Source organism: Kosakonia sp. N21 (assembly GCF_050587465.1).
Lineage (GTDB): Bacteria > Pseudomonadota > Gammaproteobacteria > Enterobacterales > Enterobacteriaceae.
Genome location: NZ_JBOBHR010000006.1, coordinates 1 through 376,498, shown reverse-complemented (window position 1 = coordinate 376,498; position 376,498 = coordinate 1). Strand labels below are relative to the sequence as shown.

359 protein-coding genes, 8 tRNA genes, 1 other RNA gene, 5 pseudogenes and 1 other annotated feature are annotated in these 376,498 nt (G+C 54.0%); of the genes and pseudogenes, 191 read left to right on the top strand and 182 right to left on the bottom strand.

Features of this window, described 5'->3' with window-relative positions:
* Positions 1–159 precede the first annotated feature (159 nt).
* From clpB to rluD, 3 genes are all read right to left on the bottom strand, one after another.
* Entirely contained in the window at positions 160–2,733 is a 2,574-nt protein-coding gene (clpB, locus tag ACQ3G7_RS17095) for an ATP-dependent chaperone ClpB (protein WP_430890672.1), read from the bottom strand.
* Between the two features lie 129 nt (positions 2,734–2,862).
* A complete protein-coding gene (yfiH, locus tag ACQ3G7_RS17090) occupies positions 2,863–3,594 on the bottom strand; it encodes a purine nucleoside phosphorylase YfiH (protein WP_430890671.1) in 732 nt (243 codons plus the stop codon).
* The gene (rluD, locus tag ACQ3G7_RS17085; protein WP_430890670.1) at positions 3,591–4,571 is read right to left on the bottom strand and encodes a 23S rRNA pseudouridine(1911/1915/1917) synthase RluD; all 981 of its coding nucleotides are present in this window, start codon (positions 4,569–4,571) and stop codon (positions 3,591–3,593) included. The genes yfiH and rluD overlap by 4 nt, the downstream gene beginning before the upstream one ends.
* A 131-nt stretch (positions 4,572–4,702) precedes the next feature.
* On the opposite strand from rluD, the gene bamD reads away from it, so the two are divergent.
* From bamD to pheA, 4 genes are all read left to right on the top strand, one after another.
* Positions 4,703–5,440 (top strand): outer membrane protein assembly factor BamD, encoded by a 738-nt coding sequence (gene bamD / locus ACQ3G7_RS17080; protein WP_263099743.1) that lies wholly within the window; start codon positions 4,703–4,705, stop codon positions 5,438–5,440.
* 273 nt (positions 5,441–5,713) lie between these two features.
* A complete protein-coding gene (raiA, locus tag ACQ3G7_RS17075; RefSeq protein ID WP_263099742.1) occupies positions 5,714–6,049 on the top strand; it encodes a ribosome-associated translation inhibitor RaiA in 336 nt (111 codons plus the stop codon).
* Positions 6,050–6,151: 102 nt separating this feature from the next.
* Positions 6,152–6,278 (top strand) — a sequence feature (Phe leader region).
* Positions 6,153–6,200 carry a pheA operon leader peptide PheL gene (gene pheL, locus ACQ3G7_RS17070; RefSeq protein ID WP_100632159.1) on the top strand — a complete coding sequence of 16 codons (48 nt, stop codon included), beginning with the start codon at positions 6,153–6,155 and terminating at the stop codon, positions 6,198–6,200. (Overlaps the previous feature by 48 nt.)
* Before the next feature lie 22 nt (positions 6,279–6,300).
* On the top strand, positions 6,301–7,461 hold the full coding sequence (gene pheA, locus ACQ3G7_RS17065) for a bifunctional chorismate mutase/prephenate dehydratase (RefSeq protein WP_263099741.1): 1,161 nt from the start codon (positions 6,301–6,303) through the stop codon (positions 7,459–7,461).
* On the opposite strand, the gene ACQ3G7_RS17060 is transcribed toward pheA, so the two are convergent.
* The 7 genes from ACQ3G7_RS17060 to ACQ3G7_RS17030 all read right to left on the bottom strand — a co-directional run bounded on the left by ACQ3G7_RS17060 (position 7,458) and on the right by ACQ3G7_RS17030 (position 14,773).
* Positions 7,458–8,330 (bottom strand): SMP-30/gluconolactonase/LRE family protein, encoded by an 873-nt coding sequence (locus tag ACQ3G7_RS17060; protein WP_430890669.1) that lies wholly within the window; start codon positions 8,328–8,330, stop codon positions 7,458–7,460. The two genes, pheA and ACQ3G7_RS17060, sit on opposite strands and share 4 nt — an antisense overlap.
* 67 nt (positions 8,331–8,397) lie before the next feature.
* A complete protein-coding gene (gene tyrA, locus ACQ3G7_RS17055; RefSeq protein ID WP_430890668.1) occupies positions 8,398–9,519 on the bottom strand; it encodes a bifunctional chorismate mutase/prephenate dehydrogenase in 1,122 nt (373 codons plus the stop codon).
* A gap of 9 nt (positions 9,520–9,528) precedes the next feature.
* Positions 9,529–10,599, bottom strand: a complete 1,071-nt coding sequence (aroF, locus tag ACQ3G7_RS17050; protein ID WP_430890667.1) for a 3-deoxy-7-phosphoheptulonate synthase AroF — start codon at positions 10,597–10,599, stop codon at positions 9,529–9,531.
* Positions 10,600–10,800: 201 nt separating this feature from the next.
* Positions 10,801–12,165, bottom strand: a complete 1,365-nt coding sequence (locus tag ACQ3G7_RS17045; protein WP_430890666.1) for a PepSY-associated TM helix domain-containing protein — start codon at positions 12,163–12,165, stop codon at positions 10,801–10,803.
* Between the two features lie 63 nt (positions 12,166–12,228).
* Positions 12,229–12,654 (bottom strand): DUF2946 domain-containing protein, encoded by a 426-nt coding sequence (locus tag ACQ3G7_RS17040; RefSeq protein WP_430890665.1) that lies wholly within the window; start codon positions 12,652–12,654, stop codon positions 12,229–12,231.
* 210 nt (positions 12,655–12,864) lie between these two features.
* The gene (locus ACQ3G7_RS17035; RefSeq protein WP_430890664.1) at positions 12,865–13,914 is read right to left on the bottom strand and encodes a site-specific integrase; all 1,050 of its coding nucleotides are present in this window, start codon (positions 13,912–13,914) and stop codon (positions 12,865–12,867) included.
* Between the two features lie 7 nt (positions 13,915–13,921).
* The gene (locus ACQ3G7_RS17030; RefSeq protein ID WP_430890663.1) at positions 13,922–14,773 is read right to left on the bottom strand and encodes a phage repressor protein CI; all 852 of its coding nucleotides are present in this window, start codon (positions 14,771–14,773) and stop codon (positions 13,922–13,924) included.
* A gap of 193 nt (positions 14,774–14,966) precedes the next feature.
* Here ACQ3G7_RS17030 and ACQ3G7_RS17025 point away from each other — a divergent pair, with 193 nt between their 5' ends.
* From ACQ3G7_RS17025 to ACQ3G7_RS16890, 28 genes and pseudogenes are all read left to right on the top strand, one after another.
* Positions 14,967–15,266, top strand: a complete 300-nt coding sequence (locus tag ACQ3G7_RS17025; protein ID WP_411554243.1) for a Cro/Cl family transcriptional regulator — start codon at positions 14,967–14,969, stop codon at positions 15,264–15,266.
* A gap of 38 nt (positions 15,267–15,304) precedes the next feature.
* Positions 15,305–15,643, top strand: coding sequence for a DUF5347 domain-containing protein (locus ACQ3G7_RS17020; RefSeq protein WP_430890662.1), 339 nt, complete (start codon positions 15,305–15,307; stop codon positions 15,641–15,643).
* Between the two features lie 66 nt (positions 15,644–15,709).
* The gene (locus tag ACQ3G7_RS17015) at positions 15,710–15,937 is read left to right on the top strand and encodes a DUF2732 family protein (protein ID WP_430890661.1); all 228 of its coding nucleotides are present in this window, start codon (positions 15,710–15,712) and stop codon (positions 15,935–15,937) included.
* On the top strand, positions 15,937–16,158 hold the full coding sequence (locus ACQ3G7_RS17010) for a TraR/DksA family transcriptional regulator (protein ID WP_263099730.1): 222 nt from the start codon (positions 15,937–15,939) through the stop codon (positions 16,156–16,158). Before ACQ3G7_RS17015 ends, ACQ3G7_RS17010 begins: the two co-directional genes overlap by 1 nt.
* Entirely contained in the window at positions 16,159–18,159 is a 2,001-nt protein-coding gene (locus ACQ3G7_RS17005; RefSeq protein ID WP_430890660.1) for a replication endonuclease, read from the top strand.
* A gap of 53 nt (positions 18,160–18,212) precedes the next feature.
* The gene (locus tag ACQ3G7_RS17000; protein ID WP_430890659.1) at positions 18,213–18,398 is read left to right on the top strand and encodes a hypothetical protein; all 186 of its coding nucleotides are present in this window, start codon (positions 18,213–18,215) and stop codon (positions 18,396–18,398) included.
* Between the two features lie 218 nt (positions 18,399–18,616).
* Positions 18,617–18,820, top strand: coding sequence for a tail protein X (locus ACQ3G7_RS16995; RefSeq protein WP_088236682.1), 204 nt, complete (start codon positions 18,617–18,619; stop codon positions 18,818–18,820).
* Positions 18,811–19,032: an HP1 family phage holin gene (locus ACQ3G7_RS16990; RefSeq protein WP_263099727.1), complete on the top strand. Its 222-nt coding sequence runs from the start codon at positions 18,811–18,813 to the stop codon at positions 19,030–19,032. Before ACQ3G7_RS16995 ends, ACQ3G7_RS16990 begins: the two co-directional genes overlap by 10 nt.
* Positions 19,016–19,525: a lysozyme gene (locus ACQ3G7_RS16985; protein WP_263099726.1), complete on the top strand. Its 510-nt coding sequence runs from the start codon at positions 19,016–19,018 to the stop codon at positions 19,523–19,525. The genes ACQ3G7_RS16990 and ACQ3G7_RS16985 overlap by 17 nt, the downstream gene beginning before the upstream one ends.
* Positions 19,522–19,935, top strand: a complete 414-nt coding sequence (gene lysB, locus ACQ3G7_RS16980) for an Rz-like lysis system protein LysB (RefSeq protein WP_430890658.1) — start codon at positions 19,522–19,524, stop codon at positions 19,933–19,935. Before ACQ3G7_RS16985 ends, lysB begins: the two co-directional genes overlap by 4 nt.
* Entirely contained in the window at positions 19,835–20,104 is a 270-nt protein-coding gene (lysC, locus tag ACQ3G7_RS16975; RefSeq protein ID WP_430890657.1) for an Rz1-like lysis system protein LysC, read from the top strand. Before lysB ends, lysC begins: the two co-directional genes overlap by 101 nt.
* On the top strand, positions 20,043–20,510 hold the full coding sequence (locus tag ACQ3G7_RS16970) for a phage tail protein (RefSeq protein WP_430890656.1): 468 nt from the start codon (positions 20,043–20,045) through the stop codon (positions 20,508–20,510). Before lysC ends, ACQ3G7_RS16970 begins: the two co-directional genes overlap by 62 nt.
* An 87-nt stretch (positions 20,511–20,597) precedes the next feature.
* Entirely contained in the window at positions 20,598–21,233 is a 636-nt protein-coding gene (locus ACQ3G7_RS16965) for a phage baseplate assembly protein V (RefSeq protein ID WP_430890655.1), read from the top strand.
* Positions 21,230–21,577 (top strand): GPW/gp25 family protein, encoded by a 348-nt coding sequence (locus ACQ3G7_RS16960; RefSeq protein WP_263099721.1) that lies wholly within the window; start codon positions 21,230–21,232, stop codon positions 21,575–21,577. The genes ACQ3G7_RS16965 and ACQ3G7_RS16960 overlap by 4 nt, the downstream gene beginning before the upstream one ends.
* Positions 21,578–21,581: 4 nt before the next feature.
* Positions 21,582–22,490 (top strand): baseplate assembly protein, encoded by a 909-nt coding sequence (locus ACQ3G7_RS16955; protein ID WP_263099720.1) that lies wholly within the window; start codon positions 21,582–21,584, stop codon positions 22,488–22,490.
* Positions 22,483–23,094, top strand: a complete 612-nt coding sequence (locus tag ACQ3G7_RS16950; protein ID WP_263099719.1) for a phage tail protein I — start codon at positions 22,483–22,485, stop codon at positions 23,092–23,094. Before ACQ3G7_RS16955 ends, ACQ3G7_RS16950 begins: the two co-directional genes overlap by 8 nt.
* Entirely contained in the window at positions 23,091–24,098 is a 1,008-nt protein-coding gene (locus tag ACQ3G7_RS16945) for a phage tail-collar fiber domain-containing protein (protein WP_430890654.1), read from the top strand. The genes ACQ3G7_RS16950 and ACQ3G7_RS16945 overlap by 4 nt, the downstream gene beginning before the upstream one ends.
* A gap of 249 nt (positions 24,099–24,347) precedes the next feature.
* A complete protein-coding gene (locus ACQ3G7_RS16940; protein WP_263099717.1) occupies positions 24,348–25,406 on the top strand; it encodes a phage tail protein in 1,059 nt (352 codons plus the stop codon).
* Positions 25,406–26,002 (top strand): tail fiber assembly protein, encoded by a 597-nt coding sequence (locus ACQ3G7_RS16935; RefSeq protein WP_430890653.1) that lies wholly within the window; start codon positions 25,406–25,408, stop codon positions 26,000–26,002. Before ACQ3G7_RS16940 ends, ACQ3G7_RS16935 begins: the two co-directional genes overlap by 1 nt.
* A gap of 130 nt (positions 26,003–26,132) precedes the next feature.
* Positions 26,133–27,473: a phage tail protein gene (locus ACQ3G7_RS16930; RefSeq protein WP_430890652.1), complete on the top strand. Its 1,341-nt coding sequence runs from the start codon at positions 26,133–26,135 to the stop codon at positions 27,471–27,473.
* Between the two features lie 342 nt (positions 27,474–27,815).
* Entirely contained in the window at positions 27,816–28,997 is a 1,182-nt protein-coding gene (locus tag ACQ3G7_RS16925) for a phage tail sheath protein (RefSeq protein WP_263099714.1), read from the top strand.
* Between the two features lie 12 nt (positions 28,998–29,009).
* A complete protein-coding gene (locus tag ACQ3G7_RS16920) occupies positions 29,010–29,528 on the top strand; it encodes a phage major tail tube protein (protein ID WP_263099713.1) in 519 nt (172 codons plus the stop codon).
* A gap of 62 nt (positions 29,529–29,590) precedes the next feature.
* The gene (locus tag ACQ3G7_RS16915) at positions 29,591–29,872 is read left to right on the top strand and encodes a phage tail assembly protein (protein ID WP_263099712.1); all 282 of its coding nucleotides are present in this window, start codon (positions 29,591–29,593) and stop codon (positions 29,870–29,872) included.
* 32 nt (positions 29,873–29,904) lie between these two features.
* A complete protein-coding gene (locus ACQ3G7_RS16910; RefSeq protein ID WP_061493592.1) occupies positions 29,905–30,024 on the top strand; it encodes a GpE family phage tail protein in 120 nt (39 codons plus the stop codon).
* Positions 30,017–31,741 carry a phage tail tape measure protein gene (locus tag ACQ3G7_RS16905; protein ID WP_430890651.1) on the top strand — a complete coding sequence of 575 codons (1,725 nt, stop codon included), beginning with the start codon at positions 30,017–30,019 and terminating at the stop codon, positions 31,739–31,741. The genes ACQ3G7_RS16910 and ACQ3G7_RS16905 overlap by 8 nt, the downstream gene beginning before the upstream one ends.
* Positions 31,738–32,199 carry a phage tail protein gene (locus ACQ3G7_RS16900; protein WP_263099710.1) on the top strand — a complete coding sequence of 154 codons (462 nt, stop codon included), beginning with the start codon at positions 31,738–31,740 and terminating at the stop codon, positions 32,197–32,199. The genes ACQ3G7_RS16905 and ACQ3G7_RS16900 overlap by 4 nt, the downstream gene beginning before the upstream one ends.
* Positions 32,196–33,326 (top strand): contractile injection system protein, VgrG/Pvc8 family, encoded by a 1,131-nt coding sequence (locus tag ACQ3G7_RS16895; RefSeq protein ID WP_430890650.1) that lies wholly within the window; start codon positions 32,196–32,198, stop codon positions 33,324–33,326. The genes ACQ3G7_RS16900 and ACQ3G7_RS16895 overlap by 4 nt, the downstream gene beginning before the upstream one ends.
* 85 nt (positions 33,327–33,411) lie before the next feature.
* A pseudogene (locus tag ACQ3G7_RS16890) lies at positions 33,412–33,594 on the top strand (DNA-binding transcriptional regulator); the annotation flags it as partial.
* 188 nt (positions 33,595–33,782) lie between these two features.
* Here the strand turns inward: ACQ3G7_RS16890 and rplS are convergent.
* From rplS to ffh, 5 genes are all read right to left on the bottom strand, one after another.
* Entirely contained in the window at positions 33,783–34,130 is a 348-nt protein-coding gene (gene rplS / locus ACQ3G7_RS16885) for a 50S ribosomal protein L19 (protein WP_002914145.1), read from the bottom strand.
* 39 nt (positions 34,131–34,169) lie between these two features.
* Positions 34,170–34,943, bottom strand: coding sequence for a tRNA (guanosine(37)-N1)-methyltransferase TrmD (gene trmD / locus ACQ3G7_RS16880; protein WP_430890649.1), 774 nt, complete (start codon positions 34,941–34,943; stop codon positions 34,170–34,172).
* A gap of 30 nt (positions 34,944–34,973) precedes the next feature.
* Positions 34,974–35,522, bottom strand: coding sequence for a ribosome maturation factor RimM (gene rimM / locus ACQ3G7_RS16875; protein WP_263100846.1), 549 nt, complete (start codon positions 35,520–35,522; stop codon positions 34,974–34,976).
* An 18-nt stretch (positions 35,523–35,540) separates the two neighbouring features.
* Positions 35,541–35,789, bottom strand: a complete 249-nt coding sequence (gene rpsP, locus ACQ3G7_RS16870; protein WP_007370708.1) for a 30S ribosomal protein S16 — start codon at positions 35,787–35,789, stop codon at positions 35,541–35,543.
* Positions 35,790–36,038: 249 nt separating this feature from the next.
* Positions 36,039–37,400 (bottom strand): signal recognition particle protein, encoded by a 1,362-nt coding sequence (gene ffh, locus ACQ3G7_RS16865; protein ID WP_263099706.1) that lies wholly within the window; start codon positions 37,398–37,400, stop codon positions 36,039–36,041.
* A 168-nt stretch (positions 37,401–37,568) separates the two neighbouring features.
* Here ffh and ACQ3G7_RS16860 point away from each other — a divergent pair, with 168 nt between their 5' ends.
* Both ACQ3G7_RS16860 and ACQ3G7_RS16855 read left to right on the top strand, forming a co-directional pair.
* The gene (locus ACQ3G7_RS16860) at positions 37,569–38,357 is read left to right on the top strand and encodes a cytochrome C assembly family protein (RefSeq protein ID WP_061499811.1); all 789 of its coding nucleotides are present in this window, start codon (positions 37,569–37,571) and stop codon (positions 38,355–38,357) included.
* 16 nt (positions 38,358–38,373) lie between these two features.
* Positions 38,374–39,660, top strand: a complete 1,287-nt coding sequence (locus ACQ3G7_RS16855) for an HlyC/CorC family transporter (protein WP_061493583.1) — start codon at positions 38,374–38,376, stop codon at positions 39,658–39,660.
* 51 nt (positions 39,661–39,711) lie between these two features.
* Here the strand turns inward: ACQ3G7_RS16855 and grpE are convergent, their stop codons facing one another.
* Complete coding sequence (gene grpE, locus ACQ3G7_RS16850; RefSeq protein WP_430890648.1) at positions 39,712–40,308, bottom strand: nucleotide exchange factor GrpE; 597 nt, start codon at positions 40,306–40,308, stop codon at positions 39,712–39,714.
* A gap of 121 nt (positions 40,309–40,429) precedes the next feature.
* On the opposite strand from grpE, the gene nadK reads away from it, so the two are divergent.
* The 4 genes from nadK to ACQ3G7_RS16830 all read left to right on the top strand — a co-directional run bounded on the left by nadK (position 40,430) and on the right by ACQ3G7_RS16830 (position 44,123).
* Positions 40,430–41,308: an NAD(+) kinase gene (nadK, locus tag ACQ3G7_RS16845; RefSeq protein ID WP_061493581.1), complete on the top strand. Its 879-nt coding sequence runs from the start codon at positions 40,430–40,432 to the stop codon at positions 41,306–41,308.
* Between the two features lie 87 nt (positions 41,309–41,395).
* On the top strand, positions 41,396–43,057 hold the full coding sequence (recN, locus tag ACQ3G7_RS16840) for a DNA repair protein RecN (protein WP_430890647.1): 1,662 nt from the start codon (positions 41,396–41,398) through the stop codon (positions 43,055–43,057).
* Between the two features lie 148 nt (positions 43,058–43,205).
* Complete coding sequence (bamE, locus tag ACQ3G7_RS16835) at positions 43,206–43,547, top strand: outer membrane protein assembly factor BamE (RefSeq protein WP_263099703.1); 342 nt, start codon at positions 43,206–43,208, stop codon at positions 43,545–43,547.
* 57 nt (positions 43,548–43,604) lie between these two features.
* A complete protein-coding gene (locus ACQ3G7_RS16830) occupies positions 43,605–44,123 on the top strand; it encodes a ClbS/DfsB family four-helix bundle protein (protein ID WP_430890684.1) in 519 nt (172 codons plus the stop codon).
* Positions 44,124–44,129: 6 nt separating this feature from the next.
* Here ACQ3G7_RS16830 and ACQ3G7_RS16825 read toward each other — a convergent pair whose 3' ends face one another.
* Both ACQ3G7_RS16825 and ACQ3G7_RS16820 read right to left on the bottom strand, forming a co-directional pair.
* A complete protein-coding gene (locus ACQ3G7_RS16825) occupies positions 44,130–44,426 on the bottom strand; it encodes an RnfH family protein (protein WP_263099702.1) in 297 nt (98 codons plus the stop codon).
* Positions 44,416–44,853, bottom strand: a complete 438-nt coding sequence (locus ACQ3G7_RS16820; RefSeq protein ID WP_263099701.1) for a type II toxin-antitoxin system RatA family toxin — start codon at positions 44,851–44,853, stop codon at positions 44,416–44,418. Before ACQ3G7_RS16820 ends, ACQ3G7_RS16825 begins: the two co-directional genes overlap by 11 nt.
* 158 nt (positions 44,854–45,011) lie before the next feature.
* Here ACQ3G7_RS16820 and smpB point away from each other — a divergent pair, with 158 nt between their 5' ends.
* The 3 genes from smpB (at position 45,012) to ACQ3G7_RS16805 (ending at position 47,435) form a co-directional block, all read left to right on the top strand.
* Entirely contained in the window at positions 45,012–45,494 is a 483-nt protein-coding gene (gene smpB / locus ACQ3G7_RS16815; RefSeq protein WP_061493575.1) for an SsrA-binding protein SmpB, read from the top strand.
* Positions 45,495–45,676: 182 nt separating this feature from the next.
* Positions 45,677–46,040, top strand: a transfer-messenger RNA (tmRNA) gene (ssrA, locus tag ACQ3G7_RS16810).
* A gap of 165 nt (positions 46,041–46,205) precedes the next feature.
* On the top strand, positions 46,206–47,435 hold the full coding sequence (locus tag ACQ3G7_RS16805; protein WP_198903016.1) for an integrase domain-containing protein: 1,230 nt from the start codon (positions 46,206–46,208) through the stop codon (positions 47,433–47,435).
* A 155-nt stretch (positions 47,436–47,590) separates the two neighbouring features.
* On the opposite strand, the gene ACQ3G7_RS16800 is transcribed toward ACQ3G7_RS16805, so the two are convergent.
* From ACQ3G7_RS16800 to hxsD, 6 genes are all read right to left on the bottom strand, one after another.
* Entirely contained in the window at positions 47,591–49,273 is a 1,683-nt protein-coding gene (locus ACQ3G7_RS16800) for a UvrD-helicase domain-containing protein (RefSeq protein ID WP_191120519.1), read from the bottom strand.
* Complete coding sequence (locus ACQ3G7_RS16795) at positions 49,270–51,306, bottom strand: ATP-dependent nuclease (RefSeq protein WP_332148315.1); 2,037 nt, start codon at positions 51,304–51,306, stop codon at positions 49,270–49,272. Before ACQ3G7_RS16795 ends, ACQ3G7_RS16800 begins: the two co-directional genes overlap by 4 nt.
* Positions 51,307–51,396: 90 nt before the next feature.
* Positions 51,397–51,999 (bottom strand): His-Xaa-Ser repeat protein HxsA, encoded by a 603-nt coding sequence (hxsA, locus tag ACQ3G7_RS16790; RefSeq protein ID WP_332148316.1) that lies wholly within the window; start codon positions 51,997–51,999, stop codon positions 51,397–51,399.
* The gene (gene hxsC, locus ACQ3G7_RS16785; protein ID WP_332148317.1) at positions 51,996–53,108 is read right to left on the bottom strand and encodes a His-Xaa-Ser system radical SAM maturase HxsC; all 1,113 of its coding nucleotides are present in this window, start codon (positions 53,106–53,108) and stop codon (positions 51,996–51,998) included. The genes hxsA and hxsC overlap by 4 nt, the downstream gene beginning before the upstream one ends.
* Positions 53,101–54,489, bottom strand: a complete 1,389-nt coding sequence (gene hxsB, locus ACQ3G7_RS16780; protein WP_332148318.1) for a His-Xaa-Ser system radical SAM maturase HxsB — start codon at positions 54,487–54,489, stop codon at positions 53,101–53,103. Before hxsB ends, hxsC begins: the two co-directional genes overlap by 8 nt.
* The gene (hxsD, locus tag ACQ3G7_RS16775; protein ID WP_332148319.1) at positions 54,489–54,761 is read right to left on the bottom strand and encodes a His-Xaa-Ser system protein HxsD; all 273 of its coding nucleotides are present in this window, start codon (positions 54,759–54,761) and stop codon (positions 54,489–54,491) included. The genes hxsB and hxsD overlap by 1 nt, the downstream gene beginning before the upstream one ends.
* 398 nt (positions 54,762–55,159) lie before the next feature.
* Here hxsD and ACQ3G7_RS16770 point away from each other — a divergent pair, with 398 nt between their 5' ends.
* A complete protein-coding gene (locus ACQ3G7_RS16770; RefSeq protein ID WP_332148320.1) occupies positions 55,160–55,570 on the top strand; it encodes a hypothetical protein in 411 nt (136 codons plus the stop codon).
* Between the two features lie 17 nt (positions 55,571–55,587).
* Here ACQ3G7_RS16770 and ACQ3G7_RS16765 read toward each other — a convergent pair whose 3' ends face one another.
* Complete coding sequence (locus ACQ3G7_RS16765; protein ID WP_332148321.1) at positions 55,588–55,875, bottom strand: hypothetical protein; 288 nt, start codon at positions 55,873–55,875, stop codon at positions 55,588–55,590.
* A gap of 113 nt (positions 55,876–55,988) precedes the next feature.
* Positions 55,989–57,257: a hypothetical protein gene (locus tag ACQ3G7_RS16760; protein ID WP_332148322.1), complete on the bottom strand. Its 1,269-nt coding sequence runs from the start codon at positions 57,255–57,257 to the stop codon at positions 55,989–55,991.
* 278 nt (positions 57,258–57,535) lie between these two features.
* Between ACQ3G7_RS16760 and ACQ3G7_RS16755 the strand changes: the two genes are divergently transcribed.
* The 4 genes from ACQ3G7_RS16755 (at position 57,536) to ACQ3G7_RS16740 (ending at position 60,305) form a co-directional block, all read left to right on the top strand.
* Entirely contained in the window at positions 57,536–57,973 is a 438-nt protein-coding gene (locus tag ACQ3G7_RS16755) for a hypothetical protein (RefSeq protein ID WP_332148323.1), read from the top strand.
* Complete coding sequence (locus tag ACQ3G7_RS16750) at positions 57,942–59,099, top strand: relaxase/mobilization nuclease domain-containing protein (protein WP_430890646.1); 1,158 nt, start codon at positions 57,942–57,944, stop codon at positions 59,097–59,099. Before ACQ3G7_RS16755 ends, ACQ3G7_RS16750 begins: the two co-directional genes overlap by 32 nt.
* Before the next feature lie 531 nt (positions 59,100–59,630).
* Positions 59,631–60,017 carry an SEN1984 family lipoprotein gene (locus ACQ3G7_RS16745; RefSeq protein WP_032291779.1) on the top strand — a complete coding sequence of 129 codons (387 nt, stop codon included), beginning with the start codon at positions 59,631–59,633 and terminating at the stop codon, positions 60,015–60,017.
* A 24-nt stretch (positions 60,018–60,041) separates the two neighbouring features.
* Positions 60,042–60,305 carry a hypothetical protein gene (locus tag ACQ3G7_RS16740; protein ID WP_032291778.1) on the top strand — a complete coding sequence of 88 codons (264 nt, stop codon included), beginning with the start codon at positions 60,042–60,044 and terminating at the stop codon, positions 60,303–60,305.
* 40 nt (positions 60,306–60,345) lie between these two features.
* Here ACQ3G7_RS16740 and ACQ3G7_RS16735 read toward each other — a convergent pair whose 3' ends face one another.
* From ACQ3G7_RS16735 to ACQ3G7_RS16705, 7 genes are all read right to left on the bottom strand, one after another.
* Positions 60,346–60,774 (bottom strand): hypothetical protein, encoded by a 429-nt coding sequence (locus ACQ3G7_RS16735; protein ID WP_032291777.1) that lies wholly within the window; start codon positions 60,772–60,774, stop codon positions 60,346–60,348.
* A 96-nt stretch (positions 60,775–60,870) separates the two neighbouring features.
* Positions 60,871–61,257, bottom strand: a complete 387-nt coding sequence (locus ACQ3G7_RS16730) for a hypothetical protein (RefSeq protein ID WP_001062149.1) — start codon at positions 61,255–61,257, stop codon at positions 60,871–60,873.
* A gap of 14 nt (positions 61,258–61,271) precedes the next feature.
* Complete coding sequence (locus ACQ3G7_RS16725) at positions 61,272–63,146, bottom strand: DNA-binding protein (RefSeq protein ID WP_430890645.1); 1,875 nt, start codon at positions 63,144–63,146, stop codon at positions 61,272–61,274.
* Positions 63,143–64,447 (bottom strand): tyrosine-type recombinase/integrase, encoded by a 1,305-nt coding sequence (locus tag ACQ3G7_RS16720; protein ID WP_430890644.1) that lies wholly within the window; start codon positions 64,445–64,447, stop codon positions 63,143–63,145. Before ACQ3G7_RS16720 ends, ACQ3G7_RS16725 begins: the two co-directional genes overlap by 4 nt.
* Entirely contained in the window at positions 64,440–65,642 is a 1,203-nt protein-coding gene (locus tag ACQ3G7_RS16715; protein ID WP_430890643.1) for a tyrosine-type recombinase/integrase, read from the bottom strand. The genes ACQ3G7_RS16720 and ACQ3G7_RS16715 overlap by 8 nt, the downstream gene beginning before the upstream one ends.
* A gap of 282 nt (positions 65,643–65,924) precedes the next feature.
* Positions 65,925–66,239: a hypothetical protein gene (locus ACQ3G7_RS16710; RefSeq protein ID WP_001019186.1), complete on the bottom strand. Its 315-nt coding sequence runs from the start codon at positions 66,237–66,239 to the stop codon at positions 65,925–65,927.
* A gap of 20 nt (positions 66,240–66,259) precedes the next feature.
* Complete coding sequence (locus ACQ3G7_RS16705; protein WP_028016756.1) at positions 66,260–66,466, bottom strand: helix-turn-helix transcriptional regulator; 207 nt, start codon at positions 66,464–66,466, stop codon at positions 66,260–66,262.
* A 634-nt stretch (positions 66,467–67,100) separates the two neighbouring features.
* On the opposite strand from ACQ3G7_RS16705, the gene ACQ3G7_RS16700 reads away from it, so the two are divergent.
* On the top strand, positions 67,101–68,078 hold the full coding sequence (locus tag ACQ3G7_RS16700; protein ID WP_430890642.1) for a restriction endonuclease: 978 nt from the start codon (positions 67,101–67,103) through the stop codon (positions 68,076–68,078).
* A gap of 57 nt (positions 68,079–68,135) precedes the next feature.
* On the opposite strand, the gene ACQ3G7_RS16695 is transcribed toward ACQ3G7_RS16700, so the two are convergent.
* Positions 68,136–68,984 carry a DUF6387 family protein gene (locus ACQ3G7_RS16695; RefSeq protein WP_430890641.1) on the bottom strand — a complete coding sequence of 283 codons (849 nt, stop codon included), beginning with the start codon at positions 68,982–68,984 and terminating at the stop codon, positions 68,136–68,138.
* A gap of 486 nt (positions 68,985–69,470) precedes the next feature.
* Between ACQ3G7_RS16695 and ACQ3G7_RS16690 the strand changes: the two are divergent.
* Together ACQ3G7_RS16690 and ACQ3G7_RS16685 are read left to right on the top strand one after the other, a co-directional pair.
* Positions 69,471–69,557, top strand: a pseudogene (locus tag ACQ3G7_RS16690) (integrase arm-type DNA-binding domain-containing protein); the annotation flags it as partial.
* A gap of 1 nt (position 69,558) precedes the next feature.
* Positions 69,559–69,941, top strand: a pseudogene (locus ACQ3G7_RS16685) (radical SAM family heme chaperone HemW); the annotation flags it as partial.
* A gap of 105 nt (positions 69,942–70,046) precedes the next feature.
* Here ACQ3G7_RS16685 and ansB read toward each other — a convergent pair.
* Entirely contained in the window at positions 70,047–71,093 is a 1,047-nt protein-coding gene (gene ansB / locus ACQ3G7_RS16680) for an L-asparaginase 2 (protein ID WP_430890640.1), read from the bottom strand.
* Positions 71,094–71,437: 344 nt separating this feature from the next.
* Here ansB and ACQ3G7_RS16675 point away from each other — a divergent pair.
* Positions 71,438–71,641 (top strand): annotated as a pseudogene (locus tag ACQ3G7_RS16675) (DUF932 domain-containing protein); the annotation flags it as partial.
* A 277-nt stretch (positions 71,642–71,918) separates the two neighbouring features.
* On the opposite strand, the gene ACQ3G7_RS16670 reads toward ACQ3G7_RS16675, so the two are convergent.
* Positions 71,919–72,254 carry a hypothetical protein gene (locus ACQ3G7_RS16670; RefSeq protein WP_263099645.1) on the bottom strand — a complete coding sequence of 112 codons (336 nt, stop codon included), beginning with the start codon at positions 72,252–72,254 and terminating at the stop codon, positions 71,919–71,921.
* Between the two features lie 717 nt (positions 72,255–72,971).
* On the opposite strand from ACQ3G7_RS16670, the gene ACQ3G7_RS16665 reads away from it, so the two are divergent.
* Both ACQ3G7_RS16665 and ACQ3G7_RS16660 read left to right on the top strand, forming a co-directional pair.
* A complete protein-coding gene (locus ACQ3G7_RS16665) occupies positions 72,972–74,459 on the top strand; it encodes an MBOAT family O-acyltransferase (RefSeq protein ID WP_430890639.1) in 1,488 nt (495 codons plus the stop codon).
* Positions 74,460–74,467: 8 nt separating this feature from the next.
* Positions 74,468–75,967 (top strand): alginate O-acetyltransferase AlgX-related protein, encoded by a 1,500-nt coding sequence (locus ACQ3G7_RS16660; RefSeq protein WP_430890638.1) that lies wholly within the window; start codon positions 74,468–74,470, stop codon positions 75,965–75,967.
* Positions 75,968–76,111: 144 nt separating this feature from the next.
* Here ACQ3G7_RS16660 and ACQ3G7_RS16655 read toward each other — a convergent pair whose 3' ends face one another.
* The gene (locus ACQ3G7_RS16655) at positions 76,112–76,471 is read right to left on the bottom strand and encodes a DUF1493 family protein (protein ID WP_263099642.1); all 360 of its coding nucleotides are present in this window, start codon (positions 76,469–76,471) and stop codon (positions 76,112–76,114) included.
* Positions 76,472–76,616: 145 nt separating this feature from the next.
* On the opposite strand from ACQ3G7_RS16655, the gene ACQ3G7_RS16650 reads away from it, so the two are divergent.
* From ACQ3G7_RS16650 to ACQ3G7_RS16635, 4 genes are read left to right on the top strand one after another with little or no spacing between them, the layout of a single operon-like run.
* The gene (locus ACQ3G7_RS16650) at positions 76,617–77,168 is read left to right on the top strand and encodes a peroxiredoxin (protein WP_430890637.1); all 552 of its coding nucleotides are present in this window, start codon (positions 76,617–76,619) and stop codon (positions 77,166–77,168) included.
* 34 nt (positions 77,169–77,202) lie between these two features.
* Positions 77,203–78,435, top strand: coding sequence for a protein-disulfide reductase DsbD family protein (locus ACQ3G7_RS16645; RefSeq protein ID WP_430890636.1), 1,233 nt, complete (start codon positions 77,203–77,205; stop codon positions 78,433–78,435).
* Positions 78,436–78,444: 9 nt separating this feature from the next.
* Positions 78,445–78,999 (top strand): sigma-70 family RNA polymerase sigma factor, encoded by a 555-nt coding sequence (locus tag ACQ3G7_RS16640; protein ID WP_430890635.1) that lies wholly within the window; start codon positions 78,445–78,447, stop codon positions 78,997–78,999.
* Complete coding sequence (locus ACQ3G7_RS16635; protein ID WP_430890634.1) at positions 78,986–79,621, top strand: DUF1109 domain-containing protein; 636 nt, start codon at positions 78,986–78,988, stop codon at positions 79,619–79,621. Before ACQ3G7_RS16640 ends, ACQ3G7_RS16635 begins: the two co-directional genes overlap by 14 nt.
* Here the strand turns inward: ACQ3G7_RS16635 and ACQ3G7_RS16630 are convergent, their stop codons facing one another.
* From ACQ3G7_RS16630 to ACQ3G7_RS16600, 7 genes are all read right to left on the bottom strand, one after another.
* Entirely contained in the window at positions 79,622–80,692 is a 1,071-nt protein-coding gene (locus ACQ3G7_RS16630; RefSeq protein ID WP_430890633.1) for an ABC transporter ATP-binding protein, read from the bottom strand. It abuts the gene before it with no gap.
* A complete protein-coding gene (locus tag ACQ3G7_RS16625) occupies positions 80,685–82,454 on the bottom strand; it encodes an ABC transporter permease (protein ID WP_263099636.1) in 1,770 nt (589 codons plus the stop codon). The genes ACQ3G7_RS16630 and ACQ3G7_RS16625 overlap by 8 nt, the downstream gene beginning before the upstream one ends.
* Positions 82,455–82,542: 88 nt before the next feature.
* Entirely contained in the window at positions 82,543–83,631 is a 1,089-nt protein-coding gene (locus tag ACQ3G7_RS16620) for an ABC transporter substrate-binding protein (protein ID WP_430890632.1), read from the bottom strand.
* Between the two features lie 241 nt (positions 83,632–83,872).
* Entirely contained in the window at positions 83,873–84,244 is a 372-nt protein-coding gene (locus tag ACQ3G7_RS16615; protein ID WP_430890631.1) for a DUF3592 domain-containing protein, read from the bottom strand.
* A 41-nt stretch (positions 84,245–84,285) separates the two neighbouring features.
* Positions 84,286–84,675: a DUF3592 domain-containing protein gene (locus tag ACQ3G7_RS16610; protein WP_430890630.1), complete on the bottom strand. Its 390-nt coding sequence runs from the start codon at positions 84,673–84,675 to the stop codon at positions 84,286–84,288.
* 79 nt (positions 84,676–84,754) lie between these two features.
* Positions 84,755–85,138 carry a DUF3592 domain-containing protein gene (locus ACQ3G7_RS16605; RefSeq protein ID WP_430890629.1) on the bottom strand — a complete coding sequence of 128 codons (384 nt, stop codon included), beginning with the start codon at positions 85,136–85,138 and terminating at the stop codon, positions 84,755–84,757.
* A gap of 17 nt (positions 85,139–85,155) precedes the next feature.
* Positions 85,156–87,417, bottom strand: coding sequence for a type VI secretion system Vgr family protein (locus tag ACQ3G7_RS16600; protein WP_430890628.1), 2,262 nt, complete (start codon positions 87,415–87,417; stop codon positions 85,156–85,158).
* 359 nt (positions 87,418–87,776) lie between these two features.
* Between ACQ3G7_RS16600 and ACQ3G7_RS16595 the strand changes: the two genes are divergently transcribed.
* The 5 genes from ACQ3G7_RS16595 to phnE (ACQ3G7_RS16575) all read left to right on the top strand — a co-directional run bounded on the left by ACQ3G7_RS16595 (position 87,777) and on the right by phnE (ACQ3G7_RS16575) (position 91,973).
* Positions 87,777–88,193, top strand: a complete 417-nt coding sequence (locus ACQ3G7_RS16595; protein WP_430890627.1) for a hypothetical protein — start codon at positions 87,777–87,779, stop codon at positions 88,191–88,193.
* Positions 88,194–88,317: 124 nt separating this feature from the next.
* Positions 88,318–89,160 carry a phosphonate ABC transporter ATP-binding protein gene (phnC, locus tag ACQ3G7_RS16590; RefSeq protein ID WP_263099631.1) on the top strand — a complete coding sequence of 281 codons (843 nt, stop codon included), beginning with the start codon at positions 88,318–88,320 and terminating at the stop codon, positions 89,158–89,160.
* A 37-nt stretch (positions 89,161–89,197) separates the two neighbouring features.
* Positions 89,198–90,139, top strand: coding sequence for a phosphonate ABC transporter substrate-binding protein (gene phnD, locus ACQ3G7_RS16585; protein WP_061493500.1), 942 nt, complete (start codon positions 89,198–89,200; stop codon positions 90,137–90,139).
* 83 nt (positions 90,140–90,222) lie between these two features.
* A complete protein-coding gene (phnE, locus tag ACQ3G7_RS16580) occupies positions 90,223–91,095 on the top strand; it encodes a phosphonate ABC transporter, permease protein PhnE (RefSeq protein WP_430890626.1) in 873 nt (290 codons plus the stop codon).
* Positions 91,092–91,973: a phosphonate ABC transporter, permease protein PhnE gene (gene phnE / locus ACQ3G7_RS16575; protein ID WP_430890625.1), complete on the top strand. Its 882-nt coding sequence runs from the start codon at positions 91,092–91,094 to the stop codon at positions 91,971–91,973. Before phnE (ACQ3G7_RS16580) ends, phnE (ACQ3G7_RS16575) begins: the two co-directional genes overlap by 4 nt.
* Here the strand turns inward: phnE (ACQ3G7_RS16575) and ACQ3G7_RS16570 are convergent.
* The gene (locus ACQ3G7_RS16570; protein ID WP_430890624.1) at positions 91,960–92,631 is read right to left on the bottom strand and encodes an HAD family hydrolase; all 672 of its coding nucleotides are present in this window, start codon (positions 92,629–92,631) and stop codon (positions 91,960–91,962) included. The two genes, phnE (ACQ3G7_RS16575) and ACQ3G7_RS16570, sit on opposite strands and share 14 nt — an antisense overlap.
* 149 nt (positions 92,632–92,780) lie before the next feature.
* Between ACQ3G7_RS16570 and cscK the strand changes: the two genes are divergently transcribed.
* The 5 genes from cscK to ACQ3G7_RS16545 all read left to right on the top strand — a co-directional run bounded on the left by cscK (position 92,781) and on the right by ACQ3G7_RS16545 (position 99,277).
* Positions 92,781–93,707, top strand: coding sequence for a fructokinase (gene cscK, locus ACQ3G7_RS16565; RefSeq protein WP_430890623.1), 927 nt, complete (start codon positions 92,781–92,783; stop codon positions 93,705–93,707).
* Positions 93,708–93,873: 166 nt separating this feature from the next.
* Positions 93,874–95,391, top strand: coding sequence for a carbohydrate porin (locus ACQ3G7_RS16560; protein ID WP_263099626.1), 1,518 nt, complete (start codon positions 93,874–93,876; stop codon positions 95,389–95,391).
* A gap of 69 nt (positions 95,392–95,460) precedes the next feature.
* On the top strand, positions 95,461–96,831 hold the full coding sequence (locus ACQ3G7_RS16555) for a sucrose-specific PTS transporter subunit IIBC (protein ID WP_430890622.1): 1,371 nt from the start codon (positions 95,461–95,463) through the stop codon (positions 96,829–96,831).
* Entirely contained in the window at positions 96,831–98,240 is a 1,410-nt protein-coding gene (locus ACQ3G7_RS16550; protein WP_430890621.1) for a sucrose-6-phosphate hydrolase, read from the top strand. Before ACQ3G7_RS16555 ends, ACQ3G7_RS16550 begins: the two co-directional genes overlap by 1 nt.
* Positions 98,241–98,269: 29 nt before the next feature.
* A complete protein-coding gene (locus tag ACQ3G7_RS16545) occupies positions 98,270–99,277 on the top strand; it encodes a substrate-binding domain-containing protein (RefSeq protein ID WP_430890620.1) in 1,008 nt (335 codons plus the stop codon).
* Positions 99,278–99,281: 4 nt separating this feature from the next.
* On the opposite strand, the gene ACQ3G7_RS16540 is transcribed toward ACQ3G7_RS16545, so the two are convergent.
* Positions 99,282–100,550, bottom strand: a complete 1,269-nt coding sequence (locus tag ACQ3G7_RS16540) for a lipase family protein (protein ID WP_430890619.1) — start codon at positions 100,548–100,550, stop codon at positions 99,282–99,284.
* A 408-nt stretch (positions 100,551–100,958) separates the two neighbouring features.
* Between ACQ3G7_RS16540 and ACQ3G7_RS16535 the strand changes: the two genes are divergently transcribed.
* Together ACQ3G7_RS16535 and ACQ3G7_RS16530 are read left to right on the top strand one after the other, a co-directional pair.
* Complete coding sequence (locus ACQ3G7_RS16535; RefSeq protein WP_430890618.1) at positions 100,959–102,305, top strand: MFS transporter; 1,347 nt, start codon at positions 100,959–100,961, stop codon at positions 102,303–102,305.
* A complete protein-coding gene (locus tag ACQ3G7_RS16530) occupies positions 102,295–103,641 on the top strand; it encodes an enolase C-terminal domain-like protein (RefSeq protein WP_430890617.1) in 1,347 nt (448 codons plus the stop codon). Before ACQ3G7_RS16535 ends, ACQ3G7_RS16530 begins: the two co-directional genes overlap by 11 nt.
* 258 nt (positions 103,642–103,899) lie before the next feature.
* Here ACQ3G7_RS16530 and ACQ3G7_RS16525 read toward each other — a convergent pair whose 3' ends face one another.
* The gene (locus ACQ3G7_RS16525; RefSeq protein ID WP_061493491.1) at positions 103,900–104,091 is read right to left on the bottom strand and encodes a hypothetical protein; all 192 of its coding nucleotides are present in this window, start codon (positions 104,089–104,091) and stop codon (positions 103,900–103,902) included.
* Positions 104,092–104,505: 414 nt separating this feature from the next.
* On the opposite strand from ACQ3G7_RS16525, the gene ACQ3G7_RS16520 reads away from it, so the two are divergent.
* From ACQ3G7_RS16520 to tcp, 5 genes are all read left to right on the top strand, one after another.
* Complete coding sequence (locus ACQ3G7_RS16520) at positions 104,506–105,402, top strand: LysR family transcriptional regulator (RefSeq protein ID WP_430890616.1); 897 nt, start codon at positions 104,506–104,508, stop codon at positions 105,400–105,402.
* A gap of 170 nt (positions 105,403–105,572) precedes the next feature.
* Complete coding sequence (locus ACQ3G7_RS16515; protein ID WP_430890615.1) at positions 105,573–105,875, top strand: ArsR/SmtB family transcription factor; 303 nt, start codon at positions 105,573–105,575, stop codon at positions 105,873–105,875.
* A gap of 2 nt (positions 105,876–105,877) precedes the next feature.
* Positions 105,878–106,408: a rhodanese family protein gene (locus tag ACQ3G7_RS16510; RefSeq protein WP_430890614.1), complete on the top strand. Its 531-nt coding sequence runs from the start codon at positions 105,878–105,880 to the stop codon at positions 106,406–106,408.
* Positions 106,409–106,577: 169 nt separating this feature from the next.
* Positions 106,578–107,999: a DNA cytosine methyltransferase gene (locus tag ACQ3G7_RS16505; RefSeq protein WP_430890613.1), complete on the top strand. Its 1,422-nt coding sequence runs from the start codon at positions 106,578–106,580 to the stop codon at positions 107,997–107,999.
* 132 nt (positions 108,000–108,131) lie between these two features.
* Positions 108,132–109,796: a methyl-accepting chemotaxis citrate transducer gene (tcp, locus tag ACQ3G7_RS16500; RefSeq protein WP_430890612.1), complete on the top strand. Its 1,665-nt coding sequence runs from the start codon at positions 108,132–108,134 to the stop codon at positions 109,794–109,796.
* A gap of 81 nt (positions 109,797–109,877) precedes the next feature.
* On the opposite strand, the gene ACQ3G7_RS16495 is transcribed toward tcp, so the two are convergent.
* Positions 109,878–110,729 carry a hypothetical protein gene (locus ACQ3G7_RS16495; RefSeq protein ID WP_430890611.1) on the bottom strand — a complete coding sequence of 284 codons (852 nt, stop codon included), beginning with the start codon at positions 110,727–110,729 and terminating at the stop codon, positions 109,878–109,880.
* A gap of 152 nt (positions 110,730–110,881) precedes the next feature.
* Complete coding sequence (locus ACQ3G7_RS16490) at positions 110,882–111,040, bottom strand: YqaE/Pmp3 family membrane protein (RefSeq protein WP_071889874.1); 159 nt, start codon at positions 111,038–111,040, stop codon at positions 110,882–110,884.
* A 205-nt stretch (positions 111,041–111,245) separates the two neighbouring features.
* Between ACQ3G7_RS16490 and ACQ3G7_RS16485 the strand changes: the two genes are divergently transcribed.
* Positions 111,246–111,425, top strand: a complete 180-nt coding sequence (locus tag ACQ3G7_RS16485) for a GDFGVC terminal motif YodC-like protein (protein ID WP_263099614.1) — start codon at positions 111,246–111,248, stop codon at positions 111,423–111,425.
* A 447-nt stretch (positions 111,426–111,872) separates the two neighbouring features.
* Positions 111,873–112,322, top strand: a complete 450-nt coding sequence (alaE, locus tag ACQ3G7_RS16480; RefSeq protein WP_061493483.1) for an L-alanine exporter AlaE — start codon at positions 111,873–111,875, stop codon at positions 112,320–112,322.
* Between the two features lie 31 nt (positions 112,323–112,353).
* On the opposite strand, the gene ACQ3G7_RS16475 is transcribed toward alaE, so the two are convergent.
* Entirely contained in the window at positions 112,354–112,701 is a 348-nt protein-coding gene (locus ACQ3G7_RS16475) for a DUF2002 family protein (protein ID WP_430890610.1), read from the bottom strand.
* A 163-nt stretch (positions 112,702–112,864) separates the two neighbouring features.
* Here ACQ3G7_RS16475 and ACQ3G7_RS16470 point away from each other — a divergent pair, with 163 nt between their 5' ends.
* The 14 genes from ACQ3G7_RS16470 to emrB all read left to right on the top strand — a co-directional run bounded on the left by ACQ3G7_RS16470 (position 112,865) and on the right by emrB (position 127,687).
* The gene (locus ACQ3G7_RS16470) at positions 112,865–113,191 is read left to right on the top strand and encodes an ElaB/YgaM/YqjD family protein (RefSeq protein WP_263099613.1); all 327 of its coding nucleotides are present in this window, start codon (positions 112,865–112,867) and stop codon (positions 113,189–113,191) included.
* A 266-nt stretch (positions 113,192–113,457) separates the two neighbouring features.
* Positions 113,458–113,703, top strand: coding sequence for a glutaredoxin-like protein NrdH (nrdH, locus tag ACQ3G7_RS16465; RefSeq protein ID WP_430890609.1), 246 nt, complete (start codon positions 113,458–113,460; stop codon positions 113,701–113,703).
* Entirely contained in the window at positions 113,700–114,110 is a 411-nt protein-coding gene (gene nrdI / locus ACQ3G7_RS16460; RefSeq protein WP_263099611.1) for a class Ib ribonucleoside-diphosphate reductase assembly flavoprotein NrdI, read from the top strand. The genes nrdH and nrdI overlap by 4 nt, the downstream gene beginning before the upstream one ends.
* Entirely contained in the window at positions 114,083–116,227 is a 2,145-nt protein-coding gene (nrdE, locus tag ACQ3G7_RS16455) for a class 1b ribonucleoside-diphosphate reductase subunit alpha (protein WP_430890608.1), read from the top strand. The genes nrdI and nrdE overlap by 28 nt, the downstream gene beginning before the upstream one ends.
* A 10-nt stretch (positions 116,228–116,237) precedes the next feature.
* Positions 116,238–117,200, top strand: a complete 963-nt coding sequence (gene nrdF, locus ACQ3G7_RS16450) for a class 1b ribonucleoside-diphosphate reductase subunit beta (RefSeq protein ID WP_430890607.1) — start codon at positions 116,238–116,240, stop codon at positions 117,198–117,200.
* A gap of 388 nt (positions 117,201–117,588) precedes the next feature.
* The gene (gene proV, locus ACQ3G7_RS16445; protein WP_263099608.1) at positions 117,589–118,791 is read left to right on the top strand and encodes a glycine betaine/L-proline ABC transporter ATP-binding protein ProV; all 1,203 of its coding nucleotides are present in this window, start codon (positions 117,589–117,591) and stop codon (positions 118,789–118,791) included.
* Positions 118,784–119,851 (top strand): glycine betaine/L-proline ABC transporter permease ProW, encoded by a 1,068-nt coding sequence (proW, locus tag ACQ3G7_RS16440; RefSeq protein ID WP_430890606.1) that lies wholly within the window; start codon positions 118,784–118,786, stop codon positions 119,849–119,851. Before proV ends, proW begins: the two co-directional genes overlap by 8 nt.
* 63 nt (positions 119,852–119,914) lie before the next feature.
* Complete coding sequence (proX, locus tag ACQ3G7_RS16435; protein ID WP_430890605.1) at positions 119,915–120,916, top strand: glycine betaine/L-proline ABC transporter substrate-binding protein ProX; 1,002 nt, start codon at positions 119,915–119,917, stop codon at positions 120,914–120,916.
* Between the two features lie 914 nt (positions 120,917–121,830).
* Positions 121,831–123,015 (top strand): MFS transporter, encoded by a 1,185-nt coding sequence (locus tag ACQ3G7_RS16430; protein ID WP_430890604.1) that lies wholly within the window; start codon positions 121,831–121,833, stop codon positions 123,013–123,015.
* Positions 123,016–123,138: 123 nt separating this feature from the next.
* Entirely contained in the window at positions 123,139–123,885 is a 747-nt protein-coding gene (locus ACQ3G7_RS16425) for an AzlC family ABC transporter permease (RefSeq protein WP_430890603.1), read from the top strand.
* Entirely contained in the window at positions 123,875–124,210 is a 336-nt protein-coding gene (gene ygaH, locus ACQ3G7_RS16420; protein WP_263099603.1) for an L-valine transporter subunit YgaH, read from the top strand. Before ACQ3G7_RS16425 ends, ygaH begins: the two co-directional genes overlap by 11 nt.
* A gap of 91 nt (positions 124,211–124,301) precedes the next feature.
* Entirely contained in the window at positions 124,302–124,832 is a 531-nt protein-coding gene (gene mprA / locus ACQ3G7_RS16415) for a transcriptional repressor MprA (RefSeq protein WP_263099602.1), read from the top strand.
* A 131-nt stretch (positions 124,833–124,963) separates the two neighbouring features.
* On the top strand, positions 124,964–126,136 hold the full coding sequence (gene emrA / locus ACQ3G7_RS16410; RefSeq protein WP_430890602.1) for a multidrug efflux MFS transporter periplasmic adaptor subunit EmrA: 1,173 nt from the start codon (positions 124,964–124,966) through the stop codon (positions 126,134–126,136).
* A 15-nt stretch (positions 126,137–126,151) separates the two neighbouring features.
* The gene (gene emrB / locus ACQ3G7_RS16405; RefSeq protein ID WP_430890601.1) at positions 126,152–127,687 is read left to right on the top strand and encodes a multidrug efflux MFS transporter permease subunit EmrB; all 1,536 of its coding nucleotides are present in this window, start codon (positions 126,152–126,154) and stop codon (positions 127,685–127,687) included.
* 206 nt (positions 127,688–127,893) lie between these two features.
* Here the strand turns inward: emrB and luxS are convergent, their stop codons facing one another.
* From luxS to mltB, 18 genes are all read right to left on the bottom strand, one after another.
* Positions 127,894–128,409, bottom strand: a complete 516-nt coding sequence (luxS, locus tag ACQ3G7_RS16400; protein WP_430890600.1) for an S-ribosylhomocysteine lyase — start codon at positions 128,407–128,409, stop codon at positions 127,894–127,896.
* A gap of 152 nt (positions 128,410–128,561) precedes the next feature.
* Positions 128,562–130,106 carry a glutamate--cysteine ligase gene (gshA, locus tag ACQ3G7_RS16395; protein ID WP_430890599.1) on the bottom strand — a complete coding sequence of 515 codons (1,545 nt, stop codon included), beginning with the start codon at positions 130,104–130,106 and terminating at the stop codon, positions 128,562–128,564.
* Between the two features lie 80 nt (positions 130,107–130,186).
* The gene (locus ACQ3G7_RS16390; protein WP_430890598.1) at positions 130,187–130,615 is read right to left on the bottom strand and encodes a YqaA family protein; all 429 of its coding nucleotides are present in this window, start codon (positions 130,613–130,615) and stop codon (positions 130,187–130,189) included.
* The gene (gene yqaB / locus ACQ3G7_RS16385) at positions 130,612–131,178 is read right to left on the bottom strand and encodes a fructose-1-phosphate/6-phosphogluconate phosphatase (protein ID WP_430890597.1); all 567 of its coding nucleotides are present in this window, start codon (positions 131,176–131,178) and stop codon (positions 130,612–130,614) included. Before yqaB ends, ACQ3G7_RS16390 begins: the two co-directional genes overlap by 4 nt.
* A gap of 205 nt (positions 131,179–131,383) precedes the next feature.
* Positions 131,384–131,460: transfer RNA gene (locus ACQ3G7_RS16380), tRNA-Arg, on the bottom strand.
* 56 nt (positions 131,461–131,516) lie between these two features.
* Positions 131,517–131,593: transfer RNA gene (locus tag ACQ3G7_RS16375), tRNA-Arg, on the bottom strand.
* A 62-nt stretch (positions 131,594–131,655) separates the two neighbouring features.
* Positions 131,656–131,732, bottom strand: a tRNA-Arg gene (locus ACQ3G7_RS16370).
* 63 nt (positions 131,733–131,795) lie between these two features.
* Positions 131,796–131,872 (bottom strand) — tRNA-Arg (locus ACQ3G7_RS16365).
* Positions 131,873–131,876: 4 nt separating this feature from the next.
* Positions 131,877–131,969 (bottom strand) — tRNA-Ser (locus ACQ3G7_RS16360).
* A 337-nt stretch (positions 131,970–132,306) separates the two neighbouring features.
* Positions 132,307–132,492: a carbon storage regulator CsrA gene (csrA, locus tag ACQ3G7_RS16355; RefSeq protein ID WP_007370562.1), complete on the bottom strand. Its 186-nt coding sequence runs from the start codon at positions 132,490–132,492 to the stop codon at positions 132,307–132,309.
* A 238-nt stretch (positions 132,493–132,730) separates the two neighbouring features.
* Positions 132,731–135,361 (bottom strand): alanine--tRNA ligase, encoded by a 2,631-nt coding sequence (alaS, locus tag ACQ3G7_RS16350; protein WP_430890596.1) that lies wholly within the window; start codon positions 135,359–135,361, stop codon positions 132,731–132,733.
* Between the two features lie 131 nt (positions 135,362–135,492).
* The gene (gene recX / locus ACQ3G7_RS16345; RefSeq protein ID WP_430890595.1) at positions 135,493–135,993 is read right to left on the bottom strand and encodes a recombination regulator RecX; all 501 of its coding nucleotides are present in this window, start codon (positions 135,991–135,993) and stop codon (positions 135,493–135,495) included.
* A gap of 68 nt (positions 135,994–136,061) precedes the next feature.
* Positions 136,062–137,126, bottom strand: a complete 1,065-nt coding sequence (gene recA / locus ACQ3G7_RS16340) for a recombinase RecA (RefSeq protein WP_263099594.1) — start codon at positions 137,124–137,126, stop codon at positions 136,062–136,064.
* 90 nt (positions 137,127–137,216) lie between these two features.
* The gene (gene pncC, locus ACQ3G7_RS16335; protein WP_263099593.1) at positions 137,217–137,714 is read right to left on the bottom strand and encodes a nicotinamide-nucleotide amidase; all 498 of its coding nucleotides are present in this window, start codon (positions 137,712–137,714) and stop codon (positions 137,217–137,219) included.
* Positions 137,715–137,908: 194 nt separating this feature from the next.
* Positions 137,909–138,787: a metal ABC transporter substrate-binding protein gene (locus tag ACQ3G7_RS16330; protein ID WP_430890683.1), complete on the bottom strand. Its 879-nt coding sequence runs from the start codon at positions 138,785–138,787 to the stop codon at positions 137,909–137,911.
* A gap of 12 nt (positions 138,788–138,799) precedes the next feature.
* Positions 138,800–139,663: a metal ABC transporter permease gene (locus ACQ3G7_RS16325; protein ID WP_430890594.1), complete on the bottom strand. Its 864-nt coding sequence runs from the start codon at positions 139,661–139,663 to the stop codon at positions 138,800–138,802.
* The gene (locus ACQ3G7_RS16320; RefSeq protein ID WP_430890593.1) at positions 139,660–140,334 is read right to left on the bottom strand and encodes a metal ABC transporter ATP-binding protein; all 675 of its coding nucleotides are present in this window, start codon (positions 140,332–140,334) and stop codon (positions 139,660–139,662) included. Before ACQ3G7_RS16320 ends, ACQ3G7_RS16325 begins: the two co-directional genes overlap by 4 nt.
* 225 nt (positions 140,335–140,559) lie before the next feature.
* On the bottom strand, positions 140,560–141,645 hold the full coding sequence (mltB, locus tag ACQ3G7_RS16315; RefSeq protein WP_430890592.1) for a lytic murein transglycosylase B: 1,086 nt from the start codon (positions 141,643–141,645) through the stop codon (positions 140,560–140,562).
* A gap of 273 nt (positions 141,646–141,918) precedes the next feature.
* Here mltB and srlA point away from each other — a divergent pair, with 273 nt between their 5' ends.
* The 7 genes from srlA to gutQ all read left to right on the top strand — a co-directional run bounded on the left by srlA (position 141,919) and on the right by gutQ (position 146,860).
* Complete coding sequence (gene srlA, locus ACQ3G7_RS16310) at positions 141,919–142,479, top strand: PTS glucitol/sorbitol transporter subunit IIC (protein WP_263099589.1); 561 nt, start codon at positions 141,919–141,921, stop codon at positions 142,477–142,479.
* Positions 142,476–143,453, top strand: coding sequence for a PTS glucitol/sorbitol transporter subunit IIB (srlE, locus tag ACQ3G7_RS16305; RefSeq protein ID WP_430890591.1), 978 nt, complete (start codon positions 142,476–142,478; stop codon positions 143,451–143,453). The genes srlA and srlE overlap by 4 nt, the downstream gene beginning before the upstream one ends.
* 10 nt (positions 143,454–143,463) lie before the next feature.
* Entirely contained in the window at positions 143,464–143,826 is a 363-nt protein-coding gene (gene srlB / locus ACQ3G7_RS16300) for a PTS glucitol/sorbitol transporter subunit IIA (protein WP_263099587.1), read from the top strand.
* A gap of 17 nt (positions 143,827–143,843) precedes the next feature.
* Positions 143,844–144,623, top strand: coding sequence for a sorbitol-6-phosphate dehydrogenase (gene srlD, locus ACQ3G7_RS16295; RefSeq protein WP_263099586.1), 780 nt, complete (start codon positions 143,844–143,846; stop codon positions 144,621–144,623).
* 78 nt (positions 144,624–144,701) lie between these two features.
* A complete protein-coding gene (gene gutM, locus ACQ3G7_RS16290) occupies positions 144,702–145,058 on the top strand; it encodes a transcriptional regulator GutM (protein ID WP_061493451.1) in 357 nt (118 codons plus the stop codon).
* Between the two features lie 70 nt (positions 145,059–145,128).
* The gene (gene srlR / locus ACQ3G7_RS16285) at positions 145,129–145,902 is read left to right on the top strand and encodes a glucitol operon DNA-binding transcriptional repressor SrlR (protein ID WP_430890590.1); all 774 of its coding nucleotides are present in this window, start codon (positions 145,129–145,131) and stop codon (positions 145,900–145,902) included.
* Positions 145,895–146,860: an arabinose-5-phosphate isomerase GutQ gene (gene gutQ / locus ACQ3G7_RS16280; RefSeq protein ID WP_430890589.1), complete on the top strand. Its 966-nt coding sequence runs from the start codon at positions 145,895–145,897 to the stop codon at positions 146,858–146,860. The genes srlR and gutQ overlap by 8 nt, the downstream gene beginning before the upstream one ends.
* Here the strand turns inward: gutQ and norR are convergent.
* Positions 146,857–148,371 carry a nitric oxide reductase transcriptional regulator NorR gene (gene norR / locus ACQ3G7_RS16275; protein ID WP_430890588.1) on the bottom strand — a complete coding sequence of 505 codons (1,515 nt, stop codon included), beginning with the start codon at positions 148,369–148,371 and terminating at the stop codon, positions 146,857–146,859. The two genes, gutQ and norR, sit on opposite strands and share 4 nt — an antisense overlap.
* A gap of 191 nt (positions 148,372–148,562) precedes the next feature.
* Here norR and norV point away from each other — a divergent pair, with 191 nt between their 5' ends.
* Complete coding sequence (gene norV / locus ACQ3G7_RS16270; RefSeq protein ID WP_430890587.1) at positions 148,563–150,014, top strand: anaerobic nitric oxide reductase flavorubredoxin; 1,452 nt, start codon at positions 148,563–148,565, stop codon at positions 150,012–150,014.
* Complete coding sequence (gene norW, locus ACQ3G7_RS16265) at positions 150,011–151,144, top strand: NADH:flavorubredoxin reductase NorW (RefSeq protein WP_430890586.1); 1,134 nt, start codon at positions 150,011–150,013, stop codon at positions 151,142–151,144. Before norV ends, norW begins: the two co-directional genes overlap by 4 nt.
* Here norW and hypF read toward each other — a convergent pair.
* The 4 genes from hypF to ACQ3G7_RS16245 all read right to left on the bottom strand — a co-directional run bounded on the left by hypF (position 151,089) and on the right by ACQ3G7_RS16245 (position 157,257).
* A complete protein-coding gene (gene hypF / locus ACQ3G7_RS16260; protein WP_430890585.1) occupies positions 151,089–153,362 on the bottom strand; it encodes a carbamoyltransferase HypF in 2,274 nt (757 codons plus the stop codon). The two genes, norW and hypF, sit on opposite strands and share 56 nt — an antisense overlap.
* 4 nt (positions 153,363–153,366) lie before the next feature.
* Entirely contained in the window at positions 153,367–155,517 is a 2,151-nt protein-coding gene (gene fdhF / locus ACQ3G7_RS16255; protein WP_430890584.1) for a formate dehydrogenase subunit alpha, read from the bottom strand.
* A gap of 36 nt (positions 155,518–155,553) precedes the next feature.
* A complete protein-coding gene (gene hydN / locus ACQ3G7_RS16250) occupies positions 155,554–156,099 on the bottom strand; it encodes an electron transport protein HydN (protein ID WP_061493443.1) in 546 nt (181 codons plus the stop codon).
* A 144-nt stretch (positions 156,100–156,243) separates the two neighbouring features.
* Complete coding sequence (locus ACQ3G7_RS16245) at positions 156,244–157,257, bottom strand: LacI family DNA-binding transcriptional regulator (RefSeq protein WP_430890583.1); 1,014 nt, start codon at positions 157,255–157,257, stop codon at positions 156,244–156,246.
* A 262-nt stretch (positions 157,258–157,519) separates the two neighbouring features.
* Here ACQ3G7_RS16245 and ascF point away from each other — a divergent pair, with 262 nt between their 5' ends.
* On the top strand, positions 157,520–158,962 hold the full coding sequence (gene ascF, locus ACQ3G7_RS16240) for a PTS cellobiose/arbutin/salicin transporter subunit IIBC (protein ID WP_430890582.1): 1,443 nt from the start codon (positions 157,520–157,522) through the stop codon (positions 158,960–158,962).
* Between the two features lie 20 nt (positions 158,963–158,982).
* Complete coding sequence (locus tag ACQ3G7_RS16235; protein ID WP_430890581.1) at positions 158,983–160,407, top strand: 6-phospho-beta-glucosidase; 1,425 nt, start codon at positions 158,983–158,985, stop codon at positions 160,405–160,407.
* Between the two features lie 51 nt (positions 160,408–160,458).
* Here the strand turns inward: ACQ3G7_RS16235 and ACQ3G7_RS16230 are convergent, their stop codons facing one another.
* The 5 genes from ACQ3G7_RS16230 to ACQ3G7_RS16210 all read right to left on the bottom strand — a co-directional run bounded on the left by ACQ3G7_RS16230 (position 160,459) and on the right by ACQ3G7_RS16210 (position 163,152).
* Entirely contained in the window at positions 160,459–161,007 is a 549-nt protein-coding gene (locus tag ACQ3G7_RS16230) for a hypothetical protein (RefSeq protein WP_430890580.1), read from the bottom strand.
* A gap of 5 nt (positions 161,008–161,012) precedes the next feature.
* Entirely contained in the window at positions 161,013–161,453 is a 441-nt protein-coding gene (locus ACQ3G7_RS16225; RefSeq protein WP_430890579.1) for a hypothetical protein, read from the bottom strand.
* A gap of 286 nt (positions 161,454–161,739) precedes the next feature.
* A complete protein-coding gene (locus tag ACQ3G7_RS16220; protein ID WP_061493437.1) occupies positions 161,740–162,447 on the bottom strand; it encodes an ArsR/SmtB family transcription factor in 708 nt (235 codons plus the stop codon).
* Positions 162,444–162,836, bottom strand: coding sequence for a hypothetical protein (locus tag ACQ3G7_RS16215; RefSeq protein ID WP_061493436.1), 393 nt, complete (start codon positions 162,834–162,836; stop codon positions 162,444–162,446). The genes ACQ3G7_RS16220 and ACQ3G7_RS16215 overlap by 4 nt, the downstream gene beginning before the upstream one ends.
* Entirely contained in the window at positions 162,829–163,152 is a 324-nt protein-coding gene (locus ACQ3G7_RS16210) for an antibiotic biosynthesis monooxygenase family protein (protein WP_430890578.1), read from the bottom strand. Before ACQ3G7_RS16210 ends, ACQ3G7_RS16215 begins: the two co-directional genes overlap by 8 nt.
* A gap of 224 nt (positions 163,153–163,376) precedes the next feature.
* On the opposite strand from ACQ3G7_RS16210, the gene ACQ3G7_RS16205 reads away from it, so the two are divergent.
* Positions 163,377–165,236, top strand: coding sequence for a beta-glucoside-specific PTS transporter subunit IIABC (locus tag ACQ3G7_RS16205; protein ID WP_430890577.1), 1,860 nt, complete (start codon positions 163,377–163,379; stop codon positions 165,234–165,236).
* 24 nt (positions 165,237–165,260) lie between these two features.
* Positions 165,261–166,265: a LacI family DNA-binding transcriptional regulator gene (locus tag ACQ3G7_RS16200; protein WP_430890576.1), complete on the top strand. Its 1,005-nt coding sequence runs from the start codon at positions 165,261–165,263 to the stop codon at positions 166,263–166,265.
* Between the two features lie 16 nt (positions 166,266–166,281).
* Here the strand turns inward: ACQ3G7_RS16200 and ACQ3G7_RS16195 are convergent, their stop codons facing one another.
* Positions 166,282–167,145 (bottom strand): aldo/keto reductase family oxidoreductase, encoded by an 864-nt coding sequence (locus ACQ3G7_RS16195; protein ID WP_430890575.1) that lies wholly within the window; start codon positions 167,143–167,145, stop codon positions 166,282–166,284.
* A 97-nt stretch (positions 167,146–167,242) separates the two neighbouring features.
* Between ACQ3G7_RS16195 and ACQ3G7_RS16190 the strand changes: the two genes are divergently transcribed.
* The gene (locus ACQ3G7_RS16190) at positions 167,243–168,157 is read left to right on the top strand and encodes a LysR substrate-binding domain-containing protein (protein ID WP_430890574.1); all 915 of its coding nucleotides are present in this window, start codon (positions 167,243–167,245) and stop codon (positions 168,155–168,157) included.
* 70 nt (positions 168,158–168,227) lie between these two features.
* Complete coding sequence (locus ACQ3G7_RS16185) at positions 168,228–169,184, top strand: sensor domain-containing diguanylate cyclase (protein WP_430890573.1); 957 nt, start codon at positions 168,228–168,230, stop codon at positions 169,182–169,184.
* Positions 169,185–169,218: 34 nt separating this feature from the next.
* On the opposite strand, the gene hycI is transcribed toward ACQ3G7_RS16185, so the two are convergent.
* From hycI to hycA, 9 genes are all read right to left on the bottom strand, one after another.
* Entirely contained in the window at positions 169,219–169,674 is a 456-nt protein-coding gene (gene hycI / locus ACQ3G7_RS16180; protein ID WP_430890572.1) for a hydrogenase maturation peptidase HycI, read from the bottom strand.
* Positions 169,667–170,077, bottom strand: a complete 411-nt coding sequence (locus ACQ3G7_RS16175) for a formate hydrogenlyase maturation HycH family protein (RefSeq protein ID WP_263099562.1) — start codon at positions 170,075–170,077, stop codon at positions 169,667–169,669. The genes hycI and ACQ3G7_RS16175 overlap by 8 nt, the downstream gene beginning before the upstream one ends.
* A complete protein-coding gene (locus tag ACQ3G7_RS16170) occupies positions 170,077–170,841 on the bottom strand; it encodes an NADH-quinone oxidoreductase subunit B family protein (protein WP_088237840.1) in 765 nt (254 codons plus the stop codon). Before ACQ3G7_RS16170 ends, ACQ3G7_RS16175 begins: the two co-directional genes overlap by 1 nt.
* Positions 170,841–171,383, bottom strand: a complete 543-nt coding sequence (locus ACQ3G7_RS16165; RefSeq protein WP_430890571.1) for a formate hydrogenlyase complex iron-sulfur subunit — start codon at positions 171,381–171,383, stop codon at positions 170,841–170,843. The genes ACQ3G7_RS16170 and ACQ3G7_RS16165 overlap by 1 nt, the downstream gene beginning before the upstream one ends.
* Before the next feature lie 443 nt (positions 171,384–171,826).
* Positions 171,827–173,536, bottom strand: a complete 1,710-nt coding sequence (gene hycE, locus ACQ3G7_RS16160) for a formate hydrogenlyase subunit HycE (protein ID WP_430890570.1) — start codon at positions 173,534–173,536, stop codon at positions 171,827–171,829.
* Positions 173,537–173,548: 12 nt separating this feature from the next.
* Entirely contained in the window at positions 173,549–174,475 is a 927-nt protein-coding gene (locus ACQ3G7_RS16155; protein ID WP_430890682.1) for a respiratory chain complex I subunit 1 family protein, read from the bottom strand.
* A gap of 2 nt (positions 174,476–174,477) precedes the next feature.
* Positions 174,478–176,292: a formate hydrogenlyase subunit 3 gene (hycC, locus tag ACQ3G7_RS16150; RefSeq protein ID WP_430890569.1), complete on the bottom strand. Its 1,815-nt coding sequence runs from the start codon at positions 176,290–176,292 to the stop codon at positions 174,478–174,480.
* On the bottom strand, positions 176,289–176,897 hold the full coding sequence (locus tag ACQ3G7_RS16145) for a 4Fe-4S dicluster domain-containing protein (RefSeq protein ID WP_263099557.1): 609 nt from the start codon (positions 176,895–176,897) through the stop codon (positions 176,289–176,291). The genes hycC and ACQ3G7_RS16145 overlap by 4 nt, the downstream gene beginning before the upstream one ends.
* 98 nt (positions 176,898–176,995) lie before the next feature.
* Positions 176,996–177,463 carry a formate hydrogenlyase regulator HycA gene (hycA, locus tag ACQ3G7_RS16140; protein WP_430890568.1) on the bottom strand — a complete coding sequence of 156 codons (468 nt, stop codon included), beginning with the start codon at positions 177,461–177,463 and terminating at the stop codon, positions 176,996–176,998.
* Between the two features lie 199 nt (positions 177,464–177,662).
* On the opposite strand from hycA, the gene hypA reads away from it, so the two are divergent.
* Genes hypA through ACQ3G7_RS16105 form a run of 7 tightly spaced genes read left to right on the top strand, consistent with a single transcriptional unit; the run spans position 177,663 to position 183,877 of the window.
* Positions 177,663–178,010: a hydrogenase maturation nickel metallochaperone HypA gene (gene hypA / locus ACQ3G7_RS16135; RefSeq protein ID WP_061493420.1), complete on the top strand. Its 348-nt coding sequence runs from the start codon at positions 177,663–177,665 to the stop codon at positions 178,008–178,010.
* A gap of 3 nt (positions 178,011–178,013) precedes the next feature.
* On the top strand, positions 178,014–178,886 hold the full coding sequence (gene hypB, locus ACQ3G7_RS16130) for a hydrogenase nickel incorporation protein HypB (protein WP_430890567.1): 873 nt from the start codon (positions 178,014–178,016) through the stop codon (positions 178,884–178,886).
* Complete coding sequence (locus ACQ3G7_RS16125; RefSeq protein WP_263099554.1) at positions 178,877–179,149, top strand: HypC/HybG/HupF family hydrogenase formation chaperone; 273 nt, start codon at positions 178,877–178,879, stop codon at positions 179,147–179,149. Before hypB ends, ACQ3G7_RS16125 begins: the two co-directional genes overlap by 10 nt.
* Positions 179,149–180,270, top strand: coding sequence for a hydrogenase formation protein HypD (gene hypD / locus ACQ3G7_RS16120; protein ID WP_430890566.1), 1,122 nt, complete (start codon positions 179,149–179,151; stop codon positions 180,268–180,270). Before ACQ3G7_RS16125 ends, hypD begins: the two co-directional genes overlap by 1 nt.
* Entirely contained in the window at positions 180,267–181,277 is a 1,011-nt protein-coding gene (gene hypE / locus ACQ3G7_RS16115; protein WP_430890565.1) for a hydrogenase expression/formation protein HypE, read from the top strand. Before hypD ends, hypE begins: the two co-directional genes overlap by 4 nt.
* A gap of 53 nt (positions 181,278–181,330) precedes the next feature.
* The gene (gene flhA / locus ACQ3G7_RS16110; protein WP_430890564.1) at positions 181,331–183,403 is read left to right on the top strand and encodes a formate hydrogenlyase transcriptional activator FlhA; all 2,073 of its coding nucleotides are present in this window, start codon (positions 181,331–181,333) and stop codon (positions 183,401–183,403) included.
* A 45-nt stretch (positions 183,404–183,448) separates the two neighbouring features.
* On the top strand, positions 183,449–183,877 hold the full coding sequence (locus ACQ3G7_RS16105; protein ID WP_263099550.1) for a TOBE domain-containing protein: 429 nt from the start codon (positions 183,449–183,451) through the stop codon (positions 183,875–183,877).
* A gap of 542 nt (positions 183,878–184,419) precedes the next feature.
* Here the strand turns inward: ACQ3G7_RS16105 and ACQ3G7_RS16100 are convergent.
* Positions 184,420–184,764, bottom strand: a complete 345-nt coding sequence (locus ACQ3G7_RS16100; RefSeq protein ID WP_430890681.1) for a nitrous oxide-stimulated promoter family protein — start codon at positions 184,762–184,764, stop codon at positions 184,420–184,422.
* Between the two features lie 219 nt (positions 184,765–184,983).
* On the opposite strand from ACQ3G7_RS16100, the gene ACQ3G7_RS16095 reads away from it, so the two are divergent.
* The 9 genes from ACQ3G7_RS16095 (at position 184,984) to ACQ3G7_RS16055 (ending at position 194,956) form a co-directional block, all read left to right on the top strand.
* Positions 184,984–185,898 (top strand): LysR family transcriptional regulator, encoded by a 915-nt coding sequence (locus ACQ3G7_RS16095; protein WP_263099549.1) that lies wholly within the window; start codon positions 184,984–184,986, stop codon positions 185,896–185,898.
* A 137-nt stretch (positions 185,899–186,035) separates the two neighbouring features.
* On the top strand, positions 186,036–187,463 hold the full coding sequence (locus tag ACQ3G7_RS16090) for a M20 family metallopeptidase (RefSeq protein ID WP_263099548.1): 1,428 nt from the start codon (positions 186,036–186,038) through the stop codon (positions 187,461–187,463).
* Positions 187,464–187,474: 11 nt separating this feature from the next.
* Positions 187,475–189,067: an ABC transporter substrate-binding protein gene (locus ACQ3G7_RS16085; RefSeq protein WP_430890563.1), complete on the top strand. Its 1,593-nt coding sequence runs from the start codon at positions 187,475–187,477 to the stop codon at positions 189,065–189,067.
* A gap of 12 nt (positions 189,068–189,079) precedes the next feature.
* Positions 189,080–190,153, top strand: a complete 1,074-nt coding sequence (locus ACQ3G7_RS16080; protein WP_430890562.1) for an ABC transporter permease — start codon at positions 189,080–189,082, stop codon at positions 190,151–190,153.
* On the top strand, positions 190,150–191,082 hold the full coding sequence (locus ACQ3G7_RS16075; RefSeq protein WP_430890561.1) for an ABC transporter permease: 933 nt from the start codon (positions 190,150–190,152) through the stop codon (positions 191,080–191,082). The genes ACQ3G7_RS16080 and ACQ3G7_RS16075 overlap by 4 nt, the downstream gene beginning before the upstream one ends.
* Positions 191,075–191,941, top strand: coding sequence for an ABC transporter ATP-binding protein (locus ACQ3G7_RS16070; protein WP_430890560.1), 867 nt, complete (start codon positions 191,075–191,077; stop codon positions 191,939–191,941). Before ACQ3G7_RS16075 ends, ACQ3G7_RS16070 begins: the two co-directional genes overlap by 8 nt.
* Positions 191,938–192,702 (top strand): ABC transporter ATP-binding protein, encoded by a 765-nt coding sequence (locus ACQ3G7_RS16065; RefSeq protein ID WP_430890559.1) that lies wholly within the window; start codon positions 191,938–191,940, stop codon positions 192,700–192,702. The genes ACQ3G7_RS16070 and ACQ3G7_RS16065 overlap by 4 nt, the downstream gene beginning before the upstream one ends.
* Positions 192,703–193,641, top strand: a complete 939-nt coding sequence (locus ACQ3G7_RS16060) for a serine hydrolase domain-containing protein (protein ID WP_430890558.1) — start codon at positions 192,703–192,705, stop codon at positions 193,639–193,641.
* Positions 193,625–194,956 carry an MmgE/PrpD family protein gene (locus ACQ3G7_RS16055; RefSeq protein WP_430890557.1) on the top strand — a complete coding sequence of 444 codons (1,332 nt, stop codon included), beginning with the start codon at positions 193,625–193,627 and terminating at the stop codon, positions 194,954–194,956. Before ACQ3G7_RS16060 ends, ACQ3G7_RS16055 begins: the two co-directional genes overlap by 17 nt.
* A gap of 11 nt (positions 194,957–194,967) precedes the next feature.
* On the opposite strand, the gene ACQ3G7_RS16050 is transcribed toward ACQ3G7_RS16055, so the two are convergent.
* The 6 genes from ACQ3G7_RS16050 to ACQ3G7_RS16025 all read right to left on the bottom strand — a co-directional run bounded on the left by ACQ3G7_RS16050 (position 194,968) and on the right by ACQ3G7_RS16025 (position 206,186).
* Positions 194,968–198,714: a bifunctional nitrate reductase/sulfite reductase flavoprotein subunit alpha gene (locus tag ACQ3G7_RS16050; RefSeq protein ID WP_430890556.1), complete on the bottom strand. Its 3,747-nt coding sequence runs from the start codon at positions 198,712–198,714 to the stop codon at positions 194,968–194,970.
* Positions 198,715–198,733: 19 nt separating this feature from the next.
* Positions 198,734–201,643, bottom strand: a complete 2,910-nt coding sequence (gene nirB / locus ACQ3G7_RS16045) for a nitrite reductase large subunit NirB (protein WP_430890555.1) — start codon at positions 201,641–201,643, stop codon at positions 198,734–198,736.
* Between the two features lie 36 nt (positions 201,644–201,679).
* Positions 201,680–202,474, bottom strand: coding sequence for an ABC transporter ATP-binding protein (locus ACQ3G7_RS16040; protein ID WP_430890680.1), 795 nt, complete (start codon positions 202,472–202,474; stop codon positions 201,680–201,682).
* A 10-nt stretch (positions 202,475–202,484) separates the two neighbouring features.
* Positions 202,485–203,372, bottom strand: coding sequence for a nitrate ABC transporter permease (gene ntrB / locus ACQ3G7_RS16035; RefSeq protein WP_430890554.1), 888 nt, complete (start codon positions 203,370–203,372; stop codon positions 202,485–202,487).
* A gap of 10 nt (positions 203,373–203,382) precedes the next feature.
* Positions 203,383–204,642, bottom strand: coding sequence for a CmpA/NrtA family ABC transporter substrate-binding protein (locus ACQ3G7_RS16030; protein WP_263099538.1), 1,260 nt, complete (start codon positions 204,640–204,642; stop codon positions 203,383–203,385).
* Positions 204,643–204,929: 287 nt separating this feature from the next.
* The gene (locus ACQ3G7_RS16025) at positions 204,930–206,186 is read right to left on the bottom strand and encodes a nitrate- and nitrite sensing domain-containing protein (RefSeq protein WP_430890553.1); all 1,257 of its coding nucleotides are present in this window, start codon (positions 206,184–206,186) and stop codon (positions 204,930–204,932) included.
* Positions 206,187–206,511: 325 nt separating this feature from the next.
* Here ACQ3G7_RS16025 and ACQ3G7_RS16020 point away from each other — a divergent pair, with 325 nt between their 5' ends.
* From ACQ3G7_RS16020 to ACQ3G7_RS16000, 5 genes are all read left to right on the top strand, one after another.
* On the top strand, positions 206,512–207,174 hold the full coding sequence (locus tag ACQ3G7_RS16020; protein ID WP_430890552.1) for a DUF3313 domain-containing protein: 663 nt from the start codon (positions 206,512–206,514) through the stop codon (positions 207,172–207,174).
* A gap of 82 nt (positions 207,175–207,256) precedes the next feature.
* Positions 207,257–207,862 carry a paraquat-inducible protein A gene (locus ACQ3G7_RS16015; protein ID WP_430890551.1) on the top strand — a complete coding sequence of 202 codons (606 nt, stop codon included), beginning with the start codon at positions 207,257–207,259 and terminating at the stop codon, positions 207,860–207,862.
* Complete coding sequence (locus tag ACQ3G7_RS16010) at positions 207,859–208,467, top strand: paraquat-inducible protein A (RefSeq protein WP_430890550.1); 609 nt, start codon at positions 207,859–207,861, stop codon at positions 208,465–208,467. Before ACQ3G7_RS16015 ends, ACQ3G7_RS16010 begins: the two co-directional genes overlap by 4 nt.
* Positions 208,464–210,086 carry a PqiB family protein gene (locus ACQ3G7_RS16005; protein ID WP_430890549.1) on the top strand — a complete coding sequence of 541 codons (1,623 nt, stop codon included), beginning with the start codon at positions 208,464–208,466 and terminating at the stop codon, positions 210,084–210,086. The genes ACQ3G7_RS16010 and ACQ3G7_RS16005 overlap by 4 nt, the downstream gene beginning before the upstream one ends.
* A complete protein-coding gene (locus tag ACQ3G7_RS16000; protein WP_430890548.1) occupies positions 210,083–210,685 on the top strand; it encodes a PqiC family protein in 603 nt (200 codons plus the stop codon). Before ACQ3G7_RS16005 ends, ACQ3G7_RS16000 begins: the two co-directional genes overlap by 4 nt.
* On the opposite strand, the gene ACQ3G7_RS15995 is transcribed toward ACQ3G7_RS16000, so the two are convergent.
* Complete coding sequence (locus tag ACQ3G7_RS15995; protein WP_430890547.1) at positions 210,686–211,300, bottom strand: TetR/AcrR family transcriptional regulator; 615 nt, start codon at positions 211,298–211,300, stop codon at positions 210,686–210,688.
* Between the two features lie 137 nt (positions 211,301–211,437).
* On the opposite strand from ACQ3G7_RS15995, the gene ACQ3G7_RS15990 reads away from it, so the two are divergent.
* Entirely contained in the window at positions 211,438–211,725 is a 288-nt protein-coding gene (locus ACQ3G7_RS15990; RefSeq protein WP_061493404.1) for a hypothetical protein, read from the top strand.
* An 84-nt stretch (positions 211,726–211,809) separates the two neighbouring features.
* Here ACQ3G7_RS15990 and ACQ3G7_RS15985 read toward each other — a convergent pair whose 3' ends face one another.
* A complete protein-coding gene (locus ACQ3G7_RS15985) occupies positions 211,810–213,141 on the bottom strand; it encodes a 2-hydroxycarboxylate transporter family protein (protein WP_430890546.1) in 1,332 nt (443 codons plus the stop codon).
* Positions 213,142–213,581: 440 nt separating this feature from the next.
* On the opposite strand from ACQ3G7_RS15985, the gene ACQ3G7_RS15980 reads away from it, so the two are divergent.
* The 8 genes from ACQ3G7_RS15980 to chbG all read left to right on the top strand — a co-directional run bounded on the left by ACQ3G7_RS15980 (position 213,582) and on the right by chbG (position 221,759).
* Positions 213,582–214,523, top strand: coding sequence for an AEC family transporter (locus ACQ3G7_RS15980; protein ID WP_430890545.1), 942 nt, complete (start codon positions 213,582–213,584; stop codon positions 214,521–214,523).
* A gap of 67 nt (positions 214,524–214,590) precedes the next feature.
* A complete protein-coding gene (locus ACQ3G7_RS15975) occupies positions 214,591–216,276 on the top strand; it encodes an NAD-dependent malic enzyme (protein WP_263099525.1) in 1,686 nt (561 codons plus the stop codon).
* Positions 216,277–216,528: 252 nt separating this feature from the next.
* Positions 216,529–216,849, top strand: coding sequence for a PTS sugar transporter subunit IIB (locus ACQ3G7_RS15970; RefSeq protein ID WP_430890544.1), 321 nt, complete (start codon positions 216,529–216,531; stop codon positions 216,847–216,849).
* A 74-nt stretch (positions 216,850–216,923) separates the two neighbouring features.
* Positions 216,924–218,282, top strand: a complete 1,359-nt coding sequence (chbC, locus tag ACQ3G7_RS15965) for a PTS N,N'-diacetylchitobiose transporter subunit IIC (RefSeq protein WP_430890543.1) — start codon at positions 216,924–216,926, stop codon at positions 218,280–218,282.
* Between the two features lie 50 nt (positions 218,283–218,332).
* Positions 218,333–218,683, top strand: a complete 351-nt coding sequence (gene chbA / locus ACQ3G7_RS15960; RefSeq protein WP_430890542.1) for a PTS N,N'-diacetylchitobiose transporter subunit IIA — start codon at positions 218,333–218,335, stop codon at positions 218,681–218,683.
* Between the two features lie 7 nt (positions 218,684–218,690).
* Positions 218,691–219,533, top strand: a complete 843-nt coding sequence (chbR, locus tag ACQ3G7_RS15955; RefSeq protein WP_430890541.1) for a transcriptional regulator ChbR — start codon at positions 218,691–218,693, stop codon at positions 219,531–219,533.
* Between the two features lie 96 nt (positions 219,534–219,629).
* Entirely contained in the window at positions 219,630–220,985 is a 1,356-nt protein-coding gene (locus ACQ3G7_RS15950; protein ID WP_430890540.1) for a 6-phospho-beta-glucosidase, read from the top strand.
* Between the two features lie 9 nt (positions 220,986–220,994).
* Positions 220,995–221,759 carry a chitin disaccharide deacetylase gene (chbG, locus tag ACQ3G7_RS15945; RefSeq protein ID WP_430890539.1) on the top strand — a complete coding sequence of 255 codons (765 nt, stop codon included), beginning with the start codon at positions 220,995–220,997 and terminating at the stop codon, positions 221,757–221,759.
* Positions 221,760–221,804: 45 nt separating this feature from the next.
* On the opposite strand, the gene ACQ3G7_RS15940 is transcribed toward chbG, so the two are convergent.
* Positions 221,805–223,361 carry a carbohydrate porin gene (locus ACQ3G7_RS15940; protein ID WP_430890538.1) on the bottom strand — a complete coding sequence of 519 codons (1,557 nt, stop codon included), beginning with the start codon at positions 223,359–223,361 and terminating at the stop codon, positions 221,805–221,807.
* 653 nt (positions 223,362–224,014) lie between these two features.
* Between ACQ3G7_RS15940 and ACQ3G7_RS15935 the strand changes: the two genes are divergently transcribed.
* Positions 224,015–225,193 carry a dienelactone hydrolase family protein gene (locus ACQ3G7_RS15935; RefSeq protein WP_430890537.1) on the top strand — a complete coding sequence of 393 codons (1,179 nt, stop codon included), beginning with the start codon at positions 224,015–224,017 and terminating at the stop codon, positions 225,191–225,193.
* 77 nt (positions 225,194–225,270) lie between these two features.
* Here the strand turns inward: ACQ3G7_RS15935 and ACQ3G7_RS15930 are convergent.
* Positions 225,271–225,393 (bottom strand): annotated as a pseudogene (locus tag ACQ3G7_RS15930) (pyrroline-5-carboxylate reductase); the annotation flags it as partial.
* Between the two features lie 256 nt (positions 225,394–225,649).
* On the opposite strand from ACQ3G7_RS15930, the gene ACQ3G7_RS15925 reads away from it, so the two are divergent.
* Genes ACQ3G7_RS15925 through ACQ3G7_RS15915 form a run of 3 tightly spaced genes read left to right on the top strand, consistent with a single transcriptional unit; the run spans position 225,650 to position 227,506 of the window.
* On the top strand, positions 225,650–226,174 hold the full coding sequence (locus ACQ3G7_RS15925; RefSeq protein WP_430890679.1) for a tetratricopeptide repeat protein: 525 nt from the start codon (positions 225,650–225,652) through the stop codon (positions 226,172–226,174).
* The gene (locus ACQ3G7_RS15920; protein WP_430890678.1) at positions 226,161–226,712 is read left to right on the top strand and encodes a sigma-70 family RNA polymerase sigma factor; all 552 of its coding nucleotides are present in this window, start codon (positions 226,161–226,163) and stop codon (positions 226,710–226,712) included. The genes ACQ3G7_RS15925 and ACQ3G7_RS15920 overlap by 14 nt, the downstream gene beginning before the upstream one ends.
* The gene (locus ACQ3G7_RS15915; RefSeq protein ID WP_430890536.1) at positions 226,709–227,506 is read left to right on the top strand and encodes an anti-sigma factor family protein; all 798 of its coding nucleotides are present in this window, start codon (positions 226,709–226,711) and stop codon (positions 227,504–227,506) included. Before ACQ3G7_RS15920 ends, ACQ3G7_RS15915 begins: the two co-directional genes overlap by 4 nt.
* Before the next feature lie 35 nt (positions 227,507–227,541).
* Here ACQ3G7_RS15915 and ACQ3G7_RS15910 read toward each other — a convergent pair whose 3' ends face one another.
* Positions 227,542–228,120, bottom strand: coding sequence for a YceI family protein (locus ACQ3G7_RS15910; protein WP_430890535.1), 579 nt, complete (start codon positions 228,118–228,120; stop codon positions 227,542–227,544).
* Positions 228,121–228,556: 436 nt separating this feature from the next.
* On the opposite strand from ACQ3G7_RS15910, the gene oqxR reads away from it, so the two are divergent.
* On the top strand, positions 228,557–229,036 hold the full coding sequence (gene oqxR, locus ACQ3G7_RS15905) for an efflux pump transcriptional repressor OqxR (protein WP_263099511.1): 480 nt from the start codon (positions 228,557–228,559) through the stop codon (positions 229,034–229,036).
* A 66-nt stretch (positions 229,037–229,102) separates the two neighbouring features.
* Here oqxR and oqxB read toward each other — a convergent pair whose 3' ends face one another.
* Both oqxB and oqxA read right to left on the bottom strand, forming a co-directional pair.
* On the bottom strand, positions 229,103–232,255 hold the full coding sequence (gene oqxB, locus ACQ3G7_RS15900) for a multidrug efflux RND transporter permease subunit OqxB (RefSeq protein ID WP_263099510.1): 3,153 nt from the start codon (positions 232,253–232,255) through the stop codon (positions 229,103–229,105).
* A 23-nt stretch (positions 232,256–232,278) separates the two neighbouring features.
* A complete protein-coding gene (gene oqxA, locus ACQ3G7_RS15895; RefSeq protein ID WP_430890534.1) occupies positions 232,279–233,454 on the bottom strand; it encodes a multidrug efflux RND transporter periplasmic adaptor subunit OqxA in 1,176 nt (391 codons plus the stop codon).
* Between the two features lie 330 nt (positions 233,455–233,784).
* Between oqxA and ACQ3G7_RS15890 the strand changes: the two genes are divergently transcribed.
* Both ACQ3G7_RS15890 and mutS read left to right on the top strand, forming a co-directional pair.
* Entirely contained in the window at positions 233,785–234,147 is a 363-nt protein-coding gene (locus ACQ3G7_RS15890; RefSeq protein WP_430890533.1) for a helix-turn-helix domain-containing protein, read from the top strand.
* A gap of 357 nt (positions 234,148–234,504) precedes the next feature.
* Entirely contained in the window at positions 234,505–237,066 is a 2,562-nt protein-coding gene (gene mutS, locus ACQ3G7_RS15885; protein ID WP_430890532.1) for a DNA mismatch repair protein MutS, read from the top strand.
* A gap of 140 nt (positions 237,067–237,206) precedes the next feature.
* Here the strand turns inward: mutS and ACQ3G7_RS15880 are convergent, their stop codons facing one another.
* From ACQ3G7_RS15880 to ACQ3G7_RS15870, 3 genes are read right to left on the bottom strand one after another with little or no spacing between them, the layout of a single operon-like run.
* Positions 237,207–237,434, bottom strand: coding sequence for a non-oxidative hydroxyarylic acid decarboxylases subunit D (locus tag ACQ3G7_RS15880; RefSeq protein ID WP_263099505.1), 228 nt, complete (start codon positions 237,432–237,434; stop codon positions 237,207–237,209).
* A gap of 10 nt (positions 237,435–237,444) precedes the next feature.
* A complete protein-coding gene (locus ACQ3G7_RS15875; protein WP_263099504.1) occupies positions 237,445–238,872 on the bottom strand; it encodes a non-oxidative hydroxyarylic acid decarboxylases subunit C in 1,428 nt (475 codons plus the stop codon).
* Positions 238,872–239,465 carry a non-oxidative hydroxyarylic acid decarboxylases subunit B gene (locus tag ACQ3G7_RS15870; RefSeq protein ID WP_430890531.1) on the bottom strand — a complete coding sequence of 198 codons (594 nt, stop codon included), beginning with the start codon at positions 239,463–239,465 and terminating at the stop codon, positions 238,872–238,874. Before ACQ3G7_RS15870 ends, ACQ3G7_RS15875 begins: the two co-directional genes overlap by 1 nt.
* Positions 239,466–239,635: 170 nt before the next feature.
* On the opposite strand from ACQ3G7_RS15870, the gene ACQ3G7_RS15865 reads away from it, so the two are divergent.
* On the top strand, positions 239,636–240,046 hold the full coding sequence (locus ACQ3G7_RS15865) for a MarR family winged helix-turn-helix transcriptional regulator (protein ID WP_263099502.1): 411 nt from the start codon (positions 239,636–239,638) through the stop codon (positions 240,044–240,046).
* Positions 240,047–240,105: 59 nt separating this feature from the next.
* On the opposite strand, the gene rpoS is transcribed toward ACQ3G7_RS15865, so the two are convergent.
* From rpoS to cysG, 13 genes are all read right to left on the bottom strand, one after another.
* Positions 240,106–241,098 (bottom strand): RNA polymerase sigma factor RpoS, encoded by a 993-nt coding sequence (rpoS, locus tag ACQ3G7_RS15860; RefSeq protein WP_263099501.1) that lies wholly within the window; start codon positions 241,096–241,098, stop codon positions 240,106–240,108.
* A 125-nt stretch (positions 241,099–241,223) separates the two neighbouring features.
* Complete coding sequence (gene nlpD, locus ACQ3G7_RS15855; protein ID WP_430890530.1) at positions 241,224–242,348, bottom strand: murein hydrolase activator NlpD; 1,125 nt, start codon at positions 242,346–242,348, stop codon at positions 241,224–241,226.
* 115 nt (positions 242,349–242,463) lie between these two features.
* Entirely contained in the window at positions 242,464–243,090 is a 627-nt protein-coding gene (locus ACQ3G7_RS15850) for a protein-L-isoaspartate(D-aspartate) O-methyltransferase (protein WP_061493358.1), read from the bottom strand.
* Positions 243,084–243,845 (bottom strand): 5'/3'-nucleotidase SurE, encoded by a 762-nt coding sequence (gene surE / locus ACQ3G7_RS15845; protein ID WP_263099500.1) that lies wholly within the window; start codon positions 243,843–243,845, stop codon positions 243,084–243,086. The genes ACQ3G7_RS15850 and surE overlap by 7 nt, the downstream gene beginning before the upstream one ends.
* A complete protein-coding gene (gene truD, locus ACQ3G7_RS15840; protein WP_430890529.1) occupies positions 243,826–244,875 on the bottom strand; it encodes a tRNA pseudouridine(13) synthase TruD in 1,050 nt (349 codons plus the stop codon). The genes surE and truD overlap by 20 nt, the downstream gene beginning before the upstream one ends.
* The gene (gene ispF, locus ACQ3G7_RS15835; protein WP_430890528.1) at positions 244,872–245,351 is read right to left on the bottom strand and encodes a 2-C-methyl-D-erythritol 2,4-cyclodiphosphate synthase; all 480 of its coding nucleotides are present in this window, start codon (positions 245,349–245,351) and stop codon (positions 244,872–244,874) included. The genes truD and ispF overlap by 4 nt, the downstream gene beginning before the upstream one ends.
* Positions 245,351–246,061 carry a 2-C-methyl-D-erythritol 4-phosphate cytidylyltransferase gene (gene ispD / locus ACQ3G7_RS15830; RefSeq protein ID WP_263099497.1) on the bottom strand — a complete coding sequence of 237 codons (711 nt, stop codon included), beginning with the start codon at positions 246,059–246,061 and terminating at the stop codon, positions 245,351–245,353. Before ispD ends, ispF begins: the two co-directional genes overlap by 1 nt.
* Positions 246,062–246,079: 18 nt before the next feature.
* Entirely contained in the window at positions 246,080–246,427 is a 348-nt protein-coding gene (gene ftsB / locus ACQ3G7_RS15825; RefSeq protein WP_430890527.1) for a cell division protein FtsB, read from the bottom strand.
* 176 nt (positions 246,428–246,603) lie between these two features.
* A complete protein-coding gene (locus tag ACQ3G7_RS15820; protein WP_263099496.1) occupies positions 246,604–246,933 on the bottom strand; it encodes a DUF3561 family protein in 330 nt (109 codons plus the stop codon).
* 111 nt (positions 246,934–247,044) lie between these two features.
* A complete protein-coding gene (gene cysC / locus ACQ3G7_RS15815) occupies positions 247,045–247,650 on the bottom strand; it encodes an adenylyl-sulfate kinase (RefSeq protein ID WP_263099495.1) in 606 nt (201 codons plus the stop codon).
* Positions 247,650–249,077, bottom strand: coding sequence for a sulfate adenylyltransferase subunit CysN (gene cysN / locus ACQ3G7_RS15810; RefSeq protein ID WP_263099494.1), 1,428 nt, complete (start codon positions 249,075–249,077; stop codon positions 247,650–247,652). The genes cysC and cysN overlap by 1 nt, the downstream gene beginning before the upstream one ends.
* A 9-nt stretch (positions 249,078–249,086) precedes the next feature.
* Positions 249,087–249,995, bottom strand: coding sequence for a sulfate adenylyltransferase subunit CysD (cysD, locus tag ACQ3G7_RS15805; protein ID WP_430890526.1), 909 nt, complete (start codon positions 249,993–249,995; stop codon positions 249,087–249,089).
* A gap of 9 nt (positions 249,996–250,004) precedes the next feature.
* The gene (gene cysG, locus ACQ3G7_RS15800) at positions 250,005–251,420 is read right to left on the bottom strand and encodes a siroheme synthase CysG (RefSeq protein WP_430890525.1); all 1,416 of its coding nucleotides are present in this window, start codon (positions 251,418–251,420) and stop codon (positions 250,005–250,007) included.
* A gap of 236 nt (positions 251,421–251,656) precedes the next feature.
* Between cysG and ACQ3G7_RS15795 the strand changes: the two genes are divergently transcribed.
* Positions 251,657–252,697, top strand: a complete 1,041-nt coding sequence (locus ACQ3G7_RS15795) for an aminopeptidase (RefSeq protein ID WP_430890524.1) — start codon at positions 251,657–251,659, stop codon at positions 252,695–252,697.
* A 73-nt stretch (positions 252,698–252,770) separates the two neighbouring features.
* Here ACQ3G7_RS15795 and rlmM read toward each other — a convergent pair whose 3' ends face one another.
* From rlmM to ACQ3G7_RS15775, 4 genes are all read right to left on the bottom strand, one after another.
* On the bottom strand, positions 252,771–253,871 hold the full coding sequence (rlmM, locus tag ACQ3G7_RS15790) for a 23S rRNA (cytidine(2498)-2'-O)-methyltransferase RlmM (RefSeq protein WP_430890523.1): 1,101 nt from the start codon (positions 253,869–253,871) through the stop codon (positions 252,771–252,773).
* Entirely contained in the window at positions 253,864–254,259 is a 396-nt protein-coding gene (locus ACQ3G7_RS15785; protein ID WP_263099490.1) for a DUF423 domain-containing protein, read from the bottom strand. Before ACQ3G7_RS15785 ends, rlmM begins: the two co-directional genes overlap by 8 nt.
* A 39-nt stretch (positions 254,260–254,298) precedes the next feature.
* Positions 254,299–255,213: a glycine cleavage system transcriptional regulator GcvA gene (gene gcvA, locus ACQ3G7_RS15780; protein ID WP_263099489.1), complete on the bottom strand. Its 915-nt coding sequence runs from the start codon at positions 255,211–255,213 to the stop codon at positions 254,299–254,301.
* A 349-nt stretch (positions 255,214–255,562) separates the two neighbouring features.
* Positions 255,563–255,793 carry a YgdI/YgdR family lipoprotein gene (locus ACQ3G7_RS15775; RefSeq protein WP_061493343.1) on the bottom strand — a complete coding sequence of 77 codons (231 nt, stop codon included), beginning with the start codon at positions 255,791–255,793 and terminating at the stop codon, positions 255,563–255,565.
* Positions 255,794–255,985: 192 nt separating this feature from the next.
* On the opposite strand from ACQ3G7_RS15775, the gene csdA reads away from it, so the two are divergent.
* Positions 255,986–257,191, top strand: coding sequence for a cysteine desulfurase CsdA (gene csdA / locus ACQ3G7_RS15770; protein WP_430890522.1), 1,206 nt, complete (start codon positions 255,986–255,988; stop codon positions 257,189–257,191).
* Positions 257,191–257,640 carry a cysteine desulfurase sulfur acceptor subunit CsdE gene (gene csdE / locus ACQ3G7_RS15765; protein WP_430890521.1) on the top strand — a complete coding sequence of 150 codons (450 nt, stop codon included), beginning with the start codon at positions 257,191–257,193 and terminating at the stop codon, positions 257,638–257,640. Before csdA ends, csdE begins: the two co-directional genes overlap by 1 nt.
* Here the strand turns inward: csdE and tcdA are convergent.
* Together tcdA and mltA are read right to left on the bottom strand one after the other, a co-directional pair.
* Entirely contained in the window at positions 257,625–258,437 is an 813-nt protein-coding gene (gene tcdA / locus ACQ3G7_RS15760; protein ID WP_430890520.1) for a tRNA cyclic N6-threonylcarbamoyladenosine(37) synthase TcdA, read from the bottom strand. The genes csdE and tcdA overlap by 16 nt on opposite strands.
* A gap of 74 nt (positions 258,438–258,511) precedes the next feature.
* Positions 258,512–259,609 (bottom strand): murein transglycosylase A, encoded by a 1,098-nt coding sequence (gene mltA, locus ACQ3G7_RS15755; protein WP_263099485.1) that lies wholly within the window; start codon positions 259,607–259,609, stop codon positions 258,512–258,514.
* Between the two features lie 207 nt (positions 259,610–259,816).
* On the opposite strand from mltA, the gene ACQ3G7_RS15750 reads away from it, so the two are divergent.
* Together ACQ3G7_RS15750 and ACQ3G7_RS15745 are read left to right on the top strand one after the other, a co-directional pair.
* A tRNA-Met gene (locus tag ACQ3G7_RS15750) sits at positions 259,817–259,893 on the top strand.
* Positions 259,894–259,943: 50 nt separating this feature from the next.
* Positions 259,944–260,020 (top strand) — tRNA-Met (locus tag ACQ3G7_RS15745).
* Positions 260,021–260,131: 111 nt separating this feature from the next.
* On the opposite strand, the gene amiC is transcribed toward ACQ3G7_RS15745, so the two are convergent.
* On the bottom strand, positions 260,132–261,385 hold the full coding sequence (amiC, locus tag ACQ3G7_RS15740; RefSeq protein ID WP_263099484.1) for an N-acetylmuramoyl-L-alanine amidase AmiC: 1,254 nt from the start codon (positions 261,383–261,385) through the stop codon (positions 260,132–260,134).
* 225 nt (positions 261,386–261,610) lie between these two features.
* Between amiC and argA the strand changes: the two genes are divergently transcribed.
* A complete protein-coding gene (gene argA, locus ACQ3G7_RS15735; protein WP_263099483.1) occupies positions 261,611–262,942 on the top strand; it encodes an amino-acid N-acetyltransferase in 1,332 nt (443 codons plus the stop codon).
* 27 nt (positions 262,943–262,969) lie between these two features.
* On the opposite strand, the gene recD is transcribed toward argA, so the two are convergent.
* The 12 genes from recD to rppH all read right to left on the bottom strand — a co-directional run bounded on the left by recD (position 262,970) and on the right by rppH (position 281,378).
* Complete coding sequence (recD, locus tag ACQ3G7_RS15730) at positions 262,970–264,802, bottom strand: exodeoxyribonuclease V subunit alpha (RefSeq protein WP_430890519.1); 1,833 nt, start codon at positions 264,800–264,802, stop codon at positions 262,970–262,972.
* Complete coding sequence (gene recB, locus ACQ3G7_RS15725; protein ID WP_430890518.1) at positions 264,799–268,347, bottom strand: exodeoxyribonuclease V subunit beta; 3,549 nt, start codon at positions 268,345–268,347, stop codon at positions 264,799–264,801. Before recB ends, recD begins: the two co-directional genes overlap by 4 nt.
* Positions 268,340–271,228, bottom strand: coding sequence for a pitrilysin (ptrA, locus tag ACQ3G7_RS15720; protein WP_430890517.1), 2,889 nt, complete (start codon positions 271,226–271,228; stop codon positions 268,340–268,342). The genes recB and ptrA overlap by 8 nt, the downstream gene beginning before the upstream one ends.
* 154 nt (positions 271,229–271,382) lie before the next feature.
* Positions 271,383–274,754 (bottom strand): exodeoxyribonuclease V subunit gamma, encoded by a 3,372-nt coding sequence (recC, locus tag ACQ3G7_RS15715; protein WP_430890516.1) that lies wholly within the window; start codon positions 274,752–274,754, stop codon positions 271,383–271,385.
* 12 nt (positions 274,755–274,766) lie between these two features.
* Complete coding sequence (locus ACQ3G7_RS15710) at positions 274,767–275,090, bottom strand: prepilin-type N-terminal cleavage/methylation domain-containing protein (protein ID WP_430890515.1); 324 nt, start codon at positions 275,088–275,090, stop codon at positions 274,767–274,769.
* Positions 275,075–275,482, bottom strand: coding sequence for a DUF2509 family protein (locus ACQ3G7_RS15705; RefSeq protein ID WP_430890514.1), 408 nt, complete (start codon positions 275,480–275,482; stop codon positions 275,075–275,077). Before ACQ3G7_RS15705 ends, ACQ3G7_RS15710 begins: the two co-directional genes overlap by 16 nt.
* Positions 275,479–276,042, bottom strand: a complete 564-nt coding sequence (locus tag ACQ3G7_RS15700) for a prepilin peptidase-dependent protein (RefSeq protein ID WP_430890513.1) — start codon at positions 276,040–276,042, stop codon at positions 275,479–275,481. Before ACQ3G7_RS15700 ends, ACQ3G7_RS15705 begins: the two co-directional genes overlap by 4 nt.
* Entirely contained in the window at positions 276,036–276,497 is a 462-nt protein-coding gene (locus ACQ3G7_RS15695) for a prepilin peptidase-dependent protein (protein ID WP_430890512.1), read from the bottom strand. The genes ACQ3G7_RS15700 and ACQ3G7_RS15695 overlap by 7 nt, the downstream gene beginning before the upstream one ends.
* Positions 276,498–276,681: 184 nt before the next feature.
* On the bottom strand, positions 276,682–277,476 hold the full coding sequence (gene thyA, locus ACQ3G7_RS15690; RefSeq protein ID WP_430890511.1) for a thymidylate synthase: 795 nt from the start codon (positions 277,474–277,476) through the stop codon (positions 276,682–276,684).
* A gap of 6 nt (positions 277,477–277,482) precedes the next feature.
* Complete coding sequence (lgt, locus tag ACQ3G7_RS15685; protein ID WP_263099473.1) at positions 277,483–278,355, bottom strand: prolipoprotein diacylglyceryl transferase; 873 nt, start codon at positions 278,353–278,355, stop codon at positions 277,483–277,485.
* A 233-nt stretch (positions 278,356–278,588) separates the two neighbouring features.
* Entirely contained in the window at positions 278,589–280,835 is a 2,247-nt protein-coding gene (gene ptsP / locus ACQ3G7_RS15680; protein WP_263099472.1) for a phosphoenolpyruvate--protein phosphotransferase, read from the bottom strand.
* 12 nt (positions 280,836–280,847) lie between these two features.
* Entirely contained in the window at positions 280,848–281,378 is a 531-nt protein-coding gene (gene rppH, locus ACQ3G7_RS15675) for an RNA pyrophosphohydrolase (protein WP_263099471.1), read from the bottom strand.
* Between the two features lie 681 nt (positions 281,379–282,059).
* Here rppH and mutH point away from each other — a divergent pair.
* The 4 genes from mutH (at position 282,060) to ACQ3G7_RS15655 (ending at position 285,066) form a co-directional block, all read left to right on the top strand.
* A complete protein-coding gene (mutH, locus tag ACQ3G7_RS15670; protein WP_263099470.1) occupies positions 282,060–282,755 on the top strand; it encodes a DNA mismatch repair endonuclease MutH in 696 nt (231 codons plus the stop codon).
* A gap of 66 nt (positions 282,756–282,821) precedes the next feature.
* Positions 282,822–283,535, top strand: coding sequence for a TerC family protein (locus ACQ3G7_RS15665; RefSeq protein WP_430890510.1), 714 nt, complete (start codon positions 282,822–282,824; stop codon positions 283,533–283,535).
* Between the two features lie 142 nt (positions 283,536–283,677).
* Complete coding sequence (locus ACQ3G7_RS15660) at positions 283,678–283,896, top strand: YgdI/YgdR family lipoprotein (RefSeq protein WP_134318733.1); 219 nt, start codon at positions 283,678–283,680, stop codon at positions 283,894–283,896.
* A gap of 129 nt (positions 283,897–284,025) precedes the next feature.
* Complete coding sequence (locus ACQ3G7_RS15655) at positions 284,026–285,066, top strand: NADP(H)-dependent aldo-keto reductase (protein ID WP_430890509.1); 1,041 nt, start codon at positions 284,026–284,028, stop codon at positions 285,064–285,066.
* A 4-nt stretch (positions 285,067–285,070) separates the two neighbouring features.
* On the opposite strand, the gene lplT is transcribed toward ACQ3G7_RS15655, so the two are convergent.
* Both lplT and aas read right to left on the bottom strand, forming a co-directional pair.
* Positions 285,071–286,264, bottom strand: coding sequence for a lysophospholipid transporter LplT (lplT, locus tag ACQ3G7_RS15650; protein ID WP_430890508.1), 1,194 nt, complete (start codon positions 286,262–286,264; stop codon positions 285,071–285,073).
* Positions 286,257–288,416 carry a bifunctional acyl-ACP--phospholipid O-acyltransferase/long-chain-fatty-acid--ACP ligase gene (gene aas, locus ACQ3G7_RS15645; protein ID WP_430890507.1) on the bottom strand — a complete coding sequence of 720 codons (2,160 nt, stop codon included), beginning with the start codon at positions 288,414–288,416 and terminating at the stop codon, positions 286,257–286,259. The genes lplT and aas overlap by 8 nt, the downstream gene beginning before the upstream one ends.
* 612 nt (positions 288,417–289,028) lie before the next feature.
* On the opposite strand from aas, the gene galR reads away from it, so the two are divergent.
* Positions 289,029–290,036 (top strand): HTH-type transcriptional regulator GalR, encoded by a 1,008-nt coding sequence (gene galR, locus ACQ3G7_RS15640; protein WP_430890506.1) that lies wholly within the window; start codon positions 289,029–289,031, stop codon positions 290,034–290,036.
* Between the two features lie 46 nt (positions 290,037–290,082).
* Here the strand turns inward: galR and ACQ3G7_RS15635 are convergent, their stop codons facing one another.
* Genes ACQ3G7_RS15635 through ACQ3G7_RS15620 form a run of 4 tightly spaced genes read right to left on the bottom strand, consistent with a single transcriptional unit; the run spans position 290,083 to position 294,097 of the window.
* Complete coding sequence (locus ACQ3G7_RS15635; RefSeq protein WP_430890505.1) at positions 290,083–290,532, bottom strand: GNAT family N-acetyltransferase; 450 nt, start codon at positions 290,530–290,532, stop codon at positions 290,083–290,085.
* Positions 290,529–291,302, bottom strand: coding sequence for a GntR family transcriptional regulator (locus ACQ3G7_RS15630; protein WP_430890504.1), 774 nt, complete (start codon positions 291,300–291,302; stop codon positions 290,529–290,531). Before ACQ3G7_RS15630 ends, ACQ3G7_RS15635 begins: the two co-directional genes overlap by 4 nt.
* Before the next feature lie 31 nt (positions 291,303–291,333).
* Entirely contained in the window at positions 291,334–292,761 is a 1,428-nt protein-coding gene (locus ACQ3G7_RS15625; protein WP_430890503.1) for a glycoside hydrolase family 1 protein, read from the bottom strand.
* Between the two features lie 7 nt (positions 292,762–292,768).
* Positions 292,769–294,097 (bottom strand): PTS sugar transporter subunit IIC, encoded by a 1,329-nt coding sequence (locus ACQ3G7_RS15620; RefSeq protein WP_061493312.1) that lies wholly within the window; start codon positions 294,095–294,097, stop codon positions 292,769–292,771.
* A 243-nt stretch (positions 294,098–294,340) separates the two neighbouring features.
* Here ACQ3G7_RS15620 and ACQ3G7_RS15615 point away from each other — a divergent pair, with 243 nt between their 5' ends.
* A complete protein-coding gene (locus ACQ3G7_RS15615; RefSeq protein ID WP_430890677.1) occupies positions 294,341–295,345 on the top strand; it encodes a LacI family DNA-binding transcriptional regulator in 1,005 nt (334 codons plus the stop codon).
* Here the strand turns inward: ACQ3G7_RS15615 and lysA are convergent.
* Positions 295,342–296,604: a diaminopimelate decarboxylase gene (lysA, locus tag ACQ3G7_RS15610; protein ID WP_430890502.1), complete on the bottom strand. Its 1,263-nt coding sequence runs from the start codon at positions 296,602–296,604 to the stop codon at positions 295,342–295,344. The two genes, ACQ3G7_RS15615 and lysA, sit on opposite strands and share 4 nt — an antisense overlap.
* A 119-nt stretch (positions 296,605–296,723) precedes the next feature.
* On the opposite strand from lysA, the gene ACQ3G7_RS15605 reads away from it, so the two are divergent.
* Positions 296,724–297,650 (top strand): LysR family transcriptional regulator, encoded by a 927-nt coding sequence (locus tag ACQ3G7_RS15605; RefSeq protein ID WP_430890676.1) that lies wholly within the window; start codon positions 296,724–296,726, stop codon positions 297,648–297,650.
* Here ACQ3G7_RS15605 and ACQ3G7_RS15600 read toward each other — a convergent pair.
* Positions 297,647–298,339, bottom strand: a complete 693-nt coding sequence (locus ACQ3G7_RS15600) for an aspartate/glutamate racemase (RefSeq protein ID WP_430890501.1) — start codon at positions 298,337–298,339, stop codon at positions 297,647–297,649. The two genes, ACQ3G7_RS15605 and ACQ3G7_RS15600, sit on opposite strands and share 4 nt — an antisense overlap.
* Before the next feature lie 148 nt (positions 298,340–298,487).
* Between ACQ3G7_RS15600 and ACQ3G7_RS15595 the strand changes: the two genes are divergently transcribed.
* From ACQ3G7_RS15595 to ACQ3G7_RS15565, 7 genes are all read left to right on the top strand, one after another.
* On the top strand, positions 298,488–298,814 hold the full coding sequence (locus ACQ3G7_RS15595; RefSeq protein ID WP_061493307.1) for a cupin domain-containing protein: 327 nt from the start codon (positions 298,488–298,490) through the stop codon (positions 298,812–298,814).
* 528 nt (positions 298,815–299,342) lie between these two features.
* The gene (locus ACQ3G7_RS15590) at positions 299,343–300,233 is read left to right on the top strand and encodes a carbohydrate ABC transporter permease (protein ID WP_061493306.1); all 891 of its coding nucleotides are present in this window, start codon (positions 299,343–299,345) and stop codon (positions 300,231–300,233) included.
* Positions 300,226–301,128, top strand: a complete 903-nt coding sequence (locus tag ACQ3G7_RS15585) for a carbohydrate ABC transporter permease (protein WP_061493305.1) — start codon at positions 300,226–300,228, stop codon at positions 301,126–301,128. Before ACQ3G7_RS15590 ends, ACQ3G7_RS15585 begins: the two co-directional genes overlap by 8 nt.
* A gap of 12 nt (positions 301,129–301,140) precedes the next feature.
* Positions 301,141–302,268, top strand: coding sequence for an ABC transporter ATP-binding protein (locus tag ACQ3G7_RS15580; protein ID WP_430890500.1), 1,128 nt, complete (start codon positions 301,141–301,143; stop codon positions 302,266–302,268).
* A gap of 20 nt (positions 302,269–302,288) precedes the next feature.
* A complete protein-coding gene (locus tag ACQ3G7_RS15575) occupies positions 302,289–303,578 on the top strand; it encodes an ABC transporter substrate-binding protein (protein WP_430890499.1) in 1,290 nt (429 codons plus the stop codon).
* 80 nt (positions 303,579–303,658) lie between these two features.
* Positions 303,659–304,789 carry an oligogalacturonate lyase family protein gene (locus ACQ3G7_RS15570; RefSeq protein WP_430890498.1) on the top strand — a complete coding sequence of 377 codons (1,131 nt, stop codon included), beginning with the start codon at positions 303,659–303,661 and terminating at the stop codon, positions 304,787–304,789.
* Positions 304,790–305,110: 321 nt separating this feature from the next.
* Positions 305,111–306,322: a colicin-like pore-forming protein gene (locus ACQ3G7_RS15565; protein ID WP_430890497.1), complete on the top strand. Its 1,212-nt coding sequence runs from the start codon at positions 305,111–305,113 to the stop codon at positions 306,320–306,322.
* Between the two features lie 20 nt (positions 306,323–306,342).
* Here the strand turns inward: ACQ3G7_RS15565 and ACQ3G7_RS15560 are convergent, their stop codons facing one another.
* The 4 genes from ACQ3G7_RS15560 to kduI all read right to left on the bottom strand — a co-directional run bounded on the left by ACQ3G7_RS15560 (position 306,343) and on the right by kduI (position 310,193).
* Entirely contained in the window at positions 306,343–306,678 is a 336-nt protein-coding gene (locus tag ACQ3G7_RS15560; RefSeq protein ID WP_430890496.1) for a colicin E1 family microcin immunity protein, read from the bottom strand.
* 124 nt (positions 306,679–306,802) lie between these two features.
* Positions 306,803–308,221 carry an arabinose-proton symporter AraE gene (araE, locus tag ACQ3G7_RS15555; protein ID WP_263099452.1) on the bottom strand — a complete coding sequence of 473 codons (1,419 nt, stop codon included), beginning with the start codon at positions 308,219–308,221 and terminating at the stop codon, positions 306,803–306,805.
* A gap of 313 nt (positions 308,222–308,534) precedes the next feature.
* Complete coding sequence (gene kduD, locus ACQ3G7_RS15550; RefSeq protein WP_430890495.1) at positions 308,535–309,296, bottom strand: 2-dehydro-3-deoxy-D-gluconate 5-dehydrogenase KduD; 762 nt, start codon at positions 309,294–309,296, stop codon at positions 308,535–308,537.
* A gap of 60 nt (positions 309,297–309,356) precedes the next feature.
* Positions 309,357–310,193 (bottom strand): 5-dehydro-4-deoxy-D-glucuronate isomerase, encoded by an 837-nt coding sequence (gene kduI / locus ACQ3G7_RS15545; protein WP_263099450.1) that lies wholly within the window; start codon positions 310,191–310,193, stop codon positions 309,357–309,359.
* A 484-nt stretch (positions 310,194–310,677) separates the two neighbouring features.
* On the opposite strand from kduI, the gene ACQ3G7_RS15540 reads away from it, so the two are divergent.
* Positions 310,678–311,853: an oligogalacturonate lyase family protein gene (locus tag ACQ3G7_RS15540; RefSeq protein ID WP_263099449.1), complete on the top strand. Its 1,176-nt coding sequence runs from the start codon at positions 310,678–310,680 to the stop codon at positions 311,851–311,853.
* A gap of 321 nt (positions 311,854–312,174) precedes the next feature.
* On the opposite strand, the gene ACQ3G7_RS15535 is transcribed toward ACQ3G7_RS15540, so the two are convergent.
* The 5 genes from ACQ3G7_RS15535 to ACQ3G7_RS15515 form a co-directional block, all read right to left on the bottom strand.
* On the bottom strand, positions 312,175–312,855 hold the full coding sequence (locus ACQ3G7_RS15535) for an oligogalacturonate-specific porin KdgM family protein (protein WP_430890494.1): 681 nt from the start codon (positions 312,853–312,855) through the stop codon (positions 312,175–312,177).
* A 476-nt stretch (positions 312,856–313,331) separates the two neighbouring features.
* Positions 313,332–314,513: an acetyl-CoA C-acetyltransferase gene (locus ACQ3G7_RS15530; RefSeq protein WP_430890493.1), complete on the bottom strand. Its 1,182-nt coding sequence runs from the start codon at positions 314,511–314,513 to the stop codon at positions 313,332–313,334.
* A 185-nt stretch (positions 314,514–314,698) separates the two neighbouring features.
* A complete protein-coding gene (locus ACQ3G7_RS15525) occupies positions 314,699–315,511 on the bottom strand; it encodes a MetQ/NlpA family ABC transporter substrate-binding protein (protein WP_430890492.1) in 813 nt (270 codons plus the stop codon).
* An 18-nt stretch (positions 315,512–315,529) separates the two neighbouring features.
* Entirely contained in the window at positions 315,530–316,198 is a 669-nt protein-coding gene (locus ACQ3G7_RS15520) for a methionine ABC transporter permease (RefSeq protein ID WP_263099445.1), read from the bottom strand.
* Positions 316,191–317,213, bottom strand: coding sequence for a methionine ABC transporter ATP-binding protein (locus ACQ3G7_RS15515; protein WP_430890491.1), 1,023 nt, complete (start codon positions 317,211–317,213; stop codon positions 316,191–316,193). The genes ACQ3G7_RS15520 and ACQ3G7_RS15515 overlap by 8 nt, the downstream gene beginning before the upstream one ends.
* A gap of 395 nt (positions 317,214–317,608) precedes the next feature.
* Between ACQ3G7_RS15515 and ACQ3G7_RS15510 the strand changes: the two genes are divergently transcribed.
* Entirely contained in the window at positions 317,609–318,979 is a 1,371-nt protein-coding gene (locus tag ACQ3G7_RS15510; protein WP_430890490.1) for a pyridoxal-phosphate dependent enzyme, read from the top strand.
* Positions 318,980–318,998: 19 nt separating this feature from the next.
* Positions 318,999–320,141, top strand: coding sequence for a trans-sulfuration enzyme family protein (locus ACQ3G7_RS15505; RefSeq protein WP_430890489.1), 1,143 nt, complete (start codon positions 318,999–319,001; stop codon positions 320,139–320,141).
* A gap of 75 nt (positions 320,142–320,216) precedes the next feature.
* On the opposite strand, the gene ACQ3G7_RS15500 is transcribed toward ACQ3G7_RS15505, so the two are convergent.
* A complete protein-coding gene (locus ACQ3G7_RS15500; protein ID WP_430890488.1) occupies positions 320,217–321,539 on the bottom strand; it encodes a sensor domain-containing diguanylate cyclase in 1,323 nt (440 codons plus the stop codon).
* A 1,087-nt stretch (positions 321,540–322,626) separates the two neighbouring features.
* Positions 322,627–324,240 carry a putative bifunctional diguanylate cyclase/phosphodiesterase gene (locus ACQ3G7_RS15495; RefSeq protein ID WP_430890675.1) on the bottom strand — a complete coding sequence of 538 codons (1,614 nt, stop codon included), beginning with the start codon at positions 324,238–324,240 and terminating at the stop codon, positions 322,627–322,629.
* A gap of 600 nt (positions 324,241–324,840) precedes the next feature.
* On the opposite strand from ACQ3G7_RS15495, the gene ACQ3G7_RS15490 reads away from it, so the two are divergent.
* The 9 genes from ACQ3G7_RS15490 (at position 324,841) to oxyR (ending at position 338,358) form a co-directional block, all read left to right on the top strand.
* Positions 324,841–325,236: a hypothetical protein gene (locus ACQ3G7_RS15490; protein WP_430890487.1), complete on the top strand. Its 396-nt coding sequence runs from the start codon at positions 324,841–324,843 to the stop codon at positions 325,234–325,236.
* 189 nt (positions 325,237–325,425) lie between these two features.
* Positions 325,426–327,543 carry a UDP-forming cellulose synthase catalytic subunit gene (gene bcsA, locus ACQ3G7_RS15485; RefSeq protein WP_430890486.1) on the top strand — a complete coding sequence of 706 codons (2,118 nt, stop codon included), beginning with the start codon at positions 325,426–325,428 and terminating at the stop codon, positions 327,541–327,543.
* The gene (locus tag ACQ3G7_RS15480) at positions 327,533–329,857 is read left to right on the top strand and encodes a cellulose biosynthesis cyclic di-GMP-binding regulatory protein BcsB (RefSeq protein ID WP_430890485.1); all 2,325 of its coding nucleotides are present in this window, start codon (positions 327,533–327,535) and stop codon (positions 329,855–329,857) included. The genes bcsA and ACQ3G7_RS15480 overlap by 11 nt, the downstream gene beginning before the upstream one ends.
* Positions 329,854–333,555, top strand: coding sequence for a cellulose biosynthesis protein BcsC (locus tag ACQ3G7_RS15475; protein WP_430890484.1), 3,702 nt, complete (start codon positions 329,854–329,856; stop codon positions 333,553–333,555). The genes ACQ3G7_RS15480 and ACQ3G7_RS15475 overlap by 4 nt, the downstream gene beginning before the upstream one ends.
* A 12-nt stretch (positions 333,556–333,567) precedes the next feature.
* Positions 333,568–334,029: a cellulose biosynthesis protein BcsD gene (gene bcsD, locus ACQ3G7_RS15470; protein WP_263099436.1), complete on the top strand. Its 462-nt coding sequence runs from the start codon at positions 333,568–333,570 to the stop codon at positions 334,027–334,029.
* Positions 334,030–334,075: 46 nt separating this feature from the next.
* Positions 334,076–335,035 carry a diguanylate cyclase gene (locus ACQ3G7_RS15465; protein ID WP_430890483.1) on the top strand — a complete coding sequence of 320 codons (960 nt, stop codon included), beginning with the start codon at positions 334,076–334,078 and terminating at the stop codon, positions 335,033–335,035.
* A gap of 49 nt (positions 335,036–335,084) precedes the next feature.
* Positions 335,085–336,014, top strand: a complete 930-nt coding sequence (galU, locus tag ACQ3G7_RS15460; protein ID WP_430890482.1) for a UTP--glucose-1-phosphate uridylyltransferase GalU — start codon at positions 335,085–335,087, stop codon at positions 336,012–336,014.
* A 54-nt stretch (positions 336,015–336,068) separates the two neighbouring features.
* Positions 336,069–337,079 carry a family 8 glycosyl hydrolase gene (locus ACQ3G7_RS15455; RefSeq protein ID WP_430890481.1) on the top strand — a complete coding sequence of 337 codons (1,011 nt, stop codon included), beginning with the start codon at positions 336,069–336,071 and terminating at the stop codon, positions 337,077–337,079.
* Positions 337,080–337,440: 361 nt separating this feature from the next.
* A complete protein-coding gene (oxyR, locus tag ACQ3G7_RS15450) occupies positions 337,441–338,358 on the top strand; it encodes a DNA-binding transcriptional regulator OxyR (RefSeq protein ID WP_088237763.1) in 918 nt (305 codons plus the stop codon).
* A 4-nt stretch (positions 338,359–338,362) separates the two neighbouring features.
* Here oxyR and ACQ3G7_RS15445 read toward each other — a convergent pair whose 3' ends face one another.
* Complete coding sequence (locus ACQ3G7_RS15445; RefSeq protein ID WP_430890480.1) at positions 338,363–338,791, bottom strand: hypothetical protein; 429 nt, start codon at positions 338,789–338,791, stop codon at positions 338,363–338,365.
* 519 nt (positions 338,792–339,310) lie between these two features.
* Between ACQ3G7_RS15445 and ACQ3G7_RS15440 the strand changes: the two genes are divergently transcribed.
* Together ACQ3G7_RS15440 and ACQ3G7_RS15435 are read left to right on the top strand one after the other, a co-directional pair.
* A complete protein-coding gene (locus ACQ3G7_RS15440; RefSeq protein WP_430890479.1) occupies positions 339,311–340,315 on the top strand; it encodes an ABC transporter substrate-binding protein in 1,005 nt (334 codons plus the stop codon).
* A 166-nt stretch (positions 340,316–340,481) separates the two neighbouring features.
* On the top strand, positions 340,482–341,198 hold the full coding sequence (locus tag ACQ3G7_RS15435; RefSeq protein ID WP_263099430.1) for a nitroreductase family protein: 717 nt from the start codon (positions 340,482–340,484) through the stop codon (positions 341,196–341,198).
* Positions 341,199–341,278: 80 nt separating this feature from the next.
* Here ACQ3G7_RS15435 and ACQ3G7_RS15430 read toward each other — a convergent pair whose 3' ends face one another.
* The 3 genes from ACQ3G7_RS15430 to ACQ3G7_RS15420 all read right to left on the bottom strand — a co-directional run bounded on the left by ACQ3G7_RS15430 (position 341,279) and on the right by ACQ3G7_RS15420 (position 344,816).
* Positions 341,279–342,400, bottom strand: coding sequence for a ribosomal protein uL16 3-hydroxylase (locus ACQ3G7_RS15430; protein ID WP_263099429.1), 1,122 nt, complete (start codon positions 342,398–342,400; stop codon positions 341,279–341,281).
* A 155-nt stretch (positions 342,401–342,555) separates the two neighbouring features.
* Positions 342,556–343,884 (bottom strand): glycoside hydrolase family 28 protein, encoded by a 1,329-nt coding sequence (locus ACQ3G7_RS15425; RefSeq protein ID WP_430890478.1) that lies wholly within the window; start codon positions 343,882–343,884, stop codon positions 342,556–342,558.
* A gap of 170 nt (positions 343,885–344,054) precedes the next feature.
* Positions 344,055–344,816: a class I SAM-dependent methyltransferase gene (locus ACQ3G7_RS15420; RefSeq protein WP_430890477.1), complete on the bottom strand. Its 762-nt coding sequence runs from the start codon at positions 344,814–344,816 to the stop codon at positions 344,055–344,057.
* A 108-nt stretch (positions 344,817–344,924) separates the two neighbouring features.
* On the opposite strand from ACQ3G7_RS15420, the gene ACQ3G7_RS15415 reads away from it, so the two are divergent.
* Positions 344,925–345,704, top strand: a complete 780-nt coding sequence (locus tag ACQ3G7_RS15415) for a helix-turn-helix transcriptional regulator (RefSeq protein WP_430890476.1) — start codon at positions 344,925–344,927, stop codon at positions 345,702–345,704.
* Positions 345,705–345,752: 48 nt separating this feature from the next.
* On the opposite strand, the gene ymcF is transcribed toward ACQ3G7_RS15415, so the two are convergent.
* From ymcF to ACQ3G7_RS15380, 7 genes are all read right to left on the bottom strand, one after another.
* Positions 345,753–345,971, bottom strand: a complete 219-nt coding sequence (gene ymcF, locus ACQ3G7_RS15410; RefSeq protein ID WP_430890475.1) for a cold shock small protein YmcF — start codon at positions 345,969–345,971, stop codon at positions 345,753–345,755.
* On the bottom strand, positions 345,952–346,167 hold the full coding sequence (gene cspE, locus ACQ3G7_RS15405) for a transcription antiterminator/RNA stability regulator CspE (RefSeq protein WP_263099425.1): 216 nt from the start codon (positions 346,165–346,167) through the stop codon (positions 345,952–345,954). Before cspE ends, ymcF begins: the two co-directional genes overlap by 20 nt.
* A 287-nt stretch (positions 346,168–346,454) precedes the next feature.
* Positions 346,455–346,727, bottom strand: coding sequence for a GNAT family N-acetyltransferase (locus tag ACQ3G7_RS15400; RefSeq protein WP_430890474.1), 273 nt, complete (start codon positions 346,725–346,727; stop codon positions 346,455–346,457).
* A 12-nt stretch (positions 346,728–346,739) separates the two neighbouring features.
* Positions 346,740–346,970, bottom strand: a complete 231-nt coding sequence (yjdI, locus tag ACQ3G7_RS15395; protein ID WP_061493273.1) for a 4Fe-4S mono-cluster protein YjdI — start codon at positions 346,968–346,970, stop codon at positions 346,740–346,742.
* A gap of 76 nt (positions 346,971–347,046) precedes the next feature.
* Positions 347,047–347,547: a P-loop nucleotide/nucleoside kinase family protein gene (locus ACQ3G7_RS15390; protein ID WP_430890473.1), complete on the bottom strand. Its 501-nt coding sequence runs from the start codon at positions 347,545–347,547 to the stop codon at positions 347,047–347,049.
* 197 nt (positions 347,548–347,744) lie between these two features.
* On the bottom strand, positions 347,745–348,635 hold the full coding sequence (locus ACQ3G7_RS15385) for an oxidoreductase (protein WP_430890674.1): 891 nt from the start codon (positions 348,633–348,635) through the stop codon (positions 347,745–347,747).
* Between the two features lie 215 nt (positions 348,636–348,850).
* Entirely contained in the window at positions 348,851–349,879 is a 1,029-nt protein-coding gene (locus tag ACQ3G7_RS15380) for an alpha/beta hydrolase (protein ID WP_430890472.1), read from the bottom strand.
* A 368-nt stretch (positions 349,880–350,247) separates the two neighbouring features.
* Between ACQ3G7_RS15380 and ACQ3G7_RS15375 the strand changes: the two genes are divergently transcribed.
* On the top strand, positions 350,248–351,174 hold the full coding sequence (locus ACQ3G7_RS15375) for a LysR family transcriptional regulator (RefSeq protein ID WP_263099420.1): 927 nt from the start codon (positions 350,248–350,250) through the stop codon (positions 351,172–351,174).
* A gap of 73 nt (positions 351,175–351,247) precedes the next feature.
* On the opposite strand, the gene ACQ3G7_RS15370 is transcribed toward ACQ3G7_RS15375, so the two are convergent.
* The 4 genes from ACQ3G7_RS15370 to arsR all read right to left on the bottom strand — a co-directional run bounded on the left by ACQ3G7_RS15370 (position 351,248) and on the right by arsR (position 355,421).
* Positions 351,248–352,792, bottom strand: coding sequence for a methyl-accepting chemotaxis protein (locus ACQ3G7_RS15370; protein WP_430890471.1), 1,545 nt, complete (start codon positions 352,790–352,792; stop codon positions 351,248–351,250).
* 363 nt (positions 352,793–353,155) lie between these two features.
* Positions 353,156–353,581: a glutaredoxin-dependent arsenate reductase gene (gene arsC, locus ACQ3G7_RS15365; protein ID WP_430890470.1), complete on the bottom strand. Its 426-nt coding sequence runs from the start codon at positions 353,579–353,581 to the stop codon at positions 353,156–353,158.
* A 12-nt stretch (positions 353,582–353,593) separates the two neighbouring features.
* Positions 353,594–354,883, bottom strand: a complete 1,290-nt coding sequence (locus ACQ3G7_RS15360; RefSeq protein WP_430890469.1) for an arsenic transporter — start codon at positions 354,881–354,883, stop codon at positions 353,594–353,596.
* Between the two features lie 184 nt (positions 354,884–355,067).
* Positions 355,068–355,421 carry an As(III)-sensing metalloregulatory transcriptional repressor ArsR gene (arsR, locus tag ACQ3G7_RS15355; protein WP_430890468.1) on the bottom strand — a complete coding sequence of 118 codons (354 nt, stop codon included), beginning with the start codon at positions 355,419–355,421 and terminating at the stop codon, positions 355,068–355,070.
* Between the two features lie 378 nt (positions 355,422–355,799).
* Between arsR and ACQ3G7_RS15350 the strand changes: the two genes are divergently transcribed.
* The 4 genes from ACQ3G7_RS15350 (at position 355,800) to ACQ3G7_RS15335 (ending at position 357,956) form a co-directional block, all read left to right on the top strand.
* Positions 355,800–355,973: a hypothetical protein gene (locus ACQ3G7_RS15350; RefSeq protein WP_430890467.1), complete on the top strand. Its 174-nt coding sequence runs from the start codon at positions 355,800–355,802 to the stop codon at positions 355,971–355,973.
* Between the two features lie 118 nt (positions 355,974–356,091).
* On the top strand, positions 356,092–356,505 hold the full coding sequence (locus ACQ3G7_RS15345) for a hypothetical protein (protein ID WP_430890466.1): 414 nt from the start codon (positions 356,092–356,094) through the stop codon (positions 356,503–356,505).
* A gap of 58 nt (positions 356,506–356,563) precedes the next feature.
* Positions 356,564–357,700: a PAAR domain-containing protein gene (locus tag ACQ3G7_RS15340; protein ID WP_430890465.1), complete on the top strand. Its 1,137-nt coding sequence runs from the start codon at positions 356,564–356,566 to the stop codon at positions 357,698–357,700.
* Positions 357,684–357,956, top strand: a complete 273-nt coding sequence (locus ACQ3G7_RS15335) for a hypothetical protein (protein ID WP_263099413.1) — start codon at positions 357,684–357,686, stop codon at positions 357,954–357,956. The genes ACQ3G7_RS15340 and ACQ3G7_RS15335 overlap by 17 nt, the downstream gene beginning before the upstream one ends.
* A gap of 150 nt (positions 357,957–358,106) precedes the next feature.
* Here ACQ3G7_RS15335 and ACQ3G7_RS15330 read toward each other — a convergent pair.
* Positions 358,107–358,180, bottom strand: a tRNA-Gly gene (locus ACQ3G7_RS15330).
* A 303-nt stretch (positions 358,181–358,483) separates the two neighbouring features.
* Between ACQ3G7_RS15330 and ACQ3G7_RS15325 the strand changes: the two genes are divergently transcribed.
* Positions 358,484–358,900 (top strand): hypothetical protein, encoded by a 417-nt coding sequence (locus ACQ3G7_RS15325; RefSeq protein WP_430890464.1) that lies wholly within the window; start codon positions 358,484–358,486, stop codon positions 358,898–358,900.
* Positions 358,901–358,954: 54 nt separating this feature from the next.
* On the opposite strand, the gene actS is transcribed toward ACQ3G7_RS15325, so the two are convergent.
* Together actS and ACQ3G7_RS15315 are read right to left on the bottom strand one after the other, a co-directional pair.
* Entirely contained in the window at positions 358,955–359,698 is a 744-nt protein-coding gene (gene actS, locus ACQ3G7_RS15320) for an amidase activator ActS (RefSeq protein ID WP_430890463.1), read from the bottom strand.
* Positions 359,699–359,764: 66 nt separating this feature from the next.
* Entirely contained in the window at positions 359,765–360,664 is a 900-nt protein-coding gene (locus ACQ3G7_RS15315; RefSeq protein ID WP_430890462.1) for a LysR family transcriptional regulator, read from the bottom strand.
* A gap of 218 nt (positions 360,665–360,882) precedes the next feature.
* Between ACQ3G7_RS15315 and ACQ3G7_RS15310 the strand changes: the two genes are divergently transcribed.
* The 4 genes from ACQ3G7_RS15310 to idi all read left to right on the top strand — a co-directional run bounded on the left by ACQ3G7_RS15310 (position 360,883) and on the right by idi (position 364,382).
* Complete coding sequence (locus tag ACQ3G7_RS15310; protein ID WP_430890461.1) at positions 360,883–362,376, top strand: UbiD family decarboxylase; 1,494 nt, start codon at positions 360,883–360,885, stop codon at positions 362,374–362,376.
* Positions 362,377–362,386: 10 nt separating this feature from the next.
* The gene (locus tag ACQ3G7_RS15305) at positions 362,387–362,974 is read left to right on the top strand and encodes a UbiX family flavin prenyltransferase (protein ID WP_430890460.1); all 588 of its coding nucleotides are present in this window, start codon (positions 362,387–362,389) and stop codon (positions 362,972–362,974) included.
* A gap of 16 nt (positions 362,975–362,990) precedes the next feature.
* Positions 362,991–363,707, top strand: a complete 717-nt coding sequence (locus ACQ3G7_RS15300) for a DUF554 domain-containing protein (protein WP_263099407.1) — start codon at positions 362,991–362,993, stop codon at positions 363,705–363,707.
* 117 nt (positions 363,708–363,824) lie between these two features.
* On the top strand, positions 363,825–364,382 hold the full coding sequence (idi, locus tag ACQ3G7_RS15295; protein WP_430890459.1) for an isopentenyl-diphosphate Delta-isomerase: 558 nt from the start codon (positions 363,825–363,827) through the stop codon (positions 364,380–364,382).
* 48 nt (positions 364,383–364,430) lie between these two features.
* Here idi and lysS read toward each other — a convergent pair whose 3' ends face one another.
* The 5 genes from lysS to xerD form a co-directional block, all read right to left on the bottom strand.
* Complete coding sequence (lysS, locus tag ACQ3G7_RS15290) at positions 364,431–365,948, bottom strand: lysine--tRNA ligase (RefSeq protein WP_263099405.1); 1,518 nt, start codon at positions 365,946–365,948, stop codon at positions 364,431–364,433.
* Positions 365,949–365,957: 9 nt separating this feature from the next.
* A protein-coding gene (prfB, locus tag ACQ3G7_RS15285; RefSeq protein WP_263099404.1) for a peptide chain release factor 2 occupies positions 365,958–367,056 on the bottom strand; the annotation gives its coding sequence in 2 pieces (ribosomal slippage) (positions 365,958–366,980 and positions 366,982–367,056; 1,098 coding nt in all).
* Positions 367,057–367,147: 91 nt separating this feature from the next.
* Complete coding sequence (recJ, locus tag ACQ3G7_RS15280) at positions 367,148–368,881, bottom strand: single-stranded-DNA-specific exonuclease RecJ (protein ID WP_430890458.1); 1,734 nt, start codon at positions 368,879–368,881, stop codon at positions 367,148–367,150.
* A gap of 5 nt (positions 368,882–368,886) precedes the next feature.
* On the bottom strand, positions 368,887–369,600 hold the full coding sequence (gene dsbC / locus ACQ3G7_RS15275) for a bifunctional protein-disulfide isomerase/oxidoreductase DsbC (RefSeq protein WP_430890457.1): 714 nt from the start codon (positions 369,598–369,600) through the stop codon (positions 368,887–368,889).
* A gap of 23 nt (positions 369,601–369,623) precedes the next feature.
* Complete coding sequence (xerD, locus tag ACQ3G7_RS15270) at positions 369,624–370,520, bottom strand: site-specific tyrosine recombinase XerD (RefSeq protein ID WP_430890456.1); 897 nt, start codon at positions 370,518–370,520, stop codon at positions 369,624–369,626.
* Between the two features lie 98 nt (positions 370,521–370,618).
* Between xerD and fldB the strand changes: the two genes are divergently transcribed.
* Entirely contained in the window at positions 370,619–371,140 is a 522-nt protein-coding gene (fldB, locus tag ACQ3G7_RS15265; protein ID WP_430890455.1) for a flavodoxin FldB, read from the top strand.
* A gap of 18 nt (positions 371,141–371,158) precedes the next feature.
* Here fldB and ACQ3G7_RS15260 read toward each other — a convergent pair whose 3' ends face one another.
* Positions 371,159–371,575, bottom strand: coding sequence for a protein YgfX (locus ACQ3G7_RS15260; protein ID WP_263099400.1), 417 nt, complete (start codon positions 371,573–371,575; stop codon positions 371,159–371,161).
* Positions 371,556–371,822, bottom strand: a complete 267-nt coding sequence (gene sdhE / locus ACQ3G7_RS15255) for an FAD assembly factor SdhE (protein ID WP_430890454.1) — start codon at positions 371,820–371,822, stop codon at positions 371,556–371,558. The genes ACQ3G7_RS15260 and sdhE overlap by 20 nt, the downstream gene beginning before the upstream one ends.
* A 248-nt stretch (positions 371,823–372,070) precedes the next feature.
* Here sdhE and ygfZ point away from each other — a divergent pair, with 248 nt between their 5' ends.
* Positions 372,071–373,054 carry a tRNA-modifying protein YgfZ gene (ygfZ, locus tag ACQ3G7_RS15250; RefSeq protein ID WP_430890453.1) on the top strand — a complete coding sequence of 328 codons (984 nt, stop codon included), beginning with the start codon at positions 372,071–372,073 and terminating at the stop codon, positions 373,052–373,054.
* A 45-nt stretch (positions 373,055–373,099) separates the two neighbouring features.
* Here the strand turns inward: ygfZ and trhA are convergent, their stop codons facing one another.
* Entirely contained in the window at positions 373,100–373,759 is a 660-nt protein-coding gene (trhA, locus tag ACQ3G7_RS15245) for a PAQR family membrane homeostasis protein TrhA (RefSeq protein ID WP_263099398.1), read from the bottom strand.
* Between the two features lie 238 nt (positions 373,760–373,997).
* On the opposite strand from trhA, the gene ACQ3G7_RS15240 reads away from it, so the two are divergent.
* Together ACQ3G7_RS15240 and ACQ3G7_RS15235 are read left to right on the top strand one after the other, a co-directional pair.
* Positions 373,998–374,726: a MurR/RpiR family transcriptional regulator gene (locus ACQ3G7_RS15240; RefSeq protein ID WP_430890673.1), complete on the top strand. Its 729-nt coding sequence runs from the start codon at positions 373,998–374,000 to the stop codon at positions 374,724–374,726.
* Between the two features lie 117 nt (positions 374,727–374,843).
* A complete protein-coding gene (locus ACQ3G7_RS15235) occupies positions 374,844–376,277 on the top strand; it encodes a 6-phospho-beta-glucosidase (RefSeq protein ID WP_430890452.1) in 1,434 nt (477 codons plus the stop codon).
* Positions 376,278–376,498: the final 221 nt, after the last annotated feature.

Below are 376,498 nucleotides of genomic sequence, written 5' to 3'. Positions count from 1 at the left end.
GAGGCGCATTATAGGGAGTTAATTCCGGCTGACAACCCCTAATTTAAAAAAAGTTATCGTTCGCTCACTTTCCAGGCAAAACCACTGCCGAAAGTGAATTTTCGCCTGGTTGTTAAACAAAAACGAGCCCCGCAGGGCCCGTTTTCTTATATTTGTGACTTACTGCACTGCCACAATATGATCGTTTTTCACTACCAGTTGAACCGCTTTTCCCGGAATCAGCTCACCGGAGAGAATTTGCTGCGCAAGCGGGTTCTCGATTTGCTGCTGGATGGCACGTTTCAGTGGACGTGCCCCATACACCGGATCGTAACCATTCTCACTCAGAAGTTTCAGCGCTTCGTCAGAAATCGTCACCGTATAACCACGCTCTTCCAGACGCTTGTACAAACGTTGCAGTTGGATCTGCGCAATAGAAGCAATATGTTTTTCACCCAGAGGATGAAACACCACCACTTCATCAATACGGTTGATGAATTCCGGACGGAAACTCTGGCTAACGACACCCAACACCAGCTCTTTCATATGCCCATAATCAAGATCGCCAAAACGCTCCTGAATCAGGTCAGAACCCAGGTTAGATGTCATAATGACCACCGTATTACGGAAATCCACGGTTCTGCCTTGCCCATCCGTCAAACGCCCGTCGTCTAACACCTGCAATAAGATGTTGAACACATCCGGGTGCGCTTTTTCCACTTCATCCAGCAGGATGACGGAGTAAGGACGACGACGCACCGCTTCAGTCAGATAACCGCCCTCTTCGTAGCCGACATATCCCGGAGGCGCCCCCACCAGACGTGAGACAGAGTGTTTCTCCATAAACTCGGACATATCGATACGCACCATCGCATCGTCACTGTCGAACATAAAGTTCGCCAGCGATTTGCACAGCTCGGTTTTACCCACCCCGGTTGGCCCAAGGAACAGGAACGAGCCAATCGGACGATTAGGATCCGACAACCCGGCACGGCTACGACGGATGGCATTCGAAACGGCTTCCACAGCTTCATCCTGGCCAATCACACGATGATGAAGATCGTGCTCCATGCGCAGCAGCTTTTCACGTTCGCCTTCCATCATCCGCGCCACCGGAATGCCGGTCCAACGCGCCAACACGTCGGCAATTTCCACATCGGTTACACGGTTACGTAACAAACGCATCGTTTTGCCTTCCGTCTGCGTGGCTGCCGCCAGCTGTTTTTCCAGTTCAGGAATTTTACCGTACTGCAATTCCGACATGCGTCCCAGGTCACCATTACGGCGTGCCTGCTCCATCGCAATTTTCGCCTGTTCCAACTCCGATTTGATGGTCTGCGTTCCGGAGAGCGACGCCTTTTCGGCTTTCCACTCTTCTTCTAATGTCGAATACTGGCGTTCTTTCTCTTCCAGCTCTTCATTGAGCATTTCGAGACGCTTTTTACTGGCTTCATCTGACTCTTTCATCAGCGCCCGCTGTTCCAGCTTGAGCTGAATAATACGGCGATCAAGACGGTCCAGCTCTTCCGGTTTCGAGTCAATCTGCATACGAATACTTGATGCAGCTTCATCAATCAGGTCAATGGCTTTGTCCGGCAACTGGCGATCGGCAATATAACGGTGTGACAGCGTTGCCGCCGCAACAATCGCCGGGTCGGTGATCTGCACGTGGTGATGCAATTCATAACGCTCTTTCAGACCACGCAGAATGGCAATGGTATCTTCCACCGTTGGCTCTGCGACCAGTACTTTCTGGAAACGACGTTCCAGCGCAGCATCCTTTTCAATAAACTGGCGATATTCATCCAGTGTGGTTGCCCCGACGCAATGAAGTTCGCCACGCGCCAGCGCAGGTTTTAACATGTTACCGGCATCCATCGCCCCGTCGGCTTTCCCTGCCCCCACCATGGTGTGCAGTTCGTCAATAAACAGGATGACGTTGCCTTCTTGTTTCGCCAGATCGTTAAGCACACCTTTGAGACGCTCTTCAAACTCACCGCGGTATTTCGCCCCGGCAACAAGCGCGCCCATGTCCAGCGAAAGCACGCGACGGCCTTTCAGCCCTTCCGGTACTTCGCCATTGACAATACGCTGCGCCAAACCTTCAACAATGGCAGTTTTACCGACACCTGGCTCACCAATTAATACCGGGTTGTTTTTCGTCCGGCGTTGCAGTACCTGAATAGTACGGCGGATCTCTTCATCACGGCCGATGACTGGATCGAGCTTGCCTTGTTCGGCGCGCTCGGTCAGATCGACGGTGAATTTTTTCAAGGCCTGACGTTGATCTTCGGCCCCTTGATCGTTCACGTTTTCTCCCCCACGCATTTGATCTATCGCCTGAGTCACATTGGCCGTTGTTGCACCAGCGGATTTAAGCAAATCGGTTAGCGTGCCACGTGAATCCAGCGCAGCCAGAACGAAAAGTTCTGACGAAATAAAATTGTCACCCCGCTTTTGCGCCAGCTTGTCGCAAAGATTAAGCACACGGACCAGATCCTGAGAAGGCTGCACATCGCCACCGGTGCCTTCCACCTGCGGTAAACGGCTTAACGCCTGTTCAATAGCGGTACGTAACTGGCCAGCATTCACGCCAGCAGAGGTTAATAAAGGATGAATCGAACCCCCTTCCTGATTCAGCAAGGCGCTCATTAAATGAAGAGGTTCGATGAATTGGTTGTCTTGCCCCAGTGCGAGCGACTGGGCATCGGCAAGAGCAAGCTGGAATTTATTAGTAAGACGATCCAGACGCATAACTCCTCCCATAACAGGTCAAAATTGCTACTGGAGATTAAATGAGGTCATCCCTCAATTATTCAAGGTGAATGACCTGAATTATGCGAAAGAAAACTTACGCGTGCCGGATCGTCTTGATTCGTTAGGTTATATCAGCCAAATGAAACTTGCCATACGCCCGGTGACCTTGTCCCGGCGATAGGAGAAAAAATCCTCCGGCTGGCTGAAAGTACAGCGATCGCCGCCAAACACATGCTCGACGCCTACGCTAGCCAACCGCTGGCGCGCGAGCTGGTAGATATCCGCAAAAAACTTTTCCCCAGCCGGGCGAAACGCGCTATCAGCCCGGGGATCATGAGCCATAAACGCCTCCCGCACTTCCGGGCCGACTTCGAAGGCTTGCGGGCCAATCGCCGGGCCAAACCACGCCAGCAGATTTTCCGGCTTATCCGCAAAACACGCGACCGTCTCTTCCAACACACCTGCGCACAACCCACGCCAACCGGCATGTGCAGCAGCCACTTCGGTGCCGTCGCGATTACAAAACAGAACCGGCAGGCAGTCGGCGGTCATCACCGCACAAACGGCACCCGGGGTATTACTGTAGGAAGCATCCGCCCGTTTCGACGCATAAGGCTCACCGCTGAGTTTCAGCACATCAGTGCCGTGCACCTGTTCAAGCCACACGGGTTTAGACGGTAAACCACCTTCCGCGAACATGCGCTTACGGTTTTCTTCCACCAGAATGAGGTCGTCACCGCAGTGTGCACCGAGATTCAGGGAGCCATAAGGCAGCGGGCTAACGCCGCCAATACGTGTCGAGCTACAGGCTGCAACCTGTTTGGGTTGCGGCCAGTCCGGGCGGATCAGTTTGGTCATAACCAGGCCACATCGTCCTTATGCAATTCAAAATCAGCGCGCATCGCGTCGATAAGATCGACCATATCCTGTGGGATCGGCGCATGCCATTCCATCTCAATACCGCTGATCGGGTGATAGAGACGCAGCATGGTTGCGTGCAAAGCCTGGCGGTCAAACTTACGCAGCGCCTCAATAAACGCTTCCGATGCGCCTTTTGGCGGACGCGGACGACCACCGTACAGCTGATCGCCCACCAGCGGATGCGTGATATGCGACATATGTACACGGATCTGGTGCGTACGGCCGGTTTCCAGACGCAGGCGCAAGCGTGTATGAATACGGAAATGCTCCATGATGCGGTAATGCGTGACCGCCGGTTTCCCCATCGGATGCACGGACATATGCGTACGCTTCGTCGGGTGACGACTGATCGGCTCTTCAACAGTGCCGCCCGAGGTCATGTGCCCAATAGCGACTGCTTCATATTCACGTGTGATTTCACGCAGTTGCAAGGACTCCACCAGTCGCGTTTGCGCCGGCACCGTTTTGGCGACCACCATCAAACCGGTGGTGTCTTTGTCCAGGCGGTGCACAATCCCTGCACGCGGAACATCGACAATAGGCGGATAGTAATGCAGCAACGCGTTCAGCACCGTACCGTCAGGGTTACCGGCTCCCGGATGCACCACCAAATCACGCGGCTTGTTGATAACGATAATGTCGTCATCTTCATAAACGATATTTAACGGAATATCTTGCGGTTCAAAACGGGCTTCTTCTTCAATTTCAGCATTGATGGCAATGCTTTCGCCACCCAACACTTTCTCTTTCGGCTTGTCGCTGATGCTGCCGTTGACCAGCACGCGCTGGTCGAGAATCCATTCTTTTATGCGCGAACGTGAATAATCAGGGAACAATTCGGCCAAAGCCTGATCTAAGCGTTGACCGAGTTGGTTCTCGGATACCGTTGCGGTGAGTTGTACTCGTTGTGCCATATACAGCTTCTTCGTTAACGTTGGGTTTTACGGCTTTGCCGTTTAATATAGTGTGCTATTGTAGCTGGTCTTAGTCGGGAGCAGGAATAAAGAATCTCCCGCATTAACATTCTGAGGAAAGTCTAAACGTCATGACGCGCATGAAATATCTGGTGGCAGCCGCCACGTTGAGTCTGGCTTTGGCGGGTTGCTCCGGTTCAAAGGAAGTGGTGCCTGATAATCCACCAAATGAAATCTACGCGACTGCCCAGCAAAAACTGCAAGACGGTAACTGGAAGGCGGCAATAACGCAACTGGAAGCCCTGGATAATCGTTATCCGTTTGGCCCTTACTCTCAGCAAGTGCAACTGGATCTGATCTACGCTTACTACAAAAACGCCGATCTGCCGCTGGCTCAGGCCGCCATTGACCGCTTCATTCGCCTGAACCCGACGCATCCCAACATCGATTATGTGATGTACATGCGCGGGCTGACCAACATGGCGCTGGATGACAGTGCGCTGCAAGGGTTCTTTGGTGTGGATCGTAGCGATCGCGACCCGCAACATGCGCGTGACGCATTTACGGACTTCTCCAAACTGGTGCGCGGCTATCCGCAAAGCCAGTACGTCACCGATGCCACCAAACGCCTGGTCTTCCTGAAAGATCGCCTGGCGAAGTATGACTACTCCGTCGCGGAATATTACACCGACCGCGGCGCCTGGGTTGCTGTTGTCAACCGCGTAGAAGGGATGCTTCGTGACTTCCCGGATGCAAAAGCCACGCGCGATGCGCTGCCGCTGATGGAAAAAGCCTACCGCGAAATGCAAATGAACGCGCAGGCCGACAAAGTCGCAAAAATCATCGCGGCGAACAGTAGCGCCAGCTAAGAGCGATCGTCTGAAAGACAAAACGGCAGCCCGCAGGCTGCCGTTTTTTTATTCGGTTTCACTTATTGCTGAAGCGGTTTAGCCTCAATCCATCCTATCAACTATGACCGCTATTTACGCGTTCGACAAGGTATATTTGCGCTCTTCCTGTCCTGCCTCACAAAACCTTTCCTTTGACAAAAAGTGACAAAATAATGTGATTTAAATCACACATTTTGACATTCACCACGGTATGCTGAAATCACCAAGACGGAAAGACAAGAGGTAAAATTTATGACAATGAACATTACCAGTAAACAAATGGAAATTACTCCGGCAATCCGCCAGCATGTCGCAGACCGTCTCGCCAAACTGGATAAATGGCAAACCCATCTGATTAACCCACATATCATTCTGTCTAAAGAGCCACAGGGCTTTATTGCGGATGCGACGATCAACACGCCAAACGGGCATCTGGTCGCCAGCGCAAAACACGAAGATATGTATACCGCTATCAACGATTTGATTAACAAGCTGGAACGGCAGCTCAATAAAGTGCAACACAAAGGTGAAGCACGTCGCGCCGCATCGTCGGTGAAAGACCCAAGCTTCGTTGAAGAAGAAGAGTAGTCTCTACATTGAGTCCCTATCCAACGCGCCTTCGGGCGCGTTTTTTATTGACAGAAAGAAAACAGTACGGGTACTGTACTTCGGTCACTCAAAGGAAAACCGCATGAAACGTGTACCGTTCTTCTTCGCATTCTTTTTTACCTTCCCCTGAACCGGGAGGCGATTCGTTTTGTGATAAAGAATGCGAAGACGAACAATAAGGCCTCCCACACCGGGAGGCTTTTTTTTTGATAACAATTAAAGGCAACAACATGACGGCAGAAAACCCCTTACTGGATTTACGCGTAAAAATCAGTGCGCTGGATGAGCAGTTACTGACCCTGCTTGCCGAACGACGCCAGCTCTCTGTCGAAGTCGGCAAAGCCAAACTGCATTCGCACCGCCCGGTGCGCGATATCGATCGCGAGCGCGACCTGCTGGAACGTCTGATTCAACTGGGTAAAGCGCATCATCTGGATGCCCATTACATTACCCGCCTGTTTCAGTTGATCATCGAAGACTCCGTTCTGACTCAGCAAGCGCTGCTCCAGCAGCATCTGAATAAGATCAATCCCCATTCCGCCCGCATCGCGTTTCTCGGTCCCAAAGGTTCTTATTCCCATCTGGCAGCCCGCCAGTACGCTGCGCGCCATTTTGAGGAGTTTATTGAAAGCGGCTGCCTGAAGTTCCACGATATCTTCAATCAGGTGGAAACCGGCCAGGCGGATTACGCCGTCGTGCCGCTGGAAAATACCAGCTCAGGCGCAATTAACGACGTATACGATTTACTGCAGCACACCACGTTGTCGATTGTGGGCGAGCTGACGGTGCCTATCGATCACTGCGTGCTGGTTTCCGGTTCGACCGATCTGGAGCAGATTAAAACCGTTTACAGCCACCCGCAGCCATTCCAGCAGTGCAGCCAGTTCCTGAACCGCTACCCGCAGTGGAAGATTGAATATTGCGAAAGCACCTCGGCCGCCATGGAGAAAGTGGCGCAGGCGAATTCACCGCATGTCGCGGCGCTGGGCAGCGAAGCGGGCGGCGCCCTGTATGGACTTCAGGTGCTGGAACGCAACCTTGCGAACCAGACGCAAAACATTACGCGGTTTGTGGTGCTGGCGCGTAAAGCGATTGACGTTTCCGATCAGGTACCGGCGAAAACCACACTGCTGATGGCCACCGGCCAGCAGGCTGGCGCACTGGTTGAAGCACTGCTGGTGCTGCGCAAGCACAACGTCATCATGACGAAACTGGAATCGCGCCCGATTAATGGCAACCCGTGGGAAGAGATGTTTTATCTGGATGTTCAGGCTAACCTGCAATCCGATGGGATGCAAAAAGCGTTGCGCGAGCTGAATGAGATTACCCGCTCGCTGAAAGTGCTGGGTTGCTACCCGAGCGAAAACGTGGTGCCGGTTGAGCCTGTTTAACGCTCTTTGAACAGCGATTTCTTCATTCCTGCCACACTCACTGGCAGGGTGAAGATCGCCCCCGAAAGCGGATATTGCGCCACTTCCTCAGCGTCCATATTTTCCCGCGTGGTGGTGATAAAAAGCGTTTTCATATCCTCACCGCCAAAACAGACCATCGTCGGGCAACGAACAGGCAGAGAATATTCCTCCAGCCGTTCTCCCTGCGGCGAAAAACGCACAATACGCCAGCCGTCAAAGATCGCGCTCCAGTAACACCCTTCAACATCGACAGCCGCGCCATCCGGGATACCTTCACCCGCCTTAAAGCGGTGGAAGAGTTCACGTTTACCCGGCTCCCCCTGTTGGTCCAACGGCGTACGATAGATCACACCGTTGGGCGTATCAGAGGTAAACATCCACTGGCCATCCTGGCTAAATGCCAGCCCGTTAGCGCCATGAATGTCGCACTGCACCACTTTCGGCGTTAAATCATTATCAATACGCAATAACAGCGCGCCGTTGTAATCGCCCGGCCCCCAAAACGTGCCGGCATAAAAACGGCCCTGGGGATCGGTACCGCCATCGTTAAAGCGCGCCAGTTGCGGATTCGACGGGTTATCACACACTTTTTGCCGCAACAGGCCACGGGGATCGGTCAACCAGATGGCGTAACGCATCGCCACAATAAAACCGCCCTTTTCCCGCAACGCAAAACAACCGACCTCCTCCGGAAACGACAACACTGTATGTTCGCCCGTCGCCAGATGATAGCGATGGATCTCCCCTTCCAGGATATCAGCCCAGTAGAGCGCTTGCTCCGGTTCGCTCCAGGTCGGACATTCCGGTAAATGCCCGGTGTAATCAAACAGCGTTTTCAACTCAGCCATTGCGCGTCCCTTAAATGAAAAAAGCCAGCGGGTAACCACTGGCTTTTCAGTATAAACGGCTTTCAGATTACTGGCGGCTGTCGTTCGCCTGGCGCAATAGCACGCGGCTTTCACTCTGGAAACGCTGGGCATAATCGCCAAACCAGTGCTCCACTTTACGGAAGCTGTCGATGAACGCCTGTTTGTCTCCCTGCTCCAGCAAACCAATCGCCTCGCCGAAACGTTTATAGTAGCGTTTGATCAACGCCAGATTGCTGGACGACGACATAATAATGTCGGCATAAAGCTGCGGATCCTGAGCAAACAGTCGGCCAACCATCGCCAGTTCAAGGCGATAGATTGGCGAAGAAAGCGCCAGCAATTGCTCAAGCTGAACATTCTCTTCCGCCAGGTGCAGCCCATAAGCGAAGGTGGCAAAGTGCCGCAGCGCCTGGATAAAGGCCATGTTCTGATCGTGTTCAACGGCGCTGATACGGTGTAAACGCGCACCCCACACCTGAATCTGCTCCAGAAACCACTGGTACGCTTCCGGCTGCCTTCCATCGCACCAGACCACCACCTGTTTGGCAAGACTGCCGCTGTCCGGACCAAACATCGGGTGTAACCCCAGCACGGGCCCCTGGTGCGCCGCCAGCATGGCCTGCAGCGGGCCACTTTTTACCGACGCAAGATCAACAAGAATGCAATCATCCGGCAGCGCGGGCAACTTCGCGATCACCTGCTCGGTAACGTGGATCGGCACGCTGACAATCACCATACCAGCATCCGCCACCAGCGCCTCAGCCTTCGCCCAATCCTCTTTTTCCAGAATGCGCACCTGATAGCCGGACAGCGTCAGCATTTTGGCAAACAGTTGTCCCATCTGCCCACCGCCGCCGACAATGACCACCGGACGCAATTCCGGATAGAGCGTTTTAAAACCTTTATCGTTTTCGCTTGAGTAGGACTCACGCATCACACGGCGCAGTACATCTTCAATCAGATCCGGCGGTACCCCCAGCGACTCGGCTTCTTTCCGGCGCGACGCCAGCATGGTCGCCTCACGCTCGGGCACATAAATGGGCAAACCATAGTGGCTTTTCACTTCGCCAACTTGCGCCACCAGTTCCAGGCGGCGCGCCAGTAATCCCAGCAGCGCCTTGTCAACTTCATCAATCTGATCGCGCAGCGCGGTCAATTCAGCAACCATAACAACCTCTTAAGCAAGACGCGTCGCCAGACTATTGCGCAGGTCTTTATCAATCTCACGCAGCAGCGCTTCCGTGGTTTCCCAACTGATGCAGGCATCCGTCACGGAAACGCCGTACTTCATGGCACTGCGCGGTTGTTCAGAAGATTGATTGCCTTCGTGGATGTTGCTTTCAATCATCAAACCGGTAATCGACCGGTTGCCATCTTTGATCTGAGCAACCACGGATTCCGCAACGGCAGGCTGGCGACGGTAATCTTTATGGGAGTTACCATGACTGCAATCTACCATCAGCGACGGCCTGAGTCCCGCCTGAGCCATCTCTTTTTCACACTGCGCAACGTCCGCCGGGCTGTAGTTTGGCGCTTTACCGCCGCGCAAAATCACATGCCCATCCGGGTTACCCTGCGTTTGCAACAGGCAGACCTGACCAGCCTGGTTGATACCGACAAAGCGGTGCGGCATTGCAGCAGCGCGCATGGCGTTGATCGCCGTGGCCAGGCTGCCGTCGGTGCCGTTTTTGAAGCCTACCGGCATCGACAGACCGGAGGCCATTTCGCGGTGCGTTTGGGATTCCGTGGTGCGTGCGCCAATCGCCGACCAGCTAAACAGGTCGCCCAGGAACTGCGGGCTATTCGGATCCAGCGCTTCCGTCGCCAGCGGCAGCCCCATACTGACCAGCTCAACCAGCAGACGACGCGCAATCTTCAATCCGCCTTCCACATCAAACGAGCCATCCATGTGCGGATCGTTAATCAGCCCCTTCCAGCCAACGGTCGTACGGGGTTTTTCAAAATAGACGCGCATCACCAGGTAGAGGCTATCGCTGACCTCTGCGGCAAGGGTTTTAAATCGACGGGCGTACTCAATCGCCGCTTCCGGATCGTGAATAGAGCAAGGACCGCAAACCACCAGCAAGCGCGGATCGCGCCCGGCAATGATATCGGAGATGGTCTGGCGGGATTGCGCGATTTGCGCTTCTTGCTCCGTGGTCAGCGGGAATGTCGCTTTTAATTGATCCGGGGTGATCAGAACCTGTTCGTCGGTGATGTGTACGTTGTTCAGCGCGTCTTTTTGCATGATTGCGATCCTGTGTGACTCGTTTGCGATAGTTGTCCCTCTTGCGAGGATGACGTAACCATACCACAAGCGGTAAAGATTTCAATCCACATTTCGTACCGATTTCTTTACACCATCAAGTTAAATGCCATTTAGACACCGAATAACTGTAACGATAAAATTACACAACAAATGGCGCGGGGTTAACCGCGCCATTTGCCGTTAGCCCACCGCGATCTGCGTCCCCTGGCGATGACGCCGCCAGCGTAAGATATCCATCAGTATAAACACCAACAGACTGACTCCCATTACCGGCAAAGCCAGCCCCAGCAGTAATGCCAGCACCGCAGTCACCGCACGCCCCGCCATACTCAGACTCAGCCAGCAGAACAGCAATGTTCCGGCCGGGTTCGCGGCTGCGCGAGCCGGGCGGCGTATCCACCAAAGCCGGTAGCCCAGAACGATCATCACACACAGTGCGCTGCCAAAGACAATCAGCAGTAATTGATTCGGCAGACCAAACAGCACGCCCATATGGAAATCGACGCCCCAGCGCGTGAGTTTCGCCATCAACGGGAAATCAGCAAACCGGGTACGATCGACAACCGCCATGTTGCTGCCGTCAATGGCGACCGCATCAACCTGCGTGGGCCAGCGACGATCGATTTCGCTTACCGTCCAGGCTTTATCTGCGCTACGCGGCGGGCGGATCTCCAGCTTAGTGGCGGAAATACCGGCCTGCTGCGCACTCTGCAGCACTTCATCAAACTGCACCCAATCGAGCTGCATATCAGGCATTTCCATACCGTCATGGTGTGAATGGTGTTCCGCATGGGGATCGCCAATCGTTGCCATATCATGCAGTTGTGTATTGACTTGCGGAGTCATCCAGCCAAACGCGGCGCGCAGACGATCGACGTTGCCGCCCGCCCATTGTGACCAGGTCAACCCGGTTGCTGAGAATAGCAACATCCCCGCCAGCAAAATCCCGCCGAGCGAAACATGCCAGCGGCGATGATGTTGCACCGGGTTGTTGAGCCGCCGTTTTGGTCGGGTGAAAAACCACAGCACAATGCCGCCCAGCGCTGCCACCCACATCCAGGATGCCGCCAGTTCACTGTAAATACGCCCGACATCACCGAGCAACAATGAACGGTGGAAGTAATCTATCCACTGGCGCAGTGGCAAAACCCCGCTGGTGCCATAAACCGTCATATCGCCCTTCACTTGCAGGGTGATGGGGTCAATAAAAATGGCGCGAGTTTCCGACTCACCCAGTTGCGGATCGGCAAACATCACGCGCGTCGTGTCGTTACCACTCAGGCCTGGGCGCACCGCATGGAGACGCAAATGCCCACCGGTCACCTGCTCAGCAACGGCAATCTGTTCCGCCAGTGGCTGGCGTTCGCCCTTTTCCACGCCGTAAAGCGCATCCTGATAGAGCGTGTTTTCGAGCTGCGGCGTCGCCACGTATAAGGTGCCCGTCAGGGCGGCGATAAAGATAAACGGTCCCACAAACAGACCGATGTAAAAATGCAGGCGTCGTAGCAGGTTCAGCCACGCCGCACGCGGGGTGCAGGAAGTCATACTTTTCCTCAGAAATAGCAAAAAGATGCCGTTACGCCAGGGCGTACGGGCACTATTATCGTGTCAGAAAAAGCAGACGCGCGGCGGTGCGCGGGTATCCGGCCAGAGCCAGGGAAAGAAGTGCCAGTGCGAGACTTTTTGCCGTTCGGGCGTCAGACGCATACGCAATACGCGTCCCAGTAGCAGCATGGCGACAAGGAAAATCAGACCAGGAACGTGCGCCAGCAGAACGCAATAACCACACGCTTGTGCATGATCGAGCGGCATGCTCTGCGAGGGTATTTCGTGATGACGCATTTGCGCATGCGACATCTGATGATGGTCAGGCATTGGCATGCTCATCTCATGATGCATGCCCGCCATCGCGCTCATCGAATCGTGTTGCAACGAAACGGAAATCAGCGGGGCGACAAGGATCAGCAGGATCGAAAACAACGCCAGCCAGGCGGCCGCGCGTTTTGCTGCATATGGATGAAAAATACGCTTCACCACGTCTCCTCCCGGTCGAAGCAGCATTGTAAATTAATCATCACCAGAAGGTTAATTTTTTTACCAAAACGACAGAAAGGCCGTTGGCGACCCTCGAAGAGAGAACGGGAAAAACTAGTTAAGACGCTTTTCCCTCCCCTCCCCGCACCGCACCAACAATCGTTACCCACCAGTGCATTACCCCCTCTTTCACTGCAATAAATTGCAGGGTTATGCAACTTCCGCCGCCATTCTGCCGCCATTAAAATGGGCCAGCGGGTTCAGGGTTACCGCCTCTTCCAGATGATCGGGCGCGAAGTGGGCGTAACGCATGGTTTCGCGGATATTGGCGTGACCCAGAATGCGCTGCAGCACCAGGATGTTGCCGCCATTGGTCATGAAATGCGCGGCAAAAGTATGGCGCAGCACATGGGTTTTCTGCCCCTCGGCCAGCGCGATATCGGTGGCCGCCAGCATTTTGCTGAACGCCGGATAGCACGGCTGGAACATCTGCCCCTGCAACGGCGCAAGCTCGTCGTACAGCCACTGCGGAATGGGCACGGTGCGGTTCTTGCCGCCCTTGGTTTTCACAAAGGTGATTTTATTGGCCGAAAGCTGCGTGCGCTGAAGGTTTTCCGCTTCGCGCCAGCGCGCGCCGGTGGCAAGACACACCTTCACCACCCGCGTTAAATCGCGATTCCCGAACGCCTCACAGGCCGCCAGCAACGTGGCGATTTGCGGCGGCGTCAGCCACGTCATCTCGCGCTCTTTCTCGCGAAACGTCCGTACCCCCTCGATCGGATTCGGCAGTTGCCACTCCCCCAACCGGCTCAGCTCGTTAAACACCGCACTGAGATACTGCTGCTCCCGGTTCACCGTCACCGGCTGCACCTTCCAGTTCGCCGGGTCGCGCGTGTAACCATTATCGATTTCGCCGCTCAAACGCCGATCGCGATAGTGCGCCCACACCTTCGCGGTCAGCTCCGTCGCCAGCGGGTCGCCAAGCCCCCGGCAGACAATCTCCAGCTTCGCCATCCGCGATTTCCCGGCCGCCAGCGACTGCCCGTGCAGCTTAAACCACAGCGCAATAAGGTCGCTCAACCGCCGGCGGTCCTCTTTTTCGCCAAGCCAGGGCTTCTCCTGCGCCTCCTGCTTCGTCCAGCGCTCAAATGCCTCGGCCTCACCTTTGGTAGGAAACTGCCGACGAATACGCCGCCCCTCCCGCCCCTGCGGATAGAGCTCGCACAGCCACTTGCCGTTTTTCTGTTTGCTGACCGTCATGGTTGCCCTAAACGTGTTTTTCCAGCGTGAAAATCACCGCGCCAAACGGCTCAATCTCTGTCACGCTGCACTCAAAATCCGCCGAATGATTGGTAAGACGCACCTTGCCGCCCGGCAAGCGCACCACATCAAACACATCCAGCACATCATCAATGCGGATAAACCAGCGTCCGTTACCGATTTTTTGCGCGGAAGTGTCCACCAGCCAGCCCGCATTCAGCCCTTCAATAAAATTCAGGCTGTCGACGGACGACGGCGCCAGACTGCGATCCAGCAACCACTCACCCGCCTCTTTCAGCTCGCCGGACTCATGGCGATATTTCGGGATACTCAGCGCCGCCTCGCTTTGCGCAGCCGACGTTGCCGCCGCGGGATACATCTCGCCTTTGCCGGTCGCCAGCCAGTTCAGCGACACGCCGGTATCCAGCGCGCAGGTCACCACCACATCGCCGGGGAAAAACTCACGTCGCACCCAGGTGCTGATGGTCCCGGACGAGATATCCAGCAAATCACCGAGATCTTTTTGCATCTGAAACCCGTACGCATCGAGGATTCGGCGCAGCACCGGGCGACCGCCGGTCGACAAAATCTCGTTGAGCAACGCCTTGCCTTTCGGCGCGGGTTTATCGGTTAATTTTGCATTTGCGAACTCACCTTCCACCAGCCAGTGCAGATCGGCCCCGGTATCCAGCGCGCATTTGACCACCGCTTTATAGGGCACGCTCTCGCGCTGGATCCAGCTACTGATATTGTTCGCCGGCACATCCAGCGCTTCGGCGAGCGCCTTCTGGCTGGAGACGGAATAGGACGCGGCAATGCGCTCAATCACATCCTGAACACTCATCTTATTTTCACTCATGCATACCAACTTCGAAAAAGTGATTTACACAATCGCATTTGCGATTTATATTGCTGTGCATCGACCAGAATGCACGCCAGTGCAGTACATTTCAAACCACAGGAGATAATGCGATATGTCAGATGCAAAATCAACGCCGTCGCATCCGTTATCCGACTCTCAAATGCAATCCAGGAATTTCACCCATAGCCAGATGGATGAGCTGATGTCCGCCCTGCTGCCGGCGCTGCAAACGCTGATCCGCTCGGCGATGTCCGACGCGATGACGGTGAAAGATTTCGCCGCCATGCGCGGTGTCAGCGAACGTCTGGTCTGGCAATGGCTTGACGAAGGCATACTGCTCAAAGCCCCGACGCGTGACTATTCTGCGGCGCAAAATGCCGGAAAACGCAGCCGTACGCTGATCAATGTGAAAGCCTGGCGCGACAAATTAACGCAGCAGGCCATCGACTGCCGCTATATCGATCACCGCGCCGGTACATCCTTAAGCTGAATTTGCTTTTGCAAGCTCACAAGAAAACAGGAGAGAGTATGGCTATCACAGCAGACCGCATCAGCGTACCGCTCAGCGCCGGAGAACGGCTTAACGGGCTGAACCATATCGCCGAACTCCGCGCCAGCCACTGGGACGATAGCTGGCCCGAGGTGGCGCGTTTTATCGAGGATTTACGCGATAAACGCGACGAGCAGTACGACGAAAACAGTCGCGCGCTGGCGGCGATCTTCTTTCTTGCCCGGCTACCCGCTGCCCGCCAGGCCCTCAGCCCGCACGCGCTGACGCTTGAAGAGAAGAAAGCGGTGATCACAGCAATGAACCATTTCCGCGCGGTCGTCAGCCTGTTTCCCAAACGCCTGACCCTGCCGCGCTAACCCCCAACCCGTAAGCCATGGCGTCCACCCGCCGGGCATTCCTGTCGCCAAAATCTGGAGAACACCATGAGAAAGACCCCCACAACACACCCGGCACGCAGCCACGAAGACGTCGCCCTGATGCTGACCGAAGCACGCAACCGCGAGCGACTGCGCTGCGCTGGCGTGATTTCCGCGCGCCTCGACGCCCTGGCGCGGCTTATCGCCACTGAACATCTGGACTGGAGCGACGCCGCCGAGCTGCTGCGCCAGGAAGCCACTCACATTGATAACCAGGCACAGGAGCTGCACTGATGGCCGATGAAATGGATCTGGTACAACAGCGCGAGCTGGAAGAGCGCGAACGCTACATCCGCCAGGCGCGCAGCCGCCTGCTGTTACCGTCGCGGCTGACCTGCGAAAACTGCGATGCGCCCATCCCCGAAGCCCGCCGTATGGCGCTGCCCGGCGTGACCTGCTGCGTCACCTGCCAGCACCGCGCCGAACTGCACGATAAGCACTACAGGAGGCGCTAATTGGCGATCTCGTGGGCTTTTCCGTGGAATGCGCCGCGCCCGGCGATTGCCAGCCCCTACCTCACGCATGCCGAACTCCACCGCCGCAACCAGTTGATTGCGGCGCTGCTACAGGCCCGTCATGCGCTGGCGCTGCAACCGGAGTGCGTACGCCTGCCGATCATGCGCACAGCGGATACGCTGGAAAAACACCACGGCGAGGCACGCGCCAACGCCTGGCTGCGCCACCTTGTGGCGCGCACACTGCCCCGCCTCAATGCGGTCGCGCAGCGCTACCAACTGACCTGCATTCACCAGCGCGTATCGAAAGCGGTGTTTAATGGCCACTTCGATACGCCGGTTCAGCGCTACCTCGCCAGCCGGCTGGTGAATTTACTCGCCCGCTACAACCGCCTGCCGGACATGACGAAAAAAGAGATCGACCGGCTGTCGGCGGACATCGCCAACTTTATTCGCGGCGAACTGGCGGATATCGACAACGCCGACGACGCCGAGCTGAAAACCCTGCATCGCTGGTATAGGCGTGCGGGGATCATCGCCCTGCAATTCAACGTCACACCGCCGCACTGGCAGCGGGTCTCCCGCAAACTGGCCAGCGCCAGCGACCTCGCCCCGGCGGTGATCCGCCTGTTCAGCGAACAGTGGTGGCGCGGGCGTTTACGCCGCGTCGCCGAACAGTGGCGGGAACATCTCCAGATAGCACTCGGCAACGTCAGCAAGAAAAAACAGCCCTACGCCAGCCAGGATTGCGTGAGCGCCTGGCGCGAACAAAAACGCCGCAACCGCGAGTTTCTCAACGGCATGGAACTCGAGGACGAAGAAGGCAACCGCATCAGTCTTATCGATAAACACGATGGCTCGGTGGCCAACCCGGCTATCCGCCGCAGCGAGCTGATGACGCGCATTCGCGGGTTCGAGACCATCTGCCAGAACCTGGGCTATGTGGGCGAGTTTTACACCCTGACCGCCCCTTCCGCCTGGCACGCCACCACCCGCGCCGGCTACCGCAATCGGAAGTGGAACGGCGCCAGTCCGGCACAGACCCAACGCTACTTCACCGCGCTGTGGGCGCGCATTCGCGCCAAGCTGCACCGCCACAATCTGCGCGTGTTCGGCATTCGCGTGGCGGAGCCGCATCACGATGGCACCCCGCACTGGCATCTGTTGCTGTTTATGCAGCCTCAGGATGTCGCTCGCGTACGCGATATTACGAGCGAGTACGCAAAACTTGAAGACAATCATGAACTTAATAGTGACAAAGCGAGGAAAGCGCGCTTTGATGCGCAGGCGATAGATTCGCAGAAGGGCAGCGCAACCGGCTATGTGGCGAAGTACATCGCCAAGAATATCGACGGTTATGCGCTGGAGGGTGAAACCGATCACGAGAGCGGTTCGCCGTTGCAGGAGACCGCCTGCGCAGTGGCGGCATGGGCCGCGCGCTGGCGTATCCGCCAGTTCCAGTTTATCGGCGGCGCTCCGGTTACGGTGTACCGCGAACTGCGGCGCATGGCCGACAGCGAAACCGCACGCGGGTTAAGCGTGGAGTTCGCGCAGGTGCATGACGCCGCCGACGCCGGTGACTGGGCTGGCTATGTGAATGCGCAGGGCGGGCCGTTTGTACGCCGCGACGACCTGCAAGTGCGCACACTGTACGAGGAGGAGAACATGTTTAATCAGTATGGCGAAACGATTGTTGCTGTTCGCGGTGTGTACGACACCGTCGTCGGCACGGGTTCGCCGGTGCTCACGCGACTGAAGAAATGGAAGATTGTGCCGAAGCGTACGGACCTTGACCTTCAGGGCGCGTCTGCGCCCTCTTGGAGTTCTGTCAATAACTGTACGCCCCGGCGGGAATGGCAGGCGGGCTGCTGCCAGCCTCCTGACAAAATTGCGGCGCAATTCACAAAAAAAGGAGGTGAGAAACCGATTTCAGAAAACAACAATACTTTTTCTAATCATCAACATAGGTATCAAGATGAAATATTTTTCGCTTCCCATTAATATTAGGCTTATGATACTGTACATCCATACAGTAAAAGCACATGAGGGGATTCATGGTGTCTGAACGTTTCGAAAAATCGCAGTTTAATTGGGCGTGCGTCAAACTGATTACTGATCTGGCGCTACTTCATCGCTGTACCAGGGAAGAGATGGAACTCGCCATGACAATGGTGTCGAACATCGCTCACAGCGAAACCCCAGGGGTTGGAGAAAAGGAGCTTTTTTACCCCGCCGAATAACGCTCTGCCACCTTCCTTAGGCAGATGCATTTGCAGCATTGCGCGCCAACCGCCGTCGGTCTGGCGCGCGCTTTTGTTGTTCTCACCTTTGCGCATCATTACGCCCTTCTCACGTTGTGCCAGTGCTTAACCAGCCTCGACAGATGGCGTCTGTCTGCCCCGCCCCCGACACTTGAAGCTGGAAACACTCCCTCCAGACCGCAAGAGATCCGAACACGATGAATGCAATTACACAACAGGGCGACACCCTCGACATCCTTTGTCTGCGCTATTACGGCCGCACGGAAGGCGTGGTCGAAACCGTACTTCTGGCCAACCCGGGACTGGCGGAACTCGGGGTGATCCTGCCCCATGGCACCCACGTTGAACTGCCGGAAGTGGCGGTCGCCACGGTGAACGAAACGGTGAACCTATGGGCGTGACGATCGAAAAAGTCACCTCGTCGCTGGCGTACTGGATCAGCGTCGCGCTGACGTTTTTTGGCGCCATGACGCCGCAAGACTTCGCCGCCTGGTTTGGCGCGCTCGGCGTTGCCGTTACCGTGGCGGTGAACTGGTATTACCGCCGAAAGAGCTATCTGTTTCTCAAATCCTGTGCCACGAGCCAGGAGGTGATCAATGGGCTTACCCGTTAAACGCTGTAGCGCGGCGGTCGTGCTGGCGCTGGCGGCGCTGACGCCGGACTTCCGCTTACTGCATACCTCGCAGCAAGGACTGGCGCTGATTGCCGATCTCGAAGGTTGTCGGCTGCGCCCTTACCAGTGCAGCGCTGGCGTCTGGACGTCCGGTATTGGCCATACCGCCGGTGTGACGCCGAAACGCGATATCACCGAAAAAGAGGCGGCGGTTAACCTGGTCGCCGACGTACTGCATGTTGAGCGCCGGCTGGCGGACTGCGTAACGGTGGCAATGCCGCCGCAGGTCTACGACGCGGTAGTCAGCTTTGCGTTTAACGTCGGTACCGGCGCCGCCTGCCGCTCCACGCTGGCGTTTTATCTCAATAAAAAACAGTGGCAACAGGCCTGCGATCAACTGCCGCGCTGGGTGTTTATCGACGGGGTGCGCAATACCGGGCTGGAAAACCGCCGCCAGCGTGAACGCGCTTTATGTCTGCAGGGGGCGTTGTGAAAGCCTGGCTGATTGCCCTGCTGCTGGGCGTCTGCGGCCTGCTGTGGCTGATGCAGCAAAACCATACGCTGCGCGCGTCGCTGGCGCAGTCCCGCCAGTTAACCGAGGCGCAAAACAGCGCTATCGCGCAACTGAAAGCGCAGCTTACCGCCTCACGCGAGCTGGCCGACAGCAACGAGCAGGCGCAGGTGGCGCTGCGCCAGCAACTGGAGTCCGCCAGTGCGCAGGCGGTGCAGCGTGAACAGGCTATTACGAGGTTAATCAATGAAAATGACGCGTTTCGCCGCTGGTACAGCACTGAGCTGCCTGATGCTGTGCGCCGGGTGCACCAGCGCCCCGCCTGCGCCTCTGCCGGTCACTGTTTACAACCGTTGCCCGCAGGTCAGTCTGTGCCCGATGCCGGCAAGTAATCCCCAAACCAACGGCGATTTAAGCGCCGATATCCGACGGCTTGAGCGCGCGCTGGAACAGTGCGCATTGCAGGTCGAAACCGTAAAACACTGCCAGGATGAGATAAATGCTAAAACCCGATACGCTGCGCAAAGCCCTGACGGACGCCGTCCCGGCCCTGCGCGATAACCCTGCCATGCTGCGCCTGTGGGTGGATAAAGGCAGAAATATCGCCACCCTCTCTCACTCACTCTCGTTTGAAAAACAGTTCAGCCTGAATGTCGCCGTCAGCGGTTTTTCCGGCGATATCGACACGATCTTCGTGCCGGTAATGCTGTGGCTGCGCGACAACCAGCCCGACATCCTCACCGTGGAGGCCGGGCAGCAAGCCAGTTTTAGCTGGACGCTGGTTGCCAATAGCGACAGCACACAGGATCTGACCATCACACTGCAACTGACGGAACGCACGCAGGTGAAGGAAGTGGATGGCGCGCTGTATGCCGAAACGCTGCCAGAGCCGTTGCCGCCTGTGGCGGTGACCCGGCCGAAGGAGCTGTATGTTCACGGCGAGCTGCTCAGCAGCTGGTCCTCCTGATAACCCATTGTTCCCCCGGCGTTGTGCCAAAACCCGGACAGCGTTGTCCGTTTTCCAAAGCCGGGGGCGCATAGCATCATTTCGCGTATGAATACACAACTCTCGCTCCAGGAAATGGCCCGCACGCTGCGCAATATGATCCGCACCGGGATTATCGTCGAAACCGACCTTAACACCGGGCGTTGTCGTGTGCAGACAGGCGGCCTTGTTACTCAGTGGCTGCAGTGGTTAACCCACCGCGCCGGTCAATCACGTACGTGGTGGGCGCCTTCCGTCGGCGAGCAGGTGTTAGTGCTGGCGGTCGGTGGCGAACTCGACACCGCATTTGTTCTGCCCGGGATCTATTCCGACGATCGCCCGGCACCGTCAGCATCGGCGGATGCCTGGCACGTTGCCTTCCCGGATGGCGCGGTGCTGGAGTACGAACCCCACACCAGCGCCCTGAAAGTCAGCGGCATCAAAACCGCCGATATCAGCGCCTCACAATCCATTACCGCCAGCGTGCCGGAAGTGTTAGTGAAGGCTTCCACCCGCGTCACGCTGGATACCCCGGAAGTGGTCTGCACCAACAAGCTCATCACCGGCACGCTGGAGGTCAAAAGCGGCGGCACGATGCGCGGCAATATCGAGCACAGCGGCGGTTCGCTGTCGTCCAACGGCAAAGTGCTGCATACCCATCAACACCCCGGCGACAGCGGCGGCACAACAGGAGCGCCTCTATGACAGTTCGTTACAGCGGGTTAAACCGCACCACCGGCGCAAGCCTGACCGACACCGCGCATATCCGCCAGAGCATCAGCGACATCCTGCGTACGCCGATTGGCTCGCGGGTGATGCGCCGCGATTACGGCTCGCAATTGTTTGAGATGATCGACCAGCCGCAAACCCCGGCGCTGGCGCTGCAAATTCAGGCGGCGTGCTATATGGCGCTGCTGAAATGGGAACCGCGCATCAGCGTCAGCGCGGTGACCGTTGAGCGCCAGTTCGACGGCAAAATGATCGTCAACCTGACCGGCCAGCTTGCCAGCACCGGTGAATCCCTTTCGTTAACCCTTCCTGTGAGTTAAAACCATGCCGATTATCGATCTGAGCCAGCTTCCTGCGCCGGACGTGGTCGAGGAGCTGAATTACGAAACTATCCTCGACGACCGTAAAGCGACGCTGATTTCCCTGTTTCCGACGGATGAGCAAGAGGCAATAGCCCGTACGCTGGCGCTGGAATCTGAGCCGCTGACCAAGTTTCTTGAAGAGAACGCCTACCGCGAGGTGATGTGGCGCCAGCGCGTCAACGAAGCCGCACGGGCGGTGATGCTGGCCTACGCCGCCGGGAATGACCTCGATGTGGTTGCCGCCAACAGCAACACCGCGCGTCTGACCATCACCCCGGCGGATAACAGCACCCTTCCACCAACCGCCGCCGTGATGGAGTCCGATAAGGATCTGCGTCTGCGCGCGCAGCAGGCGTTTGAAGGATTGAGCGTCGCCGGGCCGGTGGGCGCGTATGAATACCACGGGCGCAGCGCCGACGGGCGGGTGGCGGATATCTCCGTGATCAGCCCGAACCCGGCGTATATCACCGTGTCGGTGCTCTCCCGTGAAGGCGATGGCAGCGCCAGCGATGAACTGGTCGCCATCGTCAATAACGCCCTTAACGCGGAAGATGTGCGCCCGGTGGGTGACCGCGTGACGGTACAAAGCGCGCAGATTGTGCCGTACCAGATTAACGCCACGCTCTATTTCTACCCGGGGCCGGAATCCGAACCGATTCGCCAGGCCGCTGAAGCGCAACTGAAAGCCTATATCAACGCGCAGCGCCGGCTTGGCCGCGACATTCGCCAGTCGGCGATTTATGCCGCCCTGCATGTTGAAGGCGTGCAGCGTGTCGAGCTGAGCGCCCCGCAAAGCGATCTGGTGCTGGACAAACACCAGGCGTCGTATTGCACCGCGTGGAGCATTCAGGCTGGAGGTACCGATGAATGATGACCGCCTGTTACCGGTTGGCTCCTCAGGGCTTGAGGTAGCGGCAACCACGGCGGCGGCACAAATCGAACGTGTGCCGGTGCCGCTGCGCACCTTGTGGGATCCGCAAAAATGCCCGGCGGAGCTGCTGCCTTACCTGGCGTGGGCGCTCTCCGTCGATCGCTGGGATTACACCTGGCCGGAAGCCACCAAACGCAACGTGATCGCCGCCTCTTTTTATGTTCATCAGCACAAGGGCACGCTCAGCGCCCTGCACCGCGTTGTTGAACCGCTCGGTTTTCTGATTGAGCTGCGCGAGTGGTGGCAGGACAACGCCGAGCCCGGCACCTTTAAGCTGGTGATTGGCGTGCAGGATAACGGCATCACCGAGGCGATGTACGAGGAGCTGGAGCGGTTGATTGATGACGCGAAACCGGCGAGTCGCCATCTCACCAGCCTGAATATCAGCCTGAGTACGCAGGGTGAGTTTTACGTTGGCGCTGGCTGCTATCTCGGTGAAGAGCTGACGGTTTACCCCTACGCGCCGGAAGAGATTGTTGTTGGCGGTGAGAGCTTCCCGGCTTCCGCTGTTCATTTGATTGATGACCTGAGAGTTAACCCATGACCACCAAATATTTTGCCATTCTGACCAACCAGGGGGCGGCGAAGCTGACGAACGCCACCGCCCTTGGCCGCCAGCTCAAACTGACGCAAATGGCGGTCGGCGATGCCAATGGCGCATTACCCACGCCGGATGCCGCGCAAACCGCATTGATTAACCAGAAACGTATTGCGCCGCTGAATACGCTGACCCTCGATCCCGGCAATGCCAGCCAAATTATTGCCGAACAGGTGATCCCGGAAACCGAAGGCGGTTTCTGGATCCGCGAAATCGGTCTGTATGACGATGAGGGCACGCTGGTTGCCGTGGCGAACTGCCCGGAGACCTATAAACCGCAGATGCAGGAAGGCAGCGGGCGCACACAAATCGTGCGCATGTTGTTGGCGGTGTCGTCACCATCGTCGGTGACGCTGACCATTGACCCGGCGGTGGTGCTGGCCACGCGGAAATATGTGGATGATAAAGTCATTGAGGTGAAAGCCTATGCAGACGGTCTGCTGGCGAATCACCTGGCTGCCGCCAACCCGCATCCGCAATACGTGAAAGTGGCGGATATCGCCTACTACACGCCGATTGGCGTGCCGGTGCCTTACCCTGCGGCAGTACCGCCTGGCGGCTGGATGCTGTGCAATGGCGCGACGTTTGATAAAGCCGCCTGGCCTGGGCTGGCAGCGGTGTACCCGTCTGGCGTGTTGCCGGATTTGCGCGGTGAGTTTATTCGCGGCTGGGATAACGCCCGCGGCGTGGATTCCGCAAGGGTACTATTAACCGCACAGGGAGACGCTATCCGTAATCTGACAGGTTCTATTCCCTGTGTTGCCCCTTTTGGATTCGAACAACATGTCAGCGGTGCTTTCTACGGCATGGGGATGACCAATGGCGGAGGCTCTTCAGCGACGCAAGACAGCGGGTACGCTATTGGATTGAATGCTTCGCTTGCAGTACCTACCGCGGCGGAAAACCGCCCGCGCAACATCGCTTTTAACTATATCGTCCGGGCGGCATAACGCCCGTATTGCCGTTCGGTTAAACACGGCGCCGCCGGCATTACCGGGTGGTGCTGCGTTCCCCCTCTCTGGTTGTTTTACTTTTCAGGATCCTCTATCCGCGCCATCTGGCGCTTTTTTTTATCCCTTGTCGTTGTGCCAGCCTGTAATAAACCCCGTTAAATGGTGTTCGTCTGCGGCTGAACGGAAAATAACGCCTGTCTTAACAGCGATGTTTCATTCATCCACAAACAACCAGAGAGTTAACGCATGTCCGCAAAATATTTTGCCATTCTGACCAGTCAGGGTGCAGCGAAGCTGGCGAACGCAACGGCGCTCGGCACAAAACTCAATCTTACGCAGATGGCAATTGGCGATGCCAACGGCGTGTTACCCACCCCCGATGCTTCGCAAACGAAACTGATTAACCAAAAACGTATTGCGCCGCTGAACCGGCTTTCTGTTGACCCCAAAAACACCAACCAGATTATTGCCGAACAGGTGATTCCGGAAACCGAAGGCGGTTACTGGATCCGTGAAATCGGCCTGTATGACGACGACGGCGTGCTGATTGCCATTGCCAACTGCCCGGAAACCTATAAACCGCAGATGCAGGAAGGCAGCGGGCGTACGCAGACGATTCGCATGGTAGTGGTGGTGTCGTCAACGGCGGCAGTCACCCTCAAAATCGACCCGTCGGTGGTGCTGGCTACCCGCCAGTATGCCGACGATCTGATGAACAACCATGTTGCCGCCAGCAACCCGCACGCCCAGTACGCACCGCTGGCCAGCCCGGTATTCATCGGTACCCCGACCGTGCCCGATACCCATATCGGCAACTACGGGCAGCAAATCGCCAACACCAAATATGTGCGCGATGTTATCGCCGATTATGACGGCATCCTTCCTGTGGGTGCGCCTGTCGCCTGGCCGCAGGCTGCTGCACCTGGCGGTTGGCTGATTTGCAACGGTGCCGCTTTTGATAAAACGCAGTTGCCAAAACTTGCCGTGGCTTATCCATCGGGGGTACTGCCCGATCTGCGCGGCCAGTTTATTCGCGGCTGGGATTCGGGAAAAGGTCTGGACAGCGGCCGCGTACTGCTCTCCGCACAGGCCGACCAGTTGCGGGCACACAATCACCGTTTTATTAACGAATACGGTACCCCGACGATACAGATTATTGCGTATACCGATGAAAATAACGAAGGCACCGACGTGACCAATAATGTGGGTAATCGCTGCCACACCTATATCCGGATGGAAAACACTGGCGGCGTCGAAACACGTCCATACAACATTGCATTTAACTACATCGTGAGGGCTCAATAATGTCGCAAGCAACGCTGAACCAAAACCTGATTGCCACCGCTGCCGGGGAGATCACTGTCTATAACTTTGATGGGGAGACGCGCGAATACCACTCTACGTCGGTGGAGTACCTGGCGGTTGGCGTCGGTATCCCAGGCAATTCGACCGTGGAAGCGCCGCTGGCGGCGAAAAACGGTTTCGCGGTGTGCTGCGCGGCAGATGCCCGCAGTTGGCTGTATGTTGCCGATCATCGTGGCGAAACCGTTTATGACCTCGAAAGCGGTGTAGAAACGTCTGTCACCACACTGGGAGATTACCCGACGAACGTCACCACGCTTGCCCCGGCAACGCCGTATGATAAGTGGAACGGCAGCACCTGGGTAACCGACAGCGCCGCACAGCATGACGCGCAAATCGCCAGCGCAGAACTGAAAAAAACGCAGTTGCTGGATGCGGCGAAGAACACCATCAGCCTGTGGCAGACGGCGCTGCAATTGGGCAGACTCAGCGAGGCCAATAAAGCGCGGCTGATCGCCTGGATGGATTATATTGATGCCGTGCAGGCAATGGATAGCGCGCAGGCACCGGATATCAACTGGCCTGTACAACCGGAATAACACTTAACGGGCTTCGGCCCGTTTTTTTCGCCTGGGTTGTACCAGGCCGCAGCCAACCCCGACCGATAGCCCCTTCCCGCATCCGCACCGGACAATGTCGTTTACTTATCCGATAACCGAGAGTGAACGCATGACTGCGAAATATTATGCCATTCTGACCAATCAGGGGGCGGCGAAGCTGGCGGCCGCCACGGCGCAAGGTACCCGGCTTAACATCACCAGGATGGCAGTGGGCGACGGCAACGGCGCGCTGCCCTCGCCGAACGCCACGCAAACCAGTCTGGTGAACCAGAAACGCATCGGCGCACTGAATGTGCTTGTTGTCGATAGCATCAACAATAACCAGATTATCGCCGAGCAAATTATTCCGGAAAATGAAGGCGGTTTCTGGATCCGCGAAATGGGCCTGTACGACGACGCAGGGGTACTGGTGGCCGTGGCGAACTGCCCGGAAACCTATAAACCGTTGCTGGATGAAGGCAGCGGCCGCACGCAAACCATCCGCATGGTGCTGACGATTTCCAATACGTCGGCCATCACCCTAAAAGTGGATGCCACGGTGGCGCTCGCCAGCCGTAAGTATGTGGACGACCAGCTGAGCGATCATGTTAAAGCCCCCAACCCACACAGCCAGTATTTACAAATCTCCCAGGCGCTGAAAGAGATTGCCGATTCGGGTCCCACCGCCGTCGCGGCGGCGGTTAAGAACCTGGGTTTAAAAGAAGCTGCAAATGGCGTGAGTGTCGTGGGACAATCCCGCAATGCAAGAATGTACATCAGCGCAGTGTCAGCATCAGCAATCTTCACTGCGGATGAACTTGTTGTTGCAACAGTGTTGGGAGGAAAAAACTATCGCCTCGCAAACATCAATAAAACGATTAATCTGACCAGCAATGGCGCAGGCGGAATGGATACTGGAACGGCACCAGTTAGTGGGTTTGTTGCTTTGTATGCAATCTACAACCCAACCACAGACACTTCGGCGCTACTTTCTGTAAATGCAACATCTGTTGTTGCCCCCGAAGTCTATGGAGGTACGAACATGCCTGCCGGGTACACTGCATCCGCCCTCGTTGCCGTTCTACCTGTGGTTTCGTCTCAGTTTTCAATATGTAGTGTACAGGGCCGTTCCGTGGTCATACTGCCAACAACAGCATTAAGTGGTTCAGTAGCGCCTAACACGGCTATCTCGCAAACAATGGCTGCCGTTCCATTGAATACAGTTGCTGTAGATTTATCGGTTTCAATCGGGCTGGTTAATGTGGATACGACGGGTGTTTTTGTTATCGGAAGTTCAAGCAACTTACTCGGTTCTCGTCGCTTTTCTGTTGGTTCATCATTAACCGGGGGCACAGTTAGCCAGAGCAGTAATACAACTGTGCCCGTGATCGCGAACGCACGTACATTTTATTGGCAGGTTTCAGCCGCAAACCTCACATATAACGTTGGAATCCAGGGATATCAAATATGACTAATAACTGTATCTTCTATGCGAAATTAGGAGAAGACGAGAAAATTCACTACATATCCCTTGGGGAACAACCTGATCCCACAATGTTTCCGGTAGATTACAGCAGCGAGTTATATCGTGAGTTTTACTTACGAATGCCTGTCTGGGTCCAGTGGGACATCCCTGCTCCATCTGAAAAAGAAGCCGCCGCATAATGCGGCTTTTTTTCATCAGAGAGGAACAGGAAGCTGAATTACCGATGTCTACACCTGTTGTTTCAGCACCGCCCCAACGCCGATAAATAGCGCCCTGCCTCGCCGCCCTGGAGAATAGCACTCACCCCAAAACCACGGAGTTAAACGGATGAGTGACTATCATCATGGCGTCCAGGTCGTCGAAATCAACGACGGCACACGCGTCATTTCCACTGTCTCAACGGCCATTGTTGGCATGGTATGTACCGCCAGCGATGCAGACGCTGAGATGTTCCCCCTTAATGAACCAGTGCTGATCACCAGCGTACAGAGCGCCATTGCGAAAGCGGGCGTCAAAGGTACGCTGGCCTCTTCTCTGCAAGCCATTGCTGACCAGGCGAAACCGGTCATCGTTGTGGTGCGCGTTGCGGAAGGCACGGGCGACACCGCGCAGGCACAGACCATTTCCAATATCATCGGCACTACCGATGCAAACGGTAAATACACTGGCCTGAAAGCGCTGCTGACCGCTGAAGCGGTAACCGGCGTGAAACCGCGTATTCTTGGCGTACCGGGTTATGACACCCAGGAAGTCGCCACGGCACTGGCCTCTGTCTGCCAGAAACTGCGCGCCTTCGGCTATGTCAGCGCCTGGGGCTGCAAAACCCTGTCCGATGCAATGAAATATCGCGAAAACTTCAGCCAGCGTGAGCTGATGGTGATCTGGCCGGATTTCCTCGCCTGGGATACCGTCGCGAACGCGACTTCCACCGCCTACGCCACTGCCCGCGCGCTGGGTCTGCGTGCTTACATCGACCAGTCCGTTGGCTGGCACAAAACCCTGTCCAACGTCGGCGTTAACGGCGTGACCGGCATCAGCACCCCGGTATTCTGGGATTTGCAGGAGTCCGGTACCGACGCGGATCTGCTCAACGCGGCTGGCGTGACCACGCTTATCCGCAAAGACGGTTTCCGCTTCTGGGGCAACCGTACCTGCTCTGACGACCCGCTGTTCCTGTTTGAAAACTACACCCGCACCGCGCAGGTTATCGCCGACACCATGGCCGATGCGCATATGTGGGCGGTGGACAAACCGATCACCGCGACGCTTATCCGCGACATCATCGAAGGCATTAATGCGAAGTTCCGCGAGCTGAAAAGCAACGGTTACATCGTGGATGCTACCTGCTGGTTCGACGAAACCGCCAACGACGCCGTCACCCTGAAAGCCGGGAAACTGTATATCGATTACGACTATACGCCGGTGCCGCCACTGGAAAACCTGACCTTACGCCAGCGCATCACCGATAAGTACCTGGTGAATCTGGTCTCCTCGGTCAACAGCAATTAAGGAACCTGATAAATGGCAATGCCACGAAAACTGAAATATATGAACGTGTTCCTCAATGGCTACAGCTATCAGGGGATCGCAAAATCCATCACGCTGCCGAAACTGACCCGCAAGCTGGAAAACTACCGCGGTGCAGGCATGAGCGGTGTCGCGCCTGTCGATATGGGTCTGGATGACGACGCCATGTCGATGGAGTGGACGCTGGGCGGCTTCCCGGATGCAGCTATCTGGGAACTGTATGGCGCAACCAGCGCAGACGCCGTCCCTGTGCGTTTCGCCGGCTCCTACCAGCGCGACGACACCGGTGAAACGGTGGCAGTCGAAGTGGTCATGCGTGGTCGCCAGAAAGAGATCGACACGGGCGAAAACAAAGTGGGCGAAGACACCGAATCCAAAATCTCCGTCGTTTGCACCTATTTCAAACTGACGATGGATGGCGCGGAACTGGTGGAAATCGACACCGTTAACATGATCGAAAAAGTCAACGGCGTAGACCGCCTCGAGCAGCACCGCCGCAATATCGGCCTGTAATGCGCAACCCGGTCAGCCCCGCTGACCGGTTCTTCCCCCGCTAATGGAATCACGAGGAACTCATGAGCAACGAAACTGACCACGTCATCACCCTGGAAAACCCGATCAAACGCGGCGAACAGAGCATTACTGTTATTACCCTGATGAAGCCGAACGCCGGTACGCTGCGTGGCGTAAGCCTGGCGGCAGTGGCGAATGCGGAAGTGGATGCGCTGATCAAAGTGTTGCCGCGCATTACCTCGCCTTCGCTTACCGAGCAGGAAGTGAGCGCGCTGGACCTGGTGGATATGGTGGCGCTGGCCGGCAAGGTGGTTGGTTTTTTGTCACCGGCTTCGGCACGGTAAGCTTTCCGGCGAACCTGTCGGTTGACGATCTGATGGCGGATATCGCGGTGATTTTCCACTGGCCGCCGTCAGAGCTCTATCCCCTGAGCCTGAGCGAACTCATCACATGGCGCGAAAAAGCGCTGCAGCGAAGCGGAAACACACATGAGTAACAGCGTAAAAATAGAAGACTTGCTCACAGCTGTTGATCAGGCGACGCGCCCGTTTAAAACCTTACAGACAGCGAATGTGTCGCTGTCTGACCAGGTTAAAGAGACGCAGACCACCTTACGCGGCCTGTACAGCCAGGTGGCGCAGATCGACGGTTTTACCCGAACGCAAAGCGCGTTGACGGCTGTCAGCCAGGAGCTGAACGTCGCCAAAGAGAGCACGCGCGCGCTGGCGTCTGAACTGAAAAAAGTGGACGCGCCGACCCGCACGCAAATTAGCGCGCTGGAGAAAGCCCGCAGCCGCGTCAGAGCCCTGCAACAACAGCATGATGACCTGCGCCAGTCGGTGAAAAACCAGCGTCAGGTACTGAGCCAGGCAGGCATCAGCACCCGCGCACCCGCAAGCGCGCGGCAGCGTCTGCAAAACAGCATCAATGACAATACCGGGCAACTGACGACGCAGCGCGACGCGCTGGCGCAGGAGAACCGGCAAAACCGCATGGCGAAAATCAAAGCGGGACAGCAATCCATTCTGGGCATTGCCGGAAACCTCTCCGCCGTCGGCAAAACCGGCATGTCGGTGGCGACCACCGGGGTTAACCTCGGTAAAAAACTGATGCAACCGGGCTACGAAGCGTCGCTGAAAGAGACCCCGGGCGCCAGCCCTGCCAGCCCCGGTACGAACGTGGCGACCGCGCAGAACGGCGGCAATCTCGGCACCGATTTACAGGCACTGCAAGCGGCGTATCAGTCGCTGAGCGTGGATATTTTCAGCACCCAGGAATCCTCTTTACGCCAGCTGGTGCAAACCGCGACCCAGTATCTGGGCCAGCTGCAACTGTGGGTACAGAACAATCAGGGGCTGGTGCAGACCTTCGGGATGATCGCCACCGTGGTGGTTGGCGTCGCTGGCGCAATTAGCACCGTGGCCAGCGTGATTGCGCCCGTCTTTACGGGCATCAGTACGCTTATCACCATCGCCACCACCTTTGGTAGCGTCTTTACCACCGTGTGCGGCGGCATTCTGACGGTACTTGGCTCGCTCACCCTGCCCATCGTCGGCATTATCGCCGCCGTTGCCGCCGCCGCGGTGGCCATCTACGCCTACTGGGAACCGATTAGCGCCTTCTTTGGCGGCGTGGTCGAAGGCATCAAAGCCGGCTTTGCCCCACTTGCCGAACTGTTCGTGCCTTTTCAGCCTGTTTTCGACGCCATTGGCAGCGGTCTGACGTGGATAAAAGACCTGTTTGGCGCGCTGCTCTCCCCGATTACATTCAGCCAGGAAGCGCTAGAGAAGTGCGGCAATGCAGGGCAATTATTCGGCAAGTTTCTGACCGATGGGCTGATCGGTTCCTTAGCGCCGTTGAAATTGTTGATCGACGGCGTCGGCTGGCTGCTGGAGAAACTCGGCATCGTGAACAAGCAACCGGCGATTGAGATCCCCAAACCGGTGGACGCAACGGCGGCAGGCGGCGCGATTGGATACATCCAGCCAACCAGCACAATGCCGGGATTCAACAACTACCAGGCAGCCAAACCCGCTGGCGGTAATTCGTACGTCGACCAGAGCAAAACAGAATATAACGTCACGTTGACGGGCGATATTTCCCCCGGCAGCGACAACGAGCGCCAGTTGCAGAACCTGCTCCGTCAGGAAGCCGACAACCGCCGCAACAACGCCTATTCCCACTTCACTCAGTCAGGAGGTTACTCATTATGATGCTGGCGCTGGGATTTTTCGTTTTTATGCGGCAAACGCTGCCGTTCCAGAACATGAACCGCACCTCCGCGTTTACCTGGAGCAGCAACCCGCGCGTCGGCAAACGCGCGGCCTATCAGTTCATCGGCCCGGGGGAAGATACGGTGGAAATCACCGGCGATCTCTTCCCGGAGCTGACCGGCGGCGTGCTGTCGCTGGCGGCCGTGCGCCTGATGGCCGAGCAGGGCAAACAATGGCCGCTTATCGATGGCACGGGAATGATTTACGGCTGGTATGTGATAAGCAACGTCAAAGAGAACGGCTCCGAGTTTTACAGCGACGGCTCGCCGCGCAAAATCAACTTCACGCTGCAACTCACCCGGGTTGATGAGTCGTTGATTACGCTGGCGAAAAATCTGCAAACCAAAGGCAGCGAGTTGCTTGAGGCTGCCAGTAAAAAACTGGGTACCCTCGTATGATTGATGCACTGGCCAATGATCTGACGCAGGCGGATACGCCCCTCTATGCGCTGAAGCTGCTCGCCAAACCCGCAAGTGACGACCAGGCCGCAACGGAGGTCGACAAAGACATCACCCAAAACATCGCCGGGCGCCTGATTTCACTGACCGTGACGGACAATCGCGGTTTCGAAGCCGATACGCTGACGCTGACGCTGGATGATGCTGACGGGAATATCGCCATGCCGGCACGCAGCGCGGTGGTGGGCGTCAGTCTGGGTCGCCAGGGCGAGAATCCGACCGATATGGGCAGTTTCACCATCGACCAGGTGACGCACCGTGGCACGCCGGACCAGCTGGTAATTTCCGGGCGTAGCGTGGATTTTCGTGAAGGGATGAACACCGCCAAAGAGGGCTCGTGGCATGACACGACGCTTGGCGCGATTGTTGAAAACATCGCCACGCGTAATAAGCTAAAAGCCAGCGTTGCGGCGGAGCTGGCGGGGATTAAGATTGCGCATATCGACCAGTCGAAGGAGAGCGACATTGGGTTTCTGACCCGGCTGGCGATCCGCAACGGTGCTGAAATCGCCGTGAAAAAGGGGACGCTGATTTTTCTGGTGCCGGGCAAATGCGTGCGCAACGGCAAAGCGGTTACGCCGGTAACCATCAGCCGTGGCGATGGCGATACGCACACCTTTGACCTTGCAGACCGCGCGGCGTACGGCGGCGTGGTTGCGCACTGGCAGGATACCAAAACGCCGCAGAAGCAGACGAAACAAGTGGAGATGAAGCGCAAAGAAGAGAGCAAGCAAGAGGCGACAAACTACACCGCCGGCTCGGCAGAGAATGTCTATATTCTGCCGACGCTGTACGCCTCGAAAGACGAAGCGACCCGCGCGGCCGACGCGGCGTGGAAGGAGCTTCAGCGCACCGCGGCGAAATTTACGCTGGTGCTTGCGCAAGGGCGCGGCGATATCGCCCCGGAAACCCCCATCCGTCTGTCTGGCTTCAAAGATGTCATCAACAATACGCCATGGGTCATCAAAAAAGTCACTCATGCACTTGATAATAAAGGGTTTATCACCAAGCTGGAGCTGGAAATCGACGTCAGTAAAGTGGCGTATGAATTCAAAACCCAGGAATAACAAGGAGTCAAATGCAACTATTGACTTGCATTTGCAAGTTTAAAGTTTATTATTACTGGCATAAACACGCTGGAGAAATCACAAAATGATGCATTGCCCGTTATGCCAGGAAGCGGCTCATGCGCGTTCGAGCCGCTATCTCAGTACCGAAACCAAAGAACGCTACCACCAGTGCCAGAACATCAACTGCGGCTGCACCTTCGTCACCCACGAATCGCTGGCGCGCTACATTGTCCGTCCTGGCGCGACAGAAGCCGCACCGCCCCACGGCGTGCGATAATACCGGCAACATCCCTCTCAAAAGCCTGCGCAAGCAGGCTTTTTTTTGCCTGCCATGCAGTGCCGCCACCGGCGATCCTCTGCCGCCATTCTGCCGCCATCGCCAATAAAAAAGGGGCTGGCATTACGCCAACCCCTTGTTTTACACTAACTTTTCGGATGTCGCGAAAGCGATCCTTAGTTAAGACGCTCTTTAATACGAGCAGACTTACCGGTACGCTCACGCAGGTAGTACAGTTTAGCTTTACGAACAGCACCACGACGTTTAACAGCAATGCTGTCAACTACCGGAGAGTGAGTCTGGAAGACACGCTCAACGCCTTCGCCGTTGGAAATTTTACGAACAGTGAATGCAGAGTGCAGACCGCGGTTACGAATAGCGATAACCACGCCCTCGAATGCCTGCAGACGTTTTTTGGAACCTTCAACAACCCATACTTTCACTTCCACGGTATCGCCCGGACGGAAGGAAGGTACGTCCTGCTTCATCTGCTCTTGTTCAAGTTGCTTAATAATGTTGCTCATAATTTAATCTCTTATCCTGGGTAAACTGATATTGGGGGCTTACGCCGTCCCATCATGTTTCTGTTGCAGTTGCTGTTTTGCGTGTTCGCTTTGGAACTCCGCCAGCAACCTTGCTTGCTCTTCAGTCAGAGCCAGGTTTTCCAGAAGTTCAGGTCTTCTAAGCCAGGTGCGGCCCAGCGACTGTTTCAAACGCCAGCGACGTATCTCAGCATGGTTCCCCGACAGTAACACCGCCGGTACGTCCATCCCTTCTAACACTTCAGGTCGGGTATAGTGTGGACAGTCCAGCAACCCATCAGCAAAGGAATCTTCCGTTGCTGATGCTTCATGCCCCAGTACCCCCGGAATAAACCGGGAAACCGAGTCAATCAGCGTCATCGCTGGTAACTCACCACCGCTGAGAACGTAATCGCCGATAGACCATTCTTCGTCAATCTCGGTTTGAATTACGCGCTCATCTATCCCTTCGTAGCGACCGCACACCAGAATCAGTTTCTGATTGGTAGCCAGTTCGCTCACGCCCGCTTGATCAAGCTTGCGTCCCTGAGGCGACAGATAAATCACTTTGGCGCCTTCACCCGCCGCGGCTTTTGCTGCATGAATAGCGTCCCGCAAAGGGTTCACCATCATTAGCATCCCCGGTCCGCCGCCGTAAGGACGATCGTCCACGGTACGGTGCCGATCATGAGCAAAGTCACGCGGACTCCAGCTATGGATGCTCAGCAGGCCATTTTTTACTGCCCGGCCAGTTACCCCGTAGTCGGTAATCGCGCGGAACATTTCAGGAAACAGGCTAATTATGCCAATCCACATAGCGCCGTCTTTTACCGTATATCCGGAGGTTTAAAAACCAGGATCCCAATCTACTTCAATGGTTTGAGTAGTGAGATCGACTTTCTTGATAACCTGCCCATCGAGGAACGGAACCAACCGCTCCTTGATACCAAATGCATCTTTCAGGTTTGCCTTGATGACGAGAACGTCATTCGACCCGGTTTCCATCATATCGACGACTTTACCGAGGCTGTAACCTTCAGTAGTCACTACCTGGCAACCCATAAGGTCTTTCCAGTAATAGTCACCCGCTTCCAGTTCCGGCAACTGCGTGGAATCAACGAGAATTTCACAATTCGTCAGAAGATTCGCGGCATCTCTGTCATCAACACCTTTCAGTTTGATGACGATATCCTGATTGTGGTAGCGCCAGCTTTCCAGCTCAATGCACTGCCACTGACCCGCTTTCTGGATAAACCAGGGCTGATAGTCAAAAATGCTTTCGGCGTCTTCGGTGGAGGAAAACACTCTGAGCCAACCACGAATTCCGTAAGAAGAACCCAGTTTGCCAACGATAATTGGCTCAACAGGGACTGATGCGGTTTGTTGCTTGCTCATCATGACCACCGTGACAGATTAAGCTGCTTTCTGTGCTTCTTTGATCAGCGCGGAAACGCGATCGGAAACGGTAGCGCCCTGGCCAACCCAGTGCTGAATACGATCCAGATCCAGGCGGGTGCCTTCTTCTTTCTCGGAAGCGATCGGGTTGAAGAAACCAACGCGCTCAATGAAGCGACCGTTGCGTGCATTACGGCTGTCGGTGACAACAACCTGGTAGAACGGACGCTTTTTAGCGCCGTGACGTGCTAAACGAATAGTTACCATAACATCCTCTTGTGTGAATAAAACACCAGGCCCCATCGAGGAACGGAGCCCGGTGTCATATTAAAAGCCCGAAAATTTTACTCATTTTTTGCTAAAAAGCAATCGACAGTTACGAAACTGTGAGACCTGAGGCCGTCGGCGTTGCAGCCAGTTTGACGTCGGCGCGCGCACAGTCACCGGAGCGTACACGCAGTACGTGAGGATGACGAGCACACCCCGGCGCCAAAATGGCCAATAAGCCAGGCCGGATTAGCGTCCGGGGAAGCCTGGCGGCATCATCCCCTTCATCCCACGCATCATCTTCGCCATCCCGCCCTTCTTCATCTTCTTCATCATGCGCTGCATGTCGTCGAATTGTTTGAGCAGACGGTTTACATCCTGCACCTGCATACCACAGCCTGCGGCGATGCGGCGTTTACGGGAACCTTTGATAATGTCCGGGTTGGCGCGCTCTTTCAGCGTCATGGAGTTAATAATCGCCTCCATGCGCACCAGCACTTTGTCATCCATCTGCGCTTTAACGTTATCCGGGATTTGCCCCATGCCCGGCAGCTTGCCCATCAGGCTCGCCATACCGCCCATGTTTTTCATCTGGCGCAACTGCTCAAGGAAATCGGTCAAATCAAAACCGTCGCCTTTCTTCAGTTTATTTGCCAGCTTCTCCGCCTGCGCGCGGTCAACTTTGCTCTCGATATCTTCGATCAGCGACAGCACATCGCCCATGCCGAGAATACGGGAAGCAATACGATCCGGATGGAACGGCTCCAGCGCTTCGGTCTTCTCGCCAACGCCGAGGAACTTGATCGGTTTGCCGGTGATATGACGAATCGACAGCGCCGCACCACCGCGGGCATCACCATCGACTTTGGTCAGCACAACCCCCGTCAGCGGCAGCGCTTCATTAAAGGCTTTCGCCGTATTTGCCGCATCCTGACCGGTCATGGCATCGACCACAAACAGCGTTTCCACCGGTTTAATCGCCGCGTGAACCTGTTTGATCTCATCCATCATCGCTTCGTCAACGTGCAAACGACCGGCGGTATCCACCAGCAGTACGTCGAAGAACTTCAGCTTCGCTTCTTTCAGCGCCGCGTTAACGATATCCACCGGCTTTTGCGCAACGTCAGACGGAAAGAACTCCACCCCAACCTGCTCAGCCAGCGTTTCCAGCTGTTTGATTGCCGCCGGGCGATAAACGTCCGCGGAAACCACCATCACCTTTTTCTTGTGTTTTTCGCGCAGGAACTTACCGAGTTTACCCACGCTGGTGGTTTTACCTGCGCCCTGCAAACCCGCCATCAGCACGACGGCTGGCGGTTGCGCTGCGAGATTCAGGCTTTGATTCTCTTCGCCCATCGCCGCAACCAGCTCGTTGCGCACGATTTTGACGAACTCCTGACCCGGGGTCAGACTCTTATTCACTTCATGACCAACCGCTTTTTCTTTCACGCGGTTGATAAAATCACGCACGACCGGCAGCGCAACGTCCGCTTCCAGCAGCGCCATACGCACTTCGCGCAGGGTATCTTTGATGTTGTCTTCAGTGAGGCGCCCACGGCCACTGATATTGCGCAGGGTGCGCGACAAACGATCGGTTAAATTATCAAACATGGTCTCTCGCCTGAGGTGATACGATTGGCCGCCAGGGCGACGCATTACAAAAATATTCCGCAGTATAACATGAACGTCCCGCTTCTGTATGTGATGCAACTGTTGGAGCCAACGTCCCGTGACGCTATACTGTTTTCCTTTCTTCTTCAGTCAACTGCCGACACCCATATGCCCGTTTTCGCTCTGATCGCTCTTGTTGCCTATTCCATCAGCATTGCGCTGATCGTTCCTGGCCTGCTGCAAAAAAACAGCGGCTGGCGCAGAATGGCCATTCTTTCAGCAGTGATTGCCCTGATTTTCCACGGTTTTGGGCTGAAAGAACGCATTTTTCCCGATGACGGTGGGCAAAACCTCAGCTTATTAAACGTGGGCTCGCTGGTCAGTCTGATGATCTGCACCGTTATGACCATTGTGGCGTCTAAAAATCGCGGCTGGTTACTGTTGCCCATCGTTTACACCTTTGCATTGATCAACCTCGCTTTCGCTATTTTTGTCCCTAACGAATACATCACCCATCTGGAAGCGACGCCCGGCATGATGGTGCATATTGGGTTATCCCTTTTCGCCTACGCCACCTTAATCATTGCCGCAATGTACGCTCTGCAACTGGCGTGGATTGACTATCAGCTTAAGAACAAACGGCTGGCGTTTAGCAGCGAAATGCCGCCGCTGATGGTCATTGAACGCAAGATGTTTCATATCACTCAGGTCGGTGTGGTGTTACTGACTCTGACACTGTGCACCGGGCTATTCTTTATGAAAAACCTGTTCAGCATGGACAATATCGACAAAGCGGTGCTCTCTATCATCGCCTGGTTTGTCTATATCGTTTTGCTGTGGGGTCACTACCATGAAGGCTGGCGCGGTCGCCGCGTCGTCTGGTTCAATGTCGCGGGCGCGGGGATCTTAACGCTGGCCTATTTCGGCAGCCGCGTCCTGCAAGAGTTTCTGAGCTAAAACAAAGGAGTTCCCCCTGGAACACATCTCCACCACGACACTGATCATCACGCTGGTCATTATGGTCGTGGTTTCGGCGTATTTTTCCGGTTCTGAAACCGGGATGATGACGCTCAACCGCTATCGCCTGCGCCATCTGGCTAAGCAGGGTAATCGCGCGGCCCGCCGCGTTGAAAAGCTGCTGCGCAAACCGGACCGCCTGATAAGCCTGGTGCTGATTGGTAACAACCTGGTCAATATTCTCGCTTCAGCTATCGGCACTATTGTCGGCATGCGCCTGTACGGGAATGCTGGCGTCGCTATCGCCACCGGGGTACTGACCTTCGTGGTGCTGGTGTTTGCCGAGGTGCTGCCCAAAACCATCGCCGCCCTCTACCCGGAGAAGGTCGCCTTTCCGAGCAGCTTTCTACTGGCCCCGTTGCAGGTGATCATGCTGCCGCTGGTCTGGCTGCTCAACGGCGTCACCCGCATTTTAATGCGCATGGTGGGGATCAAAGCCGATGTGGTGGTCAGCGGCGCGCTCAGCAAAGACGAACTGCGCACCATCGTCAACGAATCGCGTTCGCAAATCTCCCGTCGTAATCAGGACATGCTGCTGTCGGTGCTCGATCTGGAAAAGGTCAGCGTTAACGACATTATGGTGCCGCGCAACGACATCGTCGGCATCGACATTAACGATGACTGGAAATCCATTGTCCGCCAGCTCACACACTCGCCACACGGTCGTATTGTGCTGTATCGCGACTCGCTGGACGATGCAATCAGTATGCTGCGCGTGCGCGAAGCCTATCGCCTGATGACCGAGAAAAAAGAGTTCACCAAAGAGGTGATGCTGCGCGCCGCCGACGAAATCTACTACGTACCGGAAGGCACGCCGCTCAGCGTGCAACTGGTGAAATTCCAGCGTAATAAAAAGAAAGTCGGCCTGGTGGTCGACGAATATGGTGATATTCAGGGGCTAATCACGGTAGAAGATATTCTCGAAGAGATTGTCGGAGACTTCACCACCTCCATGTCGCCAGCGCTCGCAGACGAAGCCACGCCGCAGAATGACGGCTCGGTGATTATCGAAGGCGGCGCCAGCGTGCGCGAACTGAACAAAGCCTTTAACTGGCGGCTACCGGAAGAGGAAGCCCGCACCATAAATGGCATGCTGCTGGAAGCACTGGAAGAGATCCCCGCCATCGGTACGCGCGTGCGTATTGAGCAGTACGATATCGATATTCTCGACGTACAGGACAATATGATCAAACAGGTGAAAGTGATCCCGGTAAAAGCCCTGCGGGAAAGCGTAACCGAATAACGCAGATGAAAAAAAACCCTCTCCGGGGAGAGGGTCTCTGCTCAGCGGCGCTTACGCCTTCGCTTTTGCAACGGTCACCATCGCGGCACGAATGGTACGGCCGTTCAGGGTATAACCTTTTTGCATCACGCCCAGCACTTTCCCGGCGTCCACTTCATCAGACTCGACCATCGCAATGGCCTGATGCACGTTCGGATCCAGCGGGACATTGGTGTCAGCAATCACTTCCACACCGAATTTTTTCACCACGTCCAGCATGGACTTCAGCGTCAATTCGATACCTTCAACCATCGGCGCCATGTCCGCGTTGTTTTTGTCCGCCACTTCCAGCGCGCGATCCAGGCTGTCGACAACCGGCAGCAGTTCGTTGATGAATTTTTCCAGCGCGAATTTATGCGCTTTCTCAACGTCCTGTTCGGTACGGCGGCGCAGGTTTTCCATTTCCGCTTTGATGCGTAAAACGGCTTCGCGCTCACGGTTTTGCGCTTCAGCTAATTGCGTTTCAAGATTCGCAATTTTCTCATCGCGCGGATCCACCTGCTCAGCAGAATCGTCAGACTCAACAACGGCCTCAACATCATCGTGCTGTTCCATGATAATTTCTTCCGGGGCTTGCCCGTCAGGCGTTTTCTGTTCTTTACTACTCATGAATTTCTCCGCGTTTTTTTGCATTCATCTCGCTAACCTGGCTTATTATGGGGATCAGTTTCCGGGATTCAAGGGAACGTGACAGATTGTCATCATTCATTCGCCACAAGGACCGCAGAACATGACCCACCATTTCAAGTGTATTGGTATTGTCGGGCACCCACGGCACCCTACCGCACTGACCACACATGAAATGCTTTATCGCTGGCTCAGCGCAAAAGGCTACGACGTCATTGTTGAACAACAAATTGCCCAGGAACTGCAGCTCAAAAATGTGCGGACCGGCACGCTGGCGGAAATTGGTCAGTATGGCGATCTGGCGGTGGTGGTCGGCGGCGACGGTAATATGCTAGGCGCGGCGCGCACCCTCGCCCGTTATGATATCAATGTTATCGGCATTAACCGCGGCAATCTCGGTTTTCTCACCGACCTCGACCCGGATAACGCCCAGCAGCAGCTGGCGGATGTGCTGGAAGGGCATTATATCGCCGAAAAACGCTTTCTGCTGGAAGTGCAGGTGTGCCAGCAGGAGTGCCAGAAGCGCATCAGCACTGCCATTAACGAAGTGGTGCTGCACCCGGGCAAAGTGGCCCATATGATCGAATTCGAAGTCTATATTGACGAAGTTTTTGCGTTTTCTCAGCGTTCCGACGGGCTGATTATCTCGACGCCAACCGGCTCCACCGCCTATTCACTTTCTGCAGGTGGACCGATTCTGACACCGTCGCTGGATGCCATCACACTGGTGCCGATGTTCCCGCATACGCTGTCGGCACGCCCGCTGGTCATCAACAGCAGCAGCACCATCCGCTTGCGTTTCTCGCATCGACGCAGCGATCTGGAAGTCAGTTGCGACAGCCAAATCGCCCTGCCAATTCAGGAAGGCGAAGACGTGCTAATCCGCCGCTGCGACTATCATTTGAACTTAATCCACCCTAAAGATTACAGTTATTTCAATACATTAAGCTCGAAGCTCGGCTGGTCGAAAAAATTGTTCTGAAAATCACCACACAATGCTTTACTGTATATAAAACCAGTTTATACTGTACGAAAACACAGTTATGGTTTTTCATACAGGAAAGCAACCATGTTGGCACAACTGACCATCAGTAATTTTGCTATCGTTCGTGAGCTTGAGATCGATTTTCACAGCGGGATGACGGCTATTACCGGCGAAACCGGGGCGGGTAAATCCATTGCCATTGACGCGCTCGGGCTGTGTCTGGGCGGCCGCGCCGATGCCGACATGGTGCGCGCAGGCGCGCCCCGCGCCGATCTGTGTGCCCGCTTTGCGCTGAAAGACACACCCGCGGCTCAACGCTGGCTGGAAGAGAACCAACTCGAAGATGGGCGTGAGTGTTTACTTCGCCGCGTCATCAGCAGCGACGGGCGCTCCCGTGGTTTTATCAACGGTACGGCGGTGCCCCTCTCTCAGTTACGCGAACTGGGCCAGCTCCTCATCCAAATACACGGGCAGCACGCACACCAGTTGCTGATCAAACCCGAGCACCAGAAAACCCTGCTCGACGGCTATGCCGGTGAGTATGCGCTCACTTTGAAAATGGCGGAGAACTACCGCGCCTGGCATCAGAGCTGCCGTGAACTGGCGCAGCACCAGCAGCAGAGCCAGGAACGTACGGCCCGCGCAGAGCTGTTGCACTATCAACTAAAAGAACTGAATGAATTTAACCCGCAACCAGGCGAGTTTGAGCAAATCGACGAAGAATACAAACGTCTGGCGAACAGTGGGCAACTGCTCTCTACCAGTCAGCACGCACTGAATGTACTGGCGGATGGCGAAGACGTTAACCTGCAAAGTCAGCTCTACACCGCTCGCCAGTTACTGACGGATCTGGCGGGCATGGATACGCGTCTTTCCGGCGTGCTGGATATGCTGGAAGAAGCCGCAATCCAGATTAGCGAAGCTAGCGATGAGCTACGCCACTACTGCGACCGCCTGGATCTCGATCCGAATCGCCTCTACGAGCTGGAACAGCGCATCGCCCGGCAGATCACACTTGCCCGCAAACACCATATCAGCCCGGAAGAGTTGCCACAGCTCCACCAGTCACTGCTTAATGAGCAGCAGTTGCTGGACGATCAGGCGGATTCACAAGAAACATTGACGCTGGCTGTCAGCCAGCACCATCAACTGGCGCTGGAAAGCGCCCGGCTTCTGCATGACCAACGCGTGAAATATGCGCAGGAGCTGAGTCAGTTGATCACCGACAGCATGCACGCTCTCTCCATGCCGCACGGTGTGTTCGATATTGATGTCGCCTTTGATGACCGTTCACTGACTGCTGACGGTGCCGACCGCATTGAATTTCGTGTCACCACCAACCCAGGGCAACCGCTGCAATCCATCGCCAAAGTGGCCTCCGGCGGTGAACTGTCGCGCATTGCACTGGCAATCCAGGTGATCACCGCACGGAAGATGGAAACCCCGGCGCTCATTTTCGATGAAGTGGATGTGGGTATTAGCGGTCCTACCGCCGCCGTGGTCGGCAAACTGTTGCGTCAGTTAGGGGAATCTACCCAGGTAATGTGCGTGACTCACCTGCCGCAGGTAGCAGGCTGCGGGCATCATCACTTCTATGTCAGTAAAGAGACCGACGGCGCGATGACCGAAACGCATATGCAGCCGCTGGATAAACGTGCCCGTTTACAAGAACTGGCGCGCTTGCTGGGTGGCAGCGAAGTGACCAGGAATGCACTGGCGAATGCGAAAGAGCTACTGGCAGCGTAAACTTTTTTGAATTCTCAGGGTCAGAGTTCCCGACAAAATCGACAACAGACCCCGCCACAAAGGTTTTAAACTGGCTAAAGGTCTATTATCATCGGCATATTACATATGAGCCACGTATTGTTCGGGCCCGAAAAGGAATCAAATCACTATGCGCTGTAAAATGCTGACTGCTGCCGCAGCGGTTCTCCTGATGTTGACCGCTGGTTGCTCTACTGTAGAACGCGTGGTTTACCGCCCTGATATCAATCAGGGGAACTACCTGACACCTAATGACGTTGCAAAAATCCACGTGGGTATGACGCAACAGCAGGTTGCTTATGCATTGGGTACGCCGATGATGACAGACCCGTTTGGCAGCAACACCTGGTTCTACGTGTTCCGTCAACAACCGGGCCATGAAGATGTGACTCAGCAGACACTGACACTGACATTTAACAGCAATGGTGTATTAACCAACCTGGATAACAAACCCGCGCTGACCAAACAGTAATACCATGACCGCAAAAAGGTGCCGAAAGGCGCCTTTTTTGTTTCCAGGGAGAAAATGATGGCTGTACCGCAAAGCAAAGATCAACTACTGGCTTCAATGGAGAAATCCTGGCTCACTTTGCAGAAAAAACTCGATCGCACTCCTGTAGATATCGCATTTACGCCTCTGCTGGAAGGGCATGCTTCCGGCACCACAATGAGTGCCGCAAACCTTGTCAGCTATTTGTTGGGGTGGGGACAACAGGTGCTCTACTGGCATCAGCAGGAAGCGGCAGGAAAGCCAATCGATTTTCCAGCAACGGGATTCAAATGGAATGAGCTCGGCAAACTGGCGCAAAAGTACTACAGCGATTACGCGGATATCACTGACTGGTTAACACTGCGCGCAAAGCTGGAGCAGTGCTATCACGCTTTGGTAACGCTGGTTGAAAGCTACAGCGATGAAGCGCTCTATCAGCAGCAGTGGTACGGGAAATGGACGCGAGGCCGGATGATCCAGTTTAATACCGCCTCACCATGGAACAACGCCGCCTCACGCCTTAACGCATTGTTAAAAACCAGCACAGCGGCGAATTAAACCGAATTACTTTTTCACGCTGGCAGATTTTTCCGCGCGCTGGCGACGCAGCTCTTTCGGATCAGCAATCAGCGGGCGGTAAATCTCCACGCGATCACCATCGCGCACCACATCCTGTAGTTTCGCTGGTCTGCTGTAAATACCGACTTTATTAACGTTCAGATCGATATCGTCACGAAGATCCAGCAAACCCGAAGCCAGAATCGCCTGTTCAACGGTTGCGCCATCATCCAACGTCACCCGTTGCAGATACTGTTTTTCTGGTAAAGCATAAGCGACTTCAACGGCAATCTTACCCGACACGGTAAACCTCTTTCGCCCGAAGGGTGAAGGCCTGCACCATATTTGACGCCAGCTCTTTAAAGATGCGACCAAACGCCAGTTCGATAAGCTTGTTGGTAAACTCGAAATCGAGCTGGAATTCAATGCGGCAGGCGTCGGTACTGAGCGGCGTAAACGTCCAGCCACCGATCAACGACTTGAACGGGCCATCCACCAGGTGCATCAAAATGCTCTGGTTGGTTTCCAGCGTATTGCGTGTGGTAAAAGTCTTGCTGATCCCGGCCTTGGAAACATCCACGGCGGCGGTCATCAGCGTCGGCCCGGACTCCAGCACCCGGCTACCTGTACAGCCCGGCAGAAACTGCGGGTAGGACTTTACATCGTTCACTAACTGATACATTTGTTCTGCACTATAAGGAACCAGCGCAGTCCGGCTAATCTGAGGCATTCGGTTCTTCCACGTTCACACAATCGACAAATAATAACATCTCCCCAGGATGAAAGGAAAACGCTACGCCGGAACTCATGCTAAGATAACGCGTTAAACCTCACAGGACGCAATGAGGTCAGTTTCAGATATCAGATTACCGGATGGCTTCACGACATATGACGAAGAAAAAAGCATATAAACCTGGTTCAGCAACCATCGCGCTCAACAAGCGCGCCCGCCATGAATACTTCATCGAAGAGGAATTTGAAGCCGGGCTGGCATTGCAGGGCTGGGAAGTAAAATCCCTGCGCGCCGGTAAAGCAAACATTGGCGATAGCTACGTTATTCTGAAAGACGGCGAAGCCTTTCTGTTTGGCGCCAACTTTACACCGCTGACCGTGGCATCAAGCCACTATGTTTGCGATCCAACCCGCACGCGCAAACTGTTGCTTAACCAACGCGAGCTCGATTCACTCTACGGACGCATCAACCGCGAAGGTTACACCGTGGTGGCGCTGTCGCTGTACTGGAAAAATGCCTGGTGTAAAGTGAAAATCGGCGTGGCGAAAGGTAAGAAACAGCACGATAAACGCTCCGATCTGAAAGAGCGCGAATGGCAGCTTGATAAAGCACGTATCATGAAAAACGCCGGACGCTGATAGCGCCCAACTCCGCCCTCTCACGCCGGGAGAGGGCATGATTTCCCGTTTGACGCTCCCTTATCGCCTCGTTCTGGTTATTCCTCTTCGTACTCCGTGTACACAGTCCCCCGAAAAGAATACTGCTGCGATATGGACTGGTATGCTGCTTCATAAAAGTGTTATACTCGCTTCACACTTTTGGGGCTGATTCTGGATTCGACGGGATTTGCGAAACCCAAGGTGCATGCCGAGGGGCGGTTGGCCTCGTAAAAAGCCGCAAAAAATAGTCGCAAACGACGAAAACTACGCTTTAGCAGCTTAATAACCTGCTTTGAAGCCCTCTCTCCCTAGCCTCCGCTCTTAGGACGGGGATCAAGAGAGGTCAAACCCAAAAGAGATCGCGCGGATGCCCTGCCTGGGGTTGAAGCGTTAAAACTAATCAGGCTAGTTTGTTAGTGGCGTGTCCGTCCGCAGCTGGCAAGCGAATGTAAAGACTGGACTAAGCATGTAGTACCGAGGATGTAGGAATTTCGGACGCGGGTTCAACTCCCGCCAGCTCCACCACTTTTTAGTTGTTTGAAGTACAATGAAGTCTACTAAGCCCGCACAGCACAAGCTCTGCGGGCTTTTTCATGTCTATTGTCGTCCAGTGAGAATTGCTGAGAACTATCACTTATGGCACCCTGAATGGGACCCACAACGAAGGGTCCAAAAACCGAGGGTCCCAAAATGGCAAAAATCGCTAAGAAGCTCACTGACACTGAAATCAAAAGCACCAAGCCAGCCGACAAAGAAATCAACTTGTTTGACGGTGATGGTTTGATCCTACGAATCGCCCCCCTCTCGAAAGGAGGGAAGAAGAATTGGTATTTCAGGTATGCAGTGCCGGTGACCAAAAAGCGAACTAAGGTGAGCTTAGGAACATATCCTCACCTTACACTGGCAAGAGCCAGAGCCCTACGAGATGAATACCTTTCCTTGCTTGCCAATGGCATTGATCCTCAAATCCATAACAACGATAAAGCTAATGCCTTAAAGAATGCTACTGAACACACTCTCCAAGCCGTGGCAAGGAAATGGTTAGATGAGAAGGTAAAGACATCAGGTATCTCACAAGACCATGCAGAAGATATCTGGCGAAGCCTGGAGAGAAATATCTTTCCCGGCTTGGGTAATGTTCCTATCAATGAGATCCGACCTAAACTCTTAAAGCAACATCTTGACCCTATTGAGCAACGAGGAGTCCTCGAAACTTTACGGCGAATCATTTCCCGATTAAATGAAATTTTCCGTTATGCAGCAACTGAGGAACTTATCGAATTCAATCCGGCTGACAACCTTGGGCAACGGTTCAGTAAGCCTAAAAAGCAGAATATGCCTGCATTACCCCCTTCCGAGTTACCCCGCTTCCTATTGGTGTTAAACAATGCCTCTGTTCGTTTGGAGACACGATTGCTGATTGAATGGCAGTTACTGACCTGGGTTCGTCCTGGTGAAGCTGTTCGCACAAGATGGGCTGATATAGATATCGATAACTCAATGTGGAACATCCCGGCTGAGTTTATGAAAATGAAGAAGCCTCACAAAGTTCCACTAAGCAAAGAAGCTTTGAGAGTCCTGGAGTCAATGAAAGCGATAAGTGGGCATCGTGAATGGGTGTTTCCAAGCATAAAGGCTCCTCTTAACCATATGCATGAACAAACAGCTAATGCGGCCATAATCCGTATGGGCTTCGGAGGTGAGCTTGTAGCCCACGGTATGCGATCCATCGCTAGAACGGCTGCTGAGGAGTCTGGACAGTTTAGGACTGATGTCTTAGAAGCCGCCCTTGCCCACTCGAAGAAAGATGAAATAATTGCCGCATATAATCGCGCAGATTATCTCGCAGAACGAGTGGTTCTCATGCAGTGGTGGAGTGACTATGTTCAGGCTCAAAAGCTAAAAGCGATTGCGGCCTGATTATATAAAAACAATTAATTTTTTAAATGAATTATAAAAATGAATGCATATAAAAATGAGAATCTCACATCATAAAAATTTATGAAAGACTGGATCTATCAATTTAATTAAAAGTTGGATCGCAAATAATTGTCAGTACAATCCAACTTAAAACTTCATTTTTCATATTTAGTTAAAGTAAACAGACAATTCTTCAAAAGAAAATCGTATATTTCCTTGACCCTTTTATAATTTGAAATGCTGTCATCCCTGCGTGCATTACATCGAAAACCTCTATACCTAGATGTGGAAATTATTATTTCCTGCTTAGCCCTTGATAACGCCACATAGATGGCACACTTATCTTCGAAATTTTCAGAAGAATATTTCCAAAAAGCTTGATCCTCAACCCCAAGAAAAATAACAACTTTGTATTCCAACCCCTTTGATTTGTGTATATTCATTATATGTATACAATTTTCTGCAATAAACATTTTGGATGCTTCCACTAATGAATTTGTAATATCAATAGTATACCTAAGATGACTCTCCAATTTACTCCAAAGTTTATCTCTGAATGATTTTGATTTATACTGCCCCCATTTAGAAATAAATTTACTCCACCCTATAAATTTTAATGTCTTATTAATTTTACTTAATATACAATCAGCACTCGGAGCTTCGTCAATTTCTAACTTATAAATAGAGATCAGATCGGATATTTTATTAATAAGTTTTGACTCTTGTTCATCTCCCCTATCGACATTATTTAACTCTAAGTACAGTTCACAAAATTCATTATAACTTGAATGAGATTTATCAGTATAAATTCTAAATAGACATGCAAAGAATTTACCTAAAGGTTCTTTTAGAGCATCCTGAAGTTCTGTCATGTCTAAATTATTTATCCCTACCTGTGTTAATTTATCTCTTAAAACTGATGTATACAAAGATGACTGCTGTTTAGTTAACACACATATGTCTTTTTCATTGATACCTGAATCTATCATGCCTTTCAATTTTTGTACTAAATTATCAGCCTCTTCATATTCATTATTATAAACATGTATAGAACAGTTCATTGGTTTTGTGTTAACTGTCATCGAACTATCAGATGATTGTATAAAACTTACAAAACAGGTTAAAACATCTTGAATTTCTTTACTCGAACGGTAATTTTTTAACAAAAACTTATCTTTTGCAGAGAAATCCCTCCGAAAATCTTTAAATACTGTTGGAGAGGCATCGGCCCAAAGCATTATACTTTGATTTATATCCCCTACGGCATTCATTACAGTATTATTTTTTTGGAATAAGAGCTTTAATAATTCGTACTGATCAAATCTTGTATCTTGAAATTCATCGACAAAAACATGGCTATAACTAATTGAAAAAATTTTTGCAATATCTGGTCTTGTTTTAATAATTCTAATTGCAAGAGTTCTAATGTCATTGAAACTGATTTTATCTTTCCCGTTAGAATTTTTTTGTTCAAACTCTATATCATAACCTTTATCAGGTCGATCTTTAACAGGTAAAACGTTTTTAAATCTATCGACAATACTTTTACAAAATGCGTCGAAAGTATAAGAATCAAAGCGATTACCAGTAGCTCCACATCGCTTCATGATTCGCTCTTTAATATTAACCTGTGCTTCTTTTTTCGTCGAAAGACATAATATTCTTTTAGGCCACGGACAAATGCCAGTTTGCAGCAGATAATTAGCTTTTTGAGCAAGAAACTCTGTTTTACCTGCCCCAGCTCCAGCCAATATAGAAACAGAACTAACCTCTTTAATCAAATCTAATAATTCGTCAGTAGGTTCAACACCTTCAGATAATGCCCAGCCACTAGTCATTCTATTATTTCCTCTGCAATCTTAACAACTTTGTCCAACAAGCGAGTTAACTCTGGTGGTAATTTCTTAATTATTTCGTCTTCAGAATATTGGTCTTTAATTAATGACAACATTCTCAAATGTGACGCAGGTTTACTTTTGTTGGATAAAAATCTGTATCTGTACCAAAGGAATTTGTTTAAATAACCATCGCCAAAGTTGTAACGAATACCTGTATTACCACTTTTTAGAACAGCATCTATCAAAGTTTTCTCTTTTCCTAACGGAACTAGATTGGGCCCCTGTTCACTATATGCATTATCCTTAGAACAATAGATATCAGGGAATGCATTAATCATGGAATAGTCTATATCTAGAGGAGAGGAATAAAATACATTACACTCTTCAAGCTCACTCAACAGCACCCTTGAGGCTTCATCAGCTTTTCCAACATTATAATTAATTGAAAAGCTTAATGGATTGTTTGGAGAGTCCCACGCTGGAATGATTTTAATAATTGAATTATTAACATAAATACTGTCACTGCTACCATGTGTGATAATTTGTTCGACAGCATATTTCATTCTGCCAAAGCCGCCACCATTTCTATCTATATCTAAATCAAGTAATGTTATATATGGAATTTTGAGAGAATTTAATAATCGCCAAAAATGATTAACGTGTCTACCACCTAATGGAACGACAGATATGCAATTCGCATCAATATTTCTTGAGTACATTTCAATCAATTCTGGAAGGATAATTTCTTCGCTATCTCCCTCACCAAATATAACAAGTTTGGAAAAATATATTTCAGGATAGGCTTTAACTGCTTCTTTAACAAACTTTGAATGTTCATCTTTATCATCTGGAAGTGAAAGTTCACATACAATAGTACATTTACTGTCATTATCTAATCTGAAATGTCGGATCTGCTCAGGCTCAATCCTACTTAAAATAGATGCGGAGTGAGATGATATAATAACTTGGCAAAAATCATAACTGCCGTATTCTTTCACTAAAGATATTATTCTACCTAAATAATGTGGTGACAAATGATTTTCTGGTTCTTCAAGACAAATCATGCTGAATATCGGCAAACGTATTTTTTCGTGATTAAAGTTACATTCTTTGCCTTCGGATAAAAGTTTCCTGGTATTTCTATCTATATCAAACATCGCTTTTATGAGAGAAAAATATACCAGTGATTTTTGGCCATCGCTAAGCCTGTCAACACTAACCCTGTTACCTAACTCATTCGGATTAAACTGTAATTGCAATAATTTCAATATCTCATCAACATTAGAAATTGGGAATTTAAGTTGTGCTTGAGATAAATATCTCCCCTTATACACACTTCTCCAACTTTTATTAATTGCATCGGCTATTTCTGAAAGAGCAGGATTGGTATCCGTCAATAGATTAAGAGCATTAGCCTGCTCCTCAAGCAATTTTTTATAATCACCTGACCACTCTATTGCTTTAAGCAATCTACCTAAAACTGCTTTTGAGGAATATTTTAACTGAATTAACGGGTCTCGATTGGCTGGAACATAATTCAACTGTATCGAGTTTCTAACTGCCGATGAGCATTTAGTCATATCACTTTCGTCAGGGTCTTTATCGCAGCAATTCAAGATCCATACATTTTCCTCTATGTCTCCTAAAGGATTTAGCTCATAGCTTAGTGTCGCTTCTAATCGAACCCTAAAAATAAGCTCACCAGCCTCATCATCAAAAGTTAAATGTTCTATTAATGGTGGTATGCTTAATTCTCCCTCACAAGGCTCAGGAAAATGGAACCATGCTTCTATTATAAGTGTTTTATCAGTTTCAGTTTCACTTTCTTCATCATTATGATAAAAATCATTATGTGATATTGTTCTAAGCGATTGGTCAACACTAAAAAGCTTGCACAATGCCTCCATGACAGTGCTCTTGCCTGTCCCATTTGACCCAATAAAGGTTGTGAGATTTTCATGAAAACATATAAGTTGAGGAACATCGTTTGATATGCTCTTAAATCCAGAGATGAAAACTTTGGTCAGTTGCATAATTTTTCCTTATCATGCTAATTAAAAGTATACAAAAACGGAATTTTTTAAATATTCGTTGGTTCTTAGATAGCTCTCCACTTTCCCCTGTCACCTTGCTAAGATATTCAATGCATTCAAAAGTTGTGTATCCAGTGTTTCAGTTATGGGTAAAGGTAAATAATTTGCTTGGCGGTATTTTTTGATGGATGCTCGTGTTGTGGGTCCCATAATCCCATCAATAATCCCGTCGTAATACCCCTTATCAAAAAGGGCAAACTGAACACGCATGATCAATCTTTTTCTCTTCTCCGAATCGGCAGATAAATTCCCAATTTGAGATCGAGTATTTGCTGAGGATGCTGAGTTCGTTGAGCCGGAAGATAATACTCTGCTTGATGAGGAAGGAAATTCAGAACCACTATTGGACGTGGATGAGCCATAAGATTTAGGATAATAAGGAGTCGAACTTCCACCATAGTACCCACCACCAGACGAAGATCTATGGGAACTATGGCTTCGATGAGAGCTATGACTACGGTGTCCTGCAATGTAGAAAGGAACTTCCGTGTTAAGTGGAGCTATAACTAAATCATGCTCATTAAGAGTCATACCGGGCAAATCACTTGCACCAGTGGAGGAATCACTTGCCCATACAGAATGATTGAGTGCTAAAAATCCCGGAAGCAGAGCAGCGAAGTTAAATTTTTTCATAAAATTGGTCTCGGTGGTTGATGAAAACGGCCTTTTGATGAACTGAAATAACCAGCACAGGAAGACTTCTGAGTACATTCATCACATTCTTTGGGATAGTAATTTTTCCAGTCAGAAATTGACAGAGTAGCAAATCTCCAAGCTCTTTCAGGAAGATGGCACAATGGGTAATTGAAGATTGTAAGTGGGATACCTGACCTTTGTGCTGTTCCTATGGCAGAGAGAATTTTCTCACTATAGCTATCATGTTCAATGAAGATTGATGACCAGTTTTTACGTGCCCAGCCAATAGATTCTAACCCCATAAGAGAAATCTGGTTGATATTGGAGAACACGCGACCAGCGAACTCTATGATTTTGTCCAGTTCCATATAGTTAGCCAGTGTAGGAATGATTCTTAACTCAATGTTGATTCCTGAGTTACCGGCATTGATAAGCCCCCTAACTGTCTCATTAAATGCCCCCTCACTTCCAACCAGATAGTCATGAACTGACGACCTTGAAGAATAAAGCGGAATACCGAAAGTTATTTTGAGCTTTTCGCTTCGCTCTTTCATTTGTTGAGTAAAACTGACATCTGCGAACTTCCGCCCATTGGTCAAGACATGCAAAGCTGTCTCAGGCGAGTTTTCGATTACGAAGTCGAGAAAGTGCAGGAAATCTTCGCCATACAGTAGAGGTTCTCCCCCACTCACTCCGACTATACCATTCAGTGAGAAAGAGGCGATGGCAAGTGCTGACTGGTTAAGAAGCCAGTCATCGTTTCCTGTCTTAGGGGGTTGCGAACAAAAAAGGCAACTGTTGTTGCACCTTTCAGTTACCAGAACAGTGTTATGGTTCGCTCTCCGTGACAAAATCACCCTAAGCATGTTGCCGTTGTTAATAATCCCTATATCACCATCTTCTATGGAATTGAAAAGATCAGTGCTCACAACGAAGTCTGCAAAATATGCAGGTAGTGGTATATCGGGTTGAGTTTTACTGACCAGTAAATTTGGCAGATAGAATTGAGGATTTTCGGGCTTAAATTTGCACAGGCGATAGAAACCTTGTTGAACCGGCAAGTCTGGTGAAAACCGGAAAATATCGTTTCTCAGCACTTCAGACATAAGCCCACCTTTGGAGCATTTCAGCCATCGGTCCATCCTGAGAGATTTCATTCAGCAGGAAGCGGAACATGCCTTTGTGATACTGGCAGAAAGTTGACCGACTCTTGTCACCAACAGGTTCGCCATGAACACTAATGTTCTGGCAAGGATCTGCCCCACAGAAAGGCTGATAAGCACAGGTATCGCATCCCGGCATAGCAAAATTGAATGAGGATGAGAGAGCGGAACGGTAGTATTCGTTGCTACTGAATGAGAGTGAGGCAAACTCTCCAGCACTGAAATCTGCTTCCGGATTTACTTTCTGAAGCATACGACTTTCATCACTACCGTAGACTTTACCGTCATAATTGAACAGGATGCAGTTCAACACGACTCCGCTTGGCGATTTTAGATCTGCATAACCACTGAAGCCCGTATTGAAAATTCGCTTGAGATGGATAGCAGCCGAGTGCTCAATGACAGGTACCCCCTTTTCATTCTGTAGCAACACTTCCTGCATTAACTCTTTATAAAAATCAAAATACTCTGGCATTGAAAAAGTGAAGCTCTGCTTCTGAGCAAACCCATAAGGACTAACAGGCCTAATAAACATGTCTGTAAGACCCAGAGACAAATGAGCATCTACTATGGAAGCTGGCTCTTTAGTCAGCTCCTTAGTAACTGTGGTAACCGTAGCTACCCGGTTTGCGCCAAGTTCTTCTGTGATTTTCCGAATACCAGTTACTGCTTTGTTATGAGCTTGAAAGTCAGTAAGGATGCGATTCTTGTTATGGACAGCTTCATTCCCATCAAGCGAGACCGAGAAGGTGATATTCCGCTCTTTAACCCATGAGAGGATGCTTTCATCGAGTAATGACAGACTTGTAGCAATCACCATTTCGAAAGCATCACTACCCAATGAAATCTCACACTCGTGATAGATTGACTGAACAAGATCGAACCTGAGAAGTGGTTCACCACCCTGTACTTCTACCTTGTAGGGAGGTGTACCTAGTTTCTTTATGGTGCTGACAATTTGCGGTATCAGTTTCGGGTTGAGATCATAACCATCAGCGGTTACCGATGCCCTGCTGACCTGGCAATATTTGCAAGTATGATCGCAACGAAGAGTAGGTACAATCATGAAGATTGGCCTGATAGCCAGTTCATTCATGAGTCGTTTGGCAAAAGCCGAACTTAGTGCATAAGGGGTAACGGAGGAAGATTCATCTCCGCAAATGAAAAGTTTGCTTTCAAGCCATGAGGACTGCTCTCTCCTGACATACCCGTTCGCCAGGTCAAGTAATTCCTGCTCATTCAAGAAATGATGGAAACCAGCCAGATTGCTGATGAACACATGCCCGTCAGGCAGCCTGTCAAAATTGAAAGGCATCAGTTTCATTATGAAAGCCTTCCATCAATGCTGTGAAGAACCTTACGAACTATCGCATCGCGCAATTGCCCGGTTTGGTGTTGAAGTTTCTCACGCAGCTTGTAATCGTTTAGGAGTCTTTCGAATTCAAATTCGCAATCCGTGCTATTTGTTTCGAAGAAGATGATCCAAGAGGATATATTCTCTTCGAGTTTCCATTGTGTGAATGGAGTCATCCAATACAGGGTATTGCGGATAACCCATTCAGAAAATTGATCTTTTTGAAGTGTCCTTTCCCACATTGCGATTACCTTCTAAAAGTAATAATCACGACCAGAAATGTAGTTGAATGCAGATTTTTCTTATTGATGAGATGTTACAACATTTTTGGCGAAAGTGTTACTAACTATGACAAAATCAGAAATGAAAGGGGGAACACCTCAGTTAGGCGGTTGACCTACATGATGCAGCAGTACTTTTTTCAAGGGTCAATACGTTGAAATATAGTAAAAAAGTGATGAAAAGTGTGTTCTAGCTAATTGATGGGATACATTTTGGTAAGATATGAGGGTTGTGTGATAGTTCTAGAGAACTAGGCACTCCAAAGATACTTAAAACCACACATTGGTTATTTACTCACCTTTACTTAATAGATACACTCTTTACACCAATTTAAATGACATAGATAGTGGTGATTGATATGACTAACAAGACTTCACCAGGGTGTGCAAAAGCAATACTATCGTTCTATGCTATTTCGATTTTTCTTACATTTATAGTAGGTATGTCAGATTTGATTTCCCCCTATCTTTACATAAAAATTTTCATTCCAATTTTCGTTTCCCTTTTGCTATATATTCTATATCTTGGAAAACGAAAAGTTATGAAATCTTTAAATGATTCAGTTCTATTTTCTTTTGCTACCATAGCCATGACGAAACCAATAGAGGATTTATTAAATAAAGCCTTAACAATCGATGTAACGATTACTGACCTAGACAAGTTTCTTCTTATTTTTTATCTTATGATTTCAATATTTTCTATTTTCAAAGCTCTGATTGCATTGACAGAACTATACGACAATATTACGAACTCAGAAGATAAGAAATAAAAAAAGAAGCAATCAATTTAGTTTTTAAACCTTAATCGTATAACCATAAGTAATGCAATAATTACAGGCCAACAAAGAAGAATTAAACACCCACTACCCAAAAGTACGTTATAGAAGGTTGGATATTTATCTTGATCCAGAAAGGCTACCCCACAGGCACATATAATTGAGTATATGACAAGTAAAATCAACAGCAATAATTCAGAGCATTCTTTTCCTTTTATCACAATTGATATATCAGAAGTAAATAAGTTGTTATTTTCCTTATTAGCACTGCTCTCTTTCTCTATATTTTTATAATTCATATTAGCACCTCACCGCATTATACAATCAATAAATACCACTTCTTTTTTTAAAGTCAATGAATAAACCATTAATAATTAATCGATAATACAATCATCATATACAAATAACAAAGTTATTTGTGATTCAATAAATTAACCAGTCGCTCTCGATCAGAAATGAGTTGTTGCTTAATATGATAATGACCTCTATTCTTATACCTCGTATCAAAAGAATTAAATGTTGTTAATGATGATAATCTCTGCAATCTTTTATCTCCTAACTTTTCAGATAGCCAAGCCTGAATTTCAGCATTGAAAATAATATGAACTTCATGAGACTTTCTGTGTAATGCAATAGCATTAACTTCTGTGACCTTAATAATATCCATTAAATCTTTATCAAATGTAACAATATTGGCTACATAAAAGGCAGTTTCATTTCCATCTACAATAGAATTAGTAAGTAAGTCCATCATTCTTACCATACTAAGATCTCTGGCACAATTTCTAATCTCATCTAATGGTCTTTTTCTATTTTGCAAGCTATGTAATTTTCGAGTAATCTGAGTTTTATTACTTCGAAATAAAATATCGGCACAAACAATCAACTCCCGGAACATAAAGATCGAAAGTTCACTGTCTGCAACATTTAATAACTCCTCAAACTTGTTCTCTGGCGAACGATTAGAACCATACTCAATTAGTTTTGCTTTAATAAGGATCAGTTCCATTAAGTCGGTTAGCGATTCCATATACGAAATATGCCCAAGCTCAATTTCTTTAAAGAATTGAGCTAAAAAAACATCTGCTTCTTCCTTAGCACTCAATTCATATTGCGGTCTAAATTCTTTACCCCATGAAAGGCTCAAAGGGTTATTCATCATTTTGATAGAGAAGATAGCACTAATCGTTTCTCTAATCTTTTCAATACTTTTTTCTGACTTATTATGGCTGGCTTCAAACAAATACAAATAAGGATTAAAATTCTTCATCTCTTCATGATCAAAATTTTCCTCCATAATATGACACCCTTTAATAACTTCATCCGTAGGGGTATCTTCATATGCAAAAGAGCGGATGTAACTTGCAGCATTTGAATCTAAATATGTTCCCATACCAATTTTAAATTCCAAAGTCCCAAGATTGGAAACTACTTCATTATCAATCACCCAAAGCGAGCTACCTCTGAAAACAGTTGAAACAAAACATCTATCGTCAAATAACTGCCTTCTTAGTTTAAAAGGTCCATCTTCTGCATAATCAGCATAAATAAATCTCCATTCCTTTAAAAACTCTCTATTCTCTGTATATCGATTCAAGGCTTCCAAACGACTTGCAGAAGCTCCAACATACTGCAGAGTTGTAATTAAATCGTATTGTTCACTACTTCTATTAAAATTCATTGCAAAGTACCTGAAATTTGATATTCATCATTTTAGAAAAAATTTTAACACAAGATATTTTCAACACCAACAGATTAGATGAAGCAAGAGCTAATTTATAGAAGCGGTTGCACCGTTCTATAAAGCTCTTGCTTTTCTTGCTTCCTTTCAGTCAGACAATAAAAGAACACCTACACAATCAAGGTTGCTGATTGACAAACTACTAATTAATTGTATAAATGATATATGAAGCATACGGATTATGCTTATCAATCAGTAACATATAAAATGGAGTTTATATGAAAGAGAGTATTTATACAGATAATATAGATCTATCCAAAACTTCCCGCCGTGGTGGTTTTAATAAAAGTAAAATTCCTTCAGAAGCAGTAAGAAGCTATTGTGTCAGTGTCCGATTGAATGTTGAAGAACTGCAACTCCTGAATATAAAGCGAGGCTCTTATAAAAAAGGAGAGTGGCTTCGTATGGCTTCGCTTCAAAAGTTGCCTCCTGTTATACCAACGATTAATACCAAAGCCTGGAAAGCTTTAACTGATATATCGCAAAAGCTAAATCGAATTGCGACCCATATCGATTGTAAAAGCAAGGACAGTCAGCTTACCCATACTGAATTGTTCGCTGTGAAGCGACAACTGGAAGAGCTTCGCACGAATCTTTTAAGTGACAGTATATGGAGCCTCCCGAATGAAGGGTATGCGAAAGATTCGCAGGGGTAAGAACTTTGCTGGTGTGGTCCAATACGCATTGAAGCCAGGTTCACATCATAAAAGTGATCCAATCGTTATTGGCGGGAACATGTTAAGTGGCTCTGCTCTTGAACTGATTTCCGAATTCAATGGCACAAAACAGCTTCGGCCAGATGTTCAGAAACCGGTTTGGCACAACTCGCTTCGCTTACCCAACGGTGAATCACTAACGAATGAACAGTGGTCGAGTATCGCAGATGACTATATGGAACGAATGGGATTCAGTGATACCCATCTCCGTTGCTATGTCTTACATGACGACGACGGTCAGCACATACACATTATCGCCAGCAGAATCGACATGGCCGATGGGAAGCTTTACTTAGGTAGGAATGAAAACCTCATCAGCACCCGGATTATCAGTGAAATTGAAATCGATCATAACCTGACAGTTACCAAGACTGCTCCTGCGATTACACCAAAGCAACCGAAGCGGAAAAAAATCTCTCGCAACGAACAGATGCTATCGGCTCGGACTGGTGTTCCCTCCCCTAAGGAAGCTCTCCAACATATCATTGATAAAAGTTTGACAGATACACCTGACCTTTTAACTTTTATCAAGAGACTTGAAGAAGCAGAGGTCGGCTGGACAGCGAATGTCGCAAGCACAGGTAAAATGAACGGCTTCTCATTCTCTTACCGCGATATAGCTTTCAAAGCTTCGCAGTTAGGTAAGGGTTACTCCTGGGTAAATCTCAGTAATCGGCTTAACTACAACCCCGACCACTTAGAAGCTTTACGAACCAACACACCGGCAAATGACCACCCTGCTCCTGCTCCTGCTCCTGCTCCTGCTCCTGCTCCTGCAACAGTTTTGAAAACCGCTGAGAGAAAGGAAAGTATCGGTAAAAAAATTGCAGAACTGGAACTACGGCTCAGAGAAGACAAACGGAACGAAATCGTAGAAAAGATCCTTCAAAAGAATGCAGCCAAACAGCAAAAGCATCTCAGGCTCACCGGCTGGATTCCCTTTTTACAACGGCTCATAGAGCTTCTCAGAAAATATGGAAAGAGCATCCTCCACAAGGTTCCTACAAACTTCTCAGAAGTCTATTCAACACATCATCTGAAACCTACAAGAAAAATTCGTTTATAGACAGCTAGTTGTAAACACCTTTCGTAACCTAACTCAATTGCTTAGTAATAAATTTGTGTTTAGTCAAGAAAATATTGATCGTTATTACAGATCGATAATCTAGTTATGATAGACAATAGCTATCAAGTAACAATCATCGATCGGTACAAGCAATTTTACTAAAGCGAGTCGGTCATCGAGAATCCCTACAAACACGCAGTAAATCTTCCACCCTGGGGTTGCTATGAAAAACGAAACAATTAAGTGCCCGTTCTGCTTTCAGGAGAGTCCGTTTGGTGTCCGTGTCTGCACCGGTTGTCATTCAACCATCAAATATGGAGCCGTTTCAGCCTGGTTAGCTTTACTAATAGGAATTGTGCTGTTAGTAATTGCTTTCTTCATATTCGCTATTAGTCAAAATTTTATATTAACCGTCGTAATCTATTTTGCATTAGCAATTTCTTTAAGATTCTATTTACGCAAGAAATTTGCACACAGAGCCATTTTCACACATAAAAGCTAACTCTGGTCAAATATAATAAGGATCATTAAATGAATAAAATTATTGTTACATCCTTTTTTATTGCAATATGCTTAATTACCGGTTGCTCAACATCAGGGAACCAAAAGATTAAAAATGAAACTGCTCAAAGTCTACAATCAAAAATAATTAAAAACAAAACAACTAAGGCAGAGCTACTTGCTCAACTTGGTGAGCCTGACACTAGAACGACTCTTGACGATGGCAACGAGCAATGGAGATATTTCATGTATAACAATCAGTTCAATGCCTCGACTTTTATCCCTGTTGTCGGTTTGCTAACTGGCGGTTCCCAGACTCAGTCTAGAACTCTCGAAATCTACTTCAATGGAGAAACCGTAGGCAAATGGACATTCTCTACTGATAATAACAATACAAAATCTGGCATTCTCCAGTAAAATACTTAATCAGGAACAAGTCTAATGAAAATATCTTCGGTCCTTGCTGTTATTATTTCTGCATTTGTTCTCACTGCATGTAGCAGTGAGCCTTCCCAAGATGATATTTTTAAAGCTATGCGAAAATGGACTGGAAGCTATCTGACTTCAGTAAAAAAAGTAGATTGCACAAAAGAATCTGATAAAAGCTATAAGTGCAATATAATTATGGATATGAGCGGAACAAAGCAAGCTGGAACAGTTAAATTAATAAAATCAGATGATGGCTGGCAAGTAGGAAGTTATTAATAAAGTAAATTAGTAAAATGAAGCTCCCTTTCGGGAGCTTTTATAATCTAACATTTCTTGCTCTAACAACCTCATGGGTTAACTCTTTCTCGATAACCTTCACTTCATACTGTGTTCTTACAACAGCATAAACTTCTTCTGCTTTTTCCTGATTGTTATCTATATAATTAACAAGCGAGTTTAGCTCTCTAAGAACCCCTTCTTTGTTATTTAATCGTTGTAGTAGATTGCTTGTCAGACTTTTGTATACCGAACTAAACATAGCCATTATGTTATCAATATTACGATTGGATTTGGAATAAATCCTTTTAGGGTAGAAATATTTTAAATGGTATCCCACAAAAATTAAGTAAAGCTGGTATGAGAAACTTTTATCTCCGGGCTGGTATCTTTTTGAAATATACTTATCGACGATAATGATAAGTTGCTCTTCCAGAGTAAACTCTGGATAAATAATGTTCTTGTCCATAAAATGCATCCTTGCATTAGTTAAATAGTCTTCCTGACCATATATTTATATTTATCGCATTTATTTAACTTGTCAATAGGTGTAACCTATCAAATATTATTTTTTATTAAATGGCCTATTCAACTGTTCCATAGTAAGACCGTGTCTATAAGCATTATACTGCCAATAGCTAAATTGCTCTTTGTATCTATTGTTCTGTTTTTTCAACATCTCGTTTTCGGCTTTAAGGTTTATTATTTGTTGTGCCGCAATAGTTAAGTTAGCTGGTTTCTTTAGACCAGATTTTTTCAAATTGGACAAACTTTTCTTTATTCTATATGCTTCAACAACTTCATCATGAGCACTTAAAGATTGCCTTGTGATAGTTCTGTTTAGATTCTTATACACTGATTCACATAAATCACTCCATGTGATTTTACCGTCCCAAGTCAGTATAATGTGTTTAATTGCCTTTATTTCACTCCTGTTCAAATGTTTTGCCATAAGTATCTCCTGTTTTAATTATTTAAAAGCTTATTAATTCTTTCCAAATTTTTTTCATGGTGTTGCAACCATTTGTCTGCACCATAATCACCATTTTCATAAGCGATCTGAGTTATTCTCTTTAATTGCATTACTTTCTCTCGGACAGATTGCAGTCTAATTCTATCTACTGAGTTAATGTCCGGTGTTTCATTATCACATTCAATAAGATGATTAATTTTTGCACAAGGCTTGATTAAATAGTTATGTACACAGTAACCAAATTCAGTTAAGTGTATTGCACCTTGATTAAGGTTATCAAAATCAATGGTCAATTCATTTGTGGGTATTGACTCCCTTTGACAGTAATTACTCCTATTCATTTTAATAGCTTTGATTTTATCTAACATATCTTCTTCTGACACATGGTTATAAACTCTGTTCTGATTCGCATTGATACGACCAGACCATTTAGCTATATCCAGTTCAGACAATTCACCATAATGGGCTATTGTGTTTAAAAGGTGCCGTGGCTGGTGTGAGCGAATAAGTAGTGGTTTACCTTCATTATCATAATACCCATATCGGGAAAATATATTTTTATAATTCTTCTCATAGCTTTTTTTACTTTGTATGTCACTGAAAAAGAAACTTTTAGTAGGTTTGTGAAATGTGAAAATTGAAGTCATTCTTGATAAAGAAAATTGATCAGTATTGAGCAAGCATAAAGCATTACTAAATTTTATGGATTTTTCTTTATCATACCATGGAAAGTCTCTGCTAAAACTAGAGCTAATCATTTCCCATAACTCACTCAATGAATAATTATAATCATTGGGGTTTAAGAAACTTTTCCCACCATCCAAACTCGTTCTTTTAATTTTTAAAACACATGATTTATGATCAAATAAATTATACCCCAGTGCATGGCAAACTTGTACAACGGTCAATTTAGCTTTTTCATCAACTGTTGGGCAAAGCTCATGTCGGTAAAATTTATCCGGGTACTTTTCGCACCAGTAAGCAAGTGCTCTTGCATTTTGTGATAAGGAAAGTAATCTTCTAATTGCTTTCTTTGCAACTGGTATCATAACCCGTGGAATCCATTTGATATTAGGGCCATACCCTTTTACCGAATAAAATCTCAACCCATATCTTTCGATACCCTTGCCATCTATTTGTGTAATCTCACAATCAGCAGGTAAGGCTAAAATCTCAGAGATTCTGCTCGGACAACAAAGTAGAAGTGCAAATACTGAACTTGTGAACTTATCCCTTGGACTCAGTAACTCATCATTTTGAGAAAAAATATCAGCAATAGCGAGCAATGCCTCTTCATCTGGTAACTTATCGCTTCGGTGATAATCCTCAATCTCAGGAAGATAATTGTTTTTGACTTTCTGTTTTACATGGTTTTTCCATGAGATATATCCTGACTTCACAAGATTATGTTCATATAGAAACTTTGATATTTTTTCAAGCTGTATTCCACATTTAGCCAAAACGTTACCTTCAAAATATTTACTCCCGATCTGCATTGCCTCATCGAAAACAACGGCTGTAACATTATAAATGAGACCAGTGTTCTGAACCTGCAAAAGGGCCTGTTCGAGGCATCGCAAAGCCATCATAATAACCCCATAGTTTTTTAATGGTTTCAATGAGTGTTGATATCTGATATATGCTTTCGCAAAATTGATATAATCTTCGTGCATTGCATCAATGGAATCAAAGACTTTATTTCCAACCCCTATTTTTCTAAATGTGACATATCCTTTCCATGCATACTGCTCCCAATCCTGAGTTTGGGTTAGTCCGGGCAGTTGATAGCGACAAAATTTTATGAACTCATTATAATTTTCTTCTACAAGAATGTGTTTTTTTGATTTGAACAAAATAATATTATTCATAGTTGATTCACCTCACTGCACTCAATCGGAATAAAAAACATACATTGATTACAAGGAAATCCTGAATTCTGACTCTGGCATCTACTTGAAGAAAAAAATTTGAAATGACTACTCTTTTTAGATTTGATTCCGTTCATAAAAATATCAGCGACAAATGACAATTGTTCTGAAACAGCGGAATCAATCCTTTCAACACTGTCAGCATGATTTTTAATATAAATACCCGCACTTGAAGTAGAGGAATGATCCAATAACTCAGCTATAGTATTAACATTATGCCCATCCTTAGCCAGCATAGTTGCTATTGTATAACGAAGCCTGCGAGGAGTAATATTTAGTATCGAACCGGTACGGTTGGATATTATATTCCCATTATTAACAATACCTTTCAATGCTACATTAGCAATTATAGGCTTCGCATATAATTTATTATATTCCAGAAGAATTGAACCTGTTATGGATAAATCTGAGAGTTTTTCCTCATTTAAGAAAATAGGAACTTCTCGTTTAGAATAATCATCAAGAGTTTTTCCAAGAGCTTGCTCAACAAGTTTCACTGATTGATTAGCTTGCAATTGAACAATTGATGCAACCTCTGATATTATTGCAAGTTCTCGATATCGTAGTTCTTTACCCCGTTGTTTAACTCGTGGCACTGAAATTACATATTCTACTTTGCCATTATCTAAGTTCTTTTGAAGAAGGTCTTTATATTTCAACATAACTAACTGCTGAGGTCTTCTACCTGTAAGGCTGATCAATAGTGATATTGCATAATGTGGCAGTGACAGTTCACCTTTTCTATATGCATGATTCATAGCCTTAATCAAAGAAGTATGTTCTTCTTTAGTTAGTGGTCCCTCTGTTGGATCATCTTGAAGCACAGACTGACCATATTTTTTTATCTTTAGGTCCAAATGCTTTAACAGCTCTACCGCACTTTCATCTATTCCTGGATATCCTAATTCAAACCATTTAATCAAAAATGGTCGTAAAACGCGAAATGATGCCGGGGCTTTTGATAATTTCTTATTTTGATATTCAATTAGAACCTTATCATCAATATGAGTAGGAGATAGTTTACGGATAAGACCCTCCATATTTCTAACAATATTTTTCACATACAAATAGCTGTTGCTATTAAAATAATATTGTACTGTATATACAAATCCACAAACCAAATTTTCGTTCATAGCATATATTAAGTTTGTAAGATTGATTCCGTTATTTTCAATCGAACTGACGATTTTATGTTCATGCAAAGATATTTTATCAGATTTATTTTTAATTAAATTATTCATCAAATTCTCCTTTGAATAGTTGCTCTTGTTGTTCAAGTGCAGTTTTTTTCGATAGCTCAAAAATATGCCTGCGATTATAAATCATTGAAGTTTCTGAACCCGGTCGCCATCCCATGAGATAAGAACGGATTTGTTGCTCTTTTTCATCGGATACGTCCTGATTCTTGTCTATTGCTTTCGAAAACTCATAATTCCACGTATGTCTGAGTTTGTGACCTGTCAATCCCCCTAGAAGTGAGGAGGATTGACGAACAACACTCACCACTTTGTGATATGAAGAAAATGAAATAGGTTGCCCTTGAGTTTTTCCTGCTTTATAAGTAATAAATAGGAAATCATGTTTGTTAGAATTTTTTATCTTTCTTCGATCATTCAGAATATAATCTGAAATTTCAAACATGAGCTTTGTATCAGCAATTAATGTCCTCTCACAAGTTTTAACTAATGGCTGATACACTCGCGGATCTGTTTTATCATTTGCTCTTCTTCTTATTGCAATTGTCGATTCTGCAAAATCTATATCACCAATTCGCAGATTCAAAAGTTCACCTACTCTCAGGCCGAAGCAGTGTAATAGCAGGAATATTAGATTGTTTCTTTTTTGCACTTTTTCTGAAAAAGGATTTAATTTACTACCCGGTGCAAGAATGCTAAACAAAGAATCCAATTGTTCTTTATCTAAGCTTTTTTCTATATCCATATTATATTTGTCATTGTTTCTCGGTTTCTTTCGTTTTATGTTGTTAATGAAATCTAAAATATATTTGAGAGTATCCTTCTGTCCTGTATGAGAAAGATGTATTTTGCACAACCATTCCAGATAGTTAGCTATGGTTGTAATCCGAAAGTACTTAGTTGGTTTTTTGACATTTGAACTCCTAAAATTATCATCCTCGCCATCTCGGAAATTGAATGAAGTGAATTCAATCAAATCTTCAATTTCATGAGGAGCCAGAAATATCTTTTTCTGAATTCTTTCATCAATATTGATCTCTTTCCTCATAAAAAATCGATATAACAATGAAATGCTCCCAGCGATAACCTTCATTGTTGATATAGACTCTGACCGATTCCTGACTTGTGTTGTTATATACAAGTTTGGATAATACAATGGCTCACCAGTATCTTTATTTACAACATGACAATATCTCTCACCATTTTCGAACATAAAAGAATCCACACAAATACTGCACATATTTTCCTCCTAAACTTTACAAAAAGTATAATTCCAATATATTAATAATAAGCATTTCGTAGATTTACAAATTTATTTGGTTCGATTAAGATATTTATTTAAATTAAAACAGTGAGATAGACGATTATTCTTGTCAAATTATCATCTGGTAGATCTAGTTAATATTATGTACACCTAATACTTCGAAAAGTATCTCACTGCCTTGCTAATAAACGGCAACCAAAATAATGTAAGTTATTTTGTAAGGTTTTAAGCCAAAATATGGGGCCAAACTTTACATTTTTACAAAAGAGTTTTCAGCCCAATCTGGTATTGAATTATTCGCTTTGAAAGATTTCTCATTTCAACGGGACATTTAATTAGCGAGAACCATGTCTCGTAAACATAAAACTGCTCGAAAATATCAAGCTCAGAGATCGAGTCTAAGGGCTCTCTCAAGTTTCCTACAAGGTACTGACTGAGCCAGTAAATGATTTCTTTATTAAATTCGTTATTGGGTAAATCATAAATTGCTCCGGGTTCGAAGATCTTGTAAAAAAGATCATCGCCTAAATTGCACATATGGTTATCTTCACTCACAAATTCTTCGATATTCATAACATGTCTCCCCAAATTAACTAAGCAACATTATTTCGACTTGTTTCGATAACTGATTGAATCCACTCGTCAACTTCACTCTCGACAAAAGCAACGGCACGAACACCGATCTTCACTGGTGCCGGAAACCGACCTTCACTGATCAGACGATAGATCCAGGCTTTTCCGTAGCCAGTTCGTTCGAGAACTTCCGGTAAGCGTATGAGGCGAGTTGCTTGATTGTTCATTTCGTTATCCCTTGCCGTTGTGATGGGGCAACTGTACGAAAAGTTACGAAGAGAAAGTAGTGAAACTCCTTATACAGGAGTTCTCTACTGTTACTCTGTATAGGGTTCTCGAAGCTCGTGCTGCCCAGAACAGGGGAATTTGAGGGCACCTGAACTTCCCCTTTTTTGCCAAATGTGTGTCTGTAACAGCAGTTGAAGAGTAAACAGATAGGTGAAAGAGTGGATAACTCGTTGAAGATTCAACTTGGGAAGACAATTGGTTGTGAAGTGGTCAGTGCTAGAGGTTGCTGATATATTGATATCAACAACTTGGGATATCTTCCTTAACAGAATCATCGAGTATGGTTTTAACCTGTTAAAGCCCTAAGATAGCCCGGCTACCGCAGCCCTCTAAGTCTTATAAAGCATTCTCAGTCATTCAGATCTACAATATCTCAGAAAAAGTACAGACTATTGAGAATGTACCTTTAGGTCTGCTGCTCACCGTTACCTTAGATGAGGGATCATTTTTGGTTAAATGACACTCAGAATGCTACCTTTAAGTACCATTTATCGTACATCTATCTCCGAGGTCCTTAAGATAAAAGTACTACTTATGGTCGCTTAAATGTCAAACAAAGTTTAATGGGAAACTATGGAAATCGATATTGAACAAATAATAAATCGTATTGAGGAGCTTAAAAATGCGAACGAAGCTCAGACTGTTGAAAATTTGTTACCTGACATATTACTCCCGCTTTTTAAAAGTGAAGGATATGAGTCGATTCATAGAAATGTCCGGCTAAAACCTTTGCCAAGTAACTCTATTAATGAATGGGACATGATTATAAGCAAAGGTGCAAATTCAGACTTTCATAAAGACTCGATTGGTGTTGAAGTAAAAGTATATAGAAACAGAAAAGTCGATACAGGTATTGTTAATCAAATAATCAATAAAGCCAAACTTTCCGATCTGAAAAGAAGTTTTATTTTCAGCCCAAATGGGTTTTCTGATAGTGCATTAAATTTAGCTTCTAACCATCCTCAAGAGCTTGAACTTTATGACTTTACATCTTTGAGAGACTGGGTTTATACGTTAAAAGATCAAGACCGAAATATCGAACATGAAATTAATTTTATTATTAAAACTGCATCTAAAGCATTTATTGAGGCCATTGCTAAAAACCCCAAAGCTCTTGACAGCTTAGAATGGCGTGACTTAGAGAGGCTTTTGGCGGAAACTTTTGAAGGGATAGGTTTTTCGGTAACCTTAACACCTTCAAGTAAAGATGGAGGTAAAGATATAATTATTCAGCATGAAATGGAAGGGAAGATTAAAAGCTATATTGTTGAAGTTAAACATTGGAGATGTGGTAATAAAGTAGGCTCAAATTTAGTTGATTCTTTTTTCAATATAGTTGTTAAAGAAAAACATGAAGCAGGTATTTTTATTGCAACTAATGGCTACACAAATACTGCCTTTGAATCTTTAACTAAAATTGAGAGGAAAAAAATAAAGTTTGGAGATGAATCAAAAATAGTTTCTCTCTGTAAAACTTACCTCCGTGTGCAAAATGGTCTTTGGTCACCAGAGATGAACATATCTGATATGTTATTCGAGAGTACTATTTAGCTTAATTTACAATCTACCCTTCAAAGAAGGGTAGATTTTCAAAATTGATTTTAAATCTCAATCAGACAATTTAACCACATCTGAAACTTTCATATTCTTCAAATGACTATTCTTATTAATGAAGAAATGGAATTGCCTGATAAAATCAATCGTGCTGGCTTTAAGAGCCAATGGCCTGTCAGTATCTTTTATCTGACTGGACTGCCTCATTTCGCTTTCTTCGTCATCGTCTGTATATAGTAGTCTGGATAACCTGTCGTCAGAGACACGGATTTTTTTAACGGCTGCCCACACCAGGATATCCAGCATAGGTATTACACGATAACTGATGAGTTTCTTGATAGTTCCGTATCCAAAACGAACAGATTCCAATGGGTTTTCATCAATACCCTTAACTTTACGCCATTGCGGTAATGCCGCTTTAAGCGACTCTGCAATCTCTTCGTCTGTGCCACTTGCCAAATCAATCTCGAACATGACTGTTCGTGTAAACTGATCGGGCATAATGTCTGAAAGTGATTCCTCTCGAAGCTCTGCGTTTATAGAATAATTGTCACCTTCATGCCAAACAAAACCTCCGCGTTGCATAGCAATAATGCTCGTTTCAGCAAGGCGATCAAGAGTTGTTAGAAAAAAATGGGGAGGTTGAAAAAGTTTGTTGGCAGGAGTCATGTATCCAAGTTGCCCTTCTGGAATCAAAAAAGGGTTGCCGGTGAAAATCTTTGAGAAGTAACTCATAAGAGTTCTGCTCTCAAACTCTTCCCGATACTCCTTAAAGAACAGACTCCGCCGGGCCCATAACTCGTGATAGAAGTGTATCAATGAGAGATCTTCAAACTTGCGATAGTTATCTATGTTAAGCCAAGCTTTGATTTCTTTTGTATGCTCTGGTGACCAGTTGTTCAAAATCCATTCTCCACCTATGCTGGTACTGCCCTACGGGTACAATTCAGTTATGCTGAAAAACTACCGTATACACTAATCGGTGGAAAGCAGAACCTGCTTACGCAGTTCAACTCCCAGTTGGTAGCTGAACTGAAGATTTATTATCTTTTGATACAATTTGCCAGTCAGCTAATCGTGAGAACTCATACCATTAAGATTTATGGTTCCTTTTTAGAACCACCAATAAAATAGAAATAGATAATTAATATAAAAATCAATAAGTTGAATAACTAATCACAGGGACGCCAGCCCATCGGTGATTACCAGAGTCATCCGATGAAGTCCTAAGAGCCCGCACGGCGCAAGCACTGCGGGCTTTTTTGTGCCCTCAATTTGTCCCGCGAAGTCCGAAGAGAACTAATTAAATCCGAACCTTTTAGGCACCTTGGTAGGCACCTCATAAAGCTATATTGTTTTTGAGGTGCCTAAGACTATGAAAACCCGGCAATGACAAGACAAACCAAACCTCTACCCGTTAAGGAAATCGAATCAGCCAAACCCAAAGAAGCGGACTACGTTCTCTATGATGGCGATGTGTCAGCACAACCTCAACTACTGGCGCTTTGGCGATTATCCCGGCATCAGCTGCGGTGCGTATGGTAAAGTCACGTTCCCCGATGGCCGCATTCTGCGCACCACCAAAACGCGCTATCCGCGTGGCTATATGCAGGGGGCGTTATCTGGAAAGCCAGCGCGATGTGGAACAGGTCGATAAACCGTTTGAAATTCCGTCTGCCGGAAGCGGCTCCGTGGGCTGAATTTACGCAATATACGGGGTTGTCGGAGACGGTGATTCGTCGGCCGCTTGATGAGGCCATTGCTCAGGGGGATCTGACCGAGAGTGAGACGCACTGGCAGATCACCCAGCACGGAAAACTGTTTTTAAACTCGCTGCCTGAACTGTTTCTCACCGAATAAGATCGTAAATGCATTTGCCGGATAAAGCCATCCAGCAAACTGCCTGATGGCGCTGCGCTTATCAGGCCTGAAAATCAGAGTGATAAGCGCAGCCGCCTTCAGCGATTAAAACTGATTAAACATCGTCTGGATCTGTTTCGGATCTTTAGTCTGCGTCAGCGCCAGTTGCAGCAGTACGCGTGCCTTCTGTGGGTTCAGGGAACCAGCGGCAACGAAACCGTACTTCGCATCATCGATTTCAGCATCCTGCGTGGTTGAACCAGTCGGTACGCGGGAAGAACGCACCACAACAGTCCCTTTATGCGCTGCGGTTGCCAGCGTATCGAAGACCGTTTTGTACAGGTTGCCGTTACCCACACCCGCGCTCACAATCCCATCATAACCCGCATCCACCAGCGCTTTTGCCGGCAGATCTGAAGCATTCGCGTAGTTATAGACGATACCGACCTTCGGCAGTTCATTCAGCTTAGAAACGTCGAACGGCGTGGAGGTGGTGTGCTTACGCGCAGGCGTACGCTGGTAGTCGATATTGCCGTTATGAATGTAGCCCAGCGGTCCGTAGTTTACGGATTTGAAGGTCGCCACATCGGTGGTGTTGGTTTTGGTCACGTCGCGCCCGTCAAGCACGGTGTCATTCATCACCACCAGCACGCCACGGCTGGCAGAGGCTTTATCCGCCGCGGTCACCACCGCGTTATAGAGGTTGAACGGACCGTCTGCGCTCATCCCGGTAGACGGACGCATTGCGCCAACCAGCACCACTGGCTTGTTGCACTTCACGGTTAGATCGAGGAAGTAAGCGGTCTCTTCCATGGTGTCGGTACCGTGGGTAATCACGAAGCCGTCAGTGCTGTCACACTCGTTATTGATCTTTTTCGCCAGGGTTAACCAGACGTCGTCGTTCATATCCTGCGAACCGATATTGACGACCTGCTCACCCTTCACGTTAGCGATATCCTTAAGTTGAGGAACGGCTTTGACCAGATTTTCTACGCCAACTTTGCCCGCCGTATAGTTAGATTTGGTTGCGGAGTCACCGCCACCGGCAATCGTCCCACCGGTCGCTAAAATGGTAACGTTCGGTAAGGCGAGCGCTGCACCGCTGAAACCCATTACCAGTGCTGCCAGTGCCGTTTTCCTGAAAAACTCCATGTTATTTCTCCAGTTACGTGAATTTATCGCATTATCCCAAACCAATAGCTGAATAATGTGATTTCATCCTGTTAACCAGACAAATGTATTTTTTAGATTGTTAAATTTAGAGATGGATGTCGTTTCCACCCGGAACACTAGCAAAATCACCGTTGCTACGTTTCTGAAAAACCTGCCACAACCACTCTGAAAGGGGCTTCCATCTTCCCAGCAGCACTTTCAGCAATACCCGTTTATTCCTCAACCCATCAATCAATACAACGTTCATCAAACCAGGCCAGGCTTCCTGTCGGGAGCGTGGCCTGTCTGCTTTTTATGTCGTTAACCCCACAGGAGTTTTTATTATGCGATTAGCCAACCGCTTTGGCCGTATTAACCAGATTCGCCGCGACCGCCCCTTAACCCGTGAAGAGCTCATGCAGCATGTCCCCAGCGTCTTCGGAGAGGACAAACATGCTTTCAGGAGTGAAAAGTACACGTTTATTCCCACCATCACCCTGCTGGAGAACCTGCAGCGCGAAGGGTTCCAGCCGGTGACGGCATCCCAGATACTGACCCTTCGCCGCATGAAGACCGTCAGGACGATCTGTGGTCAGTTTTTAATCGTTGCCAGGAAAACCTGCTGAAAGGTGGTCTGCAAGGACGTACTGCCAAAGCCATGCCGGATAAAGGAGTGCTGCAAAGGGCTCCCGGGTGAATAAAGGGAGTAACGCAATTGAATTATCTTGGACTTTAAACGGAATTGAATCGAAATTCCGTTATTCATTTTATTGTGGGGAGCGGCAAAAATGCCGCTCCGATTTATAGGTAAAATTCAGAGTGATGCTAAGGATTCGCATACTCTAAAATTTCTTCCCCCATAAGAGTACAGTCATTGAGGAAGATGAATCTCATCCGATATTTACCTTTGTAGATATAACCCCATGTTTGTAGTACATCATAATATTGAGATTTATTTTCCGGATTTTTCATCTTCGCCAATGCAGTTACGTCCTTATCAACCTCTGCCCTGTCATCATTGTCTCGATAAAAGGCCAGTAGTTTATTTGCTTCATTTATTGCTTGAGTTTTACACGTTAACTCAGAATCTTTCGCAGCAGTCACAGCCGGAAAAGTTATAGCAAACAATAATAATGTTATAATGTCAGTTGATATTTTCATATTATTCCAGGCTCTCTCTTTGCGCTAAGCAACGCCCCGATCCTTCCTTCGAGACCGTTGTAAGCACTGTAACAAGAAGGGTTACGTTATTTACACCATTCCTGTCGACTGCCGCATTAACATGCTTGGATCCCAATAATAACACGCTGTTTTAACGGCAACATGCAGGTTCCTCGCAACGATAGCGGGATCGGTTACATAATATTTCTCAAACTCGCTTGCGAAATCCGTATTATTTTATCTTTCTGCCAGATTTAATAACCCACGGCCTATAAATTTTGGACCATCATCCACCTCTGTAGTACGTAAATTACGTCCAATCCGCGTTCCTGCATCATATTCTCTCCCCCCTCTTCTGGCAACTCAGCGATGGGATGGACATTGTAATGCTGTGAATTTAGCCGGCTTGCAATATGCCAGTAATGCCTGGCTAAGTTGCCCGTGCTCTCCAGACCAATCTTCTTTATATAAAACAATAAGTTATGATAAGTCACAACCATTTTCTTATATAATATTCATTGCCTGTCTCTGGTGTCGGATACTCCGCATAGCAAATTAGCACTCCGCTTCATAACGCATAATAATGTTCAGTGCTTGGGAATGTCATCTCATTCAATATATCCACCAAGAATAGCTTGGCAAATTAGATTTTTCTAAGTACAATTGTAATAATATGTATAAGAATTGTGTGTCGTTAATTCCGCATAAGGTTAGGATATGCTTTTTAGTTCATACCAGTACATTTTACTTTTTTTACCAATAACATTTGCAATATATTTTTGGCTTAACCATTTAAAACAGAAAATGTTCTCAAAGATATGGTTAATTTTCGCAAACTTATTTTTCTATAGTTTTTGGGATCTTCGTTTCCTACCACTTATACTTCTTTCAACGATTGTTAATTTCCTGATTGGATCGTTGCTAAGAAATAGTAAAATTGAATCTGTCAAAATAAAATCAATCTATAGTTTAAAAAAAATAACATTCATTTCCGGGATTGTATTTAACCTATCACTACTTGGATATTTTAAATATGCAGATTTCTTTTTATCCAACTTAAATGCGTTAGGTGCTCATTTCGAACTGATGCATATGGCATTGCCACTTGCTATCAGTTTCTTCACCTTCCAGCAGATAGCTTATATTGTTGACAGTTATAAAGAGAGAACTGAAAATTATAGTTTTTTAAATTACTTATTATTTGTAACTTTTTTCCCACAACTTTTTTCCGGACCAATAACATATCACAAAGAAATAATTCCTCAGTTTTCATCAAAATGGAATAAACTAATAAACTATAGAAATATTTCACTTGGTATTTTTATTTTCTCCATTGGTCTTTTTAAAAAGGTAATTATTTCCGATGTGTTTGCTGTATGGGCCAATCAGGGCTTTGATAACTCATTACATTTAAGCATGTTGGACGCATGGTTCACCAGTTTTAGTTATACTTTCCAGTTATACTTTGATTTTAGTGGTTACACGGATATGGCGATTGGTGCAGCTTTGTTATTCAACATTAAGTTGCCGATAAATTTCAACTCTCCTTACAAGGCTTTAAATATTCAAGATTTCTGGCGTCGCTGGCATATAACCTTGAGTCGTTTTCTTCGGAACTATATTTATATTCCACTTGGAGGAAATAGAAAAGGTGAAGCGGTAACATATGCAAATCTTCTGATAACATTCTTACTCGGAGGATTATGGCATGGCGCAAACTGGATGTTCATAATTTGGGGACTGTTACATGGATTGGCTCTAATCATTCATCGAATTTGGGGAAAGTTAAGAGTTTCTATTCCAGACCCAATCGCCTGGCTAATAACCTTCAACTTCATTAATGTCACCTGGGTTTTCTTTAGGGCCAGAGATCTTGATTCTGCGATGAAAGTTTTAGGCGGAATGATAGGACTACAAGGCGCATACGATAATATATCGACAGAAATAGAAACGTGGAAACTTTCCTGGTCCGGATTCTTCCTGGAGAGATTTCTACCTGAGATACCCATTGGCGTTTCAGAGAACATTCTTATTTTCATCTTTGTGGTTGCGGCTTTTTTTATTATCACTCAAAAAAACACCACTGAATTAACTATCAGCACGTCAGTAAAGACACGAACTGCTGCATCGATTCTTTTATTCACTATTGCCATGCTATCAGCTCTCTCTGGAGCAAATAGTGTTTCACTGTATTCAAAATTTTGAGCAACGATATGAAAAAATACGTCTTTACATTTTTAATCATTTCAGCGCTGATGCTAACGCTACTGCCAGTGTACAATCTCATTCATTGGGACAAAAGCTTAACTGAGTATTTCAAAACAAAACAGTATTATAAGCTGGATTCAATCACTGCGCCTGTCAGCAAAATACTGTCTAGTTATGGCATTAGCCTCTTCCCTGATCAGGTAATTGTTGGGCATGATGGCTGGTTATTTTTAGGCGATCAAGAGGCCAATACGGTATCAAACAGACGACAAGGGGCAACTAAAAATGACACAGAAAATGCAAAAAAAATAGCCAACTCAATGCAGGAATGGAATGATTTCTTTCGCGAGAACGGAGTGAAAAAATTTAAAATATTAATTGGCCCTGATAAAGAAAGTATTTATGGTGAATACTTACCGCAATGGGCGCACTCAGCAGAATACAGACAAGTTAGCGCAGTTTTAGATGCTGATAAAGAAGGTATCTTTATTGATCCTACAAAATTTTTAACTGAGCAAAAATCAAACTACAAAGAACCTCTTTACTATAAAACAGATACCCATTGGAATACTATAGCAGGTTGGTTAGCATTTAGCTATTTTATGGAAAACGTATTTAGCGATGGTGCTTATCACTCAACAAGCATTGGAAAATACACGGGTTGGAAAAACAAAGCTGGGGGTGACCTGTCCCGTTTCCTTCGCACGGAAAATTTAACCACCGATCATTTTCAATATGTTGATGTCCTATCAAAAGAGAATATTGACATAGAAAAATATGACTTTGAAACAAATTCATTAATTAGCAAAAGCGCCAACGAACCTATTGATGCACCAAACAGACCCATCCGAATCTTCTCAAGCAACGCTCGACAGAATGCAAGAGTGCTTTGGCTTAGGGATTCATTTGGCACAGCAATGTCGCCGTTCATGGCTGCCTCTTTTACTAACATAGTTCAACTTCATTACTTTGGTTCAAATCCGATCTGGTTGTATAATGCGATAAAAACCTACAAACCAGATTATGTTTTTGTCACAAGTGTTGAACGAAGCATTATTAATGATTTCTTCCTGTCTCCGCCACCTATTCATGCGCTGAAAGCTACAACTGGAGATAGTGGAATTAATGGAGATTATGACCGCGTTCATGATATTCAAAATAAAGATGGCGATTACAAAATCATCGGAGGTGATCCTTTCGTCATATTCAATTTCGACCCCAAACTCATCACACAAAAAAACAGTCTGTACTTAAATGTCAGCTGCAAAAAAAGTGAGAATGATCTGATGGTTCAAATTTTCTGGAGTTCAGACGAAGGGAGCTTCAGTGAAGAAAACAGTGTTAGCATGATTCTCCCTCAGAATGGTGCGGTCTTTAACATGTCTAAAATCGCCAACTGGACTAAAGCTGAGAATATTAAAAAAGTAAGATTTGATATACAGCCTGAGTCTATCGAAAACTGCCGAAATTTTAATATAAAAGAAATAAAACTCACTCACGAATAGCGTTAACTCTCCAACATAGCTCTGCTAAAAAAGGAACCGTTGGTTCCTTTTTTATGCGATTAATGGATGCCTCAGATACAGAAAACGTCGATTGCCCTACAAAGAGAATCGCGTGTTCAACACAGTAGTATCAATAAGCTGCATCTATTTATGCCTGGTCGCCGCCGCTAACGCGCGATGCAACTGCCCGACAGACAGATCGCGGACCACCGGTTCGGGTATACCGCGCAACCAATTAACAAACCGGAAGATACCAAACAGGTCCAGACCTTCACCGTGGAAAAGGTATTCATTCTCCCCTAGGGAAAACGTTTTGCTGTACCCCTCTTCATCCGTATAAAGCTGCACGTCAAAGGCCTGCGCAATCTCCTCCAGAAGATCCACACCCTCATCGCCTGTTACCCCAAGATCGGCTTCAAGCCAGCTATGCTCATGAATGGGAATACGTCGATGACCGGTAAATTCGCGGATAAAGTCAATCACCTGACTCAGGGTAGGTTCCATCTGTTCTGCTCCGTTGTTGTGACCCTGGTTAATACTTTATCAGCGTAGCGCAACGCGCAATTTTTTTTCCGGGACCGAAACTTTCCGTTCTCCACCAGCGAACTGTATATGAGCGTCACTCTTCTTCACCCAAATGGAGCGCAACATGACCCCGATAAAAAAACTCGTTCTGAGCCTGACCGCCGCCGCCCTTTTTAGCATCGGCAACGCGCAAGCAGCCCTGCCGGCAGGCACAAAAGCGCCGGACTTCAAACTACAAGGCGCACTGGCAGGCAAACCGCTGACCTTCTCATTGCAGCAGGCACTGCAAAAAGGCCCGGTGGTGCTCTACTTCTTCCCGGCGGCATTCAGCAAAGGGTGCACCATTGAAGCCCACGCGTTTGCCGAAGCGACAGATGATTTTAAAAAGCTGGGTGCCACAGTAATTGGTGTCACCGCCGGGAATACCGATCAGGTGGATGAGTTCTCGAAGCTGGAGTGCCGCGACAAGTTTACCGTCACCGCTGACCCAGGCGCGAAAGTCGCCGCGCAGTACGACACGCTGATGCAAATGAACGGCAAAACCCTTTCAGACCGTACCTCTTTCGTCATCGCGCCAGACGGTAAGATCCTGCTGAGCTACACTGACAGAAACCCGGAAACGCATATTCAGAAAACGATGGAAGCAGTGAAACAATACGCCAACGCGCATTCCTGATGCGCTGTGAACAACCTGACTCCAGAGAATCGCTATGCTGACCGCCATGCTCGCCGCCTTCGCTGGCGGCATTATCCTCAACTTTATGCCCTGCGTATTCCCGATAATCTCCCTCAAAGCGCTAGGCCTTCTGCGCCATACGCAGGACCCCGCGCACGTGCGCAAAGAGGGCTTCGGCTTTTTGTTGGGCACGGTCGTAACCATGTTGATCCTCGCCGGGATCTTACTGGCCCTGCGCGCCGGGGGAACCGCCGTCGGTTGGGGCTTCCAGCTCCAGTCGCCGCTGGTGATTGCCTTCCTTGCGCTGGTGATCCTTGGCGCCGCGTTAAACCTGCTTGGGGTGTTTGAAGTGGGGCTTTCCCTGCAACGTGCCGGGGAGATAAACCTGCAACGCGGTGCGTTTACCCGCGCAGCGCTGACCGGCGCATTGTCGATCATCGTCGCGACGCCCTGCGCTGCGCCGTTTATGGCGGGCGCGATTGGCTATGCGCTGGTGCAACCGCCCGCAGTGGCGCTGGCGATCTTCTTCACGCTGGCGTTGGGGTTTGCCGCCCCCTTCAGCCTGATCTCCCTGTTCCCGGCGCTCGGCAAATGGCTGCCGCGCCCCGGAGCATGGATGAGCATCCTGAAACGCGGGCTGGCGTTCCCGATGTTTGGCGCATTTGGCTGGCTGGTGTGGGTACTGGCGCAACAGGCAGGTAACACGGCGCTGGCGGCAATCCTTGCGGCGGCAGTGGTGGTGAGCTTTGCCGCCTGGCTGTACGGTATGGCGCAACAGCAGCGCTTTGCCGGGCGCAGGCATAAAGCGCTGTTCACTGCGACGGCAGCCCTGCTGCTCGCCGCGCTGGTTCCGCTCCCGTCGGTGATAACCAACAGCGCGGCACTGCCTTCAGCGCAGGCAACGCAGCAGGTGGAAGAAGTAAAATGGTCGCCGCAAACCGTGGCGGACAATCGCGGCCACGGCAAGGCTATTTTCGTCAATTTTACCGCGTCGTGGTGCATCACCTGCCAGGTGAATGAGAAGACATCGCTCTCCACTCAGGCGGTAAAAGAGGCGCTGGCAAAGACCGGCACGCTGTATATGATTGCCGACTCGACAACATTCAACGCCGATATCGATGATGCGCTGAACGAGCTGGGCCAGGGTAGCCTGCCGCTGTATGTGATCTACCCGGCGGATGGCAGTGCGCCGAAGATCTTGCCGCAGGTATTAACCCCCTCAATTGTGGTTAACGCGCTGACCGGGGCCAGCGGGAAAAAAACATAAAGGCGGAATATGGATAAAAGTGAGGCAGCGCGTGACGAATGGCCGCACCTGATGGCGCTTGCGCAGTCGGGCGATCAACAGGCGTATACGCGGCTGCTGAAAGCGCTGGTGCCGGTTATCCGCTCACTGGCGCGACGGCAAATCGCCGATGACGTTCTGCTGGAAGATGTTGTTCAGGATGTGCTGCTCGCCGTGCACCGGGTGCGTCATACCTACGATCCTGCATCGCCGTTTTTGCCCTGGCTGATGGCGATAGCGCACGCGCGCGGCATTGACGCCCTGCGTAAACGCGGTCGCCACTCGCTGCGGGAAACGGACTGCGACCTTGCGCCGGAGCCCTTATTCACTGCCAGTGAGCCGCCGCATTCGCAGGAAGAACTGTCGGCGCTGTTGGATCAGCTACCGGCACGCCAGCGGCAAATTGTGGAGCATGTTCATCTGCGGGAGATGAGTCTGTCGGAAACCGCGACGCACACTAATCTGACGGTCTCCGCCGTTAAGTCCCTGCTGCATCGCGCATTGAGTAATCTTCGTCGGTTAGGAGCACAACATGGCCGATCATGACGTATTGATAGAAAAATTAAGCCGCTCAATGGAGCCGGTAAAACGCCCGTGGCAACCGGGCTGGCGTACTCTGGCATGGGTTGCCATGGCATTGCCCTGCGGGATCGTCGCCAGCTTGTTGCTTAACCGCACACTGACCGACTGGTCACAAACGGGAGCGAACTGGGCAGCGTTACAGCTCCTGCTGACATTTGTCGCCGGTCTGCTTGCGGTGCGTAACGCTTTTTTACTGAGCATTGCCGGGCAGCGACCGCTGAACTGGCGATGGTTTGCGCCGCTGGCAGGTCTCTGGTTAATCAGCACACTCGCCAACCTGCATAGCCACCAGGCTGCGCCTGCCGTCGGTGCCATAGAAGGACCGAATTGCTACTTGTTTATGGTCGTGGTCAGTACGCCGATGGTGGCGATGGTGATTGGTTATCTGCGCCGTACACGCACGCTCTATCCGCTGCGCAGCCTGGCCGCGGCGGGGGCAGGGGTTGCCTGTATGGCGCTCACGCTGCTGTCGCTGTGCCACCCGACGCATATCAGCGCGCTGGATCTGCTGATGCATATTGCGGCCACCGCCACGATTGTGACGGTGACCATTGGGGTGGGTTACCGCTGGGTGTCGTTGCCGTAATCAGCTTTTGGGGAAGATCCAGAGTTGATCGTCTGGCAATACCACACGGTAATTTTGCATGTCGCGCTGCTGAGTGCCGTACACGCGGATCACAAAGTCATCCCCTGCCGTGCGGAACAGATACTCCCAGCGATCGCCAAGGTACATGCTGGTAAGCATTGGTAACTCCATGGAATTATCCTGCGGCGCATCGACCAGCCGCAGGCTCTCCACCCGGATCACCGCCGTCGCCTGCTGACCGACGCTCAGTCCCGGCCCGGCCACGCCCCACAATGACCATTTCGCGCCTTCGATACGCGCCCTGCCGTTGCTGATATCGGTCACCGTTCCGTGCAGGCGGTTATTGCTGCCCATAAATTCAGCGGTAAACAGCGTCGACGGGGTGCTGTACATCTCCTGTGGAGTGCCCTGTTGTTCGATGACGCCGTTGTTGAGCAACAAAATACGATCGGAAATCGCCATCGCTTCATTCTGATCGTGGGTAACCATCAGCGCCGACAGCCCCAGCTTCACAATCAGCTCACGCAAAAAAACGCGCGCTTCTTCGCGCAGCTTGGCATCCAGGTTCGACAACGGTTCATCGAGCAGGATCACCGGCGGGTTATAGACCAGCGCACGGCCAATGGCGACACGCTGCTGCTGCCCCCCGGAAAGCTGGTGCGGATGGCGCTTGCCCAGGTGCCCCAACCCCAGTTGATCGAGCACCGTTTGCGTACGTTGGGTGATTTCTGCAGAGGGGACCTTGCGCAGCTTCAGTGGATAAGCGACGTTCTCGAATACCGTTTTATGCGGCCACAGGGCATAGGACTGGAACACCAGCCCCAGATTGCGCTCTTCCGCCGGGATTTCGCTGCGCGGGGTGCCGTCATAAACAATGTTGCTGCCAATGGTGATGCGCCCCTGAGTGGGTTTCTCCAACCCGGCCACCGCGCGCAGCAAGGTGGTTTTGCCACTGCCAGACGGACCAAGCAGCGACACCACTTCGCCGCGTTTCAGCTCCATCGATACGCCTTTCAGCACCGGGTTGTCGCCGTAAGTCAGATGTAAGTTCTCTACCGATAGCTCAATCATGTAATTTCACTCCAAAACGCAGGGCCACACCCAGACCAATGACCACCAGCAGAATGTTGATAAACGACAGCGCTGCAACGATATCAATCGCTCCCGCAGCCCACAGCGACACCAGCATCGAGCCAATCGTCTCCGTCCCCGGGGAGAGCAAATAGACACCGGTTGAGTACTCGCGCTCAAAAATGAGGAACATCAGCAGCCATGAGCCAATCAGGCCATAACGCGATAGCGGCACCGTCACATGGCGTGTGACCTGGCCGCTGGTCGCCCCGGTACTGCGCGCCGCTTCCTCCAGCTCCGGCCCCACCTGCAACAGGGTGGAAGAGATCAGCCGCAGGCCGTAGGCCATCCACACCACGGTATAAGCCAGCCAGACGCTGAAAATGGTGTTTCGCAACGATCGTAGCCAGACAATCAGGTTCTCACGCAGCCACTCCGCCACCGGCAACCCGGAGAGCCAGCCGTTTTTCAGCGACTGATCGAGCCACATCGGCAAAAACAGGAACACCCACAAAAACGCCAGCCCCGCCAGCAACCCCGGCACAGCACGGGGCACCAGCACGCTGTAATCGAGGAACCGCGTGACGTTATCCTGCTTGCGGTGCATGGCAATGCCGACAAACAGATAGCAGATCACCGCCAGCGCCCCGCCGAACACGCCAATTGCCATTGAGTTCACTATCGCGCGCAACAGATTGGGCTGCTGCCAGATATTACGGAAGGTATCCAGCGAAACCTCATCCCACAGTGAAACGCCAACCCCCCAGTTCGAGATAAATGCCCGCAGCACAACGCCAATCAGCGGTACGCCGATGGTGACGGTTAACCAGGCCACCACCACCGCGCCAGCGACCCAGCGCCATTTGCCCAGCGGCAGCGCCCGCGCCTGCGACGCTTTGCCTTTCATGGTGACAAAGCGGTTGGCGGTGCGCATCAGGCGGCGTTGCAGCATCACTAGCGGAATGGTGATGCAGATAAGCACCACGGCAACGGCAGCCATCAGATGATAAGAAGGCGTGCCCAGCTTGTTGGTGAGCTTATAGAGATAGGTGGCCAGCACCATGTTGCCTTCGGGGTCGCCCAGCACCAGCATCAGGCCGAACACCTCCAGCCCGAGGAAGAACAGCAACACGCAGGCGTACAGAATCGACGGGCGCACCATCGGCAAGCTGACAGATGTCATCACCTGCAGTGGCGACGCGCCCACGGTACGGGCAGCCTCTTCCACATCAGAGCCCACGCTGCGCAGTGCCGACGAGATATACAAATAGGCATGCGGCACGTGTGTCAGTCCGGCAATCACCACAATGCTGAACATGGAGTAGATATTCCACGGCACAAAGCCGATCACCTCCTCGGCCCAGCGCGAAAAGAAGCCCACCGGCCCGGCGGCAACCACATAGCCAAAGCCCAACACCATCGGCGAAACAAAGATCGGCACCAGGATCAACGGCTCAATAAAGCGGCGACCGGGCAAGTCGGTGCGCACCATGAGAAACGCGAGAATACCGCCCAGCGGAATAGCGATAAACACCAGGCCAAACGCCAGAATAAAGCCGGATTTCAGCGCCAGATAAAAATCCGGATCGGTAAAAATAAAGGCGAAAGATTCGAGACTCAGCTCTTTGGAACGGACAAAAAAGGGCGCGGAGAGAAAACTCTGCACCACAATAAATAACAGCGGAACATAAATAACCAACGCGGTGATCAGCACGATCACACCGCGCGGCATCCCCTGCCACTTTCTGCGCAATGTATTCATTGGTCATCCCTTTGGTCAGGTATTTCAGGCAAACCATCCTGGCGATGAAAAGGGGGCGCGCTATCACGACGCGCCGCCCGTACAGCCATTATTTGGCGGCAGCCGCACGCCATTGTTTAATAAATTCCAGACGCTTTTTCGGTTCCAGATATTCCAGCAGCGACGCATCCACATGGATCGGTTTGAGCGCATCGCCAAGCATTTTGGTCATGCCATCAATGTCGTTTTTGCCTTCAATATCGTTACGCAGGGAGGGAATGTCCGCCTGATTGGCCAGAATGCTCTGCCCTTTTTCCGACAACACATAGTCGAACCACAATTTGGCGGCGTTGCTGTGTTCCGCTTGCGCGCTGATAAACGAGACGCGGGACAACACCAGGATATAGTCTTTCGGGTAAGAAATACCCAGTGCATTATCCCCTTTGGCGCGGGCTTCGGCGTACGATCCGAGGATGTTATAGCCAATCAGGTTTTCCCCGGAGGAGACACGCTCCATCATCGTGCCGGTGGAGGACTGCACCGTCAGCCCACCTTTTGCCACGTCCGCCAGATGCGCGAAATAGTCTTTATCGAATTTGAGATCTTCCACCGCCAGCATAAAGCCCAGCCCGGATTTTTCGATATCGTAGGTAGTGACTTTATTTTTGAATTTATCGGTCTGGCTGGCGATCAATTTGGCCAGTGCGGTATGCGAGTCCGGCACATCACCCTGCGGAATCAAGCGCTTGTTATAAATAAACACGACTGGTTCATAGGTGGTGCCATAGGCTTTATTCTGCCACACCGCCCATTTCGGTAATTTACTCACTTCCGGGGAGGCGTATTCGTCAGCGTAATCAGTCGCCAGTTTCAGCGCGGTATCCATCGACGAACTCCAGACCACATCACCGCTACCGCCGCCGGAAGCCTGCTCGCTCAGATAGCGGTTGTACAGTTCGGTGCTGTTCATGTCGTTATATTCGACTTTGATGCCCGGATACTGCGCCTCAAAGCCTTTGATTAACGGCCCTGCGGCTTTGGTGTCAGTAGTGGAGTAGATAACAACTTTGCCTTCTTTGGTGCCAGCGTCGACTATTTTCTGATAGTCCGCCGGGTAGCCCTGTGGTACCGCCGCCAGTGCGGAGCCAGAAAAAAGCAGAGCCAGCGCAGCGACCAGTAGATCTGTTTTCTTATCCATGAACAATCCCTCGGTATCATTTTTTAAACACAAATTTAACATATAGCGTGAGATCTGGCCGATGCAACGCAGTGGCTTGTTTTTTGCGACTTTTGTGACGCTGGCGTGATTAAAATAACGGGTGTTGCAGTGCGAAAGCGGGAAGGCGGTTAACGAGCCGGATGGCATGAGAGAAACAGCGCTGATTTCGCAGTAAACCTTCCATCATCAGCGCTGTTGGGGCAACAGGAATTCGCCGGGATTAATCGCCTAAAATTAGCGGGCGGTCATATAAGATAATGTGCTGCGGATTTTGCGGATCGTATTTTACAGTGGTGCCGTTACCTTCGGAAAAACGCACAATTTCACGGCGGTTCAGGTGCTCAAACACGCTCGCCTGCACCACCTGCCCTTCGCGGGTTCTGAAGCGCAGTACCAGTTCACAATAGACTGTGCGCCTCTCCATCAAGTTGGTGCGCTTAAGGGCAATAATATCGGCATTCGCGCCAATACCATATTTGCTCACATGCACCTCAATAAACATCTGGCGGATCCAACGCACCAACTTGTAGAGACCAAACAGTAGCAACGCGGCTACCGCAAGGAAAATAATGTCATAAAGGTTAGTATGCATACCGATCTTCCCGGTGGCTACAATGACTCACTAACACAGGCTCAGTCACCTAAAATCAGCGGTTTATCAATATCATCCATGCCAATGCGTTTTGGGTCTTTAGGATCATATTTGAGCGTTGCCCCGTTACCCGGCGCATAACGCATTATTCCATCAGCATCAAGTGCTCTGAGCAATGTGGAATGAACTTCAACCCCTTCGCGCGTTTTAAACCTAAATGTCAGTCTGTACACCGGAATATTGGCGTCAAAATGCCCCGTTGGACTCCTGGCGACAATATCCGCATTGACACCGATACCCGTTCTCAGCACTTTAATTTCGACAAACATCTGCCTGACATATACGCCAAATGATTTATAAATACTCCGAATAACGCATACCCCCACAAACATAAAAAATAGATAAAAAAGATGCATCCATCTAAATTCCATTCAAACACCTCCTTTATCTCAATTTACTCAATACATTACTTGCCTATCTTGTAAATTGAGACATGACAACACATACGCATTAATCACCCAAAATCAGTGGCTTATCATAGAGAGCAATACGTTTGGGATCTTTGGGATCATATTTTATTGTGGTTCCATTACCAGGTGCAAAACGCATAACTTCCTCTGCGGCAAGAGCCTTATCCAGGCTTGACTCAACCTCAGTTCCCTCTTTCGTTTTGAATTTAAACGTTATTCTATAAACAGGTAATTCAGCATCGAACATATCCGTCCGATTGCGAGAAACAATATCAGCATTGACACCAATACCATTTCGTCTAACTTCTGATTCCATCATTCCCTGTCTGATTCCAGGGATAACCATAGACCCTGCCATCATCACCACTCTAAAAAAAACAAAAGCGAGAAAGAGATAAACAAGATAAATCCATCTGAATTCCATTTTATAACCCCATAAATCTAGACAATTAGCGTCAATGCTTTAGAGCTCCAGCGAAGTGCTCCAGACTCAAGTAGTACACCTACCTTCTCGTATTTAAGCGGATTATTTTTTTTCTCAAAAGCTTTAGATGATATCGATATGACCTGCCGCGAAATAGATGTATTCGCGGCCGATACCGTTAAGCCTTTGTAATCACCTGATACCCCAGTAAAGCTTTCAGATGCTCCTGTCACGCTGAAACTATTACCCGTTATAGCCTCTTTATGCCCCCCAACTGTATAGGACGACTTCGGTGCATCCAGGTTTATCGCCACGCCACTGCGTAAGGTAATGGTTTGCGGGCTGGTAATAGTAATGGTCCCGGCATTGACATTCTGCGTCCAGTTGCCGCTGTTGACATTGATGGTGACCCCGCCATCAATCGTCTCGGTTTGCCCGGTTTTAATGGTGGTGGTTAACGCGCTATCAAAGTTCTGCGTCACATTGCCGGTCACATGGTGCGACTCATTGCCGGTCACATCGGTGGTGCGGCCATCTTTAATGATCACCTTGTCGCCACCACTGGTGATCTCCAGTTTGCGCCCATTCTGAATGGTGGTGGTTTCGCTATCGTTAAAGGTTTTGGTTTCCGCTTTCGTCACCGTGGTGGTGCGCTTCGCCTGATAATTGAAAGTCGCATCTTCCGTAACCGTATCGGTCTGCGTCTTTTTGATGGTGGTGTTACGATGACCATCAATCGCTACCGTCTGGTCGTTCTCTACCGTCACGCTCATATCTTTTTCGGCGTGCAAATCGACGGCTTCACTGCCCGGCTTATCCTCAAAAAACAGGTAGCTGGCATTATCTTTATTGCCGTCTTTACTGCGCGTCATAAAGCCCATCACCGTTGCCGCCGCAGGCAGTTCCCACGGTGGCATGCTGGATTCGTTATATACGCGCCCGGTAATGATCGGTCGATCCGGGTCGCCATTGATAAAGTCGACCACCACTTCATCGCCGATACGCGGAATTTGCACGCCGCCAAAGCCCTGTCCGGCCCACGCGCTGGAAACGCGCACCCAGCAGGAGCTGGTATCGTCGCCTTTGGCCTGGCGGTCCCAATGGAATTTCACCTTCACACGACCATAGCGGTCGGTCCAGATGCTTTCACCTTGTGGCCCCACCACATTCGCTGTCTGCGGCCCGTAGGTGCGCGGCCAGGGCGTTTTCACTTCCGGGCGATACGGTGTTGAAGAGGGAATAACAGAAAATTCAATGCGATGCATGGTATCGCCCGCATCACCGGAAGCGTACTGATTCTCGCGGAAGTCATATTCGGCAGCGGTCACCAGGTATTCGCCGTTATCACCAGCAAAAGGCGCGTTGCTTAACTGAAAAACGGCGCCTGGCACGATACCCGTTGCGGTTGCGGAACCGACAATTTGTTGATGATCCACTTGCCAGCGCTCCTGACGGATGCGGGCATACTTTTCACCGTGGCTGTGTTCGCTAAAACGGCCGGGCCATTCATAGACGTCAATATCGCCGGGCATGGGTGACGCGGGGTTTTGCCGCGCCTGGAACAACCATGCGTTGGGCTGGCGGAAATCATAATCCTCAAGGCTCAGCTTGCCCGGCGTCACGCTGTCTTCCATCGCCCACTGGCTGATTCCCTCTTCCCCGGTAACGCCGCCCGACGTGGTCGAATGATAAGGGATGCTTTCGTACCCCGGAAACGCTTCGCTTTTCGAACCGGTATCTGTCAACACCAACTGATGGCTGTCCGCCGCATGGCGGAAGTGATAGGCGATCCCTTCCAGCTCCAGCAAACGGCTGACAAAATCCAGACTGCTTTCCTGGTACTGTACGCAGTAATCCCAGACACGGTAACTGCTGGTCAGTTGATCATCGACTTTGACCTGGTATTCGCTGAACAGCGTTTTAACGATTTCCGGTACCGTCTGCCCCTGGAAAATACGCATATTACGGTCACGCTTCATGGGCCAAAGGTCGGACTCGACGGTCAGGGTATAAGCGGCATAGCGCGTACCCGAAAGCTCCACCGGGCGCACACCTGCACGCGTCACTTTGCCGTTGAGATAGCGTGGCGTGGTGAGCGATTGTGTTGGCACCGTCACGGTGACCGACTGGCCGAGCAATTTGCTGCGATCGACACGTGCATCCTCGCCAAGCAGCGTGAGATTAAAAACAAAAGGTTCTGAAAGTGCCTCGCGGCCCGACAGTTGCCAAAAAAGCAGGCTGTCTGCGGAAGGCAATTTAACGGAAATACGCTCGTTCATTCTTTATCCATCCTTTGTATGGCGCGAGCATCAGCACCGTAAACCGATTTGGGACCGGTTTGACCCCAAGAGTGATCGTGAATGTTGCAAAATGCCCCAACCGCATTAGTCGCATGGGTTTCTGACCGGGCATCAAATACAGGTGCGGAGATTTAATGCTATCCATAAGCTTGCACATAATTTATATATAAAGCGGAAATGGCCTGAAACCTGACGCTTATATTTCATATTTTTCATGCGTAAAGGCTTATCTAGCATACTCTCTTTGTTGCCGCCCCGGATAAGAATAATCCGAAGTTCAAATGTCAGCGAAATTCAAATAAGTCATGAGAGCAACCAATAATGTATCAATAATAACGGTGCGTGATGTCACCGACTTCCGCCAGGCCCAATCGGTCGTATTGATCGCAGATGAAGTAACGAATATCACCGTTCCCGGCCTGTTGCTTGAAGCGGCGGTACAGGTGGATAACACGCGCTATCTGCTGTTTCTTACTGATGATGTAATCTTTGAAGAATCCCTGACCATCGTGCTGATTGATATCCGGCATGGCGTAAAGGAGGTTGTGCGAATTGGCCAGATGTGGGCAACGGGCATTTTTGAGAATGTATCAATTAGCGCGGAGCAGGTCCGTTTTCGTTTTCTGGGTGAAGGCGAGTGGGTTGTCGAAATATCTTCAGCGCCGCGTCTGCGGCTACCCTTCTTTTCCGATCCTGCGGGCGTACAGCGTGCGCCCGGATGGCAAAAATATATCACTATCACTTACATGAAATAGCCTGCTCATCTTATTCCCTTCCCAACGAAGCCACACGTTCACTATTTGTTCGTCTTTCCGTCATAAAACGATCATCACCCGTCCTCTTAATGGTCGCCAGTTTAATGAAAAAACCGGATGACTTATGAACAGCGCATTGGCGGAAATTTCTGAAGGCCACTATTCGTCTCTGCATCAACTCAACACGGTGCCGAAACAAAAAGTGCTAAGCGTAAACCACTTACGCAAGTCCTATAACGCGCACCAGACCGTGTTGCACGACATCAGCTTCGATCTGCATCGCGGCGAGATGGTCGGCGTGATTGGTCGCTCGGGCGCGGGGAAATCAACCCTGCTGCACGTTCTGAACGGCACGCACAGTGCGACGTCCGGTGAGATCAACAGCTTCCCGGAAGTGGGTACGCCGCGCGATGTTTCACGCCTCAAAGGCCGCGCGCTTAATCAGTGGCGCAGCGAATGCGGGATGATTTTCCAGGACTTCTGCCTGGTACCGCGCCTTGATGTGCTCACCAATGTGCTGCTGGGTCGTCTGAGCCAGACATCAACGCTGAAATCCCTGTTTAAAGTGTTCACCGATGAAGATCGCGCCAGAGCCATTGCGCTGCTGGAGTGGCTGAATATGTTGCCGCATGCCCTCCAGCGTGCGGAAACCCTCTCCGGTGGCCAGATGCAACGCGTGGCGATTTGTCGGGCGCTGATCCAGAACCCTTCCATTTTGCTGGCCGACGAGCCGGTCGCGTCGCTGGATCCGAAAAACACGCAGCGCATCATGGGTGTACTGCGCGAAGTGAGCGAACAAGGCATTAGCGTGATGGTAAACCTGCACTCCGTCGAGCTGGTAAAAGAGTACTGCACGCGCGTGATTGGCGTTTCTCAGGGACGAATTGTTTTTGACGACCACCCTTCACGGCTGACGCAGGACGTTTTGCAGATCCTTTATGGCGATGAAATAAGCCAGTTGCATTAATTCTTCCCCTTCCAATGAGACAACACAGGCAATGACAATGAAAAAGCATATTTCGGGCGCATTACGTTTATCTGCATTGATGACAGGTCTGCTGCTGGCATGGCAGGCTTCGGCGGCGGAGCAGCCGAAAGAGTTGAATCTGGGGATCCTTGGCGGGCAGAACGCCACCCAACAAATTGGCGACAACCAGTGCGTCAAAGAGTTTCTTGATAAAGAGCTCAGCGTGGACACCAAACTGCGCAATTCATCTGACTACTCCGGCGTGATCCAGGGTCTGCTGGGCGGCAAAGTCGATGTAGTGCTGAGCATGTCGCCTTCGTCTTACGCCTCGGTGTATATCAACAACCCGAAAGCGGTCGATATCGTCGGCATCGCCGTGGATGACAAAGACAAGTCTCGCGGTTACCACTCGGTGGTGATCGTCAAAGCCGACAGCCCGTACAAAAAACTGGAAGATCTGAAAGGTAAAGCCTTTGGCTTCGCCGATCCGGACTCCACCTCTGGTTACCTGATCCCGAACTATGAATTCAAACAGAAGTTCGGCGGCAACGCGGATAACAAATACAACAACTATTTCTCCAGCGTCACTTTCTCCGGCGGTCATGAGCAGGACATCCTCGGCGTGCTGAACGGTCAGTTCGCTGGCGCCGTCACCTGGACGTCTATGGTCGGCGATTACAATTCCGGTTACAGCGTGGGCGCATTTAACCGCCTGATCCGCATGGATCACCCGGACCTGATGAAACAAATCCGCATTATCTGGGAATCGCCGCTGATCCCGAACGGCCCGATCCTCGTCAGCAACAGCCTGCCGGCGGATTTCAAAGCCAAAGTCATTACGGCAATCAAAAAACTGGATACCGACAACCACGCCTGTTTCGTGAAAGCGATGGGCGGCACGCAGCATATCGGCCCGGGTAGCGTGGACGACTTTAAACAGATCATTGAGATGAAACGCGAGCTGGTTACCGCCCGTTAAGTTGTCGTCTCACGATGTCGCAAGCCCCTGCGTAAAAACCAGGGGCTTTTATTCGATTGTCATACAGGACGCAATTGCAACGCATGAGCACGTCGAATATGCAGTTTGAACACTACTATCAGCAGGTCAGAATGCGCCAAAAGCGCGATACCGTGACCTGGTCATTACTGTTGCTGGCCCTCTATTTTGCGGCGGGCAGTGCAGCGGAGTTTAATCTCGCCACCATCTGGCACTCTCTGCCCAACTTTCTCGATTACATGCTGGAAACCGTGCCCACACTGCACTGGCCAGTGCTGTTTGCCGACAGCCATACCAAGGGTTCACTGGCCTACTGGGGATATCGGCTGCCCATCCAGCTACCGCTGATCTGGGAGACCCTGCAACTGGCGCTGGCCGCCACGATCCTCTCCTTTGCCATCGCCGGTGTATTCGCCTTTCTGGCGGCAGGCAACACCTGGTCGCCTCCGGCAGTCCGCTTTGCGGTGCGCACGCTGGTGGCATTTCTGCGCACGATGCCGGAACTGGCGTGGGCGGTGATCTTTGTGATGGCCTTCGGCATCGGCGCCATTCCCGGTTTTCTGGCGCTGACGCTGCACACCATCGGCAGCCTGACCAAGCTGTTTTATGAAGCGGTGGAAAGCGCGCAAGACCGCCCCGTACGCGGGCTGGCGGCCTGCGGCGCAACGCATTTGCAGCGCATCCGCTTTGCCCTGTGGCCGCAGGTGAAACCGATTTTTCTCTCTTACGGCTTTATGCGCCTGGAGATCAACTTCCGCTCCTCCACCATTCTTGGTCTGGTCGGCGCAGGCGGCATCGGCCAGGAGCTAATGACCAACATCAAACTCGACCGTTATGATCAGGTCAGCATCACGCTGCTGCTCATTATCATTGTGGTGTCGCTGCTCGATACGCTCTCCGGGCGCTTGCGCCAGTGGGTGCTGGAGGGGAAAAAATGACCCGAGTGCAAACCGTTCAGAACGTCGCATTAAGCCGCAAGCTGAACAAAAATCTGTTCCAGGCGCAGGGGCACTATCTGCGTCGTCTTGGGCTTATCGCCCTGGCCGTTCTGCTCTATTACGGCTGGTTTTTTATGCAGTTTGGCATTCCTGCCGATCAGGCGCTCAGCGGCCTCCAGCAGATAGGGCGCTACATTCTGCGGATGTTCGTCTGGCACGACTTCCTTAACTGGCCATTTGGCTACTACTTTACGCAGATCGGCATCACGCTGGCGATTGTCTTCGCCGGGACCCTGACCGCCACAGTGTTTGCTTTGCTGCTGTCATTCCTTGCGGCGCGCAACATCATGAAAGGCGGGATTACCGGGGCAATCGCCTTTTTTATGCGCCGCGTGTTCGACATCCTGCGCGGTATTGATATGGCGATCTGGGGGCTGATTTTCGTGCGCGCCGTCGGGCTGGGACCGCTTGCCGGGGTACTGGCGATCATTATGCAGGACACCGGGTTGCTCGGGCGTCTGTATGCAGAAAGCCATGAAGCCGTGGATCGCTCCCCCGGTCGCGGCTTAACAGCGGTCGGCGCAGGGGGTTTGCAAAAACACCGCTTCAGCACCTTTACCCAGTCCTTCCCGACATTTCTTGCCCTTAGCCTCTATCAGATAGAGTCCAACACCCGTTCGGCCGCCGTGCTGGGGTTTGTTGGCGCGGGCGGCATTGGTTTGATTTATGCCGAGAACATGCGGTTGTGGAACTGGGATGTGGTGATGTTTATCACCCTGATCCTGGTGGCGGTGGTGATGCTGATGGATACCGCGTCGGCCTGGCTGCGCCGACGCTATATCACCGGCAAACCGGTGCCGTTGTTTACGCCTGAGTAAGTTGCCAGTCAAGCACCGGCCAGTGGCGCAGCGCTCCGTGCGCTGCCAGCTTCTGGCACGGGTTCACCAGGTAAACGTGGTCAGCACGCTCACACAGCGGCAGATCGTTAATCGAATCGGTGTAAAACGTCAGCGGCCCGTCATACTGCGGGTGACGGGCGAGGAAGTTCTCCAGGCAGGTGATTTTTCCCTGCTGGTAACTGGGCGTCCCGTCAATAACGCCGGTGTAGCGCCCGTTATCGGTTTTCACCTCAACGCCAATGGCGTGCTCAATGCCCAGCACCGGGGCGATAGCCTTCACCAGTAACCCCACCGATGCCGAGATAATCAGCATCGGCTGTTGCTGCGCCCGTAAGCGGTTAATCAACGCCAGCGCCTGCGGGTAGATGCGCGGCACGATCTCTTTTTCAACGCACAGCGCAACCATGCGGTCCACCAGCGCTATCGGAATATCCGTCAATGGCGACAGGGTCAGCGCCACATACGCATGCAGATCCATTTCACCGCGTGCGTAATCCAGCATCATGCGCTCTTCATGCAACAAATAGTCCGGGTTGCTGGCAAAGCCTTCACGCACCAGGTAGCGGCTCCAGAGCGTGCTGCTGTCGCCGTGGATCAAGGTGTTATCAAGATCGAAAACAAAAAGCGGTTGCGACATATGCACATCCATCTGGTTGATAAATAGACGCTCCAGCATGCAGAAAAAAGATGACAGCTTAAAGATGTTACGCAGAAATCAGAGAACGACATTGATTTGCTAAAACGGTTTAGTTAAATTTTAGCGATATTTTTTAGCGGGAGAATAGCATGTCAGCTCGAGTCTGGTGTCTGGGCGACGCCGTCGTAGATCTGCTGCCGGACGGGCCGGGACGCCTGATGCAATGTCCCGGCGGTGCGCCAGCGAATGTGGCAGTGGGAATTGCCCGGTTACAGGGGAATAGCGGCTTTATTGGCCGTGTGGGGGACGATCCGTTTGGCCGCTTTATGCAGCAAACGCTGGCGCATGAACAGGTCGACACCGCGTTTATGGCTGCCGACCCGGTGCAGCGTACCTCAACGGTGGTGGTAGCGCTGGACGATGACGGTGAGCGCTCCTTTACCTTTATGGTGCGACCCAGCGCCGATCTGTTTCTGACCAGTAAAGATTTACCTGAATTTCAGCGCGGAGAGTGGCTGCACTGCTGTTCTATCGCGCTGGCGGCCGAACCGTCGCGTAGCGCTGCGTTTACCGCCATGCAAAACATCCGCGCGGCGGGCGGGTTTGTCAGCGTTGATCCCAACATTCGTCACGACCTGTGGGCTGACGACGAACAACTGCGTCAGTGTTTACGCCAGGCGCTAACGCTGGCGGATGTGGTGAAACTCTCGGAAGAGGAGCTGGCGTTTATCAGCGGCTCGCCGCACATCGGTGCCAGCATGCAGACGCTGGCGGAGCGCTATGCCATCAGCTTATTACTGGTCACCCAAGGCAAAGCGGGGGTGCAAGCCTGGCACAACGGCACGCTTTACCACTACCCCACACTGCCAGTGGTGAGTGTCGACACCACCGGCGCAGGGGACGCATTTGTCGCCGGTTTACTGTGGGGTCTGGCGGAGCATGGCCTGCCGGACAACGAACCCGCGCTGGCAGCACGTCTGGCGAGCGCGCAAATCTGCGGCGCGCTGGCGACCACCGCAAAAGGGGCAATGACCGCGCTGCCCTATCGCCACCAGCTTGAGGATCATATCGCCTGATTTTGAGTAGGGTTACCGCTTCGTTTTGCGAGCCGTCTCACATTCACTAAACCGGTTTAGCAAATTTCATTGCGCTGATAAATTGGGCGTGATTATGATTCAACACCTAAACCGGTTTAGCAAAAATAACTTTGTGATGATGGCTCTTCCTTAGGGATGCAAAACGATGAAAAAAAGCACGCTCGCTGTAACCCTTGGTGTGATATTAAGTTCCGGATCCGTCTGGGCTGCCGATACCGGCACAAGCAGTATTGAAGCGCGCCTCGCGGCGCTGGAGCAGCGTTTACAGGCGGCGGAACAACGCGCCAGCGCTGCCGAAACCCGCGCTCAGGCGGCGGAAAAACAGGCGCAGCAACTGGCGACTGCCCAGCAAAAAACGCAAACCACCACCACACAAGTGGAACAACGCACCGCAAAACTGGAGCAGAAATCCAGCGACGAAGGGGGCTTCGAGTTCCACGGCTATGCCCGTTCCGGCTTGCTGATGAACAACTCCGCGGCCAAAACTCAGGGCGGCCCGACGGTAACGCCAGCAGGCGAAACCGGGGGGCACGTTGGGCGTCTGGGGAACGAACCGGACACCTATGTCGAAATGAACCTCGAACATAAACAGACACTGGCGAACGGGGCGACCACCCGCTTTAAAGTGATGCTTGCCGACGGGCAAAAAACCTATAACGACTGGACCGCCTCCTCCAGCGATCTCAACCTGCGTCAGGCGTTCACTGAAATCGGTCATCTGCCCACGTTTACCGGCGCGTTTAAAGACTCCACCGTCTGGGCCGGTAAGCGTTTTGACCGCGATAACTTCGATATTCACTGGATCGACTCCGATGTGGTATTCCTCGCCGGTACCGGCGCCGGGATCTACGACATGAAGTGGAGCGACGCGGCGCGCAGCAACCTGTCGATCTACGGCCGCACCTTCGGCGATATCGAAAACAGTGAAAACACCGCGCAGAACTACATTCTGTCGCTGAACAACTTTTATGGCCCGGTACAGTTGATGGTCAGCGGTATGCGTGCCAAAGATAACGACGACCGTCTCGATCTGGAAGGCAACAAAGTGAAAGGCGATGCGGCCAACACCGGCGTACACGCCCTGCTTGGTCTGCACAACGACAGCTTCTACGGTCTGCGTGAAGGGTCAGCGAAAACCGCCTTGCTGTACGGTCATGGTCTGGGCGCGGAGGTCAAATCCATTGGCTCCGACGGCGCACTGTTGCCGGAAGCCAATACCTGGCGTCTGGCGAGCTACGGCATCACCCCGCTGGGCGGCGGCTGGCATATCGCGCCGGCAGTGCTTGCGCAGAGCAGTAAAGATCGTTACGTCAAAGGCGACAGCTACCAGTGGGCCACTGCGAACCTGCGCCTGATTCAGGGCATCACGGAAAACTTCGAGATGCAGTATGAAGGCAGCTATCAGTACATGGATTTACGCCCGGAAGGGTATAACAGCCGCAACGCGGTGAGCGGCAGTTTCTACAAACTCACCGTCGCCCCAACGCTGAAAGCCAGCGATGTCGGCGAGTTCCTGAAACGCCCGGAAATTCGCCTCTTCGCCACCTGGATGGACTGGGATCATCGTCTGGATAAATACGCCAGCGATGATGCCTTTGGCAGCAACGGCTTCAAAGCCGGCGGCGAATGGAACTTCGGCGTACAAATGGAAACCTGGTTCTGATCGGTCGGCCCCTGCGGGGGCCGCATCTTGCCAGGTTGATCCCACAAAAACGATAAGACAGAGGTTTTTATGGATTTTGCAGAAATTTCCCGGTCGCTACTGCCGTTACTGGGAGGCAAGGACAACATTGCCAGCGCCGCGCACTGCGCCACTCGCCTGCGTCTGGTGCTGGTGGAAGACGCCAAAGCCGATACCGCCGCCATCGGTCAGGTCGACGGGGTGAAAGGCTGTTTTCGCAACGCTGGACAGCTACAGATTATCTTTGGCACCGGAGTGGTGAACAAAGTCTACGCGGCGTTTATCGCCGAAGCGGGGATCAGCGAAACCAGTAAGTCTGAAGCCGCTGATATTGCTGCACGTAAGCTGAACCCGTTCCAGCGTATCGCCCGTTTGCTGTCGAATATTTTCGTGCCGATTATTCCGGCGATTGTCGCCTCGGGTCTGTTAATGGGCCTGCTGGGTATGGTGAAAACCTACGGCTGGGTCAATGCCGACAACGCGCTCTATATCATGCTCGACATGTTCAGCTCGGCGGCGTTTATCATTCTGCCGATTCTGATTGGTTTTACCGCCGCCCGCGAGTTTGGCGGTAACCCCTATCTCGGCGCAACCCTCGGCGGCATTCTGACTCACCCGGCGCTGACCAATGCCTGGGGCGTGGCCGCAGGCTTCCACACCATGAACTTCTTCGGCATTGAAGTGGCGATGATCGGCTACCAGGGCACGGTCTTCCCGGTACTGCTGGCAGTGTGGTTTATGAGTGCGCTGGAGAAACAACTGCGCCGCGTGATCCCGGATGCGCTGGATCTGATCCTGACGCCGTTCCTGACGGTGATCATCTCCGGTTTTATCGCTATGCTGATCATCGGCCCGGCAGGGCGCGCGCTGGGCGACGGCATCTCCTTTGTGCTCAGCACGCTGATCACCCATGCAGGCTGGCTGGCCGGATTGCTGTTTGGTGGGTTGTATTCCGTGATTGTCATCACCGGCGTGCACCACAGTTTCCATGCCATTGAGGCGGGGCTGCTGGGTAATCCGTCAATCGGTGTAAACTTCCTGCTGCCGATCTGGGCAATGGCGAACGTCGCGCAGGGCGGCGCATGTCTGGCAGTCTGGTTTAAAACCAAAGACGCGAAGATTAAAGCGATCACGCTGCCGTCGGCGTTCTCGGCGTTGCTGGGGATTACGGAAGCGGCGATTTTCGGTATCAACCTGCGCTTTGTAAAACCGTTTATCGCCGCGCTTATCGGCGGGGCTATCGGTGGCGCATGGGTGGTGTCAGTGCATGTCTATATGACCGCAGTGGGTCTGACCGGCATTCCGGGAATGGCGATTGTGCAGGCAAGCTCGCTGCTCAATTACGCCATTGGCATGGTTATCGCGTTCGGCGCCGCCTTTGTTATCTCGTACCTGCTGAAATACAAAACGGACTCTGAATAATGGCGTTAACAAACCTGCTGCCTGCATTATTGCAGGCAGTCATGAAAGGCCAGCCCAAAGCGCTACAAGACAGCCACTACCCCGGCTGGCACCTCGCGCCGACCACCGGGCTGCTCAACGATCCAAACGGTTTTATCCATTTTGCCGGGCGCTACCACCTGTTCTATCAGTGGAACGGACTGGGTTGCCAGCATCTGCATAAGGGCTGGGCGCACTGGAGCTCCGACGATTTGCTGCACTGGCAACATGAGCCTGTCGCGCTGCTGCCCGATCAGGAGTATGACCGCAGCGGTTGCTACTCCGGCAGCGCCGTTGATAACGACGGCGTGCTGACGCTCTGCTACACCGGCAACGTGAAGTTCGATGACGGCACACGCACCGCCTGGCAGTGTCTGGCGGTGCAAAACAGCGAAGGCGGTTTCGACAAGCTCGGCCCGACGATCCCGTTACCGCACGGCTACACCGGCCATGTGCGTGACCCGAAAGTCTGGCGACATGGCGAGTACTGGTACATGGTGCTGGGCGCGCAGGATCTGCAATTGCAGGGCAAAGTGTTGTTGTTGCGTTCCGAAAACCTGTGGAACTGGCAAAACCTGGGCGAAATAGCCGGCAGCGGCCTCGGTGGTCTCGGTGCGGCGGGCTATATGTGGGAATGCCCGGATATGTTTACTCTCGGCGGCAGTACGTACCTGATTTGCTGCCCGCAGGGTATCGCGCGGGAAGAGAAGCGCTATCTCAATACCCACCCAAGCGCGTATCTGAATGGTCAACTGGACTACACGAATGCCCGTTATCAACACGGCGATTTCTGCGAACTGGATGCCGGGTTTGAATTTTACGCCCCGCAAACCACGCAAACCGCCGACGGGCGTCGTCTGCTGGTTGGCTGGATGGGGGTGCCGGATGGCGAAGAGATGCGCCAGCCAACCGTCGCCAACGGCTGGATCCACCAGATGACCTGCTTGCGCGAACTGACCTCCCGTGATGGCAAACTGTATCAACAACCGATTGTTGAGTTGCAGGCGCTGCGTGGTGAAGAGCAGACTTACCACGGCGAAGCCGAACGCATGCCAACGCTGGACGCGCAACGTCTTGAACTCGTGCTGGAGTGCGACGCTGAGGTCACGCTGAATTTTGCCGATACGCTGATCCTGGAATGGCAAAACGACGAACTGCGTCTTGCCCGTCGCAGCCTCGAAACAGGTGAGTGGCTCTACCGCTACTGGTGCGGTCAGGCGCGGAAATTGCAGATCCTCTGCGATCACTCCAGCGTAGAGATTTTTATCAATGATGGCGAAGGGGTGATGAGTAGCCGCTACTTCCCGCAGCATCCGGCGCAGTTAACGCTGACCGGTCGCGCAGAAGTGCGGGCGCACTACTGGTCGTTACGTTCTTGCATGGTAGAATAAGTGCTTGTTTCATTAACCGATGCAAAACCGTGAGAAAAACAAAACGCGTCACCATCAGTGATATCGCCGCGCTGGCGGGGGTTTCTAAAGCCACCGCCAGCCTGGTGCTTAACGGCCGTGGTAAAGAGTTGCGTGTGGCGCAGGAGACGCGCGAGCGCGTTCTGACTATCGCCCAGCAGCACCATTATCAGCCCAGTATTCACGCCCGCCTGTTGCGCGAAAACCGCAGCCATACGCTGGGTCTGGTGGTGCCGGAAATCACCAACTACGGTTTCGCCGTTTTTTCTCACGAGCTGGAAAACCTGTGCCGCGAAGCGGGCCTGCAACTGTTGATCTCCTGCACGGACGAAAACGCCAGCCAGGAAACGGTCGTCGTGAACAACCTGGTGGCGCGACAGGTTGATGGCCTGATTGTCGCCTCCAGCATGCAAAGCGACAGCGACTACCTGAAGCTGAGCGAACAGCTCCCGGTGGTGCTGTTTGACCGCCATATCAACGACACCCGTCTGCCGCTGGTGATCACCGATTCCCTGACGCCGACCGCCGAACTGGTTGAACATCTGGCGCGCGCCAATCCCGATGAAGTCTATTTCCTGGGCGGCCAGCCGCGTCTGTCACCGACCAAAGACCGCCTTGCCGGGTTTATGCAGGGTCTGGAGCGCGCAGGCGTCACGCCGCGCCCGGAGTGGATCATTCACGGCAATTATCACCCGAGCAGCGGCTATGAGATGTTCGCCGCCCTCTGCGCCAGGCTGGGTCGCCCGCCGAAAGCGCTGTTTACCGCCGCGTGTGGCCTGCTGGAAGGGGTGCTGCGCTATATGAGCCAGCACCACTTACTGGAGAGCGATATCCATATCGCCAGTTTTGACGATCACTATCTCTATGATTCGCTGTCGCTGCCGATTGATACGGTCGAACAGAATGTTCCGCGCCTGGCGCAGGACTGCTTCGATATCATCACGCAGATGATTGAAGGCAACGAGCCGGCGACGCCGCAACGTATCCTGCCGGCAACGCTGCGCTGGCGTCACCCGTAACCCATCAGGTGTTAAACGGTACGCCCTTCACCGGGTGTTGCGGCTCGCCTGGCGCCTGCAACGACCCGCAACTGTTTTGCTGCGGCGCGTGCTCCATCACGCCGCGAACGAACGCCAGCTCATCCTCAAAGGCCACATTTACCGTGCCGTTATGGGTAATGCCGGGGTAGGTCTTCCACTCAACCGGATTTCCGGCAGCGCACAGCGCAGCAACGGCAGCGTACTGATGGTGCGGTGACAGCGTGTGATCGGCCAGACCGGTGGCTGTAAATAGCGGTGCCGGGAACATCTTCAGCGGCATATTGGTTACCGGAATTAACGCGGCATTAACCGGCCCGGAACCCCCGACAAACGCGTTAGCGCCGTCAAGCTTCTCCTTGCGCTCATAGCGACCCAGTTCTTTCATACAGGCAGTTCTGGCAAGCGTCAGCATCTTCGCCCCTTGCGCCGTGACCCATTTATCTGCCGCTGGCGCACCGTCCGGTAGCGAGCCGCCAATCAATCGTAACAGGGTAAAACGCGCCGGATCGCGGTGACCTGGCCGCGCATGACCCGGTTTTATCGGGCCGTCCGGAAACGTCGCCACCAGCCCGGTGGCAATGGTGGCGCGCAGTTTCAACTCTGGCGCATAGTCTGGCGCAATCAGGCTGGCGCCGAGAGACGCCCCTGAACCTTGCGACTGCCCGGTGATCACCAGGTTATTGGCTATCTGTTGCGGATACGCCTGCAACACCGCACGCACGCTGTCGAGTACCGAGCGCCCTTCCGCTTCCCAGTTAAGATAAGGGTGCGGCCCGGGCCCGCCCAGCCCCTGGTAATCCGTGGCGACCACCACAAACCCCTGTTTCAGCCACTGATTGATATAGTGCGCATCGCGCGGGGTCGGGTTTGTCCATGAGGGGGCGCAGGCATCGGCGACGCCGAGTGTACCGTGCGCCCAGGCGATGACCGGCCAGCCCCCTTTCGGCGTCTCGCCTTGCGGAAACCAGAGCGTGCCGCTCACCGGTACGCTCCCTGCATTCCAGCGTTTGTCCTGCGAGGTATAGAGAATGCGCTGGATCTTGCTGGCATCAGTGATGTCCGGCTGGCGCGGTATAGACTCTTCGCGCAGCATCACTCCCGGGTGCTGCGGAAGCGCGCTGTCCCAGATGTAAAATGGCGACAGCGACTGATCGCCGACCGCCGGACCAACGGGGAGCGCATTACTCCAGGCGTTTGCAGCACTCGTCCAGAGGGTCATGGCAACAGCCAGCGTACAGAGGGTATTTTTCATCGTCAGGTAAACCTTCACACTATTATTCAGTGAATAACACAATGTTATGAGCAGTTAACGCAGATGATTGTAATAATTCAAGCAGAAAGTGTGAGTGTTTTATTCAGCAAATTCGCAAGCCATGGAGAAAAAATATCGCCATAAAATTCAAAATAATAACACCGAGAGGATATATCGCTAGACCAATATAATAAAAACTCAAATGGCAATACTGCTTTATTCTATAGAAATGCGTTTTTTGTGAATACTCACACATATCCTTAAGGAAAACTTCCGCCAACACCCATTGTAACCACATGATATTTTAGGGTCACTGAATAAAACCACAACAACCCTTGTGCGAATGCATATATTTTTCGCGAAATACGCTCCCTACTATTTAAAAACTATTATAACGGGAGAATCCCCATGACAGAGACAGGGCATCTGCATATACCTCACGAAGACCAAAAGCATATTTCCACCGCGGTGGGGAAGTTTTTCCGCCGCATCATTCCAATGCTCGCCATCATGCTGATCATTAATCAGATTGATCGTTCCAATATTGGCTTTATTAAAGCGGAGCTGCAAACCGACGCCGGGATCAGCGCCGCCGCATTTGGACTGGGAGCCGGGCTGTTTTTTATTGGCTATGCGCTGTTTGAAGTGCCCAGCAATATCATGATGAAAAAATACGGTGCGCGTCTCTGGCTCACGCGCATCATGGTCACCTGGGGTTTGGTGGTGGTGCTGACCGGCTTTGTCACCTCGCCAGTGCAATTCTATGTGCTGCGCTTTTTACTTGGCGTGGCGGAAGCAGGTTTCTTCCCCGGTGTGCTGTTCTACTTTCGCCTGTGGGTGCCAAACTCTCATCGCGGGCGGGCGACGGCGATGATCTTAAGCGCGTCGGCAGGCGCCTTTCTTTTTTCCGGGCCGATCACCGGCTCGATCCTGATGATGCATGACATGATGGGCATTGCCGGCTGGAAATGGGTGATGTTTTTAGAAGGCGGCGGCTCGGTGCTGGTCGGATTGATCGCACTGGCGGTGTTGGTGTCGCGCCCGCAGGATGCACGCTGGCTCACGGCGCAAGAGAAACAAGCACTCATTAACCAGTTGGCGCGAGAAGATCGCGACCGGGAACAGCACGATGCCGCGCCCGGCAAAATGGCGCTGCTCACCGATCGCCGGTTACTCACTTACTGCCTGATCTTCTTTACCATGACCATGACCGGCTACACGCTGGTGTTCTGGCTGCCGCAAATCATCCAGCGTATTCAGGGGTTCAGCAGTTTTGGTATCGGCTTACTGACCGCCATTCCCTGGTTGTGCGCCATTATCGCGCTCAATATCGTGGGCCGTTACAGCGACCGCTACCGTGACAAACTTAATCAGGGGCTGGGCGTGGCCATGCTGGTCGCCGCCTGCGGCACTTTTATGGCGACAATGGGTAACCCGTGGTTCGGTTTTGTGGCAATGATCGTCGCCTGTATCGGCTCGAAAGTGAGCGCCACGCTATTCTGGCCCATGCCGCAAGGCGAGTTACCCGCCAGTATTGTCGCTCCCGGGATTGCGCTGATTAACTCCATTGGCAATCTTGGCGGTTTCTTTGCGCCCACGGTGTTTGGTTATCTGGAGCTGACCACCGGCTCCACCACCGGCGGGCTGTATGCGTTAACCAGCGTTTCTGTCATTACCGGGCTGTGGCTGCTGCTGTTGCGGCACAAACCTGCGCCCGGCGCTTTTGTGACCGTGGAGAATAAACATGTCCGCTAGCCCGAAAATAACCCGTATGCAGGTCATTCCGGTGGCCGGGTACGACAGCATGCTGCTGAATATTGGCGGTGCGCATAATTGCTATTTCACGCGCATTCTGGTCGTGCTGACCGATTCCAGTGGTAACACGGGCGTCGGGGAATGCCCGTGCCACAGCGCGGTGCTGGATCTGCTGGCGCGTTTTGAGCCGCAGATTGTTGGCAGCGAACTGATGCGTCTTAACCACACTATCAGCCAGCTATGGCGCAGCGATGCCCGCAATCAGCACAGTCAATTGGCCGATACGATCCACATTCCGCAGATGAACCCGGAAAAATTCTATAACGCGGTGGCGGCCATTGAGGCCGCATTGCTGGATTTACAGGGCAAATTTCTTGATCTACCGGTGGCTGATCTGCTGGCGTCGGGTAAACAGCGGGAACGGATCCCGGTGCTGGGCTATCTGTTTTATATCGCCGATCGGCGTAAAACCACCATGAATTACCAACCCGGAGACGATCATCACCACGACTGGTTCTGGCTCCGCCACCAGCCCGCGATGGATCACCAGGCCGTGGTGCGACTGGCTGAAGCCGCCATGGAGCAGTATGGTTTTCGCGATTTCAAACTGAAAGGCGGGGTGCATGCAGGCGAGTACGAGGTCGAAACCGTAGAAAGGCTTCTTGCACACTTCCCCGGCGCACGGGTGACGGTCGATCCGAATGCCAGCTGGTCGCTGGAAGAGGCCATCCGTTTCGGGAAGCAATTAGCCGGGCGGGTGCCCTATCTGGAAGATCCCTGCGGTGCGGAACAGGGGTTTTCCGGGCGCGAAACGCTGGCCGAATTCAAACGCGCCACCGGCGTGCCGGTCGCGACCAATATGATTGCCAACGACTGGCGACAACTGGAGCATGCCTTACGGTTGAACGCCATTGATATCCCCCTGGCGGACCCGCACTTCTGGACGATGCGTAATGCGCATACGGTGGGGCAGTTATGCAGTGAATGGGGATTAACCACCGGTTGCCACTCCAATAATCATTTTGATATTTCGCTGGCGATGGTGGCACACCTTGGAGCCGCAGCGCCGGGCGAACGCATCACTCCCTTCGATACCCACTGGATTTGGCAGGATGGTCAACAGTTGACGCGGGAAGCGCCGGTGATCCGTAATGGCTATCTTGAACTGCCTGCGGGGCCTGGGCTTGGCATTACGCTGGATATGGCGCGGGTGGAAACGGCGCATCAGCGCTATCGTTCATTGCCTGATAAGAACCGCAACGACGCGATCGGTATGCAGTTCTTAATCGATAACTGGACTTTTAACGCCAAACGCCCGACGTTGGTGCGCCCATAGGCTCCCGTTGACCTGCAAAAAAGGCACTACGTTGAATTTCCCCTCTCAACCCAGAGTTGAAAACAACGTAGTGCAAGGGCTTATTATTATGTTTTTATAATCAACACTCCTTGTCTGCTCAACTGACCCCCTTTACACGGGTAGGGGCCTCATTTATCGCATTACCGCGAAACCATTTGCATAGCGGGTATTATTTTATTTTTCGCATGCCTAAAAAGGATATTCTGCATAATCTCATCTATCAACGATGATTGCCGCTCAGGAGAGCGTTTTAATATGAATATCTAATTTATTGATCTTTTGTTCATAAAGCCCCTGACTGAATGCGACAATAAAACGAATGGTGTCATCATCAACAACCATAAAGTCGACATCCACCTCACCTTCCGGAACCATGTTTGATATTTTTTCTTTAATATCAACCGCAATTTTTTCGAAAACTTCCATCATCAATCTCACTTCACCATGACATTTATATTAGGCCGTTTTTATTACCTTGCTAAGATTCACCTGATGCACTAAACAGTAAAATGCTTACCTTTACGGGGCTGCAACCCTATCATAGCCAAAACATGCCCCTCAACAAAAAAAGCATATAAATAACAGCCGATATATATGCATTTCCTATTGAAATGCTTGAGCGAAATCAATAAATTAAACAAATCAATATAACGTAGGCTCGACCCATTCATAGAACGCATATAAAAAATAAGTAATCCATTGAAAAACAATAACAAAATTAATTCGTCATTATTAAACACCGATCACAAAGTGAATAAAGATCCCGTAAAAAAAGTACTCATTCCATATTAATGGATGAATACTACACCGCTAATTTTTTTGTCTGATTCCAGGGGAAAGAAAATGAGGGTTAGAGATCTTGAGTATCTGTACGCGCTAGCGCGATACAAACATTTTCAAAAAGCGGCCGATGCTTGCAATGTTTCGCAACCGACGCTGAGCGCCCAGGTACGCAAACTTGAAAGCGATCTGGGAATAACATTAATTAATCGTCAGGTGCGCGGCGTTAAGTTTACAGCACAGGGGATAGAAGCCTTGTCGCAGATAGAGGTCATTTTGTCAGAAGTGAAAAGCCTTAAACACATGGCGGAAGAATCCAAAAAACATCCGTCGGGGGTATTAAATATCGGTTCAGTACCGACCCTCGCCCCCTACATTTTTGGCGACATCGAAATGATTTGTCGGGAGCGTTTTCCAAAAACAGAGTTCAAATTTCATGAAGCCAGCAAAGAGAAACTGGTTGCCCTGCTCGACCACGATATTATTCAGGTCGCAATTATTACTTCGCCGATTAATAATGACGACGTGGTTGAATTTCCCGTGTTTGAAGAACCTTACGTCATTGGCCTGAGTACCAAACACCCCTCGGTGAGTAACGATAAATTCAAACTTCCGTTGCCCCAGAATGAAAAAATCATGATTACCGAGTCGCTGTTTGCCGAAGCACTGGATGATACCTTTGCCCAAACGGTCCTGAGTGCCACCAAAATCATGCCCAATACCCTGGAAACCGCGCGCTATATTGTGACGCACTCACAAAATGTTTCGTTTTTCCCGCTGTTGTCATCCATTGATGAAAAAGTGAAAAACATCCGCTATCTGCGAACGCACCCTGAGGAGCTTCGCAGACGTGTTGTGATGATCTGTCGTCGGGGCGATCCATTCAGAAGACGGTTTGAGCAGCTTCGGGGAGACCTCTCCGCCGCGTTTTCCCGAAAAATCACCGGCAAGCTGCAATAATTTCCACCGCTAACCGCTGCGTTTGTCTCATTCCTCTCGATTAGTCTCATCCCGGTTATCCATAAGGATTGCCGACATGAGGCTATTCCTGCGCGGTTTCCCTCTTGCATCCTGCTGCCTTTTATTTTAGATTAATCTAAATTTAGAAAATACTAAACAAAGTGACTGACATGGATATTCTTCAACTGCAGGCGCAGGCCGAACAGGCATCCGGGCTGTTGAAATCGATGAGCAACCCTCACCGGTTGTTGATTCTGTGCATGCTGATCGATGCCCCCGGAACGTCAGCGGGCGAGTTAAGTATGGCAACCGGCCTTAGCCCTTCGGCAACATCCCAGCATCTGGCGCGGATGAAAGAAGAGGGGTTAATCACCAGCCAGCGCCAGGCGCAACGGGTCAACTACTTCATTCAGGATCCGACGGTCAGTACAATCATTAACACACTCAAGGGCATCTACTGCCCGGAGATATAAATATGCGTTACACCCAGGTCACCCCCGAACAGGCGATCACATTGCAGCAAAGCGGCGCGCTGCTGGTTGATATTCGCCAGTCTGATGAATTTCGCCGCGAGCACCTCCCTGATGCCGTATCGCTGCCGCTGGATACCCTGACCGCCGGTAAAAATGGGGCGCTCGCTTCGCCCCCGCAAACCGTGATCTTTCATTGCCAGTCCGGCATGCGTACGCAGCAAAACATCGATGCGTTGATCCAGGCGGCAGGCCCCGCGCAGGTCGTGATCCTGGAGGGCGGGCTGAATAACTGGAAGCAATCAAAGCTGCCGACAGTGCAGGATAAAAGCCAGCCGCGCCCGTTAATGCAGCAGGTGCAAATCGTTGCCGGTACGCTGATCCTTAGCGGTGTCGTACTGGGCTATGCGGTGAATCCGGGATTTTTTCTGTTGTCGGGCTTTGTCGGCGCGGGCTTGTTGTTCGCCGGGCTGAGCGGCTGGTGCGGCATGGCGCTGCTGCTGGCAAAAATGCCCTGGAACCGGACGCATTCATAACGCATCAGGTTGTTCCCTTATGGCAATCTCAGCCCCACATGGCAAAAGCAGGTGAACCCGGCATTTTTTAAACAGCGGGCGGCACATTTCAGGAATAACCCCCTGTTCTGGCGATTCTCCTCTGGGTCAAATGAGTGATATATTTCAGACCATCATCCAAGGAGACGCCATGGCGGAATTTGATTCACTTGCGCTGCATCAGTTGGTGCAGGCAGAGAGTGACCAACAGCGACAGCAGGTACGCGATCGGGCATTACTGGACCAGGTACTGGACATTTACGGCCAAAAGTTTGTGGCCGAACAGCTAAAAAAAGCGGGCAAACGGGAATGGAGCCGGGAGTCCCTTAATCGCTGGGTAAACGGCAAAGGTGCGCCAAAAACCCTGACCGCTGCCGAAGAAGCGCTGCTGCGCGGGCTACTCCCCTCCCCCCCTGCACATCATCCCCATTATCGCTTCCGTTTTATCGATCTCTTCGCCGGTATCGGCGGCATTCGCAGCGGTTTTGAAGCCATTGGCGGGCAGTGCGTGTTTACCAGCGAATGGAATAAAAACGCCGTGCGCACTTACAAGGCCAACTGGTACAACGACAGCGCGGCACACACCTTTAACCAGGATATCCGCGAAGTGACGCTCAGCGGCAACCCGGCCATTTCAGAAACCGACGCCTACGCGCATATCTGCCAGCAGATCCCCGAGCATGATGTACTGCTGGCGGGTTTCCCCTGCCAGCCATTTAGCCTGGCCGGCGTCAGCAAAAAGAATGCCATGGGTCGCGCCCATGGATTTGAGTGTGAAGCGCAGGGTACGCTGTTTTTTGATGTTGCTCGTATTATTAAAGCCCGCCGCCCGGCGATTTTCGTGCTGGAAAACGTCAAGAACCTGAAGAGTCACGACAAAGGTAAAACCTTCAGCGTGATCATGAACACGCTGGACGAATTGGGTTACGACGTTGCCGATGCCAGTATCAATGGCAAGGATGATCCGAAAATTATCGACGGTAAGCATTTCCTGCCGCAGCATCGCGAGCGCATTGTGCTGGTCGGTTTCCGCCGCGATTTACAGCTCAGTGAAGGTTTTAGCCTGCGCGACATCGATCGCTTTTACCCGTCACAGCGCCCGACGTTTGGTCAGTTACTGGAGCCAACGGTCGACAGCAAATATGTGTTGTCGCACAAGCTTTGGGATTATCTCTATCGCTATGCGAAAAAGCATGCCGCGAAGGGCAATGGTTTTGGCTTTGGTCTGGTCGATCCCACTCGCGAGAACAGTGTCGCCCGCACCCTGTCGGCGCGCTATCACAAAGATGGTTCTGAAATTCTGGTGGATCGCGGCTGGGATAAAGCGCTGGGTGAAGCGGATTTCAACCATGCAGAAAATCAGGCCCGGCGACCGCGCCGCCTGACGCCGCACGAATGCGCCCGTTTAATGGGCTTTGAGAAACCCGGCGACAAACCGTTTCGTATTCCGGTTTCCGACACACAAGCTTACCGCCAGTTCGGCAACTCGGTGGTGGTGCCGGTATTTGCCGCCGTGGCAAAACTGCTGGAGCCGCGCATTGCCATGGCGGTGAAACTGCGCAACAAAAAGTGAACGGCTTCCCGGTGTGTGACGCACCGGGCAGTTACTTAAGTCTTAATTAAGTGTTTAAAAAGCGATCATAAAGTTAATTTATGCCAGGTCGATAACTAGTGAGCAATCCCGACTCTCTCACGGACTATGGCCATGCTCAAAAATATACGGGTTATTACCGGCATCATTATCGCTCTTTCGGTATTTTGTCTTCTTCAGTTCGTCACCGGGGGATTGTTCTACTCGGCAGTCAATAACGACAGAGTGAACTTCCAGAACACCGGCGTGCTGAACGCACAGCAGGAAAACCTTGGCGACAGCGTGAATACGCTGATCAAAACACGCGTCACCGTTACCCGCGTAGCAATCCGCTTCTTGAAAAACCAGCGCGATCCCGCCTCGCTTGCCAGTATCGAAAAACTCCTGAACACCGCAACCGAGTCGCTCGGCAAGGCGGAAGGATACTTCAACAATTACAAAAGCACCCCGCGCGTTGCAGGCCAGGATACGGCATTAGCCGACGACGTGGCGCAGAACATCACAAAAATGCATGATGTGCTGCAACAATCGATCACCTTCCTGCGGGCGAATAATTACGAAGCGTACGGCAACCTGGATGCACAACAAGCCCAGGACGATATGGACGCCAGCTACGCCAAATGGCGCACGGAGAACAACACCTTCCTGCAAGCCGCTGCGCAGGAAAATCAGAGCAGCTTCACCAGTATGCAATGGACGCTGGGCGTGATTTTGCTGGTGGTGATTGGGGTGATGATTGTTATCTGGCTGGGTCTGCAACATCTGTTGCTTAAACCGTTGCATAGCGTGATGGCGAATATCCGCGCGATCGCCAGCGGCGATCTGACGCAGTCCATCTCTGCTGAAGGTCGCAACGAAATGAGTCAACTGGCGGCAGGTTTGCACGAAATGCAGTCTTCGCTGGTGCAAACCGTGAGCGCCGTGCGTAACAGCTCTGACTCGATTTACACCGGCGCGAGCGAAATCTCCACCGGTAACAACGATCTCTCTTCACGTACCGAACAGCAGGCCGCCTCACTGGAAGAGACCGCCGCCAGTATGGAGCAACTGACCGCGACGGTGAAACAGAACACCGACAACGCCCGTCAGGCTTCGCAATTGGCGAAAAACGCCTCGGATACTGCGGCGCGCGGTGGTCAGGTCGTGAGCAACGTGGTGCGCACGATGAGCGAAATCTCAGACAGCTCGCAGCAAATCGCCCACATTACCGGCGTAATTGACGGCATCGCTTTCCAGACCAACATCCTGGCGCTCAACGCCGCGGTTGAAGCCGCCCGCGCTGGCGAGCAGGGTCGCGGTTTCGCCGTGGTGGCCGGAGAAGTCCGTACCCTTGCCAGCCGCAGTGCTCAGGCAGCGAAAGAGATCAAAACGCTGATTGAAAACTCGGTAAACCGGGTCAATTCCGGTACCACTCAGGTGGCAGAAGCCGGTGATACGATGAAAGAGATCGTCACCGCCGTAACGCGGGTGACGGATATTATGGGGGAAATCGCGTCCGCCTCTGAAGAACAGAGCAAAGGTATTGAGCAGGTGAGCCTCGCGGTTTCGCAGATGGATAGCGTTACCCAGCAGAACGCCTCGCTGGTGCAGGAATCCGCTGCGGCTTCTGCTGCACTGGAAGAACAAGCAGAGCAGTTGCGTCAGGCGGTGGCAGTGTTCCGCATCAACGGTCACACGGCGCTGTCAGGTGCGAAGCCGGGTAAACCACAATCCACACCGTTGCGCCCGGCATCTGCCTCTGCGCCAACGGCCAGCGACAGCAACTGGGAAACCTTCTGATCCTGTCCCCTCACCGGCGTGATGCTGTTTTTCGCGCCGGTAACATGACGGTCCTCCCCCGCTGCTGGCGGGGAAGAGGATTCACGCGACGGAATTGAGATTATCGACAAAGTGCTGCCACTGCTGCTGTAGCGCGCTGATATGCTGCTTTTCGATCTCGCTGATGTAGGGTAACGAGCGGCTTTCGCTCACCCGGTTGTTCAGATGGGAAAACCAGACATCGCTCTCTTTGTTACTGGCGGTCAGTTGCAGCATCTCGTTACGCACCGTCTGCGAAGAGTGCGTACCGTCACTCAGTTGATTGATCGCATCCTGATGATGCTTCGCCTGCTCCTCATCTCCCAGACTTTGCGCCAGTTTACTTGCCTGCGAGAGCACAACACGGGTCATCTGATCCGCCTGATCGGCCTTTTCACTGATATAGCTGGCAACAAAGTCGCTGGCCTGCTGCTGATAATCCGCAGAGACAAACTGCGCCACCACTTTGTTGAGCTTAGCCTGCATCAGCGCCAGATCCATGGCATTGGTGGTGTAGTCGCCATTGACTTCAGGCGAGGTCATCGCCTGATGCAGCGCGCTGGCCATGTCGTCCGCCGCCACGGTGGAGTGCTGGAAAAAGTCGATAAAACGCACAGCGTCGTTGGCGGTTGCCGGGTCGCCATAAAATTCGCTGGCGAGGCTTGGGCCACCGCGGGTGACCGCCGCCATATTGGCATTGCGGACTTCCGCCATGGCACGGGTGTTCTTTTCAATCTCTTCTTTGGTCAACGGTGGATGCCCTTCCATCCCGCGTGCGAGCGCTTCTTCAGAAATGTTCACCGCAACCGAACTGTCCGTGACAATCTCTTTTCCCGCAAACATGCTGGTCTTTGACCGATGCGTAACGGGCGTTGTCTGCTGACTGGCGGAGGCACCCACATCCTTAATGCTCATCTCTTCTCCTTAAAATCATTGCCAAATGTTTCATTTATCGTCTGAATGATAAATACCTTTACGTTTTTGCGCAGATTCGGCGAAGAACAACAGGAGTTAACCATTTCATCATGCTGATTTTTATTAAGGGCGAAGCTTCGCCCATAGAGCGTTTAATCGCGGGTTTGTACCCAAAACGCGTGGATCAGGCCCGGAATGTACCCCAACAGCGTTAACAGGATATTGAGGATAAACGCCCAGCCCAACCCTTTACCGAGCAGTACGCCAAGCGGCGGGAGAATAATCGTAAAGACGATGCGCCAGAAACCCATATAGCCCCCTACAAATAAATGACAGCTTATTGAAAAAAAGACACTTTCTCTTCAAGAGTAGCCACTGTGCCTGTGGTTGCCACTTCCCCCCTGCGCTTTTACCCTGTTTTACTTTTCCCACACCCGTGGCTGATGCGTTCCGCTGTACCGCAAGCAGGTGACAGGCTATGGTTACTGACACAAACCAATGATAAAGGAGCGAAGTATGTTTTCTGTCGGCGATATTGTGCAACCGCGCATTGGCGGTCCCAAACTGAAAGTGCTGGAAGTCCATCAGGATCAAATCGTTGCGGTGCCAGCCCACGATGAACAAGCGGACAAAATTACGCTGAAAGCCGAGGATGTCTCTCTGTACAAAGAAGACGGCGATTTCGGCGTTTGCTGATCGTTGGCGGTGAGGTTAGCTCACCGCCACACTGTTACATATGCAAAAATCTAGCATAAAAAATCACTTGACTTATTAGCATTAAACGCTGCAAACTTGCCTTTATCAGCATAAAAAATGCTGTTGATTATTTTACATACTCTGCAAAAGCACACTGCGCTGAAAACCCCGTTTTGCTTCCCGTTCTGAACGCTGCATTATTCTTCAATTAAAATATAAGCATTTGATATATCTTACTTTTTAAAACCAATCCAACTAAAATAATGAAATGCGCAAAAAACAAACAATGACAGAGCACTTTATCCAATAAACAGAAAATAATAAAAATTAATCGCTAGTTGTTAGTTTATATCCAGACATATACCCTATCCACATCAAATCAGGCACTTCAAAACGCTAAACACTCTCACTGTTCGCTTTTTTTATTGAGTATCAAGGAGCTCGATCATGTTCTCTTCGCAGTCCCGCCTGCGTCACGCCGCAGCAGACACCTTTGCGATGGTTGTCTATTGCTCGGTAGTGAACATGTTGATTGAAATTTTTCTCTCCGGAATGAGCTTTGAACAGTCACTTTCCTCTCGTCTGGTCGCCATCCCGGTCAACATTATTATTGCCTGGCCTTATGGCTTGTACCGCGATCTGTTTATGCGTTATGCCCGCCGCATCAGCCCCGCGGGTTGGATGAAAAATCTGGCGGATGTGCTGGCCTATGTCACGTTCCAGTCACCGGTGTATGTGGCGATTCTGTGGTCGGTCGGGGCAGACTGGCACCAGATTGTGGCTGCGGTGAGCTCCAATATCGTGCTGTCGATGATGATGGGCGCCGTGTACGGCTACTTCCTGGATTACTGCCGCCGTCTGTTCCGCGTCAGTAACTACCATCAGGCCAAAGCCTGATGGCGGGTAGCAGGCGAAAACCTGCTACCGCTTAATGCTGTTGCTCGCCAAATAATCCCTTCAGAAAACGTTCCAGCGCCATACGTGAGCTAAAACCGTGTGGAATGCCGTAATGTTCCTGCGCATCGCCGCCCAGATAGAGCGGGAAATTCTGGTAGTGTTCGCACATTTTGATGTCCGAGGCGGGTTCCGCAAGCGACAAACTACGTTCTTTAAGTGTGGGATGGATAACCAGCGCCGTTCGTCCCATGCGCGCTTCGCGGTTCACATACACATAATTGTCGCCACGCCGGTAACCATAGGTTTTCGTCGTTGCCACATCCATCGTAAATCCCACATTTTCCAGCACGCGCGCCACTTCATCGGGTCTTAAATACATAGATTTTCCTCGTCATCTTTCTACAGCCTCGCCACCTTACATGACTGAGCATTAGCAACGCTTTCAGAAAAGTCCACAAACGGACGCGAAAGGCGTGATTGCCGTCTGGCCTTGAAATTTATGGTCTAAACTAAAATTCACATCAAAAACGAGGGAGGATCCTATGTTTAACAGACCGAATCGCCGTGATGTAGATGAAGGTGTTGAGGAGATCAACAACGACGTCAGCCAGTTGGCAGACAGCCTGGAAGAGGTACTGAAATCCTGGGGCAGCGATGCGAAAGACGAAGCCGATGCGGCGCGTCGCAAGGCGCAGGCTTTACTGAAAGAGACCCGCGCGCGTTTGCATGGTCGCAACCGCGTGCAGCAAGCAGCGCGTGATGCCGTGGGGTGTGCGGATACCTTTGTGAAAGAGAAACCCTGGTGCAGCGTTGGCGCTGCCGCTGCGGTGGGCATATTTGTCGGCGCGCTACTCAGTTTGCGCCGTTAAACGCTCGTTCTTACCGCTGACCCCTGCCTGGTTTCATCGCCCGCAGGGGTTTTTATTTGCCGCTGTGCCGCCATAACCCGCTCTAAAACCGGTACAAATTCCCCTTACCCATTATGCTTATCCTTCGGGCAAAGCCTATGTCATTTTCCTATATATTGTGTGGTTGCATCTTTTAATAACTACATCTAGTATTCCTTTCAGTAACAAACACACGACCTGACGCGACCCATCGCGCCGCCTTTTCATTTTAAACGGAAATACGAATTATGCGCATTACCATTTACACTCGAAATGATTGTGTTCAGTGCCACGCCACCAAACGGGCAATGGAAAGCCGTGGTTTTGCATTCGAAATGGTGAACGTTGACCACGTACCGGAAGCAGCAGATGAGCTGCGCGCGATGGGTTTTCGTCAGTTACCGGTGGTGGTCGCCGGGGAAACATCATGGTCCGGCTTCCGCCCGGATATGATCAACCGCCTGCATGCCGCCCCCCACGTGGCCAGCGCATGAGCACCCTCGTCTACTTCTCCAGCAGTTCCGAAAACACGCAGCGCTTTATCACGCGTCTCGGACTGCCGGCGGTGCGCATCCCGCTGAACGAGCGCGAGCGTATCCAGGTAGACGAACCCTATATCCTGGTGGTTCCCAGCTACGGCGGCGGGGGTACGGCAGGCGCTGTACCCCGTCAGGTGATCCGCTTTTTAAACGATCCGCACAACCGTGCATTGATCCGCGGCGTGATTGCTTCCGGCAACCGTAACTTCGGCGAGGCGTATGGCCGTGCAGGTGATGTGGTGTCGCAAAAATGCGGCGTCCCCTGGCTGTACCGTTTTGAGCTGATGGGCACCTCGCAGGACATCGACAACGTGCGTAAAGGAGTAAGCGAATTTTGGCGACGACAACCGCAGAGCGCGTGATGCAAAGCGCACCCGATTACCATGCACTGAATGCGATGCTGAATCTTTATGATAAAGATGGCCGCATTCAGTTTGATAAAGACCATCAGGCCGTCGATGCCTTTATGGCAGCGCACGTCCGCCCCAATACCGTCACTTTCGCCAGTCAGGATGAACGCCTGAGCTACCTGATGGCAGAAGGTTATTACGATGAAAACGTGCTGGCGCGCTATGACCGAGCTTTTGTGGTCGACCTGATTGCCAACGCGCACGCCAGCGGTTTTCGTTTTCAGACGTTCCTCGGCGCGTGGAAGTTTTACACCAGCTATACGCTGAAGACCTTCGACGGCAAACGCTATCTGGAACATTTTGAAGACCGCGCCTGCATGGTGGCGCTGACGCTGGCGCAGGGTGATAAAGCGCTGGCTCAGCAGCTAACGGAGGAGATCCTCTCCGGACGCTTCCAGCCCGCCACGCCAACCTTCCTCAACTGCGGCAAACAGCAGCGCGGCGAGCTGGTCTCCTGCTTCCTGCTGCGTATTGAAGACAATATGGAATCCATTGGCCGTGCGGTGAACTCAGCGTTACAGCTGTCGAAACGCGGCGGTGGCGTGGCGTTTCTGCTCTCCAATCTGCGGGAAGCAGGCGCGCCAATTAAGCGCATCGAAAACCAGTCTTCCGGGGTGATCCCGGTAATGAAAATGCTGGAAGACGCCTTCTCTTACGCCAATCAACTGGGGGCTCGCCAGGGCGCGGGAGCCGTCTATCTGCACGCCCATCATCCGGACATTTTGCGTTTCCTCGATACCAAGCGCGAAAACGCCGACGAAAAAATCCGCATCAAGACCCTTTCACTGGGCGTCGTCATTCCGGATGTCACCTTCCAGCTGGCGAAAGAGAACGCGCAAATGGCGCTGTTCTCGCCGTATGACGTTGAGCGTTTGTACGGCAAGCCATTCGGCGATGTGGCCATCAGCGAGATGTACGATCAGTTGCTGGCCGATGAGCGTGTGCGCAAAAGCTACATTAACGCCCGCGATTTCTTCCAGACTCTGGCGGAGATCCAGTTTGAGTCCGGCTATCCGTACATCATGTTTGAAGATACGGTGAACCGCGCTAACCCGATTGCCGGGCGCATCAATATGAGCAACCTCTGTTCGGAGATTTTGCAGGTTAACAGCGCTTCGACGTTTGATGAAAACCTCGATTACGCCGATACCGGCCACGATATCTCCTGCAACCTCGGTTCGCTGAATATTGCCCATACCATGGATTCGCCGGATTTTGGTCGTACGGTGGAAACCGCCATTCGCGGCCTGACGGCGGTGTCCGATATGAGCCACATCCGTTCGGTACCCTCGGTGGAAACCGGGAACGCCGCCTCCCATGCCATTGGGCTTGGGCAGATGAACCTGCACGGCTATCTGGCGCGGGAAGGTATTGCTTACGGTAGCGAAGAGGGGCTGGATTTCACCAACTTCTATTTCTACACCATCACCTGGCATGCACTGCATACCTCGATGATGATCGCCCGCGAGCGCGGCCAGCATTTCGCCGGGTTCCCGGCCTCGCGCTATGCCAGCGGCGATTATTTTAATCAATACCTGCAAGGTGACTGGCAGCCGAAAACGGAGAAAGTCCGTGCGCTGTTTGCCCGTTCCGGCATCACGCTTCCTACGCGTGAGATGTGGCAGCAACTGCGCGACGATGTGATGCGTTACGGCATCTATAACCAGAACCTGCAAGCAGTTCCGCCTACCGGGTCCATCTCGTATATCAACCATGCGACATCGAGCATTCACCCGATTGTCTCGAAAATTGAGATCCGCAAGGAAGGCAAAACCGGGCGTGTTTATTATCCCGCGCCGTTTATGACCAATGAGAACCTGGCGCTGTATGAAGATGCGTATGAGATTGGGCCAGAGAAGATCATCGACACCTATGCCGAAGCCACGCGCCATGTGGATCAGGGACTGTCACTGACACTGTTCTTTAAAGACACCGCCACTACCCGCGACATCAATAAAGCGCAGATCTACGCGTGGAAGAAAGGTATCAAGACACTGTATTACATTCGCCTGCGCCAGCTCGCGCTGGAAGGCACCGAGATCCAGGGCTGCGTGTCCTGCGCGTTGTAAGGAGAAAAGGATGAGCCAACTGTCACGTATCAGCGCGGTGAACTGGAACAAAATCCAGGATGATAAAGACCTCGAAGTGTGGAACCGCCTGACCAGCAACTTCTGGTTGCCGGAAAAAGTGCCGCTGTCGAACGATATCCCCGCCTGGCAAAGCTTAAGCCCGGCGGAACAGCAACTGACGATCCGTGTGTTCACTGGCCTGACGCTACTCGACACCATTCAAAACACCGTGGGCGCACCGGCGCTGATGACCGATGCGCTGACGCCGCACGAAGAAGCGGTGTTATCCAATGTCAGCTTTATGGAAGCGGTGCATGCCCGCTCCTACAGCTCGATTTTCTCTACGCTGTGCCAGAGCAAAGATGTGGATGCCGCTTACGCCTGGAGCGAAGAGAACGCGGCACTGCAGCGTAAAGCGCAGCTGATTCTGGCGTACTACCGCGCCGATGAGCCGCTGAAGAAGAAAATCGCCAGCGTGTTTCTTGAATCTTTTCTGTTCTATTCCGGTTTCTGGTTACCGATGTACTGGTCGAGCCGCGGCAAGCTGACCAACACCGCCGACCTGATTCGTTTGATCATTCGCGACGAGGCAGTGCACGGTTACTATATCGGCTATAAGTATCAGAAAGGGCTGGAAAAAGTGAGTGGTGAAAAACGTGAAGAGCTGAAGAACTTCGCGCTGGAACTGCTGATGGATCTCTATGATAACGAAGTGAGCTATACCGACGATCTGTACGCGGACAGCGGCTGGGCTGAGGATGTGAAAGCCTTCCTGTGCTACAACGCCAATAAAGCGCTAATGAATCTTGGTTACGAAGCCCTTTTCCCGGCAGAAATGGCGGAAGTAAACCCGGCGATCCTCGCCGCACTCTCGCCCAATGCCGATGAAAACCACGACTTCTTCTCCGGATCGGGCTCCTCTTATGTGATGGGTAAAGCGGTCGAAACCGAAGACGAAGACTGGAACTTCTGACCCCTCTCCTTCCCTCTTTTCGGAGAGGGAATATTGCTGGTTTTCAGCAAAATGATAATAACCGCCATATAAAAAAGGGTATCGTTAATTCCCACATATTGCGGAAATATCCGGCGCAATATTCCCACAGCCGCTACACTGTAATTCAACTGTCATTTTCGCCTGAATTCTCACAATTCAGGTTCGATTTCCCGATGAATACGAAAAAATGATCATCTGCCGCCAGCCCTTATTTCATGGGAAATAGAGACAATTCTACACAGCGCAAATTCGCCGACTGAGGAAATTCAGGGTTGTCTCAGATTCTGAGTATGTTAGGGTATGACCAGTTAATTATTCTCACTGGGTATTATATCGACACAATAAATAACAGGAATCCTCTTATTGCATGGCAATTAAATTAGAAGTGAAGAACCTCTACAAGATATTTGGCGAGCACCCACAGCGGGCTTTCAAATATATTGAAAAAGGACTATCGAAAGAGCAAATTCTGGAAAAAACGGGTCTGTCGCTTGGCGTGAAAGACGCCAGTCTGGCCATTGAAGAAGGCGAGATATTTGTCATCATGGGGTTATCCGGATCGGGTAAATCCACTATGGTACGCCTTCTCAATCGCCTGATTGAACCCACCCGCGGGCAGGTGCTGATTGATGGCGTGGATATCGCCAAAATATCGGACGCTGAGTTGCGCGAGGTGCGCAGGAAAAAGATCGCAATGGTCTTCCAGTCATTTGCGCTAATGCCCCATATGACGGTGTTAGAGAATACCGCGTTTGGTATGGAATTAGCCGGTGCGACAGCGCAGGTGCGCCAGGAAAAAGCGCTGGATGCGTTGCGTCAGGTAGGCCTGGAAAATTACGCGCATGCCTGGCCGGATGAACTCTCTGGCGGTATGCGTCAACGTGTGGGTCTGGCGCGCGCATTAGCGATCAATCCCGATATTTTATTAATGGACGAAGCCTTCTCGGCGCTCGACCCATTAATTCGCACGGAAATGCAGGATGAACTGGTAAAACTGCAAGCGAAACATCAACGCACCGTGGTGTTTATTTCCCACGATCTGGATGAAGCCATGCGTATTGGCGATCGCATCGCCATTATGCAAAACGGTGAAGTGGTACAGGTCGGTACGCCGGACGAGATCTTAAATAATCCGGCCAATGATTATGTGCGTACCTTCTTCCGCGGCGTGGATATTAGCCAGGTATTTAGCGCAAAGGATATTGCGCGCCGTACGCCGGTGGGCTTAATCCGTAAAACGCCGGGCTTCGGCCCGCGTTCCGCGCTGAAAATGCTGCAGGATGACGATCGTGAATACGGTTATGTCGTCGAACGCGGCAATAAATTTGTCGGCATTGTGTCCATCGACTCCCTGAAAGCGGCCTTAGGGCAGAATCTGGGTATCGATGCGGCGTTAATTGACTCTCCGCTTGCGGTAGAGGCCGAAACGCCGCTCAGCGAGTTGCTCTCCCATGTCGGGCAAGCGCCCTGCGCTGTCCCGGTCATCGGTGAAGAACAACAATACGTGGGCATCATCTCAAAACGGATGCTGCTACAGGCTTTAGATCGCGAGGGGGCAAACAATGGCTGATGCAAATAACCCGTGGGATAGCGCGCCAGCGGCAGACAGCGCAGCGCAATCCGCCGACGCCTGGGGCGGCGGCGCGTCTTCGGCCCCCGCCAGTGGCGGTGGTGCAGACTGGCTAAACAGCGCTCCGGCACCTGCGCCGGAACATTTCAACATTATGGATCCGTTCCATAAAACGCTGATCCCGCTGGACAGTTGGGTAACACAGGGGATCGACTGGGTGGTGGTGCATTTCCGTCCGCTGTTCCAGGGGATCCGCATTCCGGTGGATTACATTCTCAGCACGTTCCAGCAGTTGTTGCTGGGTATGCCTGCGCCAGTGGCGATCATTGTTTTCTCGTTGATCGCCTGGCAGATGAGCAGCGCGGGAATGGGCATTGCCACGCTGGTGTCGCTGATCGCCATCGGTGCGATTGGTGCCTGGTCACAGGCAATGGTCACGCTGGCGCTGGTGCTGACCGCACTGCTGTTTTGTGTGGTCATCGGCCTGCCGCTGGGGATCTGGCTGGCGCGCAGCCAGCGGGCGGCGAAAATTATCCGTCCGCTGCTGGATGCCATGCAAACCACCCCGGCGTTTGTTTACCTGGTGCCGATTGTGATGTTGTTCGGCATCGGCAACGTGCCGGGGGTAGTGGTTACGATTATCTTCGCCCTGCCGCCGGTGGTGCGACTGACGATCCTCGGCATTAACCAGGTGCCGGCCGATTTGATTGAAGCGTCGCGCTCATTTGGCGCCAGCCCGCGACAAATGCTGTTTAAAGTGCAATTACCACTGGCCATGCCCACCATTATGGCGGGAATTAACCAGACGTTGATGCTTGCCCTCTCCATGGTAGTGATCGCCTCGATGATCGCCGTCGGCGGGCTTGGCCAGATGGTACTTCGCGGTATTGGTCGTCTTGATATGGGGCTGGCTACCGTTGGCGGCACAGGGATTGTGATCCTCGCCATTATTCTCGACCGCCTGACGCAGGCTGTCGGCCGCGATGCCCGCAGTCGGGGTAATCGCCGCTGGTATCAGACCGGCCCGCTGGGTCTGCTGACCCGGCCATTCACCCGCTAATCCTGCTGCCCGGTGCAACGCGCGCCGGGCGTCCAGTGTCCCACCTGAAAATAAGGAACAACGATGCGACATAGCGTACTTTTTGCCACAGCGTTCGCCACCCTTGTCTCCACCAGCACGTTCGCCGCAGAGGCTGAACTGCCCGGCAAAGGCATCACCGTGCAACCTTTTCAAAGCACCATTTCGGAAGAAGCCTTCCAGACCCTGCTGGTGAGCCGCGGGCTGGAAAAACTCGGCTACACCGTCAATAAACCGAGCGAAGTGGACTACAACGTCGGTTACACCTCGCTTGCCGCAGGCGATGTGACCTTCACCGCCGTGAACTGGCAGCCGTTGCATGACGACATGTACGCCGCAGCCGGAGGCGACAAGAAGTTCTACCGTGAAGGCACTTTCGTCACCGGCGCGGCGCAAGGTTACCTGATTGATAAGAAAACAGCTGAGCAGTACCACATTAAAAGTATCGATCAGTTGAAAGATCCGAAAATCGCCAAACTGTTCGACACCAATGGCGACGGTAAAGCAGACCTGACCGGTTGCACGCCAGGCTGGGGCTGCGAAGCGGTGATTAATCACCAGATTGATGCCTATGGTCTGAGCAACAATGTGGTGCATAACCAGGGTAACTACGCGGCGATGATGGCTGACACCATTACCCGCTATAAAGAAGGCAAACCGATCCTGTACTACACCTGGACACCGTACTGGGTGAGCGATGTGCTGAAACCGGGTAAAGGTGTGGTCTGGTTGCAGGTACCGTTCTCGTCTCTGCCGGGCAAGCAGAAAGATATCGACACCAAACTGCCGAACGGCATGAACTATGGCTTCCCGGTCAACACCATGCATATCGTGGCGAACAAAGCCTGGGCGGAGAAAAACCCGGCGGCAGCGAAACTGTTCTCGGTAATGAAACTGCCGATTGCCGACATCAATGCGCAGAACGCGATGATGCACGCGGGTAAAGCGTCGGAAGCGGATATTCAGGGTCATGTTGATGGTTGGATCAAAGCCCACCAGCAGCAGTTTGATGGCTGGGTGAAAGAGGCGCTGGCCGCGCAGAAGTAAGGTGTTTTTCCCCTCACCCTAACCCTCTCCCCAAGGGAGAGGGGACAGATCGAGCCCTTATAACTTCTCGCTCTCTCCTTTGTGCAGAGGGGACAGACCGCACATATTTTTGTTCCCCCCTCACCTTTCGTGAGGGGGGACAGATCGTGCCCCTATAAATTCTCGCTCTCCCCTTTGTGCAGAGGGAACAGACGACACATATTTTTATTCCCCCTCACCTTTGGGGAGAGGGGACAGATCGTGCCCCTATAAATTCTCGCTCTCCCCTTTATGCAGAGGGAACAGACCGCACATATTTTTATTCCCCCTCACCTTTGGGAAGAGGGGCAGATCGTGCCCCTATAAATTCTCTCTCTCCCCTTTGTGCAGAGGGGACAGACCGCACATATTTTTATTCCCCCTCACCTTTGGGAAGAGGGGACAGATCGTGCCCCTATAAATTCTCGCTCTCCCCTTTATGCAGAGGGAACAAACCGCACATATTTTTATTCCCCCTCACCTTTGGGAAGAGGGGACAGATCGTGCCCCTATAAATTCTCGCTCTCCCCTTTGTGCAGAGGGAACAGACCGCACATATTTTTGTTCCCCCCTCACCTTTGGGGAGGGGGGACAGATCGTGCCCCTATAAATTCTCGCTCTCCCCTTTGTGCAGAGGGAACAGACGACACATATTTTTATTCCCCCTCACCTTTGGGGAGAGGGGACAGATCGTGCCCCTATAACTTCTCTCTCTCCCCTTTGTGCAGAGGGAACAGACGACACATATTTTTATTCCCCCTCTCCCCTTTGGGGAGAGGGCCGGGGTGAGGGGAATGCGTTTCACCGCACTTTCCGACACGCGATCTCCCTCACAAATTCCTATCCATTGGTTATGATGAATTTCTGACAACATCCTGAGCAGACTCATCATTCTTATGACCAAACCCAATCAGGGCCTGAGCCCGGCGCTGATTGCGCTAATGTCTGTCGCGACCGGTCTTGCCGTCGCCAGCAACTATTATGCGCAACCGCTGCTTGACACCATTGCCCGTGCCTTTTCGCTCTCGCCGAATCAGGCCGGCTTTATTGTTACCGCCGCCCAACTCGGTTATGCCGCCGGGTTACTGTTTCTGGTACCGCTTGGCGACATGTTTGAACGCCGCAAACTGATTGTGGTGATGACGCTGCTTGCCGCTGGCGGAATGCTTATCACCGCCAGCAGTTCCTCACTGGCACTGATGATCCTGGGGACCGCACTGACGGGCCTGTTCTCGGTAGTGGCGCAAATTCTTGTGCCGCTGGCGGCGACGCTCGCCACCCCGGATAAACGCGGCAAAGTGGTGGGTACCATCATGAGCGGCCTGTTGCTGGGTATTCTGCTGGCGCGAACGGTTGCCGGGTTGCTTGCCAGTCTCGGCGGCTGGCGCACCGTCTACTGGGTCGCCAGCGTATTAATGGTGTTGATGGCGCTGGCGCTGTGGCGCGGTCTGCCAAAGGTCAAACAGGACACGCACCTCAATTACCTGCAACTGCTCGGGTCGGTGTTTACCCTGTTTGCCGGCGATAAACTGCTGCGCACCCGCGCCATGCTGGGTTGTCTGAGCTTTGCGAACTTCAGTATCTTGTGGACGTCGATGGCGTTTTTACTTGCCTCACCACCGTTTCACTTCTCTGAAGCGGTGATTGGCTTGTTTGGCCTGGTCGGCGCGGCTGGTGCACTAGGCGCACGGCAGGCAGGCGGGCTGGCGGACAGAGGAAAATCGCATCTCACCACGACCGGCGGCCTGATCCTGTTGCTGCTGTCGTGGGTGGCCATCTGGCTCGGTCACAGCTCGGTTATCGCGCTGATAATAGGCATTATTGTGCTGGATCTCACGGTACAGGGCGTGCATATCACCAACCAGACGGTGATTTACCGCGTCAAGCCCGATGCGCGTAATCGCCTGACCGCCGGGTATATGACCAGCTACTTTATTGGCGGTGCGGCGGGTTCACTGATCTCCGCGTCTGCCTGGCAGCATGCCGGATGGCGCGGCGTTTGCGCGGCAGGCAGTCTGCTTGCAGTGGTAAATCTGCTGGTGTGGTGGCGAGGATTTCACCGTCAGGAGGCTGCGATGTAAGCAACCGCCCACGTTTCGCGGTTTCGGAGAAAAACCGGGGTGTTAAGGAGCGCCTTAGTCTGTTAAGGTTAAGGGACTTGTTTATCCCGGTTATATTAACGTGGGTGATATATAACAAACACTATGGATAGCTCAGCAACACCAACAGACGTCAGTGCCGTGAGTACGGCCACGTTACAGGAAGGTATCAAAGACAGTCTTCCCATCGTATTAAGTTACGTTCCAGTTGCGTTTGCTTTCGGCATGAATGCCACCAAACTCGGTTTTACTCCCCTCGAAAGCGTCTTTTTCTCCTGCATTATTTATGCAGGCGCCAGCCAGTTTGTGATCACCACGATGCTTGCCGCTGGTAGCGCCTTATGGGTCGCCGCCCTGACCGTCATGGCGATGGACGTCCGCCACGTGCTGTATGGCCCGTCGCTGCGCAGCCGTATTTTGTCCCCTCTCAAGAACCCCAAAACCGCTATCTGGGCCTTTGGTCTGACGGACGAAGTTTTTGCTGCCGCCACCGCCAAACTGGTGCGCGATAATCGCCGCTGGAGCGAAGAGTGGATGATCGGCATCGCCTTCTGTTCGTGGTTTTCGTGGGTATTGGGCACCGTGCTGGGCGCGTTTTCCGGTAGCGGCTTACTGGAAGGCTATCCGGCGGTGGAGTCGGCGCTGAGTTTTATGTTACCCGCATTATTTATGAGCTTTCTGCTGGCGTCGTTCCAGCGGAAACAAGCCCCCGCCGTCACAGCAGCACTGCTTGGCGCGTTGGCTGGTGTCACGCTGTTTTCGATCCCGGCGGCCATTCTGGCCGGGATCGTCGCCGGTTGTCTGACCGCGCTGGTGCAAGCGTTTTACCAGGGAACGCCCGATGAGTCCTGACGTGCTGTTCCTCGGATTACTGGTTGGCGGGGTAAATTTTTTATTCCGCTACCTGCCCCTGCGCATCCGCGCCGCACAGTCTCGCCCGGCGAGACGCGGCGTGACTGCCGTGCTGCTCGACACCATCGGTATTGCGTCTATCTGCGCTTTACTGGTGGTCTCCTGCGTGCCGGAAATCATGACCGATAGCCGCCGCCTGCTGCCGACGCTGGTGGGTTTCGCGGTGCTCGGCGTGAGCTTCTGGAAAACGCGCAGCATTATTACCCCTACGTTACTGAGCGCGCTTGCGTACGGAATCGCCTGGAAACTGCTGACAGATGTATAGATAAGGCAAATTTATTAGCACAAATAATACATTTACTTTATTTGTCACTGTCGTTACTATATCGACTGCAATTAATGAGGTTATGCCCAAAATGGATAGTTCTTTTACGCCCATTGAACAAATGCTTAAGTTTCGCGCCAGCCGTTATGAGGATTTTCCGTTTCAGGAGATTCTGTTAACGCGTCTGTGTATGCATATGCAGGGCAAGTTGCTGGAAAACCGCAACAAAATGTTGAAAGCGCAGGGCATCAACGAAACGCTGTTTATGGCATTAATTACGCTGGAATCCCAGGAAAACCATAGCATTCAGCCGTCTGAACTGAGCAGTGCGCTGGGTTCATCGCGCACCAACGCCACGCGCATCGCCGATGAGCTGGAAAAGCGCGGCTGGATTGAGCGCCGCGAAAGCGACAATGATCGCCGTTGTCTGCACCTGCAACTGACCGACAAAGGTCATGATTTTCTGCGTCAGGTGCTGCCTCCGCAGCATAATTGCCTGCATCAACTCTGGTCTTCTCTCAGCGTCGCTGAAAAAGATCAGCTTGAGCACATCACCCGTAAACTCCTGACACGTCTCGACCAGATGGACGAAGACGATGTCATTCTCGAGGCGTTGCGCTAACGCGATAAGACGCTCGACTATCCAGGATATAAGAATACAGCCAAACTGGCTGGCAGATTTTGCTGCTGGCCTTTTTGGCGAAAACAGGTCGGCATTGCCGATATGAAAATAAGAAGATCGTGGAGAAAAGCATGAGCGCAAATGCGGAGAGTCAAACCCCGCAGCAACCGGTCAAAAAGAAAGGTAAACGTAAAGGTGCCCTTCTGCTTCTGACCTTGCTCTTTATTGTTATTGCCGTGGCATACGGGATTTATTGGTTTTTGGTACTGCGTCATTTTGAAGAGACAGATGACGCCTACGTGGCAGGGAACCAGGTACAAATCATGGCGCAGGTATCCGGCAGCGTGACGAAAGTCTGGGCCGACAATACCGATTTCGTCAAACAGGGCGATGTGCTGGTCACGCTCGATGCGACCGATGCGCAGCAAGCGTTTGAAAAAGCGCAGACTGGCCTGGCCAGCAGCGTCCGTCAAACCCGCCAGTCCATTATCAACAGCAAGCAGTTGCAGGCGAGCATTGAGCTGAAAAAAACCGCTCTCGCCCAGGCGCAGAGCGACTTTAACCGTCGCGTACCGCTGGGCAGCGCCAACCTGATTGGCCGCGAGGAACTGCAACATGCCCGTGATGCGGTTGCCAGCGCGCAAGCCGAACTGGATGTGGCGGTGCAGCAGTTTAACGCCAACCAGGCGATCATCCTCGACACCCCGCTGGAAGATCAGCCGGCGGTTAAACAGGCAGCGACCGAAGTGCGTAATAGCTGGCTGGCGCTGCAACGTACCAAAATCGTGAGCCCAATCACTGGTTACGTCTCCCGCCGCGCGGTACAACCTGGCGCGCAGATCAGCCCGACAACGTCCTTAATGGCGGTGGTTCCGGCCAGCAACCTGTGGGTGGACGCCAACTTTAAAGAGACCCAGCTTGCGCATATGCGCATTGGTCAGACGGCGACCGTGGTCAGCGATATTTACGGCGACGAGGTGAAATACAGCGGTAAGGTTGTCGGGCTGGATATGGGCACCGGCAGCGCCTTCTCGCTGTTGCCTGCGCAGAACGCTACCGGTAACTGGATCAAAGTGGTTCAGCGTTTGCCGGTACGTATTGAGCTGGATGCGAAGCAACTTGCCGATCATCCGCTGCGTATTGGTCTCTCCACGCTGGTGAAAGTGGACACCTCAGAACGTGAAGGTCAGGTGCTGGCAAGCCAGGTTCGCACCAGCCCGGCGTACGAAAGTAACGCCCGGGAAATCAGCCTCGAACCGGTCAATACGTTGATCGATAACATCGTGAAAGCCAACGCCGGTTAATCTGAGGTGAGTGCAATGCAACAGAAACCGCTGGAAGGCGCGCAACTGGTCATTATGACCATTGCGCTGTCGCTCGCGACCTTCATGCAGGTGCTGGACTCCACCATCGCTAACGTTGCTATTCCGACTATCGCCGGGAACCTTGGCTCATCGCTGAGCCAGGGGACCTGGGTTATCACCTCGTTTGGGGTGGCGAACGCCATCTCGATCCCGATCACCGGCTGGCTGGCAAAACGCGTCGGGGAAGTGAAACTGTTCCTCTGGTCTACCGTAGCGTTTGCCATTGCCTCCTGGGCATGCGGCATGTCGAACAGCCTGAGTATGCTGATCTTCTTCCGCGTGATTCAGGGGATTGTTGCCGGGCCGCTGATCCCGCTGTCGCAGAGCCTGCTTTTAAGCAACTACCCGCCAGCAAAGCGGTCGATTGCGCTGGCGCTGTGGTCAATGACGGTGATTGTCGCGCCAATCTGCGGGCCGATCCTCGGCGGTTATATCAGTGATAATTACCACTGGGGTTGGATCTTCTTCATCAACGTGCCGATCGGCATTGTGGTGGTGCTGATGACGCTGCAAAGCCTGCGCGGCCGGGAAACCCGTACGGAACAGCGCCGGATCGATGGCGTCGGTCTGGCATTGCTGGTGATTGGTATCGGTAGCTTGCAGGTGATGCTCGACCAGGGGAAAGAGCTGGACTGGTTCAACTCCACGGAGATCATCGTCCTGACGATTGTCGCCGTGGTTTCGATAAGCTTCCTTGTGGTCTGGGAGCTGACCGACGAAAACCCGATAGTCGATTTGTCGCTATTCAAGTCGCGCAACTTTACCATCGGCTGTTTGTGCATCAGCCTTGCCTACATGCTCTATTTCGGCGCGATTGTCCTGCTGCCGCAGTTGTTGCAGGAGGTCTATGGCTATACCGCCACATGGGCGGGCCTGGCGTCCGCGCCGGTCGGGGTGATCCCGGTGCTGCTATCGCCGATCATCGGGCGTTTTGCCCATAAGCTGGATATGCGACGTCTGGTCACGTTCAGTTTTATTATGTACGCGGTGTGCTTCTACTGGCGTGCGTATACGTTCGAGCCGGGGATGGATTTTGGCGCGTCCGCGTGGCCGCAGTTTATCCAGGGCTTTGCGGTGGCATGCTTCTTTATGCCACTGACCACGATTACGCTGTCTGGTTTGCCACCGGAGCGCCTGGCGGCGGCATCGAGTCTGTCGAACTTTGCGCGTACGCTGGCGGGCTCCATCGGGACATCAATCACCACAACCTTGTGGACCAACCGCGAGTCGATGCACCATGCGCAACTTACGGAGTCGGTGAATCCGTATAACCCGAATTCACAGGCGATTTATAATCAACTGCAAGGTATGGGCATGTCGCAACAGCAGGCGTCCGGCTGGATTGCACAGCAGATCACGAACCAGGGACTAATTATTTCCGCTAACGAGATTTTCTGGTTCTCCGCCGGGGTGTTCCTGATCCTGCTCGGTCTGGTCTGGTTTGCGAAACCCCCGTTTGGTGCGGGCGGTGGCGGCGGTGGCGCGCACTAAGTTGTAAACAGACTGATAAAAAGGGATCTGCGGGTCCCTTTTTTATTATCACAATTTCTGGTGGTGGTTTGGTCACCATCATGCATGTGTCTTTACGCCGTTTCGAAATCTTCCCTTCACCTTTAGCCGGTTCTGAATGTTTCCCGCAGAAAGTAAAACCGCCTCCAAAGAGGCGGTTCGCTTTACGACAGGCACGGCGGCACAGACTAGATGTGCAACTCCTGCAGTTTCTCTTTCGGCAGGGCCAGCTCTTCGTTGCTGTTGACGCGAACATCGCGATCGAGGATATGACGCGCAATGTCCTGTGCTTCTTCCAGCGAGTGCATCAGGTAGGTGCCGCACTGGTAAACGTTCAGTTCCGGGATCTGATTCTGTTCTTTAACCTTCAGTACATCAGCCATTGCCGCTTTCCACGCATCGGCAACGCGCTGCTCTTCCGGTGTGCCGATAAGACTCATGTAGAAGCCCGTACGGCAGCCCATCGGGGAGATATCAATGATCTCAACGCCATTGCCGTTGAGATGGTTACGCATAAAACCCGCAAACAGATGCTCCAGAGTATGAATGCCTTTTTCCGGCATAACTTCTTTATTGGGCACGCAGAAACGCAGGTCGAATACGGTGATGGTGTCGCCATGCGGCGTGTCCATGGTCTTGGCAACACGGACAGCAGGGGCTTCCATACGGGTATGATCGACAGTGAAGCTATCCAACAATGGCATTTAGTCACCTCCGATAGTGATTTTTTAAAAATAAAATGAACTCTTTTTTCCCATGCGAGTCTGAGTATATGAAAGACGCGCATTTGTTATCATCATCCCTGATTTTCAGAGATGAAATTTTGGCCACAGCAATGTGGCCTTTTTCTTTTCTGTCAGGCGTGCCGCGCTAAAAGCGCGTCGAAAGACTCGGTATCACCGGCTTCCACTTCCTGCTGACGCACCAGCGACGCTTTGCATTCGGCGATAAAATCTTCCTCATGCAGCACTTCCAGCGGCTCTTCACGCAACTGAGAACGATACTGATCGCCCAGAGCCTTACCTGTTCCACCGATCCCATTATCGATCATAGAGCGCAAAATGCGCGCTGAGAACGTTAATTCCGGATCGTCAAAGCTGGCGACCAACTGGTCACATACGTTTTCGTACTCTTTGCCACCGTACACGCCATCCAGCGTCTGCGCCACACGTTTCAGATCGAGGAACAGGTCTTTGCCGACCTGGGCAAGCGGGAACTGCGCGGTTTCACAGCCCATTCCCAACGTAAGGCCCGGTTTGCGTCCTTCCAGAATCACGCGGTTCCAGTTTTTACGCGTACACAGCAGTTCGTCGCTGCTCATTTCCGGCGCATCGGCCAGCACGCACCAGACCATAAACAGATCGAGGAAGCGCACCTGTTGCTCATCGACGCCGATCGCCGTGAACGGGTTAATGTCCAGCGAACGCACTTCGATATACTCAATGCCGCCACGCAGCAGCGCATCCGACGGCGTTTCACCGCTGCGGGTCACGCGTTTCGGACGAATTGGCGCATACAGCTCATTTTCAATCTGCAGAATATTGGTATTGATTTGCAGGTACTTACCCTCTTTCTGCAAACCAATTTTGGCGTACTCTTCAGAAGGCGTTTTAATCGCGCGTTTCAGCGCCACCACATAATCGTGCAGATTATTGAAGGTGATGCCGAGGTTGCTTTGCGACTTGTTGGTGTAACCGAGGTCGCTCAAACGCAGAGACGTCGCATAGGGCAAATAGTACATGCCATTCGGTGTTTTCTCGAACGGCAGCGTGGTCGGTTTCCCTTGCAGGAACGACGAGCAAATCGCCGGAGAAGCACCAAACAGATACGGGATCACCCAACCAAAGCGGTAATAGTTACGGATCAGGCGGAAATAACCGTCCGATACCGTTTCTTTATCGGTGCTGCCGCCTTTTGCTTCCCAGAATGCCATCGGCAATGAGAAGTTGTAATGCACGCCAGATATGGTTTGCATCAGCGCGCCATAACGGTTTTTCAGCCCTTCGCGATAGAGGGTTTTCAGGCGGCCGATATTTGAGGTGCCGTACTGGGCCAGCTCAATATCCTGACCGTCTTTGATATAGCACGGCATACTCAGCGGCCACATACGCTCGTCGCCAATCTGGCGGGCGGTGTAGCGATGAATATCGCGCATGATCGTTAACATATGATCGATGTCGCCCTCTACCGGCGTAATAAACTCCAGCAGCGCTTCGGCAAAATCGGTGGTGATCCATTTATGGGTTAATGCAGAGCCAAGCATTGCCGCATGGCTGGTCGTCGCCAGAGAACCGTCCGCATTAACGCGTAACGTTTCACGCTCAAGGCCACGTTGAATGCCTTTAAGCGCCTGAGGATGTTTTTCCAGCCAGGACAACGCCTGAGATACGTCCGGGATCAAATTGACCTCCCGCCTGTAATAATCATTTTATTAAGCATAATTGTAATGGTTGACGATTAAAGGTCACTCACTCAATCCAATTAGTGCCACCACGTCATACCCTGCAGCGTTACGCTGGCAACAGCCACATAGCGCAACGCTTTCCCAAGGCACAGAAAAATCAGTACTGGCCCCCACGAGAGGCGCATCCATCCCGCCAGCAGGCACAGTAAGTCGCCTATAACAGGCGCCCAGCTCAACAGCAATGCAGCCGCGCCATAGCGTTTGAGCCAGCCAGTCGCTTTTTCCTGCCAGCGTGAGGTTTTACGCTGCGGAAAGAAACGCCCAAGAATAACGTTAGTCAGCCCTCCAAGGCTATTACCCATTGTTGCTATTACAACAAGAAGCCAGGGCTGACTGACGTGAGAAAGCAGCATGGTCACCAACACCACCTCGGAATTGCCCGGCAGAAGCGTGGCGCTGAGAAAGCTGCTGGCAAACAACGAAAAAAGCGACAGCGCGTCACTCACCGTAAGCGAACATCCACGACGTCCATTCCGGCTGCTCGCGCCGCCTGAATGCCAAAATCCGCATCTTCAAACACCACGCACTGCGTTGCTTCAACGCCCATTCGCTCAGCGCAGAGCAGAAACGTATCCGTTGCTGGCTTATGATGTTGAACGTGATCGGCGGCAACAACCGCATTGAAATAGTGCCGTAGACCAAGATGCGCGAGTAAGGCTTCTGCGATAGCGCTTTCGCTGCCCGTGCCGACAGACAGTGGGCGACGCCCGTGCCATTCCTTTACCACCTCAATCAGCGGTAAAGGGCGCACAGAATCCAGCAGCATTGCTTTTACCGCTGCCGTTTTTTCTTGTGCGAGAAGATGAGGATCAAGATCGCCCTGATTGGCTTCAATAATCGATTGTGCAATACGCCAGGTCGGCGAACCGTTCAACCCGACCATTGCCTGCTCGTCAAAGCGCATCCCGTAACGCGCCAGCACTTCACGCCAGGCCTTACGATGAGTGGGTTCGGTATCCAGGATGGTGCCATCCATATCAAAAATCAGCCCTGCATAACGGTCGTACATCGTGTTCTCACAAACTGGATAACAGGTGATTACTTTAGCGTAAACAGGGATTTTTGTCGCTGCCAGTGCATAACAGACAAATTGAGCAAAATGAAATCGGGTATGGGGTAGCGATATCAAGGGGCGATAGTTTTGAGAGGGGATGGTGCTTGCGGCCAGGACCGCTAACCCTGAGAAAACAAACCTGGTGTTGTCTCACAGAAGATGGTGCATCCGGGAGGATTCGAACCTCCGACCGCTCGGTTCGTAGCCGAGTACTCTATCCAGCTGAGCTACGGATGCATCGGGATTACTGCTTTAATGCAGAAAAAACAGACTGGCTGTTATCTCGCAGAAGATGGTGCATCCGGGAGGATTCGAACCTCCGACCGCTCGGTTCGTAGCCGAGTACTCTATCCAGCTGAGCTACGGATGCATCGGGAAAACTTTATTTGCAACGCAGATTCGGTGCTTACGACTTCATCATACTAAGCAAGATGGTGCATCCGGGAGGATTCGAACCTCCGACCGCTCGGTTCGTAGCCGAGTACTCTATCCAGCTGAGCTACGGATGCATCGGGAAAACTTGCTTTACAACGCTGATTCAGTGCCGCGTTACCTCGCCACACTGAGCAAGATGGTGCATCCGGGAGGATTCGAACCTCCGACCGCTCGGTTCGTAGCCGAGTACTCTATCCAGCTGAGCTACGGATGCAAAATGGCGGTGAGGCGGGGATTCGAACCCCGGATGCAGCTTTTGACCGCATACTCCCTTAGCAGGGGAGCGCCTTCAGCCTCTCGGCCACCTCACCACACGCCTCTTTCGAGTACTTCGAAGAACTTGTTGAGAGCTCATCGTCGCTGCGTGGCGCACATATTACTTTCTGAGACTTATAAGTCAAACACTTTTTCCTGCCCCTGAATCGTTTGCACACTTCGCAGACAATTAGCCTGTAAAAAGCCCAAAAAGGATGTTTTATCAGCAGAATTTCTACCGTACCGTTGAGAAAAACCGACAAGAACGCAGTCGTAAAAAACGGCAGGTAACGACAAGATCGGGACGAGTGAAATAAAAAGGCAACGAAACAGAGGGAGAATCAGGAGGAGGTGTTGCGTCTCGCTGGGGAACAGCGAGACGCGATAATTGCATCAGTAATTTGACTGCTGTGATTTTTCAGCCTGGATACGCTGGTAGATCTCTTCACGGTGAACGGAAACTTCTTTAGGAGCGTTAACGCCAATGCGCACCTGGTTTCCTTTAACTCCTAATACAGTCACAGTGACCTCATCCCCAATCATGAGGGTTTCACCAACTCGACGAGTCAGAATCAGCATTCTTTGCTCCTTGAAAGATTAAAAGAGTCGGGTCTCTCTGTATCCCGGCATTATCCATCATATAACGCCAAAAAGTAAGCGATGACAAACACCTAAGTGTAAGCAGTCACGGCATTACATTCTGTTAAACCTAAGTTTAGCCGATATACAAGACTTCAACCTGACTTTCTTGTTATCACTAGCGTAGTGGCAATAACGCCATAACGGCAAGGTTATGGCGTCTGCTTTCGCTTTGTAATTATGACAGTTTAGCGCTTACCCACTCTTTAACGCTGGAGAGCGCTGCTGGAAGCGCGGCCGCGTCAGTACCGCCGGCTTGCGCCATATCCGGACGTCCGCCGCCTTTACCCCCGACCTGCTGGGCAACCATGCCAATCAATTCCCCTGCTTTCACACGGTCGGTCACATCCTTCGACACACCCGCTATCAGAGAAACTTTTCCTTCGGCCACGGTGGCAAGAACAATGACTGAAGCACCCAACTGATTCTTCAGATCGTCCACCATGGTACGCAGCATCTTCGGCTCGACGTCTGCCAGCTCGCTGACCAGCAGTTTCACGCCGTTGAGATCGATAGCTTTACCGGACAGACTTGCGCTTTCCTGCGCGGCCGCCTGTTCCTTAAGCTGCTGCAATTCTTTTTCCAGCTGACGGGTACGCTCAATCACGGTGCGTACTTTATCGCCGAGGTTCTGGCTATCGCCTTTCAGCAACTGCGCAATGTCGTGTAGTTGATCGCTCTGCGAATGCAGGCTGGCGATAGCGCCTTCGCCGGTCACCGCTTCAATACGACGCACACCTGCCGCCGTACCGGACTCAGACACAATGCGGAACAGACCAATATCACCCGTGCGGGAAGCATGCGTACCGCCACACAGTTCGGTGGAGAAATCGCCCATGCTCAACACACGCACGCGCTCATCATATTTCTCGCCAAACAGCGCCATTGCACCGTTCGCTTTCGCAGCGTCCAGATCCATGATGTTGGTTTCGATCGGCAGGTTGCGGCGAATTTGCGCATTGACCAGATCTTCCACCGCGCGGATTTCCGCCGGTTTCATGGCTTCGAAATGGGAGAAGTCAAAACGCAACGCTTTGTCATTCACCAACGAGCCTTTCTGCGCAACATGCGTACCCAGGACTTCACGCAACGCAGCGTGCATCAGGTGTGTGGCAGAGTGGTTCAGGCGGATGCGCGCACGGCGTGCTTCGTCAACTTCCGCTTTCACACCGTCCCCCACTTTCAGTGAGCCGGTAGTCAGCTTACCGATATGACCAATTGCCTGACCATATTTCTGTGTATCCTGGACGGAGAAAGCAAAAGCGTTGCCTTTCAGCTCGCCCTTATCCCCCACCTGGCCGCCAGATTCCGCATAGAATGGCGTTTCGTTGAGAACAACAACAGCATCCTGGCCTGCGGCAATCGCGTTAACCGGTTTACCATCAACAAACAGCGCCGTGACTTTGCCGTTCAGTTCCAGATGGTCGTAACCTTTAAATTCAGAGCTACCATCAACGCGGATCATCGCATTGTAGTCTGCGCCAAAACCGCTGGACTCGCGCGCACGGCGGCGCTGCTCTTCCATCGCGGCTTCAAAGCCAGCTTCATCGACTTTGATATTGCGCTCACGGCACACGTCCGCTGTCAGATCCACCGGGAAGCCGTAGGTGTCGTACAAGCGGAAGGCCGTTTCGCCATCCAGCGTATCGCCTTTCAGCTTCGCCAGCTCTTCATCGAGCAGTGCCAGACCGCGTTCCAGCGTGCGGGCAAACTGCTCTTCTTCGGTTTTCAGCACCTGCTCAACCTGTGCCTGCTGACGCTGCAAATCCTCACCGGCAGAGCCCATCACGGCAACCAGCGGGCCAACCAGTTTATAGAAGAAGGTGTCCTTCGCGCCCAGCATATTGCCATGGCGGATTGCGCGACGAATGATGCGACGCAGCACATAGCCACGGTTTTCGTTCGACGGGATCACGCCGTCTGCAATCAGGAATGCGCAAGAACGGATATGGTCAGCGATAACGCGCAGCGACTTGTTGCTCAAATCCGTCGCGCCAGTCACCTTCGCCACCGCCTGAATCAACTTCACGAACAGGTCGATTTCGTAGTTGGAGTTCACATGCTGCAATACCGCGGCAACACGTTCCAGACCCATACCGGTATCCACTGACGGTTTTGGCAGCGGCTCCATGGTGCCATCGGCCTGGCGGTTGAACTGCATAAAGACAATGTTCCAGATTTCAATGTAGCGATCGCCGTCTTCTTCCGGGCTCCCCGGAGGGCCACCCCAAATGTGATCGCCGTGATCGTAGAAAATCTCGGTGCACGGACCGCACGGGCCGGTATCGCCCATCTGCCAGAAGTTGTCAGACGCATACGGTGCGCCTTTATTATCGCCGATGCGAATAATACGTTCGCGCGGGATACCCACTTCTTTTTCCCAGATTTCGTAGGCTTCATCGTCTGTTTCGTACACCGTCACCCACAGACGTTCTTTCGGCAGGTTGAACCAGTTTTCACCGGTCAGCAGTTCCCATGCGTACTGGATAGCATCATGTTTGAAGTAGTCGCCGAAGCTGAAGTTGCCCAGCATTTCGAAGAAGGTGTGATGACGCGCGGTGTAACCGACGTTTTCCAGATCATTGTGTTTACCGCCTGCACGAACGCAACGCTGTGCAGTGGTAGCGCGGGAATAATTACGTTTGTCGAGCCCAAGGAATACGTCCTTGAACTGGTTCATCCCGGCGTTGGTAAACAGCAAAGTCGGGTCGTTATTCGGCACCAGGGAGCTGCTGGCAACTACCTGATGTCCCTTGCTATGGAAAAAATCGAGAAACGCCTGACGGATCTCAGCGGTGCTCTTGCTCATAATTATCCTGAAATCAAGCTAACGAAATGTGGTAACTGGTCGCCGCTATTTGCATAGCTCACGCACCAGCTACTGGAAAAAGTGGGAATAAGATAAGTTTTCTTTACTGCGAAGTAAAATCCCGTATGCGCTCAGTCGGCAAAATTTCGCCAGATTTCCTGAATATCTTCTTGCAGAAAGCCGCGATACAGTAAAAAACGCTGCACTTTCACTTTCGCTACAAACTCGGTCGGCAACGGTTCGCCATATTTACGTAACGCCTGCTCGCGGGCGCTCGCAACCCAGTCAATGTCGCACTCATACATCGCATTTTCACTGACCTGCCGGGCGATGCCTTTCTGATTTAACTCCTGGCGGATGCGGGCCGGACCATAACCTTTGCGGGCGCGGCTGGCAATGAACTGGCGTACAAAGCGCATATCGTCGAGAAAGTGATGCTCCAGACACCATGCCACCACCTGATCGACCTCTTCCGGCGTGGTATCCAGTGTCTCCGGGCCATTTTTGCTCATTACCGGTGCCGTTAGCTTGCGGCGAAACTCCTGTTCACTGTGGTCGCGCATCGCCAGAATACGCATCGCGCGATCGCGCAGGCGTGCAATCGAAGAGCGTCGGGAACTGTTCTCTGACATGACGAAATCCTGTGGTCATAGAAAAGCAAAAGGGCTGCATCAGCAGCCCTTGATTGCGGTTCAGATTATCAGAAATCTTCGTTGGTTTCTTCAACGCCTTCGCCGCTGTCATCCACCGAGAATTCCGCAGAGGAGCTCTGATTACTGAGCAGGATCTCACGCAGTTTTTTCTCGATTTCTTTCGCCGCAGCCGGGTTATCTTTCAGCCAGGTGGTTGCATTAGCTTTGCCCTGACCGATTTTGTCGCCGTTATAGCTATACCAGGCACCCGCTTTCTCAATCAGCTTCTCTTTTACGCCGAGATCAACCAGTTCACCGTAGAAGTTAATGCCTTCACCGTAGAGGATCTGGAACTCAGCCTGTTTAAACGGCGCGGCGATTTTGTTTTTCACCACTTTTACGCGGGTTTCGCTACCGATAACGTTGTCACCCTCTTTTACCGCACCGATACGGCGGATATCCAGGCGCACGGAAGCGTAGAATTTCAGCGCGTTACCACCGGTGGTGGTTTCCGGGTTACCGAACATCACACCAATTTTCATACGGATCTGGTTGATAAAGATCAGCAGCGTGTTGGACTGTTTCAGGTTACCCGCCAGCTTACGCATCGCCTGGCTCATCATACGTGCCGCAAGGCCCATGTGAGAGTCGCCGATTTCGCCTTCGATTTCCGCTTTCGGCGTCAGCGCCGCAACGGAGTCGACCACCAGTACGTCAACCGCACCGGAACGCGCCAGCGCGTCACAGATCTCCAGAGCCTGCTCACCGGTATCCGGCTGAGAACACAGCAGGTTGTCGATATCGACGCCCAGTTTGCGGGCATAAACCGGGTCCAGCGCATGTTCGGCGTCGATAAACGCACAGGTTTTGCCTTCGCGCTGCGCGGCAGCAATCACCTGCAGCGTCAGGGTGGTTTTACCGGAAGATTCTGGCCCGTAAATTTCGACGATACGCCCCATCGGCAAACCGCCAGCGCCCAGTGCGATATCCAGAGAGAGCGAGCCGGTAGAGATGGTTTCCACATCCATGGAACGGTCTTCACCCAGACGCATGATGGAGCCTTTGCCGAATTGCTTTTCGATCTGACCCAGTGCGGCTGCAAGCGCCTTTTGTTTGTTTTCGTCGATAGCCATGATTACTCCTGTCATGCAGAGTGAAGCGCGTTACGCCCCGCCGTGAATTACTGTTTTGTTGTCGCAATTATACTGTATGGTCATACAGTATCAAGTGTTTTGTAGAAAATGTTGCCACAGGGTTTGCAACGCATAAGCCGTCGCCTGTCGACGCACCGCTTCACGGTCCCCCTGGAAGCATTCGCGTCGGGTGATCCCTTCTCCGCGCGCGCTGGCGAAACCAAACCAGACGGTGCCAACCGGTTTCGCCTCGCTGCCGCCGTCCGGCCCGGCAATCCCGCTGACCGACACCGCGAAATCGGCGCGCGCGGCTTTCAGCGCGCCAATCGCCATTTCCACCACCACCGGCTCGCTAACTGCCCCATGCGCGTCCAGCGTCGCGGCCTGCACGCCGATCATTTGCGATTTCGCTTCATTACTGTAGGTGACAAAACCGCGCTCAAACCAGGCGGAGCTGCCGGCGATATCGGTGATCGCTTTCGCTATCCACCCGCCCGTGCAGGACTCGGCGGTCGTAAGCGTAGCGCCGCGCGCCTGTAGCGCCCGCCCGACACGTTCGCTCAGTTGCATTAATTCACTGTCCGTCATGATGGCTCCTGTGCGTCAAAAATCGTGGCGGAAAAGATACCACTTTCAGCACAAAGATGGGGATGGGTTAACGAATTTACGAGGACGCTTCAGAAATATTTGCTTCATGCGGAGGGCGGCGCGAACCCACAGGCCCGGCGAACGTTAGCGTTGCCGGATGGCGGCGTCCGGGCGCGCCATCCGGCCATGCGAGGTTATTTCATGCTATTCGCAATGGTATCAACATTATGGCGGAATGCTTTCTGGTAGGTATCCGCCACACCACCTTTGACGCTCAACGCTTCCGGGTAGAGTTCACCGCCCGGTTGCGCGCCCGTGGCGCTGGCAATCTGTTTCACCAGGCGCGGATCCAGCTGGTTTTCCATAAACCACACTTTTACACCATCGGCTTTGATCTGTTGGATCAGAGACGCTACCTGCGCTGCGCTGGCCTCGCTTTCAGAAGAGAGCCCCTGCGGCGCCATAAATTCAACGCCATAAGCACGGGCAAAGTAGCCGAAAGCGTCATGACTGGTCAGTACTTTACGCTTCGCTTGCGGAATGGCGCTAAAACGCCCTTTCGCCCAGCTATCCAGCTGTTTTAACTCAGCAATATAGCGTTGACCGGATGCGTTCAATGCCGCTTCATCAGCCGGGTCGGCTTTCACCAGCGCAGCGAGAATATTTTGCGCATACAGTGCGCCATTAGCGGCGCTGTTCCACGCATGCGGGTCGGTCACCGTTGCGCCATCTTCTTCCAGCGTATGGGTTGTAACCCCCGTGGATGCCACAACAAGCTGGCCTTTAAAGCCAGACGCTTTAACCAACCTGTCCAGCCAGCCTTCCAGTCCGAGGCCGTTAACCACGACCACGTCGGCTTTATTAAGCAACGCGCTATCTTTCGCCGACGGTTCAAAAGTGTGCGGGTCACCATCCGGCCCGACCAACGTCGTCACCTTGACATGATCGCCGCCCACCTGCTGCGTGATGTCACCAAGAATCGAAAAGCTGGTCACCACATTGAGGGTTTTTGCCATTGCCCCCTGCGCGATTACGCTCAACGCGAGCGCCAGTATCACCCCTGTACGTTTCATCATTTCCCCTTGCTAAGTTAAAAGTGCGCGCAGGCTGTGAGCCAGCCCGCTGCGCGTACCGAATAAAATGGAAAAAAAGAAGATGATGCTGGCCGTCAGCACAATCGACGGACCGGCAGGTAAGCCCGCGCTCCAGGACAAACTTAATCCCAGCCAGGCGCAGACCGCGCCGATAGCCGCCGCCAGCAATAACAATCCCGGTAACGTGCGCGCCCAGCAGCGGGCCGCCACGGCGGGCAGCATCATTACACCGACCGCCATTAAGGTGCCCAGCACCTGAAATCCGGCCACCAGGTTCAGCACCAGCAACGCCAGAAATAGCCCGTGAAACATGCCGGGCACACGGGGCGCATTGACCTGTAAAAAGGCGCTATCGAAGGCCTCACTGACCAGCCCCCGGTAACCCAACGCCAGCACCACCAGCGTCAGGCTGGCAACCCCGGTCACAAAGAGAGCGGCATCGTTGTCCACCGCCAGGATCGAGCCAAACAGCAGATGCAGCAGATCAACGCTGGAGCCACGCAGCGACACCAGCGTCACACCGAGCGCCAGTGAGCCAAGGTAGAAACCGGCGAAACTGGCGTCCTCTTTCAGCGGTGTACGACGGCTAACCCATCCCGCCACCAGCGCCACGACCATCCCGGCGATAAACCCGCCGACGCTCATCGCCAGCAGCGACATGCCATTAAGCAGATACCCCGCCGCAACACCGGGCAGAATCGCGTGTGATAATGCATCGCCCATCAGACTCATGCGCCGCAACAGCAGAAAAACCCCCAACGCCGTCGTGCTAACCGATAACGCCAGGCACACCACCAGCGCGCGGCGCATAAAACCAAATTCAATAAAAGGCTGGAAAAAGAGATGCCAGATCATGCGCTGTACACCTCTGTTTGCAGCGGCGCGGCATGCGTTGCTCCCCACTGCAGTTGTGGTTCGCCAAGCCGCAAGGTTTGCGGGAAATAACGCGCGACACGCTCGCTGTCGTGGAGCACCGCCAGAAGGGTTTGCCCGCTGCGGTGCATATCAACAATCTGCTCCATCAGTACCTGAGACGTCGCCTCATCAATGCCGGTAAAAGGCTCATCAAGCATCACCAACGGTGCGTTTTGCACCCAAACGCGGGCAAACAGCATGCGCTGAAACTGCCCGCCGGAGAGCGTATCGATCGTTTCCCGCGCCATTGCGGTCAGCCCGACACGCTCAAGCCCTTGCGCCACACGGCTGCGCGCTGCGCGGTTAAGCCCGCGAAACAGTGAAACTCGCGGCCAGCAGCCCATGCTCACCACCTCCTGCACCGTCACTGGAAACTGTGACTCCAGCGCATGGCGCTGCGCGAGCCAGCCAATGACAGGACGCCGCTCCGGCCAGCGCACCACACCGCTGACAGGCGGTAAAAATCCCGCCAGGGTTTTCAGTAGCGTCGATTTTCCACTGCCATTTGCACCAACAATGGCAGTCATGCTGCCGCGTGCTATCCGGCCGCACAGCGCCGGGGTAATCGCCTGCCTGTCATAGCCGGCCACCAGGTGGTCAAGTTCAATCATGGTAGCGCCACCGCCCAACAGGTCAGCAGCCAGAGCACCAGCAATAACACCGCCGCCAGCAGCAGCCGCGTCGTGCCGGAAAGGGAAAACAACGTTACGGGAATCATTCACACACCTCATATGTTATAACGTAACAATAATCAGAAGTGATAATGAAGTAAACGGGTGGGCGAAACGGGAGTGCGTCGAAATGTTTCAGTCCCCTCCCGCAGGAGGGGCGCTGAATTAGCGAACCCGCGCCAGCGCAACCGCCTGGCCGAGCTGCCAGACCGCCATTGCGTAGTGGGTGCTGTGGTTGTAACGGGTGATGGTGTAGAAGTTTGGCAAACCGTACCAGTACTCATAACCGGTACCCACATCCAGGCGCAGCAAGCTGGCCTGCTGATGCGTGCCCAGCGGCTGCTGCGGCGTTAACCCGGCAGACGCCAGTTGCCCGATGCTGTAGTTGGTTTTAAAGCCGTTCTCCAGCCCCGGCGCCTGGCCGTTCGCCGGAACAGCGACCAGATCGCCTTTCACCCAGCCATGCTGTTTGAAGTAGTTGGCCACGCTGCCAATGGCATCCACCGGATCCCACAGATTAATGTGCCCGTCGCCATTAAAATCCACCGCAAACTGCTTATAGGAGGATGGCATAAACTGGCCGTAACCCATTGCGCCTGCGAAAGAGCCTTTCAACTCAAGCGGGTCATCGCTTTCGTCGCGCGCCATCAGCAGGAAGGTTTCCAGCTCGCTGGCAAAGTAATCAGCACGGCGCGGGTAGTCGAAAGCCAGCGTCGCCAGGCCATCGAGAATACGGGTTTTACCCATTACCCTGCCCCAGCGCGTTTCCACGCCAATAATGCCGACGATGACCTCCGGCGGAACGCCGTACACCATCCATGCGCGGTTCAGCGCATCTTCATATTGATTCCAGAACGCCACGCCGTTTTGCACGTTATCCGAAGTAATAAACTGCTTGCGGTAACGCAGCCAGGCGCCGTTTGGTCCGCTCGGCCCGGCGGTGGTCGGCGCTTGCTTGTCCATCAGGCGTAAGACGTAATCCAGGCGTTTTGCCTGCGAGATAATTTCATGCAGTTGCTGGCGGTCAAAACCGTGCTTGCTCACCATCTGGTCGATAAACCGCTCCGCCGCCGGGTTATTGGCGAAATCGCCTCCGGTCATCACAACATTGTGCTGCGGCGCCAGCAAAAAACCGCCGGACGGCGCGAGCGACGATGCAGTCTGCGGGGTTTCGGCAAGAGGGGGTTTACTGCTACAGGCACAGAGCACGACAAACGCAGGCAGCAACGCTGCGTAACAACGCTTCAACATGGGACATCCATTTTAAACGAATTCAGCCAGGAGCAAGTATGGTAAAGCATCTGACCACCGACAAGGAAGCGCCGTAACGCCTGCGCGCACGATCGCACTTCACTTTTCCGCCTGCTCTTCCGTATTCATTTAAAACCGTCCTTTCTCGCAATATCTTTCACAATGATCATTTTTTCTTTCATAACGAGATCCAAATAACACATTTCAACCTTTCATCATGATTATGATAGTGCACGGTTAAACAACAAAACGACACCCCTACAGGAGAGAACAATGGAAACCATTACACATGGTGCCGAGTGGTTCATCGGGCTGTTTCAGAAAGGCGGAGAGGTCTTTACCGGCATGGTGACCGGTATCCTGCCGCTGCTGATAAGCCTGCTGGTGATCATGAACGCGCTCATCAATTTTATTGGCCAACACCGTATCGAAAAATTTGCCCAACGCTGTGCGGGCAATCCGATTGCCCGTTATCTGCTTTTACCGTGTATCGGCACCTTTGTGTTTTGTAACCCGATGACGCTCAGTCTCGGGCGTTTTATGCCAGAGAAGTACAAACCAAGCTATTACGCCGCCGCATCGTATAGCTGCCACTCGATGAACGGGTTGTTCCCGCATATCAACCCCGGCGAACTGTTTGTTTACCTTGGCATCGCTAACGGCCTGACCACGCTGGGCCTGCCGCTGGGGCCGCTGGCGGTGAGTTACCTGCTGGTGGGTCTGGTGACCAACTTCTTCCGTGGCTGGATAACGGATCTCACGACCGCCATTTTCGAGAAAAAAATGGGCATTCAACTTGAACAAGACGTCCAACTCGCTGGAGCAACATCATGAGTCGTATCGTTATTGAAAAAGGCGCTGGCGGTTGGGGCGGCCCGCTGCATCTCGATGCCAGCACCGACAAGAAAGTCGTCTATATCACCGCAGGCACTCGCCCGGCCATTGTCGACAAACTGGCGCAACTGACGGGCTGGCAAGCCGTGGACGGTTTTAAAGAGGGCGAGCCGCCGGAATCCGAGATCGGTGTTGCGGTAATTGACTGCGGCGGAACGCTGCGTTGCGGCATCTATCCGAAGCGCCGTATCCCAACCGTCAATATTCACGCCACCGGCAAATCGGGGCCGCTGGCGCAGTACATCATGGAAGATATCTATGTCTCTGGCGTGAAAGAGGAAAATATCTTCCTGCAGGGAGAAGCCGCCAGCACAACGCCATCGCGGCAGCCACAACAGCCGCGGCAACGTGACTATGACACCAGCAAAAAGATCACCGAGCAGAGCGACGGTTTGCTGGCCAAAGTGGGGATGGGCATGGGTTCAGCGGTCGCCGTCCTGTTTCAGGCCGGGCGCGACACCATTGATACCGTACTGAAAACCATCCTGCCGTTTATGGCCTTCGTCTCGGCGCTGATCGGCATCATTATGGCGTCCGGTCTGGGTGACTGGATCGCCCACGGTCTCGCGCCGCTCGCCAGCCATCCGCTCGGTCTGGTGACGCTGGCGCTGATCTGCTCTTTCCCGCTGCTGTCGCCGTTCCTCGGCCCAGGCGCGGTTATCGCACAGGTGATTGGCGTGCTTATCGGTGTGCAAATCGGCCAGGGACACATTCCGCCGCATCTTGCCCTGCCCGCGCTGTTCGCCATTAACGCACAGGCCGCTTGTGACTTTATCCCGGTAGGCCTGTCGCTGGCGGAAGCCCGCCAGGACACCGTCCGCGTCGGCGTCCCTTCCGTGCTGGTCAGTCGCTTTTTAACCGGTGCGCCCACGGTGCTGATTGCCTGGTTCGTATCGGGTTTCATTTATCAATAAGAGGTGTTCCATGAAGGTGATTTACCAGACCACCATTACCCATATCGGCGACTGCGCAGCCGACGCGCTCAGCGACAACATGCTGATTACCTTCCGTGAAGGCGCGCCTGCGGATGTGGCGGAGTTCTGCTTTATCCACAACCACGGCGAGTTGTCTGGCGCGCTGCGTCCGGGAGCGGAATTCATGCTCGGCGAGCAGCATTATCCGGTCACGGCCGTCGGCGACGTTGCGGAGCAGAATCTGCGTGAGCTGGGCCATATCACCCTGCGTTTCGATGGACAGACGCAGGCCGAATACCCCGGAACGGTGCATGTCGACGGCGTGACGCCGCACGATATCGCCCCCGGTTGCATTTTGAAATTTGTCGCTTAAGTCGTAAGGAGAACCATATGAAACAGGTTGCCGTTGTCATTGGTGGGGGACAAACCCTTGGGGCGTTCCTCTGCCGTGGGCTTGCCGCAGAAGGGTACCGCGTCGCGGTCGTGGATATTCAGAGTGATAAAGCGGCCAATGTCGCACAGGAGATCAACAGCGAGTTTGGCGAAGGCATGGCCTACGGCTTTGGCGCCGACGCCACCAGCGAACAGAGCGTACTGGCGCTGTCACGCGGTGTGGATGAGATCTTTGGTCGTGTGGATTTGCTGGTCTACAGCGCCGGTATCGCCAAAGCGGCGTTTATCAGCGACTTCTCACTGGGCGATTTCGACCGCTCATTGCAGGTGAATCTGGTGGGCTACTTCCTGTGCGCCCGCGAGTTCGCCAGACTGATGATCCGCGATGGCATTCAGGGGCGCATTATCCAGATCAACTCGAAATCCGGCAAAGTGGGCAGCAAACACAACTCCGGCTATAGCGCGGCAAAATTTGGCGGCGTAGGGCTAACGCAATCGCTGGCGCTGGATCTGGCGGAGTACGGGATTACCGTGCACGCATTGATGCTCGGCAACCTGTTGAAATCCCCTATGTTCCAGTCGCTTATTCCGCAATACGCCAGCAAACTCGGCATTCCTGCCGAAGAGGTGGAGCAGTTCTATGTGGATAAAGTGCCGCTGAAACGCGGTTGCGACTACCAGGATGTGCTGAATGTACTGATGTTTTACGCCAGCGCCAAAGCCTCTTACTGCACCGGCCAATCGATTAACGTTACCGGCGGGCAGGTGATGTTCTGATGATTGCCCTTATCCGGCCTTATCACAGGCCGGATAAGGCATTAGCCACCATCTGGCACAGATATAAAGGAGAACACGATGGTTTCAGCCCTGATCACCCTAGCCGTTATTGCCTGGTTAAGCCAGCTTGCCCTTGGCGGCTGGCAAATTCGTCAGTTCAATCACGCGTTCGATGCGCTGTGCCAGCGCGGGCGGGTCGGCGTTGGCCGTTCGGGTGGGCGCTTTAAACCCCGCGTTGTCCTGGCGGTGGCCTTTGATAAACAGGACCGCGTCAGCGACACGCTATTGATGCGCGGCATCACCGTATTCGCTCGCCCGGCGAAAATCGACCGTTTAATTGGCTTAAAACGCGAGGAATTAGAGCCTGATGTGATCTTTCCCCATGATCCTGGCTGTCAGAATGCTCTATTATTAGCGCTTAAAATGAAACATTGATAATTTCGTTGTGAACGCTATTAGCTTGCGAAATTATCATTTCGCAACGTAACGCAGGAAATCAGCGCCAATGAAACCACGTCAGCGTCAGGCGGCTATTCTTGAGCATCTGCAAAAGCAGGGAAAGTGTTCTGTTGAAGAGCTGGCACACCACTTCGACACCACAGGGACGACCATTCGTAAGGATTTAGTCGCGCTGGAGCATTCCGGCGCAGTGATCCGCACCTATGGCGGCGTGGTGCTTAATAAAGACGAAGCCGATCCCCCTATCGATCACAAAACGCTGATCAACACCATCCAGAAGGGACTGATTGCCGAAACAGCCGTCACCTATATCCACGATGGCGACTCCATTATTCTTGACGCGGGCAGCACCGTGCTGCAAATGGTGCCGCTGCTCAGCCACTTCAACAACATTACCGTCATGACCAACAGCCTGCACATTGTGAACGCGCTGTCAGAGCTGGATAACGAACAAACCATCCTGATGCCTGGCGGCACCTTCCGCAAAAAATCCGCCTCATTCCACGGCCAACTGGCGGAAAACGCTTTTGAACATTTCAGTTTCGACAAACTGTTTATGGGCACGGACGGCATCGATCTGAATGCCGGCGTCACCACCTTCAATGAGGTCTTTACCGTCAGCAAAGCCATGTGCAACGCTGCCCGCGAGGTGATCCTGATGGCGGACTCCTCTAAATTTGGCCGCAAAAGCCCCAACGTCGTCTGTAGCCTGGAGAGCGTCGATAAACTGATCACCGACGCCGGGATCCCGGCAGACGTCCGCGCCGCGCTGGAAGAGAAAGGGGTCGAAGTGATCATTGCCGGAGAACAACATGAATGAGTCATTGATTAACGCAGGTCGCCAAACCCTGCTGCTGGAGTTACAGGAAGCCAGCCGCCTGCCGGAAAGGCTGGGCGAGGATTTTGTGCGCGCGGCCGAAACCGTGCTGAACTGCAACGGCAAAGTGATCGTTTCCGGCATTGGCAAGTCCGGGCACATTGGTAAAAAAATCGCCGCCACGCTTGCCAGCACCGGCACGCCTGCCTTTTTCGTGCACCCGGCAGAAGCGCTGCACGGCGATCTCGGCATGGTGGAAAGCCGCGACATTATGCTGTTTATCTCCTATTCCGGCTCGGCAAAAGAGCTGGAGCTGATCCTGCCGCGACTGGAAGAGAAATCCGTCGCGCTGCTGGCGATGACCGGCAAACCCCGCTCGCCGCTGGCGCTGGCCGCCGATGCCGTGCTGGATATTTCCGTTGAGCGCGAAGCCTGCCCGATGCACCTGGCACCCACCTCCAGCACCGTCACCACTCTGATGATGGGCGACGCACTGGCGATGGCGGTCATGCAGGCGCGAGGTTTCGATGAAGAGGACTTTGCCCGTTCGCATCCTGCTGGCGCGCTGGGTGCCCGTCTGCTGAACAAAGTGCATCATTTAATGCGCAAAGATGAACAGGTGCCGCACGTGCAGATGACCACCAGCGTGATGGATGCGATGCTGGAACTGAGCCGCACCGGTTTGGGTCTGGTTGCGGTATGCGATGAACAACACCGGGTGCAGGGAGTCTTTACCGACGGCGACCTGCGTCGCTGGCTGGTGGCGGGTGGCGCGCTGAGCACCGGGGTCAACGAAGCGATGACCCGCGGCGGCATTACCCTTGCCGCAAACAGCCGTGCCGTCGACGCCAAAGAGCGCCTGATGCAGCGTAAAATCGCCGCCGCGCCCGTGGTGGATGATGCCGGTGTGCTGGTGGGCGCCATCAACCTGCAGGACTTCTACCAGGCCGGTATTCTCTAACCTTTCAGACCCAGGCGTTTCGCCAGCCGGTGCAGGTTGGCGACGTCCATCTCCAGCCCACGCGCGCTGGCCGCCCAGTTGCCGCCATGCTCCTCCAGCGCGCGGGCGATCAACGCGCGCTGGAAATCATCTGTCGCCTCACGCAAGTTCTGCCCGACGGGCAACGACTCCGGCACAGGCTCCGGCGGTGCAGGCTCCTCACTGAGCGCGAAATGGCGGGCTTCCAGCACCACTTCCGCCTGGTTGTGCGTACCGCGCGCCAGCACAATCGCCCGGTGAATCGCATGCTCCAGTTCACGCACGTTGCCTGGCCAGCGATAGCTCAACAAATGATGCCGCGCGCCAGGGCTTAACACCACGCGCCCGAGCCCCAGCCGCAGGCGGCACTGCTCGCAAAAATACCCCGCCAGCAGGACCACATCCTCTCCGCGCTCGCGCAGCGGCGGCACAGAGAGCGGAAAAACACTCAGTCGATGGAACAGATCGGCGCGGAAACGCCCGGCCAGCACCTCTTCCCGCAGATCGCGGTTAGTCGCCGCCAGTACCCGCACATCCACGCGCAAACTGCGATCGTCGCCAACCCGCTGAATATCGCCATACTGCAGCACGCGCAGCAGTTTGGCCTGCAACGACAACGACAGCTCGCCAATCTCATCAAGAAACAGCGTACCGTTGTCCGCCATCTCAAATTTACCGCTACGGTTGCTGATAGCCCCGGTAAACGCCCCTTTCACATGCCCAAACAGCTCACTTTCCGCCACGCTTTCCGGCAAGGCAGCACAGTTCAGATAGATCAACGGACTGGCGGCACGCGGCGAGCCTTCGTGAATGGCTTTCGCCACCAGCTCTTTACCGGTGCCGGTTTCACCGCTGATCAGTACATTGAGATCGGAGGCCGCCACGATATCGATCTCTTTTTTTAACTGCGTAATCCCCGCCGACAGCCCAATCATCTCGCTGTGCGCCGCCTGCTCGAAAGTGGCTGGCGCGCCCGGCAACATGTTCTGGCTCTCCAGTTGCTCAATCAACAGCGCATTGTTCAGCGCCCCGGCTGCCAGTGCCGCAATCAGCCGCAGCTCTTCATCGCTGAAGGTGTCGAACTGATCCGGTGCCATACCGTCCAGCGTCAGTGCGCCAATCAGGTTCTGTCCGGCAAATAACGGCAGGCCCACGCAGGCATGCACCTTCAGGCTCTCCTGACCGGGGATCAGCCCATCGTAAGGATCAGGCAAATCGCTGTCCGCCGGGAATCGCACCACGTCTCCGGCGCGGGCAATGGCCTCCAGCCGCGGGTGCCCTTCCAGCGTAAAACGCCGCCCCAGGACATCCTGCGCCAGTCCATCAATGGCGAGCGGGATAAACTGCCGCGCCTGGTAGCGCAACAATGCCGACGCGTCACACTCCAGCACCTGCCGCAGCGTGGTGATTAACCGCTGGAAACGATCCGCGTGACCGATACCGCTTTGTAGCTCAATGGCGATCCCCGCCAGCACATTCAGCGAAAAACTCATGCTTACCTCACTGTCTTTTTGACAATGCATAGTGTCATATTGACTATTTTCATCATAGTCGTAATGACTATTATTTTTTAGCCATAAAAACAAAAACTATAAAAATCAATCAACTAAAAACTGGCACGCTAATTGATATAGGTCCTGTATCGCATTCATCGCATTAAAGAAAACAGTACAGGACACTTGATATGGCTATTCATGTAAAAAACAACATTCACTGGGTTGGGCAACGTGACTGGGAAGTGCGCGATTTTCACGGTACGGAGTACAAAACGCTGCGCGGCAGCAGCTACAACAGTTACCTGATCCGCGAAGGTAAAAACGTACTGATTGATACTGTCGATCATAAATTCAGCCGGGAGTTTGTGCAGAACCTGCGCAGTGAAATCGATCTGCAAAAGATCGATTACATCGTCATTAACCACGCGGAAGAAGATCATGCGGGTGCGCTGACCGAACTGATGTCTTACATCCCGGATACGCCGATTTACTGCACTAACAACGCCATCGACTCCATTAACGGCCACCACCACCACCCGGAGTGGAATTTCCATGTGGTGAAAACGGGCGACTCGCTGGATATCGGTAACGGCAAACAGCTTATCTTCGTTGAAACGCCCATGCTGCACTGGCCAGACAGCATGATGACCTACATGACCGGCGACGCGGTACTGTTCAGCAATGACGCATTTGGTCAGCATTACTGCGATGAACGTCTGTTCAACGACGAAGTGGATCAGACAGAACTGTTTGAACAATGCCAGCGTTACTACGCCAATATCCTCACACCGTTCAGCCGTCTGGTAACACCGAAAATTACTGAAATCCTCGGTTTCAACCTGCCGGTGGACATGATCGCCACCTCGCATGGCGTGGTGTGGCGCGATAACCCCACGCAAATTGTCGAGCTGTATCTGAAATGGGCGGCGGACTACCAGGAAGATCGCATCACGATTTTCTACGACACCATGTCCAACAACACCCGCATGATGGCAGATGCCATTGCCCAGGGAATAAACGAAGTCGATCCGCGTGTCGCCGTGAAAATTTTCAACGTTGCCCGCAGCGATAAAAACGAGATTCTGACCAACGTGTTCCGTTCCAAGGGCGTGCTGGTTGGCACCTCGACCATGAACAACGTGATGATGCCGAAAATCGCCGGACTGGTGGAAGAGATAACCGGTCTGCGTTTTCGCAATAAACGCGCCAGCGCCTTTGGCTCCCACGGCTGGAGCGGCGGTGCGGTAGATCGTCTCTCCACCCGTTTGCAGGACGCCGGTTTTGAAATGTCCGTCAGCCTGAAAGCGAAATGGCGACCGGATCTCGACGCACTGGAAGTGTGCCGCCAGCATGGTCGTGATATTGCCCGCCAGTGGGCGCTGTCGACGCTGCCGGAAATCGTGAGTCAGCCGTCCGCCAGCGCACAACAGGCCTGTGCCTGCGCCGCCGCTGCGGCTGCCGAACTCGGCCCGCGCATGCAGTGCAGCGTCTGTCAGTGGATCTACGATCCGCAACAAGGCGAACCGCTACAGGATGTTGCGCCGGGTACGCCGTGGCGCGACGTGCCGGACACGTTCCTCTGCCCGGAATGTTCATTAGGTAAAGAGGTGTTTGACGAACTGGCATCGGAGGCAAAATGAGTGCAGGTATTGTCATTATCGGTTCGGGCTTTGCGGCCCGGACGCTGGTAAAAAACATCCGTAAACTGGACAGCGCCGTCCCGCTAACGCTCATCGCCGCCGATGGGATGGAGGAGTACAACAAACCGGATCTTAGCCATGTCATCAGTCTCGCCCAGCGCGCCGACGATCTCACCCGCCAGTCGGCGGGGGAGTTTGCCGAACAGTACAATTTACGTCTGTTCCCGCAGACCCGCGTCAGCGCCATTGATGCACAGGCGCGAGTGGTGAAAAGCGCGGATAAACAGTGGCAATACGACAAGCTGGTGCTGGCGACCGGGGCGTCGGCGTTCGTGCCTCCGCTGCCGGGTCGCGACATGATGCTGACCCTGAACAGCCAGCAGGAGTACCGCGACAGTGAAACATCATTGCGCGATGCACAGCGTGTGCTAATTGTTGGCGCAGGTCTGATTGGCTGCGAACTGGCGATGGATTTTCAACGCGCGGGGAAAAGTGTCACCGTGCTGGATAACGCCGCCAGCATCCTGCCGTCGCTGATGCCACCGGAAGTCAGCGCACGTCTGCAACACTGCCTGACCGCAATGGGCGTACGTCTGCTGTTGAAATCCCGCTTGTTGTCTCTTGAACGAAGCGGTGGCGGCGTGCGTGCGCAGCTTGATGACGATCGCTATCTGGAGGTCGATGTGGTGGTTGCCGCCACCGGTCTGTCGCCGCAAACCGCGCTGGCAAGCGCGGCGGGCATCGCAACGGGCCGCGGCATCGTGGTGGACGGCGCGCTGCAAACCAGCGATCCGCATATTTACGCCCTCGGGGACTGCGCAGAGATCAATGGCCGGGTGCTGCCGTTCCTGCAACCGATCCAGCTCAGCGCCATGACGCTGGCGAAAAACCTCACCGGCAACAGTGCGCAACTGGTGCTGCCAGCGATGCTGGTGAAGGTAAAAACGCCGATGATGCCCCTGCATCTGGCCGGGGAAACGGCGCGTGGCGATCTGCGCTGGCACATCACCACCGAAGCCGACGGTATGGTGGCAAAAGGGCTGGATGCCAGTGATAAACTGCGCGCCTTTGTGGTCAGCGAAGATCGGATGAAAGAAGCGTTCGCGCTGCTGAAGACGCTGTCCGCGTAAGACGGGCCGCCGCCACCAGCCCCTGACCAAAGGCAATCGCCCCATCTCCGGCAGGCAACTGATGCGGAAACAGCAGGGTGAATTGCGGCAAATAAACCCGTAAGCGGTTTTTCAGCAGGCGGTTATGCAGTACGCCGCCGCTGAAAACCAGCGTATCGATACCGCGTGACACCGCATGCTGGCGCGCCAGCGCCGCCATCCCCTGCGCCAGCGCATCATGAAATGCCCACGCCCGCGCAGCCGGGCTGGCTTTCCAGTTCAGCCATTGCCGCCAGAACACGGCCAGATCAAGCTGCCGCCCACGCAGCGGTAGCGTGACCGGATGGGTGACTTCGCTACTGGTTGCCGCCAGCGCTTCCAGTTGGCAGGCCGCCTCCCCTTCATAACTCAGATGCAGCGGCGCACAGCCCAGCGCGCAAGCCACCGCATCAAACAACCGCCCGCAGGAGGACGCCAGCGGCGCATTAATGCCACGTTCAATCGCCCGCGCCAGCAGCGGCCAGTTCTGCCGCTCCAGCACGGCGCATTCCGGGTAGTGCTGCCAGTCAGGAACGAATGCCAGCATCTGCGCCAGCAGGTTTCGCCACGGTTGCTGCGCCGCCAGATCGCCGCCCGGCAGCGCCACGGCGGGTAAGCCGCCCAGGTGCTCACATTCGCGATAATTCACCCGCAGGCATTCGCCACCCCACAGCGCACCGCCCGCGCCCATGCCAATCCCGTCCAGCGTCAGGGCTATCACATCCCCCCCTTCCAGCGGCCAGCCGTGTTCCGCCAGGCAAGCGGCGGCATGCGCGTGATGATGTAAAACGGTCTGCACCGGTAAATCGTAACTCTCAGCCCACTGGCTGGTACGGTAACCGGGGTGCGCATCCACCACCACTTGCCGCGGGGTAAAGTCATAGATCGCCTGCATCAGGCGCAGCGCGCTACGCCACTGCGCTTCCACGCCTTCATCCGTCAGGTCGCCAAAATGTTGCCCTGGTACAGCGCTGTTGCCACGCAGCAGGCAAAAAGTGTTTTTCATGTCCGCGCCAAGACACAGCAGCGGCGGAATGGCGTCAAACCCGTCCGGCAGCGGTATGGCGTCCGGCACATAGCCGCGGGAACGGCGCAGCATTTCGCCATTCGCCCGCATCACGGAGTCATCCATTCGCTGCACAATATCGCGGTTATGCAGTAAAAAACCGTCGGCGATCTCCGCCAGATCGTCCAGCGCCTGCCCATTGGTGATCGCCGGAGGTCTGCCGCTGAGATTGCCGGAGGTCATCACCAGCGGGCGCTGTAACGCCTGCGCCAGCAAATGTTGCAGCGGGTTCGCGGGTAACATGACCCCGACTTCATCAAGGCCGGGCGCAATCGCGTCGCATACCCCGCTGACGCCAGCTTTATCCACCAGCACAATCGGCGCGGCGGGAGTTGAGAGTAACGTCACGGCTTGCGCCGTTAAACCGGTCGTCCCCGGCAACATGACCGCCAGCGGCTTTGCCGGGCGATGCTTGCGCGCGCGCAGCAGTTGCACCGCCGCCAGGTTAGTGGCGTCACACGCCAGGTGAAACCCACCCACGCCTTTCACCGCCACAATACCGCCGCTGTGCAGGAGGGCTACCGCTGCCTGCAACGCCGCCTCTCCTTCAGCGTGCTGCGCGCCGCTGCGCCATTCAAGCTGCGGGCCGCAATCCGGGCAGGCGACAGGCTGGGCGTGAAAGCGCCTGTCCAGCGGGTTGCGGTACTCCGTCTCACAGGCCGGGCACAGGGGAAACGCCGCCATCACCGTATAGGGACGGTCATAAGGCATGGCGTGAATAATGGTGAAACGCGGACCACAGTGGGTGCAGTTGATAAACGGATAACGGTAGCGCCGCTCGGCGGGATCATTCATCTCCGCCAGACAGGCGGGACAGGTTGCCGCATCCGGCACTATTTGAGTATTCATGGCACCACCCGCGCTGTGGCGGATGGTGAAATCATTCGGCAGAGGTTGCCAGAGAAATGCCGTGCTAATCACACGATCAATACGCGCCAGCGGCGGGCATTGTTGCTGCAACAGGGTGAGAAATTCGTCCGCATTACCAAGCAGACGAACCTCCACACCCTGCGCATCATTACAGACATCGCCTTTCAGCCCGAGCTGCTGCGCCAGTTGCCAGACAAAGGGGCGAAACCCCACCCCCTGAACTTTTCCGTAAACGCGTAAGCAGACACCGTTGCTGTTGGTCATGTCATCATTGCATCGCCGCATTCAGCAAGCGAGTCTTCATCTGTTGGTAAGTGCTCTGAGTGTACTCCTCCGCCCAGCGCTGATCGTTGATCGCACTCACCCGTACTGCGCAATATTTGGTTTCCGGCGTTTTCGAAATCGGATCCAAATTATCCTGCGTCAGTTCGTTACAGGCGCCAATCCACCACTGGTAGGTCATATAGACGCTGCCGTGGTTGATACGCTCACTGACATCCGCGCGGGTAATGACTTTGCCGCGGCGGGATTCCACCCACACCAATTGCTTATCTTTCACACCCAGCGCTTCCGCATCGGCCGGATTGATCTGCACAAAGCCGGGTTCATCAGCAAGAGTTTGCAGCGCCGCGCAGTTGCCGGTCATGGAACGGCAAGAGTAGTGACCCACTTCGCGCACGGTGCACAACACCAGCGGGAAGTCGGCATCCGGGCGTTCCGCCGGAGCGCGCCATTGTGCGGCGAACAGGTGACCTTTGCCGTCAGGCGTATCGAACTTGTTGTTCTGATACAGATACGGCGTACCCGGATGATCAAGCGTCGGACAAGGCCACTGCACGTGCCCCATGTCGCCCATTTTTTCGTAGGTGACACCGTAGAACAGCGGGCAGAGTTCACGCAGCTCATCCCAGATCTGCTGGTTATTGTCGTAGTGCATCGGGTAGCCCATTTCCGTGGCAATCAGGCTGATGATTTCCCAGTCACGTTTGACGTTGTACTTCGGCTCAATGGCTTTTTCGAAACGCTGGAAACCACGGTCGGCGCAGGTAAAGACGCCACCGTGCTCACCCCAGGAGGTGGCGGGCAGCAGCACATCCGCCTGTTCGGCGGTTTTGGTCATGAAAATGTCCTGCACCACCACAAACTCAAGCGCTTCAAACCCTTTACGCACCAGCCCAAGATCGGCTTCGGTCTGTAGCGGATCTTCGCCCATGATGTAATAGGCTTTCACCTTCCCTTCCAGCGCCAGATGCGGCACCTCGGTAATACGCACGCCGACTTTATCGTCCATCGCAGCCGCATCGATGCCCCAGGCTTTGGCGAATTTCGCCCGCACGTCGGCATCCACCACGTTCTGGTAACCCGGGAACTGATTCGGGATCACGCCCATGTCGCACGCGCCCTGCACATTATTCTGCCCACGCACCGGCCCCACGCCCACATGTTCACGCCCAAGGTTACCGGTGAGCAGCGCCAGGCTGGAAAGGCCTTTCACCACATCCACCGCCTGGCCGAACTGGGTCACGCCCATGCCCCACATGATGGTAGCCGATGGCGCAGCGGCGTAAGTGCGCATGGCCTGGCGAACCTGTTTCGCCGGCACGCCGGTAAGGTGTTCCACCGCTTCCGGCGCGTAGTCTTTTACCGTTTCACGGTATTCATCCAGCCCGGAGGTAAAGCTGGCGACATAATCTTTGTCGTAGAGTTCTTCTTCCAGCAGCACATAGCCAAAGGCATTGACCAGCGCCATATTGCAGCCGTTTTTCAGTTGCAGGTGCTGATCGGCGATACGCGCGGTTTCAATACGACGCGGATCGCAAACAATGATTTTCGCCCCTTTCTGGCGGGCTTTGATCACCCGGCGCGCCACGATCGGGTGTGAATCAGCGCAGTTATAACCAAACACCAGCAGGCAGCGGGAGTTTTCAATATCGCCGATGGAGTTACTCATTGCGCCGTTGCCGAGGGTTTCCTGCAACCCGGCGACAGAAGGACCGTGGCAAACGCGCGCGCAGCAGTCAACGTTATTGGTGTTGATGACGCCACGGGCAAATTTCTGCATCACGTAGTTGGTTTCATTCCCGGTACCGCGAGACGACCCGGTGGTCATAATGGAACGCGGGCCATATTTCGCTTTGATTTCACTTAGACGACGCGCGGTGTAGCGAATCGCTTCTTCCCAGGAAACAGGGGTAAATTTGCCGCCGCGTTCATAGCGGATCATCGGCTGCGTCAGGCGTGGCGTCAGTAGTTTGGTATCGTTGAGGAAGTCCCAGCCGTAATACCCTTTCAGGCAGAGTTCATTTTGGTTGGTTTTGCCGTCGGCCGCTTCCGCACGGATAATTTTCCCGTCGTCCACCACCAGTTTCAGTTTGCAGCCCGCGCCGCAGTATGGGCATACGCTTGTGATTTTTTTCATCAGTAACAGACCTGTTAAAAGTGAAAGTGAGAGGTATTAAAACATCAGCGACACAGCGCCATCGAGCGCTGCGCGACGGCGTTTTTCCGCGCTCATCTGTTCCAGTAAGTTGCGGTCGACACACACCAGCGCCTTGGTCGGGCACGCCTGAATACAGGCCGGACCGGTTTCGCTGTGGTGACACAAATCGCATTTGTTGGCTTCGGCCTTTTCCGCATGCACGTTAAGACCCGCGCCGCTGTTGCGTACAATCGGGCGCACGACCACTTCCATTGCGCCGTACGGGCACGCCACCACGCACGTTTTGCAGCCGATGCAGCGTTCCTGCATCACATGCACAAAACCTTCGTCGCGGCTGATTGCGCCATTCGGACAGACGTTGGCGCAGGGTGCATCTTCGCACTGACGACAGATAGCCGCCGTCGACACGTTGACGCCTTTAATGACGTGAATGCGCGGTAAAAATGTCTCAGGGGTGAGCGCCGCGCAGTCCCGGTTTTCCTGATGAGAAACCACACAGGCGACTTCACAGGTGCGGCAGCCAATGCATTTCGCAGCGTCCGCCATGATAAATCGGTTCATTGTTTCCTCCAGCAATATGCCTTATCCCGCCGAAGTATTCATAAACCGTGCCAATATTTAATTTGCTGTAATATAAGGGTTTTTAAGAAGTGAGAAGCGGCAGGAAACTGTCATCGACAGAAGTGTCGATGACAGATGACGAGATCAGGCGTGGGGACCGGCAATCAGTGAGTCGCGTAACATTAATTCGCCCGGGAACGTTTGTTGATAGTTAAAATCGCCGCCATCCAGCATAAAGATCAGGCGATCAATGGTCTCTTTCACCATTTCAGTCACCGGAATTTTAACGCTGGATAATGCCGGCACGGTAAAAGGCGCCATCGCGATATCATCAAAACCAATAATCGAAACCTGCTGCGGCACAGCTATTTTGCTGTCGTGCAACTGTTTAATCGCACCAATTGCCATATCATCATTACTCGCCACCAGCGCGCTAAAGGTTACCCCGCGCGATAATAATTCCCGTACGCCCATTGCCCCACTGAGCGGCGTCCATTTCCCTTCCACAATCAACTCATTACGTACGGGAATATGCTGCTGAGTCAGCGCATCTTTATAACCGGATAACCGTTCAATACCGGTAGGAGAATCCAGTGAGCCGGTAATAAACGCAATATCCCGGTGTCCCTGTGCAATTAATTGTAATACCGCGCTCTGGCTTGACGCTTTTTGATCGGAATACACACAATGACTGCTGTTTTTACGCAAACGGCGATTAAGCACCATAATAGGTTGCGAATGGTTTTGAATTATCTCATCCAGCTCATCGACGCTGAGAAAACGCGGATAAATAATGATCGCGTCGCAACGTAAGTCGAGCAAATATTGAATCGCCTGCCGCTCTTCTTCCGCGCTGTGTTTACCGTCTGCCAGCAGCAACTGACGCCCTTTGTCTTCGGTCATGCGCGCCGCATGCGACAACAGCTCGCTAAAATAAACCCCGTGATAGAGGGTGTTGGTGACCACCAGCCCCAGCGTCTGGGTTTTATTACTTGCCAGACTGCGGGCCAGCAAATTCGGGCGATATCCGCTTTCAGCAATGGCCTGAAATACACGCGCCTTCGTCTCTTCGCCCACATAACCCTTGCCTGTCAGCACACGAGACACAGTGGCCTTTGATACCCCAGCCCGCTTTGCCACGTCCAGCATTGTCGCCATCTTTTCCCCCAACAAACCTCGTGAGCCGAAGTGTACTTCAGCCATCGGGATGATGGGAACACTTAACACCCACAGGCGGGAGTGCGGCGAAAGGCTTCATGGTGATCGATATCACGATTTTTGAAAGTGGTTAAATTTAGATCTTGTCTGACTCAAATAAACTCATCATGATTTTGTGGAACCGGTTACCTATTTCACGTTTCATGGCCGCCAGAGCGCACCGTGAAAATGTACCTCATTGATAAAACAGGATAAAAATCCGATGGCAAAGAACTATGCGGCGCTGGCCCACTCCGTGGTGAACGCGCTGGGCGGTGTCGAGAATATCGCCGCCGTAACGCACTGCATGACGCGCCTGCGCTTTGTGGTCAAAGACGCGTCGCACATCGACGGTGAAACGCTGAAAAACACCAGCGGCGTGATGGGCGTGGTGCGCAACGATAACCAGTGCCAGGTGATTATTGGCAACACCGTTTCTCAGGCTTTCCGCGAAGTGGTTAATTTGCTGCCGCAGGATATGCAACCGGTAGAGACACAATCCCCCCAGAAACTGACGCTTAAACGTATTGGCGCTGGCATTCTTGATGCGTTGATCGGCACCATGTCACCGCTGATCCCGGCGATCATCGGTGGTTCAATGGTGAAACTGCTGGCGATGGTGCTGGAGATGTCCGGCGCGCTGCCGAAAGGCTCCTCCACCCTGACCATTTTGACGGTCATCGGTGATGGCGCGTTCTTCTTCCTGCCGCTGATGGTTGCCGCGTCCGCCGCCGTCAAATTTAAAACCAATATGTCACTGGCGATTGCCATTGCCGGTGTGCTGGTGCATCCAAGCTTTATCGATCTGATGGCAAAAGCCGCGCAGGGCGAGCATGTTGAATTCGCGCTGATTCCGGTGACGGCAGTGAAATACACCTACACGGTGATCCCGGCGCTGGTGATGACCTGGTGCCTGTCGTATATCGAACGCTGGGTCGATCGTATTACGCCCGCGGTGACGAAAAACTTCTTAAAACCGATGCTGATTGTGCTGATTGCCGCCCCGCTGGCGATTGTGTTAATTGGCCCGCTGGGCATCTGGATCGGTAGCGCGATTTCCGCGCTGGTTTATACCATTCACGGCTACCTCGGCTGGCTCTCCGTCGCCATTATGGGCGCACTGTGGCCGCTGCTGGTGATGACCGGCATGCACCGCGTGTTTACGCCGACCATTATTCAAACCATCGCCGAAACCGGCAAAGAAGGCATGGTAATGCCGTCTGAAATCGGCGCTAACCTGTCGCTGGGTGGTTCATCTTTAGCGGTGGCATGGAAAACGAAAAACCCGGAACTGCGCCAGACCGCCATGGCGGCAGCGGCGTCCGCTATTCTTGCCGGTATCTCCGAACCGGCGCTGTACGGTGTGGCGGTGCGCCTGAAACGCCCGCTGATCGCCAGCTTAATCAGCGGTTTTATTTGTGGTGCGGTCGCGGGCATTGCCGGGCTGGCCAGCCACTCCATGGCAGCGCCCGGGCTGTTTACCAGCGTACAGTTCTTCGACCCGGCTAACCCGGTATCAATCGTCTGGGTGTTTGGCGTGATGGCACTGGCGGTGGTGCTGTCGTTCGTGCTGACGCTACTGCTCGGGTTTGAAGATATTCCGGTGGAAACCACGAATACGCCGCAGACGGCGCAGCCGGTTACGGTTAAAGAAGCACGAGCCTGATTAACGAAACGAGGTAAGGCATGTCAGTATTTCCGCAAGGATTTTTATGGGGCGGCGCACTTGCCGCCAACCAGTCGGAAGGGGGCTTCCGGGAAGGCGGTAAGGGGTTAACCACCGTCGATATGATCCCGCACGGCGCTAACCGCCTGCCGGTAAAACTCGGTCAGGAAAAACGCTTTGCACTGCGTGATGACGAATATTACCCGAGCCACGAGGCGATCGATTTTTATCATCGCTACAAAGAAGATATCGCGCTGATGGCGGAAATGGGCTTTACGGTGTTTCGCACCTCGATAGCCTGGAGCCGCCTCTACCCGGATGGTGATGAACTGACGCCGAACCCGGAGGGCATTGCCTTCTATCGCGCGGTGTTTGAGGAGTGCAAAAAGTACAACATCGAACCGCTGGTCACTCTCTGCCATTTTGATGTGCCGATGCATCTGGTGGTGGAGTATGGCTCCTGGCGTAACCGTAAAATGGTGGAGTTCTTCACCCGTTACGCCCGCACCTGTTTTGAAGCCTTCGATGGACTGGTGAAATACTGGCTGACCTTCAATGAGATCAACATCATGCTGCACAGCCCGTTCTCCGGCGCGGGGCTGGTGTTTGAAGAGGGTGAAAATCAGGAGCAGGTGAAATACCAGGCCGCGCACCATGAGCTGATTGCCAGTGCGCTGGCAACGAAAATTGCCCATGAAGTGAACCCGCAAAACCAGGTGGGCTGCATGCTGGCGGGGGGGAACTTCTACCCCTACTCCTGCAAACCGGCCGACGTGTGGATGGCGCTGGAAAAAGATCGCGAAAATCTGTTCTTTATCGACGTGCAGGCCCGTGGCGCTTACCCGGCCTATGCGGCGCGCGTGTTCCGCGAAAAAGGTGTCACCATTCGTAAAGAGCAAGGTGATGACGAGATCCTGAAGAACACCGTCGATTTCGTCTCTTTCAGCTACTACGCCTCGCGCTGCGCATCGGCAGACATGAACGCCAATAACACCAGCGCGGCGAACATCGTCAAGTCACTGCGCAACCCGCATATTGAAGTGAGCGAATGGGGCTGGGGCATCGATCCGCTGGGGCTGCGCATCACCATGAACATGATGTATGACCGCTACCAGAAACCGCTGTTCCTGGTGGAAAACGGGCTCGGTGCGAAAGATGAGTTCAATGACCGCGGTGAGATTGAAGATGATTACCGCATCAGTTACCTGCGCGAACATATCCGTGCGATGGGCGACGCCATTGAAGACGGCATCCCGGTGATGGGTTACACCACCTGGGGCTGCATTGATTTGGTGGCCGCCTCTACCGGCGAAATGAGCAAACGCTATGGGTTTGTCTATGTCGATCGCGACGATGCCGGTCACGGCTCGCTGGCGCGCAGCCGCAAAAAATCCTTCTGGTGGTATAAAAAAGTGATCGCCAGCAACGGCGCAGATCTCGACTAAGCTCGGGACTTACCCGGCCTGCCGTATTTTCAGGTCGGGTAAGCATTGGCTTTACGGATACAGAGACAGTAGCAATTGCCGCTTATCCTGATCGAAGATGACAAAATCGCGACTCAATGACGGATTGCTTGCTGCTAATTTTTTCTTCTCTGCCTCAAATCTGCCGTCATCAGTAAAAAAGAGCGCCATCAAATAGTCCATATTTTCACTACCTGAACGTTCAGACAGGCTGATGACATGTTTATAACAAGCGGCATCGCCATCATTAATCCTGTCCTTAAGCATGCATTCTTGTAATAGCAGAGAGGGGTTGTTTCTCGCTTTATTGACCGGCTCCAGCAAGGAAATCGCTTTTTCATACTCTCCTCGAGATGAAAGTATGCTGGTATAGCTGCGGATGACATTCACATTGTCCGGGTTATCCCGAGCCAAATGGTCAAAATCCTGAAGCACCGATGGCTTAGCGCTTTCATCAGCCATGACATATTTCTTCGACAATTCAGAAGCCTGTGCTGTTGGCTTATCCGCATAGCCGCCCGCCGCAACACTAACGCTAAAGATGGACAATATAAACAGCATGACAATGTTTTGATAACGCATGGCTTCTATCCTTGAAAAGGTGTCAGGTTTATAACACGTTTGAAACTTCCGGGTATCGGGGGAACAGTCCCCGTGTAGCCAGAGTCATAAAAATAACCGGCTTCTATCTCCAGGGAGGGGCTGTTGTGGACTGAATTAGGCATAAAAAAAGATACAGATCCAATAGGAACATCATCCAGGCCAACCGCCCAATACTCTCCTTTTTTTCGTTCTAAAACATATAGTTTACTATCAACCGTATTTTTTACTTTGCACCAAAATAAAAGATTCCCGCTGCCAGCTGCTTTTGCCGCATTACTTTTCCCAGTGGCCGCGACAGAAACGTTTTTACCACCGGGTGTATTTTCATCTGTTACGGTTAAATTAACGGAATAGCTAGCATGGATACCGACACCTTCTATACGTAGGTCAGCGATCTGCGAGAAATAAAAGTTTTTAATTGCCACAATATATCCTTATCAAGGCTGAGTGATGTTCTATATAAAAACACATCGTGATTCTATCCTGATACAGCCCTTTCCTGATGTCAAAATGGCATCTCTGTATTTTAAACTGGTTCGCTTATGTCTCCCAATTACGACAGATCATGAACAATCAGCCAGGCTTTACGCGCAATCGTTATAACGTGCCACATTATCGCTCCTTTATAGCGGGGGCCCTGTGAAGGGGCCGTATAGCCTTAAGGCTATATACTCAAGCGCGAATGCTTAATCAATAACCACGAAAGTGCTTTCAGGCTCCGACCCCAAACACTCTGAAGAGGGCGCTTTTGCCTTCGTCTGTCACGGTGACTTCACGGTAGCCAGGCGTTCTGCGTAACCATCCTTTATGTTCGAAGGCAATCAACAACGATGCGCCAGCATCGCCGCCAAGGTGGAAACGACGCTCGCTCCAGTCCAGGCAAGCGCAGCAGGGTTTGCGCCGGGTACGCGGGTCGAGCGTTACGCCCAGGGCTTCCAGTTTGCGTTTGCCCGGTTCCGTCACGGCACTGCCCTCGTCCGTTACCCAGCCTTCGCGCTGCATAAACTCATAAATGTCGACGGCGATTTCACCGGCAAGGTGATCGTAGCAGGTACGTGCGCGACGCAGTTCAACCGGAGTGCGGGTCGCCAACGCACGCCCTCCGCGCATTGACACCCCCATCATATTTTCCAGTAACCCGGCGACATCGCTCCCCGCCAGGCGGTAGTAGCGGTGCCGCCCCTGCGAAACGCAGACCAGCAGGCCATGGCTCAACAACCGGTTCAGATGCGCGCTGGCGGTAGATGCGGAAATATCCGCGACCGAACTCAGCTCGGTTGCAGTCCACGCCCGCCCGTCCATCAGTGCGCAGAGCATACGCGCCCGCGAAGGGTCGGACATCGCGCTGGCAATACCGGCCAGCGCCTCTTCCAGCGCTGTGCCGCTCTCATGTGAATGCTGTAAACCGGGTAAACTCATTGTGCCTCTGTACTCCAGGGCTGCGTGACCTCACGGGTCAGGGTGTCGTTATCCGTCAGCAGGATCAGGCGGTTAGCATGATCACTGTACTGCACGAGAATATTGATGCCATTTTTCGCGATCGTGCGGGCTATCGCGCCTAACTCACCGGGACGTTCCTGCTTTAGCTTGCGGATCACCGGCTGCGTCACCTGCAGCACCATAAAGCCTGCAGCTGCCAGCACCTGGCGGGCACGTTCCCCCTCCACGACCAGAAAGTGCGCATGACTTTCACGACCGACGGTGAATACGCCGCCACCTTCCAGGCCTACGCCATTTTTGCCAAGTGTTTCACCCAGCATCGCCAGCCCACCGGGCGCATTGTTAAGCATAACGTGAATATCATACATGGCCTGGTTTCCTGCTTTCCGATGAATAGTCACGCAGCACCTGGGCCACACGGATACGGTAAAACGAGAAAATTGCGCGCTGCCCCTCCGCCTGCGCGGCCTGGTGCAGCACATTTTGTTTCCAGGCCAGTACTGCAGCTTCATCACGCCACCACGACAGCGACAAAATCTTGCCTGTGGTGGTCAGGCTTTGAAACCGTTCAATAGTGATAAAACCGTCGATTTCCACCAGTAGCGGCGTTAACTCCGCGCCCAGTTGCAAATAGCGCTCCTGCCCTTCTGCGGCGACATCGGCTTCAAACAGTACAGCAATCATCGGCTCACTCCTTCTGTGTATTTGCCGCCAGTTTACGCAGCCTTCAAAGAGATGCTTCGCTCAGCAACGAAATGTGGCTGCAGGTGTTGCCGGACCCCATCGGGAAGTGATTTAGCTCGCAGAATTCCATGAAACCGGTTGCAGGCAGAGTTGACCAGGTTAGCATGAAACCGGTTTCACCCAGTTACACCTACTCAGTTTCCGATAATAAAAGGTAAATAAAAATGGCCGTTATCAGGGATTACAATAAGTTAGCGAGTGATATCCTCCGGGAGGTGGGTGGCGAAGAGAACATCAGCACCTTCTCCCGCTGCGCCACACGTCTGCGCCTGGTGCTCAACCATACCCCCGCCACGGCGAAAACCAACATCCAGAGCCTGCCCGGCGTCATTGCGGTCGTGGAAAGCGGCGGTCAGTTCCAGGTCGTGATTGGTACGCATGTCGCCGATGTTTTTAACGCCTTGTCCGGCATGGTGAAAGAGAGTGAACACGGTGCGCAGCAGCCCAAAACGCGCTGGCTGGATGCGGTGATCGCCACCATGTCCGCCGTGTTCGCGCCGATCGTCTATATTCTGGCTGCGGCGGGGATCTTACAGGGTTTGCTGATCCTGCTGGGCCTTGCCGATGCAGAGATCAAAACATCCGGCACTTTTGCGATCCTCAACTTCATGTCGTGGACGCCGTTTGCCTTCCTGCCGGTCTTTATCGCCATCACCGCTGCGCGCCATTTTAAATGTAACCCGTTTATTGCCGTGCTCTGCTGCTGTGCGCTGATCAACCCGGAATGGACCGCAATGGCCGGGAAGATCGCCGCCGGAAACGAAGTGAAATTTCTCTTCTTCCCGCTGGCGGAAACAGTCTACACCTCGTCGGTCCTGCCGCCATTATTCCTCGTCTGGGCGCTCTCCTGGTTCGAACGCCGCGTTGAAAAGTGGTTGCCGGAGGTCATCAGCCCATTATTCACGCCGTTACTCTGTTTTGTGGTGATTGTCCCGCTGACGCTTATCGTGATTGGCCCCATCACCAGTTGGGCGGCGCTGGGCGTGGCGCACGGCTATAACACCCTGTTCCATGCGGCTCCGGCGCTGGCGGCAGCGATTATCGGCGGTGTCTGGCAGGTGATCGTCATTTTCGGCGTCCATTGGGGGATCACCCCGGTGATCATGGCCAACTTCGACACCCAGGGCTATGACTCCTTCCAGGCCTATCAAACCATTGCAGTGATCGGCCAGATGGCAGCGGTCTTCGGCGTATTTATCAAAAGCCGCAATAAGCAACTGAAAGCCACCTCCCTGTCTGCGGGCGTCACCGCCATTTTTGGTATTACCGAACCAGCCATTTACGGCGTGACCCTGCGCTTTAAAAAACCGTTTATCTGCGGCTGCATTGGCGGTGCGATCGGTGCGGTGGTCGCCAGTTTGTTTGGTAGCCTCTATTACGCCTATGCCGCGCTGCCGGGCCTGTTTACGCTGGTGAATGCCATCAGCCCCGACGCGCCAATGTCGTTTATCGGCGAGCTGGCGGGCGCAGGAACCGCCATTGTGCTGACCATTGTGATGGTGCAATTCGTCGGCTTTGAAGATCCGATCGAAGAGACGACGCCAGACGAAAAAGCCCCGGTGCTGAAAGTCGGCGCCATGCAGATGCTTAGCCCGATCAAGGGTGAAGTGATTGCGCTGGAAAGCGTGGCGGATGAAGCCTTTGCCGGAAAAGCGCTGGGCGACGGCATTGCCATTATTCCGCACGAAGGTAAAGTGGTGGCCCCGTGTGATGCACAGGTCGCAACATTGATCGACTCTCATCACGCGGTGGGACTGATATGTGATAATGGTGCGGAATTACTGATCCATGTCGGGCTCAATACCGTCAATTTACAAGGGCGGCATTTTACCCCGCGGGTAAAAGAAGGCGACAGAGTTGCCGCGGGCGACACGCTGCTGGAATTCGACAAACAGCGCATTGAGCAGGAAGGCTACGACCTGACAACCCCGGTGCTGGTGGTGAACAGCGATGAATTCACCCTGACCCGCCATCAGTCACAGGGCACGGTAACCGTGGGGGAGCCGCTGATGTCGCTGGGCTAATCATAATAAGAGTGAGGTTGAATTATGGTAACGATACTGGATGTCGCCAGACTGGCTGGCGTATCAAAAGCGACAGTATCACGGGCGCTGAATGGCAAAGTCTTTGTGCGGGAGGAAGTGAAAGCCCGTATTTTTCAGGCGATTGCCGACACGGGCTATCGACCGAATCAGTTGGCCCGTAACCTTGCCAATAATAAGACCAACTCAATAGGACTGGTGATCACCAACGGGCTGTATAACGGCCCGTTCTTCGCCAGCATGATCTACCACGCTGCAACCAGCAGCGAAAGCTTTAGCCGTCAACTGGTGCTGGCGGACGGCAAGCACAGTGCACAGGAAGAGCGCGACGCCATTAACCTGCTGCTGTCGCTACGTTGCGAAGGCATTATGATCTACCCCAAGTACCTTTCCGTGGATGAGCTGGATGAGATTATCGATCACAACCCGACGCCGATCGTGGTGATCAACCGCGAACTTCCCCGCCACCGCAGCCAGTGCGTGTTTGTCGATCATCAGCAAAACAGCGAAATAATGATGGCGCATCTGCTGGCGCAAGGGCACACGCGTATTGCCTTTGTGGCGGGTTCAGAGGGATCGCCGACGGGCGAAAGCCGTTTTGCGGGTTACTGTCATGCCCTGCGCAATGCAGGTATTGAACCGGATCCGCAACTGCACGTGCGCGGCAGTTGGAGTACCGACAGTGGATATCAGGCCGCGCGACAGTTGCTGGCGCGCAACGTGCCGTTTACCTGCATTCTGGCGGCGAATGATGATATGGCGATTGGCGTGGCGAAAGCCTGCCAGGAAGCCGGATTACGGCTGCCGCAGGATGTTTCTCTGGCAGGGTTTGACGATTCGGTCATCGGTCAGTACTACAACCCGTCGTTAACCACGATTCATGTGCCAATGGATGAAATGATCCGCAATGCCGTCGGGATGCTGCTGCAACCGGACGCGCAACCCCTTAATTCCCATCAGGGCGAACTGGTTTGCCGGGAGTCGGTGGCAAGCGGTAAAAAGGCCCGGTAAAACCGGGCGCTTCACACTACCCCTGCGCAATACCGTTCAGTTTTTCCAGCGCCTCGGGCGGCAGCGTTATCTTCGCGCTCGCCAGGTTTTCCTGTAAATGCTGTGGCGAGGACGTACCAGGGATCAGCAGAATATTCGGTGAACGCTGCAACAGCCACGCCAGCGCGATCTGCATCGGCGTTGCGCCAAGGGATTGCGCCACGTCATTCAGCTCACCGGCCTGCAACGGTGTAAAACCGCCGAGCGGGAAGAATGGCACAAACGCAATGCCCTGCTCGTTAAGAGAGTCAATCAACGCATCGTCCGCCCGGTTTGCCACGTTATAAAGGTTTTGCACGCAGACGACAGGGGTCATCTTCTGCGCATCCGCCACCTGCTTCGCCGTCACATTGCTCAGGCCGATATGGCGGATCAGGCCACGCTCTTTCAGCGAGATCAATGTTTCCAGCGGCGCTTCCAGCGACCCCTCTTCCGGACCATGAACACCGAACATCGCGCGCAGATTCACGACCTCCATCACCTCCAGACCGAGATTGCGCAGATTATCTTCGACGGCGCGGGTCAGCTCTTCCGCGCTGAACGCGGGGAGCCAGTTGGCTTTATCATCACGACGAGCGCCAACTTTGGTGACGATACAGAGATCATCCGGGTAGGGATGCAGCGCCTGCTTAATCAATTTGTTGGTAACGTGAGGGCCATAAAAATCGCTGGTGTCGATATGGCGAACACCGGCGGCAATCACATCACGCAGCACCTGAAGCGCTTTTGCTTCATCGGCAGGCGGGCCAAACACGCCAGGACCGGCAAGCTGCATTGCGCCGTAACCCAGGCGACCAACCTGACGATCGCCAAGACGATAAGTAAGTGTGGGTTGAGACATGGAATACCTCCTGTGCATAAAGTAAACAGATTGTAGGAGCATTGCGGCTGTGCAACAATCCGCTGAAATTCACACACAGTGTACGGATTGTCGAACAATGAAGCTGGATTTCGCCCTGCTGAACGCCATTGTGGCGGTCGCCAATGCCGGAGGCTTTCGCGAAGCCGCTCGTATCACCGGCTCTAACCCTTCCCGCCTGAGCGATGCCGTCCGCCGCGCCGAGCAACAACTGGGCGTACGGCTGTTTAACCGCACCACCCGCACCGTCGCCCTAACCGAAGCGGGCAAAATGTTAATCGAACGCCTGCAACCGGCAATGAACGAAGTGGATGCGGCGCTGGACGCCATCAACCGCTATCGAACCACGCCCAGCGGCACCTTACGGCTGAATGTGCCGGTCAGCGCCGCACGCCTGGTGCTGCCCGCCATCGTGCCGGGTTTCCTTGCGCGCTACCCTGATATTCGCCTGGAAATTATTGCAGAAAGCAATGTGCAGGATGTCTTTCGCGACAGTTGCGATGCGGGGATCCGCTACGACGAATGCCTGGAGCAGGATATGGTCGCGCTGCCCATCGGCCCGCGTCGCCAGCGCTTTGCCGCAGCCGCCTCTCCGGCCTATCTGCAGCAGCATGGTCGCCCGGAACACCCCCGGGACCTCATTCATCACAACTGTATTCGCGGGCGTTACGCCAGCGGCGTGATGACCGACTGGGAGTTTAGCGGCGAAGCGGAGCCGTTTCGCGTACAAGTGAAGGGGTCGCTGGTGGTCAGCATCGGTAGCGCGGTGGATCTGGCGGTACAAAGCGCCATCGCAGGCAGCGGCGTTATTTATCTTTTTGAGGAGTGGCTACGTCCCGCACTGGAAAACGGTGCGCTGATCCCCATTCTTGAACCCTGGTGGTTGTCCTTCAACGGCCCATATCTCTACTATAATTCCAGGCGGCTGATCCCCGCTCCGCTCCAGGCGTTTATCGATTTCGTCCGCACAACGGGGCAAGCCACGGATATATAACGTTATGGCAACGCAAGCGTGATAAGAAATGTCTACACTTAAAAAGACTACCTTCAGCGAGGGGCTAACTATGATATTCCCGGCCATGCCAGTAAATGAAAATGAGCGGCTTAATTCGCTGTACATGATGGATTTATTGGATAAAAAGGATGATGAGCGTTTTGACCGACTCACCAGAATGGCGAAAAACACCTTCGATGTGCCGATAGCGATAATCAGCCTGCTTGACCGTGAACGCCAATGGCTGCTGTCTCACACTGGCATTGATGCCGACGAAACACCGCGCAATGTGTCGTTTTGCGCACATGCCATTCTTGAACAGGGCGCGCTTATCGTCAAAGACACGCTCGCTGATCCGCGTTTTGCCAAAAACCCGCATGTCGTCGGTGACCCGTGGGTGCGTTTTTATGCCGGTTGCCCGGTACGGCTACCGGACGGGGCCATTGCTGGCACCATCTGTATTGTCGACACCTATCCCCGTCCGTTTTCCTCGTCTGAAATTGATACGCTGCTCGATTTTGCCGCCCTCGTCGAAGATGAGTTTTTCATTCTCAGTATGGCGATGACCGATAATCTCACTGGCATGCAAAATAGCCGGGGTTTTTACCGCAGCGGCGAGAAACGGTTTGCCGGGTTAAAAGAGCACAACAGAGAGTGTGCCCTGCTCTATTTCAGCATCGATAATCTGAAACCCATTAATGAGCTGTTGGGGAATAAAGAGGGCGATGCCGTGGTGAAAAACTTCGCCACGAACCTGAATAAATGCCTAAAAGATCATGATCTTGCCGCACGACTCGGCGGCGGTGAATTCGCGGTGCTACTGGGGGATACCACGACCAATAGCGCGGATGCGTTTTTGCTCGATCTGCAATCCCGAATGGATGCCCAGGACGATATGTCCGGCAAGAATTATCACATCAACTATTCCTACGGCATGGTTGAAAATGAGGATAACAAATACGCGTCGCTCCGCGAGATGCTGGACGACTGCGACAAAGTGATGCACACAGAAAAACGCCGTCGCTAATCTGAAACGCTGCGCCGGGTTCACCGGCGCACATTTAAAGCAGCACGAAACCGCCCTTGCCTTCCCAGCCCGCCAGCCGCTGGTAAATGGTTTCGACCGCCGCCATCACTGGCGGCGTCATCGGGTAATAAAAACCGACGATATCCGGCTGAATGCCCAGAAAAATCACCTCATCAACGTCCTCTTTTAACTGATCGATAAGGTAGTTCAACGGCATATTGTGGGTGGTCATCAGGAACATTTCGGCGATGTCGTCCGGGTCCACCACGCGGATTTCACCAGGGTTCAGCCCCATATCGGTGGCATCCACAATCAGCAACCGCGACGGGCGCAATTCACGGATGGCCACCACATCGTTTTCCGGCGCGCTGCCGCCGTCAATCACCTTCCAGTTTGCTGGCGGGTTTACCGCACACATCTCCGCGAGCAGCGGGCCTGCGCCATCGTCGCCCATCATGCTATTTCCCACGCACAACAACACGTCAGTCACGTAGTCTCCTTACCATCAAATAGATGGCGCTCTCCAGATAAATATCATGCAGCATAGACAGCAGCGCCTTGCTCCATGCCTGTTGCTGTGCATTTTGCCGCGCCTGCGCCTGATCAAACGCCTTCGCCAGCAGCATAACGTGGCTGCTCTCAATCACGATTTCACCGTAACGCGGCACGCCTTCCATTTTGCGCCGCGCTTCGCTCCCCGCCTCCAGCGTGGCGATCCACGCCAGATAGGCTTCCCACGGGCAGGTCAGCGCCGTCTCCAGGCAGTCGATCACCCCCAGATGGTGGCCGATAGCCAGACTGTAGTAGACCACCTGTTGCGCCTGCTGCGGGGTATTGTCGTTTTCATCAACAAACTTACGCCGCAACTGGCTAAAGACCACCGATTCGCCCATCAGATTTTCGCCTCCAACACCACCTGATTGAGATGGCTGACAATCTCGGTAAGGCGCGGATCGTTCTCCTGCGCCAGCCAGCGCACCACTTCATGCTCGCCGACGCTGCGCAACCGCAGGTAATCGTCCGCAATCTGTCGACCATAGCGGTAACCGGCCAGGCGGCGCGCCGTGCGATCCACTTTCACGCGCAGCGGCTGCACCATCGCCGGGTGGAGGATTTCTGCCGGTTGGTCGTCCTGCTCGCCGGGCGTGCGGGCGTGAATTTTCTGCTCCAGCAGCCCCAGCGCCATGGCAAAGCCATACAGCGTGGCGGCAGGCGTCGGCGGGCAACCGGGAATATACACATCCACCGGGACGATTTGATCGGTTCCGCCCCAGACGCAGTACAGGTCGTGGAAGATACCACCGCTGTTGCCGCACGCGCCGTAGGAGATACAGATTTTGGGATCCGGCGCAGATTGCCAGGCGCGCAGCGCAGGTGAACGCATGGCGCGGGTCACCGCCCCGGTAAACAGCAGAATGTCGGCATGGCGCGGCGACGGCACCACTTTGATGCCAAAGCGTTCCGCATCGAACAGCGGCGAAAGCGTGGCAAAAATCTCGATTTCGCAGCCGTTACAACCGCCGCAGTCCACACGGTAAACGTAGGCGGAGCGTTTGATTTTATTCAGCAGCGACGCTTTCATGCTGGCGATGGACTCGTCCACCGTCATCGGCACCGGGATCCCCTCCGCATCGCGCGGACCTAATAGCTGGCTCATTAGCTGACCTCTCTCATATGGCGGGTCAAATCAAAGCGATCGGAAGGCACCAGGCACTTCTGCCGTTTACAGTCCGGGCAGGTTTCAAACGTGGCGCGGTGCTGCTCGGCGCGGCTGTCGCCGTTATGCGCCAGCAGCGCAATGGCGTAATCGATCTCTTTTTGCACCGCGAAAGGCCGGGCGCACTCGCGACACTGGCACAGTTCAAAACGCGACTGCTGTAAAAAATCGGCCTTGCTCCAGACCGCCAGTTCGTACTCCTGCGACAGCGCAATCGCCGCCGTCGGGCACACCTCTTCACAACGGCCGCAGAAAATGCAGCGCCCGAGGTTGAACTGCCACGCCAGCTCACCAGTGGCAAGGTCAGTCTCTACCGTGAGCGCATTCGACGGACAGGCGTTCACGCATGCCGCACAGCCAATACACTGCTGCGGATTGTGCTGCGGTTTGCCGCGAAAGTTCTTATCCACCGGCATCGGCGACAGCGGATAAGCGGTGGTCGCGGTGCCGGTTTTGATCACTTTTTTAATAAAGGTAAACATGGTTGCTCCACTGCGGTGTATTCATTTTCCCCTCGCCCTGGGGTGGGAATCCCCTCACCCCGGCCCTCTCCCCGGAGGGGAGAGGGAGAAGACAATTGCCTCACTCCGGCCTTCTCCCCGGAGGAGAGAGGGGGAAGATAATTCCCCTCACCCCGGCCCTCTCCCCGGAGGAGAGAGGGGGAAGATAATTCCCCTCACCCCGGTCCTCTCCCCGGAGGAGAGAGGGGGAAGATAATTCCCCTCACCCCGGTCCTCTCCCCAAAGGGGCGAGGGAGGAAAGCAATTCCCCTCACCCCGGCCCTCTCCCCGGAGGGGAGAGGGTGGAAAGCAATTGCCTCGCTCCAGTCTTCTCCCTATCCCGGCCCCCTTTAAACAGACGGCAGAGGGGCGATCCCCTCTCCCTTTCAGGGAGAGGGTTAGGGTGAGGGTCAAAAAAACACAGCCTATTTCAACGGCGAGTTCTTACGCTCAACCCCGTAACGTTCCAGCTCTTTGTACGCCACCACTTTGCTTTTCTTCTTGCGAACATCCACCACCGTCATCCGGTCAGTACAGGAGTAACAAGGATCGAGGCTACCAATAATAAGCGGCGCGTCGGACACAGTATTCCCGCGCAGCATATAGCGCAGCGTCGGCCAGTTGGCGTAGGTCGCCGCACGGCAGCGCCAGCGGTAAAGCTTCTGGTTATCGCCGGTCATACTCCAGTGAATGTCGTCACCACGCGGCGCTTCGGCAAAGCCCAGCGCAAACCGGTGCGGAATATAGGTAAAGCCTTCCACCATCAGCGGGCCGCCGGGCAGATTATCCAGACCGAAATCAATCATATTCAGCGCGCTGAGCACTTCGTTAATCCGCACTTTCAGGCGCGAAATCACATCGCAGCCCTGCTCGCTGTGCACGGTCATCGGCAGCAGACCATAACCCACAAACGGGTGATCGGCGCGGGTATCGCGGGCATGACCGCTGGCGCGCACCATCGGACCCACGTTACTGAAATCGCGGGCGATCAGCGGATCGAGACGACCAATACCCACGGTGCGCTGCTCGATATTCGGCGTACTCATCAGCACGTCCACCAGTTCGGTCACATCGCGGCGCATCTGCTGGGCTAACTGGCGCGTCTGCACCATGTCCTCTTTCAGCATGTCGCGGCGGATACCGCCAATCAGGTTAAGGCCATAGGTTTTACGCGCGCCGGTCAGGATTTCCGCCATCTTCATTGAGGCTTCACGCACGCGGAAGAACTGCATAAACCCGGAGTCGAAGCCCACAAAATGGCAGGCAAGCCCAAGGTTCAACAGGTGCGAGTGCAGACGCTCCACCTCCAGCAAAATGGCACGGATCATCTGCGCGCGCTCCGGCACCACAATGCCCATCGCGTTCTCGACCGACGTGGTGTAAGCGGTGCTGTGGGCAAAGCCGCAAATCCCGCACACCCTGTCAGACAGGAAGGTGACTTCGTTGTAACCCATGCGGGTTTCCGCCAGTTTCTCCATGCCGCGGTGGACATAGAACAGGCGGTAATCCGCATCGACAATGTTTTCGCCGTCGACAAACAGGCGGAAATGGCCGGGTTCGTCAGAGGTGACATGCAACGGGCCAATCGGCACCACGTTGTTTTTCTTATCACCCAGTTCGTTAATAAACTGATAGGTTTCGGCATCGGTGGTCGGTGCCGGGCGCTGACGGTAATCCATGCTGTCTTTACGCAGCGGATAAAGTTCATCCGGCCAGTCATCCGGCAGCACCAGTCGGCGCTCATCCGGTAAACCGACCGGCATCAAACCGTACATATCGCGCACTTCGCGTTCGCCCCAGACCGCCGCAGGCACACGCGGTGTGACGGAAGGGTACTCCGGCTTCAGAGCGTCAACTTCCACACGCACGGTGATCCAGCATTTCACGCCCTGCTCCATCGACAGCACGTAATAGACGGCGAAATGGCCGTTCAGCTTGCGTTCATCGTTGCCAAACAGCACGGAGAGCCAGCCGCCCTGCTGGTAATACAGAAACTCCACCACCTCCGGCAGGTAGTTCACTTTCACTGTGACAGTAAGCTGGTCTTTGGTCTGCCAGGCTTCATCCAGCACCACGCCAGGGAATTTCTCGTGCAGCGCGGCGAGATAGTGTTGACCGATTTTTTCTTCAGACATGCATAAACTCTCTTAATACGTCGCCAGTAAGGAGACGAACGCTAAAAAGGCGACGCCAAACCCGGCCCAGGTCACGCGTGACGTGGCAAGGAAGCGCAAACGCGCCATGCTGTTTTCAAACAGCGCAATCACCAGCACGCCCACAATCAATTTCGCCAGCGCCACCACCACCGCCAGCAACAAACCTGCGGTGCTGAAATCGCTCATCTGCCCCCAGGGCAGAAAGACGCCGACAAACATTTGCAGCACCACCAGTTGTTTCAGGCTGATGCCCCACTTCAGCACGGCAAAACCGCTGCCGCTGTATTCCGACAACGGCCCTTCCTGCAACTCCTGCTCCGCTTCCGCAAGGTCAAAAGGCAGCTTGCCCATCTCGATAAAGGTGGCGAAAGCGCAGGCGCACAGCGCCAGCAACAGCGGAAGAGTGTGATGCAGCGGCCAGTGGTAAACGGTAAACGTGATATTGCTGATATGCGTTGATCCGGCCACCAGCGCCGCAACCCACAGCCCGAGCAGCAGGATCGGCTCCACCAGCACGCCAAGCATCGCTTCACGGCTGGCGCCCAGCCCGGTAAACGGACTGCCGGTATCCAGCCCGGCGATAGCGAAAAAGAAGCGGGCAATGGCGAAGAGGTAAATCAACGTGATCAAATCCCCCAGCGCCGGCAGCGGAGACGCAATCGTCACCACCGGCAGCGCCGTGGCGATGGTCAGCATGACGCCGGTCATCACAAACGGCGTCAGGCGAAACACCCAGCCGGAGGCGGCCGGGGCGATGCTCTGCCGACCGAGTAATTTGAACAGGTCGCGGTACTCTTGCAGTACCCCCGGTCCGCGGCGGTTGTGCAACCGTGCGCGCGCCACACGACTGATGCCGGAAAGCAGCGGCGCAAACGCAAACAGCACCAGCGCCTGCAGTAAAGCAAACAGAAAACTCATCATCAGGCTCCTCGCGAAATCACCACCACCACCAGCACCGCCAGCTCGATCAGCGCCAGACGACGGAACAGCAGCGGCGCGGCATCGGCACGCCAGCCAGGAATGGGCAGCGTCGGCTCCAGCCATTTACGCAACTTCAGCACCGGGGCAAACGCCGCTTTAACCGGCATAGCAAAACCGTGCGCCGTCACCACCATCGACGCTTCGTGATCGTAACCGCAGACCCATGCCGTTCCCCGGCTGCGCGCTGGCAGGCGATCGCCTTTGAACACCATCAGCAGCAGCAGCGGCAATAACGGTGTGGCGATCAACAGCAGCGCTATCATCGGCGGCGACACCAGCGTATTCGCGGTTTGCAGCGGTAAAGGCACCGCCGCGAACAGGCGCGGCAACAGCCAGGGCGCAGCAACACCGCCCGCCACGCAGCACAACGCCAGGGCAGCGACACAGGTCGTCATCAGCCACGGAACAGGGTGCGGGTTTTCCGCTTGTGGCGTACGCGGCGCGCCAAGGAAGGTCACACCGTAGACTTTCGCCATACACATCACCGCCAGCGCGCCGGTGATCGCCAGACCGACGGCCAGCAGCGGCCCGAGCAGTTGCAGGGAAAACGCGCCGCTGGCGCTTAAACGGAAGAAGGATTGATAAATCACCCACTCACCGGCAAAACCGTTGAGCGGCGGCAGTGCCGCCATTGCCATCAGCCCCACCAGCATTGCCAGCGAGATAACCGGCATGCGCTTACCGATGCCGCCCAGTTTTTCAATGTCGCGGTAGCCAGTGCCAAACCACAGCGCGCCCGCGCCCAGGAACAACGTGCTTTTAAACAGGCTGTGGTTGAACAGATGGTACAAACCGCCCGTAAGTCCCAGCGCAATCAGCGCCGGTTGCCGTAACGCCAGGCCGGTGACGCCTGCGCCAAGGCCGAGCAGGATAATGCCGATGTTCTCCAGCGTGTGGTACGCCAGCAGGCGCTGGATGTTGTGCTCCATCAGCGCATACAGCCCACCAACAAAAGCCGTGACCATGCCAAGCACCAGCAGCAGTACGCCCCACCAGAGCGGTGGCTGGCCGCCAAGCAGCGACAGGCTGAGGATGCCGAACAGACCAATTTTCATCACCACGGTGGAAAACAGCGTAGCAGCCGGGGCTGGCGCATTGGCGTGCGCCTGCGGCACCCAGGCGTGCAGTGGAATGATCCCCGCCAGCAGGCCAAAACCTATCACCCCCAGCAGCCAGATATCGCTGCCCGGCGTTTGCGCGCTCAGTTGTAGCAAACTCAGCGTGTGATAGCGTTGCCATAACAACCAGCAGGCTATCGCCAGCAGTACCGTGCCCAGGCGTCCCATGGCGAACCACAGTTTGCCGGACTCACTGCATCCGGTGAGAAACACCGCGCTGAGCGCCATGATCTCCGCCATCACCACCAGCGCGCCGAAATTCGCCGCACTCACTGCGCACAGCGCGGCAGCCATCAGCAAATTGATCAGCAGACCGTTGGCTTTTACCGCATCGTGGCGATGCCACTGGATGTTATAGAGACTGGTGAAACCGCCGCACACACCCAGCGTAATCAGCCAGACCGCACTTAACGGCGTGACCAGCACCTGATACTGGATAAGGGGGATCGTTCCACTGACAGATTGCGCACCCAGCAGCGCCATCCCACCGGCCGCCGCCGCCATCACGCACCCCACCGTGCCGCCAAGCCCGGCAAGCAAGCCGCTGAGCGCTTTTGCGGGTGTAAACAGATACGCCAGCGCCGCCGCGCACACCAGCACCGCGATGGCGTCGCTTAACAAAGAGAGGATCGTCATTTCGCACTCCGGTTTTGCGCCTGAAACAGCGATAAATCGCCGTAGTCAGTGTTAAGGGTAAGTTCGCGTTTGCGTCGACTGGCGCGGGCGAGATCGCGGTTATTCACCAGGTGCAGCGCCTTGGTCGGACACATGCGTACGCAGGCCGGACCTTGCTCATCGAAATGGCAGAGATCGCACTTCACGGCGATAGCCCGCACGCCCGGCACCCAATCCAGCAGCGTGCTGACGCGTGCCGGTGCAGGCGGTGCTGCGGGCGCTTTTGGCGAGTTGACGTTGGCGGGAATATCCAGCGGGCGGCTACCGGAAAACTCGATAGCGCCAAACGGACAGGCAATCGCGCACAGCTTGCAGCTCACACACAGGCTTTCATTAAGCTGCACCGCGCCATCCACCCGGTTAATCGCATTGACCGGGCAAACGCCCGCACAGGGCGCATCTTCGCAGTGGTGGCACTGCTGCGGCGCAGATTCATTTTCGTTACGCATCACACGCAGTCGCGGCATCGCCTGCAACCCCTGCGCGCGGTGCGTCTCGGCGCAGGCGGCTTCGCAGGTATGGCAACCAATACACAGCGAAGCGTCGGCAATTACAAAACGGTTCACCAGCACATCCTCAGGTGATTCACCCTCGTTACGGGCGGTCATTTATGACGAAACGTGTCGCTCAAGGTGTCACTTTCGACACTTGTCGACACCCAAACTCAGGCCAGTGCAGGCGCGTGCGCGTTGCGGGCAATCGCCGTGAGCGTCACCGGCGAGTCCGTCTCCATGGCGGCATAGAGGTTGTTGTAAACGTCGGCGATAGCGTCCAGGTAGTGGTTCAGCACTTTTTCGCGATCGCGGTTGTTGATAACACCATCAATCAGGCCATCGCTGCTGAGCTGCGCCTGAGCAATCACGCGCGGCTCACCGCCGTCTTTACCGGCAATGGCGTACTCAATGGTGTGACCGTTAAATCCCCCGACAAGGGTGACAGAGAGTGTGAAGTGTTCGAACAGCACAAAGCTGAGTTGCTGTTCCGGCGCACAGCCGATGGCATGGTGCAATCGCGCTTTTGACAGGGTAATCCCCTGAACCAGCGTATTGCAGTAATGGCGCCACTCTTCCTGCAAGCGGTGATGCCGCCCGGCAATGAAGTCCGCCTTTTCGCTAATTTCCCAAATCGTCATGTCAGCTTACCCGGTTAATTGAAACAACGGCGGTAAAGCATCATCCATGCCAAATTTTAACTTTATGATTTTTAATGAAATTAAAGCAAAACCTTCGCCATTTCGACGTGTCATTTCGTCATGTTCGACATCGTCACCGTGACTTTAACCACGCTGGCACTCTTATTGCATTAACGCGGCAAAGTCCTAAGGAGGCGTTATGCACGAAATCACATTGTGTCAGCGAGCGCTGGAAGTGATTGAACAACAGGCGCGGGCAAACGGCGCGCGTCGGGTGACCGGCGTGTGGTTAAAAGTCGGCGCATTTTCCTGCGTCGAAACCGAGGCTTTAACGTTTTGTTTTGATCTGGTGTGCCGTGGCAGCCTGGCGGAAGGTTGTACACTGCATATCGAAGAACAACAGGCGGAGTGCTGGTGTGAGTCATGCCAGCAATATGTGACGTTGCTAACCCAGCGCGTGCGCCGCTGTCCACAATGCCACAGCGACCAACTGCACATCGTCGCCGACGACGGAATGCACATTCAGCGACTGGAAATTGAGGAGTAAACAATGTGTACAACATGTGGTTGTCAGGACGGTAACCTTTATATAGAGGGTGACGAACATAACCCGCATTCCGCATTTCGCGGTGCGCCGTTCGCCCCGGCCGATCGTCCGGCGCTGAAAATTACCGGCGTCAAAACCCGCGAATTTAACCCAACCGAGCTGGATAACGGTGACCTGCACTACGGTCATGGCGAAGCCGGCACCCATGCGCCAGGCATGAGCCAGAAACGCATGCTGGAAGTGGAAATCGATGTACTGGATAAAAACAACCGCATCGCCGCCCGCAACCGCGCCCGTTTCGCCGCGCAACAGCAACTGGTGCTGAACCTTGTCTCCAGTCCCGGATCCGGTAAAACCACCCTGCTGACGGAAACCCTCGAACGCCTGAAAACCCGCGTGCCGTGCGCGGTGATCGAAGGGGATCAGCAAACGGTGAACGACGCCGCGCGCATCCGCGCGACCGGCACCCCCGCCATTCAGGTGAACACCGGCAAAGGCTGCCATCTTGATGCGCAAATGATTGCCGACGCCGCGCCGCGTCTGCCGCTCGCCCGGCAGGGCATTCTGTTTATCGAAAACGTCGGCAACCTGGTGTGCCCGGCCAGTTTCGATCTGGGTGAGCGCCATAAAGTGGCGGTACTGTCGGTTACCGAAGGGGAAGACAAGCCGCTGAAATACCCGCATATGTTTGCTGCCGCATCGCTGATGCTGCTGAACAAAGTCGACCTGTTGCCGTACCTCAATTTTGATGTCGACAAATGCATCGCTTACGCCCGCGAAGTCAATCCGGATATTGAAATCATCCTTATTTCCGCCACGCACGGCGAAGGCATGGATCGCTGGATCGACTGGCTGGAGACGCAACGATGTGCATAGGCGTGCCGGGGCAAATTACGGCCATTAACGGCCTGCAAGCTAAAGTGGACGTCTGCGGCATTCAGCGCGATGTGGATCTTACGCTTGTGGGCAGCGAGGATGAAAACGGGCAGCCGCGACTCGGGCAGTGGGTGCTGGTGCATGTGGGTTTCGCCATGAGCATGATTAACGAAGAAGAAGCCCGGGATACGCTGGCGGCGCTGCAAAATATGTTCGAGGTTGAACCGGATGTCGGCGCCCTGCTGTTTGGTGAGGAGAAGTAATGCGATTTGTCGATGAATACCGCGCCCCGGAGCAGGTGATGCAGCTTATCGCCCATCTGCGCGAACGGGCGGCGCATCTCTCTTATACGGCGGCGCGCCCGCTGCGCATTATGGAAGTGTGCGGCGGCCATACCCACGCGATTTTCAAGTTTGGCCTCGACCAGTTACTGCCGGAGAATATCGAATTTATTCACGGTCCAGGCTGCCCGGTTTGCGTCCTGCCAATGGGGCGCATTGATACCTGCGTTGAGATAGCCAGCCACCCGGAAGTGATCTTCTGCACTTTTGGCGACGCTATCCGCGTGCCGGGGAAAAACGGCTCGCTGTTGCAGGCGAAAGCCCGTGGCGCAGATGTACGCATTGTCTACTCGCCGATGGATGCGCTGGCGCTGGCGCAGAACAATCCGCAGCGCAAAGTGGTGTTCTTCGGGCTGGGGTTCGAAACCACCATGCCTGCCACCGCCATTACGCTCCAGCAGGCGAAAGCCCGCAATGTGGACAATTTTTACTTCTTCTGCCAGCACATCACGCTGATCCCCACGCTACGCAGCCTGCTGGAGCAGCCGGATAACGGCATCGACGCGTTCCTTGCCCCCGGCCACGTCAGCATGGTGATCGGCACCGACGCCTATACGTTTATTGCCGATGACTTCCAGCGCCCGTTAGTGGTGGCAGGGTTTGAACCGCTTGACCTGCTGCAAGGCGTGATCATGCTGGTTGAACAGAAAATCGCCGCCGCCAGCCGGGTGGAAAACCAGTACCGCCGGGTGGTGCCGGATGCCGGGAATCACCTGGCTCAGGCCGCCATCGCGGATGTGTTTGCCGTCAATGGCAACAGCGAATGGCGCGGTCTGGGGATCATTGGCGAGTCGGGCGTGCACCTGACGGCGGAGTATCAACGTTTCGATGCCGAAGCGCATTTTCGCCCGGCAGTGCAGCAGGTGTACGACGATCCGCGCGCCCGCTGCGGCGATGTGCTGACCGGCCGATGCAAACCGCATCAGTGCCCGTTGTTTGGCAACACCTGCAACCCACAAAGCGCCTTTGGCGCGCTGATGGTCTCTTCGGAGGGCGCGTGCGCCGCCTGGTATCAATACCGTGCTCAGGAGTGTGAAGCATGAAGGAAGTTCAACTGGCCCACGGTAGCGGCGGTCAGGCGATGCAGCAGTTAATCAGCCAGCTGTTTCTGGAAGCCTTCGCCAACCCGTGGCTGGCGGAGCAGGAAGATCAGGCGCGGCTGGACCTGGCAGCGCTGGCAGCCGGCGGCGACAGACTGGCCTTCTCCACCGACAGCTATGTGATTGACCCGCTGTTTTTCCCCGGCGGCAACATTGGCAAACTGGCGGTCTGCGGCACGGCCAATGATATTGCCGTCAGCGGCGCGACACCGCGCTACCTCTCCTGCGGTTTTATTCTCGAAGAAGGCCTGCCGATGGAGACGCTGAGAAGCGTGGTTGACAGCATGGCGGCCACCGCCCGTAGCGCAGACATCGCGATTGTCACCGGCGACACCAAAGTGGTGCAGCGCGGCGCGGCAGACAAAGTGTTTATCAACACGGCGGGCATTGGCGCTATTCCCACCACGATCCGCTGGGCAGCGCAGTCACTGCAACCGGGTGACGTGTTACTGGCCAGTGGCACGCTGGGGGATCACGGTGCCACCATTCTCAACCTGCGTGAAGGGCTGGGGCTGGATGGCGAACTGATCAGCGACTGTGCGGTGCTGACCCCCTTGATTGCCACCCTGCGCGATATTCCCGGCGTTAAAGCCCTGCGCGATGCCACACGCGGCGGCGTGAACGCGGTCGCGCATGAGTTTGCCGCCTCGTGCGGTTATGGCATTGAACTGAATGAACGGGATTTACCGGTAAAACCGGCGGTGCGCGGCGTGTGCGAACTGCTGGGGCTGGATGCACTCAACTTTGCCAACGAAGGCAAACTGGTGATTGCCGTACAGCGCGAGGCCGCAGAGCAGGCGCTGGCGGCATTGCGCGCCCATCCGTTAGGGCGCGACGCGGCGATGATTGGTGAAGTGGTCGAACGCAAAGGTGTGCGACTGACGGGACTTTACGGCGTAAAACGCCTGCTGGATTTACCCCATGCCGAGCCGCTACCGCGGATCTGCTAATTTATTATTTTGATATTTTTTTACACCTGCGGGTGTGTTCCTGGATTAGCAAAATGTCGTATACACCGATGAGCGATCTCGGGCAACAAGGGTTGTTCGATATCACGCGGATTTTATTACAGCAGCCGGACCTGGCTGCGCTTAGCGAAGCACTGACCCGTCTGACGCGACAGGCGGCGCTGGCGGACAGCGCCGCCATTGTGCTGTGGCATGCCGACAGTCACCGCGCCAGCCGCTACGTGGTGAATGCCGACGACGACAGCGCCGACTATGACGACCGGGCGTTGCTGGCGGGTGGCCCGGTGCGCCATATTCTCTCGCATCCGCAGGCGCTGCGCTGCACAGCGGAGATGTTTGCCGACACCTGGCCGCAGCTCACACAAAGCGGAACCTATCCCCCTTTTGCCCACTACGCCCTGCTGCCCTTAGCCGCAGAAGGGAAAATTTTCGGCGGCTGTGAGTTTTTTCGCCGCGACGAGCAGGCCTGGAGCGAGAAAGAAGCAGAGCGCCTGCATACGCTGACGCAGATTGTCGCGGTGGTGGTGGAGCAGTTGCAGAGCCGCGACAATCCCACCCCGGATTACGAATTGCTGTGCCAGGAGCGCGACGATTTCCGCATTCTGGTGGCGATCACCAACGCGGTGCTCTCCCGGTTGCACATGGATGAGCTGGTCAGCGAAGTCGCTAAAGAGATCCACTACTACTTCGGTATCGATGCCATCAGCCTGGTGCTGCGCGGTAGCCGCAAGGGCAAACTGACCATCTACTCCACCCACTATCTGGATGAAGCAGACCCCACGCACGAAACGCAGGAAGCCGACGAAGAAGGCACGCTAACCGAACGTGTGTTTCGCAGCAAAGAGATGCTGCTGCTGAACCTGCATGAACGCGACAAACTCGCCCCCTACGAGCGGATGCTGTTTGAAACCTGGGGCAACCAAATCCAGACGCTGTGCCTGCTGCCGCTGATGTCCGGCAAGAATTTGCTGGGTGTATTAAAACTGGCGCAGTGCCAGAAAGAGGTCTTTACCCAGGCCAACCTGAAGCTGCTGCGCCAGATTGCCGAACGTATCGCTATTGCCGTCGACAACGCGCTGGCCTACCAGGAGATCCACCGGCTGAAAGAACGGCTGGTGGATGAGAACCTGGCGCTGACCGAACAGCTTAATAATGTCGACAGCGAGTTTGGCGAAATCATCGGGCGCAGCGAGGCGATGTTCAGCGTGCTCAAGCAGGTTGAGATGGTGGCGAAGAGCAACAGCACCGTGCTGATCCTCGGCGAAACCGGCACCGGCAAAGAGTTGATCGCCCGCGCGATTCATAATCTCAGCGATCGTAACAGTCGCCGGATGGTGAAAATGAACTGCGCAGCGATGCCCGCCGGGTTGCTGGAAAGCGACCTGTTTGGCCATGAGCGCGGCGCATTCACCGGCGCCAGCGCCCAGCGCATCGGTCGTTTTGAACTGGCGGACAAAAGCTCGCTGTTCCTTGACGAAGTGGGCGATATGCCGCTGGAGTTGCAACCCAAGCTGCTGCGCGTGTTGCAGGAGCAGGAGTTTGAACGGCTCGGCAGCAATAAACTGATCCGCACCGACGTGCGGTTGATCGCCGCCACTAACCGCGATCTGAAAAAAATGGTTGCCGATCGCGAGTTTCGTAGCGATCTCTATTACCGCTTGAATGTGTTTCCGATCCATCTGCCGCCGCTGCGCGAACGCCCGGAAGATATTCCCCTGCTGGTGAAGGCGTTCACCTTTAAGATCGCCCGCAAAATGGGGCGCAATATCGACAGCATTCCGGCGGAGACGTTGCGGGTACTGAGCGATATGGAGTGGCCGGGTAACGTCCGTGAGCTGGAAAACGTGATTGAGCGTGCGGTTCTGCTCACGCGCGGCAACGTGTTGCAACTGTCGCTGCCGGAAATCAGCGTACCGCAGGAGGTGTCCCGGCCTGCGGAAGTCGCGCGCGACGGAGAAGATGAGCATCAATTAATTGTCCGGGTGCTGCGCGAAACCAATGGCGTGGTCGCCGGGCCAAAAGGCGCGGCACAGCGGCTGGGGCTAAAACGCACCACGCTGCTTTCCCGTATGAAAAAGCTGGGCATTGATAAAGATGCCTTAAGCTGACATAACTGGGCTTTCCCCTTAATGTTCGAGTTCGATGGAGGCACTATGGCGGTTTCAGCACGTAATCAGTTAGTGGGCAAGGTCAGTGCGACCTCTCACGGCGCGGTCAACGATGAAGTTGAGTTAACGCTCGACGGCGGCGCGAAACTGGTGGCGATTGTCACCAGTAGCAGCAAAGCGGCGCTGGGTCTGGCGCCGGGTAAAGAGGCCATCGCGCTGATCAAAGCGCCGTGGGTGACGCTGGCAACGGAAGATTGCGGCCTGAAATTCTCTGCGCGCAACCAGTTTGCCGGTAGTGTAACGGCGGTGACCGAAGGGGCGGTAAACGCCACGGTGCATATCAACACCGATGCGGGTTTTGAGTTGGTGGCCGTGGTGACCAATGAAAGCCTGCAAGAGCTGCAACTGGCGCAGGGTAAACGCGTGATTGCGTTGATTAAGGCATCCGCGATCCTGATTGCGACGCGCGCCTGAGTGCGATAACCCTCACCCCAACCCTCTCCCTGAAAGGGAGAGGGAGCAAACCTGCACCCGCCTTATCCCCTTGCCCCTCCAGAGAGCCTGGATGAATGGAAAACCGCACCCGTCTTATCCCCTCTCCCCTCGGGGGAGAGGGCCAGGGTGAGGGGAAAATGCCAGCTCCTGCCCGACTGTTCCCCCGCCCCTCCGGGAAGAGTCCCACGGTGAGGGGAAAATGCCAGCTCCTGCCCGACTGTTCCCCCGCCCCTCCGGGAAGAGTCCCACGGTGAGGGGAAAATGCCAGCTCCTGCCCGACTGTTCCCTCTCCCCTCCGGGGAGAGACCCACGGTGAGGGAAAATGCCAGTTCCTGCCTGACTGTTCCCTCTCCCCTCCGGGGAGAGACCCACGGTGAGGGAAAATGCCAGTTCCTGCCTGACTGTTCCCTCTCCCCGCCGGGGAGAGGGTCAGGGTGAGGGGGAAATGCCAGCTCCTGCCTGACTGTTCCCTCTCCCCGCCGGGGAGAGGGCCAGGGTGAGGGGGAAACGTCTTCGTCAGCCTACCCTTTGCGGCGATACTTTTCGGGGAGTTCCGGCACCGGGCGTTTATCATCCATTAAATGGCGCACCGTCAACAGAGGATGACGCCACAACATACGCGGCCCTGCCCAGCGCATAATCTGCTTCATCTCTTCACGTTTAGCAGGCTGGTAACAGTGCACCGGGCACTGTTTACAGGCCGGTTTCTCTTCGCCGAACACACATTTATCCAGCCGTTTTTCCGCATATGCATACAGCTCCGCGTAGTGCGACGCACTGCTGACCGCATCCGGGCAGGCGCGCTGATAGAGCGCAATCATCTTCCGGATGGTCAGTTTCTCCCGCAGGATGCGTGGACCCGACATCATTCTGACCTCATCAATAAGCTGCATCAATAATACATCTTAAGACAGACAACATGCACCCCATTAGTGCACTTTCTGCGCAATGATGGGGGCCATGTTCGCCCAGGGCGCGCGATAGCAGGCCCCCGGCCCCGGCTGCAAGAGTGGCGCGTTTTTTGCGTAATCTACATTTCGTTTCACTCTGGAGACGTTTTCCCATTCATTTCGCAAGGTATCGCTATGGAATTGAAATGGTTCGAAGATTTTCTCAGTGTCGCCCGCAATGTCAGCTTCACCCGCGCCGCCGACGAACGGCATATCACCCAATCCGCGCTCAGTCGTCGCATCCGCCAACTGGAAGAGTGGCTTGGCGTTCCCCTGTTTGACCGCAAAACTTACCCGGTCACGTTAACGCCGGAAGGGCAAATCTTTCTCGCCACCGCCAGCGAAACGGTGTTCGCCATGACCCACTTACGTAACGATCTTCACCAACGCTTCCGTTCCCGCACCGCGGTGCTGCGTTTTGCGATGCTGAACACGCTCTCACTGACGTTTTTCCCGGACTGGATCCAGCGTCTTAACCTGCAACAGCAACTGGGTTATATCCGCATGTGCAACTCGAAGCCGAGTTTTGTCGAGCACATCGCCACCCTGCACAGCGGTGAAACCGATTTTCTGCTCACCTATGCCCACGACGCTGTGTCGCTGATCCACCAGCTTGCGCCCTATCCGATGATCCATCTTGGCCGCGAATGGGCCATACCGGTCTGTCGTCCGGACAGTGACGGTCAGCCGCTTTACCCCATCAATCCTCGCGGGCAACCGATCCCGTGGCTCAGTTACGGCAGCCATTCATTCTTTGCTCACGCGCTGGCGCAAATGCTCAGTGAACGGCCATTGCCGCTGGAAGCGGTGTATGAAAACGGCATGTCGGCCAATCTGAAGGCCATGACGCTGGCGGGTGGAGGCGTTGCCTGGCTGCCATTAAGTCTGGTGCATGAGGAGTTATCAAACGGTTCGCTGGTTCGCGCAGGCAGCAGCGACTGGGAGATCAAACTGGCAATCCGTCTCTACCGCCAACCCGTGCTGCGCAACCCGCAGGCGGAACAACTTTGGCAATTGATCCTGCACAGTGAAGCCGCGCATGCCGCCTGACAGCGGCAGACTATGCAAAAACGGAATAGCCGGTGTGAATTGCTCATTGGCACTGGCGAAACTTTTTCCCTCATTCTGGTGGTACGGCAACGTGAAAGACGTTTGCATTATTCCGAGCAACCAAACTGGGGAGCACCATGGAAAACAAAGCGTTAGTCTGGAAGTGGGTGGAAAAACATCAGCAGGATTTCTGCGATCTCAGCGATCGCGTGTGGGGTACACCGGAGATTTGCTACACCGAATATCGCTCGGTGGCTGAACATACCGCCATGCTAAAAACGCAAGGCTTCCGCGTGACCGAAAACGTGGCGGGCATTCCCACGGCGGTGATGGGCGAAGCGGGAAGCGGCGGGCCAGTCATCGCCTTCCTGGGCGAATACGACGCCCTGCCCGGCCTTAGCCAGGCTTCCGGCGTGGCGCACTACTCGCCATTGCCGGGCGATGGCCACGGTCATGGCTGCGGGCACAACCTGCTTGGCTCCGGCGCAATGCTGGCCGCCACCGCGTTGAAAGCCTGGCTGGAGGAGACCGGGACACCAGGGCGCGTGCGCTACTACGGTTGCCCGGCGGAAGAAGGCGGCGCGGCAAAATCATTTATGGCGCGCGCCGGTGCGTTCGACGGTGTGGATGTGGCGATCACCTGGCACCCCAGCGCGCATCACGAAGTTGCCAAACCCCTGTCGCTGGCTAACACGCGTATGGACTTCTTCTTCACCGGACGATCGTCCCACGCCGCTGCCTCTCCGCATCTCGGGCGCAGCGCGCTGGATGCCGCAGAGTTAATGAACGTTGGCGTGCAGTTTTTGCGCGAGCATGTGCCGCAGGACTCGCGTATTCACTATGCCATGCTCGACTCCGGCGGTATCGCGCCTAACGTGGTGCAGGCGAAAGCGGCTGTGCGCTACGCCATTCGCGCCCGAGATGTCCACGCCATGTTCGAACTGAACGAGCGCGTGAAACGCGTTGCCCAGGGCGCTGCGCTGATGACCGATACCAAAGTGGACATCAGCATTATGAGCGCCGTCTCCAACCTGCTGGGCAACCGCCCGCTGGAAGAGGCAATGCAACGCAATCTGGAAAGCCTGGGCCCGGTGCCGTTCGACGCCGCCGATCTGGCGTTTGCCGCCGAGATCCAGGGCACGCTGTCGGACGAAGAGATCGCCAGTTGCTACCGCAAAACCGGGATCAAACCCGCCAAACCCAAACCCCTCAGTGACTACATCATCCCACTGGATACCCACGGCGAAGTGATGATTGGCTCCACCGATGTGGGCGATGTCAGTTGGGTGCTGCCGACCGTACAGGCGCATATCCCCACCATGGCTATTGGTACGCCGGGCCACTCCTGGCAACTCACCGCACAAGGCAAGATGCCCGCCGCCCATAAGGGCCTCGCCCATGTGGCAAAAGTGATGGCGGCAACGGCTGTCGATGTACTGACCGATAAGGTTTTACTGGCGCAGGTGAAAAAAGCGCATTTCGAGCAGGTGAGTGAAAAACCGTACCACTGCCCGATCCCGGCGGAAGTGAAACCGCCCATCCAGCCACGCCCGGATAGCGTATAAGGAACCACGAGATGAAATACACACCGATTGCCCTTGCGCTGGCGCTAACCAGCGCCTTTAGCACCGCGCCTCAGGCCGCCACACCGCCGGACTCGCTGGTGATGGCCTGGAATATTGACGCCATCAGCACCTGGGACCCGGCGCAGATTGGCGAAGTGGTGACCAGCGAGATTTACGCCAACACCTGCGATGCGCTGGTGGAATTTGATGTGAAAGATGAGAAAAAGCTGACGCCTTCAATGGCCAAAAGCTGGGATGTCTCGGCGGATCGTAAAACTATCACCTTCCATTTGCAGGATAACCTCAAATTCCCCGACGGCACGCCCGCCAGCGCAGGCGACCTCGCGTGGTCCATGCAGCGGGTCGTGAAACTGGGCTACGGCAATGCCGCGCAGATCACCGAGTACGGCTTTAACAAAGAGAATGTCGACAGCCGCATTACCGCGCCGGATGACAAAACGCTGGTGGTGACGCTGGATAAACCCTACCCCACCAACCTGATCTTACAGGCCATTGCCGCCGACAAGGTCTCGTCGCTGATCAACCGCAAAGTCGTGGAAAAAGAAGCGGTAGAGGGCGATTTCGGCCACAAATACCTCACCACCCACACCGCCTGCGTCGGCCCGTATCAACTGGTGCGCTGGAATGCCGGCGAAGGGGTCATGTTACAGGCCACTGAGCACTACTGGGGCAAAGCGCCGGTACTGAAACGCGTGCTGATCCGCCACGTCGCAGAAACCGGTACCCAGCGTTTACTGTTGACGCAGGGCGATGTGGATATTGCCCGCGACCTGTCGGCGGACGACCTGAAAACCCTCGACGAAGGCGGCAAAGTCAAAGTCGATAAGGTGCTGAAACCGCAGCTCTTTTTCTGGACCTTCAATAACGAAGATCCGATTTTCAAAAATGAAAAAGTCCGTCTCGCCATGCGCTACCTGATCGATTACGACGGGCTGGCGAAAAGCGTCATGCCTTACCTCGGCGTGCCGCGCGCCAGCTTTGTACAAATTGGCGCATTCGGCGCGCTGGACGAAAAAGCGGGCCAACCGTTCACCCTGGATCTGGCGAAAGCCAAACAGTTGCTGACGGAAGCGGGCTACCCGGACGGGTTTAGCGCCTCGGTGATTTTCGGCACCCTGCCCCACTCCGCGCCGATTGCCCAGAGCATTCAACAAAATGCGGCGAAAGTTGGCGTCAAGCTCACGCTGGAGCGGATGGCTAACGCTCAGTTGTTCAGCCGGGCGCGCGGACGCGAGTTCCAGAGCGCCATGATGGCGTGGCAGACCTCCGTACCGGATGCGTACGGCAATGCCTCACGACTGGTGTTCAACCCGGATAACCGCAAAGACGCACGCGCCACGCAATATCCCAGCTGGCGTGCGGCCTACTACGACGCGCAGATGAACCAGCAGGTGGAAGCCGCTCTGCTGGAGCCGGATGATGCCAAACGTAGCGAGATGTACGCCACGCTGCAAAAAGACGTCATGGAGAAAGGGCCGATGGCCATCATGTTCCAGATGTACAACAGCGCGGGCATCAGCCCGGGCGTGAAGAACTGGACCTGGAATGGCTTCCGCGTCTGGTATGGCGACGCAAGTAAGTAACGGAGGTTGCTGATGTCACAGGTGATTGCACCCACCACAACCGATACCGCACCCTCCGCGCTGTGGCGTCTGTTAAGACGCATCAGCCGGGGCGCGATTTCCATCTGCTGCACGCTGCTTGGGCTGGCGGCGCTGACCTTCTTTATCGGTCGGCTGCTGCCCATTGACCCGGTAGTGGCGGTGATTGGCGATAACGCCAGCCATGAAGCCTACGAGAAGATGTATGAACAACTCGGGCTGAATCAGCCGCTGTGGAAACAGTTTGTCGATTATGTCTGGCAACTGCTGCACCTGGACTTCGGCACCGCGTTGACCACCAGCCAGCCGGTGGCACAGGACATTGCCCGCGTCTTTCCCGCCACGCTGGAGCTGGCGACCGTGGCGGCGATCATTGGCGTCGGCCTCGGCATTCCCGCCGGGGTTTACGCCGCCATGTACCGGAATTCATGGTTTGACCATCTGATCCGTTTCGTCGGTCTGCTGAGTTATTCCACGCCGCATTTCTGGCTCGGGTTGATGGGGTTGCTGCTGTTTTACGCCACACTGGGCTGGATCGGCGGGCCGGGGCGCATCGACTTTATCTACGAATTCGAGTTACGCCCGGTAACCGGCTTCTGGCTGCTGGACAGCGCGCTGAGCGGTAACTGGGCGGTGTTCAAAAATGTCTTCAGCCATATCATCCTGCCCGCTTCCATCCTCGGTCTGAGCGCGCTGGCCTACATCAGCCGCATGACCCGCAGTTTTATGATTGAGCAACTGTCGCAGGAGTACATCATCACCGCCCGCGTCAAAGGCTTGTCCTGGGCGCGCTGCGTCTGGGTGCATGCGTTTCGCAATATTGCCGTGCCGGTGCTGACGGTCGTGGCGCTCTCCTGGGCGTGGCTGCTGGAAGGCGCAGTACTGACGGAAACGGTATTCGCCTGGCCCGGTTTTGGCCGCTACTTAACCAACGCCCTGCTGGCGGGCGATATGAACGCCGTGGTCGGCTGTACGCTGCTGACCGGCGGCATTTTCGTGGCGCTGAATCTGCTGTGCGACCTGCTCTACCGCATCTTCGATCCCCGCACGCGACAGGAGGAGCAATGACCGATTCCATTAAATCCCTGCGTATTAGGCCGCGCCAGGGGTTGCGCGCCTGGCTCAGCGACCCGGCGCCGCAAACGCCACTGCAAGCCAGAGTACAACTGGGCTGGATCCAGTGGCGGCGGTTTTGCGCCAATCATTCGGCGCTGTTTGGTCTGCTGGTGCTGCTGATCATTGTCGCTGCGGCGATCTTCTCCCCGTGGCTGGCGAATCATGACATTTATGCGCAAAACCTGGCGTTGCGCCTGCAACCGCCGAACGCAGAACACTGGCTCGGCACGGATGAACTCGGGCGCGATATCTTCAGCCGCCTGCTGTACGGCGCACGTATTACGCTCTACATCGCCGGGCTGACAGCGTTAATTATCACCCCACTGGGCCTGCTGATTGGCGCAACGGCGGGCTACCTCGGCGGCCGCGTGGATACGCTACTGATGCGTCTGGTGGATATCTTTCTCGCCTTTCCGAGCCTGATCCTTGCGCTGGCGTTTGTCGCGGCGCTCGGGCCGGGCATTGAGAACGCCATCATCGCCATTTCGCTCTCCGCCTGGCCGCCGATTGCCCGTCTGGCGCGCGCCGAAACGCTGGCGATCCGCAAAATGGATTATATCGCCGCCGTGCGCTTACAGGGGGCATCCGCCTGGCACATCATCCTGCGCCACGTGATGCCAATGTGTCTGCCGTCGGTGGTGGTGCGTGTGACGCTGAATATGGCGGCGATTATTCTCACCGCCGCCGGACTGGGCTTTCTCGGTCTTGGCGCGCAGGCCCCCAGCCCGGAATGGGGCGCGATGCTGGCTTCCGGGCGCGAGTTCATGCTGAACAATGGCTGGATTGCCGCCATCCCCGGTTTAGCGATTTTGTTTACCAGTCTGGCCTTTAACCTGCTCGGTGATGGCCTGCGCGATGTGATGGATCTCCGCCATGAATAATCCACTGTTAGACGTTGAAAACCTCCGCATCCTGTTTAAGGGCGCGCATGAGGATAACCTCGCAGTACGCGATGTGAGCTTCCAGGTTGGCCGGGAAAAAGTGGCGATTGTCGGCGAATCGGGTTCCGGTAAATCGCAGACCTGCCGCGCGCTCCTGAAACTGACGCCGAAAACCGGCAGCGTGCACGCCAGCAAAATGCGCTTTGGCGATATCGATTTGCTCCAGGCCAGCGAGCGACAGATGCGCACCATTCGCGGCAACCGTATCTCCATGATCCTGCAAGACCCGCGTTTTTCACTGAACCCGCTGATGCGCATTGGCGATCAGGTGGCGGAGGCCTGGCGGCTGCATCGCCGGGTCAGCAAAGAGGAAGCCCGCGCCCGCGCGCTGGAGATGCTGGAGTCGGTGCATATTCGTGATGTGGAGAACGTCGCTCGCTTGTTTCCGCACGAAATCTCCGGCGGTATGGGGCAGCGGGTGATGATCGCCATGATGCTGATCCCCGAACCAGACCTGATCATCGCCGACGAACCCACCTCCGCGCTGGATGTCACCGTGCGTCGTCAGGTACTGGCGATCCTCGACGAACAGTTGCAACGCCGCCAAACCGGTCTGCTATTTATCACGCACGATCTCAATCTGGTCTCGCGCTTTTGCGATCGGGTGCTGGTGATGTACGCCGGACGCATTGTGGAAGAGATCCGCGCCAACCAGCTCGATCAGGCGCGACATCCCTATACGCAGGCGCTGCTCGCCAGCCAACCGCGCCTGCGCGATCCGGTAGAAACGCTGTGCGTGCCCACGCGCGATCCGGCCTGGCTAAATGGCCCCTGTTACCGTGATGGAGTTGCCCTATGAACCCGATCCCCACCGCTGAACGCGCCATCGAAATGGTCTCTCTTGGCATCGCCTTTGGTCACGGCAGCCAGCGCCGCCAGGTGGTCAACGATGTTAACCTGACGCTGGCGCGCGGAGAGAGTTATGGCCTGATTGGCGAGTCCGGCTGCGGTAAGTCCACCGTGCTGCGCGCACTCGCCGGGCTGAACAATGACTATCGCGGGCATATTTTGTTTAACAACCGCGAACAGCAGCCGCACCGCGATAAACCCTTCTACCGCCAGGTGCAGATGGTGTTTCAGGATCCTTACGCTTCGCTGCACCCGCGGAAAATGGTGTGGGCCAGCCTGCGTGAACCCCTGAAGCTGCACAACATGGATCGGCATGAAGCGCGGATCAGCGACATCCTGCATGCGGTCGGCCTGTCCGACGCCTTCCGCTATCGTTATCCGCACCAACTCTCTGGCGGTCAGCGCCAGCGCGTGGCCATTGCCAGGGCGCTGATCCTCGAACCGACCGTTCTGTTGCTGGATGAGCCCACCTCCGCGCTGGATGTGTCGGTACAGGCGGAAATCCTCAATTTACTGAGCCAGATGCGTCAACAGCGCAATCTGACCTATTTGCTGGTGACCCACGATCTGGCGGTGGTCGCTCACCTGTGCCAGCGGGTGGGGATTATGCATCGCGGGACACTGCTCGAAGAACTCAGCGCTGAACGCCTGCGTCGCGGCGAAGCCCGTGAAGACTATACGCGGCAATTTCTTGCCGCCAGCGAGGCATAAATGTTTGCACAACTGGAAAGCCAACTGGCGCAGCAGCAGAGCGCCGTGCTGCTGGTGTCGCGCGGCAATGAGGTTATCTTCCGCTACGGTGACGAAACAACGCGCTATCCCTGCCATTCGATGCGCAAAAGTTTTCTCAGCGCGCTGATCGGCTGCGCCGAAGCCGAGGGGCGTTTTGATCTCTCGCTGACGCTGGATGCGCTGGGTATTGACGATCGCGAAGGGTTAAGCGACGTGGAAAAAGGAGCGACGCTGTACGATCTGCTGACGGCCCGTTCCGGCATTTACCATCCGGCCAATTACGAAACCCCGTGGATGCGCCGTATTAAACCACCGCGCCACCGCTATGCACCGGGCGAGAACTGGTGTTACAGCAACTGGGATTTTAATGCGCTCGGTACGGCATGGCGGCAACTGACCGGCGAGGCGATCAATCAGGCATTCGCCAGCCGCATCGCTCAACCCATCGGTATGCAGGATTACCGCCCCCAGGAGGATAGCTGGTTGGAGCCTGGCGACAGTTCCGTACACCCGGCGTACCCCTTTATGCTCTCCAGCCGCGACCTGTTGCGCTTTGGACAGCTCTTTTTACAGGAGGGGCGCTGGCAAGGCCAGTCGGTGATCCCGGCGCACTGGGTGCGGCTTAGCACCGCACCGCTCTCTCATGCTGGCACGCGCGGCGCTTACGGTTTTATGTGGTGGGTGACCCGTGACGGCGTTGGCTGGCCGCAGGCAATCTTACCGCCGGGCAGTTTCTCCGCCCAGGGCGCAGGAGGACATTACTGCCTGGTTGCCCCTTCTCACCAACTGGTGGTGGTGCATCGCGTGGACACTACACAGGTGGGCCACGAAGTGAACCGTTATCAAACCGGGAAACTGCTGCACACCCTTTTCAGCGCACTACAGAGGCAGGAACGGCAATATGACGACCTTAATTGAAACACTGGCGAACTGGTGCGCCGCGCCAGGCCCCTTCAGCGAACGGGCACGGCAGCTTGCCGGCGAGGCGATCACCGACACCCTTGCCTGCCTGGTGGCCGGGCGGCAGGATTTCTCTACCCGCGCGGTCGGTGACGCATGGCGGGATATCCCCGCAAATCCGGCCCTGAGCGCGCTGATTAACGCCACCGCCGCGCATGCCATCGATTATGACGACAATTTCGCGCCGGGAATGAGCCACGCGTCAGCCGTATTATTACCCGCATTGCTGCCCATCGCGCTGGCGCAGGGCAGCAGCGGCAGCGCCCTGATTGAGGCCTATCTGGTCGGGTTGCAGGCACAGGCGTTTATTGGCGAGGCCATCGGGTATGGTCATTACACAGCGGGCTGGCATGGCACGTCCACGGTGGGTTGCGTGGGGAGTGCAGCAGGTGTGGCAGCCTTAATGGGGCAGGATGCCGGGGCGATTGCCCGGACGTTAAGCATTGCGGTAAGCATGGCAAGCGGCGTTAAAGGGCAGTTTGGCACTCCCTTAAAGCCCTTTCATGCGGGAATGGCGGCGCGCAATGCGGTCGATGCGGCAACCCTCGCCCGTACCGGTATGCAGGGGCGGCTGGACATTATCGAATGCCCGCAGGGCTTTGCTGAACTCTATGCCGGAACCTTGCGTACGCCGGACTGGCTTAACGATCGCCAGCATGTCATTGAACGCATTGGCGTGATGCCCAAAAAACACCCCTGTTGCGGATCGACACACCGAATTCTCGATGCCATCGCCGATTTACAGGCGCAGCGGGCCTTCAGCGCCGATGAGGTTGAGCAGGTGCACTGTCTGGTGGGGATCTCCAACTGGCGTAACCTCGCGTACCCGCAACCGACTGACGAGATGCAGGCGCGTTTTTCCATGCAGTATTGTGTGGCGGTGATGCTGGAAAAAGGGGCGCTCAGCGTGGCGGATTTCACGCCGCACGCGGTGGCGGCGCAGGCCGATGCGCAGAAACTCGCACGGATCGCCATGGAAGCCTGGACGCCGGAGCAGGAAGCCGAAGATCCGGCCCTGCCGCATGTGTTAACCCTGACACTGAAGGATGGCCGTACGCTCAGGCATGCGCGCTTGCGGGCGAAAGGTGCGCTGGAAGAGCCGTTCAGCGACAGCGAGCGTCAGGCGAAATTCCTCGACTGTTGCGCCCGGTTGCCGAATGCGCAGAAGCTTTACGATCGCTTGCGCACGCTGAACAGCGCCAGGGATATCGACTTTATTCGTCAGATGGTGGTGCAGCCCAGCGCCCGTGAGGCTGCATTCTTGGCCCTCTGACGTGGCGACGGTTAATAGACATCCCGCAGATAGCGTTTTTCCTGCGCCAGCGTCGCGATCCAGGCGCTGGCGTCATCCATGTTCATCCCGCCATGGATCTGCGCCACCTGTCTGAGCGCGGCATCCACATCTTTCGCCATGTGGTTTGCATCGCCGCAGACATAGAAATACGCCCCTTCAGACAGCCAGTGCCACAGGGTTTCGCCCTGCTCCAGCATGCGATGCTGCACATACACTTTCTGCGCCTGATCGCGGGAAAAGGCGGTGGTAAAACGGTGCAATACCCCCTCTCGCTGCCAGGCTTCCAGCTCATCACGGTAGTAAAAATCCGTCGCCGCATGCTGTTCACCAAAGAACAACCAGTTGCGCCCCGTGGCGGCGGTGGCCTGCCGCTCCTGTAAGAAACCGCGAAACGGTGCAATACCGGTGCCTGCTCCAACCATAATGATCGCCGCGTTGGGGTCGGCAGGCAGGCGAAAATGCGGTGACGAATGAATGAAGATCTCTGCACTCGTGGCACGATCCGCAAGGAACGTAGAGCAGACCCCGCCGCGCTGTTTCCCCTCACCATAACGTACCGTGGAAACGGTCAGTTGCACCTGCTGCGGCGAGACGGTCGGGCTGGAAGAGATAGAGTAAAAACGGGGCTGCAAGCGCCGCAACACCGACAACCACTCTGTAGCCGTCGCGCGAACAGGGAACATCCGCAGCAGGTCGATAATCTGCCGCCCCCATAACCACTGCGCTAAGTCCTCTTTACCTTCGCTGCTGAGCAGCCCGTTAAGCGTGGCGTTCGCTGCCCGTTTGCCGACAAACGCCAGCACCTCCGGTGTGATCCGCGTGATATCAACATGGCGGGTCAGCGCCTCAGACAGCGGCATTTCCCCCTGTTCCGCCACCTGCACTGGCGTATGCCCTGCCAGTCCCAGCGCATCAATGATGTGCGCCACGCTCTGCGCGCTGTTGCTCGGCCAGACGCCTAACGCATCTCCGGCCTGGTAGTGCATGCCGCTGCCCTGCAAATCAAAGGCAAACTGGCGGATCTCTTTTTCCGCCCCGGCGCCGCTCAGACGCTGGTTGATCACCAGCGGTGCCGATAATGGCACATGGCGGCTAAAACCGGGCGGGAGGTCATTGCAAGGGGCGCTGAGCACAACAGTGGACGCATCGCACAGTAATTGCAGCAGGGTGTTGAGCCACTGGTGCGCAGCCGCGCTGCCCGCTTCACAGTCCACGCGCGCGGTGAGCCGCTGCGCGCCTAATGCCGCCAGGCGTGCGTCGAGCTGGCGGCCAAAACCGCAAAACCGATCGTAGCTGGCATCTCCGAACGCCAGCACCGAGAACGTCGTGACAGAGAGTTGCGGCGCAGCCTCATCCTGCAACGCCGCCCACAGCGCTGCGCCGTTATCCGGCGGGTCGCCATCGCCGAAGGTGCTGGCAATCAACAACACCTGCGGTGCAGCGGCGAGATCCGCAACAGCAACGTGGTTCATCGCGCAGAGTCTGACCGTCATCCCGCTGCGCCGGAATCGGTCAGCGCAGGTATGCGCAAAAGATTCGGCATTGCCGGTGGTGGATGCCCACAGCATCAGCACATCCGCCGTGCCCTCTTCGTCTGTGGCGGGTGTGTTGTCGGCAGGTTTGATCACCGGCTGCTGGCTGCTGCGCACCAGCGAAATGGCGCAAAACTTCAGCTCGGGTTGTCGCGACAACGGATCGACCGCATCGCTGGTCACCGCGTTGATCGCCAGTTTGTCACCGAACAGATCGTTCCAGTGGAACGGGGCAAAACAGTGACCGGCAAGCACGCGATCGGTCACTACCGCAGGCAAGGTGGCAGAGCCGCGCCGGGAGCGCACATCCACATGATCCCCTGAGTGGATCCCCAGCCTGTCGGCATCTTGCAGGTGGATTTCGATAAACGGCCCCGGATTGAGCTTATTCAGCAGCGGGATTTTGCCGGTCTTGGTCAGCGTGTGCCACTGGTGCTGGACGCGCCCGGTATTCAGCACCAGCGGGAAATCCGCGTCCGGCATTTCTGCTGGCGGCAGATCCGGGCGGGCAAAAAAGTGTGCTTTACCGCTGGCAGTGGCAAAGCGCAGCGTTGACTGCCGGTAACGAATGGGATGGCGGGTATCGTTGTCCTCCGGTGGACAAGGCCATTGCAGCGGTGTTTCACGCAGCCGCTGATAGCTGGCGCCACGCAGGTCGTAGCCGGTATCCGGGTTCCACGCCTGGCGGAGTTCATCAAACACATCGCTGGCGCGGGCATAGGTAAAACCGTCGGCATACCCCATTTCGCACGCCACCTGCGCAATGATTTGCCAGTCGGCAAGCGCCTCACCCGGCGGGGTCACCGCCTGTTGCATCAGCGTCATGGTGCGTTCGGAGTTAACCATCACCCCTTCGGCTTCCGCCCACAGCGCGCCGGGCAGCAGGATATCGGCGTAACGGTTGGTTTCGGTATCAAGAAAGGCATCCTGGGCGATCACCAGTTCCGCCCGCTGTAGCCCGGCAATCACCTTTTGCCGGTTCGGCACACTGGCGACCGGGTTGGTGCAGATGATCCAGCAGGCTTTGATACGTCCGGCGCACATCTCATCAAACAGCGCCACCGTGCCGTCGCCGCAATCCGCACGCAGCGTGCCCGGCGGGCGCTGCCATAGCTGTTCAACAAAGGCGCGATCTTTTTCCACCAGCACCGAGCGCTGCCCCGGCAACCCCGCCCCCATATACCCCATCTCGCGGCCGCCCATGGCGTTCGGTTGCCCGGTGAGGGAAAAAGGGCCGCTGCCAGGGCGGCAAATCGCCCCGGTCGCCAGGTGCAGATTGCAAATGGCGTTGGTGCTCCAGGTACCGTGCGTGCTCTGGTTCAGCCCCATCGTCCAGCAGCTCATCCACTCGCCCGCCTGGCCAATCCACTCCGCCGCCTGGCGAATATCGGCTTCCGCCAGTCCGGTGCGCTCCGCCACCCACTGCGGCGGGTAATCCTGCAGGAAGTCCGGCATCGCCTGCCAACCATCGGTAAAACGCTCGATAAACGCCTGATCGGTGTGACCGTTTTGTACCAGCAGCGCCAGCAGCCCGTTAAGGAGTGCCAGGTCCGTACCGGGGTTGATTTGCAAAAACAGCGAGGCTTTCTCCGCCGTTGCGGTGCGCCGGGGATCGACGACAATCAGTTTAGCCCCGGCGTTTACCCGCTCCATCATGCGCAAAAAGAGGATCGGGTGGCAGTCGGCCATGTTGGCGCCGATCACCAAAAACAGATCCGCGCGATCGAAATCATCATAGGAACCTGGCGGTCCATCCGCCCCCAGCGACAGTTTGTACCCCGTGGCGGCGCTGGCCATGCACAACCGGGAGTTGGACTCGATATTGTTGGTGCCGATAAACCCTTTCGCCAGTTTGTTCGCCAGATATTGCGCTTCAAGGGACATCTGCCCGGAGACATATAACGCCACCGCATCCGGGCCGTGATGATCCACAATATCCCGCAGCCGCCGGGCCGTTTCGCGGATGGCGTCGCGCGCCTGAACCTGAACCGGCTGCTGCTGGCGGTCGGAACGCAACCACGCCTGCGCCAGTCTGCCCGGCGCAGTCAGGGCGACCGCGCAGCTCTGGCCTTTGGTGCACAGCCGACCTGCGTTTGTCGGGTGCGTTTTATCCCCCGTGACGCTGATAATGCGCTGGTTTTCCACGTTCATGACCAGCCCGCACCCTACCCCACAATAGGGGCATACGCTTTTTATCTGCTCCATTTTCGCCCCCTGATGCGGTTTATGACGCTTCGGCAATCGCCGGGAAGAGCGCCTGATCGACAGGCATGCGGTGCACCCAGATTTGCCCGTGCTCCACTTTTACCGGCCACACGCGCACCCGCAGGGCGGCATCATCCGGGCTGACGCCATCGGATAAGCGAAAACGTTTTTTGTAGAGCGGCGAAATCACCACCGGTTCACCCGCAACGTCGCCCACCAGCCCGCGCGACAGCACATTGGCGTTGCTACCGGGTTCATGGTTCTCCAAGGCGAAGATGTGCGGCTCGCTGCCCGGCAAATGAAACAGCGCGATTTGCTGCTGACCAAGGCGCGCCGCCACGCCTGCGTTGGCCGGAACGTCAGCCACAGCGCCAACGTGGAGCCACTCATCCTCAGCCGGCTTCGCTGGGCGCTGCGCCGGTTTTTCTTCCGCCGTGGCAGGACGGATTTGCCCGCGTTCCGGCACCATGACCACCGCTTCGTCAGGGCGATCGCTATTGATAAATCCGCGGAACAGCAGGCGGTTTTGCGGGTTATCCAGCGTGGTTTTCCATTCGCACTGGTAGCTGTCTACTACCTGCTGCATCTCGCTTTCCAGCTCTGCGCCAATGCCGAGGCTGTCCTGCAAAATCACCTGTTTGAGGTAATCAAGACCGCCTTCCATATTGTCCAGCCAGGTGCTGGTGCGCTGGAGCCGATCGCCGGTGCGGATGTAGAACATCAGCAGACGATCGATGATGCTCATCAGTGTTTCACTGTCGAGATCGCTGGCGAACAGATCGGCGTGGCGCGGTTTCATGCCGCCGTTGCCGCACACATACAGGTTCCAGCCTTTGTCAGTGGCGATCACGCCAATGTCTTTGCCCTGCGCCTCGGCGCACTCGCGGGTACAGCCGGAGACCGCCATTTTGATTTTGTGCGGCGCGCGCAGGCCCTTGTAGCGGTTTTCCAGCGCAATCGCCATGCCGGTTGAGTCCTGCACGCCGTAGCGGCACCAGGTGGAACCGACACAGGATTTCACCGTGCGCAGAGACTTACCGTAGGCGTGCCCGGTTTCAAACCCGGCGGCAATCAGTTCTTCCCAGATGGCGGGTAACTGTTCGAGGCGCGCGCCAAACAGATCCACCCGCTGCCCGCCGGTGATTTTGGTGTAGAGGTTGTAGCGCTGCGCCACCTGACCAATGGCAATCAGCCCCTGTGGGGTGATCTCCCCGGCCGGAATACGCGGCACCACGGAGTAGGTGCCATCTTTCTGGATATTGGCAAAAAAGCGGTCATTGGTGTCCTGCAGTGGCAGATGCTGCGGCGTTAACAGGTACTCATTCCAGCAGGACGCCAGCATCGACCCCACCAGCGGCTTACACACTTCACAGCCACTACCGCGCCCGAAGCGCGCAATCAGCGCATCAAAGCTGCGAATGTCATGCAGACGGATCAGGTGGTATAACTCCTGGCGCGACCAGGCAAAATGCTCGCAAACGTCTTTTTTCACCTCGACGCCCAGTTGCGTCAGTTCATGCTCCATCACCTGTTTCAGCAACGGAACGCACCCCCCGCAGCCGGTACCGGCTTTCGTGCAGCTCTTGATCGCCCCCAGTTCGCTACAGCCCCCGGCAACGGCGGCGGCAATGTCTCCTTTACTGACGTTATGACAAGAGCAGATTTGCGCGCTGGCCGACAGCGCCGCCACGCCGAGTCCTTTTGGCGCATCGCCGGAACGAGCCGGCAGAATGAGCGTCTCCGGCTGAGCGGGTAGCGGCATGGCGTTAAGCATCATTTGCAGCAACATGCTGTAATCGGCGCTGTCGCCAATCAACACCGCGCCGAGCAGCCGTTTGCCATCAGCGGAAACAACGATTTTTTTGTAGATTTCGTTCGGGCCGTCGGTCCACTGATAGCTCTGAGCGCCCTCAGTTTTGCCGTGCGCATCCCCCAGCGACGCCACCTCCACGCCGAGCAGTTTCAGTTTGGTGCTCATGTCCGCACCGGTAAACGGTGTTTCCTGCTGCGCCAGCCGATCCGCCACGCTGCGCGCCATCTGGTAGCCCGGCGCGACCAGACCAAAGATCTGCCCGTTCCATAGTGCGCACTCGCCAATGGCGTAAATCGCTTCGTCGGAAGTCTGGCAATGGTCGTTAATGACAATGCCGCCGCGCGGCCCTTTTTGCAGTTGCGCGCTCTCCGCCAGTTCATCTCGCGGGCGGATCCCGGCGGAAAACAGCAGCAGATCCGTTTCCAGTACGCTGCCGTCAGCAAAGCAGAGGCGGTGTCGCGCCTGTTCGCCGTCGACGATCTCCCGCGTCTCTTTGCGGGTATGCACCTTCACGCCCAGCGCTTCAATTTTGCGTTGCAGCATTGCCGCGCCGCACTCATCCAGTTGCACCGCCATCAGGCGTGGCGCGAACTCAACGACGTGGGTTTCCAGCCCCAACTGACGCAGCGCGTTAGCCGCTTCCAGCCCCAACAACCCACCGCCGATGACCACACCGCTTTTGGCCTGTTGCGCGCAGGCAGCAATGGCGTCCAGATCGTCCAGCGTGCGATAGACCAGGCAGCCAGGGCGCGTATTGCCGCTGATCGGCGGCACAAACGCATACGAGCCGGTGGCGAGCACCAGTTTGTCGTAGTGGGTCTCAACGCCTTGCTCGTCGCGCACGCAGCGTTGCTGGCTGTCGATAGCGACAATTTTGCTGGCGCTGCACAAGGTTATGCCGTGGTCAGCAAAGAAACCTTCGCTCACCAGCGACAGTGACGCGGCGCTGCGCCCGGCGAAATACTCCGACAGATGCACGCGGTCATAAGCGGGTAAACGCTCTTCGCCGAACACCACAATCTCGTACTGCTGATGCAGTTCACGCGCCACCAGTTGTTCAAGGAAATAGTGCCCAACCATGCCGTGGCCGATCACCACTAATACCGGCTTTTTCATAACCTGGATCCTTACATCGAAAGAGGGGAAGAGAGGTCAGGCCGCTTTCGGCTGTTTCTCGTAGAGGAACTGCAACACCTGTTGGCGGTATCGCTGGTAGCGGGCGTCGTCGGCCAGCGCCACGCGGGAACGCGGACGTTCCAGTTCCACCTCCATGATCTCGCCAACGGTCGCCGCCGGGCCGTTGGTCATCATCAACACGCGATCCGACAGCAGTACCGCTTCGTCCACGTCATGGGTGATCAACACAATGGTGGTGTGCAGGCGTTGCTGGATTTCCATCACCGCATCCTGCAAGTGGGCGCGGGTTAAGGCGTCCAGCGCGCCAAAGGGTTCATCCATCAGCAGTACGCTGGGTTTCATGGCCAGCGCACGGGCAATGCCGACACGCTGTTTCATGCCGCCGGAGATTTCGTGCGGGCGTTTATTCCACGCGTGGGACATATGCACCAGGTCGAGGTTATGCATGATCCATTCATGCATCTCCTGTTTGGGCATTTCACCGCGAAACACCTGGCGAACCGCCAGCGCGACGTTGTCGTAGGCGGTCAGCCACGGCAGCAGCGAGTGGTTCTGAAACACCACGCCGCGCTCCGGCCCCGGCCCGTCGATTTCACGGTTATTGCACAGCAGCCCGCCGCTGGTGGGCAGCGTCAGACCGGCAATCAAATTCAACAACGTGGACTTACCGCAGCCGGAGTGACCGATCAGGCTGAGGGTTTCACCGGTGTGAATGTCAAAGCTCACGTTATCCAGCGCCAGGAACTCACCGCCGCGGGTGTTGAAACGCTGGCTGACCTGCTGAACCTGAATAATGGGTGTTGTACGCATCATCGTCTCCTTAGCGGTGGCTGTAGTTAAAACGGCTGGCTATCCACATCAGCCCCTGCTCCAGCAGCAGGCCGACAACCCCAATCACCACGATGGCGATGATGATGTTTTCCACGTTCAGGTTGTTCCATTCGTTCCAGATCCAAAAACCGATGCCGATGCCGCCAGTCAGCATTTCAGCAGCGACGATCACCAGCCAGGCGATGCCAATCGACAGGCGCATACCGGTGAGGATGCCCGGCAGCGCCGCCGGCAGCAGGATTTTGCGCATAATGGCGAACTCCGACAGCCGCAGCACCCGCGCCACATTCAGGTAGTCCTGCGGGATCTGCCGCACGCCTTCCGCGGTGTTGAGGATCATCGGCCAGATGGAGCAGATGAAAATCGTCCAACTGGACGCCGGTTCGGCGCGCTGAAACAGCAGCAGGCCAATCGGCAGCCAGGCCAGCGGGCTGACCGGACGCAGCAGAGAGATCAGCGGGTTGAGCATGTTGGCGACAAAGCGAAAACGGCCAATCAGGAACCCGGCGGGAATGCCCACCAGCGCGGCGAGGCCAAAACCGGTTGCCACGCGCTGCAACGAGGCCAGCACGTTCCAGCCGATGCCCTGATCGTTTGGCCCGGCGATATAGAACGGGTCGGCGAACAGGGTCAGCGCCGCCTGCCAGGTCCGCCACGGTGTGGGAAACCCTTTACTGTTGAGTGCGGCAACCTGCCACAGGCAAAGCAGCAGGCCAATGCCCAGCAGTGCCGGAACCACGCGTTGCATCAGCGGACGAAGCAACGGCACGCGGCGGCGTACCACCGGTTTAGCGGGTAACGGGACGATCTCTGCCTGCGTCCGCGCGGGCGGTGTGTTGTCCAACGGAATGGGGATAATCTGCGCCTGATTTTTCATCTGCAACCTCTCACTTCTTCACGCTAAAGCTATTGGCGTACGCGGCAGGATTGCTGCCATCCCAGCGCACGCCATCCATCAATACGCTGCTGCGCATGTCGCTGCCCGGGAGCGAAACATTGCCCACCGCAGCAGCAGCCTGTTTGTAGATATCAATGCGGTTAACCTGGCGGGCGATGGCAAGGTAATCCGGGTCTTCGGTGAGGAATCCCCAGCGTTTATGCTGGGTGAGGAACCACATCCCGTCCGACAGCCACGGGTAATTCACCTCGCCATCATGGAAGAAACGCATGGCGTGCTGATCGGTCCAGCGTTTACCTATGCCGTTTTCGTACTGCCCTAACATGCGCCCAAGAATGGTCTCTTCTTTGGTGTTGAGATACGCGCGCCCGGCAATCACGCTGGCGGTTTCCCGGCGGTTGGCTTCCGAGGCGTCTATCCAGCGAGAGGCTTCAAGGATGGCGGCAGTGAGCGCACGGGCGCTGTTGGGGTTTTTCTCCACCCAGTCGGCGCGCGTGCCGAGCACTTTTTCCGGATGATCCGGCCAGATATCCTGCGTCGTGGCGGCGGTAAAACCGAGATTGTCGCTGATGGCGCGCTGGTTCCAGGGCTCACCCACGCAGTAGCCGACCATATTGCCAATCTTCATGTTCATCACCATTTGCGGCGGCGGCACCACCACGCTGCGAATGTCATTCAGCGGATGGATGCCCGCGCTCGCCAGCCAGTAGTTGAGCCACATGGCGTGCGTACCGGTCGGAAAGGTCTGGGCGAAGGTATACGTACCGGCCGGGCTGGCAGCGATGTGCTTTTGCAGGGTAGCCAGGTCGCTGACGCCCGCATCGTGCAGTTGATTCGCCAGCGTGATCCCCTGCCCGTTCTGGTTGAGGGTCATTAGCGATGCCATGGCAGTTTGCGGGCCGGAGAGCCCCATTTGCAGGCCATAAAGCTGGCCGTAAAGCATATGCGAGGCGTTCAGTTCACCCGACACCACCTTGTCACGCACGGCGGCCCAGTTGGCCTCTTTGCTGGGGAGCAGGGTAAAACCGTATTTTTTGTCGAAGCCTTTGACCGACGCCATCACCACCGATGCGCAGTCCGTCAGCGGGATAAACCCGACGCGGATCTCTTTCAGCTCTGGCGCGTCGGAGCCTGCGGCCCACGCGCGGTTGACGACAGATGGCAGCAGCAGACTGCCGCCCAGCGCTGCGCTACCCAGTAAAAACTGACGGCGGGAAACCGTCATCCCCTTTGTTTTGTTGTCGCTCATTGCCACCCTCGCGCTGCTCACCGTTGTGGGGATGCAAAAAAAAACGGCGTCCATAAGCCGGTGCAAAGCTGCACGCTTATGGACGCCGTTGTCCGGTTAACACACGCCCGACCGTCGTTGGCCGCGCATGCGTTATGTTGTGTTGTTGCTATGTGACTAAAGCAAGGGCTGTGCCAGGGTCAACGCATGGCGCATTCACGCGCTTCAGGGCCGCCAGAAAGCGGTTTTTCGTCACGTTTTCGCACTATCACAGAGCACATTTCGCACCCTTCACGTGCAGCTACCCCTTAAGTATTAGGCTGAAAAACGTCTGCCACTGCCAGCATTGCGCTGGCGATCTCAATCAGCTTTTTGTTCTGATTCATCGCCATCCGGCGCAGGGTTTTGTAGGCCTCTTCTTCGCTAATCTGCCGGTGCTGCATCAGCATGCTTTTGGCGCGCTCGATCTGTTTGCGTTCATTGAGCGTTTCGCGCAGCGCCGCCAGTTCGGTATCCAGCGCTTGCAAGCGTCGCGACTGCTGCTGCACCAGCGTTAACAAGGAGCGCCCGAGCTGCGGGCGTACGCCGCCGCTTTCCAGCCAACCGTGGGAATCAATAAACACCGAATAACCGCTCTCTTCCCCTTCCTGCGGCGGCATCAGGCTTTCCAGATCCGCCCGCTGTTCGCTGTTGGCCTGTTCAGTGGCGGCGATGCGCGCCCGGCAATGGGCCATCAGGGTTTGCGCCAGCGCATCTTCCAGCCTTTTCATCTCATCAATGCGCTGCGTGGCCAGCGCAAACCAGCGCAGACAGCTATCCGCTTCAATGAATTCGCGCCCGGTACAGGCAATGCGTCGTAAACGTTCAAACTGGCTGTCGGTGGTCATCTGTTGCCAGCGCAGACGGTGCTCATCATCGGCGAAATCGGCGAAGGTGGCGAAACAACGCTCCTGGCGTTCAATAAGATCGAGCCATTTTTGTTGTGTCTCGTCGCTGAAGGTGCCAACCGCAAAGGCCGCCGCCCCCGTTGCCCGCTCCTGCCCGGCGTACTCCTTGCCCTGCATAAAGCTGAACATGGCAATTAGCGCACGGGAAATGGCAGGCTCAGCGGCGGTATCGGAGAGCTCAAACACCAGCGAAAGCAGGTTGCGGATGATGTCGTTAAAAAAGGTCATCGCCTGCGGTAAACGCAGCGCGCGCTGGCGGATTTGCTGGCGCAGAGAGGGCAGTAAACTGAGGGCATAGACCACGCTCGCCACGTGGCTGAACAGACGACTGGCTTGCGGCAGCGCGGCTATCTGGCTTTCCAGTGTGTCGAGCTGCGTCATCAGCGGCGCTTGCGCTTGTGCCACGTCGCGCTCGCGCAGAAGTAACTCATCGGCAAACTGGCTGTCCGCCGAGCAGAGGAACATGTTGGATGTCCCCCGCTCGCGTTGCAGCATATGCACCAGTTGGCTGATTTTGCCCACCAGTTCACCGCTTTGCAGCAGATAACGCAGGCTGTTCAGCTCGCACTGGCGCGAGGCTAACAGGAAACGGATGGTGGTCGACGAATTGGCTATCATGCGCGTGCTCCCGGGAAGTCAATACTTCACTAATGCAAGCAACGCGCCAGCCATTATGTTATTGCGCTTTTTGCCCCGTCACGCTGTATGCACCATTCCTATAATGACCGAGCACATATTGCGGTGCGCCCCTGCTGACGGGGCGCATTATCACTTTATGCACCACGCATCCCGCCGTTCTCCCTGGCGAGTGAAATAATCACCCGGAAAAACTATCCCTTGACTTTGATCCCTGGCGAACCCAATACTAAACCGTACGGTTCAGTTTAGTTTCATGACTGCGCCACCCGGTTCAATAATCAAGCGCGATAAAAGGGTTTTTCGCATGAAAACAATCTCCAGGGGCATTCCCCCGACACTGCTGTTGCTGACGGTTTTCCTGGCAGGCTGCTCAGGAAGCGACCCGGTTCGCTATGCAGGATTACAGTCTACGACCCAACTGCAACCCAATACCGGCGATAACGCGTCGCGTATTCCTTACCGCTACAGCAAACCGGTGGACTGGCAGAAGTACCACAGCGTCATTATTGAACCGGTGAGCCTGTACAACGGCAGCGATAGCCAGTTTGACGACATGTCCTCATCAGACAAACAGGCGCTTGCCAGCTATATGCAGCAAAAGTTCCGCGAAACGCTGCAACCGCGACTGCGCGTAGAAAGCACACCGGCCGCCGACACCCTACGCCTGAAATTAACGCTGACCGGCGCAGGCACCACGCCGCAGGTGGTGGGCACCGTCACCAAGTTTGATCTGGCGGGCGGCCCGTACAACATTGTGCAGTCGATTCGCGGTGGGCAAGGCATGATGAGCGGCTATGTGAATTACGCCGTTGAAGTGTATGACGCGACCAGTAATCAATTGCTGCTGGCGTATGTCGCCAAACAGTATCCCAACGCCATGAACGTCTCAGCCACGATTGGCTCGCTGAGCGCCGCTGAAGTCGGCATTGATAAAGGGGCGGAAGAGCTGGCGGAGATGCTGAAGTAGCCCGAAGCGCACTCCCCGTGCATTCGGGGAGTGATCACATTGAATTACTGTACAGACGGCGATGAAAATATACCGACACCTGATGACCTGCCCCGTTTGTGGACACCTTTCCCGTTACCATCCGCAACGCGCGCGACAGGCGCTGTTTTGCACACATTGCCGTTCGCTGATCTGGCGCAGTAGCCTGATTCCGCATGCGCTGCTCTTGCCCCTGACGCTGACGGCGCTGATCGCCCTGGCGCTGGCCTGCTACAGCCCGGTCATGATGATTCAGGCCTATGGCATGCACAACGCCCTTTCGCTCTGGCAAACCGTCAACGCAGTGGTTGACCACGGCGACATGCCGCTGCTGGCGTTATGCGTCACCGTGCTGTTAGTGAGCGCGCCATTCATGCAGTTATTCCTGCTACTGCGGGTGTTGTTACTGTTGCACGGCAACCACCACGCGGCGGATGTGGCCTTCACTATCAAGGCGCTGCGCTGGGTTCGCCCATGGTGTATGGCAGATGTCGCGATCCTGGGTTTTGTGGTCTCCGCCGTGAAGCTCTCCTCGCAATTTGCCGTGGAAGCCGGTCCGGGAGGATGGGCGCTGGTCACTGCCGTAGGGCTCTCTATTGTGCTGGCGAATCAGCATCCCCACCGTTACTGGCTGCGGCTTTCCCCCGCTAACACAGGAAGCCTGACATGATCCCGTATGCTGAGACCGGCGTTTATGGTTGTCGTCAGTGTGGACTGGTGTGCCGTGCAGAGAAAGACATTGATGTCCCCGTTCATTGCCCGCGCTGCCTGTCGCCTTTTGCGCCGCCGACGCCTCGCCCACTTGCCTGGAGCTGGGCTTTACTGCTGGCGGCAATGATTTTCTATATTCCGGCCAATCTGGTGCCGGTTACCGCCGCTCGCTTTCCGGGCGGCAGTGAAGAGAGCACAATTTTCGCCGGGATCGTCACCTTCTGGCAGAGCGGTTCGATCGGCATTGCGGTGTTGATCTTCATCGCCAGTATCATCATCCCGCTGATGAAATTTATGTTGATGACGTTCCTGCTGTTAAGCGTCAGGCGCAGCACGCACCGTGGACGACGCCAACGCACCTTGCTTTACCATCTGATGGAATGGACCGGCTACTGGTCAATGCTCGACGTGGTGGTGGTGGTCGTGGTGAGCGGTCTGGTGCAGTTCCACGGGCTTGCCAGCATCGAGCCGCGGGCAGGCATTCTGTTTTTTGCGCTGGTGGTAGTGCTGACCATGCTGGCAGTGCTGAGCTTTGATCCGCGTGTGATCTGGAGGCGATCATGATCCGTGTTCCTGCGGGCAAACGGGGGCGGCTGGACTGGAAAAGCGCGCTGATCTGGGTGATTCCGTTGATTGCGCTGGCCTGCACCCTCAACATTCTTTTACAGGCGCGGCTGGCGGAAGGCCCGGACATTACCCTCTCTTTTCGTAGCGCGGCGGGACTGGAAGCGGGCAAAACCGAGGTGAAATATAAAGATGTCGCCGTTGGCGTCGTTACTGCGATCACCCTCAGTCAGGAAGATGACCAGGTTCGCGTTCACGTGAAGCTGAACCGCAGCGCCGCCCACCTTGCCCGCGCGGATACCCGCTTTTGGGTGGTACGCCCACGAGTCAGCATCGGCGGCGTCAGCGGCATCGACACGCTGCTTTCCGGTGCGTATATCGGCCTCGATAAAGGCAAAAGCCGCCTGCCCAATTATGCGTTTACCGGGCTGGAAAACCCGCCGCCGGTGGTCAGTGATGTACCGGGCCGCCTGTTCACGATTGACGCAGATGATTTAGGATCGCTGGAGAGCGGTTCCCCGGTCTATTACCGGAAAGTGCAAGTGGGGAAAGTGACCGCCTTTGCGCTGCGCAGCGACGGGAAAGGCGTGCGCTTAAGCGTATTTATTGAAGCGCCCTATGATCATCTGGTGACCGCCGCCACGCGTTTCTGGAATGCCAGCGGCATTGACCTGTCGGCAGGCAGCGGCGGTTTTCGTCTTAAAACCGGCACCGTCGCCACCATCCTCAGCGGCGGTATTGCGTTTTCTACGCCAGACGACGCCCCGCCAGCACCGGAGGCTGAACCCGCCATCTATCGCCTTGCGCCGGATGAAGAATCCGCGATGGCCCCCGCCGACGGCCCGCCGATCACCTTTCGCTTACGCTTCGATCGCGCGCTCCACGGTTTGAGCATTGGCGCGCCCGTGGCCTTCTCCAGCGTGGTGATTGGCCGCGTGAAAGCCATCAGCCTGGATTACGACCCGCAGCATTATGCGTTCCCGACACTGGTCGATATCGACGTTTATCCGTCACGCATGGGCAATGTGCTGCAAAAGTTGCCGCCGCATGCCAACGATCTCGACCGGGCGACGGCGTTATTTACCCGCGAACTGGTATCGCGCGGTTTACGGGCGCAAGTCTCGACCGGCAGTCTGCTGACCGGGCAGCTTTTCGTCTCCATCGACTTCTTCCCGAACGCCCCTGCCGTGCCGTTTGATCTCAATGCGGTGCCGCTGCGTATCCCGACCATCGGCGGTAGCCTGGATGACATCCAACAGCAGGTGGCCAGTATCGTCAATAAGGTGGATAAACTGCCCCTTGCCTCCCTCGGCAATAACCTCAATGGCGCACTGGTAGAACTGAACAAAACCCTGAAAACCGTGAACAGCCAAACCCTGCCCGCGGCGGCCACGCTGATGCAGCACACACAGGCCACGGCGGATAATGCGCGTACGCTACTGGAAGACGATTCGCCGCTGGTGCTTAACATTCTGCAAGCGCTGCAAGAGACAACACGCACGCTGAAATCCCTGCGCGGTCTTTCCGGGCAACTGACGCGCAACCCGGAATCGCTGCTGACCGGCACCCCCGCCGATCCCACTCACCCCGACACGACGTCTCAGGCAGAAAAACCATGAGTATCCGTACCCTCTTCACCACGGTCATCGTACTGCTGTGCGGCTGTACCTCCGCGCCTGTGCGCTACCACACGCTGTTATCGCCCGTGTCACCGCCACACGCGGTACAGGCCGCGCCGTATGATATTGATGTATTTGCACCGGGTGTGCCCTCGCAACTGGACGGGCAGCAGGTGGTGGTTCGTCAGGGGCAAAGCGGCATGGCGATACGGGAAAACGAGCGCTGGCTGAACCCACTCGGAGAGGAGTTGCAACGCGCGCTCTCCGCAGGTATTTCGGCGCAACTGGGGGCGCAGGATGTCGACGGTCTGGCGCACGAGCCGTCCCGACCGGTGATCCTCATCCAGTTGCAACTGCGGCGTTTTGATAGCTGGCCAGGCCATGCCCTGAGCCTGGAAGCTGACTGGCGGCTGGCGGTCAAAGGGAATGGGCAGCGCGGCGTATTGCTGTGCCAGAGCCGCTTAACGCGCGCGTTAACCGGACAGGATGATATGTACGCCGCCTGGCAGGCGCAGGTGGCGCAACTTGCCGGGCAGATAGCCAGCACCCTGTCGCAGTGGGCGGCATCGGGCTATCAGCACGCGGTTTGCCCCCGGTAATTACGCCCGCGCGCCATACAGAAAGAGGCGGACGCCGCGTTTGACCATCTCGCCGATCTGCGCCGGAGTGAAGACCGGGATCGCCTGTTTCAGCAGCAGCGCGTCCGTCTCGGCTTTGATCAGCGCGGTGAACTGGCTGGCAAGCAGCGCCGGACAGGCCTCGGCCAATTCCCCTTTCTGCACCGCCTCGCCCATAACCTGCGCCAGCGTTTCCATGCTTTCGCGGATGCCCGACTCCCGAAAGAGTGTACCGATATCCGAATGCCCCGCTTCCCCCACCACAATGCGGTAAAGTTGCAGCGCCTGGTTATCCCCGGTCAGCACCTGCAACATGCTGACGCCAAAGCGCGTCAGCCGCTCTTCCAGCGTAAGCGCCTGGCTTTGTGGGCTGGTTAACTCGGCTGCCGCCTGGGTCAGGAATTGCGTACTGTAAGTTCTGACCACCGACTCAAATAACGCCTCTTTCGAGGTGAAGTAGTTATACAGCGTGGCCTTGGAACCACCGGCCCGGCGGGCCACTTCGCTCATCGACGTGCGCTCATAGCCCTGTTCCTGAAAAACAGCCGCCGCGGCAGTGATAATGGCCTGACGACGTTCCTCGCTAAGTGTTCTCAATGCTGCCTCGATAATTAACTGAACGGTTTAGTCTGACTTTACCATTTTGCCGCCAGCACAACCATCGCGCAGGCATACCGAAACAGGTGCGAGCCGCGTATAGTGGCGACCAGAGTGAAATGACAAAGGAGTGTGATGTGTTCAACAAGGTGCTCAACCCCACAACGTTCGGCTGGTGGCTGCTGGCTAACCTGGTAAATTATCTGACTCAGACGGTATTCAGCGCGTTTGCTAGCAACAATCTGCTGGTGCAGATGCTGATCGCGGTGGTGATGTTTATCTGGTATGTGGAGTTCAGCCTGACCTACTATCGCGCGCTGAAAGCCCGAAACAGCATCGGCCGTTTCTTTCTTGCCGCATGGGTGGGCTCGACGCTAATCGCGTTTATTACCGCCTCAGTCTGGCTATTTTTGCTGTTCCGTTAATGGATCTTTTAGGGCGCAACCTGCTTGCGGACAACTTTTTGATTGCAAAACACTGCGCCGCTTAGCAGCGCAGTGTTGTCGGCATTACACCACCCAGCTCAGTAACAACGTTGCCGCAATCACGGTCGATGCGCCGCCAATACGGGTGGCGATCTGCGCAAACGGCATCAGCGACATGCGGTTTGACGCCGAGAGGATAGCCACATCGCCGGTACCGCCCAGGCCACTGTGGCAGCTGGTGACAATCGCCGCTTCCACCGGGTACATGTTCAGCCACGACGCAATGAAATAGCCGCTGAGCGCCATGGCAATCACCACCGAACCGCACACCACCACATAGCCGACGGAAAAGACCGCGACAACGCTTTCCAGCGGCACATACAGCATGCCAAGGCCGATCATCAGCGGCCAGACCAGCGCAGCCGACACGAATTTATAGCAACTGTGCGCGCCCTGCTCCATGGACGCCGGGATCACCTGCGCATATTTGCACAGCACGGCAATCAGGATCATCAGCACCGGTCCCGGAATATGCACCAGTTTTTCAAATAACCCGCCGACGATAAAAAAGGCGCAAATCATCAACAACCCGCCGCCCATTAACTGGAAATCCGTCTGCTGCGCGCTCTGGGTCTGGGTAAAAATACGGTTATCGTCATCGCTGCGGATCAGCATACCGTTACCGGTAAGCGAAGGACGGCGCACGCCAATGCGCGCCAGCACCCCGGCGCAGATGATGGCGAAAATATTGCCCACCACCGCCGCTGGCGCCAGTTGCGCGACGTAGACATCCGGCGTTTGCCCGAGGATAGCCGAATAGGCGAGCGACAACGGTAATATCCCTTCGCCAATGCCACCGCCAATGATCGGCACGATGATAAAGAAAAAGGTGTGGTACGGCGTGTAACCAAACAGCATGCCCACCAGCAGCCCCGACATCACCGCCATCACGGTACCGGCCACCAGCGGCACAAACATACGGATCATCCCCTGGATCAGGATAATCCGGTTCATCCCCAGAATGCTGCCCACCACCAGACAGGCAATAACAAAATAGAGCAGGTTGGCTTCTTTCATCAGCAGATGAACCGTCGCCATGGTGTGGGGTTCGAACATGCCAAAATAGACCAGCACCGACGGCACCATCAGGCACAAAATTGCCGGTCCGCCAATGTCTTTCAGGACGGGCAGCATGCGCCCGATTTTGGCGAAGGCGAAGCCCAGCGTCATGATCACCGCCAGGCCGCCAATCATATTTTTGGGCAGTAACCCGGCGGATGCCGATACCGCAACGATCGAAGCAATACCCACAAACAGCAGCAGCGGTACCGCGCCGACTTCAAGCCCTTGCAAACGGGCGAGTTGCCCGCCTGCCGGGGCGGTTTCTACAGAGGGGTTAAGAGGATTATCTTTCATTATTTTCACCTGATTCGCTATTAATGAATAACAGTGGGCCAGGAATAACCTCAGGGTTATTCGTAATGGATAAAATGCTTGAAAAAATAAAACCAAAGTAATAAATATTGCCACCAGGAAGTTATTATTGAATAAATACCAACGACTGCTGACTGTAAAGAGCATGCCTGTTTTCTAATGTTAAAATTGTGAATGTCGTGGTAATTCCATTTTAAATAACTTAACTCAGTTATTTGTAAATAAAGTAACCAGAAAAACATTCATTTCAGATATTCCTAATAAAAATAAAACCTTAAGCCTTTCTTATATTCCGTTTAATTAAAGTAGCCATTATGAAACTAATTAAAACGGGAGAAGTGTGATTCCAGTCACCTCCGGGGATAAAGGCTCCCGATAGAGTGCCGCCTGAAAACAAGTTAAAACAAAACCCAGGAAATCTTATGCCTTCACTACTTTTACAATCTTTATTCCCATTGGTATTTATCATGCTATTGGGCTGGCTGAGCGGGAAATTAGGCTATACGCGTCGTGAAGATGCCACGGTGTTAGCCACGGTGGTGATCCGATTTGCGCTCCCTTTCCACCTGTTTATCGGCGCACTGAACACCAACCCGGAAAAGATCAAAAACTTCTCGTTTATGGCAGTTCTGATTATTGGCCTGATGGGGTCATATTTATTGACGCTGATCCTGTCGCGCTATGTTTTCCGCCACGATATTAAAACCAGCGCCATACAGTCTCTGGTTTGCGCATTTCCTGATATGGCATATTTCGGCGCGCCGGTACTGGCAGTGCTGATCGGGCCGGAAGGTTTCTTAGGCGTGCTGATCGGTAACTTAATCACCAGCGTATTTATGATCCCGTTGACCATTATTCTGATCCGCATGGGGGATAAAAATGCCGACAGCGAGGCGCTGCATCCTGGCAAATTGATTTTGCAGAACCTGGTGCGTGCGGTGCGTAATCCTATCGTCTGGATCCCTATCTCCGGGGTGCTGCTCAGTCTGGCTGGCGTGCAATTGCCGCACCTGCTCAGCGCGCCAATTGAGATGGTCGGTAAAATTGCCGGTGGTCTGTCGCTGTTCGCGCTCGGCCTGCTGTTCTACGGTGAGCGCCCGTCGTTGAACCTGCAAACGTTTACCAACATCAGCATTAAAAACCTGATCCAGCCTGCCATGATGGCTGCCGCCGGACTGGCTTTCGGCCTGAGCCATACCTTAATGCAGCAGGTGGTGATTATTGGCGCTACCCCATCCGCTATCGCTGCGGGCATGTTTGCCCTGCGCAGCGAAACGTATATCGAGTCCGCATCCTCTTCCATTCTTATTGGCACCGCGATCGGCGTATTAACTGAGGGAATCATGATCTATCTGATTTCATAACACTGAGATCTGATATCCCCGATACAACGACCGTGGTGTCGTTATTATTTAGTCAGGAGCAGCAATAATGTCACGCAAAGAAACACTTTATACGCCTTATAATGGCGCAGTGTTACTGGAAAACCCGTTACTGAATAAAGGACTGGCGTTTACTGAAGAAGAGCGCCTCGCCTTTAACCTGCACGGTTTATTACCTCACAATGTTGAAAGCATTGAAGAGCAAACCGATCGCGCGTGGAAACAGTTCTGCCATTTCAAAAAAGATATCTCTCGCCATGTGTACCTGCGCAATATTCAGGATACTAACGAGACCTTATTTTATAACCTGCTGCGCACGCATATGCAGGAAACGCTGCCGATTATTTATACCCCGACAGTGGGTGAAGCCTGCGAACACTTCTCGGAAATTTACCGCCGCGCACGCGGGTTATTTATCTCATGGCCGAACCGTCATCATATTGATGAAATGCTGCAGAGCTTCTCCCGCAACGACATCCGCGTGATCGTCGTGACCGATGGCGAACGTATCCTGGGTCTGGGCGATCAGGGCGTCGGCGGGATGGGCATTCCGATTGGCAAACTCTCGCTGTATACCGCCTGCGGGGGGATTCACCCGGCGTCAACGCTGCCTATTATGCTGGATGTCGGTACTAACAATACCCAGCACCTGGAAGATCCGCTGTACATGGGCTGGCGGCATCCGCGCATCAGCGACGATGAATATCTTGAGTTTATGGATATGTTCATTGAGGCCGTGAAGACTCGCTGGCCGGACGTGCTGCTGCAATTTGAAGATTTTGCGCAGAAAAACGCGACGAAACTGCTTAACCGCTACCGTAATGAGCTGTGCTGCTTTAACGACGATATTCAGGGAACCGCTGCGGTCACCTCCGGCACGCTGATGGCAGCATCGCAGGTGGCGGGGACACGTTTACGCGATCAGCGCGTGGTGTTCCTCGGTAGCGGATCGGCCGGGTGCGGTATCGCCGACAAAATCATGGCGTTGATGGTTGCCGACGGCGCAACGCCGGAGCAGGCGCGCAACAACATTTTCATGATTGATCGCTTTGGTCTGCTGACGGATGACATGCCTAATTTGCTGGATTTCCAGCAAAATCTGGTCACCTCGCGCGCGAGCATTGCCCACTGGACGGTTGAGTCGTCCAATATTTCGCTGCTGGAAGTGGTGCGCAACGCTCACCCAACCGTGCTGATTGGCGTCTCCGGTCAGCCGGGACTGTTCAGCGAAGAGGTGGTCAAAGAGATGCATCGCCACTGCCCGCGCCCGATTATCATGCCGCTGTCCAACCCCACGTCACGTGCGGAAGCGCAGCCCAAAGATCTGATCGAATGGACGCAGGGCGCTGCGCTGATTGCCACCGGCAGCCCGTTCGCGCCGGTATTCTGGCAGGACGAACATTACGAGATTGCCCAGTGTAATAACGCCTACATCTTCCCCGGCCTTGGCCTCGGCGTACTGGCAAGCAAAGCCAGCCGCGTAACAGAAGCAATGCTGGTCACGGCCAGTAAAACCCTTGCGGCGCATTCGCCGCTGGCAACGACCGAGAAAGGCGGATTATTGCCGCCGGTGGAAATGATCGAAAGCGTGTCTCGTGCGATTGCACTTGAGGTCGCCCGCGTGGCACAGCAAGAAGGGGTTGCACCCGCTATGAGCGAAGACGCGTTGCAGCAAAGCCTGGATAAAACCTGGTGGAACGCCACCTACAGCGCCTATAAACGCGCCTCTTTCTAAACCTGCCTGACCACGGAGGACTACGGTCCTCCGTCATCCCTCCCGATGGCGTTTTCCCCCGCCCATTTACCCAAAGTGTGAAGAGGTGCATAGCACCAGGTCAACCACAGACAATTTTGTTGACTGAGGAAATACCGACTCCGGAAGCGCTACCGTATACTTGTTTCAGTCCGGGAAAAAAGTTTTCCGCTGTAACCAGTAGCCAGAACCGACATCTGGTCGCCAGGGAAACGCACATTGAGGGTCGAGTTTATGGAAAAGAAACATATTTATCTGTTTTGTTCTGCGGGCATGTCGACATCGCTGCTGGTCTCTAAGATGCGGGCCCAGGCTGAAAAATATGAGGTCCCGGTCATTATTGAAGCATTTTCTGAGACGCTGACCACCGAAAAAGGCCCGCAAGCGGACGTCGTCTTATTAGGCCCGCAAATCGCCTATCTGCTCCCTGAAATCCAGCGCTTGCTACCCGATAAACCCGTTGAAGTGATCGACCCCCTGCTGTACGGCAAAGTCGATGGCTTAGGGGTGTTAAAAGCGGCCGTCGCGGCAATCAAAAAAGCCGCTGCCCACTGATTTTTTTGCCATTCCATCGTTATTTCCTCATGTTCACCGCGCGATATTCGCGCGGTCATTAAGGGTATTTTTCTATGAGTAATGCCATTGCTTCACTTGAAAAGATACTTCTTCCTTTTGCAGTTAAAATAGGAAAGCAACCCCACGTTAACGCCATTAAAAATGGCTTTATCCGGCTGATGCCATTAACCCTTGCCGGGGCGATGTTCGTTCTGATCAACAACGTTTTTCTGAGTTTTGGCGACGGATCGTTTTTCTATTCGCTGGGCGTGCGCCTGGATGCATCCACCATTGAAACGCTCAACGGCCTGAAAGGCATTGGCGGCAATGTCTACAACGGCACGCTGGGCATCATGTCATTAATGGCGCCCTTCTTTATTGGTATGGCGCTGGCGGAAGAGCGCAAAGTGGATGCGCTGGCCGCCGGGCTGTTATCCATCGCCGCGTTTATGACCGTGACGCCTTACAGCGTGGGTGAAGCCTATGCTGTGGGGGCAAACTGGTTAGGCGGCGCCAATATTATCTCCGGGATTATTATTGGCCTCGCAGTGGCAGAAATGTTCACGTTTATTGTGCGCCGCAACTGGGTGATCACCTTGCCGGATAGCGTACCGGCATCGGTTTCCCGCTCCTTCTCGGCGTTAATTCCCGGCTTTATTATTCTCTCAATCATGGGGGTTATCGCCTGGGCGCTGGCGAACGCGGGCACCAACTTCCATCAAATCATTATGGATACCATTTCCACGCCGCTGGCTTCACTCGGCAGCATTGTCGGCTGGGTTTACGTGCTGTTTGTGCCGCTGCTGTGGTTCTTCGGTATTCACGGTTCGCTGGCGCTGACCGCGCTGGATAGCGGCATCATGACCCCGTGGGCGCTGGAGAACATTGCCACATACCAGCAATATGGCTCCGTGGCCGCGGCGCTGGACGCCGGAAAAACCTTCCACGTCTGGGCGAAACCGATGCTGGATTCCTATATTTTCCTTGGCGGCAGCGGCGCAACCCTTGGGCTGATCATTGCCATCTTTATCGCATCACGCCGCGCGGATCACCGCCAGGTTGCCAAACTGGCGCTGCCATCCGGCCTTTTCCAGATTAACGAACCGATCCTGTTTGGTCTGCCGATCATCATGAACCCGGTAATGTTTATCCCGTTTATTCTGGTGCAACCGGTGCTGGCGGCCATCACCCTGCTGGCTTACTACGCGGGCATTATTCCGCCGATTACCAACATTGCGCCATGGACCATGCCAACCGGGCTGGGCGCTTTCTTTAACACCAATGGCAGCATCGCCGCCCTGTTGCTGGCGCTGTTCAACCTCGGCATCGCCACGCTGATCTACCTCCCCTTCGTGGTGGTCGCCAACAAGGCGCAACACGCCATTGAAGAGGAAGAGAGCGAAGAAGATATCGCTAACGCGTTGAAATTCTGATCATCACCGGCATGCACCTACGCGTGCCGGGCCGCTTACAAGGAGACACCATGTTCGATATCGACAATGCCATGGAGACGCCGCTGGCAACCGATGCGCTGGAAGAAGTGATTATGGGGCTTATCATCAACGCCGGTCAGGCGCGCAGCCTGGCCTATGCGGCGCTGAAACAGGCCAAACTGGGCGATTTCGCCGCCGCGCGAACCATGATGGAACAGTCGCGCATGGCGCTGAGTGAGGCGCATCGGGTGCAGACTAAACTGATTGAAGACGATCAGGGCGAAGGAAAAATCAACGTAAGCCTGGTGCTGGTGCATGCGCAGGATCATCTGATGAACGCCATGCTGGCGCGTGAACTGGTTACCGAGTTGATCGATGTTCATGAAATGATGAATAAGTGAGGAGCAAATGATGCAGCCGCAGGTCAACACCCAGGAAATCACCACCGTCCGTGAACAGCAGTTGTTTAACGGCAAAAATTTCCATGTGTTCATCTACAACAAAACGGAGAGCGCCAGCGGGCTGCATCAGCACGACTACTACGAGTTTACCCTTGTGTTAACCGGCCGCTATTACCAGGTCATTAACGGTAAGCGCGTGCTGCTGGAGCGCGGCGATTTCGTGTTTATTCCGTTGGGATCGCACCATCAAAGTTTCTACGAATTCGGCGCGACGCGGATTCTGAATGTGGGTATCAGCAAGCGGTTCTTCGAACAGCATTATCTTGCGCTGCTGCCGTTTTGCTTTGTCGCCTCGCAGGCTTACCGCACCACCAGCGCGTTCCAGGCCTATGTCGAGACGGTGATCTCCTCGCTCAATTTTCGTGAAAGCGGGCTGGATGAATTTGTTGAAGCCATTACCTTCCATATTATCAACCGTTTACGCCATTACCGTGAAGAGCAGGTGATTGATGATACCCCGCAATGGCTGAAATCCACCGTGGAAGCGATGCACGATAAAACGCAGTTTGGCGATCATGCGCTGGAGAATATGGTGCGCCTGTCAGCAAAATCCCAGGAGTATCTGACCCGTGCAGTACGGCGTTATTACAGCAAAACGCCGATGCAGATTATCAATGAGATCCGCATCGATTTTGCGAAAAAACAGCTGGAGATGACCAACTATTCGGTTACTGATATCGCCTGGGAATCCGGTTATAGCAGCCCCAGCCTGTTTATTAAGACGTTTAAAAAGATGACGTCTTTTACGCCCAATGGTTATCGCAAAAGTTTAACGGAGTTAGTTCAGTAATCCGTTTATTTTCCTGCATTTTCAACCGGCCCAGCCATGACGGGTGGCAACGCGTTTCTTTCTGCAACCGGGCTAAGCACACTGAAGGGAGATGTTATGAGCCAGAAATTAAAAATCGTCACCATTGGCGGCGGCAGCAGCTATACCCCGGAGCTTCTCGAAGGTTTTATTAAGCGCTATCACGAGCTGCCGGTGAGTGAATTATGGCTGGTCGACGTTGAAGACGGAAAAGAGAAGCTGGATATTATTTTCAATCTTTGCCAGCGCATGGTTGAAAAAGCGGGTGTGCCGCTGAAAGTGTACAAAACGCTGAACCGCCGCGAAGCGCTGCAAGGGGCGGATTTTGTCACCACGCAATTGCGTGTGGGCCAGTTGAAAGCGCGTGAACTGGACGAACGCATCCCGCTAAGTCATGGGTATCTGGGCCAGGAAACCAACGGCGCTGGCGGCCTGTTTAAAGGGCTACGCACCATTCCGGTGATCTTCGACATTATTAAAGATGTCGAGGCTATCTGCCCGAATGCATGGGTGATTAACTTTACCAACCCGGCCGGCATGGTGACCGAAGCGGTTTACCGCCATACTGGCTTTAAAAAGTTTATTGGTGTTTGCAATATCCCCACCGGGATGAAGATGTTTATCCGCGATGTGCTGAAATTAACGGAGAGCGACGATCTCGCCATCGATCTGTTTGGCCTGAATCATATGGTCTTTATTAAAGAGGTGCGGGTGAATGGCGTTTCGCGCTTTGCGGAATTACTCGATGGCGTGGCAAGCGGAGCATTAAGAGCCTCGACGGTGAAGAATATTTTCGACATGCCGTTTAGCGAAGGGTTAATCCGCTCACTGAACCTGCTGCCTTGCTCCTACCTGCTCTACTACGTCAAACAAAAAGAGATGCTGGCCATCGAGATGGGCGAGTATTACAAAGGTGGCGCCCGCGCGCAGGTGGTGCAAAAGGTCGAAAAACAGTTGTTTGACCTCTATAAAGATCCGCAACTGAATACCAAGCCGAAAGAGCTGGAGCAGCGCGGCGGCGCATACTACTCCGACGCAGCCTGTGAAGTGATTAACGCCATTTATAACGACAAACAGAGCGAACACTACGTCAACATTCCCCATCACGGACAGGTGGATAACATCCCGGCGGACTGGGCGGTAGAGATGACCTGCCTGCTCGGTCGCGATGGCGCAACGCCCCATCCGCGCATTACCCATTTTGATGAAAAGGTGCTGGGACTTATCTATACCATCAAAGGGTTTGAAGTGGCGGCCAGTCAGGCGGCGCTGAGCGGCAAATTTAACGATGTGGTGCTGGCGCTGAGTCTCAGCCCGCTGATTCATTCCGACAGCGATGCCGAAGTGCTGGCGCGCGAACTGATTCTGGCGCATGAGAAGTGGCTGCCGAACTTTGCCGACTGCATTAAAACGCTCAGGGATGAACGACGCTAAGAGGTGGCTATGGAACGCTTATTGATTGTGAATGCCGATGATTTTGGCCTCAGCAAAGGGCAAAACTACGGCATTATCGACAGTTTTCTCCACGGTGTCGTCACGTCGACAACCGCGCTGGTTAATGGTGAGGCCGTTGAACATGCAGCACAGCTGTCCGGCGAATTGCCCGCGCTGGCGGTGGGCATGCACTTTGTGCTGACGCTGGGTAAGCCGCTTACGCCGATGCCGGGCCTGACCCGCGACGGGCAACTGGGGAAATGGCTCTGGCACATGGCGGAACAGGATACGTTACCGCTCGATGAGATTGCGCAGGAGCTGGCGAGCCAGTACCGGCGTTTTGTCGGCCTGTTTGGCCGCGAACCGACGCATCTCGACAGCCATCATCACGTGCATATGATCCCGCAACTCTTCCCTCTCGTGGCGCAGTTTGCCGCAGAACGGGGTCTGCCGTTGCGCATCGACCACCGGGCGATGTTGCCGGCAGATGATGTGCCGCCGTCACTGCGCAGCACGCAGGGTTTCAGCAGCGGTTTTTACGGCGATGGGGTTTCGCAAGCGCTTTTTTTACAGGCGCTGGATGCCTCCGCAGACCGCGGTGAATCTTCGCTGGAGATCATGTGCCACCCGGCGTTCATCGATAATACGATTCGCCAGAGCAGCTACTGCTATCCGCGCGTAACAGAGCTGGAGATCCTCACCTCTTCATCACTGAAATATGCCATTGCAGAGCGTGGTTACCGTCTCGGCACCTTTCTGGATCTGGCGATGTAGCACCAGCGTTTTGCGGCGCAACGCGCGCCGCAATTTTCCTCTCCCTTACCACCAGACTTCCGCTTGCGCGCCAATGGTCAGTTGGTCTTTTTTCCGATCGGCAAACCTGAACTGACTGATCCCATTATCCTGCGCCCGAATATAGGTGGTGTAGAAACGCAGTTCAGGCCGCGACTGCAACAGGCTGGTGTCGACTTTCAGCGCGTGGAACAGCGTGGCTTTATAGCCTTTCTCAGCGTACTCGTTGCCCTGCTGCTGGTTGGTCTGCTTAAACCACGCCAGCTCCATGCCGGTCTGGTTGCCGCTGTCCCAGATCCAGGCCGGGCGCACAACCGCCCGATAGCTGCGGAAGTCGGTATGCGCCCCGGTATCATAACTGTAGATATCATTGCCCGCCGACCAGGCTAAAGCATGCGCCAACACAACAGACGAGGTGGGGTAAAACTCGCCCTGCGAGATCACGCGCAGCGCCTTGCCATAAGTGTGTTCACCATAGTAGTTATCGCCATTGCCATACCCCGGACTGGCATTGGAAATCAGCGCAAAATTGCTGGCCAACGAGTTATCCGCCGCCTGGACGGTCAGCTCTTCAAAACCGCCGGCATCAAAGCGGTGTCGCAGCATCGCGCCCGCGAGCCAGGCATCTTTCACGCTATAGTGGCTGCCGTTATTTTCACTGTTTTGGTAACTGTCGGACTTGTTCGCCCGCGAATAGCGGCCAAGAAGTTCCGCCGTCGTGTTGCTCGCTACGGGAATGTCTTTATAGCGAATATCCACGGTGTTGGTATTCACCTGCATTGCGTCTTTGGTCACCGGATAGTTAACGGCGTGGGCGTTGAGATCCTGGCGAACCAGCGCCATGCTGAGCTTCCCGGCACCCACCTGCCAGTTCTCAATCCCCACCCCGGCGCCGCTGTCGGTCAGGTGGCTTTTCCAGTCCAGCATCTGAATTTCGTATTTGGCGAGGTTGTGTTTACCGACCCACAGAGAGGCGTCTGGCGCAAAGGGGAGAAACCCGGTGGTGGTGAGATAGATGTCGGAAAATTGCAGCAGGTTTTCCGAATCTTTATCAAACCATGCCGTGCCGTACTGCTCACCCACGTTACCATCCAGCGTGACCACCGCATGGGCAGATTTGCCATCTTGCGCATAGACGCGCTGCTTAAATTGCAGATCGAACCACGACGAGAATTCATTACCGAAGCGACCCAGCGAACCAATGGCATACTCTTTTGGCGAACCGTGGTTGCCCGTTCCCCACCCGGAGCGCAAATATCCGGTAAACGAGAACCCCATATCCTCTTTTACAAAATCGCTTAACGCTTTCAGCGTCTGCGGCGTATTTTCTGTTGTCGAACCATTCGTATTTTCGCGATTGATTTCAGATTTATTTGCTTCTTGATTATTAGTCGCCCCGGTAATAAAAACGGGAGTCGCTGTTTGTTTGTATTTACTCAATTCAGCTTTGGTTTGGCTGAGTTCACGCGCATTTTCTTCCAGTTTTTTCTCCAACTGCGCAAGCCGCTCTTCAACGGATAACGTTTGCCCCCAGGCGTTACCACACGCGGCAGAGATCAACAACACGAGCAATGATTTTTTCATAGCATACAATCCATGTGTTATATAATTAGAATACAAAGTTAGTGGTTTGCTTATTTAAAGACACTCTATTCCAAGAGCGAAAATAATTCTAACCCAGGTTAATTAAATAAATACAGTTAAAGATAATTCATTTATTTAAGAAATAAGAATTCAAATATTATAAAGATGAATGTATACGCATTAAAAAAATAGAATTCATCAGGAAGTTTTTAGATTCAGGTCATATCGATGGATAGTAATCAAATCCGTTAATGGAACATGTAAATTTGTGAACATCACGAGCATCCCCCATTCACACGCTCGTACCATCGCATTTTGTTATTTAAAAACGCGATCTATTTCCGTCACCAGCCACAGACAATGCATAAGCCGTAAACACGGCAGAATGAACCGGTTGTCATAAAAATATCCCACCTTAAATACTATTAATCTCTATACCCTGGCACACATCATAAGCATGCTAAGGATTTGGCATCTGGTTATCTATTAACATTCTTACGTCTGGAAATAACTCCTTACTTTAAAATTTTATTCACCACTGGTGGATATCATCACTTTTGTCATTAATAGTCGGTAATGTGCAGTGCGTACCGATTATCGTGCTGACGTTTAAGCGTTCTTCGATAAAAATATAACCATTCAGGGTTAACATAATGCACAACCGTTTTACGCTGAGTCTGATGAAAGTAATCTGCACATTGCTAATTCTGATATGTTCGCCTTCAGGCAATGCTGATGCCATTAAACCTTCCGCCGCGTTTCAGCAACTTGATGGGCTAATAAGAGAACCACTTCTGCTGCCTGTCACCCTGGACAATGGTCAGCCTGCAGTTCTGGATGCCTTTGTGACACGTCCGGTCAGCCAGACCCCCTTGCCCGTAGTGTTAATCACTAACGGCACGGTCGGCACCACCGAGTTCGATCGCGGGGAAATCAACCCAAATCGTTACGCGTCCACCGCCATCGCGTTTGCCCGTCACGGTTATGCAGCCGTAGTTGTTTTGCGAGAAGGGTACGGTGAATCAAGCGGCGCAGCGGAATATGCGGGCGGATCCTGCGAACAACCGCATCATCTTATAGCGGGAGAAAAAGATAAACGCGATTTGCTGGCGGCACTGAAAGCCATTCGACATCAGCCCTGGGCATTAAATAATAAAACCCTGCTTGTTGGCATGTCGGCAGGCGGTTTTGCGGTGCTTGCAACAGACGCCGCAAATCCACCGGGTGTGCAGGCCGTGATTAATTTTGATGGCGGCAGAGGGGCAATTGACGGCAAATCACTCTGCGATAAACCAGAGTTAATGCAAGCCCTCGCGCTTTATGGAAAAACAGCTCAGATACCTTCGCTGTGGCTCTATGCAAAAAATGACAAATCATTCCCACCGGAAATAAGCAAAGAGATGTTTGACGCCTACCGGCAGCAGGGGAATAAAGCTGAATACATCGCTATGCCGGATTACGGGCAAAACGGGCATACGTTTATGGATACGGCTCCGGAGGATTTTTGGTGGGGAACGGTGGCCCGCTTTTTAGAACAGCAGCATTTACCGTTCAGGGAAACCGTCGCACTTCCTGAAATACATGTTACTTACCCTGCCGCACTTAACGCTGCCGGTAAACAGGCGTTCACCGAATATGTTGCGGCGCAACGCTATGAAAAAGCATTTGCGACCGATCAGAACGGCGACTGGGGCAGCGCCTTTTGGGCCCGAAGTAGTCACGAAGCAGCGGAAATCGCCCTGCATAACTGCAACAAGGAACAACGCCCCGGCGCAGCGAAATGTACGCTGTACGCCGCAGGCAATAACATTGTGACAAAAGCCATTCCATAAATACCGATGCAGCAATCAATGGAACAGCTCAACCTCGCGCGCGCCGGGCATAACGACGGCGCTCTATTTCCCCCCCTCAGCTCACGAGTCCGTTTTACGGTCGCCAGCACGCTGGGCTGCAAACCGGCGGCAAAATCGCTGTTATTGAGCTCATATAAACCGTGAATGCCTACGCCCGCAGGAGAATTATTGATATCCAGATTGAGCAATGGCGGAAAACAACAGCAGTCGGGATCTCTCCAACACGTTTTATCGAATAGAAATCGCTATTGCCGCGTTTACCCATCATGAATACACAGAGGGGATCGCGTTTATGACTGAAAAACCATCACCGTTAACATGGCGACGCGTTAACACTGCCCTCCTTACCCTGCATCGCGCCCCGGCCTCAGCGGCACGGCCACGCGTTGCCTTAACCCGGAGTTCACAATGCGCATAATTTCATTTTTCCATTCCATGACCCTGCGACGTTTTCTGTTTCCGGTGGTGTTTGTTCTGCTGCCTGCCATGCCCGTTTTCGCAGCGGGTGACGATAATACCAACAGCAAGACACCGGATTGCCCCCGCGGGCAGGTTTATGACAGCACGGCAAAACAGTGCGTAGCGGCGAAAACAAGCCGGCTCAGCGATGAAGATAAAACCCGTTATGCTTATCATCTGGCAAAAAAAGGGGAGTATCAGGCGGCACTGGATCTGCTCAACACGCTGAAAAACGGCAATACTGCTGAAGCCTGGAATTACCGGGGATATGCCACGCGTAAGCTGGGCCGAACTGATGAAGGTATCGGATATTATCAGCGTTCATTAGCACTCGATCCAACCTATGCCAAAGCACGCGAATACCTGGGCGAAGCCTGGCTGGTCAAAGGGCGTCCTGACCTGGCAAAAGCGCAATTGAAAACCATCGCCACCCTTTGCGGCTATCGTTGTGAGGAGTACAGGGATCTGCAGGCGGCTATCGACGGCCATCCTGAATCCTGAGTCATGGTATGAGGATAAAAAGATTACGACCAGTGACGTCCGTCAGCATCTTGCTGAACATCTGACACGCCTGTGGCGCTATGGGCTGGTTCTGTCGCGTAACCGTGAGGTGGCGGAAGAACTGGTTCAGTCTACCTGTGTTCGCGCGCTTGAAAAAAGCGCGCAGTTCACCCCTGGCACACGCATTGACAGTTGGTTATTCACTATCCTGCATTCCATCTGGATTTCAGATGTGCGTGCCCGCCGGGTGCGCCAGGGACAAGGGTTCGTTGAAAGCGATGAATTACTGGCGCCGGATACCCATGAACAGGATGAAGCTCGCCTGCACTATGCGAAAATCATGCACTACGTAAGCGCCCTGCCGGAAGCCCAACGCAATGCCGTGTTCTTAGTCTATGTTGAAGGTTTTACCTATCAGGAGGCGGCAGACACATTGTCTGTACCGATTGGCACGATCATGAGCCGGCTGGCTACGGCGAGGGCGAAAATCGCCCAGGTGATTCATACGCCGCCCCCTGTGCAGGAGAAACGATATTGAAATCAATGAGATTTACAGCGCCGTACAGCGACGAGGCGATAGTCGCCTGGCTGGATGGCGAAATGCAGGCCAGTGATGCAGAGCGCTTTGAGATAGCGCTTAGCCAGGATGAACAACTGGCCGAGCGAACCAACGTGTTAAGGCTCAACCAGGCAGACGTTGCCCGCGCCTTTGTGCCTCTCCTGAAGGATGCGCCGCAGGCTCGCATGGAGGAACAACTGACCAACGTGCTGGCCCAACAACCCGCCCCCCTTCCCCGGGCAGCGGGTGTCAGTCGACGCGCGTTGATCGCGGCCTCACTCAGTTTTCTGGTTATCGGTTCAGGGCTGGGCTATTTCGCACGCCCCGCCATCAGGGCTCAGGGAGAACGCGAAAAAATTCGTGACCTTGAGGCACAGTATATGTCTCTGTACAGTGCGGAAACGTTGCTTGATGCAGACAGTTCTCCTTCAGTGTTGCAGCGTGGACTGGCGCGTACGGCACAAGACATAGGCTTGCGGGCGAATGCGCAGCAACTTGTTCTGCATGGCGCAGAGCTGAAAATGGTGCGTATGCTGCGCTATGACAGCACCTCGATTGCGCAAATCGCCTGGATGCATGCCGATTACGGCCCGATGGCGCTCTGTATTTCACCGGACAGCCATCCTGCCAGCACAGAACTTCGTCATGAACAGCGCCATGCGATGAACCTCGTCTGGTGGCATTCCAGAGGCTATCAGTTTGTGTTGATAGGCCGTAACCCTGCTGCCCAGTTGCAACAAAACGCACTGACGTTGCAGGCTGCACTGGCATAGCAAAAGAGACCCGATTGACTGGCTACCGGGGTTATTTATACCGCCAGATGTGGGCGGGCCTGAATCTCAATATTGATCGTCACGGTGTCATCCACCAGGGCAGCGAAGCTATCCATATTGAATGCTGAGCGCGAAATCGCTGTGGAGGCATGCAGAAAAATGTTCTCCGCGCCCGAGAGTTCGCCATGCTTTCCTTCCAGTGAAGCATTAAGGATCACCGGGCGGGTGACGTTTTTCACGGCCAGGGTTCCGAATACCCGAAAATGTCCATTTCCCAGCGCCACCACGCGACTACTGGTGAATGCGATGTTTGGATAGTGTTCAGCATCAAAAAAAAGGCGGCCTTTCATCTGATACGTTAACAGCGCATTGGACGCCTTAAGGGTAGCAACCGGAATGGTGACATCTATCCGGTCGCCACTTTCATTGCCGGTATCCAGCGTAATATCTCCCGTCACCTTTCCCAGGCTGGCTTCAGAGGTATCCCCAAAGGCATGCCAGGAGAGGGCAATTGTTGTTTTCTGCGTGTTGATGCTGTAGCTGGCAGGGCTGGCATAGACCCAAAGTGGCGTGATTAAAAATCCGAGAGCGATGACGGGCACGATACGAGTCATAGTGGTAATCCTTGATGTGGTTACCGTGTAAACGCATCAATCTTGCTTTTTATTCGATCCCGCATATCGTTTCACGCAGACAGACGGTAAAGGGGAGAAGATCAGTAGCAGCCCAGACTGAACGACAACACGGTTTTGATCCCAGCCCTGCGGAGGTTCCCATTTTGAGGCACTCCCAAAATGCTTTCCGAATAGCGCGCCTGAAGCCTTACGAACATCTGATGAGTGGCCAGGAGCGTCTACCGGGCAGGCGTCCGCCCACCTCGAATTTGAGACCAACGTTGCCCTTTGTACACACCGGAAACTAATTTTTACGAGTCAGGTCACCTGTAGACTTCTTCAAAAAAATTGCCGGATTTGTTATATTATTGCTCATTGCTTATTCACCTCTGCGGTGCCAAAAAGAACAAGATTCACCGCAACCCAGGACAATGAAATGTTAGATTACCGCTTCCCGACAGCTTTGCAGATGGTTCTCAGCGTAGCGATGGCGGAGCAATTGGGTGAACGTTCGACGAGTGCGATTCTGGCCTACGGTTTAGAAGCGAATCCGAGCTTTATCCGCAAATTAATGGTTCCGCTCACGCGTGACGGCATTATCGTCTCAACGCTTGGCCGCAACGGCTCTATTCATCTGGGTCGCCCGGCGGAAAAGATCACCCTGCGCGATATCTACGTTTCCGTCACAGAAGATAAAAAGCTGTGGGCGTCGCGTCCCGACATACCGGCTCGCTGCGTGGTCAGCGCCAACGCGTGCTGGTACTTCAAATCTATCTCCGATGAAGCAGAGCAGGCTTCGTTAGAGGTGTTAGCTCGCCATACCGTGGCAAGCGCGCTGGCTGAAGTCAAAAAAGCCAATACCAGCGGGTTAGATCTGGTACCTGACATGGTTGCTCAGCATAAAAAAGCGCTTTGATTCTTTTCTGATTGCGAAAAAAAACCGCCTTCACAGTGAAGGCGGTTTTTTGTTATCTGCACCAACTTAAGCGGGCAGAACGTCGCTAACCGGCTTGCCGCGCGTAACCAGTTTACGCAGCGTAACGTAAAACACCGGCGTCAGGAACAGACCAAACAGCGTCACGCCCAGCATCCCGGAGAACACCGTGATCCCGGTGACGCCGCGCACTTCTGCACCCGCGCCGTGGCCGAGGATCAGCGGAATGGTCCCGGCAATAAACGCGATGGAAGTCATCACAATCGGGCGTAAACGCAGGTGACACGCCTCCAGCGCCGCTTCCATGATACCTTTCCCCTGGATTTCCAGCTCGCGGGCAAACTCAACGATAAGAATCGCGTTTTTACAGGCCAGCCCCATGAGGACGACCAGACCGACCTGCACGAACACGTTGTTATCGCCACCGGTCAGCCAGACGCCAAACAGCGCGGACAGCATCGTCATCGGGACGATAAGGATCACCGCCAGCGGCAGGGTCCAGCTTTCATACAGCGCCGCCAGCACCAGGAAAGCCAGCAGAACCGCAACCGGGAAGACAATCAGTGCCGTATTGCCCTGAGTGGCCTGCTGGAAGCTCAGATCCGTCCACTCAATATTCATCCCGTTCGGCAGTATCTGCTTCGACATCTTGTCCAGTTGCGTCATCGCCTGTGAGGAAGAGAGTATGCGAGGATCCGCATCGCCAATGAGATCCGCTGCCGGATAACCATTGTAGCGAATCACCGGATCCGGCCCGTAGGTGGTACTGATCTTCACCATACTGCCGATTGGCACCATTTCGCCCTGATTATTACGGGTGCGCAAATTAGCAATATCTTCCACGCTGTCGCGGAACGGCCCGTCGGCCTGCGCCATCACACGCCAGGTACGCCCGAACTGGTTGAAATCGTTCACATAAGACGATCCCAGATAGGTTTGCAGCGTACCGAAAAGATCGGTCAGCGACACCCCCTGCGCTTTCGCCTTATCTCGATCGACCTGCACATCCAGCTGCGGAACGTTAGCCTGGTAGGTTGAGATGGGGAAATGCATCCCCGGCGTCTGCATAATCGCACCGGACATCGTGTTCACCGCGTTTTGCAGCGCACCATAACCAAGGCCGGCGCGATCCTGTATGTACAGCGAATAACCAGACCCCTGACCCAGCCCTAAAATCGGCGGCGGCAAAATGGAGAAGCCGAAGCCCTGCTGGATTTGTGCGATTTTCGCGTTGATCTCAGCGTTAATTTCCGCCGCAGAATGTTTGCGCTGGTCGAACGGTTTCAGGCCAAAAAAGACCGTCCCGGTATTCGGCGTGTTGGTGAACTGCAACGCATTAAGCCCAGGAAAAGCGACCGCATAATCCACCCCTTCGGTATTCATGCCGATTTCGCTCATTTTGCGGATCACCGCATCGGTGCGTGCCAGCGAAGAGCCTTCCGGCATTTTCACGCCGCCAATTAAATACAACTTGTCCTGCGTGGGAATAAACCCGCCGGGTACCGCTTTAAACATGACGCCAGCGGCACAAAGCAGCAGCACATAAACAACAAACACCGCACCACGTCGTCCAAGCGTTTTGCCAACCAGCCCCTGATAGCGGTTTGAGCTACGGTGGAAAAAGTGGTTAAACGGACGGAAAAGCCAACCGAACAGACGATCAATCAGCCTGGTCGGGAAGTCTTTCGGCGCGCCGTGCGGCTTTAACAGCATGGCCGCCAGCGCCGGAGAGAGCGTCAGCGAGTTGATGGCGGAGATCACCGTTGAAATCGCGATCGTCACCGCAAACTGTTTGTAAAACTGACCGGTGACCCCGGAGAGAAACGCCATCGGTACGAACACCGCACACAGCACCAGCGCAATCGCGATGATCGGCCCGGACACTTCACGCATCGCCTGGTGCGCCGCCTGAAGCGGAGCAAGCCCCTCTTCGATATTTCGCTCAACGTTTTCCACCACCACGATGGCATCATCCACCACGATACCGATCGCCAACACCAGCCCGAACAAACTCAGGGTGTTAAGCGAAAAGCCAAGCAGGTAGAGAATACTGAACGTGCCCACGACCGATACCGGCACCGCGATCAGCGGAATAATCGACGCGCGCCAGGTTTGCAAAAACAGAATCACTACCAGCACAACCAGCACCACCGCTTCCAGCAGCGTTTGCACGACCGCGCGAATGGAATCGCGAACAAAAACCGTAGGATCGTAAGGTGCCGCCCATTTCATATCTTCCGGGAAACGCGTGGACAGCTCGTCCATTTTGGCACGCACCGCGTTAGACAAATCGATGGCGTTCGCCCCCGGGGACTGGAAGATACCAATCCCGACTGCGTCTTTGTTGTTAAGCTGGGAACGCAGCGCATAGCTGCCGGAACCCATTTCGATACGCGCCACATCGCGCAGGCGTACCAGCGAGCCGTCTTGCGCCGTTTTCAGAATAATATTGCCAAACTCTTCTTCCGTGTGCAGACGCCCCTGGGCGTTTATGGAGATCAGGAAATCGCTCTCTTTCGGCAGCGGCTCAGCGCCAAGCTGCCCGGCAGAAACCTGTACGTTCTGCTCCTGCATCGCCGTCACCACATCCGAAGCCGTCAGCCCACGCGCCGCCACCTTATCGGGATCCAGCCAGATACGCATCGCGTATTCGCCCGCGCCAAAAATCTGAATTTGGCCGACGCCGGGCAGACGCGCCAGTTCATCCTTCACTTTTAGCGTGGCGTAGTTACGCATATACAGCGAATCGTATTTACCGCCGGGCGAAAACAGATGCACCACCAGCGTCAGCGTCGGCGATTGTTTCTGGGTGGTGATACCCAAACGCCGCACATCTTCCGGCAGACGTGCCTCGGCTTGTGATACCCGGTTTTGCACCTGAACCTGCGCCTGATCGGGATCCGTACCCGGACGGAAAGTGACGGTGGTCACCAGTACGCCGTCGGAACCTGCAACGGATTTCATGTACATCATGTTTTCAACGCCGTTGATCGCTTCTTCCAGCGGCGTCGCCACGGTCTCTGCAATCACTTTCGGGTTGGCGCCTGGATACTCCGCACGCACCTGCACGCTTGGCGGCACGACGTCAGGATATTCGCTGACCGGCAGCAGCGGGATAGCGATTAATCCTGTGATAAAAATCAGAATCGACAGCACCGCGGCGAAAATCGGCCTGTCGATAAAAAAGCGGGAAAAGTCCATGTGTCGGATTCTCAAATAAGGGATCAGTTGAGGGCGGTGCTGGCGGTCATGGCAACGGTTTTCGCGTTAACCGGCATACCCGGCATAAACACTTTTTGTAAACCATCGACGATGACTTTATCGCCAGGCTTCAGCCCCTGCTGCACGATGCGTAAACCGGCTGCCAGACGCCCCGGAGTAATATCGCGACGCTGCGCTTTCCCCTCTTTATCAACGATATAAACATATTTGCGATCCTGATCGGTCAGCACCGCTTTGTCGTCGATAAGCGTGGCGTTGAATTCAGCGCTGCCCGGCAGGCGTACGCGGGCAAACAGTCCCGGCGTGAACTGACGCTGCGCGTTATCCAACAGCGCGCGCATGCGGATCGTGCCGGTACTCGGCGTTAGCTGATTATCCAGAAAATCCACTTTCCCCTGATGGGGGTAGCCATCCTCGCCAACCAGACCAATCTCAACCGGTAGCGCCTGCTGATTACTGGACGCCCCTTGCCCACTGCGGGCGAGATTTTGATAGTGGAGGTAAGTCGACTCATCCACGTCAAAGTAGACGTAAACCGTCTTCTGCGAGACCAGCGTGGTGAGCACACTGGCACTGTCACCGGCGGTGACCAGATTACCGCTGGTGATCAACGCACGGCTGGCGCGGCCATCGATAGGCGCGGTGACTTTGGTGAAATCGAGGTTAAGTTGCGCGGCGTCAACCGCCGCCTGCGCTGCGCGAATGTCGGCTTGTGCCTGGACGGCGGCCGAACGGCGCTGCTCCCATTCTTCACGGGAGACCAGGTTGGTATGAATTAATTTATTGGTGCGCTCAGCCTCACTTTGCGCCAGGCTGGCCTGCGTTTTGGCTCTCGCCAGGGTCGCCTGCGCCTGTTCCAGCGCGGCACGATAGGTTCTGTCGTCGATAGTGAACAGCACCTCGCCCTTTTTCACTTCCTGACCGTCGGTGTAATTCACTTTATCGATGTAGCCGGAGACACGGGGGCGTAGCTGAACACTTTCCACCGCTTCAATCCGGCCGTTAAAACTATCCCACTGACTAATGGATTTCACGACCACGTCAGCGGCGCTGACGGCCGGCGCTTGTGGCACGGCGTTCTGCGCGACACCGTCATCGCAGCCGACAAGCAGTACGGAGAGTAACATTGCTCCCAACGCATGCAGATGAAAGTTAACCCAAGGTTTTTGCAGGCTCATTATTTTTATTCCGCTAATTGTAGCCGCCGGGCAAGACGCGGTGGGAGACGCCGCGCCACTTCCTTTGTCCGGGCTGGCTTAAGGCCATTTGTGTCGTTCATCGCCACAAAACTGTAACAGTTACGAATACACTATCGCGGCGATTGTAGGGAGGCGCTAAATTTAGTGCAACAATAATTAATACACTTTATGTGCTATTTTAGTCAGCGCAAAAGACGCGTTTCCGGCAAGGTATTAAATGCAACAATAAAACTTGCAATTAATGCAAAATCGGGCCACCTTTAAATGCAACAGATAAAGATACCTTTTAAGCTGCATGGGGGAAACGAGATGAACACTGACGCATTTATGCACGATTTACTTGACTGGATCGACAACAACCTTGAAAGCCGTCTGGACATTGGCACCGTTTCCCGGCGCGCTGGCTATTCGAAATGGCACCTCCAGCGGATATTCAAAGAACATACTGGTGATACCCTCGGTGAGTATATTCGTGCGCAAAAACTGAAAAAATCGGTCGAGCGTTTAACGCACAGCTCTGAACCGATTTTGAACGTGGCGATGGCGTTGGGCTTTGACTCCCAGCAATCCTTCAATCGCAGTTTCAAGCGGCAGTATGGCGTGGCTCCCGGAGTATGGCGCCGTAGTCTCGGCTCCTCTGCCATGCAGACATTACGCCAGCAATCCACATAATGCGTCGTGGTTTTCGCCGCGCCCCAAGCAGGATGAAATCGTCGGCCTGATAGCGGCATTACGTGCATGCCGCCTGGCGTGTCCGGTTTGACGTTTCATTCAAGAAGAAAAAAGAGTTAACCCCGGTTGCGCCAACATCCGCTTTATCTTTGTCACCTGGCTTGAACATTTCTATCGCTTTAAACAACAACATCTCCCCGTTGTTTTCCTGCCATAAAGACTTGGTTATCATGCTCGCTACGTCCTTATGAAAGGAAGTGCAGGATTTCATGAGATCCAATGAGCAACGTGAAACCTAATGAGAATTAAAAACATCACTAACTCATTAAAATTTAAGAAAATGGACATCATAAACTAATGAGTACACTCGAGAATTTCGACGCCCATACCCCGATGATGCAGCAGTATCTGAAGCTGAAAGCTCAGCATCCGGACATTCTGCTGTTCTATCGCATGGGGGATTTTTACGAACTGTTTTATGACGATGCCAAACGCGCATCGCAGTTGATGGATATCTCGCTGACCAAACGCGGCGCATCGGCGGGTGAACCGATCCCAATGGCGGGCGTGCCGCATCACGCTGTCGAAAACTATCTGGCGAAGCTGGTCAGCCTTGGCGAGTCCGTGGCGATTTGCGAACAGATAGGCGATCCCGCCACCAGCAAAGGGCCGGTTGAGCGCAAAGTGGTGCGCATCGTGACGCCAGGCACCATCAGCGACGAAGCGCTGTTGCAGGAGCGTCAGGATAACCTGCTGGCCGCCATCTGGCAGGACAGCAAAGGCTTTGGTTACGCCACGCTGGATATTAGCTCCGGGCGTTTTCGCGTGAGCGAACCGGCCGATCGCGACACCATGGCCGCCGAATTACAACGCACTAACCCGGCCGAGCTGCTGTATGCCGAAGACTTTGCGGAAACCGCATTGATTGAAGGCCGTCGCGGTTTGCGTCGTCGCCCGCTGTGGGAGTTTGAAATTGACACCGCCCGCCAGCAGCTCAATCTGCAATTTGGTACCCGCGACCTGGTTGGCTTCGGCGTCGAGAACGCGCCGCGCGGTCTGTGCGCCGCCGGTTGCCTGCTGCAATATGTGAAAGACACGCAGCGCACTGCCCTGCCGCATATTCGCTCCATCACCATGGAGCGCCAGCAGGACACCATTATTATGGATGCCGCCACGCGTCGTAATCTGGAGATCACCCAGAACCTGGCAGGCGGGATAGAAAACACGCTGGCGTCGGTGCTGGATTGCACCGTCACCGCCATGGGTAGCCGTATGCTGAAACGCTGGCTGCATATGCCCGTGCGCGATACCCGGGTGTTAGTCGAACGCCAGCAAACCATCAGCGCGTTACAGGAACGCACTGGCGAATTACAGCCGGTACTGCGCCAGGTCGGCGACCTTGAACGTATACTTGCGCGTCTGGCGCTACGCACCGCTCGCCCGCGCGATCTGGCGCGTATGCGTTACGCTTTCCAGCAGTTGCCGGAACTGCGCCGCCAGTTGGCGGATGTCGACAGCGCGCCGGTTCAGGCGCTGCGCGAAAACATGGGCGAATTCACCGAACTGCGCGAATTGCTTGAACGGGCGATTATCGACGCTCCGCCCGTGCTGGTGCGCGATGGTGGCGTTATTGCCCCCGGTTATAATGCCGAGCTGGACGAGTGGCGCGGGCTGGCGGATGGTGCGACCGATTATCTCGACAGACTCGAGATCCGCGAACGCGAACGCCTCGGGCTGGATACCCTGAAAGTCGGCTATAACGCCGTGCACGGTTATTACATCCAGATCAGCCGCGGTCAGAGCCACCAGGCACCCATCCACTATGTACGCCGCCAGACGCTGAAAAACGCCGAACGTTACATTATTCCGGAGCTGAAAGAGTACGAAGACAAAGTCCTGACCTCCAAAGGCAAAGCGCTGGCGCTGGAAAAACAGCTGTATGACGAATTGTTCGATCTGCTGATGCCGCACCTGGCGGATCTGCAACAAAGCGCGTCTGCGTTGGCGGAACTGGATGTGCTGGTCAACCTGGCGGAACGCGCTGAGACACTCAATTACAGCTGCCCGACCTTTAGCGACAAACCGGGCATTCGCATTAGCGAGGGCCGTCACCCGGTTGTGGAACAGGTACTGAAAGAGCCGTTTATCGCTAACCCGCTGAATTTATCCCCTCAGCGCCGGATGCTGATCATTACCGGGCCGAATATGGGCGGTAAAAGTACCTATATGCGCCAGACGGCGTTGATTGCGCTGCTGGCGTATATCGGTAGCTATGTTCCGGCACAGAAAGTCGAGATTGGTCCTATCGACCGTATCTTTACCCGTGTCGGCGCGGCGGATGATCTGGCCAGCGGGCGATCGACTTTTATGGTGGAGATGACCGAGACCGCCAACATTCTGCACAATGCCACCGAAAACAGCCTGGTGTTGATGGATGAGATTGGTCGCGGAACGTCCACCTATGATGGTCTGTCACTGGCGTGGGCCTGCGCGGAGAATCTGGCGAATAAAATCAAGGCGCTGACGCTGTTTGCCACCCACTACTTTGAGCTGACGCAACTGCCGGAGAAAATGGAAGGCGTGGCGAACGTGCATCTGGACGCACTGGAGCATGGCGATACGATTGCCTTTATGCACAGCGTGCAGGATGGCGCGGCCAGCAAGAGTTACGGGCTGGCGGTCGCCGCACTGGCAGGGGTGCCGAAAGAGGTGATCAAGCGGGCGCGCGGTAAGCTGCGCGAACTGGAAAGCCTGTCGCCGAATGCCGCAGCAACGCAGGTCGATGGTACGCAGATGTCGCTGCTGGCCGCCCAGGAAGAGACCAGCCCGGCAGTTGAAGCGCTGGAAAATCTTGATCCGGACGCGTTAACGCCGCGTCAGGCGCTGGAGTGGATTTATCGCTTAAAAAGCCTGGTGTAAGTTGCCCTCACCCCGGCCCTCTCCCACAGGGAGAGGGAGAAAACCGAGCCCTTACCCCGGCCCTCTCTCACAGGGAGAGGGCGAAACTCGTGCCCTCACCCTGACCCTCTCCCACAGGGAGAGGGGGAAAAACCGAGCCCTCATTTCGCCAATAGCGGTGGAATGGTCGGGACTTGTGGCGCGTTATCAATATCCTGCTGCGTCATACGAAACGCTTCCGGGTAGTGTTCACGGCTGGTGCGGCGCAACGGTTCAGTGTCGCGCCAGGTATATAAACAGTGCTGGCACTGATAAACCGTCCAGACCCCTTTCACTGGCGAGGTCGCCATCACTTCAATCTGCTCATCGGCACAACGTGGGCATATCATAATTCGCTCCTTATCGACGATTCGCCAGCATGGCGGTCAGTTTTTCGGTCCAGGCTTTGGTTTCCGGCAAGTCGCGCACCGGCTGGCTGTAGTGACCGCGGTTATCCGGTGCGACCGGCGTTGTGGCATCGATAATCAGTTTGTCGGTGATCCCCGCCGGGCTGGATCCCGGATCCAGCTCCAGTACCGACATATTCGGCAACTGCACCAGATCACCTGCCGGGTTCACTTTCGATGACAGTGCCCACATCACCTGCGGCAAGTTAAACGGATCGACATCTTCATCCACCATGATCACCATCTTCACATAACCCAATCCGTGCGGCGTGGTCATGGCACGCAGCCCAACAGCGCGGGCAAAACCGCCGTAGCGTTTTTTCGTGGAGATGATGGCCAGCAGCCCGTGGGTGTACATGGCGTTCACCGCCTGGACTTCCGGAAACTCGGCTTTCAGTTGCTGATACAGAGGAACACAGGTGGCGGGTCCAATCAGATAATCTATCTCTGTCCACGGCATGCCGAGATAGAGTGATTCAAAAATCGGCTGGTTGCGGTAAGAGACTTTATCAATGCGCACCACCGTCATATTGCGCCCGCCGGAATAGTGCCCGGTAAACTCACCAAACGGCCCTTCGATTTCACGCTTACGCCCTTCAATTACCCCTTCGAGGATCACTTCTGAACCCCACGGCACATCGAAGCCCGTCAGCGGCGCGGTGGCAATTGGATACGCTTTTTCACGCAGCGCGCCCGCCATTTCATATTCCGATTGATCATATTTCAGCGGCGTTGCGCCCATCAGCGTAATGATCGGTTCATTACCCAGCGAAATCACAATCGGTAAGTCTTCGCCGCGCTCTTCCGCTTTATGCAGGTGCAGCGCAATGTCGTGCATCGGCACCGGTTGCAAACCAAGTTTGCGTTTGCCTTTCACTTCCATGCGGTAAATGCCGACGTTCTGTTTACCAAAATGTTCAGGATCGGTTGGGTCGCGAGAAACCACGCAGGCTTTGTCGAGGTAAAACCCGCCATCGCCATCGTTGAGGCGGAACAGCGGCAGAATATCGAACAAGTTGATGTCGTCACCGTCAACGCTGTTCTCCGCCCAGGGAGGATTGTCGCGGCGTTCCGGCGCAACCGGGAATGTATCCCAACGGCGAATAAATTCATCAATCTGCTGCTTCACGGGCGTGTTGGCCGGTAGCCCCATGGAAATCGCATGGTTTTGCCACGAACCGATGGTATTCATGGCTATGCGGGCATCCACAAAACCGCGAATATTATCGAACCACAGTGCGGGTGCGCCTTCGCCGATGCGGCCTGTCGCATTCGCAGCGGCGGCCAGATCCGGCTCGGCATTGACCTCTTCACCGATCCTGAGCAGTTGCCCCTGGTCTTCCAGCGCGTTTAAAAAACCACGCAAATCATCAAAAGCCATTATGCATTCTCCTGTGAAAAATTCTGTGCCGCCTGCAAGCCGCCCCAACGTTTGGCTTGCGGCAGCGACAGACCAAACTGATCCAGCACGCGCGCAACAATGTGCAGCGTGATGTCTTCAACCGTCTGCGGGTGGTTGTAATACGCGGGCATTGGCGGAACCATGGCGACGCCAAGTCGGGACAGCGCAAGCATGTTTTCCAGATGGATGGCGCTCAGAGGCATTTCGCGCGGGACCAACACTAACTTGCGCCCCTCTTTCAGCACCACATCAGCGGCGCGCCCTACCAGCCCTTCGGCATAACCCGCGCGAATGCCTGCCAGTGTTTTCATACTGCAGGGGATAATGATCATGCCGTCGGTATGGAAAGATCCGGATGAGATCGTGGCCGCCTGGTCCGCCGGGTTATGGCAGTAGTCCGCCAGCGCGGCGACATCGCGTGCGCGATAAGGCGTTTCCAGCTCAAGGGTGGTTTTCGCCCATTTCGACATCACCAGATGGCTTTCGACGTCCGGCATCGCTTGCAATGCCTGCAACAGCGCCACGGCTAATGGCGCGCCCGTTGCGCCGGTCATTCCTACAATCAGTTTCATCTGGCACTCCATTTTGTTCGTACACGAACGTTATGCAAATAACTTACGCCTGCCCCAACAGACTGACAAGAGAGTCACGGAGTTAGCCGCATAAAAGGTTAAAAACAGAGGCGTTATAAAGCAGTGCGGAAGCCGCTATGATAGAGAGAAGATCATGATGTGGAGTGCCCATGGAATTAAGAAACGAAGCGTTTCACCTGTTACGCCAGCTCTTTCAGCAGCATACAGCGCAATGGCAGCAAGCATTGCCGGCGCTGACAAAGCCGCAGTATTCGGTGTTACGCTCCATTGCCGAACATCCGGGGATTGAACAGGTGATATTGACGGAAGCCGCAGTCAGCACAAAAGCGACGCTGGCGGAGATGCTCAGCCGCATGGAAAACCGTGGGCTGGTGCGTCGGGAAAGCGATCCGGCAGATAAGCGCCGACGGTTTGTTTACCTGACGGAAGAAGGCGAAGCGCTGCTGGCGGCCAGCATTCCTGTTGGCAACGATGTGGACGAGGCGTTTTTAGGTCGACTTACCGCTGAGGAGCGACAGGCTTTTTCGCTGCTCATCAGGAAAATGATGGCAAAAGCGTAATGCCAGAAATGAAAAAGGCCGTGTCATCTGCGACCGGCCTTTTTGGCTTGAATGGGTGCTTATTCGCGGAACAGCGCTTCGATATTCAGCCCTTGCATTTGCAGGATTTCGCGCAAACGACGCAGACCTTCAACCTGAATCTGGCGAACTCGTTCACGGGTGAGGCCAATCTCGCGGCCCACATCTTCGAGTGTCGCAGCTTCATAGCCCAGCAGACCGAAACGACGCGCCAGCACTTCACGCTGTTTGGCGTTCAGTTCGAACAGCCATTTGACGATGCTCTGTTTCATATCATCGTCCTGCGTGGTGTCTTCCGGGCCGTTATCTTTCTCATCGGCCAGGATATCCAGCAGCGCTTTTTCAGAATCACCGCCCAGCGGTGTATCAACTGAGGTAATGCGCTCGTTGAGACGCAGCATACGGCTGACATCATCAACAGGTTTATCAAGCTGTTCGGCAATCTCTTCCGCACTCGGTTCGTGGTCCAGCTTATGGGACAACTCACGCGCGGTGCGCAGATAAACGTTCAGCTCTTTTACAATGTGAATCGGCAGACGAATGGTACGGGTTTGATTCATGATCGCCCGTTCAATGGTCTGACGGATCCACCAGGTGGCGTAAGTCGAGAAACGGAACCCACGTTCCGGGTCAAATTTCTCAACGGCGCGGATTAACCCCAGGTTACCCTCTTCAATCAGATCCAGCAGCGCCAGACCACGATTGCTGTAACGACGGGCAATCTTCACCACCAGACGCAGGTTACTTTCAATCATGCGACGGCGGGAGGCTACGTCACCTCGTAATGCACGGCGTGCGAAATAGACTTCTTCTTCGGCCGTCAATAGCGGGGAATACCCGATTTCCCCAAGGTATAGCTGAGTTGCGTCTAAAACACGCTGGGTAGCACCCTGCGATAACAGCTCCTCTTCAGCCAGGTCGTTATCACTGGGTTCCTCTTCTACTAAGGCTTTTTCGTCAAAAACCTCTGCTCCGTTCTCATCAAATTCCGCATCTTCATTTAAATCATGAACTTTCAGCGTATTCTGACTCATAAGGTGGCTCCTACCCGTGATCCCTGGGCAAAGCACCGGAACACTCATCACTGTGCCCATTACAGCGGCATCTGCGCACGCTGCAACGGCTCAAATGGGGAGTGCTTCAATCACTTTGCACCGATTCATCGCTGCGGCAAATAACGCAGCGGGTTTACGGATTTCCCCTTGTAACGAATTTCAAAATGCAAGCGTGTAGAACTGGTACCGGTGCTACCCATGGTAGCTATTTTCTGCCCCGCCTTAACTTCTTGTTGTTCCCGGACCAGCATCGTATCGTTATGGGCGTAGGCACTCAGGTAATCATCGTTATGTTTAATAATGATGAGATTCCCGTAACCGCGCAGCGCATTACCGGCATAAACGACGCGCCCATCTGCGGTCGCGACAATAGCCTGTCCTTTGCTACCCGAGATATCGACCCCTTTATTGCCACCTTCAGTAGCAGAGAAGTTGTCGATAACTTTACCGTCAGTCGGCCAGCGCCATGCAGAGATTGGCGAACTGGTTGATGTACTGCTGACAGTCGGTTCGGTAGTGCTGACAGAAGGTGCCGTAACAGGCGCTGTGACCACGGTCGCAGGCTTATTGTTGGGCAACATTTTATTAGCACTTTGTTCACCTGAATCTTCAGAATACGTAATTGTCGGTTTCGAAGCAACCACTACGGTTGAATTTTGTGCAGGTTTTGAGACGATTCCTTGCGCTGATGCATCAGCCTGAGTTATTGCATTACCACCTGTGATTGGCGCACCAGATGCATTGCCCACCTGTAGCGTTTGTCCGACTTCCAGGCCATACGGGGCAGCAACATGGTTGCGTTGCGCTAAATCACGGAAATCGTTCCCGGTGATCCACGCGATATAAAACAGCGTGTCGCCACGTTTAACGGTGTAAGTGCTGCCGCCAGCATAGCTGCCTTTTGGAATGTTGCCGTACTGGCGGTTATAGACAATGCGCCCGTTCACCGTCTGCACAGGCTGCTGCGCGACCGGTTGGATTTGCGCAGGCTGAACGCTCTGGCGTTGAACCGGCTGGATTGTCGGTTGCTGCTGCGATGCCGTGCCAATTTTTGGCGGCGGTGTGATGAGCATTCCTGAACCGGAATGGGTACTTGTGCCGGCGTTACCGCCAACCGAACTCACCGGCGCAGGCGCGTTAGTGGAATTTGAACACCCTGCCAGCCAAAGTGAAACCAGCGACAATGCCGCAATACGACTTACGGTGAATTTAGGGCTTCCCGTGCTCATTTTTCCCCCAACAATATGTATGATACCAATGACTTAATAATAACCGTGAACGTCAACGGCAAATTTGCCCACCATACGCTGTTATCGCCTGAAAATCCCAGGAAAACTCTGTTTCTCAGGCCAGTTCACCCCGCACCAGCGGGACAAAGCGTACGGCTTCCACGGTATCGATAATAAATTCGCTGCCCCGCCGACGAACACGTTTCAGTTGTTGGTGTTCATCGCCCACGGGCAAAACGAGAATTCCGCCTTCATCCAGTTGCGCCATCAGCGCAGCGGGGATCTCCGGCGGTGCGGCGGTCACGATAATGGCATCAAACGGCGCCCGGGCTTGCCACCCTTGCCAGCCATCGCCGTGACGCGTAGAAACATTGTGTAAATCGAGCTGCTTCAGGCGGCGACGCGCCTGCCACTGTAGCCCTTTGATGCGTTCAACGGAACAGACGTGGTGCACCAGTTGCGCCAGAATCGCCGTCTGGTAGCCGGAACCGGTGCCAATCTCCAGCACGCGGGAGGCGGGCGTCAACTCCAGCAGTTCCGTCATGCGCGCCACCATATAAGGCTGGGAAATGGTTTGCCCCTGGCCAATCGGCAGCGCAACGTTATCCCACGCTTTGTGTTCAAACGCTTCATCGATAAATTTCTCGCGCGGCACGCGCGACAAGGCCTCAAGCACCTGCTCGTTTTTAATGCCCTGCGCACGTAATTGCGTGAGAAGATCCTGAACGCGTTTGCTTACCATCGCCTGTTCACCCCGGCTCGCTCCAACCAGCCCGAGACCACATCATGCGCGCTGTAAGCGGTTAAATCCACATGCAGCGGCGTCACCGACACATAACCTTCGTCGATGGCGGCAAAATCGGTATCCGGCCCGGCGTCGCATTTTTCCCCCGGCGGACCAATCCAGTACAGCGTGTTGCCTCGCGGATCCTGCTGTGGAATCACCTGATCGGCCGGATGGCGGCTACCGCAGCGGGTCACGCGAATGCCTTTGATCTCCTCAAGCGGAAGATCCGGCACATTGATATTCAGGATACGCCCGGTACGCAGCGGTTCACGGTTCAACGCCCGCAGAATCGAGCAGGTGACAGCCGCCGCCGTTGCATAATGGGTATGCCCGTTGAGCGATACCGCCAGCGCCGGAAACCCCAGGTGGCGGCCTTCCATTGCAGCGGCAACGGTGCCGGAGTAGATAACATCATCGCCAAGGTTCGGCCCGGCATTAATACCGGAGACGACCACATCCGGGCGCGGGCGCATCAGCGCATTCACGCCAAGGTAGACACAGTCTGTCGGCGTGCCCATCTGGACGGCGATGTCGCCGTTATCGAACGTGAAGGTGCGAAGCGAAGATTCAAGCGTGAGCGAATTAGACGCGCCGCTGCGGTTACGATCGGGTGCGACGACCTGTACGTCGGCAAACTCCCGGAGAGCCTTTGCCAGCGTCTGAATGCCCGGCGCATGGATCCCGTCATCGTTACTCAGCAATATTCGCATAATCACCCGATGTGTTGATAAGTTCCCTGACCACACTGGTGGCAAAACTTCCCGCCGGGAGCCAGAAACGTAACTCGACGGTAACGTCATCCCACCAGTTCCAGCGCAGCGACTGCGGGTAAAGCAGCATCGCGCGGCGCGCCGCCTCGACTTTTTCCCGCACCAGCAGCGCCTGTAATTCCGGCGCGTCGGCAATGGCGTGTTGCTCAAAGGCCAGCGCCTCGCGCTGCGATCCCCATTCGCCGCTGCCAGGCAGCGATGCGGTGATCATTAACGCTTTGGCATCTACACGAGCCTGCAATTCAGCGCGTTCGTCATCGGTTGCGACGAACCAGCTTCCGCGCCCCGCTAATTGTAGCGCATCGCCGTCAACAACTTGATTAAAGTCCGGTTTTTTCAGACGCTCGCTAACCATTTGATTAAACAACGCACTGCGGGCCGCCGACAACCAAAAACTGCGTTTGTTGCGATCGCGCACCGGCGCATTGCTCTGCGCCCAGCGCAGCGCGCCCTGGACGTTACTGCCGCCAATGCCAAATCGCTGAGCGCCAAAGTAGTTTGGCACACCGCGTTCCGTAATGGCCTGCAATCGCGATTCGACATCCGCGCGATCGCTCACCTCGCGCAATACCACCGTGAACGCATTGCCCTGCAAAGCGCCGAGGCGCAACTTACGTTTATGGCGGGCATACTCCAGCACCTTGCACCCTTCCAGTTCAAAGGCGCTGAGATCCGGCATGACATTACCCGGCACGCGGGCGCACAACCACTGCTCCGTGACCGCATGTTTATCTTTCTGCCCGGCAAAACTCACTTCCCGCGCGGGAATTTTAAGGAATTTTGCCAGCGCATCGGCAACAAAACGCGTGTTACAACCGTTTTTCAGAATACGTACAAGAACATGCTCGCCCTCGCCGTCTGGCTCAAAGCCGAGATCTTCCACCACCACGAAATCTTCCGGATTGGCCTTTAAGATTCCTGTCGCTGCCGGCTTGCCGTGCAACCAGGTCAGGTTCTCAAAATCGATCATTTTGCCGCCTTAACCAGCAGCGCCACCGCTTCACAGGCAATGCCTTCGCCACGACCGGTAAAGCCAAGCTTCTCGGTAGTGGTGGCTTTCACGTTGACGTCATCCATGTGGCAGCCAAGATCTTCGGCAATAAACACGCGCATCTGCGGAATGTGCGGCAACATTTTTGGTGCCTGGGCGATGATCGTCACATCGACGTTGCCAAGGGTATAGCCTTTGGCCTGGATGCGGCGCCACGCTTCGCGCAGCAGCCCGCGGCTATCGGCACCTTTAAACGCCTGATCGGTATCCGGGAACAGTTTACCAATGTCGCCCAGCGCCGCGGCGCCAAGCAGGGCGTCTGTCAGCGCATGCAGCGCGACGTCGCCATCGGAATGCGCCACCAGGCCTTTTTCGTAAGGAATGCGCACGCCGCCGATAATAATCGGGCCTTCGCCGCCAAACGCGTGTACGTCAAAACCGTGTCCAATGCGCATTATGCTTTCTCCTGGAGGTCTGAATGGGTCAGATAGAATTCTGCGAGTCGTAAATCTTCAGGTCGGGTGACTTTAATATTATCCGCACGCCCGGCAACCAGTTCCGGGTGAAAACCACAATGTTCCAGCGCGGAGGCTTCATCGGTGATGATAGCCCCCTCATTCATTGCCCGAATCAGGCAGTCGTGAAGGAGTTCCAGCGGGAAAAACTGCGGCGTCAGCGCATGCCATAAATCATTACGTTCAACCGTATGGGCGATGGCGGTTTTACCAGGCTCAGCGCGCTTCATGGTGTCGCGCACGGGTGCGGCGAGAATACCGCCGACGCGGCTGGTTTCGCACAGTTGCAACAGACGGTTTAAATCGTCCTGATGCAGGCAAGGACGCGCAGCGTCATGCACCAGCACCCACTGCGCGCCCGCGGCGGCTTTCAGGCCAGCGAGCACGGAATCGGCGCGTTCAGCGCCACCGTCCACGACGGTGATCTGCGGATGCCGGGCGAGCGGCAAGCTGGCGAAACGTTCGTCGCCAGGGCTGACGGCGATGATCACCCGGCCAACGCGCGGGTTAACGAGCAGCGCGGAAACCGCATGCTCAAGGATCGTTTTATCGCCAATGGAGAGATATTGCTTAGGACATTCCGTTTGCATGCGACGGCCGAATCCGGCGGCCGGCACCACGGCACAGACGTCCGGTATCATTGCTGACATGTCGTAAACCCGGGACTGTTAAGGTCTGTTTTGTGTATTTTGTGTATTTTGTGAATTCTGCGTGTTTTGCGTTGACCCCGGCGCGCGTTTCGATGCGTCCGGCACCAGACGATAGAATGTTTCGCCCGGTTTGGTCATGGTCAATTCGTTGCGTGCGCGTTCCTCAATCGCTTCCTGACCGCCGTTGAGATCGTCAATTTCGGCGAAAAGCTGATCGTTGCGCGCTTTTAATTTGGCGTTAGTCGCCTGTTGTGCCGCCACATCTTCGCTGACGCGGCCGTAATCGTGCAGACCATTCTTGCCAAACCACAGCGAGTACTGTAGCCAGACCAGCAAAGCCAGCAATAGCAGCGTTAGTTTACCCATCCTGCCCCCTGAAAAACGGCATCATCATCCCATAACTTTTCGTCAGACTCCACTCCGGGGCCGGGTGATACCGCACAAGCGCCAGACTTTAGCACATTTGACTGCCGAACCGTAGCCCACACCCCATCCCGGACACATTGTCTTAATGTGCGTTACGGTTTGAAGTATGCATGCCCTTAGCCGAGCAGCCACATAAACAGCACGCCGAACATGGCGATCACCGTCAGCAATGTCGCCACGCTACTGTACAGCAGCTTGCCGCCCAGCAGTGAATGCAACGCAATGCCGACCACCACCGAAACGGGCATCAGCGCAAGGAAGAAGGGCCAGGTGTAGAGAAAGAAGAAGAGCGTGTTGGGGCCGTAAATCATAAACGGGATCGCCAGCGCCACCAGCCATGCAACGAACCCCACAACGGCCCCGGGGAGAGACCATGTGGTTTCGTCTGTGGTCGTCGTAGAAAGTGACTCCGACCGGGAGAGGGTGATGTTCTGACTGTTACGCATATCTGATCCTGTTACCTGAACGACCGGCAAAGGGGAGATACGCGCAATCATCAGGCAGTGTGGAAATTAACGCCGGGCCACCTGAAGATGACGGGTATCGCCAGTACCGTCTCAGGATCTGATAATATCGCCCTGTCGGAGGAGATCTAATAATTGGCTTACCAAATTTGTTACCAATTGTTCACCATCCAGATGAACCTCCGCAGAGAGCGGCGCTTCGTAAACCGAGTCGATACCGGTGAAGTTACGCAGCTCGCCAGCACGCGCTTTTTTGTACAATCCCTTCGGATCGCGCGCCTCGCAAATAGCCAATGGCGTATCGACAAACACTTCGATAAAGCGCCCTTCCCCAAGCCGTTCGCGCACCATCTGGCGCTCCGCGCGGTGCGGAGAGATAAACGCCGTTAACACCACCAGCCCTGAGTCGACCATCAGTTTGGCCACTTCGCCCACCCGGCGGATATTCTCTTTACGATCGGCATCGCTAAAGCCCAGGTCGCTGCACAACCCATGGCGAACGTTGTCGCCATCCAGCAAATAGGTGCTCACGCCCACGCGGTGCAGCGCCTCTTCCAGCGCCCCGGCGACGGTAGATTTACCCGAGCCGGAGAGCCCGGTAAACCACAGCACAACCCCACGATGACCGTGGAGTTGCTCGCGCTGCTCAGCCGTAACCGGATGCGCATGCCAGACGACGTTTTCGTCATGCTGCGCCATTACTGACCTCCCAGCAGATCACGCGCGCCCCAGTGCGGGAAGTGCTTACGGATAAGCTGGTTCAGCTCCAGCTCAAAGGCGCTGAATTCGGAAGTGCTGGTCTGTTGCCCGGCATGAACGTCACGCACCATGCCTGCCCCAACGGTTACATTGCTCAGACGGTCAATAAAGATAATCCCACCGGTGACCGGGTTCTGCTGGTAGGCATCCAGCGTTAGCGGCTCATCAAAGGTTAAATCGATAAGACCAATGCCGTTCAACGGCAGGCTTTCCACCTGGCGCTGTGTGAGGTTATTGATGTCAACCTGATACTGAATGTTGTCCACGCGCGCGCGGGTCTTTTTACCGGCGACTTTAATGTCGTAGCTTTGCCCCGGCTGCAGCGGTTTTTCCGCCATCCACACCACATCGAGCGAAGCACTCTGCACCGCTGGCAGCGTTTCCTGCGCATCGAGGATCAGATCGCCGCGGCTGATATCAATTTCATCTTTCAGCACCAGCGTAATCGCTTCACCGGCGGCCGCTTCCTGTAAATCGCCATCAAAGGTGACGATACGGGCGACAGACGACTCAACGCCAGACGGTAAGACTTTGATACGTTGCCCCACTTTCACCACACCGGACGCCAGCGTACCGGAAAAACCACGGAAATCGAGGTTCGGGCGGTTTACATACTGCACCGGGAAGCGCATCGGCTGCGTATCCACCACGCGCTGGATCTCAACCGTTTCCAGCACTTCCAGCAGCGTCGGGCCGCTGTACCATGGCATTTGCGGACTCTGGCTTGCGACGTTGTCGCCTTCCAGCGCCGAGAGAGGCACAAAACGGATATCCAGATTGCCCGGCAATTGTTCAGCAAAGGTCAAATAATCCTGACGGATGTTCTCGAAGGTCTCTTCGCTAAACGCCACCAGGTCCATTTTATTCACCGCTACCACCAGGTGCTTAATGCCCAGCAGCGTGGAGATAAAGCTGTGACGGCGCGTCTGATCCAGCACGCCTTTACGGGCGTCGATCAGCAGGATCGCCAGATCGCAGGTCGACGCCCCGGTCGCCATATTACGGGTGTACTGCTCGTGCCCTGGGGTATCGGCAATGATAAATTTGCGTTTCTCGGTGGAGAAATAGCGATAGGCCACATCAATGGTGATGCCCTGTTCGCGCTCCGCTTGCAGGCCATCCACCAGCAAGGCCAGATCGAGCTTCTCACCCTGCGTACCGTGACGTTTGCTGTCGTTGTGCAGCGTAGAGAGCTGATCTTCATAGATCTGGCGGGTGTCGTGCAGCAAGCGGCCAATCAGGGTGCTTTTCCCGTCATCGACGCTGCCGCAGGTCAGAAAGCGCAACAGGCTTTTGTGCTGCTGAGCATGCAGATACGCTTCGACGCCGCCTTCATTAGCAATTTGTTGTGCGATTGTGGTGTTCATGGCGGCTCCTTAGAAATATCCCTGACGTTTTTTCAGCTCCATGGAGCCGGCCTGGTCGCGGTCAATCACGCGGCCCTGACGTTCACTGGTGGTGGAAACCAGCATCTCTTCGATGATCTCAGGCAGCGTTTGCGCATCCGACTCCACGGCCCCAGTGAGAGGCCAGCAGCCCAGCGTACGGAAACGGACCATCCGCTGCTCGATCACTTCACCCGTTTGCAGATCGATACGGTCGTCATCGATCATCATCAGCATGCCGTCACGCTCCAGCACCGGGCGTTCCGCCGCCAGATACAGAGGAACAATCTCGATATTTTCCAGGTAGATGTACTGCCAGATATCCAGTTCGGTCCAGTTTGACAGCGGGAACACGCGAATACTTTCGCCCTTGTTAATCTGGCCGTTGTAATTATGCCACAGCTCCGGGCGCTGGTTTTTCGGGTCCCAGCGGTGGAAACGGTCACGGAACGAGTAAATACGCTCTTTGGCGCGGGATTTTTCTTCGTCGCGACGCGCGCCGCCGAACGCGGCATCAAAACCGTATTTGTTCAGCGCCTGCTTCAGCCCTTCGGTTTTCATGATGTCGGTATGTTTCGCACTGCCGTGCACGAACGGGTTAATACCCATCGCCACCCCTTCCGGGTTCTTATGCACCAGCAGCTCACAGCCGTAGGCTTTCGCGGTACGGTCACGGAATTCATACATCTCACGGAATTTCCAGCCGGTATCCACATGCAGCAGCGGAAACGGCAGCGTGCCCGGATAGAAGGCTTTACGCGCAAGATGCAGCATCACGCTGGAATCTTTGCCGATGGAATACATCATCACCGGGTTGGAAAATTCGGCGGCCACTTCGCGGATGATATGGATGCTTTCCGCCTCCAGTTGTCGCAGGTGGGTGAGTCGTTTTTGGTCCATAACCATTCCTTAAGCCAGATTAATCACAGAAGCGTCGAACGCTTCCGTTCCTGTCGTATGCCGGAACCAGGCGAGTTCGCGATGAAGCCCAACCACCTCGCCCACCACTAACAAAGCGGGCATCGGGGCAGCTTTCGCCAGTTCCTCAAGTTGTTCTAATGTGCCAGTAGCCACATGCTGATCCGCGCGCGTACCGCGGGAAATCACCGCCACTGGCGTGGTGTTATCGCGACCGTGGGCGATCAGTTGCGCGCTGATTTCCGCGGCCTTCATCGTCCCCATATAGATAGCCAGCGTCTGGCGGCTTTGCGCCAGCAGCGACCAGTCGAAAGGAGTGCTGTCGGCTTTGTAATGCCCGGTAACAAACGCCACGCTCTGCGCAAAGTCCCGGTGCGTCAGCGGAATCCCCGCATAGGCGGTCGCGCCCGATGCGGCAGTCACGCCCGGCACCACCTGAAAAGGGATACCCGCTTGCGCCGCTGCCTGTAACTCTTCGCCACCGCGACCAAAAATAAACGGATCGCCGCCCTTCAGGCGCACCACCGTTTTACCTTCGCGAGCGGCATCCACCAGCATGCGATTGGTTTCATGCTGCGCAACCGCATGTGCCCCGGCGCGTTTACCTACACAAATTTTTTCCGCATCCCGACGGGTCAACTCCAGCACGGCATCGCTGACCAGATGATCGTAAAACACCACATCGGCTTGCTGAATCACCTGCAAACCGCGCAATGTCAGCAACCCTGCGTCGCCCGGCCCTGCGCCGACCAGAATAATCTCCCCGCTCGCCGAGCCTGGCTGCGTCAGTTCCGCTTCCAGCGCTTTCTCCGCAGCGGGTTCATCGCCTGCGGCCATCAGGCTGGCAAAACGCCCGCGAAAGGCGCTTTCCCAAAAACGGCGACGTTCATCGGTGGTCCGACGAAAGGCTTTAATGCGTGTGCGCCAGCGCCCGGCGACTTCCGCCATGCGCCCCAGATTGCCGGGTAACAACGCTTCAATCTTTTCACGCAACAAGCGCGCCAGTACCGGCGCGTTACCGCCGGAGGAGATCGCCACCAGTAGCGGCGAACGATCAACAATCGACGGGAAAATAAAGGAGCACAGCGGCTGATCGTCAACCACATTGACCAGCCGGTGGCGCGCGTTGGCGGCATCAAATACCCGGCGGTTAAGCGCGGCATCATTGGTAGCGGCAATCACCAGAAAAACGCTATCCAGTTGTGATTCGTCAAACGTTGTCGCCAGCCAGTGGATAGCCTGCTGTTCAGCAAGCTGTTGCAGCGGCACGTCCAGTTGCTGCGCCACAACCTGGACCTGTGCGCCCGCGCGACGCAAAAAAGCGATTTTGCGCGCGGCGATTTCGCCGCCGCCAATCACCAGAACGGGGCGGTCTTTTACAGCAGCAAACAGAGGAAGGTAATCCACAACGCAACAACTCACTCATAGCCAGCAATACAGGGACTATAGGGGGCGGTTTAGAACGAATGAAATTACGAATTGGAATGAGTAGTTCCGCAAAGGAATAACGCCCGTGCAAAGCAAATATCAAAAAGTGCTTAACGCGTGTCTTTTCGCATGGTTAAGAAGAAATGAAATTGTGTAAACCCGGTCACAGTTTCATACTAAGCGCGTCAAAATTTTTGCTGCATAAAGGACTCTCTATGTTTTCCGCATTGCGCCACCGTACCGCTGCCCTGGCGCTCGGCGTATGCTTTATCCTTCCGGCGCATGCCCGCCCTTCCCAACCCGGTGAGTTTGCTAATGAGCAGGCACGCCATATTGCCACTCTGTTTCCAGGCCGAATGACCGGTACACCCGCGGAAATGCTCTCTGCCGACTATTTGCAGCAGCAGTTCGCGCAGATGGGTTATGAGAGCAATATCCGTAAATTTAAAACCCGTTACAGCTACACGGCGAAAGATAAACAGCAGAGCTGGCAAAACGTTACCGGCAGTACGGTGATCGCCGCGCATGAAGGCAAATCGCCGCTGCAAATTATCATTATGGCGCATCTCGACACCTACGCGCCGCGCAGCGACGCCGATGTGGATAACAATCTGGGCGGCTTAACCTTACAAGGGATCGATGATAACGCAGCCAGTCTGGGCGTCATGCTGGAGCTGGCGCAGGCGCTCAAACAGGTGCCAACGCAGTACAGCATCCGTTTTATCGCCACCAGCGGTGAAGAAGAAGGCAAGCTCGGCGCACAAAACCTGCTCGATCGCATGAGCGAAGCCGAGAAGAAACACACCCTGCTGGTGATCAACCTGAACAACCTGATCGTCGGCGACAAACTCTACTTTAATAGCGGTAAAAACACCCCGGCCTCAGTGCGTAAACTGACGCGGGACCGTGCGCTGGCCCTTGCCCGCACGCAGGGTATTCTCGCCATGAGCAACCCGGGGCTTAACGCCAGTTATCCTAAAGGCACCAGTTGCTGTAACGACGCAGAAGTGTTTGATAAAGCGGGGATCCCGGTGCTGTCGGTGGAAGCCACGAACTGGTCGCTGGGCAATAAAGATGGTGAGCAGCAACGCGCAAAATCGAAAACCTTTCCTGACGGCGTCAGCCATCACAATGCGCGACTGGATAACCAGCAATACATTGATCGCGCGCTGCCTGGGCGCATAGAACGCCGCAGTCGCGATGTTATGCGCATCATGCTGCCGTTAGTCAAAGAGCTGGCGAAAGCGGGCAAATAACCCGGACAAAAACGCCTGCTGATGCAGGCGTTTTTTCTGACTGTTCAGGCAATAAGAGCCTGGTGTCGTGCGATTAACGCTCGTCGCGCCGCCCGCCTACCGCAGCCCACATCCGGCGCACATGCACCGTCACTTCTTCACGATCGTGGTACAGCTGTCGCGCCTGAATCTGCGCAGCGATGCCGTGCTCATCCAGTTGGGCCTGAATATACGCCAGGTTGTTGGACACCTCTTCGTAGCGTTTTTTCATCGGCAGTTTAAGGTTAAAAATGGTTTCGCGACACCAGCCTTCTGTCAGCCATTGCGCCATCAGCGCAGCGACTTTCGCCGGTTTCTCCACCATATCGCACACCATCCATGAGATGTTGTTGCGATTGGGGCGATAGCGGAAGCCATCTTCCCTTAGCCAGGTCACCTGGCCGGTATCCATTAGACTTTGCGCCATCGGGCCGTTATCCACTGAGTAAACCCACATGTTGCGTTTCACCAGTTGATAGGTCCAGCCGCCAGGACATGCGCCGAGATCGACGGCATACATCCCATTGGCCAGGCGCTCGTCCCACTCATCCTCCGGAATAAAGACGTGGAACGCCTCTTCCAGCTTTAACGTTGAGCGGCTCGGCGCGTCGGACGGGAACTTCAGGCGCGGGATGCCCATATAGAACGGCGAGTTATTAAAGGAGTAGGAATACCCGGTATAGCAGCAGCCAGGGGCAATAAAAAAGACATGCACCACCGGACGTTTTGGCGTATCACTGCGCGCCAGCACGCCCACTTCACGCAACGCGGAACGCAGCGGCACGGTGAATTTGCGGCAGAACTTCATCAGCTCTTTGCTTTCGTTGGTGTCCGCCACTTCAACCCGCAGATCGCCGCCTTTATCCACCACACCCTGCAGCATACCGACAATCGGCGTAATGCGATCTTCCGGCGGTAAATCCTTCAGTAATTCCCCCACCACAAACATCTGACGGGCGAAAATCAGGCTGTTAAACGGCAGTTCGCGCGCCAGCTTATCTGCATCGCTTTCCTGATAACATTCAAACACAACATAGCCCGCGTTTTCTTTTACGCGCGCAAAACCGAACACCTCAAGACGCCCGGCCTTATCGGTAATTTCTGCTGCGCACTCTTTCTCAAAACCCGGGCGGCACAGCAACACCACTTTATTCATGAACAACGCCCTTACGTTTCAGACGGATCGCGCCAGTAAACATCAATGCCCAGCCGATTAAAAAGCAAACACCACCGACTGGCGTAACAAACACCCACAGGCGTAAATGGGAGAGCGCCAGGCAATAAAGGCTGCCGCTAAACAGCACGGTGCCCAATGCCAGGAAAACGCTACTCCAGTAGAACCAGATGCTGATACGGCGCTGCATGGCAACCGCCAGTCCCAGCACCGCAAGCGTATGAAATGCCTGGTAGTCGAGGCCGGTCTGGATCCAGCTCATCTCCACCACACCCAAAGACTTACTTAAAACATGCGCGCCGAATGCTCCCAGCGCGACATACACAAAACCGCTCACCGCGGCGAAAATCAGCATAAAACGGCTGGTCATGTGGTTACCCTAAAAGTCATACGCGCCGCTGCGCGCGAATTATTGTTCGTAACGGAAACGAAATTTTTCCTGTTCGTTTGCCGCTTTTGCCAGTATCCACTGTCGAAAGGCGGCTATTTTACCCAGTTCTGCCTGACTGTCATGACAAACCAGATAAAACGCATTTTTACTGACCAAAACATCATTAAAAGGACAAACCAACCGGCCTGCCTCAATTTCGGACTGCGCCATCACATTATTCGCCAGCGCGATCCCCTGTCCGTGAATAGCCGCTTGCAGCACCATCGAGCTGTGGCTGAATATCGGCCCTTGCTGGACGTTAAGATTAAGACCTAACTGGCGCGTATAAGTTTGCCAGTCGCGACGGGAAGCGTCGTGCAATAATGTGTGCTGCGCCAAATCCTCTGGCTTTTTCAATGCTTTATCGCCGGTAAGCAACAGCGGAGAACAGACCGGCAGCAGATATTCGGCGTACAATTTTTCCACGCGCAGCCCTGGCCAGTTACCGCGACCGTAAAAAATGGCCACGTCGACATCATCCGCCAGTTTATCTTCTTCACGATCCACAGCCTGGATACGCACATCGATTCCCGGATAAGCTGAGTTAAAGCTAGAGAGTCTTGGCACCAGCCATTGAATGGCAAAACTGGGTAACAAACTTACCGTCAGAGCACCTTTGGCGCTGCGTGCCTGGAGCTTACGCGTCGCCTCATTGAGCTGTGAAAATATCTCTTTGATGTCCTGGAAATAACTCTGCCCCTCTTCGGTCAGCAGCAGCGAGCGGTTACGTCGGCGGAAGAGTTTCAGCCCGAGAAAATCCTCGAGAGACTTGATTTGGTGGCTTACTGCGGCCTGCGTCACAAAAAGCTCATCAGCAGCGCGAGTGAAACTCAAATGGCGTGCAGCGGCATCGAAAACGCGTAATGCATTTAGTGGTGGTAATCGCTTTGACATGGTTATCAGGCTTAGATGTAAACTCAATTTAACAAACAGGAAACAAGGGTTAACCTATTAGTTTTTTTTATCTGAGCCATTATAAATTGTCCGTTGAGCTTCTACCAGCAAATACCTATAGTGGCGGCACTTCCTGAGCCGGAACGAGAAGCTTTTTTTGGAATGCGTGTTCTGAAGGGCTTTTGGCTTACGGTTGTGATGTTGTGTTGTTGTGTTTGCAATTGGTCTGCGATTCAGACCCCGGTAGCAACGCTACCCCTTTTCACTTCCTGTACATTTACCCTGTCTGTCCATAGTGATTAATGTAGCACCGCAAAATTGCGGTGCTTTTTTTTACCCAAAATCCGGCCTATTTTTTCTCCAGAGCGACCATCTCTTTCACGTCGGAACGGTTAATCTGCTGCTCATTACCATTCGCGTCTTTATAGGAAATCATCCCCGTCTGATCATCTGTTTTCGGTTTCCCTTCCGAGACGATGGTGCGTCCATCATTGGTGTGTAACGCATAATTCGGACCAGAACAGGCGCTCAGGGTAAAAGCAAACATACATGCAGATATAATTGCGGCAGTCTTTTTCATGTTCTTCTCCTTCTGGCAATTAATGCTGTGAAAACCTCTTTCAGGAAGAGGCCAAAACATTTACCTAACACTATTCAGCATAACCTGCTTCTCCGGCCCTGCCAGGACAAACAGACTATTCCGATGGAGCGCAACGTTCTTGCTACGCCGGAAAAATTGCGCGACGATCGTGTTATTAGTATGAGGAGCCCCATGAACGCATTTAACCCATCGCTATTTCGCGCCCAGTTTCCGGCGCTGGCTGACGCTGGCGTCTATCTGGACAGCGCCGCCACCGCCTTAAAACCGCAGGCGGTGATCGATGCCACGCAGCAGTTCTACAGCCTGAGCGCCGGCAATGTGCATCGCAGCCAGTTCGCGCAAGCGCAGCAGCTAACAGCCCACTATGAAGCCGCCCGCGATCAGGTCGCTGCACTGGTGAATGCACCATCCGGTAAGAACATTGTCTGGACGCGCGGGACAACCGAATCCATAAATATGGTCGCGCAGTGTTACGCCCGCCCACGCCTGCAACCGGGCGATGAGATCATCGTCAGCGAAGCCGAGCACCACGCCAATTTGGTTCCGTGGCTGATGGTAGCGCAGCAAACCGGCGCACGAGTGGTGAAACTGCCGCTGGGTGCCGATCATCTGCCGGATATCGCGCAACTGCCGCACTGCATCACCTCACGCAGCCGTATCCTCGCGCTGGGGCAAATGTCGAACGTCACTGGCGGCTGCCCGGATCTCGCAAAAGCCATCACGCTTGCCCATGCGGCGGGCATGGTGGTGATGGTCGATGGCGCACAAGGCGTGGTGCATTTCCCGGCGAATGTGCAGAGCCTGGATATCGATTTTTATGCTTTTTCCGGCCACAAGCTGTATGGCCCCAACGGCATTGGCGTGCTGTATGGAAAAGCCGAACTGCTGGATGCCATGTCGCCGTGGCTCGGCGGCGGCAAGATGATCACCGAAGTGACCTTTGACGGTTTCACCACCCAGCCCGCGCCTTACAAACTGGAAGCGGGGACGCCCAATGTCGCCGGGGTAATTGGCCTGAGCGCAGCACTGGAGTGGCTGAAGACGCAAGATATCGCCAAGGCGGAAAGCTACAGTCGCGGGCTGGCGACCCTTGCAGAAGAGCAACTGGCGCAGCGCCCCGGGTTCCGCTCTTTCCGCTGTCAGGACTCCAGTCTGCTGGCCTTCGACTTTGCCGGTGTGCATCACAGCGATATGGTGACGTTGCTGGCCGGGTACGGCATTGCACTGCGCGCCGGTCAACACTGCGCGCAGCCGCTGCTGGCTGCGCTTGGCGTCAACGGCACATTGCGGGCATCCTTCGCCCCTTATAATACGCAACACGATGTGGATGCGCTGGTGAACGCCGTTGACCGCGCCCTGGACATACTGGTGGATTAATGACAAACCCCGCTTTTGCCGGACACCCGTTCGGCACGGTGATAACCGAAGCAACACTGCGCCAGGCCTTTGGCACGCTGACCCAGTGGGAAGACAAATACCGGCAGTTAATCCTGCTCGGGAAGCAGTTGCCTGCGGCAACAGATGCGCTGAAAGCACAGGCGCGGGAGATCCCCGGTTGTGAAAATCGCGTCTGGCTGGGAGCAACGCCCGCTGCGGATGGCGCTCTGCATTTCTTTGGCGACAGCGAAGGCCGCATCGTCCGCGGGCTGCTGGCGGTATTACTGACCGCCGTGGAAGGCAAACGCCCGGCGGAGCTGCTGGAGCACGATCCGCTGGCGTTATTTGATGAACTCGGTTTGCGTGCCCAGCTTAGCGCTTCACGCAGTCAGGGGCTGGCGGCAATGGCTGCCGCCGTACAGGATGCTGCCCGTCAGGCGCTGGTCTGACGTTCTGCTTTTGCCATCAGTTTTTTCAGCGCATGGGACACCGCAACAAAACCAAAGGTTGCGGTAACCATTGTCGCAGCGCCAAAACCGGATGCGCAATCCATACGTTTTGGCCCTTCGGCCGTGCTTTTCATCGCGCATACGGAGCCATCCGCCTGCGGATAGACCAGCGCCTCGGTAGAAAAAACACAGTCCACGCCAAGCTTGCCTTTGCTGTTTTTTACCACACCAAAGTCGCTTTTCAGCCGCTCACGGAGTTTCGCCGCAAGCGGATCCTGAATGGTTTTCGCCAGATCGCTTACCTGGATTTGCGTCGGATCGATCTGCCCGCCCGCACCGCCGGTGGTGACCAGCGGGATCTTGTTTCGACGGCAGTAGGCGATCAATGCTGCTTTCGGGCGCACGCTGTCGATAGCATCAATCACGTAGCTGAAGCCTTGATCCATCAATTGCGCCACGTTGTCGGCAGTGACGAAATCATCAACGACCGTCACCACGCACTCCGGATTGATCTGCCGGATGCGATCCGCCATCACTTCCGCTTTCGCCAGGCCCACGTTGTCACGCAAGGCATGGATCTGACGGTTGGTATTGGTCACGCACACATCGTCCATATCAATCAGCGTAATCGCACCGATTCCGGTCCTCGCCAGCGCTTCCGCTGCCCAGGAGCCGACACCGCCAATGCCCACCACACAAATATGCGCGTCGGCAAACCATTGCAGTGCATTTTCACCGTATAAACGCGCTGTACCGCCAAAGCGCTGGCGCCAGGCGTCGCTGATGACAACAGACATAAAACCTCAGACATGAAGAATAAAGACAGGAGTTCCCCTCTCCCGGAATCGGGAGAGGGGGGAGTTTATCACACTCAGCCGCTGAACACGCCGCCAGCGCCCGGTGCATTTTTCAGTACCCAGACACGACCATAATGGTTGTACCATCCGGCGCGGTGACCAGCATCCGGGCCAATCCCCTGGTAAATATCAAAGTGCTGGCCTTTTATCGCGCCGCCAACATCCAGCGCGACCATCAGGCGCAGCTCATACTGGCCGTTAAATTTGCCATTGTTATCAAGCTGCGGCACTTCCGCCAGCAGCGTCGTACCCGGTGGGATCACGCTACGATCGGAAGCCACAGAGGCGCGCCCAACCAGCGGTACCGCACTGGCACCTTTTACCGGCGCCCAGGACTGCGGCTTAAAGAACACGAATGAGGCGTTCTCTTCCAGCAACGCACGCACCTCTGATTCGCTGTGCTTCTCACCCCATTCCCGGATGGCCTGCATCGACATATCTTCTTTCTTCACTTCACCGCGATCGATCAGCACCTTACCGATACTGCGGTAAGCATGGCCGTTTTTCCCGCCATAGCTGAAGAAGTTAAGCGGGCTGCCGTCGCCAAAATCAATATAGCCGCTGCCCTGCACATCCATAATGAAGTTGTCCATCAGCGAGTTGCTGTAGGCCAGCACATAGCTGTCGCTCAGCGCACCGGCATAGATTTCGGCACGGGACGGTAACCGGCCGCGTTTGGACGGCATACGATAGATAGGGTACTGGAATTCGCCCTGGCGGGTGTGGCGCGCCTGTATCACAGGGGTGTAATAACCGGTGAACTGCACGTTGCCGTAATTATCTGTGCCTTCCATCTGCCAGGCATCGAGGCCGTACTGACGCAACGCGCGCGTATCGCCCCCGGCTCGTAGCCACTCCTGGATAGCGTTATAAATGTTGCTTTGGCTGCTATAGAGGCGCGGCGAGGCGCTGCGGATCTGGCTCACCTGCTCAGAGAAATCACCGGCATTGATTGGCGCGCCTACGGCGTCAGGCTGGTTGACCAGGGAAAACGGCTGGGAAAATTTCCCGTCTTTATACTGTTGACCGCGATCGGTCGGTTTAGAAGTACAGGCTGCGAGGATAGCAACCATCGCTCCCGTGAGTGCGTACTTAACCCAACGTCCTTTCATTCTCTCTCATCTTCTGAATTAACCCGGAGCGAGGTGAAGATAACAAACCCCACTCGCTAATGAAATGCGCCAGCGCAACCCAACACAAATTTCGTTCAAAAAACAAACTAATTGTACTGTTTTTACACATAATCTCAGCTAATTACGCATTGGGGCAAAAAAAAGGTTGCATCAAAAAGTTTGCAGCGTATAGTGCGCATCCACGGACGCGGGGTGGAGCAGCCTGGTAGCTCGTCGGGCTCATAACCCGAAGGTCGTCGGTTCAAATCCGGCCCCCGCAACCAATTAAAATGTGAAGAAAAAAGTTTACATGATGGAAGTGTAAACAGACGGACGCGGGGTGGAGCAGCCTGGTAGCTCGTCGGGCTCATAACCCGAAGGTCGTCGGTTCAAATCCGGCCCCCGCAACCAACACAATAAACACCTTAACGGGTGTTTTTTTGTTTCTGCGGTTTGTAAAAAGAAACCTGTGTAAAACCAGAAGCGTGTAAAAAGAAAATGGCGCTTTTCAGCGCCATTCTGTTATCCCCTTCGCGCCAGCGTCGCGCCATCCGCGAAATAGGCTTTAATCCCCGCAAGAATCGACTCTGCCACTTCCTGCTGGAACTTGGCGGTCTTGAGCTTACGCTCCTCTTCCACGTTACTGATAAACGCGGTTTCGACCAGAATCGACGGAATGTCCGGCGCTTTCAACACCGCAAAGCCCGCCTGTTCCACCTGGTTCTTATGCAGGTTGTTGACCGAACCAAGACGGTTAAGCACCGCTTTGCCAAACTTCAGGCTGTCGTTAATGGTCAGTGACTGCACCATATCAAACATGGTGTGGTCCAGATAGCGGTCGCCGCTCTTACTGACGCCGCCTATCAGGTCAGCCGCGTTTTGCGTATCGGCGAGGTATTTCGCGGCGGTACTGGTTGCCCCTTTGGTGGAGAGCGCAAACACCGACGACCCGCTGGGCTGGCGGCTACTGAATGCGTCTGCATGAATCGAAACAAACAGGTCCGCGCGCTGTTTCTGCGCTTTAGCAACACGCACCTTCAACGGGATAAACACATCCTCGTTGCGCGTCATGTAGGCCTTCATATTGCTTTCTTTTTCGATCAGCGCATGCAGACGGCGAGCAATTTGCAGCACCACGTCTTTTTCGCGGGTGTGATATTTGCCCGTCGCCCCCGGATCTTCACCGCCGTGCCCAGGATCGAGCATGATCACAATCGGTCGATCGCGCCCGGCTTTACCCGGCTGCGGGCCGCTTTCGGCTGGCGGCACCTGGTTATCGAGATCGCCTTTGTTGTACTCTTCCAGCAAAGCCAGCAGCGGATCCTGCACATCTTTCGCATTCGCCGGATAAAGGTCCATCACCAGGCGCTCTTTAAATCCGGCAACCGGCGCCAGCGCAAACAGCTGCGGAGTGATGTTTTGTTTCAGTTCAAACACCATCCGCACCGTTTGCGGATCGAACTGACCCACGCGAGCCGATTTAATATAAGGATCGTCACCGCGAATTTGCGCGCCCATGCCTTTCAGCACGGAATTAAGATGCACGCCTTCGAGATCCACCACCAGCCGGTCAGGATTACTCAGCGCAAACTGCTTATATTTAATGACCTGGTTAGACTCCACCGTCACGCGTGTGTAGGTTGAGGCGGGCCACACGCGGACCGCCACCACCTGGCTGACTGCGGCCAGACCGACCTGGCTCACGCTTAATAACCACATGGCCCCCGCCCCTTTTAATAATCTGCGGCGGCTCAGCGCTGATTGACTTCCCGACATGCTTCTCCCGAGCAATTAAACTGAAATAGTAATGAACGTCAGAATTGACCGAAAACTTTAACGAATGACGCATAAACTGTCATCTATTAAAGGGTAAACATATGTCTGGCTAATGGCTTTCTCGGCGCAGGTTTATTGTTTGCTGAAAAATTTTGCACTTGCGTACGGTGCCAGAAAAGAATAAAAATACACAAATTACGAATAATCATGCAGTGAGGGTAGGCCGTGGTAAAGGAACGTAGAACCGAACTGGTACAGGGATTTCGCCATTCAGTTCCCTATATTAATGCTCATCGGGGAAAAACGTTTGTCATTATGCTTGGCGGTGAAGCCATTGAGCATGAAAACTTTTCCAGTATTGTCAATGACATCGGTCTGCTGCACAGCCTGGGTATCCGGCTGGTGGTGGTCTACGGTGCGCGTCCGCAAATCGACGCGAATCTTGCTGAACATCATCATGAACCGATTTACCATAAAAATACCCGTGTTACCGACGCCAAAACGCTGGAACTGGTGAAGCAGGCAGCAGGCCTGTTGCAACTGGATATCACCGCACGCCTTTCTATGAGCCTCAACAACACACCGTTGCAGGGCGCGCATATAAATGTGGTGAGCGGCAACTTTATTATTGCGCAGCCGCTGGGCGTGGATGATGGCGTTGATTACTGCCACAGCGGACGTATTCGCCGCATTGATGAAGAAGCGATCCATCGCCAGCTCGATAGCGGCGCGATTGTTCTGATGGGCCCGGTTGCCGTGTCCGTTACCGGCGAAAGCTTTAACCTGACTTCCGAAGAGATCGCCACTCAGCTCGCGATCAAACTGAAAGCGGAAAAAATGATCGGTTTTTGCTCCTCGCAGGGTGTGATGAACGACGACGGCGAAATCGTCTCTGAGCTGTTCCCTAACGAAGCCCAGGCGCGCGTGGACGTGCTGGAAGAGCGTGGAGATTACTACTCCGGCACCGTACGTTTCCTGCGCGGTGCGGTGAAAGCCTGCCGTAGCGGCGTGCGCCGTAGCCACTTAATCAGCTATCAGGAAGATGGCACTCTGTTACAGGAACTCTTCTCGCGCGACGGGATTGGTACGCAGATTGTGATGGAGAGCGCCGAGCAGATCCGTCGTGCGACCATTAACGACATTGGCGGTATTCTCGAGCTGATCCGTCCGCTGGAGCAGCAGGGCATTCTGGTGCGCCGCTCCCGCGAACAGCTGGAAATGGAGATCGACAAGTTCACCATTATCGAGCGCGATAACCTGACCATCGCCTGTGCAGCGCTCTACCCGTTCCCGGAAGAGAAGATTGGTGAAATGGCCTGTGTGGCGGTGCATCCAGACTACCGCAGCTCTTCACGCGGCGAGATGCTACTCGAGCGTGTGGCGGCACAGGCGAAACAGCTGGGGCTGGCGAAACTGTTTGTCCTGACCACCCGCAGCATTCACTGGTTCCAGGAGCGCGGGTTTACGCCCGTGGATATCGACTCCCTGCCGGAAAGTAAAAAGCAGATGTACAACTATCAGCGCCGCTCCAAAGTGCTGATGGCGGATCTCACCTGATCCTCTCCCCCCGCGTTCTGCGGGGGGTTACATAAGCCGATGAAATAACGCCTCCAGACCGCTGCGCCGCTCCGTACGGGTGGTGATGGCCTGCATCAGCACACGCTCGTCCGCATACAGCGATAAGCGCCTGCGCGCGCGGGTAATCGCGGTATAGACCAGCTCACGCGTCACTACCGGTACGATCTGCTGCGGCAGGATCAGCGCGGCGTGATCGAATTCCGATCCCTGCGACTTATGCACGGTCATCGCCCAGGCGGTGTCGTGATCCGGTAAACGCCCCGGCTGCACCGATTTGATGGTGCCATCCGGCAGCGGAAACCAGACGCGGATCCCCTGCCTCTGATCGAGCGCAATGCCGATGTCGCCGTTAAACAGCCCCAGCGATGAGTCATTACGCGCGATCATTACCGGTCGCCCGTGATACCAGCGGGAGTGCGGCGAGCGCGTAATCTGCCGCTGGCGTGACAGCGCCTGCTCAAGTCGCTCATTCAAGCCGCTTACGCCGAACGGTCCGTCCCGCAATGCACACAGCAACTGGTATTCGCCAAACGCCGCGATCACCTCTGCGGGAGCCGCATTGCTGTGTACCAGTGAGAGATAACGGGCGTAACCGGCAAGGGCATCATCCAGCATCTGCTGATACTCTTCCGTGGTGTGTAACGGCTTATGCTCAATATCACTAAACCCCTGCCCGAATACGGCCCGGGTGGCCGATTTATCCCCCCGGTTTACCGCCGCAGCAAGCTGACCGATGCCGGAATCGCTGCCGAAGCGATAGCTTTTTTGCAGCAGACACAAGCTGTCGCGCAGTGCGCTGGCAGCACGCCCGTCTCCCGCCGGTACCTCGCAGCCGGTCAGGCGCGTCAATTGAGCCGCGCGTTCCGCCGTGTAACCGGCGTTAACCCACGCGCAGATATCCCCCAGCACAGCACCAGCTTCCACCGACGCCAGTTGATCGCGATCGCCAAGGAAAATCACCCGGGCATGCGGCGGTAGCGCGTCAATCAACCGCGACATCATCGGCAAATCGATCATTGAGGCTTCGTCAACGACCAGCACATCCAGATGTAGCGGGTTACCTGCATGATGGCGCAAGCGCTGGCTGCCCGGCTGCGCCCCCAATAATCGGTGCAGCGTGCTGGCCTCATCGGGCAGCATCGCTTTTTGTTGCTCATTCAACGCCAGCTGGCGCAGGGCATTACCCAGCGACTCGGTTAATCGCGCAGCAGCTTTACCGGTGGGTGCTGCGAGGCGGATACGGCACTTGTCGCCTTCAACCATCTGCACCAACGCAGCCAGCAGTTTCGCCACGGTGGTGGTTTTGCCGGTTCCTGGCCCCCCGGAAATCACCGAAATCCGCCGGGTTAATGCCACGGCGGCGGCCACTTTCTGCCAGTTGACGTCATGGCTTGCCGGAAAAAGCGACGCAAGTGCCTGCGTCAGGCGCGTCTCATCAACCGCCAGCGGCGTGTTCTCTTGTGCAAAGAAGGCGGCGACCTGCCGTTCGTTGCACCACATCCGGTTAAGGTAAAGGCGCTCGTCGGTCAGGATCAGCGGCGTGGCGGCATCCCCCTCGCTGACCGCAGGCGATGCCAACAACGTTGCCTGCCAGTCATCCGGTTGCCCGGCACATTCGAACAATTGCGCCAGTAGTGTAGAGGGGTGAGCGAACGACTCAGGCGTAAGACGCGCCAGCGGTAGGCAGACATGCCCTTCCCCCGCTTCATGACTGAGCAACGCAGCCGCCAGCATCACGGCGGGCTCATCTTCGGTGGTCACAGTAAGGGCAAACTGGACGTCCAGCGGCCGCAGCAACTTCTGCTGCGCCGCTTCACGTAATAGGGTCGTCATGCTCATGGCGTCATCTCCTGCACCTGCCCGGCAAATAACGCATCCATTTGCGCAATCAGCGCGCCATCAGGTCGGGTAGCAAAAATACCCTGCTGCGGGCTTTGCGCTTCCACGCCGCGTAAAAAGAGATAGATCACGCCGCCGAAATGGCGTTCATAGTCATACCCGGCAATGCGATGGCGCAAATAACGGTGCAGCGCGAGCGTATAGAGCTGGTATTGCAAATCGTAGCGATGCGATTGCATCGCCGCTGCCATCGCGTCTTGCGAGTAGGCCTCCGCGCTCTCACCCAGCCAGTTAGATTTGTAATCCAGCAGGTAATAGCGCCCGTTATGGCGAAACACCAGGTCGATAAAGCCTTTCAGCATGCCGCGGACATCGCGAAAATCAAGCGGCGGGCAGCCTGCCGATAGCGGGTCGTAGCGGCGAATCAGCGCATCAAGCGCAGGCGCGGTCAATGTCTCGCTGATGGGGAGATAAAATTCCATCTCCACCTGTTTATCTTTGCCGCTCAACTGGCGCAGACACACGCCGGACTGTGCCAGCGGTGCGCACAATACCGTCTCCAGCCAGTCGCTGAATACCGGTTGCCAGTGCTCTTCATAGCCGCCCGTAAGCAGTTTTTCCGTTACCCACGGCGCAGAAACCGGTTGGGTGAAATCCATCTCTTCAAACAGGCTGTGTAAAAACGTCCCGGGCGATGCGCCACGAGGAAACTGGTGCGGCGTGAGCATCGGCTCAGCTTGCAGCTCGCGCTCTCCGGCGGCATCCATATCCAGACGCGGCAGTAAATCCAGAGCGATGCCGTGAGCACGCTGCTGTAGCCCGGAGTAGCTGGTTACGCGCCAGTCATCGGCAATGCGCCGCTGCACGTCACGCGCACTCAACGCAGGTGGTTGCGCCTGCGGCATCTGCCAGGGTTCACCGTCCGGCGTTTGCGGCACACAGACGGCGATGTCGTCATCGCACAGTTGCTGCAATGCACTTTGCAGCGCGGTAGCATCCAGCGCCTCGCCTTTTTGCAATAACCGGCCAAGCGCGCTTAAGTGAAAATCCGACGCCCCGGTTTTCTCGCCACGGCGACGGAACAGCGGCGCAATGCCAAGGCTGCAATGCCATATGGAACGCGTCAGTGCGACATACAGTAAACGCAAATCTTCCGCCAGCCGTTCCTCCTCCGCCAGCGCAACGCTGTCATCAGCATGGCTAAGGTCAAGCACGGCCTGGAAAGCGTCGCGATCGTGATAGAACCCTTGATCCTGCACGCGGAAATTCGCAATAAACGGCAGCCATACCAGGGGATACTCCAGACCTTTCGATTTATGGATCGTGACGATTTGCACCAGATGTTTATCGCTCTCCAGACGGAGCTGCTCGCTGGCGGCGTTGGTGTTTGGCTCGGCAATGCGTTGCGTTAACCAGCGCGTAAGCGCGTGCTCACTCTCCAGTTGCGTTCCCGCTTCCTGTAGCAGCTCGCTAATGTGCAAAATGTCGGTCAAACGGCGCTCGCCGCCGGGCGTCGCCAGTAAGTTTTCCGCGACATGGCGTGCGCTCATCAGGGTGCGCAGCATCGGCATGACACCCCGTTTTTGCCACAGCTCACGGTAGCGGGAAAACTCTTCCACCACCGCATCCCACGCCAGCTCGTCGAGATTCAGCGCTTCAATATCCTGCGCCGTCAGTCCCAGCATTGAGGTCGCCAGCGCGCTGCGCAGCGTATTTTCACGCTCCGGCGCCAGCACCGCCTGCAACAACCACAACAACTCCTGTGCTTCAGGCGTTTCAAACACGCTGTCGCGGTTGGACAGATACACCGAAGGAATATTCAGCAGCGTTAGCGCATCGCGGATCAATGACGCTTCGTGGCGGCTGCGCACCAGCACTGTAATATCCGATGCTTTGACCGGACGGGCTTTTTCCCCCTGCAGCAACAGCGCCTCGCCCTGCTGCCCGGCGCTTAGCCAGTCACGGATCTGCGTTGCGCACAGTTGCGCCATAAAGCTCTGGTAATCCCCCACACCAACGCCGTCGCCCTCCATCAGCCACAGCTTCATGGCGGGCTGCGTTTCGCCCCGAAACGCAAAACGCAGCGCATCATTTTTAGCCGCGGATTTGACCGGCAAAAAGGGGATCTGCCGGAACATAAAGGCGTCATCCATCTGGCTGAACAGCCGGTTAACGCTGGCTACCATCCCCGGCGCCGAGCGCCAGTTGGTATCCAGCGTATAGCGGGCGCTCACTTCGTCCCGCGCCTTCATATAGGTAAAAATATCCGCCCCGCGAAACGCATAAATTGCCTGTTTCGGGTCGCCAATTAGCAGCAAGCCGCACGCCGGTTGCCCCAGCCAGATACGGCTGAAAATACGATACTGTTGCGGGTCGGTATCCTGAAATTCATCAATCATCGCCACCGGGAAGCGGTTGCGAATAGCAGCGGCCAGCGCTTCGCCATTCGGGCTTTGCAGCGCGCCATCCAGCCGACTCAGCATATCGTCAAAACCCAGCTCGCCGCGGCGACGCTTCTCTTTGGCTACCGTTTCACGAATTTCACGCATGGCGGAGGTCAGCACCAAATCGTTAAGCGTCAGAGGCTGCGCCAGGAGATCGTCGATGGCGACAAACAGGACATGCTCCGGCACCACGCCGCCGGCTTTGGTGCGCTGAACCAGAAACGACTGGGCAAACTTTTCCAGTGCGTCCGGTAACAGATAACTTGTTGTCTCTTCCTGCGCCCAGGCGGTGATTTTCTCTATCCACTTCGCCTGGTTGCCGCGGTTGAACTTACGCCTGTCGATGCCGGAGTTTTCGAGCAACGGCTCCAGCTCATCCAACGCGGCATTCCACTGGCGCTTTACGGCGTCGATTTGCGCAATGATTTTCTGATGGCGAGAGGCCAGCGTTTCATTGGCTGCTGGCGGCACTTTGATTTGCGGTGCTTCGCCTTGCAGATAGCGATCAATCGATTTCAGCAGCTCCTGAGGGCCTTGCCAGACGGCGTGGATTGCCTGGGCAATGTCGCGCGGCAACGGGTAGCAATGACGTCGCCAGAAATCCGCGCAGGCCTGATAGCGCAGCAGTGACTCGTCTTCCACCAGTTGCTGCTCAAATAACATGCCGGATTCAAAGGCGTTCAGGCTCAGCATCCGCTGGCAAAAACCGTGAATGGTGAAGACAGCCGCTTCATCCATCTGGCGTTCAGCCAGCAGCAGCCAGTGCGCCGCCTGCTGTTTATCGTCAATCTCATCCAGCAAGCGGGCATACAGAGGGTTATCGGTGGATTCACGCAGGCAGGCTATACGCAGCTCGTGAATATTGCTGCGAATGCGGCCACGCAGCTCTTCTGTGGCCGCCTCGGTGAACGTCACCACCAGCAGTTCTTCAACGCTAAGCGGGCGCGGGAAGGCGGCATTGCCGCCCAGTCCTAATAACAGCCGCAGGTAAAGCGCGGCGATGGTGAAGGTTTTACCGGTCCCTGCCGAGGCTTCAATCAGGCGCTCGCCAGTAAGCGGCAAGCGCAGGGGATCAAGGGGCTCAGCGGTGGCTTCATTCATCTTTCTCGACCATCATGGGTAAGGATTGCTGCAACGCGCTGACGCTATCCCAGACCTTCCAGCCCTGTGGTCGGGCATATTCGGCTTTTCCACTCTGGCTACCGGAGATCTGCGACAAAATCGCCATACCTTGCGGCTCGACCACCGCCTGATGGAAGAAGTCGGCAAGTTTTTGCGGCGTCAGCTGTTTTATCTGAGCCACTACTTTATCACGTGAATCGAAACGCATATTGCCGCGGTCGAAATCTTTGCTCAGTTTGGAAGCCTCTTCACCTAACGTCTGCGGCGCTTGCTCAATTTGCGCAATCACACCCTGCTGAATTTGAGCGAACTCTTCCGGCTTCATGGCGCGCAGCCGCGTTTCCGCCGTCGGGAAGAACGCCTTATAGCGATCCCAGAGATACGCGGGTTGTTTGCCATTGCTTTGCAGCAGGAAACCCATTCCCCACTGGCGGCCAACACTCATCGGGAAGGCGAAAACCGCATAACCCAGTTGTTCTTCAGTACGCAGTTGGTTATAGAACCACGGCTGGACAATCTGCCCTAACATCGTGCTGTATGCAGAGCTGCTGTATTCATCGAATCCTGGAGGAACAAATACAGCCGCGAGTGCGGAGTCTGTGCTGTTACCCGCTTTTTCAAAGCTCACATTCTGCTGTTTATCAACCAGCACATCTTTGTTGCGACACCATTCCGTGCCTTTTGCGCCGAGCTGTTTCTGCACGTTATGCGCCAGATCTTTTGCCTGCTGCTCGCCGAGATTACCGATGACCAGGAACTCCGGACGTGCGTTCGTTTTTAACGTTTCGCGGTAGTTCAGAATGTCCTTCAGGGTAATGGAAGGCAGCAGTTCACGACGCGTTTCACGCTGAAAATAGGGCACCTGCGATAGCATCTGCACCGGCATAATCGCCAGATCGAATGCTTTGCCCTTCTCTGCCGAATCCATCATCTGCGTGTACCAGGATTTCGCCTGCGCCAGTTGTTCTTCAGTCGGCGTATAGCTGAAATAACCCGCTAACAGCGCCTGGAAGAGCTGAGGTAAACGTTGCGTGTAGCCATTGGCATTCAGCATCAACCCATTGTTAGCATTGGTGGAGAAACTGATACCGCCGACCGCCGCCTGATTACTTAGCTGATCGAGAGCCAGCCCGGCCAGGTAGTCATTGAGCGCAAACAGCACCTGATTTTTCGCACTATCCATCGCTTGCGGGTTGCGCAGCACGACGCTGACATCGGCCTTCGGCTCGCTGGCGAAATAACGGCTTGGCATGTACACCACGCGTAACGTGGGCTCATCAACGATCAGTTCCGGATGCGCAGACTGCTTCTCAGGTTTGATCAGCGAGAAGTCATCGGGAATATAAGGGTTCAGCTCCGGAAATTTCAACGCAATCGCGCTTGCACGCTGCTGCCAGTCAGCGAAGGTTTGCGGGGTGATTTTATCCACCTGATACGGTGCTTCAACGAAGTAGGCGGTTTTATCATGGGGTTCGTCCGGACTGATGTACCAGATACGGGCGTTTTGCGGCGTCATTTCATCAAGACGGGCCTGCACCGCTTTCGCATCGAACTGGTCGGCGATATTCACTGAATCAAGGGTGTGCGCGACCGGGACACGGATCATGGTGTCCGCCAGCCACTCGACATAATCCATATCGCGGGTAATAGACGGATAGCGGAAATCGAGATCCAGAATATGGGACAGCTCGTCGAAATAACGCTTATCCACGCCTTTTTCACGCAGCAGTTGTAAATAACTGAAGATCGCCGCGACCACCTGATCGCGGTTTGCCTGGCCTTTATCGGTGAGCGTGGCGGAAATCGCCAGCACGCCGCTGTTACCGTTGACTACCGGGTCGGAATCACCGCGAATGCCTTCCACCAGGCCCTGGCTCTGCAACCAGTCAGAGAGCGTACCCAGGCTGCGGTTGCCAATCAGGTAGGTGATCAGTTCATCCGTTTTGCTGCGAAACGCAGCTGTGTTGTTATCAATACGGAACTCAACGCGCACAACTTTGCGCGGCACCGCCGGAACATAATGGATGATGATGCCTTTTTGCGCATCGGTCACCACCGGAGTGGTAATCTCCGGCTTGCTGATATTTTTATTCGGCACGCGACCGTAGGTTTCTACGGCGATCTTCGCCAGATCCGCCAGCGGACGATTACTGTAGATCACCGCCTTCATCAGGTTGGCGGAGTAGTATTTATCGCGAAACGCCAGCAGCGCATCATGTACGGGGCTGCCGGGTTTGTCACTGAGGGTTTCAAGGTTGCCGCCGGAGAAGCGGGCGCCCGGGTGGGCCGGGTTGATGGTTTCTGCGCTCACCTGCGCCATCCGCATCCCGTCGCGGGTACGCGCCATCGTCAGTTCGGCATTCACCGCATTACGCTCGCGCTCCGCGTATTTTTTATCCAGCATCGGGGCGGCAATGGCATCCGCCAGGCGGTCAACGGCACCTTCCAGCGCGTTATTCTCCACTTCCAGGTAGTACGCCGTGCGATAAGGCGCCGTACTGGCGTTATGACTGCCGCCATGCAATTTGAGGAATTCGGCGAGACTGTCCGGCTGCGGGTATTTTTTCGACCCCATCAGCGTCATATGCTCAAGATAGTGAGCAAGACCGGGATGCGTATCGGGATCTTCCAACGACCCCACCGGCACAACCAGCGCAGAGAGCGACTTCACCGCCTGAGGATCGGACACCAACAACACGACCATGCCGTTATCAAGGCGAATGGCCTGATACTGGCGGGTATCTTTATCGCTCTTACGGATAGTTTCCTGAACAGGTTGCCAACCGTTATCTGCCTGACTGAATGGCGCCCAGAGGGCAAAAAACAGTACGAAAGCTTTTAACCAGGTGCTGCGGGGCATTCACGAACCTCATCATTAACGATCCCGGAGATACCCGTAACTGCGGATATCGCCGGGTAAAACATGTGCTGACTGCGCCAACACTCTTGTTATATCAGTCCGTGATCGTCGCGCATGATAATAGAAGCGTTCATGTTGCGCAATTTTTATACAATCAGCCGGACTGATTATGTCGATAAAGCGGTAACAGGAAACGCCGCGCCTGTTCGGTGATTTCTGCATAATATTCAGGCTCAAGGGTGCGCCACAAACGCTGATACCAAAGATCATCGCCTTCGCCGCGAACCACCATATTGCCTTCGTACGCCTGCAGAAATTTGCTCTGCGCTTTTTGTAACGTTTCGTCATCCATTACCATGGCATCATTTGCCGCGTCATAACAGACTTTTATCCATGCACCGCCGCTTTCCGGCAGCAGTAATAACGGTTTTGCCATGCCTTCCCGGTACCCGTCAATCATCAGAGCCAGATAATCCATCGCATGGTCAGGATTCAGAGGTGGGAAGCGCCACTCGCCGTCTTTGCGCACAAACAGTCGGCTCTCACCGGTTCCCCCGCTGGCACAGTAGACAAGATGCTCCAGCCAAAGTTGCACCCCTTGAGAAACGCTCAATAGCGAGGGCCGCCAGCGCAGCAGGCCATCCGCCTGTACGCGCGGTAACCAGCCGGTTAAATGCACGCCTGCACAATGCAGGTCGATTTCGAGGCTATCGGCAGGCTGGCGCAGCTCGCTGACACGACTGGCCAGCGCCTGCATCTCCTGGCATTGCGTCTCCCAGATGATCTCACCAAAAGCACCATAAGGCAGTGCGCCCGCCGCGCGGTAACGCCGGAACAATTTCTCCGCATCTTGTTGTTCAACCAGCGCATTAAGCAATTCATTATTCAGTTGATAACGACTTAACCCATCCAGCACAAACGGTTCTGCATCCGGAATTTCACTCTCTTCCGGGCGGAAGTTAACCTGCAGCCGCATTTGGAAAAAAGCGCGCACCGGGTGAGCCCAAAAACGCTGAAGCTGGTCAAAGGCCAGCGTCTGCAGCGGCAACGGCTCCAGCGGCTGAATAAAAGCGGGATGTGTTTCGCCCTGCTGGCTTGCGGCCGGCAACCAGTCGCGTGCATAGCTCTGCCACTCATCAGCGACATAATTAGCGGGGTCGAACGGCATACGGGTATGCAGATGAGTGATATGCGCCTTCACCCGCTGTTCACTCTCATCGCAGTTTGCGGCTTCATCACCAGGCAGATAGTGGCTTTGGCCGATGTAGTCCACCAGTTCCTGCACCAGCACCGAAGGGAAACGTTCTTTATTATCCTGAATGGCACGCCCGATATAGCTGATATAGAGCTGCTGTTGTGCGGAAATTAGCGCCTCAAGGAACAGATAGCGGTCATCATCCCGACGGCTGCGATCACCACGCTGGGGTTTTTGACTCATTAAATCAAACCCCAGCGGCGGCAGCGTACGCGGATAAACGCCATCATTCATCCCCAGCAAGCAGACCACTTTAAAGGGGATCGAACGCATCGGCATCAGCGTGCAGATATTAACCGGTCCTGCGAGAAAACGCTGGCTGATACGCTCCTGGTCAAGGCGCTGCGCCAGTTCATCACGCAGTAAAGAAAGGGGGATCGCCTCACCGTAGTTCGCCCCCACGCCCTGGGCGATGATCTCCTGCCACTGCTGTTCAATCAGCGCCAGCGCCGCTTCGGTGTCCTGATCCGGCAAGAAAAAGTCGTTCAGCATTTCGCGGCAAACCGGCAACCACTCCTCCAGCGGGCGCACCTGCGCAAGCCCACGCCGCCAGATGTTCAACTGCATCAGCAGTGACGCCAGGTGCCCCACCAGTTCCGCAATCAGCCCGCTGGATTCATCGTAAGGCAAAATAGATTGCCACTCACCCTGACGGCTCTCCATGGCGTAACCCAGAAGCATTCGCGTAAGGCCAAACTGCCAGGTGTGCTGCCCGGTTGGAGGCAATGCCAGTTCGCGCACGTTATCGTCGTCCATCCCCCAGCGAATGCCCGACTCGTTTACCCACAGGCGCAAATAGCGCAGCCCCTCTTCGTTGATATTGAAACGCGCAGCCAGTACCGGCACATCCAGCAACGCCAGCACATCTTCTGACACGAAACGGCTGTCCGGCAACGACAGCAGGCTGATAAACGCCTGCAACGCCGGGTGCGCCTGGCGGGCGCGGCGGTCAGAAATGGCATAAGGCACATAGCGTTCGCCGCTGGCACTGCCAAACACCGACTGAATATAAGGGCTATAGCTATCAATATCCGCCACCATCACCACAATATCGCGTGGGCTCAGTTCGGGATCGGCTTCCAGCATCGCCAGTAAACGATCGTGCAGGATCTCAACTTCCCGCTGCGGGCTGTGACAGACATGTACGGTGACGCTGCGATCGCCCGGTTCAAGCCTGCGTTTCTTATCGCTACGGGAGAACTCTTCTGCGGTCACACCGGCTATAGCGGCGTTTTTTAATTCAAGGATGTCGTATTTAATATTCTGTAGCAGCGTACCTGGCGTTATATCGACAAACGCATCCAGTTCCTCGTAGCGTTCCATTCCCGCCAACAGATAAATATTGTCGCGCCCCAGTTTGCCCCATGAGCCGAGCAGCGGGTTACTGACATCCTGTTCTCCCTCGTCGTTGAATAAACTGCCGGCAGTTTGCGTATCCCGGAACAGTGGAAACTGGCGGGCTTCCCGGTGATGTCGACGCTGGCGGGTGATAAGCTTCGCCAGAAACGCAGGATCTTTGATGTCCCCCCAGTAGTAGCGACAAGGGTTCGTGAACAGCAAGTGAACATCAATGTGCTTACCCAACGCCTGTAATGCTTGCAGATAAACCGGCGGCAGAGCGGAAATCCCGCAAATAAAAACCCGTGAGGGCAGCCCTGCGGGGCGCGACTGTGCAGAGTCGAGTTTATCGATAAAACGTTGATACAGATTAGCGCGATGCCAGTGAGGCTGGCCGAGAGCGGCGGTATGCTCCACCAGCGCCCGCCATAGCGGCGCCTGCCAGCGTTGCGCCTCATCCAGACCTTCCACGCTCTGCCCCACCTCCCAGCGCGTCAGCCACTCCGGGCGGTAAACAAGATATTGGTCATAGAGATCCGCCACGCGGGAAGAGAGCTGAAAGAGCTTGCGCTTATCATCATCGTCGCTCAGGTAATGATGCAGCATGGTGAACTCTTCGCGCTGCAACATGCCAGGTAGCAGCGACATCAGTTTCCAGCTCATGCTCTGTTTGTTAAACGCACTCTCTTTCGGAATATCGTCCAGCACGCTGACGAACATGTCCCAGATAAAGCTCGCCGGAAGAGGAAACGTGATATTCGCGGCAATGCCAAATTTCTGCGCCAGCGTCATTTGCAGCCATTGCGCCATGCCGGTGCTCTGCACCAGGACAACTTCAGGTTCAAAGGGATCGTCAAGCGGATCGCGCTCGACAATAAACTCCATCAATGCTTCCAGCACATCCAGACGATTGGAGTGATAAACCCTTAACATAAGCGCTCCTGACTACTGACTGAGTGGGCAAAATAACCGTGTCATTTGCCCCTGCCTGCCCACTGGCGAGATGACGGTAACATGGATGCTGACACATCCCTCTGCGGTTGTCTGCAGCCGCTGGACCCGCCAACCTGGAGGCAACGGCGGAGGTGTCGGTTGCGCCTGCTGCCATGTGCAACGCCACAACTGCCGCCACTGACTGGCGCTGGCAAAGCCCGACGCCAAAGCCCGATGATAACCGCCAAGGGCGGTGACCACCATCACCATTAATACCATGGCCAGCAACACTTCCGTCAGGCTAAAGCCTGCCTGATGATTTACGGGAGCAGACATTGCGCAGGCTCCTTTAACGGGCAGAAATCACTCCAGCCGTGTGGCGAAAAAATCACGCGTTGCTGACTCACCTGCCCGAGTCGCCACAGTTGCGCCTCTTCATATGCCACGATCAATAATGCGGTCTCATCGGCAAAAATACGCAAACAAGCTCGCCACTGCCGTTCAACCTGTTCGAGACACTGCAACGCAGGCTGCGGCGTCCAGAGTTGAACCCGCGCCCACTCCATTGCTGAATGGCTCTCGGCCAGGCGGCGCAACATTTTGCGTTCATGGTTGACCCGCCAGATATGGCTGGTTAACTGCTGGTTCAGACCATTTAGCATCAGGCTACCCAGCAACAGTAACAACAAGACCAGCGCCAGCGATGACATCCCGCGTTGACGGTTCATAAGTTGTACCCCGTCACGTCGAGGGCTGCGACCATCTCTCGCCCGTTTTGCCCGGCCACGCGTGCTGCCAGCGTCACTGTGATGATGGGAGCAAAACCTGCCGTACGACGTAGCGCAACGTTAAAACGCTGTACCGTCATCAGAGCCGGATCGGTGGTCTTTTCCCAACCGCGTCCCGTGCACGTGGTTGCGCCACGTAGCGTTTCCAGCGCCCCTTTTTGCAGACGAAACCCGGTCTGCTCTGGTTCGCTATGCCCTGAAGGCTCCCAGCGGCCATTACTGTTCGCATCCCATTGCACAATCACACACGCCCCGGCATCGCGAATCACCAGAGGTTCACCGCTACAGCGCCCTTTGCAATACCCTGCGCGTTGGAGATGTTTCGCCACGGTCCACGCACGCAGCCACAGTTCATCGTCCGCCGTTTGTGTGCGGTAGTGCTGTAACACTCCCGATTGCAATGCCGGTAAAAAACGAGCCGAAGCGAGCAGTAGCACGCTGCTTATCGCCATCGCCAGCAATGTCTCCAGCAGTGAAAATCCTCGCGTCCGGTTTAACATAGCGACTCCACGGCTTGTTGGCACATTCTGATCCTTCCCCACGTGGAAACCACTATTCGCCACTCCCCGGCGTCACTGCGCAGGTGAATATGCCCCGGCCATGCGCTATTGCGCAGACCATAGAACCCTAATGAAGGCGTGACCTCCACCAACGTCACTTCTGACCAGTCAGGGGTCAACACAAAAGGCCCAGTGGCCTCGCAGGTCTGCACGGGTGTGTTTGCCAGACACCAGCGTCCCCCCTCATGTACGCCATAAACGCGCTGCGAGCGGTTTAGCCCGTTCGCGTCATCGCGCAGGCGTTCCAGAAAATGACGCGCCTGTAATGCGGTTTGCCACAGTCGTTGCTGTGCCTGCCAGCGCTGCCAGCCGGAGAGTCCCATTCCGCAGAGGATAACGATCAGTGCTATCGCCACGAGGGTTTCCATCAGGGTAAAGCCATGTTCACGTTTCATGGCGAGAGTCTGTGATGCAAGAGACACGATAGCGAGCGAGGAAAACGGTTTTTACGAGGAGCTACGAAGGAAAGATTCGTTGTTGCAAAGCGTTGCAGATTTGCCGGAAGCGACGCCGAAAATGCATTTTTTAGGCAAAAAAAACCGGCGCATCGCTGCACCGGTTGTGTCATGTTGAACGCGATCAGATAGCGACCGGCGCTTTAATCCCCGGGTGAGGATCGTAGCCTTCAATCTCGAAATCGTCGAAGCGGTAATCAAACAGCGACGCGGGCTTACGTTTGATAACCAGTTTCGGCAACGCGCGAGGTTCGCGGCTCAGTTGCAGGCGGGTCTGATCCAGGTGGTTGCTGTACAAGTGGGTATCACCGCCGGTCCAGACAAAATCACCAGGCTCCAGGTCGCACTGCTGCGCCATCATATGCACCAGCAGCGCGTAGCTGGCGATATTAAACGGCAGGCCGAGGAAGATGTCGCAGGAGCGCTGATAGAGCTGGCAGGAGAGCTTGCCATCCGCCACATAGAACTGGAAGAAAGCGTGGCACGGGGCCAGCGCCATTTTATCCAGCTCGCCGACGTTCCACGCCGAAACGATAATACGGCGTGAATCCGGGTCGTTTTTCAGTTGATTGATAACGGTGGTGATCTGGTCAATATGGCGGCCATCCGGCGTTGGCCATGCGCGCCACTGTTTGCCATACACCGGGCCAAGATTGCCCTGCTCATCCGCCCATTCGTCCCAGATGGAGACATTGTTTTCATGCAAATAAGCGATATTGGTATCACCCTGCAGAAACCACAGCAGCTCATGAATAATTGAACGCAAATGGCAGCGCTTGGTGGTCACCAGCGGGAAGCCGTCCTGCAGGTTAAAGCGCATCTGATGGCCAAAAATAGACAGCGTGCCTGTCCCGGTGCGGTCGTTTTTCGGGGTGCCTTCATTCAGCACCTTTTGCATCAATTCTAAATACTGTTTCATGGTTCCTCAGGAAACTTGTTGCTGCGGACGACGGTAAGCCCAAATCATCATAATGAGGCCCGCGACGATCATCGGAATGGACAGGATCTGCCCCATGCTGATGTATTGTACCCATGCACCGGTAAATTGCGCATCCGGCTGGCGGAAGAACTCAACGATAATACGGAACGCACCGTAGCCAATCAGGAACAGGCCGGAGACTGAGCCGGTCGGACGAGGTTTGCGAATAAACAGGTTGAGAATAATAAACAGCACGATGCCTTCCAGCGCCAGCTCGTACAACTGCGACATATGGCGCGGCAGCATGCCGTAAGTATCAAAGATGGATTGCCATTCCGGATGTGACGGCAGCAACGCGATGTCTTCCGCGCGCGAACCGGGGAATAACATGGTGAACGGGAAGCCCGGATCAACACGGCCCCACAGCTCGCCATTAATAAAGTTGCCTAAGCGACCCGCGCCCAGGCCGAATGGGATCAGCGGCGCAATAAAATCAGAGACCTGGAAGAACGTGCGCCCGGAACGTTTGGCAAAAATGATCATCACCACGATCACGCCGATCAAACCACCGTGGAAGGACATGCCCCCATCCCACACGCGGAAAAGGTAAAGCGGATCGTTAAGGAACAGCGGGAAATTGTAGAACAGGACATAGCCGAGACGGCCACCGAGGAATACGCCGAGGAAACCCGCGTAGAGCAGGTTCTCAACTTCGTTTTTCGTCCAGCCACTGCCCGGACGGTTTGCCCGGCGCGTCGCCAGCCACATAGCAAAAACGAAGCCCACCAGATACATCAAACCGTACCAGTGGAGGGAAACCGGCCCAATGGAAAAAATCACCGGATCAAAGTCCGGAAAATGCAGATAGCCACTGTTCATGTGTCACCACAACTTGTTGTTATTCCGCCAGAAAAAGCCAGCGGTTCACACGCGAGACCGCAACCGGCGGCCGCTCCAAAGCTGCGAATCATAGCATAAGGCGAAGGCGCGGGTGGCGGTGAAGTGTAAAAGATATGTATAAAGCCCGCCACACAGTGAGCTGCCCAGCAGCGCTTCCATCACCGGATGGCGCTAACGCTTATTCGGCCCACGCCAAATTAACGCCCCGGTGATTAAATACCGCCGCGAATCAACCCGCCGAGACCGCGTCGCTCCATAAAGGCCGCGATCTGATGACGGACTTCTGTCGCCAGTTGCGCTTCCAGAGCGCGCCTTGCCAGCGTCTGCGCCTCTTCACAATCGATGCGGCGCAACAGGTATTTGATACGCGCGACAGAGCGACCGTTCATCGACAAATGGCGATATCCCAGGCCAATCAGCACCGCAACGCACATAGGGTCGCCGGCCATTTCACCGCACAAGCGGATATCAATACCTAAACGTTCAGCCTCGTCCGCCACCATCGCCAGCGCACGCAACACGGCCGGGTGCAGACTGTCGTACATATTCGCCACACGGGTATTGTTGCGATCGACCGCTAAAATGTACTGTGTCAGGTCGTTCGTCCCCACCGAGATAAAATCGACGCGGGTCGCCAGGTGAGACAACATAAATACCATCGACGGGACTTCCAGCATCACGCCAATACGCGGTTTGGGAATGGCGTAGCCAATCATCTCTTCCACTTCACGCCCTGCGCGCTCAATCAACCGCTTCGCTTCATCCACTTCATCAATGCTGGTAATCATGGGCAGCAGAATACTGAGGTTGCCGGTCGCCGCATTTGCGCGCAGCATCGCCCGTACCTGCACCAGGAAAATTTCCGGTTGGTCGAGCGTAATACGGATGCCACGCCAGCCGAGACACGGGTTCTCTTCACTGATTGGCATGTAAGGCAGTTGCTTGTCGGCGCCGATATCCAGCGTACGCAACGTGACGGGCTTATCGTTGAACATCTGCAACATGCCCTGGTATTGCGCCACCTGTTCCTCTTCCGACGGAAAACCGCTTTGCAGCATAAACGGAATTTCGGTGCGATACAGCCCGATACCGTCGATGCGGCTACCGAGCTTCTCTTCATGCTCCGGGCTTAACCCCGCATTGAGCATCACTTTTACCCGCTCGCCGCTTTTTAGCTGGGCGGCAAGGTTCACATCATCTTCGGCCAGACGACTTAATTCGTTCTCTTCCGTGATAAGCCGTTGGTATTCCTGCAGCAGTACCGGTTCAGGATCCACCAGCAATTCACCGCGGTACCCGTCCACCACCAGTGTGCGACGCTGCAGCAACGAAGGCTGGATGTCCGCCCCCATGACCGTCGGAATGCCCAGCGCGCGCACCATGATCGCCGCATGCGAGTTGGCTGCGCCATCGCGCACCACCACCCCGACAAGCCGGTCGTGCGGCAGCTCGGCAAGCGTCGTGGCGGACAGTTCATCCGCCACCAGAATAAAGCGTTCCGGCCAGCTATTCGGCCCGGAAATGGAGTCATCAAGATGGAACAGCAGGCGCTGCCCCAGGGTGCGTAAATCCCCCGAACGCTCTTTCAGGTAGCCGTCAGTAAGCGCGGCAAACTGCTCAGCGAAACGTTCAATCACCGTTTTCACGGCCCACTCCGCCACCACACCCCGGTCGACTTCCTCAAACAGCTCGCGGCGCAAACGCGCATCGGAAAGCAAATGCGAATAGAGGTCGAAAATCGCCGCCGTTTCTTTCTGCGCACCGGCGGAGAAACGTTTGCTATAACGGCGGAACTCGTTCGCGGCCTCTTCAAGCGCAGCGGTCAGCCTTTCCCTTTCGAGGGTGGTGTCCAGCGTGGAGGCCTGATAGACCTGCTCCATCAACGGCAGCGTTTCATCCACCCACCCTTCGGCGATTGCCACACCCGGGGAGGCCGGAAGCGCGCGAATACGCGTCTGGCGATATTGGCCAAACAGCGCGTTTAATTGTGACTGGGAGAGAATCGCCGCCATCTGCGTGGCGAGCGTCACCAGAAAGGACTCTTCACTTTCATCGTACTGGCGCAGCTCACGCTGCTGAACCACCAGCACGCCAAGCAACTGACGACGCTGAATAATAGGCACGCCAAGAAACGCGCGAAAACGCTCCTCTTTCACGGCGGGAATATATTTAAAGCTGGGGTGTTTTTGCGCATCGGCAAGGTTGATAGGTTCCGCCAGCCTGCCGACCAGACCAACAATCCCTTGATCGAATGCGAGTGTGACAGTACGACCACGCGGTTTTTTCAAACCGCGCGTCGCCATCAGGTAAAAACAACGTCTGTCGTGATCTGCGAGATAGACCGAGCACACTTCGGTTTCCATCGCCAGGCAAACGTCGGTAACCAGTATTTCCAGCGCTTCGTTAAGGCGCGGCGCGCTGGCGACTTTCTCAACTATTTCTCGCAGTCGGGTGAGCATGATGTGGGTGGCTTAACCTCGTTTACGTCGCCAGGCAGGCGCATTCTGCGGCTTAGGAGGCGTTTCCTGAAGCAGCATGACCGCGCTTGCGAATTCTTTCATCACCCGCCGGTAGACATCGCGTTTAAACGACACTACCTGACGAACAGGATACCAATAGCTTACCCACCGCCAGCCATCAAATTCAGGCGTACTACTGGCTTGCATATTGATGTCGGTATCGTTACCGACCAATTGCAGGAGAAACCACTTTTGTTTCTGGCCGATACACACCGGCTTTGTGTCCCAACGCACCAAACGTTTCGGTAACTTGTAACGCAACCAGTTACGGGTAGAAGCAAGGATACGAACATCTTTACGACTTAAGCCCACTTCCTCGAACAGTTCCCGGTACATTGCCTGTTCCGGGGATTCTCCAGGGTTGATCCCCCCCTGGGGGAACTGCCATGAATGCTGTCCAAAGCGCCTGGCCCACATCACCTGGCCCTGTCGGTTACAGATTACGATTCCCACATTTGGGCGGTAGCCATCGTCATCAATCACCGGACTACCTCAAAATAAATCTGAATGAAGCGATTGTTTCACACTCGTGGATAACGGTAAACCACTCTATTACAGGGATACGGACGGATAACAATTGAATAACTCACAGTTATCGTCAGAGTTATAAACAGCGCCCGCCTCCGCCAACGGGTTTTATTCACCTTTTCTGTGGATAGAGTTGTGAAGAAGTGTGGAATTACCCAGGGAAAACCCGGAACAGTCTGAATAACTCATGATTGGCCGATAAAAATAAAATTCATTAATTCATCGAGTTAAATGGCTTATCAACCTTTTTTTCGGGCATAGTGTGATGATCATCACTCTTCGGATCCCGTCGCTGATGAAAGATCGAACAGAGCCGTTTTTATCCACAGATTATGCCAATAAGTTAGGCACATTTTGTGCAGAAATTCGATTTTCGTCGCACGTCAAGGCTGTAAATCGAAACAGTAGTGGGGCTTTTCCCCAGTTATCCCACTTTTCTGTGGATAACAGGGTGTAAGATCCTGTTTATTGTCAGTGACCAGATTTGGAAAACCGATCGCACTGTTGCGCAACGCTCAGTTGATAAAAATAAATTACCTTATAAATCATCGCATTGCTCAGCCGACACGGAAAAAGGTAAACTGCACGGATGCGGTGCAAAACTGCCGTCTGTTTTTTAACCAAAAGGTTTTTAGCATGTCTGCGTTATCTCCACTGACAACTCCTCCGGAAACAGAAGCTCAACTGCTGGCTCAGGCGCAGCGCCTGGCAGGCTACTCACTGGGAGAACTGGCGGCAAAGGCAGGGTTGCCGGTTCCCCGCGATCTCAAGCGTGATAAAGGGTGGACGGGCGTGTTGCTCGAGCTGTGGTTAGGCGCAAGCGCAGGTAGCAAACCAGAACAGGACTTTGCAGCGTTGGGCGTCGAGTTGAAAACGATCCCTGTGGACAGTCAGGGACGCCCGCTGGAAACGACGTTTGTTTGCGTCGCGCCGTTGACCGGCAACAGCGGCGTGGTGTGGGAAACCAGCCACGTGCGCCATAAACTCAAGCGCGTCTTATGGATCCCCATCGAAGGATCGCGGGAGATTCCGGTGGCAGAGCGCCGGGTTGGATCGCCGCTGCTCTGGAGCCCGAACGAAGAGGAAGAGCAGCAGTTACGTCTCGACTGGGAAGAGTTAATGGATCTGATCGTGTTGGGGAAAGTTACCCGCATTACCGCACGTCACGGCGAAGTGATGCAGTTACGCCCGAAGGCGGCCAACAGCAAAGCACTCACCGAAGCAATCGGCGAGCATGGCGAACGGATCCTCACTTTGCCCCGCGGTTTTTATCTGAAAAAGAACTTCACCAGCGCCCTGCTGGCTCGCCATTTTTTATTATCCGGATATTAAATTTTTGCCACAGCAACGCTCGCGCTTATAATTAGCGCTTCTTTTTTTTGGCAGGACTTTGCTTAAATGTTATTTGCATGGATAACCGACCCCAACGCCTGGCTGGCGCTCGGAACACTGACGCTTCTGGAGATCGTTCTCGGGATCGACAATATTATTTTCCTCTCTCTGGTGGTCGCCAAACTTCCCACTGCGCAACGTAATCACGCACGTCGTCTTGGACTTGCTGCGGCAATGATCATGCGCCTGTTACTGCTGGCGTCCATCGCCTGGGTGACCAGGCTGACGCACCCACTGTTCAGCGTGTTTGATCACAGCGTTTCCGCCCGCGATTTGATTCTGTTTCTCGGCGGCTTGTTCCTGATCTGGAAAGCAAGCAAAGAGATCCACGAATCGATCGAAGGGGAAGAAGAAGGGCTGAAGACCAATGTGCACTCTTTCCTTGGCGCTATCGTGCAAATCATGCTGCTGGATATCATTTTCAGCCTTGATTCCGTGATTACCGCCGTGGGCCTGTCGGATCATCTGTTTATCATGATGGCCGCCGTGGTGATTGCCGTTGGTGTGATGATGTTTGCCGCGCGGCCGATTGGCGAATTTGTTGATCGCCATCCATCGGTCAAAATGCTGGCATTGTCGTTTCTGATCCTTGTCGGCTTTACGCTGATTCTGGAAAGCGTCGCTATTCATGTGCCAAAAGGCTACATCTACTTTGCGATGTTCTTCTCCATCGCCGTTGAGACGCTCAACCTGATGCGTAACAAGAAAAATCCGCTGTAATGATCACGCTTCCTCTTCGGAGGAAGCGTTTTCGCCGTTCCTCTTTCCTAAACATATATTTTCAGATAATCCCGCTTTTTCATCGCCAGATCGCGCGTTATTACTAGACTTGTGTATGACAGGCCGTGAGAGGGGCAGGATGATGAAAAAATGGGCAGTACTGATTTCCGCAGTGGGACTGGCTTTTGCTGTTTCCGGATGCAGCAGCGATTATGTCATGGCGACAAAAGACGGCAGGATGATCCTGACGCAAGGTAAACCGGAAATTGATGATGAAACCGGGCTGGTCAGCTATCACGATCAGCAAGGCAATAAAATGCAGATTAACCGTGATGACATATCCCAGATTATCGAACGCTAAGAAATCCCTATAAAGGTCAGTAACCTGCTGGCCTTTTTTTGAATTTCCGCTTTCCCTTTCTCTTCCCCTCTGCCATGGTTATATTCCTTTGTCAGGAGCTCTGACGTTGTTTGATTGAGGAAGCCGGCTATGCACTATCACCGTATCCCCCACAGTTCGCTTGAAATCAGCACCCTGGGGCTGGGCACAATGACGTTTGGTGAACAAAACAGCGAAGCCGACGCCCACGCACAGCTCGACTATGCCGTCAGCCAGGGCATTAACCTGATTGATGTCGCAGAGATGTACCCTGTACCGCCACGCCCGGAAACACAAGGGCTGACTGAAACCTACGTCGGCAACTGGCTGGCGAAACGCGGCAGCCGCGAAAAACTGGTGATCGCCTCTAAAGTCAGCGGCCCGAGCCGCAACAATGACAGCGGCATCCGCCCCAATCAGGCGCTGGATCGCAAAAACATCCGCAGCGCGCTGGATGCGAGTTTAAAGCGTCTGCAAACCGATTATCTCGACCTGTACCAGGTGCACTGGCCGCAGCGCGCCACTAACTGCTTCGGCAAACTGGGTTATAGCTGGGTAGAGAGTGCACCGGTCGTCACGCTGCTGGAAACGCTGGAAGCGCTGACCGAGTTTCAACGTGCCGGGAAAATCCGTTATATCGGCGTTTCTAACGAGACCGCATTTGGCGTAATGCGCTATCTCCACCTGGCGGAAAAACATGAACTGCCGCGCATTGTGACCATTCAGAACCCGTATAGCCTGCTAAACCGCAGCTATGAAGTGGGGCTGGCGGAGGTGAGCCAGTATGAAGGCGTTGAGCTGCTGGCTTACTCCTGCCTGGCCTTTGGCACCCTGACCGGCAAATACCTCAACGGCGCGAAACCCGCAGGCGCGCGCAATACGCTGTTCAGCCGCTTCACGCGTTACAGTGGGGAGCAGGCGCAAAAAGCCGTTGCGGCCTATGTGGATATTGCCAAACGGCATAACCTCGATCCGGCGCAAATGGCGCTGGCTTTCGTGCGCCGTCAGCCCTTCGTCGCCAGCACCCTGCTGGGCGCAACGACGATGGAACAACTGAAGACCAATGTGGAGAGCCTGCACCTGGATCTCAGCGAAGAGGTGCTGGCTGAAATCGAAGCGGTGCACCAGGTGTATACCTACCCCGCTCCGTAACCGGCTACCGGCGGCGCTGCCAGATCCACAGCGCCGCAATCGCCAACGCAAACAGCGTCCCAAACCCAACGCCCACGCCGACCACCGGCGCACCTGCTTTTACCGCCAGCGAATAGAACCCCAGCATCAGCAACATCGCCATATTTTCGCCGAGGTTTTGCACCGCGATGGCATTGCCCGCGCCCACAGACGCTTTACCGATAGCCTGCAACAATGCATTTAAAGGTACGACGAAGAAGCCGCCCAGCGCGCCGATCAGCAGCAAAACGCCATACGCCGGGAGTAATGCATGTTGTAACGAAAACAGCGTCACCGCCACGCCAATCAGGATCCCGGCAGGCATACAACGGGCAACGGTTTCCAGCGTCACCAGTTTTGCCGCCAGGCCCGCTCCCGCCACAATGCCCACGGCCACCATCGCATTAAGATAGGTTGGCGTGGCGTTATCGGTAATGCCCAGCGCCACCGGCACCCACAGCACCAGTAAAAAACGCAACGTCACGCCCGCGCCCCAGAACAGGCTGGTACCCACCAGTGAAAAACGGGTCTCGCCGTTGCGCCACAGGCTTTTGCAGGCGCTAAAAAAGCTGTGAGTCATCGGCGTAAAGCGCCAGGATTGCCCCGGTCGCGCGGCGGGAAGTTTCGGGATCATCAGGTTGGCCACCACGGCCGCACCATACACCAGGGCGCATACGCCCAACGCCGCCAGTACATGCCAGTCGGCCAGAACGCCGCCTGCCACCGAACCCAGCAGGATCGCTGCAATAGTGGAAGACTCCATCAGGCCGTTGGCTTTCACCAGCTTATCACCCGTCGTAATTTCGCCCAGAATGCCGTATTTCGCCGGGGAGTAGGCCGCTGCGCCAATCCCCACCAGCAGATACCCCACAAACGGGTTCACACCGATACAGATACTCGCCGCACCCAACAGTTTTAACCCGTTGGCCACCATCATCACCCGCCCTTTGGCATAGCTGTCGGCGACCTGACCAACAAAGGGAGCGAAAAGAATGTAAGCGCCCACAAACACCATCTGCAATACCGGCTGGCTCCAGTCAGGGTAAAACTCCGCTTTCAGCAGCGCTAAGGTGGCGAATAACAGCGCGTTATCGCCAAACGCCGAGAGAAACTGAGCGGCAATCACCGCCATCATTCCCCGGGACCACAGTGAAGTGTTAGTGCTTACTGACTCACGCATGCGTGGATTCATCCTCTTCAACCATACCTTTCAGGGTGACGAAATCGGGTTTGCCGCTACCAAGCAGCGGGAGTTGCTTCAGGAAACGAATATCGCGCGGCACGGCCAGTTCCGGGATGCCATGCGCACGCGCCTGCTGGAGCAGTTTGTCGCGCGTCAGCGCATCATCGGTGGTAAACATCACCAGCGCCTCGCCTTTGCTGGCATCGCTTTTGATTACCGTGGCATGCAGTTTGTCAGGCGAGGTCATCAGCGCCAGCTGTTCCACCGTCTCCAGCGACACCATCTCGCCAGCGATTTTGGCAAAGCGTTTTGCGCGCCCCTGAATCTGAACAAAGCCTTGCTCATCAAAACGCACAATATCGCCCGTGTCATACCAGCCTGGCTCCAGCTCACCGTGGATATTCTCCGCGGCGGGCGTTTCCAGCACGCCGGGGTTTTCTACCCGCAGGTAGCCGGTCATCACATTAGGCCCTTTAAGTTGCAGACGACCGCCCTCTTCAATGCCCGGCACCGCCAGCAAACGGGCATCCATCCCCGGCAGGATCCGCCCGACGGTGCCCGGTTTGGCGGCCATCGGCACATTGATCGACACCACCGGCGCGCACTCCGTTACGCCATACCCTTCAAGAATGCGCAAACCGAACTTGTCCTGCCAGATCTGACGAGTGCTGTCCTGCAACTTCTCCGCACCAGCCACCACATAGCGCAGGCGGTAAAAATCATACGGATTGGCAAAACGGGCGTAATTCCCGAGGAACGTCGAGGTGCCGAACAGCACCGTACAGTTCCGGTCATACACCAGCTCCGGCACAATGCGATAGTGCAGCGGGCTGGGGTAGAGAAACACCTGCGCGCCAGTCAGCAGTGGGGTCAACAACCCAACCGTCAGGCCAAAGGAGTGGAACAGCGGCAACGCCGACATAAAGCGGTCATTGGCGGTAAAGTCGGCGATGGTCTTAATCTGCTCGACATTCGCAAGCAGGCTTTTGTGGCTATGTACCACGCCTTTAGGATGGCCTTCAGAACCGGAGGTAAAGAGGATCAGCGCCGGATCTTCCGGCTTCTGCGCAACCTGCGCTTTTAACGGCGTCAACAAATGGCGGAAAATCCACAGCTTATCTTCCAGTTTGACGTCGCTTTTCAAATCTTCGAGGTAAACCCAGCGCACCTGGGTCAGTTGCTCCGGCAGATGCCACAGCTTGCCTTTGTCCATAAAGGTGCGCGAGGTAAAAATGGTCTTGATCTGCGCCGCGGTAATGGCGCTGCTCAGCCCTTTCACCCCGGCGGTGTAGTTCATCATCGCCGGAATACGCCCACGGGCGATCGCGCCGAAAATCACCGCCGCGCTGATCCCAGCATTCGGCAGCATCAGGCCAATTTTCTCCCCCTGTGTCGTGTATTTATCCAGAATACGCGCCACAAACAGCGTTTTGGTCAACAGCTTGCGGTAACTGTCGGGGGTGAAGTTGATATCTTCCACGCAGGGCTTCTTTTCACCATAGCGGTGCTGCGCCGAGAGCAACGCTTCAAACAGCGTTTCGCGTGGGCGCACCGCCATGCGGGCTTCCATCATGATTTGATGCAGCATCTCTCCCGCCAGTTTACGGCGATCGCGCGCACGCGGAGCATCCGGCATCGGTAATTGCGTTGGCGGCAGAATATGCAGCGTAATGCGCGGGAACAGGCGCTGTTTCACCAGCCCTTTCAGGCGGCTGAAATACGTAAGCTCCGCGCCATCAATGCGCAGCGGAACCACCGTCGCGCCGGACTTTGCCGCCACAAACCCTGCGCCATCGTAAATTTTCATTAGTGAACCGGAGACGGAAATACGCCCCTCCGGGAAAATCACCACCGGGCGTCCCTGCTCTACCAGCCGCACCAGATGTTTAATGGACATCGGTTTGGTGGGGTCGAGCGGCACGAAGTCAATGATTGAGCTTATCCAGCGCATATACCACTGGGTGCTGATAGAGGTGTAAACAGCGAAAACCGGGCGCACAGGCAGGAACAACGCCAGCAGGATGCCATCAATAAAAGAGACATGGTTAGGGGTGATTAATACACGCTCGCCATGCAGCGCCTCTGTTTTTCCGGTCAGTTGCACCCGGAACAACACCTGAAACAGGCTGCGGAAAAAGCCCAGTAGCATTTCAACTCCTTTTGCCAGTCAATTAAGCACAATGTCTTCAAATTGTGGCAGATTACACGAGAAGCGAAGGAGGGAAAACGCGGGCGAAAAAAAACCTGCGCGTCCGCGCAGGTTGGTGCAATAAATAAGTACGAAGAGTGTACCGAATACTTCACCAATCAATACCTCTGGGATCTTGATTGTGGCGTGGGGTACCGCGCGTTACCAGCGGGAAAAAGCAAGAGAGTGAGCCGAAGTGAAACCAGGTATGTCTATCATCGATTCCTGTAACACCCCGGAAAAAAGCAAAAAAAAACCTGCGCATCTGCGCAGGTTGGTGTAATTCGAGTGTGCAACCCCGAGGGTTGCCTTCACCTATCAATACCTCTGGGATCCCTACTTTGTCACGTGGGGTATAGCGCCACCAGCAGACAATCGAAACAGCCTTTCGCAAAGTGTAACTAAAGGTTTTAGCTGTATTAATCGGTAAAACTTTTATGTGTAACGTTTTCACCTGCTTGCCACGCGTCACTTCACGTTTGCACGTTCCCGTCCGGCAACATCCTTGATTAGCCCTCCCTTTTCCGTAACACTACCCGGTGTGTAAACGCTTACCTCTAAGGACGGTGCATCATGGCGACCATCAAAGATGTCGCTCGGCTGGCGGGCGTCTCCGTAGCAACGGTTTCCCGCGTCATTAACGACTCGCCAAAAGCGAGCGAAGCCTCGCGTCTGGCGGTGCAAAATGCGATGGATTCCCTCAATTACCATCCCAATGCCAACGCCCGCGCGCTGGCGCAACAGTCGACAGAAACCGTCGGCCTGGTGGTGGGCGATGTGTCCGATCCCTTTTTTGGCGCGATGGTGAAAGCGGTCGAACAGGTGGCCTCCGCCACCGGCAATTTTCTGCTGATTGGCAATGGCTACCATAACGAAGAGAAAGAGCGTAAAGCGATTGAGCAGTTGATCCGCCATCGCTGCGCTGCGCTGGTGGTGCACGCCAAAATCATCCCCGATGACGAGCTGGCGTCGTTGATGAAGCAGATGCCGGGCATGGTGTTAATCAACCGTATCCTGCCGGGCTTTGAGCAGCGTTGTGTGGCGCTGGACGATCGCTACGGCGCCTGGCTGGCGACCCGCCATCTGATCCAGCAGGGCCATACGCGGATTGGCTATCTCTGTTCGAACCACGCCATTTCCGATGCCGAAGATCGGTTGCAAGGTTACTACGACGCACTGAAAGAGCACGGCCTGCCGTGCAACGAGAGACTGGTAACCTTTGCTGAACCCGATGAGAGCGGCGGTGAACAGGCGATGACCGAACTGTTGGGGCGCGGCAGAAACTTTACCGCCGTAGCCTGTTATAACGATTCAATGGCGGCAGGGGCGATGGGCGTGCTGAACGATAACGGCATCGACGTGCCGCGTGAAATTTCGCTGATTGGTTTTGATGACGTGCTGGTGTCGCGCTATGTGCGCCCACGCCTGACGACCGTGCGCTACCCGATTATCACAATGGCGACGCAAGCCGCTGAATTAGCGCTGGCGCTGGCGTCTAATCAGCCATTACCCGATGTCACCCACCTGTTTAACCCGACGCTGGTGCGCCGCCATTCGGTGATTACACCACTGGAAAGCTGACTCTCGTGTTAATTGTGCGCTACCCGGCCTGAAAGCCAGGTAAATATCACAACGCAATGCGATAAAGATGAACGGTGGTGTTGGGGTAGTCGAGCGCATCGCCAATGTAATGCCAGCCGTAACGCTCGTAAAAGTCGCGGCAGGCGGAGTAAAGATGCAACTGGCTGAAGCCCATGGCTTTGGCCTGTTGCATGACATGGCGCTGTAGCTGCCCCGCCAGTCCCTGCCCGCGCGCGCGCTCTTTCACATACAGCGCCGCCAGCCACGGGAACAGATCCTGGCGGCTGATCAGATCGCAGCGCCACAACCCCACCGTCGCCAGTAACTCATCCCCGTCGAGCAACACAAAGGTCAGCGGTAACTGCCCCGGCGTCTGGCTGTGCTGAATAATACTGGCGAAAAAATCACGCGGCAGCGAATCGCCAAACTCACGCCACAGCCATTCGGTGACCTGCTTCGCATGGTGCGGGGCGTCGTACAACGGAACGATCGTCACAGTAATTTTCCCTGAAAAATCGGCACGGATTCAAAAAGATAGCCGTCAAAATCCGGCGCATCCTCGTCGGACAGCTCCAGCAGACTCTTTTTTACATTTTCCAGATGTTGCCACATTGCCTGCCACGCCCCCATCACATCGCGGCGGCGCAGTGCCGCCAGCAACGTCTGGCGATCGCCTAGCCATTTCAGGCGATACGGGCGGCTGGCAATATGCACATTAAATTGTTGCCACAGCGGGCTGCTGTCCATGTGGTGCCAGATGCTTTCCACCGTCGCCAGCAGCATCTGGTTTTGCGATGCGCCCGCCAGCACCAGATGGAACATCTTGCTGTTATCCTGCGAGGTGTCATTCATGGCGATGGCGCGCTGCTCTTGCTCGAGAATGCGCCGCAGATTATCGATATCCGCCCGGGTGGCCATTTTCGCGGCGAAAGCGGCGATATTACTTTCCAGCAGTTGGCGCGCCTGCAAAATCTCAAACGGGCCAACATCGCTACTTAAAAAGCGCTCTTCCTCATTTTCATGCTCCTGCGGAATGCGCATCACATACACGCCCGAGCCCTGGCGAATATCCACCGTGCCTTGCAGTTCCAGCATCAGTAAGGCTTCGCGAACAATAGTGCGGCTGACGCCATACTTTTCGGCGATATTGCGCTCCGGCGGCAAACGCGAGCCAACAGGGTAATGCCCGTTGATGATTTGCTCACGTAAATCTTCGCCAATCTCCTGGTACTGTTTTTTCTCCGGCGGGACGACGGCCTTCTCCACAATATCACCTGCGCTTTTCAGTTATTGCGTTCTATTTTACGTCATCATCAAGGGTGAGGGTCAACTGACGCTCATCGCTTAACCGGCGATACCACGACAAGGACTTCTTCGCCCGGCGATCGCGGTTGTTTTGCAGATCAATCTCCACTAACCCGTAGCGGTTCTTGAAGGCATTCATTGGCGAGACATTATCGGTGAACGCCCACAACATGTAGCCCAGACAGTTCGCGCCATCTTCCCGCGCGCGCAGAGTTTGCCACAAATGCTCGCTGATAAACGCAATGCGATAATCATCTTCGATCATCCCTTGCGCATTGCGGAACTGCTCTTCGTTCTCCACGCCCATACCGCTTTCGGCGACAAACCACGGAATATTGCCGTACTCGTTTTTAATGCGCATCGCCATGTCATAAATAATGGAGGGCAGGATCTCCCAGCCACGGGATTTGTTCATCCGCCGCCCCGGCAATTCAAACGGCTCATAATAATATGCCGGGTGGAAAGGGGTTTCCGGATGCCAGGCGCGGGACGGCGCTTTGACCCGGTGCGGATAGTAGAGATTAATCCCCAGCTCATCGACGGTGTTATCGCGGATGAGCGCCAGCTCTTCTTCGCTGTAATCCCAGGCGACCTGGTGTTTCTCCAGCAGCGCAAACAGCTCCGGCGGATAGTGGCCTTTGACCATCAGATCGAGAAAGACGCGGTTATAGAACAGGTCGTAACGCTCTGCGGCCAGCACGTCGTGCGGCGCACGGGAGCGCGGATAGGTCACTTCCGGGTTGAGGATACAGCCCACCGTACCGGTGTAGCCCTTTTCGCGGAACAGCTTAACCACCTTTGCCGTCGCCAGATTTTTGTGGTGATTCCACTGCATCCAGGTTCCGGTGTTTTGTTCATACGGCCAGCGCAGCGCATCAAGGTAAACGCGGGTTTGCACCACGATCGGCTCATTAAAGGTAAACCAGCGCGTCACTTTATGATGAAAACGCGCGAACACCTTTTCTGCATACAGCAGATACAACTCCACCACTTTTTTCGACGCCCAGCCGCCATACGTTTCCAGCAGATAACCGGGTAGTTCGTAATGCTCAAGGCAGATCATCGGCACAATGCCATTGCGCTGCATCTCATCGAACAGTGCGTCGTAATAAGCCGCGTAGGTTTCATCCACCACACCCTGTTCGTAATCGGTCAGAAAGCGCGACCAGTTGATCGACGTGCGGTAGTGGGTCAACCCCGCCTGCTTCATCAGTTGCACATCTTCGCGAAAACGCTGGTAAAAGTTGGTTGCCACCGCCGGACCATAGCCCTCATGCCAGACATGACGATCGTTTTTGTACCAGAGATCGGGCCAGGAATCCTGCCCCTCCCGTTTGTCGATCCAGCCTTCGGTTTGCCAGGCCGACGCGGCGGCGCCGAGGATAAACGACGGTGGTATGGCGATGGTTTTCGTGCTCATGGCTTCCTCAGGCGTTAGACGGCGTTTCTGCCTGCAACTGCGCCTGCTCTGCGCGGCGGGAGGCAATTTTCACAAACGGCAAGTAAATAACAACGGCGGTAATAATGCAGATCAGTTGCGTCACCACCGCGCCCATCGAACCGGCGGTAGAGAGCCAGGCGTTGATCAGAGGCGGCGTCGTCCAGGGCACCATCACCACGGCTTTGCCGGCAAACCCCGTCACGGTGGCGAAATAGCCAATCGAGCCGGTCACCAGCGGCGTGATAATAAACGGGATGGCGAGGATCGGGTTTAGCATGATCGGCATGCCGAATATCACCGGTTCGTTAATATTGAAGATCCCTGGCCCGATGGAGAGCTTCGCGATCTCTTTCATCTCTTTGCGTTTGGTGGCAATCATCACCGCAATCAGCAGACCGATGGTCAACCCGGAGCCGCCGATGCTCATATACACATCCCAGAACGGCATGGTGATGATATTCGGCACCTCTTTACCCTGCTCAAACGCGCTCATATTGACGGTGATCGCCCCCAGCAGCAGCGGTTCGCGAATCGGTTTGATCATCTGGTTGCCGTGAATACCAATAACCCAGAACAACTGCGCGACAAACATCAGCAGCAGGATCCCCGGCAGACTCTGCACGACGCGCTCCAGCGGCTGTTGCACCACCTGGTAAACGGCATCGTACAGATACATGCCGGTTACTTTCTGAAAGGCAAAACCGAAAGTGGCAATCACCGTGGTGGTGATGATCGCCGGGATCAGCGCTGAGAAGGACGCGGAGACATTTGGCGGCACCGTATCCGGCATTTTGATCTTCAGCCCTTCACGGTTTTCCAGCCAGCAGTAGATCTCCACCGACAAAATGGCGATAAACATGCCAAGGAACAGGCTACGGGTGTCGGAGAACTGGCGCAGCAGCACATCTTTCACCACGTGCATCTGCCCGTCCACCAGCATCTCAACGGTGGTTGGCGTAACGCAAATAAAGCAGATCACCGCCAGCAGGCCAGGAAACAGCGACTTGATGCCGTTAATACGCCCCAGCTCGATACCGATTAAAAACACCGCGCCAATGTTGAGAAAGTTCAGCGTGGCGTAGTTGATGGCGCTGGTAATGGGTTTCAGCGCCGCCAGAAACGACAGTGCCTGAAAACTGGCGAGTCCGTTTTTCGGATCCAGCACCATATTGGAGATCAGCACGGAAAACGCGCCGACGATGATCACCGGCATCAGGGTAATAAACGACGATTTGATCGCCATGATATAGCGATAGCTGTTGAATTTTGTGGCAAAACTACCCAGAGAATCGATGAGTTTGTCTTGTAGGGCCATGTGTTAACACCTCAGTAAAGGGGTTTTTTTATCGAAACCGGGATACAGCTAAATCCCATTTGGCATACCAAAAATAGTCATGGATGGAGAAAAGTTCTGTGACCCGCCTCGCAACGCCGCTTCTGGTATTCCAAAACGAGACGATAGTCCGCATTGGCATACCACCTTGCATTTATCAGGGCTTTTTAACGAGTGTGGTAAACTGCGTTTCATTACGCGAAACGAGAGCCCGTCATGGTCACAATGCTGGAAGTCTCACTGCGCGCGGGTGTGTCGAAAGCGACGGTGTCCCGCGTTCTCAACAACACAGGCCAGGTAAAAGAGAGCACCCGCAACCAGGTCTTTAAGGCGATGGAAGAGCTGGGCTACCGGCCTAATTTCCTTGCCCGTTCGCTGGCGAACCGCACCAGCAATAGCATCGGTCTGGTGGTCTCCAGCTTTGACGGCTTCTATTTTGGCCGTCTGCTGCAACAGGCCTCCCGCCAGGCGGAACGGCATGGCAAACAGTTGATCGTGACCGACGGGCACGACACACCGGAACGGGAAGAGCTGGCGGTGCAGATGCTGGCCGATCGTCGCTGCGACGCCATTATTCTCTACACCCGCTTTATGAGTGAAAACGCGATCCTGCAACTGATCGACAGCGTGCCGATGCCACTTGTCGTCATTAACCGCGAAGTGGTGCAGGCGCACGATAAATGCGTGTTCTTTGAACAACAGGATGCGGCTTTTCAGGCGGTGGATTACCTGATACGCCAGGGGCACCGCGAAATAGCCTGTATTACCGTTCCGATGCATACCCCCACCGGCAAAGCCCGGTTGATGGGCTATCGCAAGGCGCTGGAACACCATGGGATCGACTGGGATCCGGCAAAAGTAAAATACGGTGACTCCACCATGACGCGCGGCTATGAACTGTGTCGGGAAATGTTGCAGGAAGGTGTCCGGATCAGCGCCCTGTTCGCCTGTAACGACGATATGGCGCTGGGGGCTTCCAAGGCTATCTGGCAGGCAGGTTTGCAGATTCCACAGGATATTTCCCTGTTCGGCTTCGATGACGCCCCCAGCGCACGCTGGCTGGAGCCGGGGCTGTCAACGGTCTATCTGCCTATCGACACCATGATCACCACAGCGATTGATCAGGCGATCAGGCTGGCCAACAAGGCGACGGTCGATGCGATCCCGCCGTTTACCGGCACGCTGGTGTTGCGCGAGTCGGTGGCGACGGGGCCGTATATTGCCGCTTAGCACTGCTCCAGCGCGAGCAGTTCTTCAATGGTCTGACGGCGACGAATCAGTCGCGCCACACCGTTATCAAACAGCACTTCCGGCAGTAGCGGGCGGCTGTTGTAGTTCGACGACATCGATGCGCCGTACGCGCCGGTATCATGCAGCACCAGATAGTCGCCCGGCGCAACCTCAGGCAGCGCGCGGGTTTCCACTTTACCACCCTCTTGCTGGGTAAAGACGTCACCGGATTCGCACAGCGGCCCCGCCACTACGGTGTCAATCAGAGCGGCATTTCGCAGGTCCCGGCCATCTGCCGCCAGCGCGGTAATGTGGTGATAGCTGCCATACATTGCCGGGCGCATCAGGTCGTTAAAACCGGCGTCGATCAGCACAAAGTGGCGGCTACCCATCGTTTTCACGCTGCGCACCTGTGAAACCAACACGCCGGACTCCGCCACCAGGAAACGCCCCGGTTCGATCTCCAGTTTCACCGCATGCCCAAGATGCCGGGCGATCTGCTCACGCGCCGCATTCCACAAACCGAAATAGTGCGCGGTATCGACCTGTGCTTCCCCTTCATGATACGGAATAGAGAGACCGCCGCCTGCGGAAATCGCCGGCAGATCCTGGCCGAAATCCACCACCTGGCGCACCATCGCACCGCATACCTGCTCCAGATGACCATAATCCACACCGGAACCGATGTGCATATGAATGCCCGCCAGCTGCAACTGGTAACGCTGCATCACCGCCAGCGCCGCAGCCAGATCGCTGTACCAGATGCCGTGTTTACTGTTTTCACCACCGGTATTGGTTTTCTGGCTGTGACCGTGACCAAAACCCGGGTTAACGCGCAGCCAGACACGATGCCCCGGCGATACCGCGCCCAGTTGTTCCAGCATATCCACCGAACCGGCGTTGACCGCAATCCCCAGTTCGCTGACACGCGCCAGCGTCGCGTCATCAATCACGTCCGCGGTGAAAACAATGTCATCCGGATGTGTTTTGGGATCGTAGCCCGCCGCCAGCGCACGCTCAATTTCGCCCAGCGATACCGAATCCACTTTGACGCCCTGCTCACGCATCAACCGCAAAATATGGATGTTTGAGCAGGCCTTCTGCGCGAAGCGCACCACGTCGAAGTCACGCAGTTTGGCAATTTGCGCGCGAATGATTTGCGCATCGTAGACCCACACCGGGCAACCGAATTCGGCAGGCAGTCTCAGCAGGTTGGCAGCGTTAAGGTCAGTCTCAGTCTGGTGCAATGGGCGTGGCATGATGGACTCCGTCAATATTTTTTATGATTACGCCACACGGCGAAGAGAATAAAAAATATCGTTTTATCGCGAGTCTATGCAAAAATGATATGGAATACCTTCAACAACCGGATACCGCCATGCCCGCTGTTAACCTGCGCCATATCGAAATTTTTCACGCGGTGATGACCACCGGCAACCTCACCGAAGCCGCCGCACTGCTGCACACCTCGCAACCGACAGTGAGCCGCGAGCTGGCGCGGTTTGAAAAAGTGCTGGGATTAACCCTGTTTGAGCGCACGCGTGGACGCCTGCACCCTACGGTGCAGGGGCTGCGGCTATTTGAAGAGGTACAGCGCTCGTGGTACGGGCTGGACAGAATTGTCAGCGCCGCCGAAAGCCTGCGCGAATTCCGCCAGGGCGAACTGTCGGTCGCCTGCCTGCCGGTCTTTTCGCAATCCTTTTTACCGCTGCTGTTACAGCCCTTTCTCGCCCGTTACCCGGATGTCAGCCTGAATATCGTGCCGCAGGAGTCGCCATTGCTGGAGGAGTGGTTGTCGGCGCAGCGCCATGATTTGGGGTTAACGGAAACACTGACCACACCTGCCGGTACGGAACGTACGCCGCTGCTAACCTGTAATGAAGTATGCGTGATGCCGCAGGATCATCCACTGGCGCGTAAAAGCGTGCTAACGCCAGCGGATTTTCACACCGAGAACTACATCAGTTTGTCGCGTACCGACAGCTACCGACAACTGCTGGATACGCTATTCAACGAACATCAGGTGAAGCGCCGCATGGTACTGGAGACCCACAGCGCCGCGTCAGTTTGCGCGATGGTGCGCGCCGGGGTCGGCATTTCGGTCGTGAACCCGTTAACGGCGCTCGATTACGCCGCCAGCGGCGTTGCCGTACGCCGCTTCAGTATTGATGTTCCTTTTACTGTCAGCCTGATCCGCCCTCTGCATCGCCCTGCTTCCGCGCTGGTCAACGCGTTTGCACAGCACTTGCAGACCGCCATGCCGCGGGTAACCCAACCGCTGGCGGCGATGCTCGGGTCCGTTTAAGAGAGCATAAATTCAACGGCGTCGGCGGCATGGAGCGCCGCGGTGTCAAAGACCCTGATCGGGCAGTGCGTCTCCGGCAGCAGCAGACCGATTTCGGTACAGCCAAAAATCACCCCCTCTGCCCCTTCCGCTGCCAACTGTTTGATCAAATTCAAAAAGTAGTAACGCGACTCGTCGGTGAAGGTGCCGAGGCACAGTTGTTCGAAGATGATTTCATTGACGCGTTCGCGATCTTCCGGACCCGGTACGCGGGTTTTGATGCCGAACTGTTTTTCCAGTCGCCCGCGATAGAAATCCTGCTCCATGGTGTAGCGCGTGCCGAGCAGCGCGATATTGCTCAACCCGGCGTTTTCAATTGCCCGGCCAGTGGCATCGGCAATGTGCAGAAAGGGAATATTGCAGCGCTCCTCGATTTGCCCCGCCACTTTGTGCATGGTGTTGGTGCACAGCACAATCGCCTGCGCGCCCGCCTGCTCCAGCCCTGCCGCCGCCTGGGCAAGAATTTCCCCGGCTTTGTGCCATTGCGCCGTGGCCTGACAGGCTTCAATCTCATGAAAATCCACGCTGTGCAGAAGTATGCTCGCGGAGTGCAAACCACCCAGGCGGGCTTTGACACCCTCATTAATCAGGCGGTAGTAGGGAACGGTCGATTCCCAGCTCATGCCGCCCAGCAATCCTATCGTTTTCATCGTTTGTCTCCGTGGGTTAGTGCACTCAGTCAACCAAAGTTGTGATCGACTTTCAACTTCTCTGGCCTCACGTTTATTTTTGCCTGCCGCTGAGATAAATTATTTTGAAACATCGTTTCATCTTATTACTCAACCACAGGACAGCCAGATGTTTATTTTTCATAAAGACACTCAGCTTGACGATCTGGGCAATGGTGTTACCCGCCGTATTCTGGCCCATGACGGCAAAATGATGGCCGTCGAGGTCATGTTTGAACAAGGCGCCATCGGCCCGATGCATAACCATCCTCATGAACAACTCACTTATGTCTTATCCGGTGAATTCGAATTTACCATCGGTGATGAGAAACATATCGTCACGGCAGGCGATACTCTTTATAAGCAACCGCACATTATGCACGGCTGCGTGTGTCTGAAAGCCGGTACGTTGCTGGATACGTTCACGCCGGTACGCGAAGACTTTTTGAAAGCGTGATCCCGAGCACGTTATTGAGCCCCCCGGTTAACGCCCTCTCTGCTGAGGGCGTTTTCATTTTGTTTCTTTGATTAATTTCCCTGAAAAACACTTCGCCAGATAATTGTTTAAATATTGAATGATTTCATTCAGCGATATTTCCACTGTTCTGGCAGATGCCGTCAGCGTTTTTTATTTCCGGCGAAACCTGTGTTTTTTCGGCAAAAATGTCATCCACCTCACCTTATTGAAACATCGTTTCGACTTTGATCACATTTCGCGAATTAATCGAATGACGGCAAATCAAAACGCAATAAAATATTTTAAAACGATGTTTTACAAATCAAGAACGCAAGTTGATAGGATTTTAAAACCCGGAAGATTGCTAATGATTTCGGGCAGTTAAAGATTCACATCGCATTGATTACGCTAAATATTGTGATCAGGCGCACGCACAGAACCTGTTTTTACCCCCAAACGCCCAGGCGTCAGGGGAAAGAAGTTAATCTCCGAATCCGTATTACACCATTGTTCGCCAGGTAGGTATGTATGAATGAAAACAGACTACTGGGATTGGCCTGGATATCACCCTACGTTATTGGGTTGATAGTCTTTACGGCATTCCCGTTCATCTCATCGTTCTTTCTCAGTTTTACTGAGTATGACCTGATGAGCCCGCCGGTATTTAACGGCATCGAAAACTATCGCTACATGTTTACTGAAGACACCCTCTTCTGGAAATCAATGGGCGTAACGTTCGCGTACGTATTTTTAACCATCCCGCTGAAGCTTGCTTTCGCGCTGGGTATTGCCTTTGTACTGAACTTTAAATTACGCGGTATCGGCTTTTTCCGTACTGCTTACTATATTCCCTCGATTCTCGGGAGCTCAGTGGCTATCGCCGTGCTGTGGCGCGCGCTGTTTGCCATTGATGGTCTGCTGAACAGCTTTATCGGCGTGTTTGGCCTTGATCCGGTTAACTGGCTGGGCGAACCGTCGCTGGCGCTGATGTCGGTGACATTACTGCGCGTGTGGCAGTTTGGCTCGGCGATGGTTATCTTCCTTGCCGCGCTGCAAAACGTACCGCAGTCTCAATACGAAGCAGCCATGATCGACGGTGCCAGCAAATGGCAGATGTTTATGAAAGTCACCGTGCCGCTGATCACGCCGGTTATTTTCTTCAACTTCATTATGCAGACCACCCAGGCGTTCCAGGAATTCACCGGCCCGTATGTCATCACCGGCGGCGGCCCGACCTACTACACCTATCTGTTCTCGCTCTATATCTACGACACGGCCTTCAAGTATTTCGATATGGGCTATGGCGCGGCGCTGGCCTGGGTTCTGTTCCTGGTGGTGGCGGTCTTTGCCTCTATCGCCTTTAAATCGTCGAAATACTGGGTGTTCTACTCTGCCGATAAGGGAGGCAAAAATGGCTGATATCCAACACGTCACGCCGGGCATGCAGGAAGCAGAGCGTGAAGTGGCGCGTACCCTGCGCCGCGAGAAAGTGAGCGCGTGGATCCGCTATGTGATCCTGCTGTTTGTCGGCCTGCTGATGCTCTACCCGCTGGCGTGGATGTTCTCGGCATCGTTCAAACCGAACCACGAGATCTTCACCACGCTGGGTTTGTGGCCGCAGCACGCCACCTGGGACGGGTTTATCAACGGCTGGAAAACCGGCACGGAATACACCTTCGGTCATTACATGCTGAACACCTTTAAGTATGTGATCCCGAAAGTGATCCTGACCATTATCTCCTCCACCATTGTGGCTTACGGCTTTGCCCGCTTTGAGATCCCGTGGAAGAACTTCTGGTTCGGTACGCTTATTGCCACCATGCTGCTGCCGAGCACCGTGTTGCTGATCCCGCAGTACCTGATGTTCCGTGAAATGGGCATGCTCAACAGCTATATGCCGCTGTATCTGCCAACGGCGTTCGCCACCCACGGGTTCTTCGTCTTTATGCTGATTCAGTTCCTGCGCGGTGTGCCGCGCGACATGGAAGAAGCGGCGCAGATCGACGGCTGTAACTCCTGGCAGGTGTTGTGGTACGTGGTGGTGCCGATCCTGAAACCGGCGATTATCTCGGTGGCGCTGTTCCAGTTTATGTGGTCGATGAACGACTTTATCGGTCCGCTGATTTATGTCTACAGCGTGGATAAGTACCCCATCGCACTGGCGCTGAAAATGTCCATTGACGTGACCGAAGGCGCACCGTGGAACGAAATTCTGGCAATGGCGAGTATCTCCATTCTGCCGTCCATCATTGTCTTCTTCCTGGCACAGCGCTACTTCGTACAGGGCGTGACCAGCAGCGGAATTAAAGGTTAAGAGGGAAGTATCATGGCTGAAGTTATTTTCAACAAACTGGAAAAAGTTTACTCCAACGGCTTCAAAGCGGTACATGGTATCGACCTGAAAATCGCCGACGGTGAATTTATGGTGATTGTCGGCCCGTCCGGCTGCGCCAAGTCCACGACCTTGCGTATGCTCGCCGGTCTGGAAACCATCAGCGGCGGTGAAGTGCGCATCGGTGAGAAGATCGTCAACAACCTCGCGCCAAAATCGCGCGGTATTGCGATGGTGTTCCAGAACTATGCGCTCTACCCGCATATGACCGTGCGCGAAAACCTCGCGTTTGGTCTCAAGCTCAGCAAGATGCCGAAAGACGAAATCACCAAACAAGTGGATGAAGCGGCAAAAATCCTTGAGCTGGAAGAACTGATGGACAGGCTGCCGCGCCAGCTTTCCGGTGGCCAGGCACAGCGTGTGGCGGTAGGCCGTGCGATTGTGAAGAAACCGGACGTGTTCCTGTTTGACGAACCGCTGTCTAACCTCGACGCCAAACTGCGCGCCTCCATGCGTATCCGTATTTCCGACCTGCACAAGCAGCTCAAGAAGTCCGGTAAACCGGCCACCACCGTCTACGTGACCCACGATCAGACGGAAGCGATGACCATGGGCGACCGTATCTGCGTGATGAAACTCGGTCACATCATGCAGGTGGATACCCCGGACAATCTCTATCACTTCCCGAAAAACATGTTCGTGGCGGGCTTTATCGGTGCGCCGGAAATGAACATCAAACCGGCGAAAATTGTGAAAAAAGACGACCAGTTACATATCACGGTCGGTCACGACACGCTGGCGCTGAATACCCGCCAGCAGGAAAAAGTCGCGGATTATGAAGGCAAAGAGGTGTTCTTTGGCGTGCGTCCGGAGTTTGTCTCCGTCGCCGATCAGCCTTTTGCCGACGATTGCGGTTCCGGCGACCTGGTGCGCGTAGAAAACATGGGACACGAGTTCTTTGTTTATCTGAAAGTCGGCGACTACGAGCTGACCGCCCGAATTCCGTCTGATGAAGCTAAGCCTCTGATTGAGAAGGGACTTCACCGGAAGGTGTACTTTAAGTTTGATATGAATAAGTGTCATGTTTTTGACGCAAAAACGGAACAGAACATCTCTCTGTAAATTAAAACTGGAGTATAAAAATGAAAAAAGTGCTAACAGGCGCCGTTATCTCCGCAACTCTGGGCATGTGCGCTGTACCCGCTATTGCCGCTGATAATGTAGACCTGCGTATGTCCTGGTGGGGGGGCAACGGTCGTCATCAGGTGACATTGAAAGCGTTGGAAGAATTTCATCAACAGCATCCGAATATTACGGTTAAGTCTGAGTACACCGGCTGGGACGGTCACCTTTCCCGTCTGACCACGCAAATCGCGGGCGGCACCGAGCCGGACGTGATGCAGACCAACTGGAACTGGCTGCCGATCTTCTCAAAATCCGGTGACGGTTTTTACGACCTGAACCAGGTGAAAGACATTATCGATTTGAGCCAGTTCGACGCCAAAGAGCTGAAATCCACCACCGTGGACGGCAAACTGAACGGTATTCCGATCTCCGTCACCGCACGCGTGTTCTATTTCAACGATGAGCAGTGGAAAAAAGCGGGCGTCGCCTTCCCGAAAACCTGGGATGAGCTGTTAGCGGCGGGCAAAACGTTTGAAAGCAAACTGGGCAAGCAGTACTACCCGGTGGTGCTGGAGCACCAGGATACGCTGGCGCTGCTGAACTCGTACATGGTGCAGAAATACAATATTCCTGCCGTTGACGAGAAAGCGAAGAAATTCAGCTACACCAATGAGCAGTGGGTGGAATTCTTCCAGATGTATAAAAAACTGGTCGACAGCCACGTGATGCCGGACGCGAAGTACTATGCATCGTTCGGTAAGAGCAACATGTATGAAATGAAGCCGTGGATCGAAGGTGAATGGGCCGGTACCTACATGTGGAACTCCACCATCACCAAATACTCCGACAACCTGAAGCCGCCAGCCAAACTGGTGCTGGGTGAATACCCGATGCTGCCAGGCGCAACGGATGCAGGTCTGTTCTTCAAACCGGCGCAAATGCTGTCGATTGGTAAATCCACCAAACACCCGAAAGAAGCCGCACAGGTGATTAACTTCCTGCTGAACAGCAAAGAAGGCGCGGAAACCCTCGGTCTGGAGCGTGGTGTACCGTTGAGCAAAGCCGCAGTTCAGACGCTGACCGCCAATGGCGCAATCAAAGCGGAAGATCCGGCTGTTGCGGGCCTGCGTCTGGCGCAGTCGCTGCCAGCCAAACTCTCTGTGTCGCCGTATTTTGACGATCCGCAGATTGTTGCCCAGTTCGGCACGGCAATTCAGTACATCGACTATGGTCAGAAAACGGTGGAAGAAACCGCCGCAGACTTCCAACGTCAGGCTGAGCGCATTCTGAAACGCGCCATGCGCTAAGGTTTTACCGTCACACCCTACCCTGCCGGATCCGGCAGGGTATTTTTTTATCTATGGAGAGAGGATCAGGAGAGAAGATCATGGCAAAAGGCAAAATCATCCCGCTGACATACCGTAGCCAGAAGGATCCGCATACCGGGCGCGAGGTTATCCGGATGACGCCTCCGCACATTATTTGTCACCGTAACTACTTCTACCAAAAATGCTTTACCCGCGATGGCGGGAAACTGATCTTTGGCGGCGCATTCGAAGGCCACTGGAACTATTACCTGCTGGATATCGCCCGCAGCGAGGCCACCCAGTTAACCGAAGGGGCCGGAGATAATACCTTTGGCGGTTTTTTGTCCGCCGACGACCACTCGCTATGGTATGTAAAAAACACCCGTGAATTACGCCGCGTCGATCTGACCACGCTGGAAGAGTATGTCGTTTATCAGGTGGACGATGACTGGGTAGCTTACGGCACCTGGGTCGCCAATTCCGACTGCACCAAGCTGGTGGGCATCGAGATTAAAAAAAGCGACTGGCAGCCGTTAACCGACTGGCAAAAATTCCGCGATTTCTACTTTACCAACCCGGAATGCCGGCTGATCCGCATCGATCTGCAAAGCGGTGAGCGCAGCACGTTGCTGCAAGAAAAACGCTGGCTGGGGCACCCGATCTACCGCCCGTTTGACGATAAAACCGTGGCGTTTTGCCATGAAGGCCCGCGCGATGCGATTGATGCACGCATGTGGTTGATCAACGAAGATGGTAGCAACCTGCGCAAGGTACGTCAGCATGAGGCTGGCGAAAGTTTTACCCATGAATTCTGGGTACCGGACGGCTCCGCGCTCTATTACGTGGCGCACCGGGAAAACGACGCCCGGCGCTATCTGTTCAGCGCCGACCCGCAGACGCTGGAAAACCGCCAGCTTATGGCGATCCCCCCTTGTTCTCATTTGATGAGCAACGATGACGGCAGTCTGGTGGTCGGTGACGGCGCGCCCCATCACACCGGAGATATTCATCTTAACGATCCCTTTATTTGGGTGTTTGATGTGCAAAGCGGCGAGCAAACGGCCATCTGCCAGCATAACAGTAGCTGGAAAGTGCTGGATGGCGACCGCCAGGTCACCCACCCGCACCCGTCATTCTCACCGGATAACCAGTGGGTGCTCTATACCTCAGACGCTGAAGGCATGCCTGCGCTCTATTTAGCCAAAGTCTGAGTGTTCCCTCCGCCCTCTTCGCCACGATGAGGGCCTCTTTCCTGACGCTTTTTTGCACGCTTTCCGCCCCCCTTTTTACGCGCTTTTCCAGCCTTTGATGTTTACTCAAAAACCACACAACTAGTTGTTATTATTATAATTTTTATTTAATCATGGCTATTGACGGGGTGAATATCTCAGGCGTAGCATCGCCCTTGCTGTAGCAAAATACCTGTTTTTATATACAGCACATTCGGTGTGGCAGAACGTCTCTGGTCTTCAAAAAGATGCGCACCGGATTTCCCCAATCCAACTCAAAAAATGACAAAAGAGGAAAACAATATGCCTGGATTTAACTATGGCGGTGGCGTAGGTGATGGTACCAACTGGAGTTCAGAACGCGGTTCAGAGCCGTCACCTGGCGGCGGTTCAAACGGACATGGCGGCGATCGTGATAACGGTGGTTCAGCGAACGCGACGCCGGCGCAAAAACAGTTGGCCGCGATCCAGAATGATCAGGCGCTCCGTCAGAAGCTGGCGAACCTGATTCTGGCCGCCCGCACCATTAACCCGTTAACGAAACTGAAAATTGAACAAGTGAAACCCAATGGCATGCTCAGCATTTCGGCTGAAGGGTTAACGGCCGATCAAGCGACGGACATTGGCCTGTCTGGCCTGGTGATGGGCCTTCGCGGTAATGGCGTGACGGTTGCGATTGGCGACTTCAACTCCGGTCATCCGCTGCAAGGCAAGCAACCGAATAACGGCAAAGGCGGGCTCAACGCCGACACGATCGCCTCTTCATCGGTTGGTCAGTTTGTGACGGTATTGCAGGGCGTATTGCCTTCCGGCTACTGGCTGAGTAACGGTAAAGTGATGACCAAAGTTCGCCGGGAGATCACCACCGGTGGCGGTGGGAAAAACGGCAACGAGCATACCCGCATCGTGACCGTTGAACAGGAAGTGCCTGCGCTGACCCAGGCGTATAAGCAGGGCGAAGCGCAACGCGCGGACGTTAAAGACGCGGTGAAATTTACCGCCGATTTTTACAAAGAGGTGACGGCGAAATTCAGCGAACAGTCGGCGAAAGTTGCCCAGGAGCTGGCCGCAGCCGCCAAAGGCAAGAAGATCCGCAACGTTGAACAGGCGCTGGCTGCTTTCGATCGCTATCAGGCCGTGCTGGATAAAAAATACAGCGTGGCCGATCGCGAAGCGATTGCAAAAGCGCTGGAGTCCGTGAACCGCGCCAACATGGCCAGCAGCCTGGCGAAGTTCAGCAAAGGGTTTGGTTATGTGGGTAAAGCCATCGATGCGTATGATGCGATCCTGGTCGAACTGCCGAAGGCTATCCGTACCAAAAACTGGCGTCCGTTCTTTGTGAAAGTGGAAGCCATCGCGGCAGGTAACGCGGCAACGGCATTGACGGCGTTCGTGTTCAGCGCCATCACCGGCAGCGCCCTGGGCATCCTCGGGTTTGCATTGATGATGGCCATCGTCGGCGCGCTGGTCGACGAGGCTTTTATCACCAAAGCGAATGCCCTGTTAGGCGTGTAATGGCAAACCAAAGGCCGGTATTAACCGGCCTTTTTCTTCAGCAACAGATAGAGCAAATACACCAACCCGAGCGGCACCGCGAACAAAAAGCACGCGCCGTAATACAAGGCATAAAGCCCGTTTTTCCCCGGCGTCTCTTTGAAATATCCCCGCTGCCAGAAAGCTCGCGTCGTAAACGTCAGCGCCAGGGTCTCAACCCCTTTTTTGGCTAACGGGTAGAGCGGGCAACTAAAGAGCGATAACACAAAGAAGTATTGAGAGACGCGATCCTGCATATCCTGGCTCCATGCCCAGGCAAAACCGGACAGAAAAAACATCCCCCAAAAAATATTCTTGAAGTAGTATTTCGCGGTCATAACGCGCCCATTCCTTATGATTTATCAACCGTAACTGATTAATATCACCATAAAAAGCAGCAACGTTGCACGCGCTTTTCACCAGCAATGTGAGCGTGACGCCCGTCAGCGCCACGCGCTGTGGTTATACCCCAATGTTACGCAGCTTCTCGCCCGCCATCAGTCGGCGTTCAATGTGCTCAAGCGTGACGTTTTTGGTTTCCGGAATCAGCCAGAAGGTAATCCCGACAAACACCAGGTTCAGCGCGGTATATAACCAGAAAGTGCCCGCCGCACCAATCGCATCCAGTAGTGTCAGGAAGGTCGCGCCAATGATCATGTTCGACACCCAGTTGGTGGTGGTCGAACAGGTAATGCCGAAATCACGGCATTTCAGCGGCTGGATCTCTGAACAGAGGATCCACACCACCGGCGCCGCGCTCATTGCATACCCGGCGATGCAGATCATGGTCATCCCGACCGACAACCAGGAAAGCCCGTTCGATGCCGTACCGTTATCAAACTGCATCAGGCAGTAACCAAGGATCAGCGTACCCAGCGCCATCACGCTAAAGCCGATTTTCAGCGCTGGTTTGCGCCCGGCTTTATCCACCGTGAATACCGCAATAAACGTGGCGAACATAAAGGTCAGTCCGACCACCAGCGTGGCAATCATCTGCTGCTCGGTGGTGGTGAATCCCGCCATTTTAAAAATACGCGGCGCGTAATACATGATGATGTTCATCCCGGTGAACTGCTGCATTGCCTGCAACAACATGCCGAGGAATACCGCACGACGCACATTGCGGTTAGCTTTAAACAGCTGGAATCCCCCCTGTTTTAGCTTCAGGCTTTCGCGAATTTCATTCAGCTCTTCACGGGCTTTTTCAGAGGTATCACGCAGCATGCGCAACACCTCTTCCGCTTCGATATGTCGCCCTTTTTGCGCCAGCCAGCGTGGGCTATTGGGCAGGAACACCACCAGAATAATCAACAACACGGCCGGCAGCGCCAGCACGCCGAGCATCGCCCGCCAGTTGCCGCTGTAGCTGAACGCCGTATCAGAGAGGAACGCCAGCACAATGCCCAGCGTCACCATCAGTTGATACATGCTGATCATCTTGCCGCGCACATTTTCGCTGGCCATTTCCGACAGATAGAGTGGCGCGGTGTAGGAGGCAATCCCCACCGCCACGCCCAGCACCACGCGGGACACCAGCAACAGTTCCACGTTACCGGCGAAAGCCGATCCCAGCGATCCGGCAACAAACAACACGGCACCCGCCATCAGGCTGTATTTACGCCCGAGGCGGAAAGAGAGCCAGCCATTGAACAGTGCGCCGAGCGCTGCGCCGAGCATCATGCTGCTGACGACCCACTCCTGCAACCGGCTGCTTAAGGTGAAATGATCGGTAATAAACGGCAACGCACCGGCGATCACGCCGATATCCAGGCCAAACAGCAGCCCGGCGACTGCCGCAGAGACAGAGACAAACAGGTTCATACGCCGGGTATCACGCAGCGCACGCGGTAAAACTACAGACTCATTACTGATAGATGCCATTTTTTTCGCCTGCACAGAATAAGATGTCTTATGAAAGTAAGTCAGCGGCGTGAACGAGCGTCAGTCTATAAAACGCGAAGATATGGATAAATTCGCTGTGGCATGATGTTTTGTGATGGAGTTTACAATTTTGAAAATAACGTTTAAGCCATAAACTATTTTTAACTCCTTTATTTGTAATAAATTTTTAAACAAAGCCTGCTAATTAAGATAAAAGGATATGGATTTTTTAAGCAGTGACATATGGACAAATAATATGCGGATATAAAAAAACCTGCCCACTGGCAGGTTTTTATCGGACGCAGGCGGGGACTTAACGCGCCAGCCAGCCGCCATCCACGGCAATGGTGTAGCCGCTGATGTAATCAGACGCCTGAGAGGCGAGGAACACAACGGGCCCCATCAGGTCGCTCGGCAGCCCCCAACGGCCAGCCGGAATACGGTCAAGGATCTCCGCGCTACGTTGTTCGTCGGCGCGCAGTTGCTGGGTGTTGTTGGTGGCCATATAGCCCGGCGCAATGGCGTTGACGTTGATATTGTGCTTCGCCCATTCATTCGCCAGCAGACGGGTCACACCCATAACGCCGCTTTTCGACGCGGTGTAAGACGGAACGCGGATGCCGCCCTGGAAGGAGAGCATGGAAGCGATGTTGATGATCTTGCCGCCGTGACCCTGCGCGATAAAGTGTTTCGCCGCGGCCTGAGACATAAAGAACACGCTTTTAATGTTCAGGTTCATCACGTCATCCCAGTCTTTCTCGCTGAAGTTGATCGCGTCTTCGCGACGGATCAAACCGGCGTTGTTGACCAGAATATCGATTTTGCCGAATTCCGTCACCGCGCGCTCCAGCAGTGCCGGAATACCGTCAATCTGACGCAGATCGGCTGTCAGGCTGAGAAAACGACGACCCAGCGCAGTGACACGCTCGATGGTTTCCGTCGGTTCAACAATGTTGATGCCAACGATGTCGCAGCCTGCTTCCGCCAGACCCAGCGCCATGCCCTGACCGAGACCGGTATCGCAACCGCTCACTACCGCAACCTTACCTTGAAGAGAAAATGCATCCAGAATCATGTTTGTTCCTTAATCTATCAGCGCCTGTACCGGACAGGCATGGTTTTATGCTGCCCGCGACTAGCGCAGATCTTTTACAGCGACGTGGTCCATGTCATCAAAGACCTGGTTCTCCCCCACCATCCCCCAGATGAAGGTGTACGCGCGCGTACCCACACCCGAATGGATTGACCAGCTTGGAGAAATTACAGCTTGTTCGTTATGCATCACGAGATGACGCGTTTCCTGCGGCTGGCCCATCATATGGAATACGCAGGCGTCCTCTTCCATATTGAAGTAGAAGTAGACTTCCATCCGGCGTTCATGCGTGTGGCACGGCATGGTGTTCCACAGGTTGCCCGGCTCCAGCTCAGTCAGCCCCATGCTCAACTGACAGGTTTCCAGCACGTCCGGCACGAAGTATTTATTGATGGTGCGACGGTTGCTGGTTAGCGGATCGCCGAGAGTGACCGGTGCAACATCGGCTGGCGTCACTTTTTTGGTCGGGAACGTCATGTGCGCAGGCGCGCAGTTGTAGTAGAACTTCGCCGGTTTCGCGCTATCGATGCTGGCGAAAACCACCTCTTTCGCCCCTTTGCCCACATACAACGCATCGCGGTGGCCGATTTCAAAGCACTGACCGTCAACCGTAATGGTGCCCGGTCCGCCGATGTTGATCACGCCCAGTTCACGACGCTCAAGGAAGTAGCTGACGCCGAGTTGTTTACCCACTTCGCCGCCCACGGACACGGTTTTCTTCACCGGTTTGATGCCGCCAACAATGATGCGATCAATGTGGCTATAGACCATGGTGTATTCGTCATCGACGAAGACTTTTTCGACTAAAAACTCATTGCGCAGGCCCTGGGTGTCCAGCGTTTTTGCGTGCGCACTGTGGATGCTTTGTCTGACTTCCACAATAACCTCCGAAGTAAATTTTGACCGAAACGTCACTCAACAGAAGAGAAACAATGTTCCGTTTCTTGTATTAGTGCATCTTATCCCGGCTAAAACGTGTTTTCAATCGTAAATAAAACGACGTTTCACTTTTTCTGTTACTTCTTTCAAGATCTGTAAGTCCGATCACGAATGTTCGGCGTTGACAGCGCCGCCATATTGAGAGAGCGGCAAAATTTCCGTTAAATTAATCATAGCAAACAAGAATTTAAGAGCGTCTTTGAGTTTTGACAGTCGAAGAGCACTTTTCCTGTTTAAAATCAAAGTCGCGCATTTTCCGTTGCCTTATTGCGTCCTGTTTTGCGCTTTTCTTATAAAGTGCGTCAGCAATCACACATATTGAAACATTGTTTTGATAAATTAATACCCAGTTTTTAAACTTGAAAGCATCTGTGGTCACATTAGGGCGCTTGCTTGCCCACCGGACCCTTTAAAGGAGTGAGATATGGCAAAAGGCATGCGGGTAAAACTGCAATACGCAGTCAGCCGCGATCCGGACACCGGCGCGGAAATCACCCGCTTAACCCCGCCGGAAGTGACCTGCCACCGGAACTACTTTTATCAGAAGTGTTTTTTTAACGATGGCAGTCATCTGTTGTTTGCCGGTGAATTTGATGGCAACTGGAACTACTACCTGCTGGATATCGCGAATGCAGAAGCCGTACAACTGACGGAAGGCGCAGGCGATAACACCTTTGGCGGCTTTCTCTCGCCAGACGACAGCACCCTCTATTACGTGAAGAATGACCGTACGCTGCGCGAAGTGAATTTGCAGACGCTGGCCGAACGTGAAATCTACCGCGTACCGGATGAGTGGGTAGGCTACGGTACCTGGGTTGCCAACAGCGACTGCACCAAACTGGTGGGTATTGAGATTGCCGCCAGCGACTGGACACCGCTGAACAGCTGGCAATTGTTCCACGATTTCTTCCATAAAGGCCCGCACTGCCGTCTGTTGCGCGTGGATTTGCAAAACGGTCAAAGCAGCGTCATCCATGAAGAGAAAAACTGGCTCGGTCACCCGATCTACCGCCCGTTCGATGACAATACCGTGGCGTTTTGTCATGAGGGTCCTCATGACTTGGTGGACGCGCGGATGTGGCTGGTCAATGAAGATGGCAGCCATGTGCGTAAAGTGAAAGATCACGCCGAAGGCGAAAGCTGCACGCACGAATTCTGGGTGCCAAACGGCTCCGCGCTAGTGTATGTCTCGTACCTGAAGGGTAAACAAGGGCGCACGATTTACCGCTTTAACCCGGACAGTGGCGTAAACGAAGCCGTGATGCCGATGCCAGCCTGCTCTCACTTGATGAGTAACTTTGACGGTACGCTGCTGGTCGGCGATGGTTCCGGTACGCCGGTGGATGTGAAAGACACCAGCGGCTACACCATTGATAACGATCCCTATTTGTATGTGTTTGACGTGGCGCAAAAGGCCTATTTCCGCGTTGCCCGTCATGACACCTCATGGGCGACGGTGGCAAACAGCCGCCAGGTGACACATCCGCATCCTTCGTTTACCCCGGACGACAGCGCCATTTTGTACAGCTCTGATAAAGACGGCAAACCGGCGCTCTATATCGCAAAACTTCCCGCGCAGCGCGTCATGCTGCAGGCATAAATTTTTAGTCGTGTTTCTGTAACTGGCCTTGCCCTCCTCCTGGGGGGCTTTTTTTTACCCGTCGATGCCAGGATAAATTTTCGCGTTCACAGACCGGCGTTTGCCCGGAATAGTGTGCATTTCAGTTGGCTCCACGGAGTTCGGGTGGTGCTGAGTGATTCGGCCGCCAGGCTATTGTCAGCACAGGCGCTGTTCAAAACGGAAGAGCTGAAGTGAGTAGAAAATGGGGAAGTGAGCAGTAACGCCACGGCGGTTCTAAATAGCGCAAAAAAATCCCCGGCCAACGGCTCCGGGGATAATTTTTGAGGGTAATTCAGACAATCAGAAAGAATACGCTACGCCGAGACGGAAACGGGTCTGGCGTTCGTCGGTACTTTTCACGCCCACGTTGCCCAATTCAACATACGGAGACCAGTTCTTATCGAGTTTATAAGCCACCTTGGCGTTATATTCGTTTGAATAGGTTTTGTTGTTTTCGCGAATAACGTCTTCGGTGCTCTTGGCATAAACATAGTTCAGCTCAAAACGGAAGTCGCCCAGCGCCCAACCCACCCAGGTATCGAATTTGTTGACTTTATTATCAACGGTGCTGGAATCCGGGTTACGTGTGTATTCATAACGATAGCGGCCTGCAATATAAATGCCGTTATCAAAGCTGTATTGCACATGCAGATACGGTTTATAAATGGAGTTCGTATCTTTACTTTCGATATTAAAGCCCGGGGTCAGCGCAAAATTCTTGGTCGCAGCCCAACGCCAGTTGATCGACTCTTCGTGACCATTACCGACAATTTCAGTTAAGGGTTTATCGGCATCATCACCGCCGGATTTCCATTTTGCTTCAACACCAAAGCCCACGCCGTTATCAAAACGGTGAGAGACCGCCACACGATCGGCGTTAGAGCCGCTGTCGATGTATTCATGACGTAAGTCGACGGTAACAGCTTGTGATGCGAAGGAAGCGCCAAGGAGTGAAGCAAGAGCCAGAGTTTTCTTAAGCATGAGTCACCTCAATAATTAAAATTATGTTCCATTTTTATGGAATTCTATTTTATTTTTTTGGTAACTTTATTTTAGTGATCTCGATCGTAAATAATTGTATAGAGTTGAACTATCTATAACAGCGTGATGAATATCAATATATTTTCCGTTTTAGCCATAAAAAACAGGCTCAAGATCACACCAAATTTTTATTAACCGCATTGTTACAACTTGAAATACAACTCAAGAACACAATTAAAAACAGTCACCTACAAAATGAAAAATATAATAATAAGCATGCTTACCTTGCACAATGACAATGGTAACGGGGGCAACAATACAATTTCAGGGAGTTTAAGGTGTGTGTTCTAATTACGTGGAATGATTATTAGGTGAAGTCGTGAAGGTTTTAATTTAATTGAAACACCGCCTGAGATCGCCATCACAAATAATAAAGCCTTCCGGGTGGAAGGCTTTATTTGACTTAAAAGAGAAGGTCAGTCGCGTTCAATAGCCAGCGCTACGCCCTGGCCACCGCCAATGCATAATGTTGCCAGCCCTTTGCGCGCGTTGCGCTTTTGCATCTCGTGTACCAGTGAAACCAGAATACGGCAACCGGATGCGCCAATCGGATGACCCAACGCGATCGCGCCGCCATTGACATTGACGCGTTTCTCGTCCCATTCGAGGACTTTCCCCACCGACAACGCTTGCGCAGCATAGGCTTCGTTCGCTTCAATCAGGTCAACATCATTTAACTGCCAGCCAGCGCGCTCCAGGCAACGTCGCATCGCATAAACGGGCGCGATCCCCATCAATGCCGGGTCAACGCCAACGCTGGCAAACGCCCGAATACGCGCCAGTACCGGCAGATTCAGCGCCTGCGCTTTATTCTCGCTCATCATCAATACTGCCGCCGCGCCGTCATTCAATGGTGAGGCGTTACCGGCAGTGACCGAGCCGCTCACGCCAAAAGCCGGCGACAATCTTGCCAGCGCTTCGGCACTGGGATCGGTACGCGGCTGCTCATCGGTATCGACAATCACCGCCCGACCATCTGCGGCAACTGCATTCACCGGGACAATCTCAGCACGAAAGCGACCTGAATCAATGGCCGCACGCGCTTTATGCTGGGAACGGAGCGCCCATTCATCCTGATGTTCGCGGCTGATGCCATACTCCCGCGCCAGATTTTCCGCCGTCATACCCATATGGTAATCGTTGAACGCATCCCACAGCCCGTCGTGCACCAGACTATCAATCAGTTGGCTATTGCCCAGCGGCGCACCAGTGCGGCTGTCGGTGAGCACATGCGGTGCACGGCTCATGTTTTCCTGGCCGCCTGCGATCACCACATCCGCCTCACCGCACTGAATAGCCTGTGAGGCCAGATGCAGGGCTTTGAGCCCTGAACCGCAAACATCGTTAATGGTGATGGCAGAAACGGTATTCGGTAGCCCACCTTTAATGGCCGACTGGCGTGCAGGGTTCTGCCCGGCTCCGGCAGTTAACACCTGGCCCAGGATCACTTCATCAATATCTTGTGGCTGCACGCCGCTGCGTTCCACCAGCGCCTGCACCACCAGGCTACCAAGCTCAACGGCGGAGTGGCGCGACAAGGCCCCCTGAAAACAGCCGATTGGCGTGCGGACAGCCCCCACGATCACGACATCTTTCATCTCTACCTCCGCCCTGGAATGAACCTGGCAATAGTAGTGCATTGTTAATGGGTGTTAACAAGGTTGTTTAAATTTGGTGATATTAATCACAAGGAAATAATGGACCAGAAACGACGGAAATAAAGAAGGAGGAGAAAAAAACAGAGCAACAGGCGCGCGGCCAGAACAGCCGCGCGCCAGAAGGATCAGTTATTAACCGGGATCACCGCGCCTTTATATTTGGTGCGGATCCACTCCTGAATCTCCTTGGAGTGCAGCACGTTCACCAGCGCAACGATATCTTTTTTCTTCTCATCGCCGCGATGAACGGTAATGATGTTCGCGTACGGGTTGTTTTCACCGCTCTCTACCGCGATCGGATCGTGCACCGGATCCAGGCCGGCATCGATCGCGTAGTTGGCGTTGATCACCACCGCGTCGCCTTCATCGTTGTTGTACATCTGCGGCAACAGCGCCGCTTCAACGTTCGGCAGGAACTTCAGTTTTTTCGGGTTCTCCACGATGTCGTCAATACGCGCCGTGACTTTATCAACACCCGGTTTCAGCTTGATCACGCCCTCTTTTTCAAAGATGGACAGGATACGCCCCTCTTCGGAGACCGCATCACGCATGATGATTTTGCCGCCCTGCGGCAGATCTTTCAGCGACTTGTATTTTTTAGAGTAAATACCAATCGGCTCAATATGAATCGCGCCCGCGCTAACAAAATCATAGGTCTTGTCACCCGCATGGTCTTTGATCACGCTGTTCAGGTACGGGATGTGCTGGAAGTAGTTGGCATCCAGTTCACGGCTGGCCAGCGCGGTGTTCGGCAGGATGTAGTCCTGGAACGGTTTAATTTCCAGATCGATGCCCTGCTTCGCCAGAATCGGTTTCGCCTGCTCCAGAATTTCAGCATGCGGCACATTGGATGCGCCAACAATCAGCGTGTCTGCCCAGGATGAGAAGCTCAGAACGCTCAGGGAGGCTGCGGCAATCAGTGTCAGTGTTTTTTTCATGATGGTGGTTTCCAATAATTATCGTTTATCTAACAGAGAAGTAATCACGTCGCCGCAGAACTGGATGATGAAGACGATGATCAGGATAGTCACCGTCGCCACCAGCGTGACGTCGTTGTGGTTCCGCTGGAATCCTTCCAGATAAGCAAGGTTGCCCAACCCGCCTGCGCCAATAACCCCGGCCATGGCGCTGTAGCTCACCAGCGCAATCAGCGTCACGGTAATACCGGACACCAGCGCAGGTGATGATTCAGGCAGTAACACCCGAAAAACCAGTGTGCTTAGACGCGCGCCCATTGAACGCGTCGCCTCAATCACCCCTTTATCCACTTCGCGCAGCGCAATCTCGACCAGACGCGCATAAAACGGCGCAGCGCCAACAATCAATGCGGGCAATGCTGCATTAGCACCGAGAATGGTGCCGACCAGCGCCTTGGTAAACGGGATCAACAGCACAATCAAAATGATGAACGGGATCGAGCGGAAGACGTTCACCACAATCGAGATCACGCTGTACAACGCGCGGTTCTGGAACAGACCGCCACGCGCAGTCAGAAACAGCGCCAACCCAAGCAAAATACCCAGCACAAACGTCGCCGCGCCTGACAGCGCCGTCATATATAACGTCTCTTGCGTGGCGGCCCAGAGTTGCTCCCATTTCAGATGGGGAAAAAATGACTCAGCCATGCGTTACCACCTCGCTTTCAATCTCGCTGTTGCGTAAGTCGGCGAGGATATTGTTCAGTTGTTCCGGGGTCGCCACCACGTGCACCCATAATTGTCCAAAGACACCGTGCGCCGTTTGCGACATTTTGCCGTGCAGAATATTGAACGGCAGGCCATAGCGCAGGGTCAGCTCCCCCACAATCGGCTGGTGCGTGTTATGGCCGGTAAAGGTCAATTTAATGACGGCGCCACCCAGATCGCTGCTCAGTTCCGGGTTAAATGCCTCGTCTTCTTTATACTGGCTGACCTGGCGCACAAACTGCCGGGTGATCGGTTTTTGCGGGTGAGTAAAGACGCTTAACACATCGCCCTCTTCCACCACCTGACCGTTCTCCATCACCGCCACGCGGTCACAGATTTTGCGCACCACATGCATTTCATGGGTGATCAGTACGATGGTCAGTTTGAAGCGGCGATTAATATCCAGCAGCAGATCGAGAATCTGATCGGTGGTCTGCGGATCCAGCGCCGACGTTGCTTCATCACACAACAGCACATCCGGATTATTCGCCAGCGCACGGGCAATACCGACGCGCTGTTTCTGCCCGCCGCTCAACTGCGATGGATAAGCGTTTTCGCGGCCTTTCAGCCCCACCAGCTCAATCAGTTCCGCCACCCGGGCGCTGATTTTCGCTTTCGGCGCACCGGCAATCTGCATAGAAAACGCGATGTTTTCGCTGACCGTGCGCGACCACAATAAATTGAAATGCTGGAACACCATGCTGATCTTCAGACGCGCCTGGCGCAGCGCTTCGCCCCGCGCGGCGGCTATATCCTGCCCATTGATCACCACACTGCCGGAGGTGGGCTTTTCCAGCCCGTTCAGTAAACGGATCAGCGTACTTTTCCCGGCGCCGCTGTAGCCGATAATCCCGTAAATTTGCCCCTGCTCAACGGTCAGATTGACGCTGTCGACGGCAGTAATCGATGCCTTTCCCTGGTCGAAAATCTTGGAAATATTCCTGAGAACGATCATGCGTTGGTGTTTCCGTTTGGCAGTTTAGCGGTATGGATGTCCAGACGATAATAATCACCCGTAGTGATATTTCAAATAACCAAATGGACATTATTTATAACTAAATGCGCTAACCGGGCGAAAACGTGGGATTTTTCGAAAAGGATTTATTTCGCATTGCATTGCCAAAAAACGCATAACTCCCGCGAACAGAACGGGAAAAGCGCATGAAATCAGCGCTAAAACGCCCTTTTTTGGCTATCAACACATCCGGACGACTATATGGCTCTCCGTCCCGATGGCTAAACAGAGCTTTATATTTCAGTTTGTTCTAAACGACAAATAAAGATTCTTTAAAAGCGAAAAATGGCAGACCTATCATCCGCCCATCACGATTATCTACGGGTGAACATACGATGTCTGTCTTCCATTCAGTAACCGAATTGATCGGCCAAACGCCGCTGCTGCAACTGCATAAACTTGACAGCGGGCCATGCGAATTATTTCTCAAACTGGAAAACCAAAACCCGGGCGGATCCATTAAAGACCGGGTCGCTCTGTCGATGATCAATGAAGCCGAACGCCTGGGTCTGCTCTCGCCTGGCGGCACCATTATTGAAGCCACTGCGGGGAATACGGGCCTGGGGCTGGCGCTGATTGCGGCGCAAAAAGGGTACTCACTGGTGCTGGTCGTGCCGGACAAAATGAGCCGCGAGAAAATTTTTCATCTGCGCGCATTGGGTGCAAACGTGGTGCTCACCCGCTCTGACGTCAATAAAGGACACCCGGCCTATTATCAGGATTACGCCCAACGTCTGGCGCACGAAACACCGGGCGCATTTTATATTGATCAGTTCAATAACCCGGCCAACCCACTGGCGCACACCACCACCACCGCGCCGGAAATTTATCACCAGCTTGACGGCAATATCGACGCCATCGTGGTGGGCGTGGGTTCCGGCGGTACGCTGGGCGGGTTACAAGCCTGGTTTGCCGAACACTCGCCGCACACCGAATTTGTGCTGGCGGATCCGGCAGGTTCCATTCTGGCCGACCAGGTCGAAACCGGTCATTACGGTGAACCCGGCTCATGGCTGGTCGAAGGGATTGGCGAGGATTTTATTCCGCCGCTGGCGCATATCGATGGCGTGAAACAGGCGTTTCGCGTGACCGATCGTGAAGCCTTCGCCACCGCGCGGGATCTCCTGCAACAGGAGGGCATTCTGGCGGGGTCGTCAACCGGTACGCTGCTCAACGCCGCACTGCGTTACTGCCGGGCACAAACCACGCCGAAGCGCGTGGTCACTTTCGCCTGCGACAGCGGCAACAAATACCTGTCGAAAATGTTCAATGACGACTGGATGCGCCAGCAAGGCCTGCTCACCCGCCCGTCGAGCGGCGACCTGACCGATTTTATCGCGCTGCGTCACGATGAAGGCGCGACGGTCACCGCCGCACCGCAAGACAGCCTTGCCGCAGTACTGGCGCGCATGCGCTTGTACGACATTTCGCAGTTACCGGTGCTGGAAAAGGGTCGCGTGGTCGGGATTGTTGATGAGTGGGATCTGATAAGCCACGTGCGCGGCGACAGCGCGCGTTTTTCCCTGCCGGTAAAAGAAGCGATGACCCGCAACGTTGAAATTCTTGATAAGCATGCACCGGAGAGCGCGCTGTACGCCATTTTCGATCGCGGCCTGGTGGCGGTGATCGCCGACAACGGCCATTTTGTCGGCCTTGTCACCCGCAGCGACGTCCTCACCACCTGGCGCAACCGCCTTGAACAATAAAGAACAAAAGGAAAAAAGAGTGAAAACACTGGCAACGCAGAGTGTCCACAGCGGCACATTCAACGACCAACACGGCGCAGTTATGCCGCCGATTTACGCCACATCAACCTTCGCGCAACCCGCGCCGGGGCAGCACACCGGGTATGAATATTCGCGCAGCGGCAACCCGACGCGCCACGCGCTGGAAACCGCCATTGCCGAACTGGAAGGCGGCACGCGCGGCTATGCCTTTGCATCCGGTCTCGCCAGTATTTCAACAGTGCTTGAACTGCTGGATAAAGAGAGCCACCTGGTGGCTGTCGATGATGTCTACGGCGGCACTTACCGCCTGATTGAAAACGTTCGCCGCCGCAGCGCCGGACTACGGGTCAGTTGGGTAAAACCCGACGATCTCGCCGGGCTGGAAGCCGCCATCCGACCGGACACCCGCATGATCTGGGTGGAAACGCCCACTAACCCGCTGCTGAAACTGGCGGATCTGGCGGCCATTGCCGCTATCGCCAAACAGCATAACGTGCTGAGCGTGGCGGATAACACGTTTGCGTCACCGGTGATCCACCGCCCGCTGGAGCTGGGGTTCGATATTGTGGTGCACTCCGCCACGAAATACCTGAACGGGCACTCAGATGTGGTGGCCGGGCTGGCGGTGGTTGGCGACAACCCGGCTCTCGCCGAAAAACTGGGCTATTTGCAAAATGCCATCGGCGGCGTGCTCGATCCCTTCAGTAGCTTTCTGACGCTGCGTGGGATCCGCACCCTGGCGCTGCGCGTGGAGCGCCACAGCAGCAACGCGCTGGCGCTCGCACGCTGGCTGGAGCAACAGCCGCAAGTGGAAAAAGTGTGGTTCCCGTGGCTGGAGTCGCACCCGCAGTACTCGCTTGCACGTCAGCAGATGGCGTTGCCGGGCGGTATGATCTCGGTCGTGATCAAAGGTGATGATGCGCGGGCGGCGGTCATCATCAACAAATTGACGCTATTTACGCTGGCGGAAAGTCTTGGCGGCGTGGAGAGCCTGGTAAGCCAGCCTTTTAGCATGACGCATGCCTCTATTCCGCTGGAACAACGGCTGGCCAACGGCATTACGCCGCAGCTGATCCGCCTGTCGGTAGGGATTGAAGACGAAAACGATCTGATTGCCGACTGGCGGCAGGCGTTGGCGTAAACCGGAGAGACCTACAGCGCCAGCACATCGGCGCAGGCGCTGTGGGTATTTACCGCCGTGGACGATGCGGCGAATTCAGGGAACCGTGTGGGCATCCCGCGCGGAAACCACCTGATTGCGCCCCTGCTTTTTTGCAGCATAGAGCGCCGTATCCGCCCGGTGGATCAAGCCACTGGCAATCATATGCAGCGGTTTGCCCTCAATACAGATTTGCCTGCCATGCAGGGTCGCCACGCCTATGCTGATGGTCAGATAACCGGTCGGACTGGCATGGTGCGGCAGTTCCAGCGCATTAATATTGCTGCGCACCACTTCCGCCACGCCCAGCGCCTGCACCAGATCGGTGCCAGGCAGAATAATCAGAAACTCTTCGCCGCCATAACGGCTGACGTTATCGCCGCTGCGCAGGCGTGACGAGGTGAGGGTTTTGGCGACAATGCGCAAACAGTCGTCCCCCGCCTGGTGCCCGTGGGTATCGTTGTAGTTTTTAAAGTAATCAATATCCGCCAGACAGACCGACAGCGGGAAATCGTCCTGCATGGCGCGGGTGATCTCCGCCACCAGGCACTCATCCATATAGCGGCGATTAAACAGCCCGGTCAGATGATCGTGCTGGGCATATTGTTGCAGGACTTTGTTGGCGCTCGCCAGTTTCTGCTCGGCATGACGGCGCTCGGTAATATCCACCCAGGTCACCGACAGACCGATGACATTATCCATCGCATCGCGCACCGGCACCGACTGAATGTCGTAGCAGCGATCAAACCAGCCCAGTTCTCGCGAAGGCAGCGTTTCGCCGCCATCAGCCAGTTCGAAATCCGTACGAAAGAAGTGCCAGTATTCTGGCATCAGGCTCTGGAAATGGATCTCCGCGCTCTGCGGCGCACGTTCTCCCAACAGCTTTGCCATCGCTTTATTGGACATCACCAGCCGCCCCTGGCGATCGATCATGCAGAGCGCCACCGGGGTGGTTTCATAGATCGTCTCCAGTTGCAGTACGCGCTCTCCGAGCGTGGAAATGTTGCGGTCGATCCCACGGTACCCGCACAGCTCGCCGTTATCGTCAAACAGCGGAATACCGCTGGTTTCCAGCACCACGATGGTTCCGTCAGCGCGCTGGTTACGGTTTACCAGCCCGGAAAACGCTCGCTTTTCCATTACGATCGCGCCAAAAGCACCGGCGACCCGTTCCGCTTCGCCAGGCGGCATAAAATCAAAGGGCGTTTTGCCAATCACCTCTTCCGGCGGCACACCCAGCAGCTCCGTCACCACATCGGAAGACCAGGTATAACGCCCCTGAGCATCCACTTCCCAAACCCAATCCGAATTATTATTTAGCAACTCAAAGAGATGCTTAACATCTTCATCCCTGTGGTCTGTCCGTCTTTTTTCACTCATGATTTTTGTTCCGCATGACCCGCTATGCGCTTAACAACAGCCTGGTGATTGGGTGAAGGCGAAAGGCACGCCAGTAGCCGCTAAAGTCGCACTCCTTGCCAGGATGACCTTCAGCCGCAAACGATTCACCGCAAATAGATAACTACGCGTCATGCCTAAGCTGCAGGCTAACCCTGTGAAAGTGAATCAGATTTGCACTCATTTTGCATAATTATTGTTAAGTGCTTTCCACTTACCAGAGTCTGCTTTAGCCCTGTCGCGCCCCACATCCATTACGAGAAGTAATCATAGTCCTGCCGGGAAGCAATGCATCAGGCTTTTTCGTTATCCCTGTGCGCGCCACCACAATACCGCTGCCACGTCTTAGCCCGATGTTGCCCGGGATAAGTACTCAATCACCGTTATTTATTTGTTCTCCACCCGAACAAAACCGGCAATTATAGAGCCTGCCTATCTTAATAAATTTATTGTCCCAAACGCAAATTTCCGCATGGATTTTTATTTTTTTCCAGGTAATATAATTTTTCTTCGCTTATTATTGTCGCGCACGCATAAGAAAAAAAGGTAATCATCGCGGCCTGTCTATATATATAAGCGAATTAATTAAAAGTATCTATAAAAGAAAAAATAGCCTTCCTGCATTTATTGCGGCGGCTTGTTATACCTATGTTCGTTCCTGTGAAGCGCCGTGCCGCAAGGCCTGGCGTAGGTCATCATTAACTTCGGACACAGTAAATTTATGAGCATGAATAATAGCGAAAATAAAACAACCAGCACGAATCCGGCCCGTCAGGCGCACCGTCACATGTCGTGGGGAATGCTGGGATTTTGTTTATTACTTATCATTTTGAAGTGTTTTAGTTAATTCGGCGAAAAATCTTTCTTATAAAAATAAGACGGGAATAATTTATACACATTATTCAGCTTGCCGCAGGGGGCAAGTCGGTAAATGTTGAGGACGTGTCTGACTCAGTCGGTGAAGGGGAAACAAAAAAATAATCCCCCGGCACTGGACGCGCACCGGGGGGCTTATTCCGGCCTGATTATCCTTTCAAGCCTGGGCCACTGCTACCGTGCAAACTCACTCTTAAATCATTTCACTTTGTGGTCTGCTTTGCAGCCATCCGGCCAGCGCTGCCGCCGTGAGCGCGCGGGAATAAAGATAACCCTGCGCAATATCACATTGCAGATCGCGTAACTGATTACGCTGCTGTTCCGTTTCCACACCTTCGGCAACCACCGTCTGATGCAGACTCTGACCAATTTTGACCACCGTGGTGGCGATGGCTTTCATTTTGCTGCCTTCGCTCAAATCACGCATAAAACTCTGATCGATTTTCAGTTCGGTCATCGGCAAATGCGCCAGTCGGGACAAGCAAGAGAAACCGGTGCCAAAATCATCCATCGACAACCCAACGCCTAACTCGCGCACGGCACAAATCACTTCCATCGTTTCCGGTCGCTTGTCCATCATCACCCCTTCGGTGATCTCGATGGTCAGGCAACTGGCCGGAATACGGTACTGCCGGAGCAGATACGAAATGTAATTAGGCAGGCTGCTGTTATAGAAGTTGATCGGCGACAGATTAACCGACACCACAGGCACCTCAATACCGTTGTTGCGCCATTCCGCCATCTGGCGGCAAGCTTCATGGAGCGTCCAGCGACCAATGGCCTCAATCTCGCCGGTTTCTTCGGCCAGGGCGATAAATTTTCCGGGGGGAATATCGCCAAGAACCGGATCCGTCCAGCGCGCCAGCGCTTCGACTCCATAAAGCTCGCCATTTTTAAGCCAAACCTGCGGCTGATAGTGCAAATGCAGCAGATTACTGGCGATAGCCAGTTTTAATGCCGCCGCCAGTTTTAACCGTTCCTGATCCACCTGATTCATCTCGGTGCTGAAGAACAGGTAGCCGCCGGAGGCCGCCGCTTTCGCCAGATGCGACGCGTGGTTGGCATGCTTGAGCAAACCATCCCGTGAAACGCCATGATCCGGATACAGACTGATACCGGTACTGACGGTCACATTCAACGCCAGATCGGCAATCTTAAACGGCATGCGGAACAGCGCCTGGATTTTCTGCGCGATACTGGTTGCCCGGGTGCTATCGCAATCCGGGATCACCAGCACAAACGCGTCGCTGTCGGCGTGGCTGACAAACCCCTGGCGGGAAAACTCGGTGCGCAGACGCTGCGCGATGGCCACCAGCACGTTATCCCCGGCGGCGTAGCCGAGCGCATCGTTAACGTCTTTAAAATGATCCAGATCGAGGAAGAAGAACGCCGCGCGGGCATGCTCTCCACTGGCCATCATCTGATCGATATACTGATGCAACGCGCTGCGGTTCGGCAGCCCGGTCAGACGGTCAAAGGTTGAAAGTTTAGTGACACGCTCCTGGTCAATATGCACCACAACACGACAAGGTGCGCCTGTATTTCCTGGTCCGTCATAACTGATGGTTGCCGCCAGCGATGTCTCTTCGCCGGTTGCAGTAATGACGGTCAGCGCCTGCTCATTTTCTGCTTCGCAGGACAGCACATCGATAGCGCCAAACAACGGAATGGTTGACGCCTTACAACCGAGGACCGAAATCCGCGGGTAGCCCCATAATTGCTCAGCTGCGCGATTAAAAAAAAACACGGTTTCCGTACTATCAAGTAGTACGACAGCATCGTGAACATTTTCGAGTGCGGCGAGCATATTCTGAGAGCCGAAAATATCATTTTCAGAATGCATAATCGTTTTTCTTAAAGAAGTGTTCGGACACATCCTAATTGAAAGTATTAAAGGGTTCAATATCACACAGCAGCTATATTAATAGAGAATGATGATTTATAGATGGTCTCAATATATAAACATTAATTAATCGCTAAAGAATCCAAAATAATTTCCGATAAAGACAGTGCGCACAAAAATCGAGAAATTATGAATAAATTGTGAAGAATTGATGTCGGGTAATTATTAATAAAAAGTTTAACTAACAATCCTCGTGATAATTTTTACCTCTCACGCCCCGCAACGCCACGCTCCCTGCGGCTTTGACTCGGCTCACAGTAATAAATAAAGCCGGTATTCATAGATACCCTTAATAAGTGTATCCTAATTTATTGATATCGTCACTTGACCTTAACCGCCCGCCACCGACAGTATATAAGGAAATTCTCAAATAAATCGGATGTCTGAAATTTACCTTAACGAAGACATTGGATTTTAGGTTTCCCGCTTGATAGCGCGGTAAATAGAGAAAACAACCTTGCTTATTATAGCTCGTATTCAACACATCGGGGTCAGGCAAATACTATGTATGATGATTTAGGTTCTTTGGCTGGAAAACTAAAGATGTCCGGTGTCTCTTTCCAGGAAATGAATGAAGAAGATGGTGCCACTATGCAAGCAGTAACTACAACGGCAGTCACCTCAGACGCCAGCGACGAAAAACAAGAAGCGGCAATCACTGAAATTCCGGCGGCCAGCCGCAAGGAAGTCAGCCATGCCAGCGCGCCAGCAGACATACCGGCTAACACCTTGTCCTGGCCGAAAAGCAAACCGGCGCCGGTCGCTGCACCCAATGCGTTCAGCACACCGGTAAATAACATTATGGAAAGCGTTGCGGCCATCAGCCGTCCGGCGGAATTTGAAGTCCGCGAACGTAATCCGGTACGGCTGGATATGTTATTTACGGTGATTGGCAAATAATACCGTTCAGCCATGTGGAATCCACACATGGTAATAATCAGCACAATTTTTCATGACCCACTGCAGGTGATGCTATCGGTCTATGGCTAATTTGATGACCGGCAGAATGCGTCATGATTTTTAACAGGTAACCGGAAACATTGTTATGCCGGCGTACCTTTATTATTTTCTGTGCAAGATGATACAAACATGAAAAAAATCATCGGAATTATATTCACGCTGATGTTGTTAGCATTATCCCTGCTGGTGATCATCACCCCTATGGGCAGCGATAAGCAATACCTCTTCGGCCTTAGCGTGATGGCAGCCGTGCTCATTCTTGGTCGAATAAAGGGTAAGAAAGCCGTACTGGCAATGCTCACACTTTCATTGCTGATGTCAACCCGTTATATCTGGTGGCGTGCCACCACGACGCTGCATTTTGACTCCACGCTGGAAATGCTGCTGGGTAGTTTATTGTTTGCTGCTGAAATTTATTCGTGGACGATTTTGCTGTTAGGTTATATTCAAATGGCATGGCCATTAGAGCGCCCTATTGCGCCGTTACCACAGGATAAATCGACATGGCCGACAGTCGATATTTATGTTCCTTCTTATAATGAAAGCCTCGAAGTCGTTCGTGATACCGTTCTTGCGGCGCAGTGCATCGAATATCCGCAAGATAAAGTCAAAGTTTATATTCTCGATGACGGCAAACGCGATGAGTTCCGTGATTTTGCTGCCGAAGCCGGAGTAGGCTATATCACGCGCCCCGATAACAGCCACGCCAAAGCCGGTAACCTGAACCATGCAATGACGGTGACCCACGGCGAGCTGATTTGCGTGTTCGACTGCGACCACGTGGCAACCCGTGTCTTCCTGCAGGCCACCATCGGCGAGTTCTTCCGCGATGACAAACTGGCGCTGATCCAGACGCCGCACCACTTCTATTCCCAGGATCCGTTTGAACGCAACCTGACTGCGGCGAAACGCGTTCCGCACGAAGGCGCGCTGTTCTATGGCCCGGTGCAACAGGGTAACGACAACTGGAACGCCACCTTCTTCTGCGGTTCCTGTGCGGTGATCCGCCGTGCTGCGCTGAACGAAGTGGGGGGTTTTGCGGTTGAAACCGTGACCGAAGATGCGCACACCGCGCTCAAATTGCAGCGTCGTGGCTGGAACACCGCTTTCCTGGATATTCCACTGGCTGCCGGCCTTGCAACAGAACGTCTGGCGCTGCATGTGAACCAGCGTATTCGCTGGGCGCGTGGGATGACGCAGATCTTCCGTATTGATAACCCGTTGCTGGGCCGTGGCCTGAAGCTGACGCAGCGCCTCTGTTATCTCAATGCGATGCTGCACTTCCAGTATGGTCTGCCGCGCGTGGTGTTTCTGACGTCGCCGCTGGTGTTTATGTTGTTTAACCTCAACATTATCTCCTCGTCGGCCACGTTGATTTTTGCCTATGTGCTGCCGCACCTGGTACTTTCCACCATGGTCAACTCGCGGATCACCGGGCGCTACCGCTATGCGTTCTGGGGTGAAATCTACGAAACGGTGATGGCGTTCCACCTGATCCTGCCCACGTTGTTAAGCCTGATTTCACCGCGATTGGGTAAATTCAACGTGACGGATAAAGGCGATCTGACCGACAAAAACTACTTTGACGCCCATACCGTTCGCCCGCTGATCATCACCACCATTCTGATGGTCGGCAGCATGATCTGGGTTGGCGTTCGCTACTTTATGCATGACTACGCCGGTATCGACCCGCGCGTGATCCTGTTCAATATCGCATGGGGTACCTTCAGTACCATTATTTTGCTGGCCTCCATTGCCGTCGCAAAAGAGACCAAGCAAATCCGCAAAACCATCCGTATCTTCGCGCGTCTGCCGGTGACGATTCACTTTACCAACGGGACACAGATGCAAACCCGCACCTTCGACATCTCCATGGGCGGCGCACGCGTGGCGCTGGTGAAAGGGGAAGATTTGACGCGCAAAACCCCGGTGCAAATCGAGCTGGGACTCAGTGGTGAAATTGCCCATGTGCCAATCCGCGCAGCGGGTATGGGCGTGGGTGATATTCGCCTTGAGTTTGACACCCTGCCGCTGAGCGAACGCCGTAAGCTGGTGCGCGTCGTACTCTCCCGCGCGGATGCCTGGTATCGTCCACCGCATGCGCCTGACCGCCCGCTGGTCTCCTTTATGGGTATTTTGCAGTGCGTGTTTGAACTGTTCTTTGGCCCGAAAAAACGCACCAATGGGTTTAACAGCCAGATGGCCACGGTCGCGAAGAAACAGGAAGAGGTTAAAAATGCGCTTTAACCCCATCGCACTTGCCACACTGCTGGTGTGCTCAGTGAACGGCACGGCCTTTGCGCTCTCAACGGACAGCGATGCGCTGCCAGAGCTGCCGTTGCCGGTTACGTTGCAGGGTTCAACCTCTGTGCAGACCCAACCGCCTGCGCCGGCTAACGCCAGCAATCAGAACATCGCCAGCACCCTCAGTTTTGGTGATATGGGCGCAACCGGCGGGCTGACGCTCTCCGGTATGCAACTGCAAAACGGCGTCTCCTTTAACCTGCCCGGGGATCTGGTGATCACCGATGCGCATATCAGTCTCAATGTGCAGGTCAACCGTAGCGACGTGAACGGGGAAAACCTGCAACTGATGCTCAACGGTCAGCCGCTGGGCGCGATCCCGCTGGATCAGTTACAGCAGGATAAAGGCTTCTGGAACCTGGATGTGCCGGCGTCAATGATCGCCTCCAGCAACAACCTGAGCTTCCAGCTGAAAACCGGTGACGACATTATCAATAACGTCTGGAGCTGCCAGCGCCCGCTGCCTGCGGATTACAAAGTCACACTGCAACCGGAGTCGACCCTTAATTACCAGGGACTCTGGCTGAATGTGCGTAAAACGCTGGGGACGTTTCCGCGTCCGTTCTTCGACGTGAAGCAAACCAAAGACCAGGCGGTCAGCATCGCGTATCCGGAAAGCCCGGATGCGGATGTGCTGATGGCGTCCGCCATTGTCGCCTCACAGTTTGGCGCACTGAGCAACGGTCGGCCAAGCCGCTTTGATGTGCAGTACAACGCGCTGCCTGCGGGCAACGGCATCCTGATTGGTAAACCCGGTCAGATGATTGGCGGTGTGGCGATCCCACAAAGCAATGGCGCGGCGTTGCAGGTTATCGACAACCCGCAAAACCCGGCTTACAAACTGCTGGTGGTCAGCGGTCATAACGAAATGCAACTGCGCCAGGCCGCCTGGCGTCTGACGCAACCTGCCCTGCCGGATAGCGACACACTGGATGTTCCGGCGCTGAAAATCGCCCAACGCGACGCGTATGACGCTCCTCGCTGGATCAATACCGATCGCCCGGTACCGGTGCGCTCATTGCTCAATGATGAAGGCGCATTGGTCGCTCACGGCGTCTGGCATGGCGAAAACCGTTTGCCGTTCCGCACCGCGCCGGACCTGTTTATGTGGGATGGTTCCGCCATCCCGCTGCGCCTGAATTACAGCTTTGCGCAGAAAAACTGGATTGACGACGAGGAGTCTTTCCTGAACGTCAGCCTGAATGGCGAGTTCCTGAAACGACTGCCGGTGAGCAAAGAAGGTCTGCTGGCGCCGGTGATGTCGATGCTGGGTTTATCGCAGCGTCAGCAAAGCGCAGTGGTGAATATCGATCCGCGCGCCATTCTCGGCAGCAACCAACTGGGCTTCTGGTTTGGTCTGAAAGCGCAGAAGAACGCCCCCTGTAACGCCATGGCGGATGAGAACATCCAGAGCCGTATTGACGGGGACTCGACTCTCGATTTGAGTCGCTCCTGGCACTACGGCAAGCTGCCCAATCTGGCCTGGTTCAGCGGCGCAATGTTCCCGTTCACGCGCAACGCCGACCTGGCCCACACAACGGTGTTGATGGCTGCGCATCCGACGGTGGAAGAAGCAACGATGCTGCTCAATCTGATGGCGCAGTCCGGTCGCGATACCGGTGTCACCGCCAATTTCCTGCACCTCTACACCGGCATGCCAGGGCACGATGACGCCCAGCAGCAACTGACCGAGAGCGATGTGCTGGCGATTGGCAACCTGAGCAATAACGAGCAGCTCACCCCGCTCTTACAAGGCAGCGCGTTTACGCTTAATGGCAACAATCTTGAGGTCAACACCACCAGCGCGGTGGGACGTGTGCTGTCGTTGTTGAGCGGCAACCAGCCGCTGACGGATATGGAAGCCGCGGAATACCTCAGCGACAACAACCAGTGGCGCGGTCTGTTGAGCATGCGCTCTCCGTGGAACCCGCAACGTGTGGTGGTGGTGGCAACCGCCACGGACAACCACCAACTGGCGCAGTTATCTGAGGATATGACGAAGCCGGCATTCCAGTCTGTCGCAGGCGGGGATTTTACCGCCGTCAGCAATACGGGTGATGTCCACAGCTGGCGTGTCAGCGAACAGTTCGTCAGCGGCAATCTGCCTGGCTATCTGCGCGTGCTGTGGTTCGCGAGCGAGCATGTTATCTGGCTGGTGGTGCTTGCCTGCCTGATTGCTGCGGTATCCGGTCCGATGTTGTTTAACTCGCTTCAGCGCCATGCGCGTCAACGCCTGCAGGATAAAACGAAGAAATGAATACGCGTAAACAACTGACGCACGCTTTTTACCTGCTGTGCCTGATTGGCGCCAGCCACCCGGCTGCGGCTGCCGATAGCGCCGAAGCGACGGGTAATGATGCAGCAGTAAAAAAACTGTTGGCGCAAGCCAGTTACTGGCACAGCAAAGCCCATGACGATATGGCGATGGAAGCGCTGCAAAAAGTGCTGGCCGCCGATGATAAAAATATCGACGCCATGTACCTGATGGCGCTCTATCACCTGCAACAGGGCAACGTTCAACAGTCTGAAATTTGGCGGAAAAAAATCGCCGATATCTCACCGCAAGATCCGCGCCTGAACGCGCTGACCAGCGCCAATACCCTGCGCAATATTCCGCAGGACAAACTCAACGCTGCGCGCCAGTTGGCGCGTCGTGGGCAGATTAAAGAGTCGATTGCCGCATGGCGTGCACTCTTTAACGGCAACCCGCCGCCGGATGACGTGGCGCTGGAGTATTACCAGACGATGGCAGGCGACAGCGCCACCTGGTCAGAAGCGGTGGCGGCTATGCGCCAGCGTGCCAGCATTATGCCGGATGATGCGCCAACCAAAACAGCGCTGGCGATGGCGCTGACCTACCAGGAGCAAACGCGCCGGGAAGGGATCAATCAGCTCAGCAGCCTGGCGGCGGATGATAAAAACGCCGATAAGGCCCTGCAACAGGCCCTGTTGTGGCTGGATGCGAAATCGTCCGATCTCCCGGCGTATACCGCATGGGCGCAGCGTCACCCGGAAGACAGCGCGCCGATGGATCACTACCGTAAAAGTGTTGAAGGCGATGCCACCAAAGCGGGCTTCGATGCGCTGAACGGCGGTGATTTAGGCAATGCGAAAGATAAGTTTGCCGAAGCGCTGCAAAACCGCGCCAACAACGGGAATGCGCTGGCCGGGATGGGTTATGTGGCGCTGCGGCAGAATAACTTTGCCGATGCGGAAAAATATCTCCGCCGCGCCTCGCAAGAGGACACCAATAATACAAACAGCCTGCAGTGGGCGAAGGATGCCGACAACGCCCGTTACTACGGTGCGCTGGCGCAGGCTAAAAACCTGAGTCAGAAAGGCAGCTACGATCAGGCACTGGCCAGTCTCGACAGCAGCGCCACTAACGACGCCAGTCAGCAACAAGCCGCCGATATGCTGCGTGCAGACATCCTGCGTCGTCAGGGCAAATTGCCACAGTCGGAAGAGGTCTACCGCCGGTTACTGGAGCAACATCCGCAGAATACGGATATCCGCACCGGCTTGTGGTGGGTGCTGAAACAGCAAAACAAACAGGCGGAAGCCGACGCCATGTTGCGCACCCTGCCCGCCAACCTGCGTACCCGTTATGCTTCCGTGGGCGACAACGGCGATAACGACCGTAAAGCGGCGCAGGCAGCATTGCAGGCGGGGAACAGCTCGCGCGCCATGCAAATCCTGCAAGCGGCATCCGCTAAATACCCGCAAAACGTCTGGCTGCAACTGGATTATGCCCGGGCGTTGCGTAAAGCCGGGCAGAAGCAACAGGCCAGCACGTTGATGACTGGCGTGGCGCAACGTGGCGGCACCAACAAAGAAGCACTGTACGCCGCAGCGGTGTATGCCGCCGAAGATAGCGACTGGTCACGCGCGCAGAGTCTGCTGGCCCGCCTGCCACGCAGCAGCTATAGCGCCGACATGACCGAGCTGAGCAACCGCGTACAGATCAACCAGCAACTGGATATTGCGCGTAACTACCTGCGTCTGGGTAACACCACGGCAGCACGCAACTCCTTACAGGCGCTGAAGCGCAACCCGCCGCAAACGCCGGTTGATGTGGGTCGCCTTGCAGAGATGTTGATGCAAAGCGGTGACAACGCAGGCGCGCTGCAACTGGTGCGTGATAGTCAGGCACAAGGGCTGCACGGCTCCGTAGTGGACTACGCCGGGCAGATCCGCGTGCTGAACCAGGCCGGTCAGTTTGCCGAAGCGGAGAGTATTCTCAATGCGCCGGCGCTGCAAAATGGCGCCAGCCAGCAAGAGATCAATGCGATTCGCACCGGCAACCTGATTGCTCGCGCCGATCGCCTGCGTGAGAAAGGCCAGATTGGCAAAGCGTGGAACCTGCTGATGCCGGAATTGCAGGCCAATCCCACCAATACCGATCTGCTGTTATCCGTCGCGCGCGTTTATCAGGCCGATCACATGGATGAGAAAGCCACGGAGATCTACCAGTACGTACTGCGTAAATCCCCGCGCGATAAGCAGGCGCTGACCGGGATTGTTAACCTGGCGCTGGCGCGTGGTAATAACGACGATGCCCGCAAAGCATTCGCGTCGCTGGAACCCAGCCAGGATGCAGATTATATGCTGCTGGCCGCACGCGTGGCGGCAGCCAACGGCGAGAACCAGCGGGCCATGTCACTGCTGCGCACCGCGCAGTGGCGTCTGCAACAAGGCGGTGATGACGACAGCGATGAGCTGAGTTCAGTCATGTCGTTGCCTTCACCCACTCGCCAGGCGCAACAAACCGCCATGAGCGGCATCAACACGATGATGCGCGACCTGCAAGAGAAGAGCGCCACCTGGACCAGTGCGGGCATCTCGCTGCGCAGTCGTGATGGTGAGTCAGGCCTGAGCGCATTGGATGAGATTCAGGCACCGCTGATCCTGTCCGGCGCGGTGGGCGACAGCACGCGCATCAACCTGAACGTCACGCCAACGGCATTGAACGCAGGCGAGATGTCGGGCGAGTCCGCCAACCGCTTTGGTTCCGGCGCGCTGGAGCACGCGGCAAAACTGGCTGAAGCCGCCGCCAGCACCAGCACGACGACCACCTCGACCAATGCCTCCAGCCAGGGTAGCCAGCAGGCTAACGGCGTGGCGGCAAACCTCAGTCTGAGCGGCGACAACTACAAGCTGGATGTCGGCAGCACGCCGACCGGCGGCGAGTTTACCCGCTTAGTCGGCGGCGTGGAGTGGACCCCGAAACTGACGCAATACAGCTCGCTGAACCTGAAAGCGGAGCGCCGTGCGGTCACCGACAGCCTGCTCTCCTACGTGGGGGTGAAAGATAAAAGCACCGGTGAAAGTTGGGGGGGGATAACCCGTAACGGCGTATCCGCGCAGTTCGCGTGGGATAACGATCTGGTTGGCCTCTATACCCGCCTGGGTTTTGATACCTGGGTTGGTACTAACGTGCCGACGAACCACTCGGTCAACGTGCTGGCGGGCAGTTACCTGCGCCCGTGGCGCACCAACGACAGCGAGATGAAGGTCGGGGTCAACGTCAACTATATGAACTTTGACCGTAACCTCAGCTATTACACGCTCGGCCAGGGTGGTTATTTCAGCCCGCAGGATTTTATGGCGGTATCGTTGCCGGTATCACTGACTCGCCATATCAACGACTGGGATATGACGCTGAGCGGCGCTGTGGGTTACCAATCCTACAAACAGGATAAGAGTAACTACTTCCCGGGCCACAATACGTTGCAATCGCAGTTAAACAGTTACGCCAGTTCCGATGACGACGTGGATGCGGTTTACAAAGCCACCTCGAAAAACGGCATTGGTTACACATTGGGCGTGGATGCGCGCTACCACCTCAGCGACAACCTGGCTCTGGGTGCAAACCTGGGGTATGACACCTTCGGCAGTTATAACGAAGGTAAAGCGTTGTTTTATTTCAAATATTACGTCGATCAAAACAAATAAACCGTGGGATACATGATGTTTAGCAATCAGGACACTTATTTACAACGCAACTATCAGGCTGGCTGGCACGATCTGGTGTATCTGTTCTTCAACGAATACACCGAAGGCCGCGGCGATAAAGATCCCGACGCCCTGAGACGTATTGGTCAGATGATGGCCCAGTGGTATCCCATTGATGGCGCGGCCACCGTCAACGAACTGGAAGCGAGCATCAACCGGGTGCTGGAGCTGTTTAACTGGGGCTTCGTGAAGATGGCCCCCGCACAGCGCGAACTGATTCTGCTGCATTGCGCCTGGCCTCATGCGCCGGAATACCGTGATGAAGCAGGCTGGCGTCGCGCCAGTGCCTATGTGCTGGAAGGCGCGTATTCCCAGTGGCTGGTGTCGCAGGGCGCAGGCAATCAGGTGCCGGTGCGCTGGAAAGATAACGCCACTGAAGATGTGCTGATTTTCCGTTACGCCATTGGCGAATAATTTCGCAAGGGCATTTCCACCATATATCAACAATCAGGTGACCATAATGTTTAATGAGATCGTGGTTTCAGGAAGAACACTGGAAATCGAAACAGTTAACCATATGGAGGACAATGCCTTTGTTTCACTGGTTCTCGATACGTCCGGGCGAATTATTTATGCCAGCCAGTTTTTCTACCAGCTCACCGGTTTTAGCCATGACGAGGTGATTGGCCAGGTTTTGTTTCAGTCAGAAGATGAGACAACCGCCATCTCTCTGGCGATGGCCATTACGCTCGCGCAGCAAACCGGTGATAACTGGCAAGGTGAAATATCGCAGAAGAAAAAGAACGGCGAGAGGCTATGGCTCGACACCAGACTGATGCCGCGCCGTGATGATAACGGTGAAATATTCGCATTTATTCTGTTGGGTTTTGATATTACCCGACATATGACGATTCGTGAAAAACTGCATTTCCGTGCGCACAACGATGCATTAACCAAAACCCTGAACCGTCAGGGTTATTATATTCGCAGCCGTAAGAAAATTCGTGCGGCTAATGCACGTGGTGCGCAGATTGTCGTGGCGATCCTCGATCTCGACAATTTTAAAACCATTAACGATGAACTGGGGCACGCAGCGGGAGACGAGGTGTTACGTTGCTTTATTAGCCGGGTTAAGCAATGTATTTCCCGCACGACGTTACTCGGACGGTTAGGCGGCGATGAGTTTGCCCTGACCTATATTGATGGTGTGGATGAACCTATGGGTCGCGGGGTGCTGCAATTAATTGTTGAAGCGACTCGTCAGCCTATGTATTTACAGTACCTGCAACAAACTGTGGAATTATCGGTCAGCATTGGCGTTGCCAGTTATCCTGAACACGGACCGAACTTTTCATCAATATTAAAAGCTGCCGACACCGCCCTTTACCGGGTTAAGGCGAGCGGCGGTGATGATTTTATTAATTATCAGGTTCCAGGCATTAATGAGCCTGGTAGCATTATTAACACCGTTGTGTGTTGATATTTTAACTACTACAAACAGCAATAGTTTTTTCCCAGAGGAAATAAGTATGTTAAAGGCTGTAATCCCAGTGGCAGGCCTCGGTACGCGTATGCTCCCGGCTACCAAGGCTATTCCCAAAGAGATGTTACCGATTGTGGATAAACCGCTTATCCAGTATATCGTGCAGGAATGCTACGCTTGCGGGATCCGTGAAATCGTCCTGGTGACTCACTCGTCCAAAAATGCGATCGAAAACCACTTCGATACCTCTTTTGAACTGGAGTCACTGCTGGAATCTCGCGTGAAAAACCAGCTTCTGGAAGAAGTTCGTACGATTTGCCCGGCTGGCATGAACATCATGCATGTGCGTCAGGGTCACTCAAAAGGCCTGGGTCATGCGGTACTGTGCGCAGAACCGCTGATCGGCGACAACGACTTTGTCGTGTTGCTGCCGGATGTGCTGATCGACGATAGCCAGTGCGACCTCTCTTCAGATAACCTGGCGGCGATGATCAACCGCTTTACCACGACCGGCGCCAGCCAGTTGATGATCGAGCGCGTTAATCATGAAGACGTCTCCCGCTACGGCGTGGTGGACTGCGGTGGCGCAAACGTGGCGGAAGGCCGCTTCGGCCAGGTGCAGGGCATGGTGGAAAAACCGGCCGTCGATGAGGCCCCGTCCGATATGGCGGTGGTTGGGCGTTACGTACTCTCCAAAGAAATTTGGCCGTTGTTGCGCAAAACACCTATCGGCGCGGGTGGCGAAATCCAACTGACCGATGCCATTGCCATGCTGCTTGAGCGCTCACCTGTTGAGGCTTATGCCCTGACTGGCAAGTCTCACGACTGCGGCGACAAAATCGGTTATATGAAAGCGTTTGTGGAGTACGGTCTGCGTCATGGCGCTACCGGTCCGGCGTTCCGCCACTGGTTGCAGCATGAACTGACGTTATCGCCGGTGGCTGAAGTCGTTGACCGTATTGCAGAAGTGGTTTAACGCCTGACGGCGTTTTACCCGGTTAACTGCCATATCTTCACAACAGGAAATCTCATGTTAAGGACCACCTGGCTCATGTCGTGCTTATTGCTTTCGCTGGCCATGACCTCTTTTTCAGCCCGCAGTCAGGACGGCAACTGGGTGCTATTTAAACAGAACTACCTGAGCCAGGATGGCCGCATAGTTGACCATGAAAATGGCGATATCAGCCATTCGGAAGGTCAGGGATATGGCATGTTATTGGCGGTGATGAACGATGATCCCGCCAGTTTTGAGAAAATATGGCGCTGGACGCGTAATACATTATTACGTCCTTCACTTTGGTTATTTTCCTGGCGTTATGAGCCACAGCAACAAAAAGTGACTGACGATAATAATGCCAGCGACGGCGATACACTTATTGCCTGGGCATTATTACTGGCCGGGAATAAGTGGCATGACCAGAGTTATCTGACTGCCTCTGAAAATATTCAAGAAGCGCTAATCAATTGTCTGATTATTGAACAAGATACACACACTTTACTGCTGCCAGGTTTAAGTGGATTTACTAAAGATGAAGGCTATATTATTAATCCTTCGTACTTTATCTTCCCAGCCTGGGATAGTTTCTGGCAACATCAGCATAATGATATTTGGCTGAAGCTGAAAAAATCGAGCCTGGATTTACTCAATAAAGCGCGTTTTGGTAAAACGCAACTGCCCAGTGACTGGATTTTTGTCAAAAATAATGGTGAAGTCATACCTGCCGATAACTGGCCGGCACGTTTTAGTTATGACGCAATTCGCATCCCGCTGTACTTAAGCTTGAGCGAAACGCAACAACATTCGACGGATAATTTCCGTCATTTTTGGGCAAATTATGCCCGAAACGAAACGCCCGCGTGGGTGGATGTCTCCGGGGAAGGACAGGCGAATTACTCGATGTCTGGCGGCATCCTGGCGGTGCGTGATTTAACGATGGGCGATTACCAGCATATGGATAAGTCCGTGCGTCCGGGAGAGGGATATTATTTGTCCGTACTGCATATGCTGTCGTTATTTGCCGTCACGTTGAAAACAGATTAACGGCGCGTCGTCGCCAGCAATACTAAGTTTTGCGCGGGCTCCGTTGGCTCGCGCGCCTTAGCGATGTTTTAGCAAAGCAGTGTCTGACGCTGGAGTGCGCGGAAAACCGGCAGGATGCCTTTGATAATTAAGCGATAACCGGCCTGGCAATACAGGAACACCGGTTCATTATGCCGTTTCCGTCTCTACAGGCTGCGGCGCGGACCGGGCGACAATGAATAATAAAAATCACACACATCTCATGTCCAAGCATGAGGGAGAGACTTGATGACAGAGTTGAAAATAATAACACGTCATTTACACAGCACGTTGTTACACACGGATCGTCAGCCAAGCGCACACTTGCGCCCCGGGGATCACAATGAACATCCGTAACCTTGAATATCTCGTCGCGCTGGCCAAGCATCGACATTTTCAACGCGCCGCGGAGGCCTGCAACGTCAGCCAGCCAACGCTAAGCGCACAGTTGCGTAAACTGGAAAATGAGCTTGGCTTGCAGCTACTGGAGCGTACGACACGCAGGATTCGCTTCACCCAGACCGGCCTGCGTCTGGTCGAACAAACCCAGGTGGTGCTGCGGGAGATCGAAGCGCTGAAAAACATGGCCAGCAGCAGTCACTATCAGAGCCTGATGCAGACGCTTGATGTGGGCATCATCCCAACGCTTGCGCCCTATATTTTTTCTCACCTGAATTCGGTATGCCACGAGAACTTCCCGGAAATCGAACTGGAAATTCACGAAGCGCAAACCAACCAGTTGCTGAACATGCTGGAGTCCGACGCCATCAAATGCGCGATCATGACCTCTAACAAAGACACCAGCAAATACGTTGAGCTACCGCTGTTCGATGAACCACTCGTGCTGGGCGTGAGCCAACAGCATCCGTGGGCGCGAATGGGTGAAATCGATATGGGGCATCTGAAAAACAGTAAGATCCTGATGATTGATGACGGCAACTGCCTGCACAGTCAGGTGCTGCGTTATTGCTATCAGTTCGAACTGGAACCCGATCCGCGTTTTGTCGCCATGCACCTTGAAACGCTGCGTCGTGGCGTGGCGTTTAACCGTGGCGTCTCATTCTTCCCGCTGCTTTCGACCCAGCAACAGGGCGGCAATGAAAACATTCGCTATTTGCGCTGCGTGAGCCCGGAGCCAAAGCGCAAAGTGGTGCTGATTTTCCACCGCAGCGACCCGATGCGTAAGAAATATGAGATCCTGCGCAACGCCATTGCCCGCTACATGGAACGATACATTATCGATAACAACGTACTGGCGTGATCCATCAGCGCTGCTCATCAGTACAGGCAGCAGACTCTTTCTCATCTTTACGACAATCATGCGCCGGTATGGTTGTCGTTTTTTTCATTAAGCCGCGCATGATATCGTCCGGCAACACCGTTCCGCGATGGTACATCTCTTCAATCAACAACCAGACCGTCACCAGCGAAATCGTATAATCGGCAATCGCAGTCGGCGCACGGAGAGCGGCCATAAACGGGAAATGCGCGCACAGCTGAACGCGGTCATCTTCAGTGACAACATCATGGTAATAAGGCAAGGAAAGCAGACGGTAAGCCTCAGCTTCATCCACAGAAGAAGCCCAGCACAAGCGAACGGCGATGGTTTTCACAAACGGTGGAACCAGCACATTACGCTCCGATAGCGGATCCAAATGCAAAGGAAGACGACTATGGTGCGACTCTGCTTTCATTTTTTCCTCAATACCTGGCGACCAGGGGGCTGTTCCGTATCCGGAGCTATATCCATATCCATCGACCGCTTAGAAATTTTCTTTAGGGTTAATGTTTAAAATAGAGAATAAAATGAAATTGATCCATACGGAATGTCTTAAAACCATAAAAAAGTTCATATAAAGCAAAAGGTTAATTCATGTCCAGTTATTGATGCTATCGATCCTAATCTGTTATTTTCATTTATCCCATATATTAAAGCCAAGAATCGCCTTACTGTTGTTGAATAATTTTGTTAGTAACCCACCAGTAACGTGAAAATATATCACCTATGATACGACACGTTCGCTCACTGCCTGTGCACCTGCGGTAACGACACACCATCAATTCGATATGCATTGATTTATATAGCGATCATGTGCTTTATTGTCATACAAATTGAAATGATAACGGTCCCCTTCTGATACGACAAGTCGCCAGCGCACGACCCGGCGCGTGAAACACACTTCTCCCGGTCAGTGGACATCTGAGGATCCTGCATGAAAACAGGCTATGTATTGTTATGCGCCTTGCTGGCTTTTCCGGCGCTGGCGTCCCGGCTGGTGGCGGACGATGCCGGGAACAAGGTGACCGTGCCTGACCAGGTCACACGGATTGCCGATGCCTGGTTTGCTCACCATTCGGTGCTGATGACGCTCGGCGCGGGCAGCAATATTGTTGCCACGGTCAATCACCCTGTCGACAGGCCCTGGATGTTTAAAATCAATCCGGCGCTAAACAACGCATTGCAAATCAAAGGCATCTCATTTAACAGCGAGGCGTTGCTGGCGCACCAGACGGATGTGGTTTTTGTTGCCAAAGGCAACCCGGATGTGGCGGCGTATCATCAGGCGAATCTGCCGGTACTGGAAATGGCGTTTACCGACTATCCGTCGCTGGAACATTCGGTGAGCGCCACGGCGAACGTGCTGGGCACTGAACAGGCACAGCAGCGCGCGGTGGCGTATAACCGCTATCTGGAAGAGAGTGTCGCCGCGGTGCTGACAAAAACGGTGTCGCTCAGTGAACAGCAACGCCCGTCGGTACTGCACATCCAGTCGCTGACCCCCCTCAAAGTGGATGGTAGCAATACGCTGATTGATACCTGGATTACGCTGGCCGGGGGAAAAAATGCGGCACAGACGATCAGCGGAAATATGAAAGAGGTTTCACCAGAACAAGTACTGGCCTGGCAACCCGACATCATCATTCTCGGTCAGGGCTGTGGCGAGATATCCCAATCCCGCTATGCGCAACTGTTCAGCGGGCTGAAGGCGGTACAAGCGAAGAAGGTGTGGGCAAACCCGGCTGGTGTCTTCCCGTGGGATCGCTACGGCACCGAAAGCGCGTTGCAGATCCAGTGGGCGGCGCATCAACTGCATCCGGCGTTATTTGCCGATACCGATATGATGAGCATCACCCGCGACTTTTACCGTCGCTTTTTCGATTATCCCCTCAGCCGCGATGAAGCCGCACGCATCCTGCACGGGCAGCCGCCTGCGTGATCAACGCCGCAACTTTCATCTTTAACCGCAGCCCTCCCCGTGAGGGCGGTTGTTTTTGGCGCAAATACCGCTTTTTATCTTGTTTGTTCGCATGATCGACATGGGCTGGCCCATGCTCTGATAAACAACAAAACCTGCTTAACGCGCACAACAGGAAAAGTGAACCATGCACCCGTTTCAGCAAATATTGAATTCGACGCTCGCTCGCACGGAAGGACAGCCCCAGCCGGCAACGCCGCATACCCCGCTGGATCTGGAGTTGCACGCCCTGCCGGTCAGCGCCGCACCGGAGGATTTTCTTGCCCTTGCCAAAGCGCGCAGAACCATTTACCTGCTGGGTAAAGCGCTGCCGCTCAGTGAAGATAAGGTCGAGGAGATTATCAAAGAAGCGATTCGTCAGGCGCCGTCGGCGTTTAACTCACAAAGTTCACGGGCGTTGATTTTGATGGGTAAAGAGCACGATCGTTTTTGGGAACTGGTGCGCGGGCAGTTGCGCAACGTGATCCCGGCGGAGAGTTTTCATGCCACCTCCGATAAGCTCGACGGGTTTGCCGCTGCGGCCGGATCGGTGCTGTTTTTTGAAGATCAGCAGGCGATCTCGCATTTACAGAAGCAGTACATCGCGTATGCCGATAACTTTCCCGTCTGGTCGGAGCAAAGTAGCGGAATGGCGCAGTATGCGGTGTGGCTGGCGCTGGCGGAAAAAAACATTGGCGCGAACCTGCAACACTATAACCCACTGATTGACGAGGAAGTTCGCCAGACATGGGCGATCCCGGAGAGCTGGAAACTGCGCGCAGAGATGAATTTTGGCAACATTGTCGCCGCCGCCGATGAGAAAACCTTTATCGACGACGACAAACGTTTTATTGTCGCCCGCTGATAGCACGTTGCGAAAACGTCAACGCCACCTGGCGCATTGCCAGATGGCGGCTTCACCTTCTCAGGCCCGCGGCGAACGCCTTACTCGTCGAAATACCAGTATCCCTGGTTTACCAGCGCGGTCAGCTCTGCGGCAAATGCCGGGTTATCCAGTGCATCACCCAGTTCCTGCTGACCAATAATGGTATAGCGGCACAGCGCATCGGCAGCGCGCGCGTCGGCAGTCTCCAGACACTCGCTGTTGATAAAGAAGCTGTCGCCGATGTGCAGCACGCGCAGTCCGCTCAGGCGGGTAAGCACCTGCCCCTCTTTCAGCGCAGCCACAATCTCTTCCACGGGATAGTCATCCGGCTCCGGGGCGATATCCAGTTCATGGCGCGGCGTGGTGATAAAGCTGCCGAACCACTGTTTGAAATGCTCCGGCTGGCTGATCATCTCGATCATCATCCCGCGCACGCGCTCCAGCTCGTAATCTTCCACTCTGCCCGGGTGTTCACGGCAGGTGAGATCCGGATCGCTGTAATGCTCGCCGCCAAGATCGTTTTCCAGCGCATAATCCGCAAAACTGCTGATCAGATCGCGACCGTTCGGCCCACGGAAACCGATGGAGTAGTTAAACGCGGTCTCATGTGTGAAGCCGTCATGCGGGAATCCCGGCGGAATATAGAGGATATCGCCCGGTTCCAGATCTTCATCAATGATCGGCGGGAAAGGATCGACATGCAGTAATGCCGGATGCGGGCAGAACTGCTTCATCGGCAGTTTGTCGCCCACGCGCCAGCGGCGGCTGCCCATCCCCTGAATAATAAACACATCGTATTGATCGATATGCGGGCCCACGCCGCCGCCCGGCACGGAATAGGAAATCATCAGATCGTCAAAACGCCACTCCGGCAATACGCGAAACGGCTTCACCAGTTCGGCGGAGGGAGCATGCCAGTGGTTAACCGCCTGCGCCAGCAATGACCAGTCGGTTTCCCCTAAATGATCAAACTGCTCAAACGGGCCGTTCCATGCCTGCCACTGCCCATTGACGTGGCTGACGATGCGGCTGTCCACTTCCGGCTCCATAGCAAGGCCTGCCAGTTCGTCAGGCGTAATCGGATCGATAAAGTCCGTGAACGCGCGCTTCAGGACAACGGGTTTCTTTTGCCAGTATTTCTCAAGAAATTCTGGCCAGTTAAGGTTTAGTTGGTAAGCCATAGGTTCACACCAGTGAGAAGGGAAACGCGGAGGATTATAAAGAGAGTCGTCCCCTGGCTGCCTTGTCATTGGTCAAGAGCTCGCACGACCAGGGCCTGCGTTGTTCGCAGTGCGCCCGGACGTTTCGTATACCGGGCGCTCAACCCGCAGTGTTATCAGTTAAGTTTGAGCGTGGTCTGCGGACCTTGCTCCACTACCGCGCCATGCTGCGTTTTAATCTGCACATCTTCGCCCTGCCCATTCACATAGCGCGCCTGAATGCCATATTGCGCAGCGATATCAATATGTTTGAGCGATACATTCTGCACGACCGACTCCGGCAAGCCGCTAAAAATCATGGCATGGTTGGCATTGGTCGCGGTGAGCCCGGTGATATCCACCCCGGAAATTTTCGGCGTCGATGGCGTAACGGCTGCGTTTTCAATTGCCGAAATCAGGGTGTTGCCCTGCGCCCCCGACTGGCCACTATAGCTACTGGTCACCAGAATCGGCGTCGCCACGTTGGTCATGGTCAGATGATCGGCCACCAGCGGGCCTATCGTATTCCCGCGATCGCGGGCCGATTTGATGCGAATACCGTTTTCCGTATTGAGGAACGTGACATGGCTGACCGTCACCCGCCCAATGCCGTTAGCAGTTTCGCTGCCGACAGAGATGCCGTGCCCATCGCGCATGATGGAATCGCGAATGGCGATATCCTGCGATGGCGCTGCCGTACCGGGCACCAGACCGGACTTGATGGCAATGTTGTCATCGCCGGTGTGAATGTCCATTTTCGACACGGTAACATTGCGTGAAGAGACAATATCCAGACCGTCTGTATTCGGTGAAGTGGTTGGGTTGCTGATGCTGACCTGGTGAACAGCAATCTTGTCGCTATTGCGGATAACGATATTCCACATCGGGGAGTTGGTCAGGTGAAGCTGTTCGATCTTCCCGTTAGTGACCTGGTTAAACTCCACAAACCACGGGCGCGGAGCACCATTTGCCAGCGGAACGCCAGGAAAGCGGTCGGTAAAGGCTTTGGTATTGCCGCTGCGTACCTGCGCACGAATCTGCAACGCCTCGGGCCACCAGCTCTTTTCGCCATCGCCATCAAGCGTTCCGCCGCCGGTGATGGCGACATTCTGCGCCTGACTGGCAAAAATAAAGGCTTCGTTGGCGCGGGCTGGCTGACCAATAAATGCCGCCACAAACTTCCCTTCCGCATTACTGGCCTTTAATGTCGCGCCCTTAGCGACCTCCAGGGTGATATTGCTTTGTAGCTGTATTGGGCCGCTTAACCAGACGCCAGGCGATAACACCACTGTGCCGCCGCCGCGCTGGCTGCACTGTTGGATCGCCTGCTGGATAGCGTTCGTATTAAGGGTTTTTGCATCCGCTTTGCCGCCAAAGTCTTCGGGTGTACAGCGGGAAGGCGCAGCCTGCGCCACAAACGATGAAAATGCGCCACAGCAAATCAGCGCCAGCAGTGATTTATTCATACGTCCTCTGTTCATGAGTAAATTGTCAAAAGCCACCTGGGCGAAATTTACTTTAGGGCAGGAAATGCACGAGAACTATTGTGCAAAAGCACTTATTTACCACTGGTTTATTAAAGATTTACCTTGAGATACCCCGGCGGCAGAGCAGCCGGGGGCATTGACGGGCGCTATCAGGCCCGGGTCTGAAACATCAGCGTGTCGGACGTAAACGAGCCCTCGTCGCGGATCCGGAAGTGCTGTTTTACCTCTTCGGAGGTGTGGTTTTGCAGATAACGGATGGCGGCGCGCAATACCTCCGGTGTTTTCATGCGCTCAACCCATGAGCTGTACTCCAGCGCCAATTTGTCCGTCGCCATTTTTTGCACCGTCATGCCGCTTTGCTGGGTCATATGCAGCCACTCAGCCGGCGAGTAGTTGCGCACATGCGAAGGATCGCGCAGCACTTCGATGGTTTGCAGCCAGATGTCCAGCACTGGCTGACCGGGCGAGGCAATATCCATCAGGATAAATTTCCCATCCGGCTTCAGCACGCGTTTCACCTCGCGCAGAGCCTGCGCCACATCATGCCAGTGGTGGGCAGAATAGCGGCTGATCACCACCTCAAAACTGTTGTCGGCGAAGGGCAATGTCTCTGCGGCCCCCTGGGCGGTGGTGATATTGTCGAGATGGCGTTCGTGGGCGGCCTGGCGCACCACATCAAGCATCTTTTCCGACAAGTCATAGGCGGTGACCGCACGCGCAATACCTGCGGCAACAAAGCTGGCGTGGCCCGCACCACACCCCAAATCCAGTATGGCTGCACTGGCATCGTCTGCCAGCCACTGCGCCAGTCTGACTAAATCAGCGCCCTGAGCATGAACCTGACTCTGCAAATAGGCCTGCGCCTGATCGCCAAATTGCTGTTCCGTTAACTGATGATGATTAACCGCCATTCTTCTTTCCTTCTGTTAGCACGACAAAGCCTCTTTTTTGGCGACTATATGACGCTCTTTATAGTGGTACAATATGAGCACTTATACTGGTATTAACGAGTACCCCCCATGGAAAATACCCTCTTTGCTGGCCCTAAAGCGCTGGGCGCTTTTTTGCGCTCGCAGCGGGAAAACACCGCCCCTGCGGATATTGGCTTGCCCTCCCTGGGGCGACGCCGCACCCGTGGATTACGCCGGGAGGAAGTGGCACAGCTCAGCGGTATCAGTACCACCTGGTATACCTGGATTGAACAGGGGCGTGACATTGTGGTGTCGCCGCAAACCCTGTCGAATATCGCCAACGTGCTGAAGATGAAACCGACCGAACGCAGCTACCTGTTCCACCTGGCCATGCAAAACGATCCACAGGAAGAACAGGTCGTCACGGTTGAAAAAGAGGTGTTGGCAACCGTCACTCAGATGGCTTGTCCCTGTTATCTGCTGGATTTAACCTGGAATATGCTGGCATGGAATGCGCCTGCCGAAGCGCTGTTCAGCGGCTGGCTGGACGAAGATCCGCAGCCGAATATGATGAGTTTTATGTTCCGCCACCCTCAGGCCCGCCTGCTGGTTGCCGACTGGGAGAGCCGCGCAAGCCGCATTGTGGCGGAACTGCGTGCCGACGCGATGCACTATTCGCACGATCGGGAGCTCAATAGCTTCGTGCAGAGTCTCAGTCATGACAGTGAGTTATTCCGCGCCTTCTGGTCGCGCCAGCAAGTTGTGGTGCGCGAAGGGGGCGAGCGCGTGTTTCATCATCCACAGCAGGGAGAAGTGCACTATCGCCAGATGACCTGGCAACTGACCAGCAATCGCTCGATAAAAATGATTATGTTAATGGCAGGATAAGTCGTGCAGAAATAAAAAAATCAGGCCAGTAAACTGACCTGATTTTTATTATTTACGGAAATCCAGTGGTGCCTGTGAGGACTGAACCCACGCGGTGAAATTATTAAATGCAATCATTGATGATTTACAAAAAATACATTTCGCGCCAGCCGGGTTCTTTTCAGTGACATCAAAACTGGAAATCCGGTATTGCGACCCGCTACAGCACGGGCAGCGAAAATGAATACGGTTCGTAATTTCTAAATCCTTAGCGAACCACAACGACATTGGCAGCCGCCGGGCCTTTCGCACCATTTTCAATGGTGAATTCAACTTCTTGATTTTCTTCAAGAGTACGGTAGTTATCGCTCTGGATTGCAGAGAAGTGTACGAATACATCTTTGCTGCCATCTTTCGGCGTGATAAAACCGAAGCCTTTCTCAGCGTTGAACCATTTTACGATACCAGTCATTTTAGCAGACATTCTTGTTACCTTCTGATTTTGTTAGCCTTTTCGGCAGTAATGGTCTGAAGCATTATTTTATTCAGAGTGTAAAGCGAAGACCCAAAAAGAAGTAGCAAGGAGGTACTTAGAGATGAGAAAGACTTTAGTGAACTGCTGGAGATAATGGTTATCAAACCGACGGCGCATTAACGCATGGCTGAAGAAGGGATGCAAGCATTAATTTAAAAATATTTTCCCGTCGCCTGCCGCAATAATGACATCACCGCATGAAAAGAAAACGCACCGGCCCTCGCCGGTGCAGGTGATTACGCACGGATATCGTCGTATTCGCGTGTATGATCAAACTCATGTTTGGCGAAAGGACACAGCGGAATAATTTTGCGCTGCTCTGCGCGCATTTTTTCCACCACTTTCGCCACCAGTTGTTTGCCGACACCCTGCCCTTTCAGGCTTTCATCAACATCGGTATGTTCGATAATGCTTAAATGCTCGCCGGTGGGAACAAAAACGATTTCCGCCACCTGATTGCCTGCGGCGTCGTTCACGTAAAACTTGTTATGACCTTCCAGGATGTCCATACGTTGTCTCACTCAGTTATGGCGGTACTTCAAGGCACCGCTCGGGCAGGTATCAATGACGTTCACTACCGTTGCAACATCCACTTCATCGGGGATGATCCACGGTTTGCGTTTCAGGTTGAACAGCTTCGAACTGCCACGTACGCAATTACCGGCGTGCTGGCAAATGTGGGTGTTGAAGTAAACATCAATCTTCTCGCCGGTGTATACGCGGTAACCCGCATCCAGTAGTTCCTTATCCATGACATTGCCTCAATTATTATGTGTGTTGCAAAAGTAAGCATAGCCCGGTCATCAGACTACAAGGTTGTACAACCTTTCAGCAATATCGGCGAATCTGAAACCCTTCCGCCTCGGTGGGCTCGACAAAGTAGCGCGTGATCTGTTCGAACTGCTCGTCAGTGGCGGCAAAATCATGCTCACCTGTGGCATTGCGTGCGCGCAGCCGCGCTTTGCAAACGTCATCGCTGACATGCAAATAGTGCAACAAATGGTGGGCACCGGACTGATCAACAATCCCTTTGAGCCACTGTCGGCTGGTTAACGTATTGGCCGGAAAATCCAGCACCACGTTGACGCCCGCCTGAAGTAAAGCAATGACATGCGGCGTAATGGCCAGTTTGAGCTTTGCAGAATAGTGAACATAATCCTGAACAGTGTGCAAATCATCGTGAAAGAGGAGCGATAACCAACGATCTTCGCTCAACATCACGGTACCGGAAGCAGTCATCAGTTCAGCGGCAAGGGTTGATTTACCCGATGCAATCTTGCCGCACAGGATGTGCAACGTCGGGCGAGCAACGGAAAAGGGATCTGTCATACGGAGTCACCTCACAGGTTGTTACCAGTAAGGCTCCCGCCGTACTGGCGGGAAACAGAGATGAACGCTATCCCACCACACGATTTGCGGTGTGAATAATGCTCATTGTAAACATCAACACGGAATATCTTTTGTTCATGATTTCAACGTAACAGCAATGTCGCCAGGTTGCCAGTATTGTGTTATCTCAGCAGCGTTTAGCCCGGCCCGTCGCTGCCGGCAGCCAGCAGTGGCACAATCACATCACTGAACGGTGTGGGGATACCGTGTTTTCTGCCGTACCGCTGTACCACGCCATTACGGATATCCCATTCCAGAGGGCGACCCGCCTGGCGGTCTGCGAGAATCGAGGTGCCCAGGTCGGCAGGTGCACGCTGAAAACCGGTCACAATCTCCTGCGGCACAGTATCCCCTAACGTGGCCCCTTCCGCGCGGGCAACCGCGAGGCACTCCTGCAAATAAGCCATCGCCAGAGTGGTGATGTCATCGCGCGAGAACATTCCGGCGCGGCGCCCTGATAGCACCATTAACCCGGCAGCCGCATTCTGCAACAGCTTGCGCCACGCAACAGAGATGAAATCGGCGGAAAGATCAACAGCACAGCGTGTGCCCTGCAATACGCTCTGCACCCGTCTCGCGGCTGGCGTATCCGGCAAGGTGAGCCGGGGCGCAGCACGCAACCAGACGGAAGCGTCCGGCTCACGCTGCGCAGGAAACCACACCACGGATGGCAGCACTTCGGCACCTGCCACGTACGGTGCAATTTGCGCTTTTTGCTCCACACCGTTTTGCAGTGCGCACACCACGGTATTTTCATTGCACAGCACTTTCAGCCACGCCGCACTTGACGCCAGTTGCGTGGTTTTGGTCGCCACAAAAACCAGATCGAACGGCTGGTGAATATCACCCGGTTCGGTCAGTACCGGGCCGGGCACCACAATCTGCTCTTTATCGACACGCAAGATCAGTTGCGGGTGCGCCGTTCTCCCGCACACCGTGGGCGTACGCCCGACTTCATGCAACGCCGCCACAATCGTGGTTCCGATTGCGCCAGGACCAATAAGGGCGACGCTGGGGTTGTCTGACACCATCTCACTCTCCTGATTATCACGCGCCGCCCCGATAGCGGCAGTCATCACACACTATGATACTCACTGGCGCTGATCACAAATGTGTCAATAAAAGAAACAGCGAACCAGCCTTGCTGTTTTGTACAAATCGTTCGGGAAAAGCAGAGGAGTTACGTTTTTTATCCAACGATGAGGATAATAAGCCGTACGCAGTCGCGCACGGCTTAACGGCATTACTTCAGGCTGTCTTTAAAGAATGACGCCAGACGGGAAAAAGGAATCAGGTCGGTACGGTCGTACAAATCGACATGACCCGCTCCAGGCACAACGTATAACGTTTTCGGCTGCCCGGCGCGTTTATAAGCGTCTTCACTAAACTCTTTTGAATGCGCCTGGTCACCGGTAATAAACAGCATCGGACGAGGTGAGATCGTTTCAATATCATTGAACGGATAGAAGTTCATAAATTTACCGATACTGCTTAACAACGGTTTTGTCGTCAGTTCTTCTTTTTCGCCTTGTGGGGTATAACCGCCACGCGTTGTACGATAGAAATCGAAAAACTCACGTTGAATGTCTGGCGTAGACGCATCCAGCTTATTCACGGTGCCCGGAATATAGGCTTTCTCGCCGCCCCGGAACTCGACAAATCGTTGTTCGACTGCCGATTTAATCAATGCTTCACGCTGGGCCTGCGTTTGAGAATGCTTCAAACCGTTGCGGAAAGCCGCGCCCATATCGTACATGCTGACTGTCGCAATCGCTTTCATACGCGGGTCAATTTTGGCAGCACTAATAACAAAGCTGCCGCTACCGCAAATACCCAGCACGCCAATCTTTTCCGCATCAACATACGCCTGGGTGCTCAGGTAATCGACTGCGGCGCTAAAGTCATCCGCATAGATTTCCGGAGAAACCATGTGACCGGGTTTACCTTCACTTTCGCCCCAGAATGAGAGGTCAATCGCCAACGTGACAAAACCCTGTTCCGCCAGTTTTTGCGCGTACAGGTTTGAACTCTGCTCTTTGACCGCACCCATGGGATGACCGACGATAATCGCCGGGTGTTTGGCATTCCGGTTCAGCGCGTTCGGGACAAACAGATTGCCGACGACATTCATTTGATACTGGTTTTTAAATGTCACCTTTTGCTGGGTAACAGTCGTGCTTTTGTAGAAGTTGTCTGCGCCTTTTGATAAATCGGCAGCAGCGGCGGTCAATGAGCTTAACAGCAGCCCCAGCGCCAGGGTCATTTTTCTCATATCTTGCTCCTTTAGCAGTCAGAGAGGGGGAATCCATAACAAAGCGGTACTGCACAATGCCCCTGAGCATGCGCTCACAGGCGTGATTGCTCCCATCAACACGCATCAGATCGCTACCGGTCGCGTACGCGGGCACGCATCAATACGATCCACCTGTGAATATTCACCCAGCCAAATTCAGGCAAGCCGGGGCCGTACGCTATTCGCGGGAATAGCGTCAAAAAAACGGGTTTAAAATGGAACGCGATGTTGAACCCTCGCGGAGGTTATCTGTTGCTGAAAATTTTACACGACGGGTGTAAGTTGAATAGCTAATGAATACTTAATGAGCTTATAACCTGTGCTTATTAATCAAAGGTAACTGGCGCATGAAACGCAACCTGAATGATCTTCTCTATTTTGTCACCGTCGCGCGTGAAGGCAGTTTTACCCGTGCTGCGGCGCATCTGGGCGTGACGCAGCCAGCACTCAGCCAGGCCATTTCCGCGCTGGAAGAGCGCATGCAAATCCGCCTGCTGACCCGCACAACCCGCAGTGTATCGCCGACAACGGCCGGAGAACGGTTATTACAGGCCATCGGTAACCGCTTTGATGAAATAGAAGCCGAACTGGATATGCTCACGGAACTGCGCGATAAGCCCGCCGGTACGGTGCGTATCACCTGTGGTCCAGATGTCTTGCGCACCACATTGTTACCCAAACTGACGCCGCTGCTGCATGCATACCCGGATATTCATATTGAGTTCGATGCTAACCACGGTTTTCGCGACATCGTGGCCGATCGTTTTGACGCTGGCGTGCGCCTGGGCGATACCATTGATAAAGATATGATCGCCGTACCGATAGGCCCGAAGTTACGTATGGCGGCGGTGGCTTCCCCGGACTATTTTTCGCGTCATCCCCGCCCGCAAACACCGCATGAACTCACGCAGCATCAGTGCATCAACCAGCGAATGGTGCGTTCCGGTGGGTTATATGTCTGGGATTTCGATCAGGATGGCGGCGATCTTAACGTTCGGGTCAGCGGGCAGCTCACCTTCAATACGTCTGAACATATTGTCGACGCTGCGCTGTCGGGATTAGGGATCGCCTTTCTCCCGGAGGAGGAATTTTCCCCACATATTGAGGAAGGCCGCCTGATACGCATACTGGAACCCTGGTGCCAACCGTTTCCCGGCTATTACCTTTATTACCCCAGCCGCAAGCAACCCTCTCCGGCGTTTTCTCTGGTCGTGGAAGCACTGCGTGTGCGCGGTAAACGCCAACCGGTAAAATCAGCCAAACGGGATGAGTAAGGCGCTTCGCAACAGGAGATGACATCAGCGGGCCTGGATAGTCACAGGCCCGCGATAATGCCCAGGTGGGGGATTACCTGCCGGTATTAAAGAAGGCGACGGTCTCCGTCAGACGCCGGGTTTGCTCTTCCAGCGCACTTGCCGCCGATACCGCCTGCTGCACCAGTACTGTGTTCTGCTGCGTCACCGCATCAATTTGTACAATCGCTTCGTTAACATGGCTGACCCCTTTGCTCTGTTCATCGGTGGCAACAGAGATTTCCGACATGATATCTGACACACGTTTCACCGCGACAATCATCTCGTCGATACTGTTTCCGGCAATTTTGATCTGTGATGAACCGTTATTGACCCGTTCGACGGACTCTTCCACCAGGCCTTTTATCTCCTGCGCCGCCTGAGAGCTGCGTAATGACAGACTGCGCACTTCACCGGCGACAACAGCGAACCCTCGCCCCTGCTCCCCGGCTCTTGCCGCTTCAACTGCCGCATTCAGCGCCAGGATATTGGTCTGAAACGCGATACCGTTGACCACCTCAATAATGCTGGCAATTTTTCCGGCGCTTTCAGAAATGCCGTTCATGGTGTCATTCATGCCTTGCATCACCACGCCGCCGCGCGAGGCAATATCCACCGCTTCACTCGCCAGTTGGCGCGCCTGCCCGGCGTTTTCCGCATTCTGTTTTACGGCTGCAGTGATCTCTTCCATGCTGGAGGAGGTTCTTTCCAGCGACATGGCTTGCTGTTCAGAATGCGCAGCAATTTCCTGGTTTCCGGCGACAATGTCATGGGTGCTGGTGTTGATGATATCCGCCCCCTCGCGGATATCTTCAATTACCGCAGTCAGTTGTTCACGCATGACGCCCATTTCGTGGATCAGGCTTGAACTGTCGCCCGCTTTTTTATTCACCGGCAGTGAAAGATCCCCGGCGGCAATTCGCGCGGCAACATCGACGGCATAGCGCGGTTCGCCCCCCAGAGTGCGCAGTGTTCCCCGGTTAATCAGGTAGACGAGGATCGAGAGCAGAAGGCTGATTGCCACAAACTCAATCAGGTTCTGGTAGAGCGCCACCAGAAACGCCTCATCGATATCATCAACATACAGCCCAGTGGTAATAATCCAGCCCCATGGCGCCCACGGAATGTTGTAAGCAATTTTCGGTTGCGCCTTCGTCTCACCCGGGCGGGGAAAAACGTAATCGGTATAGCCTGCATGGTTACCCTGCGTTACCGACACCATATCCCGGAAAATATAGACGCCGTTGGCATCGGCAATATCCGGCCCTTTGCCAATCAGCTTGGCGTTGATCGGGTGCATAATGACCTGTGCCTGATTATTCACGATCGTGAAATAGCCGGTTTCACCATAGCGCAGATCCTTAATTAACTGGGTCGCGCGCTGTTGCGCTTCCGCTTGTGAAATCAATCCTTTATCGGCCATGTCAGCCTGCGTTTTCACGATGCTGAGGGCCAGTTGAGAAACATGCAGTAACTCGTTCTTCCGCAGTGTCAGTTGGTCTTCTTTGACCGTCAGGGAACCGTAGAGCAGCGTTCCGGCCAGGCACAGTAGCGCCACGATGAGCGGGAGCCAAAGTTTTTGCGCAAGAGATAGTTTCATGGCGGGAGTACCTATTGTTGTTTTATATGGCGGGTACAGCATCGGCCGTAGGGTTTCGGACCGCGCCTTATCTCTTTATCGGAAAGAGATAACAGCGGGTTAATCGATAGAAGTAATATATATATATTTCTTAACCGCTTTTGGGTTATTAAAAATTTAACCAATTAATAACTAACGCGTTATTTTTCGGCGGATTAATTAACCTGTTGAATATCTTTGTATAAAGTCGAGCGCGATCACAATAATGCGCAGAGGGTTGCGAGGAGTGAAAGGCGACGTGCGCAGGCCTGGAAAATACACAAAAATATGCCATTCCCGGAGCAGGATCATCGACGTATCAGGGGGCGGTTGCCCCCGTGGTATTTATTTCAGGCGCTTACCTGCACCATCAACAACCTGCTCGCCATCTTCCTTAGCGAAAGCGCCTTGTTGCGCATCTGGAAGGATATCCAGCACCACCTCAGACGGGCGACACAGGCGTGTTCCCCGTGGCGTCACGACAATCGGACGGTTAATCAGGATCGGATGCTGCAGCATAAAGTCGATTAACTGATCGTCCGTGAATTTGTCTTCTGCCAGATTCAGTTCTTCGTAAGGCTCAACGTTTTTACGCAGCAGTGCCCGTACTGAGATCCCCATATCGGCAATGAGTTTGACCAGCTCATCGCGCGAAGGTGGATTCTCCAGATAATGAATAACCGTCGGTTCAGTGCCGCTGTTGCGGATCATCTCCAGCGTGTTACGCGACGTACCGCAGGCCGGGTTGTGGTAAATGGTGATGTTGCTCATATCAGTTTCTCATTACAAAGTGAAAGAGAGACGTAGCGCCAGCGCGGCCAGCGTTACAACCAGCACAGGCAACGTCATGATAATTCCGGTACGGAAATAGTATCCCCAGGTGATCGTCATCGTCTTCTGTGAAAGTACGTGCAGCCAGAGCAGCGTGGCCAGGCTACCAATCGGTGTAATCTTGGGTCCCAGGTCACAGCCAATGACGTTGGCATAAATCATCGCGTCTTTGATCACGCCTGATGCCGTGCTGCCATCAACAGACAGCGCACCCACCAGCACGGTTGGCATATTGTTCATGATGGAAGAGAGGAATGCGGTCAGGAATCCTGTCCCCAGCGTTGCAGCCCAGAGACCTTTCTCCGCCAATAGGTTCAGCACGCTGGAGAGATATTCCGTTAGCCCGGCGTTGCGCAAGCCATAAACCACCAGATACATTCCGAGCGAGAAAATCACAATCTGCCAGGGTGCGCCCCGTAATACCTTGCCCGTGTTGATGGCATGACCACGCTTAGCAACCGCAAACAAAATCACCGCCCCCACCGCCGCAATCGCGCTCACCGGAATACCGAGCGGCTCCAGCACAAAAAAGCCAATCAGCAGAAGGAGTAAGACTATCCAGCCGGTGCGGAACGTGGCCGGATCTTTAATGGCTTTTGCCGGCGCTTTCAGAAGGCTCAGATCGTAGTCCGGCGGGATATCGTTGCGAAAGAACAGGTGCAGCATTACCAGCGTGGCAACAATCGCTGCGATATCAACCGGCACCATCACCGACGCATATTCAGTGAACCCCAGGCCAAAGAAGTCGGCCGAAACGATATTCACCAGGTTCGACACAATCAGCGGCAGGCTGGCAGTATCGGCAATAAACCCGGCGGCCATAACGAATGCCAGCGTCGTGCGTTTGCTGAACCCTAATGCCAGCAGCATGGCAATAACGATCGGTGTCAGAATTAACGCTGCGCCATCGTTAGCAAACAGGGCCGCCACCGCTGCGCCGAGCAGGACGATGTACGTAAACAACAGGCGACCACGCCCCTTCCCCCAACGGGAAACGTGCAGTGCGGCCCATTCAAAAAAGCCGGACTCATCGAGCAGCAAACTGATAATAATGACCGCAATAAACGTGGCGGTCGCATTCCAGACGATATTCCACACCACAGGAATATCGGCCACGTGCACCACACCGCAAAGCAGCGCCAGTATCGCTCCCAGCGTCGCACTCCAGCCGATCCCTAACCCCTTCGGCTGCCAGATAACCAGAACAATGGTCAGGACAAAAATAGCGCCTGCCAGCAACATACATCCTCCAGACAAAGCGACTCCGCCGCCCTGTATCTCCAAAAAATTAACCCACTAATTCCCTGAGTTTGTCGATGCCAGCAGGCTCAGACGCCAGTACTGCAGCTCATCGCAGGCTCAAACATCGTTAACGTTTTCATCTTCACAATTCACATTCGAAAAATCATATATGTTAAGGCAAATTTTAGATGCAAGCAGCCTTGCCGCTACCCGAGCAGTTTGCCGATGCCAGCTTGCGGGCGATGGCCTGTACGTTGTCCTGTTGGCTTAACCAGGCGTGCTCAATAACCTGAGCGGCCCACGAAGGAATATGCGGAGATAAGCGATAATGCACCCATTTTCCCTGCTTGCGATCCAGCAATAACCCGCTTTCCCGGAGCATGGCCAGATGACGGGATATCTTGGGTTGCGATTGATCCAGTGCGGCACAGAGATCGCACACGCACAACTCGCCCATCTCTCTGAGCAGTAGAACGATCCCCAGACGAGTTTCATCGGAGAGATTTTTGAAAAGTTGCAGAGAAGTAAGTGACATCATGCCTCCTGATCACAGGGAGACAGAATACGCTGCAAATGAATAAAAGCAATCAACACATTCGAAAAATCATATGTGTTTAGGGAGGGAAATATTGAATCGCCACGGACAATCCATAGGCTGCCGAGCCGTTGATAGACTGCCCCACACAGCTAAACGTGCTGCTGTGTGAGTTGAGGTGTTTCTTGCCTCGCTTGACCGTGCAGACATTCAGATTACGGAGATCAGACGGTCACAAGTAGCGATGTTTATCAATCAGCAGGACAAGAAAGCCCCTCAAACTGTGCAGAACTGGCTAACGTGCCTGGGAAGTCTTTACGAGTATGGTCAGGACGTGCAGGACGATTTAACAGAGGAGTTTTCTTTAGAATGGTGATCAACATGAAACGCTTATTTGTGCTGACGCTGGCGCTAATCAGCCTACATGCGCATGCCGGAAAGATAACCCTGATCCTTAGTGACGAACAGGAGACAGACAACGCCAACTTTACAGAGATAGTGACGATCAGACCGTCCGAACTGTGCAAATACACCCGAACATTTGAGGAGGAGTAATTTCCGCTTTCTGATTGTGACGAAACGCAGTTTCACTTAGGCCTAATACTTGTTGCGTGTGTGGTTATTGTTTGTAAAATGACCGCCGTGATTATTTCAATAACAAGTAAAGGGACTTATGAAACAGTACACCAATGAACTTACCGCCGAAATGCTGGCAGCCTTTGACCAGTCACCATTCACAACCGAACAGCTCGCGGAAATGAACGAAGAAGCCCGTAGCCTGATCGCTGAAAGAAACGCCTACAACCTCGCTCATCCAGTTACAGCCGCTTATCTGGTTGCTACAGAAGGCAGTTTGACACGCGACGGGGGGACGGTTTTCAGTGAATACAACGGGCAGCAGATCGAAATTGAGGACGGTAAACGACTAAATGTCTCTCTTGTGGGTGATGAAGTTCGTTATCCAGATGGAACCACCGCGAAAATCAGCACTGGAGTAGGTAATACCTCTGGGGACTCAGCAGCTCTTGTCGGTAGCTCACTCGACAACGGCGACGAAATTATCAGTAGCCCACAGGGAAATGTATGAAGAGTGGTCCGGGCCGGGGAAACGTTACCTGCTAACTTTCTGAAATAAGGCGGTTACTATGGCATCGGTAAACCGAGGTTGCACTGTTCACGGTAAGAATGTTGGTCTGCACGGAGATAAAACTTCTACAGGCGCACAATGCATTGCCGCCCGCCCAGGTATGTCTGTTATGGGTAAGTTGAAACTCTACATTGGCGATAAGACCACCCCCTGCCCAAAATGCGGAAAAGAGGGGGTGATTATTACTGGCGATCACCGTCACTCAAATGGAGCTGCTGTTGCGGTGGATGGTGCAGAGATCCTTTGTGGGTGTCCGAGCGGATCAAACTTCCTCATTGCACCAGGTACTGTCGAGGTAAATAAGCCTTCGTGGGCTATAGCGCCTGTAGAGCCAGTGCAACACGCACTGGTAGCGAACAAGCAAAACAGCTTTGCTGATACCTGCAAGCCAGAAGATAACAAGCTATTGAACGGCGTTTACATCTGGACTGAAACCACGGATGCAGGGCACGCCTTTGTATCCGTACATCAGAATAATTCGATTTATCTCTATACCTATGGTCGGTACGGCAGGACAGGCCCAGGGAATTTAACTGGTGATGGGATTTTAAACTTTCTGCAAGGTGAAGATGCGAGGGTTTACTATAGAGTAGAACTGTACCGGATGGGCGCAAGGGCGTTTCGAATAGATGACGCTGACCCGGCAAAAACGAGACAGTTCTTTGAACATCTTTGGAACAAGGGTGAACCAGCGATTCGCACATCGGAAATGAAAGAAACGACCCAACGAAGAGGCCACACAATCGATGAGTATGACGTAACAGGAAATAACTGTACCACTCACTCTGTTGAAGGGATCAAATTTGCTGGTTCAACGGTATTCGAGCACAACTACACATCCCTCACGACGCAGATTCCTATCGAATCCGAGGAAGATTTCACAATCCCCGTCTCATTGCAGCGTTATCTTGAGTCAAAAAGCTCTGACTTCTCATCAATGACAGTCGTTGAAATGACGGACGAGTTTAAAAAGATGTATCCCAACAAGGACAATCTACCGCGCTACCAAGAGTCGCCAAAAGGGAAAGTTCAACACATTGCAGCCGAAGCCGCCGCTACTGGCGATTCATTATCACAGTATTCCAGCGGCACTTTTGGTGGCGTATTAGGTGGATCTTATGGCGTTGACGAGTAGAACTAAAACCATTCTCCGATGGGGAGGGATTTTCATTGTTAGCTTGGGTTACTTCCTCGGACTGTTTGTTGCCTCGCAAGCATTCGCGGTTTTCTCTGAAAATCAGACTCTTGTCTCAGACCCTGTTCCATTAAAGGAGTACTACCAAGCTGTTGATTCACTTGCTCAAGCTACAAACGGTGTTTTTGATGCAGCAATTTATGGTTTCGTGATCGGTGTACCTCTGATCCTACTTATCTTCAAAAAGGTGAGATGACCGCCAAAGGCTGGAAGTCTCCAGCCTTTCCTTCTCTCCTGATTTTAGACAATAGTCGTTCAATGGTAGAACGATCACGACAACTTATGTTAAGTAGGTTGTTGATAGAAAAACGAGTTTTATCGAAGTTTTGCCACAAGGGGAGAGATCTGGAGCGGGCGAAGGGAATCGAACCCTCGTATAGAGCTTGGGAAGCTCTCGTTCTACCATTGAACTACGCCCGCGGTGAGGTGCGAGTGGCATTATAACCCGTTACGGCGACAGAGCAAGGCGAGTTTGCTGATAACCGCTGGAGTTTTAAGCAGTTAATCTTCACGGCTTAAACACCTCCCCATTTTGGCAACCAGAACATCGACACCGCTGAAGCCCGGGTTCGCGAAGGCATCCTCTCCGCGCCGCACCGTCGCCCGTTATTCTTTGCGTTTCCCAGGCTAAATTGACAGGAATTAGGACAACAGCACCTCCCGCTTCGCTTTGCGAGGAATAGCATATCCTGCGTAGTCACCACGTATTGGTTGGGGAAAAGGATGAACGTTAAGGCAATATTTGTAGGCTGGGTTTTGCTGTCAGGTTCCGTCAATAGTGCACTGGCGGACAGTTGCCTGGAAAACATTTTTGGCGGGCAGGATTGCCGCTACGACAATGGTACTACCTCAAGCAGTCGGGCCAATATCTTCGGCGGGCAGGATGTCCAATACAGCGACGGCAGAACGTCAACCAGCCGCGCCAATATCTTTGGCGGTCAGGATGTGAAAAACAGCGATGGCAGCAGTTCAACCAGCCGCGCGAACATTTTTGACGGCCAGGACACGCAATACAGTAATGGCGAGAGCTCAACCAGCCGCGCCAATATTTTTGGCGGCCAGGACACGCACTACAGCAACGGTAAATTATCGACCAGCCAGGAAAATATCTTTAACGGCCAGGATACGCAAAATTATTAATTCGCGGCGTAATAACGCGCTAACAGGCCAGTCAGCGCCTGTTAGCGTGCCTTATTAACATTTCGGTGGGCTACCCTGCGGAGGTAAATAACGCAGCGGATCGATAGCCGTCGCGCGATAACGCAACTGGAAGTGCAGCTTGACCGAATCCGTATCGCTGCTGCCCATGGTGGCAATCTTCTGTCCCGCTTTCACACTCTGCCCGTTATTCACCAGTAACGTGTCGTTATGGGCATAAGCCGTGATGTAATCTTCACTGTGCTTAATCATGATTAAATTGCCGTAACCGCGCAGTTGGTTGCCGACATACACCACTTTCCCGGCCCCGGCGGCATAAATCGGTTGCCCGCGCGAACCGGCAATATCGATCCCTTTATTACCGCCTTCCGAGGTGGAATAGGTCATGACCACTTTGCCGGTTGTCGGCCAGCGCCAGCAACGGTCGCCAACCGGCGGCCAGGAAGATTGCGGCACCGCAGAAGAGGGCACGACTTTCGCCGTTTTGCCGCTGCCTTTACCCGAGGAAGAGGCCGTTTTCGAGGCGCCTTTCACTTTTAACTGCTGCCCCACTTCAATGGTATAGGGCGGTGAAAGGCCGTTCATGCCAGCCAGATCTTTAATACTGGTGCCGGTTATCCGGGAAATACGGTACAGGGTATCGCCCCGCTTCACCGTATAAACGCCGCCGGAATAACTGCCAACAGAGGATTTATTCCCGGCGCAGCCAGCCATCAGCAATATAATTGCCAGGCACATCACCCTGCGCAACGGGTTTATCATCAGGCGTCCTGCACGCAAAACAGTTCCTCGAATAAAATAAAAGGCGACCTATGATAAGCAGCCACCGATGTGATGCCAACCCTTTCACGCCGGATGACGCGGAATCGGGTATCCCTGGGCAATGATTTCCATAATTTCCGGCAGATAGGGCATGGCTGGCATCTTCACCAACGCCGGATAAAAGACCTGCGGCGAAGGGAAAACATCCACCACGTGACATTGCGACAGCTTACTGGCGTCGACTTCTGAAGAAGGCAACAGCGTCGCCGCCGCAAGGCCGGACTCCAGCCACTCAAGAATCACGCCTGGCTGGGTAATATGCATAATCACCTTCGGATTGCCGCCCGCTTTACGAAATAAATCGATCAGCATTTCATAGGTTCCGGCATCTTTCGCCCGGTGTAACAGCACCAGTGGAAACGCCGCCAATGCCTGATAATCAAACGGGCTGACGGGAGCTTGTGGCAAACACTGCTTACTGATCACCGCCACTAACCGAACGGGATCGAACGAGACATAATCAAAACCTTCGCTGCGATAGGGTCGCTGAATCATCGCCAGATCGATAGTGCCTTCATTCAACATGGTTTCTAAATGGCTGGAATCGGTGACCGAGATATTAATTTCCGCGTCGGGATGGCGTTTATAAAGCTCCAGCAACAACGGCTTAAAATAGGATTGAAAAAGATGCGTTAAGCCAAGTCTTAACTGGAATTTCTCTTTATTGGCAATCGCCACCGTTTCGCGTGCAGTATCTTCCACCTGGCGTAATATTTCACAGGCTTTACGATAAAGAAAATAACCGGCTTCGGTAGGTTCAATACGATTTCCCTGACGGGTAAACAACGAAACTTGCAGCTCTTCTTCCAGTTCCTGGATCCGTTTACTGAGCGGAGGCTGCGCCATATTCAGCACTTTCGCCGCCTGGCTTACTGAGCCCTGCTCCACCACGCGACAAAAATAACGCAATCTTTTCAAATCCATACGACATCTCTCCGCCATACCCGAATGCCCAGTATCCCACTTAGCGTGGCAAAGGAAAAGTCCGCGATTTTAATCAATTCACCAACGTTAAATTAACAATTATATAAAGAGTACTTTTTTGATCTGGTCTGAATCAGGAAAACGGTATTTGTTTAATCGGCAACATAAAAATAAGGTGAGCACAGCAAGTAAATTCCTATCAAAAAATGGAACAGACCATGTCAACCAGAAAAAATAATAATGTCAGCGGCGTTTCCGATTTACGCTCTGCTCTTGAATTATTAAAAACACTTCCCGGCGAATATGTCGAAACCGACACCGAAGTTGACCCGCACGCAGAACTCTCCGGTGTTTACCGCTACGTAGGCGCAGGCGGTACCTGCCAGCGTCCGACACGTAAGAACGGCCCGGTGATGGTGTTTAACAAAGTGAAAGGCTTTCAGGACATCAGTGTGGCGATTGGCCTGAATGGTTCACGTAAACGCGTCAGCCATTTCCTTAACTGCGAACCGGAAAAACTCGGCCATCTGCTGAAAGATTCCGTACAGAACCCGATCCCACCGGTTCTCAGCAAAGACCACGCTGTTTGCCAGCAAGTGGTGCACCTTGCCAGCGACGCGAATTTCGATCTGCGCAAGTTGCTGCCAGCACCGACCAACACCGAAGAAGATGCCGGTCCGTACATCACCATGGGTCTGTGCTACGCCTCCGATCCGGAAACCCATGAATCCGATATCACCATTCACCGCCTGTGCGTTCAGAGCCGCGATGAATTGTCGATGTGGCTCACTCCGGGCCGTCATATTGATGCATTCCGCATGAAAGCCGAAGCGGCAGGTAAACCGCTGCCGATCTCCATCAGCATTGGCGTCGATCCGGCAATCGAAATTGCCGCCTGCTTTGAACCGCCAACCACACCGCTGGGCTATGACGAGCTGAGCGTTGCCGGGGCGCTGCGCGGTCACGCAGTCGAAATGGTGCAATGTAAAACCATCAACGAACGCGCGATTGCGCACGCAGAGATCGTTATCGAAGGCGAGCTGCTGCCTAACGTGCGTCTGCGTGAAGATCAGAACACCGATACCGGTAAAGCGATGCCGGAATTCCCGGGTTATACCGGCGAAGCGAAAGAAGCACTGCCGGTCATCAAGGTGAAAGCGGTAACCCATCGCTACAACCCTATCTGGCGCACGACCGTGGGCCCGGGTGAAGAACATGTCAACATGGCGGGTATCCCGACCGAAGCCAGCATTCTGGATATGGTTGGCCGTGCAATGCCGGGCAAACTGCTTAATGTGTTTGCGCACTCAGCAGGCGGCGGCAAGCTGCTGGCGGTGATGCAATTCAAAAAATTCTCCCCTGCAGATGAAGGCCGCCAGCGTCAGGCCGCGCTGCTGGCATTCTCTGCGTTCCCGGAGCTGAAACACGTGATTCTGGTCGACGAAGACGTGGATATTTTCGACAGCGACGATGTGCTGTGGGCCATGCAGACGCGTTATCAGGGTGATGTGGATACCGTGACGATCCCTGGCGTGCGTTGCCATCCGCTTGATCCGTCGCAGATCCCGGCTTACAGCCCAAGCATTCTGCAGCAGGGGATGTCCTGCAAAACCATTTTTGACTGCACAGTGCCGTTCCATCTGAAAAGCCACTTTGAACGTTCGAAGTTCAAAGAGGTGGATGTGAAACGTTTCCTGCCGGATTTCGAGTAAGGGGAAAGGTGTGACCACAACGCAACGCATCATTGTCGGTATTAGCGGCGCTTCCGGTTTTCAGTATGGCGTGAAAGCACTTGAGCTTTTACGCGCGCAGGATCTCGAAGTCCATTTAGTTATCTCGAAAGGGGCGGAAAAAACCTGCGAGCTGGAGACGGATTACCGGCTTGACGACGTGAGGGCGATGGCGGATGTGGTCCACCCTATCGGCAATCTCGGCGCAGCTATCTCCAGCGGATCGTTTAAGACCATGGGCATGCTTATCGCGCCCTGTTCCATGCGTTCGCTGGGTTCCATTGCAAACTGCCTGACGGATAACTTGCTAACCCGCGCCGCCGATGTGGTGCTGAAAGAGCGCCGTCGTTTGGTGCTGTTGGCGCGCGAAACACCGCTGAATCTCGGGCACATTCGCAATATGCAGGCCGTTACGGAAATGGGCGGGATTATTTTCCCGCCGGTTCCGGCGCTGTATCAGCGCCCGCAAACCACAGATGAGATCATTACCCACAGCGTCAGTCGCGCACTGGATCTGTTTGGTATTGATGTAAAAAACCTCCCGCGCTGGGGCGAGGGACACCTTACCCATAACGCGTAATCTTTCAGGAAACATTATGTTAATCGGTCCTTATGTGAACGGCGCCGCAGTGATTGTCGGCGGTCTGCTGGGTTCACTGGTTGGCACCCGCATCCCCGATCGGGTCAAAGTGGCGTTGCCGCTAACGTTTGGTTTGTGCTCGGTTGGGCTCGGCATCAACCTGGTAATTAAAGTGAAATTTATGCCGGCGGTGGTGCTGGCAATGGTGCTGGGGGCAGTGATTGGCGAAGCCTTCTTCTTTGAAAAACAGATTGGCAGAGCGGCAGGCACTACCCGTGGCTTGATCAACCGGATTTTCCCGCCAGTACAGGGGTTAACCCACGATGAATTTACGGAAAAATTCGTCGCGATCCTGGTGCTGTTCTGCGCCAGCGGAACGGGGATTTTCGGCGCCATGCATGAAGGGATGACCGGCGATCCGTCCATTTTGTATATCAAAACGGTGCTGGATCTGTTCACCGCCGCCATTTTCGCCACCATGCTGGGCTTTTCGGTGATGACCATCGGTCTGCCGCTGATTGCCGTACAGGTCGCGCTGGCAACGCTGGCGGTCTACATCGTGCATATGATAACGCCAGATATGATGGGCGATTTCTCCTGTGCTGGCGGCCTGATTATGGTGGCAACCGGGCTGCGCATTTGTAATATCAAACCCTTCCCGGTGGCGAATATGCTTCCCGGTCTGGTACTGGTGATGCCCTTTTCCGCTCTCTGGGCAAAACTGTTTGCCTGATAGTCAGGTATAATAGTGTTCGCACGGTGGCGCTGCGCTTACCGGACCCGTGGGATCGCCCTCCCGCAGTCCGCAGTAAGCGCAGCGCCATCCGGCGTTCTCAGTACTGGAGTCGTTATGGGTCTACAAGAACACGTCATTTTGGTTAATCACCAGGGAGAGGTGACTGGCACTCAGGAGAAATACGCCGCACATACTTCCCACACCCCATTACATCTGGCTTTTTCATGCTGGGTTTTCAATCGGCAGGGCCAGCTTCTGATCACCCGTCGCTCACTGAGCAAAAAAGCCTGGCCCGGTGTCTGGACCAACTCAGTGTGTGGTCATCCGCAACTGGGTGAATCCGATGAACAGGCGATTCTTCGCCGCTGCCATTTCGAAATTGGTGCCAGCGTCGATAGCATTACCGCCATCCATCCCGGTTTTCGTTACCGTGAAACCGATCCATCCGGCATCGTCGAAAACGAAGTATGCCCGGTTTATGCCGCGCGGATTGACGGTGACGTCGTCGCCAACCCCGATGAAGTCATGGCGTATCAATGGGTCGACCTCGATGCCATATTACAGGGGCTGGACGCAACGCCATGGGCCTTCAGTCCGTGGATGGTAAGCGAAGCGTCGCCCGGTGAAGGACGCGATAATCTCCGCCAATTTGCCGCCAGATTGCAGCAATAAAAAAGCCCCGACGCGATCAACGCCGGGGCTTTTTTTATCGCTGAGCGATTATTTTACCGGACGCATTGCCGGGAACAGGATCACGTCACGAATGGTGTGGCTGTTGGTGAACAGCATAACCATGCGGTCGATACCAATCCCCAGACCTGCCGTCGGCGGCAAACCATGTTCCAGCGCCGTCACGTAATCTTCGTCATAGAACATCGCTTCGTCGTCGCCAGCATCTTTCGCTGCAACCTGGTCAGCAAAGCGCTGCGCCTGATCTTCCGCGTCATTCAGCTCGCTAAAGCCGTTACCGATTTCACGACCACCAATGAAGAATTCAAAACGGTCGGTGATTTCCGGGTTCACGTCGTTACGGCGCGCCAGCGGGGAAACTTCCGCCGGGTACTCGGTAATGAAGGTCGGCTGAATCAGGTGCGCTTCGGCCACTTCTTCGAAGATTTCGGTCACGATACGGCCCAGACCCCAGCTCTTCTCAACCTTGATACCGATGCTATCAGCAATGGCTTTCGCGCTGTCGAAGTTATCCAGATCCGCCATATTGGTTTCCGGACGGTACTTTTTGATCGCTTCGCGCATGGTCAGTTTTTCGAACGGCTTGCCAAAATCGAAAACTTCGTCGCCGTACGGCACTTCGGTCTTACCAAGGATGTTCTGCGCCAGGGTGCGGAACAGCGACTCGGTCAGCTCGATCAGATCTTTATAATCCGCATACGCCATATAGAGTTCCATCATGGTGAACTCAGGGTTATGGCGCACGGAGATGCCTTCGTTACGGAAGTTACGGTTGATTTCGAACACGCGCTCAAAACCGCCTACCACCAGACGCTTGAGGTAGAGCTCCGGCGCGATGCGCAGATACATATCCAGATCCAGCGCATTATGATGCGTGATAAACGGACGCGCAGACGCACCGCCAGGGATCACCTGCATCATTGGGGTTTCCACTTCCATAAAGTCGCGGCCAACCATGAACTGACGAATACCGGCCAGGATCTGTGAACGCACCTTGAAGGTGTTACGGGATTCGTCGTTCGCAATCAGATCGAGGTAACGCTGACGGTAACGCGCTTCCTGATCCTGCAAACCGTGGAATTTATCCGGCAGCGGACGCAGCGCTTTGGTCAGCAGACGCAGCTCGGTGCAGTGAATAGAGAGTTCGCCAGTCTTGGTTTTGAACAGCTTGCCGCGTGCGCCGAGGATGTCGCCGAGGTCCCATTTCTTGAACTGTTCGTTATAAACGCCTTCCGCCAGATCGTCGCGCGCAACGTACAGCTGGATGCGGCCGCCAACGTCCTGCAACGTCACGAAAGAGGCTTTACCCATAATGCGACGGGTCATCATACGACCGGCAACCGCCACTTCGATACCGAGCTCTTCCAGCTCTTCGTTCTCTTTGGCATCGAATTCAGCGTGCAGCTTGTCAGAGGTCTGGTCGCGACGGAAATCATTCGGGAACGGCACGCCCTGCTCACGCAGTTGCGCCAGCTTCTCACGGCGATTTTTCAGTTCATTATTAAGTTCAACTGCCGCGTCAGCGCCCTGTGCTTGTTGTTCAGACATGTTGGTTCCTCATAACCCTGCTTTCAAACTTGCTTCAATAAATTGATCCAGGCTGCCGTCCAGCACCGCCTGCGTGTTGCGGGTTTCAACCCCGGTGCGCAGATCTTTGATGCGGGAATCATCCAGGACATAAGAACGAATCTGGCTACCCCAGCCGATGTCGGACTTGGTGTCTTCCATCGCCTGCTTCTCAGCATTTTTCTTCTGCATCTCCAGCTCATAAAGCTTCGCTTTCATCTGCTTCATGGCCTGGTCTTTGTTCTTATGCTGGGAACGGTCGTTCTGGCACTGTGTTACCAGCCCGGTCGGAATATGGGTAATACGTACGGCTGATTCAGTACGGTTAACGTGCTGACCGCCCGCGCCGGATGCGCGATACACGTCGATACGCAGGTCCGCCGGGTTGATTTCGATATCGATATCGTCTTCCACTTCCGGGTAGACAAACGCAGAGCTGAACGAGGTATGACGGCGACCGCCGGAGTCAAACGGACTTTTACGCACCAGACGATGAACGCCGGTTTCCGTACGCAGCCAACCGTAGGCGTAATCGCCCATGATCTTAATGGTGACAGATTTGATACCGGCAACTTCACCTTCGGACTCTTCAATCACTTCCGTTTTGAAGCCGCGCGCTTCGGCCCAGCGCAGATACATGCGCAGCAGCATGCTTGCCCAGTCCTGCGCTTCGGTGCCGCCGGAACCCGCCTGAATATCAAGGTAGCAGTCGGCGCTGTCATACTCGCCGGAGAACATGCGGCGGAACTCCAGTTGCGCCAGTTTCTCTTCCAGCCCATCCAGTTCAGCGACAGCTTCGTTGAAGGTCTCTTCATCGTCAGCTTCAACAGCGAGATCCAGCAAGCCGGTAACATCTTCCAGCCCCTGACTCATCTGATCGAGCGTATCAACAATGGCTTCGAGTGAAGAACGCTCTTTGCCCAGCGCCTGTGCGCGCTCAGGCTCATTCCATACGTCCGGCTGCTCCAGCTCGGCGTTTACTTCTTCCAGACGCTCTTTCTTGGCGTCATAGTCAAAGATACCCCCTAAGAACGTCGGAGCGCTCCGTGAGGTCCTGAATACGATTTTTTACCGGGTTAATTTCAAACATGGTCTGATTTCTTTTAATGGACTTGTCAAAATGCGGTGATAAGGGCGGGAGTTTACCGGATCCACGCCCTTTTTTGTAGCGAATACTGGCGCTAAATTGGCCAGAGGTTTTCGATAATCAACTGTACGCTACGGTTGCCGCGAAACTCGTTAACATCAAGTTTATAAGCAATATTCACCTGCCGCACGCCATTGTCCGGCCAGCAGGTGGTATCCACGTTAAACGCGATACCGTCCAGTAACGGGCCGCCGCCAACGGGTTCCAGCATCACCTTCAGATGGCGTTCCCCCACCAGCCGCTGCTGCAACAGGCGAAACTCACCGTCGAAGAGCGGTTCCGGGAACATCTGCCCCCACGGACCGGCTTCACGCAGCATCTCGGCGATTTCCAGCGTCATCTCTTGCGCCGCCAACGGCCCATCAGAAACAATTTCGCCCTGCAATAACGCCGGATCCAGCCACTCGGTGACCAGTTCGCCAAAGCGCTGCCGAAACTCGTCAAAGCGCCCCTCTTCCAGGGTTAAACCCGCCGCCATCGCATGGCCGCCGAATTTCAGCATCATGCCAGGGAATAACATATCCAGCCGCTCCAGCGCATCGCGCATGTGCAAGCCCTGAATAGAACGCCCCGACCCTTTCAACACGCCGTCGCCCGCGGGGGCAAAGGCGATAACCGGGCGGTGAAAACGCTCTTTGATACGCGACGCAAGAATACCCACAACGCCCTGGTGCCACTCAGGATGGTACATTGCCAGCCCGCCAGGTAGCGTCTCGAGACTGCGTTCAAGTTTCTCGCACAGCGTGAGTGCTTCAGCCTGCATACCCTGTTCAATCTCTTTGCGCGTCTGGTTCAGCGCATCCAAATCATTGGCAAGCTGGCGCGCCTCGCCGAGGTTATCGCACAGCAGCAGCGCCACACCGACAGACATATCGTCCAGCCGACCGGCCGCATTCAGGCGCGGCCCCAGCGCAAAACCGAGATCGCTGGCCGCCAGTTTTTGCGCGTCGCGATTAGCGACTTCCAGCAGCGCCTTGATACCGGGACGGCAGCGCCCGGCGCGGATGCGGCTCAGCCCTTGCCAGGTCAGGATGCGGTTATTGGCGTCCAGCGGCACCACGTCCGCCACCGTACCCAATGCCACCAGGTCAAGCAACTCGGCAAGGTTTGGCATTGCCAGACCGCGCGCGTCAAACCAGCCGTTATCACGCAGAAAACTGCGCAACGCCAGCATCAAATAAAACGCCACGCCCACCCCCGCCAGCGATTTCGACGGGAAATCACAGTCACGCAGGTTAGGGTTAACAATGGCTTCTGCCTCGGGCAAGGTTTCACCCGGCAAGTGGTGATCGGTCACAATCACCGGAATGCCCAGCGCATGCGCCCGCTCAACGCCAGCATGGGACGAAATACCGTTATCGACGGTCAAAATAAGCTGCGCGCCACGTGCATGAGCCTGATCGACAACTTCCGGGCTAAGACCATAACCATCGTCAAAGCGGTTTGGCACCAGGTAGCTAACGTTTTCGCACCCCAGAGAACGCAGCGCCAGCACGCTTAAGGCCGTGCTGGTTGCGCCATCGGCGTCAAAGTCGCCGACGACAATAATCCGCAGCCCTTCGCGCAATGCGTTGTATAAATGCGTTACCGCATCGTCAATGCCATTAAGCTGATGCCACGGCAACATGCCTTTGACGCTACGCTCCAGTTCGCGGTCATGCCGCACGCCGCGGCTGGCGTATAACCGGCGCAGCAGAGGCGGAAGTGACTCCGCCAGTTCCACCGCGTCATCGACTACGCGGCGGCGAAGTTGTATCTGAGCTTTCACGCGAATTACTTACCGCCAGTGGCTTTTTGATGTTGGTCGAGAAACGCTTTCATCTCAGCAGGTGCCTGATACCCCGGCACAACATAGCCATCGTTCAGCACAACCGCCGGCGTACCGTTCACGCCAAACTGCACGCCCAGCGCGTAGTGATTGGCGATATCCATATCGCAGCTGGTCGGTTTAACGCCTTTGCCGCTCATGGCATCATCAAAAGCTTTGTTACGATCTTTGGCGCACCAGACTGCTTTCATATCTTTCTCGGCTTCGCTCCCGATCCCCTGGCGCGGAAACGCGAGGTAGCGCACGGTGATGCCTAAGGCGTTGTAGTCAGCCATTTCGCTGTGCAGCTTCTGGCAATAGCCACAGGTGATGTCGGTAAAGACGGTGATCACATGTTTTTCCTGCGGGGCTTTGTAGACGATCATCTCTTTTGCCAGCGCATTGAGGTGCGGCATCAGCATTTGCGAAGTGACGTTCACCGGCTGCGCGCCGCTGACGTCGTACATCGGCCCCTGGATAATATGTTTGCCGTCTTCGGTGACATACAGCACACCGCTACTGGTCAACACGGCTTTCATTCCGGCAACCGGCGCGGGCAGGATTTCAGAGCTCTGCACACCCAGTTTCGCCAGCGACTGTTTGATCGCCGCATCATCTGCATGAGCAGCACCAGAAAACGCCACCGCCACCAGGGTGAACATGATTAAACCGTTTTTCATAACACATCCTTAGATTGTCAGTATCACGCCCGCGGGTGATGCTGTTGATGAAGCTTACGCAGCCGCTCTGTAGCCACATGCGTATAAATTTGCGTTGTCGACAGATCCTGGTGCCCCAGTAACATTTGCACCACGCGCAAATCCGCACCGTGGTTGAGCAGATGCGTGGCAAACGCATGGCGCAACACGTGCGGCGACAGCTTCTCGCTATCAATGCCCGCCAGTTGAGCATAGTGCTTGATTCGGTGCCAGAACGTCTGTCGTGTCATCTGTTGCGCGCGCTGGCTCGGAAACAGTACATCTATCGATACGCCGTTAAGCAGCCAGGGACGACCATATTCAAGGTAATTTTCCACCCAGTAAACCGCTTCTTCGCCTAACGGCACCAGACGTTCTTTATTGCCTTTCCCGATTACCCGCAACACCCCCTGACGCAGGCTGATGTCGCTCATCGTTAACCCCACCAGTTCAGAAACACGAAGGCCGGTGGCGTAGAGCACTTCAAGCATCGCTTTATCGCGTAACTCCAGCGGTTGGTCAACCACCGGCGACTGCAATAACCGTTCGACCTGCGCTTCGCTTAAATCTTTGGGCAGGCGCTGAGGCAATTTTGGTGAGGCCAGTAACGCGCTGGGGTCGTCGCTGCGAATTTTTTCACGATACAGGTACTGAAAAAAACGCCGCACGGCGCTCAGTAAGCGTGCCGAACTGGTCGCTTTATATCCCCCGTCGACGCGCTCCGCCAATATCGCCTGTAAATCCTCGCGTTGCGCCTGTTCGAGGCTGCTTTCCCGGTGGTGTAGCCACTCGACGACGCTCTTCAGGTCGCGACGATAAGCGCTGAGGGTATTTTCCGCCAGGTTGTTCTCAAGCCAGAGAGCATCCAGAAACTGCTCAATGCGTACCAGATCCTGTTCCATCTGCGCCTCCTTCTCTCAATCGCTGCATTATGCCTGATTGCCGTACGATTCTGGTACACTGCTCGCAAAGAGACATCAAGCATTGAGAAGTTTACGTTATGAATATTGGTCTGTTTTACGGTTCCAGCACCTGCTACACCGAAATGGCGGCGGAAAAAATTCGCGATGTTATCGGGCCGGAACTGGTGACGTTGCACAACCTGAAAGACGACGCCCCTGCGCTGATGGAGCAGTACGATGCGTTGATCCTCGGCATTCCCACCTGGGATTTTGGCGAATTGCAGGAAGACTGGGAAGCCATCTGGGATCAGCTTGACGACCTTCATCTCGACGGAAAAATCATCGCGCTGTACGGGATGGGCGACCAGCTCGGCTATGGCGAATGGTTCCTCGACGCGCTTGGCATGCTGCATGACAAACTGGCGCCCAAAGGCGTGACATTTATCGGCTATTGGCCAACTGAGGGCTACGAGTTTACCAGCAAGAAACCGGTCATCGCCGATGGCCAACTTTTCGTTGGCCTGGCGCTTGATGAAACCAACCAGTACGATCTGAGTGAAACGCGCATTCAGGCCTGGTGCGAGCAGATCCTGCTGGAAATGGCGGAACGGTTCGCCTGAATACGCACCGTCTCGCGCTTAACGCAGCCCCTGCGCCGGTTTTTGAGAGAGCATCCGGCGCAGATCGCGCCACTCCTGTGCATCCATGCTGTCCGCCGCCAGCCACAAATGTTGGCGACGTCCGTCTTCTTCGCGGCGCAACCGCAGCATCATACCGCTGCGTAACATCCATGGCGCGCCGACAATATGCCACTCAACGCCCTGCCAGCGCAGACGGGACTCCATCAGCAGTTTGATTTCGCCATGGCAGGCATTGATGCGCCGTTGGCTGCGCACGCAGTCAAAAACCACCAGCGATAACAATAACAGCCACAACGGCGTATAGCTCAATGGCCATGGCATCAGCAATATCAGCGCCGCCACCAGACCATGGAGCAGTAAAGAGAGCCATTGCGCGCGCCATGAGACGCGTAAATCAGATTGCCACAGGACCACGTTCCCGATTCCGTGTTTGAATTAACTGCACCATTCTCTGCAACCCCGCATCCTGGGGTTTGCCATGATTCATCAGCCAGTTAAATAAGTCCGGGTCATCGCTTTCCAGCAGGCGCACAAACAGTTGCTTGTCGTCATCGCTCAGCGTGTCGTACTCATGTTCAAAAAAAGGCATGATGGAGATATCGAGTTCGCGCATTCCACGGCGGCACGCCCAGTGGATACGGGCTTTGTTATTAATATCCATGTTCTTCTCCCTGCGTAGGCATGATGGGGCCTATTGTAACGTGTTTTTATGCTTTCTTTTGCGGATTATTTATCCTTACGAGGACGCTTACGGAATAAATCGCATGGTCTGCAAAAATTTCATTCCGCTGCGCAGTCGCTCGCAAGGCTTTCACAATGGCACAAAACGCGTGCTTTATCGCTTGCATTGAACAATGGCTCTTTTACCATTAAGCACCAACACAGCGTTAAGCTAATCAGGACATTATTATGGCTTTTACTCCATTTCCTCCGCGCCAGCCGACCGCATCCGCACGTCTGCCGCTGACGCTTATGACGCTCGATGACTGGGCACTGGCGACCATCACCGGCGCAGACAGCGAAAAATACCTGCAAGGCCAGGTGACCGCCGATGTTGCGAAAATGCCCCCTGAACAGCATCTGCTGGCGGCGCACTGCGATTCTAAAGGTAAAATGTGGAGCAATATGCGGTTGTTCCACTACCAGGATGGATTTGCCTGGATTTTACGCCGCAGCGTGCGTGAATCGCAGTTGGCTGAGCTGAAAAAATACGCCGTCTTCTCAAAAGTCACGATAGCCCCCGCTGACGAACACGTGCTGCTGGGTGTGGCTGGTTTCCAGGCGCGCGCAGCGCTGACTGACCTGTTCGCGGCGCTGCCGGATGCGGAAAAACAGGTTGTTCAGGATGGTGCGACCACCCTCCTGTGGTTTGCCCACCCTGCCGAGCGCTTTCTGCTGGTGACCGATGTTGCAACCGCCGAACGCGTCACAGAGAAACTGCGCGGCGAAGCGCAACTGAATAACAGCCAACAATGGCTGTCGCTGAATATCGAAGCTGGTTTGCCGGTTATCGATACGCCAAACAGCGCGCAGTTTATTCCGCAGGCAACCAACCTGCAGGCGCTCGGCGGCATCAGCTTTAAAAAAGGCTGCTATACCGGGCAGGAAATGGTGGCTCGTGCGAAATTCCGCGGCGCAAACAAACGCGCGCTGTGGTATCTGGCGGGCAAAGCCAGCCGCGCTCCGGAAGCCGGTGAAGACCTCGAAATGCAAATGGGGGAAAACTGGCGTCGCACCGGTACCGTGCTGGCTTCAGTGCAGCTTGATGATGGCCGCCTGCTAGTGCAGGTCGTGATGAACAATGATATGGAGCCTGGCAGCGTATTCCGCGTTCGCGACGATGCGAATACTTTAAGTATCGAACCGCTGCCCTACTCATTATCAGAAGAGTAATTTGATGAAGCCGGGGCTGGCACAATTGCCCCCCGGCAATGTCGACTAAACCTGCCCGACGTACAGATAGATCGCCAGGAAATGGCAGACACTGCCACCAAGCACAAAACCGTGCCAGATCGCGTGGTTATAAGGAATGCGCTTGCAGACGTAAAATATCACGCCAAGCGAGTACACCAGTCCCCCCACCGCCAGCAGTGTTACGCCGCCAACCGACAAGCGGGTGGCAAGCTGATAAATCACAATCAGTGACAGCCAGCCCATTGTCAGATACGTCACCAGCGACAACACCTTAAACCGGTGCGCAATAGTGAGCTTAAACAGGATCCCCAATAACGCGAGGCTCCAGATGACAATCATCAGCCCGCGCGCCAGCGGCGAATCCAGACCGACCAGCAGAAACGGCGTATAGGTACCGGCAATCAACAAATAGATCGCGCAGTGGTCAAATTTCTTCAACCATATCTTTGCCCGTTGGTGCGGAATAGCATGGTAAAGCGTCGAAGCGAGAAACAGCAAAATCATGCTGCCGCCATACAGACTGTAGCTGGTGATGGCCATCGTACTGGCGTTACTGTCCACTGCCTGCACCAGCAGCAGCACCAGGCCAACAATACCAAACACCAGCCCGATACCGTGGCTGATGCTGTTGGCAATTTCCTCTGCCAGTGTGTATCCCTGTGCGATTAATGGTTTCTGCACCATAGCTGACTCCGGGAAGAACTCTCAAAACGTTGCGATCATAGAGTAACTGAGAATGATTCCAGTGCACACCTGTACGCTAAAATAAATATCGTATCGGAATATTTGCCACCCGCAGGGTGACACGTAGCGCAAAAGTCGGGGCAACACCGACAGAGTTATGGCAGCATGTGCTCACGCCCAGGCCAACCGCGCATAAAATGGGTGGCGTTAACAAAAAGCAAAGGATACCGCCGTGACGATGTTTACTCACTCGGCCATCGCCAGCCTCAATAATCTGGAGATGATGGTCTATAACTTTGTCGTCAAGAATCGTGACAAAGTGATGTACATGACGATTCGTGAACTGGCCGACGCGGCGGACGTCTCCACAACGACGGTGTTGCGCTTTTGCCGCAAACTCAACTGTGAAGGTTATTCTGAGTTCCGGGTGCGTTTTAAATTATATCTGGAACAAAATGAACCCCAACAACCTAATTTCGGCGCCAGCGAAATTATCAGCTTTTTTAAAGGGGTGAATAACGATGAGTTTGATAAATTACTCGATAACGCTGTTGACGTTATATTATCGTCCGAGCGTATTATATTTGTCGGCGCAGGGACATCAGGCGCGTTAGCAAAATATGGCGCGCGTTTCTTTTCTAATGTCGGGAAATTCAGTAACCATATCGATGATCCTTATTTCCCGGTGACCAATGATATGGCGAAAAACGCGCTGGCGATTGTGCTCTCCGTCTCCGGCGAGACAGAAGAGATCCTGCGTTTTGCCAGCCAGTTCAGCCTGCATCACTGCAAAGTGCTCTCTGTCACCAGTCATGAGCATTCACGGCTGGCGAAACTGGCGGACTTTAATATCTCCTGGCATGTTCCGCAGACCCGCATTACTGGCGGCTACGATATTACGACGCAAATCCCGGTAATTTATATTCTGGAAACCCTGGGAAGAAAACTGGCGAAGAAAATAGCATAAAAAAACAGGCTGTTTTTTTGATGTAACAAATTACCGGAGCAGGTGATTTGTTATATCGTGACATTTAATTCCCCTTTGTTAGACTCGTTACCAGTGAATATGATGAGAAGAGCAAAGATGAAAAAATTAACCTTACCGAAAGACTTTTTATGGGGCGGCGCCGTTGCCGCACACCAGGTTGAAGGCGGCTGGAATAAGGGCGGCAAGGGCCCCAGCATCTGCGACGTGCTGACCGGCGGCGCGCACGGCGTACCACGCGAAATCACGCAGCAAGTCGAGCCGGGGAAATACTACCCCAACCATGAAGCCATCGATTTTCACGGCCATTATAAAGAAGACATCAAGTTGTTTGCCGAAATGGGCTTCAAGTGTTTCCGCACCTCCATCGCCTGGACGCGTATTTTCCCGAAGGGCGACGAACAGCAGCCGAATGAGGAAGGGTTAGCGTTCTACGACGACATGTTCGATGAACTGCTGAAATATAACATTGAGCCGGTAATTACCCTCTCGCACTTCGAAATGCCGCTGCATCTGGTTCAGGAATACGGTGGCTGGACGAACCGTAAAGTGGTTGATTTCTTTGTACGCTTTGCGGAAGTGGTCTTTGAGCGCTACAAAAATAAGGTCAAATACTGGATGACCTTCAACGAAATCAACAACCAGCGCAACTGGCGCGCGCCACTGTTCGGCTACTGCTGCTCTGGCGTGGTCTACACCGATCATGAAAACCCCGAAGAGACCATGTATCAGGTGCTGCATCACCAGTTCGTGGCCAGCGCCATGGCGGTTAAAATTGGTCATCGCATCAATCCATCCATGAAAATAGGCTGCATGCTGGCAATGGTGCCGCTGTATCCGTTCTCCTGTAAGCCAGAAGATGTGATGTATGCGCAGGAATCAATGCGTGAACGTTATGTCTTTACCGACGTTCAATTGCGCGGTTACTACCCGTCGTATGTGCTGAATGAGTGGGAGCGCCGCGGTTTCACGATCAAAATGGAAGCGGGTGATGAAACCATCCTGCGTGAAGGCTGCTGCGATTACCTCGGTTTCAGCTATTACATGACCAATGCCGTAAAAGCGGAAGGCGGTTCCGGTGATGCACTGTCCGGTTTCCAGGGCAGCGTACCCAATCCGCATGTGAAAGCATCTGACTGGGGCTGGCAGATTGATCCGGTAGGCCTGCGTTATGCGCTGTGTGAACTGTACGAGCGTTACCAGAAGCCGCTGTTTATCGTGGAAAACGGTTTTGGTGCGTACGATAAAGTCGAAGACGACGGCAGTATTAACGACGATTATCGTATCGACTATCTGCGCGCGCACGTTAAAGAGATGGTGGAAGCGGTGACCTATGACGGTGTCGACCTGATGGGTTATACCCCATGGGGATGCATCGACTGCGTGTCGTTCACAACGGGCCAGTACAGCAAACGTTACGGCTTTATTTACGTGAACAAGCATGATGATGGCACGGGCGATATGTCGCGCTCGCGGAAGAAGAGTTTTAACTGGTACAAAGCGGTGATTGCGAGCAACGGCGAAACAATCTGAGTCAGTTTTCCCCTCACCCTGACCCTCTCCCCTCAGGGGAGAGGGGATGCATCGGTAGCATATGATATTCCCTTACCGGGCCTCATGTCCTGGCGGGGAGAGGGAAATCGTCCGCGGAAGATGACTGTCTTTTCCCCTCACCCTGCCCCTCTCCCCATGTACGGTCCGGAGACATGGTAGACAGGTGTTCGGAGACATGGTGAACACTTTTTAACATCCTT

Coding starts and splice junctions, on each gene's coding strand:
- ACQ3G7_RS15620 (WP_061493312.1), bottom strand. CDS start 294,097: ATGGCCCTACAAGACAAACTCATCGATTCTCTGGGTAGTTTTGCCACA.
- ACQ3G7_RS15445 (WP_430890480.1), bottom strand. CDS start 338,791: ATGAAAGCAGAGTCGCACCATAGTCGTCTTCCTTTGCATTTGGATCCG.
- ACQ3G7_RS15570 (WP_430890498.1), top strand. CDS start 303,659: ATGGCAAAAGGCAAAATCATCCCGCTGACATACCGTAGCCAGAAGGAT.
- ACQ3G7_RS16230 (WP_430890580.1), bottom strand. CDS start 161,007: ATGCGTTATCAAAACATTGTCATGCTGTTTATATTGTCCATCTTTAGC.
- tyrA (WP_430890668.1), bottom strand. CDS start 9,519: ATGGTTGCTGAATTGACCGCGCTGCGCGATCAGATTGATGAAGTTGAC.
- oqxA (WP_430890534.1), bottom strand. CDS start 233,454: ATGAGCCTGCAAAAACCTTGGGTTAACTTTCATCTGCATGCGTTGGGA.
- ACQ3G7_RS16830 (WP_430890684.1), top strand. CDS start 43,605: ATGGCTGTACCGCAAAGCAAAGATCAACTACTGGCTTCAATGGAGAAA.
- thyA (WP_430890511.1), bottom strand. CDS start 277,476: ATGAAACAGTATTTAGAATTGATGCAAAAGGTGCTGAATGAAGGCACC.
- ACQ3G7_RS16025 (WP_430890553.1), bottom strand. CDS start 206,186: ATGATAGCCAATTCGTCGACCACCATCCGTTTCCTGTTAGCCTCGCGC.
- ACQ3G7_RS16070 (WP_430890560.1), top strand. CDS start 191,075: ATGAATAATCCACTGTTAGACGTTGAAAACCTCCGCATCCTGTTTAAG.
- ptrA (WP_430890517.1), bottom strand. CDS start 271,228: ATGCCCCGCAGCACCTGGTTAAAAGCTTTCGTACTGTTTTTTGCCCTC.
- ACQ3G7_RS15520 (WP_263099445.1), bottom strand. CDS start 316,198: ATGGCTGAGTCATTTTTTCCCCATCTGAAATGGGAGCAACTCTGGGCC.
- ACQ3G7_RS16555 (WP_430890622.1), top strand. CDS start 95,461: ATGGATTTTGCAGAAATTTCCCGGTCGCTACTGCCGTTACTGGGAGGC.
- ACQ3G7_RS16605 (WP_430890629.1), bottom strand. CDS start 85,138: ATGGAATTCAGATGGATTTATCTTGTTTATCTCTTTCTCGCTTTTGTT.
- araE (WP_263099452.1), bottom strand. CDS start 308,221: ATGGCATCTATCAGTAATGAGTCTGTAGTTTTACCGCGTGCGCTGCGT.
- ACQ3G7_RS16020 (WP_430890552.1), top strand. CDS start 206,512: ATGAAAACAATCTCCAGGGGCATTCCCCCGACACTGCTGTTGCTGACG.
- hxsB (WP_332148318.1), bottom strand. CDS start 54,489: ATGAAACTGATGCCTTTCAATTTTGACAGGCTGCCTGACGGGCATGTG.
- rpsP (WP_007370708.1), bottom strand. CDS start 35,789: ATGGTAACTATTCGTTTAGCACGTCACGGCGCTAAAAAGCGTCCGTTC.
- ACQ3G7_RS15400 (WP_430890474.1), bottom strand. CDS start 346,727: ATGGACATCCTGGAAGGTCATAACAAGTTTTACGTGAACGACGCCGCA.
- ACQ3G7_RS16655 (WP_263099642.1), bottom strand. CDS start 76,471: ATGGAACCTACCCTGAGTCAGGTGATTGACTTTATCCGCGAATTTACC.
- ACQ3G7_RS16490 (WP_071889874.1), bottom strand. CDS start 111,040: ATGGGTTTCTGGCGCATCGTCTTTACGATTATTCTCCCGCCGCTTGGC.
- yjdI (WP_061493273.1), bottom strand. CDS start 346,970: ATGGATAAGGAACTACTGGATGCGGGTTACCGCGTATACACCGGCGAG.
- ACQ3G7_RS16750 (WP_430890646.1), top strand. CDS start 57,942: ATGAAGGGTATGCGAAAGATTCGCAGGGGTAAGAACTTTGCTGGTGTG.
- ACQ3G7_RS15535 (WP_430890494.1), bottom strand. CDS start 312,855: ATGCTTAAGAAAACTCTGGCTCTTGCTTCACTCCTTGGCGCTTCCTTC.
- ACQ3G7_RS15370 (WP_430890471.1), bottom strand. CDS start 352,792: ATGAAACTATCTCTTGCGCAAAAACTTTGGCTCCCGCTCATCGTGGCG.
- chbG (WP_430890539.1), top strand. CDS start 220,995: ATGGAACGCTTATTGATTGTGAATGCCGATGATTTTGGCCTCAGCAAA.
- ACQ3G7_RS15375 (WP_263099420.1), top strand. CDS start 350,248: ATGAAACGCAACCTGAATGATCTTCTCTATTTTGTCACCGTCGCGCGT.
- ACQ3G7_RS16755 (WP_332148323.1), top strand. CDS start 57,536: ATGAAAGAGAGTATTTATACAGATAATATAGATCTATCCAAAACTTCC.
- ACQ3G7_RS16100 (WP_430890681.1), bottom strand. CDS start 184,764: ATGTCGGGTCCACGCATCCTGCGGGAGAAACTGACCATCCGGAAGATG.
- lgt (WP_263099473.1), bottom strand. CDS start 278,355: ATGAACAGTGGCTATCTGCATTTTCCGGACTTTGATCCGGTGATTTTT.
- hycE (WP_430890570.1), bottom strand. CDS start 173,536: ATGTCTGAAGAAAAAATCGGTCAACACTATCTCGCCGCGCTGCACGAG.
- hypA (WP_061493420.1), top strand. CDS start 177,663: ATGCACGAAATCACATTGTGTCAGCGAGCGCTGGAAGTGATTGAACAA.
- emrB (WP_430890601.1), top strand. CDS start 126,152: ATGCAACAGAAACCGCTGGAAGGCGCGCAACTGGTCATTATGACCATT.
- ACQ3G7_RS15940 (WP_430890538.1), bottom strand. CDS start 223,361: ATGAAAAAATCATTGCTCGTGTTGTTGATCTCTGCCGCGTGTGGTAAC.
- nirB (WP_430890555.1), bottom strand. CDS start 201,643: ATGAAAAAGCCGGTATTAGTGGTGATCGGCCACGGCATGGTTGGGCAC.
- chbR (WP_430890541.1), top strand. CDS start 218,691: ATGATGCAGCCGCAGGTCAACACCCAGGAAATCACCACCGTCCGTGAA.
- ACQ3G7_RS16720 (WP_430890644.1), bottom strand. CDS start 64,447: ATGAATAATTTAATTAAAAATAAATCTGATAAAATATCTTTGCATGAA.
- ACQ3G7_RS15525 (WP_430890492.1), bottom strand. CDS start 315,511: ATGAAAAAAACACTGACACTGATTGCCGCAGCCTCCCTGAGCGTTCTG.
- mutH (WP_263099470.1), top strand. CDS start 282,060: ATGTCTGCGTTATCTCCACTGACAACTCCTCCGGAAACAGAAGCTCAA.
- ACQ3G7_RS16895 (WP_430890650.1), top strand. CDS start 32,196: ATGATTGATGCACTGGCCAATGATCTGACGCAGGCGGATACGCCCCTC.
- ansB (WP_430890640.1), bottom strand. CDS start 71,093: ATGGAGTTTTTCAGGAAAACGGCACTGGCAGCACTGGTAATGGGTTTC.
- rluD (WP_430890670.1), bottom strand. CDS start 4,571: ATGGCACAACGAGTACAACTCACCGCAACGGTATCCGAGAACCAACTC.
- hxsC (WP_332148317.1), bottom strand. CDS start 53,108: ATGTCTGAAGTGCTGAGAAACGATATTTTCCGGTTTTCACCAGACTTG.
- bamD (WP_263099743.1), top strand. CDS start 4,703: ATGACGCGCATGAAATATCTGGTGGCAGCCGCCACGTTGAGTCTGGCT.
- ygfZ (WP_430890453.1), top strand. CDS start 372,071: ATGGCTTTTACTCCATTTCCTCCGCGCCAGCCGACCGCATCCGCACGT.
- ACQ3G7_RS15600 (WP_430890501.1), bottom strand. CDS start 298,339: ATGAAAACGATAGGATTGCTGGGCGGCATGAGCTGGGAATCGACCGTT.
- ACQ3G7_RS15700 (WP_430890513.1), bottom strand. CDS start 276,042: ATGTTAAACCGGACGCGAGGATTTTCACTGCTGGAGACATTGCTGGCG.
- gutQ (WP_430890589.1), top strand. CDS start 145,895: ATGAATGAGTCATTGATTAACGCAGGTCGCCAAACCCTGCTGCTGGAG.
- ACQ3G7_RS16945 (WP_430890654.1), top strand. CDS start 23,091: ATGACCACCAAATATTTTGCCATTCTGACCAACCAGGGGGCGGCGAAG.
- ACQ3G7_RS16625 (WP_263099636.1), bottom strand. CDS start 82,454: ATGAATACATTGCGCAGAAAGTGGCAGGGGATGCCGCGCGGTGTGATC.
- nrdH (WP_430890609.1), top strand. CDS start 113,458: ATGCGCATTACCATTTACACTCGAAATGATTGTGTTCAGTGCCACGCC.
- ACQ3G7_RS16520 (WP_430890616.1), top strand. CDS start 104,506: ATGAGGGTTAGAGATCTTGAGTATCTGTACGCGCTAGCGCGATACAAA.
- ACQ3G7_RS15420 (WP_430890477.1), bottom strand. CDS start 344,816: ATGGCGGTTAATCATCATCAGTTAACGGAACAGCAATTTGGCGATCAG.
- ACQ3G7_RS16530 (WP_430890617.1), top strand. CDS start 102,295: ATGTCCGCTAGCCCGAAAATAACCCGTATGCAGGTCATTCCGGTGGCC.
- ptsP (WP_263099472.1), bottom strand. CDS start 280,835: ATGCTCACCCGACTGCGAGAAATAGTTGAGAAAGTCGCCAGCGCGCCG.
- ACQ3G7_RS15595 (WP_061493307.1), top strand. CDS start 298,488: ATGTTTATTTTTCATAAAGACACTCAGCTTGACGATCTGGGCAATGGT.
- flhA (WP_430890564.1), top strand. CDS start 181,331: ATGTCGTATACACCGATGAGCGATCTCGGGCAACAAGGGTTGTTCGAT.
- ACQ3G7_RS15875 (WP_263099504.1), bottom strand. CDS start 238,872: ATGGCTTTTGATGATTTGCGTGGTTTTTTAAACGCGCTGGAAGACCAG.
- ymcF (WP_430890475.1), bottom strand. CDS start 345,971: ATGTCGTTGTGGTTCGCTAAGGATTTAGAAATTACGAACCGTATTCAT.
- ACQ3G7_RS16425 (WP_430890603.1), top strand. CDS start 123,139: ATGGATAGCTCAGCAACACCAACAGACGTCAGTGCCGTGAGTACGGCC.
- pheA (WP_263099741.1), top strand. CDS start 6,301: ATGACGGCAGAAAACCCCTTACTGGATTTACGCGTAAAAATCAGTGCG.
- ACQ3G7_RS15615 (WP_430890677.1), top strand. CDS start 294,341: ATGCTGGAAGTCTCACTGCGCGCGGGTGTGTCGAAAGCGACGGTGTCC.
- ACQ3G7_RS16560 (WP_263099626.1), top strand. CDS start 93,874: ATGAAAAAAAGCACGCTCGCTGTAACCCTTGGTGTGATATTAAGTTCC.
- ACQ3G7_RS16745 (WP_032291779.1), top strand. CDS start 59,631: ATGAATAAAATTATTGTTACATCCTTTTTTATTGCAATATGCTTAATT.
- norV (WP_430890587.1), top strand. CDS start 148,563: ATGGCTATTCATGTAAAAAACAACATTCACTGGGTTGGGCAACGTGAC.
- bcsD (WP_263099436.1), top strand. CDS start 333,568: ATGATGTTTAGCAATCAGGACACTTATTTACAACGCAACTATCAGGCT.
- ACQ3G7_RS16320 (WP_430890593.1), bottom strand. CDS start 140,334: ATGATTGAACTTGACCACCTGGTGGCCGGCTATGACAGGCAGGCGATT.
- ACQ3G7_RS16640 (WP_430890635.1), top strand. CDS start 78,445: ATGGATAAAAGTGAGGCAGCGCGTGACGAATGGCCGCACCTGATGGCG.
- ACQ3G7_RS16210 (WP_430890578.1), bottom strand. CDS start 163,152: ATGATTGCTGTACTGTTTGAAGCCGATGTCGCCGCAGAAGGGCAGGAG.
- ACQ3G7_RS15315 (WP_430890462.1), bottom strand. CDS start 360,664: ATGGATTTGAAAAGATTGCGTTATTTTTGTCGCGTGGTGGAGCAGGGC.
- ACQ3G7_RS17025 (WP_411554243.1), top strand. CDS start 14,967: ATGGATGAGCTGATGTCCGCCCTGCTGCCGGCGCTGCAAACGCTGATC.
- ACQ3G7_RS16705 (WP_028016756.1), bottom strand. CDS start 66,466: ATGAACAATCAAGCAACTCGCCTCATACGCTTACCGGAAGTTCTCGAA.
- aroF (WP_430890667.1), bottom strand. CDS start 10,599: ATGCAAAAAGACGCGCTGAACAACGTACACATCACCGACGAACAGGTT.
- cspE (WP_263099425.1), bottom strand. CDS start 346,167: ATGTCTGCTAAAATGACTGGTATCGTAAAATGGTTCAACGCTGAGAAA.
- dsbC (WP_430890457.1), bottom strand. CDS start 369,600: ATGAAAAACGGTTTAATCATGTTCACCCTGGTGGCGGTGGCGTTTTCT.
- recB (WP_430890518.1), bottom strand. CDS start 268,347: ATGAATGAAGCCACCGCTGAGCCCCTTGATCCCCTGCGCTTGCCGCTT.
- ACQ3G7_RS15775 (WP_061493343.1), bottom strand. CDS start 255,793: ATGAAAAAGACTGCCGCAATTATATCTGCATGTATGTTTGCTTTTACC.
- ACQ3G7_RS16910 (WP_061493592.1), top strand. CDS start 29,905: ATGGCGGATATCGCGGTGATTTTCCACTGGCCGCCGTCAGAGCTCTAT.
- xerD (WP_430890456.1), bottom strand. CDS start 370,520: ATGGAACAGGATCTGGTACGCATTGAGCAGTTTCTGGATGCTCTCTGG.
- alaS (WP_430890596.1), bottom strand. CDS start 135,361: ATGAGCAAGAGCACCGCTGAGATCCGTCAGGCGTTTCTCGATTTTTTC.
- ACQ3G7_RS16165 (WP_430890571.1), bottom strand. CDS start 171,383: ATGTTTACCTTTATTAAAAAAGTGATCAAAACCGGCACCGCGACCACC.
- ACQ3G7_RS16200 (WP_430890576.1), top strand. CDS start 165,261: ATGGTAACGATACTGGATGTCGCCAGACTGGCTGGCGTATCAAAAGCG.
- ygaH (WP_263099603.1), top strand. CDS start 123,875: ATGAGTCCTGACGTGCTGTTCCTCGGATTACTGGTTGGCGGGGTAAAT.
- ACQ3G7_RS15970 (WP_430890544.1), top strand. CDS start 216,529: ATGGAAAAGAAACATATTTATCTGTTTTGTTCTGCGGGCATGTCGACA.
- phnD (WP_061493500.1), top strand. CDS start 89,198: ATGAAAAAGCATATTTCGGGCGCATTACGTTTATCTGCATTGATGACA.
- ACQ3G7_RS15500 (WP_430890488.1), bottom strand. CDS start 321,539: ATGAGTGAAAAAAGACGGACAGACCACAGGGATGAAGATGTTAAGCAT.
- srlD (WP_263099586.1), top strand. CDS start 143,844: ATGAAACAGGTTGCCGTTGTCATTGGTGGGGGACAAACCCTTGGGGCG.
- ACQ3G7_RS16710 (WP_001019186.1), bottom strand. CDS start 66,239: ATGAATATCGAAGAATTTGTGAGTGAAGATAACCATATGTGCAATTTA.
- ACQ3G7_RS15515 (WP_430890491.1), bottom strand. CDS start 317,213: ATGATCGTTCTCAGGAATATTTCCAAGATTTTCGACCAGGGAAAGGCA.
- rplS (WP_002914145.1), bottom strand. CDS start 34,130: ATGAGCAACATTATTAAGCAACTTGAACAAGAGCAGATGAAGCAGGAC.
- recC (WP_430890516.1), bottom strand. CDS start 274,754: ATGTTAAGGGTTTATCACTCCAATCGTCTGGATGTGCTGGAAGCATTG.
- raiA (WP_263099742.1), top strand. CDS start 5,714: ATGACAATGAACATTACCAGTAAACAAATGGAAATTACTCCGGCAATC.
- hypF (WP_430890585.1), bottom strand. CDS start 153,362: ATGACCAACAGCAACGGTGTCTGCTTACGCGTTTACGGAAAAGTTCAG.
- ACQ3G7_RS16235 (WP_430890581.1), top strand. CDS start 158,983: ATGTCAGTATTTCCGCAAGGATTTTTATGGGGCGGCGCACTTGCCGCC.
- emrA (WP_430890602.1), top strand. CDS start 124,964: ATGAGCGCAAATGCGGAGAGTCAAACCCCGCAGCAACCGGTCAAAAAG.
- ACQ3G7_RS16915 (WP_263099712.1), top strand. CDS start 29,591: ATGAGCAACGAAACTGACCACGTCATCACCCTGGAAAACCCGATCAAA.
- lysA (WP_430890502.1), bottom strand. CDS start 296,604: ATGCCACGCCCATTGCACCAGACTGAGACTGACCTTAACGCTGCCAAC.
- arsC (WP_430890470.1), bottom strand. CDS start 353,581: ATGAGCAACATCACCATTTACCACAACCCGGCCTGCGGTACGTCGCGT.
- truD (WP_430890529.1), bottom strand. CDS start 244,875: ATGATCGATTTTGAGAACCTGACCTGGTTGCACGGCAAGCCGGCAGCG.
- oqxR (WP_263099511.1), top strand. CDS start 228,557: ATGTTAGATTACCGCTTCCCGACAGCTTTGCAGATGGTTCTCAGCGTA.
- ACQ3G7_RS15495 (WP_430890675.1), bottom strand. CDS start 324,240: ATGCTCGCCGCACTCGAAAATGTTCACGATGCTGTCGTACTACTTGAT.
- ACQ3G7_RS17060 (WP_430890669.1), bottom strand. CDS start 8,330: ATGGCTGAGTTGAAAACGCTGTTTGATTACACCGGGCATTTACCGGAA.
- ACQ3G7_RS16510 (WP_430890614.1), top strand. CDS start 105,878: ATGCGTTACACCCAGGTCACCCCCGAACAGGCGATCACATTGCAGCAA.
- ACQ3G7_RS16080 (WP_430890562.1), top strand. CDS start 189,080: ATGTCACAGGTGATTGCACCCACCACAACCGATACCGCACCCTCCGCG.
- phnE (WP_430890626.1), top strand. CDS start 90,223: ATGAGCACGTCGAATATGCAGTTTGAACACTACTATCAGCAGGTCAGA.
- mltA (WP_263099485.1), bottom strand. CDS start 259,609: ATGAAAGGACGTTGGGTTAAGTACGCACTCACGGGAGCGATGGTTGCT.
- csdA (WP_430890522.1), top strand. CDS start 255,986: ATGAACGCATTTAACCCATCGCTATTTCGCGCCCAGTTTCCGGCGCTG.
- ACQ3G7_RS15310 (WP_430890461.1), top strand. CDS start 360,883: ATGTCAACCAGAAAAAATAATAATGTCAGCGGCGTTTCCGATTTACGC.
- ACQ3G7_RS16540 (WP_430890619.1), bottom strand. CDS start 100,550: ATGAAAAATACCCTCTGTACGCTGGCTGTTGCCATGACCCTCTGGACG.
- ACQ3G7_RS15605 (WP_430890676.1), top strand. CDS start 296,724: ATGCCCGCTGTTAACCTGCGCCATATCGAAATTTTTCACGCGGTGATG.
- tcdA (WP_430890520.1), bottom strand. CDS start 258,437: ATGTCTGTTGTCATCAGCGACGCCTGGCGCCAGCGCTTTGGCGGTACA.
- ACQ3G7_RS15925 (WP_430890679.1), top strand. CDS start 225,650: ATGACCCTGCGACGTTTTCTGTTTCCGGTGGTGTTTGTTCTGCTGCCT.
- fdhF (WP_430890584.1), bottom strand. CDS start 155,517: ATGAAAAAAATCACAAGCGTATGCCCATACTGCGGCGCGGGCTGCAAA.
- csdE (WP_430890521.1), top strand. CDS start 257,191: ATGACAAACCCCGCTTTTGCCGGACACCCGTTCGGCACGGTGATAACC.
- ACQ3G7_RS16990 (WP_263099727.1), top strand. CDS start 18,811: ATGGGCGTGACGATCGAAAAAGTCACCTCGTCGCTGGCGTACTGGATC.
- ACQ3G7_RS15935 (WP_430890537.1), top strand. CDS start 224,015: ATGCACAACCGTTTTACGCTGAGTCTGATGAAAGTAATCTGCACATTG.
- ACQ3G7_RS16970 (WP_430890656.1), top strand. CDS start 20,043: ATGCTAAAACCCGATACGCTGCGCAAAGCCCTGACGGACGCCGTCCCG.
- lysC (WP_430890657.1), top strand. CDS start 19,835: ATGCTGTGCGCCGGGTGCACCAGCGCCCCGCCTGCGCCTCTGCCGGTC.
- ACQ3G7_RS16925 (WP_263099714.1), top strand. CDS start 27,816: ATGAGTGACTATCATCATGGCGTCCAGGTCGTCGAAATCAACGACGGC.
- ACQ3G7_RS17045 (WP_430890666.1), bottom strand. CDS start 12,165: ATGACTTCCTGCACCCCGCGTGCGGCGTGGCTGAACCTGCTACGACGC.
- ACQ3G7_RS16570 (WP_430890624.1), bottom strand. CDS start 92,631: ATGTCGCAACCGCTTTTTGTTTTCGATCTTGATAACACCTTGATCCAC.
- alaE (WP_061493483.1), top strand. CDS start 111,873: ATGTTCTCTTCGCAGTCCCGCCTGCGTCACGCCGCAGCAGACACCTTT.
- ACQ3G7_RS17030 (WP_430890663.1), bottom strand. CDS start 14,773: ATGAGTGAAAATAAGATGAGTGTTCAGGATGTGATTGAGCGCATTGCC.
- ACQ3G7_RS16920 (WP_263099713.1), top strand. CDS start 29,010: ATGGCAATGCCACGAAAACTGAAATATATGAACGTGTTCCTCAATGGC.
- ACQ3G7_RS15575 (WP_430890499.1), top strand. CDS start 302,289: ATGAAAAAAGTGCTAACAGGCGCCGTTATCTCCGCAACTCTGGGCATG.
- nlpD (WP_430890530.1), bottom strand. CDS start 242,348: ATGAGCACGGGAAGCCCTAAATTCACCGTAAGTCGTATTGCGGCATTG.
- ACQ3G7_RS17010 (WP_263099730.1), top strand. CDS start 15,937: ATGGCCGATGAAATGGATCTGGTACAACAGCGCGAGCTGGAAGAGCGC.
- hypD (WP_430890566.1), top strand. CDS start 179,149: ATGCGATTTGTCGATGAATACCGCGCCCCGGAGCAGGTGATGCAGCTT.
- trhA (WP_263099398.1), bottom strand. CDS start 373,759: ATGGTGCAGAAACCATTAATCGCACAGGGATACACACTGGCAGAGGAA.
- recN (WP_430890647.1), top strand. CDS start 41,396: ATGTTGGCACAACTGACCATCAGTAATTTTGCTATCGTTCGTGAGCTT.
- yfiH (WP_430890671.1), bottom strand. CDS start 3,594: ATGACCAAACTGATCCGCCCGGACTGGCCGCAACCCAAACAGGTTGCA.
- ACQ3G7_RS16125 (WP_263099554.1), top strand. CDS start 178,877: ATGTGCATAGGCGTGCCGGGGCAAATTACGGCCATTAACGGCCTGCAA.
- ascF (WP_430890582.1), top strand. CDS start 157,520: ATGGCAAAGAACTATGCGGCGCTGGCCCACTCCGTGGTGAACGCGCTG.
- ACQ3G7_RS17000 (WP_430890659.1), top strand. CDS start 18,213: ATGGTGTCTGAACGTTTCGAAAAATCGCAGTTTAATTGGGCGTGCGTC.
- ACQ3G7_RS16620 (WP_430890632.1), bottom strand. CDS start 83,631: ATGGATAAGAAAACAGATCTACTGGTCGCTGCGCTGGCTCTGCTTTTT.
- idi (WP_430890459.1), top strand. CDS start 363,825: ATGGGTCTACAAGAACACGTCATTTTGGTTAATCACCAGGGAGAGGTG.
- mutS (WP_430890532.1), top strand. CDS start 234,505: ATGAGTACACTCGAGAATTTCGACGCCCATACCCCGATGATGCAGCAG.
- hycA (WP_430890568.1), bottom strand. CDS start 177,463: ATGACGATTTGGGAAATTAGCGAAAAGGCGGACTTCATTGCCGGGCGG.
- ACQ3G7_RS15785 (WP_263099490.1), bottom strand. CDS start 254,259: ATGACCAGCCGTTTTATGCTGATTTTCGCCGCGGTGAGCGGTTTTGTG.
- ACQ3G7_RS15660 (WP_134318733.1), top strand. CDS start 283,678: ATGAAAAAATGGGCAGTACTGATTTCCGCAGTGGGACTGGCTTTTGCT.
- ACQ3G7_RS15560 (WP_430890496.1), bottom strand. CDS start 306,678: ATGACCGCGAAATACTACTTCAAGAATATTTTTTGGGGGATGTTTTTT.
- kduD (WP_430890495.1), bottom strand. CDS start 309,296: ATGATTCTGGATGCATTTTCTCTTCAAGGTAAGGTTGCGGTAGTGAGC.
- nrdF (WP_430890607.1), top strand. CDS start 116,238: ATGAGCCAACTGTCACGTATCAGCGCGGTGAACTGGAACAAAATCCAG.
- ACQ3G7_RS16030 (WP_263099538.1), bottom strand. CDS start 204,642: ATGAGCGACAACAAAACAAAGGGGATGACGGTTTCCCGCCGTCAGTTT.
- ACQ3G7_RS15820 (WP_263099496.1), bottom strand. CDS start 246,933: ATGCGTAACAGTCAGAACATCACCCTCTCCCGGTCGGAGTCACTTTCT.
- hycC (WP_430890569.1), bottom strand. CDS start 176,292: ATGACGATCCTCTCTTTGTTAAGCGACGCCATCGCGGTGCTGGTGTGC.
- ACQ3G7_RS16765 (WP_332148321.1), bottom strand. CDS start 55,875: ATGAATTATAAAAATATAGAGAAAGAGAGCAGTGCTAATAAGGAAAAT.
- phnC (WP_263099631.1), top strand. CDS start 88,318: ATGAACAGCGCATTGGCGGAAATTTCTGAAGGCCACTATTCGTCTCTG.
- ACQ3G7_RS16795 (WP_332148315.1), bottom strand. CDS start 51,306: ATGCAACTGACCAAAGTTTTCATCTCTGGATTTAAGAGCATATCAAAC.
- ispD (WP_263099497.1), bottom strand. CDS start 246,061: ATGTCAGCAATGATACCGGACGTCTGTGCCGTGGTGCCGGCCGCCGGA.
- ACQ3G7_RS16170 (WP_088237840.1), bottom strand. CDS start 170,841: ATGAGCCAGCTATTAGGTCCGCGCGATGCGGAGGGGATCCCGGTGCCG.
- ACQ3G7_RS15695 (WP_430890512.1), bottom strand. CDS start 276,497: ATGAAACGTGAACATGGCTTTACCCTGATGGAAACCCTCGTGGCGATA.
- ACQ3G7_RS16615 (WP_430890631.1), bottom strand. CDS start 84,244: ATGCATACTAACCTTTATGACATTATTTTCCTTGCGGTAGCCGCGTTG.
- ACQ3G7_RS15585 (WP_061493305.1), top strand. CDS start 300,226: ATGGCTGATATCCAACACGTCACGCCGGGCATGCAGGAAGCAGAGCGT.
- nadK (WP_061493581.1), top strand. CDS start 40,430: ATGACCCACCATTTCAAGTGTATTGGTATTGTCGGGCACCCACGGCAC.
- ACQ3G7_RS16525 (WP_061493491.1), bottom strand. CDS start 104,091: ATGATGGAAGTTTTCGAAAAAATTGCGGTTGATATTAAAGAAAAAATA.
- bamE (WP_263099703.1), top strand. CDS start 43,206: ATGCGCTGTAAAATGCTGACTGCTGCCGCAGCGGTTCTCCTGATGTTG.
- ACQ3G7_RS16610 (WP_430890630.1), bottom strand. CDS start 84,675: ATGGAATTTAGATGGATGCATCTTTTTTATCTATTTTTTATGTTTGTG.
- pncC (WP_263099593.1), bottom strand. CDS start 137,714: ATGACGGACAGTGAATTAATGCAACTGAGCGAACGTGTCGGGCGGGCG.
- ACQ3G7_RS17020 (WP_430890662.1), top strand. CDS start 15,305: ATGGCTATCACAGCAGACCGCATCAGCGTACCGCTCAGCGCCGGAGAA.
- cysC (WP_263099495.1), bottom strand. CDS start 247,650: ATGGCGCAGCATGACGAAAACGTCGTCTGGCATGCGCATCCGGTTACG.
- ACQ3G7_RS16065 (WP_430890559.1), top strand. CDS start 191,938: ATGAACCCGATCCCCACCGCTGAACGCGCCATCGAAATGGTCTCTCTT.
- ACQ3G7_RS15325 (WP_430890464.1), top strand. CDS start 358,484: ATGAACGTTAAGGCAATATTTGTAGGCTGGGTTTTGCTGTCAGGTTCC.
- srlB (WP_263099587.1), top strand. CDS start 143,464: ATGAAGGTGATTTACCAGACCACCATTACCCATATCGGCGACTGCGCA.
- ACQ3G7_RS16040 (WP_430890680.1), bottom strand. CDS start 202,474: ATGCGTACAACACCCATTATTCAGGTTCAGCAGGTCAGCCAGCGTTTC.
- ACQ3G7_RS16725 (WP_430890645.1), bottom strand. CDS start 63,146: ATGAATAATATTATTTTGTTCAAATCAAAAAAACACATTCTTGTAGAA.
- recX (WP_430890595.1), bottom strand. CDS start 135,993: ATGTCAGAGAACAGTTCCCGACGCTCTTCGATTGCACGCCTGCGCGAT.
- ftsB (WP_430890527.1), bottom strand. CDS start 246,427: ATGGGTAAACTAACGCTGCTATTGCTGGCTTTGCTGGTCTGGCTACAG.
- ispF (WP_430890528.1), bottom strand. CDS start 245,351: ATGCGCATTGGACACGGTTTTGACGTACACGCGTTTGGCGGCGAAGGC.
- ACQ3G7_RS16700 (WP_430890642.1), top strand. CDS start 67,101: ATGGAAATCGATATTGAACAAATAATAAATCGTATTGAGGAGCTTAAA.
- ACQ3G7_RS15625 (WP_430890503.1), bottom strand. CDS start 292,761: ATGAGCACGAAAACCATCGCCATACCACCGTCGTTTATCCTCGGCGCC.
- gutM (WP_061493451.1), top strand. CDS start 144,702: ATGGTTTCAGCCCTGATCACCCTAGCCGTTATTGCCTGGTTAAGCCAG.
- norW (WP_430890586.1), top strand. CDS start 150,011: ATGAGTGCAGGTATTGTCATTATCGGTTCGGGCTTTGCGGCCCGGACG.
- ACQ3G7_RS15350 (WP_430890467.1), top strand. CDS start 355,800: ATGAAACGCTTATTTGTGCTGACGCTGGCGCTAATCAGCCTACATGCG.
- ACQ3G7_RS17035 (WP_430890664.1), bottom strand. CDS start 13,914: ATGACGGTCAGCAAACAGAAAAACGGCAAGTGGCTGTGCGAGCTCTAT.
- ACQ3G7_RS16965 (WP_430890655.1), top strand. CDS start 20,598: ATGAATACACAACTCTCGCTCCAGGAAATGGCCCGCACGCTGCGCAAT.
- ACQ3G7_RS16505 (WP_430890613.1), top strand. CDS start 106,578: ATGGCGGAATTTGATTCACTTGCGCTGCATCAGTTGGTGCAGGCAGAG.
- ACQ3G7_RS16985 (WP_263099726.1), top strand. CDS start 19,016: ATGGGCTTACCCGTTAAACGCTGTAGCGCGGCGGTCGTGCTGGCGCTG.
- ACQ3G7_RS16515 (WP_430890615.1), top strand. CDS start 105,573: ATGGATATTCTTCAACTGCAGGCGCAGGCCGAACAGGCATCCGGGCTG.
- ACQ3G7_RS16535 (WP_430890618.1), top strand. CDS start 100,959: ATGACAGAGACAGGGCATCTGCATATACCTCACGAAGACCAAAAGCAT.
- ACQ3G7_RS16050 (WP_430890556.1), bottom strand. CDS start 198,714: ATGGAGCAGATAAAAAGCGTATGCCCCTATTGTGGGGTAGGGTGCGGG.
- ACQ3G7_RS16475 (WP_430890610.1), bottom strand. CDS start 112,701: ATGTATTTAAGACCCGATGAAGTGGCGCGCGTGCTGGAAAATGTGGGA.
- ACQ3G7_RS16005 (WP_430890549.1), top strand. CDS start 208,464: ATGATCCGTGTTCCTGCGGGCAAACGGGGGCGGCTGGACTGGAAAAGC.
- tcp (WP_430890612.1), top strand. CDS start 108,132: ATGCTCAAAAATATACGGGTTATTACCGGCATCATTATCGCTCTTTCG.
- cysN (WP_263099494.1), bottom strand. CDS start 249,077: ATGAACACCACAATCGCACAACAAATTGCTAATGAAGGCGGCGTCGAA.
- ACQ3G7_RS16740 (WP_032291778.1), top strand. CDS start 60,042: ATGAAAATATCTTCGGTCCTTGCTGTTATTATTTCTGCATTTGTTCTC.
- oxyR (WP_088237763.1), top strand. CDS start 337,441: ATGAACATCCGTAACCTTGAATATCTCGTCGCGCTGGCCAAGCATCGA.
- phnE (WP_430890625.1), top strand. CDS start 91,092: ATGACCCGAGTGCAAACCGTTCAGAACGTCGCATTAAGCCGCAAGCTG.
- ACQ3G7_RS15795 (WP_430890524.1), top strand. CDS start 251,657: ATGTTTTCCGCATTGCGCCACCGTACCGCTGCCCTGGCGCTCGGCGTA.
- ACQ3G7_RS16090 (WP_263099548.1), top strand. CDS start 186,036: ATGGAAAACAAAGCGTTAGTCTGGAAGTGGGTGGAAAAACATCAGCAG.
- hypB (WP_430890567.1), top strand. CDS start 178,014: ATGTGTACAACATGTGGTTGTCAGGACGGTAACCTTTATATAGAGGGT.
- ACQ3G7_RS15710 (WP_430890515.1), bottom strand. CDS start 275,090: ATGTCTGCTCCCGTAAATCATCAGGCAGGCTTTAGCCTGACGGAAGTG.
- cscK (WP_430890623.1), top strand. CDS start 92,781: ATGTCAGCTCGAGTCTGGTGTCTGGGCGACGCCGTCGTAGATCTGCTG.
- ACQ3G7_RS16930 (WP_430890652.1), top strand. CDS start 26,133: ATGACTGCGAAATATTATGCCATTCTGACCAATCAGGGGGCGGCGAAG.
- ACQ3G7_RS16015 (WP_430890551.1), top strand. CDS start 207,257: ATGACCTGCCCCGTTTGTGGACACCTTTCCCGTTACCATCCGCAACGC.
- nrdI (WP_263099611.1), top strand. CDS start 113,700: ATGAGCACCCTCGTCTACTTCTCCAGCAGTTCCGAAAACACGCAGCGC.
- ACQ3G7_RS16650 (WP_430890637.1), top strand. CDS start 76,617: ATGACCCCGATAAAAAAACTCGTTCTGAGCCTGACCGCCGCCGCCCTT.
- ACQ3G7_RS15390 (WP_430890473.1), bottom strand. CDS start 347,547: ATGACAGATCCCTTTTCCGTTGCTCGCCCGACGTTGCACATCCTGTGC.
- ACQ3G7_RS16175 (WP_263099562.1), bottom strand. CDS start 170,077: ATGGGCGAATCGGTGGTCTTTAGCCAGTTGCGGCGTAAGTTTGTTGAT.
- rlmM (WP_430890523.1), bottom strand. CDS start 253,871: ATGAATAAAGTGGTGTTGCTGTGCCGCCCGGGTTTTGAGAAAGAGTGC.
- mprA (WP_263099602.1), top strand. CDS start 124,302: ATGGATAGTTCTTTTACGCCCATTGAACAAATGCTTAAGTTTCGCGCC.
- ACQ3G7_RS16665 (WP_430890639.1), top strand. CDS start 72,972: ATGCTTTTTAGTTCATACCAGTACATTTTACTTTTTTTACCAATAACA.
- ACQ3G7_RS15540 (WP_263099449.1), top strand. CDS start 310,678: ATGGCAAAAGGCATGCGGGTAAAACTGCAATACGCAGTCAGCCGCGAT.
- ACQ3G7_RS15910 (WP_430890535.1), bottom strand. CDS start 228,120: ATGACTCGTATCGTGCCCGTCATCGCTCTCGGATTTTTAATCACGCCA.
- bcsA (WP_430890486.1), top strand. CDS start 325,426: ATGAAAAAAATCATCGGAATTATATTCACGCTGATGTTGTTAGCATTA.
- ACQ3G7_RS16105 (WP_263099550.1), top strand. CDS start 183,449: ATGGCGGTTTCAGCACGTAATCAGTTAGTGGGCAAGGTCAGTGCGACC.
- ACQ3G7_RS15865 (WP_263099502.1), top strand. CDS start 239,636: ATGGAATTAAGAAACGAAGCGTTTCACCTGTTACGCCAGCTCTTTCAG.
- srlE (WP_430890591.1), top strand. CDS start 142,476: ATGAGTCGTATCGTTATTGAAAAAGGCGCTGGCGGTTGGGGCGGCCCG.
- proV (WP_263099608.1), top strand. CDS start 117,589: ATGGCAATTAAATTAGAAGTGAAGAACCTCTACAAGATATTTGGCGAG.
- ACQ3G7_RS15465 (WP_430890483.1), top strand. CDS start 334,076: ATGTTTAATGAGATCGTGGTTTCAGGAAGAACACTGGAAATCGAAACA.
- recD (WP_430890519.1), bottom strand. CDS start 264,802: ATGAGCATGACGACCCTATTACGTGAAGCGGCGCAGCAGAAGTTGCTG.
- srlR (WP_430890590.1), top strand. CDS start 145,129: ATGAAACCACGTCAGCGTCAGGCGGCTATTCTTGAGCATCTGCAAAAG.
- ffh (WP_263099706.1), bottom strand. CDS start 37,400: ATGTTTGATAATTTAACCGATCGTTTGTCGCGCACCCTGCGCAATATC.
- lysS (WP_263099405.1), bottom strand. CDS start 365,948: ATGTCTGAACAACAAGCACAGGGCGCTGACGCGGCAGTTGAACTTAAT.
- luxS (WP_430890600.1), bottom strand. CDS start 128,409: ATGCCATTGTTGGATAGCTTCACTGTCGATCATACCCGTATGGAAGCC.
- ACQ3G7_RS15850 (WP_061493358.1), bottom strand. CDS start 243,090: ATGGTAAGCAAACGCGTTCAGGATCTTCTCACGCAATTACGTGCGCAG.
- oqxB (WP_263099510.1), bottom strand. CDS start 232,255: ATGGACTTTTCCCGCTTTTTTATCGACAGGCCGATTTTCGCCGCGGTG.
- chbA (WP_430890542.1), top strand. CDS start 218,333: ATGTTCGATATCGACAATGCCATGGAGACGCCGCTGGCAACCGATGCG.
- smpB (WP_061493575.1), top strand. CDS start 45,012: ATGACGAAGAAAAAAGCATATAAACCTGGTTCAGCAACCATCGCGCTC.
- amiC (WP_263099484.1), bottom strand. CDS start 261,385: ATGTCGGGAAGTCAATCAGCGCTGAGCCGCCGCAGATTATTAAAAGGG.
- ACQ3G7_RS16715 (WP_430890643.1), bottom strand. CDS start 65,642: ATGTGCAGTATTTGTGTGGATTCTTTTATGTTCGAAAATGGTGAGAGA.
- ACQ3G7_RS15335 (WP_263099413.1), top strand. CDS start 357,684: ATGGCGTTGACGAGTAGAACTAAAACCATTCTCCGATGGGGAGGGATT.
- aas (WP_430890507.1), bottom strand. CDS start 288,416: ATGCTACTGGGCTTTTTCCGCAGCCTGTTTCAGGTGTTGTTCCGGGTG.
- ACQ3G7_RS16630 (WP_430890633.1), bottom strand. CDS start 80,692: ATGATTGAGCTATCGGTAGAGAACTTACATCTGACTTACGGCGACAAC.
- ACQ3G7_RS15580 (WP_430890500.1), top strand. CDS start 301,141: ATGGCTGAAGTTATTTTCAACAAACTGGAAAAAGTTTACTCCAACGGC.
- ACQ3G7_RS16470 (WP_263099613.1), top strand. CDS start 112,865: ATGTTTAACAGACCGAATCGCCGTGATGTAGATGAAGGTGTTGAGGAG.
- ACQ3G7_RS16325 (WP_430890594.1), bottom strand. CDS start 139,663: ATGATCTGGCATCTCTTTTTCCAGCCTTTTATTGAATTTGGTTTTATG.
- ACQ3G7_RS16085 (WP_430890563.1), top strand. CDS start 187,475: ATGAAATACACACCGATTGCCCTTGCGCTGGCGCTAACCAGCGCCTTT.
- ACQ3G7_RS15360 (WP_430890469.1), bottom strand. CDS start 354,883: ATGTTGCTGGCAGGCGCTATTTTTGTCCTGACCATTGTTCTGGTTATC.
- arsR (WP_430890468.1), bottom strand. CDS start 355,421: ATGATGTCACTTACTTCTCTGCAACTTTTCAAAAATCTCTCCGATGAA.
- ACQ3G7_RS16770 (WP_332148320.1), top strand. CDS start 55,160: ATGACTAACAAGACTTCACCAGGGTGTGCAAAAGCAATACTATCGTTC.
- ACQ3G7_RS15300 (WP_263099407.1), top strand. CDS start 362,991: ATGTTAATCGGTCCTTATGTGAACGGCGCCGCAGTGATTGTCGGCGGT.
- hxsA (WP_332148316.1), bottom strand. CDS start 51,999: ATGAAAAAATTTAACTTCGCTGCTCTGCTTCCGGGATTTTTAGCACTC.
- grpE (WP_430890648.1), bottom strand. CDS start 40,308: ATGAGTAGTAAAGAACAGAAAACGCCTGACGGGCAAGCCCCGGAAGAA.
- ACQ3G7_RS15655 (WP_430890509.1), top strand. CDS start 284,026: ATGCACTATCACCGTATCCCCCACAGTTCGCTTGAAATCAGCACCCTG.
- yqaB (WP_430890597.1), bottom strand. CDS start 131,178: ATGTACGACCGTTATGCAGGGCTGATTTTTGATATGGATGGCACCATC.
- ACQ3G7_RS15665 (WP_430890510.1), top strand. CDS start 282,822: ATGTTATTTGCATGGATAACCGACCCCAACGCCTGGCTGGCGCTCGGA.
- ACQ3G7_RS16195 (WP_430890575.1), bottom strand. CDS start 167,145: ATGTCTCAACCCACACTTACTTATCGTCTTGGCGATCGTCAGGTTGGT.
- ACQ3G7_RS15440 (WP_430890479.1), top strand. CDS start 339,311: ATGAAAACAGGCTATGTATTGTTATGCGCCTTGCTGGCTTTTCCGGCG.
- ACQ3G7_RS16215 (WP_061493436.1), bottom strand. CDS start 162,836: ATGTATGATATTCACGTTATGCTTAACAATGCGCCCGGTGGGCTGGCG.
- ACQ3G7_RS16430 (WP_430890604.1), top strand. CDS start 121,831: ATGACCAAACCCAATCAGGGCCTGAGCCCGGCGCTGATTGCGCTAATG.
- ACQ3G7_RS16185 (WP_430890573.1), top strand. CDS start 168,228: ATGATATTCCCGGCCATGCCAGTAAATGAAAATGAGCGGCTTAATTCG.
- rimM (WP_263100846.1), bottom strand. CDS start 35,522: ATGAGCAAGCAACAAACCGCATCAGTCCCTGTTGAGCCAATTATCGTT.
- ACQ3G7_RS15340 (WP_430890465.1), top strand. CDS start 356,564: ATGGCATCGGTAAACCGAGGTTGCACTGTTCACGGTAAGAATGTTGGT.
- ACQ3G7_RS15240 (WP_430890673.1), top strand. CDS start 373,998: ATGTTTACTCACTCGGCCATCGCCAGCCTCAATAATCTGGAGATGATG.
- ACQ3G7_RS15490 (WP_430890487.1), top strand. CDS start 324,841: ATGTATGATGATTTAGGTTCTTTGGCTGGAAAACTAAAGATGTCCGGT.
- galR (WP_430890506.1), top strand. CDS start 289,029: ATGGCGACCATCAAAGATGTCGCTCGGCTGGCGGGCGTCTCCGTAGCA.
- ACQ3G7_RS16730 (WP_001062149.1), bottom strand. CDS start 61,257: ATGGCAAAACATTTGAACAGGAGTGAAATAAAGGCAATTAAACACATT.
- gcvA (WP_263099489.1), bottom strand. CDS start 255,213: ATGTCAAAGCGATTACCACCACTAAATGCATTACGCGTTTTCGATGCC.
- ACQ3G7_RS15425 (WP_430890478.1), bottom strand. CDS start 343,884: ATGAATAAATCACTGCTGGCGCTGATTTGCTGTGGCGCATTTTCATCG.
- ACQ3G7_RS15430 (WP_263099429.1), bottom strand. CDS start 342,400: ATGGCTTACCAACTAAACCTTAACTGGCCAGAATTTCTTGAGAAATAC.
- cysD (WP_430890526.1), bottom strand. CDS start 249,995: ATGGACCAAAAACGACTCACCCACCTGCGACAACTGGAGGCGGAAAGC.
- ACQ3G7_RS16860 (WP_061499811.1), top strand. CDS start 37,569: ATGCCCGTTTTCGCTCTGATCGCTCTTGTTGCCTATTCCATCAGCATT.
- ACQ3G7_RS16220 (WP_061493437.1), bottom strand. CDS start 162,447: ATGAGTTTACCCGGTTTACAGCATTCACATGAGAGCGGCACAGCGCTG.
- ACQ3G7_RS16645 (WP_430890636.1), top strand. CDS start 77,203: ATGCTGACCGCCATGCTCGCCGCCTTCGCTGGCGGCATTATCCTCAAC.
- trmD (WP_430890649.1), bottom strand. CDS start 34,943: ATGTGGATTGGCATAATTAGCCTGTTTCCTGAAATGTTCCGCGCGATT.
- ACQ3G7_RS15880 (WP_263099505.1), bottom strand. CDS start 237,434: ATGATATGCCCACGTTGTGCCGATGAGCAGATTGAAGTGATGGCGACC.
- ACQ3G7_RS16940 (WP_263099717.1), top strand. CDS start 24,348: ATGTCCGCAAAATATTTTGCCATTCTGACCAGTCAGGGTGCAGCGAAG.
- ACQ3G7_RS16960 (WP_263099721.1), top strand. CDS start 21,230: ATGACAGTTCGTTACAGCGGGTTAAACCGCACCACCGGCGCAAGCCTG.
- ACQ3G7_RS16155 (WP_430890682.1), bottom strand. CDS start 174,475: ATGAGTTTTCTGTTTGCTTTACTGCAGGCGCTGGTGCTGTTTGCGTTT.
- ntrB (WP_430890554.1), bottom strand. CDS start 203,372: ATGAAAAATCAGGCGCAGATTATCCCCATTCCGTTGGACAACACACCG.
- ACQ3G7_RS15530 (WP_430890493.1), bottom strand. CDS start 314,513: ATGAAAGATGTCGTGATCGTGGGGGCTGTCCGCACGCCAATCGGCTGT.
- ACQ3G7_RS15705 (WP_430890514.1), bottom strand. CDS start 275,482: ATGAACCGTCAACGCGGGATGTCATCGCTGGCGCTGGTCTTGTTGTTA.
- recA (WP_263099594.1), bottom strand. CDS start 137,126: ATGGCTATCGACGAAAACAAACAAAAGGCGCTTGCAGCCGCACTGGGT.
- hydN (WP_061493443.1), bottom strand. CDS start 156,099: ATGAACCGATTTATCATGGCGGACGCTGCGAAATGCATTGGCTGCCGC.
- ACQ3G7_RS17015 (WP_430890661.1), top strand. CDS start 15,710: ATGAGAAAGACCCCCACAACACACCCGGCACGCAGCCACGAAGACGTC.
- ACQ3G7_RS16330 (WP_430890683.1), bottom strand. CDS start 138,787: ATGAAACGTACAGGGGTGATACTGGCGCTCGCGTTGAGCGTAATCGCG.
- proX (WP_430890605.1), top strand. CDS start 119,915: ATGCGACATAGCGTACTTTTTGCCACAGCGTTCGCCACCCTTGTCTCC.
- ACQ3G7_RS15950 (WP_430890540.1), top strand. CDS start 219,630: ATGAGCCAGAAATTAAAAATCGTCACCATTGGCGGCGGCAGCAGCTAT.
- lplT (WP_430890508.1), bottom strand. CDS start 286,264: ATGCGTGAGTCAGTAAGCACTAACACTTCACTGTGGTCCCGGGGAATG.
- ACQ3G7_RS16670 (WP_263099645.1), bottom strand. CDS start 72,254: ATGAAAATATCAACTGACATTATAACATTATTATTGTTTGCTATAACT.
- ACQ3G7_RS15380 (WP_430890472.1), bottom strand. CDS start 349,879: ATGAGAAAAATGACCCTGGCGCTGGGGCTGCTGTTAAGCTCATTGACC.
- ACQ3G7_RS16000 (WP_430890548.1), top strand. CDS start 210,083: ATGAGTATCCGTACCCTCTTCACCACGGTCATCGTACTGCTGTGCGGC.
- ACQ3G7_RS16205 (WP_430890577.1), top strand. CDS start 163,377: ATGGCCGTTATCAGGGATTACAATAAGTTAGCGAGTGATATCCTCCGG.
- ACQ3G7_RS16805 (WP_198903016.1), top strand. CDS start 46,206: ATGGCAAAAATCGCTAAGAAGCTCACTGACACTGAAATCAAAAGCACC.
- ACQ3G7_RS15565 (WP_430890497.1), top strand. CDS start 305,111: ATGCCTGGATTTAACTATGGCGGTGGCGTAGGTGATGGTACCAACTGG.
- proW (WP_430890606.1), top strand. CDS start 118,784: ATGGCTGATGCAAATAACCCGTGGGATAGCGCGCCAGCGGCAGACAGC.
- ACQ3G7_RS15980 (WP_430890545.1), top strand. CDS start 213,582: ATGCCTTCACTACTTTTACAATCTTTATTCCCATTGGTATTTATCATG.
- ACQ3G7_RS15435 (WP_263099430.1), top strand. CDS start 340,482: ATGCACCCGTTTCAGCAAATATTGAATTCGACGCTCGCTCGCACGGAA.
- ACQ3G7_RS16485 (WP_263099614.1), top strand. CDS start 111,246: ATGTTTTCTGTCGGCGATATTGTGCAACCGCGCATTGGCGGTCCCAAA.
- clpB (WP_430890672.1), bottom strand. CDS start 2,733: ATGCGTCTGGATCGTCTTACTAATAAATTCCAGCTTGCTCTTGCCGAT.
- hxsD (WP_332148319.1), bottom strand. CDS start 54,761: ATGTGGGAAAGGACACTTCAAAAAGATCAATTTTCTGAATGGGTTATC.
- ACQ3G7_RS15480 (WP_430890485.1), top strand. CDS start 327,533: ATGCGCTTTAACCCCATCGCACTTGCCACACTGCTGGTGTGCTCAGTG.
- fldB (WP_430890455.1), top strand. CDS start 370,619: ATGAATATTGGTCTGTTTTACGGTTCCAGCACCTGCTACACCGAAATG.
- rpoS (WP_263099501.1), bottom strand. CDS start 241,098: ATGAGTCAGAATACGCTGAAAGTTCATGATTTAAATGAAGATGCGGAA.
- ACQ3G7_RS15975 (WP_263099525.1), top strand. CDS start 214,591: ATGTCACGCAAAGAAACACTTTATACGCCTTATAATGGCGCAGTGTTA.
- ACQ3G7_RS16075 (WP_430890561.1), top strand. CDS start 190,150: ATGACCGATTCCATTAAATCCCTGCGTATTAGGCCGCGCCAGGGGTTG.
- ACQ3G7_RS15890 (WP_430890533.1), top strand. CDS start 233,785: ATGAACACTGACGCATTTATGCACGATTTACTTGACTGGATCGACAAC.
- norR (WP_430890588.1), bottom strand. CDS start 148,371: ATGAGTTTTTCGCTGAATGTGCTGGCGGGGATCGCCATTGAGCTACAA.
- ACQ3G7_RS15870 (WP_430890531.1), bottom strand. CDS start 239,465: ATGAAACTGATTGTAGGAATGACCGGCGCAACGGGCGCGCCATTAGCC.
- ACQ3G7_RS15590 (WP_061493306.1), top strand. CDS start 299,343: ATGAATGAAAACAGACTACTGGGATTGGCCTGGATATCACCCTACGTT.
- ACQ3G7_RS16190 (WP_430890574.1), top strand. CDS start 167,243: ATGAAGCTGGATTTCGCCCTGCTGAACGCCATTGTGGCGGTCGCCAAT.
- ACQ3G7_RS16055 (WP_430890557.1), top strand. CDS start 193,625: ATGACGACCTTAATTGAAACACTGGCGAACTGGTGCGCCGCGCCAGGC.
- galU (WP_430890482.1), top strand. CDS start 335,085: ATGTTAAAGGCTGTAATCCCAGTGGCAGGCCTCGGTACGCGTATGCTC.
- ACQ3G7_RS16900 (WP_263099710.1), top strand. CDS start 31,738: ATGATGCTGGCGCTGGGATTTTTCGTTTTTATGCGGCAAACGCTGCCG.
- ACQ3G7_RS16760 (WP_332148322.1), bottom strand. CDS start 57,257: ATGAATTTTAATAGAAGTAGTGAACAATACGATTTAATTACAACTCTG.
- ACQ3G7_RS16800 (WP_191120519.1), bottom strand. CDS start 49,273: ATGACTAGTGGCTGGGCATTATCTGAAGGTGTTGAACCTACTGACGAA.
- chbC (WP_430890543.1), top strand. CDS start 216,924: ATGAGTAATGCCATTGCTTCACTTGAAAAGATACTTCTTCCTTTTGCA.
- ACQ3G7_RS15455 (WP_430890481.1), top strand. CDS start 336,069: ATGTTAAGGACCACCTGGCTCATGTCGTGCTTATTGCTTTCGCTGGCC.
- ACQ3G7_RS16550 (WP_430890621.1), top strand. CDS start 96,831: ATGGCGTTAACAAACCTGCTGCCTGCATTATTGCAGGCAGTCATGAAA.
- ACQ3G7_RS16905 (WP_430890651.1), top strand. CDS start 30,017: ATGAGTAACAGCGTAAAAATAGAAGACTTGCTCACAGCTGTTGATCAG.
- ACQ3G7_RS16660 (WP_430890638.1), top strand. CDS start 74,468: ATGAAAAAATACGTCTTTACATTTTTAATCATTTCAGCGCTGATGCTA.
- mltB (WP_430890592.1), bottom strand. CDS start 141,645: ATGTTGAAGCGTTGTTACGCAGCGTTGCTGCCTGCGTTTGTCGTGCTC.
- ACQ3G7_RS15985 (WP_430890546.1), bottom strand. CDS start 213,141: ATGAAAGATAATCCTCTTAACCCCTCTGTAGAAACCGCCCCGGCAGGC.
- ACQ3G7_RS15475 (WP_430890484.1), top strand. CDS start 329,854: ATGAATACGCGTAAACAACTGACGCACGCTTTTTACCTGCTGTGCCTG.
- ACQ3G7_RS15345 (WP_430890466.1), top strand. CDS start 356,092: ATGAAACAGTACACCAATGAACTTACCGCCGAAATGCTGGCAGCCTTT.
- sdhE (WP_430890454.1), bottom strand. CDS start 371,822: ATGGATATTAATAACAAAGCCCGTATCCACTGGGCGTGCCGCCGTGGA.
- srlA (WP_263099589.1), top strand. CDS start 141,919: ATGGAAACCATTACACATGGTGCCGAGTGGTTCATCGGGCTGTTTCAG.
- hypE (WP_430890565.1), top strand. CDS start 180,267: ATGAAGGAAGTTCAACTGGCCCACGGTAGCGGCGGTCAGGCGATGCAG.
- ACQ3G7_RS15510 (WP_430890490.1), top strand. CDS start 317,609: ATGTCTGTCTTCCATTCAGTAACCGAATTGATCGGCCAAACGCCGCTG.
- ACQ3G7_RS16935 (WP_430890653.1), top strand. CDS start 25,406: ATGTCGCAAGCAACGCTGAACCAAAACCTGATTGCCACCGCTGCCGGG.
- ACQ3G7_RS16635 (WP_430890634.1), top strand. CDS start 78,986: ATGGCCGATCATGACGTATTGATAGAAAAATTAAGCCGCTCAATGGAG.
- ACQ3G7_RS16735 (WP_032291777.1), bottom strand. CDS start 60,774: ATGGACAAGAACATTATTTATCCAGAGTTTACTCTGGAAGAGCAACTT.
- ACQ3G7_RS16950 (WP_263099719.1), top strand. CDS start 22,483: ATGAATGATGACCGCCTGTTACCGGTTGGCTCCTCAGGGCTTGAGGTA.
- ACQ3G7_RS16060 (WP_430890558.1), top strand. CDS start 192,703: ATGTTTGCACAACTGGAAAGCCAACTGGCGCAGCAGCAGAGCGCCGTG.
- ACQ3G7_RS16010 (WP_430890550.1), top strand. CDS start 207,859: ATGATCCCGTATGCTGAGACCGGCGTTTATGGTTGTCGTCAGTGTGGA.
- ACQ3G7_RS16245 (WP_430890583.1), bottom strand. CDS start 157,257: ATGGCGACAATGCTGGACGTGGCAAAGCGGGCTGGGGTATCAAAGGCC.
- ACQ3G7_RS16600 (WP_430890628.1), bottom strand. CDS start 87,417: ATGAACGAGCGTATTTCCGTTAAATTGCCTTCCGCAGACAGCCTGCTT.
- surE (WP_263099500.1), bottom strand. CDS start 243,845: ATGCGAATATTGCTGAGTAACGATGACGGGATCCATGCGCCGGGCATT.
- ACQ3G7_RS16495 (WP_430890611.1), bottom strand. CDS start 110,729: ATGAGCATTAAGGATGTGGGTGCCTCCGCCAGTCAGCAGACAACGCCC.
- ACQ3G7_RS16955 (WP_263099720.1), top strand. CDS start 21,582: ATGCCGATTATCGATCTGAGCCAGCTTCCTGCGCCGGACGTGGTCGAG.
- ACQ3G7_RS15235 (WP_430890452.1), top strand. CDS start 374,844: ATGAAAAAATTAACCTTACCGAAAGACTTTTTATGGGGCGGCGCCGTT.
- ACQ3G7_RS15415 (WP_430890476.1), top strand. CDS start 344,925: ATGGAAAATACCCTCTTTGCTGGCCCTAAAGCGCTGGGCGCTTTTTTG.
- csrA (WP_007370562.1), bottom strand. CDS start 132,492: ATGCTGATTCTGACTCGTCGAGTTGGTGAAACCCTCATGATTGGGGAT.
- ACQ3G7_RS16820 (WP_263099701.1), bottom strand. CDS start 44,853: ATGCCTCAGATTAGCCGGACTGCGCTGGTTCCTTATAGTGCAGAACAA.
- ACQ3G7_RS16095 (WP_263099549.1), top strand. CDS start 184,984: ATGGAATTGAAATGGTTCGAAGATTTTCTCAGTGTCGCCCGCAATGTC.
- ACQ3G7_RS16995 (WP_088236682.1), top strand. CDS start 18,617: ATGAATGCAATTACACAACAGGGCGACACCCTCGACATCCTTTGTCTG.